The sequence below is a fragment of the Actinomycetospora sp. CA-101289 genome (assembly GCF_050955895.1).
Lineage (GTDB): Bacteria > Actinomycetota > Actinomycetes > Mycobacteriales > Pseudonocardiaceae > Actinomycetospora.
Genome location: NZ_CP192093.1, coordinates 3,982,681 through 4,439,875 on the forward strand (window position 1 = coordinate 3,982,681; position 457,195 = coordinate 4,439,875).

424 protein-coding genes, 7 tRNA genes, 6 rRNA genes, 10 pseudogenes and 1 riboswitch (2 of these 448 running past the window's edge) are annotated in these 457,195 nt (G+C 74.3%); of the genes and pseudogenes, 219 read left to right on the forward strand and 228 right to left on the reverse strand.

Annotated features, from left to right (window positions below; translation table 11 throughout):
- From ACQPX6_RS19900 to ACQPX6_RS19910, 3 genes are all read left to right on the forward strand, one after another.
- A protein-coding gene (locus ACQPX6_RS19900) for an FAD-dependent oxidoreductase (protein WP_433782164.1) crosses the window boundary here: on the forward strand, window positions 1-424 show its 3' end. The gene continues 785 nt to the left of window position 1, outside the view; only the last 424 of its 1,209 coding nucleotides appear in the window; its start codon lies off the left edge, out of view; it ends in the stop codon at window positions 422-424.
- Window positions 425-451: 27 nt separating this feature from the next.
- The gene (locus ACQPX6_RS19905) at window positions 452-1,414 is read left to right on the forward strand and encodes a VOC family protein (RefSeq protein WP_433782165.1); all 963 of its coding nucleotides are present in this window, start codon (window positions 452-454) and stop codon (window positions 1,412-1,414) included.
- Between the two features lie 463 nt (window positions 1,415-1,877).
- Window positions 1,878-2,180, forward strand: a complete 303-nt coding sequence (locus tag ACQPX6_RS19910; RefSeq protein ID WP_433782166.1) for a BMC domain-containing protein — start codon at window positions 1,878-1,880, stop codon at window positions 2,178-2,180.
- A gap of 10 nt (window positions 2,181-2,190) precedes the next feature.
- On the opposite strand, the gene ACQPX6_RS19915 is transcribed toward ACQPX6_RS19910, so the two are convergent.
- A complete protein-coding gene (locus ACQPX6_RS19915; protein WP_433782167.1) occupies window positions 2,191-2,931 on the reverse strand; it encodes a PucR family transcriptional regulator in 741 nt (246 codons plus the stop codon).
- A 488-nt stretch (window positions 2,932-3,419) separates the two neighbouring features.
- Between ACQPX6_RS19915 and ACQPX6_RS19920 the strand changes: the two genes are divergently transcribed.
- The 3 genes from ACQPX6_RS19920 (at window position 3,420) to ACQPX6_RS19930 (ending at window position 10,590) form a co-directional block, all read left to right on the forward strand.
- Complete coding sequence (locus tag ACQPX6_RS19920) at window positions 3,420-4,277, forward strand: hypothetical protein (protein WP_433782168.1); 858 nt, start codon at window positions 3,420-3,422, stop codon at window positions 4,275-4,277.
- 925 nt (window positions 4,278-5,202) lie between these two features.
- A complete protein-coding gene (locus ACQPX6_RS19925) occupies window positions 5,203-7,875 on the forward strand; it encodes a hypothetical protein (protein WP_433782169.1) in 2,673 nt (890 codons plus the stop codon).
- A gap of 135 nt (window positions 7,876-8,010) precedes the next feature.
- Complete coding sequence (locus ACQPX6_RS19930; RefSeq protein WP_433782170.1) at window positions 8,011-10,590, forward strand: P-loop NTPase fold protein; 2,580 nt, start codon at window positions 8,011-8,013, stop codon at window positions 10,588-10,590.
- Between the two features lie 550 nt (window positions 10,591-11,140).
- Here ACQPX6_RS19930 and ACQPX6_RS19935 read toward each other — a convergent pair.
- Entirely contained in the window at window positions 11,141-12,640 is a 1,500-nt protein-coding gene (locus ACQPX6_RS19935) for a pentapeptide repeat-containing protein (protein ID WP_433782171.1), read from the reverse strand.
- Window positions 12,641-13,258: 618 nt separating this feature from the next.
- Here ACQPX6_RS19935 and ACQPX6_RS19940 point away from each other — a divergent pair.
- From ACQPX6_RS19940 to ACQPX6_RS19950, 3 genes are read left to right on the forward strand one after another with little or no spacing between them, the layout of a single operon-like run.
- Window positions 13,259-13,507, forward strand: coding sequence for a hypothetical protein (locus tag ACQPX6_RS19940; RefSeq protein ID WP_433782172.1), 249 nt, complete (start codon window positions 13,259-13,261; stop codon window positions 13,505-13,507).
- A complete protein-coding gene (locus ACQPX6_RS19945; protein ID WP_433782173.1) occupies window positions 13,504-13,725 on the forward strand; it encodes a hypothetical protein in 222 nt (73 codons plus the stop codon). The genes ACQPX6_RS19940 and ACQPX6_RS19945 overlap by 4 nt, the downstream gene beginning before the upstream one ends.
- A 48-nt stretch (window positions 13,726-13,773) precedes the next feature.
- Window positions 13,774-14,292, forward strand: coding sequence for a tyrosine-type recombinase/integrase (locus tag ACQPX6_RS19950; protein WP_433782174.1), 519 nt, complete (start codon window positions 13,774-13,776; stop codon window positions 14,290-14,292).
- A gap of 209 nt (window positions 14,293-14,501) precedes the next feature.
- Here the strand turns inward: ACQPX6_RS19950 and ACQPX6_RS19955 are convergent, their stop codons facing one another.
- Window positions 14,502-14,837, reverse strand: coding sequence for a hypothetical protein (locus ACQPX6_RS19955; protein WP_433782175.1), 336 nt, complete (start codon window positions 14,835-14,837; stop codon window positions 14,502-14,504).
- A gap of 131 nt (window positions 14,838-14,968) precedes the next feature.
- On the opposite strand from ACQPX6_RS19955, the gene ACQPX6_RS19960 reads away from it, so the two are divergent.
- The gene (locus ACQPX6_RS19960; RefSeq protein ID WP_433782176.1) at window positions 14,969-15,097 is read left to right on the forward strand and encodes a hypothetical protein; all 129 of its coding nucleotides are present in this window, start codon (window positions 14,969-14,971) and stop codon (window positions 15,095-15,097) included.
- Window positions 15,098-15,353: 256 nt separating this feature from the next.
- Window positions 15,354-18,170 (forward strand): NACHT domain-containing protein, encoded by a 2,817-nt coding sequence (locus tag ACQPX6_RS19965; RefSeq protein WP_433782177.1) that lies wholly within the window; start codon window positions 15,354-15,356, stop codon window positions 18,168-18,170.
- A 621-nt stretch (window positions 18,171-18,791) separates the two neighbouring features.
- Here ACQPX6_RS19965 and ACQPX6_RS19970 read toward each other — a convergent pair.
- Together ACQPX6_RS19970 and ACQPX6_RS19975 are read right to left on the reverse strand one after the other, a co-directional pair.
- Window positions 18,792-18,962: a hypothetical protein gene (locus tag ACQPX6_RS19970; RefSeq protein ID WP_433782178.1), complete on the reverse strand. Its 171-nt coding sequence runs from the start codon at window positions 18,960-18,962 to the stop codon at window positions 18,792-18,794.
- 275 nt (window positions 18,963-19,237) lie between these two features.
- A complete protein-coding gene (locus ACQPX6_RS19975) occupies window positions 19,238-19,543 on the reverse strand; it encodes a hypothetical protein (RefSeq protein WP_433782179.1) in 306 nt (101 codons plus the stop codon).
- 53 nt (window positions 19,544-19,596) lie between these two features.
- Here ACQPX6_RS19975 and ACQPX6_RS19980 point away from each other — a divergent pair, with 53 nt between their 5' ends.
- The 3 genes from ACQPX6_RS19980 to ACQPX6_RS19990 all read left to right on the forward strand — a co-directional run bounded on the left by ACQPX6_RS19980 (window position 19,597) and on the right by ACQPX6_RS19990 (window position 22,028).
- Entirely contained in the window at window positions 19,597-20,211 is a 615-nt protein-coding gene (locus tag ACQPX6_RS19980; RefSeq protein WP_433782180.1) for a hypothetical protein, read from the forward strand.
- Window positions 20,212-20,250: 39 nt separating this feature from the next.
- Window positions 20,251-20,499 (forward strand): hypothetical protein, encoded by a 249-nt coding sequence (locus ACQPX6_RS19985; protein ID WP_433782181.1) that lies wholly within the window; start codon window positions 20,251-20,253, stop codon window positions 20,497-20,499.
- 252 nt (window positions 20,500-20,751) lie between these two features.
- A protein-coding gene (locus ACQPX6_RS19990; protein WP_433782182.1) for an IS3 family transposase occupies window positions 20,752-22,028 on the forward strand; the annotation gives its coding sequence in 2 pieces (ribosomal slippage) (window positions 20,752-21,040 and window positions 21,040-22,028; 1,278 coding nt in all).
- A gap of 215 nt (window positions 22,029-22,243) precedes the next feature.
- On the opposite strand, the gene ACQPX6_RS19995 is transcribed toward ACQPX6_RS19990, so the two are convergent.
- The 5 genes from ACQPX6_RS19995 to ACQPX6_RS20015 all read right to left on the reverse strand — a co-directional run bounded on the left by ACQPX6_RS19995 (window position 22,244) and on the right by ACQPX6_RS20015 (window position 25,228).
- On the reverse strand, window positions 22,244-23,416 hold the full coding sequence (locus ACQPX6_RS19995; RefSeq protein ID WP_433782183.1) for an IS30 family transposase: 1,173 nt from the start codon (window positions 23,414-23,416) through the stop codon (window positions 22,244-22,246).
- Between the two features lie 82 nt (window positions 23,417-23,498).
- Window positions 23,499-23,759 (reverse strand): hypothetical protein, encoded by a 261-nt coding sequence (locus ACQPX6_RS20000; RefSeq protein ID WP_433788306.1) that lies wholly within the window; start codon window positions 23,757-23,759, stop codon window positions 23,499-23,501.
- Window positions 23,760-24,082: 323 nt separating this feature from the next.
- Window positions 24,083-24,154 (reverse strand) — tRNA-Val (locus ACQPX6_RS20005).
- A 91-nt stretch (window positions 24,155-24,245) separates the two neighbouring features.
- On the reverse strand, window positions 24,246-24,710 hold the full coding sequence (locus ACQPX6_RS20010) for a peroxiredoxin (protein WP_433782184.1): 465 nt from the start codon (window positions 24,708-24,710) through the stop codon (window positions 24,246-24,248).
- An 80-nt stretch (window positions 24,711-24,790) separates the two neighbouring features.
- On the reverse strand, window positions 24,791-25,228 hold the full coding sequence (locus tag ACQPX6_RS20015; RefSeq protein WP_433782185.1) for a DUF3052 domain-containing protein: 438 nt from the start codon (window positions 25,226-25,228) through the stop codon (window positions 24,791-24,793).
- A gap of 294 nt (window positions 25,229-25,522) precedes the next feature.
- On the opposite strand from ACQPX6_RS20015, the gene aceE reads away from it, so the two are divergent.
- Complete coding sequence (gene aceE / locus ACQPX6_RS20020) at window positions 25,523-28,303, forward strand: pyruvate dehydrogenase (acetyl-transferring), homodimeric type (RefSeq protein ID WP_433782186.1); 2,781 nt, start codon at window positions 25,523-25,525, stop codon at window positions 28,301-28,303.
- 200 nt (window positions 28,304-28,503) lie between these two features.
- Window positions 28,504-28,707 (forward strand): cold-shock protein, encoded by a 204-nt coding sequence (locus tag ACQPX6_RS20025; RefSeq protein ID WP_018331418.1) that lies wholly within the window; start codon window positions 28,504-28,506, stop codon window positions 28,705-28,707.
- 85 nt (window positions 28,708-28,792) lie between these two features.
- On the opposite strand, the gene ACQPX6_RS20030 is transcribed toward ACQPX6_RS20025, so the two are convergent.
- Window positions 28,793-29,452 carry a pirin family protein gene (locus ACQPX6_RS20030; RefSeq protein ID WP_433782187.1) on the reverse strand — a complete coding sequence of 220 codons (660 nt, stop codon included), beginning with the start codon at window positions 29,450-29,452 and terminating at the stop codon, window positions 28,793-28,795.
- 18 nt (window positions 29,453-29,470) lie between these two features.
- On the opposite strand from ACQPX6_RS20030, the gene ACQPX6_RS20035 reads away from it, so the two are divergent.
- The 5 genes from ACQPX6_RS20035 to ACQPX6_RS20055 all read left to right on the forward strand — a co-directional run bounded on the left by ACQPX6_RS20035 (window position 29,471) and on the right by ACQPX6_RS20055 (window position 34,307).
- The gene (locus tag ACQPX6_RS20035) at window positions 29,471-30,682 is read left to right on the forward strand and encodes a PucR family transcriptional regulator (protein ID WP_433782188.1); all 1,212 of its coding nucleotides are present in this window, start codon (window positions 29,471-29,473) and stop codon (window positions 30,680-30,682) included.
- A 141-nt stretch (window positions 30,683-30,823) separates the two neighbouring features.
- On the forward strand, window positions 30,824-31,756 hold the full coding sequence (locus tag ACQPX6_RS20040; protein WP_433782189.1) for an ACP S-malonyltransferase: 933 nt from the start codon (window positions 30,824-30,826) through the stop codon (window positions 31,754-31,756).
- Complete coding sequence (locus ACQPX6_RS20045) at window positions 31,753-32,733, forward strand: beta-ketoacyl-ACP synthase III (RefSeq protein WP_433782190.1); 981 nt, start codon at window positions 31,753-31,755, stop codon at window positions 32,731-32,733. Before ACQPX6_RS20040 ends, ACQPX6_RS20045 begins: the two co-directional genes overlap by 4 nt.
- Window positions 32,734-32,797: 64 nt before the next feature.
- On the forward strand, window positions 32,798-33,040 hold the full coding sequence (locus ACQPX6_RS20050) for an acyl carrier protein (protein ID WP_116710334.1): 243 nt from the start codon (window positions 32,798-32,800) through the stop codon (window positions 33,038-33,040).
- A gap of 10 nt (window positions 33,041-33,050) precedes the next feature.
- The gene (locus tag ACQPX6_RS20055) at window positions 33,051-34,307 is read left to right on the forward strand and encodes a beta-ketoacyl-[acyl-carrier-protein] synthase family protein (RefSeq protein WP_433782191.1); all 1,257 of its coding nucleotides are present in this window, start codon (window positions 33,051-33,053) and stop codon (window positions 34,305-34,307) included.
- A gap of 119 nt (window positions 34,308-34,426) precedes the next feature.
- On the opposite strand, the gene ACQPX6_RS20060 is transcribed toward ACQPX6_RS20055, so the two are convergent.
- Both ACQPX6_RS20060 and ACQPX6_RS20065 read right to left on the reverse strand, forming a co-directional pair.
- Window positions 34,427-35,044 (reverse strand): hypothetical protein, encoded by a 618-nt coding sequence (locus ACQPX6_RS20060; RefSeq protein ID WP_433782192.1) that lies wholly within the window; start codon window positions 35,042-35,044, stop codon window positions 34,427-34,429.
- A 50-nt stretch (window positions 35,045-35,094) separates the two neighbouring features.
- The gene (locus tag ACQPX6_RS20065; protein ID WP_433782193.1) at window positions 35,095-35,586 is read right to left on the reverse strand and encodes a DUF3145 domain-containing protein; all 492 of its coding nucleotides are present in this window, start codon (window positions 35,584-35,586) and stop codon (window positions 35,095-35,097) included.
- Window positions 35,587-35,747: 161 nt separating this feature from the next.
- Between ACQPX6_RS20065 and ACQPX6_RS20070 the strand changes: the two genes are divergently transcribed.
- Window positions 35,748-36,953 carry an MFS transporter gene (locus tag ACQPX6_RS20070; RefSeq protein WP_433782194.1) on the forward strand — a complete coding sequence of 402 codons (1,206 nt, stop codon included), beginning with the start codon at window positions 35,748-35,750 and terminating at the stop codon, window positions 36,951-36,953.
- Window positions 36,954-37,060: 107 nt separating this feature from the next.
- On the opposite strand, the gene ACQPX6_RS20075 is transcribed toward ACQPX6_RS20070, so the two are convergent.
- Window positions 37,061-37,201 carry a hypothetical protein gene (locus ACQPX6_RS20075; RefSeq protein WP_433782195.1) on the reverse strand — a complete coding sequence of 47 codons (141 nt, stop codon included), beginning with the start codon at window positions 37,199-37,201 and terminating at the stop codon, window positions 37,061-37,063.
- A gap of 460 nt (window positions 37,202-37,661) precedes the next feature.
- On the opposite strand from ACQPX6_RS20075, the gene ACQPX6_RS20080 reads away from it, so the two are divergent.
- Window positions 37,662-39,053, forward strand: coding sequence for a diguanylate cyclase (locus ACQPX6_RS20080; RefSeq protein WP_433782196.1), 1,392 nt, complete (start codon window positions 37,662-37,664; stop codon window positions 39,051-39,053).
- Between the two features lie 3 nt (window positions 39,054-39,056).
- Here ACQPX6_RS20080 and ACQPX6_RS20085 read toward each other — a convergent pair whose 3' ends face one another.
- Both ACQPX6_RS20085 and ACQPX6_RS20090 read right to left on the reverse strand, forming a co-directional pair.
- Window positions 39,057-40,247, reverse strand: coding sequence for an acyl-CoA dehydrogenase family protein (locus ACQPX6_RS20085; RefSeq protein WP_433782197.1), 1,191 nt, complete (start codon window positions 40,245-40,247; stop codon window positions 39,057-39,059).
- 5 nt (window positions 40,248-40,252) lie between these two features.
- Window positions 40,253-40,729 (reverse strand): NUDIX hydrolase, encoded by a 477-nt coding sequence (locus ACQPX6_RS20090; protein ID WP_433782198.1) that lies wholly within the window; start codon window positions 40,727-40,729, stop codon window positions 40,253-40,255.
- Between the two features lie 67 nt (window positions 40,730-40,796).
- Here ACQPX6_RS20090 and ACQPX6_RS20095 point away from each other — a divergent pair, with 67 nt between their 5' ends.
- On the forward strand, window positions 40,797-41,894 hold the full coding sequence (locus ACQPX6_RS20095) for a glutamate--cysteine ligase (RefSeq protein WP_433782199.1): 1,098 nt from the start codon (window positions 40,797-40,799) through the stop codon (window positions 41,892-41,894).
- A 28-nt stretch (window positions 41,895-41,922) separates the two neighbouring features.
- Here the strand turns inward: ACQPX6_RS20095 and ACQPX6_RS20100 are convergent, their stop codons facing one another.
- Both ACQPX6_RS20100 and ACQPX6_RS20105 read right to left on the reverse strand, forming a co-directional pair.
- Entirely contained in the window at window positions 41,923-43,365 is a 1,443-nt protein-coding gene (locus tag ACQPX6_RS20100; RefSeq protein WP_433782200.1) for a DUF2867 domain-containing protein, read from the reverse strand.
- Between the two features lie 55 nt (window positions 43,366-43,420).
- Window positions 43,421-43,630 (reverse strand): hypothetical protein, encoded by a 210-nt coding sequence (locus tag ACQPX6_RS20105; protein ID WP_433782201.1) that lies wholly within the window; start codon window positions 43,628-43,630, stop codon window positions 43,421-43,423.
- Window positions 43,631-44,227: 597 nt separating this feature from the next.
- Between ACQPX6_RS20105 and ACQPX6_RS20110 the strand changes: the two genes are divergently transcribed.
- The gene (locus ACQPX6_RS20110; protein ID WP_433788307.1) at window positions 44,228-44,470 is read left to right on the forward strand and encodes a WhiB family transcriptional regulator; all 243 of its coding nucleotides are present in this window, start codon (window positions 44,228-44,230) and stop codon (window positions 44,468-44,470) included.
- Window positions 44,471-44,544: 74 nt separating this feature from the next.
- Here ACQPX6_RS20110 and ACQPX6_RS20115 read toward each other — a convergent pair whose 3' ends face one another.
- From ACQPX6_RS20115 to ACQPX6_RS20140, 6 genes and pseudogenes are all read right to left on the reverse strand, one after another.
- Complete coding sequence (locus tag ACQPX6_RS20115) at window positions 44,545-45,471, reverse strand: DUF2188 domain-containing protein (RefSeq protein ID WP_433782202.1); 927 nt, start codon at window positions 45,469-45,471, stop codon at window positions 44,545-44,547.
- A gap of 101 nt (window positions 45,472-45,572) precedes the next feature.
- Window positions 45,573-46,229 carry a cation-translocating P-type ATPase C-terminal domain-containing protein gene (locus ACQPX6_RS20120; protein WP_433788308.1) on the reverse strand — a complete coding sequence of 219 codons (657 nt, stop codon included), beginning with the start codon at window positions 46,227-46,229 and terminating at the stop codon, window positions 45,573-45,575.
- 42 nt (window positions 46,230-46,271) lie between these two features.
- A pseudogene (locus tag ACQPX6_RS20125) lies at window positions 46,272-50,234 on the reverse strand (HAD-IC family P-type ATPase); the annotation flags it as partial.
- Between the two features lie 131 nt (window positions 50,235-50,365).
- Window positions 50,366-51,736, reverse strand: coding sequence for an FAD-dependent monooxygenase (locus tag ACQPX6_RS20130; protein WP_433782203.1), 1,371 nt, complete (start codon window positions 51,734-51,736; stop codon window positions 50,366-50,368).
- A 124-nt stretch (window positions 51,737-51,860) separates the two neighbouring features.
- Complete coding sequence (locus ACQPX6_RS20135) at window positions 51,861-52,058, reverse strand: hypothetical protein (protein ID WP_433782204.1); 198 nt, start codon at window positions 52,056-52,058, stop codon at window positions 51,861-51,863.
- Window positions 52,055-52,531: a MerR family transcriptional regulator gene (locus ACQPX6_RS20140; RefSeq protein WP_433782205.1), complete on the reverse strand. Its 477-nt coding sequence runs from the start codon at window positions 52,529-52,531 to the stop codon at window positions 52,055-52,057. Before ACQPX6_RS20140 ends, ACQPX6_RS20135 begins: the two co-directional genes overlap by 4 nt.
- A gap of 300 nt (window positions 52,532-52,831) precedes the next feature.
- Between ACQPX6_RS20140 and ACQPX6_RS20145 the strand changes: the two genes are divergently transcribed.
- The 6 genes and pseudogenes from ACQPX6_RS20145 (at window position 52,832) to ACQPX6_RS20170 (ending at window position 59,026) form a co-directional block, all read left to right on the forward strand.
- Window positions 52,832-54,547, forward strand: a complete 1,716-nt coding sequence (locus ACQPX6_RS20145; protein ID WP_433782206.1) for a serine/threonine-protein kinase — start codon at window positions 52,832-52,834, stop codon at window positions 54,545-54,547.
- A gap of 49 nt (window positions 54,548-54,596) precedes the next feature.
- Complete coding sequence (locus tag ACQPX6_RS20150; RefSeq protein ID WP_433782207.1) at window positions 54,597-55,112, forward strand: type II toxin-antitoxin system PemK/MazF family toxin; 516 nt, start codon at window positions 54,597-54,599, stop codon at window positions 55,110-55,112.
- 117 nt (window positions 55,113-55,229) lie between these two features.
- Window positions 55,230-56,510, forward strand: a complete 1,281-nt coding sequence (locus ACQPX6_RS20155; RefSeq protein ID WP_433782208.1) for a hypothetical protein — start codon at window positions 55,230-55,232, stop codon at window positions 56,508-56,510.
- A gap of 10 nt (window positions 56,511-56,520) precedes the next feature.
- Complete coding sequence (locus ACQPX6_RS20160; RefSeq protein ID WP_433782209.1) at window positions 56,521-57,489, forward strand: PP2C family protein-serine/threonine phosphatase; 969 nt, start codon at window positions 56,521-56,523, stop codon at window positions 57,487-57,489.
- An 86-nt stretch (window positions 57,490-57,575) separates the two neighbouring features.
- A pseudogene (locus ACQPX6_RS20165) lies at window positions 57,576-58,076 on the forward strand (VWA domain-containing protein); the annotation flags it as partial.
- Window positions 58,077-58,777: 701 nt separating this feature from the next.
- A complete protein-coding gene (locus ACQPX6_RS20170) occupies window positions 58,778-59,026 on the forward strand; it encodes an FHA domain-containing protein (protein WP_433782210.1) in 249 nt (82 codons plus the stop codon).
- A 29-nt stretch (window positions 59,027-59,055) separates the two neighbouring features.
- On the opposite strand, the gene ACQPX6_RS20175 is transcribed toward ACQPX6_RS20170, so the two are convergent.
- The 5 genes from ACQPX6_RS20175 to ACQPX6_RS20195 form a co-directional block, all read right to left on the reverse strand.
- Window positions 59,056-59,262 (reverse strand): hypothetical protein, encoded by a 207-nt coding sequence (locus ACQPX6_RS20175; RefSeq protein WP_433782211.1) that lies wholly within the window; start codon window positions 59,260-59,262, stop codon window positions 59,056-59,058.
- A gap of 63 nt (window positions 59,263-59,325) precedes the next feature.
- Window positions 59,326-60,381, reverse strand: a complete 1,056-nt coding sequence (tsaD, locus tag ACQPX6_RS20180) for a tRNA (adenosine(37)-N6)-threonylcarbamoyltransferase complex transferase subunit TsaD (protein WP_433782212.1) — start codon at window positions 60,379-60,381, stop codon at window positions 59,326-59,328.
- Entirely contained in the window at window positions 60,378-60,845 is a 468-nt protein-coding gene (locus ACQPX6_RS20185; protein ID WP_433782213.1) for a hypothetical protein, read from the reverse strand. The genes tsaD and ACQPX6_RS20185 overlap by 4 nt, the downstream gene beginning before the upstream one ends.
- Window positions 60,842-61,795: an NAD-dependent epimerase/dehydratase family protein gene (locus tag ACQPX6_RS20190; protein WP_433782214.1), complete on the reverse strand. Its 954-nt coding sequence runs from the start codon at window positions 61,793-61,795 to the stop codon at window positions 60,842-60,844. The genes ACQPX6_RS20185 and ACQPX6_RS20190 overlap by 4 nt, the downstream gene beginning before the upstream one ends.
- Complete coding sequence (locus ACQPX6_RS20195) at window positions 61,792-62,919, reverse strand: FAD-dependent oxidoreductase (protein ID WP_433782215.1); 1,128 nt, start codon at window positions 62,917-62,919, stop codon at window positions 61,792-61,794. The genes ACQPX6_RS20190 and ACQPX6_RS20195 overlap by 4 nt, the downstream gene beginning before the upstream one ends.
- 72 nt (window positions 62,920-62,991) lie before the next feature.
- Here ACQPX6_RS20195 and ACQPX6_RS20200 point away from each other — a divergent pair, with 72 nt between their 5' ends.
- Window positions 62,992-63,555 (forward strand): TetR/AcrR family transcriptional regulator, encoded by a 564-nt coding sequence (locus ACQPX6_RS20200; protein ID WP_433782216.1) that lies wholly within the window; start codon window positions 62,992-62,994, stop codon window positions 63,553-63,555.
- 115 nt (window positions 63,556-63,670) lie between these two features.
- Here ACQPX6_RS20200 and ACQPX6_RS20205 read toward each other — a convergent pair whose 3' ends face one another.
- The 3 genes from ACQPX6_RS20205 to sigJ are packed head-to-tail and all read right to left on the reverse strand — an operon-like array spanning window position 63,671 to window position 65,780.
- Entirely contained in the window at window positions 63,671-64,090 is a 420-nt protein-coding gene (locus tag ACQPX6_RS20205; protein ID WP_433782217.1) for a hypothetical protein, read from the reverse strand.
- On the reverse strand, window positions 64,087-64,821 hold the full coding sequence (locus tag ACQPX6_RS20210) for an SDR family oxidoreductase (protein WP_433782218.1): 735 nt from the start codon (window positions 64,819-64,821) through the stop codon (window positions 64,087-64,089). Before ACQPX6_RS20210 ends, ACQPX6_RS20205 begins: the two co-directional genes overlap by 4 nt.
- Complete coding sequence (sigJ, locus tag ACQPX6_RS20215) at window positions 64,818-65,780, reverse strand: RNA polymerase sigma factor SigJ (RefSeq protein ID WP_433782219.1); 963 nt, start codon at window positions 65,778-65,780, stop codon at window positions 64,818-64,820. The genes ACQPX6_RS20210 and sigJ overlap by 4 nt, the downstream gene beginning before the upstream one ends.
- A 61-nt stretch (window positions 65,781-65,841) precedes the next feature.
- On the opposite strand from sigJ, the gene ACQPX6_RS20220 reads away from it, so the two are divergent.
- The 3 genes from ACQPX6_RS20220 to ACQPX6_RS20230 all read left to right on the forward strand — a co-directional run bounded on the left by ACQPX6_RS20220 (window position 65,842) and on the right by ACQPX6_RS20230 (window position 68,037).
- Complete coding sequence (locus tag ACQPX6_RS20220) at window positions 65,842-66,300, forward strand: MerR family transcriptional regulator (RefSeq protein WP_433782220.1); 459 nt, start codon at window positions 65,842-65,844, stop codon at window positions 66,298-66,300.
- Window positions 66,301-66,479: 179 nt separating this feature from the next.
- Complete coding sequence (locus ACQPX6_RS20225) at window positions 66,480-67,058, forward strand: hypothetical protein (RefSeq protein WP_433782221.1); 579 nt, start codon at window positions 66,480-66,482, stop codon at window positions 67,056-67,058.
- A gap of 43 nt (window positions 67,059-67,101) precedes the next feature.
- Window positions 67,102-68,037 carry an EamA family transporter gene (locus ACQPX6_RS20230; RefSeq protein ID WP_433782222.1) on the forward strand — a complete coding sequence of 312 codons (936 nt, stop codon included), beginning with the start codon at window positions 67,102-67,104 and terminating at the stop codon, window positions 68,035-68,037.
- A gap of 42 nt (window positions 68,038-68,079) precedes the next feature.
- Here the strand turns inward: ACQPX6_RS20230 and cobN are convergent, their stop codons facing one another.
- Entirely contained in the window at window positions 68,080-71,688 is a 3,609-nt protein-coding gene (gene cobN / locus ACQPX6_RS20235; RefSeq protein ID WP_433782223.1) for a cobaltochelatase subunit CobN, read from the reverse strand.
- A gap of 147 nt (window positions 71,689-71,835) precedes the next feature.
- On the opposite strand from cobN, the gene ACQPX6_RS20240 reads away from it, so the two are divergent.
- Genes ACQPX6_RS20240 through ACQPX6_RS20250 form a run of 3 tightly spaced genes read left to right on the forward strand, consistent with a single transcriptional unit; the run spans window position 71,836 to window position 75,106 of the window.
- Window positions 71,836-72,963 (forward strand): hypothetical protein, encoded by a 1,128-nt coding sequence (locus tag ACQPX6_RS20240; protein ID WP_433782224.1) that lies wholly within the window; start codon window positions 71,836-71,838, stop codon window positions 72,961-72,963.
- Window positions 72,960-73,619, forward strand: a complete 660-nt coding sequence (locus ACQPX6_RS20245) for a precorrin-8X methylmutase (protein WP_433782225.1) — start codon at window positions 72,960-72,962, stop codon at window positions 73,617-73,619. The genes ACQPX6_RS20240 and ACQPX6_RS20245 overlap by 4 nt, the downstream gene beginning before the upstream one ends.
- The gene (locus tag ACQPX6_RS20250; protein ID WP_433782226.1) at window positions 73,616-75,106 is read left to right on the forward strand and encodes a precorrin-2 C(20)-methyltransferase; all 1,491 of its coding nucleotides are present in this window, start codon (window positions 73,616-73,618) and stop codon (window positions 75,104-75,106) included. Before ACQPX6_RS20245 ends, ACQPX6_RS20250 begins: the two co-directional genes overlap by 4 nt.
- A gap of 5 nt (window positions 75,107-75,111) precedes the next feature.
- On the opposite strand, the gene ACQPX6_RS20255 is transcribed toward ACQPX6_RS20250, so the two are convergent.
- The 3 genes from ACQPX6_RS20255 to ACQPX6_RS20265 are packed head-to-tail and all read right to left on the reverse strand — an operon-like array spanning window position 75,112 to window position 76,077.
- Complete coding sequence (locus tag ACQPX6_RS20255) at window positions 75,112-75,294, reverse strand: hypothetical protein (RefSeq protein WP_433782227.1); 183 nt, start codon at window positions 75,292-75,294, stop codon at window positions 75,112-75,114.
- Between the two features lie 13 nt (window positions 75,295-75,307).
- Window positions 75,308-75,724 carry a hypothetical protein gene (locus ACQPX6_RS20260; RefSeq protein ID WP_433782228.1) on the reverse strand — a complete coding sequence of 139 codons (417 nt, stop codon included), beginning with the start codon at window positions 75,722-75,724 and terminating at the stop codon, window positions 75,308-75,310.
- Window positions 75,721-76,077: a VOC family protein gene (locus ACQPX6_RS20265; protein WP_433782229.1), complete on the reverse strand. Its 357-nt coding sequence runs from the start codon at window positions 76,075-76,077 to the stop codon at window positions 75,721-75,723. Before ACQPX6_RS20265 ends, ACQPX6_RS20260 begins: the two co-directional genes overlap by 4 nt.
- Window positions 76,078-76,174: 97 nt before the next feature.
- On the opposite strand from ACQPX6_RS20265, the gene ACQPX6_RS20270 reads away from it, so the two are divergent.
- Entirely contained in the window at window positions 76,175-78,964 is a 2,790-nt protein-coding gene (locus ACQPX6_RS20270; RefSeq protein WP_433782230.1) for a DUF2232 domain-containing protein, read from the forward strand.
- Between the two features lie 60 nt (window positions 78,965-79,024).
- Here ACQPX6_RS20270 and ACQPX6_RS20275 read toward each other — a convergent pair whose 3' ends face one another.
- The 4 genes from ACQPX6_RS20275 to ACQPX6_RS20290 form a co-directional block, all read right to left on the reverse strand.
- Complete coding sequence (locus ACQPX6_RS20275; protein ID WP_433782231.1) at window positions 79,025-79,732, reverse strand: cobalt-precorrin-6A reductase; 708 nt, start codon at window positions 79,730-79,732, stop codon at window positions 79,025-79,027.
- A gap of 97 nt (window positions 79,733-79,829) precedes the next feature.
- On the reverse strand, window positions 79,830-80,573 hold the full coding sequence (cobM, locus tag ACQPX6_RS20280) for a precorrin-4 C(11)-methyltransferase (protein WP_433782232.1): 744 nt from the start codon (window positions 80,571-80,573) through the stop codon (window positions 79,830-79,832).
- A complete protein-coding gene (gene cbiE / locus ACQPX6_RS20285) occupies window positions 80,570-81,772 on the reverse strand; it encodes a precorrin-6y C5,15-methyltransferase (decarboxylating) subunit CbiE (protein ID WP_433782233.1) in 1,203 nt (400 codons plus the stop codon). Before cbiE ends, cobM begins: the two co-directional genes overlap by 4 nt.
- Window positions 81,773-81,823: 51 nt before the next feature.
- Window positions 81,824-82,603: a hypothetical protein gene (locus ACQPX6_RS20290; protein WP_433782234.1), complete on the reverse strand. Its 780-nt coding sequence runs from the start codon at window positions 82,601-82,603 to the stop codon at window positions 81,824-81,826.
- 69 nt (window positions 82,604-82,672) lie between these two features.
- Between ACQPX6_RS20290 and ACQPX6_RS20295 the strand changes: the two genes are divergently transcribed.
- The gene (locus tag ACQPX6_RS20295; RefSeq protein ID WP_433782235.1) at window positions 82,673-83,329 is read left to right on the forward strand and encodes a VC0807 family protein; all 657 of its coding nucleotides are present in this window, start codon (window positions 82,673-82,675) and stop codon (window positions 83,327-83,329) included.
- On the opposite strand, the gene ACQPX6_RS20300 is transcribed toward ACQPX6_RS20295, so the two are convergent.
- From ACQPX6_RS20300 to ACQPX6_RS20320, 5 genes are all read right to left on the reverse strand, one after another.
- Window positions 83,314-84,054 (reverse strand): hypothetical protein, encoded by a 741-nt coding sequence (locus ACQPX6_RS20300; protein WP_433782236.1) that lies wholly within the window; start codon window positions 84,052-84,054, stop codon window positions 83,314-83,316. The genes ACQPX6_RS20295 and ACQPX6_RS20300 overlap by 16 nt on opposite strands.
- A 29-nt stretch (window positions 84,055-84,083) precedes the next feature.
- Window positions 84,084-84,992 carry an oxidoreductase gene (locus ACQPX6_RS20305; RefSeq protein WP_433782237.1) on the reverse strand — a complete coding sequence of 303 codons (909 nt, stop codon included), beginning with the start codon at window positions 84,990-84,992 and terminating at the stop codon, window positions 84,084-84,086.
- Between the two features lie 52 nt (window positions 84,993-85,044).
- Window positions 85,045-85,773: an esterase/lipase family protein gene (locus ACQPX6_RS20310; RefSeq protein WP_433782238.1), complete on the reverse strand. Its 729-nt coding sequence runs from the start codon at window positions 85,771-85,773 to the stop codon at window positions 85,045-85,047.
- 62 nt (window positions 85,774-85,835) lie between these two features.
- Window positions 85,836-86,198 (reverse strand): cupin domain-containing protein, encoded by a 363-nt coding sequence (locus ACQPX6_RS20315; protein WP_433782239.1) that lies wholly within the window; start codon window positions 86,196-86,198, stop codon window positions 85,836-85,838.
- Between the two features lie 136 nt (window positions 86,199-86,334).
- A complete protein-coding gene (locus ACQPX6_RS20320; protein ID WP_433782240.1) occupies window positions 86,335-87,456 on the reverse strand; it encodes a DUF418 domain-containing protein in 1,122 nt (373 codons plus the stop codon).
- A gap of 195 nt (window positions 87,457-87,651) precedes the next feature.
- Here ACQPX6_RS20320 and ACQPX6_RS20325 point away from each other — a divergent pair, with 195 nt between their 5' ends.
- Entirely contained in the window at window positions 87,652-87,924 is a 273-nt protein-coding gene (locus ACQPX6_RS20325; RefSeq protein WP_433788309.1) for an ArsR/SmtB family transcription factor, read from the forward strand.
- On the opposite strand, the gene metX is transcribed toward ACQPX6_RS20325, so the two are convergent.
- Both metX and ACQPX6_RS20335 read right to left on the reverse strand, forming a co-directional pair.
- A complete protein-coding gene (gene metX, locus ACQPX6_RS20330; protein WP_433782241.1) occupies window positions 87,921-89,069 on the reverse strand; it encodes a homoserine O-acetyltransferase MetX in 1,149 nt (382 codons plus the stop codon). The two genes, ACQPX6_RS20325 and metX, sit on opposite strands and share 4 nt — an antisense overlap.
- Window positions 89,070-89,082: 13 nt before the next feature.
- Complete coding sequence (locus ACQPX6_RS20335; protein ID WP_433782242.1) at window positions 89,083-90,390, reverse strand: bifunctional o-acetylhomoserine/o-acetylserine sulfhydrylase; 1,308 nt, start codon at window positions 90,388-90,390, stop codon at window positions 89,083-89,085.
- Window positions 90,391-90,661: 271 nt separating this feature from the next.
- Between ACQPX6_RS20335 and ACQPX6_RS20340 the strand changes: the two genes are divergently transcribed.
- Window positions 90,662-91,930, forward strand: a complete 1,269-nt coding sequence (locus tag ACQPX6_RS20340) for a cytochrome P450 (protein ID WP_433782243.1) — start codon at window positions 90,662-90,664, stop codon at window positions 91,928-91,930.
- Between the two features lie 237 nt (window positions 91,931-92,167).
- Here the strand turns inward: ACQPX6_RS20340 and ACQPX6_RS20345 are convergent, their stop codons facing one another.
- Window positions 92,168-92,947 (reverse strand): hypothetical protein, encoded by a 780-nt coding sequence (locus ACQPX6_RS20345; RefSeq protein ID WP_433782244.1) that lies wholly within the window; start codon window positions 92,945-92,947, stop codon window positions 92,168-92,170.
- Window positions 92,948-93,351: 404 nt separating this feature from the next.
- On the opposite strand from ACQPX6_RS20345, the gene ACQPX6_RS20350 reads away from it, so the two are divergent.
- The 7 genes from ACQPX6_RS20350 (at window position 93,352) to ACQPX6_RS20380 (ending at window position 101,255) form a co-directional block, all read left to right on the forward strand.
- Window positions 93,352-93,945 (forward strand): TetR family transcriptional regulator, encoded by a 594-nt coding sequence (locus ACQPX6_RS20350; protein WP_433782245.1) that lies wholly within the window; start codon window positions 93,352-93,354, stop codon window positions 93,943-93,945.
- A gap of 79 nt (window positions 93,946-94,024) precedes the next feature.
- Window positions 94,025-95,203 (forward strand): alkane 1-monooxygenase, encoded by a 1,179-nt coding sequence (locus tag ACQPX6_RS20355; RefSeq protein WP_433782246.1) that lies wholly within the window; start codon window positions 94,025-94,027, stop codon window positions 95,201-95,203.
- Between the two features lie 28 nt (window positions 95,204-95,231).
- Window positions 95,232-96,440 carry an MFS transporter gene (locus ACQPX6_RS20360; protein ID WP_433782247.1) on the forward strand — a complete coding sequence of 403 codons (1,209 nt, stop codon included), beginning with the start codon at window positions 95,232-95,234 and terminating at the stop codon, window positions 96,438-96,440.
- Window positions 96,441-96,481: 41 nt separating this feature from the next.
- Entirely contained in the window at window positions 96,482-96,910 is a 429-nt protein-coding gene (locus tag ACQPX6_RS20365) for a PPOX class F420-dependent oxidoreductase (protein ID WP_433782248.1), read from the forward strand.
- A gap of 90 nt (window positions 96,911-97,000) precedes the next feature.
- Window positions 97,001-98,017 carry a 2,3-diaminopropionate biosynthesis protein SbnA gene (gene sbnA, locus ACQPX6_RS20370; RefSeq protein WP_433782249.1) on the forward strand — a complete coding sequence of 339 codons (1,017 nt, stop codon included), beginning with the start codon at window positions 97,001-97,003 and terminating at the stop codon, window positions 98,015-98,017.
- Entirely contained in the window at window positions 98,014-99,639 is a 1,626-nt protein-coding gene (locus ACQPX6_RS20375) for an IucA/IucC family protein (RefSeq protein ID WP_433782250.1), read from the forward strand. The genes sbnA and ACQPX6_RS20375 overlap by 4 nt, the downstream gene beginning before the upstream one ends.
- Window positions 99,636-101,255 carry an IucA/IucC family protein gene (locus ACQPX6_RS20380; RefSeq protein ID WP_433782251.1) on the forward strand — a complete coding sequence of 540 codons (1,620 nt, stop codon included), beginning with the start codon at window positions 99,636-99,638 and terminating at the stop codon, window positions 101,253-101,255. Before ACQPX6_RS20375 ends, ACQPX6_RS20380 begins: the two co-directional genes overlap by 4 nt.
- A 36-nt stretch (window positions 101,256-101,291) precedes the next feature.
- Here the strand turns inward: ACQPX6_RS20380 and ACQPX6_RS20385 are convergent, their stop codons facing one another.
- Genes ACQPX6_RS20385 through ACQPX6_RS20395 form a run of 3 tightly spaced genes read right to left on the reverse strand, consistent with a single transcriptional unit; the run spans window position 101,292 to window position 103,496 of the window.
- Entirely contained in the window at window positions 101,292-101,681 is a 390-nt protein-coding gene (locus tag ACQPX6_RS20385; RefSeq protein WP_433782252.1) for a VOC family protein, read from the reverse strand.
- Window positions 101,682-101,710: 29 nt separating this feature from the next.
- Window positions 101,711-103,048, reverse strand: coding sequence for an FAD-binding oxidoreductase (locus tag ACQPX6_RS20390; protein WP_433782253.1), 1,338 nt, complete (start codon window positions 103,046-103,048; stop codon window positions 101,711-101,713).
- A gap of 34 nt (window positions 103,049-103,082) precedes the next feature.
- The gene (locus tag ACQPX6_RS20395; RefSeq protein ID WP_433782254.1) at window positions 103,083-103,496 is read right to left on the reverse strand and encodes a RidA family protein; all 414 of its coding nucleotides are present in this window, start codon (window positions 103,494-103,496) and stop codon (window positions 103,083-103,085) included.
- A gap of 111 nt (window positions 103,497-103,607) precedes the next feature.
- On the opposite strand from ACQPX6_RS20395, the gene ACQPX6_RS20400 reads away from it, so the two are divergent.
- Together ACQPX6_RS20400 and ACQPX6_RS20405 are read left to right on the forward strand one after the other, a co-directional pair.
- Window positions 103,608-104,738, forward strand: a complete 1,131-nt coding sequence (locus tag ACQPX6_RS20400) for a response regulator transcription factor (protein ID WP_433782255.1) — start codon at window positions 103,608-103,610, stop codon at window positions 104,736-104,738.
- Window positions 104,739-104,819: 81 nt separating this feature from the next.
- Complete coding sequence (locus tag ACQPX6_RS20405) at window positions 104,820-106,742, forward strand: aldolase/citrate lyase family protein (RefSeq protein ID WP_433782256.1); 1,923 nt, start codon at window positions 104,820-104,822, stop codon at window positions 106,740-106,742.
- Here the strand turns inward: ACQPX6_RS20405 and ACQPX6_RS20410 are convergent.
- The 5 genes from ACQPX6_RS20410 to ACQPX6_RS20430 form a co-directional block, all read right to left on the reverse strand.
- Window positions 106,724-108,475 carry a serine/threonine-protein kinase gene (locus ACQPX6_RS20410; RefSeq protein WP_433782257.1) on the reverse strand — a complete coding sequence of 584 codons (1,752 nt, stop codon included), beginning with the start codon at window positions 108,473-108,475 and terminating at the stop codon, window positions 106,724-106,726. The two genes, ACQPX6_RS20405 and ACQPX6_RS20410, sit on opposite strands and share 19 nt — an antisense overlap.
- A gap of 67 nt (window positions 108,476-108,542) precedes the next feature.
- Window positions 108,543-109,415 carry a siderophore-interacting protein gene (locus ACQPX6_RS20415; RefSeq protein ID WP_433788310.1) on the reverse strand — a complete coding sequence of 291 codons (873 nt, stop codon included), beginning with the start codon at window positions 109,413-109,415 and terminating at the stop codon, window positions 108,543-108,545.
- A 124-nt stretch (window positions 109,416-109,539) separates the two neighbouring features.
- Entirely contained in the window at window positions 109,540-110,748 is a 1,209-nt protein-coding gene (locus ACQPX6_RS20420; RefSeq protein ID WP_433782258.1) for an amidohydrolase family protein, read from the reverse strand.
- Complete coding sequence (locus tag ACQPX6_RS20425; protein ID WP_433782259.1) at window positions 110,745-111,038, reverse strand: hypothetical protein; 294 nt, start codon at window positions 111,036-111,038, stop codon at window positions 110,745-110,747. Before ACQPX6_RS20425 ends, ACQPX6_RS20420 begins: the two co-directional genes overlap by 4 nt.
- On the reverse strand, window positions 111,025-111,417 hold the full coding sequence (locus tag ACQPX6_RS20430) for a Rieske (2Fe-2S) protein (protein WP_433782260.1): 393 nt from the start codon (window positions 111,415-111,417) through the stop codon (window positions 111,025-111,027). The genes ACQPX6_RS20425 and ACQPX6_RS20430 overlap by 14 nt, the downstream gene beginning before the upstream one ends.
- Before the next feature lie 77 nt (window positions 111,418-111,494).
- On the opposite strand from ACQPX6_RS20430, the gene ACQPX6_RS20435 reads away from it, so the two are divergent.
- A complete protein-coding gene (locus tag ACQPX6_RS20435) occupies window positions 111,495-111,983 on the forward strand; it encodes a protein-tyrosine phosphatase family protein (protein WP_433782261.1) in 489 nt (162 codons plus the stop codon).
- A gap of 13 nt (window positions 111,984-111,996) precedes the next feature.
- Here ACQPX6_RS20435 and ACQPX6_RS20440 read toward each other — a convergent pair whose 3' ends face one another.
- Window positions 111,997-112,344 (reverse strand): hypothetical protein, encoded by a 348-nt coding sequence (locus tag ACQPX6_RS20440; protein ID WP_433782262.1) that lies wholly within the window; start codon window positions 112,342-112,344, stop codon window positions 111,997-111,999.
- Between the two features lie 122 nt (window positions 112,345-112,466).
- Entirely contained in the window at window positions 112,467-113,081 is a 615-nt protein-coding gene (locus ACQPX6_RS20445; protein WP_433782263.1) for an isochorismatase family protein, read from the reverse strand.
- 104 nt (window positions 113,082-113,185) lie between these two features.
- On the opposite strand from ACQPX6_RS20445, the gene ACQPX6_RS20450 reads away from it, so the two are divergent.
- Complete coding sequence (locus ACQPX6_RS20450) at window positions 113,186-114,073, forward strand: isocitrate lyase/PEP mutase family protein (protein ID WP_433782264.1); 888 nt, start codon at window positions 113,186-113,188, stop codon at window positions 114,071-114,073.
- A 53-nt stretch (window positions 114,074-114,126) separates the two neighbouring features.
- Here the strand turns inward: ACQPX6_RS20450 and ACQPX6_RS20455 are convergent, their stop codons facing one another.
- The 4 genes from ACQPX6_RS20455 to ACQPX6_RS20470 form a co-directional block, all read right to left on the reverse strand.
- Window positions 114,127-114,666: a hypothetical protein gene (locus ACQPX6_RS20455; protein ID WP_433782265.1), complete on the reverse strand. Its 540-nt coding sequence runs from the start codon at window positions 114,664-114,666 to the stop codon at window positions 114,127-114,129.
- Window positions 114,663-115,199, reverse strand: coding sequence for a DUF305 domain-containing protein (locus ACQPX6_RS20460; RefSeq protein WP_433782266.1), 537 nt, complete (start codon window positions 115,197-115,199; stop codon window positions 114,663-114,665). Before ACQPX6_RS20460 ends, ACQPX6_RS20455 begins: the two co-directional genes overlap by 4 nt.
- Before the next feature lie 73 nt (window positions 115,200-115,272).
- On the reverse strand, window positions 115,273-116,934 hold the full coding sequence (locus ACQPX6_RS20465; RefSeq protein ID WP_433782267.1) for a class I adenylate-forming enzyme family protein: 1,662 nt from the start codon (window positions 116,932-116,934) through the stop codon (window positions 115,273-115,275).
- Complete coding sequence (locus ACQPX6_RS20470; protein WP_433782268.1) at window positions 116,934-117,896, reverse strand: cyclase family protein; 963 nt, start codon at window positions 117,894-117,896, stop codon at window positions 116,934-116,936. Before ACQPX6_RS20470 ends, ACQPX6_RS20465 begins: the two co-directional genes overlap by 1 nt.
- Before the next feature lie 106 nt (window positions 117,897-118,002).
- Here ACQPX6_RS20470 and ACQPX6_RS20475 point away from each other — a divergent pair, with 106 nt between their 5' ends.
- Genes ACQPX6_RS20475 through ACQPX6_RS20485 form a run of 3 tightly spaced genes read left to right on the forward strand, consistent with a single transcriptional unit; the run spans window position 118,003 to window position 121,446 of the window.
- A complete protein-coding gene (locus ACQPX6_RS20475) occupies window positions 118,003-118,749 on the forward strand; it encodes a Crp/Fnr family transcriptional regulator (RefSeq protein ID WP_433782269.1) in 747 nt (248 codons plus the stop codon).
- Window positions 118,733-120,397: an acyl-CoA dehydrogenase family protein gene (locus ACQPX6_RS20480; protein ID WP_433782270.1), complete on the forward strand. Its 1,665-nt coding sequence runs from the start codon at window positions 118,733-118,735 to the stop codon at window positions 120,395-120,397. The genes ACQPX6_RS20475 and ACQPX6_RS20480 overlap by 17 nt, the downstream gene beginning before the upstream one ends.
- A complete protein-coding gene (locus ACQPX6_RS20485) occupies window positions 120,397-121,446 on the forward strand; it encodes an alpha/beta fold hydrolase (RefSeq protein ID WP_433782271.1) in 1,050 nt (349 codons plus the stop codon). The genes ACQPX6_RS20480 and ACQPX6_RS20485 overlap by 1 nt, the downstream gene beginning before the upstream one ends.
- On the opposite strand, the gene ACQPX6_RS20490 is transcribed toward ACQPX6_RS20485, so the two are convergent.
- From ACQPX6_RS20490 to ACQPX6_RS20500, 3 genes are read right to left on the reverse strand one after another with little or no spacing between them, the layout of a single operon-like run.
- Window positions 121,416-122,651, reverse strand: coding sequence for a glycosyltransferase family 4 protein (locus ACQPX6_RS20490; protein ID WP_433782272.1), 1,236 nt, complete (start codon window positions 122,649-122,651; stop codon window positions 121,416-121,418). The two genes, ACQPX6_RS20485 and ACQPX6_RS20490, sit on opposite strands and share 31 nt — an antisense overlap.
- Window positions 122,636-123,505, reverse strand: coding sequence for a hypothetical protein (locus ACQPX6_RS20495; RefSeq protein WP_433782273.1), 870 nt, complete (start codon window positions 123,503-123,505; stop codon window positions 122,636-122,638). The genes ACQPX6_RS20490 and ACQPX6_RS20495 overlap by 16 nt, the downstream gene beginning before the upstream one ends.
- Window positions 123,502-124,749, reverse strand: coding sequence for an FAD-dependent monooxygenase (locus ACQPX6_RS20500; protein ID WP_433782274.1), 1,248 nt, complete (start codon window positions 124,747-124,749; stop codon window positions 123,502-123,504). Before ACQPX6_RS20500 ends, ACQPX6_RS20495 begins: the two co-directional genes overlap by 4 nt.
- A 95-nt stretch (window positions 124,750-124,844) precedes the next feature.
- Here ACQPX6_RS20500 and ACQPX6_RS20505 point away from each other — a divergent pair, with 95 nt between their 5' ends.
- Window positions 124,845-126,002, forward strand: coding sequence for a lipid II:glycine glycyltransferase FemX (locus ACQPX6_RS20505; RefSeq protein WP_433782275.1), 1,158 nt, complete (start codon window positions 124,845-124,847; stop codon window positions 126,000-126,002).
- On the opposite strand, the gene ACQPX6_RS20510 is transcribed toward ACQPX6_RS20505, so the two are convergent.
- From ACQPX6_RS20510 to ACQPX6_RS20540, 7 genes are all read right to left on the reverse strand, one after another.
- Window positions 125,990-127,048: a GNAT family N-acetyltransferase gene (locus tag ACQPX6_RS20510; protein WP_433782276.1), complete on the reverse strand. Its 1,059-nt coding sequence runs from the start codon at window positions 127,046-127,048 to the stop codon at window positions 125,990-125,992. The two genes, ACQPX6_RS20505 and ACQPX6_RS20510, sit on opposite strands and share 13 nt — an antisense overlap.
- Window positions 127,045-129,159, reverse strand: coding sequence for a sugar transferase (locus tag ACQPX6_RS20515; RefSeq protein ID WP_433782277.1), 2,115 nt, complete (start codon window positions 129,157-129,159; stop codon window positions 127,045-127,047). Before ACQPX6_RS20515 ends, ACQPX6_RS20510 begins: the two co-directional genes overlap by 4 nt.
- Window positions 129,153-130,763 carry a lipid II flippase MurJ gene (locus ACQPX6_RS20520; protein WP_433782278.1) on the reverse strand — a complete coding sequence of 537 codons (1,611 nt, stop codon included), beginning with the start codon at window positions 130,761-130,763 and terminating at the stop codon, window positions 129,153-129,155. The genes ACQPX6_RS20515 and ACQPX6_RS20520 overlap by 7 nt, the downstream gene beginning before the upstream one ends.
- Window positions 130,757-131,626, reverse strand: coding sequence for a hypothetical protein (locus ACQPX6_RS20525; protein WP_433782279.1), 870 nt, complete (start codon window positions 131,624-131,626; stop codon window positions 130,757-130,759). Before ACQPX6_RS20525 ends, ACQPX6_RS20520 begins: the two co-directional genes overlap by 7 nt.
- Before the next feature lie 67 nt (window positions 131,627-131,693).
- Window positions 131,694-132,836 carry a DegT/DnrJ/EryC1/StrS family aminotransferase gene (locus ACQPX6_RS20530; protein ID WP_433782280.1) on the reverse strand — a complete coding sequence of 381 codons (1,143 nt, stop codon included), beginning with the start codon at window positions 132,834-132,836 and terminating at the stop codon, window positions 131,694-131,696.
- Window positions 132,833-133,879, reverse strand: coding sequence for a Gfo/Idh/MocA family protein (locus tag ACQPX6_RS20535; RefSeq protein ID WP_433782281.1), 1,047 nt, complete (start codon window positions 133,877-133,879; stop codon window positions 132,833-132,835). The genes ACQPX6_RS20530 and ACQPX6_RS20535 overlap by 4 nt, the downstream gene beginning before the upstream one ends.
- Before the next feature lie 520 nt (window positions 133,880-134,399).
- Window positions 134,400-134,705 carry an STAS domain-containing protein gene (locus tag ACQPX6_RS20540; RefSeq protein WP_433782282.1) on the reverse strand — a complete coding sequence of 102 codons (306 nt, stop codon included), beginning with the start codon at window positions 134,703-134,705 and terminating at the stop codon, window positions 134,400-134,402.
- A gap of 276 nt (window positions 134,706-134,981) precedes the next feature.
- Between ACQPX6_RS20540 and ACQPX6_RS20545 the strand changes: the two genes are divergently transcribed.
- Entirely contained in the window at window positions 134,982-135,413 is a 432-nt protein-coding gene (locus tag ACQPX6_RS20545) for a GlcG/HbpS family heme-binding protein (protein ID WP_433782283.1), read from the forward strand.
- Between the two features lie 62 nt (window positions 135,414-135,475).
- Here the strand turns inward: ACQPX6_RS20545 and ACQPX6_RS20550 are convergent, their stop codons facing one another.
- Window positions 135,476-136,489 carry an ornithine cyclodeaminase family protein gene (locus ACQPX6_RS20550; protein WP_433782284.1) on the reverse strand — a complete coding sequence of 338 codons (1,014 nt, stop codon included), beginning with the start codon at window positions 136,487-136,489 and terminating at the stop codon, window positions 135,476-135,478.
- A gap of 176 nt (window positions 136,490-136,665) precedes the next feature.
- On the opposite strand from ACQPX6_RS20550, the gene ACQPX6_RS20555 reads away from it, so the two are divergent.
- Window positions 136,666-137,295, forward strand: coding sequence for an OmpA family protein (locus tag ACQPX6_RS20555; protein ID WP_433782285.1), 630 nt, complete (start codon window positions 136,666-136,668; stop codon window positions 137,293-137,295).
- 10 nt (window positions 137,296-137,305) lie between these two features.
- Here the strand turns inward: ACQPX6_RS20555 and fdh (ACQPX6_RS20560) are convergent, their stop codons facing one another.
- Window positions 137,306-140,560, reverse strand: coding sequence for a formate dehydrogenase (fdh, locus tag ACQPX6_RS20560; RefSeq protein WP_433788311.1), 3,255 nt, complete (start codon window positions 140,558-140,560; stop codon window positions 137,306-137,308).
- A 200-nt stretch (window positions 140,561-140,760) separates the two neighbouring features.
- Between fdh (ACQPX6_RS20560) and ACQPX6_RS20565 the strand changes: the two genes are divergently transcribed.
- The 4 genes from ACQPX6_RS20565 to ACQPX6_RS20580 all read left to right on the forward strand — a co-directional run bounded on the left by ACQPX6_RS20565 (window position 140,761) and on the right by ACQPX6_RS20580 (window position 143,809).
- Entirely contained in the window at window positions 140,761-141,102 is a 342-nt protein-coding gene (locus ACQPX6_RS20565; RefSeq protein ID WP_433782286.1) for a YrhK family protein, read from the forward strand.
- A 94-nt stretch (window positions 141,103-141,196) separates the two neighbouring features.
- On the forward strand, window positions 141,197-141,424 hold the full coding sequence (locus ACQPX6_RS20570; protein WP_433782287.1) for an acyl carrier protein: 228 nt from the start codon (window positions 141,197-141,199) through the stop codon (window positions 141,422-141,424).
- Window positions 141,425-141,528: 104 nt separating this feature from the next.
- On the forward strand, window positions 141,529-142,956 hold the full coding sequence (locus ACQPX6_RS20575; protein WP_433782288.1) for a dihydrolipoyl dehydrogenase family protein: 1,428 nt from the start codon (window positions 141,529-141,531) through the stop codon (window positions 142,954-142,956).
- Window positions 142,957-143,116: 160 nt separating this feature from the next.
- On the forward strand, window positions 143,117-143,809 hold the full coding sequence (locus ACQPX6_RS20580) for a hypothetical protein (protein ID WP_433782289.1): 693 nt from the start codon (window positions 143,117-143,119) through the stop codon (window positions 143,807-143,809).
- A gap of 79 nt (window positions 143,810-143,888) precedes the next feature.
- On the opposite strand, the gene ACQPX6_RS20585 is transcribed toward ACQPX6_RS20580, so the two are convergent.
- Window positions 143,889-144,905 (reverse strand): NAD(P)-dependent alcohol dehydrogenase, encoded by a 1,017-nt coding sequence (locus ACQPX6_RS20585; protein ID WP_433782290.1) that lies wholly within the window; start codon window positions 144,903-144,905, stop codon window positions 143,889-143,891.
- A 91-nt stretch (window positions 144,906-144,996) separates the two neighbouring features.
- Here ACQPX6_RS20585 and ACQPX6_RS20590 point away from each other — a divergent pair, with 91 nt between their 5' ends.
- The 4 genes from ACQPX6_RS20590 (at window position 144,997) to ACQPX6_RS20605 (ending at window position 148,691) form a co-directional block, all read left to right on the forward strand.
- A complete protein-coding gene (locus ACQPX6_RS20590; protein ID WP_433782291.1) occupies window positions 144,997-145,632 on the forward strand; it encodes a DUF47 domain-containing protein in 636 nt (211 codons plus the stop codon).
- Between the two features lies 1 nt (window position 145,633).
- Complete coding sequence (locus ACQPX6_RS20595) at window positions 145,634-146,638, forward strand: anion permease (protein ID WP_433782292.1); 1,005 nt, start codon at window positions 145,634-145,636, stop codon at window positions 146,636-146,638.
- 93 nt (window positions 146,639-146,731) lie between these two features.
- Window positions 146,732-148,108: an FAD-binding oxidoreductase gene (locus tag ACQPX6_RS20600; protein ID WP_433788312.1), complete on the forward strand. Its 1,377-nt coding sequence runs from the start codon at window positions 146,732-146,734 to the stop codon at window positions 148,106-148,108.
- Window positions 148,109-148,199: 91 nt separating this feature from the next.
- Window positions 148,200-148,691 (forward strand): hypothetical protein, encoded by a 492-nt coding sequence (locus tag ACQPX6_RS20605; RefSeq protein ID WP_433782293.1) that lies wholly within the window; start codon window positions 148,200-148,202, stop codon window positions 148,689-148,691.
- A gap of 1 nt (window position 148,692) precedes the next feature.
- Here ACQPX6_RS20605 and ACQPX6_RS20610 read toward each other — a convergent pair whose 3' ends face one another.
- Window positions 148,693-149,319 carry a thermonuclease family protein gene (locus ACQPX6_RS20610; RefSeq protein ID WP_433782294.1) on the reverse strand — a complete coding sequence of 209 codons (627 nt, stop codon included), beginning with the start codon at window positions 149,317-149,319 and terminating at the stop codon, window positions 148,693-148,695.
- Window positions 149,320-149,525: 206 nt separating this feature from the next.
- Here ACQPX6_RS20610 and ACQPX6_RS20615 point away from each other — a divergent pair, with 206 nt between their 5' ends.
- The 4 genes from ACQPX6_RS20615 (at window position 149,526) to ACQPX6_RS20630 (ending at window position 151,809) form a co-directional block, all read left to right on the forward strand.
- Window positions 149,526-150,215 (forward strand): zinc-binding dehydrogenase, encoded by a 690-nt coding sequence (locus tag ACQPX6_RS20615; RefSeq protein ID WP_433782295.1) that lies wholly within the window; start codon window positions 149,526-149,528, stop codon window positions 150,213-150,215.
- Complete coding sequence (locus ACQPX6_RS20620) at window positions 150,212-150,400, forward strand: zinc-binding dehydrogenase (RefSeq protein WP_433782296.1); 189 nt, start codon at window positions 150,212-150,214, stop codon at window positions 150,398-150,400. Before ACQPX6_RS20615 ends, ACQPX6_RS20620 begins: the two co-directional genes overlap by 4 nt.
- On the forward strand, window positions 150,397-151,413 hold the full coding sequence (locus ACQPX6_RS20625) for a phosphotransferase family protein (RefSeq protein WP_433782297.1): 1,017 nt from the start codon (window positions 150,397-150,399) through the stop codon (window positions 151,411-151,413). Before ACQPX6_RS20620 ends, ACQPX6_RS20625 begins: the two co-directional genes overlap by 4 nt.
- Window positions 151,414-151,611: 198 nt before the next feature.
- Window positions 151,612-151,809, forward strand: a complete 198-nt coding sequence (locus ACQPX6_RS20630) for a hypothetical protein (RefSeq protein WP_433782298.1) — start codon at window positions 151,612-151,614, stop codon at window positions 151,807-151,809.
- Here the strand turns inward: ACQPX6_RS20630 and ACQPX6_RS20635 are convergent.
- Window positions 151,799-154,594 (reverse strand): helix-turn-helix transcriptional regulator, encoded by a 2,796-nt coding sequence (locus ACQPX6_RS20635; RefSeq protein ID WP_433782299.1) that lies wholly within the window; start codon window positions 154,592-154,594, stop codon window positions 151,799-151,801. The genes ACQPX6_RS20630 and ACQPX6_RS20635 overlap by 11 nt on opposite strands.
- A gap of 172 nt (window positions 154,595-154,766) precedes the next feature.
- Here ACQPX6_RS20635 and ACQPX6_RS20640 point away from each other — a divergent pair.
- Window positions 154,767-155,668: pseudogene (locus tag ACQPX6_RS20640) on the forward strand (SCO6745 family protein).
- 33 nt (window positions 155,669-155,701) lie between these two features.
- Here the strand turns inward: ACQPX6_RS20640 and ACQPX6_RS20645 are convergent.
- The 4 genes from ACQPX6_RS20645 to boxC all read right to left on the reverse strand — a co-directional run bounded on the left by ACQPX6_RS20645 (window position 155,702) and on the right by boxC (window position 160,821).
- The gene (locus tag ACQPX6_RS20645; RefSeq protein WP_433782300.1) at window positions 155,702-155,875 is read right to left on the reverse strand and encodes a hypothetical protein; all 174 of its coding nucleotides are present in this window, start codon (window positions 155,873-155,875) and stop codon (window positions 155,702-155,704) included.
- On the reverse strand, window positions 155,875-157,518 hold the full coding sequence (locus ACQPX6_RS20650) for a benzoate-CoA ligase family protein (protein WP_433782301.1): 1,644 nt from the start codon (window positions 157,516-157,518) through the stop codon (window positions 155,875-155,877). The genes ACQPX6_RS20645 and ACQPX6_RS20650 overlap by 1 nt, the downstream gene beginning before the upstream one ends.
- 139 nt (window positions 157,519-157,657) lie before the next feature.
- Window positions 157,658-159,085, reverse strand: a complete 1,428-nt coding sequence (gene boxB / locus ACQPX6_RS20655) for a benzoyl-CoA 2,3-epoxidase subunit BoxB (protein ID WP_433782302.1) — start codon at window positions 159,083-159,085, stop codon at window positions 157,658-157,660.
- Between the two features lie 8 nt (window positions 159,086-159,093).
- Window positions 159,094-160,821, reverse strand: coding sequence for a 2,3-epoxybenzoyl-CoA dihydrolase (boxC, locus tag ACQPX6_RS20660; RefSeq protein WP_433782303.1), 1,728 nt, complete (start codon window positions 160,819-160,821; stop codon window positions 159,094-159,096).
- 83 nt (window positions 160,822-160,904) lie between these two features.
- Here boxC and ACQPX6_RS20665 point away from each other — a divergent pair, with 83 nt between their 5' ends.
- From ACQPX6_RS20665 to ACQPX6_RS20680, 4 genes are all read left to right on the forward strand, one after another.
- A complete protein-coding gene (locus ACQPX6_RS20665) occupies window positions 160,905-161,345 on the forward strand; it encodes a GNAT family N-acetyltransferase (protein WP_433782304.1) in 441 nt (146 codons plus the stop codon).
- Between the two features lie 78 nt (window positions 161,346-161,423).
- Complete coding sequence (locus ACQPX6_RS20670; RefSeq protein ID WP_433782305.1) at window positions 161,424-161,792, forward strand: DUF4247 domain-containing protein; 369 nt, start codon at window positions 161,424-161,426, stop codon at window positions 161,790-161,792.
- A 16-nt stretch (window positions 161,793-161,808) separates the two neighbouring features.
- Window positions 161,809-162,234, forward strand: coding sequence for a DUF350 domain-containing protein (locus ACQPX6_RS20675; RefSeq protein WP_433782306.1), 426 nt, complete (start codon window positions 161,809-161,811; stop codon window positions 162,232-162,234).
- A 13-nt stretch (window positions 162,235-162,247) separates the two neighbouring features.
- Complete coding sequence (locus ACQPX6_RS20680; RefSeq protein WP_433782307.1) at window positions 162,248-163,837, forward strand: polyamine aminopropyltransferase; 1,590 nt, start codon at window positions 162,248-162,250, stop codon at window positions 163,835-163,837.
- A 1-nt stretch (window position 163,838) separates the two neighbouring features.
- On the opposite strand, the gene ACQPX6_RS20685 is transcribed toward ACQPX6_RS20680, so the two are convergent.
- A complete protein-coding gene (locus ACQPX6_RS20685) occupies window positions 163,839-164,471 on the reverse strand; it encodes a TetR/AcrR family transcriptional regulator (RefSeq protein ID WP_433788313.1) in 633 nt (210 codons plus the stop codon).
- A 153-nt stretch (window positions 164,472-164,624) separates the two neighbouring features.
- Here ACQPX6_RS20685 and ACQPX6_RS20690 point away from each other — a divergent pair, with 153 nt between their 5' ends.
- The 3 genes from ACQPX6_RS20690 to ACQPX6_RS20700 are packed head-to-tail and all read left to right on the forward strand — an operon-like array spanning window position 164,625 to window position 168,092.
- Window positions 164,625-165,425, forward strand: a complete 801-nt coding sequence (locus ACQPX6_RS20690) for an SDR family NAD(P)-dependent oxidoreductase (RefSeq protein WP_433782308.1) — start codon at window positions 164,625-164,627, stop codon at window positions 165,423-165,425.
- Window position 165,426: 1 nt separating this feature from the next.
- The gene (locus tag ACQPX6_RS20695) at window positions 165,427-166,560 is read left to right on the forward strand and encodes a DUF5938 domain-containing protein (RefSeq protein ID WP_433782309.1); all 1,134 of its coding nucleotides are present in this window, start codon (window positions 165,427-165,429) and stop codon (window positions 166,558-166,560) included.
- On the forward strand, window positions 166,560-168,092 hold the full coding sequence (locus tag ACQPX6_RS20700) for an acyl-CoA synthetase (RefSeq protein ID WP_433782310.1): 1,533 nt from the start codon (window positions 166,560-166,562) through the stop codon (window positions 168,090-168,092). The genes ACQPX6_RS20695 and ACQPX6_RS20700 overlap by 1 nt, the downstream gene beginning before the upstream one ends.
- Window positions 168,093-168,099: 7 nt before the next feature.
- Here the strand turns inward: ACQPX6_RS20700 and ACQPX6_RS20705 are convergent, their stop codons facing one another.
- A complete protein-coding gene (locus ACQPX6_RS20705; RefSeq protein WP_433782311.1) occupies window positions 168,100-169,071 on the reverse strand; it encodes an aldo/keto reductase in 972 nt (323 codons plus the stop codon).
- 162 nt (window positions 169,072-169,233) lie between these two features.
- Here ACQPX6_RS20705 and ACQPX6_RS20710 point away from each other — a divergent pair, with 162 nt between their 5' ends.
- Window positions 169,234-170,988: an MFS transporter gene (locus ACQPX6_RS20710; protein ID WP_433782312.1), complete on the forward strand. Its 1,755-nt coding sequence runs from the start codon at window positions 169,234-169,236 to the stop codon at window positions 170,986-170,988.
- 28 nt (window positions 170,989-171,016) lie between these two features.
- On the opposite strand, the gene ACQPX6_RS20715 is transcribed toward ACQPX6_RS20710, so the two are convergent.
- The 6 genes from ACQPX6_RS20715 to ACQPX6_RS20740 form a co-directional block, all read right to left on the reverse strand.
- Window positions 171,017-172,834: an FAD-dependent oxidoreductase gene (locus ACQPX6_RS20715; RefSeq protein ID WP_433782313.1), complete on the reverse strand. Its 1,818-nt coding sequence runs from the start codon at window positions 172,832-172,834 to the stop codon at window positions 171,017-171,019.
- A 136-nt stretch (window positions 172,835-172,970) separates the two neighbouring features.
- Complete coding sequence (locus ACQPX6_RS20720) at window positions 172,971-173,822, reverse strand: DMT family transporter (RefSeq protein ID WP_433782314.1); 852 nt, start codon at window positions 173,820-173,822, stop codon at window positions 172,971-172,973.
- 90 nt (window positions 173,823-173,912) lie between these two features.
- Complete coding sequence (locus tag ACQPX6_RS20725; RefSeq protein ID WP_433782315.1) at window positions 173,913-174,680, reverse strand: SDR family NAD(P)-dependent oxidoreductase; 768 nt, start codon at window positions 174,678-174,680, stop codon at window positions 173,913-173,915.
- Window positions 174,677-175,483, reverse strand: coding sequence for an enoyl-CoA hydratase/isomerase family protein (locus tag ACQPX6_RS20730; RefSeq protein ID WP_433782316.1), 807 nt, complete (start codon window positions 175,481-175,483; stop codon window positions 174,677-174,679). Before ACQPX6_RS20730 ends, ACQPX6_RS20725 begins: the two co-directional genes overlap by 4 nt.
- 41 nt (window positions 175,484-175,524) lie before the next feature.
- Entirely contained in the window at window positions 175,525-176,871 is a 1,347-nt protein-coding gene (locus ACQPX6_RS20735; protein ID WP_433782317.1) for a phosphotransferase family protein, read from the reverse strand.
- Window positions 176,868-178,124 carry an acyl-CoA dehydrogenase family protein gene (locus tag ACQPX6_RS20740; RefSeq protein WP_433782318.1) on the reverse strand — a complete coding sequence of 419 codons (1,257 nt, stop codon included), beginning with the start codon at window positions 178,122-178,124 and terminating at the stop codon, window positions 176,868-176,870. The genes ACQPX6_RS20735 and ACQPX6_RS20740 overlap by 4 nt, the downstream gene beginning before the upstream one ends.
- 106 nt (window positions 178,125-178,230) lie before the next feature.
- Here ACQPX6_RS20740 and ACQPX6_RS20745 point away from each other — a divergent pair, with 106 nt between their 5' ends.
- Window positions 178,231-179,037 (forward strand): crotonase/enoyl-CoA hydratase family protein, encoded by an 807-nt coding sequence (locus tag ACQPX6_RS20745; protein ID WP_433782319.1) that lies wholly within the window; start codon window positions 178,231-178,233, stop codon window positions 179,035-179,037.
- Here ACQPX6_RS20745 and ACQPX6_RS20750 read toward each other — a convergent pair whose 3' ends face one another.
- Window positions 179,038-179,646 (reverse strand): TetR/AcrR family transcriptional regulator, encoded by a 609-nt coding sequence (locus tag ACQPX6_RS20750; protein WP_433782320.1) that lies wholly within the window; start codon window positions 179,644-179,646, stop codon window positions 179,038-179,040.
- Between the two features lie 92 nt (window positions 179,647-179,738).
- Between ACQPX6_RS20750 and ACQPX6_RS20755 the strand changes: the two genes are divergently transcribed.
- The 10 genes from ACQPX6_RS20755 to ACQPX6_RS20800 all read left to right on the forward strand — a co-directional run bounded on the left by ACQPX6_RS20755 (window position 179,739) and on the right by ACQPX6_RS20800 (window position 189,077).
- Window positions 179,739-180,890, forward strand: a complete 1,152-nt coding sequence (locus ACQPX6_RS20755) for an acyl-CoA dehydrogenase family protein (RefSeq protein ID WP_433782321.1) — start codon at window positions 179,739-179,741, stop codon at window positions 180,888-180,890.
- A gap of 86 nt (window positions 180,891-180,976) precedes the next feature.
- Window positions 180,977-182,470, forward strand: coding sequence for an acyl-CoA carboxylase subunit beta (locus tag ACQPX6_RS20760; protein WP_433782322.1), 1,494 nt, complete (start codon window positions 180,977-180,979; stop codon window positions 182,468-182,470).
- 20 nt (window positions 182,471-182,490) lie between these two features.
- Entirely contained in the window at window positions 182,491-184,416 is a 1,926-nt protein-coding gene (locus ACQPX6_RS20765) for an AMP-binding protein (RefSeq protein ID WP_433782323.1), read from the forward strand.
- Entirely contained in the window at window positions 184,413-184,874 is a 462-nt protein-coding gene (locus ACQPX6_RS20770) for a MaoC family dehydratase (RefSeq protein WP_433782324.1), read from the forward strand. Before ACQPX6_RS20765 ends, ACQPX6_RS20770 begins: the two co-directional genes overlap by 4 nt.
- A complete protein-coding gene (locus tag ACQPX6_RS20775; RefSeq protein ID WP_433782325.1) occupies window positions 184,871-185,677 on the forward strand; it encodes an HpcH/HpaI aldolase/citrate lyase family protein in 807 nt (268 codons plus the stop codon). Before ACQPX6_RS20770 ends, ACQPX6_RS20775 begins: the two co-directional genes overlap by 4 nt.
- Window positions 185,674-186,567: an LLM class flavin-dependent oxidoreductase gene (locus tag ACQPX6_RS20780; protein ID WP_433782326.1), complete on the forward strand. Its 894-nt coding sequence runs from the start codon at window positions 185,674-185,676 to the stop codon at window positions 186,565-186,567. The genes ACQPX6_RS20775 and ACQPX6_RS20780 overlap by 4 nt, the downstream gene beginning before the upstream one ends.
- 83 nt (window positions 186,568-186,650) lie before the next feature.
- The gene (locus tag ACQPX6_RS20785; protein ID WP_433782327.1) at window positions 186,651-187,187 is read left to right on the forward strand and encodes a quercetin 2,3-dioxygenase; all 537 of its coding nucleotides are present in this window, start codon (window positions 186,651-186,653) and stop codon (window positions 187,185-187,187) included.
- Window position 187,188: 1 nt separating this feature from the next.
- Complete coding sequence (locus tag ACQPX6_RS20790) at window positions 187,189-188,055, forward strand: alpha/beta hydrolase fold domain-containing protein (protein ID WP_433782328.1); 867 nt, start codon at window positions 187,189-187,191, stop codon at window positions 188,053-188,055.
- A gap of 192 nt (window positions 188,056-188,247) precedes the next feature.
- Complete coding sequence (locus ACQPX6_RS20795) at window positions 188,248-188,601, forward strand: hypothetical protein (RefSeq protein WP_433782329.1); 354 nt, start codon at window positions 188,248-188,250, stop codon at window positions 188,599-188,601.
- Complete coding sequence (locus tag ACQPX6_RS20800; RefSeq protein WP_433782330.1) at window positions 188,598-189,077, forward strand: ATP-binding protein; 480 nt, start codon at window positions 188,598-188,600, stop codon at window positions 189,075-189,077. The genes ACQPX6_RS20795 and ACQPX6_RS20800 overlap by 4 nt, the downstream gene beginning before the upstream one ends.
- A 3-nt stretch (window positions 189,078-189,080) precedes the next feature.
- Here the strand turns inward: ACQPX6_RS20800 and ACQPX6_RS20805 are convergent, their stop codons facing one another.
- The 3 genes from ACQPX6_RS20805 to ACQPX6_RS20815 form a co-directional block, all read right to left on the reverse strand.
- Window positions 189,081-189,425, reverse strand: coding sequence for a hypothetical protein (locus tag ACQPX6_RS20805; protein WP_433782331.1), 345 nt, complete (start codon window positions 189,423-189,425; stop codon window positions 189,081-189,083).
- Between the two features lie 94 nt (window positions 189,426-189,519).
- On the reverse strand, window positions 189,520-189,720 hold the full coding sequence (locus ACQPX6_RS20810) for a hypothetical protein (RefSeq protein ID WP_433782332.1): 201 nt from the start codon (window positions 189,718-189,720) through the stop codon (window positions 189,520-189,522).
- Window positions 189,721-189,763: 43 nt separating this feature from the next.
- Entirely contained in the window at window positions 189,764-190,156 is a 393-nt protein-coding gene (locus tag ACQPX6_RS20815) for a VOC family protein (protein ID WP_433782333.1), read from the reverse strand.
- A 108-nt stretch (window positions 190,157-190,264) separates the two neighbouring features.
- On the opposite strand from ACQPX6_RS20815, the gene ACQPX6_RS20820 reads away from it, so the two are divergent.
- Window positions 190,265-190,447, forward strand: a complete 183-nt coding sequence (locus ACQPX6_RS20820; RefSeq protein WP_433782334.1) for a hypothetical protein — start codon at window positions 190,265-190,267, stop codon at window positions 190,445-190,447.
- 17 nt (window positions 190,448-190,464) lie between these two features.
- Here ACQPX6_RS20820 and ACQPX6_RS20825 read toward each other — a convergent pair whose 3' ends face one another.
- Window positions 190,465-190,962, reverse strand: a complete 498-nt coding sequence (locus ACQPX6_RS20825; RefSeq protein ID WP_433782335.1) for a hypothetical protein — start codon at window positions 190,960-190,962, stop codon at window positions 190,465-190,467.
- Between the two features lie 117 nt (window positions 190,963-191,079).
- Window positions 191,080-191,154: transfer RNA gene (locus ACQPX6_RS20830), tRNA-Ile, on the reverse strand.
- 367 nt (window positions 191,155-191,521) lie between these two features.
- Here ACQPX6_RS20830 and ACQPX6_RS20835 point away from each other — a divergent pair.
- The 5 genes from ACQPX6_RS20835 to ACQPX6_RS20855 all read left to right on the forward strand — a co-directional run bounded on the left by ACQPX6_RS20835 (window position 191,522) and on the right by ACQPX6_RS20855 (window position 198,162).
- Window positions 191,522-191,671 carry a hypothetical protein gene (locus ACQPX6_RS20835; RefSeq protein ID WP_433782336.1) on the forward strand — a complete coding sequence of 50 codons (150 nt, stop codon included), beginning with the start codon at window positions 191,522-191,524 and terminating at the stop codon, window positions 191,669-191,671.
- A 52-nt stretch (window positions 191,672-191,723) separates the two neighbouring features.
- The gene (locus tag ACQPX6_RS20840) at window positions 191,724-192,359 is read left to right on the forward strand and encodes a hypothetical protein (protein ID WP_433782337.1); all 636 of its coding nucleotides are present in this window, start codon (window positions 191,724-191,726) and stop codon (window positions 192,357-192,359) included.
- A gap of 63 nt (window positions 192,360-192,422) precedes the next feature.
- Window positions 192,423-194,066, forward strand: coding sequence for an alkaline phosphatase D family protein (locus ACQPX6_RS20845; protein ID WP_433782338.1), 1,644 nt, complete (start codon window positions 192,423-192,425; stop codon window positions 194,064-194,066).
- Between the two features lie 117 nt (window positions 194,067-194,183).
- Window positions 194,184-195,356 (forward strand): metallophosphoesterase family protein, encoded by a 1,173-nt coding sequence (locus ACQPX6_RS20850; protein WP_433782339.1) that lies wholly within the window; start codon window positions 194,184-194,186, stop codon window positions 195,354-195,356.
- A gap of 7 nt (window positions 195,357-195,363) precedes the next feature.
- Entirely contained in the window at window positions 195,364-198,162 is a 2,799-nt protein-coding gene (locus ACQPX6_RS20855; protein ID WP_433782340.1) for an AAA family ATPase, read from the forward strand.
- 18 nt (window positions 198,163-198,180) lie between these two features.
- On the opposite strand, the gene ACQPX6_RS20860 is transcribed toward ACQPX6_RS20855, so the two are convergent.
- Genes ACQPX6_RS20860 through ACQPX6_RS20870 form a run of 3 tightly spaced genes read right to left on the reverse strand, consistent with a single transcriptional unit; the run spans window position 198,181 to window position 200,284 of the window.
- On the reverse strand, window positions 198,181-198,663 hold the full coding sequence (locus ACQPX6_RS20860) for a DUF1992 domain-containing protein (RefSeq protein WP_433782341.1): 483 nt from the start codon (window positions 198,661-198,663) through the stop codon (window positions 198,181-198,183).
- 32 nt (window positions 198,664-198,695) lie between these two features.
- Window positions 198,696-199,388 carry a 4'-phosphopantetheinyl transferase family protein gene (locus ACQPX6_RS20865; protein ID WP_433782342.1) on the reverse strand — a complete coding sequence of 231 codons (693 nt, stop codon included), beginning with the start codon at window positions 199,386-199,388 and terminating at the stop codon, window positions 198,696-198,698.
- Complete coding sequence (locus ACQPX6_RS20870; protein ID WP_433782343.1) at window positions 199,373-200,284, reverse strand: metallophosphoesterase family protein; 912 nt, start codon at window positions 200,282-200,284, stop codon at window positions 199,373-199,375. Before ACQPX6_RS20870 ends, ACQPX6_RS20865 begins: the two co-directional genes overlap by 16 nt.
- A gap of 116 nt (window positions 200,285-200,400) precedes the next feature.
- On the opposite strand from ACQPX6_RS20870, the gene ACQPX6_RS20875 reads away from it, so the two are divergent.
- The 6 genes from ACQPX6_RS20875 (at window position 200,401) to ACQPX6_RS20900 (ending at window position 204,516) form a co-directional block, all read left to right on the forward strand.
- Entirely contained in the window at window positions 200,401-201,591 is a 1,191-nt protein-coding gene (locus tag ACQPX6_RS20875; protein WP_433782344.1) for an adenylate/guanylate cyclase domain-containing protein, read from the forward strand.
- Window positions 201,592-201,715: 124 nt separating this feature from the next.
- On the forward strand, window positions 201,716-202,174 hold the full coding sequence (locus ACQPX6_RS20880; RefSeq protein WP_433782345.1) for a hypothetical protein: 459 nt from the start codon (window positions 201,716-201,718) through the stop codon (window positions 202,172-202,174).
- Window positions 202,175-202,183: 9 nt separating this feature from the next.
- Window positions 202,184-202,714, forward strand: coding sequence for a hypothetical protein (locus tag ACQPX6_RS20885; protein ID WP_433782346.1), 531 nt, complete (start codon window positions 202,184-202,186; stop codon window positions 202,712-202,714).
- The gene (locus ACQPX6_RS20890) at window positions 202,711-203,124 is read left to right on the forward strand and encodes a hypothetical protein (RefSeq protein ID WP_433782347.1); all 414 of its coding nucleotides are present in this window, start codon (window positions 202,711-202,713) and stop codon (window positions 203,122-203,124) included. The genes ACQPX6_RS20885 and ACQPX6_RS20890 overlap by 4 nt, the downstream gene beginning before the upstream one ends.
- Window positions 203,125-203,379: 255 nt before the next feature.
- Window positions 203,380-204,165 carry an MBL fold metallo-hydrolase gene (locus ACQPX6_RS20895; protein ID WP_433782348.1) on the forward strand — a complete coding sequence of 262 codons (786 nt, stop codon included), beginning with the start codon at window positions 203,380-203,382 and terminating at the stop codon, window positions 204,163-204,165.
- 63 nt (window positions 204,166-204,228) lie between these two features.
- Window positions 204,229-204,516 (forward strand): putative quinol monooxygenase, encoded by a 288-nt coding sequence (locus ACQPX6_RS20900; RefSeq protein WP_433782349.1) that lies wholly within the window; start codon window positions 204,229-204,231, stop codon window positions 204,514-204,516.
- 50 nt (window positions 204,517-204,566) lie between these two features.
- Here ACQPX6_RS20900 and ACQPX6_RS20905 read toward each other — a convergent pair.
- Window positions 204,567-204,639: transfer RNA gene (locus ACQPX6_RS20905), tRNA-Asn, on the reverse strand.
- Between the two features lie 119 nt (window positions 204,640-204,758).
- Here ACQPX6_RS20905 and ACQPX6_RS20910 point away from each other — a divergent pair.
- Window positions 204,759-205,043, forward strand: coding sequence for a hypothetical protein (locus ACQPX6_RS20910; RefSeq protein WP_433782350.1), 285 nt, complete (start codon window positions 204,759-204,761; stop codon window positions 205,041-205,043).
- A 15-nt stretch (window positions 205,044-205,058) separates the two neighbouring features.
- Here ACQPX6_RS20910 and ACQPX6_RS20915 read toward each other — a convergent pair whose 3' ends face one another.
- From ACQPX6_RS20915 to dnaG, 3 genes are read right to left on the reverse strand one after another with little or no spacing between them, the layout of a single operon-like run.
- Window positions 205,059-205,832: a trans-aconitate 2-methyltransferase gene (locus tag ACQPX6_RS20915; protein WP_433782351.1), complete on the reverse strand. Its 774-nt coding sequence runs from the start codon at window positions 205,830-205,832 to the stop codon at window positions 205,059-205,061.
- Window positions 205,829-206,392, reverse strand: a complete 564-nt coding sequence (locus ACQPX6_RS20920; protein WP_433782352.1) for a hypothetical protein — start codon at window positions 206,390-206,392, stop codon at window positions 205,829-205,831. Before ACQPX6_RS20920 ends, ACQPX6_RS20915 begins: the two co-directional genes overlap by 4 nt.
- A complete protein-coding gene (gene dnaG, locus ACQPX6_RS20925; RefSeq protein WP_433782353.1) occupies window positions 206,389-208,284 on the reverse strand; it encodes a DNA primase in 1,896 nt (631 codons plus the stop codon). Before dnaG ends, ACQPX6_RS20920 begins: the two co-directional genes overlap by 4 nt.
- A 98-nt stretch (window positions 208,285-208,382) precedes the next feature.
- Here dnaG and ACQPX6_RS20930 point away from each other — a divergent pair.
- From ACQPX6_RS20930 to ACQPX6_RS20940, 3 genes and pseudogenes are all read left to right on the forward strand, one after another.
- Window positions 208,383-208,679, forward strand: a pseudogene (locus ACQPX6_RS20930) (DUF6247 family protein); the annotation flags it as partial.
- Between the two features lie 29 nt (window positions 208,680-208,708).
- Window positions 208,709-208,948 carry a hypothetical protein gene (locus ACQPX6_RS20935; protein WP_433788420.1) on the forward strand — a complete coding sequence of 80 codons (240 nt, stop codon included), beginning with the start codon at window positions 208,709-208,711 and terminating at the stop codon, window positions 208,946-208,948.
- Window positions 208,949-208,978: 30 nt separating this feature from the next.
- Window positions 208,979-209,633: pseudogene (locus ACQPX6_RS20940) on the forward strand (SDR family NAD(P)-dependent oxidoreductase).
- Window positions 209,634-209,677: 44 nt separating this feature from the next.
- Here ACQPX6_RS20940 and ACQPX6_RS20945 read toward each other — a convergent pair.
- The 8 genes from ACQPX6_RS20945 to ACQPX6_RS20980 all read right to left on the reverse strand — a co-directional run bounded on the left by ACQPX6_RS20945 (window position 209,678) and on the right by ACQPX6_RS20980 (window position 217,384).
- Window positions 209,678-210,022, reverse strand: a complete 345-nt coding sequence (locus tag ACQPX6_RS20945) for a thioesterase family protein (RefSeq protein ID WP_433782354.1) — start codon at window positions 210,020-210,022, stop codon at window positions 209,678-209,680.
- Between the two features lie 16 nt (window positions 210,023-210,038).
- On the reverse strand, window positions 210,039-210,566 hold the full coding sequence (locus ACQPX6_RS20950; protein ID WP_433788314.1) for a gamma carbonic anhydrase family protein: 528 nt from the start codon (window positions 210,564-210,566) through the stop codon (window positions 210,039-210,041).
- A gap of 105 nt (window positions 210,567-210,671) precedes the next feature.
- The gene (locus ACQPX6_RS20955; RefSeq protein ID WP_433782355.1) at window positions 210,672-212,519 is read right to left on the reverse strand and encodes a hypothetical protein; all 1,848 of its coding nucleotides are present in this window, start codon (window positions 212,517-212,519) and stop codon (window positions 210,672-210,674) included.
- Window positions 212,520-212,541: 22 nt separating this feature from the next.
- Complete coding sequence (locus tag ACQPX6_RS20960) at window positions 212,542-213,822, reverse strand: deoxyguanosinetriphosphate triphosphohydrolase (RefSeq protein ID WP_433782356.1); 1,281 nt, start codon at window positions 213,820-213,822, stop codon at window positions 212,542-212,544.
- Entirely contained in the window at window positions 213,822-214,493 is a 672-nt protein-coding gene (locus tag ACQPX6_RS20965) for a YdcF family protein (RefSeq protein WP_433782357.1), read from the reverse strand. Before ACQPX6_RS20965 ends, ACQPX6_RS20960 begins: the two co-directional genes overlap by 1 nt.
- Window positions 214,490-215,488 carry an XdhC family protein gene (locus tag ACQPX6_RS20970; RefSeq protein ID WP_433782358.1) on the reverse strand — a complete coding sequence of 333 codons (999 nt, stop codon included), beginning with the start codon at window positions 215,486-215,488 and terminating at the stop codon, window positions 214,490-214,492. The genes ACQPX6_RS20965 and ACQPX6_RS20970 overlap by 4 nt, the downstream gene beginning before the upstream one ends.
- 25 nt (window positions 215,489-215,513) lie before the next feature.
- On the reverse strand, window positions 215,514-216,941 hold the full coding sequence (locus tag ACQPX6_RS20975) for a glycine--tRNA ligase (protein WP_433782359.1): 1,428 nt from the start codon (window positions 216,939-216,941) through the stop codon (window positions 215,514-215,516).
- 86 nt (window positions 216,942-217,027) lie between these two features.
- Window positions 217,028-217,384, reverse strand: coding sequence for an antibiotic biosynthesis monooxygenase family protein (locus tag ACQPX6_RS20980; protein WP_433782360.1), 357 nt, complete (start codon window positions 217,382-217,384; stop codon window positions 217,028-217,030).
- 91 nt (window positions 217,385-217,475) lie between these two features.
- Here ACQPX6_RS20980 and ACQPX6_RS20985 point away from each other — a divergent pair, with 91 nt between their 5' ends.
- Genes ACQPX6_RS20985 through ACQPX6_RS20995 form a run of 3 tightly spaced genes read left to right on the forward strand, consistent with a single transcriptional unit; the run spans window position 217,476 to window position 218,562 of the window.
- Window positions 217,476-217,781, forward strand: coding sequence for a DUF6703 family protein (locus tag ACQPX6_RS20985; RefSeq protein WP_433782361.1), 306 nt, complete (start codon window positions 217,476-217,478; stop codon window positions 217,779-217,781).
- Window positions 217,778-218,152, forward strand: a complete 375-nt coding sequence (locus ACQPX6_RS20990) for an ArsR/SmtB family transcription factor (protein ID WP_433782362.1) — start codon at window positions 217,778-217,780, stop codon at window positions 218,150-218,152. The genes ACQPX6_RS20985 and ACQPX6_RS20990 overlap by 4 nt, the downstream gene beginning before the upstream one ends.
- Window positions 218,149-218,562, forward strand: coding sequence for a Fur family transcriptional regulator (locus ACQPX6_RS20995; RefSeq protein ID WP_433782363.1), 414 nt, complete (start codon window positions 218,149-218,151; stop codon window positions 218,560-218,562). The genes ACQPX6_RS20990 and ACQPX6_RS20995 overlap by 4 nt, the downstream gene beginning before the upstream one ends.
- A gap of 70 nt (window positions 218,563-218,632) precedes the next feature.
- Here ACQPX6_RS20995 and ACQPX6_RS21000 read toward each other — a convergent pair whose 3' ends face one another.
- Window positions 218,633-220,567, reverse strand: a complete 1,935-nt coding sequence (locus ACQPX6_RS21000; protein WP_433782364.1) for a BCCT family transporter — start codon at window positions 220,565-220,567, stop codon at window positions 218,633-218,635.
- Window positions 220,568-220,853: 286 nt separating this feature from the next.
- Here ACQPX6_RS21000 and ACQPX6_RS21005 point away from each other — a divergent pair, with 286 nt between their 5' ends.
- Window positions 220,854-222,887 (forward strand): glycine betaine ABC transporter substrate-binding protein, encoded by a 2,034-nt coding sequence (locus ACQPX6_RS21005; RefSeq protein WP_433782365.1) that lies wholly within the window; start codon window positions 220,854-220,856, stop codon window positions 222,885-222,887.
- Here ACQPX6_RS21005 and ACQPX6_RS21010 read toward each other — a convergent pair.
- The 18 genes and pseudogenes from ACQPX6_RS21010 to ACQPX6_RS21095 all read right to left on the reverse strand — a co-directional run bounded on the left by ACQPX6_RS21010 (window position 222,880) and on the right by ACQPX6_RS21095 (window position 240,674).
- On the reverse strand, window positions 222,880-223,290 hold the full coding sequence (locus ACQPX6_RS21010) for a hypothetical protein (protein ID WP_433782366.1): 411 nt from the start codon (window positions 223,288-223,290) through the stop codon (window positions 222,880-222,882). The genes ACQPX6_RS21005 and ACQPX6_RS21010 overlap by 8 nt on opposite strands.
- Entirely contained in the window at window positions 223,287-224,078 is a 792-nt protein-coding gene (locus tag ACQPX6_RS21015) for an isoprenyl transferase (protein ID WP_433788315.1), read from the reverse strand. The genes ACQPX6_RS21010 and ACQPX6_RS21015 overlap by 4 nt, the downstream gene beginning before the upstream one ends.
- A 71-nt stretch (window positions 224,079-224,149) precedes the next feature.
- A complete protein-coding gene (recO, locus tag ACQPX6_RS21020; protein WP_433782367.1) occupies window positions 224,150-225,025 on the reverse strand; it encodes a DNA repair protein RecO in 876 nt (291 codons plus the stop codon).
- Between the two features lie 54 nt (window positions 225,026-225,079).
- Window positions 225,080-225,976 (reverse strand): GTPase Era, encoded by an 897-nt coding sequence (gene era / locus ACQPX6_RS21025; RefSeq protein WP_433782368.1) that lies wholly within the window; start codon window positions 225,974-225,976, stop codon window positions 225,080-225,082.
- Window positions 225,963-227,228 (reverse strand): L-2-hydroxyglutarate oxidase, encoded by a 1,266-nt coding sequence (lhgO, locus tag ACQPX6_RS21030; protein ID WP_433782369.1) that lies wholly within the window; start codon window positions 227,226-227,228, stop codon window positions 225,963-225,965. The genes era and lhgO overlap by 14 nt, the downstream gene beginning before the upstream one ends.
- Window positions 227,225-227,578 carry a cytidine deaminase gene (locus ACQPX6_RS21035; RefSeq protein ID WP_433788316.1) on the reverse strand — a complete coding sequence of 118 codons (354 nt, stop codon included), beginning with the start codon at window positions 227,576-227,578 and terminating at the stop codon, window positions 227,225-227,227. Before ACQPX6_RS21035 ends, lhgO begins: the two co-directional genes overlap by 4 nt.
- A gap of 40 nt (window positions 227,579-227,618) precedes the next feature.
- Window positions 227,619-229,076 carry a hemolysin family protein gene (locus ACQPX6_RS21040; RefSeq protein WP_433782370.1) on the reverse strand — a complete coding sequence of 486 codons (1,458 nt, stop codon included), beginning with the start codon at window positions 229,074-229,076 and terminating at the stop codon, window positions 227,619-227,621.
- Entirely contained in the window at window positions 229,073-229,660 is a 588-nt protein-coding gene (gene ybeY / locus ACQPX6_RS21045) for an rRNA maturation RNase YbeY (RefSeq protein WP_433782371.1), read from the reverse strand. The genes ACQPX6_RS21040 and ybeY overlap by 4 nt, the downstream gene beginning before the upstream one ends.
- 28 nt (window positions 229,661-229,688) lie before the next feature.
- Window positions 229,689-230,060, reverse strand: a pseudogene (locus tag ACQPX6_RS21050) (PhoH family protein); the annotation flags it as partial.
- Between the two features lie 261 nt (window positions 230,061-230,321).
- Window positions 230,322-231,149: pseudogene (locus tag ACQPX6_RS21055) on the reverse strand (LAGLIDADG family homing endonuclease); the annotation flags it as partial.
- Window positions 231,138-231,872 (reverse strand): annotated as a pseudogene (locus ACQPX6_RS21060) (PhoH family protein); the annotation flags it as partial. The pseudogenes ACQPX6_RS21060 and ACQPX6_RS21055, both read right to left, overlap by 12 nt.
- A gap of 34 nt (window positions 231,873-231,906) precedes the next feature.
- Window positions 231,907-232,794, reverse strand: coding sequence for an alpha/beta hydrolase (locus ACQPX6_RS21065; RefSeq protein ID WP_433782372.1), 888 nt, complete (start codon window positions 232,792-232,794; stop codon window positions 231,907-231,909).
- Between the two features lie 2 nt (window positions 232,795-232,796).
- Window positions 232,797-233,510, reverse strand: a complete 714-nt coding sequence (locus tag ACQPX6_RS21070) for a 16S rRNA (uracil(1498)-N(3))-methyltransferase (protein ID WP_433788317.1) — start codon at window positions 233,508-233,510, stop codon at window positions 232,797-232,799.
- A 107-nt stretch (window positions 233,511-233,617) separates the two neighbouring features.
- A complete protein-coding gene (dnaJ, locus tag ACQPX6_RS21075) occupies window positions 233,618-234,778 on the reverse strand; it encodes a molecular chaperone DnaJ (protein ID WP_433782373.1) in 1,161 nt (386 codons plus the stop codon).
- A 50-nt stretch (window positions 234,779-234,828) separates the two neighbouring features.
- Entirely contained in the window at window positions 234,829-235,893 is a 1,065-nt protein-coding gene (gene hrcA / locus ACQPX6_RS21080) for a heat-inducible transcriptional repressor HrcA (RefSeq protein WP_433782374.1), read from the reverse strand.
- A 64-nt stretch (window positions 235,894-235,957) separates the two neighbouring features.
- Entirely contained in the window at window positions 235,958-237,517 is a 1,560-nt protein-coding gene (locus ACQPX6_RS21085) for a dynamin family protein (protein WP_433782375.1), read from the reverse strand.
- Complete coding sequence (locus ACQPX6_RS21090) at window positions 237,514-239,346, reverse strand: dynamin family protein (protein WP_433782376.1); 1,833 nt, start codon at window positions 239,344-239,346, stop codon at window positions 237,514-237,516. Before ACQPX6_RS21090 ends, ACQPX6_RS21085 begins: the two co-directional genes overlap by 4 nt.
- 95 nt (window positions 239,347-239,441) lie before the next feature.
- Window positions 239,442-240,674 carry an IniB N-terminal domain-containing protein gene (locus tag ACQPX6_RS21095; RefSeq protein WP_433782377.1) on the reverse strand — a complete coding sequence of 411 codons (1,233 nt, stop codon included), beginning with the start codon at window positions 240,672-240,674 and terminating at the stop codon, window positions 239,442-239,444.
- A 282-nt stretch (window positions 240,675-240,956) separates the two neighbouring features.
- Between ACQPX6_RS21095 and ACQPX6_RS21100 the strand changes: the two genes are divergently transcribed.
- Both ACQPX6_RS21100 and ACQPX6_RS21105 read left to right on the forward strand, forming a co-directional pair.
- Window positions 240,957-242,816 (forward strand): Hsp70 family protein, encoded by a 1,860-nt coding sequence (locus ACQPX6_RS21100; RefSeq protein ID WP_433782378.1) that lies wholly within the window; start codon window positions 240,957-240,959, stop codon window positions 242,814-242,816.
- Window positions 242,813-244,321: a LuxR C-terminal-related transcriptional regulator gene (locus tag ACQPX6_RS21105; protein WP_433782379.1), complete on the forward strand. Its 1,509-nt coding sequence runs from the start codon at window positions 242,813-242,815 to the stop codon at window positions 244,319-244,321. The genes ACQPX6_RS21100 and ACQPX6_RS21105 overlap by 4 nt, the downstream gene beginning before the upstream one ends.
- A 3-nt stretch (window positions 244,322-244,324) precedes the next feature.
- Here ACQPX6_RS21105 and ACQPX6_RS21110 read toward each other — a convergent pair whose 3' ends face one another.
- Entirely contained in the window at window positions 244,325-244,753 is a 429-nt protein-coding gene (locus ACQPX6_RS21110) for a pyridoxamine 5'-phosphate oxidase family protein (RefSeq protein ID WP_433782380.1), read from the reverse strand.
- The gene (locus ACQPX6_RS21115; RefSeq protein ID WP_433782381.1) at window positions 244,750-245,586 is read right to left on the reverse strand and encodes an NAD(P)H-binding protein; all 837 of its coding nucleotides are present in this window, start codon (window positions 245,584-245,586) and stop codon (window positions 244,750-244,752) included. Before ACQPX6_RS21115 ends, ACQPX6_RS21110 begins: the two co-directional genes overlap by 4 nt.
- Before the next feature lie 82 nt (window positions 245,587-245,668).
- Between ACQPX6_RS21115 and ACQPX6_RS21120 the strand changes: the two genes are divergently transcribed.
- Genes ACQPX6_RS21120 through ACQPX6_RS21145 form a run of 6 tightly spaced genes read left to right on the forward strand, consistent with a single transcriptional unit; the run spans window position 245,669 to window position 249,386 of the window.
- Window positions 245,669-246,595, forward strand: a complete 927-nt coding sequence (locus tag ACQPX6_RS21120; RefSeq protein ID WP_433782382.1) for an AraC family transcriptional regulator — start codon at window positions 245,669-245,671, stop codon at window positions 246,593-246,595.
- A 53-nt stretch (window positions 246,596-246,648) separates the two neighbouring features.
- Window positions 246,649-246,978: a hypothetical protein gene (locus tag ACQPX6_RS21125; RefSeq protein ID WP_433782383.1), complete on the forward strand. Its 330-nt coding sequence runs from the start codon at window positions 246,649-246,651 to the stop codon at window positions 246,976-246,978.
- The gene (locus tag ACQPX6_RS21130) at window positions 246,978-248,036 is read left to right on the forward strand and encodes a hypothetical protein (RefSeq protein WP_433782384.1); all 1,059 of its coding nucleotides are present in this window, start codon (window positions 246,978-246,980) and stop codon (window positions 248,034-248,036) included. Before ACQPX6_RS21125 ends, ACQPX6_RS21130 begins: the two co-directional genes overlap by 1 nt.
- On the forward strand, window positions 248,000-248,359 hold the full coding sequence (locus ACQPX6_RS21135; protein WP_433782385.1) for a hypothetical protein: 360 nt from the start codon (window positions 248,000-248,002) through the stop codon (window positions 248,357-248,359). The genes ACQPX6_RS21130 and ACQPX6_RS21135 overlap by 37 nt, the downstream gene beginning before the upstream one ends.
- Entirely contained in the window at window positions 248,356-248,715 is a 360-nt protein-coding gene (locus ACQPX6_RS21140; RefSeq protein WP_433782386.1) for a hypothetical protein, read from the forward strand. Before ACQPX6_RS21135 ends, ACQPX6_RS21140 begins: the two co-directional genes overlap by 4 nt.
- Window positions 248,712-249,386, forward strand: coding sequence for a hypothetical protein (locus ACQPX6_RS21145; RefSeq protein WP_433782387.1), 675 nt, complete (start codon window positions 248,712-248,714; stop codon window positions 249,384-249,386). Before ACQPX6_RS21140 ends, ACQPX6_RS21145 begins: the two co-directional genes overlap by 4 nt.
- Before the next feature lie 237 nt (window positions 249,387-249,623).
- On the opposite strand, the gene hemW is transcribed toward ACQPX6_RS21145, so the two are convergent.
- Window positions 249,624-250,859, reverse strand: coding sequence for a radical SAM family heme chaperone HemW (gene hemW / locus ACQPX6_RS21150; RefSeq protein WP_433782388.1), 1,236 nt, complete (start codon window positions 250,857-250,859; stop codon window positions 249,624-249,626).
- A 150-nt stretch (window positions 250,860-251,009) separates the two neighbouring features.
- On the opposite strand from hemW, the gene ACQPX6_RS21155 reads away from it, so the two are divergent.
- From ACQPX6_RS21155 to ACQPX6_RS21210, 12 genes are all read left to right on the forward strand, one after another.
- Window positions 251,010-251,348: a hypothetical protein gene (locus ACQPX6_RS21155; RefSeq protein ID WP_433782389.1), complete on the forward strand. Its 339-nt coding sequence runs from the start codon at window positions 251,010-251,012 to the stop codon at window positions 251,346-251,348.
- Window positions 251,349-251,548: 200 nt separating this feature from the next.
- Window positions 251,549-252,856, forward strand: coding sequence for an MFS transporter (locus ACQPX6_RS21160; protein ID WP_433782390.1), 1,308 nt, complete (start codon window positions 251,549-251,551; stop codon window positions 252,854-252,856).
- 7 nt (window positions 252,857-252,863) lie between these two features.
- Complete coding sequence (locus tag ACQPX6_RS21165; RefSeq protein WP_433782391.1) at window positions 252,864-254,036, forward strand: LLM class flavin-dependent oxidoreductase; 1,173 nt, start codon at window positions 252,864-252,866, stop codon at window positions 254,034-254,036.
- A 105-nt stretch (window positions 254,037-254,141) separates the two neighbouring features.
- Window positions 254,142-254,225 carry a putative leader peptide gene (locus ACQPX6_RS21170; protein ID WP_420791816.1) on the forward strand — a complete coding sequence of 28 codons (84 nt, stop codon included), beginning with the start codon at window positions 254,142-254,144 and terminating at the stop codon, window positions 254,223-254,225.
- Between the two features lie 110 nt (window positions 254,226-254,335).
- Window positions 254,336-256,114 carry a nitrite/sulfite reductase gene (locus ACQPX6_RS21175; RefSeq protein ID WP_433782392.1) on the forward strand — a complete coding sequence of 593 codons (1,779 nt, stop codon included), beginning with the start codon at window positions 254,336-254,338 and terminating at the stop codon, window positions 256,112-256,114.
- On the forward strand, window positions 256,111-256,269 hold the full coding sequence (locus ACQPX6_RS21180; RefSeq protein ID WP_433782393.1) for an Insertion element protein: 159 nt from the start codon (window positions 256,111-256,113) through the stop codon (window positions 256,267-256,269). The genes ACQPX6_RS21175 and ACQPX6_RS21180 overlap by 4 nt, the downstream gene beginning before the upstream one ends.
- Window positions 256,266-256,994: a phosphoadenylyl-sulfate reductase gene (locus ACQPX6_RS21185; protein ID WP_433782394.1), complete on the forward strand. Its 729-nt coding sequence runs from the start codon at window positions 256,266-256,268 to the stop codon at window positions 256,992-256,994. The genes ACQPX6_RS21180 and ACQPX6_RS21185 overlap by 4 nt, the downstream gene beginning before the upstream one ends.
- Entirely contained in the window at window positions 256,991-257,908 is a 918-nt protein-coding gene (cysD, locus tag ACQPX6_RS21190) for a sulfate adenylyltransferase subunit CysD (protein WP_433782395.1), read from the forward strand. Before ACQPX6_RS21185 ends, cysD begins: the two co-directional genes overlap by 4 nt.
- Window positions 257,908-259,197 carry a sulfate adenylyltransferase subunit 1 gene (locus tag ACQPX6_RS21195; RefSeq protein WP_433782396.1) on the forward strand — a complete coding sequence of 430 codons (1,290 nt, stop codon included), beginning with the start codon at window positions 257,908-257,910 and terminating at the stop codon, window positions 259,195-259,197. The genes cysD and ACQPX6_RS21195 overlap by 1 nt, the downstream gene beginning before the upstream one ends.
- A gap of 129 nt (window positions 259,198-259,326) precedes the next feature.
- Entirely contained in the window at window positions 259,327-259,959 is a 633-nt protein-coding gene (cysC, locus tag ACQPX6_RS21200; RefSeq protein WP_433782397.1) for an adenylyl-sulfate kinase, read from the forward strand.
- The gene (locus ACQPX6_RS21205) at window positions 259,956-260,870 is read left to right on the forward strand and encodes a hypothetical protein (RefSeq protein ID WP_433782398.1); all 915 of its coding nucleotides are present in this window, start codon (window positions 259,956-259,958) and stop codon (window positions 260,868-260,870) included. Before cysC ends, ACQPX6_RS21205 begins: the two co-directional genes overlap by 4 nt.
- Window positions 260,867-261,655 (forward strand): sulfotransferase family protein, encoded by a 789-nt coding sequence (locus ACQPX6_RS21210; RefSeq protein WP_433782399.1) that lies wholly within the window; start codon window positions 260,867-260,869, stop codon window positions 261,653-261,655. Before ACQPX6_RS21205 ends, ACQPX6_RS21210 begins: the two co-directional genes overlap by 4 nt.
- A gap of 54 nt (window positions 261,656-261,709) precedes the next feature.
- On the opposite strand, the gene ACQPX6_RS21215 is transcribed toward ACQPX6_RS21210, so the two are convergent.
- Window positions 261,710-262,198, reverse strand: a complete 489-nt coding sequence (locus ACQPX6_RS21215; RefSeq protein ID WP_433782400.1) for a beta-class carbonic anhydrase — start codon at window positions 262,196-262,198, stop codon at window positions 261,710-261,712.
- A 380-nt stretch (window positions 262,199-262,578) separates the two neighbouring features.
- On the opposite strand from ACQPX6_RS21215, the gene ACQPX6_RS21220 reads away from it, so the two are divergent.
- From ACQPX6_RS21220 to ACQPX6_RS21230, 3 genes are read left to right on the forward strand one after another with little or no spacing between them, the layout of a single operon-like run.
- Window positions 262,579-263,874 carry an MFS transporter gene (locus ACQPX6_RS21220; RefSeq protein WP_433782401.1) on the forward strand — a complete coding sequence of 432 codons (1,296 nt, stop codon included), beginning with the start codon at window positions 262,579-262,581 and terminating at the stop codon, window positions 263,872-263,874.
- Window positions 263,875-263,882: 8 nt separating this feature from the next.
- Window positions 263,883-265,262, forward strand: a complete 1,380-nt coding sequence (locus ACQPX6_RS21225) for an LLM class flavin-dependent oxidoreductase (protein ID WP_433782402.1) — start codon at window positions 263,883-263,885, stop codon at window positions 265,260-265,262.
- Window positions 265,259-266,404 carry an acyl-CoA dehydrogenase family protein gene (locus ACQPX6_RS21230; protein WP_433782403.1) on the forward strand — a complete coding sequence of 382 codons (1,146 nt, stop codon included), beginning with the start codon at window positions 265,259-265,261 and terminating at the stop codon, window positions 266,402-266,404. Before ACQPX6_RS21225 ends, ACQPX6_RS21230 begins: the two co-directional genes overlap by 4 nt.
- A 4-nt stretch (window positions 266,405-266,408) precedes the next feature.
- Here ACQPX6_RS21230 and ACQPX6_RS21235 read toward each other — a convergent pair whose 3' ends face one another.
- Complete coding sequence (locus tag ACQPX6_RS21235; RefSeq protein WP_433782404.1) at window positions 266,409-266,747, reverse strand: cupin domain-containing protein; 339 nt, start codon at window positions 266,745-266,747, stop codon at window positions 266,409-266,411.
- 150 nt (window positions 266,748-266,897) lie between these two features.
- On the opposite strand from ACQPX6_RS21235, the gene ACQPX6_RS21240 reads away from it, so the two are divergent.
- From ACQPX6_RS21240 to ACQPX6_RS21285, 10 genes are all read left to right on the forward strand, one after another.
- The gene (locus ACQPX6_RS21240; RefSeq protein ID WP_433782405.1) at window positions 266,898-267,212 is read left to right on the forward strand and encodes a hypothetical protein; all 315 of its coding nucleotides are present in this window, start codon (window positions 266,898-266,900) and stop codon (window positions 267,210-267,212) included.
- Window positions 267,213-267,249: 37 nt separating this feature from the next.
- Window positions 267,250-267,957, forward strand: coding sequence for a GNAT family N-acetyltransferase (locus ACQPX6_RS21245; RefSeq protein WP_433782406.1), 708 nt, complete (start codon window positions 267,250-267,252; stop codon window positions 267,955-267,957).
- A gap of 13 nt (window positions 267,958-267,970) precedes the next feature.
- Entirely contained in the window at window positions 267,971-269,122 is a 1,152-nt protein-coding gene (locus ACQPX6_RS21250) for an LLM class flavin-dependent oxidoreductase (protein ID WP_433782407.1), read from the forward strand.
- A gap of 8 nt (window positions 269,123-269,130) precedes the next feature.
- A complete protein-coding gene (locus ACQPX6_RS21255) occupies window positions 269,131-270,516 on the forward strand; it encodes an NtaA/DmoA family FMN-dependent monooxygenase (protein ID WP_433782408.1) in 1,386 nt (461 codons plus the stop codon).
- Entirely contained in the window at window positions 270,513-271,715 is a 1,203-nt protein-coding gene (locus tag ACQPX6_RS21260) for a trans-sulfuration enzyme family protein (RefSeq protein ID WP_433782409.1), read from the forward strand. Before ACQPX6_RS21255 ends, ACQPX6_RS21260 begins: the two co-directional genes overlap by 4 nt.
- Before the next feature lie 232 nt (window positions 271,716-271,947).
- The gene (locus ACQPX6_RS21265) at window positions 271,948-272,421 is read left to right on the forward strand and encodes an OsmC family protein (RefSeq protein WP_433782410.1); all 474 of its coding nucleotides are present in this window, start codon (window positions 271,948-271,950) and stop codon (window positions 272,419-272,421) included.
- Between the two features lie 169 nt (window positions 272,422-272,590).
- Window positions 272,591-272,701 carry a putative leader peptide gene (locus ACQPX6_RS21270; protein WP_433782411.1) on the forward strand — a complete coding sequence of 37 codons (111 nt, stop codon included), beginning with the start codon at window positions 272,591-272,593 and terminating at the stop codon, window positions 272,699-272,701.
- Window positions 272,702-272,812: 111 nt separating this feature from the next.
- Window positions 272,813-273,721, forward strand: a complete 909-nt coding sequence (locus ACQPX6_RS21275; protein ID WP_433782412.1) for a TauD/TfdA dioxygenase family protein — start codon at window positions 272,813-272,815, stop codon at window positions 273,719-273,721.
- The gene (locus tag ACQPX6_RS21280) at window positions 273,718-274,704 is read left to right on the forward strand and encodes an isopenicillin N synthase family dioxygenase (protein ID WP_433782413.1); all 987 of its coding nucleotides are present in this window, start codon (window positions 273,718-273,720) and stop codon (window positions 274,702-274,704) included. The genes ACQPX6_RS21275 and ACQPX6_RS21280 overlap by 4 nt, the downstream gene beginning before the upstream one ends.
- A 90-nt stretch (window positions 274,705-274,794) precedes the next feature.
- Window positions 274,795-275,799, forward strand: a complete 1,005-nt coding sequence (locus ACQPX6_RS21285) for a zinc-binding alcohol dehydrogenase family protein (RefSeq protein WP_433782414.1) — start codon at window positions 274,795-274,797, stop codon at window positions 275,797-275,799.
- A 61-nt stretch (window positions 275,800-275,860) separates the two neighbouring features.
- Here ACQPX6_RS21285 and ACQPX6_RS21290 read toward each other — a convergent pair whose 3' ends face one another.
- Window positions 275,861-277,045 (reverse strand): acyl-CoA dehydrogenase family protein, encoded by a 1,185-nt coding sequence (locus ACQPX6_RS21290; RefSeq protein ID WP_433788318.1) that lies wholly within the window; start codon window positions 277,043-277,045, stop codon window positions 275,861-275,863.
- A gap of 177 nt (window positions 277,046-277,222) precedes the next feature.
- The gene (locus ACQPX6_RS21295) at window positions 277,223-277,435 is read right to left on the reverse strand and encodes a hypothetical protein (protein ID WP_433782415.1); all 213 of its coding nucleotides are present in this window, start codon (window positions 277,433-277,435) and stop codon (window positions 277,223-277,225) included.
- A gap of 353 nt (window positions 277,436-277,788) precedes the next feature.
- Here ACQPX6_RS21295 and ACQPX6_RS21300 point away from each other — a divergent pair, with 353 nt between their 5' ends.
- Window positions 277,789-278,559: an enoyl-CoA hydratase family protein gene (locus tag ACQPX6_RS21300; RefSeq protein ID WP_433782416.1), complete on the forward strand. Its 771-nt coding sequence runs from the start codon at window positions 277,789-277,791 to the stop codon at window positions 278,557-278,559.
- Between the two features lie 99 nt (window positions 278,560-278,658).
- Window positions 278,659-280,173 (forward strand): LGFP repeat-containing protein, encoded by a 1,515-nt coding sequence (locus tag ACQPX6_RS21305; RefSeq protein ID WP_433782417.1) that lies wholly within the window; start codon window positions 278,659-278,661, stop codon window positions 280,171-280,173.
- Window positions 280,174-280,268: 95 nt separating this feature from the next.
- Here the strand turns inward: ACQPX6_RS21305 and ACQPX6_RS21310 are convergent, their stop codons facing one another.
- Both ACQPX6_RS21310 and ACQPX6_RS21315 read right to left on the reverse strand, forming a co-directional pair.
- The gene (locus ACQPX6_RS21310) at window positions 280,269-280,487 is read right to left on the reverse strand and encodes a hypothetical protein (protein ID WP_433782418.1); all 219 of its coding nucleotides are present in this window, start codon (window positions 280,485-280,487) and stop codon (window positions 280,269-280,271) included.
- A gap of 34 nt (window positions 280,488-280,521) precedes the next feature.
- Window positions 280,522-281,262, reverse strand: a complete 741-nt coding sequence (locus ACQPX6_RS21315) for an alpha/beta fold hydrolase (protein WP_433782419.1) — start codon at window positions 281,260-281,262, stop codon at window positions 280,522-280,524.
- Window positions 281,263-281,363: 101 nt separating this feature from the next.
- Here ACQPX6_RS21315 and ACQPX6_RS21320 point away from each other — a divergent pair, with 101 nt between their 5' ends.
- Window positions 281,364-282,329 (forward strand): quinone oxidoreductase family protein, encoded by a 966-nt coding sequence (locus tag ACQPX6_RS21320; RefSeq protein ID WP_433782420.1) that lies wholly within the window; start codon window positions 281,364-281,366, stop codon window positions 282,327-282,329.
- A gap of 39 nt (window positions 282,330-282,368) precedes the next feature.
- On the opposite strand, the gene ACQPX6_RS21325 is transcribed toward ACQPX6_RS21320, so the two are convergent.
- The 4 genes from ACQPX6_RS21325 to lepA all read right to left on the reverse strand — a co-directional run bounded on the left by ACQPX6_RS21325 (window position 282,369) and on the right by lepA (window position 289,285).
- Window positions 282,369-283,217 carry an alpha/beta fold hydrolase gene (locus tag ACQPX6_RS21325; protein WP_433782421.1) on the reverse strand — a complete coding sequence of 283 codons (849 nt, stop codon included), beginning with the start codon at window positions 283,215-283,217 and terminating at the stop codon, window positions 282,369-282,371.
- Entirely contained in the window at window positions 283,214-285,199 is a 1,986-nt protein-coding gene (locus tag ACQPX6_RS21330) for an FAD/NAD(P)-binding protein (protein WP_433782422.1), read from the reverse strand. Before ACQPX6_RS21330 ends, ACQPX6_RS21325 begins: the two co-directional genes overlap by 4 nt.
- 108 nt (window positions 285,200-285,307) lie before the next feature.
- A complete protein-coding gene (locus ACQPX6_RS21335) occupies window positions 285,308-287,218 on the reverse strand; it encodes a DEAD/DEAH box helicase (RefSeq protein ID WP_433782423.1) in 1,911 nt (636 codons plus the stop codon).
- A 144-nt stretch (window positions 287,219-287,362) separates the two neighbouring features.
- A complete protein-coding gene (gene lepA, locus ACQPX6_RS21340; RefSeq protein WP_433782424.1) occupies window positions 287,363-289,285 on the reverse strand; it encodes a translation elongation factor 4 in 1,923 nt (640 codons plus the stop codon).
- 168 nt (window positions 289,286-289,453) lie between these two features.
- Between lepA and rpsT the strand changes: the two genes are divergently transcribed.
- Complete coding sequence (rpsT, locus tag ACQPX6_RS21345) at window positions 289,454-289,747, forward strand: 30S ribosomal protein S20 (protein WP_433782425.1); 294 nt, start codon at window positions 289,454-289,456, stop codon at window positions 289,745-289,747.
- 55 nt (window positions 289,748-289,802) lie between these two features.
- Here the strand turns inward: rpsT and holA are convergent, their stop codons facing one another.
- Complete coding sequence (gene holA / locus ACQPX6_RS21350) at window positions 289,803-290,822, reverse strand: DNA polymerase III subunit delta (RefSeq protein WP_433782426.1); 1,020 nt, start codon at window positions 290,820-290,822, stop codon at window positions 289,803-289,805.
- Window positions 290,823-290,988: 166 nt separating this feature from the next.
- Window positions 290,989-291,101: riboswitch (SAM riboswitch) on the forward strand.
- Between the two features lie 10 nt (window positions 291,102-291,111).
- On the opposite strand from holA, the gene thrC reads away from it, so the two are divergent.
- Window positions 291,112-292,374 carry a threonine synthase gene (gene thrC / locus ACQPX6_RS21355; RefSeq protein WP_433782427.1) on the forward strand — a complete coding sequence of 421 codons (1,263 nt, stop codon included), beginning with the start codon at window positions 291,112-291,114 and terminating at the stop codon, window positions 292,372-292,374.
- A gap of 42 nt (window positions 292,375-292,416) precedes the next feature.
- Here thrC and ACQPX6_RS21360 read toward each other — a convergent pair whose 3' ends face one another.
- Window positions 292,417-294,033, reverse strand: a complete 1,617-nt coding sequence (locus tag ACQPX6_RS21360; protein ID WP_433782428.1) for a ComEC/Rec2 family competence protein — start codon at window positions 294,031-294,033, stop codon at window positions 292,417-292,419.
- A 27-nt stretch (window positions 294,034-294,060) separates the two neighbouring features.
- Between ACQPX6_RS21360 and ACQPX6_RS21365 the strand changes: the two genes are divergently transcribed.
- The 10 genes from ACQPX6_RS21365 (at window position 294,061) to ACQPX6_RS21410 (ending at window position 303,551) form a co-directional block, all read left to right on the forward strand.
- A complete protein-coding gene (locus tag ACQPX6_RS21365; RefSeq protein WP_433782429.1) occupies window positions 294,061-295,509 on the forward strand; it encodes a recombinase family protein in 1,449 nt (482 codons plus the stop codon).
- A gap of 809 nt (window positions 295,510-296,318) precedes the next feature.
- A complete protein-coding gene (locus ACQPX6_RS21370) occupies window positions 296,319-296,657 on the forward strand; it encodes a DUF2742 domain-containing protein (protein ID WP_433782430.1) in 339 nt (112 codons plus the stop codon).
- Complete coding sequence (locus ACQPX6_RS21375; protein ID WP_433782431.1) at window positions 296,654-298,000, forward strand: AAA family ATPase; 1,347 nt, start codon at window positions 296,654-296,656, stop codon at window positions 297,998-298,000. Before ACQPX6_RS21370 ends, ACQPX6_RS21375 begins: the two co-directional genes overlap by 4 nt.
- Window positions 298,001-298,124: 124 nt before the next feature.
- Entirely contained in the window at window positions 298,125-298,943 is an 819-nt protein-coding gene (locus ACQPX6_RS21380; RefSeq protein ID WP_433782432.1) for a hypothetical protein, read from the forward strand.
- 6 nt (window positions 298,944-298,949) lie between these two features.
- Window positions 298,950-299,123, forward strand: a complete 174-nt coding sequence (locus ACQPX6_RS21385) for a hypothetical protein (protein ID WP_433782433.1) — start codon at window positions 298,950-298,952, stop codon at window positions 299,121-299,123.
- Window positions 299,120-299,395 (forward strand): hypothetical protein, encoded by a 276-nt coding sequence (locus tag ACQPX6_RS21390; protein WP_433782434.1) that lies wholly within the window; start codon window positions 299,120-299,122, stop codon window positions 299,393-299,395. The genes ACQPX6_RS21385 and ACQPX6_RS21390 overlap by 4 nt, the downstream gene beginning before the upstream one ends.
- Window positions 299,396-299,803: 408 nt before the next feature.
- Window positions 299,804-300,184 (forward strand): hypothetical protein, encoded by a 381-nt coding sequence (locus ACQPX6_RS21395; protein ID WP_433782435.1) that lies wholly within the window; start codon window positions 299,804-299,806, stop codon window positions 300,182-300,184.
- Between the two features lie 44 nt (window positions 300,185-300,228).
- Window positions 300,229-300,450, forward strand: coding sequence for a hypothetical protein (locus ACQPX6_RS21400; RefSeq protein ID WP_433782436.1), 222 nt, complete (start codon window positions 300,229-300,231; stop codon window positions 300,448-300,450).
- A 127-nt stretch (window positions 300,451-300,577) separates the two neighbouring features.
- On the forward strand, window positions 300,578-303,271 hold the full coding sequence (locus ACQPX6_RS21405; RefSeq protein WP_433782437.1) for a hypothetical protein: 2,694 nt from the start codon (window positions 300,578-300,580) through the stop codon (window positions 303,269-303,271).
- 37 nt (window positions 303,272-303,308) lie between these two features.
- On the forward strand, window positions 303,309-303,551 hold the full coding sequence (locus ACQPX6_RS21410; protein ID WP_433782438.1) for a hypothetical protein: 243 nt from the start codon (window positions 303,309-303,311) through the stop codon (window positions 303,549-303,551).
- A gap of 2 nt (window positions 303,552-303,553) precedes the next feature.
- Here the strand turns inward: ACQPX6_RS21410 and ACQPX6_RS21415 are convergent, their stop codons facing one another.
- A complete protein-coding gene (locus ACQPX6_RS21415) occupies window positions 303,554-303,898 on the reverse strand; it encodes a hypothetical protein (RefSeq protein ID WP_433782439.1) in 345 nt (114 codons plus the stop codon).
- A gap of 133 nt (window positions 303,899-304,031) precedes the next feature.
- Here ACQPX6_RS21415 and ACQPX6_RS21420 point away from each other — a divergent pair, with 133 nt between their 5' ends.
- The 5 genes and pseudogenes from ACQPX6_RS21420 to ACQPX6_RS21440 all read left to right on the forward strand — a co-directional run.
- Complete coding sequence (locus ACQPX6_RS21420) at window positions 304,032-304,814, forward strand: GntR family transcriptional regulator (RefSeq protein WP_433782440.1); 783 nt, start codon at window positions 304,032-304,034, stop codon at window positions 304,812-304,814.
- A gap of 124 nt (window positions 304,815-304,938) precedes the next feature.
- A complete protein-coding gene (locus tag ACQPX6_RS21425; RefSeq protein ID WP_433782441.1) occupies window positions 304,939-305,325 on the forward strand; it encodes a hypothetical protein in 387 nt (128 codons plus the stop codon).
- Window positions 305,322-305,618 carry a hypothetical protein gene (locus ACQPX6_RS21430; RefSeq protein ID WP_433782442.1) on the forward strand — a complete coding sequence of 99 codons (297 nt, stop codon included), beginning with the start codon at window positions 305,322-305,324 and terminating at the stop codon, window positions 305,616-305,618. Before ACQPX6_RS21425 ends, ACQPX6_RS21430 begins: the two co-directional genes overlap by 4 nt.
- A 184-nt stretch (window positions 305,619-305,802) precedes the next feature.
- The gene (locus ACQPX6_RS21435) at window positions 305,803-307,026 is read left to right on the forward strand and encodes an FtsK/SpoIIIE domain-containing protein (protein WP_433782443.1); all 1,224 of its coding nucleotides are present in this window, start codon (window positions 305,803-305,805) and stop codon (window positions 307,024-307,026) included.
- A gap of 778 nt (window positions 307,027-307,804) precedes the next feature.
- Window positions 307,805-308,428: pseudogene (locus ACQPX6_RS21440) on the forward strand (protein rep); the annotation flags it as partial.
- A gap of 320 nt (window positions 308,429-308,748) precedes the next feature.
- Here the strand turns inward: ACQPX6_RS21440 and ACQPX6_RS21445 are convergent.
- The 5 genes from ACQPX6_RS21445 to rsfS form a co-directional block, all read right to left on the reverse strand.
- Entirely contained in the window at window positions 308,749-309,570 is an 822-nt protein-coding gene (locus tag ACQPX6_RS21445) for a ComEC/Rec2 family competence protein (protein WP_433782444.1), read from the reverse strand.
- Entirely contained in the window at window positions 309,567-310,619 is a 1,053-nt protein-coding gene (locus ACQPX6_RS21450; RefSeq protein WP_433782445.1) for a helix-hairpin-helix domain-containing protein, read from the reverse strand. Before ACQPX6_RS21450 ends, ACQPX6_RS21445 begins: the two co-directional genes overlap by 4 nt.
- Window positions 310,620-310,772: 153 nt before the next feature.
- The gene (gene octT, locus ACQPX6_RS21455) at window positions 310,773-311,516 is read right to left on the reverse strand and encodes a diglucosylglycerate octanoyltransferase (protein ID WP_433782446.1); all 744 of its coding nucleotides are present in this window, start codon (window positions 311,514-311,516) and stop codon (window positions 310,773-310,775) included.
- Window positions 311,513-312,127, reverse strand: a complete 615-nt coding sequence (locus ACQPX6_RS21460; protein WP_433782447.1) for a histidine phosphatase family protein — start codon at window positions 312,125-312,127, stop codon at window positions 311,513-311,515. The genes octT and ACQPX6_RS21460 overlap by 4 nt, the downstream gene beginning before the upstream one ends.
- Window positions 312,124-312,528, reverse strand: coding sequence for a ribosome silencing factor (rsfS, locus tag ACQPX6_RS21465; RefSeq protein ID WP_433782448.1), 405 nt, complete (start codon window positions 312,526-312,528; stop codon window positions 312,124-312,126). The genes ACQPX6_RS21460 and rsfS overlap by 4 nt, the downstream gene beginning before the upstream one ends.
- 90 nt (window positions 312,529-312,618) lie before the next feature.
- Between rsfS and ACQPX6_RS21470 the strand changes: the two genes are divergently transcribed.
- On the forward strand, window positions 312,619-313,791 hold the full coding sequence (locus ACQPX6_RS21470) for an FIST signal transduction protein (protein ID WP_433782449.1): 1,173 nt from the start codon (window positions 312,619-312,621) through the stop codon (window positions 313,789-313,791).
- Between the two features lie 76 nt (window positions 313,792-313,867).
- The gene (locus ACQPX6_RS21475) at window positions 313,868-314,278 is read left to right on the forward strand and encodes a TIGR03618 family F420-dependent PPOX class oxidoreductase (protein WP_433782450.1); all 411 of its coding nucleotides are present in this window, start codon (window positions 313,868-313,870) and stop codon (window positions 314,276-314,278) included.
- Between the two features lie 12 nt (window positions 314,279-314,290).
- Here ACQPX6_RS21475 and ACQPX6_RS21480 read toward each other — a convergent pair whose 3' ends face one another.
- The 5 genes from ACQPX6_RS21480 to ACQPX6_RS21500 form a co-directional block, all read right to left on the reverse strand.
- On the reverse strand, window positions 314,291-315,313 hold the full coding sequence (locus ACQPX6_RS21480) for a hypothetical protein (RefSeq protein ID WP_433782451.1): 1,023 nt from the start codon (window positions 315,311-315,313) through the stop codon (window positions 314,291-314,293).
- Window positions 315,310-316,581, reverse strand: coding sequence for a DUF6777 domain-containing protein (locus ACQPX6_RS21485; RefSeq protein WP_433782452.1), 1,272 nt, complete (start codon window positions 316,579-316,581; stop codon window positions 315,310-315,312). Before ACQPX6_RS21485 ends, ACQPX6_RS21480 begins: the two co-directional genes overlap by 4 nt.
- Window positions 316,582-316,727: 146 nt before the next feature.
- Window positions 316,728-317,363 (reverse strand): nicotinate-nucleotide adenylyltransferase, encoded by a 636-nt coding sequence (gene nadD / locus ACQPX6_RS21490; protein WP_433782453.1) that lies wholly within the window; start codon window positions 317,361-317,363, stop codon window positions 316,728-316,730.
- Between the two features lie 37 nt (window positions 317,364-317,400).
- Window positions 317,401-318,909, reverse strand: a complete 1,509-nt coding sequence (locus tag ACQPX6_RS21495; RefSeq protein ID WP_433782454.1) for a VWA domain-containing protein — start codon at window positions 318,907-318,909, stop codon at window positions 317,401-317,403.
- Window positions 318,909-319,799 carry an AAA family ATPase gene (locus ACQPX6_RS21500; protein ID WP_433782455.1) on the reverse strand — a complete coding sequence of 297 codons (891 nt, stop codon included), beginning with the start codon at window positions 319,797-319,799 and terminating at the stop codon, window positions 318,909-318,911. Before ACQPX6_RS21500 ends, ACQPX6_RS21495 begins: the two co-directional genes overlap by 1 nt.
- 193 nt (window positions 319,800-319,992) lie before the next feature.
- Between ACQPX6_RS21500 and ACQPX6_RS21505 the strand changes: the two genes are divergently transcribed.
- From ACQPX6_RS21505 to ACQPX6_RS21525, 5 genes are all read left to right on the forward strand, one after another.
- Window positions 319,993-320,286, forward strand: coding sequence for a hypothetical protein (locus ACQPX6_RS21505; protein WP_433782456.1), 294 nt, complete (start codon window positions 319,993-319,995; stop codon window positions 320,284-320,286).
- A gap of 115 nt (window positions 320,287-320,401) precedes the next feature.
- The gene (arr, locus tag ACQPX6_RS21510; RefSeq protein ID WP_433782457.1) at window positions 320,402-320,830 is read left to right on the forward strand and encodes an NAD(+)--rifampin ADP-ribosyltransferase; all 429 of its coding nucleotides are present in this window, start codon (window positions 320,402-320,404) and stop codon (window positions 320,828-320,830) included.
- Window positions 320,831-320,880: 50 nt separating this feature from the next.
- Window positions 320,881-323,007, forward strand: a complete 2,127-nt coding sequence (locus tag ACQPX6_RS21515; protein ID WP_433782458.1) for a RecQ family ATP-dependent DNA helicase — start codon at window positions 320,881-320,883, stop codon at window positions 323,005-323,007.
- A gap of 44 nt (window positions 323,008-323,051) precedes the next feature.
- Window positions 323,052-323,945, forward strand: a complete 894-nt coding sequence (locus ACQPX6_RS21520; RefSeq protein ID WP_433782459.1) for an MOSC domain-containing protein — start codon at window positions 323,052-323,054, stop codon at window positions 323,943-323,945.
- 34 nt (window positions 323,946-323,979) lie between these two features.
- Window positions 323,980-325,524, forward strand: a complete 1,545-nt coding sequence (locus tag ACQPX6_RS21525) for an acyl-CoA synthetase (RefSeq protein WP_433782460.1) — start codon at window positions 323,980-323,982, stop codon at window positions 325,522-325,524.
- Between the two features lie 16 nt (window positions 325,525-325,540).
- Here the strand turns inward: ACQPX6_RS21525 and ACQPX6_RS21530 are convergent, their stop codons facing one another.
- Complete coding sequence (locus tag ACQPX6_RS21530; protein ID WP_433782461.1) at window positions 325,541-326,446, reverse strand: esterase/lipase family protein; 906 nt, start codon at window positions 326,444-326,446, stop codon at window positions 325,541-325,543.
- A gap of 103 nt (window positions 326,447-326,549) precedes the next feature.
- Here ACQPX6_RS21530 and ACQPX6_RS21535 point away from each other — a divergent pair, with 103 nt between their 5' ends.
- Window positions 326,550-328,238, forward strand: coding sequence for an N-acetylmuramoyl-L-alanine amidase (locus tag ACQPX6_RS21535; RefSeq protein WP_433782462.1), 1,689 nt, complete (start codon window positions 326,550-326,552; stop codon window positions 328,236-328,238).
- A gap of 9 nt (window positions 328,239-328,247) precedes the next feature.
- On the opposite strand, the gene ACQPX6_RS21540 is transcribed toward ACQPX6_RS21535, so the two are convergent.
- The 16 genes from ACQPX6_RS21540 to ACQPX6_RS21615 all read right to left on the reverse strand — a co-directional run bounded on the left by ACQPX6_RS21540 (window position 328,248) and on the right by ACQPX6_RS21615 (window position 345,096).
- On the reverse strand, window positions 328,248-329,525 hold the full coding sequence (locus ACQPX6_RS21540; RefSeq protein WP_433782463.1) for an aldehyde dehydrogenase family protein: 1,278 nt from the start codon (window positions 329,523-329,525) through the stop codon (window positions 328,248-328,250).
- Window positions 329,522-330,664, reverse strand: a complete 1,143-nt coding sequence (gene proB / locus ACQPX6_RS21545; protein WP_433782464.1) for a glutamate 5-kinase — start codon at window positions 330,662-330,664, stop codon at window positions 329,522-329,524. Before proB ends, ACQPX6_RS21540 begins: the two co-directional genes overlap by 4 nt.
- Window positions 330,661-332,154, reverse strand: coding sequence for a GTPase ObgE (gene obgE, locus ACQPX6_RS21550; RefSeq protein ID WP_433782465.1), 1,494 nt, complete (start codon window positions 332,152-332,154; stop codon window positions 330,661-330,663). Before obgE ends, proB begins: the two co-directional genes overlap by 4 nt.
- A gap of 80 nt (window positions 332,155-332,234) precedes the next feature.
- Window positions 332,235-332,504 carry a 50S ribosomal protein L27 gene (gene rpmA, locus ACQPX6_RS21555; RefSeq protein ID WP_433782466.1) on the reverse strand — a complete coding sequence of 90 codons (270 nt, stop codon included), beginning with the start codon at window positions 332,502-332,504 and terminating at the stop codon, window positions 332,235-332,237.
- Window positions 332,505-332,515: 11 nt separating this feature from the next.
- Window positions 332,516-332,815: a 50S ribosomal protein L21 gene (gene rplU, locus ACQPX6_RS21560; RefSeq protein ID WP_433782467.1), complete on the reverse strand. Its 300-nt coding sequence runs from the start codon at window positions 332,813-332,815 to the stop codon at window positions 332,516-332,518.
- 191 nt (window positions 332,816-333,006) lie between these two features.
- Entirely contained in the window at window positions 333,007-336,336 is a 3,330-nt protein-coding gene (locus ACQPX6_RS21565) for a translation initiation factor IF-2 N-terminal domain-containing protein (protein ID WP_433782468.1), read from the reverse strand.
- A gap of 194 nt (window positions 336,337-336,530) precedes the next feature.
- Window positions 336,531-337,334: a TIGR03936 family radical SAM-associated protein gene (locus ACQPX6_RS21570; protein ID WP_433782469.1), complete on the reverse strand. Its 804-nt coding sequence runs from the start codon at window positions 337,332-337,334 to the stop codon at window positions 336,531-336,533.
- Window positions 337,334-337,858, reverse strand: coding sequence for an N-acetyltransferase family protein (locus tag ACQPX6_RS21575; protein ID WP_433782470.1), 525 nt, complete (start codon window positions 337,856-337,858; stop codon window positions 337,334-337,336). The genes ACQPX6_RS21570 and ACQPX6_RS21575 overlap by 1 nt, the downstream gene beginning before the upstream one ends.
- 2 nt (window positions 337,859-337,860) lie before the next feature.
- Window positions 337,861-339,825, reverse strand: a complete 1,965-nt coding sequence (locus tag ACQPX6_RS21580; RefSeq protein ID WP_433782471.1) for a TIGR03960 family B12-binding radical SAM protein — start codon at window positions 339,823-339,825, stop codon at window positions 337,861-337,863.
- Between the two features lie 29 nt (window positions 339,826-339,854).
- Window positions 339,855-340,844, reverse strand: coding sequence for a hypothetical protein (locus tag ACQPX6_RS21585; RefSeq protein ID WP_433782472.1), 990 nt, complete (start codon window positions 340,842-340,844; stop codon window positions 339,855-339,857).
- Between the two features lie 48 nt (window positions 340,845-340,892).
- Window positions 340,893-341,297 (reverse strand): nucleoside-diphosphate kinase, encoded by a 405-nt coding sequence (gene ndk / locus ACQPX6_RS21590; protein ID WP_433782473.1) that lies wholly within the window; start codon window positions 341,295-341,297, stop codon window positions 340,893-340,895.
- Window positions 341,298-341,349: 52 nt separating this feature from the next.
- Window positions 341,350-341,718, reverse strand: coding sequence for a DUF4233 domain-containing protein (locus ACQPX6_RS21595; protein WP_433782474.1), 369 nt, complete (start codon window positions 341,716-341,718; stop codon window positions 341,350-341,352).
- On the reverse strand, window positions 341,715-343,283 hold the full coding sequence (gene folC, locus ACQPX6_RS21600; RefSeq protein ID WP_433782475.1) for a bifunctional tetrahydrofolate synthase/dihydrofolate synthase: 1,569 nt from the start codon (window positions 343,281-343,283) through the stop codon (window positions 341,715-341,717). Before folC ends, ACQPX6_RS21595 begins: the two co-directional genes overlap by 4 nt.
- An 11-nt stretch (window positions 343,284-343,294) precedes the next feature.
- Window positions 343,295-343,570 (reverse strand): DUF6457 domain-containing protein, encoded by a 276-nt coding sequence (locus ACQPX6_RS21605; protein ID WP_433782476.1) that lies wholly within the window; start codon window positions 343,568-343,570, stop codon window positions 343,295-343,297.
- Window positions 343,571-343,597: 27 nt separating this feature from the next.
- A complete protein-coding gene (locus tag ACQPX6_RS21610; protein ID WP_433782477.1) occupies window positions 343,598-343,705 on the reverse strand; it encodes an MFS transporter small subunit in 108 nt (35 codons plus the stop codon).
- Window positions 343,702-345,096: an OFA family MFS transporter gene (locus ACQPX6_RS21615; protein ID WP_433782478.1), complete on the reverse strand. Its 1,395-nt coding sequence runs from the start codon at window positions 345,094-345,096 to the stop codon at window positions 343,702-343,704. Before ACQPX6_RS21615 ends, ACQPX6_RS21610 begins: the two co-directional genes overlap by 4 nt.
- A 104-nt stretch (window positions 345,097-345,200) precedes the next feature.
- Between ACQPX6_RS21615 and fdhD the strand changes: the two genes are divergently transcribed.
- Window positions 345,201-346,049, forward strand: coding sequence for a formate dehydrogenase accessory sulfurtransferase FdhD (gene fdhD, locus ACQPX6_RS21620; protein ID WP_433782479.1), 849 nt, complete (start codon window positions 345,201-345,203; stop codon window positions 346,047-346,049).
- A gap of 8 nt (window positions 346,050-346,057) precedes the next feature.
- Window positions 346,058-346,984: an alpha/beta hydrolase-fold protein gene (locus ACQPX6_RS21625; RefSeq protein WP_433782480.1), complete on the forward strand. Its 927-nt coding sequence runs from the start codon at window positions 346,058-346,060 to the stop codon at window positions 346,982-346,984.
- Between the two features lie 19 nt (window positions 346,985-347,003).
- Here the strand turns inward: ACQPX6_RS21625 and clpX are convergent, their stop codons facing one another.
- From clpX to tig, 4 genes are all read right to left on the reverse strand, one after another.
- Window positions 347,004-348,290, reverse strand: a complete 1,287-nt coding sequence (gene clpX, locus ACQPX6_RS21630) for an ATP-dependent Clp protease ATP-binding subunit ClpX (protein ID WP_433782481.1) — start codon at window positions 348,288-348,290, stop codon at window positions 347,004-347,006.
- A gap of 288 nt (window positions 348,291-348,578) precedes the next feature.
- Window positions 348,579-349,232 carry an ATP-dependent Clp protease proteolytic subunit gene (locus ACQPX6_RS21635; protein WP_433782482.1) on the reverse strand — a complete coding sequence of 218 codons (654 nt, stop codon included), beginning with the start codon at window positions 349,230-349,232 and terminating at the stop codon, window positions 348,579-348,581.
- Window positions 349,233-349,251: 19 nt separating this feature from the next.
- On the reverse strand, window positions 349,252-349,851 hold the full coding sequence (locus tag ACQPX6_RS21640; protein ID WP_433788319.1) for an ATP-dependent Clp protease proteolytic subunit: 600 nt from the start codon (window positions 349,849-349,851) through the stop codon (window positions 349,252-349,254).
- Window positions 349,852-350,036: 185 nt separating this feature from the next.
- Entirely contained in the window at window positions 350,037-351,575 is a 1,539-nt protein-coding gene (gene tig, locus ACQPX6_RS21645; RefSeq protein ID WP_433782483.1) for a trigger factor, read from the reverse strand.
- A gap of 290 nt (window positions 351,576-351,865) precedes the next feature.
- Here tig and ACQPX6_RS21650 point away from each other — a divergent pair, with 290 nt between their 5' ends.
- Window positions 351,866-352,654: a pentapeptide repeat-containing protein gene (locus ACQPX6_RS21650; protein ID WP_433782484.1), complete on the forward strand. Its 789-nt coding sequence runs from the start codon at window positions 351,866-351,868 to the stop codon at window positions 352,652-352,654.
- Between the two features lie 11 nt (window positions 352,655-352,665).
- A complete protein-coding gene (locus tag ACQPX6_RS21655; RefSeq protein ID WP_433782485.1) occupies window positions 352,666-352,992 on the forward strand; it encodes a YnfA family protein in 327 nt (108 codons plus the stop codon).
- Here ACQPX6_RS21655 and ACQPX6_RS21660 read toward each other — a convergent pair.
- Window positions 352,973-353,353 carry a DUF4180 domain-containing protein gene (locus ACQPX6_RS21660; protein WP_433782486.1) on the reverse strand — a complete coding sequence of 127 codons (381 nt, stop codon included), beginning with the start codon at window positions 353,351-353,353 and terminating at the stop codon, window positions 352,973-352,975. The two genes, ACQPX6_RS21655 and ACQPX6_RS21660, sit on opposite strands and share 20 nt — an antisense overlap.
- A gap of 294 nt (window positions 353,354-353,647) precedes the next feature.
- On the opposite strand from ACQPX6_RS21660, the gene ACQPX6_RS21665 reads away from it, so the two are divergent.
- Window positions 353,648-354,829, forward strand: a complete 1,182-nt coding sequence (locus ACQPX6_RS21665) for an IS481 family transposase (protein WP_433781575.1) — start codon at window positions 353,648-353,650, stop codon at window positions 354,827-354,829.
- Between the two features lie 63 nt (window positions 354,830-354,892).
- Here ACQPX6_RS21665 and ACQPX6_RS21670 read toward each other — a convergent pair.
- Window positions 354,893-354,966: transfer RNA gene (locus tag ACQPX6_RS21670), tRNA-Pro, on the reverse strand.
- 347 nt (window positions 354,967-355,313) lie between these two features.
- Between ACQPX6_RS21670 and ACQPX6_RS21675 the strand changes: the two genes are divergently transcribed.
- The 3 genes and pseudogenes from ACQPX6_RS21675 to ACQPX6_RS21685 all read left to right on the forward strand — a co-directional run.
- Window positions 355,314-355,387 (forward strand) — tRNA-Gly (locus tag ACQPX6_RS21675).
- A gap of 43 nt (window positions 355,388-355,430) precedes the next feature.
- Window positions 355,431-355,592 carry a hypothetical protein gene (locus ACQPX6_RS21680; protein ID WP_433782487.1) on the forward strand — a complete coding sequence of 54 codons (162 nt, stop codon included), beginning with the start codon at window positions 355,431-355,433 and terminating at the stop codon, window positions 355,590-355,592.
- A 161-nt stretch (window positions 355,593-355,753) separates the two neighbouring features.
- Window positions 355,754-355,972: pseudogene (locus ACQPX6_RS21685) on the forward strand (HAD-IA family hydrolase); the annotation flags it as partial.
- 68 nt (window positions 355,973-356,040) lie between these two features.
- Here ACQPX6_RS21685 and ACQPX6_RS21690 read toward each other — a convergent pair.
- Window positions 356,041-356,322 carry a helix-turn-helix domain-containing protein gene (locus ACQPX6_RS21690; protein ID WP_433782488.1) on the reverse strand — a complete coding sequence of 94 codons (282 nt, stop codon included), beginning with the start codon at window positions 356,320-356,322 and terminating at the stop codon, window positions 356,041-356,043.
- Between the two features lie 51 nt (window positions 356,323-356,373).
- Here ACQPX6_RS21690 and map point away from each other — a divergent pair, with 51 nt between their 5' ends.
- The 4 genes from map to ACQPX6_RS21710 all read left to right on the forward strand — a co-directional run bounded on the left by map (window position 356,374) and on the right by ACQPX6_RS21710 (window position 359,374).
- The gene (map, locus tag ACQPX6_RS21695; protein ID WP_433782489.1) at window positions 356,374-357,180 is read left to right on the forward strand and encodes a type I methionyl aminopeptidase; all 807 of its coding nucleotides are present in this window, start codon (window positions 356,374-356,376) and stop codon (window positions 357,178-357,180) included.
- Between the two features lie 43 nt (window positions 357,181-357,223).
- Window positions 357,224-357,475 carry a hypothetical protein gene (locus ACQPX6_RS21700; RefSeq protein WP_433782490.1) on the forward strand — a complete coding sequence of 84 codons (252 nt, stop codon included), beginning with the start codon at window positions 357,224-357,226 and terminating at the stop codon, window positions 357,473-357,475.
- A 25-nt stretch (window positions 357,476-357,500) separates the two neighbouring features.
- Complete coding sequence (locus ACQPX6_RS21705) at window positions 357,501-357,875, forward strand: VOC family protein (RefSeq protein WP_433782491.1); 375 nt, start codon at window positions 357,501-357,503, stop codon at window positions 357,873-357,875.
- Window positions 357,876-358,027: 152 nt separating this feature from the next.
- On the forward strand, window positions 358,028-359,374 hold the full coding sequence (locus tag ACQPX6_RS21710; protein WP_433782492.1) for a PP2C family protein-serine/threonine phosphatase: 1,347 nt from the start codon (window positions 358,028-358,030) through the stop codon (window positions 359,372-359,374).
- Between the two features lie 9 nt (window positions 359,375-359,383).
- Here the strand turns inward: ACQPX6_RS21710 and ACQPX6_RS21715 are convergent, their stop codons facing one another.
- Window positions 359,384-360,367 (reverse strand): serine hydrolase domain-containing protein, encoded by a 984-nt coding sequence (locus ACQPX6_RS21715; RefSeq protein WP_433782493.1) that lies wholly within the window; start codon window positions 360,365-360,367, stop codon window positions 359,384-359,386.
- A gap of 297 nt (window positions 360,368-360,664) precedes the next feature.
- On the opposite strand from ACQPX6_RS21715, the gene ACQPX6_RS21720 reads away from it, so the two are divergent.
- From ACQPX6_RS21720 to ACQPX6_RS21730, 3 genes are read left to right on the forward strand one after another with little or no spacing between them, the layout of a single operon-like run.
- Window positions 360,665-361,219 carry a DinB family protein gene (locus ACQPX6_RS21720; RefSeq protein ID WP_433788320.1) on the forward strand — a complete coding sequence of 185 codons (555 nt, stop codon included), beginning with the start codon at window positions 360,665-360,667 and terminating at the stop codon, window positions 361,217-361,219.
- A 32-nt stretch (window positions 361,220-361,251) separates the two neighbouring features.
- On the forward strand, window positions 361,252-361,686 hold the full coding sequence (locus ACQPX6_RS21725) for a PPOX class F420-dependent oxidoreductase (RefSeq protein WP_433782494.1): 435 nt from the start codon (window positions 361,252-361,254) through the stop codon (window positions 361,684-361,686).
- Window positions 361,687-361,712: 26 nt separating this feature from the next.
- Window positions 361,713-363,173 (forward strand): hypothetical protein, encoded by a 1,461-nt coding sequence (locus ACQPX6_RS21730; RefSeq protein ID WP_433782495.1) that lies wholly within the window; start codon window positions 361,713-361,715, stop codon window positions 363,171-363,173.
- Here the strand turns inward: ACQPX6_RS21730 and ACQPX6_RS21735 are convergent.
- A complete protein-coding gene (locus ACQPX6_RS21735) occupies window positions 363,170-363,529 on the reverse strand; it encodes a DUF3140 domain-containing protein (protein WP_433782496.1) in 360 nt (119 codons plus the stop codon). The genes ACQPX6_RS21730 and ACQPX6_RS21735 overlap by 4 nt on opposite strands.
- Before the next feature lie 56 nt (window positions 363,530-363,585).
- Between ACQPX6_RS21735 and ACQPX6_RS21740 the strand changes: the two genes are divergently transcribed.
- Entirely contained in the window at window positions 363,586-364,494 is a 909-nt protein-coding gene (locus ACQPX6_RS21740; protein WP_433782497.1) for an NADP-dependent oxidoreductase, read from the forward strand.
- Window position 364,495: 1 nt separating this feature from the next.
- Here the strand turns inward: ACQPX6_RS21740 and ACQPX6_RS21745 are convergent, their stop codons facing one another.
- The 4 genes from ACQPX6_RS21745 to ACQPX6_RS21760 are packed head-to-tail and all read right to left on the reverse strand — an operon-like array spanning window position 364,496 to window position 367,954.
- Window positions 364,496-365,866 carry a uracil-xanthine permease family protein gene (locus ACQPX6_RS21745; RefSeq protein WP_433788321.1) on the reverse strand — a complete coding sequence of 457 codons (1,371 nt, stop codon included), beginning with the start codon at window positions 365,864-365,866 and terminating at the stop codon, window positions 364,496-364,498.
- Between the two features lie 13 nt (window positions 365,867-365,879).
- Window positions 365,880-366,473, reverse strand: coding sequence for a TetR/AcrR family transcriptional regulator (locus ACQPX6_RS21750; protein WP_433782498.1), 594 nt, complete (start codon window positions 366,471-366,473; stop codon window positions 365,880-365,882).
- Window positions 366,474-366,527: 54 nt separating this feature from the next.
- Window positions 366,528-366,722, reverse strand: coding sequence for a ferredoxin (locus ACQPX6_RS21755; RefSeq protein ID WP_433782499.1), 195 nt, complete (start codon window positions 366,720-366,722; stop codon window positions 366,528-366,530).
- Window positions 366,723-366,745: 23 nt separating this feature from the next.
- Entirely contained in the window at window positions 366,746-367,954 is a 1,209-nt protein-coding gene (locus tag ACQPX6_RS21760) for a cytochrome P450 (protein WP_433782500.1), read from the reverse strand.
- Between the two features lie 115 nt (window positions 367,955-368,069).
- Here ACQPX6_RS21760 and ACQPX6_RS21765 point away from each other — a divergent pair, with 115 nt between their 5' ends.
- Window positions 368,070-368,777 (forward strand): SDR family NAD(P)-dependent oxidoreductase, encoded by a 708-nt coding sequence (locus tag ACQPX6_RS21765; protein ID WP_433782501.1) that lies wholly within the window; start codon window positions 368,070-368,072, stop codon window positions 368,775-368,777.
- Window positions 368,778-368,822: 45 nt separating this feature from the next.
- On the opposite strand, the gene ACQPX6_RS21770 is transcribed toward ACQPX6_RS21765, so the two are convergent.
- Window positions 368,823-369,710, reverse strand: coding sequence for a LysR substrate-binding domain-containing protein (locus ACQPX6_RS21770; protein WP_433782502.1), 888 nt, complete (start codon window positions 369,708-369,710; stop codon window positions 368,823-368,825).
- 134 nt (window positions 369,711-369,844) lie between these two features.
- On the opposite strand from ACQPX6_RS21770, the gene solA reads away from it, so the two are divergent.
- The 3 genes from solA (at window position 369,845) to ACQPX6_RS21785 (ending at window position 373,302) form a co-directional block, all read left to right on the forward strand.
- Window positions 369,845-371,032 carry an N-methyl-L-tryptophan oxidase gene (solA, locus tag ACQPX6_RS21775; RefSeq protein ID WP_433782503.1) on the forward strand — a complete coding sequence of 396 codons (1,188 nt, stop codon included), beginning with the start codon at window positions 369,845-369,847 and terminating at the stop codon, window positions 371,030-371,032.
- Entirely contained in the window at window positions 371,025-372,215 is a 1,191-nt protein-coding gene (locus ACQPX6_RS21780) for an aromatic ring-hydroxylating oxygenase subunit alpha (RefSeq protein WP_433782504.1), read from the forward strand. The genes solA and ACQPX6_RS21780 overlap by 8 nt, the downstream gene beginning before the upstream one ends.
- A gap of 184 nt (window positions 372,216-372,399) precedes the next feature.
- Complete coding sequence (locus ACQPX6_RS21785) at window positions 372,400-373,302, forward strand: SGNH/GDSL hydrolase family protein (RefSeq protein ID WP_433782505.1); 903 nt, start codon at window positions 372,400-372,402, stop codon at window positions 373,300-373,302.
- Between the two features lie 9 nt (window positions 373,303-373,311).
- Here the strand turns inward: ACQPX6_RS21785 and ACQPX6_RS21790 are convergent, their stop codons facing one another.
- On the reverse strand, window positions 373,312-374,028 hold the full coding sequence (locus ACQPX6_RS21790; protein WP_433782506.1) for a PIG-L deacetylase family protein: 717 nt from the start codon (window positions 374,026-374,028) through the stop codon (window positions 373,312-373,314).
- A 103-nt stretch (window positions 374,029-374,131) separates the two neighbouring features.
- Here ACQPX6_RS21790 and ACQPX6_RS21795 point away from each other — a divergent pair, with 103 nt between their 5' ends.
- Window positions 374,132-375,766 (forward strand): APC family permease, encoded by a 1,635-nt coding sequence (locus tag ACQPX6_RS21795; RefSeq protein ID WP_433782507.1) that lies wholly within the window; start codon window positions 374,132-374,134, stop codon window positions 375,764-375,766.
- 1 nt (window position 375,767) lies between these two features.
- On the opposite strand, the gene ACQPX6_RS21800 is transcribed toward ACQPX6_RS21795, so the two are convergent.
- From ACQPX6_RS21800 to ACQPX6_RS21820, 5 genes are all read right to left on the reverse strand, one after another.
- Window positions 375,768-376,133 carry an MmcQ/YjbR family DNA-binding protein gene (locus ACQPX6_RS21800; RefSeq protein WP_433782508.1) on the reverse strand — a complete coding sequence of 122 codons (366 nt, stop codon included), beginning with the start codon at window positions 376,131-376,133 and terminating at the stop codon, window positions 375,768-375,770.
- A 28-nt stretch (window positions 376,134-376,161) separates the two neighbouring features.
- Entirely contained in the window at window positions 376,162-376,311 is a 150-nt protein-coding gene (locus ACQPX6_RS21805) for a hypothetical protein (RefSeq protein WP_433782509.1), read from the reverse strand.
- A 40-nt stretch (window positions 376,312-376,351) separates the two neighbouring features.
- Window positions 376,352-377,359, reverse strand: a complete 1,008-nt coding sequence (locus ACQPX6_RS21810; RefSeq protein ID WP_433782510.1) for a hypothetical protein — start codon at window positions 377,357-377,359, stop codon at window positions 376,352-376,354.
- A 138-nt stretch (window positions 377,360-377,497) separates the two neighbouring features.
- Window positions 377,498-378,313: an Fpg/Nei family DNA glycosylase gene (locus ACQPX6_RS21815; protein ID WP_433782511.1), complete on the reverse strand. Its 816-nt coding sequence runs from the start codon at window positions 378,311-378,313 to the stop codon at window positions 377,498-377,500.
- A 29-nt stretch (window positions 378,314-378,342) separates the two neighbouring features.
- Window positions 378,343-378,813, reverse strand: coding sequence for a ribose-5-phosphate isomerase (locus ACQPX6_RS21820; protein ID WP_433782512.1), 471 nt, complete (start codon window positions 378,811-378,813; stop codon window positions 378,343-378,345).
- 97 nt (window positions 378,814-378,910) lie between these two features.
- Here ACQPX6_RS21820 and ACQPX6_RS21825 point away from each other — a divergent pair, with 97 nt between their 5' ends.
- The 4 genes from ACQPX6_RS21825 to ACQPX6_RS21840 all read left to right on the forward strand — a co-directional run bounded on the left by ACQPX6_RS21825 (window position 378,911) and on the right by ACQPX6_RS21840 (window position 387,330).
- Window positions 378,911-381,493, forward strand: a complete 2,583-nt coding sequence (locus ACQPX6_RS21825) for a glutamate--cysteine ligase (protein ID WP_433782513.1) — start codon at window positions 378,911-378,913, stop codon at window positions 381,491-381,493.
- A 41-nt stretch (window positions 381,494-381,534) separates the two neighbouring features.
- Entirely contained in the window at window positions 381,535-383,310 is a 1,776-nt protein-coding gene (locus ACQPX6_RS21830; RefSeq protein WP_433782514.1) for an N-acetylglutaminylglutamine amidotransferase, read from the forward strand.
- A gap of 55 nt (window positions 383,311-383,365) precedes the next feature.
- Entirely contained in the window at window positions 383,366-385,204 is a 1,839-nt protein-coding gene (locus ACQPX6_RS21835) for a S9 family peptidase (RefSeq protein ID WP_433782515.1), read from the forward strand.
- Between the two features lie 89 nt (window positions 385,205-385,293).
- On the forward strand, window positions 385,294-387,330 hold the full coding sequence (locus ACQPX6_RS21840) for a galactose oxidase-like domain-containing protein (protein WP_433782516.1): 2,037 nt from the start codon (window positions 385,294-385,296) through the stop codon (window positions 387,328-387,330).
- Window positions 387,331-387,334: 4 nt separating this feature from the next.
- Here ACQPX6_RS21840 and ACQPX6_RS21845 read toward each other — a convergent pair whose 3' ends face one another.
- The 5 genes from ACQPX6_RS21845 to ACQPX6_RS21865 all read right to left on the reverse strand — a co-directional run bounded on the left by ACQPX6_RS21845 (window position 387,335) and on the right by ACQPX6_RS21865 (window position 392,200).
- On the reverse strand, window positions 387,335-387,667 hold the full coding sequence (locus tag ACQPX6_RS21845) for a hypothetical protein (RefSeq protein ID WP_433782517.1): 333 nt from the start codon (window positions 387,665-387,667) through the stop codon (window positions 387,335-387,337).
- A gap of 5 nt (window positions 387,668-387,672) precedes the next feature.
- A complete protein-coding gene (locus ACQPX6_RS21850) occupies window positions 387,673-389,097 on the reverse strand; it encodes an aldehyde dehydrogenase family protein (RefSeq protein WP_433782518.1) in 1,425 nt (474 codons plus the stop codon).
- A gap of 306 nt (window positions 389,098-389,403) precedes the next feature.
- Window positions 389,404-390,680, reverse strand: a protein-coding gene (locus ACQPX6_RS21855; protein WP_433782182.1) for an IS3 family transposase whose coding sequence is annotated in 2 segments (ribosomal slippage) — window positions 389,404-390,392 and window positions 390,392-390,680 — 1,278 coding nt in all. Because the reading frame shifts where the segments join, the coding sequence is not laid out codon by codon here.
- Between the two features lie 47 nt (window positions 390,681-390,727).
- Window positions 390,728-391,471 carry a hypothetical protein gene (locus tag ACQPX6_RS21860; RefSeq protein ID WP_433782519.1) on the reverse strand — a complete coding sequence of 248 codons (744 nt, stop codon included), beginning with the start codon at window positions 391,469-391,471 and terminating at the stop codon, window positions 390,728-390,730.
- 120 nt (window positions 391,472-391,591) lie between these two features.
- The gene (locus tag ACQPX6_RS21865; protein WP_433782520.1) at window positions 391,592-392,200 is read right to left on the reverse strand and encodes a mycothiol-dependent nitroreductase Rv2466c family protein; all 609 of its coding nucleotides are present in this window, start codon (window positions 392,198-392,200) and stop codon (window positions 391,592-391,594) included.
- An 87-nt stretch (window positions 392,201-392,287) separates the two neighbouring features.
- On the opposite strand from ACQPX6_RS21865, the gene pepN reads away from it, so the two are divergent.
- Entirely contained in the window at window positions 392,288-394,846 is a 2,559-nt protein-coding gene (pepN, locus tag ACQPX6_RS21870; protein ID WP_433782521.1) for an aminopeptidase N, read from the forward strand.
- Between the two features lie 91 nt (window positions 394,847-394,937).
- On the opposite strand, the gene ACQPX6_RS21875 is transcribed toward pepN, so the two are convergent.
- The 4 genes from ACQPX6_RS21875 to ACQPX6_RS21890 are packed head-to-tail and all read right to left on the reverse strand — an operon-like array spanning window position 394,938 to window position 397,844.
- Window positions 394,938-395,465 (reverse strand): DUF5130 family protein, encoded by a 528-nt coding sequence (locus ACQPX6_RS21875; protein WP_433782522.1) that lies wholly within the window; start codon window positions 395,463-395,465, stop codon window positions 394,938-394,940.
- Window positions 395,452-395,706, reverse strand: a complete 255-nt coding sequence (gene ctaJ, locus ACQPX6_RS21880) for an aa3-type cytochrome oxidase subunit CtaJ (protein WP_433782523.1) — start codon at window positions 395,704-395,706, stop codon at window positions 395,452-395,454. The genes ACQPX6_RS21875 and ctaJ overlap by 14 nt, the downstream gene beginning before the upstream one ends.
- Before the next feature lie 46 nt (window positions 395,707-395,752).
- Window positions 395,753-397,159, reverse strand: coding sequence for an amidase (locus ACQPX6_RS21885; protein ID WP_433782524.1), 1,407 nt, complete (start codon window positions 397,157-397,159; stop codon window positions 395,753-395,755).
- Between the two features lie 28 nt (window positions 397,160-397,187).
- A complete protein-coding gene (locus ACQPX6_RS21890) occupies window positions 397,188-397,844 on the reverse strand; it encodes an HNH endonuclease (RefSeq protein WP_433782525.1) in 657 nt (218 codons plus the stop codon).
- Between the two features lie 262 nt (window positions 397,845-398,106).
- Between ACQPX6_RS21890 and ACQPX6_RS21895 the strand changes: the two genes are divergently transcribed.
- Genes ACQPX6_RS21895 through ACQPX6_RS21905 form a run of 3 tightly spaced genes read left to right on the forward strand, consistent with a single transcriptional unit; the run spans window position 398,107 to window position 400,239 of the window.
- On the forward strand, window positions 398,107-399,096 hold the full coding sequence (locus tag ACQPX6_RS21895; protein WP_433788322.1) for a mechanosensitive ion channel family protein: 990 nt from the start codon (window positions 398,107-398,109) through the stop codon (window positions 399,094-399,096).
- A 31-nt stretch (window positions 399,097-399,127) separates the two neighbouring features.
- Window positions 399,128-399,526 carry a globin gene (locus tag ACQPX6_RS21900; RefSeq protein ID WP_433782526.1) on the forward strand — a complete coding sequence of 133 codons (399 nt, stop codon included), beginning with the start codon at window positions 399,128-399,130 and terminating at the stop codon, window positions 399,524-399,526.
- 17 nt (window positions 399,527-399,543) lie between these two features.
- Window positions 399,544-400,239 (forward strand): dienelactone hydrolase family protein, encoded by a 696-nt coding sequence (locus tag ACQPX6_RS21905; RefSeq protein ID WP_433782527.1) that lies wholly within the window; start codon window positions 399,544-399,546, stop codon window positions 400,237-400,239.
- 7 nt (window positions 400,240-400,246) lie between these two features.
- Here ACQPX6_RS21905 and ACQPX6_RS21910 read toward each other — a convergent pair whose 3' ends face one another.
- From ACQPX6_RS21910 to ACQPX6_RS21960, 11 genes are all read right to left on the reverse strand, one after another.
- On the reverse strand, window positions 400,247-400,819 hold the full coding sequence (locus ACQPX6_RS21910; protein ID WP_433782528.1) for a hypothetical protein: 573 nt from the start codon (window positions 400,817-400,819) through the stop codon (window positions 400,247-400,249).
- Window positions 400,816-401,241, reverse strand: a complete 426-nt coding sequence (locus ACQPX6_RS21915) for an acyl-CoA thioesterase (protein ID WP_433782529.1) — start codon at window positions 401,239-401,241, stop codon at window positions 400,816-400,818. The genes ACQPX6_RS21910 and ACQPX6_RS21915 overlap by 4 nt, the downstream gene beginning before the upstream one ends.
- Window positions 401,242-401,268: 27 nt before the next feature.
- Window positions 401,269-406,209, reverse strand: coding sequence for an NAD-glutamate dehydrogenase (locus ACQPX6_RS21920; protein ID WP_433782530.1), 4,941 nt, complete (start codon window positions 406,207-406,209; stop codon window positions 401,269-401,271).
- 130 nt (window positions 406,210-406,339) lie between these two features.
- The gene (locus ACQPX6_RS21925; protein ID WP_433782531.1) at window positions 406,340-408,778 is read right to left on the reverse strand and encodes a hypothetical protein; all 2,439 of its coding nucleotides are present in this window, start codon (window positions 408,776-408,778) and stop codon (window positions 406,340-406,342) included.
- A gap of 13 nt (window positions 408,779-408,791) precedes the next feature.
- Window positions 408,792-410,468 (reverse strand): energy-dependent translational throttle protein EttA, encoded by a 1,677-nt coding sequence (ettA, locus tag ACQPX6_RS21930; RefSeq protein WP_433782532.1) that lies wholly within the window; start codon window positions 410,466-410,468, stop codon window positions 408,792-408,794.
- Between the two features lie 50 nt (window positions 410,469-410,518).
- A complete protein-coding gene (locus tag ACQPX6_RS21935; RefSeq protein WP_433782533.1) occupies window positions 410,519-411,130 on the reverse strand; it encodes a single-stranded DNA-binding protein in 612 nt (203 codons plus the stop codon).
- Window positions 411,131-411,395: 265 nt separating this feature from the next.
- A 5S ribosomal RNA gene (rrf, locus tag ACQPX6_RS21940) occupies window positions 411,396-411,512 on the reverse strand.
- 122 nt (window positions 411,513-411,634) lie between these two features.
- Window positions 411,635-414,761: ribosomal RNA gene (locus tag ACQPX6_RS21945) — 23S ribosomal RNA — on the reverse strand.
- Between the two features lie 414 nt (window positions 414,762-415,175).
- Window positions 415,176-416,706 (reverse strand): 16S ribosomal RNA (locus ACQPX6_RS21950).
- Between the two features lie 368 nt (window positions 416,707-417,074).
- A complete protein-coding gene (locus tag ACQPX6_RS21955) occupies window positions 417,075-417,323 on the reverse strand; it encodes a hypothetical protein (protein ID WP_433782534.1) in 249 nt (82 codons plus the stop codon).
- Complete coding sequence (locus tag ACQPX6_RS21960; RefSeq protein ID WP_433782535.1) at window positions 417,324-417,665, reverse strand: DUF6247 family protein; 342 nt, start codon at window positions 417,663-417,665, stop codon at window positions 417,324-417,326.
- Window positions 417,666-418,145: 480 nt separating this feature from the next.
- Between ACQPX6_RS21960 and ACQPX6_RS21965 the strand changes: the two genes are divergently transcribed.
- Window positions 418,146-418,319, forward strand: coding sequence for a hypothetical protein (locus ACQPX6_RS21965; protein WP_433782536.1), 174 nt, complete (start codon window positions 418,146-418,148; stop codon window positions 418,317-418,319).
- 283 nt (window positions 418,320-418,602) lie between these two features.
- Here the strand turns inward: ACQPX6_RS21965 and rrf (ACQPX6_RS21970) are convergent.
- The 4 genes from rrf (ACQPX6_RS21970) to ACQPX6_RS21985 form a co-directional block, all read right to left on the reverse strand.
- Window positions 418,603-418,719, reverse strand: a 5S ribosomal RNA gene (gene rrf / locus ACQPX6_RS21970).
- A 122-nt stretch (window positions 418,720-418,841) separates the two neighbouring features.
- Window positions 418,842-421,968 (reverse strand): 23S ribosomal RNA (locus ACQPX6_RS21975).
- Between the two features lie 414 nt (window positions 421,969-422,382).
- Window positions 422,383-423,914 (reverse strand): 16S ribosomal RNA (locus tag ACQPX6_RS21980).
- Together the 16S, 23S and 5S rRNA genes form the textbook arrangement of a ribosomal RNA operon.
- 448 nt (window positions 423,915-424,362) lie before the next feature.
- Window positions 424,363-426,483, reverse strand: a complete 2,121-nt coding sequence (locus ACQPX6_RS21985) for a cytochrome c oxidase assembly protein (RefSeq protein ID WP_433782537.1) — start codon at window positions 426,481-426,483, stop codon at window positions 424,363-424,365.
- Window positions 426,484-426,545: 62 nt separating this feature from the next.
- Here ACQPX6_RS21985 and ACQPX6_RS21990 point away from each other — a divergent pair.
- From ACQPX6_RS21990 to ACQPX6_RS22005, 4 genes are all read left to right on the forward strand, one after another.
- A tRNA-Arg gene (locus ACQPX6_RS21990) sits at window positions 426,546-426,618 on the forward strand.
- Between the two features lie 55 nt (window positions 426,619-426,673).
- Window positions 426,674-427,027 carry an ArsR/SmtB family transcription factor gene (locus ACQPX6_RS21995; RefSeq protein ID WP_433782538.1) on the forward strand — a complete coding sequence of 118 codons (354 nt, stop codon included), beginning with the start codon at window positions 426,674-426,676 and terminating at the stop codon, window positions 427,025-427,027.
- Window positions 427,027-427,641, forward strand: a complete 615-nt coding sequence (locus ACQPX6_RS22000) for an SRPBCC family protein (protein WP_433782539.1) — start codon at window positions 427,027-427,029, stop codon at window positions 427,639-427,641. Before ACQPX6_RS21995 ends, ACQPX6_RS22000 begins: the two co-directional genes overlap by 1 nt.
- A 119-nt stretch (window positions 427,642-427,760) precedes the next feature.
- A complete protein-coding gene (locus ACQPX6_RS22005) occupies window positions 427,761-429,185 on the forward strand; it encodes a WS/DGAT/MGAT family O-acyltransferase (protein WP_433782540.1) in 1,425 nt (474 codons plus the stop codon).
- On the opposite strand, the gene ACQPX6_RS22010 is transcribed toward ACQPX6_RS22005, so the two are convergent.
- On the reverse strand, window positions 429,182-430,666 hold the full coding sequence (locus tag ACQPX6_RS22010; RefSeq protein WP_433782541.1) for a gluconokinase: 1,485 nt from the start codon (window positions 430,664-430,666) through the stop codon (window positions 429,182-429,184). The genes ACQPX6_RS22005 and ACQPX6_RS22010 overlap by 4 nt on opposite strands.
- Window positions 430,666-432,183: an SLC13 family permease gene (locus ACQPX6_RS22015; protein ID WP_433782542.1), complete on the reverse strand. Its 1,518-nt coding sequence runs from the start codon at window positions 432,181-432,183 to the stop codon at window positions 430,666-430,668. The genes ACQPX6_RS22010 and ACQPX6_RS22015 overlap by 1 nt, the downstream gene beginning before the upstream one ends.
- A 76-nt stretch (window positions 432,184-432,259) precedes the next feature.
- On the opposite strand from ACQPX6_RS22015, the gene ACQPX6_RS22020 reads away from it, so the two are divergent.
- The 7 genes from ACQPX6_RS22020 to ACQPX6_RS22050 all read left to right on the forward strand — a co-directional run bounded on the left by ACQPX6_RS22020 (window position 432,260) and on the right by ACQPX6_RS22050 (window position 442,348).
- A tRNA-Sec gene (locus ACQPX6_RS22020) sits at window positions 432,260-432,355 on the forward strand.
- A 58-nt stretch (window positions 432,356-432,413) separates the two neighbouring features.
- Entirely contained in the window at window positions 432,414-435,689 is a 3,276-nt protein-coding gene (fdh, locus tag ACQPX6_RS22025) for a formate dehydrogenase (RefSeq protein WP_433782543.1), read from the forward strand.
- Window positions 435,689-436,753, forward strand: a complete 1,065-nt coding sequence (locus ACQPX6_RS22030; RefSeq protein WP_433782544.1) for a 4Fe-4S dicluster domain-containing protein — start codon at window positions 435,689-435,691, stop codon at window positions 436,751-436,753. Before fdh (ACQPX6_RS22025) ends, ACQPX6_RS22030 begins: the two co-directional genes overlap by 1 nt.
- Window positions 436,750-437,829 (forward strand): NrfD/PsrC family molybdoenzyme membrane anchor subunit, encoded by a 1,080-nt coding sequence (gene nrfD / locus ACQPX6_RS22035; protein ID WP_433782545.1) that lies wholly within the window; start codon window positions 436,750-436,752, stop codon window positions 437,827-437,829. The genes ACQPX6_RS22030 and nrfD overlap by 4 nt, the downstream gene beginning before the upstream one ends.
- 73 nt (window positions 437,830-437,902) lie before the next feature.
- Window positions 437,903-439,183, forward strand: a complete 1,281-nt coding sequence (gene selA, locus ACQPX6_RS22040) for an L-seryl-tRNA(Sec) selenium transferase (RefSeq protein ID WP_433782546.1) — start codon at window positions 437,903-437,905, stop codon at window positions 439,181-439,183.
- Window positions 439,180-440,988: a selenocysteine-specific translation elongation factor gene (selB, locus tag ACQPX6_RS22045; RefSeq protein WP_433782547.1), complete on the forward strand. Its 1,809-nt coding sequence runs from the start codon at window positions 439,180-439,182 to the stop codon at window positions 440,986-440,988. Before selA ends, selB begins: the two co-directional genes overlap by 4 nt.
- Window positions 440,989-441,091: 103 nt before the next feature.
- Window positions 441,092-442,348: a cytochrome P450 gene (locus ACQPX6_RS22050; RefSeq protein WP_433782548.1), complete on the forward strand. Its 1,257-nt coding sequence runs from the start codon at window positions 441,092-441,094 to the stop codon at window positions 442,346-442,348.
- Between the two features lie 67 nt (window positions 442,349-442,415).
- Here the strand turns inward: ACQPX6_RS22050 and ACQPX6_RS22055 are convergent, their stop codons facing one another.
- The 3 genes from ACQPX6_RS22055 to ACQPX6_RS22065 form a co-directional block, all read right to left on the reverse strand.
- Window positions 442,416-443,153, reverse strand: a complete 738-nt coding sequence (locus tag ACQPX6_RS22055; protein WP_433788323.1) for an RNA polymerase sigma factor SigF — start codon at window positions 443,151-443,153, stop codon at window positions 442,416-442,418.
- Between the two features lie 77 nt (window positions 443,154-443,230).
- On the reverse strand, window positions 443,231-443,677 hold the full coding sequence (locus ACQPX6_RS22060; RefSeq protein WP_433782549.1) for an ATP-binding protein: 447 nt from the start codon (window positions 443,675-443,677) through the stop codon (window positions 443,231-443,233).
- A gap of 90 nt (window positions 443,678-443,767) precedes the next feature.
- Window positions 443,768-444,133, reverse strand: a complete 366-nt coding sequence (locus tag ACQPX6_RS22065) for an anti-sigma factor antagonist (protein WP_165825783.1) — start codon at window positions 444,131-444,133, stop codon at window positions 443,768-443,770.
- 295 nt (window positions 444,134-444,428) lie between these two features.
- Between ACQPX6_RS22065 and ACQPX6_RS22070 the strand changes: the two genes are divergently transcribed.
- Window positions 444,429-444,749 carry a WhiB family transcriptional regulator gene (locus ACQPX6_RS22070; protein WP_433782550.1) on the forward strand — a complete coding sequence of 107 codons (321 nt, stop codon included), beginning with the start codon at window positions 444,429-444,431 and terminating at the stop codon, window positions 444,747-444,749.
- Window positions 444,750-444,752: 3 nt separating this feature from the next.
- Here ACQPX6_RS22070 and ACQPX6_RS22075 read toward each other — a convergent pair whose 3' ends face one another.
- Window positions 444,753-445,244 (reverse strand): proteasome activator, encoded by a 492-nt coding sequence (locus tag ACQPX6_RS22075; RefSeq protein ID WP_433788324.1) that lies wholly within the window; start codon window positions 445,242-445,244, stop codon window positions 444,753-444,755.
- Between the two features lie 107 nt (window positions 445,245-445,351).
- On the opposite strand from ACQPX6_RS22075, the gene ACQPX6_RS22080 reads away from it, so the two are divergent.
- Window positions 445,352-446,161: an ATP-binding protein gene (locus ACQPX6_RS22080; RefSeq protein ID WP_433782551.1), complete on the forward strand. Its 810-nt coding sequence runs from the start codon at window positions 445,352-445,354 to the stop codon at window positions 446,159-446,161.
- A gap of 15 nt (window positions 446,162-446,176) precedes the next feature.
- Here ACQPX6_RS22080 and ACQPX6_RS22085 read toward each other — a convergent pair whose 3' ends face one another.
- Window positions 446,177-447,274 (reverse strand): DNA topoisomerase IB, encoded by a 1,098-nt coding sequence (locus ACQPX6_RS22085; RefSeq protein WP_433782552.1) that lies wholly within the window; start codon window positions 447,272-447,274, stop codon window positions 446,177-446,179.
- A 73-nt stretch (window positions 447,275-447,347) separates the two neighbouring features.
- Between ACQPX6_RS22085 and ACQPX6_RS22090 the strand changes: the two genes are divergently transcribed.
- The 3 genes from ACQPX6_RS22090 (at window position 447,348) to ACQPX6_RS22100 (ending at window position 451,480) form a co-directional block, all read left to right on the forward strand.
- Window positions 447,348-449,072 carry a RecQ family ATP-dependent DNA helicase gene (locus tag ACQPX6_RS22090; protein WP_433782553.1) on the forward strand — a complete coding sequence of 575 codons (1,725 nt, stop codon included), beginning with the start codon at window positions 447,348-447,350 and terminating at the stop codon, window positions 449,070-449,072.
- A 61-nt stretch (window positions 449,073-449,133) separates the two neighbouring features.
- Window positions 449,134-449,466 (forward strand): hypothetical protein, encoded by a 333-nt coding sequence (locus ACQPX6_RS22095; protein ID WP_433782554.1) that lies wholly within the window; start codon window positions 449,134-449,136, stop codon window positions 449,464-449,466.
- Window positions 449,467-449,527: 61 nt separating this feature from the next.
- Entirely contained in the window at window positions 449,528-451,480 is a 1,953-nt protein-coding gene (locus ACQPX6_RS22100) for a 4-alpha-glucanotransferase (RefSeq protein ID WP_433782555.1), read from the forward strand.
- Between the two features lie 13 nt (window positions 451,481-451,493).
- On the opposite strand, the gene ACQPX6_RS22105 is transcribed toward ACQPX6_RS22100, so the two are convergent.
- From ACQPX6_RS22105 to rfaE2, 3 genes are all read right to left on the reverse strand, one after another.
- The gene (locus tag ACQPX6_RS22105; protein ID WP_433782556.1) at window positions 451,494-452,444 is read right to left on the reverse strand and encodes a hypothetical protein; all 951 of its coding nucleotides are present in this window, start codon (window positions 452,442-452,444) and stop codon (window positions 451,494-451,496) included.
- Between the two features lie 81 nt (window positions 452,445-452,525).
- A complete protein-coding gene (locus ACQPX6_RS22110; protein ID WP_433782557.1) occupies window positions 452,526-453,365 on the reverse strand; it encodes a glycosyltransferase family 2 protein in 840 nt (279 codons plus the stop codon).
- Entirely contained in the window at window positions 453,358-454,923 is a 1,566-nt protein-coding gene (rfaE2, locus tag ACQPX6_RS22115) for a D-glycero-beta-D-manno-heptose 1-phosphate adenylyltransferase (RefSeq protein WP_433782558.1), read from the reverse strand. The genes ACQPX6_RS22110 and rfaE2 overlap by 8 nt, the downstream gene beginning before the upstream one ends.
- A 143-nt stretch (window positions 454,924-455,066) precedes the next feature.
- Between rfaE2 and ACQPX6_RS22120 the strand changes: the two genes are divergently transcribed.
- Window positions 455,067-455,459 (forward strand): STAS domain-containing protein, encoded by a 393-nt coding sequence (locus tag ACQPX6_RS22120; RefSeq protein ID WP_433782559.1) that lies wholly within the window; start codon window positions 455,067-455,069, stop codon window positions 455,457-455,459.
- Between the two features lie 20 nt (window positions 455,460-455,479).
- Here the strand turns inward: ACQPX6_RS22120 and ACQPX6_RS22125 are convergent, their stop codons facing one another.
- Together ACQPX6_RS22125 and ACQPX6_RS22130 are read right to left on the reverse strand one after the other, a co-directional pair.
- Complete coding sequence (locus tag ACQPX6_RS22125; protein WP_433782560.1) at window positions 455,480-456,235, reverse strand: SDR family oxidoreductase; 756 nt, start codon at window positions 456,233-456,235, stop codon at window positions 455,480-455,482.
- Window positions 456,232-457,195, reverse strand: the 3' portion of a protein-coding gene (locus tag ACQPX6_RS22130; RefSeq protein ID WP_433782561.1) for a PfkB family carbohydrate kinase. The gene runs 476 nt beyond the window's last position; only the last 964 of its 1,440 coding nucleotides appear in the window; the start codon falls outside the window, past its right edge; its stop codon occupies window positions 456,232-456,234. Before ACQPX6_RS22130 ends, ACQPX6_RS22125 begins: the two co-directional genes overlap by 4 nt.

Sequence of the window (457,195 nt, forward strand, 5' to 3'; positions counted from 1 at the left end):
GCACACCGAGCCCGGCAACGTTCAGCGCTGGGTGCTGCGCGACCGCGGCTACCTGGACCGATGGTCACAGGGCCGGGCGACGCTCGTCGGCGACGCCGCCCACGCGACCTCGCCCTACGCGGCCTACGGCGCCGGCATGGCCATCGAGGACGGCTACTTCGTCGGCCGCGCCCTGCGCGGCGTCGACCTGACCGACCCCGCCGCCGTGGCGACCGCACTCGCGGCCTACGAGGACCCCCGCCGCGACCACACCAAGTTCCAGGTGCGGATGGCCTACATGAACGGCCAGATGTTCCACCACACCCCGCGCCTGCTCCAGCCGCTGCGCGACCTCGTCTTCGACCACACCCCCTTCCTGCAGAAGGTCGTCGGCGACACCAACCCCGCCGAGATCAACAAGCAGCTCGCGCTGATCACCGACTGACCCACGAACCGCCGAAGGAGCATCACCGTGACCGAGGTCCTGGTCTCCCAGCTGGCCCACGTCCAGATCTTCAGCCCCCGACCCGCCGAAACCGTGGAGTGGTTTCGCAACGTCCTGGGCCTCGAACAGTCCGGGCAGGATGGCCAGAGCGCCTACCTGCGCGGCTGGGCCGAGTGGTTCCAGCACTCCGTCGAGGTCACCGAGGGCCCCGAGCCCGGCCTCGGCCACATCGGCTGGCGCGCCCAGGGCCCCGGCGACCCGGACACGGTCGCCCGCGCCATGCCCGAGGGCGAGTGGTCCGACGGCGGCTTCGGCTACGGCAAGACCTTCCGCTTCCAGGGCCCCGGCGGGCACACCCACGAGCTGTTCTGGGAGGTCGAGCGCTACCAGGCCCCGCCGGAGCTGGCCACCGACCAGCCCGACCGCCCGCAGGCGCTCAAGCCGCGCGGCATCGCCGCCCGCTACATCGACCACGTCACGATCGCCACCGACGACCTGCGCCGCGACGTCGACTTCTACCGCCAGGCCCTCAAGCTGCGCCACACCGCCACGATCGAGGCCGAGCCCGGGTTCAAGGTCTTCGCGACGCTCACCTCGAACGTCACCCACGAGATGGGCGTCGTCCCGGACTTCTCCGGCATCCCCGGGCGGGTCAACCACCTCGCCTTCGGCCTCGACCAGCGCGCCGACGTCCACACCGCCGCGCAGGTGCTGATGGGCCACGACACGCCCATCGAGTTCGGGCCCGGCATCCACGGCATCGACGAGATCACCTACCTCTACGCCCGCGAGCCCGGCGGCATGCGCATCGAGATCAACGCCGGCGGCTGGCGCAACTACATGCCCGACTGGGAAGCGCCGAACTGGACCCCCGCCCAGGGCGGCACCAACATCTACCGCACCCACGGCATGCCCGACTCCATGATGGAGAGCTTCCCCCGCACCCAGGAAGCCGCCGAGCAGATGCACGCGACGGGCATGTTCAAGTGACGTCCGGCCCTGTGGGCGTGCCCGAGGTCGACGTGCACGCCCACCTCGCCGTCCCCGCGGTGAACGCCCTGGTCGCCGACCAGTCCGGGCTGCACGAGCGGCAGCGGCTCGACGCCGCGGCGCTGGGCCCCGCCTCCGCCCCACCGCCCGCCTTCCCTGCGGCGGCGTACTACGCGGCGCTGGCGTCGCTCGTCTCGCTGGTGTGGATTGGCACTCGCGGACTTCGGGGCTGCCGCCGAGGAGCCTCGACACCGTCGTGCTCATCCACCCCCCGGGCTGCACGCTCGGCGAGCGTCTCGACGCCTACTACCTGTTCAACAGCGTCGGGACACCTCGCGAGATAACGAGCTCAGGCGAGGGCTATCCCGCTGAGACAACGTCAAGGGGTACCGGCCGCCCTACGCTCCCAAGACGCTACGACTACCGGGCGCGACCGACGGCCGAACCCACTCGAGGAGAGCCCATGACGACTTCGGCGAAGTCAGGTGGCGCGCTCGGCCTGATCGAGACGAAGGGCTTGGTCGGCGCGATCGAGGCCGCCGACGCGATGGTCAAGGCCGCGAACGTCGAGATCGAGGGCTACCGGACGCTGCGCAACGGTCAGGTGTCCGTGCTCGTGCGGGGCGACGTCGGCGCGGTGCAGGCGGCGGTCGACGCGGGCAGCACGGCGGCCGCTCGTGTGGGCGAGCTGTACACCTCGCGCGTGATCCCGCGTCCGCACGGCGACACCGAGGGCATCCTGGACCAGGCGGTCATGCGGACCTGACGGCCGGGGGTCATGGCTCCTCGTCGCCGTCCTCCTCCGGCACCGATCGGTTGATCTGGAGCAGGCGCAGCGCGAAATCAGCGCGCATCCGGTCCTCGTGGCGGTTGAGGTCGAGGCCGGTGAGTGTCTTGATCCGCTCCAGGCGATAGCGCAGCGTCTTGTGGTGGACGAAGAGGCGCTCCGCCGCCACCCGCTGCGAGCAGTTGGCGTCGAAGAAGGCTCGTAGGGTGCGCACGAGGGACCCGTCGGAGTCGCGGTCGTAGGCGATCAGTGGCCCGGTCACCTCCTCGACGAACGTCTGCAGGTCGGGGTCGTCCCCTGAGCCGAGCAGCAGGCGGACGATGCCGAGCTCCTCGTAGAGCAGGGCAGCCTCACCACCGAGACGCCGCGGCGCGGAGAGAGCCGTCCTCGCCTCGTTCAGGCCGCTCGGGAGATCGGCGGAGTCAGCGTGTGCGCGGCTCACCCCCCAGCTCAAGCGCAGGCCCGGATGCTCCTCGTGCACTGCGCCGACGGTCCGCCGCACCAGCTCCTTCGTCGCGGGGCTGTCCAGCCCGGCGGCCACACCGACGATCACGTCCCCGCGCAGACTCGTCAGGGAGAACCCCGGCCGGAGGTCGACGCCGCGCACCGCACGGAGGACGTCCCGGCGGACCCGGTCGGTCGCGGACGTGTCCCAGCCGTTCTCGGTGGCGAGCTCGTCGACGTTCTCGAGCCGCCCGTAGAGCACGCGCAGGGCGCCGCTGAGGGTCACGTCGCAAGTCCGGGACGGTCACCCTGCGCGTCGCCGGCCGGCTGCGCCACATCGGCATCGGCCGACCCCACAGCGGAACCCACGTCCTACTGCTCACCCAGGACCGCCACGTGCGCGTCATCGACGCCGCCACCGGCGAACTCCTCCGCGAGCTCGAGATCGACCTCACCCGCAACTACCAGCCCCGACACCCACCGACCCCGAAATGACAAACGCCCGAACCCACACAACGTGGGTCCGGGCGTCCGGGATGATGTCCTGAGACATCACATGCGTGGGCGCGGCAGGATTCGAACCTGCGACCGACGGCTTGTAAGAACGCGCGAAGGTGGCTCTCGAGGCTCCTACCAGGGCCCTTGTTCTCACTCGGGTGTCTGTGACGTTCCCGCGAGGCGCTCGTAGCCCCTAGTTCGCACCACGACCCGCACCACGAACCGGGATCTTGACCCCGGATCAACGGCGTCGACCTCCCCCATGACACTTGGCGGGTGGCAAGCGCGAACACCTCGGACGACGAGTGGCGCGGCGACGACCACGTTGGCGAGTCGTTGCTCGATCCCCTCGGCCTCGAAGCGCTCCGTCGAGAGGTCGGCGAGCAGCTCGCTCAGTCGATGAAGCCGAGCACCGAGGCGCTGAAGGTCCAGTACGCACCCAACTGGCTCGGCACCCTCAAGATGCACGTCGATACCTCGGCGCTTGACCGGATGCACCAGGTCGTGGCCCGTGAAGTGGCCGAGACCTTCGCGAAGATCGACGAAATCTGGCTCAGCGCACTGCCCGAGAACGTGCGGGACCTCGACCCCGACGAGCTCGAGCGGCTTCACGAGGTCGCGGAGGAGCAGCGGATCGGTGTCATGTGGGCTCCGGACGCGGCTGTCATGACCCAGCTGATGACGGCCACGACAGCCGACGAGCGCGCGGAGGTGATCTGCTCGAATGCTGAGGTCATCGTGGAGAGCTGCCGGATGCGGCTAGCTGAGATCGACGTGCCCGAGCTGGCGGACCTTGTGCAGCTCGCGTTCGAGGCGGCGCGCGCCTTCACAGGCGGTCAACCGGCGGCAGCTCAGGCGCTCGCCACGAACGTGGTCGACACGGCCGTCACCCAGTACTTCGGTGACGGTCCGAGGCGGGTCCGGGCGAGCATCGGTGAGATCAAGAAGATGGCCGCCCGTTCAGAAAAGGACGAGGAGTATTGGCGTTGGATCCTCGCGGTAACCATGGCCGGCATCCCGCCGTTGTGGCACGAGTACGACTACGGTTCCGCGGCGACCGGTACAACCGCAACGGCACGATCCACTGCGCCGATGCCGTCGTCTACAGCCCTGCGAACGCCGCGCGAGCGATGACGATCGCGACAACCCTGCTGCGATGGTTGGATAAGGAATCGGACTACCTGTGGCCCGAGGACGCGGACACATAGGGCCGCAGCGGGCGAAAGCTATCTTCCTCGCCGAGCCAGACCTGCTTGCTCGCAAGAAGATCCCCGGGGGGGAGGCTGACCGCTTGACCCCCAGAGTCGCGGATCACGTGGCCTAGGGCTTCTACCAGGGACTTTGTTCTCGCTCGTGTGTCTCTGAATACCTCCACGAGCCCCCGATGCGCGGATTCTCGCACCACGTTTCGCACCATGCGGCGATTCCTACAGAGACGCGAGTCGTCGCGACGAGCTCGGCGAGGGTCGACGACCCGGTCGGCACCACCACCACGATGCGCTGGACGAGCACCAAGCAGTGCGCCGGGACCGTGACGGCATCGGCCGACGGCGTGCAGCGGCGGGGCGCCCCGGCGCCGGTGTCGAGCCAAGACGACACCGACCCCGAAGGGTGTCAACCCCGAACGGCCTGGTCCCGGACGCCCTGAAGCAGCCGCACCCTGACCCCACCCGACCGCCGCGCCGCGCCGTCTCGGGCCCGACGTCCTGATCGCCGAGGACGACTTCCCGCTCGACGGGGTGCCCGAGCCGCTCCACGAGCAGCTGCGCTACCAGGGCTGGAGACCCGGCACGACCGGCCGGCGTGCGGGCTCGTGATGCGGAGGCTCGGGGGTGTCGGTCGAAGGAGCGCTGTTTGCCAACGCCTTACTCCTTTGGGCCGGAAGGGTGTCGGTGCTCATCTTCGGGGTCGACAAGCGTTCCATCAACGGCTGCACTGTGACAGCTTCACCCGCTGGGGGGAGCCGATGCGGATGCGCAGGGAAGGACGACGGTCTCTCGGCCCGGAGACCGACCTGCCGCCCGTGCGCCGGCTGAGGTGGTTCGCCCGGACCGTGGTCATGGTCGTCGTGCTGGCCGGGCTCCTTGCCGTGGCGGTGGCGTGGCCGTCGGGGATCGCTCCGACCGGACCGGCGGGTGCGTCGCTGGCGTTCGGCGTGGCCCTCGGTGGCCTCGGCGCGGCCTCGGTGGTCGGCGTGGTGTTCTGTTGGTGGCACCTGCGACTGGAGTTCCGCGCCTGGAGCCCGGGCCCGGTCACTGTCCTGCCCTTCACCGACAACACCGCACCGATCGGCGGGATGCCGTCGGCCGCGCTGACGGCCGATCTCAAGTCCCTGTTCGAGCAGCAGCTCGTACGCTGTCGCTTCGCGCGGGTGACCCCGACCCCGTCCACGGAGGCCACCACGGACTTCCTCAGCGTGATCGATGCAGCCGGCGACGATCTGCGCGGACCATGGGGGGCCGCACTGCGGTTCACTCGTCTCCTGGCCCCCGTGTCGGCCTACCGGGTGAGCTGCACGGTCCAACCCGGCACGCCCGAGGCACCGTTCGTCCTGCTGGTCGAGCTTGGCCGCGTCGCGGGCCCATCAATGGCTCCGGTGGAGGTCCGGGAGAGGAACGCGGTGCGAGCCGCCGAACGTGCCGCCCATCTGGTGGCCGCGCGCATCCTCCCCCGCACCCGGCTGTGTCGACAGGCGCCGTGGACGCTGTGGCGCGACCGCCGACTACCGGTCGATCTGTACGACTCCTACCAGCGCTACGTGGGGCTGCACGCGGACCGGTACTTCGACGAAGCCATGGCGGCGCTGCGCATCGCGGTGCGCCTGGATCCGGGGAACCTGTCGCTGCGGCTCGCCCTGGGCAAGCTCCAGGAGCGGATGCAGCTCTACCTCGACGCCCTCCTCACCTATGACGACATCATCACCGTTGCGGCCCAGACCGATGCCGCTCTGTCTTGGTGGTGGAGTCCCCGGTCCCCCACCCCGTTGCCGCGCACGGGATTCGGGGGCTCTGACACCCGCGTCCTGGAGAAGAACGACCCGGTCATCCTGATCGCGCGGTATCGCCACGCGCTCCTGCTCGGCCTGAGCGACACACTCGCCGCGCAGTGGTGGGCGCGGCCGGAGCGATGTCTGACCGGGGAGCACCAGACGTCCCGGGAGTGGCGGCGCGCCCACCTCCGCGAGGCCCTACGCACGCGGCTGGAGGCACGACACCACCACCTCGTGCACCCTGACGACGACGAGAAGAGGGCCCGTCGGCCGGACTTCCTTGGTCCGCTCCGCGACGTCGAGTCCGATCGGGACCGCGACCGGCGGATCGCCGCGGCGCGCCTGTTCTTCACGACAGCGTCCCGCTACGAGTTCGACGGGCTGGTGCAGGACTGGGCCAGCCGGTGGATCCCCTGGCGTCGCCACGATGTCCTGCGTCCCGACGCTCTCCAGATCGGGATGCCCTGGTCGGCGCTGCGGTACCGCATGGCGGCGGCCTGGGCGCGGCGGGCGGGCCACGACGACCTGGTCGACGAGGACCCGTTGAAGAGTTATCGACGGGAGCCGGCGTTCGCCGATGCCATCCGGGGCCTCTCGAAGGGCCCCTGGCCTCCAAGGGAGAAGGAGGTCGAGGAGATCGTCAGCCAGATCGTCGACGATGCCGCCGAACCACCCTCGTGGCGCGCCCGCTTCAATGCGGCGTGTCTGCTCGCCCTGCCTCTCCTGCCCGACGGGCCAGCTCCCGAGATCGGTGAGGTGGACCCACCCCCGGAGCTGGACGAGGAGCAGAAGGCGTACGTGGCGGACCGGGCGGTCGGCGAGCTGGTGAAAGCGGTGCAGTGTGCCGACACGGACTTCGTGATCCGTCAACGAGACTGGCTGCTGAGCGAGGACCCCGACCTCGACCACCTCCGCGAGCTCCGGCAGTTCCGGGACTTCGAGGCGACGACGTTCGGGTCCATCGGTCGCGCCGCCGAGCGCGGCCCGGACATCCATCGCTGGGAACAGAGCACGTACGTCGCCCGCTTCGTCAGCGCCGCCGCCCAGGAGATGGCCGTGCTGTGGCGGAACCGCCAGCAGTCGCCGACGGACGACGCTGCTGATTGGAGGGTCTGGTTGGAGGAGGAGATGGCCGGCTGGGGTCTGGCCGAACGTCTCGCGCTCGACAGCCGTGACTCGCACACCCGGGAGGACGTGGCCCGGCGGATCGCCGAGACCGGGCGGCTGGTCGCACTTCAGGAGCCCTACGTCCGACACCCACACTTCACCGACGTCGTGCTGGACCGACAACTGGCCAGCATGGACGGTCGAGGACAGGTCGGCATCCTCGAGTCCCGATACCACGGCCATCGCGAGAGCGGAAACAGAGTCAAGCACCGCGTCCTCGTCGCCATCCGGCGCAGCGACGAACGACTGTCCGACTTCGCGCACAGCATGCGCGACCCTCTCGACGACGCCGCGTGCGGCTGCACACTCGGCCAAAAGGCGATCCTCGCCCTCGAAGAACTGACCCTGCGCAACGAGATCATCGAGAGCTGGCTCGACGAACCCTCCGCTCCGGCCACCCTCGACCAGGTCCGGGCGTGGACCGACATCGGCGCACGACGGTGGGAAGCCCTGTCGGCGTGGTTCAACGACGAGTCCTTCGGCCACGGGACCCTGGAGACACGGCGCGACACCTTCCGGGCACTTCTGGAGCCCTGGTGGGCCCCCGCGCCCGGATCCCACTCGGCACCACCCTGACGCGGCCCGCGGGTGCTCGCGACGAAGCGGTCTACAGCACCGAGCTGAGCCCCTTCAGGGGTACGGCCCGGGGCATCCGTACGCAACGATTCACCGATGGCCGATCTTCGGTTGCGACCCGGGGCGCACGAGCTCGTGGACTTCGCGCTCGGGGTCTGCCAGGCCCGAGGGGCCAATCGGGTAGCCGGCGTCGACGTGGTCCTCGCGGCGCTAGATCGCGTCGATCACACCCGCCTCGATCCCGTTGAGATCCGGCGGGCGGCTACGACCGCGCTGCTGGAGGCCGTGCCCGAACCCCGGAAAGAACGGATCGAGAACGCGAGGCGCGCCCTCGACGTTCGCTACGAGACGGTCCGTCCGCGCGAGGAGATCGATCCGACCGATCCTCGGGTGAGATCGGTGGTCGACGCCGCCGAAGAACTCGCCGCCGGGCTCGGTTCTGGGGAGATTTGGTCGCACCACCTCGCGGCCGTGGCGCTCGACGAGCCGATCCCGCCGGCGGTACTGGACGCCCTCGGCGTCGGACATACCTCTCTGCGACGAGCGCTCCGCGATCGGATCGCCACACGTTGGCCGGCAGAGCCTCCGGACGTCTGGGACCGCACGCTCGGTCCCCCCGCACCGGACACGGCGCCGACGCCGGACTCCTCCCGCTCCGCGACCGACGACGAGCCGGCCGTCGAGGCAGCCGTCGACGCGGCCATCGACCGGGACGCCGGCGTGATGTCCGACGCCGAGAGTGCCGTGGACCTGCTCGGCTTCGCCGACGACGTGGGCACGATGGCGCGGCTCCTGGCGGCGACGAGCACCACGCCCCCGCTCTCCGTCGCACTGATGGGTAACTGGGGCAGCGGCAAGTCGAGCTTCATGACCCAGGTCCAGGGCCGCGTCGACGCCCTGGCGCGGAGTGCCCGCCTGCAGTCGAGCTCGACCTACGTCGGCCACATCCGGCAGGTGCGGTTCAACGCCTGGCACTACAGCGACGACCACCTCTGGGTCGGGCTGGTCGAGCACCTGTTCCGCGAGCTGCGCGACGGTCGACCGACGAGCGCCGCGGTCGACGAGGACGACCTCCTCGAACGCGAGCGAGATCTGGAGGAGAAGAGAACGGTCCGGGACGACCTCGAGCGCCAGCTCGGCCAGATCCGGAGCCCGGACCCGGTCGGCTGGTGGGCCTGGCTGGACCAGCCCCGTCGTACCTGGCTGACGTTGAAGGCCGCCGGCGGCGATGCGGTCCGCGAGTGGAAGCGCGCACGTCTGCGGGCGACGGCGCTCCTCATGCTCGCCGGTCTCCTGGTCGTCGCCGGCGTCGTCCTGGGCGATCAGATCTCGGCGTGGTTCACGGCGCTCGGATGGATCGGAGGGGTCACCACGGCGGCAGCAGCGGTCCGTGAGCGCATCACCACCTCGTGGACCCTGATCGCCAGGCACACCGACGAGGCGCGCAGGAAGCTCGAAGAGCGACGCGACGCCACGAACGACGAGATCGCCGAGGCCGAGGAGGATCTCAGACAGCGCGACCCGGCCCGTCAGCTCGAACGGTTGCTCGAGGAGATCGCCGCGACCGACCGGTACGAGGGCTACCGCGGGCTGACCGGTCGGATCCACCACGACCTGAAGAGGCTCAGCGACAACATCGCGAAGGCCACGACGGCTGATCGTTCAAGCCTCCGCCGCATCGTCCTCTACGTCGACGATCTCGACCGGTGCGTGTCCTCTCGGGTGGTCGAGGTGCTCCAGGCCCTCAATCTGCTACTCACCCTGCCGCTGTTCCTCGTCGTGGTCGCCGTCGACCCACGCTGGTTGCTGCGCGCTCTCGACGAGCACCACGACCGCCTGCTGAACCCCCGTCCCACCATCACCACGGAGGGCCCACTACCCGTGGCTCCCAATCACGGACGGCCGCTCGACTACCTGGACAAGATCTTCCACGTGCCGTACGCCGTCAGTCCGATGCAGAAGCACGCCGAGGACTATCTCCGAACCCTGTTGCCGAGCGTCGTGTCACCGACGGCCCCGGCCTCGGGCGACGATGGGAGCGGTGCGACACACGGCGCCTCCGGCCGGATGCCGTTGACGACCGGAGCATCGCCGCGGTCCGTGCCGGAGTCGCCCGCAGACGAGCCCACCACGGGCACCTCGACCGAGGACACACCGACCTCCCCGACGAACGAGCCGAGTGAGGACGCCGAGCCCGCTCCACCGACCGTCGAGGGACTCGCGCTCGACGACACCGAGGTCCAGTTCATCCCTCTCCTTGCGGTCCTCATTCCCACCCCACGAGGCGTGAAGAAGCTGGCCAACCTCTACCGGCTCCTGAGGATCAGCATCCCCGAGCGGGACACCGTCGCCTTTCTCGGCTCTCCCGGCCCTGACGGCCCGTACCAGGCTGCGGCCGTTCTACTCGCTGCGCTCATCGCCGCGCCCGGTCAGGCCCGCGCCCTCCTCGAAGGCCTGAGCCGGCCCGAGCCACTGAGGGAGTCCGACGACATCGGGAAGGAATCCGACGACATCACCGGCGTCCTCCTCTCGCTTGCCTCCGCAGGAGCGCCCGTCGCCGCCGACGCCGCCTCCTTCATCACCTCGACACGGGCTGAGGGGGTTCCGATCCACGGCGATACCGCCACCTACCGGCGGTGGGCCCCGGTGGTGGCCCGCTACAGCTTCGACACCTACGACCTCTTCGCCCAGCCTCACCGACTCGAACGTGGGTGAGAGGGCCTGACATTCGGGCGCCCGCGCAGGTTTCAAGACTGCGACCGACGACTTGTAAGAACGCGGGAAGGCGTGTCTCAAGGCTCCTACCAGGGCCTTCGTTCTCACTCGCGTGTCTCTGGAAGCTCCACGAGCCGCTCGTCGCCTCCAGCTCACACCACGATCCGCACCACGATCTGCGATCTTCAGCCCCGAGCAGGCGCGGCTGGCCTAGACCGTCTGGAGGCCCGGCGCCCCCTCGCTCGTGCTGCTTGAATGCTGCATTGATCTTGGGCCAGAGCCAGAGCCAGAGCGGGCGCTGACTGGCAGAGCTGAGCATCGCTCCCCTAACTCGTTCGACCATGTGTGCGATTCCGCGATACTCCTCTCGGCAGCTCAACATGCAGCCCGGTGGGTGGGCTGTGGCTGTGGCTGTGGCTGTCCCAAATGCCGTGTTTCCGTGTGGTCGGCGCCAGATGTGCGCCGGACGGCTCAACGATTTTGGGCCATGACACAAAGCATGGGGGTCTCAACAGTCCCTGCTCATGCACGGAGTTTTCCCTGTGGAGCCTTACTCGCCCTCTTGCCCTTCTTCCTCTTCGGCTTGTCCAGGCAGAGTCGACTCCGGTGGATCGCCAACAGAGACGGCCACCTGGCGCGGCGACAGTTGTCCGTCAATCAACCCCTCGACGTCTCGTAGATCTGCACCCATGAGATTGGCATCTATCACTACAGTTCCCGTCATGGTGCTCCCCCTGAACTTCGCCGACCTCAAGTCAGCCTCTTCAAGGTTCGCTCCTGTTAAGTCAGCTCCGCCGAAGTGAGTCCCAGAAAAGTCAGCCCCATCCGCTTCGACGTTGCGCAAGTTCGCATTAATGAGCTCACCACTATGCATCGTGGCGCTTATCAGGTAAGCGCCCTCGAAGATCGAGTGGTTCAAGTATGCACTACTGAGTGTGGCGTTCGCAAAGTTCGCACGTCGAGCGCAAACTCTCTTCATCGTCGCACCCAGAAGGTTCGCATGGTAAAAGCTCACGTCATCCAGATTCACACCCTCCCCGAAGGTTGCCCCTTGAAGATGGGCCTCGTTGAAGCTGGTGTGTCTGTCAAATGCACAGCCGAGCAACTGCGCACCTGGCAACACCGACCGCCAAAACCTCGCCTCCCGGAGGATAGCGCCATCAAATCTAACCGACTCGCCTCGAACCTCGTTCAACCAGGCATCGGACAGGTCCACTTTCATGAGGTTCGCCCCGTCGAGCGTTGCACCCGTAAGAACAGCACCAGAGAGATTTGCCCCTCTCAGGTTCGACTTGGAGAGATCGACTCCAACGAGTCTCGCTTTCGCAAGATTGATTCCTGAGAAGTCTGCGCCGACAAGGCTAGCCCCACTCAGATCAATCGGCCGGCTTAGCCACGGAGACTCACCTGAACACCTACGTAAGATGTCCATCGCACTCATGCGAACATAACCCTCCTCGGCGCGCCTCAAATCGTCATCGTAGATATCCGGCGACATGCGAAGGTATGACTCGATAATACTGGCGACCGCCTGCCGTTGTGACGGTTCGACCACGCCAAGCTGTTCCAGAGCATGGAGACTTGCGAGTCGAACCGGTCCGCGATCTGAGCCGAGCAAGTCTGCAGCCTTGGTGAAGGAATCCGCAATTCGGCGTTGGCGGGCGTCAGCGGCCTGATCTTTCGCCTCATCTCGCCTCTGCCCTATCGTCTGCTCGGCGGAGTAACGATTTTCAAGCGCAACATTCTCTGCATGCCGCTGACGTCGGAATGCGAGGAGGAGCGCCAAGGCTCCTCCGGCTCCTGCTCCCGCGGTGAGCGCCGTACGGATGGCGTCAATCTGGTTGGCGGCCGACGGGGCTACCGGCGCCCCTGGAATTGGAGGAGGGATCGGTGTATTTGCGATCTTGAGCAAGACGATGAGAAGAACTGCGATAACCGCTACGACAAGGCACGCCGCCGCGAAGATCTGAAGATTCGTTATTGGAGTTATCCGCTCCGGTGCCTGCCCTTCATCGTATCCTCGCGACGTCAGACGTGGCTCTTCGGACATGAGTAAATTGTGGTGGGTACGACGAGCATTCGCAAGTGCCCCAGAGTAAAGCCTTCGGGGCTCCGCGGCGGCCCACCATGTGCGGTACGCGTAAACGCCGCCGCGTGATGCCTTCCTTCTACGCGCCGGGGCACGCGTGACGTCACGGTTACCCACTGAACCCGCACACCTCGATCAGCACAAAGTCTGGTCGGTGACTAATAGAGAGGGCCCGATCCTCCGTCATGATGAAGCTGTCGCCTCGTGCCGGTGGGACGAAACGATGACCGCCAGCCTTGCTGAGCGGCGTCGTCCAATGACACGAGAAGCGCTCGGGGTCTCCCTCGGCGGCACGGGCTCTGCCCTGCCGGGCCGTTCGTGCGGGTGGAAGAGCCCCTGCCGTCGATGTCTGGCGGGGGTGCTGCCTGGCGGCTCTTGCAGCCGTGCGGGCGGTCTGGCAGCCCTCGGGCGCGTCGTCGTGGGTGAGACCCCGCCCGGACCACCACTCCCCCGCACCGGCAATCGAACTCGTGGGCGGCCACGGGCCCGGTCCGCTGGCTCGACCCGGCCACCGGTAAGCGGCGCTCCCAGTCGGACAACTTCGCCACCGCTGACAAGGCCCTCGCGTGGATCGAGCGCATGAAGGGCGACGCCGCCGGCGGAGTCGACCCCGAAGCGGCGAACCACACTCTCGCGACCTACGGCACGGCCAACATGCGCCTGGTCCTGCGCGGCCTGGAGGCCAAGACCACCGACCCGTACCTCGCTGGCTGGCGTCAGCGTGTGGTTCCGTCCCTCGGCCACCTCGCCATCCGCATGATCACCTACGGCGCGGTCGATCGTGCCGTCTTCGGGTCGATCGGTGACGGGCGAGCCGCACGACGGTGAAGAACAGCCTCGCCGTGCTCGTCCGGGTCATGGAGCAGGGGGTCCGCGACGGGATCATCGACAGGAACCCGGCGCGGATCACCAGCTGGCAGGACGAGTACCGGCGCGTGGAGGACGAACTCGACGATCCGCGGTCGCTGGCCCTCGCTGACTGGCACACGCTGGCCCGCCTCGCCGACGCGCTCGTGGAGCGATCTCACGGCCGATTCGCCGGCTGAGGCCAGGTCGTCAGGTTCGCCGGAGCGACCGCGGCCAACATTGGTGAGGTGTCCGGCTGCCGGGCCCACGACATCGACACGACCACATGGACCTGGAACGTCCGCCGCCAAACCACCCCCTCCCCCGGCGGCCTCGTGGACAAGGCCACCAAGGGAAAGCGAGCCCGGGTCGTCCCGCTGATCGAGGAAGTCCGGCCCATGGTCGCCGAGCTCGTCGCCCGGTCCTCGCTCACCGACGGCCGGCTGTTCGTCGGCCCGCGTGGCGGGCGCATCAGCACCGCCGTCCTACGCGATGCCACGCACTGGGACGAGATCGTGGAGTCGATCGGGCTCGGCTACCTGCGCCGCCACGACCTCCGGCACACCGGGCTTACCTGGATGGCCGACGCCGGGGTTCCGGTCCACATCCTCCGCAAGATCGCTGGGCACGGCTCGCTGTCCACGACGCAGCGCTACCTGCACCCGAACCACGACGCCATCCTCGGCGCCTCGCCGACGCGCTGTGACACCTGCATGGACACCGCTGGCCCCGACTCCGCCGCCACCGATGTGCCAGCACGGACATGACGCTGCCCGAGCTGTTCGTACCGTGACGGTAATCCGTCGGATGCCGCTCCACGAGCTGCCCGGAGGACGGCTCACCTCCATGCGTCAGGCGTATCCGTCGAACACGACGGCCTGCCCGGCTGGCTTTCCTGGGCGGGCCGGGTCGAGGGGAATCGCCCGTAGCTGGATGTCGACCGATGGCAGCGCCAGCGGCCAGACCAGGCCAAAGGTCACGGTGCCACCAGGGGGCACGGCACGAGCGGGCGGGAACGGTGTGGCGTCGTGGCGATGTCGACGACAGGCTGCGTCTGGACTCGCTGCACGCCGATCCCGATGTTGATGGACTCGCTGGGGTTCGCGTAGCGGCTCGTGTCGTTGATCAAGGTCACGTCGCAGCGGACGAACCGTTGTCCGGTCTCCTCGCCTGCGGCGCTGCCTGACGGGTCGTAGGGCACCGGTTCAGCGGTCTGGACACGCCAGTCGTTCGACAGGGCGACAGCGGTGCCCATCGGCGAGCGCAGCGGGGCAGGCTCCGCGGCCGCGCCAGGGATGGGTTGCACCGGCACGGGAACAGCACCACCTGATGTTCCGCCGCACCCGGCAATCAGCAGCCCTGCCAGGAGGGCTGGGACGAGGGCTGTGACTCTCACGTTGGTCAAGGTCGCGGGCGTCTCTCGCGACGTTACCGGCCTCGAGCGTGGCGTCCTCCATCTACGCGCGGTTCGGCCAGGACGAGACCGACCTGGCCGTCACCGGCCTCACCAAGACCGTCCAAGCCTACGACCTGGGGCCTGAGCACATGAGCGGCAAGCCACCGGCCGAGTGAGGCTTGCGCGGCGAGGGTCACGACCGGAGTTCGTTCAAGTCCTACTCTCCAACCATGCACCTGGCTGGGAGCGCGAGCCCGTCAAGAGACTCCAGCCGACAGAGGGACCCCCGAGGGCAGGCAACTGGCGGGCGCATCTACTGCAACCCCGAAATTGTCCGGCCACTTTGATCGGACAAATGGTCAACGCCTCAACCACAAATCTAGCCGTCCCTTGACTCAACGCCGAGTTCATTGACCCGAATCAGGGGAGACGATGTCCGTCAATCCGAATGCTCGTACCGAACTCCTCGTCAACCTGGCGGGCGCAACTGTCAAATCGGTTGCGAAGATCTTCTTGGGCCCGGCAGGCGAAGCGGTTGAGAAGTTCTCCGACATATTCCAGAATTCTACTAACGACTACTTCGCGAGGCGCGAGGCCGGACGAGTACTCGAACAATGCGTTGACATCGTCGCCCAAGACCTAGTCGAGAATGTTCTCATCAATACGTCTCTACCCGAGAATGAGGCTACGGCAGCGATTCTATCCGCCGAGGAGGTATGGAAGGGTGCCGCGATTACGCTTGAGCCAATAGTAGCGCACGACTTCGACAGCGAGAGCCTTTTTCGATCTCTGGGTCCGGCAAGCGACTTAGCCAAGAAGGAAACTCTGCTGAGTGCAGGCGGCGCGGCACTGCTTGACAATCTCCTGCGGGCAACCTGCGGACAAGCCGTCGAGCTTTCCAGCGCGCTGCCATCGGCCAGCCATGAGACAGCTCGAGAGATTCTCCGGCGGCAGACAAAAATACTTTCGGAGCTCCGTACGGCAATAGCCAGACTCCCTCAAGCCGGAGGCGATAGGCGAGATTGGACTAAGACCTACCGAGGACTTGTTGTGAGCAAGCTAGACCACATGGAACTGTTCGGAGCTAAGCTGTCAAACATTCACAAGCGCTATCCGCTCGAAGTCGCGTACGTAAGCCTAAGCACATCCGTTACAATCGCAGCTGATCGACGTGCTGAGCAAGTAAGTTTCGTTCAGTCTGTCGATGTGGAGCAAGGGCTGTCGAAAGGGAACGCCAGCCTTCTTGTGGGCGACGCTGGCTCCGGCAAGACGACTATCCTACGTTGGCTGGCTGTAACGTGTGCGCGTCGCGCCTTCGTTGGCCCTCTGTCGGAATGGAATGAACTAGTACCATTCTATGTACCGCTGAGGCTCTACCCCTCCGGGGAGCTGCCTGACGTCGAAAGTCTGACGGAACATATTAGTAAGAGCGTCTATTCGAAGGGCGCCGATCACCCGTCTGTGCGCGAACTCTTGATGAGTGGCCGGGCACTTGTCCTGCTCGATGGCCTCGACGAGCTCCTGCCAGGCCCACCTAGGCGTCGAGCACTTGATTGGGTTCGAACTGAGCTTCTTGAGCAATTCTCTGATGCTAGATTCGTGCTGACCTCGCGGCCCTCAGGCCTGACTGACGAGCGAGGCTTCAAGGATTTCGAACGCCTCAACATTGATGTCATGATACGCCCGAATATCGAGCAGTTCGTACGGCAATGGCATCGAGCGATTAGTCATCAGGCGCATGGAAAGGAACTAGATGGCCTCATTGAAGACGAGCGCGCTGTTACCGCGGCCCTAGGCGCCGACCGGCACTTACGACTGCTTGCCTCAAATCCTCTAATGGCCGCGATGCTATGCGCGCTAAATCGGGAACTTCATCGGGAACTACCACGAGAGCGTATCGAGGTATACGCTCGCGGCGTCGACATGCTCCTTGGGGCCCGTGATGCAGAGCGTGACCTCAAGACGCATGACTCCTTGGGGCGGCGTCAGAAATTAGTCCTTCTGCAGCAGTTCGCATTCTGGTTGTTTCGGCAGGGTCAAACTAACTGTAGTACCAAACGGGCCGCACGTTTCGTTGAGCGCCAGCTTCCTCAGATGTCCGCCTCGGCGGCGTCGGGCATCGACGTTCTTCGCAATCTGATCGATCGCTCAGGGCTTCTAAGAGAACCCGTTGAGGGTCAAGTTGACTTCGTTCACAGGACTTTTCAAGACTACTTAGCCAGCGTAGCTGCAATCAGTAGTGACGAGATTGGCCTACTACTCAGACATTCGGACGACGAGCGCTGGCGGGAGCTGATTATTCTCGGTGCAGGAAGCGCACGGGAGGACGAGTGCAATGAACTCGTAGGTGGACTCCTTAAGAAAGCCGTTTCGTCGAAGAATCTCCGCCTGAAGGTTCTCGCCATCGGCACTCTACAGAACGCGACCGTATTGGACGCTCGCCTGCGAACGAGGATCGAGGAGATGGCCCGCGGCCTCCTCCCGCCGCCGAGCTACAAGGTTGCCGAGTCACTTGCGTTCCTTGGCGACTTGATTGTTGATACAATACGTGTTCGTCGTCCGACCAATACCTCAACCGCACGTGCGACCTTGCGACTCCTCTCTCTGGTGGGGACAGACGAGGCCTTTAATTTGATTCGAGAGCTTGCTCACTCCGACTTCGACTTGAACGAGGAGCTGATTCGAGGCTGGCGGCACTTCGATCATCAAAATTACGCAACCGAGGTCATCAGACACTGCCACAACGGCACCTCTGCAGTAATCGACGATCCGCGACTTCTTCCCTATGTCAACGAGCTTGGCACGGTCGAGTATCTGAACGTCTCAGTGTCCAATGGTTCTGACATAGCTAAGATGTCCAGTCTTCCGCCCTCAGTCACCCACCTATCTATAGCATCAACGTCGAACGCCATAATCCCCCTGAAGGGCTTGACGGGTCCGCTCAAAGAACTCACTCTGAGCATGTACGGCGCCACCGACTTAGCACCCCTTGCGACACTAACCTCCATACGGCGATTGATACTCCGGCCGAGGGAAGCGTGGCTTCAGTTCTCGCTGTACAGTCTTCCCCCTCTGCCGGAACTCGATGAGCTGGAATTTGACACAACGCGAGGAGTAGTGGTCGACTTGAATCGGAGGTCAGATCGACCACTTACAATCATTCTTCCGCAAAATTCGAATGTGATCCGCACCCTCAAGAATCCTGGCGTATCACTCCAAACCAGAACGTCCCAACCGGAACCCTCGTGACTGAAAGCGGGTGCTCCACCCGCGACGAGCGCACTCCTGCTCGACGGTCTCGCGGAGAGTCTCGAGGGCAGTGAGCGCCTCGCCGAGCTGCGGAGTCGAAGTCCGCGCGTTCGAGCACGATTTGACGCTCTCGCTCCGTGACGGGCTCGCCGTTGACCTCGGGTAGGTGCTCGCGCCACGCGAGGGTGCGACGCCAGCCTAAGCATCTGGAGGTCACGCCGTCCCACGTCACCGGCACCCCGATCCGTGTACCTCGGCAGGCCTTCATCGCCCTTCGACAAGCAGCGACTGCCCGCGAGGCCGAGCAGGGACGGCGGGGAGGAGCTGGACGCGCGAAGGCACGCCGACGGCTCAGGCCGGCGAGCTCGACGAAGCACGCTCGTGTTGGCTCGCGCACACCGCGGTACCCGCGCCGCCACCGAACGCGCGAAGCCCAAGCCCGCCGACCAGCCGCCCGTCCGCCAACGACGTCCCGCCCGAACCGGCGGTGACCGCGCACGAGTGGCTTGCAGCGCACCGCCAGGCCATCTTGGACGAGGAGACCACCGCGTATGACCGATGCCGACGAGACCTCAGCGGCTATAGAGCGGGCGAACCGGGCCCTCGCCGAATGCCGACGAGCTATCTGAGTGGCAGGCGCGGGACGACACCGATGACCACGCCGACGAGACGGGCACTGACAAGAGCGCCGAGCACGACGACGTCCGCGACCGGTTCGTGGTCGAGGACCTCGCCGGCCTCGGACTGCCGCCGGTCGTCCTGATCGTGGTCCTCGGCGTCACTGTATGGCACGAGTCAGACCGGCCGGTGCTCCGTCCGGCCTGTAGATCGACTACCTCCACGACCCGAAATCCATACAAGTCGGCGCTTCAGTCCAACTCGGTACCATCGCCCGGATGAGCGAGCTCATGCCGCAGTCGGAGGCGACCGACGGACAACCCGTCACTGACCTGGAGCGATTCGAGGGGATGTTGCTCGGGCAGCTGGCCAGGGCTGGCCTGCCGACTGGCGGTGTCCTGGTCGACATCGAAGATCGACAGCTAGCGCTCACGACGATGGCGAGCGGTCTAAGGCATCTGCCGGTCGAGGAGCGCGGCCGGTCGTTCTACGTCAGCAAGATGTTCGCGGCGGCTGCGGCCGGGCTGTTCGATGCCGCGCTGAACTACCTTTGGAACGAGACGGTCGGCGAGCTGCGTCTCCGCATCACTGGGTTCGACCTGGCGTACTTCTTCGACATCGCCGTGACCTCCCCTGAGCGGCGAAAGCACCTGAACACGGCGGACGACCTCAAGAAGATCGACGACATCGACCTGCTGAAGGCCGCCCACCAGATCGGCTTGCTGTCCGACATCGGGCACCACCAGCTGGACCACATACGCCACTACGCCACATGCGGAACTTCGCGAGTGCTGCGCACCCCAACCAGGTGCAGATCACCGGCCTCCAGCTGGCGACGTGGTTGGAGACGTGCGTCAAAGAGGTCATCACACAGCCGCTCGACACGATCACGACGGGCATCGGGCAGCTACTCGGGAACATCAAGAAGGCGAAGCTGGACCCGGCCGACGCGCGGGGCGCCACGGCGTTCTTCGGGAACCTCTCGGACGACCGCGCGGATGCACTGGCGGCCGGGCTGTTCGGCCTCTACATGGACCCGAGCCAGGTGCCGCACGTGGACGACAACGTGCGGACGTTGTGGCCGAGCATCTGGGTCCACACCACCGAGGACGCACGACACGGCTTCGGCGTGAAGTACGGCAGGTTTCGAGCCAGCGCCGACACGGACCGAGCCCATGCCGCTCGCGAGCTGATCGACCTCGTGTCCGGTAGCGCGTACATTCCTGAGGCGGATCGGGCGATCGAGATCGACGCCGTGCTCGACGATTTGATCGCCGCGCACCGCGGGTTCAACAACTTCCACCTGGAGCCTGCACCTGCTCGTGCCCTGGAGGCCCTGGTCGGCCAGCACGGTGACGTGCCGCAGGCAGTGGGAACCAAGTACGTCGCCGTGCTGGTGGAGGTCTATCTCGGTAATCCGTAGGGCTACAGCCGGGCGGCACAGCCGAGCTACACCGCGCTCGTGGCGTTGTTCAACCCTGACCAGGCGTCTCTGGCGCTGCGGTCGTTCACCGACATCACCATCTCGTCGAGCCTGGGGTCCGAGGTCGGGCAGGGCCAGTGGGCCGAGCTGTTGGACCTGCTGGAGTCGAAGCTGACGCGGCCGGTTGACCGGGAGCTACTGGCGGCGATCCGTGGCTTCAGCGGTAGACCAGATCAGCTCCGGGGTGACTCGCGGATCAAGGCGGTCGTGGCCCGCGCCGCGGCTTGAGCGCGGTCCACTTCACGTACATGCGGGACCGGGGCGAGATCACGGCCGTTCAAGACCCACGTCGCTACGGAGCTAGGGGTGTCTCGCCAGTTGCGGCCATGGCAACCGCGGTAAAGCCGATGACTCTCTGAGGCGCCGGTCTCGACAAGATGTCGTATCGGCGCCGAACAAGGGACCGCCAACCCGCAACAGCGCGGACCTCTGAACCGCCCCGGCGTGTCCGGAGACCTGATCGTCTGAGGAGATCTGGTCATGACACGTCGGTCCCAGCCGCCCTATCCGCCGGAGTTGCGGGAGCGGGCGGTGCGCATGGTCGCCGAGGTTCGGGCGGACTACGAGTCGCCGTGGGCGGCGATGAACGCGGTCGCCGAGAAGCTCGGGGTGGGCACCGGGGAGACGGTGCGCAAGTGGGTCCGTCAGGCTGAGATCGACGGTGGTGTGCGCCCAGGCGCGACGAGCGAGGAGTCTGACGAGCTCAAGCGGCTGCGCCGGGAGAACGCCGAGCTCAAGCGGGCCAACGACATCCTGAAGGCGGCCTCGGCTTTCTTCGCGGCCGAGATCGACCGGCCACCGCGACGCTCGTGAAGTTCATTGACGAGCACGCCGCCCGCAGCAGTGCGGGCCGGCGGTGGGGCGTCGAGTCGATCTGCACCGTGCTCGGCGAGCTCGGTGTGTCCATCGCCCCGTCCACCTACTACGAGGCCCGCAAGGCTCTTGCGGCCGAGCCCACCGCCCAGGCATGTCGCGACGAGCAGCTGAGCGTCGAGGTGGCCCGGGTGCACGCCGAGAACTACGGCGTCTATGGCGCCCGCAAGGTCTGGGCCCAGCTCAACCGCGAGGACATCCCGGTCGCCCGCTGCACCGTGGAGCGGCTGATGCGCGCCCAGGGCCTGGCCGGAGTCCGCCGCGGCCGCCGGATCCGCACCACCATCCCCGGCGATCAAGCCCGAGCCCGCGACCTGGTGGGCCGGCGCTTCAACCCGGCCGCACCGGACCGGTTGTGGGTCGCGGACTTCACCTACGTCCCGACCTGGTCCGGGATGGTCTACGTCGCCTTCGTCCTCGACGCCTACTCCCGGCGCATCCTCGGCTGGCGCGCCGCCACCACGATGCGCACCAGCCTCGTGCTCGACGCCCTCGAGCAAGCCGTCTGGACCCGCCGGCAGGAAGGCATCACCGAGCTCGGAGGCCTGGTGCACCACTCCGACGCCGGCTCCCAGTACACCTCGATCGCCTTCACCGAACGCCTCGCCGAGGCCGGTGCCGCACCCTCGGTCGGCTCGGTCGGCGACGCCTACGACAACGCGCTGGCCGAGTCCACCATCGGACTGTTCAAGACCGAGCTGATCAAGCCGCGGGCGCCCTGGCGCACCGTCGAGCAAGTCGAGATCGCCACCCTCGAGTACGTCGACTGGTTCAACCACCGCCGACTACACAGCACCGCCGGCGACATCCCACCCGTCGAGCTCGAGCACGCCCACTACCGTCAACACCACGCCCAACCCGAGCCCGAGCACTCAATCCCATAGCTCTCCGGACACGCCGGGGCGGTTCACTCCAAGAAGTGGAGATCTTCATGCCTCAGGCCTGCGCGCGCCGCAGTAGCCGCGCGGACTGGCTTGCCCTGCTCGATGGGCGGAACGGCGTCCATCGCCGAGACGGCTGTCAACAACGGCTGAATCTGGACCCCCTGACGACGCGTGGGTTCCAGGGCAGATTCTGATGATCGTCGCAACGTTGCTGTTCAGGAGCCTGCCAGAGCCGCGGTGAAGGCGGCGGCAGGGCTGGCCCATCCGAGGCGCTTTCGGGGCCGGCCGTTGAGCCGGTCCTCGATCCGGGCCAGGGACGCCGGGTCGTGGACGTTCAGGTCGGTGCGCTTGGGCAGGTACTGGCGCAGCAACCCGTTGGCGTTCTCGTTGCTGCCCCGCAGCCACGGGCTGGCCGGGTAGGCGAAGAAGACGCCATCACTGAAGAACGGCGCGATACGGTCGTGGCGGGCCATCTCGCTGCCCTGATCCCAGGTCAGCGTCCGCCGCGCCGACTCGGGAAGCGCCTCGAGGACCGGGGTGATTGCCGCGCACAGCCGCTCTGGGCTGTGCCCGTCGGGCAGGGCGACGAGCCGCACCAGCCCGGTCCGGCGCTCGACGAGCGTGCCGACCGCGGATTGCCCGCCTCGGCCGATGATCAGATCGCCCTCCCAGTCACCGAGCCGGCCACGGCCCTCGACTTCGGGTGGGCGTTGGTCGATCAGTTTCGACGGGATCACGTAGCGCACCCGGCGCCGATCGGGACGACGACGTCGCTTGCGCAGCGGTCTCCCGGTGCGCAGCCGCTTGGTCAACGTGCGGCTCAGCCCGCCACGTCCACCGTGATAGAGCGCCTGATAGATCGTCTCGTGGCAGACGTGCCAGGCCGTGAGCAGCGGGAAGGTGGCCCGCAGCCAGCCGGCGATCTGCTCCGGGCTCCACTCCAGCTCGAGCTTGCCCTGGACCGCCGCCCGCAGCTCGGGGTCGGTGCTCAGCCTCGTCCGTCGGGGCCGTCGTGCTCGTTCCCGGGCGCGGGCGTGGGCGAGGTCGGCGTCGTAGTCGCGGTCGTGGACGAGGCGGTTGCGGCGTAGCTCGCGGCTGACCGTGGAGGCGTCACGTCCAATGCGGCGGGCGATCTCGCGGACTCCGAGCTTCTGGCTCCGCAAGGTGGCGATCCGGCGGCGTTCCAGCGCTGAGAGGTACCGGTTCGACCGGGCGGTCTCGGCGAGCTCGAGTGGTACCAGCCCACCGCGCTCAGCTCGCCATCGGTACCCGGTCTTGCGGGTGATCCCGACCGCCCGGCACGCCTCAACGGTGCCCACCCCGGCAGCCAGCAGCTCCCAGTACCGCGCTTCCACATCCAGCTGACGCTTCGGCCCTCGCCGACCCATGCACACCCCAGTTGATCTATCAGGAGTGTTGCGACAAGCCCTGGAACCCACGCGTCGCCAGAGGGTCAGCTTTCAGGCGTCGTCAGCACGGGCGACAGCGATGGGGACGGCAGCGTTGATCGCACTGGTGCTCGACCTGCGTGCGGTGATCGACCGCAGATCGGCCGCGCCGGCAGTGCGCACGGCATCGCCGAAGCTCGGCGTAGAAGGAGTCCAGGACCTCGCCGCGGACACGGCCGACCTGCTGATTGCCGAGCAGCGGGGCGATGTGGTTCCGGACGAGCCCCTCGTAGCCCTGACGCGTGGAGGGTTCGACGCGGGCGATCTCCAGGTAGCGCTCCATGAGCTGAGCGACAGTCGCCGACGTCCGCGGCTGGCGTCCCGCGTCGAGCTCGGCTAGTAGCTTCGTGCGGACCTTCTCCGCCTGGGCGGCCGCTCTCGGGCCGGCGGGGACGACCTCCTCGAGGCGGTGCCGCTTCTTCGTGACCGGGTCGATCCCGGCGTGGATCCGCACCCGGAAGGCCCCGCTCGGCAGCTTCTCGATCTCACCCCGCCGCCGGCGCGAGCCTGGTGTTGACCCCACACGAGGCAGGCTAGGAGAGCACTCGCCCCACGACCAGCCCCACGAGCTCCGATCGGAGGCAACAAACAAGCCTCTGACCTGGGTGGGCGCGGCAGGATTCGAACCTGCGACCGACGGCTTGTAAGGCCGTTGCTCTTCCGCTGAGCTACGCGCCCGGGCCCGGAGCGAACGGGGACTTCGCCCGCATTCGAAGCAGCATCCAATACTGCACGCCGATAGGGCGTTCGCTCCGGGTACCGCGGAGATTCAGGCGGCCAGGTCCTCGAGGGCGTCGCGCCAGCCCTGCTGGTCGCGGGCGTCGCCGGGGCCGTTGCGCTCGAGGAACTGCACGACGCCGTCCTTGTCGATCAGGAACGTGCCGCGGAACGCGAAGCCGAGGTCCGAGCTGAAGACGCCGTAGCTCTCGGACACGGCACCGTGGGGCCAGAAGTCGCTGAGCAGCGGGAACTCGTAGCCCTCCTGGTCCGCCCAGACCTTGAGCGACCAGGTGGTGTCGCACGAGATGCCGAGGATCTGGACCTTGTCGTTCTGGAAGGACGAGAGGTCGTCGCGCACCGAGCAGAGCTCGCCGGTGCAGATGCCGGAGAACGCGAACGGGTAGAACACCAGCAGGACGGCCTTGTCGCCCTTGAAGTCGCTGAGCGAGACCTCCTGGCCGTCCTGGTTCTTGAGGGTGAAGCCGGGGGCCGGTGAGCCCACCTCGACGGTCATGGCGACCTGTCTCCTGTTCGTCCGGGTGTCCAAACCCGGCCAGCCTAGCGAGCAGGACGCCGTGCGTGACCGCCCGTTCGTCAGCGGCGACGCTGCGCGGATGCCTTGGGGGCGACGAGGCGGGTGCCGACCCAGCCCTCGGAGAGGCTGACGTTCGAGGTCTGCGAGAGCCCGGCGGTGGGGGCCGCCTCGGCGATGTCGGAGGGCTCGACGTGCCCGTCGTTGCCGGTCTTCGGGGTGAGCACCCAGAGGACGCCGCTCTCGGTCAGTGGCGAGCGCGCGTCCATGAGGGTGTCGACGAGATCGCCGTCCCCGTCGCGCCACCACAGGAGCACGACGTCGACGACCTCCTGGGCGTCCTCGTCGAGCAGGTCCTCGCCACTGCGGTCCTCGATGGCGGACCGGACCTCCTCGTCGATATCGGAGTCCCAGCCCAGCTCCTGCACGATCATCCCCGGCTCGACGCCGAGCTTGCCGGCGAGATCGGACTTGTCCGAGTCTCCCGTGGCCGCGACCACGCCCGTTCCCCCTCCTCGGTGCGGGGCTCCGCGTCTCGCGTCACCCGTACGAAGCGCTCAGCGAACACGGCCATCGTACGGAGCGCAACCAGCCACGCGGGAGACGGAGCAGCGAGCGCGCTCCGGCTACCGCCCGGTAGACGTGACGGGACGGGTGCCGCCGACGACGATGGGGCGGCGACCCCCGGGACGACCGGGCAGAATCGGTTCCGAACCCGGCCGTCGACCCGCGATCCGGGACGCGGCCGGCACCGTCGGACAACCGTCGGACCACCAGCGACGAGGAGTTGGATCGTGACCACCCACAAGGGCGCCGGGGCGGACACCGGGCGGGTCCACATCATCCGGGACGGTCTGTCCTCGCACCTGCCGGACATCGACCCCGACGAGACGTCGGAGTGGATCGAGTCGTTCGACGCGATGCTCGACGGGCAGGGCGAGCAGCGGGCGCGCTACATCATGTTGCAGCTGCTCCAGCGCGCCCGCGAGCGTCGCGTCTCGGTGCCCTCGCTGTACTCCACCGACTACGTCAACACCATCCCCACCGACCAGGAGCCCTGGTTCCCCGGCGACGAGGACACCGAGCGGCGCTACCGGGCGTGGATCCGATGGAACGCGGCGGCGATGGTGCACCGCGCGCAGCGCCCCGGCGTCGGCGTCGGTGGGCACATCTCCACGTACGCCTCGGCGGCCTCTCTCTACGAAGTCGGCTTCAACTGGTTCTTCCGCGGCAAGGACCACCCCGGCGGCGGCGACCACGTCTACATCCAGGGCCACGCCTCCCCCGGCATCTACGCACGCGCGTTCCTCGAGGGCCGCCTCGGCGCCCAGCACCTCGACGGCTTCCGCCAGGAGCTCTCGCACGCCGGCCCGGGCGGCGGGCTGCCCTCGTACCCGCACCCGCGCCTCATGCCGTGGTTCTGGGAGCACCCGACCGTCTCGATGGGCCTCGGCCCCATCAACGCGATCTACCAGGCCCGGTTCGACCGCTACCTGCACAACCGCGGGATGAAGGACACGAGCCAGCAGCACACCTGGGCCTTCCTGGGCGACGGCGAGATGGACGAGCCCGAGTCGCGGGGCGCGATCCACGTGGCCGGCCTCGAGGGCCTCGACAACCTGACGTTCGTCATCAACTGCAACCTGCAGCGCCTCGACGGGCCGGTGCACGGCAACGGCAAGGTCATCCAGGAGCTGGAGTCGTTCTTCCGCGGCGCCGGCTGGAACGTCGTCAAGGTCGTCTGGGGCCGCGAATGGGACCGGCTGCTCCACGCCGACCGCGACGGCGCCCTGATCAACCTGATGAACACCACGCCCGACGGCGACTTCCAGACCTACAAGGCCAACGACGGCGCCTACGTCCGGGAGCACTTCTTCGGGCGCGACCCGCGGACGAAGGAGCTGGTCAGGGACCTGACCGACTCCGACGTCTGGAACCTCAAGCGCGGCGCACACGACTACCGCAAGGTCTACGCCGCCTACCAGTCCGCGATGGAGCACCAGGGCCGCCCGACCGTCATCCTGGCGAAGTCGATCAAGGGCTACACGCTGGGCCCGACGTTCGAGGGCCGCAACGCGACCCACCAGATGAAGAAGCTGACCCTCGACGACCTCAAGACGTTCCGCGACGAGGTCCGGGTGCCGATCAGCGACGCCGAGCTCGAGCGCGACCCCTACCTGCCGCCGTACTACCACCCGGGCGCCGACGCCCCGGAGATCGAGTACATGCTCGACCGCCGCCGCCAGCTCGGCGGGCCGCTGCCCGAGCGCCGCGCCCGCAACAAGCCCCTGGTCCTGCCCGGCGACAAGGTCTACGACGTCGTCAAGCGCGGCTCGGGCAAGCAGGAGATCGCCACGACGATGGCGTTCGTCCGTCTGGTCAAGGAGCTCACGCGCGACCAGGAGATCGGCAAGCGCGTCGTCCCGATCATCCCGGACGAGGCGCGGACCTTCGGGATGGACTCGTTCTTCTCGAACCTCAAGATCTACAACCCGCAGGGCCAGCTCTACACCTCGGTCGACCACGACCAGCTGCTGGCCTACCGCGAGTCGGAGTCGGGCCAGCTGCTGCACGAGGGCATCAACGAGGCGGGCTCGGTGGCCTCGTTCACCGCGGTCGGCACGTCGTACGCCACCCACGCCGAGCCGATGATCCCGATCTACATCTTCTACTCGATGTTCGGGTTCCAGCGCACCGGCGACGGCATCTGGGCCGCGGCCGACCAGATGGCGCGCGGCTTCCTGCTCGGCGCCACCGCGGGGCGCACGACGCTGGTCGGCGAGGGCCTGCAGCACAACGACGGCCACTCGGTCCTGCTCGCGGCCACCAACCCCGGCATCGTCTGCTACGACCCGTCGTACGCCTACGAGATCGGGCACATCGTGCGCGACGGCCTGACCCGCATGTACGGCGAGCCGGACCCGCACCGCGACCCGAACGTCTCGTACTACCTGACCGTCTACAACGAGCCCTACCGCCAGCCCAAGGAGCCCGACGACCTCGACGTCGACGGGCTGCTGCGCGGGCTCTACCGCTACGCGCAGGCCCCCGGCGGCCCGGGCCCGCGGGCGCAGATCCTCGTCTCCGGGGTGGCGATGCCGTGGGCCCTGGAGGCCCAGCGGATGCTCGCCGAGGAGTGGGGCGTGCAGGCCGACGTGTGGTCGGCGACGTCGTGGACCGAGCTGCGCCGCGACGGCGTCGAGTGCGACGAGCACAACCACGCGCACCCGGGCGCCGACCCGCGCACCCCGTACGTCACCCAGGCCCTCGCCGACGCGGCCGGCCCCGTGCTGGCGGTGTCGGACTGGATGAAGGCGGTGCCCGACCTGATCCGCAAGTGGGTGCCCGGCGATTACACCGTCCTCGGCACCGACGGCTTCGGCCTGTCGGACACCCGCCCCGCGGTGCGCCGCCACTTCGGGGTCGACGCGGAGAACATCGTCGTCGGGGTCCTGGCCGCCCTCGCCCGACGCGGGGAGGTCGGGCAGGACACCGTGGTCCGCGCCGCCGAGCAGTACCGGATCGACGACCCGCAGGCCGCGGGCCCGCAGACCTCGGACTCGGGGGTCGCGTAGGTCCGGCGGACGTCCCGCGACGAATCCGGATTCGGGTCTGGTGAGGCACCCCGTCCTTCCGGATAGGCTGTGCCCGTCACGTCGCCCGGACGTCCCCGGACGATCCGACGGCGTGACTCCGACCTCCGGGGCCACGGCCCCTGCGGCGGATCTGAAGGTCGGGGCGGACACGCCTCGTGACATCGGTATGAGGAGCAGGAATGGCAGAAGGCACCGTCAAGTGGTTCAACAGCGAGAAGGGCTTCGGCTTCCTCGCTCCCGACGGTGGTGGCGCTGACGTGTTCGTCCACTACTCGGCGATCCAGTCCCGCGGGTTCCGCACCCTGGACGAGGGTCAGCGCGTCTCGTTCGACGTCGAGCAGGGCCAGAAGGGCCTGCAGGCCGTTCAGGTCACGCCGCTGTAGGCAGACCCAGCGGAAGCACATCGCACGGAAGATCGGGGGCGGTGCGTCGGGAGACGCGCCGCCCCCGACGTGTGTCCGGGCCCCGTCAGGCGGTCGTGACGACCACGAGCTCGGCGCCGTCGGGGCCCGCGTCCAGGACCACCGGACCGGCGCCCTCGATCTCGATGCTGTCGCCGGCACCGACCGCCGCCAACGCCCCGCGGGCCACGTGGACGTGCCGGTACGCCCCGTCGGCGGGGCTCCACGACTCCCCCGCGCCCAGGCGCGCGACGGTCACCGTCACCCCGGGGCGGCGCAGCGCGAGCACGAAGGGGCCGGCGGCGAGGTCGGGGCGGTGGTGGGTCAGGGCGGGCTCCCCCGGCGGCGGGTCCTCCATCCCGGGCGTGACCCAGACCTGCACCAGGTGCGCGGGGCCGTCCTCGGTGGCGCGCTCGTCGTGGTGCCAGCCGGTGCCCGCGGCGAGGTGCTGCAGGGTGCCGGCGGGGACGCGGATCTCCGCGCCGTCGGGCCCGGTGTGCACCATCGTCCCGTCCACCACCCACGCCAGGATCTCGACGTCCCGGTGCTCGTGGGCGCCGTAGGCGACGCCGGCAACGAGCTCGTCGTCGTTGTGCGCGACGAGGGCGCCGAACGAGGTGCGCTCCGGGTCGTAGTGGGCGCCGAAGGACAGGCCGTGGCGCGAGGTCACGCCGTCGCCGGCGCTGACGGGGCGGTCGGTGCGCAGCAGGGGTCGCACGGTCGGCATCCGTGCCATGCTCCCGGAATGACCAGCGCCGCGGCCGTGGGGCCCGCGGACTCCGCCGGTCGGCGCGGTCCCGGCCGGGTCCGGGCGACCACGCTGCGGCGCCTGGAGCGGGCGTCGGGGGACGTCGCGGCGGCGGGGGTGGCGGCGATGGCCGAGCGGCTGCCGTGGTTCACCCGCCTCACCGCCGAGCAGCGCTCCGGGGTCCTGCTGGTCACGCAGACCGGGGCCGCCAACTTCGTCTCCTGGTTGCGCGACCCCGAGGCCACCCCGCGCCTGACCGCCGAGGCGTTCCGCAGCGCCCCGCAGGACCTCGCCCGGCGCGTGACCCTGCGCCAGACCGTCGAGCTGGTGCGCATCGCGATCGCCGTGTTCGAGGAGAGCATCCCGCCGCTGGGCGCCGACGAGGCCGAGCGCGGCGCCCTGGAGCACGCGGTGCTGCGCTTCGGGCGCGAGGTCGCCTTCTCGGCGGCGACGGTCTACGCCAGCGCCGCCGAGGCCCGCGGCGCGTGGGACGCCCGGCTCGAGGCGCTCGTGGTGGACGCGGTCGTCCGCGGCGAGGCCGAGGAGACGCTGCTCTCGCGGGCCTCGGCGCTGGGCTGGGACACGACGGCCGAGGCGACGGTGCTGGTGGGCGACCCGCCCGCCGAGGAGCCGCCCGACCCCCTGCACGCGGTGCGCCGCGTCGCCCACCGCGCCGGGGCCACCGTGCTGCTCGGGACCCACGGCGCGCGCGTCGTCATGATCGCCGGGCCGGGCGCCCCGCTGGACGAGCTGTCGGCGTCGTTCGGGCCGGGCGCCGTCGTCTCCGGGCCCACGGTCTCCGGCCTGACCGACGCCCACCGCAGCGCCACCCGCGCGCTGGCCGGGCACCGGGCGGTGCGCGCGTGGCCCGGCGCCCCGCGTCCCGTCACCGCCGACGCCCTGCTGCCCGAGCGGGTCCTCGACGGCGACGCCGAGGCCGTCGGGCAGCTGCGCCGCGAGGTCGCCGCCCCCTTGCGGGAGGCCGGCGCCGAGCTCGCCGCCACCGTCGAGTGCTACCTCGACGTCGCCGGCGTGCTCGAGGCCGCGGCGCGCCGGCTCTTCGTCCACCCCAACACCGTGCGGTACCGGCTGCGGCGGGTGGCCGAGGTCACCGGCCTGCACCCCGGCGACGCGCGCGGGGCGCTGGCGCTGCGACTGGCGCTCAGCCTCGACCGGCTCCACGACGACGTGGGCCCCGCACGCCCCTGACCAGCCACGATGCGACGTCGGCGCCGGGCGGACGGCAGGTGTGTGACGGGCGGCATTGTGGGAACTCCACAACGGTGACGGACCCGAGTTCGTCGTCCCGATGCCTTCGGCCCGCCGTCGCGCCGTGATGAGGTGGCACCCGTGATCGCGATCCTCGCCCCCGGCCAGGGCGCCCAGAAGCCGGGCATGCTCGCCCCGTGGCTCGACCGTCCCGAGGCCCGCGGGCGGCTCGAGGCGTTCTCCGACGCCGCCGGGCTCGACCTGGTCCACCTCGGCACCGACGCGGACGCCGACGCCATCGCCGACACCGCGGTGACCCAGCCGCTGCTCGTCGCGTCGGCGCTCCTGGCGTGGGACCAGCTGCGGCTCGAGGTCACGGTGCCCGACGACGCGCTGGTCGCCGGCCACTCCGTCGGCGAGCTCGCCGCGGCCGCGATCGCCGAGGTCATCGACGCCGAGCAGGCCGTGGCCCTGGCCGCCGTGCGCGGCCGCGAGATGGCCGCAGCCTGCGCCCTGGAGCCCACCACGATGGCGGCGGTGCTCGGGGGCGACGCCGACGCGGTGCTCGCCCGCCTCGCCGAGCTCGACATCGAGCCCGCCAACCGCAACGGCTCCGGCCAGGTCGTCGCCGCCGGGCGCACCGAGGCCGTCGACGAACTGGTCGCGAACCCGCCCGAGGGCGCGCGCGTGCGGGCCCTGTCGGTCGCGGGCGCGTTCCACACCCGCTTCATGGAGCCCGCCGAGAAGGCGCTGGCCACCTGGGTCGGCGAGCACCGCGACGAGCTCGCGCCCGCCGCCCCGTCGCACCCCCTGCTCCAGAACGCCGATGGCGCCGTGGTGGGCGACGGCGGCGAGTTCCTCGACCGCCTCGTCGCCCAGGTGACGCGCTCGGTGCGGTGGGACGCCTGTATGGAGACGATGGGCGAGCGCGGCGTCGACACCGTCATCGAGCTGACGCCCGCGGGCACGCTCACCGGCATGGTCAAGCGGGCGCTCAAGGGCACCGCGACCCACAACGTCAACACCCCGGACGACCTGCAGAAGGTCGCCGGGGCGATCGGGGGCGGCGCGTGAGGCTCCAGCTCACCGGCCAGGTCGCGGGCGCCCGCATCCTCGGGCTCGGCAGCATGCAGCCCGACCGGGTCGTCACGAACCAGGATCTCGAGAAGATCGTCGAGACCGACGACAAGTGGATCCAGAGCCGCGTCGGCATCGTCGAGCGCCGCTTCGCCTCCGCCGACGAGTCGGTGGTGTCGATGGGCGTCGAGGCCGGGTCGAAGGCGTTGGCCGACGCGGGTCTCGCCCCCACCGACCTCGACGCGGTCATCGTCGCGACCTGCACGATGCAGAAGCCCATCCCCAACGCCGCCGCGCAGACCGCCGACCGCATCGGCGTCAACGGCATCGGCGCGATGGACCTCAACACCGCGTGCGCCGGGTTCTGCTACGGCACCGGCCTGGCCGGCGACATGATCCGGTCGGGCACCGCGAAGCACGTCCTGGTGATCGGCTCGGAGAAGCTGTCCGACTGGCTCGACATGAAGGACCGCTCGACCTGCATCATCTTCGCCGACGGGGCGGGTGCGGCCGTGATCGGTCCGGCGGCCACCGAGGAGGAGGTCGGCGTCGGCCCCGTGATCTGGGGCGCGGCGGGCGACATGGTCGCCACCATCGGCATCGACGAGACCGACGCGCTGCGCCAGGAGGGCCAGGCGGTGTTCCGCTGGGCCACCACGAAGATCGCGCCGGTGGCCCTGCGCGCCGTGGAGGCCGCCGGCCTGCAGCCCTCGGACATCGACGTGCTCGTCCCCCACCAGGCCAACCTGCGCATCGTCGAGGCGATCGCGAAGAAGATCCGCCAGGTGGGCGGGCGCGACGACCTGCGCGTCGCCGACGACATCCAGTACTCCGGCAACACCTCGTCGGCCTCGATCCCCATGGCCATCGACCACATGCGCGGCGCCGGGCGCGTGCGCTCCGGCGACGTCGCCCTGCTGGTCGGCTTCGGCGCCGGCCTGTCGTACGCCGCACAGGTCGTGGTCCTGCCCTGATCTGCCCTACGGTGCGCAGCCGCGTACCGCGAGAGACCCACCCGAAGGACGAGAGAGGGAGCACGTGGCGACCAACGAAGAGATCCTGCCCGACCTGGCGAGCATCGTGGAGGAGGTCGCGGGCGTCGACGCCGCGGAGGTCACCTCCGAGAAGTCGTTCGTCGACGACCTCGACATCGACTCCCTGTCCATGGTGGAGATCGCCGTGCAGGCCGAGGACAAGTTCGGCGTCAAGATCCCCGACGACGAGCTCGCGAAGCTCACCACCGTCCAGGACGCCGTCGACTACATCTCGAACCACTCCTGAGGGGCGACACGTGAGCAGCACCGGCCAGGGGGTCGTCGTCACCGGTATGGGCGCGACGACCCCGCTCGGCGGCGACGTGGCGACCACCTGGGACGGCCTCCTGGCCGGTCGCAGCGGCGTCTCGAAGCTGGAGAAGGACTGGGTCGACACCTTCGAGCTGCCGGTGAAGATCGCCGCGCAGCTCGCGGAGGAGCCCGACCTCAAGCGCGTCGAGGCCCGCCGCCTCGACCGCAGCGAGCAGACCGCGATCGTCGCGGCCCGCGAGGCGTGGGCGCACGCCGACCTCGGCGACTACCCGTCCACCGAGGACGGCTCGCCCAAGGTCGACGGGCTGCGCCTCGCCGTCATCATCGGCACCGGCATCGGCGGAGCGCTGACCCTGCTGGGCCAGGACGACATCCTCGAGCAGCAGGGGCTGCGCAAGGTCGCGGTCCTGACGATCCCGATGCTCATGCCGAACGGCCCGGCCGCGCACGTGGGCCTGGAGTTCGGCGCGGCCGCCGGCGTGCACGCGCCGGTGTCGGCCTGCGCGTCCGGGGCCGAGGCGCTCGCCTGGGGCTGGCGGATGCTCATGGCCGACGAGGTCGACGTCGTCGTCGCCGGCGGCACCGAGGCGTGCATCGCGCCGATCACGCTGGCCGGCTTCAGCCAGGCCCGCACCATGGCCCTGCGCAACGACGAGCCCGAGCGCGCCTCCCGCCCGTTCGACACCGGCCGCAACGGCTTCGTGCTCGGCGAGGGCGCGGGCATGGTGGTGCTCGAGCGCGAGGAGTTCGCGAAGGGCCGGGGCGCCACGGTGCACGGTCGGCTCGCGGGCATCGGCACCAGCGCCGACGCGTACCACATCACCGCCCCCGACCCCGAGGGCACGGGACAGTCCCGGGCCATCGCGGCGGCCCTGCGCACGGCGGGTCTCGACCCCGCCGACGTGGGCCACGTGAACTGCCACGCGACGGCGACCAACGTCGGCGACGTGGCCGAGACCGTGGCGGTCAAGAAGGCGATCGGCGAGCACCCGGTGCTCACCGCGCCCAAGGGCTCGCTGGGCCACCTCCTGGGCGCCGCGGGCGCGGTGGAGGCGATCGCGACGATCCTGTCGGTGCGCGAGGGCCTGATCCCGCCCACCGCGAACCTCGAGGAGCTCGACCCCGACGTCACCCTCGACGTCGTGGCCGGCGAGGCCCGCAAGATGTCGCTGGACGCCGCGATCAGCGACTCCTTCGGCTTCGGCGGGCACAACGTGTGCCTGGCGTTCACCCCCGCCTGACCATCTCCCGAGCTGGCGCCTTTCCTGGCACCCAGTGCCAGCGTGGGGGCCACGCTGGCGTTCAACACCAGGAAAGGCCCCAGCTCGCGGCTCGCACCTCGCCGGCCCGGAACCGAGAACTAGCAGGGCGTGCGGAGCTGGCTCCCGGGCCTCGGGTCCACGAGGCGGGGCTCGTCGCCGTCCTGCGCGAGGACGGCGCTGACCTGCCAACACAGGCGGGGTACGCGCACGTCCGGGGGCGCCGCCGCCGGGTCCTGGGTGGTCACGTAGCCCAGGGGCACCACCAGCTCGCCGCCGGCCACCGGGTCGATCCGCCGGACCACCACCGAGCCGACGCGCTGCGTGCGCGCCGCCTCGGTGAAGGCCGTCGGGTCGATCCGGGCGCCGGGTGCGAGCGTGGCGCGGTAGGCCGCGAGGTCGCCGGTGTTGCGGGCGTCGACCCAGCGCTGGAGGAGATCGCGCACGGCCCCGGAGCGGGGGTGTGCCGCAGCGGACGCCGAGAGCGTGACCGCGGGCGTGCCCGCGGAGCCGTCGGCCGGCAGCTCGGCGCCCACGAGCACGGGCCCGGTGTCGCCCACCGACGCCCGCCCGATGGTCGCGGCGCGCTCGCCCAGCAGGGCGCCCGCGACCACGAGCAGCACGAGGACGACCCCGAGCGCGACGGGCACGAGGACCCCGGGACGCAGCCGGTCGCGCAGGGCGCCGTCGCGCACGCCGTCACGAAGCCGACCGAGCATGCCGTCCAGCGTGCCAGCCCTCCCCGACGTCGCCCCGAGCGTGGGGCCGGTCAGCCGACCTGGTGCAGCCGCGCCACCGGCGCGCCGTCACCGGCGAAGCGGAACTCCTCGAGCGCCGCGTCCCAGCGGGTGCCGAGCAGGTCGTCGAGGCGCCGCGTCACCGCCTCGCGGGTGGACGCGCCGGCGAGCGCGGCGCGCACCTGGTCCTCGCCGAGGACGATGTCGCCGTTCGCGCTGGTGCGCCCGTGCCACAGCCCGAGGCCCGGGACGTGGCTGAAGCGCTCGCCGTCGGTGCCCGGCGAGGGGTCCTCGGTGACCTCGAAGCGCACCATCCCCCAGGCGCGCAGCGCCGTCGCCACACGCGCCGCCGTGCCCGCGGGCCCGGCCCACGTGCACTCGGCACGCACAGTTCCCGGTGCCGCGCCCTGCGCGGACCAGTCCAGTACGACACGGGCGTCCAGGACGCCCGCGATCGCCCACTCGACGTGCGGGCTGACCGCAGACGGCGACGAGTGGACGTAGATCACGCCACGGGTGCTCACTGCTGACCTCCGGCTCGACGAGAAGCGCCTTCCCCAACGTCCTCGTCACCACAGCCCAACGGCTCACACCGCGTCGCAGTGTGCACCGTGGGACGGGTGTGGCGCCAGTGCCCGTTCGGTTCTGGGCGTGTCGCGCAGCGTGTCCGTAGAGTCGTCACACCGTGACCGAGGAGCACCGGCCGAGCACGGGCGGTGCCCGCTTCGCCGAGGTCTTCGCCGACGCCCAGTTCCGGGCGCTGTGGGTCGCCCAGCTCCTCTCGGTGCTCGGCGACCAGGTGGCCCGGGTCGCGCTCGCGGTCCTCGTCTTCACCGAGACCGCGTCGGCCGGCCTCACCGCGCTGACCTACGCGCTGACCTTCCTGCCCGACCTCGTCGCCGGTCCCCTGCTCTCGGGCATCGCCGACCGGGCACCGCGCCGGGCGACGATGGTCGTCACCGACCTGCTGCGCGCCGGGCTGCTGGCGCTCATGGCCGTGCCCGGGACGCCGTTCTGGGTGCTGTGCGTCCTCGTGGTCGCCGGGCAGCTCCTCGCGGCGCCCTTCGCCGCGGCGCGGGCGGCGATCCTGCCGCACGTCCTGTCCGGCGAGCGCTACGTCGTGGCCTCGGCGGTGTCCGGCACGACCTACCAGAGCGGCCAGGTGCTCGGCTTCGCGCTCGGCGGGCCGCTGGTGGCGCTGGTGGGGGTGCCGGGCGCGCTGCTGGCCGATGCGGCGACGTTCGTCCTCTCCGCCCTGGTGCTGCAGCTCGGGGTGGCCGAGCAGCGGGCCGCCGCGACCCCGGCCACGCGGACGGAGGGGCTGCGCGACGGCACGCGGATCGTCCTGGGCGACCGGCGCCTGCGCGCGCTCGTCGCCCTGGCGTGCGTCTCGTCGTTCGTGGTGACGATCGAGGGCCTCGCCGCGCCCTACGCGGCGGCGCTGGGCGGCGGGCCGGTGGCCGTGGGCCTGCTGCTGGCCGCGAACCCGCTCGGGGCGGCGCTGGGCATCGTCGTGGTGGCGCGCCTGGTGCCGCCGGCGCGGCGCGACCGCCTGCTCGGGCCGCTCGCGGTGGCGTCCTGCGTGCCGCTGGTCGCCTCGGCGCTCGATCCCCCGCTCGCCGGGCTGATCGCGCTGTGGGTGCTCTCGGGGATCGCGTGCGCCTACCAGGTGCCCGCCAACGCCGCGTTCGTCGCCGCGGTGCCCGACGCCCACCGCGGCCAGGCCTTCGGGCTCGCGGTCACGGCCCTGCGCGTCACCCAGGGCGTCGGCGTGCTGCTCGCGGGCCTGCTCGCCGAGCGCACGGGGCCGGCGACGGCGGTGGCCGTGGCGGGGGCGCTCGGCGTCGTCGTGGCTCTCGTGTGCGCCGGCGCGTGGGCGCGGGCGCGGTGAGGGGCTCGGCGACGGAGGCGGAGCGAGCGAAGGGCGCCCTGGCTGCTCAGCAAGCAGCGAGGGCGCCCTTCGCTCCGCGGGCGACGCCGACGGATCAGCGCCAGCGGTCAGTGCCAGTTCGAGTCGCGGTGCCAGTTGGAGTCCGCGTAGTGCCAGTTGGAGTCGCGGTGCCAGTTCGAGTCCGCGAAGTGCCAGTTGGAGTCGGCGAAGTGCCAGTTCGAATCGCGGTGCCAGTTCGAGTCGGCCACGGGAGATCCTTTCGCGAGGATGCGTCATCGGTCGGGTCGGAGGGCCCCGGAGACACGGACGTGGGCCAACGCACACGGTGCGTGGTGGATCTCGTTCCCTGCGGCGCGCGCCCGGCCCGCACTTCTCCGCGTTGACGGAGAGCAACGGAACTGTCACATCCGGCCGCACGCCCCAGCACATCCGCCCTTGAATGCTCGCCAACGGAGCTGTGCGTGACCAGACGGCGACTGGGCGTCAACCAAGGGAGTGATTGCTTCCCAATGGGTGACACGCGCTGCCGAGATCCAGAGTCCGTCGGTACCGTGTTCCCCACGCAGGAAGCGCCTGCAGCGGCTCTCGGCGAGCCGGAGGAGGTCACTGATCGTGACGGCGCGTGAACCCCGATCGGGTCCGAGCGACCCCGGTTCCGCGCTGACTCCCGCGTCCGGACCAGCCCAGGCCGTCCCACCGGCACACCCGGTGAGCACCACGTCCGCGGTGTCCACGATGTCCGGAGCGCTGCGACCGGTCCGCCTGGCGCGGCGCCGGATCGGCGCCCGGAGCGCGAACGGGAGCGCCAAGGTGACCGAGGTCACCGGGGCGGGGACCCGTTTCGACGCCCGCCGCCTCGACCCTCGCCGCTGGAGCCTCTGGCAGGCGCCGCGGCGCGTGGTGATCGCGGTCCTCCTGGTCGAGGTGCTCGCGGTGGCGCTGTCGCTGGCGGTCGCACGCCTCGAGCCGATCGGACCCGCCGACTGCCGCACGCTCGGGCTGCTGTCGCTCGGGCTGGCCGTCCACGTCGAGATCGCGCGCGGCATCGAGCGGCGCCGCGAGGTCGCCGCCGACGGCCAGCCCTACATCGAGCTGAAATCGGTCTGGAGCTTCGCGGGGCTCTTCCTGCTCCCGCTCGGCCTGGCCCTCGTGCTCGTCGTCGTCACGTTCGCCTACTGGTGGCTCCGGGTCACCCAACGCCCCGTGCCGCACCGCTGGACGTACTCCGCGGCGACCGTGCTCATCGCGTCGGTGGCGGCCTGGGCGGTGCTCGAGCTGGTGCCCGGCGGCCTGCAGATGACGGTGTCCGGACCACTCGGGCTGCTCGTGCTCGTCGCCGCCGGCCTGGCCCGCTGGACGGTCAACCACGGCCTCGTCGTCTTCATGATCTGCCTCAGCGTCCCGGGCACGCCGTGGTGGAAGCGCCTCGGCTCCCCCACCGACACGCTGATCGGGCTCGGGGCGCTCGCCCTGGGCGCCGCCCTGGCCGTCGTCGCGATGGCCACGCCCTGGCTCCTGCCGGTGCTGCTCGTGCCGGTGATGGGCATGCACCGGGGCTTCCTGCTCCAGCAGTTCGCCCGCGCGGCCAAGACCGACCCGAAGACCGGCCTCGTGAACGCGACGGCCTGGCGCGACCAGGCGGACCGCGAGCTCGCCCGCCTGCGCCGCCGGGGCGGGGAGATGGGCGTGATCATGGTCGACCTCGACGCGTTCAAGGCCATCAACGACCGTCACGGCCACCTCGTCGGCGACGCCGTGCTGCGCGCGGTCGCGGACACCCTGCGTGCGGAGGTCCGTCCCTACGACGTCGTCGGGCGGTTCGGCGGCGAGGAGTTCGTCGTGCTGCTCGCCGAGGCCGACCCCGAGCAGGTCGGGCGCACGGCCGAGCGGCTGCGGCGCAGCATCAGCGAGTGCGAGGTGGCGATCTCGGCGACCCTGGGCGGCGGCACTGTCACGGGCCTGACCGCGTCGATCGGCACCGCGTCGTACCCGCGGACGTCGCACGACCTCGACGGGCTCATGGTGCACGCCGACGCGGCGCTCTACGCCGCCAAGCACGGGGGCCGCAACCGCGTGGAGTGCGCGCCCCCGCGCCCGTAGGCGCTAGCGGAAGGCGGCGATGCCCGTCACCGCCTGGCCGATCGACAGGGCGTGCATCTCCTCGGTGCCCTCGTAGGTCAGCACGGTCTCGAGGTTCGTCATGTGCCGGAACACCGGGTACTCGAGCGTGATGCCGTTGCCGCCGAGCACGGTTCGCGCGGAGCGCGCGACGTCCAGCGCGGCGCGGACGTTCGCGAGCTTCCCGAGGCTCACCTGCGACGGGTGCAGCGCCTCGGCGTCCTTGAGCCGCCCGATGCGCGAGGCCACGAGTGCGGCCTGGTTGACCCGCACGACCATGTCGGCGAGCTTGCCCTGGGTCAGCTGGAACCCGGCGATCGGCTGGCCGAACTGCTCGCGGTCGATCGAGTACGCCAGCGCCGACTCGTAGCACGCCCGCGCCGCGCCCACGGCGCCCCAGAGGATGCCGTAGCGGGCCTCGTTGAGGCAGGAGAGCGGGCCCTTGAGGCCCGCGACGTCGGGGAACACGGCGTCGGCGGGCAGCCGGACGCCCTCGAGGACGAGCTCGGCGGTCAGCGACGCGCGCAGCGAGAGCTTGTGCTTGACCTCGTTGGCGGTGAAGCCGGGGGTGTCGGTGGGCACGACGAAGCCGCGGATGCCCTTGCTGCCGGCCTCCGGGTCGGTCTGCGCCCACACGACGGCGACGTCGGCGAGGGTGCCGTTGGTGATCCACATCTTGGAGCCGTCGAGCACCCAGTCCTCGCCGTCGCGCCGCGCGCGGGTGCGCATCGAGCCCGGGTCCGAGCCGGCGTCGGCCTCGGTGAGCCCGAAGCAGCCCAGCGCCTCGCCGGTGGCCATGCGCGGCAGCCACTGCTGCTTGTGCTCCTCGGAGCCCCAGCGGTGCAGCGCGAACATCGCCAGCGACCCCTGCACGGAGACGAACGAGCGCAGCCCGGAGTCGACGGCCTCGAGCTCGCGGCACGCCAGCCCGTAGCTCGTGGCGTTGGTACCGGCGCAGCCGTAGCCCTCGAGGTGCATGCCCAGCAGGCCCAGCGCGCCGAGGCCCTTGGCGATGTCGCGGGGCAGGGTGTTCGACTCGTACCACTCGGCGATGCGCGGGGAGAGCTCCGCGGCCGCGTAGTCGCGCACCGCGTCGCGGATGTCGCGCTCCTCCGCGCTCAGGTCGGCGTCGACCGCGAGGAAGTCGGACGGGTCCGGGAGGGCAGGTCCAGGCATGCCCTTCACGGTAGGGGTTCGGCCGTTGCCTGACCTCCCCAGAAGGCCCCGAACCCCGGGTGCAGCTCCAGGTCCCCGACGTCGGCGACGGGCGTCCAGCGCAGCTCGGTGGCCTCGCCGTCGCACGGCTCGAGGGCCGGGGCGTGATCGGTCTCCAGCCGGGCGTGGACGGTGACGTAGGACCAGCCGCCGTGGTCGTCGACCGTGTCGCCGGTCAGGCGCACGCGGGCGGGGTCGATGCCGGTCTCCTCGACGGCCTCGCGCAACGCCGCCTCGCGGGCGGTCTCGCCACTGTCGCGCGCGCCGCCCGGGATGCCCCAGGTCCCGCCGTGGTGGCTCCACCAGATGCGGTGCGCGAGCAGCACGCTGTCGTCCTCGTCGCCGCCCGCGCCGTGGCGCAGCAGCAGCCCCGCGGCGCCGAAGCGCCCCCAGTGCCGGTGCCCGGCGTCGCAGACCACCCAGCCGTCACCATCGCCCCGCACGAGGTCAACCGTAAGCGGATCCGGCCCGGACGGCACTCGCGGCGGCCGGAACGGGAACATCGCACCCATGAGCCATGTGCCCCCGTTCGGGGCCGAGGAAGAACTGCTGCTCGTCGACCCGGAGACCGGGGCGCCACGCGGCCTCGCCGGCGCGGTCCGGGACGAGGCGTCCGGCGAGCTGGACGGCGAGATGCGCACGGAGCAGGTCGAGACGGCCACCGCCCCGCACGCCGACGCCGCCGCCCTCGCCGACGACCTGCGGCGCCGCCGACGCGAGGCCCGCGAGGCCGCCCACGCGGCCGGCGTGGACGTCGTGGCCCTGGCCACCTCGCCCGTCGCACCAGACCAGGAGGCCGAGCCGTCCTCGATCCCCGAGGGGCGCTACGGGCGCATCGCCGAGCGCTTCGAGGCCATCGCCACCGCCCAGCTCACGAGCGGGCAGCACGTGCACGTCGAGGTCGGCTCGCCGGAGGAGGGCGTCGGCGTGCTGGACCGCATCGGGCCATGGCTGCCGGTGATGCGGGCGCTGGCCGCCAACTCGCCGTGCTGGCGCGGCCGCGACACGAGCTACGGCAGCTACCGCACGATCGTCTGGTCCCGCTGGCCCTCGGCCGGCCCGACGCGGGTGTTCGGCTCGCTCGCGGCGTACGACGAGGTGGTCGCGGCGATGCTGGCGACGGACACCCTGCTCGACGAGGCGATGGTCTACTTCGACGCGCGCCTGTCCCGCGAGCTCGGGACGGTCGAGGTGCGGGTCACCGACGTGGCGCTCGAGGTCGACGACGCGGTGCTCGTGGCCGTGCTCGCCCGGGCGCTGGTCACCACGGCGGCGCGGGACTGGCGCGACGGCGTCCCCGCGCGCGACGAACCCGTGGAGGCCCTGCGCCTCGCGCACTGGCGTGCGGCGCGCTGGGGGCTCTCCGACGAGCTCGTGGACCCACGCACCGGCAAGACCGCGCCGGCCGACGAGGTGCTCGGTGCCCTGCAGGACCACGTGGCGGGCGCGCTGAACGACGCCGGCGACGCCGAGCTCGCCGCCGCGGGCTGCGCGTGCCTGCTGTCGTCGGGCACGGGGGCGGTGCGCCAGCGCGCCGCGATCGAGGCCGCCGGCGGGGACCTCGCGGCGGCGGTCCGGACGGCCCGGGAGCGCTTCCTCCCCTCGTGAGCGATCTTTGGCGCTATAGCCCCAAAGATCACGCACGTGCGGCCGCGGCGATCCCCCGAGCCGTGGCGCCGAAGACCACGGGCGCGGTGGCGCGCAGGGCGCGGCCGTAGACCACGCCCGCCAGGCCGAAGGCGGCGAAGCGCACCGCCAGGCGCAGGTGCGACCCGTGGCCCGAGACGTCCGGGTCGACGTGCAGGTCCAGGCGCAGCTCCCCGGGCTGGCGCAGCTCGGAGCGCAGGCGCAGGTGCGCGCCGGGCTCCACGGCCTCCACCCGCCAGGCGTCGACGACGTCGCCCACGCGCAGGGCCCGCGCGGGGCGCCCGCGATAGGCCCCGACGCCCCCGAGCAGCTGGTCCGCCCAGCCCCGCACCGTCCAGGTGCCCGGCGGGGCGTACCAGCCGGCGTCCCCGCCGAGCCCGTCGACGACCGCCCACAGCGCCGCGGCGTCGGCCGCGCTGGGCTCGACCGTGCTCCAGTCGTAGACCGCGCCGCCGGACCCCTGGGGATCGGTCGGGCCGGCCAGGGCCGGATCGCCACCGTCGGGCGCGCTGGACGCACGCGGACGCCCCAGCGCCGCCCGGACCGCGTCGTCGAAGGTCGTCCAGCCGTCGGGCGGCGGGCCGATCACGTCGAGCACGTCGTCCTCGGGGCACACCAGTTCGTGGGCCAGCGACTCGATCAGCGGCGTCACGAGGTGCCGCGACAGCGGCGTCAGCGCCTCGACGACCCACCCGGCGAGCGCCGGCCCGCCCGGTGGCACGGGCACCGGCAGCGGCACCGCGGCGCTCTGCGGCAGCCCGGCCACGCGCAGGTAGCGCCGGATCAGCTCGAGGTAGGTCAGGACGTCGGGCCCGCCGACGGCGAAGCGGCGGTCGACGTCGGCGGGCAGGTCGAGGGCGCCGACGAGCAGGTGCAGGACGTCGGCGACGGCGATCGGCTGGGTGCGGTGCGCCAGCCACGGCACCGCGGGCAGGACGGGCACGCGCTCGGCGAGGTAGCGGATGAGCTCGAAGCTCGCCGAGCCCGACCCGATGACGATCGACGCCTCGAGCGCCGCGGTCGGGATTGGGCCGGCGAGGAAGAGGTCGGCGACCTCGGCCCGCGACGCCAGGTGTCGCGACGCCGGCTCCCCCGCCGGCCGCAGCCCGCCGAGGTAGACGATCCGCCGCACGCCGGCGGCCGCGGCCGCGTCGCTGACCGTGTGGGCCGCCGCCCGGTCGCTCGCCGGGAAGTCGGGCCGGTCGAGGGCGTGGGCGAGGTGCACGACCGCGTCCGCGCCGGCCACGAGCGCCGCGACGGCCGCGGGGTCCTCGAGGTCGCCGGGGACGACGTCGACGCGGTGGGCCCAGCCGGTGGTGGCGAGCTTGTGGGGGCTGCGCACCAGGACCGCGGCGTCGTGGCCCTCGGCCAGCAGCCGCGAGACCAGGCGCACCCCGATGTACCCGGTGCCCCCGACGACCGCACAGCGCATCGCGTCATCCTGGCGATCACCGACGTCCGGCGGCACCCCCGCCGCGGTGCCGGGATCAGCTGACGGTCGGTTTGCCCGGCCGGTCGGCGGCGCGCTGGTCGACGAACAGGCCGCCGCCGCGCCGGGCCACGAGCACCAGCTGCCACACGGCGAAGGCGATGAGGATGCCGCCGATGATGCCCCAGCCGAGCACGAGGCCGACGATCCCGCCGGTGAGCACGGCCCAGATCACGAGATCCCGCGCCGTGCGTCGGATCGTCTTCACGTCGCCGGCCTCCCCTCGGTCGCGTCCGCCCACGGCCGGGGACGACCCCGGTCGAGCGTCGCTCGATGGTGGCACGCGATGCCGTCAGTGTGGCCGTTCGGCGCCGTCGATCGCAGGTCCGGCAGGTGTCCCCACCCGTCCGTCGCAACATCGTCCCCGAGCGTGACCGAGATCCGTGACCGACGCCACACGCATTCATCGGAGTGGTGTGGAGCAAATGCGTTTGCCGAACGCGTTGTGAGGCAAGACCATGGTGTTCGGCTGTCGCGGGGTCCTCGCGCGTCCGGGGACCGCGCCGTGATCGACGCATCACGGCGTGCGGGGAACCGACGCGCTGGCCACGACGTCATACCGAGTACAGCAGGTGCTCCGGACCCCGGGGCGCGGGCCCACACCGGGCCGCTCCGAGGACCGTCACGCAGGAACCCCGGATTCTTCGATCGACCTCCGGCGCACGACCACGTGCCGCAGGGGCCGTCGTGGGACGCGTTCGCGCGCGCCCCGCGTCGGGCCCGGCGGCACCTGCCCCGCCCCGCTCGCTCCGCGGGAGGGCAGTCACACCCCGACACCGACGAGCGAGATGGGATGAGCAGGACCATGGATTGGGAGCTCGCGGCTTGCCGCGACCACGACCCCGAACTCTTCTTCCCCGTGACGTCCCACGGGCCGGGCTCGGCGCAGATCGCCCGGGCCAAGGCCGTGTGCGGCAGCTGCCCGATCCAGCGCGGCTGCCTGCAGTGGGCGATCGACACCGGCCAGGAGGCCGGCGTCTGGGGCGGCACCAGCGAGGACGACCGCCGCGCGATGCGGCGCTCCTCGCGGATCGACACCGCCGCCTGAGTCACGGACACACCACACACACGACGGGCCCGCCCCCCAGGAGGGGACGGGCCCGTCGTCGTGTGCGGGGTGGGTCAGCCGCGGCCGGTGACCTTGCGGGCCGCGAACTGCAGCACCTGGCCACCGGTCGAGATGACCGCGCCGGCCACACTGAAGCCGGTTTTCACCGCGATCGCTGTGGCGTTGCCGACGATGCGCACCGGGTTGTAGCCCGGCGCGGAGTCGCGCACCTGCTCCGCGGCGTGGCGCACCTGGCGGTCGACCTGCTGTGCCGCGGCCTCCGCGGACCGGCCGACGCGCTTCGCGCCCTCGTCGCCGGCCTGGTCGAGCTCGGAGGCGATGCCCGACGACACGGTGGCCGCGCGGTCGCCGGCGCCGGCGACCTTGCCGCCGGCCTCGTCGGCACGCGTCGCGGCCTCGGACCCGGCGTGCTGGGCCACGCGCGTCGCGTCCTTGGCGATGCGCTCGCCGGCGCGCGACGTGGTGGTGGCGACCTGCTCGCCGCTGGTCTGCGCGATGGTGGAGGCGTCCTTCGCGGCCGCCTGCACCGACTTCTCGCCCGACGCGGCCTCGGCGGCCTGGTCGGCGACGCCGGACGCGCCGGCCTGGGCCTGCGCGGCGGCCTTCTTGCCCGAGGTCTGGGCGCGCTCGGCGTCCTTCTGCGCGGTGGCCTTGGCGTCCGCGGCGACCTTCTTCGCGCTGGTCGACGCCTTGTCCGACGCCGACTCGCCCTTGGCCCGCGCACCCTCGGCGTTCGCCTTGGCGGTGGCCTTCGCGGCCTCGGCCGGGGGGCTGTCCGTGCTGCCGTTGACGGTGTGCGTCTCGCGCACCTTGCCGTCGGTGCCGTGGACGACGACCTTGCCGCCGCCGTCCTTCGTCACGATCTCGGTCGCCCGCTCGACGGCCTCGGCCTGCGTGGCCGCCTTGGCGCTGGCGCGCTGGGCGCCCTTCTTCTGCACCTGCCAGCCGTCCTCGGTGGGAACGACGTACCGGTCGGCCATGCGGTCTCAACTCCTGTTCGACGAGGTCTTCACCAATTCTGGTGCCCGGCCCGCGACCAGCACAAACGCCCCGGTGACCGAGCGCGCACCACCGTTCGGACCTACGTGTTGAGCATGGCGGCCGCACGGTCCTGCAGCTCGGTGTACCGCCGGGTGGCCGCGTCGCGGACCTCCTCGAGGCGCGCCAGCCAGTCGGCCTGCGGCGAGCCCTCGGGCACGACGACCGGGCCGTAGCGGCGCACGAGCTCCGGGCCGACCACCGACGCGGCCGTGGCCACCGTGGCCGAGCCCGCCGCCTGCGCCCAGGCCACCGGCCCGAGCGGCACGCAGCCGAAGAAGTGGCTGATCCCGGGCGTCTGGACGACCGCGAACAGCGCCCCCGCGGACACGACGCTCGCGCCGACGACCAGCGGGCTGCGGGCACCGCCCGCGACGACGGTCTGGCCGAGCTGGGTGCCGACGAGCGCGGTGAGCGCCACGGTGCGCGCCCGCGCCGGGCTGCCGTACGGCGTGGCCTGCGCCTGGATCCACGCGAGGGTCGCCCCGCCCGCGGTGGCCATCGCGCGCAGCCCGATCTCGCGGTTGAGGGCCTCCCCCAGCGACGCCTCGGGGCCCTCGGCGAGCAGCGCGGCCGCCGACCCCGGCTCCGGGGCGCGCACGGCCAGCGCGAGCGACGGCACGAGGTCGGTGAGCAGGTTGACCAGCAGCAGCTGCCGGGCGTTGAGCGGCGAGGTGCCCGTGGTGGTCGCCCCGAGCACGGTGAACGCGATCTCGCCGATGTTGCCGCCGACCAGTACGCCCAGCGCCTCGCGCACCGACGCCCACATCGCCCGGCCCTCGACCAGCGCCGCGAGGATCGTCTCCAGGCGGTCGTCGGTGATGACGAGGTCGGCGGCGGCCCGCGCGGCCGGCGTGCCGCGGCGGCCCAGCGCGATGCCGACGTCGGCGAGCCGGATGGCGGGCGCGTCGTTGGCGCCGTCGCCGGTCATGGCCACCGTGCGCCCGAGGCGTTGGAAGGCCTGGACGATCCGCACCTTGTGCGACGGGGTGCCGCGCGCGACGACCCGCACGGTCGGCAGGAGCTCGTCGAGCGCGTCGTCGTCGAGCGCGTCGAGCTCGGCGCCGGTGACGACGATGCCGCCGTTGAGGACGTCGAGCTCCTCGGCGACCGCCTCGGCGGTGCTCGGGTGGTCACCGGTGATCATGACGACCTGGACGCCCGCGTCGCGCAGGTCGCGCACCGAGGCCTCGGCGCCGGCGCGGACCGGGTCGGTGAACCCGACGAAGCCGGTGAAGTCGAGGTCGGCGACGTCGGCGTCGTCGAGCTCGGCGTCGTCGTCGCGCTCGCGGGTCGCGTGCTCCGCGGCCGGGACCACCCGCTCGGCCACCGCGAGCACGCGCATGCCCTGGCCGGCGAGCAGCTCGGTGTGGTCGACGAGGGCCTGCCGGGCCTCGTCGTCGAGCGGCGTGCCCGCCCAGCTCGTGGCGCGGGCGATGACGACCTCGGGCGCGCCCTTGACCGAGACGAGGCGGAACGGGCCCTCGCCCTCGGCGCCGTCTTCCCCGTCCGAGGTCGAGCTCCGCTTCGCTGCGTCTCCCGCCTCGTCCACCTCGCCCAGCGTCGCGTGGTAGCCGCGCGACGGGTCGAAGTCGAGCGACGCGACCGGCCACCAGCCGGGGCGCTTGTGCGCGGGGTCGACGTCGAACTGCTGGCCCCCGTAGACGACCGCGCGGTCGGTGAGGTGCGCGAGGCGCTCCCCCGGCGCGGGGCGCGGCGTGGCGCGCAGGGCGGCCGCGAGGACGCGGCGCTGGCGCTTGCGCAGCCGGTCGGTGGGCCGGAGCTTGACGCCGTCGGAGATCGCCGAGAGCGCGAGCTTGCCCTCGGTGAGCGTGCCGGTCTTGTCGAAGCACAGGACGTCGGTGCGCCCGATGGCCTCGATGGTGCGCGGGTTGCGCACGAGCGCGCCCTCGGCCGACAGACGCCGGGCGGAGGCGAGCTGCGCGGCCGAGACCACGAATGGCAGGCCCTCGGGGACGCTGGCCACGGCCAGGCCCACGCCCGAGTGCAGGTTCTGCTGGAACGGCAGCCCCCGCACCGCGCCCGCGGCCACCACGGCGGCCGCCGAGCCCAGGGCCAGCGGCGTCGTCACGCGGGTGAGCCCGGCGAGGCGCTCGTCGACGCCCGCGACGGGCGCGCTGGCCTTCGCCGCGGCGGTGGAGCGGCCGACCTCGGTGCTCGAGCCGGTGGCGACGACGACGGCGCGCCCGCGGCCGGTGGCCACGGTGGAGCCCTCGTAGAGCATCGAGCGGCGGTCGGCGACCGTGCGCGCGATGACCGGGACGGGCGTCTTGACCACGGGCAGCGACTCGCCGGTCAGCGACGACTCGTCCACCTCGAGGGCGTCCGAGGTCAGCACGCGGCAGTCGGCGGGCACGACGTCGTCGGGGCCGAGGTCGATGACGTCGCCGACGACGACCTCGTCGGCGCCCACGCCGCGGGGCGAGCCGTCGCGCAGGACCCGCGCGCGGATCGACGAGCGCTCGAGCAGGCCGGCCACGGCGCGGTCGGTGACGACCTGCTGGACGCCGCCGATCAGCGCCGAGAACGCCGTGACGCCGACGACGATCGCCGCGTCGACGACCGCCCCGATGGCCGCGGACAGCACGGCGCCACCGGCGAGCACCGGGGTCAGCGGGTTGTTGAGCTCGTCGAGGAACGCGCGGCCGAGGCTCGTCTGCGTCTCGGCCGCCGCGGGGTCGTCGCGGTGGCGGCGCTGGGCCTCGGCCGAGGTCAGGCCCTGCTCGGTGACGTCGAGGCGCGCGAGCACGGTGGAGGTCGGCATGACGTGCCACGGCGTGCGGCTCACACCCGGGACGACGACGCGGCGCCCCAGCTCCGAGGCCGACCACGCGCCGTTGCCCAGCGAGACCGCGGCGGCGCCGTTGACGGCGAGCCCGGCCAGGCCCGGGGCGCGCGGGGTGGTGCCCGCGGTGGCCATGATCGCGCCCAGCGCGGAGCCCGCGCGGGCCAGGTTCACCGAGCGGCCCGACACGGCGCGGGCCACCTTGACGCCCTCGATGAGCAGCGCGGCGGTGCCCAGGTCGTCGCCGACCAGCACGTGCGCGCCCCACGGCACGACGCCGTCGGGGCGGGAGACGCCGACGCCGACGTCGGCGGCGGCCAGCGCGCGCCGGTCGCGGGAGACGACGAGGACGCCCGCGCCGCCGGCCTGCAGGGCGCGGACCGAGTCGCGCAGGGCGTCGCCGCCGGGCACCGCGTGGTCGGCGATCCCGACACCGTCGCCCTCCGCCGTGCCGAACACCAGGGCCACGCCGGCCCGGCGCGCGGCCGCGGCGAGCGCCTCGGCGGCCGAGGCCGGCTCGGGCAGCACGCCGACCACCGCGGCCAGCCGGTCGTCGCGGCGCAGGCCGAGCACGAGCGAGGCGCCGTCGGCGGTGAGCGCGTCGGCGGCCTCGACCGCGCGGCGGTCGTCGCCGCCGGGGACGTCCTCGAGCACCGCGAGCAGCCAGTGTTCGGCGTCCTCGACGACGCGGTGCGGGGCGGTGGGCTCGGCCGGGTCGAACAGCTCGTGGACCCGCGGGACGAGCTCGTCGAGCGGGTCGGCAGCGACACCCGAGCCGTCGGGGCCGGGCAGGGCGAGCAGGTCGCCGAGCATGAGGGCGCCGGTGGTCAGGGCGTCCGCGTCGAGCAGGACGGTGTCGACGCGGTCCATGCAGCGCAGCGCGGACGGCTCGACGACGACGGCGCCGCGGCGCGCGAGCACCCGGCCGAACGTCGTGGCGAAGCCCTCGCGTCCGAGGCGGCCGGCCTTGGGCAGGGTCGAGAGCGCGACGCCCGAGGCCTTGCGCAGGTCGCCGCCCGTGGCCGCCGCGGTGACGGCGAACCCGGCGGCGGCGGCCTGGCCGACGATCTCGCCGTGACGCTCGACCGGACCGGCGGGCAGCGGCACCGGGCGGGGCTGCGCGAGCTCGTCGTCGGCGGGCGCGGCGGCGTGGTCGGCGGTCTCGAGCAGGCGCGGCTCGACCTCCTGCCAGGTGCCGAGGCGGGCGCGGGCCTCCGCGACCTGCAGGGCGCGGTAGGCGGTGTCGACGAGCAGGCCGGTGGTGCCCTGCCCCAGGGCCTGCGCGGCGGCGTTGGTCAGGGCCAGCAGCACGTTGGCGCGGTCCTGGCCGAGCGCGCGCTCGACTGCCTCGCGCAGCCGCGGCTGGTGGTCGACGAACGTGGCGGCCGAGGAGAACTCGCCGGGCAGCGGGGTGCGCCGCAGGATGCGCCCGAGCGCCGCGATCCCGAGCGCGGCCAGGTCGGCCGAGAGCGCGATGAACGCCTGCTGGGCCGCGCCCGCCGACGCGGAGCCCGGGTCGGGGGTGTCGGTGACCGCGGAGCCCTCGCGCTCCTCGAGGATCTCGACGAGGTCCACCAGGTCGTCGACGACCTCGGGGCCGGGCAGGCCGGTCGCGGCCTCCAGGCCGACCACCACGGCGCCGAGCGTGGCGTTGACCGCGGCCCACGCGACGTCCGGGTGCGCGGCGATCGCCTTTTCGATCGCGCGCGCCAGCTCCTCCCCCGCCTCCTGGGCCACGGCGGGCACGCCGATCTGCACGCGTCCCGCGCCACGCCACACCCGGCGGCCGCGGTGACGGAACGGGTCGACGCGGTCGAGCACACCGGCGGCGATCCCGAGCGGGTCCACCACGCGCGCCAGCAGGCTGCGCGGCGGGCGGGGTACGGGCGGGGAGGCCATGGGGGGAGCTGGTGTCCTCTCGTGGGACGGGGCCGCGGGGTGCCCGTTGCGCAGCGGTGCGACGCCTCGGGCCGGCCGGCGTCGCCGACCGCGCGCGGTCGGCGCAGCGGCGGACACCGGCGAGCGACAGCTTACGGGCGACCCAGCGCCGGACGCGGCAGTGATCGCGACCCGGACGTGGCGGTCGGGTGAACGTCACTCCGTCCGGGTGGCGCCGAGGCCACGGGCGGGTCACCCGCCCGGGTGCCGGACCCGCCCGACCCGCTCCCGGACCCACCGCCGGGTCCGCCCGGCCCGGTCGCGCGGATGGCCAGGGCCTGGAGCACGCGGCCGGCCGGACGCCAGGACGCGACGCCGAGGGCGGCGCGGCGCACGGCGGCGACGAGGCGGTTGCCCGGCAGGAAGAAGTGGCGCGAGCGGCGCGCGGCGCTGCCCGCCGCGAGGGCCGCCGGGCGGTGCGCCTCCTCCCACGCCGCGAGGCCCGCCTCGGGGTCGTCGGGGTGCGCGGCCAGGTGGGTGCCGAGGGTCTCGCCGCCGACGAGCGCCAGCGCCGAGCCCTGCCCGGAGTAGAGCGTCGGGCACCACGCCGCGTCGCCCACCAGCACGACCCGCCCGCGTCGCCACGACCCGAGCCGGATCTGCGCGACGGTGTCGACGTGCGTCGCGCCCGCCTCCGCGACCCCGTCGAGGATCTCGGGCATGAGGCCGGCGAAGTCGCCGTAGACGTGGCGCAGCGTGCCGACCGGGTCGGACGCGGCGTGGGCCGCCGCGCGGGCGCTGTCGGTGCCGAGGCCGAGGAGTGCGGCGCGGAAGGTGAAGAAGACGACCGGGTCGTGGCCGGCGACGGCCATGAGGTGCGCGGTGCGCCCGACCTCGGCGGGCACGACGTAGTCGCCCTCGCGCAGCGCGCCCGGCAGCCGCGGCAGGACCGCGGAGATCACCACCTGGTCGAACTCGTGCCGGAACATCTCCTCGGGCCCGAACACCATGTCGCGCACGGCCGAGCGCACGCCGTCGGCGCCCACGACGAGGTCGTAGCGCTCGCGGACCGCGCCGTCGGGGCCGTCGAGCACGACCTCGGCGCCGTGGCGGCGCAGGTCGACCCGGCGCGGCGCGGTGCCGAAGCGCACGGCGACCTCCGCGGGCCGGGCGGTCCAGAGCGCGGCCTCGAGGTCGCCGCGCACCAGGGCCAGCGCGCGCGGGTCGTCGGCGAGCGAGGCGTCGACCCGGGACACGGTGCGCCCGCGCCCGTCGACCCCCGTGATGACGCCGTCGGCCGGCAGGCGCGTCTGCAGGGTGTGCGAGACGCCCAGGCGGTCGGCGGCGGCGAGACCCTCGGGGGCGAGGCGGACGAAGTAGCCGCCGGTGCGCCGCGCAGGTGCCCGCTCGCAGAGCACGACGGCCCAGCCGGCCCGGTGCAGCGAGGCCGCGGCGGCGAGCCCGGCGACCCCCGCTCCCACCACGAGCGCGCGGGGAGTCCGGTGCCGCGCGGTGGGGTCCACGTCACCCAGGGTAGGGGCCGGTGCGCCGGATGTCCGTTCGATCACGGGTGTCCTGGACCTCACGATGCACGACGGCCCCGCCACCCGGGAGGGGTGGCGGGGCCGTCGGCACCGGGGGGCGGGGTCAGACCCGCGAGGGCTCCCAGCGGCGGTAGTGGGCGCACTCGCACTGCGCGCAGTGGTCGCCGGCGTAGTAGTGCTCGTGCGACTCGCGGGCGTGGCGACAGGTGCAGAGGTCCACGAGCGGGACCCGCGCCAGCGACGGCGGGATCGGGGCGCGGAGGACGGGTCGGTGGGAACGGCGGTGGTCGATGAGCTTCATGTCGAGGGAGTCCGTTGAGGTGGAGGGGTCGGGAAGGGCGGTCGGAGGGCCGTCGTGGGCACCCCGGGTCCGCGTGCGTGGTGGACGCGCGCGGACGGCCCGTGGAGAGCGATGGGCTCGCCCCGGGCCGCGGCGAGCTCGCGCCGTGCCCGCGACAGGTCGCGGCGGGCGTGGTCGAGCTCGTCGTGGGCCTGGTCGCGCTCGCGCGTGACCAGGGCCACCTCGTCCTGCAGGGACACGACCATCGCGGCCGCGGTGAGGGTCAGACCCTCGTCGAACAGCTCGCGGATCCGGGCGGCGAGGGCCAGCTGCCGGCGCGACCAGCGCCGGTGTCCGCCCGAGGAACGTTCCGGGCGGAGGATGCGACCCGCGTCGAGACTCCGGAGGAACGCCGGTCGCACCCCGAGGAACTCCGCCGCCCGACCGGTGGTCAGTGCGGGGGTGTCCTCGTCGTCGAGGCTCTCGGCGCCCACGGCTTCCGTCGCGTCCTTGCGTCGTGCTCTGCGTCGTAACTCTGCGGTGCGTCCCGATCCCGCCCGTGAGCAGGAGGAACGGGTCAAATTTCTACTCGCCACTGCAACTTCTGTCAACGCTGTGGCGCGCCCACGAGAGGGCGGAGGACGGATGTCACCCGGACGGGGTGGCGGCCCGGCGTCGGGCGGGCGAGCGAGTGCCGTCCTTCACCCGAATTCGTGGATCCGGTATGTCGTTGTGCCCCGATCCGGGTACCAGGAGTGAGAAGATGACGTTGCCGGTGCGGAGGGAGGCAGCTCATGGGGGGGAGCCGCTCGTCCGCGCCCGGGCCTCTGCCCGAGCGGCTGGGTCAGCGCTTCGCGCTCGGTGAGCTGATCGGCCGGGGCACGTGCTCCGAGGTCTACCGCGCGCACGACCTGCTGCTCGACCGCGACGCCGCGGTGAAGATCTTCCCCGTTGCCGACGACCCGCGCATCGAGCGCGAGGTCGCGCTGATGGCCTCGCTCGACCACCCGAGCCTCGTGCCGGTGTTCGACGTGGGCTGGGACGCGGGCCGCGCGTTCGTCGTCATGTCGCTGCTCGAGGGCGGCAACCTGGTCGACCAGCTCGCCGACGGGCCGCTGGCGGTCGGCGAGACGCTGCTGGCCGTGGCCTCGGTGGCCGACGGGCTCGCCCACGTCCACCGCGCCGGCGTGCTGCACCGCGACGTCACCCCGCGCAACGTCCTCTTCGACGCCGACGGGCGTGCCCACCTCTCGGACTTCGGCGTGGCCCTGGTGGCCGACGCGCCGCGCATCACCGACACCGGCATCGTCGTCGGCTCCGCGCCCTACCTCGCGCCCGAGCAGGTCCGGGGCGGCGTCGTCGGCCCGCCCGCCGACGTCTACGCGCTCGGCCTGGTGATGATCGAGGCGCTCACCGCGCGCCCCGCCTACGACGGCTCGCCGCTGGCCGCGGCCCGCGCGCGCCTCGAGCAGCGGCCCGGCATCCCCGAGGGGCTCGACGCCGAGGTCGTCGCCCTGCTCGAGGCCATGACCGCGGACGACCCGGCCGACCGCCCCGCCGCCGACCGCGTGTGCGTGGGCCTGCGCCGCGCCGCGCTCGCCGCCGAGACCGTGACGCCCCTCGCGGCCGTCGCCCCGGTGGCGGGCACGGGCCTGGCGTGCGCCGTGCCCGACGCGACCACCGACACGCTCACCGGGGTGGGCATCGCCGGGGCGGCCCCCGCCGCGGCCGGCACCGTCACCGCCGCCCCGGTCGGCCTCCCCTCGCCCGACGCCCCCGACGCTCCCGCGGCCGCGGAGGTGCCCGACGAGACCCCGCGGCGCCGGCGCCCGGTCGTCGCCGAGGCCGGCGGGCTGGCCGTGGTCGCCTCGATCGCCGCGGCGGTCCTGCTCGCCGGCGGTGTCGTGGTCGCCTCGGCGTGGACGGTCGACAGCGTGTCGGCCACCGCCCCGCCGTCGGCCACGGTCGCGCCGCCGTCCGCCGAGGTCGCGATCGACCCGGGTGCCGGCGCGATGGTCGGTCCCGGCACCGGCTCCTCGGGCGGCACCGCCGACCGGGAGGACTCCCGCCGCGAGGCCCGGGCGGTCACGTCCCGCTCCCCGCGCAGCGAGGGCGGGGGCTCCGGCCGCCGCGCCGCCGCCACCGCGCCGAGCACGGACGGCGGGTCGGAGACGTCGTCGCGCGCCCCGTCGTCGACCCCGCCGGCGTCCACCCCGCCGTCGTCCACGGCGCCCACGTCGACGCCGCCCACCGGATCCACCACGCCCACCAGCGACGCCCAGCCCCTCCTGCCGGGCCTGTCCGACCTGCCGCTGCCCTCGGTGCACCTGCCGCTGCCGACCGTCCCGCAGACCGACGAGCCCACCGGCACCAGCACGCCGTCCACCGGCGGGTCGTCGTCGACCACCCCGCACGAGACCGGCACGTCGAGCCCCACCACCACGACGGACGCCGACGACGCGAGCACCGAGCCCCGCGCCACCCCGCTGCTCGAGGCCCTCGGCGGCTGACGCCGGACCCTGCCGGAGCCCGGCACCGTGGTCGGGGCATGCTGCACCCGTGGCGGGATTCCGGGACCTCGTGGGACGAGCGCTGCAGGCCGGGCTCGACCTGCTCGACAAGCAGGCCGACGGCCGGTCGGGACGCCGCGGGGGCGACGGCGCGGCGGCGCCGCCGGGCGGGGTCCGCACCGCGCCGGCGCGCGACCGGGCGCGCAGCATCAGCTACCAGCCGCACCTCGACGGCGCCGCCGACCCCGGCGAGGTCGTGTGGACCTGGGTGCCCTACGAGGAGGACCCCCGGCAGGGCAAGGACCGCCCGGTGCTCGTCGTGGCGCGCGGCGAGGGCGACCTGCTCGGGCTCATGCTCTCCAGCCAGGGGCACCGGCGCGACGACGCGCACTGGCTGTCGGTCGGGTCGGGCGACTGGGACCGGGAGGGCCGCGAGTCGTTCGTCCGCCTCGACCGCGTGCTGGAGATCCCCGAGCACGGCATCCGCCGCGAGGGCGCGGTCATGCCCGCCGACCGGTTCGGGCACGTCGCCGACGCGCTGCGCAGCGGCTACGGCTGGCGCTGACCCCACACGACGTGTCGAGCGACTAGATTCGGGGGCACCGACCCGGCCCGGCCGGGACCACCGGTGGAGGGGGGCGCCCGTGCTCGCACCCCCGCGCGCCGCGTCCGGGACGCGGCGATGAGTCGCCCTCCGCCCGTCCCCGGGCCCGACGTCCTGCTCCGCGCGGTCGAGGCCGCCGGCCGCGACGCCGCGGCCTCCCTGCTCGCGCTCGAGGAGCACGCGGGCCTGCGGATCCTGCGGACCTCGCCGCTGACCGGGGCGTCCGCACGCCGCCGCGACGAGGTGGTCGCCACCGTCGCGGCCATGCACGCCGACCTCGCCCGCCACCGCGACGTCGTCGCCCGCGCGCGGGCCGCCCGCGGCACCCACGCCCGTCCGAGCACCGCCGAGACCGCCGCGGTGCTCGCGCTGCTGCGCGGCCCGTCCGTGCTGGTCGAGGAGGCGGTGCCGGCGCCGCGCCGCGGGCATCCCGACGGTCCGGTCGTGGCGCGCCGCCTCACGCCCGCGACGCTGCTCGCCCGCGTGCGCGCCGCGTACGCCGCCGTGTGGACCGACGCGGCGCGGGCGGCCGCGGTGTGGGACGCGGTGGCCGCCGCGCTCGACCCGCTCGACGCCGCGCTCGACGAGGTCCGCGACGCCCTCGCCGCGCTCACCGTCCCTGCGGGCGACGCCGGGCCGGCCCTGCGCCGCGCGGCCGTCGAGGACGTGCGCGAGGACGTGACCGCCGCGCGCCGCGCGGTTCTCGCCGACCCCCTGGTCCACGACCCCCGGCGCCCCGTCGACCCGGCGGTGCTCACCGCGCTCGCCGAGCGGGTCCGCGCGCTGCGCGACGACGCCGACGGCGCGGTGCACGCCCGCGACGACCGTCCCGCGCGCCGCCGGCGCCTCGCCGAGGCCCTCGACGCGCTCGAGGCCGAGGAGGCCGCCGCGCACGAGGTCGCGGCGCGCGTCACCCGCGAGATCGCCGGCGAGCACCACGGCGCTCCCCCGGCGCGCGCCGACGCCCTGCGGGCGCTGCCCGACGGCATCGAGGCCGAGCTGGACATCGTCGAGGCCGAGGTCGCCGCGGCGGCGCACACCGCGCGCCGCGCCCGCGCCGAGCGCGCGGGCCTGCTCGAGCGCCGCGACGAGCTCGCCGGGCGGCTGACCGCGCTCGGCGCGAAGGCCACGGCCACCGGCCGCGCCGCCGACCCCGTGGTCGCGGCCCGACGCCGGGAGGCACGCGACCGGCTCGCGGCGGTGCCCTGCGACCTCGCGGCGGCCACCGTGGCGGTGCGCGCCTACCAGCGCGCGCTGGACGTTCCCGGCGACGAGGTCGGCGCCGGAGCCCGCCCGTCGGACGGAACGGATCCCGGCCACCGACGCGTCGATCGTGCCCAGCCGGGCCCGAGGGTGTAGGGAGTCCCCCGTGCCGATCGAGCCCGTGTCCGCGTCGCCGTCCCCGTCTGTGACTCCGGGGGCCTGCAGCGCCTGCGGGGAGCCCACCACCGGGGAGGACGCCCGCTGCACGTCCTGCGGGCACCGCGCCGCCGGGGTCGACCACGCCGAGGAGGTCCTCGCGGCGCCCGGCGCTGTCGAGGGTCCCGTCGTGCTCGGGGCCGGCGTCACCGACCGCGGCCACAAGCGCCGGCGCAACGAGGACGCCTTCGCCCTGGAGCGCGTCACCACCGCCGCGGGCGCCGCAGCCGTCGTCGCCGTGGTCTGCGACGGCGTCGCGTCGGTCCCGGGCGGGGCCACCGCGTCGCGCACGGGCTGCGACGTCGCCGTGGCCGCCGGCCAGGAGGCGCTCGCCGCCGGGCAGGACCTCGACGACGCCGCGGCCACCATGGCCGAGGCCGCGCGCCGGGCCGTCTCCGCGCTCGCGCCGGGCGCCGGGGCCGCGCCGGCCTGCACCTACGTCGCCGCCGTCCTCGACGGCGAGCGCGCCGTGGTCACGTGGGTCGGCGACAGCCGCGCCTACTGGCTCAGCCCGGCGACGCCGGAGGACTCGGCGGCGCTCACCGAGGACGACTCGTGGGCCGCCGAGATGGTGGCCGCGGGCATCGTCGGCGAGGACGACGCGCTGTCCGACCCCCGCGCCCACGTCATCACGCGCTGGCTCGCCGCCGACGCGCCCGACGTGCTGGCGCGCCACCGCAGCTGGGAGCTCGACGGCTCCGGGACGCTGCTGCTCTGCAGCGACGGGGTGTGGAACCACCTGCCCGACCCCGCGGTGCTCGCGGCCGCGCTGGACGCCGACGCGACCCCGGCCGACGCCGACGCCGTGCACGCCGGGGCGAAGGCCCTGGTCGACGCCGCGCTCGACGAGGGCGGGCACGACAACGCCACCGCGATCCTGCTCGCCGTCACCCCGGCCCCGGGCGGGGGTGGTGGGTGAGCGGGGTCGACTGCGCCCTCGAGGTCTTCCACCATCCCTGGCTGCCCGAGCACGGCCGCGACGTCGACGCCATCGTCGCGGTGACCGTGCGGGACACCGGGCGGAGGGGCCGGCGCGGCTCCGCGCACGTCGTCGTCGTCGACGCCTCGGGGTCGATGGGCGAGCCGCCGGCCAAGCTGCACGCCGCCCACGCGGCGGCCCGTGCGGCGCTCGACGCCCTGCCCGACGGCAGCCTCGTCGCGGTGGTGGCCGGGCGGCACGACGCGCGGATGGTGTTCCCGGCCGACGAGCGGCTCGTCGCGCTCGACCCGGGCACCCGGCGCGCGGCCGCGGCGGCCGTCGGCACCCTGGAGCCCTCGGGCGGGACCGCGATCGGCACCTGGCTCACGCTCGCGCGCCGGCTGCTCGCGCCCTGCACCGACCGCGTCCGGCACGCGGTGCTGCTCACCGACGGGCGCGACGAGCACGAGGAGCCCGCCGACCTGGCGGCCGCGATCGACGTCGCGCACGGCGTGCTGACCTGCGACGTCCGCGGCGTCGGCACGCACTTCGAGGTCGAGGAGATCCGCGCGGTGGCCACCGGCCTGCTGGGCACCGCCGACATCGTGGCCGACCCCCGCGCGCTCGCGGCCGACTTCGCGGCGATCATGTCCGCCGCGGCGTCGCGGGGCCTGCCCGACCTCGCGCTGCGCGTGTGGACCCCGCGGGGCGCTGAGGTGCGCGGGCTGACCCAGGTGTCGCCGTCGCTGCTCGACCTCACCGACCGCCGGGTGCCCGACCCCGCCCGCGACCTCGTCGGCTACCACCCCACCGGCCCCTGGGGCGACGAGACGCGCGAGTACCACCTGCGGGTCCGGGTGCCGGCGCGTTCGGTCGGCGAGGAGCTGCTGGCCGCGCGGGTCTCGGTGGTCGTCGCGGGCGATGACGTCCCGGTCGCCGAGGCCGGCGTGCCCGTGGCGTGGACCGCCGACCCGGCGCTCGCGGCCGGGGGCGACGCGCGCGTGGCGCACTGGAGCGGGCAGGCCGAGCTGGCCGCGGCCGTGCCGGACGGTGCGGGTGCCCCGGAGCCCTTGATGCCGGTCTGCCGCCACGGGGGTCGACCTCGACGACGCGGTCGAGCGGGTGCGGCTGCGCGGGGGGCGTGGTGGTCGACGTGGCCGCCGACCCGCGGTGGTTCGCGGTCGTCGCGGCCCGGGGCGGCCCGGACCTGCCGGCGGCGGGCCCGCCGCGCTGGTACCCGCACACGACGGTCGCGCTGGTGGGCGACGAGGTGCGGATCGGGCGCACGGTGGACCCCGCGGGTACGCGGCCCGGCATCGACCTCTCCGGCCCGCCCGCCGATCCCGGCGTCTCGCGCCTGCACGCGGTGCTGCTGCGCGACGCGCCGGGCTGGTCGGTGCTCGACCCGGGCTCGACCAACGGCACGGCGGTGAACTACGCGCCGGAGCCGATCCCGACCGACACCCCCGTGCGCCTGGCCGACGGCGACCGCGTGCACGTCGGGGCCTGGACGACGCTGCACCTCCGCCTGATGTGAGCACCGCCCTCATGAGGGCGGAGCTCACCTCACAGGGGCGTACGCGCGGCCAGGTGGGCCGGGGTCATGGCCAGGGCGATCATCACGTCGCCGGCGTCCACGTAGGGCCGGTCGGGGATCTGCTCGAGCTCCGTGCGGGTCCGGGCGTCCACGCCGTAGTCGTCGGCCACGGCGAGCACCTGCCACCGGCGCATCGGGAAGCGCTCGGCGTCGAGGACGGTGCGGAGTCCGGGCATCCCCTCCACGGGTACCGGAAGATCACGCCGAGTTCGACGTGAGGGGTCCGACAGGGGCGCCGGTCACCCCACGGGCAACGCCCGCGTCCCGTGCAGCAGCGCGCCGGTGAGCCGCGCGCGCGGGTCGGCGGCCACCTCGAGGGGGTCGGGCTCGACGCCGGCGCGCACGAGCAGGTCGCCGAGCGCCGCGATCATCGCGCCGTTGTCGGTGCACAGCCGGATCGGCGGCACGCGCAGGGTGATCCCCGCCGCCGTGCAGCGCTCCTCGACCAGCCCGCGCACCCGCGAGTTGGCCGCCACCCCGCCGACCATGAGCAACGTGTCCGCGCCCTGGTCGGCGCAGGCGGCGACGGCCTTGCGCGCGAGCGTCTCGGCCACGGCCTCCTGGAACGACGCGGCGACGTCGGGCACGGGGAGCGTTCCGTCGTGGGCCTCCACCCAGCGCGCCACCGCCGTCTTGAGCCCCGAGAACGAGAACGTCCACGGCGGGTCGGACGGGCCGGTCAGCGGGCGCGGGAACGCGATGGCGTGCGGGTCGCCCTCGCGCGCCGCCCGGTCGATCGCCGGCCCGCCCGGGTAGGGCAGGCCGAGCAGCCGCGCGACCTTGTCGAACGCCTCCCCCGCCGCGTCGTCGACGGTGTCGCCGAGGTGCACGATCTCGTCGCGCGCGAGGTCGCCGACGCTCAGCAGCGAGGTGTGCCCGCCCGAGACGATCAGCGCGACGCAGCGCTCGGGCAGCGGCCCGTGGTCGAGGACGTCGACCGCCGCGTGCCCGGCGAGGTGGTGCACGGCGTAGAGCGGCACCCCCGCGGCGAGCGCGTAGGCCTTGCCCGCGGCGAGGCCCACCTGCAGCGCCGGGCTCAGCCCCGGTCCGGCGGTGACCGCGACGGCGGTGACGTCGGCGAGGTCGACCTCGGCGCGCCGCAGGGCGGTGCGCACCATCGGGGCCATCGCCTCGAGGTGCGCCCGCGCCGCGACCTCGGGCACCACGCCGCCGAAGCGCGCGTGCTCGTCCATGCTCGAGGCCAGCGCGTCGCCCAGCAGGACCCCGCCCGAGACCAGGCCCACGCCCGTCTCGTCGCACGACGTCTCGATGCCGAGGACCAGCGGAGTGCTCACCCCGCCATCCTGCCCGCCGCCGTCCGGTGCCGGCGCCGCGACCACCACGCCGCCGCACCGGTGCCCCCGCCGTCGACGACGCCCCAGGTCACCTTCACCACCGCGATGAGGGCGAGGACGACCGCGCCGGCGGCGACCGAGCGCCACCAGAAGGCCGCGCAGAACGCCGCCAGCATCACCGGGACGAGCAGCGTGACCAGGATCTTGCCCGCCGGCCACGACCCCGTGAGGTACTCCTGCTCGAAGGCCAGGAAGCTCGCCACCTGCGGGTCGACGGCGGCCGGCACCGGGAACCACGCCATGCTCGTGGCCAGGGCGACGAGCGTGACCACGATGCCGGTGACGCTGCGGCGGTACGACGCCCAGGCCAGCGGCAGCAGGAACAGCGGCCGGACGTACCAGCTGAGCTCGTTCTGGTGCCGGGCCCACGCCCAGTCCCAGATCGCGGTGACCGTGGCGCTCATGCCGGCACCAGCCGGCGGCGCGTGCGGTCGGGATCGGCGCGGTACCAGCGAAGCGTCGCGGCGATGCCGTCGTCCCAGTCGGTGGCCCGGGTGGCGAACACCGAGCGGAACGCGGAGTCGTCGACGAGGAACGGCTGCTCGAACTGGTAGAGCAGCTCCGCGCCCTCCCGCGCGACGGGCGAGACGAGCCGAAGCGCCGCCACCATCGCCGGCGTGATCCGCCCGACCCGCGCCGCGTGCCCGGCGGCCCGGAACACCCGCTCGACGAAGTCCCGGCCGGTGATCGGCGACGGCACCGGCGTGTGCCACACCCGCCCCGTGACCGATGCGGGCGCGAGCGCCAGCTCGACGAGCGCGGCGCCGACGTCGGGGGTGTAGCCGGCGGTCACCGGGAGGTCGAGGTCGCCGGGCCAGCGGGCGGTGCGTCCCGCCGCGGCCGCCGCGAAGATCCCGCCGGCGAGCAGCGACTCGACCCCGGGCCCCCAGAGCTCCGGCGCCCGCCCGATCACCGTCTCGACCTCGCCGCGGGCGTGCGCGGCCAGCACCATCTCGGCCAGCCACGCCCGCAGGACGCCCTTCTCCGAGACCGGCGCGACGGGCGTGTCCTCGCGCATCGGGGCGTCGACCCGCCCGTACATCCAGGTGTCGTCGGCGAAGACGAGCCGGGCACCCGCGGCCCCCGCGGCGGCGAGCAGCGCCCGCGTCGCCGCCGGGAAGGCGGCCCGCCAGGAGGCGAAAGGCGGGTTCACGCAGTGGTACACGGCGACCGCGTCGCGGCAGGCCGCCCGCATGGCGACGGCGTCGGTGGCGTCGGCGGCGAGCGCCTCGGCCCCGTCCACCGGGGTGCCCGAGCGCGTCACCGCCCGGACGGGCAGGCCCCGGCGGACCAGCTCCCCGCAGACCGCCCGGCCGATGCCGCCGGACGCGCCGACGACGACGTGGGTGCTCATCGGACGAGCTCCTTCCGGCTGACGGGAAGGCCGAGCAGGCCGTCGAGGCCCGCGGCCGCGGCGCTCGCCGGCACGGCCGCGACGAGGGCGTTGCGCACCGCCACGGCGACGGGCGAGCGCCATCCGGCGACCTCGCCGGCGCGGCGCGAGCGGCGCGCGACGGCCTCGGCGACGGGCCGCCGGCGGGCCTCGTAGGCCGCGAGCGAGGACGGGTCGGAGGTCGCCTCCTCGGCGAGGACGACCGCGTCGAGGAAGGCCTGGGCCGCGCCCTGGCCGAGGTTCGGGGTCATCGCGTGCGCCGCGTCGCCGAGCAGCGCGATCCGGCCGCGGTGCCACGTCCGCGGCGCCCGGAGCTCCTCGAGCCGGTGCACGAGCACGGGCGTGTCGACGGCGGCGAGCACCTGCGGGATCGGTGCGTGCCACCCCGCGAGCCGGCGCCGCAGCCAGGCGAGGGCGTCGTCCGTCGGCGCCTCCATCGTCGGCACCACCGCCCACAGGTACGTGCGGCCGCCGGGCAGCGGGGCGAGGCCGACGAGGTCCCCGCCGCCCCAGCTCTCGCCGCCCTCGGCGAGGTCGTGGGCGGCGGTGAGCCGGAACGCGGTGGTACCGGTGGCCCGCGGCGTCACCGACGGCCAGGACGCGGACCGCACGGTGCTGCGCACCCCGTCGGCCGCGACGACGAGGTCGGCCTCGTAGGTGCGCCCGGCGTCGTCGTGGACCACCGCGGGGGTGGCCTCGTCGCCCCGCTCGACCCGGACCACGCCCGCCCCGGTGGTGACCGCCGGCGCCGCGGCGCGCAGCAGCTCGTGCAGCTCCGGACGGGGCAGCAGGACGACGCCGTCGCCCTGGCGTCGCCGCAGGTCGGCGGCGTCGAGCCGGGAGAGCCACCGTCCCGTCGCGGTGCGGATGCCCCCGCCGATCTCGACGGTGCCCGCGGCCCGGACCTGCTCCCCCAGCCCCAGCGCGTCGAGTGCCCGCAGGGCGTTCGGCCACATCGCGATGCCCGCGCCGGCCTCGGCCGGCTCGGGCCGGCGTTCGAGCACGGTGACCCCCCATCCCTGCCGCGCCAACGCGATCGCGGTCGCCAGACCGCCCAGACCCGCGCCCACCACCACAGCCCGCATGACCCTCAGCTCCTCTACATCTGTAGTAGCAGCTACTCTACGGCTGTAGAGGCGACGGCGGAAGGGGTGACGGTGGAGCGACGGGACGTCCTGGCCGACGCGGCGATCGCGGTGCTCGCGGACGCGGGCATGCGCGGGCTGACCCACCGCGCCGTCGACGCCGCAGCCGGGCTCGCCGAGGGCACGAGCTCGTACTACTTCCGCACCCGCGCGGCGCTCCTGCAGGCGTGCGTCGACCGGCTCGCGGCGCAGACCCTCACCGAGGTGCCCCGGGGCGGGAGCGGGCCGGGCAGCGTCGAGGCCCTGGTCGACGCGTCGGTCGCGGTGGTCGGGCGCTGGCTCACCGCCGACCGCGCGCGGCTGCTCGCGCGGTGGGAGCTCGCGCTGGAGTCGACCCGGCGCCCGGAGCTCGGGACGGCACTGCGTGACGCGGGCCGGCGGATCCGCGAGCGGGTGGCGGGCGCGCTGCACGGGCTCGGGATCGCCGACCCCGAGCGTCGCGCCGACGACCTCGTCGCCTGCCTCGACGGGCTGGCGTTCGACCAGCTCGCCGGCGCGGGACCGGACCGGGACGGGGCGGCGCTGCGCAGCGCGATCGCCGACGTCGTGCACGGCTTCACGGCGACGCCGGACTGAGCGACGCCGGGCTCGCCAGTTCGATCTCCCGGGAGTGTCACCAGCGCGGCCGGGGTCGTCGCTCACGCTCCCGACACCCTCGGGAGATCGACGTGGCGAGCTCCGGAGAGCCGGCTCACGTCCGCGCCGGGACCGGCCGCCGGTCCCGCGCGACGAGCACCAGGACCGCGACCGCCAGCACGATCTCGACGAGGAACCCGCCCTGCTGGGCCACCGCGTCGGCGTCCGGGAAGTGCTCGAGGTGCAGCGAGTGGAACACCGCGTGGGGCACGGTGAAGGTCAGGAACGCGGCCACGGCGGTGATCACCACCCGCCGGTCGCACCACCAGGCCGCCAGCCCCAGGGCCACGGCGAGCGCGAGCATGCCGGCGCCGGCGTCGCGCACGAGGTGCTCGTTGTAGGGCGGGAGCAGCGCGACCCAGGGCGTCCCGCCGTAGGGGAAGTCGGCGTAGAACGACGCCGGCACGACCAGCGCCCACCCGCCGGTGACGACCTGGGACGCCGCGAGAACCCCCAGCAGCACGCGCACGCTCACGACCGCACCCCCGCCCGCGCGGCGAGGAACTGCTCGAAGGTGCCGACGCCGTCCGCGTGGTCCGGCGCGAGGTGCGCGCCGTCGCGGAAGCCGCGCGCGATCGCCCCCGGCAGGCGCAGCGGCAGCACCGGGCGCCGCCGGCCGGTGGCGTGCGCCCACGTCCGCGCGAGGTCGGCCATCGCGCGGACCTCGGGGCCGCCGAGGTCCGTGGCCCGGCCCTGCGGCGGCCCGGCGACGACGTCGGCGAGGCGCGCGGCGACGTCGTCGACGGCGACCGGCTGGAACGAGGTCCCCGCGAGCACGGGCAGGACGCCGGCGCGGGCGGTGGTGGCGAACAGGGTCGCGAGCAGGTCGTGGAACTGGGTGGCGCGCAGGATCGTCGCGGGCAGCCCGGAGTCGGCGACGACGCGCTCGGCGCGCAGCTTCTCGCGGTAGTACGGCAGCGGGATCCGGTCGACGCCGACGATCGAGACGTAGACGAGGTGCGGGGTGCCGGCGCGCCGCGCGGCCGCGACGAGGCGCGCCGTGGCGTCGGCGTCGCCGCGCGGGGCGGTCGCGCAGTGCACGATCACCGAGACGCCGGCGACGGCGTCGTCGAGGCCCTCGCCGGTGCGCAGGTCCCCCACGACGCGCCCCGGGCCCGCGCGGCGGCTGAGCACACGCGGCTGTTCGAGGCGGGCGACGAGCGCGCCGCCGAGGTTCCCGGTCCCTCCGGTCACGAGCACGGTCACGGTCGCCTCCCGGGTCCGCGGGCACCGCGGTGGCGCCCGTCAGGGGATCGACCGGACAGCTCCCCGGAACGTGACAGCTGGTCGGCGAGGAAGGCGAGCTTGTCGGGGTTGCGCAGGATGCGGACGGTCCCGACGGTCCCGACTCTCCCGCCGGCGGGCTCGACCGTGAGGACACCGTCCAGCGCGTCGCCCTCGAACGACAGGGCCGCCGGCGCGCCGTTGACCTCGGCGGCCGCCCCGCGCCCCCGGAACCGCCCGGGCCCGAGGACGCCCAGCAGGAAGCGGGCGACGGCGTCGCGGCCGCGGATCGGGCGGCGGGCCGCGGTGACCTTGCCGCCGCCGTCGGACCACACGGTGACGTCCTCGGCGAGCAGGGACTCGAGGCCGGCGAGGTCCCCCTCGCGGGCGGCGGCGACGAACCGGCGCAGCAGCGGGCCGACGTCGGCGGTGGTCGGCGTATGGGGCTCGGTCGCGAGGTGGCGCCGGGCGCGCGTGTGCAGCTGGCGCGACCCGGCCTCGCTGACGTCGAGGACGGCGGCGACCTCGGCGTGGCTGTGCCCGAAGGCCTCGCGCAGCACGTAGACCGCGCGCTCGGGCGGGGTCAGGCGCTCGAGGGTCGTGAGCAGCGCCAGTGACACCGACTCGCGCTCCTCGACCGTCGCGGCCGGGCCCGTCGCGGGGTCCGTGGTGAGGATGGGTTCGGGCAGCCAGGGCCCGACGTAGGTCTCGCGGCGGGCGCGCGCGGAGTCGAGGCGGTTGAGGCACAGGCGCGTGACCACGGTCGTCAGCCAGGCCGCGGGGTTGTCGACCGCGTCGCCGTGGCCGGCCCAGCGCAGCCAGGCGTCCTGCACCACGTCCTCGGCGTCGTGGGCGGACCCGAGCATCCGGTAGGCGAGCCCGAAGAGCCGGGGCCGCTGGGCGGTGAAGGTGTGGGTGGCCGCCGACGGATCCGTGCTCACGGCGGGCATTCTGCCGGGACGGGTTGCCTTCGAGTGCGCTCGAAGTCCTACGGTCGGCGGTGTGAGCGTGACGACCGACCGTCTGCGGGACCTGCTCGAGACGACGCGGGGCGACCTGCCGCCGCTCACCACGGAGCTGATCCGCGACCTCGACCTGCCCGAGCTCCTGCCCATCGCGGACGTGGCCGCGCTGACCGGGATCACCGCCCACACGCTGCGGTACTACGAGCGGATCGGGCTGGTCGACGTGGCCCGCGACGCGTCGGGTCGGCGCTCCTACGACCGCGACGCCGTCGGCCGGGTCGTGTTCATCACGCGCCTGCGCGACTCGGACATGCCGATCGCGGCCATCGGGCGGTACATGGAGATGGTCAGGCAGGGCCCGGACACCGAGCCCGAGCGCCTGGCCCTGCTCGAGGCGCACCGCGCCGACATCGTGAACCGGCTGCGCGCGCTCGAGACCGCCCTGGCCGTCGTCGACTACAAGATCACGACGTACGGCGGCGCCTGCGGGTCGTGAGGCCCTGACCCACTTTCCCAAGAATTGTTCAAGGGCTCCCGTGAATCGTGGAAAGAATGGGTGCCGCGCTGGCGTCCCGGAAATCGTCGGCTAATCTCCGCAGCATCACGGCGCGGTCACGCTCCCCCGCTCCCCGACCGGGCCGTCGAGGGAGGTGACCCCGCACCGTGACCACTGTCGTGCCCAGGACCGCCCGACCCGCTCCGCAGCAGGTGACCGCCGTGCTCGGCGTCGCCCTCGGAGCCGTCGGCGCCGCCGTGCTCGGCGCGCACGGCGGGGACGTGACGCTCCCCGACGCCGGCGCCACCACCGCCGACCTGCACCTGCTCGCCGGCCACACGGCGGCGCCGGCGGTCACCACCACGCCCGTCGAGGCCACCTCGGCGGCGGCCACGGTGCCCGAGCTGGTCAAGGCCGGCCGCCACCGGCAGAAGATCGAGGACGCGATCACGAGCTTCGAGTCGCGCATCGGCACCACGCGCTACGAGGGCTACTGCGAGCGCGCGGTCGAGAACGCGTTCGGCACCCAGGGCCACTACGGCAGCGCCCGCCAGGACTGGCGGTCCCAGGAGCAGCACCGCGACTGGCGCCACGCCCCCCGGGGCGCGATGGTCTTCTACGACACCTCGTCCAACGCCCACGTCGCCCTGAGCCTCGGCGACGGGCGCGTCGTGTCGTCGAGCGCGCACGGCCGGGTCGGCATCGTCCCGATCGACCACTTCCGCCGCCCGCTGGGCTGGGCCTACGCCCCGTACTGAGGCGCTTGCCCGCCCGGCCCGCGGGCTGTTCTGATCACCGATCATGGGCGCGCACCGGACGTCGGCCCGCACCGCGCCCGGCCTCGCGATCGCCCTGCTCTCGGGGTTCGCGTTCGGGCTCGCCGGGCCGTTCGCGGCCTCGCTGCTGGCCGCGGGCTGGTCGCCCCTCGCGGTCGCGCTGGGCCGGCTGGCGGGGACGGCGGTGCTGCTCGTGGTGCCGCTGGGGGTCGTCGTCGCCCGCGGCTGGCGGCCGCGCGCCGGGCACCTCCGCGCCGTCGCCGTCTACGGGCTCGTGCCGCTGGCCGGGGCGCAGGTCTGCTACTTCAGCGCGGTCGGGCGCCTGTCGGTCGGCGTCGCCCTGCTCATCGAGTACACCGCGCCGGTCCTGCTGCTCGCGTGGACCTGGGCCCGGACCGCCGCGCAACCGCGGCCGGCGACGCTGCTGGGGGCGGGCCTCGCGATCGCGGGCCTCGTGCTGGTCCTCGACGTCGGGCGGGGCGCGGCGGTCGACGTCATCGGCGTGCTCTGGGGGCTGGCGGCGGCGGTGTGCCTGGCGGCGTACTTCCACCTCTCGGCGGGCGCGTCCGAGGTCGACGGCCCACCGGGGATCGTGCTCGTGGCGGGCGGCGCGCTGGTGGGCAGCGCGGTCGTGGTGCTCGTCGGCGTCGTGGGCCTGCTGCCGCTGCGGGCGACGACGGCGCCGATCGACCTCGCCGGCGCGACGGCGCCGTGGTGGGTCGGCGTGGTGCTCGTGGCGGCGCTGTCGACGGCGCTGGCGTACCTCACGGGCATCGCCGCCGTCGGCCGCCTGGGGTCGCGGCTGGCGTCGTTCGTCGGGCTCAGCGAGGTGCTGTTCGCCGTGCTCGGCGCGTGGTGGCTGGTGGCCCAGCGCCCGACTCTCACCCAGGTCACCGGCGGCGCGCTCGTCGTCGCCGCCATCGCCCTCATCCGCTGGGCCGAGGTGCCTGTCGGCATGTGAGCACCTCTTGGTGCTGCAGCACCAAGAGGTGCTCACGTGCCGCTAGGCACCCTCCGCGTCCCCCTCCGCCTCGAGGAACGCGTCACGCAGCGCCGAGACCGTCGCCGGGTCGGGCTCGGCCCACAGACCCCGGTCGACGGCCTCGAGCAGGCGCTCCGCCATCCCGTGCAGCGCCCACGGGTTGGCCTCGCGCAGGAACGCGCGGTTCTCGGGGTCGAGCACGTAGTTCTCGGTCAGCGACCCGTACATCCAGTCGCTGACCGTCCCCGCCGTCGCGTCCCAGCCGAACAGGTAGTCGACGGTCGCGGCCATCTCGAACGCGCCCTTGTAGCCGTGGCGGCGCATCGCGGCCATCCAGCGCGGGTTGACGACGCGCGAGCGGAACACCCGCGCGGTCTCCTCGATCAGCGAGCGCGTCTTCACGTTCTCGGGCCGCGTCGAGTCGCCGACGTACGCCGCCGGCGCGGCCCCCGTCAGCGCGCGGACCGTGGCGATCATGCCGCCGTGGTACTGGTAGTAGTCGTCCGAGTCGGCGATGTCGTGCTCGCGGGTGTCGATGTTCTTCGCCGCCACCGCGATCCGCCGGTACGCCGCGCGCATCTCGTCGACCGCCGACTCGCCCTGGCGCCCGCGTCCGTACGCGTGCCCGCCCCACGTCGTGTAGATCTCGGCGAGGTCGGCGTCGCCGCGCCAGTCGCGCGAGTCCATCGCCTGCAGCAGCCCCGCCCCGTAGGCGCCGGGGGGCGAGCCGAAGATCCGGGTGGTCGCCTGGGTCCAGCTCGAGCCAGAGGTCACGTCCGCTCGCGCGTGCGCCGCGACGAAGTTGTCCTCGTCGGCCTCCTCGAGCCCGGCCACCAGCTGCACCGCGTCGTCCATCGTCGCCACGACGTGCGGGAACGCGTCGCGGAAGAACCCGGAGATGCGCAGCACGACGTCCACGCGCGGCCGCTGCAGCTCGTCGGCGGAGACCACCTCGAGCCCCGTCACCCGCCGCGACGCCTCGTCCCACACCGGCCGCACGCCCATCAGCGCGAGCGCCTCGGCGACGTCGTCGCCGCTGGTCCGCATCGCCGCGGTCCCCCACAGCGACAGGCCCACCGAGGTCGGCCACTCGCCGTCGTGGTCCTCGCGGTAGCGCTCGAGCAGCGAGTCGGCGAGCATCTGGCCGGTCTCCCAGGCCAGCCGCGACGGGACCGCGCGCGGGTCGATCGAGTAGAAGTTCCGCCCGGTCGGCAGGACGTTGACCAGCCCGCGCAGCGGCGACCCGCTCGGTCCCGCCTCGACGTGCCCGCCGTCGAGGGCGTGCAGGACGCCGGTGATCTCGTCGGTGGTCCTGTTCAGCCGCGGCACGACCTCGGTCGCGGCGAAGGTCAGGATGTCGGTGACGACCGCGTGCTCGGTGCCCAGCACCTCGAGCGTCACGTCGGGCGCGTCGGCGATCGACCAGGCCCGCTTCTCCATGCCCAGCACCAGCGAGTGCGCGGTCTCCTCGAAGCGGTCGGTGTCGGCGCGCGAGGTCGACCCGTCCTCGACCATCCCGAGCGCCTCGCGCAGCCCGGGCAGCGAGTTCGTCCCCGACCACAGCTGCCGCGCCCGCAGCACCGCGAGCACCATGTCGACGCGCTCCTGCCCGCCGGGCGCCTGCCCGAGCACGTGCAGGCCGTCGCGGATCTGGGCGTCCTTGATCTCGCAGAGCCAGCCGTCGAGGTGCATGACGAAGTCGTCGAAGCGCTCGTCCTCGGGCTGGTCGGAGACCCCGAGGTCGCTGTCGAGCTTCGCGGCCTGGATGAGCTGCCAGATCTGGCCGCGGATCGCGGTGATCTTGCCGGGGTCCATGACCTGGATCGAGGCGTACTCGTCGAGCAGCTGCTCGAGCCGGGCGAGGTCGCCGTACGACTCGGCGCGCGCCATCGGCGGGACGAGGTGGTCGACGAGCGTCGCGTGCGCCCGGCGCTTGGCCTGGGTGCCCTCGCCCGGGTCGTTGACGAGGAACGGGTAGACCAGCGGCAGGTCGCCGAGGATCGGGTCGGGCGCGCAGGAGGCCGAGAGGGCCGCGGTCTTGCCGGGCAGCCACTCGAGGTTGCCGTGCTTGCCGACGTGCACCAGCGCGTGCGCCCCGAACGTCGCCTGCAGCCACCGGTAGGCCGCGAGGTAGTGGTGCGAGGGCGGCAGGTCGGGGTCGTGGTAGATCGCGATCGGGTTCTCGCCGAAGCCGCGGGGCGGCTGCATCATCACGACGACGTTGTCGCGCTGGAGGGCGGCGACGGTGATCGCGCCGTCGTGGATGAACATCGAACCGGGTGCCGCGCCCCAGTGCTCCTCGACGCCCGCGCGGAAGTCCTCGGGCAGGGACGCGAACCAGGCGGTGTACTCGTCGACGGGCACGCGCGCGGGGTTCGCGGCGAGCTGCTCCTCGGTGAGCCAGTCCTGGTCGTAGCCGCCGGCGGCGATGAGGGCGCGGATGAGCAGGTCGCCCTCGCCCTCGGCGAGACCGGGGACGTCGCCGATCGTGTAGCCGGACTCCTTCATCGCGGCCAGCAGGCGCACCACCGACGCCGGGGTGTCCAGGCCGACCGCGTTGCCGATGCGCGCGTGCTTGGTCGGGTAGGCGGAGAGGACCAGCGCGATCCTCTTGTCGACGTTCGGGACGTGGCGCAGCCGGGCGTGGCCCACCGCGAGCCCGGCGACGCGCGCCGCCCGGTCGGGGTCGGCGACGTAGACGGGCAGCCCGTCGGCGTCGGTCTCCTTGAAGCTGAACGGCACGGTGATGATGCGGCCGTCGAACTCCGGGACGGCCACCTGGTTCGCGGCGTCCAGGGGGCTCACGCCGTCGTCGTCGCCGAGCCACTCCTCGCGGCTGCGCGTGAGGCACAGGGCCTGCAGGATCGGGACGTCGAGGGCGGCGAGCGCCCCGGTGTCCCAGCTCTCGTCGTCCTGGCCCGCGCTGGCCGCCGCGGGACGCGACCCGCCGGCCGCGAGCACGGTGGTCACGAGCACGTCGGCCTGCCGGAGCACCGCGACCAGCCCGTCGTCGGGGCTGCGCAGCGAGGAGCAGAACACGGGCTCGGGCACCCCGCCGGCGTCGACCACCGCGCGGCACAGGGCGTCGACGAACGCGGTGTTGCCGGCCATGTGGTGCGCGCGGTAGTAGACGACGGCGACGCGGGGGCCGGTGCCGGCCGGGTGCTCCCAGCCGTCGAGGCGGCCCCAGGTCGGCATCTCGGCGGGCGGGTCGAAGCCGTGGCCGGTGAGCAGGACGGTGTCGGAGAGGAAGTGGTGCAGCTGCGCCAGGTTCTCCGGGCCGCCCTGCGCGAGGTAGAGGTGCGCCTGCGTCGCGACGCCGACCGGCACCGTCGACGACTCCATGAGCTGCGCGTCCGGGCTCTGCTCGCCGCCGAGCACGACGACGGGGCGCGGCTGCGACGGCGCGAGGAGCGCGTCGAGCCCGTCCTCCCACGCCTGGCGGCCGCCGAGCAGGCGCACGACGACGAGGTCGACGCCGTCGAGCAGGGCGTCCAGCTCGTCCCCGACCGCGACGCGCGAGGGGTTCGCCCACCGCCACGCCCTATCGGCGTGCTCCGTTCCTTGCCCCGGGGCGCTCGCGCGCGCCGAGCGCAGGTCGGTGTCGGACGTCGACAGCAGCAACAGCACCGGCGCTCCCGGGGATCGGTGGTCGGGCGACGGCTGGACCTACTGCCGCCTGATCATCTGATGAGACATCGTGACACGGGCGCACCGGGCGGGACGAGGCTCGCGGCGCTCTCACATCTGAGCATCTGACTAGATAGTGTGACGACGATGCCCGCCGACCACCGCCCCGACGGCGCCCGCCAGCGTACGGCGGTGACGGCACCGTCGACGGCGCGCACCGTCCCCGACGCCTGCCCGGGCGCCTGGCGACGCCACGACGCGGCCGACGGGGCGCTCGCGCGCTTCCGGCCCGTCGGCGGGGCGGTGGGCGCGGACGAGCTGCGGGCGCTGTCGCGGGCCGCGGCCGGTGGCGGGTCGCCGCTGGAGCTCACCTCGCGGGGATCGCTGCAGGTCCGCGGCCTGACCGTCGACGCCGCCGACGTGCTGGCCGAGGAGCTGCGGGCGCTCTCGTCCGGCCCGGCGTCGCTCCTGGACGCGCAGGGCCGCGACCTGCCGTGCAGCGTCGTCGCCTCCCCCGGCGCGGGGCGGCTCGACGACGCCGCGGCCGCCCTCGCCGACGCCCTGCGCGGGCGCACCGACGTCCCCGGGCGCCTGCTCGTCGCCCTCGACGACGGCACGGGCGACGTGGCCGGGCTCGACGCGGACGTGACCGTGGTGGACGGCGCGCTCACCCTCGCCGGCACCCCCACCGGGCGAACCGGCGACCCCGCCGACCTGGCCCTCGCCGCCCTCGAGGCCTTCCTCGAGGTGCGCGACGGCGCCTGGCGCGTGGCCGAGGTGGGCGCCGACCGGGTGCTGGGTGCGCTCCGCGCATGTGAGCACTTCTCGGTGCCCGAGCACCGAGAAGTGCTCACGTGGCCGGAGGCCACCCCCCGGCTCGGCGAGATCGACACGGCCACGGCGGCGGTGCTCGCCGACCTCGCCGACGCCGGCGCCGCCCTGCGCGTCACGCCCTGGCGCACGGTCGTCCTGCGCGACCTCGCCGACCCCGACGCCGCGCTCGCGCGCCTCGACGGGCTCGTCGAGACCGGGCCGTCGCCCTGGTCGACGCTCTCGGCCTGCGTCGGCGCGCCCCGGTGCGCCCGCTCGCACACCGACGTCCGCGGCGACCTCGTGCGCGCCGTGGCCGCCGGGCGCGCCGGCGGGCTGCTGCCCGCGCACTGGGTCGGGTGCTCGCGCGCCTGCGGCACGCCGGCCGGGCCGGTGGCCGTGGTCGAGGGCACGCCCGGCGGCACCTATCGCACGATCGTCCGAGCAGGGAGGGTGACCCCGTGAGCGCCGGTCCCACGCAGAGATCCGCCGTCCCCTCCTACATCGCGGACGGGCCGGAGATCTACCGGCGGTCCTTCGCGATCATCCGGGACGAGGCCGACCTGTCCCACCTGCCCGAGGACGCCCACGACGTCGTCGTCCGCATGATCCACTCGTGCGGGATGGTCGACCTCGCCGCCGACACCGAGGTCTCCCCCGGCGCCGTCGCCGCCGCCCAGCAAGCCCTGAACGCCGGCGCCCCCGTGCTCTGCGACGCCCAGATGGTCGCCAGCGGCATCACGCGACGCTTCCTGCCCGCCGCCAACGACGTCGTCTGCACGCTCAACGCCCCCGAGGTCCCCGCCCGCGCCGCAGCGATGGGCACCACCCGCAGCGCCGCCGCCCTCGAGCTGTGGCGCCCCCTGCTCGACGGCGCCGTGGTGGCCATCGGCAACGCGCCCACCGCCCTGTTCCGCCTGCTCGAGATGATCGAGGAGGGCGCCCCGCGGCCCGCGGTGGTGCTCGGCCTGCCCGTCGGGTTCGTCGGGGCCATGGAGTCGAAGGCGGCGCTCGTCGGGCACCCGGCCGGCCTCGAGCACGTCGTCGTCCACGGCCGCCGGGGTGGGTCGGCGATGACGGTCGGGGCGGTCAACGCGCTGGCGCTGGGGTGCAGCGCGTGACCGGCACCCTCTACGGCGTCGGCGTCGGCCCCGGCGACCCCTCGCTCATGACGGTCCGCGCCGTCGACCTCGTGCGAGGCGCCGACGTCGTCGCCTACCACTGCGCGCGCCACGGCCGGTCGAACGCGCGCGCCGTCGTCGCGCAGTACCTCGGCACGCAGGTCGAGGAGCAGCTCACCTACCCGGTGACCACGGAGCAGACCGACGACTACCAGGCCCGCCTCGACGCCTTCTACGCCGACGCCGCGGCCCGCCTCACCGCGCACCTCGACGCCGGGCGCGACGTCGTGGTGATCGCCGAGGGCGACCCGTTCTTCTACGGCTCCTACATGCACCTCCACAAGCGCCTCGCCGACCGCTACCCCACCGAGGTCGTCCCCGGCGTGACGTCGGTGTCGGCCGCCGCCGCCGCGCTCGGACGGCCCCTGGTGGAGCGCGACGAGGTGCTCACCGTCCTTCCCGGCACGCTGCCCCCCGACGAGCTCGCCGCCCGCCTCGCGCAGACCGACGCGGCCGCGGTGATGAAGCTCGGCCGCACGTTCACCGGGGTCCGCGCCGCGCTGGCCACCTCGGGGCGGCTCGACGAGGCGCACTACGTCGAGCGCGCGTCGACCGACGCGCAACGCATCGCCCCGCTCGCCGACGTCGAGCCCGGCTCGGTGCCCTACTTCGCGGTGGCCCTCGTGCCCTCGCGGGTGCACGCCGACTCGACGCCGACCGCCCGCGCCGAGACCGCCGCCGCCCTCGTCGGTCGCGAGACCGGCGACGTCACGGTCGTCGGCCTGGGCCCCGGCGCCCGCGACCGGCTGACCCCCGAGGCCGCGGCCGCCCTGGCCGTCGCCGACGACGTCGTCGGCTACGCCACCTACACCGCGCGCGTGCCCCCGAACCCCCGCCAGCGCATACACGCCTCGGACAACAAGGTCGAGTCCGAGCGGGCCGCGTTCGCCCTGGACCTGGCGCGGTCCGGGCGCCGGGTCGCGGTCGTGTCGTCGGGCGACCCGGGGGTGTTCGCGATGGCGTCGGCGGTGGTCGAGGTCGCCGCCGCCGACTACCCCGACGTCGCCGTGCACGTGGTCCCCGGGGTGTCGGCCGCCCAGGCGGTGGCCGCCCGCGTCGGCGCCCCGCTGGGCCACGACTACGCGATGATCTCGCTGTCCGACCGGCTCAAGCCGTGGGACGTCGTGGAGCGCCGGCTGGCCGCGGTGGCCGACGCCGACATGGCCGTCGCGATCTACAACCCGGCGTCGCGGTCGCGGACCTGGCAGGTCGAGGCGGCGCGCGAGGTGCTGCTGAAGTACCGCGACCCCTCGACGCCGGTGGTGATCGGGCGCGACGTCGACGGGCCGGAGGAGTCGGTGCGCGTGGTGCGCCTGGCCGACCTCGACGCGGCCGAGGTGGACATGCGCACCCTGCTCATCGTCGGCGCGTCGACGTCGCGCTGGCCGGCGCCGGGCGTCGTCTACACGCCGCGGCGCTACAGCTGACGCTCTCAGTCGCCCTCGAGCGGGACCCAGCTCCACGACTCGTCCGGCCGCTCCCGACCGACGAGGCGCCCGCACGTCGGACAGAACAGCTCGTAGGCCGACAGGTACTCGTTGCCCGAGTCCCAGCCGGTGACGACCCACGCGTGCTGCCGTCCGCCCAGGCACAACCACTGCTCGTCACCGGCCATGACCGCGATGGTGTCAGGCGACCTGGGCCAGCGTCGCGGACTCGGCGGGCCGGTACTCCCAGACGTCGAACGGCAGCTCCCCGATCGACGCGAACAGCTCCCCCATCCCGGCCTGCATCGCCTCGGGCGACGCCCACACCGAGATCGCGACGATGCGCGAGCCGTCGGGCTCCTCGAACGCGCCGATCTCGTCGAGCCCCACGATGTGCGCGGACGTCTCGCGGATGACGCCCATCGCGGCGAGCATGTCGTCGCGGTGCTCGGGCTTGGGGAAGTGGACGACCTGGAACAGGACACGGGACACGGGTTCTCCTCGGGACGGGCCGGAGCAGGGCGGGGACGGGCGGGACGGGACGAGCCGGCGGGCGCTCTCGAGCGCCGCGCCCCACAGCGCGACGAGGACGCGGCGCCCCGAGAGCTCGGCGGTCATGCCCAGAGGCCGACGGGGTTGCCGTCGGGGTCGGCGACGACCGCGATGCGCCCGTAGCCCCCGGGCAGCTCCATCGGCGGGGCGAGCGTGTCGGCGCCCAGCTCGCCGGCGCGGGCCAGCTGACCCTCCAGGTCGTCGACGCGCACGTAGATCTTGACCCCGGTGTCGCCGGGCGCCTGCGAGGGCCCGATGCCGCCGCCGACGGCGTCCGGGCCGGCGCCGGTGTCGACCATCGCGTAGCCCTCCATGTCGGGGTCGGCCTCGGCCGTCCACCCGAAGAGCGCGGTGTAGAAGTCCCGGATCTTCTCGGGCGACGTGCTGGTGATCTCGAAGTACGCGACGGGCTGGCCCATGGTGACCTCCTCGGTCTGTTCGGTAGTGCTTACGTTAGCGACTACTTTCGTCAGCGTCAACGCACGGGGCGGGTTTGGGGCCGGGCATACTCGGTCCGTGCGGCGCTTCCGCCGGTCGTCCCCTCGCCGGCCCCTCGACGCGGTCGAGCTCGCGGAGGCCGCGGCCCTCGGCGACCTCGTGGCCGTCGTCTGCGTCCTGACGCGGCTCTTCCCCGTCGGCCCGATCGGCACGGTGATCGCCGCGTTCCCCGCGGCCGTGCTCGCCCTCCGCCGGCCCGGGCGGGCGGGGCCGATCGGGGTGCTCGTCGCGATCGTCGTGGCGTTCCTCGTCGGCGGCGTCGGCCCCGCGGGCGGCGCGGCGTCGGCGGCGTCGCTGGGCTGCCTGATCGGGGTGGGGGCACGCCGCGGCTGGTCGACGCTGCGCACCGCCCTCACCGGCGTCGTCGTGCTCGCCGTGCCGACCTCGATGTTTGCGACCGCCGTGCTCGCCGTCCTCGCGGCGTACCGGGAGCTGGTGCTCGACCAGCTGCGAACCTCCTGGGGCGGCCTGTCCCGGGTGCTGCGCTCCGCCGGGGTCCCGGACGCCGTCGTGGCCGCCGGCGACCGCGCGGTCCTGCTCGTCACCGACTACTGGTGGGTGTCGATCCCCGCCCTCGCGGTCGTCGGGACGCTGGGCGGGGTGGCGGTCGCCGCGCTCGTGCTCGGCCGGCCGCTGCACACGGTGCAGCGCCTCCTGCCCACCGACCTCGCCGGACGCCTGCCCGTCGGGCGCACCGGCCAGGCCGTGGCCCCACTGCCCCTGCACCTGCGCGGGGTCACCCTGCCCTCCGGGCCGCCGGTGGACCTCGACCTGGAGGCCGGCCGGTTCGTGGCGGTGACCGGGCCGAACGGCGCCGGGAAGTCGACGCTCGCGCGGGTGGTCGCCGGTCGCGCGCCCGAGGGCGGCACCGCGGAGCGCCCCGGCGACGCGGGGCTCGGCGTCGTCGGCGGCACCGGCATGGTCTTCCAGCGCCCCGACAGCCAGGTGCTCGGCGTGCGTGTGGCCGACGACCTGCGCTGGGGCCTGCCGCCCGGGCACCCCGTGCCCGTCGACGAGCTGCTCGCCCGCGTCGGGCTGGAGGGCGCCGGCGACCGCGACACCGCGACGCTCTCGGGCGGCGAGCTGCAGCGCCTGGCCGTCGCGGCCCTGCTCGCGCGCCGCCCCGCGGTGATGATCAGCGATGAGGCCACCGCGATGCTCGACCCCGAGGGGCGCACCGAGGTCACCGACCTGCTGCGCAGCCTCGCGCACACCGACGGCGTCGCGGTCGTGCACATCACCCACCACGACCCCGGCGAGACCGACACGACCCTGGCGCTGCCCGGTGCCGAGGGCGGCCGCGGGGTGCGGCACGCGCCGTGGGGACCGCCGCGCCCGGCCGCGGGCGGCGCGCTGCGCCTGCGCGGGGTCGACGTCGTCCACGACGCGGGCACCCCGTGGCGGCGCCCGGTGCTCACCGGGGTCGACCTCGACATCCCGCCCGGGCGCACGATCCTCGTCACCGGCCCCAACGGCGCGGGCAAGACGAGCCTCGCGTGGCTGCTCGCGGGGCTCGCCACGCCGGCCCGCGGCACCGCGACGCTCGACGGCGCCCCGCTGCGCAACGGCCGCGACGGCGCGCTGCTCGCGGTCCAGCACGCCCGGCCGGCGCTGCTGCGCCCGACGGTGGGCGAGGAGGTCGAGGACGCCGCCGGCATCGGGCCGCGCACCGCCGACGCGACCCTCGCCGCGCTGGGCCTCGACCCCGCGATCTACCGCGACCGGCCCGTCGACGAGCTCAGCGGCGGCGAGCAGCGCCGCGTCCTGCTCGCGGGCCTGCTGGGCGCCGGGCCGCGGGTCCTGGTGCTCGACGAGCCGCTCGCCGGGCTCGACACCGACGCCGCCGCGGCCGTGCGCGACGCCCTGCGCGCCGCCCGGGCCGCGGGCACCACGCTGGTCGTCGTCACCCACGACACCGCGCCGCTGGAGGACCTCGGCGACGCCGTCCTGCACGTCGACGAGGGCACGGTGCACGGGCCGCCGGAGATCGTCGGGGCGTCGGCGACGGAGACCGGCGAGCGGGAACGCCGGCCGCGCGGAGCGGTCGGGGCGGTGCGCACGCTGCCCGGCCCGTCGCCGCTGCACCGGGTGTGGGCGGGCACGAAGATCGCGGCGCTGGTGGCGACGGCGGCGGCGCTGGCGATCGACCCGGCCTGGCCGACGCTCGGAGCCGCCGTGGTCGTGCTGCTGGTCGGGGCGGTCGCGGCGCGGCTGCCCCGCGGCGCGGTGCCCCGCCCGCCGAAGTGGCTGCTGCTCTGGGCGCCGGCGATCGTGTTCTCGACGCTGAGCACGCGCCCGCCGCTGCTCGAGGTGCTCGGCACCGAACTGAGCATCGGCGGACTGGAGCGCGTGGTGCTCTTCCTCGCCACGACCCTGGTGTCCCTGCTCGGCGCGGCCCTGCTGATCGCGACGACCCCGCTCGGCGCGTTCCCGCCGCTGCTCGAGCGCCTGGTGCGGGTCGGGCGGCGCCTGCGTCTGCCGTTGGCGACGCCCGCGACGGCGATCGCGCTGGGCCTGCGCCTGGTCCCGCTGCTGCTCGCCGAGGGGCGCACGTCCTGGCTGCTGCTGGGCCAGCGCCGCACCGTGGGCCGCGCGGTGACCCCGTTCCGCGAGCAGGTGCGCCTGGCCGTGCGCACCGCGATGCTCGCCTGCGCCATGGCCACCCGCCGGGCCGCCGAGACGGGCGAGGCGATCACCGCCCGCGGCGGCCCCGGCGCCGTCGCCGGCCCCGACCAGCGCCCGGGGCGCGCCGACCTCGTCGTGGTCCTCGTCGTCGCCGCGATCCTCGCGGTGGGGGTGGTGGTCTAGGGGCTCCCCAGTGTCAGCGGAGCGGCTCCGCTGACGTTGAGTGTCCGTATCTCCGCTCCGTCACAGGCGCGCGAGGACCTCGTCGACGCCGGTGACCACGTCCACCCCGGGCGGCAGGGGCGGGCGGTCGACGAGCACCACCGGCACCCCGCGCTCGCGCGCCGCCACGAGCTTCGCCTCCGTCGCCCCGCCCGAGTCCTTGGCGACGACCAGCGTGATCCCGTGCCGCTCGAGCAGCGCGCGCTCGTCGCTCAGCGCGAACGGCCCCCGCGCGAGGACGAGCTCCGCGCGCACCGGCAGCACCGCAGGCGCCTCGATCGCCCGCACCAGGAACCACGCGTCGACGTCGACGAACGCCTCGACCCCCTGCCGGCCGGTCGCGAGCAGCACCCGCGCGCCGGCGGGGACCGCCGAGGCCGCCGCCGTCAGCGAGCCGACCCGCGTCCACCGGTCCCCCGGGCCCGCCGTCCACCCGGGGCGGCGCAGCACGACCAGCGGCGTCCCGGTCCGCCCCGCCGCGATCGCTGCGTGCTCGGTCATCGTGGCGGCGAAGGGGTGCGTGGCGTCGATGACGACGTCGACCTCGCCCAGCGCCGCGGCCAGGCCGTCGACCCCGCCGAAGCCGCCCGTGCGGACCTCGCCCGCCGGCAGGCGCGGGTGCCGTGTCCGCCCCGCGAGGGACGTCGTGACGTCGTGACCGTCGTCCGCCAGCCGCGAGGCCAGCTCGCGCGCCTCCCCGGTCCCGCCGAGGACGAGGACGCGGGTCACGGGAGGCCCGCGACGTTCCGCCGGCGGGCGCCCTTCGCCGGCCTCTCCGTGCGAAGGTGCCCTTCGCTCAGTTCGGGCCCGCGCGCAACCGGCCCCCTCACGACCGGGCGCGCGCGGCCGAGTACAGGTGCGAGTCGCACCCCGCCCCGCTCCCGACCACCGGCCCCACGACGATCACCGCCGTCCGGCGCACCCCGGCCGCCTCGACCTGCTCGACGATGTCGGCCAGCGTCCCGCGCAGCACCACCTCGTCCTCGCGTGACGCCCGGGCCACCACGGCGACGGGGCAGTCCGCCCCGCGCGCCGGGAGCAGCGCCGCGACCACCTCCGCGCAGCGCTGGACGGCGAGGTGCAGCACGAGCGTCCCGCCCGCCGCCGCCCACACGTCGAGCGACTCCCCCGGCGGCATCGGCGTCGCGTTGGCGGCGTCGCGGGTCAGCACCACCGACTGGCCGACACCGGGCACGGTCAGCTCCGTGCGCAGCGCGGCGGCCGCTGCGGCGAACGCCGGCACCCCGGGCACGATCTCCCACGGGACGCCGGCCTCGTCCAGGCGGCGCGTCTGCTCGGCGACCGCCGAGAACACCGCAGGGTCGCCCGAGCACAGGCGCGCGACGTCGTGCCCGGCCTCGTGGGCCTCCACCAGCTCGGCGGTGATCTCCTCGAGGGTCATGCGGGCGGTGTCCACGCGCCGGGCGCCCGGCGGGCACTGCGCCAGCAGCTCCTCGGGCACCAGCGAGCCCGCGTAGAGGCACACGGGGCTCGTGGCCAGCGCGCGCAGCCCGCGCACGGTGATGAGGTCGGGCGCGCCGGGCCCGGCGCCGACGAAGCGGACGGTCATCCGGGGTCCTTCCGGTGGATCAGCTGGGTCACGCCGGCGAGCGCCCGCCAGCCCGCGAAGCGTCCGACGGGCTCGGCGCGCTGCACCGCGATCCGCCGCAGGGCACCCCCGTGCTCGCCGCGGAACGCCGCGAGCGCCGCCTCGCCCTCGACGGTGACGGCGTTGGCCACGAGCCGCCCGCCGGGGCACAGGGCGTCGCGGGCGGTCGCGAGCATCCCGGGCTCCGTGACCCCGCCGCCCACGAACACCGCGTCCGGCGGGTCCAGCCCCGCCAGCGCGCCGGGCGCCCGCCCGACGACCACGCGCAGCCCCGGCACGCCCAGGGCCGCGGCGTTGGCGGCGATGCCGGCGGCGCGGTCCTCGCGCACCTCGACGCTGACCGCCCGGCACGTGGGGTGGTGACGCATCCACTCGATGCCGACGCTGCCCGCCCCGCCGCCGACGTCCCACAGCAGCGCGCCGGGGGCCGGGCGCAGCGCGGCCACCGACAGCGCCCGCATCTCGGCCTTCGTCAGCTGGCCGTCGTGGTCGTAGGCGTCGTCGGGCAGCCCGGGCGCGCGCCCGAGCAAGGGGTCCGCCGGCGCGGGCGGGCAGGTCACGGCGACGACGGCCAGCGGGTCGCCCGGCGGGTGCGCCCAGCTCGCGGCCCGCCCGTCGACGCGGCTCTCCGACGGCGCCCCCAGCGACGCCAGCACGGTCAGCGCGGCGTCCCCGTACCCCCACGCCGTCAGCGCCGCGGCCAGCGCGCCCGGGGCGTCGCCGTCCGGGACGAGCACCAGCAGGCGGCGACGCGGCGCCAGCGCGGCCCGCACGGCGGCCGGCGGCCGGCCGACGGTGCTGAGCACCTCGACGTCCTGCACCGCCCAGCCCAGGCGCGCGCACGCCAGCGACACCGACGACGGGGCGGGCAGCACGGTGGCCCCGGGAGCGCGGGCGAGCACCGCCGGCCCGATGCCGTGGAACGTCGGGTCGCCGCTGGCCAGCACCACGAGGTCACGGTCGGCGTGCTCGGCGAGCAGGCCCGGCAGCGCCGGCATCAGCGGGGACGGCCAGGTGACGGGGGTGGCGGCCAGCTCCGGGAGCAGGTCCAGCTGGCGGGGCGCGCCCAGCACGACGTCGGCGGCCTCGAGCGCGTGGCGCGCCGGCGCGCCCAGCCCGGGCCACCCCTCGGCGCCGATGCCGACCACGGTCACGCTCACCGCGACACCTCATCACGACCCGCGGCGCGGCAGGCCGACGAGGGAGGCTCGTCACGCGCCGTGGGCGGCGGCGCGGGCGTCGAGGTAGGTCCGGACCGGCGAGGACCACCGGACGGCGAGGGCCCCGAGGTCGGCGCGCAGCGCGTCGGCGGGCCAGCCGGGCGGGCGCAGCGCGGGCGGCAGACCGGGGTCGCGCAGGAGGTCGACGGTTGCCCGGTTGGTGAGCGCGGCGAGGCGGCGCAGCGTGTCGGCGGTGGCGGGCGGGTCGTCGGTCTCGGCGAGCGCGGCGCGGACCGCGACGTGGTGGACGCGCAGGTCGTCGGCCAGCGCGCCCAGGTCCCACGCCGTGGCCGCGGCGCCCGCGAGGTCGTCGTCGGCGAGCACGAGGCGGGCGTGGCGGACCGCGGCGCCGGCGGGCACCGGCCCCAGCGCGGCGTCGAGGTCGGCCCCGCGGTCGGCGACGGCGATCAACACCCCGGGCTGCACCGACCCGTAGCCGAGCAGGCCGGCGACGCGGCGCAGCCGGTCGCGGAAGGCCCGTTCGCGCTCGGGGACGTGGTGCAGCACGGCGTGGAAGCGCCCGTCCCACGCCGGCGGCGACCGCGGCGGGGCGCGCACCGCGGCCACCTGCGCCGCGATCGCCCCGACGAGCCGGTGGTGGGTGCGACGCCCCTCGCGGCGGCCGGCGAGCTGGCCGCGGTCCCGCATGCGGGCGAACAGCTGGCGTGCCGCGGCCGGCGTCAGCCCGAGCTCCCCGAGCAGCTCGACGAGCAGGGCACCGGGCAGCTCGTCGCGCCCCGAGACCCCGAACAGGAACGCGACGAGACCCACGGTCGGACTCCGACGCGGTACGCTCCCGTTCACGCTCGTGAACCCTATCGTCATACGTGAGGACGGTCAGTGGCCAAGCTCCTGCCGTGGGTGCTGACGGCCCTGCTCAGCATCGCCGCGCCGATCGTGGTCTACGACGTGGCCACCGACCACGGGGTCACCGAGGTCGGCGCCCTGCTGCTCGGCACGGTCGGCCCGCTGCTCGAGATGGTGATCACGGCGGTGTGGCGCCGGCGGCTCGACGAGTTCAGCACGGTCGTGCTGGTCTTCCTGGTGCTCGGCGTCGTCGCGGCGCTGTTCTTCGACGACCCGCGGCTGGTGCTGCTCAAGGAGTCCGCGGTGACGGGGCTCTTCGGCCTCGTCCTGCTGGTCACGGTGCCCACCTCGCGGCCCCTGATGTTCCTGTTCGGCCGGCGCTTCGCCACGGGCGGCGACCCCGCACGCGTGGCGTGGTGGAACGGGCTCTGGGCGTACCCGGGGTTCCGGCGCACCCAGCGCGGCCTGACCCTGATGTGGGGCGCCACGTTCGTCGTCGAGGCCGTCGTCCGGGCCGTGCTGACCTACCGGCTCCCGGTGGCCACGATGGTGGTCGTCAACGCCGTCGCGCCGCCCGTGGTGATCGCGGTCCTCGTCGTGGCGACGGTCGTGTGGGCGCGCCGGTCGCGGCGCGCGGGCGAGGCGCGCTCGGCCGCGGCGGGCACGCCGGTGGCTCAGGCGCCGGCGTAGCGCAGCCCGGAGACGCTGAGCACCACGCGGCCGCGGTCGTCGCGCAGCAGCGCGCGCCCGCTGCGCAGGCGCCGCCCGCCGTGCTCGAGCTCGGCCTCGGCGTGCACGGTGCGCCCGTCGGCGGGCACGGGGCGCAGGAACGCCGCGCTCGCCTCGTCCGCGGGGCCCTCGAGCACCTCGGCGAGGGCGCGCGCGGGCAGCGACGCCAGCGCCCCGCCCTGGACGACGGCCGCGGTGTTCACCGCCTGCTCGTGGGGCGCGACGGCGTCGCGGACCAGCGCGTCGACCGTGAGCGGCGACGGCGCCCACGACGGCACCTCGACGCCGTAGCCCGCGGCCACCTCGTCGGCGAGCACGGCGTTGCGCCCGTGGGCGCGGGCGACGGTCCGGCCCGCGTCGTCGGTGATCACCGCGGTGCTCAGGGCGACCTCGGGGAGCCGGTCGTCGAGGCACCCGACGGCGTGCAGCGTGGCGCCGCGGATGTCGCGGGTCAGCACGTGCAGGGTCAGGCGCAGCGTGGTGATCCGCTGGCCGGCGTCGAGCGTGCCGGTGACGGCGAGGCCGGAGGCGAAGTCGCCGAGCAGCCAGAGCGCGGCGTCGGGTTCACCGTCGGGTGCGGGCAGGACCGTGTCGGCGCGCCCGGGCTCGATCGCGGTCAGCCGGGCGTGGACGGCGGCGTGGACCGGCGCGAGCGGGACGTCGTCGGCGACGACCCGGCGCAGCACCGCCAGCGGCGCCTCGCCGGCGGGCGTGCTCAGGGCCGCGCGCCGGAGCGGATGCGCGGCGTGACGCCGGTGAGCTCCGCGGCGAGGTCCCAGAGCCGGGCCTGCACCTCGCGGTCGTGCGAGGCCGCCGTCGAGCCGACCGGCACCGGCGGACCGGAGATCTCCTGGAAGCCGCTCGGGCCGATGTAGGTGCCGCCGGGCAGGTCGGGCATCGTCGCCGCGTAGAGGGTGGGCTGCGCGCCCATCGCCGGGCCCTGGGCGATGACCTTGTTGAGCACGCCCATCGCGAAGTCCTGCACGGACTCGGTGCGGCTCTGGAGGTTGGTGGCGCTGTAGCCGGGGTGCGCGGCCATCGAGCGCAGCGGCGACTCGGCGGCGACGAACCGGTGCTCGAGCTCGTAGGCGAACATGAGGTCGGCGAGCTTCGACTGCCCGTAGGCGAACCAGCGCTGGTAGCGGCGGCGCCGCCAGTTGAGGTCGTCGAGGTTGATGCTGCCCATGCGGTGCGCGGCGCTCGACAGGGTCACGACGCGGTCGGTGAGCACGTCGAGCAGCAGGCCGGTGAGGGCGAAGTGGCCGAGGAAGTTCGTGCCGACCTGCATCTCGAAGCCGTCGGCGGTGCGCCGCTCGGGGATCGCCATGAGGCCGGCGTTGTTGATGAGCACGTCGACCGGGCCGTCGAGGTCGGCGGCGAACGCGCGCACCGAGGACAGGTCGGCGAGGTCCAGGCGGCGCACCTCGGTGCTCCCCCGCGCCCCGTCGCTGATCGCGGTGGCCGCCTGCGCGCCCTTGTCGGTGTCGCGCACCGCCATCACGACGTGGGCGCCGGCGCGGACGAGCTCGCGGGCGGCCTCGAGGCCGATGCCCGAGTTCGCGCCGGTGATCACGAACGTCCGTCCGGACTGGTCGCCGATGTCGTCGGGGATCCACGCAGCCATGGAGGCTCGGTGCCCTTCCGGCGCGTGCCCCAAACGGCGGCCCGAACGGCGGTCAGTCGCGGGCGAGGACCTCGGCCAGGTGGCGGTAGACCTGCACGTTGTGGCCGAGCCCGATGTGGCTGCCGGTGACCTCGCGGCTCTCCGCGCCCTCGGGCCGGCACGCCGAGGGCCGCACGATCCCGTCCTGGCGGCTCCAGATCGCGACGACGGGCGGCGTCGCGGGCCGGGCGAGGTCGGCGCCGAACGGGCAGGGGCAGCGCACCGTCAGGCAGTGCGGGCGGTGGGGACGCACCAGGTTCTGCGCGAGGCGCGCCCCGCTGACCGCCGCGAGCGTGAGCACCGAGGCGTCGAGCTGGGCGCCCAGCGGGCTGCCGAGGGCCACGACGCGGCGCACGAGCTCGGGGCGGCGCGCGGCGAGGGCGCGGGCGAGCAGGCCGCCGCGGCTGTGCCCGACGAGGGACACCGGGGCGCCGGTGCGATCGGCCACCGCGGCGAGGCGGCGGTCGAGGCGGCGGACGGCGGCCTCGGAGCAGTCGACGTTCCAGGTGATGCCCGAGCGGTAGGACCGGTAGCCGATGCGCCGGAGCCACTCGTGCAGGGCGGTGAGCGTGAGGTCGCCGGCGAGGAACCCCGGCACGAGCAGGACGGGCGCGCCGTCGCCGTGCGGGACGTCGTCGCCGCGCCAGGTGGCGCTGAGGAGCAGGTGCGCCAGCTCCAGGTGCACCCGCGCCTCGCCCAGCGGGTGACCCCACCAGCGCACCGGCGGCGGGAGTTCGACCACGCCCCGACCCTATGTGAGCGGACTTCGGGGCTATAGGCCCAAGGATCGCTCACATATCGGCCTCAGCCGCGGGCGTAGGTCTCCGCCGTCTTGGTCTCGAACTCGAGGCCGACGACGGTCTCGTCGCCCACGACCCACGCGTCGTGGCCGGGCTCGAGCCGGTAGGTCTCCCCCGCCGAGATGTCCGCCTCGGTGCCGTCGTCCGCGACGATGTGCAGGCGCCCGGATGCGAGGTAGCCGAGGTGCGGGGCCTGGCAGCTCTGCCCGCCGACCACCGGCCGGATGCACTCCGACCACCGCCAGCCGGGCTGCAGGGTGAGGCGGGCGACCGTCGCGTCGCCCAGCTGCACGACCTCGAGGGTCGTCTTGTCCGGGGCGCGTGTCTCGTCGGGCTCGGACATGTTCCGGTGCTCGATCGCGGGCATCGTGGGCTCCTCTGCGGCTCCTGTTCTCCCGGACGGACTCCTGACGCCGCCACGGGCCGCTCAGTGTGACGGCGTCGGCGGTCGCGAGCGCCGGGAGCCACCCGGATGGCCCCGTCCCCGCACACCTAGCGCGGGACTACGACACCCTGCGTCCGTAGGTGAGCCGCCGCACGAGCACCTCGGCGGGGCCGCGGTGCCCGGCGCGGGCGAGCATCCCCGCGGCGAGCACGCCCGCGAGCCAGGTCAGCAGCCCGATGAGCGACGCCGTCGCCAGCCCCGCCACCGCCCCCAGGTCGCCGGCGAACCGCGCGAAGACGGCGGTGAACACCACCGACTGCGACAGGTAGAGCGTCATCGACCAGGTCCCGGCGGCCGCGATCAGGTCGCGCCCCGGCCAGGACACGCTGCCCAGCAGGCCCATGACCCCGAGCAGCCCGAGCGCGCCGGCGAACCCGCCCGCCGTGTGCGCGGCGCCCGCGAACCCGCCCGCCACGACCCCCGGCGTCCACGCCCCCGCGACGGCCAGGGCCAGCGGCAGGCCCAGCAGCACCGACGCCCCGAGCCCGGCGACCGCCCACACCACGAGCCGGCGGCGGTGCGCGGCCGGGTCGTCGAGGGTGCCGGTGCGCGCGATGACCACGCCGACGAGCACCGCGGGCGCGGTCAGCAGCGCCGAGAACAGGGTGGTCGCGAGCCACTCCTCGGGGTGCGCGGCGAGCGCCTGCCCGAGCGTCCGCGCCGCGATCGAGGGCACGGTCGGCGTCCCCTGCGGCGTGCCCTGGCCCGTCGAGAGCAGGATCCCGAACGCCGCGATCGCCGCCGCCGTCGCCAGCAGCCCCCGCGACGACGCCGTCGAGGGACCTGTGACCGCCACCGCCGGCGCGACCAGCAGGATCACCAGGCCGTAGGCCCCGATGATGTCGCCGGGGAACACGAGCAGCCCGTGCAGCGCGCCGATCCCGAGCAGCACCAGCCCGCGCCGGCGCAGCACCGGCTGCGGAGCGCGCTCGGCCAGCCGCGCCACGCCGTAGCCCACGAGCGCGGCGAACAACGGGTAGACGCGGCCGTCGACCAGCACCATCTGCACCACGGCCACGACCCGGTCGACGCCCTCGAGCCCCGCCGGGTAGCCGCGGTACCCGATGGGCCGCGCCACGAGGTAGAGGTGGACGTTCGCCACCGCGATGAGGGCGAGCAGCAGGCCCCGGGCGAGGTCGGGGGTGACGCGCCGGGCCGCGAGGCCCGTCGGTCCGGTCACGCTGGTCCTCCCCTCGCGCCAGGTCGGTGTCGGCGCCCGGCGGCGGCGTGAGGATGACACGATGGACCGGTGCACCTGACCGAGCCCCCGGACGGCACCGCCGAGGACGCCGCCCGCGCCGCACAGCGTCACCGGGCGCTCGACGAGGACCACAAGGTCTGCGACGCCATCGCCGCCCGGCCCGACGACGACACCATGCACGCCTGGGTCACCCGCTTCGCGCTCCTGGCCGACCCGACGCGGCTGACCCTGCTGCTGTGCATCCACGCCGCCGGCGAGATCTGCGTGTCCGACCTCGCCGTCGCCGCGGGCCTCAAGGACACGACGACCTCGCAGGCGCTGCGCCTGCTGCGCGCCCAGGGCCTCGTCGCCACCCGCCGCGACGGCCGCGTCGTGCGCTACCGGCTCGCCGACGAGACGGTGCACGCCCTGCTGCACCAGGTCGCCGGCGAACCGGCCCGCATCTAGGACCCCAGCAGGTCCGTGAGGATCTTCTCCAGCTGGCGCGCCTCGATGAGGAACGCGTCGTGCCCGAACGGCGACTCGATGCGCCGCACCTCGCCCGCGCCCGGGATCAGCGCGGCGAGCTCCTCCTGCTGGTGCAGCGGGTAGAGGCGGTCGGACACCGACCCGGCGACGATCGTGCGCGCGGTGATGCGCGCCAGCGCCTCGCCCGTCGAGCCCCGCCCGCGGGCGACGTCGTGGCCGTTCATCGCCTGGGTCAGCACGATGTAGCTGCCGGCGTCGAAGCGGTGCACGAGCTTCTCGGCGTGGTGGTCGAGGTAGCTCTCGACCGCGAACCGCCCGCCGCCGTCCGGATCCTCGCCCGGCTGCGGGCGCCGTCCGAAGCGGGTGTCGAGCTCCTCGCCCGTGCGGTAGGTGATGTGCGCGATCCGCCGCGCGACGCCCAGCCCGACGTACGGGCCCTCGCCCCGCGCGCGGTCGTGGTAGTCGCCGCCGCACCACCCCGGGTCCTCCCGGATCGCCGCGATCTGCGGGGCCGCCCAGGCGATCTGGTCGGCCGACGCCGCGGCCGGCGAGCACAGCAGCAGCAGGCGCTCGACCCGCGCGGGGTGCATGACGGCCCACTCGAGCGCGCGCATCCCGCCCATCGAGCCGCCGAGCACCGCCGCCCAGGCGTCGATGCCCACCGCGTCGGCGAAGCGCTCCTCCACCGTCACCTGGTCGCGCACCGTCGTCCGCGGGAAGCGCGAGCCCCACGGCCGCCCGTCCGGCGCGGGCGACGCCGGCCCGGTGGTGCCCTGGCAGCCGCCGAGCACGTTGGGCGCGACGACGAACCAGCGGTCGGTGTCGACGACCCGGCCGGGGCCGATGAGCGCCGACCACCAGCCCGGCGTCGGGTGCCCGAGACCCGCGTCGCCGAGGACGTGGCTGTCGCCGGTCAGGGCGTGCAGCACGAGCACCGCGTTGGACCCGTCGAAGCGGCCCCACGTCTCGTAGGCGACGCGGACGTCGGGCAGCGTCTCGCCGCTCTCGAGCGTCACCGCCCCGAGGTCGACGAAGTGCCGGTCACCGACCGGGTCCCCCTCCCGCCACGCGCCGGTGGCGGGAGGGAGCACCCGGACGGTGCCGTCGGAGAGCGACGTGGTCACGCAGCCCGGACTCTCACTGATGGGACTTGGCGGCGGTGAAGCCCGCCTCGAGGTCCGCCTTGAGGTCCTCGATGTGCTCGATGCCCACGGCCAGGCGCACGAGGCCCGGGGTGACGCCCGCGGACTCCTGCTCGTTCTCGGCGAGCTGGCTGTGCGTCGTCGACGCCGGGTGGGCGATGAGGCTGCGCACGTCGCCGATGTTGACCAGCTGCGAGTGCAGGCTGGTGCCGTCGACGAACGCCCGGCCGGCCTCGACGCCACCGCGCAGGTCGAACGAGACGATCGCGCCGACGCCCTTGGGCAGGTACTTCTTGCCGGCCTCGTACCAGGGGCTCGACGGCAGGCCCGCGTAGTAGACCTTCTCGACCTCGTCGCGCGCCTCGAGCCACTCGGCCAGGGCCTGCGCGTTCTGCACGTGGCGGTCGAGGCGCAGCGAGAGCGTCTCGATGCCCTGGATGATGAGGAACGAGTTGAACGGGGCGATCGCCGCGCCGGTGTCGCGCAGCAGCTGCACGCGCAGCTTGGCGGCGTAGGCGCCCGGGCCGAGGGCCTCCCAGTACTTGAGCCCGTTGTAGCTCGGGTCGGGCTCGGTGAAGCCGGGGAAGCGGTCGCCGTGGGCGCCGAAGTCGAACGTGCCGCCGTCGACGACCACGCCGGCGATCGTCGTGCCGTGACCGCCGAGGTACTTGGTGGCCGAGTGGATGACGATGTCGGCGCCGTGCTCGATGGGGCGCAGCAGGTACGGCGTGGGCACGGTGTTGTCGACGAGCAGCGGCACGCCGGCCTCGTGCGCGACGCCGGCGACGCCCGCGATGTCGAGGACGTTGGAGCCGGGGTTGGCGATGGTCTCGGCGAAGAACAGCTTGGTGTTCGGCCGCACGGCGTTGCGCCACTGCTCGAGGTCGTCCTGGTCCTCGACGAACGAGACCTCGATGCCCAGCTTCGGCAGCGTGTAGTGGAACAGGTTGTACGTGCCGCCGTAGAGGCTCGGGCTGGACACGAAGTGGTCGCCGCTGTTGGCGATGTTGAGGATCGCCGCCGTGGTGGCCGCGCTGCCCGACGCGAAGGCCAGGGCCGCGACCCCGCCCTCCAGGGTGGCGACGCGCTGCTCGAGCACGTCCTGGGTCGGGTTCATGATGCGGGTGTAGATGTTGCCCGGCTCGGCGAGGCTGAACAGGTCAGCGCCGTGCTGGGTGTCGCGGAAGACGTACGACGTCGTCTGGTAGATCGGCGTCGCCCGTGCGCCGGTCGATGGGTCGGGACTCGCGCCCGCGTGGATCTGCTGGGTCTCGAACGACCAGCCGGCGCTCGCGTCGGTCATGGGGTGCTCACTCCATCGTGGGTGTGGATCGGGGATGGCTCATCGTGCTCGTGCTCGTCCGGCGGGGTGCTGCCCCTCTCAGCGACACCACTCGTCGAACGCGTCGACGCGACGACTCGGCCAGAAACCTTCGAGATCCCGCACCACGGCGGCGATCCTCCCGCCGCGGGGCGTGGGGCACAACCGAGCGCACCGGCCACGTCGCGGTGATCACCCTCCGGGCGACGCCCGCCGCTGGCGGGTCGCCACCCTCTTTGGCAACCTGCCAACTATGACGCTCCCGACCGTCGACCTGGGGAACCGCGAGTTCTGGGCGGCCCCGTGGGCGCAGCGCCACGAGGTGTTCGCGGGCCTGCGCGCCGACGCGGGGCTGCCGTGGTTCGCGGAGCCCGAGTTCCCGGGCTTCCCCACCGGCCCCGGCTTCCGCGCGGTGACCCGCCACGCCGACGTCGAGTACGTCAGCAAGAACCCCGACCTGTTCTGCTCGGGGCAGGGCGCGGTGTCGATCCTCGACCTGCCCGCCGAGGCGCACGAGTTCTTCGGCTCGCTGATCAGCATGGACGCGCCGCGGCACACCAAGATCCGGCGCATCGCGGCGCAGGCGTTCACGCCGCGGCGCACGGAGGCGCTGCTCGCCGACGTCACACGGGTCGCGCGGTCCGTGGTCGCGGCGGCGCGGGAGAAGGCGCTGGCCGGCGACGGTTCGTTCGACCTCGTCACCGAGGTCTCGGCGCGCATGCCGCTGTTGATCATCTGCGACATGATGGGCGTCCCGGAGTCCCGGCGCGACGAGGTGTTCGCCCACTCCAACGTCATCCTCGCCGGCGACGACCCCGAGTACGTCACCTCGGACAACCCGCTGGGCGACTACCTCGCCGCCGGCGCCGGCCTCTCGGGCCTGATGACCGAGCTCGCCGCCGCCCGCGAGGCCGACCCCACCGACGACATCACCTCGGCCCTGGTCCACGGCGTCGTCGACGGAGAGCGGCTCACGCACCAGGAGATCGCGTCGTTCTTCATCCTGCTCTGCGTCGCGGGCAACGAGACCACCCGCAACGCGATCACCCACGGCGTCTGGGGCATGCACCTCGACCCGTCGCAGTGGGAGCTGTGGTCCTCGGACGTCGACGGGGTCACCCCCACGGCCGTGGACGAGATCGTGCGTTGGGCCTCGCCGATCAACTGGATGCGCCGGACGGCGGTGTCGGACACGTCGGTCGGCGACGTCGCGGTGTCGGCGGGCGAGAAGCTGCTGCTCGTCTACGGGGCCGCGAACCGCGACGACACCGTGTTCGCGGACCCCGATCGCCTCGACCTGCGCCGCTCCCCCAACCCGCACCAGGGCTTCGGCGCCCACGGCCCGCACTTCTGCCTGGGCGCGCACCTCGCCCGCCGCGAGATCGCCGTCCTGTTCCGCGAGCTCTTCGCCGGCATGCCCGACCTGCGCGTCGTCGGCGAGCCCGACCGCCTGCGCAGCATCTTCGTCAACGGGATCAAGCACCTGCCCGTGGCGCTGGCGGGGACGGACGCAGCGCACTGAGTGAGCGAAGGGCACCGTCGCTCGGCTGTTCCGAGTGACGGTGCCCTTCGGTCGGTCTGCGGCGGCCGGGCGAGGTGGCCGTGGAGATCAGGGAGTGCGTGCGGTCGGTGTCGATCTCCACGGTGACCGTGGGCGCTCCCTGACCACCGGCGGCTCGTCGCGACGCCGAGATCCGGACTCGTGGAGCAGACGCTCCGCTCAGCGGGACGAGCGCTCCACAGTCCGGGATCTCTCTCCTCAGCCGACGAGCTCGGGCTCGCGGGCCGGGATCTCGGTGGTGTCGGCGTCCGATTCGGGGTCGACGTCGGAGTCCGCGTCGGCCGCCATCCGAGCGCGGCGCAGCACCCGGTGCCGCAGGGCGAACGCGGCGAACGCCGAGAGGATCAGCACGCCGAACACGGCCGGCATCCCCAGCCCGCCGGGCAGGTTGTCGAACGCCATGGCCTGGACGTCGCTCACGGTCGTGACCGGCGAGCCCTCGTCGACGCCGGTCAGCGTGCGTAGCGGGCTCCCCTGGGGCGCGAGCAGCATGCTCGCGTCGAAGGTGCCGAAGCCGAGCGCGGGCGCGGTGGCGGCGAGGCCGCCGTAGGCGCCGCCGGCTCCGCCGGCCGGTGACAGCAGATTGGCGTCCGGCGCGATGCCCTGCGCTTGCGCGGTGCGCTGGGCAGCGAGCGCCGCCTCGCGCTGCGCGGCCTCCTGCTGGGCGCGCTGATCGGCGAGGCGCTGTTCGGCCGCGCGCCGGTCGGCGTCTCGCTGCTGCTGCTGCTGCTGCGCCGCCCTCTGGTCGGCCTCCCGCTGCGCAGCAGCATCACGCTCGGCCTGCTCAGCGGCCGCCTGTTGAGCCGCCTCCTCGCGAGCCTGCTCGGCCGCCGCCGCTTCCTGGCGGGCCTGCTCGGCCGCCTCCTCCAGCGCAGCCTGGTACGACGCGAGAGTCTGCAGGCCTGCGCTCTTGAGCTCATCCGACGTCGCCAGGACACCGCCGACAACGCAGTCGAGCGTGCTCCCGACGAACTCCACGCCGTCCAACGATGTACACGTCGCTGGCGCGGCGGACGCCGTACCCGCACCCAACGCGAGGGCACCGGTCACGAGGGCGCCGACGATCACACTCGGCAGCAAACGACCGGGACGGACTGGCATGCGCGGACCCCTTCGACCGGATGGCACAGCCACACGGCAGCCCGCGTGACTTGCGCTCTCATCGGTGAGGAGCAACCGGCGTTACCCACGAGTTCGCCGGGGTCGACAGTTCACTGAGTTGGCCCAATACGTACCCGCCGAAGGGACGCGGTGGTTCGGCCGTCAGCGAGGTTTGCACCTGAGAAGAGGTAGTGGTTCGGCCAGGTCAACGATCAGGGCCGAGTGGGGGTGACGCTCGTGCTCCCGCGTCACCGATCGTCGCGGTGAGTGACACTGATCGCATGAGCGGGGAGTCGCTGCGCCTGGAGTTCCGGCGGCAGGTGCGCGAGCGGGTGCTCACGACGGCCCACGAGCACACCGTCGAGCGCGGCTGGGAACGGGTCCGGGTGGGCGAGGTGGCGGTCGACTCCGGGGTCTCGCGGCCCACCCTCTACCGCGAGTTCGGCAACAAGGACGGCCTCGGCGAAGCGCTGATGAACCGCGAGGCCGAGCGCTTCTTCGCCGCCATCCGCGACGCGCTCGCCCAGCACGAGGACGTCGCCCGCGCCATCGCCGCGGCCACGCGCCTGACGCTCGAGGAGGCGGCCGACAACCCGCTGCTGCGCGCCGTGCTCACCGGCAGCCGCTCGGGCGACGCGGGCCTGCTGCCGTTCCTGACCTCGCGCTCGGAGTCGATCCGCGAGTCGGCGCGCGCCCTGCTCGCGACGTGGTTCGAGCAGCGGATGCCCGAGCTGCTGCCCTCGACGGTCGAGGAGACCGTGGACGCGGTGGTCCGCCTGGTCATCTCGCACGTCGTCGCGCCGGCGCTCGACCCCGTCGACGTCGGGGAGCGCGTCGCCCACCTCGTGAGCGCCCTCGTCCGCCCGAAGAACTGAGACAAAAATCTGGTCTTGTCTCAGAACGCGTCACGCGGCAGACTCCTGACCGCGAGAGGTCGCGTCGAGGGAGACCCGCATGAGCACCACGGACGTCACGTCGGACACCACCGCCGAGGAGAGCGCCGCGCGCCCCTGGCGGGACCGCAAGCGCTACCTGTGGCCCCTGGCCACGCTGATGCCCGCGATGCCGTTCGTCGGCGCCGGGCTCACGGCGGCGACCGGCTGGGCCGGCTGGTGGTGGGTCGGGCCGATGATCCTGTTCGTGATCCTGCCGGCGCTGGACCTGGTCTTCGGCGCCACGGACGACAACCCGCCGGAGTCCGAGCGCGAGCGCCTCGAGGCCGACCGCTACTACCGCTGGGTCACGTACCTGTTCCTGCCCATCCAGTACGCGAGCCTCGTGTTCTGCTGCTGGGTCTGGGCCACCTGGGACCTCCCCTGGCACGCCGACCTCGGCCTCGCGCTGACGATGGGCGTGGTCAGCGGCGTCGCCATCAACACCGCGCACGAGCTGGGCCACAAGCGCGAGGACGTCGAGCGCTGGCTGTCGAAGATCGCGCTGGCCACCTCGGCGTACGGGCACTTCTACGTCGAGCACAACCGCGGCCACCACGTCCGCGTGGCCACGCCGGAGGACCCGGCCAGCTCGCGGCTGGGCGAGAGCTTCTGGATGTTCCTGCCGCGCACCGTCTGGGGCAGCCTGCGCTCGTCCTGGCACCTCGAGACCAAGCGCCGCGCCAAGGGCCGCCACTCGCCGGCGGACCACGAGATCCTCGTCGCCTGGGCGATGACGCTGGTGCTGTTCATCGCGCTGGTCGGCGCGTTCGGCCCCGTCGTCCTACCGTGGCTCGTGCTGCAGGCCGTGGTCGGGTTCTCGCTGCTCGAGGTCGTGAACTACCTGGAGCACTACGGCCTCAAGCGCGCCAAGCGCGACGACGGCCGCTACGTGCGCACCGACCCGCGGCACAGCTGGAACGCCGACCACACGGTGTCGAACCTGCTGCTCTACCAGCTGCAGCGCCACTCCGACCACCACGCCAACCCGCTGCGCCGCTACCAGACCCTGCGGCACTTCGAGGAGTCCCCGCAGCTGCCCAGCGGCTACGGCTCGATGATCGTCGTCGCGCTGTTCCCGCCGGTGTGGCGGGCGATGATGGACCGCCGCGTCGTCGCCCACTACGACGGCGACGTGACGCTCGCGAACATCCACCCGCGCAAGCGTGAGCGCTACCTCGCGCGCTACGCCCGGACATAGAACGCGTCCCGCGGGCGTTGCGCACCGAGTGAGCACTCCCGCCGACGCCCTGCACCCTGCCCGCCGCGGCCGGCTCTTCGCCGCCGTGGCGGGCACGGTGGTGCTCTTCCTGGCCGCGTCGAGCGTGCCGTCCCCGCTCTACGTCGTGTACCAGGCGCAGTGGGGCTTCTCGGCCTCGACGCTGACGACGATCTTCGCCGTCTACGTGCTCTTCCTGCTCGCCTCGCTGCTGGTGGTCGGCGGGCTGTCCGACCACCTCGGCCGGCGCCCCGTCCTGGCCGGCGCGCTGGCGGTGCAGACGGTGGCCGTCGTGCTGTTCCTGCTGGCCGGCAACGTGGCGATGCTGCTGATCGCGCGGGCCGTGCAGGGCGCGGCGACCGGCGCGGCGATCACCGCCATGGCCGCGACGCTGGTCGACCTGCGCCCGGCGCGGGCGGGCCTGGCGAACGCCGTGACGCCGCTGGTCGGGCTGGCGCTGGGCGCGCTCGGGTGCGGCCTGCTCGTCGAGTACGCGCCCGCGCCCACCCGGCTGGTCTACGGCGTGCTGCTCGCCGGGTTCGCCGTCGTCGCGGTCGTGCTGGCCGTGCTGCCCGAGACCGCGCCCCGCCGGGCCGGGGCGCTCGCGTCGCTGCGCCCGCGCGTCCGCATCCCCGACGGCCTGCGCGCCGACGTGCTGTCGATCGTCCCCGTGCTCGCGGCGAGCTGGGCGCTCGGCGGGCTGTACCTGTCGCTGGGCCCGTCGGTGGCCGCCGAGCTGTTCGGGCTGCGCAGCCACCTCGTCGGCGGGGTCGTCGTCACCCTGCTCTGCGGGGTCGGCGCCCTGAGCGCGGTGACCGTGTTCCGCCGCGCGCCCGAGACGCTGCTCGCGCCGGCCGGGGCGCTGCTCGCCCTCGGCACCCTGCTGACGCTGGCGGGGCTGGTCGTCGGCTCACCGCTCGGGGCCGCCGGCGGCACGGTCGTCGCCGGTGTGGGCTTCGGGGCCGCGTCGCTGGCCTGCTTCGGCACCCTCGCCCGCATCGCCGCGCCCGAGACCCGCGGCGAGCTGATGGCCGTCGCCTACGTCGTCGCCTACCTCGCGTTCAGCCTGCCCGCCGTGGCCGCGGGGTTCGCGACGGTGCAGGTCGGGCTCCGGCCGGTCGCCGAGGTCTACGGCCTGGTCGTCGTGGTCCTCGGGCTGAGCGCCGTGGTCGCCCGCGCGCTGGTGCTCCGCACGCGCCGCACGGCCGCCCGCACGTAGGGTCCGCGGGCACCCCGCGCCCGACCCCGAGAGGACCCCCGTTGCCCAAGCCCCCGCTGCCCGACGACGTCCAGGAACTGCTGCGCAAGCCCAACCCCAGCGTGGTCGTCTCGGTGCGCCAGGACGGCCAGCCGGTGTCCGTGCCCACCTGGTACCTCTGGGAGGACGGGCGGGTCCTGGTCAACATGGACGCCCAGCGCAAGCGGGTCGAGTACCTGCGCAACGACCCCCGGGTCTCGATCTCGATCCTCGCCGAGGACGACTGGTACACCCACGTGAGCATCCAGGGCCGCGTCGTGGAGTGGGCCGACGACACCGACCTCGCCGACATCGACCGCTGCTCCCAGCACTACACCGGCAAGCCCTACCCCATCCGCGACCGCGAGCGCGTCTCGGCGTGGATCGAGGTGCACCGCTGGCACGGCTGGGGCGCGGTCAAGGCCTCGGACGTGCCGGACAACGCGGGCTGATCGGGGGGCCCTCGGTCACCCGTTCGGCTCGGCGGGGAGCGTGGTTAGGCTCCCCTTCGGTCCGGGCCGCGCGTCGTGACGGAGGTGGGAGTGACCCTCGCCCGTGGGCCCCGGCCGAGCCAGGTGGTCGAGGGCGCCGAACGCGTCGGGGCCTCGGTGCTCGACGCGATCGGGGCGACGCCGCTGGTGGCGCTCGACCGGCTGTTCGCGCGGCCCGGGGTCGAGGTGCTGGCCAAGCTCGAGCTGATGAACCCCGGCGGCAGCATGAAGGACCGCTCCGCCCGCTACATCGTCGGCGGCGGGCTGGCCGACGGGTCGATCCCGCCGGGCAGCCGGCTGGTCGAGTCGAGCTCGGGCAACTTCGGGGTCGCCGTGGCGATGGCGGCGCGTCTGCACGGGCTCGCGTTCACCTGCGTCGTCGACCCGCACGCCAGCGCCGCCAACGTGACGATCATGCGCGGGCTCGGCGCCGACGTCGAGGTGGTCGACGAGCCCGACACCGCGGGCGGTTACCTGCACACCCGCCTGGCCCGCGTGCACGAGATCCTCGCGACGACGCCGGACACGGTGTGGATCAACCAGTACGCCAACGACCGCAACTGGCTCGCGCACTACCACGGCACCGGCGCCGAGCTGGTCGACCAGCTGCTCGTCCCCCCGACCCACCTCGTCGGCGCGGTGTCCACCACGGGCAGCCTGCTGGGGTGCGCGCGGCGGCTGCGCGAGTGGTGCCCGCTGCAGGTCGTCGCCGCGGACGCCGTCGGCTCGGTGATCTTCGGCGGGCCGGGCGGACGCCGGGAGCTGCCGGGCCTGGGCTCGAGCCGGGTCCCCGAGCTCCACTCCCCCGCCGAGATCGACCGCGTCGAGCACGTCGACGACGCCACCGCCGCCGAGGCGTGCCGCGAGCTGCTGGCCACCGAGGCGATCTTCGCCGGCGGGTCCACCGGCGCCGTCGTCACCGCGGTGCGCCGGCTCGTCGACGACGTCGTGCCGCCCGCCCGGATCGTCGCGATCTTCCCCGACCGCGGCGACCGCTACCTCGACCGCGTCTACGACGACGCCTGGCTCGACCGGGCGCGCGCGAGGCGGGTCGCGGGGACGCGGTGAGCGGTCCCGACGCCAGCACCCTCGTCCTGCGGGACCTGCTCGACGCCGCCGTCGCCGAGGACCTCGCCGGGCTCGGCGGCGCCCGCCTCGCGCCGGCGCCGGAGGGGTGGCCGGGGCCGTGCGTGCGCCTCGCGCTGCCCGACGGGCGCTGCGTGGGCTGGCCCGCGCGCGCCGGGGGCGTGCTGCAGGCGACGCGGTACGTCGACGGCCCGGTGATGGTCGGGGCGCCCGGGGCGCCGCTGCGGGAGGTGTCGGGGTTCTCGGAGCTCCTGGAGCTCCTGGCCCCCGACGCCCCGTGCCGCGAGGTCGTCGCCCGCGACCTGGCGACGGCCGTGGCGCACGCCGTGACCGCGGTGCCCGGCGGCGAGCTGACCGAGCAGGTGGGCGAGGAGCTCGCGGCGGCGCGCGGGCGCCCGTTCCACCCGACGGCGCGAGCGGTGAGCGGTTGGGACGCCGACGACCTCGCCCGCTGGGGACCCGGGCGCCTCGTCGACTTGGACTGGGTGGGCGTGCGCCGGGACCACCTGCGCTCCGGCGACGGGCCGGCGCCGGCGTTCCCGGACGCGCCCGAGGCCCCGGACACCCACGTCGCCGTGCCCGTGCACCCGTTCGACCGCGAGCACGTCCTGCCCGCCGTCTTCGCCCGCGAGCTCGCCGACGGCGTCGTCGTCCCCCTGGCCCGGGGCGTCGGGGCGGGCCGGGCGACGGCGTCGCTGCGCACGCTCGACCTCGGCGGGCGGACGCACCTCAAGCTCCCCCTCGGGGTGACGACGCTGGGCTCGGCGCGGCTGCTCGGGGCGCGCTCGCTGGACTTCGCGCAGCGCGGCGAGCGGGTGCTGCGCCGGGTGCTCGACGCCGACCCCGCCCTCGCCGCACGGGTCGCCGTCGCCGACGAGTCCTCGTGGGTCGGCTTCGCGCGCCCCGACGGCGGCGACGAGTACCACGACCGCCCGGGGCACCTGGCCGCGGCGCTGCGGCGGCTGCCCCCGCGGGAAGGGGTGTGGCGGGTCCCCCTGGCCGCGCTCGCCGCCCCCGCCTGGGACGGGCCGCTGGCCGCGCTCGGCGACCCGGAGGCGGTGTTCGCCGCCGTGACCGAGGCCGTCGTCGCGGTGGGGATCGGGTTCCTGCGCCACGGCGTGCTGCCGGAGGTGCACGGGCAGAACGTGCTGCTGGACGTGGGTCCCGACGGCGTGCGCCTCGTACTGCGCGACCACGACGCCGTGCGCGTCCACCCGCGGTGGCTCTCGGTGCCCGACCCCGGCTATCGGCTCACGCCCGGCGGGTCGCAGTCGCTGGTGCTGGACACGCCCGCGCCGCTGATCGGCTTCTTCGCGACGCTCGGGCTGCAGGTGGGGCTGCACGGGGTGGTCGACGCGCTCGTGCGGCACACGGGCACCCCGGAGCCGCGGTGGTGGTCGGTGATCCGCCACGCCGTGGCGCAGGCCGTCGACGCCACCTCCAGCCCCGTGGTGCGCCACGCCCTGCACGCCGTGCTGCTCGGCGCCGAGCAGTGGCCGCACCGCGCGGTGCTCGGACCGCTGCTGGAGCGTGGTCCCTCGCGCGGCACGAGCATGCCGGCAGGCGTCACGTCCGTGCTCAACCCGCTGCGGGCGGTGTCGTGACCGCCTCGGCGGCCGAGATCGTCGCGGCGCTCGCGGCGGCCGGCCCGGTGCGGGAGCGCGTGCTGGCCCAGCTGGTCGAGTCGCTGGTGCTCGAGGGCGCGGTGGAGGTGTCGGGCGACGGCGGGCCCGGGACGACCTGCGGGCCGTTCGCGCTGCGCTTCGTGCGGACGGCGTCGTTCGGGCGGGTGCGGCTGACGTCGATCTCCCGCGGCGGTCGTCCGGTCACCCCTGGCGAGTTCCTCGCCGAGGCCCCGATCCACGCCGACCCCGCCTGCCGGACGCGGCTGGGGACCGAGCTGGCGGCGACGGTGCTGGGCGACGCGCTGGCGCTCGCGCGGCGCCCGCGGGTCCCGCTCGATCCCGGGGCAGGGCACGACGTGCTCGAGGCCCTCACCGCGGACGGGCACCGCTACCACCCGGCGTACAAGTCGCGGACCGGGTTCGGGGTCGGCGACCTGTTGGCCTACGCCCCGGAGTTCGCGCCCACCGTGCGGCCGCTGCTGCTCGACGCCGAGCCGGGGCTCGCGTCGGTGTCGGCGGCCGCGGGGCTGGACCCGGCAGTGGTGTGGAGCGCGCCGCCGGGCCGCGTCGGGATCCCCGTGCACCCCTGGCAGTGGGAGCACCACGTCGCCGCCGCCCACGCCGACGCGCTGGCGTCCGGGGCACTGCGGGTGGGCGGGCCGGACCTCGACGCGTACCGCCCCCAGGCGTCGATCCGCACGCTGGCCTGCGTCTCCACCCCGTACCGGCCGTCGGTGAAGCTGCCGCTGGCGATCACGAACACCTCGACGTCACGGGGCCTCGCGCCGCACACCGTGCGCAACGCGGCGCCGATCTCGGACTGGCTGGCGGGGATCGTGGCCGGCGACCCGGTGCTCGTCGACAAGGCCCGGGTGATCGTGCTGCGCGAGGTCCTGGGTGTGACCGTCGAGCCGGGGCTGGGCGCGATCTGGCGCGAGAGCCTGCACGTCCACCTGCACCCCGGCGAGCGGGCCGTGCCGTTCCCGGGGCTGGCGGCGCGCTCGGGCGACGGGGTGCCGCTGATCGACCCGTGGATCCGGGCGCAGGGCGCGCGGGGGTGGGTCGAGCGGCTGGTCGTCGCCAGCGTCCTGCCCCTGGTGCACCTGCTCGTCGTGCACGGCGTGGCGCTGGAGGCGCACGCGCAGAACATGCTGCTGGTGCACGCGGGCGGGCTGCCGACGCGCGTGGCGCTGAAGGACTTCCACGACGGCGTGCGGTTCTCGCGGGAGCTGCTCGCCGCGCCCGGACCCGCGCTCGAGGCGCCGCCGGCCGACCACCCCAACGCCAACTCGTTCCTCGAGACCGACGACCCGGCGCTGGTCACCGGGTTCCTGCTCGACGCGCTGTGCTTCGTCAACCTCGCCGAGATCGCCTGGATACTGGCGGGCGAGTACGGGCTCGGCGAGGAGGAGTTCTGGGCGGTGGTGGCCGGGGCGATCCGGGCGCACGCGGACCGGGTCCCGGGGTTCGCGGGGCGGATGGGCGTCTTCGACGTGTTCGCGCCGACCCTGGAGGTCGAGAAGCTCACCACCCGCCGCCTCTGGCCCGACACCGAGCTCCGGGTCCACGCGCTCCCGAACCCCCTACGTGCGTGATCTTCTGAGCTACAGCTCAGAAGATCACGCACGTGGTCAGTAGACGGCCAGCTCCACCAGGTTCGCGTCGGGGTCGCGCAGGTAGACGCTGCGCATGGGCCCGCGGGCGCCGGTGCGGTCGACCGGGCCCTCCTCGATCGCCACGCCGGCGTCCGTGAGCGCGCGGGCGACGTCCTCGATCGGCCCGTCGACCACGAAACACAGGTCGCCGCTGCCCGGGGTCGGGCGGGCGGCCTTCGGCTCGAACTCGTGGCCGGCCTCGTGCAGGTTGATCTTCTGGTCGCCCAGGTGCAGCGCGGTGCGCCCGGAGAACGTGCGCTCCTCCATGCCCAGCAGACCGGTGTAGAAGTCGACCGTGGCCCGGAGGTCGGCCACGGTCAGCACGAGGTGGTCGATGCTGCGCACGCGAGCGGGAGGGGTCGCCATGGCGACCCATCCCACCCCACGCGGCGCTCCTACCGCAGCCCCACCGTCCGGAACATCCCGGTCGGGTCGTACTGCTCGCGGACCCCCGTCAGCCACGCGAGGGTCTCCTGGTCCCACAGCACCCCGAGTCGGCCGCCGGCCGCCGGGCCCTGGAAGTTCGGCAGCCCGCCGACCGTCCACGGGCGCAGCGCGTCCACCACCGACCGCGCCGCCGCCGGGGCGACCGCGGCCATCGGCGGGAACATCGGCGCCAGCGCGTAGAGGTGGAACGCCGCGTCCCGGCCGGCCACCGCGTCGTGCTCGCGGTCGGGGCGGCGCGCGATCGCCCCGCCCATCTGGCGCAGCTCGGCCATGACCAGCGGCGTCTCCACGCCCGGCCCGGCGACGGCCAGCAGCGCGTCGACGGCCTCGGCGGGCAGGGCCGACAGCGTCGCCGAGTCGTCCCAGATCGGCATCGGCTCGGTGGGGTCGGCGTGGATCGCGTCGATCGCCGCGAACGGCATCTCGTCGACCATGTCCGCGATCGGCTCCGCCACCGCCCGCATCGGCGCCAGTAGCGCGGCGCCGTCGGAGGCCGCGCCCAGGTGCGCGAAGCGCAGGTGCGTGACGAACGCGCCCTGCAGCGGCGGCGGCAGCGCCGGGTCCGGGGGCAGGCGCAGCAGGGCGATCGAGCTCGAGGTCTCGACGGGCAGCGTGCCCGCCCACTCCCGCCAGGCGTGCAGCAGCTGCGGGGACGCCTCGCCGGGGAAGAAGATCCCGCCGCCGTAGAGGCGGGTCACCGGGTGCAGCGCGATCTCGATCTCGGTGACGACCCCGAACCCCGTCTTGCCGCCGAGCAGCGCGGCGAACAGGTCAGGCTCGCGGTCGGCGTCGACGTCGCGCTCGGTGCCGTCGGCGGTGACGACGCGGACGCGGCGGACCTGGTCGGCGCCGGTGCCGAAGGCCCGGGACAGCGGGCCGTGCCCGCCGCCGAGGCAGAAGCCGACGACGCCGACCTTCGACGACGACCCGCACACCGGCGCGAGGCCGTGCGGCGCAGCGGCCGCGATGACCTGGTGCCACTGCGCCCCGCCGCCGACCACCGCGGTGCGCGTGGCGGGGTCGATGCGCACGTCGTCGAGCTCGCGGGTCGACACCAGCACGGACCCGCCGAGGTCGGAGAGCAGCTGGTGCCCGGTGGCCTGGACCGTCACGGGACGGCCCTCGGCGCCGGCCCAGCGGACGGCGTCGACGACGTCGCCGGGACTGCGCGCCGCCACCACCGCGGCGGGGCGTGGCGTCAGCGTCGTGACGAAGGGCGCGACGGCAGCGGCGTAGGCCGGGTCGCCGGCGTGCAGGAGGGCGGGGGCGGAGACGGAGGTGGTCATGGCGGGGTCCTCTCGGGGGGCGTGTCGGGTGGGGTCAGCGGCCGGCGGTGGCGTCGATCTCGACGGCCATCCCGGGCAGGGCGAGGCGCGCGACCTGCAGGAGGGTCGCGGGCGGGGTGGCGCCGACGGCGTCGAGCCGCTCGGTGATCGCGCCGTAGGCGGCGAGGGCGGCGTCCATGTCGGTCACGTAGACGACGAGACGGGTGACGTCGCGCAGGTCCATGCCGGCGCGGGCGAGGAGGTCCTCGAGGTTCGCCATCGCCAGCGCCATCTGCGCGGTGAGGTCGCCCTCGTGCAGGAGCGCGCCCTCGGCGTCGAGCGAACCCTGGCCGGCCACGGTGAGTAGCTGCGTGGGTGCCGGGCGGAGCTGGGCCTGGTCGTAGCGGAAGCCGCTGTTCCAGGACGTCGGGTTGATCCGGTACGGGGCGTCGAGCTGCGTGACTGGCATGGACGAGCCTGCGTCAGTGATCGCGGCGGGCCCATCCCAGGCCTCTGGTGTCTCCGCACCCCAGGAATCTGGGATGCCCCGGTCGTACCAGCAGGAGCTACAGTGCGTGACGTGACCACGGTGAGCGCCGAGCGGGTGCGCACGCAGATCGACGGGCTCGCGACGGCGGGCCTCGACTGGCCGACGTTCGGCGCGGCCGCCATCGAGACCCTGCGCAAGGCGCTGCCGTTCTCCGCGGCCTGCCTCGCGACGCTCGACCCGGCGACCGAGCTCGTCACCGCCACCGTGAAGTGGGGCGACGTCGACGACGAGCACGACCTCGAGTGGTCGTACTACGAGTACGAGGTCGACGACGTCTACGACTTCCGCGCGGTGTCCCGCCGGCCCGGCGCGGTCGCCGCACTGGGCACCGAGACCGGCGGCGACCCCGCCCGCTCGCGGCGCTGGACCGAGATGTTCCGCCCTGTCTGGGACTACTCCGACGAGATGCGCGCGGGCCTGGCCGTCGACGGCGCCACCTGGGGCGGCATCGCGCTGTTCCACCAGGGCGGGCGGACGTTCACGCCGGCCGAGCAGGAGTTCATGAGCTCGGTGTCGGCCGGCTTCGCCCGCGGGCTGCGCACCGGCCTCGTGGTCGGCGCGGCCGACGGGGCGCTCACCGGGGCGGACGCCGACGGGCCGGCGGTGCTCGTGGTCGGCGCCGACGACGAGGTCGTGCAGGCCAACCTCGGGGCGGCGGGCCGCGTCGCCGACCTGGGCGGCGGCCCGTTGGGCGAGTCACGGCTGCCGCAGGTGATCTGCGCGATCGTCGGGGCCGCGCGCCGCCGCGCCGCCGACCCGGGGGCGCCGATGCCGCGCGCCCGCCTGCGGTCGCGGTCGGGGCGCTGGGTGGTGGCGCACGCCTCGCCGCTGGTCAGCCGGGCGGGCGCGGGCACCGACGTGGTCGTCACGCTCGAGGACGCCCGCCCACCCGAGGTGATCCCGCTGGTCGTGGCGTCGTACGGCCTCACCGACCGCGAGCGCGACGTCGTCGGGCTCGTGCTCTCCGGCGTCGACACCGCCGACGTCGCCGGCCGGCTGCACCTGTCGGCGTACACGGTGCAGGACCACCTCAAGAAGATCTTCACGAAGGTCGGCGTGCGCAGCCGCCGCGAGCTCATCGCGCGGATCTACAACGACCACTACGTCCCCCGCCTCGTCGAGGGCGGGGCCCTGGCGCCGTCGGGGTGGTTCGCGGGCTGAGGTGCGCTCCGCGCACGTGAGCACCTGTTGGTGCTGGAGCACTAAGAAGTGCTCACGTGCGCGTAGCGCACACTGCCCGGCGTGGAGGCGCTCTTCGTGGCCACGCCGTCGCCGGCGCTGGTCGAGATGGTCGGCGCGGCGGGGTACGACGTCGCGATCCTCGACGCGGAGCACGCGCTGGTCTCCCCGGACACGCTGCAGGAGATGATCCGCGCGGCCGAGGTGTCCGGCGTCGCGCCGTGGGTGCGCGTGCCCGAGCACGACCCGGGATTCGTGCTGCGCGTGCTCGACGCCGGGGCGACGGGGATCGTCGTCCCGCACGTCCGGTCCCGCGCCGACGTCGAGGAGGTCGTCCGCGCCGCGCGCTACGCCCCCGACGGCATGCGCTCGCTGAACTCGGGGCGGATGGTCGGCTACGGCCGCACGGACCTCGCGACCCACGTCGCCACGGCCAACGCCGGGATCACGGTCATCGCGATGATCGAGGACGCCGAGGCACTCGCGGTGATCGACGAGATCGTGACGACGCCCGGGCTCGACCTGGTGCTCGAGGGCGCCGCCGACATGTCCCAGTCGCTCGGGGTGCCCTGGCGCACGCGGCACCCGCGCGTGCGCCGCGCGGTCGAGGACGTGCACGCGGCCTGCGTCCGGGCCGGCGTGCGCTTCGCCGCGATCCCCCGTGTCCCCGCCGACCACCACCGCTGGCGCGCCCGCGGCGTCACCGACTTCGTCCTCGGCGAGGAGCGCTCCCTCGCCGTCCGCGCCTTCCGGACCCACGTGAGCGATCTTCGGGGCTATAGCACCAGAGATCGCTCACATGAGGACGTGATCGCCGCGGCCGTCGCAGCGCCCGAGCCGGTGTGCCTCTTCTCCTACGACCTCGCCGCGCTCCGGGAGCACGTGCAGTCCGTCGTCGCCGCCCTGCCCGATCGGTGCCGCATGTTCTACGCGGTGAAGGCCAACTCCGACGAGCGCGTGGTCGCCGCGCTCGACGGGGTGGTCGCCGGCTTCGAGGTCGCGTCGGGCGGGGAGCTCGCCGTGGTCGGCGACGCCGCCCCCGACGCCGCGGTGCTCATGGGCGGGCCGGTGCCGACCGACGACGAGCTCGCCGCGGGCCTCGCCGCCGGCGTCACCCGCTTCCACGTCGAGAGCCTGCTGGGCCTGCACCGGCTCAGTGCCGCCGCGACGGAGCACGACACCACCGCCGACGTCCTCCTCCGCGTCAACCTCGCCGGCCCGTTCCCCGCCGCGACGCTGGCGATGGCCGGGCGCCCCACGCAGTTCGGCATCGACGAGGCCGACCTGCCCGCCGCGGTCGACGCCGCGACGACCCTGCCCGGCCTGCGCCTCGCCGGCTTCCACCTGCACTCGCTGTCGAACAACCTCTCCCCCGCCACCCACCTCGCGATGCTCGGGCACTACCGCGACGTGGTCCGCGGCTGGGAGGAGCGCTTCGGCGTACGCGCCGAGGTCGTCGACGTCGGCGGCGGCATCGGCATCGACTACGCCGACCTCGACGCCCCGTTCGACTGGGCCGCCTTCTGCGCCGGCCTCGCCGACCTGCTCGACACCTTCCCCGCCCACTGGCGCGAGATCGACTTCGAGTGCGGGCGCTTCCTCGTCGCCCGCTGCGGCGTCTACGCGGCCGAGGTCCTCGACGTCAAGCGCACCCACGGCCACGCCTACGCCCTGCTCCGCGGCGGTACCCACCACTTCCGCCTGCCGTCGTCGTGGCAGCACAGCCACCCGTTCCACGTCGTGCCCGTCGACGCGTGGCCCGAGGGGCGGCCGCGCCCGGAGGTCGTCGACGACGAGGTGACGGTGTGCGGCGAGCTCTGCACCCCCAAGGACGTGCTCGCCCGCGCCCCGGTCACGCGGCTGCGCGCCGGCGACGTCGTCGTGTTCGAGGCCGCCGGGGCCTACGGCTGGGACATCTCCCACCACGACTTCCTGCGCCACCCGCACCCGCAACGGGTGTTCGTCGGTCAGCGCGCCTGCCGCTGACCGTCGATCTTCCAGATGCCGTCCTCCTGGACCATCCGGAACACCGTCCGCTCGTCCACCTCGCGGCCGCTGGTGTAGCGGTAGGTGACGGTGGCGTCGACCTCGTCGCCGCCCGCGGGCGACACCCCGCGCACCGTGACCTGGTCCATCGACCCCCAGAAGCCGCGGTAGCTCCCGAAGCCGCCGGCCGTGGACTGCTGGAACGACGGCGTGAGGCGCTGCCAGCTCTCGTCGAGACGGTCGGGCAGCAGGGCGTAGTAGTCGATCACCGCTTGCTGACGGGCCTGCTCCTCCGGGCTGCCGGCCACCGGCGCCGCCGCGCTCGACCCGCCCCCGGACCCTGACCCGGCCTCCGGCGTCGCCGTCCCGCTCGCCTCGGGCGCCGCGGTGCTCCCGGGCACCGAGGCCGTCGGCGGGTCGGTCGAGGTGCTGAGCCACGCGGCGAGCCCTATCGCCGCCACCACGGCGACGACCGCCGCGACCGCGAGGACCCACGGCCACCGGCGTCCACGGCCCTGCTCGTCGTCGGGCGCCCCGTCGTCACGCGAGCCGCCGATGCCGGGACCGGACGGGGCCGGTGCGCCGACCGGGGCGGTCGTCGCCGGCCGCGTGTCCGGGGCGGCGGCCGGGGGCGCCGCCACGGCCGCGGACCCGTGCCCGTCCCGCCGGAGCGGCGCCACCGGTCCGCTGGCGGACGCGACGGCGGACGCCGCGGCGGGGCCCGTCGAGGTCGGCCCCGGCCTCGTCACCGGTGGCGGGCCGGACGGCGGTCCGGACGGCGATCCCGACGGCACGGACGGTGCGGTCCACGACGGCGCCGAGGCCACCGGCGGCACCGAGGCCGAGGAGACGGGCGCCTGCTCGGGCCGGGTGAGGAACGGCGTGACCGGCCCCTCCTCGGTCCCCGCGCCCGCGGACAGCAGCCGGGCGAGGTCGGCCGCCACGCGGTGCATGTCCGGGCGGTGGGCGGGGTCGGCGCGCAGCATCTGCTCGACGAGCGGAGTGATCGGGCCGCGGTGGGCGAGCGGGTTGTACTCGCCGGAGGCGACGCGGTGCAGCACGGCGAGGGGGTTGTCGCCGGTCCCGTACGGCGGCGCGCCCTCGAGCGCGGCGTAGAGCGTCGAGCCCAGCGAGTAGACGTCCGAGCGGAAGTCGGCGTCCGCGCCGCGGGCCACCTCGGGCGCGAGGTAGGCCGGGGTGCCCGCCATCATCCCGGTCGAGGTGATGGTGACGTCGTCGACGGCCCGGGCGATGCCGAAGTCGGTGACCTTGGCGCGCCCGTCGTCGGCGAGCAGGACGTTGCCCGGCTTGACGTCGCGGTGCACGATCCCGGCGTCGTGCGCCGCGGCGAGCGCCTCGGCGACCTGCCGGCCGACGCGCGCGGCGCGGTCGGGGTCGAGCGGTCCGTCGCCGACCAGCACCTCCGAGAGGCTGCGCGAGGGCAGGTACTCCATGACGAGCCACGGGCGGCCGTCGTGCTCGACGACGTCGAAGACCGTGATCGCCTGGGGATGGTGCAGCCGGGCGATCATGCGGCCCTCGCGGAACACCCGGCGGTGGGCCTGGTCCCGGGCCTGCTCGTCGGCGCCGGCGGGCAGCCACACCTGCTTGAGCGCGACCTCGCGGCGCAACCGCTCGTCCTCGGCGCGCCAGACGACCCCCATCGCGCCCTGTCCGACGCGCGTCAGGACGCGGTAGCGCTCGGCGACCAGCTCGCCGGCTTCGTCCGCCACCCGCACTCCTCGTCTCGTCCTGGTGACGGGAGTCTGCCCGACGCGGGCGCGGCTCACGCGCCCGACGTCAGGGAGTGGGTGGACCCACGGGGATCGAGAACCCGCCGGTCATGAGCTCGTAGCTCATCTCGTGCACGTCCTGGGTGGTGACGAGCGTGATCCCGCGGCGCGCGGCCTCGGCGCGGGCGGCGCCGAAGGTGGCGTCGCAGTCCTCGTGGGACCGGCCCTGCGTCCAGTACCGGATGGCGTGGCAGTGGCTGCGCGCCAGCCCGCGGTGCAGGCGCAGGTACTCGCGGATGGCCTTCACCGCGTGGCCCTCCCCCGCGACCCACACCGCCGTCGACGCGACGACCGGCCGGTCGCGCAGCGCGGCGACCAGCGTCCCGCCGGCCGCGCGGTGGACCCACTGCACCGGGCGGGCGAGCTCCTGGTGGTCGGCGCCGTCATGGGTCTCGACCACCGCGTGCACCGGGGCGTGGCGCGGCAGGGCCTCGAGCAGGGCGGCGATGGCGGGCAGGGCGGTCTCGTCGCCGGCGAGCAGGACCTCGCGGGCGTCCGCGGGCGGGGTCCAGCCGCCGCCCGGGCCGACGACGCCCACGGGGTCGCCGGGGTGCGCGGCGGTGGCCCAGCGACCGGCGGCCGAGTCGCCGTGCAGGGCGATGTCTATCGTCATGGTGCCGCGGACGCGGTCGAGGGCGCGCACGGTCATGCTGCGCGCGTAGGGCCGGGCGCCGGCGGGCCAGGTGAGACCCGACGGTCCGGGGACCGGCAGCGTCACCGGCGCGCCGGGCTCGGCGAACAGCAGCCGGACGTGCGCGGCGGGCGGCGGGGGCTCCAGGGCACGCAGGGCCGGGCTGCCCGAGCCGCCGAGCACCACCCGCTGCATCCGCGGCGTGACGCGCTCGGTCGCCACCACCTCGAGCGGCGGCAGCACCGCCATCCTCGCCACGTCAGCCGACCCCCTTCACCCGAATGCGAGGAAGGCTAGCCTCACCACAGGGCGCGCGGCCATCCCCGCCCGCGACCGTGGCGCCGAGCGCGTCGCGTCGTGCGTCGGGCGGGCGCTACAGGCCGAAGACCTTGCGCGCGGTCTCGCCGAGGATGTTGCGCTTGGCGTGGTCGTCGAGGAACGGGATCGACGCGATCTTCCCGGGCACGTCGAAGTCCCAGTGCGGCCAGTCCGAGGAGTACATCAGCGAGTTCGGGGCGTCGATCGCCCGCAGCGTCGACTCGAGCAGCGCGTCGTCGGTCCACTCCATCGGCTGGGACGTGTAGTACATCTCGCGCATGTAGTGCGACGGCGGCTTGGTCAGCAGCGGGGCGTCGGACTGGCGCATGTAGTACTCGTGGTCGAGCCGCTGCATCATGAACGGCACCCACGCCAGGCCGCTCTCGATCCAGATCGTCTTCAGGCCCGGGAAGCGCTCGGGGATCCCGTTGACCACCCAGTTGGTCATGTGCGTCATGTTGCAGGTCACGAAGCTCATGGCGTGCGCCGAGAGGAACTTGTTCATCGTCGACGTCATCGAGTCGGCCTGGTTCGGCCCGGCGTGGAAGCCGATGGGCAGGCCGCGCTCCTCGAGCATCCGGTACAGCGGCATGTACGCGTTGCGGTGCACGCCGGCGTGGCGCTGGCTGGTGACGAGGAAGCCGATGACGCCGGGGTGGTCGGCGAACTCCTCGACGGTCGCGAGGCACGCGTCGGGGTCCTCGAACGGCAGCCCGAGCATGGTGCGGATGCGAGGCTCGCGCGGCATCACCTCGGCGGTGAACCAGCGGTTGTAGGCCTGGAGCAGCGCCGTCGCGATCTGCGGCTGCGGGTGCAGGCCGGTCTCGAGCATCGGCTGCGGGAACACGACCTGCAGGTCGATGCTCATCGCGTCCATCGCCCGGCGCACCAGCGTCGCGTCGCGGTGCGCGCCGCTCTCGGCGCCCGGGGTCTCCTCGCCCAGCGCGGCCTGGTGCGGGATGCGTCCGGAGACGTCCTGCATCGTCAGGCCCGGCGAGTGGTTGTGCAGGGCGAGGCGCCCCGCGTTCGGCCAGTTCTTCATCATCTGGTCCGCGGTGTCGCGCAGCACCGGGCTGTCGAGGTAGTGGAGGATCTCCGGCCACGAGTCGAGCTCGACGTGGTGGGAGTCGACGTCGACGATGAAGTACTCGTCGAGCCCGTAGCGCGCCGTGTCCCGGGCGGCGTTGGCGAGGATCTCGCGGCTGTCGGTGTGGGTGGTGATCTGCTGCGTCGGAAGGCGACGCACACCGTCGTCGATCGTCATGAGGTGCTCCTCGAGAACCACAGCGCCAGGTCGAACGGGTTGAGGTCGTGCGCGCGCAGCGCGGCGGTGGCCAGCACGACCGCCTCGGTGGGGGTGACGTCGGTGCCGGTGGGCGGGTGGGCGCCCTCCTCGGTCGCGACGGCGTAGGTGCGCGCGGCGACAGCGACGAGGCGGCGGGCGACGTCCGGGTCCAGCGCGGCGATCGCGCCGTCGCCGAGGCCGGCGTCGACCTCGCCGCCGAGGTCGTCGACGAGCGCGGCGATGCGGGCGGCCCGCTCAGACGGAGACACGCACACGGCCGTCCTCCTCGTCGACGGTGACCGCGCGCAGGGCGAAGTCCGGGCGCCCGGGGTGGCGGCCGGTGGTGACGTCGTACTCGAAGCCGTGCCAGGGGCAGACGATGTGCATGGTGTCCTCGTCGAACACGGTGCCGAGGCTGCGCTGCGCGGCGTCGAGGCGCTCGCGCACCCGCGACACGATCCGTCCCTGGCAGGCCGGGCCGCCCTGGTGCGCGCACACGTTCTCGTAGGCGTAGAGCCGCCCGCCGAACCGGAACACGCCGACGGTCACGGTGCGGGCGCCGGCGTCGATCGCGACGACGAGCCGCCCGCGCTCGGGGACCTCGTCGCTCGCGCCGACGTCGAAGGACCGTGCCGTGGTGGTGGTCACGGCGACCACCGTGCGACGCGCCCGGGCCGATGTAAAGCTCTGCGGTGATGGCGTGGTTCAGGCGTGGGGAGCGGCCCGTGGACGGCTCGACCGGTGGAGTGACCGACGACGGGTACGTCCCGGCGCACCTGCGGGGCGACCTCGACGAGGAACCCCCGCCGTGGCCGCCGCACGAGATCGTGCCCGGCGTGTGGCAGTCGGGCAGCCCCGAGCCGGGCGAGCACTGGGACGCGGTGTTCGACCTGCACGGCAGCGCGCCACCGCTCGAGGACGTCGAGTTCTACGTCCACTGGCTCATCGAGGACGGGCCGGCGCCGGACTTCACGACGCTGCGCAGCCTCGCCGACCTCGTCGACGACCTCCGCCAGGACGGCAAGCGCGTCCTCATCCACTGCGCGGCGGGCATCAACCGCTCGGGCCTGCTCTCGGCCGCGTCGCTGATCCGCGGCGGTCACGACGTCGACGAGGCCATCGAGCTCGTGCGCCGGGCCCGCGTCGGGGCGCTCAACAACCCGAACTTCGTGGAGCTCCTGCACGACCCGCGGTGGACGGCGCGCTCGGGCTGACCGGCCCCAGCGCTCAGACCGTCGTGCGGCGCGGCAGGTCGATGCCGTCGGTGTAGTGCGCGGCGGCCGCACGGAGCCAGAGCGCGCGACGCTCGTCGGCGTCGGGCTCCGGGATGCGCTCGCAGGTCCACGACCGCCCCGTCCGCGCGTCGGCCGGGCCCCAGACCTCGGCGTACTCGTACGCCTGCGCCGCGGTCACCCCGCGCGCCAGCGCGACGGCGTCGTCGTGGGTGGCGCTCCAGCCGAGGCTGCGCCACCCCTCGACGTCACGCCCGCTCGGCGGATCGGACCAGGCCCGTACCTCCCAGCACAGGTCCTGGGGCTGGTGGGGGTGGCGGTCGGACATCGGACGCTCGCTCACGACGATCACGCTCCTCGCTCGCCTCCTGGCTTACACCCGCCGCCCACCCCCGTCGAGCACGACGAAACGCCCCTGTGGGCACGGTCCGGTACACGCCGGGACGCCGTGCCGGGAGATCGTGATCAGGTCGACGCGCGGAGCCGGTCGACGGCGCCGGCGAGGTCGACGACGTCGGCGTACTTCGCGTCGAGGTCGGCGAGGTTCTGGTCGTGCAGGGCCGGCGTGCGGTCGGCGCACGCCTCGGCCACGACCACCGGGCGGAAGCCGGCGGCCGAGGCGTCGGTGGCCGTCGCCCGCACGCACCCCGAGGTCGAGACGCCGGCCACGACGACGGTGTCGACGCCCCGGGCCCGCAGCGTCGCGGCCAGCGACGTCCCGGCGAACGACGACGCGTGCTGCTTGGCGACGACGGCCTCCCCCGCCCCGGGCTCGAGGGTCAGCTCGCCCCACCCGCCCGGCGCGCCCTCGGCGAAGCAGGCGAGCGCGGGGACCTTGGCGGCGAAGAAGCCGGCGTCGCCCATGTCGGCGGCGAAGCGCACGACCGTCCAGAGCACCGGGTGCCCGCCGTCGCGTGCCGCGGCGACGAGCTGGGCGCAGGCGTCCTCGACCGTCGGCGACCCGAGGAAGAACGGGCCGCCCGGCGCGGTGTAGGCGCGCACGAGGTCGACGACCACCACCGCCGGCCGCGCGCCCCAGCCGACGCGGCCGGCGAACGTCGATCCGTGGGGATTGCTCACGCCGCGCACCTCCTCGACCCGGTACCGATCTTGGGGTGGGATGGGCCCCACGACAAGGGACTCTCGCCGTCCCGCCCCCGTCGTCGTGACCGAGGAGCCCTGCCGTGGGAGACCTGCTCAGCCGCCCCGCCGACCGCCGCGCCCGCCTGCGCTCCCTGCTCGACGCCGGCACGCCCGTCCTCGCGCCGGGCGCCTTCGACGCCCACTCGGCGCGGCTGGTGGAGCAGGCGGGCTTCGACGTCGTCTACATGACCGGCTTCGGCACCACCGCCTCGCTGCTCGGCCGCCCGGACATCGGCCTGCTGGGGCAGGCCGAGATGGTCGACAACGCCCGCCGCCTCGCCGCCGCCGTGGACGTCCCGCTCGTGGCCGACGCCGACACGGGCTACGGCAACCCGATCAACGTCATCCGCACGGTGCGCGAGTACGAGCAGGCCGGCGTCGCGGGGCTGCACCTCGAGGACCAGGTGATGCCCAAGCGCTGCGGGCACCTCGCGGGGAAGGTCGTGGTGCCGGCCGAGGACATGGTGGCGAAGATCCGGGCGGCCGTCGCGGCGCGCACCGACGACGACCTGGTGATCATCGCCCGCACCGACGTCGCCGCCGTCGAGGGCCTCGACGCCGCCATCGACCGGGCGCGCCGCTTCGCCGACGCCGGCGCGGACGTGCTCTTCGTCGAGGCGCCGACTTCGGAGGCCGACATCGAGAAGGTGGCGACGGCGCTGTCGGGGCACAGGCTGGTGTTCAACTGGGCCGAGGGCGGGCGCACGCCCCCGCTCTCGCTCGACCGCCTCGCCGAGATGGGCTTCGCTCTCGTGCTCTTCCCGGTCTCGACGCTGCTCGCCGCCGACACCGCCATGCGCTCGGTGCTGGCGCGCCTGCGCACCGACGGCACGCCCGCCGCGGTGCTCGACGAGATCGGCGGGCTCGACGCCTTCGCCGACCGCGAGGGGCTCGCCGAGATCCGGGAGCTGGAGCAGCGGTTCGCCTAGAGGTGGCCTGCGGCCACGTGAGCAGAAATCGGTGCTGGAGCACCGAGGACTGCTCACGTGTGCGGAGCGCACCCCGCGCCGCCGTCGCGGCGCCAGCGGTCGCCGTGGAGATGGTCGAGGTCGAGGTCGGCGGCCGCCTGCAGGGCCTCGGGCGAGCGGGCCACGAGCAGCGCCATCCACAGCGGGTAGTGCTCGTGCTGGCGCAGGGCGACCTCGTGCTGGGCGGCGATCAACATGCCAGGCTTGGGCAGCCGGCACCAACAGCGCGCCTGGTCGGGCATGGTGGCGTCGGGGTGGTGCGGGCAGAGCACGACGTGGTCGAGGAGGTTCGCCACGCGCTCGCGCACCGTCCACAGCGTGCGCACGGCGGTCTGGTCGTCGGTCTCCCCCAGCGCCACGCCGCCCTGCTGGCTGAACCCGATCATCCGCCCGCCCGCGCCCTTCCACAGCCGCAGGCGCTCGACGGCGTCCTCGTGGACCTCGATGTCGAACGGGCCGCGCCACGGCCGGCCGAGATCCTCGGGTGTCTTGCGCAGCACGCCCTCGACCTCGACGAAGAGCATCGGAACCGCGGGCCGCCGCGGGACGCTCATGGCCCGGCGACGCTGGTGGCCGCCGCCCGCATCGCGTCGATCTCGCCGGTCTGCGTCCCCACGAGCGCCTGCGAGAACCGGCGCAGCGTCTCGTCGGCGCCCGTGGCGAGGTGCTCGCGCGCCATCGCGATCGCGCCCTCGTGGTGGCGGGTCATGGTCGCCAGCCAGAGGCGGTCGAACGCCGGCCCGCGCAGGGCGCGCAGCTGCTCGAGGGTCGCCGCGTCGGCCATCCCGTCCATCCCGTGCGCGTGCGCGCCGTCCCCGGCCGGCCAGCCACGGCTGCGGCGCAGGCCCTCGAGCTGGCCGATCTCCTCGACCTGGTCGCGGTCGATGCGCGTCGCGAGCCCCGCGACGGCGGGCGACGCGCCACGGCCCGGCACGAGCGCCGCCAGCTCCAGGGCCTGCGCGTGGTGGGGCACCATGGCACCCAGGTAGGCAGCATCGGGTGAGGGCACCGGCGGTGGCGGGATGGCGTCGGCGCACCCCGCGAGCACGCCGACGGCGAGCAGCAGCAGGACCAACAGACGGCGCATCGCGGCCATCTTCGCCCTCCGGGCCTGTGAGCGCTTGTCCGTGCCCCGGCACGGACAAGCACTCACGAGCGGGCTACCGCAAAGCGCGCCGCAAGAGCTTCCCCGTCACGGTCTTGGGGATCTCGTCGAGCAGCTCGACCTGGCGCGGGTACTTGTACGCCGACATCCGCTGCTTGCAGAACGCGATGAGCTCGTCGGGCTCGACCTCCTGCCCCGGGCGCAGCGAGACGAACGCCTTGACCGTCTCGCCGCGGTACTCGTCGGGCACGCCGACGACGGCGGCCTCGCGCACCGCCGGGTGCTCGTAGAGCACGTCCTCGACCTCGCGGGGCCAGACCTTGTAGCCGCCCGCGTTGATCTGGTCCTTCTTGCGGTCGACGACGTAGAACCAGCCCTGCGCGTCCATGTAGCCCACGTCGCCGGTCTTGAGCTCGACCGAGCCGTCCGGGGCGCGCAGCGCGTTCTGGGTCTCCTCCTCCTTGTTCCAGTAGCCCGGCACCACCTGCGGGCCGCGGGTGACGATCTCGCCGACCTCGCCCACGTCGGCGTCCGTGCCGTCGTCGCGCATGATCCGCACGACCGTCGAGAACGTCGGCACCCCGACCGACAGCGCGCCGGACGCCTCGTCCACCGGCGCCTCGGCCCCGCGCGGGACGCCGTGCGACGGGGAGGTCGTCTCGGTCAGTCCGTAGATGTTGTGGATGTAGTGCCCGAAGTGGTCGGAGAACGCCTTGACCGTCGACGGCGGGATCGGCGCCCCGCCGGAGAAGATCTTCGACAGCGACGTCATGTCGTCCTTCGTCGCGCCCTCGGTGTTCATCAGCGCGATGAACACCGTGATCGACCCGGCGGTGAAGGTCGGCCGGTGCTCGCGGATCGCGTCCATCATCACCGAGGGCTCGAAGCGGTACGCCAGCACCAGCGGCATGGGCACGAGCAGGCACACCGCGAGGTGCGCGACGACCCCGGTGATGTGGAACAGCGGGGCGACGCCGAGCACCGAGTCCTCGGGGGTCAGCCCGATCCAGTCGCGGTAGGTGCGGGCGTTGAACACCACGTTGCGGTGGGTGTTCATCGCGCCCTTCGGCGGCCCGGTCGTGCCGGACGTGTAGCCGAGGAAGGCGACGTCGTCGAGGCCGAGCTCGACGGGCTCGGGCCGGCGGTCGCCGACGGACGCGAGCACCTCCTCCAGGTCCTCGGTGCCCTCGTGGCGTACCCGCTCCACGCCCGCGAACAGCCGCGGGTCGTGCCGGGTCTGGTACTCCAGCGGCGAGGTGGTCCAGGCGATCCGCAGCGACGGGATCGTCGGCACGACCTCCTGCGCCACCTGCCCGAACAGGTCCTCCTCGGCGAGCAGCGCCGTGGCCTCGCAGTCGGTGAGCAGCGTGGTCAGCTCGCGGGTGCGGCTCATCGGGTTGATCGAGACGACGATGCCGCCCGCCTTCCACGTCCCGATCACCGCGATGAGCACCTGCGGGATGTTCTGCAGGTACGTCGCGAGCCGGTGACCGCGCTCGAAGCCGCGGTCGGCCAGGGCCACCGCGAAGCGGTCGGAGAGCCGGTCGAGCTCGGCGAGGGTGAGCGTGCCGTCGAAGTACCGGACGATGTCGGAGTCCGGCGCCCGGCGCAGCGCGTCGGAGAACATCGCGAGCGCGCTGGGGAACTCGGGCTCGATGTCGTGCGCCTGGCCCTCGGGGTAGCGCGCCAGCCAGGGCCGCTCGTCGTAGATGCCCATCAGCGGATCACCACGGGGTTGACGGGGGCGCCGGTGGCCTCGTGGATCTTCAGCGGCGCCGCGGTGTACAGGAAGTCCCAGCGCCCGTCGGCGGCGCACGCGTCGGCGAGGTCGTCGAGCCAGATGATCTCGGCGAGGCTGACGCCGAGGTTGCGCAGCAGCGACGCGTGCAGGGGCAGCAGCACCCCGGTCTCGGGCTCGGCGGTGACCTCGTTGGCGATGGTGTCGGTGACGAGGTTGGGGATCTCGGTGCTCTGGAACCACTCCACGAGCTCGCGGGAGTAGGTCAGGCCCGGCTCGATGAAGTTCTCGTAGAACTCGTCGTGCGAGACCGAGAAGAAGTACTTCAGGAACCCCGTGCGCACGCAGAGGATGTCGCGCGAACGGATCTCCACGCCCTGCGCGGCCGCGGCCTCCTGCAGGTCGTCGTGGGTGAACGTCTCGCCCTTGTCCAGCCAGTCCTTGCCGCGGTGGCGCGCCATGTCGATGAGCACGCCGCGCCCGACGACGCCGCGCTGCGCGATCGGCAGGATCGACGCCCAGCTCATCCCGCCGCCGTTGGTGGTGTCGGCGGAGCGGCCGTTCCAGAGCGTGTCGTCGTACCAGGCGTGCCCCAGGGCGTCGTACTGCGACGAGCCCTGCAGGAAGATCTCGGCCTTGTCGTCGGAGGCCCGGATGCCGCCGGGGAAGCTCGGGCCCTGGCCGGACTCGAAGAGCTCCTGGTCCCACACCATCTCGCGCTTGATGCCCTCGCGACCGGGGAAGACGGGGTCGCCGTGCGGGTGGCCCATCGGGCACTGGAGCGTGAACACCTGGCCGGTGCGGACGCTGCCGACGCCCCGCAGGACCTGCTCGGCGTCGAGGTAGTTCAGCGAGCCGACCTCGTCGTCGTCACCCCACTTGCCCCAGTTCTTCGGCGGGTCCTCGCCCAGCAGTTCCCGCATCGACGGGGCCTCGGCCATGAGCTCCTCCTCGAGATCAGCGTGACCCGGCACACGGTGCCCGCCCACCCCGACGGGGGACAAGACCCGGCGGCAGCGGCATCGAGGATCGTTAGGGTCTGCACGCATGCGGCCGACCGTCGACCAGATCGGCGAGATCGCGTGGTTCCGGCGCCTGGATCCCGCCCACCTCGACGCCGTCGCCCGGGCCGCCACGGTCGAGACGCTGGGCCGCGACGCCGTGCTCTACCGCTCGGGCGGCGCGCCGGAGGCCTTCTTCGTCCTGCTGGGCGGGCGCGTCGGCGCGTGGCGGGGCGAGCCCACGGACCCCGAGTCGATGCTCTACTTCGTCACCGATCGGCGCCTCGAGAGCCTGTGCCTGGAGAACGTCGTCGCCGACATCCCCTACTTCGCGACGATGCGCGGCCTGGTCGACGGCACCACGGTGCTGCGGGTCCCCGCGACGCTGCTGCCCGGGATGCTCGAGGCCGACCGCGGGCTGGGCATCGCGATCGCGCGCCACATCGCCGAGCGCCTGCAGACCTTCACCGAGCAGATGACCGACCTCGGGTCCCTGCCGGTGATGCGCCGGGTGGCCAAGTACCTGCTCGGGGCCGAGAAGGACAGCTCGGGCCTCGTGGTGGTGACGCTGCGCCAGGCGGAGCTCGCGAGCCGGCTCGGGGCGGCGCGCCAGTCGGTCAACCAGGCGCTGGCCACCCTCACCCAGCGCGGGATCGTCGAGGCGATCGGGCGCGGCGTGTACGAGGTGCGCGACCGCGCCGCGCTCGTCGCGCTGGCCCGCGGCGGGCCGGCTCCCGGGCCTGGCTCCCGGGGACGCGGCGTGGTCGGATCCGCGCGTGCCCCCGACGCATGAGGTGATCAACCAGCCGCCCGACCTCGCCGGCCACGACGTGGCCGCCGACCCGCCGCTGCTGGAGGCGCTCGAGCGCGAGGGGGCGGGATGGGCGCGCGACGACCTGCACGCGATCGGGCGGCTCGCCGGCACGGCGCGGGCGCAGGAGTGGGCCGACGCCGCGCACCGGAACGAGCCCCGGCTGCGCACCCACGACCGGTTCGGGCACCGCGTCGACGAGGTCGACTACGACCCCGGCTACCACGCACTGCTGGGCGAGGCCGTCGGCCACGGCTTCGCCGGCGCACCGTGGGCCGACGACCGCCCCGGCGCCCACGTCGCGCGCGCCGCGGGCTTCCTCGCGTGGTCGCAGCTCGAGGCCGGCCACGGCTGCCCCGTCTCGATGACCTACGCCGTGCTGCCCGCGCTGCGCGCCGCCCCGGAGCTGCTCGCGACCTACGGGCCCGGGCTGACGAGCCGCACCTACGACCCCGGCCTGCGCGTCCCGTCCGCCAAGCGGGGCCTGCTCGCGGGCATGGGGATGACCGAGAAGCAGGGCGGCTCCGACGTCCGCGCGAACACCACGGTCGCCCGGCCCGACGGCGACTCCTACCGGCTGACCGGCCACAAGTGGTTCACCAGCGCCCCGATGTGCGACCTGTTCCTCGTCCTCGCCCAGGCCCCCGGCGGCCTGACCTGCTTCCTCGTGCCCCGCGTGCTGCCCGACGGGGAGCGCAACACGTTCCGCATCCAGCGGCTCAAGGACAAGCTCGGCAACCGGTCCAACGCCTCGTCCGAGCCGGAGTTCGACGACACCGTCGCCTGGCGCGTCGGCGACGAGGGCCGCGGGGTCCGCACGATCATCGAGATGGTCGCCTGCACCCGGCTGGACACCGCACTGGGCTCGGTCGCCGGGATGCGCGCGGCCGTGGCCCGGGCCGCGCACCACACCCGGTACCGGCACGCCTTCGGCCGCGCGCTGCGCGAGCAGCCGCTGATGCGCGAGGTCCTCGCCGACCTGGCCTGCGAGTCGGAGGGCGCGGTCACGCTGGCGATGCGGCTGGCCGGCGCCCAGGACCGGGCGCCCCGCGACGAGCACGAGGCCGCGTTCCGGCGGATTGGCGTGACCCTGGGCAAGTACTGGATCTGCAAGCGCCAGACCGCGGTGGTCGGCGAGGCGCTGGAGTGCCTCGGCGGCAACGGCTACGTCGAGGAGTCGGGCATGCCGCGGCTGTTCCGCGAGTCGCCCCTGAACTCGATCTGGGAGGGCTCGGGCAACGTCAACGCCCTGGACCTGCTGCGGCTGCTGGCCCGCGAGCCGGCGACGCTCGAGGCCTACCGCGCCGAGGTGCTCGGCGTCGACGACCGCGTGGACGCGGCGTTCAAGGACGTCGAGACCGAGCTCGCCGCGCCGGAGGAGCGGGGCGCGCGCCGGCTCACCGAGCGGATGGCCGTGCTGCTGACCGGGGCGCTGCTGGCCCGCCACGCGCCCGCGCCGGTGGCCGACGCCTACCTCGACTCCCGCGTCGCCGGCGACCACGGCCACGCGTTCGGCACCCTCCCTCGCGGGGTGGACGTGGACGCGCTGCTCGACCGCCTGCCGGAGACGGAGCGCAGCGGAGCTCGACCCTTCGACACCGACACCACCCCGATCGACGGGAACGCCTGATGGATCTCATGCCCGGGGTGCGCGCCGCCGAGGTCGACGGCCGCATCCGCACCCACTACCTCGAGTCGGGGCCGGCGGACGGCGAGCCGGTGGTGCTCGTGCACGGGAACCTGTCGACGGGCCGGTTCTACGAGCACCTCATGCCGGGCGCGCCCGAGCGCTGGCGCCTGCTGGCCCCGGACATGCGCGGCTTCGGGCGCACCGAGCCGGCGCCGATCGACGCCACCCGCGGGCTGGGCGACTGGGCCGACGACCTCGGCGGGTTCCTCGACGCGCTCGGCATCGACCGGCCCGTGCACCTCGTCGGCTGGTCCACCGCGGGCGCGGCGATCGCGCTCGTGGCCCGGGCGCGGCCCGTGGCGTCGCTGACGTTCCTCGACCCGGTGTCGCCGTACGGCTTCGGCGGCACGTTCCGCGACGGCCGGCCGTGCCAGCCGGACTACGCCGGCTCGGGGGCGGGCGTCGCCAACCCCGAGTTCGTGCGGCGCCTGCGCGAGGGCGACCGCTCCGGCGACGATGCCCTCTCGCCGCGCAACGTCATGAACGCGACCTACTGGCGCGCCGGGCACCGGGAGCCGCCCGAGCGCGAGGACGTGCTGGTCGACGAGATCCTGCTCTCGACCATCTCCGACGACGGCTACCCCGGCGACGCGGAGACCTCGGAGCACTGGCCCGGCGCCGCGCCCGGCACCCGCGGGCTGCTCAACGCCCTGTCGCCGAAGTACTGCGACTGGTCGTGGCTGCCGTACCTGGTCGAGAAGCCACCGGTGCTCTGGACCCACGGCCGCGCCGACGTCGTGGTCGCCGACGGCTCGGCGCTCGAGCTCGGGACGCTCGGCGCGGGCGGGGTGGTGCCCGGCTGGCCGGGCCAGGACGCGTTCCCGCCCCAGCCGATGGTCAGCCAGATCCGCGACGTGCTCGAGGCCTACCGGGCCGCCGGCGGGCGCGTGGAGATCGAGCCGTTCCCGGAGTCGGGCCACGGCCCGCACGTCGACGACGCGCAGCGCTGGGCGGCGACCTACTGGGCGTTCCTCGAGTCGGTGCGCTGAGGCGCCGCCCGTCCGGCCAGGTCGTCGACCACGCCGCGATAGACGGCCTCCTGGTGCTCCCAGCGCAGCGGCTCGGTCGCCCGGGTCGCGGCGGCCACCAGCGCGGCGCGTCGCCCCGGATCGCGGGCCAGTCCCCGGACCGTGCGCGCGAGGTCCTCGGCGTCGCCCGCCTCGAACAGCGCGACGGCGTCGCCGAAGGTCTCCTCGACCGAGCGCGTCCGGGAGGCGATCACCGGCAGGCGCATGGCGACGAAGTCGAAGATCTTGCCGGGCAGGGCGACGTCGCGGAACGGGTCGCGCCGCATCGCCACCACGCCGGCGTCGGCGCCCGCCAGCGCGGCCACGAGCTCGTCGACGGGGACGAACCCGCTGCTGAACGCGACGCGGTCGGCGACCCGGAGCTCGTGGGCGAGCCCGCGGAGCCGGTCGCGGTCCGCGCCGTCCCCGTACACCGCGAGGTGTACCGCCGGGGTCTCCGCGCGGAGCAGGGCCACCGCACGAACCACGGTGTCGAGCCCGTAGTGCTCCTCGACCGTGCCGTGGCTGATCAGCACGAACGTCCCGGCCGGGGCGACACCGCGTCCCGCCGCGTCCGGGTCGAAGACGGCCGGGTCGGCGCCGTCCATCACCGTCGTGATCCGCCCGGGGTCCGCGCCCCGTCCGACGAAGACGGCGCGCATCTGCGTGGTCGGCGTGACGACGTGGTCGGCGAGCCGGACGGCACGCTGCTCGAGCCGCGCGAGCAGGCGCACCACGGGGTGCCCCGGGCCGACGCCGAACTTCGTGGCGAAGAACTCGGGCATGCACTCCTGGAGGTCGAGCAGCACCCGCGCCCCGAGCAGGCGGGGCACGAGGCCCACCAGCACGAGCACGTCGGGCAGCGAGTGCACCTGGACGAGGCGGTAGCGCCGGGCGGCGGCGTGCCCCGCCACCCACAGCGTCGCCGCGACGAGGAACCCGGCGTACTCGAGGGCGTAGCCGACCGCTCCCCCGCCCTGGCGGTGGCGCATCGGGAGGCGCCGGATCCGGACCGGGCCCGCGCGCTCCCGGGCCGGTTCGCCCGGCGCGCGCAGGCACAGCACGTCGACCTCCCACCCGGCGTCGGCCAGCGCCCCGACGGCCCGCGCGACGCGGGTGTCCCGGGGGACGTAGTGCTGGCGCACGACGCACGCCCGCGGGCGGCGGTCGGTCACCACCGCAGCCACGGCTTGTCCCGGAGCGCCTGCTGCACGCGGTGGATGTAGTCGTTGGCCGGCGGGTTGTACCAGCCCCCGGCGAACCACCGTCCCGCGCAGCCCCAGACGTCCCCGGGCTTGTACTCGGGCCCGAGCCAGACGTCCCAGCCCTCGAGGCAGGCCCGCATGATGGCGCCGTAGGTGTCGACGGCGTAGGCGGTCGAGTTCTCCGTCCAGGGCCAGCCCCCGAAACCGGACTGGTCCGGGTCGTTGAGCGTGCACCACTTGGCCTGGAGCAGCCCGAAGCTGCTGGGCCCGTCGGGGCCGTACCCCGACGCGTCGGGTGAGCCGCCGCAGTCCCCGAAGTCGCCGTACCCCTGCTGGTCGATCGGCTTGCCGTCGGGCTCCTTGTGGTTCTGGAACCAGCCGGACTCGACGACGGCCTGGGCGCGCACGAGGTCGTCGGGCAGGCCCCACTTGGCGGCGCCCCACTGGATGATCTCGTCGGTGGTCCCGGTGAAGTTCCCCGTGATGCGCCCGAAGATCGCCGATTCGTTGAGCATGCCCGGGTAGCCCGCGGGCCGGAAGTCGGCCGGGGCCACCGCCTGGTTGGCCGCGGTGTTCTGCTGCCGCGGCTCCCAGGTCGACCGGCGCACCATCGCCGCGGCCCGCTCGTCGTCGGGCAGCAGGTCGAAGGCGCCCGGGGGTCGCAGGGCGAGGTACCCGCCGGCGGGCGGGCGGGCGTCCGGCGCGGCCGCGGTGAGCGGCACCTCGCGGTCCTGGGCGGGCAGGAGGCTCTGGTCGACCGCGGGCGGCGGGGCGCACGCCAGCAGCGCCATGAGCGCGACGAGGCCCGCGAGGAGCAGTGGTCGACGGCCGGTCATGATCGACCACCTCCGGGTGCGGACGTCTCGGGAACACGACGTGGGGGCGGCGCCGTCGCGAGCTCGCGCCGGCGCGCCCGCAGCGCGCGGCGCACCGCGCCCGCCCGGACCCGCAGCCGGCGCACCGGCCGGTGCTGGCTGGCGACGTGGAGGTACCAGCGCCAGGCGGGCGCGCGGCGGCGGCGCTGCCACAACGACCACCCCAGCCGCAGGTCGTCCGTGTCGCCGAGGCTCGTCACCGCGTCCTCGAACCACGCGGTGCTGCGCGCGGCCTCCTCCTGCAGTGGCCGGATCGCGGCCCGGCGTTCCCGGCCGTACGCGGTGAGCGCGGCGGGCAGGTCGTCGGCGCCGTCCACCCGGGCGGCCAGGGCGGCGGCGTCGCGCAGCGCGAGCGCGGTGCCCGAGCCGATGGCGAAGTGCGTGGTGTGCGCCGCGTCCCCGGCCAGCACCACCCCGTCGGCGTGCCACCGGCGGTTGGTCACCCGGCGGAACGCGAGCCACGGTGCCTGGCCCTCGTCCGACCCGGCCCGCAGCGGCGCGCCGTGCAGGACGTGGGCGAACAGCCGCTCCAGCGTGCGCAGGCAGGTCCCCGGGTCGGCCCGGTCGAGCCCCAGAGCCGTCCACGTCGCCGGCGGGCACTCCACGATGAACGTGCTGGTCTCGTGGTCGAAGCGGTAGGCGTGGCACCAGATCCACCCGACCCCGGTGTCGACGAAGGCGAAGGTGAACGTGTCGAACAGGGCCGGGGTCCCGAGCCAGACGTAGCGGTGGCGCCCGGCGTGCACCTCGGTGCCCAGCACGTCGGCGCGCGCCGTGCGCAGCCGGGATCCGGCCCCGTCGGCGGCGACGACGAGGTCGGCGCCGGCCAGGAGGGCGGGGTCGCCGGCGTCGGTGGAGTACCGCAGGTCGGCGCCGAGCTCTTTCGCCCGGTCGGCGAGGAGCGCGAGCAGGCGGTGCCGCCCGATCGCGTACCCGGACCCGCCCAGGAACACCGGGGGGCGGTGCCCGACCCGGACCGCCTGCCCCTCCCACACGACCGCGCCGGCGCGGATCGCGCGGGCGGAGGGCGGGTCCACGCGGTGGAGGTCGTCGAGCAGGTCGTCCCAGAACACGACGCCCCAGCCGTGCGTCACGCCGGGCGGATGCCGTTCGAGCACCACGACGTCGTGCCCGGGGTCCCGGCGCTTGAGGGCCACCGCGGCGTACAGCCCGGCCGGCCCCGCGCCCGCGCACACCACCTTCACCGTCCACCACCTCCCCGTCCCGCTGCCGCCCGCGCGGGCGATCCGGGGCCGGACGACCCGGCGACAGCGCGCTCCCGTCCTGCCACGCTGCCCTCATGGCTGCGGAGGACCGCGCGGCGGACGGCCGGGGGGCGCAGGTAGGGGTCGTCCGCGCCCCCGACGCGGCGACCCTGCGCGAGTGGGACGCCCTCGTGGCCGGCACCGCGGGCACCGACGTCAACCAGCTCTCGGCCTGGACCCGCGTGCGGGCCGTCGTCGGCTACACGTCCACCCACGTCCTCGTGCGCGACCGGGGACGGCTCGTCGCGGGCGCCCAGATCCTGCTCCGGGGCGTCGCCGGTCCGGCGCACCTGGCCTACCTGCCGTCGGGGCCGGTGGTCGCGGACGACGTCGCCGACCGGGACGCGGTCGTCGCCCGCCTGGCCGACGCGCTGCACCGCTGGTCCGGCCCGCTGCGGCCGTTGTTCGTGGCGCCGCCCGACGGTGCCGAGGACGTGAGCGCCGCCCTGCTCGCGCGCGGGTTCCGCACCTCCGAGGCCGGGGTGGCGCCGGCCGGCACGCTGCGCCTGGACCTGCGCGTCGGCGAGGACGAGCTGCGCGCGGGGCTGGGACGCCGGCTGCGGTACTGGACCGGGAAGTGGGCGGACCGCGGGGTGGCGGTGCGGCGCGGCGGCGCCGAGGACGTCGCCCTGCTCGCCGAGCTGATGGCCCACACCGCCCGCCACCAGGGCTACCAGCCCCTGCCCCGCCACTACGTCGAGGCGTTCCACCGCGAGCTCGCGCCCGGCGGACACGCCGTCCTGTTCGTCGGCGAGGTGGACGGGCGCCCCGTCGCCGCCGACCTGCTCACCGTGTGCGGGGGCGTCGTCAAGGGCCGCCTGGGCGGGTTCGACCGCTCGGGGCCCTGGAGCAAGCTGAGCGTCCCGGGCGCGATGCGGTGGGAGGCCATCCGGTGGGCCCGGCGCGAGGGCCACCCCTGGTTCGACTTCGGCGGCATCGACCCGCAGATGCTGCGTGACCTCCAGGCCGGCCGGACCGACGACGAGGGCTGGCCGAGCGCCGACCGCGCCAAGCTGTCCTTCGGGGGCCGACCCCACGCGTACCCCCCGGCCGTCGAGCGCCTCGCGGCACCGGTGCGCGTCGCCTACGACGCGCTGCGGAACTCGGAGCGGGGACGCCGCGGGCTCGCGAGGGTCAGCGAGCGGCTGCGCGGGGCGCGACGGGGACACGGGGACCGTCCTCAGCAGAAGTAGCGGTAGAGCTCGGAACCGGCGCGGGCGGTGACCGTGTCGGGCACGCCCGGCTCGGTCAGCCACGCCGTCACGGACGTGAGCAGGGCGTCGACCCCGGTCGACGGGACCGGTGGCCCGGTGCGCGCGGTGACCACCGTGCGCCGGTGCGTGGCCCAGCGGTCCTTGTAGGCCACGAGACCCGGCTGGTCGAGGTCGCTGACGCCCCAGTCGAGCGCCCGGAGGCCGCGGCCCACCCCGTGCGCGATCCCGGCCCAGAACAGGGCGTCGTTGGGACGCAGCGCCAGCGCCTCGGCCCGGGACGCGCCGAACTTGTAGTAGAGGACCCCGTCCCACTCCAGGAACAGCGCGCCCGCGACGACCTCGCCGTCGACCTCCGCGAGCAGCGCGACCACCGTGTCGTCGCCGAACGCCGTGACGATCTCCTCGAACAGCCGGGCGGGCGGGGCGAGCAGCCGGTAGCGCTCCTTGCGGCGCCGCACGTGCAGGGCGTGGACCGCGCGGGCGCCCGCGACCCCCGGCGCCCGGCGGACCCGCACCCCGCGGCGGGCGGCGACGGCCACGTTGCGCCGGGGCTGGTGGTGCAGGCGGGCGCGCAGGTCGGCGAGGTCGCCGTCGAGCGGGGTGGCGTGCCACGCGGCCCGCCCGGTCTCCACCACGCCGGGCACGGCCGTGAGCGGCGTGGGCTCCAGGGCGCGCAGGGTCCAGGGGGTGCCGGCCGCGCCGTCGTCCAGCAGCGCGGCCACCACGGCGGGCTCGCCGGCCGGGTCGGCGCGGTCGGAGAACGGCAGGCTCACCCGGCGCCGCCCGCGCAGGTCGTCCACCGGCACCCAGGCCAGCCCACCGCACAGCGCTCCCTCCGCCGACACCGCGAGCCGCGCGCGGGCGGCGAAGCCGTAGGTCCGGCACACCGCGCGCAGCCACGGCGGCGACGTGAACAGCGAGCCCGTGGCACCGGTCGCGAACCGCTCCCACCGCCGGTCGGTGCAGGGGTCCACCGCCAGGATCCGGTGCGCCCGCCCGGACCGGGACGCCGGTCGCGCGGTCACCGGGCACCGTCACCGCGGAGCAGGACGGGCAGCGTGCGCAGGACGATGGCGAGGTCCTGGCGCAGGCCGCGCCCGCGGACGTAGTCCAGGTCGAGGCGCAGCATGTCCAGCGTCCCCGTGCCGCTGCGCCCCGAGACCTGCCAGAGTCCGGTCAGCCCGGGGAGCACCGAGAACCGCGCGGCGTACTCGCTCGGGAACATCGGCGCCTCCCACTCGAGGCACGGCCGGGGACCGACGAGCGTCATCTCCCCGCGCAGGACGTTGAGCAGCTGGGGCAGCTCGTCGAGGCTCGTGCGCCGCAACCAGGCGCCGAGGCGGGTGACGCGCGTGTCCGCGTACAGCTTCGTGCTGCCCTCGACGAGGGTGTCCTCCCCCTGCAGCTCTGCAGCGATCAGCGCCCGCAGCGCCTCGTCGGAGTCGTCCCCGATCCGCATCGTGCGGAACTTGAACAGCACGAACGTCTGCCGGTGCAGCCCCACGCGGCGCTGCCGCAGCAGGGCGGGGCCGGGGCTCGACGCACGGACCGCGGCCCCGAGGACCAGCATCGGCAGGCCCAGCAGCGCGAGGCCGAGGAGGGCGACGACCACGTCGGTGGTCCGCCGGGCCGCGCCGATCGCCGGCGTCCCCGCCGGCGCCGGGTCCCGGCGGGCGGGCGCCGGCGTGGGCGCGGTGGGCGGGCCGCCGCCGCGCCGCACCGGGTGCGACGGCGTGGCCGTGACGCCCACGGCCAGCGCCAGCAGCACGAACAGCAGGTCGCCCCCGCCGCGCAGCGTGAGGTGCGCGTCGAGCACCGAGACGACGACGATCGTCCACCAGCAGACGCGCAGCGCGGCGCCGACCGCCGCCCGCGGCCCCGTCCGCGCGGCGGCCGCCCGCGCGGTCCGCAGCACCGCGACCGTGAGCCACGCGAAGCCGAGCAGCAGGGGCAGGCCGCCCACCCACAGCAGCTCGAGGTACCCCGACTCGAGGTACACGACGTCGCGCCAGGTCTCCGGCGCCGGCAGCACCGAGGCGGGACGGACCCCCAGCAGGAAGCCGAAGTCGCCGAGGGCCGGCAGGTAGAAGTGCGTGAGGTTGTCCCACCGGGTCAGCCAGCTCACCGGGATCCCGAGCCCGCTGGTCTCCCGGAACCGCCCCGCGAGCGCCGGCGCCCCGGCGGCCAGGGCGATCAGCAGGACCGGCAGGAGGGAGCGCAGCGCGCGCCGCCGCAGGTCCGGGAGGGCGACCAGCAGGAAGGCCGCCGCGACACACGCGGACAGCCACGTCGACACCTGGCCGGTGGCGAGGATGCCGGCCGCGATCGGGACGCCGGCGATCACCGCCTCCCGGCGCCCGAGGAGGCCGCGCGCCGCGCAGCTGACGAGGACCACCGCGGCGACGACGAGGACGTCCCCGGTGGCCAGGGGCGAGCCGAGCGTCGTCGTGCCCCGCTCCTGGAGGTCGGCCGGCGAGTCCTGCGAAGCCCAGAGGAGCTGCAGCACGGTCAGCACCGGGCCGACCTGCAGCGTCTGGAGCACGGCCACGACGGCGACCACGACGGCGGGCCAGACCACGAGCCGCACGATCCGCAGGACCTGCCCGTCGGTCCGGACCGTCGCGCGGACGAGCACGTACAGCACGGCCAGCTTCGCCACCGGGAGGGCCTCGGCGAGGTCGGCCGCCGACGGCGTCCCGCCTCGCAGCATCAGCGAGGCGACGGGCCACACCGTGGCCAGGACGACGAAGGCGAGCAACGGCCCGTCGACGGGGTGGCGCACCGGGCGCAGCGGCGTCGCATACCGCACCCAGCGCCACCACCACCCCGCCACGCCGCCGAGCACCACGAGCACCAGGAGGGCCTCGTGGGGCCGCAGGAGCGGCACGAGGGTGTCGCGCCCGATGCCGGCGAGGAACGGCAGCGTGCCCACGTAGAGGCAGGTCCCGGCGACGGGGACGCGCGCGGCGAGCGCGACGACGGCGAGGGCCCCGAGCCCGACGAGGACGCCGAGGGCCACGCCCGGAGCGGGTCGCACGGCCACCGCGGCCAGGGCCACCGCGACCGCCGCCCCGACGGCCGCGACCGGCCGCACTGCCTGCGCCGACGGCCGGCGGGCGCCGACCGCGGTCACCACGGGGCCACCGCCTCGTGCCGCCCGGCGACGCGCAGGCCCCCGCGGAGCGCGCCGACGAAGAGGGCCACGACCCCGACCCCCGCCGCGGCCAGCACCGCGACGGCGCCCGGGCCGCCCGGGGGGACGGCGTCGACGAGCAGGTGCCCGGCCACGAGCGCCGGGGCGGTGGCCGCCCCCGCGAGCAGGACGACCGCGAGACGGCGCCGGTCGACCAGGCGCTCCGGACGGATCCCGCGCCGGAGCCGGCGCAGGACGACGGCCGTCGCGGTCGCGTCGCGCGCGATCACCGCCAGGCACAGCACCGCCGGCCGCGCCGCCGGCGGGGCCGCCAGCGCGGCCAGGCCGACCGCGAGCGTCGCGACGAGCCCGAGGTCGGTGGCGCGCCGGGCCCCGCGGAGGTCGAGCCGGGCGAACAGCGCCTGCCGGCCCATCTCGTAGGCCGCCCCGAACACCTGCGACACCCCGATGAGCGCGATGCACGCGGCGAGCTGGGCGACGACCGCGGGCGAGCGCATCTCGCCGACCGCGAGCACGGCGGCGATCGGGGTCGCGAACACCACGAGGAGCAGCAGGGCCGGGACGCTGACGAAGCTGGAGTAGCCCAGCGCACGACGCCACGCGACCGCGAACGCGCGCCGGTCCCCGTCCGCGGTCCGGGCGAGGTCGGGCAGGACCGCGGTCGCGACGGCCCGCGCGCCGAGCGCCGTCGGGACCGCGCCGAGGGTGTAGGCCAGCCAGAAGACCGTCACCCCGCCGGGGACGGTGGCGGCCACCGCGATCAGCATGAACACCCCGGCCGCCGGGAGCGCGGCGACCCGCACCGAGCGCCGGAGCCGGTCGCCGACGGCCCGGGCCAGCGCGTCGCCGCGCCAGCGCGCCGGGCGCAGCGGCACGCCGGCCCACGCCGCCCCCGCGACCTGGATCGCGGCGTGCACCGCGACGGCGAACGTGCTGCCCAGCCCGAGCACGACCACCAGCTCGGTCGGGAACGACCCCACCTCGCCCCCGGTACCCCACGCCACGGCCGTGCCCACCACGACGGCGGTGAGCACGAGGTTCTCGACGGCCGGCGCCGCGGCGGCGACGGCGAACCGGTGCCGCGCCTGCTGCGCGGCGGCGCCGAGGTAGGCCAGCGTGTAGAGCACCACCTGCGGCGCGACGCAGACCAGCAGGAGCACGGTGACCCGGAACGCCCGGACCCGGTCGTCGTCGTCCACCCCCACGGTGAGGGCGCGGGCGGCGAGCGGCGAGGCCAGCACCAGGAGGACCGCGAGCGCCCCGGACGCCGTGAGCAGCAGACCGGTCACCCCGCCGAGCAGCCGGGGCGCGCCGTCGGGCCGTCCGGCCACCGTGCCCTGGACGACGGCGGGCACGATCACCAGCGCCAGCACCGGCCCGGCCATGACCTCGTATGTGAGGTTGGGGACCTGGTTGGTGGCCTGGAAGGCGTTGGCGAACCACGTCGGCCCGAAGGCCGCGCCCACCGCGACGACGCGCAGCAGACCGGTCGCCCGGCTGACCACCGTCCAGCCCGCCACGACGAGCGAGCCGCGGGCGGCCGTCGGGCCCGGCCCCGCCGGTAGCGGGACGACCGGGGTCACCATTCCCGTGCGGAGCGGTGCCATCGCCGGGCCACGAGCGAGACCACCACGATCGCCACGAGGAGGCCGACCACGGCCCCGGTCGCCGCGCCGAAGCCGGGCCGCGGGCTCACCTGCCCGACCGGGTGCGCCGGCTCGACGTACTGCGCCTGCGGGCGGGACACCTGGGCGAGCATGAGGACGTCGAGCTGGGCGTTCAGGCCGCCGGCGCGGTCGGCGGCCGCGGGCAGTTCCGCGAGCGCCGGCGCGGTGCCCTCGATCCGCAGCTGCTGCACGCGGTTCTGCGCGTCGGCGAGCTGGGCCCGCAGGTAGGTCATCTGGTCGGCCGACGGCTGGGCGGTGCTGCTGACCTGGAGGTACTGCCGGACGACCGCGTCGGCGACCCGGACCGCGAGCTCCGGGGAGGCGTCGCGGACGTCGACGACGATCAGCTCGCTGCCGTCGGGCACCGTCACGGTGACCTTGTCGGCGAGCGCGTCGGGGCTCAGCCCGTACTGCTGGCCGACCGGCCCGAGCACGGCGGTGCTGCGGACGAGCAGGGCCTGGGTGGTGAGGTTGCGGTCCTCGCGCAGGAAGCCGGTGGGCTGCTCCTGGCTGATGATGTAGAGCACCGAGGCGCGCCCGCCGTACTGGGAGGGCCACAGGAACGCCGCGCCGAACCCGGCGAGGGCGCCGAGCAGCACGAGGGCCAGCGCGAGCCCCCCGAGGCGGACGAGCCGGCGCCGGCTCAGCCGCAGCGGGCGGAACGGGTCGTCGGGGTCGTCCGTGCGGGGGGCGCGGGCCGGCGGGGGCTCGACGCCGTTGCCCGCCGAGGGGCGCGGCGCGGTCGTGGTCGCCGCGGTCGGGTCGTCCTGGGAGTCGGTCACGGGTCACTCCGTCGGTCGTCCCCGGGGCGCGCGCCGCCCGCCGCCGGGCATCGGGTCCGCTCGCCGGTCACCGCACGACCTCGCGCAGGACGGCCGCCACCCGGTCCACCTCGGCGTCGGTGGTGGTCGGCGAGCAGGGGAGGGAGAGGATTCGGTCGGCCGCCCGTTCGGACACGGGCAGGACCGGGCGCCGCAGGCCCGGCGCGGCGAACGCCGGCTGCCGGTGGCAGGGCACCGGGTAGTGGATGCCCCACCCGATCCGGGCCGCGGACAGCGCCGCCGTCGCGCGGTCGCGGTCGTCGGTCTCGACCACCGCGAGGTGGTGGACGCACTCCGCCCTCGGGTCGGCCCCGACCAGCCGGAAGCCGTCGGGGAGGCGCTCGCGGTAGCGGTCGACGACGCGGGCCCGGGCCGCGTTCTCGGCGTCGAGGGTGCGCAACCGGGCGGACAGGACGCCGGCCTGCAGCGTGTCGAGCCGGCTGTTGCGCCCGGCCACCTCGTGGCGGTGCCGGTCGCCGGCCGACCGGCCGTGGTCGGCGAGGCGCCGGACGCGCTCGACCAGGCCGACGTCGTCGCTGACCACCGCGCCGCCGTCACCGAGGGCGCCCAGGTTCTTGCCCGGGTAGAAGCTGAACGCGGCCGCCAGGCCGGCGCCGCCGGCGCGCCGGCCCGCGAACCGCGCCCCGTGCGCCTGGGCGGCGTCCTCCACCAGGGCGAGCCCCTCGCGGGCGGCCAGCCGGCCGAGGGCGTCGACGTCGGCCATCTGCCCGAACAGGTGCACCGCCACCACGGCGGCGGTCCGCGGGCCGACCTCCGCGGCCACCGCGGCGGGATCGACGAGCAGGGTGTCGGGCGAGACGTCGACGAAGCGGGGCGTCCCCCCGACCGCGCACACGGCCTCGGCGGTGGCCGCGAACGTGTTGGCGGGGACCACCACCTCGTCACCGGCCCCCACCCCGATGGCGCGCAGGACCAGCTCGAGGGCGTCGGTGCCGTTGCCCACGCCCACGCACGCGCGGGCCTCGCAGTAGGCCGCGAACCGGTCCTCGAACTCGTCGAGCTCCGGCCCGCCGACGTACCGGCCGTGGGCGAGCACCGTCGACCACACCGCGTCGAGGTCCGCCCGGGCGCCGGCGTGGACACCCCGGAGATCGAGCAGCGGGATCGGCGCCGGGTCGTCGTGGTCGGGCACGGTCCCGAGGGCGGTCACGACGCCGGGCCCAGGGTCTCGAGGGCGACCTCGGTGCGGATCCGCGCCGCGGCGTCGGTCGCGGCGAGCACCCGGACGATGTCGAGCCCTCGCTCGCCCGGCGTCGCCGGCGGGAGGCCGCTCCGGAGGCACTCCACGAAGTGGGTGTTCTGCACGAGGAGGGGCTCGGCGAATTGCACGTAGGGCGACACGATGTCGCCGTTGCGGTACGAGACCGGCATGGCGTGGACGTCGTCGCTGTCGAGGGCGTCGACCCCGATGTCGTACACGCGGACGCGCTCGTTGTCGGAGAGATCGTTGTAGACCGCCATCTTGCGTTCGCCGACCACGGTGACCCGCCGCACCTTGCACGGGTCGAGCCAGCTCACGTGGACGTACGCGTCGACCTCGTTGCGCGCGAATGTCATCTGCACATAGGCGACGTCGGAATGGCGCAGACCGACGTGTCGACGGGCCCACACCGACGTGGTGTCGGGCAGTTCGTCGAGCAGGTACGAGACGATCGAGATGTCGTGCGGCGCGAGATCCCAGATCACGTTGCAGTCGTTCTGGTACCGCCCGAGATCGAGTCGCGCGGTGTCGATGTAGAGGATCCGGCCGAGCTCCCCGGAGGTCACCAGTTCCTTGAGCTTCCAGACCGCCGGGTTGTACTCGAAGGTGTGCCCGGCCATCAGGCAGACGCCGCGCTCGGCCGCGAGCGCCACCATGGCCTCGGCGTCGGCCACCGACGTCGCCAGCGGCTTCTCCACGAGCACGCCCTTGCCCGCCGCGATGACCCGCAGGGCGAGCGCGGCGTGGGAGCTCGGGGGCGTCGCCACCACCACGGCGTCCAGGTCCGGCAGCACGGCGTCGAGGGAGGTCGTGGTGCTGATCGCGCCGTGCGCCCGGCGTGCCTCCGCGAGGCGCCCGGGGTCGGCCTCGACCACCACGACGTCGACGTCGGGGAGCCCGGCGAGGACGCGCACGTGCTTCGAACCCCAGTACCCGTAACCGACGACCCCGATGAGCACCTGGTTCCCCGCCCCCTCCGATCGCTCCCGCACGTCCCCTCCGTGCACCGGAGAGCGAAGGAACAGAAGAAATTGATACACGCTGCTACCGCCCCGCGTCACGACAGTGCGTCGCGCAGAGGTCAATGTCAGGAACGTGTTGGACCAGGCGGCCGAACGATTCTGTCGGAATTGCGCACGACTACTACTCGCCGCTCTTGATCGGAGGCAGGCGGTGACGCCCCGAAATCGTCAGGAGCGCCGGGGTTGCTCACGGGAACACATCGTTCCCGTATCCGTTCGACACCGATGTCCCCGCGCCGGCCCGCGAGTCGGGACCGTCGGCGGACGACGGCGAACCCGACATCACCGACCGCGACGGGAGCGGGAACGGGGGGCGAGGTGTCCGTGCTGTGGATCCTCGTGCTGTGCGCGGTGGCGTGGTGCGTCGTCGCCCTCGTCGTCGCTCTCGCGCTCGCCGCCGCCGTCCGGCGCAACCGCACCGACGCGTCGGGCCTCTCGGCGGCGCGGCGGGACGGCACCCCGCCGGGCCGCGCGCCCCACCCCGGGCCGTCTAGCCGAAGACCTCGTCCAGGCCCGTGAGCCGCAGCGCACGGGCGGGCTGGCCCTGCGCGCCGCGCAGCGCGAACGTCGCGCCCACCTCCTCGGCGCGGCCGTGGGCGCCGAGGAGCACGCGCAGGCCGCAGGAGTCGCAGTAGGTGACGGCGGTGAGGTCGAGGACGAGCCCGCCGGGCCCGGCGTCGAGCACGTCGTCGACGGCGCGCTCGAGGCGCCCGTGGCTGTCGTAGTCGAGGTCGCCGCCGACGCTGACCACGACGTCGGCGCCGTCCTGCGCGGTCGCGATCGTCAGGTCGGCCATCACGCCACCCGAGTCGGGACGGCCGGGAGGATCGCGGGGACGCCCGCCGCGGGGGTGTCCACGGCATCACGTGTCGGAGCATCGGGACGCGCGTCCATCGCCGTCGCCTCCCTCCGTGAGGGTGCGTTCAGCCTAGTCGACCACGCTCACGCCCGTCCTGACCTGCGGCGCTCGGTACGGTGAGCCGTCGGTGACCGCGGACGAGCGGTGGGTGACCGCGCCGTCACGAGCGGTGCCCGGGGTGAGGCGCGGGGCCGGCGCGGGTACGGGGCCGCCATGAGCATCTCCCTCGAGCAGGCGCAGAGCATCGTGTCCGCCGCGCTGGCCCACGCCCGCGCCCAGGGCTTCAAGCCGCTCACGGTCGCCGTGCTCGATCCCGGTGGCGCGCTGGTGGCGCTGGGGCGCGAGGACGGGTCGGGGTTCCTGCGCCCGGACGTCGCGACGGCGAAGGCCTACGGCGTGCTCGGGCTGGGGATGGACAGCCGGGCGATCGCGGCGCGCGCCGCGGACTCGGCGGAGTTCTTCACCTCGGTCGCCGCGCTCTCGGGCGGCAAGGTGTTCTCGGTGCCCGGCGGCGTGTTCATCCACGACGACGCCGGGACGCTGCTCGGCGCGGCGGGCGCGAGCGGCGACGCCTCGACCGCTGACGAGGAGGCCGTCGTCGCCGGCATCCGCGCCGCCGGCCTCACCCCGCGCACGGGTGCCTGACGGCATGTGAGCACTTCTTGGTGCTCCGGCACCAAGAAGTGCTCACGTGCGCGGAGCGCACCTCACGGCTCCAGCACCGTGCCCAGGTCGCGGGCGAGGGCGACGTCGTGCACCGCGGCGGCGAGGGCGACGTCGAGCACGCCCATGCCGAACGGGTTGCTGAGCACCACGTCGGTCGGTGCCGCCCGCCCCGGGTGCGCGCCGGCGACGACGTCGGCGAGCGTGGCGTCGACGGTGCGCGCACCCGGGCGCGTCTCCCCCGGCGCCGCCAGCGTGCCCTCGCGCAGCATCCGCCCGAGCAGCCGGCGGTCGTCGGCGGCGACCAGCGCCCAGTCGTCGACGACCACCAGGTCGGCGCCCGTGACCACCTCGGGCAGCACGTCGTCGAGCGAGACGTGCGCGACCAGCGCGCCCGGCGCCAGCCAGTCCAGCGCGAGGTAGCCGGTGGTGGTCGTCGTGGTGCAGACGACCAGGCCGGCGCCGTCCACGGCGGTGCGCGGGTCGTCGGCCACCTCGGCCCGCCGGCGGGCGGCCAGCGCCCGGGCGCGCGCGGGGTCGAGGTCGTGCACCACCACCGAGGCGTCCGGGAGCTCGACGTCGAGCAGGTCGAGGTGCGACTCGGCGAGCGCGCCGCAGCCGAGCACCGCGATCCGGTCGACGCCCGGCGCCGCGAGCAGGCGCGCCGAGAGCACCGTGTACGCCGCGGTCCGGGTGGCCGAGATCCACGCGGCCTCGAGCATGGCCACGGGCCGGGCGGTGTCCGGGTCGAACAGGAACGTCCACCCCTGCGCGCGCGGCAGCCCGCGCGCCGGGTTGTCGAGGCTCGAGTTGATCACCTTGAGGCCGACGGCGGGCCGGTCGCCCCACACCGCGCCGGGCAGGGCGAGGCTGCGCGCGAAGGCCCCGGACGCCGTGTGCCACGGCAGGTACGCCTCGTCGGGCAGCGTCGTCGCCCCGCGGGCGTGGGCCAGCAGGGTCGCCTCGACGCTGGCCACCGGGTCGACGTCGGCCGCCGCGGCGAGGACGTCGTCGCGGCGCAGCACGCGCAGGGCCGGCTCGGCGCTGGGGATCACCACGGGCGGCCATGCTCCCTCATGTGCGTGATCTTCTGAGCTATAGCTCAGAAGATCACGCACGTAGGCCGTTCGACCCAACGACCGCGGCGCCGTCCGGCCCCTTCTCGTCCGGGCACGGGCGAGTCGGGGACAGAACGGGCACAGTGCGTCGAACCCCGGAGGAGGTGGGCGCAGCCGTGACCGGCGGAGGCGGCGGACTGCACCGCGGGCGTGTCACCGACGGCGCCGGCGGGGCCCACTGGTGGGGCGGCCGGGGCCCCGCGGGCGGCGGGAGCCATTCCCGCACCGGCGGACGTCGCCGGCTCCTCGCGCTCGTCGCGCTGCTCGCACTGCTGCTCGCCGGCGGGGTCGCCGCCGTGGTCTCGCTGACCGGTGGCGGCGAGGCGCCCCCGGCCGCCGCGGCGCCCCCGCCGAGCCCCGCCGCGGCCCCCACCGGTGCCGCCGGCGCCGCCACCGATCCCGCCGTCCTCCAGCAGACCCTCGACGACGTCACCGCCACGAGCCCGGTCCGCTTCGCCGCCGACGCCACCGAGCCCACCGCCGAGGGCGCCGCCGCCGTCGAGCGCCTCGCCGCCGCCCTCCGCGCGAGCCCCGGCCCGGCGGTCACCGTCGAGGGCCACTCCGCGCCGGTCAGCGACGGCGGCGGCCGCGGCGTGCGCCTGTCCGAGGAGCGCGCGGCCGGGATCGCGCGGCGCCTCGAGGCCGCGGGCGTCCCGGCCGCCCGCCTGCGGGTGGTCGGCGTCGGCCCGGCCCGGCCGCTCGCCACGCTGGAGGAGAGCCGCCGGGTCGAGCTGCGCGTGGGGTGAGGCGTGACCCTCAGCTGATCAGGCCCGCCCGCCGCCGGTAGCCGTCGACGAACCGCAGCAGGTCCTCCCCGCGCGGGCGCCGCCCGGCGACGACGTCGCAGGTCCCGGTCTTGGTGTCCATGATGTGGACGTTCGGGTCCAGCGAGATCCCGATGATCTCGTTGGCCGCGTCGCCGGTGACCAGCCCGTTCGGCCCCCAGTGCCACGGCAGGCCCACCTGGTGGATGGTCTCCCCGGCGATGCGCAGCGGCTTCATCCGCTCGGTGACCACCACCCGCGCCTCGATGGCGCTGCGCGCGGTGACGATCGTGGCCCACCCCGTGTGCTCCAGGCCGCGCTCGGCGGCCAGCGCCGGCGAGACCTCGACGAACATCTCCGGCGCGAGCTCCGCGAGGTACGGCGTCCAGCGGCTCATCCCGCCCGCGGTGTGGTGCTCGGCGATGCGGAACGTCGTGAACGCGTACGGGAAGACCTCCGAGCCCGGCTGGTGGTCCGACGGGTTGTAGAGGTTGTCGGGCCGCTCGAAGCGCTGGCGGGCCGGGTTGGACCGCGTCTCCGGGTGCAGCGCGTTGCGGGTCGGGGCCTCCTCCGGCTCGTAGTGCACCGGCATCGGCCCGTCGGCCAGGCCCGTCGGGACGTAGAGCCACACGCGGCCGTCGGCCTGCATGATGAACGGCTCGTTCCCGGCGATCGCGTCCTGCGCCTCGGCGCCCTCGGGCGGGCGGTACGACGGCGGCTTGTCGGGCTCGAAGTCCGGGACGTCGTGCCCCGTCCACCGCCCGGCCTCCTCGTCCCACCAGACGTAGGCCTTGCGCTCGCTCCACGGCCGGCCCTCGGGGTCGGCCGAGGCGCGGTTGTAGAGCACGCGCCGATTCATCGGCCACGCCCAGCCCCACTCGAGCGCCGCGATGCTCTCGCCGCCCCCGGGCTTGCGTCGCGCCGCCTGGTTGATGCCGTCGGCGTACACCCCGGAGTAGATCCAGCACCCGCACGCCGTGGACCCGTCGTCCTTGAGCGCCGTGTAGCCCGACACCGGGTCCCCGTGCTCGTCGACGCCGCTGATCTCCTTGAGGACCTCGTGGGCGTCCGGGTCGCCGTGCACGCCCTCGGTGGGGTAGTCCCAGGTCAGGTTCCGGATCGGGATGTCCCGGGCGAGCTCGGAGTCCGCCAGCTTCGCGCGGATGCGGCGGCCCAGCTCCCAGACGAACCACAGGTCGCTGCGGCAGTCGCCCGGCGGCTCGACGGCCTTGTGCCGCCACTGCAGCAGCCGCTGGGTGTTGGTGAACGAGCCGGCCTTCTCGATGTGCGTGGCCGCCGGGAGCAGGAAGACCTCGGTGTCGATGTCCTCGGTGCGCATCTCGCCGGTCTCGATCTCGGGCCCGTTCTTCCAGAACGTGGCCGTCTCGATCTCCTGGAGGTCGCGCACCACGAGCCACTTCAGCGCGGCGAGGCCCTGGCGCTGCTGCTTGGAGTTGGTGGTGCCGACGGCGGGGTTCTCGCCGAGGACGAGGTAGCCCTCGCAGTGCCCGTCGATCATGTTGAGGACGGTGGTGAACGTCGAGTGGTCGCCGGAGATGCGCGGCATCCAGTCGAAGCCGTAGTCGTTCTCCCGCGTCGCGTGCTCGCCGAACCACGCCTTGAGCAGGCTGACCACGTAGGCGGGCATGTTGCCCCAGAAGCCCTTGGTGGCCGAGTCCGCCGCCAGGTACTCGGCGAGGTGCATCTCCTTGTGCGCGTTCGGCATGGGGATGTAGCCGGGCAGCAGGTCGTAGAGCGTCGGGATGTCGGTCGAGCCCTGGATGGTGGCGTGACCGCGCAGCGCCATGATCCCGCCGCCCGGGCGCCCGATGTTGCCGAGCAGGCCCTGGAGGATCGACGCGGCGCGGATGTACTGGACGCCCACGGTGTGCTGCGTCCAGCCCACCGAGTAGATCCACATGGTGGTGCGCTCGCGCCCGGAGTTGGCGCAGATCGCCTCGGCCACCTGCCGGAACTGCTCGGCGCTCATGCCGCAGACCTGCGACACCATCTCCGGGGTGTAGCGGGCGAAGTGGCGGCGCAGCACCTGGTAGACGCACCGCGGGTGCTGCAGCGTGTCGTCGCGGTGCGGCTCGCCGGAGAACGTCGCCCCGCCGGAGCCGGCGCCCTCGGCCTGGCCGAGCAGGTGGGCGATGCGCTGGGTCTCCTGAGTGTCGGCCACCCGCGACCAGTCGTCGCGGTGACCCGACGCCGCCGCGACCTCGGCGCCCTCGTACTGCCAGGTCGACGTGTCGTACGAGCGCGTCTCCGGGTCCCAGCCCGAGAACAGGCCGTCGTCGTCACCGGCGTCGACGAAGTCCTCGCGCACCAGCATCGGCGCGTTGGTGTAGGCGAGGACGTACTCGCGGAAGTCCCGCTCGTTCTCCAGCACGTAGCGGATCAGACCGCCGAGGAAGGCGATGTCCGTGCCGGGCCGGATCGGGACGTGCGCGTCGGCGACCGCGCTGGTGCGCGTGAACCGCGGGTCGACGTGGATGATCTGCGCGCCGCGGGCCTTGGCCTCCATCACCCACTGGAAGCCGACCGGGTGCGCCTCGGCCATGTTCGAGCCCTCGAGCACCACGCAGTCGGCCTGCGCGATGTCCTGCTGCGTGTTCGTGGCGCCGCCGCGACCGAAGCTGGTCCCCAGACCGGGGACGGTGGAGCTGTGTCAAATGCGCGCCTGGTTCTCCACCTGGACGGCGCCGATCGCGGTGTAGAGCTTCTTGAGGAGGTAGTTCTCCTCGTTGTCCAGCGTCGCGCCCCCGAGGTGCGCGAGCCCGAGCGTGCGGTTGAGGACGCGGCCCTCGTCGTCGGTGTCCTGCCAGGTGCGGGCGCGGGTGTCGACGACCCGGTCGGCGATCATGTCCATCGCCGTGTCGAGGTCGAGGTCCTCCCAGTCGGTCCCGCCCGGGCGGCGGTAGCGCACCTTCGTGACGCGTGACGGCGAGGTCACCAGCGACAGGCTCGACGAGCCGCGCGGGCAGAGCCGGCCGCGGCTGATCGGCGAGTCGGGGTCGCCCTCGATGTGGGTGACGCGCCCGTCCTTCGCGTAGACCCGCTGGCCGCAGCCGACGGCGCAGAAGGGGCACACCGAGCGGGTCACGGTGTCCGCGTCGGCGGTGCGCGCCCGCCACTGGTCGGAGTGGGCGGACTCGACGGCGGCGCCGCGACCCAGCGGGTCGGGGCCGGTCAGCTGGCGGACCAGGGGCCACGAGCGCACGAGGTCGGCCGCACGGCGGGACAGGCTCACGGCAGGCGCCTCCGGGATGTCCGGGTGGTGGGGCGCCGGCTGCGTGGGGTGAACCGACGCGCACACGGTCGCACCGGAGCAGGGCCCCCCGCAAACGCAGGGACGAGTCCGTGTCGTCGGGTTTGACGGGACGCCGTATCACCCAACTTGCAGGGTCGCCGCGGGACACCACCTGCGGGGGATGGGAGGGCACGATGAGCCAGGACACGAGCAACCAGGCCGAGGACACCGAGGACCAGCAGGACCCGGATGCCGGCCACGAGGGCGACTCCATCACCATCTCGCTGGGCAACGAGGAGATCGTGCTGCGCCAGCGCTACGAGCTGCTCAGCATCCTCAACGACATCGGGATCTTCCTCTTCTTCACCGTCGGCAGCATCGCCTTCTACTGGCACGAGCTGTTCAACGTCGGTGTGACGCTGTTCGTCATCGGCAGCGTGCAACTCGGGTTCCGGCCGATCCTGCGGTTCTTCCGGCGCGTGCAGCTGCGCAGCCTCACCAAGGGCATGCCGCACGAGGTGGCCAGAGACTTCTGATGCACCGGTGGCGTGCGCCTCGCACCGGGTACGCCTGTGTCCCGAGTTGAGCGAGCAGCCCGGAGGACACGCACGACCATCCGTGGAGGCAGCCATGGCCACCGGAGAGACCGGATTCGACGACGTCACCTTCGACCTCGTCTCCGTGCAGTACCACGCGCTGAAGGCCGGACACGACTACGGCCAGTACGTCCGCGACGCCGAGAACGCGGGCCTGAACGAGGTCGCCGACTTCTTCCGCACCGTGATGAGCCAGGACTCGGAGCGTGCGCACCAGTGCCACCAGTTCCTGGCGCAGCTCACCTCGAAGACCGGCAGCTGACCGTCCCACGTGCGTGATCTTCTGGGCTATAGCCCAGAAGATCACGCACGTGTGGGGCGACGCGGGCGTTTCCCCCCGCCGCCGACGGGGGCAGGCTGACCCGCATGAGCACCCAGGAGATCGACGTCGTCGTCCTCGGCGCCGGGCCGGCGGGCGAGAACGTCGCCGACCGCGTCATCCGCGCCGGGCTGAGCGTGGCCGTCGTGGAGTCCGAGCGCGCCGGGGGTGAGTGCTCGTACTGGGCGTGCATCCCCAGCAAGGCCCTGCTGCGCCCCGTCGAGCTGCGCGCCGCCGCCGAGCGCATGCCCGGCGTGCGCGAGATCGTCGGGGACCGCGTCGACGTCGACGCCGTCCTCGCGCGGCGCGACGAGTTCGTGCACGGCTTCGACGACTCCTCGCAGGCGGACTGGATCCACAGCACCGGCGCGCTGCTCCTGCGCGGCCGGGGGCGCCTCGCCGGCGACCGCCGCGTCGAGGTGGACCACGCCGACGGCAGCACCACCACGCTCGCGGCCTCCCGCGCGGTCGTCGTCGCCACCGGCAGCGTGCCGACCATGCCGCCGGTCGACGGGATCGACGACGTCGGCGCGTGGACCAACCGCGAGGCCACGTCGGCCGGCCGGGTCCCCGCCTCGATGATCATCCTGGGCGGCGGCGCGGTCGGCTGCGAGCTCGCCACGGCCTGGCAGCGCCTCGGCTCGTCGGTGACCCTCGTCCAGCACGGCGAGCGCCTCCTGCCCACCATCGAGCCCTCGGCCGGCGAGCGCGTGCTCTCCTCGCTGCGCGACGACGGCGTCGACGTGCGGCTCGGCACCTCGATCCGCGCGGTGCGCCGCGACGGATCGACCGTCCACGCCACGCTGGACGACGGGAGCGAGGTCGGCGCCGACGAGCTCGTCGTCGCCGCCGGGCGCCGCCCCGGCACCGCGGGCCTCGGTCTGGACACCGTCGGGATGCGCGACGGCGACGTACTCGCCGTCGACGACACGACGCTCGTCTCGAGCGTCGACGGCGACTGGCTCTACGCCGTGGGCGACTGCACCGACCGCGCCAAGCTCACGCACATGGGCAAGTACCAGGCCCGCGCGTGCGCCGACGTCATCGTCGCGCGCTCGAAGGGCGAGACCGCGGGCCTCGGCGAGCGCTACGCGAAGACCGCCACCACCGCCGAGCGCACCGCGGTGACCCAGGTGGTGTTCACCGACCCGCAGGTCGCGGCGGTGGGGCTCACCGAGCAGGCCGCCCGCGACGCGGGGCTCGACGTCGAGGCGGTCAGCTACGACATCGGCAACACCGCCGGCGGCTCGCTGCAGGCCGACGGCTACTCGGGCCTCGCGACGATCGTCGTCGACCGCGAGCGCCGCGTGATCGTCGGCGCCACCCTCGTCGGCCAGGACGTCACCGACATGCTCCACGCGGCGACGGTGATGGTGGTCGGCGAGGTGACCCTCGAGCGGCTCTGGCACGCCGTCCCGTCGTTCCCGACCATGAGCGAGGTCTGGCTGCGCCTGCTGGAGGGCTACGGGCTGTAGAGGCCACGGTTGCATCGGCGTCCCACTGGATAGCCCCGGGGCACCGGGTTGAGCGACCAGCCCTCCTGCGGCGGCCCGCCACATCGGTGCCCGGCCGCCCGCCGATCTCGGGACCTCCTCCGCGACGGTCCCCTGTGTCCCCGAACGGTTAGGGAGCCCCATGAGCACGCGCAACACCGTCCTCCACGCCCTGCACGACGTCGGTCTCGCCGCCTGGTTCGGTGGCTCGCTGTTCGGCCTCGCGGGCCTCAACGCCGCGGCCGAGGAGTCCGGCGACCGCCAGACGGCCGACCGCGTGTCCAGCATCGGCTGGGCCAAGTGGAGCCCGGTGAACTTCCTGGCCATCGGCGCGCACGTCGTCGGCGGCGCGGGGCTGCTGGCGGAGAACCGCAAGCGCGCGGTGGCGCAGAAGGGCCACGCGGGCACCGTCAACGCCAAGCTCGCCCTGACGATCGCCGCGCTCGCCGCGTCCGGCTACACCCGCCTCGTCGGCAAGAAGGTCGAGGACGCGGTGATCCACAACGCCGGCGGCGTCTCGTCGTCGACCACCTCGCCGGTGCCCTCGGGCACCGCCAAGCAGGGCGGCGACAGCGGCCCCGGTGAGGCCGTGCGCGAAGCCGACAAGCGCGTCGGCCAGACCGTCAGCTCGGTGGCCGAGTCGCTGCCGGCCGACGTCGCGAGCGCCAACCGCCAGCTGCACGCGCTGCAGTACGCGATCCCGGTGCTCACCGGCGCCATCGTGGTGCTCTCGGCGCAGGCCGCCGAGCAGCAGCGCCCGGGCGACCAGGTCCGCGGCATCGCCCGCCGGGCCGGCGAGGTCGTCAGCAACATCGCGTCCTCCGCGGCGGCCTGAGCCCCGCTCCGCACGGCTACTGGCACGGTTACTGGCTCGTATCCCTCGCTCAGCGAGGGATACGAGCCAGTAACGCGTCTCAGCCCGGACGCACGACCGCCTTGATCGACTCCGGGTCGCGGCGCGCGGCGAGCAGCGCGTCCTCCGCGCCGTCGAGGTCGTGGTGCGAGGTGACCATCGCGTCGAGCCGCACGGCCCCGGACGCGGCCAGCGCGATCGCCGCCGGGTAGACGTGGGCGTAGCGGAACGTCCCCTTGAGCACCAGCTCGCGGGACTGCACCACGTCCAGCGGCAGCGTCAGCTGCGCGCCGGTGCCCACCAGCACCACCGTCGCCGCCGGCGCGGTCGCGGCGATCGCGAGGTCGACCGCGGCCTGCACGCCGGTGCACTCCAGCACCACGTCCGCGGGACCGATCGCGTCCTCGCCCTCCTGGGCCGGGTCGACGACGGCGTCGGCGCCGAACTCCTGCGCCTTCTCCCGGCGCCGCGCCACCGGATCCGAGAGCGTGACCCGCGCCGCGCCCCGCGCCTTCGCCACCTGCAGACACAGCAGCCCGACGGGCCCGCCGCCGCTGACGAACACCCGCGTGCCCGGCCCGATGTCGGCCTTGCCCGCCGCGTGCACCGCGACGGCCAGCGGCTCGATCATCGCCGCGGCGTCGTCGGAGAGCGTGTCGGGCACCGGGTGCGCGCGGCCCGCGGGCACGACGACGTACTGCGCGAACGACCCGTCGACCGGCGGCGTCGCGAAGAACGCGATCCACGGGCAGAGGTGGTAGCGCCCGCGGGCGCACTGCTCGCAGCGACCGCAGTTGCGCTGCGGCTCGACGGCCACGCGCGTCCCGACGGCCGGCTCCTTGACGCCCTCGCCCACGGCGCTGACCACGCCCGAGGTCTCGTGCCCGAGCACGAGCGGGGCGTGCATGACGAAGCCGCCGATGCGCCCGTGGTCGTAGTAGTGGACGTCGGAACCGCAGACGCTCACCGCCCGCACCTCGACCTGGACCTCGCCGGGGCCCGGCGCCGGCACCGGCCGGGTCTCGACGGTCATGCGCTCGGGCTCCTGGAGCACCGCCACCCGCTGCTGGTCGGTCATCGCGCCAGTCTGCGCCGCGCGGGCGCCCTGTGCAGGTCACCACGTCGGCGGCGGCCCCACCACCCGAGAGGCCGCCGCCTACCATCGCGCGGTGGCCTTCCGCCTGACGCCCCACGAGCGCGGCTTCTATCCGCTGTTCACGCGGGCCGCCGAGAACATCGTGATCGCCGCCGACCTGCTCTCCGAGCTCGTGGCCGCGGACGCGCCGGCACGACCCGTCCTCGCCGCCAAGGTCAAGGACACCGAGCACGACGGCGACACCGTCACCCACGAGATCATGGTCAAGCTGAACTCGACGTTCGTCACCCCGTTCGACCGCGAGGACATCTACCGGCTGGCGTCGTCGCTCGACGACGTGCTCGACGCCGTCGAGGAGGCCGCCGACCGGATCGTGCTCTACCGGCTCGAGGTGCTGCCCGTCGGGATCGCCGCCCAGTGCGAGGTGCTGCGCCGCGCCGCTGCGGCCACCGTCGAGGCGATGCCGAAGCTGGAGAAGGTGGAGCAGCTCGAGTCGTACTGGATCCACGTCAACACGCTGGAGGACGAGGCCGACACGGTCTACCGCGCGCTGCTCGGCGAGCTGCTCGCCCCGCCGGAGGACGCGGCGCCCGCCGACGTCCTCACCGTGCTGAAGCTCAAGGAGGTCGTGGAGGTCCTCGAGCAGGCCGCCGACGCGTTCGAGACGGTCGCCAACACCGTCGAGAGCATCGCGGTCAAGGAGTCCTGACGTGGAGCTCGCCGTGATCGTCGTCGTCGTGGTCACGGCGCTCGTGTTCGACTACACCAACGGCTTCCACGACGCCGCCAACGCCATCGCGACCTCCGTCGCCACCCGCGCCCTCACCCCCCGGGCCGCGCTGCTCATGGCCGCGGTGATGAACCTGATCGGCGCGTTCCTCGGCACCGAGGTCGCCGCCACCGTCGGCAGCGGCATCATCGACCCACCCCAGGGGATCGGCGGGCTGGTGGTGGTGCTCGCCGCGATCCTCGGCGCGATCACCTGGAACCTCGTGACGTGGCGGCTCGGGTTGCCTTCGTCCTCGTCGCACGCCCTGATCGGCGGCCTGGTCGGGGCCGCGCTCGCGGCCGCGGGCACGGTGCAGTGGGACGGGGTCGTCGACAAGGTGATCATCCCGATGGTCCTCTCGCCGGTGGTCGGGTTCGTGCTGGCCGGCCTGCTGATGACCGCGGTGCTCTGGGTGTTCCGCCACGGGCGCCCCCGCCGGGTCACGACCGGCTTCCGCCATGCGCAGACCGTGTCCGCCGCCGCGATGGCGCTCGGGCACGGCCTCCAGGACGCACAGAAGACGATGGGTGTGATCGTGCTGGCGCTGGTGATCGGCGGTTACCACCAGGGCTTCGAGGTCCCGTGGTGGGTCGTGCTGCTCTCGGCCGGCGCGCTGTCGCTCGGCACCTACTCGGGAGGGTGGCGGATCATGCGCACGCTCGGCCGGCGGATCATCGACCTCGACCCGCCGCGCGGGTTCGCCGCCGAGACCACGGCCTCGGCGGTGCTCTACACCACCGCGTTCGCCTTCTCCGCGCCGATCTCGACCACCCAGACGATCACCGCGTCGATCCTCGGCGTCGGCGCCACCCGGCGGCTCTCGGCGGTGCGGTGGAACGTGGCGGGCAACATCGCGATCGCCTGGGTGCTCACGCTCCCCGCGGCCGCCGCCGTCGGGGCGCTGGCGTTCTGGCTCCTGCACTGGCTGGTGGGCGCGGCCGGCTGACGGCGGGGCGCTCACGAGAGCGAGCGGCGGGTGCGGGCGGCGTTACCGTGGGGCCGTCGGACCGCACAGCGCCGAGGAGGCCCCGTGACCACCATCTCGCCGGTCCCGGTCGTGGACGCCCTGCACGGCGCGCTGCCCGCGGGCCGGGTCATCGACGACCCCGACGTCCTCGCGAGCTACGCCCACGACGACGCCGAGTGGGCGCCGCACGCGGTGCCCGCGGCGGTCGTGCGCCCGCGCACCGCCGAGGAGGTCCGCGACGTCGTCCTGGCGTGCCTGGCCCACGGCGCGCCGCTGGTGCCCCGCGGTGCGGGCACCGGGCTCTCCGGCGGGGCGAACGCCACCGAGGGCTCGGTGGTGGTGTCCACCGAGCACATGACCGCGGTGCTCGAGATCGACGGCACCGAGCGGCTCGCGGTCGTGCAGCCCGGGGTGGTCAACGACGACCTGCGCGCGGCCTGCGCCGAGCAGGGCCTCTGGTACCCGCCGGACCCGGCGAGCTCGCCCTGGTCGACCATCGGCGGCAACGTCGCCACCAACGCCGGCGGGGTGTGCTGCGTCAAGTACGGCGTCACCCGCGACTACGTGCTGGGGATGCAGGTCGTCAACGGGCTCGGCGAGCTGGTGCGCCTGGGCCGGCGCACCGCCAAGGGCGTCGCCGGGCTCGACCTCGCGGGGCTGATGGTGGGCTCGGAGGGCACGCTCGGGGTGATCACCGAGGTCACCGTGAAGCTGCGCCCCGCCCGCGCGCCCGAGCACACCGTCGCCGGCTACTTCGACTCCGTCGTCGACGCCGGCCGCGCCGTCGCCGCGATCACCGCGGCGGGGCTCACGCCGTCGGCGCTGGAGCTGGTCGACCGCACGTGCCTCGAGGCCGTCGACGCCTGGAAGAAGATGGGCCTGGCCGACGAGGGCGACGTGCTGCTGCTCGGGCGCTCCGACGCGCCGGGCGCCGCGGGCGAGGCCGAGGCGGCCGCGATGCTGGGCCACTTCGAGGCCGCCGACGCCCGGTTCGCCGCGCAGGCTGCCGACGCCGAGGAGGCCGACGCGCTGTTCGCCGCGCGCCGCCTGGCCTACCCCGCCCTCGAGCGCCTCGGCCCGGTGCTCACCGAGGACGTCTGCGTGCCGCGCGCCGCGGTGCCCGAGATGCTCGCCCGCATCCAGGAGATCGGGCGGCGGTGGGACACCACGATCGCCAACATCGCCCACGCCGGCGACGGCAACCTGCACCCGTTGCTCATCACCCCGGTCGGCGACGAGCCGGCCCGGGCGCGCGCGCAGTCGGCGTTCGAGGAGATCCTCGCCGACGCCCTCGCCCTCGGCGGCACGGTCACCGGAGAGCACGGCGTCGGGCTGCTGAAGCGCGAGGGGCTCCGGCGGGAGCAGAGCCCCGAGGTGCTGGCGATGCAGCGCGCGGTCAAGGCCGCCCTCGACCCCCACGGGATCCTGAACCCGGGGAAGGTGCTTTGACCTGCGGTCTCGTGCGCGCTTGCCCGTGCCCAGGCACGGACACCCGATCACACCCCCGTTTCCGCGCGTGAGCCGTCGGGAAGTCGGCCGCGTGACCGACGTCCCGGCTCCCGACGCCCTCGACGACCACGGCGGCTCCGTCCGCCACGAGACCGGGGAGGACGCCGTCGGCCCCGACCGCCGCGGCGACCTCGACGAGGGCACCGTCGAGGCCCTCGGCAAGCTCTCGGAGGGCATGGAGTTCGTGGAGCGGGCGCGCGGGCACCTCTACGCGTTCCACCAGCTCTCGGGCACCGCCGACCTCACGATCGGCCAGGCCGCCGACGCCTTCCGCGCGGCCGGGCACGACGAGCTCGCCGACGAGATCAGCGACGTGCTCGTCGGTCGGGACCTGCTCGAGGGCCGCTGGAGCTTCCAGATCGTCGAGGAGTACGACGACACGTACTGGTCGGTGGTCCGCGACCAGGAGCGCCGCGCCCGCGAGCAGCTCGCCGGCGGCCGCCGCCACGTGTTCGAGGCGGGCATGAAGGAGAGCCGGCGCACCCACGGGCGCCGCCACCACGAGGCGCGGCCCGGCGACTGAGCTACGGGGTCCCGGTGGCCGGCGCGGTGGTGGACGTCGTGCCGGCCGCCGCCCCCGGCGGGTTCTCCGCACCGCGGCACGGCTGCCCCCACACGCCCCGCTCCGCGAGGCGCGCCCGGTCCTGCGCCGCCCGCACCGCCGGCATGGCCGCGGGCGCGGCGTCGGCGGCGTACGCGCGGGCGATGCCCGCCTCGGCGGCGAGCACCGCGTAGTCGCCGCCGCCGTCGAGGGCGACCGAGGCCAGGCGCCGGTCGAACCGGTCGGTGCCCGGGCCCACGCCCGCCACCAGGATCACCGCGCGGCGGGCGAGCACCCGGGACGCGAACGCGGTCGCCTGCTCGCCGTAGCAGGCGCCGGGCGGCTGCACGCCCAGTGCGCGGACCCGCACCACGCCGCCGCCGTCGGACAGACGGGCGTCGAAGGTGACGGCGTCGACCACCCGCTGGACCACGACCCGCTCCCCCGTCGGCGGCGCGGCCACCTCGGCGAGCGCCGCGGCCGGCCCGGGGCCGGGCGCGGGCGCCGGGGTGGCGGGGACCTGCGCCGTCACCAGCGTGAACACGGCGGCGGCCGCGCAGACGGCGACGGCGAGCCCGAGGACGAGGCGGGCGAGCGCGGCGCGGGACACGCGGTCATCGTGACTGATCGTGGTCAGTAGTCGACCACCGGTCACCGGGGGTGACGGTCACCCGTCGTGGCGCGGCGACCCGGACGGGGACCCGTGCAGGGACACGTGCCGTGTCCATCCGTTGGTCCCTCTCGCCCACGGTCAGCCCAGCGCCCGGCCGGCCTCCAGGAGTGCGCCGTGATCGTCGGGACGGCATGCTCGCCGCCATGACGAGGACGGTGCGGTTCTCCTCGCTCGGCGAGCCCGACGTGCTGCGGGTCGAGGAGGAGCCGGACCCGTCGCCCGGGCCCGGCGAGGTGGCCGTCGACGTCGCGGCGATCGGGCTCAACGGCGCCGAGTCGATGTTCCGGCGCGGCGAGTACATCGAGGCCACGCGGCTGCCCGCCCGGCTGGGCGACGAGTGCTCGGGCACCGTGGCCGCGCTCGGCGAGGGCGTCGACCGGTGGTCGGTGGGCGAGCGCGTCAGCGTGGTGCCCGCGTTCTCGATGAACGACGACGGCGTCGACGCCGACCGCGCCGGCGACCACGTCCTGGTCACCGCCGCCACGTCGAGCGTGGGGCTCGCGGCGATCGCGGTGGCGATCCGCGTCGGCGCGGTCCCGATCGCCACCAGCCGGTCGAGCGCCAAGGCGGGCGCGCTGCACGACGCCGGCGCCGCGCACGTCGTCGCCACCGGCGAGGAGGACCTCGTCGAGCGGGTCCTCGAGATCACCGGCGGACGCGGCTGCGAGCACGTCTTCGACGCCGTCGCGGGCCCCGCCGTCGCCGACCTCGCCCGCGCGACGGCGGCCGGCGGCGTCGTCACGATCCACGGCCTGCTCTCGGGGCAGCCGACCCCGTTCCCGGCCGAGACGTTGCCGATCTGTGGATGCGGACCTATACGTTGTTCGCGATGACCCACGACGAGCAGCGGCTGCGCCGCGCGGGCGCCTTCATCGGCGCGGGCCTGCGGGACGGGGCGTTCGCCCCGCAGGTGGACAGGGTGTTCGACGGGCTCGACCAGGTGGTCGACGCGCACCGGCACCTCGAGTCGAACGTCCAGGTCGGCAAGATCGTCCTGCGTCCGGGGGGTGCCGCGTGAGCGCCGAGGAGGTCCCGGACGCCGTCGTGCGCTGGTTCCGGGCGCACATCGACGAGATCGAGGGGGCGCTGGACTTCACCCGCATCACGGGCGGGCGCTCCAACCTCACCTACCGCGTCACCGACGAGGCCGGCCACGCGTGGGCGCTGCGCCGCCCGCCGCTGGGCGGGGTGCTCGAGACCGCCCACGACATGGGCCGCGAGTGGCGCTTCCTGTCGGCGCTCAACCCCACCGAGGTGCCGGTCCCGACCCCGCGGGCGTTCTGCGACGACCGCGCGGTGTGGGACGCCGACCTCTACGTCATGGACTTCGCGCCGGGCAAGGTCCTCAACGACACGGAGTCCGGCGAGCAGGTGCCGGCGGAGGCGCGCACGACGGTCGGCACCTCGACGATCGACGTCCTCGCCGCGCTCCACCACGTCGAGCCGGCGGAGGTGGGGCTCGACGACCTCGCGCGGCCCGGCAACTTCGTCGCCCGCCAGCTCAAGCGCTGGCACCGGCAGGCGCACTCGTCGGCGATGGAGGACCTCACCGCCCTCGACGCGGCGCACGACGCGCTGGCCGCGCGGGTGCCCGAGGGCCAGGTCGGGATCGTCCACGGCGACTTCCGGCCGGGCAACATCTCCTACTCGCCCGAGGGCCAGGCCGTCGCGATCTTCGACTGGGAGCTGGCGACGATCGGCGACCCGCTCTGCGACCTCGGGCACCTGCTCGTGTCGTGGACCGAGCCCGGCGACACCGTGCCCGAGGCCCTGCCCAGCCCGACGCCGGCGGGCGGCTACCCGACGCGCGAGGAGCTGATCGCCCGCTACACCGCGGCCACCGGCACCGGGGACGTCGACGTCTCGTACTACCTGGCGTTCGCCCGCTGGCGCGCCGCGTGCATCCACGCCGGGGTGTGGACCCGCTACCGCGCCGGCGACATGGGCGCCGACGCCGACCCCGACGAGGTCACCGGCCCCGAGGCGATCATCGTCCAGGCCGAGCGGGCGCTGGCGGAGCTGGACTCCTGACCCTCCTACGTGCGTGATCTTCTGAGCTACAGCTCAGAAGATCACGCACGTGGGCCGACGCGCGTCACAGCGTGGGGGCGGTCACGAAGGGCGATCGCGCGGGCACGGGCGGGCACCACACTGACGGCGGCCCCGGGTCCAGCGCCGGCGCACGGGGACCGCTGTCCCGATGCCGCCGACGTGCCCCGAGGTCCCGCGATGATCACCGGCGAGTGCCACTACTGCGAGTCCGTGCGGGTGTGGAAGCTCTACCCCCTGCGCCACCAGGACGGCTGCCCCACCGGCGGGCGGCGCCCCCAGCGCCTGAGCCCGCCCGAGTCGGCGCTGTTCGGCCACCCCGACCTCGCCGAGCTCGACCTCGAGATCAGCGCCTGGTACCCGCAGCTCACGGGCTGACGGACGCCGGCACCGCGGGGCCGAGCGCCGCGGCCAGCTGGGACCGCGCGGTGATGCCCAGCTTGCGGTAGACGCTCCCCAGGTGGGTCTCCACCGTCTTCTCCCCGACGAACAGCGCCTGCGCCACCGCCCGCGTCGTCAGACCCTCGGCCGCCATCGCGGCCACCCGCCGCTCGGTCGGCGTCATCGCGTCGGCCCCCGAGGTCCGCAGACGCCGGGGGCGGGCGCCCGCGGCGACGAGCTCCTCGTGGGCACGGCCGGCCACCGCGCCCGCCCCGACCGAGAGCGCCAGGTCGAGTCCCTCCCGCAACGGCGTCCGCGCACTCACGCGTTGCCCGCCCCGCCGGCGTGCCGCCCCCAGCTCGACCAGGGCGCGTGCCCGCACCAGCGGGTGGCCGTCGGCCACGGACACCGCCTGCTCGAGCAGCGCACGACCCGCCGCGCCCTCCTGGGCCGCACCGGCCGCGGCGAACGCCTCGGCCAGCGCCCGGGGATCACCCCACCGCTGCGCGGCCGCGATCGCCCGCTCGCCCTCGGCGCGCGCCGCGACGAGGTCACCCGCGCCCCGCAGGGCCCAGGTCAACGGGCTCCGCCACGCGCACGGCGCCGGGTCGGACGCGCCCCAGCCGGCCAGCCGCTCGCCGAGACCCCGCAGGTCGGTCACCGCCTCGTCGTACCGGCCCTGGGCCGCGCGCAGCCGTGCCCGGGCCGCGAGCAGGACGTCGGCCGCGTAGTACGGGGCGTCGACGAAGCCACCCATGGTCGTCACGGCGGCCTCGGCGGCGGCCACGTCGCCGGCCTCGACGAGCGCCTCGACCAGCCAGCCGGTGGCGTACGCCCGCCCCACCGTGCTGCCGAGCTCGCCCGCCATCTCCGACCCGAGAGCGAGGTCGGCGACCGACGACGTCACGTCGCCGGCGAGGAGGGCGACGTGCCCGCGGAAGGCCGAGGCGAGCGCCACGCCGGGCCGGTCGCCGCGGGCCCGCAGGCGCGCGATGACGTCGTCCCACACCAGCAGCGCCCGCCGCGGCCGCCCGCAGATCGCGAGGGTGATGAGGGCGCTCGGCAGCGTCGTCACGAGGGTCCGGTCCACGAGGAGGTGGCCCCCGGTCAGCGAGCACTCGGCGAGCTCCAGTGCGCGGGTGCGCGACCGGGTCAGGAGCAGTTCCTCGACGGCTGCGCTCGCGATCAGCATGCAGGCCGTGTGGGTACAGGGCTCCGGCAGGCGTTCCCGCTGCTCGTGGCGCCGGCGTCCCACCGCTCGGGTGCGGCGGTCCTGCATGGTCGCCGTCAGCAGCTCGGCCTCCAGCTCCTCGGCGAGCTCGGGAGCCGTTCCGCCCAGCTCCGCGATGCCCTCCTCGCAGACACGGACGGCCTCGACGAGACGGCCGTACTCGAACAGCAGCCGTGCGGCGAGCAGGCGGGCTCGTGCGCCGTCCTCCGGGTCCGTCGCCTCCTCGCGCGCTCTCGTGAGGATGTCCAGGGCGTCGGGCTCGCCCGCCCAGAGCGACGCCGACCCGAGCGCGAGGAGGAGCGCGCCCCGCTCCTCGGGCGGCGGCGGCTCGGTGAGCGCCCGGTGCAGGTAGCGGGCCGCCACGTCCGGTGCTCCGCGGCCCACGGCGCGCACGGCCGCCTCGCGCAGGGCCGTGACCACGGCGGGGTCCCCGCGCGGACCGTCGGCCAGGAGGTGGGGCACGAGGACGTCCCCGCGCTCGCCCTCGGCCAGCAGGACGTCGACCGCGCGCCGGTGGCTCACGGCGAGCTCCCCGGGGCTCGCCGTCGCGATCACCGCCGACCGCACGAGCGGGTGCAGGAAGCGGAGCGGCGGGGCGCGGTCCACGAGCCGTGCCGCGACGAGCGCGTCGACAGCGCCCGCGGCCCCGTCGCCGTCGACCGCGGCCACCGCTGCGACCCGGAACAGCGGCTGGCCGTCGCCCAGGACCGCGACCGCGCGGGCGACGGCCGTCGCGGTCGGCCCGAGGACCGCGAGACGCTGCCCCACGGCGCGCCCTACACCCTGCGGGACGGCCGCGGACAGGGCCGGCACGGCCGCGCCCCGCGGGGCCAGGCCCCGGTCCTCGGCCTCGGCCAGCAGCTCCACGAGGAGGTAGGGGTTGCCGCCGGTGACCGTCGCGCACGCGCTCACGAAGGGGTCGTCGGGCTCGCCGAGCCGGTCGGCCACGAGCGCGCCCACCGCGCCGCGACCGAGCGGCGCCGGGCGCAGGACGTCGCGCGCCTCGCCGGCCAGCGCCGCGAGGAGCTTCGAGCAGCCGGGATCGGCGCCGGGACGGGTCGCGACGAGGACGGAGACCGGCAGCCCGTCGAGGCGGTGCGCGAGGTAGGCGAGGAAGCGCAGGGACGGCGGGTCACACCAGTGCGCGTCGTCCACCACGAGCAGCACCGGTCCGTCGTCCGCGATCTCGGCGACGAGCCAGTACAGGCCGTGCAGCGTCGCGAACAGGTCCCCGCCCCCGGCGCCCACCTCGGGGCCGACCACCGCGCGCGCGAGCGCCGCCGCACCCTGCAGCAGGCGCTCCGCGGCCGTCCTCCCGAGGAGCTCGCGCGCCACCCCGAAGGCCAGCTCGCCCTCCAGCTCCGACCCGCGCGCCGTCAGCACCGACAGGCCGGCGTCCCGGCCCAGCTCGCGGACGGTCGCGACGAGGCGGGTCTTGCCGATGCCGGCCTCGCCCTCGACGAGGACGAGCTCGCCCCGGCTCGCCGCGGTGGCCTCGACCAGGCGGCGCAGCCGCTCGATCTCACCCTCACGGTCGAGGAGCGGGCCCATCGCGCCTCTTTCTCGGGGTGTTCCTCGGGGTCCTGTCCGGAGGCCCTGCGCACCCGGCCGTCCCTACGGTCGCGTGACGGGACGGACCGGACAAGGGCGGGGAGCGCGGCAGACGGGGGACCTCGCGCCGCGGACCCGCGAGGAACCAGGAGACCCCATGGACTACACGACGATGCGCGGCCTGTTCTTCGCCCCGCCCGACCGCCCACGGCCGACGGACCCGCCCGCCGGCCGCGACCCGTCGCCCGCTCGCGCGTTGCGGGACGCGATCGAGCCGCTGGCGTGCCTGTCGATCTGGTCGCCCGAGGCGGCCGAGGGCTACGCGGCGCTGGGCCTGGACGACTACTTCGCGGCGTACGTCCGCGAGCGGACCGCGCCCCTCGGAACTCCCCCGACCCCGGTCGCGGTGGCCGCGCTGGGGGTGTTCGCGCCGGACCTGGTCGGCCCGCAGTACGAGGCCGGCGCAGCCGCGGTCCCGCTCGCCGACCTCGTCCGGGTCCGCATCGACGCCCCCGGCGCGACCCTGCGCCGCCTGCTCGGGGACATCGACGCCGAGGCCGCCCCGATCGTCGACGCGCTCCGCCGGGGCATCGACGCCGCCGACCGGACGGCGCGCCGCTGTTCACCGGCCTGACCGTGGAGCCGTGGCCCGACGACCCGCTCGCGGCCCTCGTGCACGCGTGCCACCTGCTGCGCGAGCACCGCGGCGACTCCCACCTCGCCGTGTGCGCGGTCGACGGCCTGGACCCCGTCCAGATGAACGTGCTCACCGAGCTCTGGTGCGGCTACCCGCTCGGGTCGTACACCGCCTCGCGCGGCTGGAGCCCCGAACGGATCCAGGTGGCCGTCGCCGGCCTCCGGACGCGCGGCCTCGTGGAGGGCGACGAGCTCGGGGCGGCGGGCCTGCGCCACCGCGCCGACCTCGAGGCGCGGACGGACGCGATGCAGCGGGCGGTCGTCGACGGGATCGGCGACGAGCTGCCCGCGATCACCAAGCAGATGGACGACTGGTCCGACGCCCTCGTCGCGCTCGACGCCGCCCCGCCCGACCCGGCGAAACGCCTGGCGGGCTGACGCCCGTCGACAGCGCACCCTGAGCGGGCGCCCTCAGCCCTCCGGCTCGGGCTCCGTCCCGTCGATCGGCTCCTCGTGGTCGGACCCGAGCACCGACCCCGGCACGTCGCCGCCCGGCTCGACCTCGGGCCGGTACCGCTCGCCGTCCACCGGCGGCTGGTCGGCCGTGGCCAGCGGGTCGGTGTGCGGGCTGCGCTCGCCGGCCATCAGCGCGCCGCCTCGAGGACGTCGTCGCCCTGGGCCGTGCCCGCAGCGGCGTCCTCGGCCAGGCGCTCGGCGGCCAGCGACCGCAGGCGGAAGCGCTGCACCTTGCCGGTGGCGGTGCGCGGCACGTCCTCGATGGCGAGCACGCGGCGCGGGCGCTTGAACGACGCCAGGCCCTCGCGGCACCAGGCGACCAGCGCCGCCTCGTCCACGGTGTGGCCCTCGCGCGGGACGACACAGGCCACCGGGAGGTCGAGGCCGTCGGCGTCGGGCACCGCGACCACCACCACCTCGGCGACCGCCGGGTGCGCGACGAGCCGCTCCTCGACCTCGGCGGGCGTCACCCAGATGCCACCGACCTTGAGCACGTCGTCGGTGCGGCCCAGGCACGTGTAGGTGCCGTCGGCGTTGCGGACGTAGGTGTCGCCGGTGCGCAGCCACTCGCCCTCGAAGACGAGGCGGTTGGTGGCGGTGCGGCACCAGTAGCCGGTGCAGATCGAGTCGCCGCGCACGTAGAGCGTGCCGGTCTCGCCGTCGGGCACCGGGCGCCCGTCGGTGCCGCGGATCTCGACGTCGTAGCCCGGCACGGGCACCCCCGACGTGCCGGGCACGACCTCGCCCGGCCGGTTCGACAGGTAGATGTGCAGGGCCTCGGTGGACCCGATGCCGTCGAGCACCTCGACGCCGAACCGCTCGCGCATCCCGTTGACCATGCGCGCCGGCAGCGCCTCGCCCGCCGACGCGCCGCGGCGCACGGTGGCGAACGCGGCGGGGTCGATCTGCCCGGACTCGGCGGCGGCGAGCAGGGGGCCGTAGGAGCTCGGGGTGCCGAAGAACATCGTCACGCCGTGACGGGAGACGAGGTCGGCGAGCAGCGCGGGCGCCGGGCGCGAGGGCTCGAGCACCGCGGCGGCGCCGACCGACAGCGGGAAGAACATCGAGTTGCCGATGCCGTAGGCGAAGAAGAGCTTGGCCACCGACAGGCACAGGTCGTCGGGGCGGATGCCGAGCACCTGCTGGCCGTAGGTCTCGCAGACCGTGCGGATGTCGGCGTGCCGGTGCATCGCGGCCTTGGGCTTGCCGGTGGTGCCCGAGGTGTAGAGCCACAGGGCCTGCGACTCGTCCCAGGTGTCGTAGGCCGGCGGCGTGCCCCCGAGCGCCTCGCCGGCCGCGAGCATCTCGGCCCAGGTCCGCACGCCGACGTCGGCGCCGAAGCCGGACGGGTCGTCGCCGGTGATGACGACCTCGGCCACGTCGCCGCCGCGCTCGAGGGCGCCCCGGACGGCGACCTGGGCGATGTCGGCGAACGTCGCGGACGCGAGCAGGAGCCGGCTGCGCGAGTCGGCGACGAGCACGGCGAGCTCGGTGCCGCGCAGCATCGTGGACACCGGCACGGCCACGGCGCCGAGGCGCATGGTGGCGAGGATGCCGGCGAACAGCTCGACCTCGTCGACCATGCACAGCACGACGCGCTGCTCGGGCTGCACGCCCAGCGCCGCGAGCCCCGCCGCGACCCGCCCGATCTCCGCGTCGAGCTCGGCGTAGGTCAGCGTGCGGGACGGCGCCCGCACCGCCACCCGGTCGCCGTCACCCGCCGCGAGGCGGCGCCCGACCAGGTAGTCCGCGGCGTTGAACGACTCCGACATGGGCGCCTGCCTCGTGGTGGTGGGCGTGACGAAAGGTCGCGGCGAGGATGTGGCTTTCCACGCACCCAGTGCAAGCGTGGGGGCCACGCTGGCACTGGGTGCGTGGAAATCCGCCGGCTCGATCCCGGCGGGGTGACGGTCAGTTGAAGTGCACGTACTCGTAGTCGACGGGCTTGTCGTTGATCCCGTTGCTCGGCGGGGCGATCCAGCCCGCGATCTTGCCCGGCTCGAGCACCGGGTGCATCAGCCCGCGCACGTGGGTCTTGTCGACCTCGGTGGGCAGCCACTCGGACTCCTGGGCCTTCCACTCCGCCTCCGAGACCATCCGGCCCTCGGGCGTGATGTGGGCGTCGGAGAACGCGCCGACGTGGCGGTTGAAGCCGACGTGCGGCAGCGACAGGCGCCGGTCGATGCCGTGCTTCTCGAGGATCCGGTTCCAGCGCTTGAGCCCGTTGGAGCAGTCGCCCATGTACTCGCTGCGCAGGTCCTGGTTCAGCGCGAGCAGCGCCGGCACCTCGGTGGTGGTGATCCGCCCCTCGCGCACGGCGTCCACGGCGCCGGCGTCGTCGGCGAGCACGTGGTCGTCCTTGCGCCGCTCCTCCTGCCAGCGGCCCTTGAGCCCGGCGGTGAAGTAGTTGGCGGCGTTGGTGGACGACTCGTTGCCGAACAGGTCCAGCGAGACCGTGTAGTGGAAGTTGATGTACTTCTGGATCATGTCCAGCGGGATGCCGCCGGCCCCGGCGACCTCGTCGGAGTCGTGCTCGTTCATCAGCTGCGCGGTGCGGGTGACCACGCGGTCGATGCCGGTGGTGCCCACGAACATGTGGTGGGCCTCCTCCTTGAGCATGAACTCGCACGTCCGCGAGAGCGGGTCGAAGCCCGACTCCTTCAGCGTCCCGAGCTGGTACTTGCCGTCCCGGTCGGTGAAGTACGTGAACATGTAGAACGACAGCCAGTCCGGGGTCTCCTCGTTGAAGGCCCCGAGGATGCGCGGCGACTCGTCCGAGCCCGAGTTGCGGGCCAGCAGCTGGTCGGCCTCCTCGCGCCCGGCGCGCCCGAAGTAGGCGTGCAGCAGGTAGACCATCGCCCAGAGGTGACGGCCCTCCTCGACGTTGACCTGGAACAGGTTGCGCATGTCGTAGAGCGACGGCGCGGTGGCCCCGAGGAACCGCTGCTGCTCCACCGACGCGGGCTCGGTGTCGCCCTGGATGACGATGAGGCGCTGCAGGTCGGCGCGGTACTCGCCGGGCACCTCCTGCCACACGGGCTCGCCCTTGTGCTCGCCGAAGGCGATCTTGCGGTCCGGGTCGTGCTCGGAGAGGAAGACGCCCCAGCGGTACTCGTTCATGGGGACGTGGTCGAAGTGCGCCCAGCCCTCGCGCCCGACGTCGACCGCCGTGCGCAGGTAGACGTCCTTCGTGTCGACGGCGGGGCCCATGTCGCCCCACCAGTCGAGGAAGTTCGGCTGCCAGCGCTCGAGGGCCCGCTGGAGCTTGCGGTCGGACGCGAGGTCGACGTTGTTCGGGATCTTCGCGTCGAAATCGATCTTCGGGCGTGCGGAGGTCATGGAGGGAGTCACACTCGCTTCCGGTCGAAGTCGGCCTTGCGTCCCGTGCCGTAGCGGCGCAGCGCGCCCTCGGCACCCGACGCGTTGGGCCGGAGGAAGATCCAGTTCTGCCACGCCGTGAGCCGACCGAAGATCCGTGTCTCCATGGTCTCCGGCCCGACGAACCGGTGGTTCGCCTCCATGCCGGTCAGGGCGTCGGGCGACAACGAGGCCCGCTCCTCGAGCAGGATGCGGATCTCGTCCTCGTAGTCGATGTCGTCGGGGGCGTCGGTGACCAGGCCCGCCTCCTCGGCCTGCGCGCCGGTCAGGCGCGTCCCCGGCTCGAGGGCGGCGAGGGTCTCGTCGTCGCCCCAGAAGCGGGACTGCAGGCGGGTCAGGCCGTTGCTCATCGGGAACGCGCCGAAGTTGGACGCGGTGAGCACGATCTGCGCCGGGTCCTGCTCCTCGTCGGCGTCCTCGAACGTGCCCTCGAGCATGTACTGGCGGTCGCACGCCAGGGCCAGCTCGAGCAGGGCACCGGCGAAGCAGCTGCCGGGCTCGATGAGCGCGATGAGGCTGCGGCTGGTGACGTCGAGGCGCTTGAGCGTGCGCTTGAAGTAGTGGCGGATCTCGTTGACCAGCCAGTCGGTCCCCGAGTGCTCGGCGATGACGCGCTCGAAAGCCAGCGCGCCCTCGATCGACCCGCGGGTCTTGACCAGCCAGGTGCCGATCTCGAGCTCGTTGGTGCGCAGCCGCAGGATCAGGTCGTCGAGCTCGCGCGTCATCGCCAGCGGCCAGAAGTGGGCACCGAGGGCGTGGATGCGCTCCAGCGACTCGGGCACCGTCCCGGCCTCGGGGCCGAGGACGGTGATGGTCGCGGTGCGGGCGTCGCGGTCGATCTCGCAGCGGACGTTGGGGTAGGTGATGGCGTCGGCGGTGACCTCGCGCCGCAACGGCGGCAGCGCGACGCCCTGCGCAGCCAGATCGTCGGAGGGGGCGGGCCGGCTCGACGAGGCCGCCGCCTCCGCGGCCCGCGAACACACCGTCTCGTCCCACTGCTTGCGCGAGACGGTCTCGTCGACGAGCTTCCACTCGACGGCCTTCAGGCCCTGGAAGCCCTCGGACTTGGTCGCGAAGATGTCGGCGCGGTCCTTGCGGACATGGCGCTTGTCGGTGATGCGGGTGAGCCCCCCGGTACCGGGCAGCACACCCAGCAGCGGCACCTCGGGCAGCGCGACGGCGCTGGACCGGTCGTTGACCAGCAAGATCGTCTCGCAGGCCAGCGCCATCTCGTAGCCGCCGCCGGCGGCGGTGCCGTTGAGCGCGGCCACCCAGGTCTGCCCCGAGTGCGCGGTCATGTCCTCGATGCCGTTGCGCGTCTCGTTGGTGAACTTGCAGAAGTTCACCTTCCAGGAGTGGCTCGACTGGGCCAGCATCCGGATGTTGGCGCCCGCGCAGAAGTTCGAGTCCTTGCCGCTGGTGAGCACCACCGACCGGACCTCGGGATGGGAGAACCGCAGCCGCTGGGTGAGGTCGTAGAGCTCGATGTCGACGCCCAGGTCGTACGAGTTGAGCTTGAGCTCGTAGCCCGGCACCAGCCCGCCGTCCTCGGCGACGTCGAGGTACACCCAGGCCGTCTCGCCCTCGACCTCGTAGCGCCAGTGCCGGTAGCGCGAGGGGTCGGTGTCGAAGTCGACCTGCGGCTCCTGCGGCGCGGGGACGTCGGGGGTGGCCGGCGCCTCGTCGAGAACGGTCACGGTGGTGCCTCCCTTGTCGTGCGGCCCACACTCTACGAGAATCCTGCGTCGATGCATAGACCTGTAGAACTTCGGAGGCCCCGATGACGTGGACCTGGACCGCCGAGCACGAGCCGCGGTGGGACGCGGCGAAGGCGACGGCGTTCGGCGAGCTGCCGCCGACCCTGTTCGGCCTCGGCCGCCCCACCGACGGCCAGCCGCTGGGCGACGCGTGGTGGCGCGTGGAGGACGACGCGGGCACGCCGGTGGGCTACGGCCGCCTCGACGACACGTGGGGTGACGCGGAGATCTTGGTGGTCACCGCACCCGCCGCGCGCGGCACCGGCGTCGGCGCCTTCGTGCTGGAGCACCTCGAGCGGGAGGCGGCGTCCCGCCAGCTCAACTACGTCTACAACGTGGTGCCCACCCGCCACCCCGACGGCGACGCCGTGCGCGCCTGGCTGACCGCACGGGGGTTCAGCACCTCCGAGGTCGGCGAGCTCCGCAAGCGCGTCGCCACCGGGGCCGCGCCCACGAGCCCCTGACCCACCTGGTCTAGTGTCCGCTCCGTCACGCGACGGGAGGGGTGGGCGGATTTGCGCACGGTCGCGGGTGCCCGCCTGGTGCCGGTGCTCCTGCTGGTCGCCCTGCTGCTGAGCGGGTGCGGGATCTTCTCCGACGTCACGGACTCCGTCGACGACCTCTTCGACCGCGCCCCGCAGTTCGACCAGGGCACCGCGCTGGCCTACGCGGCCGCGAGCCCCCCGTCGGCCGTGGCGAGCACGATCGCGGGTGCGCAGCAGCCCATCAGCCGCGCGCCGGTCGGCGACCGCGTGTACCTGCAGTACGACGAGAACCTGGTGCGCGTCCAGCCGGGTCCGGGCGGGTCGACCGTGCTCGTCGACGACTACGCCAACGGCTACCGCCGGTGGGCCGCCGACGTCAGTCCGATCTTCGGCGCCCAGGCCCCCACGGACGACGACGGCAAGTGAGCGCAGGGAGCAGCGGATGATCGTGGAGTTGGCCGTCGGCGTCGGCGGCACCGTGGCCTACGCCGTGGTCGGCGTCGTGCTCATGGGGCTGGGCTACGGGCTGGTCGACCTGCTCACGCCCGGGAAGCTGGGCGAGCTGATCTGGCACGAGCGCAACCCCAACGCCGCCCTGGTGCTGCTCTCGGGGCTCGCCAGCGTCGGGCTGATCGTCGTCACCGCGATCCTCACCAGCGACGACGCGATCGTGCGCGGACTGCTGTCCACCGTGGTCTACGGCCTGCTCGGCATCGTGCTCATGGGCGCCGCGTTCCTGCTGCTCGACGCCCTGACCCCGGGCCGGCTCGGCGAGACGCTCACCGAGCGCGCGCTGCACCCGGCCGCCTGGGTCACCGCCGTCGTGCACCTCGCGGTCGCGGGCATCATCGCCGCGTCCGTCACCTGACCCGGCGCCGCGGATGACCGTCGACGAGCGGCCGGCCGCCGCCTCTCCCCCGCCCCTCGACCTGCCCGTGCACTCCCGCCCGGCCCGGGCGATCGTGCTCGCGGTCGTGTTCGTGTGCGCCGCCTGCGGGCTGGTCTACGAGCTCGCCCTCGTGGCGCTCGGCTCGTACCTGGTGGGCGACACCGTCGCGAACGCCGCGCTGGTGATCTCGCTGATGGTGTTCGCCATGGGCCTGGGCTCGCTCGCCGCCAAGCCCCTGCAGCGCTGGCCCGCGGCGGCGTTCGCCGGGGTCGAGCTGGCGCTGGCGCTGGTCGGCGGCACGAGCGTCCTGCTGCTCTACGCGTCGTACTCGTGGCTGCGGCTCTACACGCCGGCGCTCATCGTGGAGGCCCTGCTGATCGGGCTGCTCATCGGCGCGGAGATCCCGCTGCTGATGACGCTGCTGCAGCGCATCCGCGCCCAGGAGGCCGGCTCGGCCGTCGCCGACCTCTTCGCCGCCGACTACGTCGGGGCGCTGCTCGGCGGGCTGGCGTTCCCGTTCCTGCTGCTGCCGCTGTTCGGCCAGCTGCGCGGGGCACTCGTGGTCGGGATGATCAACGCGGTGGCCGGCACGGTCGTCGTGCTGTGGCTCTTCCGGCGCGTCCTGGGCTACCGGGCGCAGGCCGGCATCGGGCTCGCGACGGGCGTGGTGCTCCTGCTGCTCGTCCTCACCGCCGCGCTCGCCGCGCCGTTCGAGGTGGCGGCGCGCCAGGCGCTCTACGCCGCGCCCGTGGTGCACGGCGAGCGCACGCCGTACCAGGAGATCGTGCTGACCCACGCCACCGCGCTGGACACCCGGCCCGACGACCTGCGCCTCTACCTCAACGGCGACCTGCAGTTCTCGTCGATCGACGAGTACCGCTACCACGAGGCGCTCGTGCACCCGGCGCTCGCGGGCGGGCAGGGCCGCGTGCTCGTGCTCGGCGGCGGCGACGGGCTGGCCGCCCGCGAGGTGCTGCGCCACCCCGGGGTGCGCGAGGTGGTCGAGGTCGAGCTCGACCCCGCGATGCTGGGGCTCGCCCGGACGTTCGCCGACCTCGTCGCCCTCAACCGGGGCGCCCTCGACGACCCGCGCGTGCACACCGTCGCCGCCGACGCGTTCACGTGGCTGCGCGACACCGACGACGCCTTCGACGCGGTGGTCGTCGACATGCCCGACCCGGACGCCGTGGCCACCGCGAAGCTCTACTCGGTGGAGTTCTACGGCCTCGTGCGCCAGGTGCTCGCCCCCGGCGCCCGGGTGGTCGTGCAGGCCGGCTCGCCGTCGTTCGCGCGCGAGGCGTTCTGGTCGATCGAGGCGTCGATGGCCACCGCGGGCCTGGCGACGACGCCGTACCACGTCGCGGTGCCGTCGTTCGGCGGCGACTGGGGCTTCGTGCAGGGCACGCTCGGGCCGACCGTCGCCCCGGTGCTGCCGCCCGGCACGCCCCCGCTGCGCTCGCTGGACCCGGCGACCCTGGCCGCGAGCACGGTGTTCGCCCCCGACCTCGCCCGCGTGCCGGTGCAGGCCTCGACCATCGACCGCCCGCGCATCGTCGACTACCGGCTCGCGACGACCCGGTGAGTCAGGCGCCGACGAGCGTCGGGAGCTGGCGGCGCACACCGTCGCGCAGGCCGTCGAGGGCGTCGGGCGTGCCGGCGAGGTGGCGCAGCAGGGCCTGCTGGAAGAGCCCGTCGACGGTGGCGTAGGCGAACGCGGACGTGCACGTCGGGCGCGCCCCGACCAGGGCGGCGTAGGCCTCGACGGTGCGCCAGATCATCCGCTCGAGGCTGCCGTCGATCTCGGCGACGTCGGCCCGGAACGACGCCTCGAACAGCGACTGGGTGCGCAGGTCGTACCAGAGGCGGTGCAGCAGGGCGTCCTGCTCCAGGGTCGCCGCGAGGCCGTCGGCGACCCCGCGGAGCAGCCCGTCCGGCTCCGCCGCGGTGGCCACGATGCCGTCGTAGCGCTCCACGCACAGCGCCTTGTACCGGCGCACGCAGTAGGTGATCAGCTCGACCTTGTCGCGGAAGTAGTAGTGCAGCACCCCGTGCGAGAACTCCGAGTTCTGCGCGATCTCGCGCAGGCTCGTCCGCGCGTACCCGAGCTCGGACAGCGTCAGGAGCGCGGCGTCGGCGAGCTGACGACGCCGTTCCTCGAACTTGTCCACCTGCCGCCGCGAGATGCGGTCGGCCGGCTCGGTCGTGGTGGGCACCAGCGGTCCTCCCGTCGCGAAGGCGCCCCAGCCTAGCCCGACGACCCGTTCCTGGACACCCGTCCAAGGTTTCCTTGACGACTGTCCAAAGACGTCCCTACGTTGTGACCTGCGTCGCACCAGCGGGGCACGAGGACGTGTCGGGAAGGACTGCGCATGGGTTCGGAACTCGCCGGACGGAGGGTGCTCGTCACGGGCGGCGCCCGGGGCCTGGGTGCCGGGATGGGCGCGGCGATGGCGGCCGCGGGGGCGTCGGTGATGCTGGCCGACGTCGCCAAGGACGTCGGCGAGCAGACGGCCGCGGGCATCGCCGACACCGGCGCGACGGCCCGGTTCGTCGCCCTGGACGTCACCGACGACGCCCAGTGGGAGGCCGCGGTCGCGCACACCGTCGACGAGCTCGGCGGGCTCGACGTCGTGGTCAACAACGCCGGCATCGAGGTGACGTCGCTGCTCGTCGACACCGAGCCCGACGACGTCCGGCGCATGCTCGAGGTCAACCTGCTCGGCACGATGCTCGGCATCAAGCACGCCTTCCGCGCGATGCGCCCCGGCGGCGCCGCGGGCCAGGGCGGCGCGGTCATCAACATCGCCTCGGTGGCCGCGACCATCGCGTTCCCGGCGATCGCGGGCTACTCGGCCACCAAGTCCGGCGTCGACCGGCTCACCCGCGTCGCCGCGATGGAGTCGGGCAAGCTCGGCTACGGCGTGCGCGTCAACTGCCTCTACCCCGGCCTCGTGCCCACCGACATGGGCATCAAGCTCGCGGTGGAGACCTCGGGCCTGGGCCTGTTCGAGAGCCCCGACGCCGCCGTCGCCGCGGTCGTCGACCTCACCCCCTCGGGCCGCCTCGCCGAGGTGTCCGACATCGCCGACGCCGCGGTCTTCCTCGCGTCGGACGCCGCTCGTTTCGTCAACGGCGTCGGCCTGCCGGTCGACGGCGGGATGGGGATGTGACGTGAGCACCACGAAGCCCGTCGTCGTCTACGGCGCCTCCGGCTACACCGGGCGCCTCGTCTGCGAGTACCTGCGCGAGTACGGCGTCCCGTTCGTCGCCGCGGGTCGTGACAGCAGCAAGCTCAAGGCGGCCACCGAGTCGCACGTCGCCGGCATCGAGACCGCCGACTACGAGGTCGTCGAGGTCGCCCACGACGTCGCCTCGCTGACCGAGCTCTTCCGCGGCGCCTCGGTCGTCTGCAACACCGTCGGGCCGTTCAGCACGCTGGGCCCGGAGGTCGTCCAGGCGTGCCTCGCGGCCGGGGTGCACTACACCGACACCACCGGCGAGCAGGACTGGCTGATCACCTGCGACGAGCAGTACGGGGCGGACTTCGCCGCCGCGGGCCTGCTGCTCTCCCCCGGCATCGCGCACATGTACACCACCGGCGAGATCGCGGCGGAGCTCTGCCTCGAGCAGCCCGGCCTGGACACCCTCGACATCGCGGTGTTCTGGGGCGGGTCCCCGACGATCGCCTCGACGCTGACGATCCTCGTCAACGCGGCGACGTCGAAGGCCCACCACCTCCACCAGAACGCGTACGTCGAGTTCGACCCGGCCCAGGGCCTGCTGCCGCTGGTGGTGCCCGGCCAGCACGAGCTGGCGCAGTCGCTGCCGTGGGGCGGCACGTCGCACCCGGTCTGGTACCGGCGCGACCCGCGGGTGGCCAACTGCAAGGCCCAGGGCGGGGTGTTCGACAACGCGCTGATGACCGGCGTCCCGCAGATCGTCGGGCAGGCGCTCGAGGCGACCAAGGACATGGACGCCGCGGCCCGCCACGAGGCGCTCACGGCCGTCGCGGCCCAGGTGATGAACCAGATGCCGCCCCGCGAGAACCCGCGCCTGAACAAGTCGCTGGACTCGGTGCACGCCTCCGGCCCGCTGGGACGCGCGCACTGCGTGATCCACGGCAACCAGAACTACAAGCAGACCGGGCTGCTCCAGGCGTTCGCCGCGGCCTCGCTGCTGCAGCAGCCGCCACGCCGGGTGGGCTTCGCCTCGGGCTGCAAGGCCTTCGGGCACCGCGAGCTGCTCGGCCAGCTGCGGGCCTTCGGTCTCGTGGCCGAGCCGGTGCTCACCCGCCAGGGCGACTGATGTCGCTCACCTCCTGGCTCGACAAGGGGGCGTCGCTGGGCGGTGACGCCCCCTGCCTGACCCTCGACGGCACGTCGATGTCCTACGACGACGTCGTGGTCCTGAGCCACCGGATCGCCCGGGCGCTGCGGCGCTCGGGCGTCCGGCCCGGGGACAAGGTCGGCATCCTGTCGGCCAACGACCCGGTGGCCTTCACCTGCGTCTTCGGCATCGCCCGCGCCGGCGCGGTCTGGTGCCCGATCAACCCGCGCAACGGCGCCGCGGAGAACCGCGACCTCCTCGACCTCTTCGACTGCGCGGCGCTGGTGTTCGCGAGCGCGTTCGGCGAGCTGGTGGACGCCATCGCCGGCGAGCTGCCGCAGCTCCGGACCCTCGTCTGCCTCGACGCGCCCCGGGGCGCCGTGCCGTCGTTCGCCGACTGGATCGCCGCCGCCGACGACGACCCGCCCGTCGAGGACGCGCCGCCCGACGACGTCGTCGCCCTGGTCGGCACCGGCGGCACCACCGGGCGACCCAAGGGCGTGATGCTGACCGACCGCAACCTCGAGGCGATGTCGGCGATCACGCTGATGAGCTACCCGTTCGACGGCCGGCCCGTCTACCTCGCCCTCGCGCCGCTGACCCACGCCGCCGGGGTGCTCTGCTTCCCCGTCATGGCGCTCGGCGGCGAGATCGTCGTGATGGCCAAGCCCGACGTCAGCGGGTTCCTCGCCCTCGTCGAGCGCCACCGCGTCACGCACACGTTCCTGCCGCCGACGCTGATCTACATGGTGCTGGGGCACGAGGCCCTCGACGCCACGGATCTGAGGTCGCTGCAGTGCTTCTGGTACGGCGCCGCGCCGATGTCGGTGGCCCGCCTCGAGGAGGCCCTGGAGCGGATCGGGCCGATGGCCCAGCTCTTCGGGCAGTCCGAGGCGCCGATGATGGTCTCGACGATGTCGCCGGCCCAGCACCGCCTGCCCTCGGGCGCGGTGGCCCGGTCCCGCCTCGCGTCGGCCGGGCGACCCTCGCCGCTGGTGACGGTCGCGATCATGTCCGACGCGGGCGAGCTGCTGCCCACCGGCGAGCGGGGCGAGATCGTCGTCCGCGGGTCGCTGGTCATGGCCGGCTACTACCGGAACCCGGAGGCGACGGCCGAGGTCTCGGCCCACGGCTGGCACCACACCGGCGACATCGGCTACCTCGACACCGACGGCTACCTGTTCATCGTCGACCGGGCGAAGGACATGGTGATCACCGGCGGGTTCAACGTGTACTCCTCCGAGGTCGAGCAGGCCCTGATGACGCACGCCGCCGTCCGCGACTGCGCGGTGATCGGCCTGCCCGACGAGAAGTGGGGCGAGCGGGTCACGGCGGTGGTCGAGCTCCAGCCGGGCGGCTCCGTGTCCGGTGACGACCTCGCGGCGTTCGTCAAGGAGCGCCTCGGCAGCGTCAAGGCGCCCAAGCAGATCGAGTTCTGGGACAGCCTGCCGCGCTCCACGGTGGGCAAGGTGCTCAAGACCGACGTGCGGGCCGTGCTCACGGGGTCGTGACCGCCCGTCAGCGGTGCCCGGCGACCCCGCGCGGCTCGTAGCGCTCCTCGAGCGCGGCGATCTCGTCGTCGTCGAGCTGCAGGTCCACGGCGGCGACGGCGTCGGTGAGGTGGTGCTCCTTCGTCGCGCCGATGATCGGGGCGTCGACGACGGGGTGGTTCAGCACCCACGCGAGCGCCACCTGGGCGCGGCTGACGCCGCGCTTCTCGGCGATCTCGGCGACGGCCTCGACGATGTGGCGGTCGGTGTCGCGGTAGAGCGACTTGCCGACCTCGTCGGTCTCCTGACGGCCGGTCGAGTCGTCCCAGTCGCGGGTGAGCCGGCCGCGCGCGAGCGGGCTCCACGGGATGGCGCCGACGCCCTCGTCGGCGCACAGCGGGAGCATCTCCCGCTCCTCCTCGCGGTAGAGCAGGTTGTAGTGGTCCTGCATCGTCACGAACCGGGTCCAGCCGTTGACGTCCTGCAGGTGCAGCGCCTTCGCGAACTGCCACGCCCACATCGACGAGGCGCCGAGGTAGCGGACCTTGCCGGCCTTGACCACGTCGTGCAGCGCCTCGAGCGTCTCCTCGATCGGCGTGCCGTAGTCCCAGCGGTGGATCTGGTAGAGGTCCACGTGGTCCATGCCGAGGCGGCGTAGCGAGGCGTCGATCCCGGTCATGATCGCCTTGCGCGAGAGGCCGCCGCCGTTGGGTCCCTTCCGCATGGGCATGAAGACCTTGGTGGCGACGACGATCTCGTCGCGGTCGGCCATCTCCCGCAGCGCGCGCCCGGTGATCTCCTCGCTCGTGCCGTCGGAGTAGGCGTCGGCGGTGTCGAAGAAGTTGACGCCGGCGTCGAGGGCCTGCCGGAAGAAGGGTTTCGCCGCCTCCTCGTCGAGGGACCACGGGTGGGTGCCGCGGTCGGGGACGCCGTAGCTCATGCACCCCAGGCAGATCCTCGACACGTCCAGGCCGGTCATGCCGAGCTTCGTGAACTCCATGCCGGCAGCGTGCCCCACCGACCGCCGATCGATTCACCCGTCGTCCCGGGAATCGCGTGGCCTCCCGGCGCGCTCGACACAGGAGCGTCGGTAGCCAGGGGACAGCGCCGTTCCCGACCCGGTCGAACCCCCACGGACCCGCCCAGAACGGTCGTACCCCTCGTGACCAGCCCCGCCATGGAAGCCCCCGCGTCGCCCGACCGGCGACGGTGGGCGATCCTCGCCGTGATCGGGATCGCCCAGCTCATGGTCATCCTCGACAACTCGATCGTGAACATCGCCCTGCCGTCGGCCCAGGCCGACCTCGGCTTCGACGACGCCCAGCGCCAGTGGATCATCACCGCCTACGCGCTGGCCTTCGGCAGCCTGCTGCTGCTCGGCGGGCGGCTCTCGGACCTCTTCGGCCGCAAGCGCGCCTTCCTCACCGGGCTCGTCGGCTTCGCCGTCGCCTCGATCCTCGGCGGGCTCGCGCCCGGCTTCGAGCTGCTGGTGGCCGCCCGCGCCCTCCAGGGCGTGTTCGGCGCGCTGCTCGCCCCGGCCGCCCTCTCGCTGCTGACGACGACGTTCACGGAGGGCCGCGAGCGCGCCCGCGCGTTCGGCGTCTTCGCCGCGCTCGCCGGCTCCGGCGCAGCCATCGGCCTGCTCCTCGGGGGCGCGCTGACCCAGTACGTCGACTGGCGCTGGTGCATGTACGTCAACGCGGTCTTCGCCGCGGTCGCGTTCCTCGGGGCGTCGCTGCTGCTGCCCGCGCAGCCCGTCGATCACCGTCCGCACCTCGACGTCGTCGGGACCCTGCTCGCGTCAGCCGGCCTGTTCGGCGTGGTGTTCGGCTTCGCCAGCGCCGAGACCGACGGCTGGGGCTCACCGGTGGTCTACGCCTTCCTCGCCGTCGGCGTCGCCCTGCTGGTCGCCTTCGTGCTGGTCCAGCGCCGGGTCAAGGCACCCCTGCTGCCGCTGCGCGTCGTCACCAACCGGTTCCGTGGGGGCTCGTTCCTGACGATCCTCGTGCTCACCACCGGCATGTTCGGCGTGACCCTGTTCCTGGCCTACGTCATGCAGCAGGTGTTCGGCTTCTCGCCGCTGGTCACCGGCGTGGCGTTCCTGCCCATGGTCGGCGGGATCGTGCTGGCCGCCAACACGGTGCCCGCGACGCTGCTGCCGCGCACCGGACCCAAGCCGCTGGTCGTCGCCGGGATGCTCCTGGGCGCGGGCGGGCTGTTCTGGTTCTCGTTCCTCACCCCCGAGTCCGGCTACGCGAGCCACATCCTGGGCCCGCTGCTGATGATCGGGCTCGGCATGGGCACCGCGATGTCGACGTCGATCAACACCGCGACGTTCGGTGTCGACGCCGGCGACGCGGGCGTCGCCTCGGCGACGGTCAACACCATGCAGCAGGTCGGCGGGTCGGTGGGCACCGCGCTGCTCTCGAGCATCGCGGGCACCGCCACGGCGGGCTTCGTCGGCCCGCCGATCGCCGCGGCGATGTACGGCTACACCACCGCGTTCGCGGTCGCGGCCGGCATCTTCGTGGTCGGTGCGGTCGTCGTCGGGTTCCTGATCCCGGCGGGACGCACCAGCGGGCGCACCCTGGAGACGAGCCGGACGGGCCCCGCCGAGATCGAGGCCGCCGGCCCGACCGGCACCGGCCTGACCGGCACCGTGCGCGATGCCACGGGTGACCCCGTCGCCGACGCGACGCTGACGCTCGTGGACACCGCGGGCCGCCAGACCGGCCACGCGGTCACCGACGACGCTGGCACCTACGTCCTGCGCGCGACGGCGGGCGACCACCTGCTCGTCGCCGGCGCGGGCGGGCTCGCCCCGAACGCCCAGCGCATCGTGCTCGTCGACGGGCGCACCGTCCGCGCCGACGTGTGCCTGTCGGCACGTGAGCAGTTCTCAGTGCTCCAGCACTGAGAACTGCTCACGAGCGCGCAGCGCACCTCTAGGCGGTGTGGTGCACCTCCTGGCGTCCGTGCACCGGGGTCGGGATGCCCTCGGCGCGCGCCTTGAGCTGCAGGGCGAGGTAGAGCGAGTAGAAGCGCGACTGGTGCAGGTTGCCGCCGTGGAACCACAGCGCCTCCTGCTGCGTGGGCTTCCACATGTTGCGCTGCTCGCCCTCCCACGGGCCCGGGTCCTTGGTGGTGTCGGAGCCCAGGCCCCAGACCTTGCCCACCCGGTCGGCCATCTCCTGGCCGACGATGTTCGCGGCGAGCTGGTTCATCGAGCCGTAGCCGGTGGCGAACACGACGAGGTCGGCCTCGAGCCGCGTGCCGTCGTCGAGCACGACCTCGGACTCGGTGAGCTCGGTGACCTGGCCCTTGGCGAGCTTGACCTTGCCGTCGGCCACGAGCTCGGCGGCACCCACGTCGATGTAGTAGCCCGAGCCGCGGCGCAGGTACTTCATGAACAGCCCGGTGTCGTCGTCGCCGAAGTCGAGGTCGAAGCCGGCCTCCTCGAGGCGCCGGTAGAAGTCGGCGTCCACCTCGCGGGCCTTGTCGTAGGCGGGCTTGAGGAAGCCGCCCATGATCCGGTACGGCATCGACGCGAAGACCATGTCCGCGGTGTAGGTGTCGATGCCCGAGGCCACGGCACGCTCGGAGTACAGGTCACCGAGGCCGTACTCCATCAGCGTGTCCGACTTGATGATGTGCGTGGAGCTGCGCTGCACCATCGTGACGTCGGCGCCCACCTCCCAGAGCGCGCCGCAGATGTCGAACGCGGAGTTGTTCGACCCGATGATCACGCACCTCTTGCCCTTGTACTCGTCCGGGCCGGGGTGCTGCGACGAGTGCTGGATCTCGCCCTGGAACGTGTCCTGCCCGGGGATCTCCGGCATGTTCGGCTTGCCCGAGGCACCGAGCGCGAAGACGAGCTGCTTCGGGCGCAGCGTCACCTCTTCGCCGGCGCGGTCGACGACGACGGACCACTCGCCGGCGGACTCGTCGTACGTCGCGCTCTTCGCGGTCGTGGAGCCCCAGTAGTTCAGCTCCATGATCTTCGTGTACATCTCGAGCCAGTCGCCGATCTTGTCCTTCGGCGCGAACACCGGCCAGTTGTCCGGGAACTTGAGGTAGGGCAGGTGGTCGTACCAGACCGGGTCGTGCAGGGCGAGGCTCTTGTAGCGCTTGCGCCAGGAGTCGCCCGGCTTCTCGTTGGTCTCGACGATGATGGTCGGGACGCCGAGCTGACGCAGCCGTGCGCCCAGGGCGATGCCACCCTGGCCGCCGCCGACCACCACGACCTCGGGCTGGCGGGTGTAGCCGAGCTCGGCCGCCTCGGCCTCCCGGCTCTCCTGCCAGGTGACGCGATCAGGGTTGGCGCCGTGCTCGGTGCCGAAGGGCCGGCGGTCGCCGCGGGGCTCCTCGTGGCCCTTGAGCTCGTCGAGCGTGGTGAGGAACGTGAACGCCTTGCCCTCGGCGTCCAGGCGCAGGTGGCCGGTGCCGCGCCCGACGGCCGTCTCGAACTTCAGCCAGGCCTCGGTGATGCCGTCCGCCTCGGTGGGCTCGCCGGAGACGGTGAAGCTCACCGGGGCGACGCCCCGCGCCGCGTCCGAGCGCACGACCTCGGCGACGCCCGCCGGGCCCTCGACGGTGATCAGGTTCCAGGTGAACGACACGAGGTCGCGCCAGTAGGACTCGGCGGCGAACAGCGCTCCGGCACGGTCGGCGTCGCCGGCCGAGACCGCCTCGGCGAACTCGGTCAGCCAGGAGTCCACCCGCGTGCCGGCACCGGTGCGGGCACTCTCGACGGTCTGTGTCACGTGCTACCTCCACGCGGGCGGGGGTCGGGCCGACCGGGGGCACCGCCCGCCCCTGCCCACGGTCGTGTGGCGTGGGGACAGTGAAGCCGATCACGCCGGCGCGCGGCAGGGGTTGCACCCAGGTTGCAGCCGCGCCTCAGCGGACCCGCCCGCCGTGCACCACCAGCGCGACCCCGGCGAGCAGCACGACGAGGCCCGCCAGCGTGGTCGGGGCCAGCCGCTCCCCCAGCCACAGCGCCGCGACGAGCGCCGCGCCCGGCACCTCGAGCAGCGAGACCACCGCGACCACCGGCGCCCCGACGCGGCGCAGCGCCCGGTTGAGCAGCGTGTGCCCGAGGAACTGCCCGCACAGCGTGACCCCGGCCAGCGCGAGCCACCCGCCGGCGGGCCAGCCGGCCAGCGGCACGCCCCCGGCGAGCACCACCGCGAGCAGGGCCAGCGCCGCGGTGGCGTAGCAGAGCAGCGTGTAGGTCGACGTGCTCAGCCGGGCGCGCGCGGCCGCCCCGACCAGCAGGTACCCGGCCATCGCCAGGCCCCCGAGCAGGGCGAGCGCGTCCCCGAGCAGGGCCCGCGGCGAGGCCACGACGTCGACGCCCGCGACGAGCACCACGCCGGCCAGCGCCACCGCTCCGCCCGCCCAGACGAGCGCCGGGACGCGCCCGCCGAGCAGGCGGGTGAGCACGGCGGTCCACAGCGGGGTGGTGCACACCAGCGCGGTCGACGTGGCGACCGAGGTCAGCAGCAGGCTCGGGGTCCACGTACCGAAGTGCACGGCGAGCAGGAGGCCGGCGGCGGCACAGGTCCGCAGATCGCGGCCGGTGACCGGCCCGGACCGGGCCGCCACGGGCGCGAGCACCGCCGACGCCGTCGCCGTGCGCCAGAACGCGACGGCCAGCGCGGGCACCCCGACCGCGCCGGCGACCACGGCGAGCGGGGCGGAGAACGAGATGCCGAGCACCGCGACGAGCAGCAGCCCCGCCTCGAGCACCACCGCACGGTAGCGAGCGGGATCATTGGCGACCCTGACCCCACGTGAGCGATCCTTGGGCCTATAGGCCCAAGGATCGCTCACGTGGGGTCAGAAGATCGAGTACGCCCCGTCGACCACGATCTCGTCGCCGGTGTGGAAGCCGCCGACGCCGCAGGCCAGGTACACCGCGAGGCGCGCGAAGTCGTCGGGCTCGCCCCAGCGCCGCTGCGGCATCCGCGCCATCACCGCGCGCTCGAAGCGCTCGTCGTGCAGGCGCGGTGAGGCCAGCGGGGTCTCGGTCCAGCCCGCGACGATGCTGTGCGCGTTGACGCCGTACCGCGCCAGCTCCACCGCGCAGCCCTTGATCAGCGCGGTGAGTCCGGCCTTGCTCGCCGCGTACGGCTGGGCGCGCGGCGCGCCGTGCACGGTGGAGACGCTCGAGGTGCCGACGAGCACGCCCCCGCCGCCGCGGTCGACCATGTGCCGCGCCGCCGCCCGCAGCGTCAGGAACGCCCCGTCGAGGTTGACGCGGGTGACCGCCCGGAAGTCCTCCAGCGTGGTGTCGACGAACCGCGCCCCGGACCCCGTGACGCCGGCGTTGGCGAAGCACGAGTCGACGCGCCCGAAGTGCGCGAGCGTCGCGGCGAAGGACTCCTCGACGGCGTCCTCGTCGCCGACGTCGCAGCGCAGGGCGCGGACCCGGGTGCCGTACCGCGCGAGCTCCTCGGCCGCGGCTGTGTTCCGCTCGGCGTTGGTGCCCCACAGGCAGACGTCGGCGCCGCACTGCGCCAGCCCGCGCGCCATGCCGAGCCCGATCCCCGAGTTGCCTCCGGTCACGAGCGCGACGTGGCCGGTGAGGTCGAAGAGGTCGGTCACGAGCGCCTCGCCGGCACGGCCCACTCGCCCGTGAACGTCGCCTCGCGCTTCTCGGTGAAGGCCGCGAACGCCTCGGGCGCGTCGGCGGTGGCGAAGTTGACCGCCTGCGCCCGCGCCTCGCTCGCCAGGGCCTCGCGCAGCGGGCGGTCGGCGTTCTCGTGCAGCAGCGCCTTCGACTGGGCGACCGCCACCGGGGCCATCGACGCCAGCCGCGCGGCGAGGTCGGCGACGAACCCGTCGAGCTCGTCGGGCGCCACCACCCAGGTCACCAGCCCGAGCCGGTGCGCCTCGTCGGCCTCGATCATCTCGGCGAGCAGGGCGAGGCGCTTGGCCTGCTGCATGCCGACCAGCCGCGGGAGGAGCCACGAGCCGCCGAAGTCCAGCGACAGCCCGCGCTGCGCGAAGATCTGCGAGAACCGCGAGGTCGGCGTCGCGACGACCAGGTCGCAGCCCAGCGCGAGGTTCCACCCCGCGCCCACCGCGACGCCGTGGACCCGCGCGATCGAGGGCTTGGGCAGCTCGTGGAGCAGCATCGCGATCTCGTTGACCCCGCGCATGCGGTCCAGCGGGTGGCCCTCGCGGGGCGCGGAGAGGTCGGCGCCCGCGCAGAACGCCCCGCCCGCGCCGGTGATCACCACGGCGCGCACCGCGTCGTCGTCGCGGGCCCGGGCGAGCTGGTCGCGCAGCCCGTCCCACAGCGCGAGGTCGAGCGCGTTGCGCCGGTGCGGGCGGTTCAGCGTGAGGGTGAGGACCCCGTCCTCGAGGTGGGTGAGCAGGACCTGGTCGTGCTCCGGGTCGTCCACGCGCCGGAACGTACCGAGCGTGCGTCCGGAGATGGAAGCCGTCACCCCGGGAGCGTCGCGTAGCGCGGGTTGGCGACGGCGAGGCGGTCGTCGACGGCGGCGCGCACGGCCGCGAGCAGGGCCGGGTCGTCGGCGTCGACCCGCTCCGTGCGGATCGCCGCGGCCAGCTCGGCCTGGTCGCGGAACCCGAGGGCGGCCAGGCGCTCGCGGTGGCGGCGCTCCTGCTCCGGGCCCAGCGCGAGCTCCCGGCCCACTCCGGCGAGCACGTTCGCCGCGACGCGGGCGAGGTAGGCGGTCCGCTCGTCGCCGCCGGCCACGACGTCCTCGCGCAGGAAGCCCGCGACGGCGTCGACGAGGTCGGCGGCCGCGGGACGCCCGTGCAGGTCGGAGCGCGGGGCGGCGTCGACGGCCGGCCCCTCACCGGCGGGCACGCCCAGGGCGAGCAGCAGGTCGTGCTCCTGCTCGGCGACCCGGCGCCCGATCGCGGCGAGCTCGACCGACGGCGTCCGCCCCGTCAGGTGGCGCTCGGCCATCTCCCGGCAGCCCAGCGCCCACCACGACGTGCGGTGGACCTGCCACCACCGCACGGCCTCGGCGTCGGGGCGGTGCCCGGCCACCTCGGCGTACCCGTCGAGCAGCTCGTCGACGGTGCCGAGCCCGGCGACGGGCAAGGGCGAGCCGAAGCGCCAGCACTTGGTGCACAGCCAGCCCAGGTCCTCGCGGGGATCGCCCCGGTGCACGAGCTCCCAGTCGAGCACCGCGCGCAGGCCCGTCTCGTCGACGATGAGGTTGCCGAGGCGGAAGTCGCCGTGCACGACGGCGTCGGGCACCGCGTCGGGCCGGTGGCGCTCGAGCCACCGCAGCGCGATCTCGACGGTGGGCAGCGGCTCGTCGAGGGCGTCGCGGGTCGCGCGCAGGTCGTCGAGCGGGTCGACCGCGGGCAGGCCCGGGACGTCGGCGACGGGGATCGCGTGGACGCGGGCGAGCGTGCGCCCCAGCTCCGCGGCCAGCCCCTCGCGGGCGGCGGCGTAGCGGTCGTCGCGCAGCAGGCGCGGCCCGAGGGTCTCGCCGTCGACGTGCCCGGTGACCAGGTACGGCGCCCCGACGGTCGCGGGGTCGCTGCCGCTGTCGACCAGCGGCGGCACCGGGACGCCCGCGGCCCCGGCGGCAGCGATCACGGCGGCCTCGAGCGCCATGCCGTCCGGCCGGGCCGCGCCGGGCGGGTCGCGGCGCAGCACGAGGTCCCGGCGCCCATCGTCCTGCACGGCGGTGAACGCCCAGGTCTCGCGGCTCGCCCCGGCGGTGAGGCGCCGCAGGTCCGTCACCGCGACGGTGGCGCCGGAGACGTCGGCGAGGCGCGCCGCCAGCTGGTCGCGCAGGTCGCTCATCGGACCTTGTCGGGGCCCGCGAAGCCGAAGAGGTACGCCGCCACCTTCCGCATCTGGATCTCCTCGGCGCCCTCGGTGATGCGGTAGCGGCGGTGGTGGCGGTAGATGTGCTCGAACGGCGTGTGCCGCGAGTACCCGAGCCCGCCGTGCACCTGCATCGCGCGGTCGGCCGCGTCGCAGACGAAGCGGTTGGCGCGGTAGTTGCACATCGAGACGCGGTCGCTGATCTGCGCGTGCGGCACGCGGTCGAGCTCCCAGGCCGTCTTGCGCACCAGTCCGCGCAGCATCTCGGCCTCGGTGGCGAGCTCCACCAGCGGCCACTGGATCGCCTGGCGGGTGGCCAGCGGCGCGCCGAACGTGTGGCGCTCGCGGGCGTAGTCGACGCTGCGGTCGATGCAGTACTGGCCCGCGCCGACCCCGGACGCGGCTTGGCGGATGCGGTTCTCGTGCACGAACGTCTGCGCGACGGCGAGCCCCTGGCCCTCCTCGCCGAACACCGCGGTGTCCGGGACGCGGACGTCGCGCAGGGTCACCTCGGCGTGGTCGGTGGGCATGTTCAACGTCCACCAGTGGAAGTCGACCGAGAACCCCGGGGTGTCGGTGGGGACGAAGAACGCGGTGATCCCGCGGGCGTCGCCGTCGGCGCCCGAGGTCCGCGCGAACACCACGTCGTGGGTGGCCGAGTGCATCCCGGAGTTCCAGCGCTTGACCCCGTTGATCACCCAGTCGCCGCCGTCGCGCACGGCCGTGGTCTCCATCCACGTGGCGTCGCTGCCGTGGTCGGGCTCGCTGAGCCCAAAGCCCAGGCGCGCCGTGCGCGTGATCATCGGCTCGAGGAACTCCGCGCGCTGAGCGTCGCTGCCGAACTCCATCAGCATGTGGACGAAGGGGAAGTTGCCGACCACCGACGACTCGTTCTGCAGGTCGTTGTGCAGCCCCAGCCCGCGGTGGGCGAGGTGCTCGCGGATCACCGCCATGTCGAGGTTGGTGCCCCCCGACCCGCCGACCGCCGCCGGGAGCCCGTAGCGCAGCCAGCCCGCGGCGTCGGCGCGGCGGAACATCTCGCCCAGCAGCTCCTCCCAGTCGGCGCGCGGGACGCCGCCGTGCTCGAAGTCGGTGCGCGCCCACTCGCGGCGGTGGTCGAAGAAGCGCTCGTTGTCGTCCTGCTGCTCCAGGGGCCGGATCTCGCGCTCGATGAAGTCGTCGAGGTCGGCCAGCCGCTGCGTCAGCTCGGCCGGGAGCTCGAAGTCCATGGGGAGACGGAACCACGGAGATCAGCAGGGCGAAAGGTCCCTCCGGAGGCGGGGATGACGTGCCTCTCGACCTGCTGATCACCGGCGGGAGGGGAGGATGCGGGGCATGAGCGAGCAGGAGCGGGTGCGGGTCGAGGTCACCGACGGCGTCGCCGACGTGCGGCTCGCCCGCCCCGAGAAGCGCAACGCGCTGGACCCCGCCATGTTCGAGGCGCTCGTGCGCACCGGCGAGCGGCTCCGGGACGACGCCGGCGTCCGCGTCGTCGTCCTCTCCGGCGACGGCCCCGACTTCTGCGCCGGGCTCGACTTCGGCTCGTTCCGCGCGATGGCGAACGGCGAGAGGCTCTCGGCGTCGGCGCTGCTCACGCCGACCGACGGGCCCGCGCAGGCCACCGGGCAGCGCGCGGCGTGGGTGTGGGCGGAGCTCGAGGTCCCGGTGATCGCCGCGATCGCGGGCAACGCGCTGGGCGGCGGGCTGCAGATCGCGCTCGGCGCCGACCTGCGCATCGTCGCCCCCGACGCGCGGCTGTCGGTGATGGAGGTGAAGTGGGGGCTGATCCCCGACATGACCGGCACCCAGCTGCTGCCCGAGCTCGTGGGCCGCGACGTCGCCAAGGAGCTGACGCTCACCGCGCGCGTGGTCAGCGGCACCGAGGCCGCGGCGCTGGGCCTCTGCACGCGCACCGACCCGGAGCCCCGCGAGGCCGCGCTCGCGCTCGCCCGCGAGATCGCCGGCCGCAGCCCGCACGCCGTGCGCGCGGCGAAGCGCCTGCTCGACCAGGCCGGGCGCGTCGACCTGCGCACCGGGTTCGCCGCCGAGCAGACCGAGATCGGCGCGCTGATCGGGAGCCCGAACCAGGTCGAGGCCGTCACGGCCGGCTTCGAGGAGCGCGCCCCCGTGTTCGGTGACTGATCAGCCGTCCAGCACCGGCATCAGCACGTCCGCCACGTCCTCGCCCAGCTCGCGGGGCGTGCGGGGGCCGGCGGGGTCGAACCACTTGTAGGTCCAGTTCGCGGCGCCCAGGCAGGCGTTGACGTAGGTCCGCACGCCCATCGGCAGCGTGCGCCCGGTGGCGTCGAGGTGCCGCTGCACGGCGCCGAGGACGACGTCCTCGAACGCGCGCCGGCGCTCGAGGATCGGCTCGGCGAGCTCGCGCGGCAGCTCCGACTCCTCCTCGAAGCAGATCGTCAGCAGGTCGCGGTGCTCGCAGGTGTAGGCGACGCGGTCGACGATCAGTCCGCGCACCGCCTCCCGCGTCGAGGACGCCGCCGCGACGATGGCCTGGGCGCGCGCGGTGCTCTCGTCGAGGACCTCCTCGTAGACCGCGACGAGCAGGGCCTGCTTGTTCTCGACGTAGTGGTAGAGCGCCGGCTTCGACAGGCCGACCTGCGCGGCGACGTCCCACATCGACGCCGCCCGGTAACCGCGGCTGCTGAACACGGCCACCGCGCCGGCGAGGATCCGCTCCCGCTGCTCCTCGGCGCGGCTGCCCCGCGCCGCACCCGCCGACCTGCTCGCCACGTCCGCCCCCTCCCGCCGCGCTTGACCGGCCTCGCCGTGATGTGGCCTACTTTCGTCCGACCGGTCGGTCGAACGCAAGCGAAGGAGGCCGCGTGACCCACGATCTCGCCGAGGTCCACGAGGACTTCCGGGCCAGCGTCCGCGCGTTCACCGACCAGCGGGTCCGCCCGGTCGTCGACGAGGCCGAGCGCGAGGGCCGCCCGCCGGAGCGGCTGTGGAAGGAGCTGGGCGACGCCGGGCTCCTGGGCCTGCTGACCCCGCCCGAGTTCGGCGGCTCGTTCGGCGAGGGCGGCGAGGCCACGGCCGTCGCGGTGCTCGCCGAGGAGCTCACCCGCGCCTGCGGCGGCATCGCCGTCAGCGCCCTGGTCAGCGCGTACATGGCCGCGCCCCACCTCGTGCGCTACGGCACCACCGAGCAGCAGGAGCGCTGGGTCGCCGCGCTCGCGAGCGGCGAGGCGATCGCGGCCATCGCCGTCACCGAGCCCGGCGCGGGCTCCGACGTCGCGGGCATCTCGGCCCGCGCGCGGCGCACCGACCAGGGGTGGGTGCTCGACGGCCGCAAGATGTACATCACCAACGCGGGCCTCGCCGACGTCCTCGTGGTCGGCGCGAAGACCGACCCCGAGGGCGGGCACCGCGGCATCACGACGTTCGTGGTGCCGGCCAACACGCCCGGTCTCTCGATGGGCCGGCCGCTGGCGAAGATGGGCTGGCACTCGTCGGACACCCGCGAGGTCGTGCTCGACGGCGTCGTGCTCGACGAGGGCGCCGTGCTCGGCGTCGAGGGCCGCGGTTTCCACCAGATCATGGACGCGTTCCAGCTGGAGCGCGTCGTGCTCGCCGCGATGGGCGTCGGCCACGCCGCCGAGGCGCTGGACACCGTCACCGAGTACGTCCGCGGCCGCGAGGTCGCCGGCGAGCCGCTGACCGCCCGCCAGGCGATCCGCCACCGCCTCGCTGCCATGGAGGTCGAGCTCGAGGCCGCGCGGGTGATGACCTACAAGGCCGCCGACCGCATCGACCGCGACCACCCCGAGGCCGGCCGGTCGGTGGCGGCGGCCAAGTACTTCGCCGCGAAGGCCGCGGCGTGGATCGTCGACGAGGCGGTGCAGCTCCACGGCGGCGCGGGCTACCTCGAGGAGACGCCGATCGCCCGCCACCACCGCGACGTACGCATCCTGCGCATCGGCGGCGGCACCGACGAGATCCAGCTCGAGATCCTCGCGAAGCGGCTGGTGCCGTGACGGGGACGACCAACGGCACACCTCCCCCGTGGGAGGTGTCGGCGCCCCATCCCCCCGGAGCGCCGGCACCTCCCTCGGGGGAGGACGTGCTCGCGGCCGCCGCCCGCGCGCGGCTCGGCGGAGACTCCGGGCGCTGGCCCGAGAAGCTCCCCGTCCGGCAGCGCCTCGACGTCCTGCTCGACCCGGGCAGCTTCGTCGAGGACGGGCTGCTCGCCGCCGCGACCGAGCCCGGGATGCCCGGGGACGGCGTCGTCACCGGCGTCGGCACGGTCGAGGGCCGCCCGGTGGCGGTGATCGCCCACGACTTCGGCGTCAAGGCCGGCTCGTGGGGCGAGCGGACGTGCGAGAAGCAGATCCGCATCCTCGAGCGCGCCGACCGCGACCTGCTCCCGGTGTTCTACCTCGTCGACTCGGCCGGCGGGCGGCTCACCGAGCAGATGGGCTTCTTCCCCGGCCGCCGCGGCGCCTCGCGGATCTTCCAACTGCAGGTCGCGCTGTCCGGGCGCGTCCCCCAGATCTGCTGCCTGCACGGCCCGTCGGCCGCCGGCGGCGCGTACATGCCGGCGTTCACCGACTGGGTCGGCATGGTCGACGGCCGCGGGTCGATGTACCTCGCGTCGCCGCGGGTGGCCGAGAAGGTCACCGGCGAGCGGACGACCGCCGAGGAGATGGGCGGCGCGCGGATGCACGCCGAGGTCTCCGGGTGCGGCGACTCGGTGTTCGACGAGGACTGGCAGGCGCTCGCCGCCGCGCGCCTGCTGCTGACCTACCTGCCCGACCACTTCGGGCTGCGGCCCCCCGACGCGGCGCCGGTCGAGCCCGAGGCCACGGGCTGGGACGGGCTGGTCCCCGAGGACCCCAACATCGGCTACGACGTCATCACGGTGATCGACCGGCTCGTCGACGGCGGCTCGTTCTTCGAGATCAAGCCGGACTGGGCGCAGGAGCTCGTGGTCGGCTTCGCCCGCCTGGAGGGCCGGGTCGTCGGCCTCGTCGCCAACCAGCCGCAGGTGCGCAGCGGAGCGATCCACGTCGACTCCGCGGACAAGGCCGCCCGGTTCATCAGCCTGTGCGACGCGTTCGGCGTGCCCCTGGTGTTCCTGCAGGACGTGCCCGGCTTCATGGTCGGCGTCGCGGTCGAGCGCCAGGGCATCATCCGCCACGGCGCCAAGATGATCGCCGCGATGGCCTCGGCCGAGGTCCCGAAGTTCACCGTCGTGCTGCGCAAGGCCTACGCCGCGGGCTACTACGCGATGTGCGCGCCCGGCTTCGAGCCGCGCGCCACGCTGGCGCTGCCCAGCGCGTTCATCGGCGCGATGGGCCCGGAGGCGTCGGTCAACGCCGTGTACGCGGGCAAGATCGCCGCGATCGAGGACGACGACGAGCGCGCCGCGTTCGTCGCCGCCCGCGTCGAGGAGCACCGCGCCGAGGTCAACCTGCTGCGCATGGGCGACGAGCTCGTCGTCGACGCGGTGGTGCCCGGCGAGGAGCTGCGCGGCGAGCTCGTCACGCGCCTGCGGCACGCCGACGGCTGGACCCGGACGACCGGGCGCCGCCACCACCTCGTGAGCCCCGTGTAGCCGGACCTGGAGAGACGATCATGGACGATCGCGACACCCTCGGCACGCTGATCTCGGCGCCGCTGCGGCCGCTGGAGGACCGGTGGCGCTCACCGCTGCGGGCCGCCGAGCTGGCCGAGGCCCGCTCCCGCTCCGACAGCGACCCCGACGACTACTGGGCCTGGGTGGCCGAGTCACAGCGCTGGCTCACGCCCTGGCACACCGTGCGCACCGGCGAGCTGGGCGACTTCCGCTACTTCGAGGGCGGGCGCATCAACGTCGCCGACAACTGCGTCGACCGCTGGGCCGAGGACCCGGCGACCGCCGATCGCCCCGCCGTCGTGTGGGAGGGCGAGCCGGGCGACACCCGCACCCTGACCTATGCCCAGCTGGCCGACGAGACCGACCGGCTCGCCGGCGGCCTGCGCGCCCTCGGGATCGGGCCCGGCGACGTGGTCGCGGTCTACATGCCGAACCTCGTCGAGGCGTTCACCGCGATCCACGCCTGCAACAAGATCGGCGCGATCTACACGGTGCTGTTCTCCGGCTTCGGGCGCGACGCCGTCGCCTCGCGCCTGGCGGCCGCCCGGGCGAAGGCCGTCGTGGTCGCCGACGCCATCCACCGCCGCGGCAAGCTCGTCCCGCTGCTGGACACCCTGCGCGCCGCCCGCACCGACGCCCCGACCGTCGAGCACGTCGTCGTGGTCGACCGCACCGGGCGCGGCGTGCCGCTCGAAGGCGACGAGGTCGGCTACGCGGCGCTGCTCGCCGAGCACCCCGAGGGCGCCGCGACCATCGCCCTCGACCCCAACGAGCCCGCGTTCCTGATCTTCACCAGTGGCACCGAGTCGAAGCCCAAGGGTGTCGTGCACTCGGTGGGCGGCTTCCTGCTCGGCACCTGGGCCAACGTGCACTGGCAGGCCGGCCCGGCCGAGGGCGACGTCTACTGGGTGGCCGCCGACGTCGGCTGGCTGACGTTCCCGATCCAGGCCGTCATCGGCGGGCTCGCCCACGGTGCGACGATCGCCTGCTACGAGGGCGCGCTGGACACCCCGTCGCCCGCCCGCTTCTACGAGATCTGCGCGCGGCACGACGTCACGCAGGTGCTGTGCGCGCCGACGGTGCTGCGGCTGCTGCGCAAGTTCGGCGACGACCTCGCCGCCAGCCACCCGCTCCCCCGCCTCGCGCTGATCACCGTGCAGGGCGAGCCGCTGGACGGGGAGACGTTCGGCTGGGCGACCGACACGTTCGGCGTGCCCGTGGTCAACGCCTACGGGCAGACCGAGACCGGCTCGACGTGGACCTACCCGGTGACCGGCGTCGACGACCTCAAGGCGGGCTCGACGGGCACCGCCGTGCCCGGTCACGCCTACGCGGTGGTCGACGACGACGGTGCCGAGGTGCCGCCGGGCACCAAGGGCAACCTCGTGCTGACCCGGCCCTTCCCGACCCTCGCGCGGACGGTGTGGGACGACCACGACCGCTACCTCGAGACCTACTTCGGGCGCTTCCCCGGGTGCTACGCCACCAACGACGAGGCCGTCGTCGACGACGACGGGCACCTCTGGGTGCTCGGCCGCGCGGACGACGTCATCAACGTCGCCGCGCACCGGCTGTCGACGATGGAGATCGAGGCGGTCGTCGGCACCCACCCGCGGGTGGTCGAGGCGGCGGTGGTCGGTGTGCCGGACGCGACGAAGGGCACGGTGCCGGTGGCGTTCGTGACCGTCACCGGCGAGGCCGACGGGGTGGGCGACGAGGTGCGCGCGCTCGTCGCGGACACCATCGGCGGGCTCGCACGGCCCGACCGCGTCATCGTCACCGCCGCGATGCCCAAGACCCGCACCGGCAAGATCATGCGCCGGCTGATGCGCGAGGTGCTCCTGCACGGCGAGGCCCGCAGCGACACGAGCGCGCTGGAGGACCCGGGCAGCCTGGACACGCTCGCGGCGGCGGTGCGGGTGTGAGCGGACTGTGGTTCGAGGACCTCACCGAGGGCCTCGTCGTCGAGCACGCCACCCGGCGCACGGTCACCGAGACCGACAACGTGCTGTTCACGACCATGACCATGAACCCGGCGCCGCTGCACCTCGACCACGCCTACGCGGCGACGACGGAGTTCGGGCGCCCGCTGGTCAACAGCATGTTCACCCTGGCGCTCGTCGTCGGGCTCTCGGTGCCGGAGCTGACGCTGGGCACGATCGTCGCGCAGCTCGGGCTCGACGACGTCGTGTTCCCGGCGCCGGTGTTCCACGGCGACACGGTGCGCGTGGAGACCGAGGTCGTGTCGGCGCGGGCGTCGGGGTCGCGGCCCGACGCCGGGATCGTGGTGTTCGAGCACCGCGCCCACAACCAGAACGACGACCTCGTCTGCCGGTGCCGGCGGACGGGGCTGATGCACCGGAAGCCGGGGGCGTCGGCGTGAAGGTCCCGCGCAGCCTGCTGTTCGTCCCCGGCTCGCGGCCGGACATGGTGGCCAAGGTGCCGCGCTGGTCGCCCGACGCGGTGGCCGTCGACCTCGAGGACGCGGTCGCGCCGGCCGACAAGGAGTCCGCGCGCGATGCCGCGGTGCGGGCCGTCGCCGAGCTGCCGCCGGACACCGGGACGCTCGTGCTGATCCGGGTCAACGCGCCCGCCTCGCCCTGGTACGACGACGACCTCGCGGCCGTCGCCGGGTCCGCGGCGCAGGGGGTGGTGCTGCCCAAGCTGGAGTCTCCCGAGCAGCTCGCGGACCTGCGGGCGCGGGTCGGCCTCCCCGTCGTCGGGGGCCTGGAGACGGCGCGGGGCGTGGCGCGCTGCCGGGAGCTGGTGAGCGGCTGCCTCGCCGTCTACTTCGGTGCCGAGGACTACATCGCCTCGATCGGCGGCCGGCGCACCGCCGAGGGCCGCGAGGTGCTGTACGCGCGCAGCGAGGTCGTGCTCGCGGGCGCCGTCGCCGGCGTCGGGGTGCTCGACCAGGCCGTGGTCGCCGCCCGCGACGAGGAGGCCTACCGCGCGGACGCGAGGGTCGGCCGGGACCTCGGCTACGACGGCAAGATCTGCATCCACCCCAGCCAGGTGGCCCTCGCCCACGAGGCGTTCACGCCCACCGACGACGAGGTCGCGCACGCCCGCGCGGTGATCGAGGCGGGGAGCTCGGGCGTCGGCGTGCTCGACGGAGAGATGGTGGACGACGTGCACCTACGGATGGCGGCGGCGGTGCTGTCGCGGGCGGGGCTGGAGGCGTGAGGCTCGGCCTCGTCCTGCCGCCCACCGCCGACCCCGCCGACGTCCCGGCCACCGCGCGGCGCGCCGAGGAGCAGGGCTTCGACCTCGTCGCGAGCGGCGAGCACGTGCTGTTCGGCAGCCCGACGCCCAACGCGTTCGTCGCGCTCGCCGCGGCCGCGGCCGTCACCACCCGGGTGCGACTGCTCAGCGCGGTGACCCTGCTCCCGCTCTACCCCGCGCCGCTCGCGGCGAAGATGGCCGCGACCCTCGACCGCGTCTCCGGCGGGCGTTTCGAGCTCGGGGTCGGGGTCGGCGGGGAGAACCCCGTGGAGTTCGCGGCGTGCGGGGTGCCGGTGCGCGAGCGCGGCCGGCGCACCGACGCCGCCCTCGACGTCCTCGTCCGGCTGTTCGCGGGCGAGGCGATCGACGTCGACGGCACCCCGGCCACGCTCGACCCGCTGCCGGTGCAGCGCCCGCGGCCCCCGATCTGGGTCGGCGGGCGCTCCGAGGCCTCGACGCGCCGCGCGGGGCGGGCCGGCGACGTCTGGATGCCGTACCTGGGCAGCCCCGACCGCGTCGCGCGCGGGCTGCGCACCGCCCGCGAGGAGGCCGAGCGCCACGGCCGCGACCCCGCCGACGTCGAGGGCGCGTACTTCGCGTGGACGGCCGTCGACCCCGACCCGACCCGGGCCCGCCGGACGGCGCTGGCGTCGCTGGCGTCCACCTACGGGCAGGACATGGAGCGCATCGTCGACGCCTGCGTCCCCCACGGCACGCCCGAGCAGGTGGCGGCGCGGCTCGCCGAGTACCGGGACGCCGGGGCGACGTCGGTGGTCATCGCGCCCGCGACCGACGACGCCGAGCGCGACGTCGACCTCCTGGCGCGCGAGGTCCTCCCCCGCCTGCGGTAGCACCCGTCCGGTGGGCGGAAGGCGAGGTGACGCCGTCGGGGCGGGCGCGCAGAGTGCTCGCAGCCGACCAGCGAGGAGCGTCCGTGACCGCCGAGTTCCTGCCCCCGACGTCGCGGGACGCCCTGCCGGGGCGCCCGGCCCCGTTCTTCCTGGCGGCCGGCGAGGGCGAGCGCGCGCACCTCTTCGACCAGCTGTTCACCGTGCTGCTCTCCGGCGACGAGACCGAGGGGCAGTTCGGGGTGTTCACCATGGAGGCGCCGCGGGGCCCGGCGATCCCGGTGCACGCCCACGACGACGTCCACGAGATCTTCTTCGTCCTCGACGGCCGGGTGCGCGTGGCGATCGAGGAGGGCGGCGAGGTGCACGACCGCGTCCTGACCAGCGGCGACTTCGGTTACGTGCCCGCGGGCCTGCGGCACTCGTTCCGCGTGGAGTCGCTGCGCGCCCGCACGCTCGGCGTGAGCACCGGCGGGTTCGAGCGGTTCTTCGCCGCCGCCGGCGAGCGCACCGCGGCGACGATGCCGCCCGCGGTGCCCGTCGTCCCCTCCCCCGAGCAGCTCGGCGAGGCGGCCCGGCGGTTCCGCAACGAGTTCCACCACGACGTCCGCCTCATCGACTGACGTGACGCCCCCGCTCCCCCCGTCCCCCGCGCCGATGCCGGCGCCCGTGCGCGTCGACGGGGTCGACGTGCTCCGCGCCGTCGAGTACCGCGTCGTGCCCGGGTACCGGCCGCTGCTGCTGGATCTCCATCGGCCGGACACTGTCCCTTCGCCGCCGCTCGTCGTCTTCGTGCACGGCGGGGGCTGGCGCATGGGCAGCCGCGGCACGTTCGGGCCCTCGTTCGCCGACTGGTCGCCCTCGCCGTTCGCCCACCTCGCGGCCCGGGGCCTCGCGGTGGCGTCGCTGGACTACCGCCTGTCCGGCGAGGCCGTCTTCCCCGCCGCGCTCGACGACGTCGTCGACGGTCTGTGCTGGCTGCGCGAGCACGCGGGCGAGCTGGGCGTCGACGCGTCGCGGGTGGTGCTGTGGGGCGAGTCGGCGGGCGCGCACCTCGCCGCCCTGGCCGGGCTCCTCGACGGCGACGTGCGCGGCGTCGTCGACTGGTACGGCCCCGCCGACCTCGGGACGATGGCCGCGGACGCCGCGGCGGGCGGGATCGCGATCACCGACCCCGGGGCGCCCGACTCGCGGGAGTCGCTGCTGCTCGGCGCACCGGTCGGGGACGACCCGGACCGTGCGCGGGCGGCCAGTCCCGTCGCCCACGTCCGGGCCGGCGCGCCGCCGTTCCTCGTCCTGCACGGGACGGCCGACCGGTTCGTCCCCGCGCGCCAGTCGGAGCGCCTGGTCGCGGCGCTGGAGTCCGTCGGGGCGCCGGTGCGGTGCGAGCTCGTCGACGGCGCCGACCACCTGTGGCTCGGTGCCCCCGATGTCGCACGCTCGGCGTTCGAGACGTCGGCCGCGTTCGCATCGGAGTGCCTCACACCCTGATGCCGTCGCCCGATGACGCGAGCGGTGACTCGCGGTAGTCTCCTCGACACCCGGCCACACGGCCGGTGGAGCGCCCCGGACCCCGGCGCCGCGGATCATCGCGCCTGGGGGCAGTGCATGAGTCGAACCACCATCACCCGGACCGCCGGATCACGGTGGCCCGGGGAGCACGGGCGGCGGACCATCTTCGTCGTGGGCGGGCTCGTCGACCACGCCACCGTCCGCGCCCTGCGCCGCCGGACCGAGGGCGAGGCGGCCGACGGGATCACCCGCGTCGTGCTCGACATCCGGGGCGTCATGTCGTGCAGCCGGGCGGGCCTCGTCGGGCTCGCCCGGATCCGCGGCCGGCTCGAGACCCGCCCCGAGTGCGTGGTGGACGTCGTGGGCGCCCGCTGGGCGCAGTTCGACGGCGTGATGACGCACGGGGCCGTCGACGACCCCGACGACCAGGCCGACCTCGGCGTCGAGGCGCTGCAGGACATGGTCCGCGAGCTGCGCCGCCCGCTGGTGCTCGACCCGTTGCGCGCGCACGTCGAGGCGCCGTGATCACCAACCGGGACCTCGCGTGCATCGGGCTGGAGACCGGGTGCGTGTGCCCGTTGCGGGAGGGCCCGGTGCGCGGGGCCTGGCTGTGGGAACGGCGGCCGGCGCGCACCGCGTCGCGGGCACCACTGCGCCGGCTGGTGCACCGCTGGACGCGGGTCGCGGTCGCCGACGAGGAGGTCGGCGAGTCGATCGTGCTCGCCGTCGACGAGGCGGTGGGCAACGTCGTCGAGCACGCCTACCGCGGGGCGGTCGGTGAGGTCGGTGCCGTCTCGGTGCTCGCGCTGCCCCGGCCCTGCGGGCACGGGGTGGGCGTGGTCGTCGAGGACCAGGGGCTCTGGTCGGCGCCGGCGGCGGACCCTGGCCTCGGGGGGCGCGGCCTCGCCCTCATCGACGAGCTCGCCGACCACCACTCCCTGACGACGTCCGCCGCCGGGACGACGGTCCGGATGTGCTGGCGGACCCTCGTGCGGGCGTGACGCTCAGCGCCACCACCGCGACGGCCCGCGGGACTGCCGGGGCACGAGCTGCGGCACGGTGACCGCGACGTAGGCCGTCCCCGGCGGGTCGGCGGGGCGCCAGCCCTCGACGTCGATCGCGTGCTGGGACAGCACGCGGACCGCGACGGCCTGGGCCACGCGGACGGGGGCCTCGTCGGCCGCGCCGTGGGCGTCCAGGCGCATCGTCCAGCACCACCGGCTCCCGTGGGTGGCGAGCACCGTCCACCCCGGCCCGGTGTGACAGCGGACCGATTCCGGGCCCGCGCCGTGGTGGACCAGCAGGTAGGCGGCGTCCACGTCGACGGTGGGCGAGGCGTGGTGAGACATACGGTTCCCCGAGAGTGATCAGCGCTGATCGACGCCGGGGTCCGGGGCGGGCGTCCACCCTACAAGCGCGTGTCCGGCATCACAACCCGGAGAGTCACGCGAGGATCAGCGGACGGTAGCCGAGGACCGACGCCGCGCCGTCGAGGTAGGCACGGCGGTGCGCCCGCGGGACCCACTCCTCCACCGGGTGCACGGTGAGCATCCCGGCGCCGGCGATGCGCAGACGGTCCTCGTCGGCGAGCGCGATCGCGGCGTCCTGCTCGCCCTGCGCGCGGGCCTGGTCCTCCTCGCTCATGGGCGGGACGGTGCCGCACGCCCGCGCCGCCGTCCAGACGTGCTCAGCGGACCTGGAGCATCCAGAGGTGGCCGTCGGGGTCGGCGATCGTGCTCTGGTACCCCCAGCCCGGGTCGCCGGGCTCCACCTTGACGACGCCGCCGGCGGCCCGGACGCGCTCGGTCAGCGCGTCGACCTCGGCCGGCCCCGCCGCTGTCACGCCGACGATGCACTCGCTGTGACCCCGCCGGGCGACCTCGTGGTCCGCGCTGACGAAGCCGAAGCCGTCCCGGGGCACGAGCATCAGCACGCCGTCGCCACCGAGCGCGAACATCAGCGGCTCGGGCAGGCCGTCATCGGCGATCGGGCCGTCGACCAGGGCGAGCCCGAGGCCGTCGCGGTAGAAGTCGTGGGCGACGCGGCGGTCGTCGGTCGGGAGCGCGAGGGTGAAGGCCACGGGCGGGAGCATGGCACCCGCCCGGCGTCGCCCGTTCCGGCGAGCCGCCGTCGTCACCGAGCGTCGTGGGTGTTGGCTGTGCCCCACCGCCGACGACGGGAGAGAGCGATGCGCCGAGGTAGAAGCATCTCGCTGGGCACGGTCCTGTACCTGATCATCGGGCTGGTGGTGGCCCTGTCGAACGGGTACGGCATCACCGACCTGTCCTCGCTGCTGTCGTTCCTGCTCGCGCTGTTCCTGTGGCCGCTGGTGCTGCTCGGGATCGACCTCCACGTGAACCTGGGCGCCTGACCGCTCGCCGGTGTCATTCAGCGAAGGGTCAGGAGGAACACCCTGGCACCCGCCGCCCAGGCCGCGTGCAGATCGCTCTGTCTCGGCTCGCCGGCGTCGTCGAAGCCGACCCCGTTGATCCTGGCGAAGCCGGGGTTCTGCCGCACGATCACGCCGTAGAGGTCGGTCACCGCCGCCTCGTCGGAGAAGACCTGGACGTCGGCCACTCGTCGCTTCCCCTTGAACCGGACCTCCAACGGCTCGCCGGTCCTCAGGTTCTTCCCCCAGGCGAAGCCGGACCCCAACAACAGGGCGCCCTCGTGGCGCACGTAGGCCATCGGGACGACGTAGCGCCTCCCGGACTTGCGTCCCACCACGAAGAGCGTGATCAGACCCTGCCCGACCACCCGGGACAGGAGTGGCACCCGCAACAGGCCCCGGACGATCCGGTTCAGGACGGGTTGGAAGGCGAGCGTCCTGACCCGTGCGGGACCCGGGGTGTCCGGGTGCGGCGAGTCGGCGCTCTCCTCGGTCACGAGCCGTCCTCCTCGCGGGTCGGCGGCGCTGCCGTCGTGACCCTGCCGTCTTCCGGAGCCGCGGTGGCGTGCAACACCAGCATGCCCGACGCCTCGCGGACCGGTGTCGTCGATCGGTGGGGCAGGTCGGGCTCGAACCGACGACCTGACGAATTATGAGTTCGCTGCTCTGACCAGCTGAGCTACTGCCCCCGGGGGCCGCGGACGCGCCCGCGTCGCGGCGGGGCGAGCCTACGACACCTCCGCGACGACTCCCGGCCATGTCCGGGCGCCCGTCGCGCCGTCGACGCCCTGGGCCTCGCCGCTGAGTGAGAGCACGACTGATCGACCGGTACCCGCCGGAGCAGGACACGCCGTGAGCCGCTCCCCCCAGCAGCTTCCGCGGAGGCCCGGGTCGGACCGCTCCCCAGGAGTCCGGCCCGGGCCTTCGTGGGTGTGTGCGCGGGAGTCCGTGCCGGGGCACGGGGGAGCGCGCACGAGTGCGCAGCGCAAACCCTGGACACGGGCCGCTTCGCCGACGACTCTGGTGACACCTCACCTCGATCGCTCGGAGGCCGCCATGCGCCTGGGACGTCGACTCTCCGCCGGTATCGCCGAGGACCCGCCCGAGACGCGCGCGGCGCCGGACGAGACCCCCGCCCCCGTCGAGCGGGTCCCCGAGGCCACCGCGGAGCGCCGTGAGCCGGCCGAGCAGCTGGCCGATCGGTAGGTCGCGCCCGCGGCCCGAGGGTCCGCTCACCGGGTACAAGATCGCGTACCCGATGATCTCCGCGGACTCGCGGCGCGGCGGGTTCAACGGCGTCGCCCTGGGCCGCACGCAGGTCTACGGCACGGTCGCGGACGCGGTGTGCATCCAGAGCCCGCGTCACCGCTGCCCGTCGTCGTGGTGTGACTGCGGCTTCTACTGCTTCCACGCCCTCGACGACGCGCGCGACCTCGCGTGCGACCCGCAGCACCAGCACAGCGTCCTGCTGGAGGTCGCGGCGTCGGGGCGCTACGTCCGCTACGAGCTCGGGCTGCGCTACGCCCGCCAGACCGTCCGCTCGGTGCGGCTCGGACGGTGCGGCTGCGGGCGGGCCGCCACCGCGCTCGCCGACGGCGGCCCGGGCATCGTCGGCTGGCGGCGCCTGCACCCCGTGTGCGGGCTCTGCGCCGGCCCGCGCCCGGTCCTGACGCCGCAGGCGTTCGGCACCCTGTGCGGCGGCGGCCTCCGGGTCGACGTCGACGAGACCGTCGACGACCCGGCGGCCGGGGTGTTCGCGCCGCTGCCGGGGGTGGCCGAGGGCGTGGACGACGCGGCGCTCGTGCCGCTGCTCTCCGCCGAGGTGGCCCTGCTGCAGGCGCGCCTCGACCAGGTCCAGAGCCGCTTGGAGCAGCTGACCCGCCGCTCGGACTGACCGGTGCGCCGCCACGGCCGGGCCGCGTGGCCGGTCTGGGGGTGTGTGCGGTAGGCAGGACGGGTGACGTCCCTGGAGCTGGGCCCGGTCCTGCGCCACGTCGGCACCACCACCGCCACGGTGTGGGTGGAGACGAGCGAGCGCTGCACCGTCGAGGTGTTGGGCGCGTCCGCGCCGACCTTCCAGGTCTGCGGGCAGCACTACGCGCTCATCGTCGTCGAGGGCCTCGAACCCGGGTCGTGCCTGCCCTACGAGGTGCGTCTCGACGGCGAGATCGTCTGGCCGATCCCCGGCCTGGGGACCCCGCCGAGCTACCTGCGCACCCGTGCCGCGACCGACGACACCGGCCGCCTGCGGTTCGTGTTCGGGTCGTGCCGCTACCCCCCGACCGACGACCCGGAGCTCGAGGCCTCCCTGGGCATCGACGCGCTCGACGCGTACGCCACGCGGCTGATGGACCTGGTGGGCGACGCGGACGACGCGGCCGCGGAGCTGCCCGACACACTGTGCCTGCTCGGCGACCAGGTGTACGCCGACGAGATCACCCCGCGCACCGAGCGGTGGATCCGCTCCCGCCGTGACCCCGACGACGAGTCCGGGCCGGGCCTCGAGATCGCGGACTACGGCGAGTACGCCCACCTCTACAGCGAGTCGTGGACCGACCGGGAGCTGCGCTGGCTGCTCTCGACGGTGCCCACCGCGATGATCTTCGACGACCACGACGTCCGCGACGACTGGAACACCTCGCAGACGTGGCGGGAGCAGATGGCCGCGAAGCCGTGGTGGCCGCAGCGCATCCGCGCCGGGCTCTCGTCGTACTGGGTCTACCAGCACCTCGGCAACCTCGACCCGGAGACGCGGAACGCCGACCCGCTCTACCGCAAGGTGCTCGAGGCCGACGGCGATGTGTTCGACCTGCTCGCCGACTTCGCGGGCCGGGCCGACGCCGAGGTCGGCGAGCCCACCGGCGTGCGCTGGAGCTACCGCTGGGACCTCGGGCGCACGCGGCTGCTGATGCTCGACTCGCGGTGCGCGCGCGTGCTCAACGACGAGAACCGCCTGATGATCAATGACCACTCGTTCGCCTGGATCGAGGAGAACGCCACCGCCGCCCCCGGCGAGGACGAGGTCGACCACCTGCTGCTCGGGTCGTCGATCCCGTGGCTCATGCCGCCCGCGGTCAGCCACGTGCAGTCGATCGACGAGTGGGCGGCGGCGCGCGGCAGCAAGATCGCCGAGAACGTGCGCCAGGCCGTCGACCTCGAGCACTGGCCGGCCTTCCGCGCCTCGTTCGACCGGCTCGCCGACGTCATCCGCGGCGTCGCGTCCGGCCCGGCAGCGCCCGCGACGGTCTGCGTGCTCTCCGGCGACGTCCACCACAGCTACGCCGCCGAGGCGAGCTACCCCTCCCCCACGCGGTCGCGGGTCTACCAGCTGACCTGCTCGCCGGTGCGCAACGGCGTGCCCTGGTTCATGGAGTACGTGTTCGCCCTCGGCTGGTGGCGCCGCCTCGGCGGCGCGTTGGGCCGGGTGGCTCGGGCGGCCGGGATCGACGACCCGCCGCTGGACTGGTCGTCCATCGGCGGGCCCTGGTTCGGCAACGCCGTCTCGACGCTCGAGGTCGACGGGCGCCAGGCGTGCCTGCGCGTCGAGCGCTCGGGCAGTCGTGGAGGCCTCGAGGCGGTCGCGGAGCTCCCGCTGACCTGATCCGACGCCACCGGGAACCGTTCGGGCGGTCGCTGCGTCGAACCCTGTGCGTGTCGCTACCCGCCCGGGTGGCGGCTCGTTCTACGGTGCAGGGTCGAGCAGCGGGGGGAGGCGAGCGTGCGTTTCGTGCACACCGCCGATTGGCAGCTCGGCATGACGCGGCGCTACCTGGGCGCCCGTCCCGCGAAGGAGGCGGGCGGGCCCACGGGTGAGGCGCAGGCCCGGTTCGCCGGGGCGAGGCTCGACGCCGTGCGCGCGCTGGGCCGCATCGCCGACGAGGCCGACGCCGCGTTCGTGCTGGTCTGCGGCGACGTCTTCGAGTCCAACCTCGTGGGTCCCGACGTCGTCGCCCGCGCCTGCGAGGCGCTGGCGTCGTTCCGCACGCCGGTGATGCTGCTGCCCGGCAACCACGACCCCGCCGACGCCGCCTGCGTGCTGCGCCGGCCCGACTTCGCGCGCCGCTGCCCGCCGCACGTCACGGTGCTCGACGCACCGGGGGTGCACGAGGTCGCGCCCGGTGTCGAGGTGGTCGCCGCGCCGTGGCGCTCCAAGCACCCGCTGACCGACCTCGTGGGCGAGCAGCTCGCCGCCCTCTCCCCGGCGCCGCCGGGCACGCTGCGGGTGCTCGCGGGGCACGGCGAGCTCGACGTGCTCGACCCCGACGACGACGAGCCCGCCCGCATCCGCCGCGACGGCGTGCTCGCCGCGCTGCGCGACGGCCGGATCCACTACGCGGCGCTCGGCGACCGGCACTCCGCCTGGGCCGACGCCGTGGACGACCGCATCCGGCACGCCGGCACCCCGGAGGTCACCGACTTCGACGAGGTCGACCCCGGCCGCGTGCTCGTGGTCGACCTCGACGAGCACGCCGCGCGGGTGCGCACCGAGACCGTGGGGCGCTGGCGGTTCGTGCGCCACGACGCCGCGCTCGACACCGACGACGACCTCGACGCGCTCGACGCCTGGCTCGCCGCGCGCCCGGACAAGGAGCGCACCGCGGTGCGGCTGGTGCTGCGCGGCACGCTCTCGCTGCGCCAGCGCACCCGCCTCGACGACCTGCTCGCGGGCCACGGCCACGCCTACGCCGCGGTGGAGGTCCTCGAGCCGCACTCCGACCTCGCCACCGTGCCCGACGACGCTGACCTCGCCGACCTCGACCTGCACGGCTTCGCCGCGGACGCCGCCACCGAGCTGTTCGCGGCCGCGACCCTGGAGGGCGCTGGAGACACGGCGAGCGACGTCGAGGCCCGCGACGCCCTGCGCCTGTTGCACCGGCTGGTGACGCCGTGAGGCTGCCATGAGACTGCACCGCATCCGGCTGCGCGACTTCCGCGGCGTGCACGACCGCGAGGTCGTGCTCGCCGAGCACGGGGTCACGGTGCTGCAGGGCGACAACGAGGTGGGCAAGACCTCGACGGTGGCCGCGCTCGACCTGCTCTTCGACGCCGCCGACTCCTCGCGCCGCGCCGACATCCGCCACGCCCAGCCCGCCGGGGTCGACGCCGGCCCCGAGGTCGAGGCCGAGGTGTCCACCGGCCCGTACCGGTTCGTCTACCGCAAGCGCTGGCTGCGCCGCCCCAGCACCGAGCTCGACGTCCTCGAGCCGGTCCGCCAGCAGCTCACCGGCGCCGACGCGCACGCCCGCGTGACGGCGATCCTCGACGAGACCATGGACCGCGTGCTCTGGCGCGCCCTGCGCGTCGAGCAGCACACCGCCGTCGGGCAGGCCGACCTCGGCGGGCAGGACGCGCTCACCCGCGCCCTCGACCGCGCGGCCTCCGGACCCACCGGGCCCGCCGGCACCGGCGCCGGCCGCCCCGACCCGGCCGCCGACGACGGCCTCGTGGCGCGCGCCGTCGACGAGCTGCGCCGCTACCGCACGCCCAGCGGGCGGGCCACCGGCGAGCTGCGGGCCGCCGAGGTGCGGCGCGCCGACGCCGAGACCGAGCACGAGCGCTGCCGGGCGGCCCTCGACGCGGTGGAGCGCGACGTGGCCGCCCGCGACCGCCTCGACACCGAGCTCGCCGGGGTGCGCACACGGCGGCGCGCGCACGGCGACGAGGTCGCCGCGCTCGAGGACCGCTGGGCCGCGCTGCAGTCGCGGCTGCGCGAGGTCGACGCCGCGCGCGGGCGGGCGGTGCTGGCCCGCGAGCGCGCCGGGTCCGCGCGCGAGCGCCGGGAGGCCCGCGACGCCCTGGTCGCCGCCGTCGACGCCGACGCCGCGACCGCCGCGGGCACCGCCGCGGCGCTGGCCACCCACGAGGCCGAGCACGAGGCCGCCCGCGACGCGCGCGACGCCCGGCGGGCCGCCGACGCCGCGGCCCGCACCGAGGCCACCGCGGCACGGCGGGCCGCCGACACCGCGACCCGGGCGGTCGGCGCGGCCCGCGACCGCGCCGAGCTGGCCGACCTCGCCGAGCGGCTGCGGCGCGTCGCCGACGCCGAGTCCGGGCTCGCCGCCGCCGAGCGGGTGCTCGCCGCCGCCACGGTCGACGACGACGCCCTCGCCGAGCTCGAGGACCTCGCCCGCGACCTGCTGCGCGCCGAGGCCGCCCGTGACGCCGCGGCCGCGCGCGTCGAGCTGACCGCCCCCGCCGCGCTGACCCTCGTGGTGGACGGCGAGGAGGTGGTGCTCGCGCCCGGCGAGACGCGCACGCTGCCGGTGGCCGGGTCGCGGGCGCTGTCGCTGCCCGGCGTGCTCGACGTGCGGGTGCGCCCCGGGCTCGACGAGACGGGCCGCGACGAGGCGGTGCGCGAGCGCGCCCGGGAGCTCGCGGAGGCGTGCGAGGACCTCGGCGTCGCCGACCTCGAGGCCGCCCGCGCCGCGCGGCGCGTCGCCGACGAGGCCGCCCACCGCGCCGCCGAGCACCGGTCCGCGCTCGCCCGCGAGCTCGCGGGCCACGCCGACGCCGCCGCGCTGCGGGCCGCGCACGACGCGGTGCGCGACCGGCTCGCCGCCGTCGACCCCGCCGGCGCGTCCGACGACGACCTCGCCGCCCTGCGCGTCGCCGCCGAGGAGGCCCGCACGGCCGCGGAGGACGCCGCGGTCCGCGCCGACGAGGCCGACGCCGCGTGCCGCGCGGCCGAGGACGCCGTGCGCGACGCCGACACCCGCGCGGCGGTGCTCGCCGAGCGGGCCGCCGACGCGCGTCACGCGCACGCGCGCCGCGTCGAGGAGCTGCGCGCCGCCCGCGCCGAGGAGCCCGACGCCGCGTTGGCCGAGGCCGAGACGGCGCGGCGCGACCGGGCGCGGGACGCCGAGCGCGAGCACGAGGCGCTCGCCGCCGCGCTGGCCGACGACGACCCGGACACCACCGAGGCGCGCGTGGTCAACGCCCGCGCGGTGGACCAGCGCCTCGCCGGCGAGGTGGCGCGCCTGGAGCGCGAGCACGCCGAGACCACGGGACGCTTGCAGGCCGCGGGGCACCAGGGCTGGCACGACCAGCTCGCCGCCGCCGAGGCCGAGCTCGACGCCGCGGTGCGCGAGCACCACGGCGTCACGCGGCGGGCCGCGGCCGCCCGACGCCTGCACGACGCCCTGACCCGGCACCGCGACCGGGTGCGCCGGTCCTACGTGGCGCCCTTCCGCGCGCAGGTCGAGCGGCTCGCGCGCATCGTGTTCGGCCCCTCGCTGTCGTTGGAGATCGACGAGGAGCTGCGCATCACCCACCGCACGCTCGACGGCACCACGGTGGCGTTCGGGGCGCTGTCGAGCGGCGCCCAGGAGCAGCTGGGGCTGTGCGCGCGGCTGGCGTGCGCCGCGCTCGTCGACCCCGCCGACGGGGTGCCGGTGGTCATCGACGACGCGCTGGGCCACACCGACCCGGAGCGCCTGGCCCGCCTCGGCGCCGTGTTCACCGCGGCCACCGCGGCGGCCGGCGCCGCCCAGGTCGTCGTGCTGACCTGCACCCCTGAGCGCTACCACGGCATCGGCGCCGCCACGGTCGTCCCGCTCGCGGCGTCCCGGCGCCCGGCCGAGCGCGGCGCGCCCGCCCGCGACGAGGCGCTGCGGCCCGCCGACGACCTCCCGGCCGACCTCCCCGCCGCCGCGCCGGGCACCGTCCTCGACCTGCCCCGGGCCCCGCGGGCAGGGTGAGCGCGCGGGGTGAGCCCGTCAGTCCCGCCGCAGGAACCGACGCAGCCGGCCCCACCGGCGGCGGCGGGGCGCCGGGTCCGGAGGCGCGGTCTCCGCGCTGGGGACCGGAGAGGCCGTACGGGCCGCCCGGTCCGCGCGCCACTCAGCCACGACCTCGTCGGCGCGCGGCATCCGCACCGCCACCTGCGGGCCGTCGGGGAAGCGCAGCCACTGCGCCACCCGCGCCGCCAGGGAGGCGACGGTGTCGCGGACCTCGCGCTCGGTCTCCATGTCCCGCACGGTCTCGGGCAGCCGGTCGATCTCGCGGCGCAGGCGCAGCGGGGTCGGCAGCAGCACGTCGGCGGGCAGGCCCTCGCGCTCGAGGTAGGAGCGCACCCACCAGTTCTCGTCCTGCGGGCCGTGCAGGCCGCGCAGGGGCCGGCCGGCGCCGGGCAGGTCGTCGAACGCGCCCTGCTCCTGCGCCTCGCGGATGCGCTGCTCCACGACGGACTCGTAGCGCATCCAGAACCCCTCGCTCCGCGTCGCTGTCGAGGTTAGGTCGACGCCGCCGGCACCGCGATCGCGGTGATCACGAGCCCGTCGCGCACGATCCACCGCCCGGTGAAGGACGCGAGGGCCACCCCGTCGACCACGGGTCCCGGCACCCGGAGCGCGGCGCAGAACGTGCCGTCTACGGCGGGGACCAGCTCGGCGTCCTCGAAGCCCAGCCAGCGCCCGGTCAGCGGGAACCACGCCTTGTAGACGCTCTCCTTGGCGCTGAACAGCACCTTGTCCCAGCGCACGTCGGGCCGCTCGCGGGCGAGCCGGTCGAGCACCGCCCGCTCCCCCGCGTCGCTCACCGCCTCGAGCACCCCCTCGGGCAGCGCGGTGTGCGGCTCGGCGTCGAGGCCGACCGTGCGGACCTCGTCCCGCCAGGCCACGGCGGCGGCGCGGAACCCGGCGCAGTGCGTGATCGCGCCGACGACCCCGTCGGGCCACACCGGCGCGCGCTTCTCGCCCACGGGGACGACCGCCCCCGGCACCCCGAGCCGGGTCAGCGCCGCCCGCGCGCACGCCCGGGCGGTGGTGAACTCGGCGCGGCGGGTCGCGACGGCCCGCGCGACCGCCGGCTCCTCCTCGGGGGCGAGCACGGCGTCCGGGTCGTCGGCGGTGGCGGTCGCGGTGACCACGAGGGCGGGCAGGACGGCGGCGAGCGCGGGGTCGACGGCGGTCACGAGCGGGCCCATCGGGCGCGCTGCTCGGCCGCCCAGGCCGTGAACGGGTCGAGGCCGTCGAGGTCGGCGCCGGGCAGGATTTCCCGCAGCGCCCCGCGGACGAGCCCGTGCCGCTGCCACTCCTTCGGATACCCCACCGACACCTCCTCGCAGCGGACCCCGTCCTCGACGGTGGTGCGCGGGATGTGCAGGTGCCCGTAGACGACGACCGCCGCGTCGTGGCGGACGTGCCAGTCGGCCGTGGCGGTCGTCCCGCACCAGAGCGCGAACTCGGGGTGGCGCAGGATGCGGGTCGGCGTCGGGGTCAGCGGCCAGTGGTTGACCAGCACCGTCGGCATCCCGGCCGGGCGCTCGGCGAGGCGCGCCGCGGTCACCGCGAGGCGGTCGGCGCACCACGCGGCGGCGTCCGGATAGGGGTCGCTGGACATGAGGATCTCGTCGGTGGCCACCACCCCGGCCTCGCGGGCGACCTCGAGCGCGGTCTCGTTCGACCACTCCGCGGGGATCGACGGCGGGCGCACCGAGTAGTCGTAGAGCAGGAACATCGGGCACACCAGCGCCGGGCCGCCGTCGCCCTCCCACACCGGCCACGGGTCCTCCGGGGTGAGCACGCCGAGATCACGGCAGGCGGCGACGAGGTGGTCGTAGCGCGCGGGGCCGACGAGGGCGACCTCGTCGCCGGGCGGGGTCCACAGCTCGTGGTTGCCGGGCACCCAGATGACCGTCGCGAAGCGCTCGGCCAGGACCCCCAGCGCCCAGGTGGTGGTCGCGACTCGGTCGCCGACGTCGCCGGCGACGATCAGCCAGTCGTCCGGGTGGGTCGGGTGCAGGTCGCGGACCAGGTCCTCGTTCTCGCTGCGGTTGACGTGCAGGTCGCTCGTGGCCAGCAGGCGCGGGCGGCTGCTCATGGGTCCTCCCTGTCTCCCCGGCACGCCACGCTACGGAACCCCGGACGCGCGGACCGCCCGCGGTGATCGGTCTCCCAGACGGTGGGCCCGCCCCCCGATCGGGCACCATGACTCCCGTGCCGCCGCGCCACCGCCCGTCGCTGCCGATCCCGGCCCGGATCCGGACGGCCATGGCCGAGGGCGACTACGAGCGAGCCGGCCTCCTCCACGGCCTCACCGGCGGCGACCGGCGCACGCGGGTGTCGGTGCTCGAGTCGCTGGCCGCCGACGGCGTCGACATCGAGACCATGCGTGATGCGATCGAGCGCGACCGCCTCGGCCTGCTGCTGCTCGAGCGGACCCTGCGCCCGGAGGACGGGCACTCGCTCGACGACGTCTGCCGGCTGACCGGCATCGAGCGCGACGTCGCCCGGCGCTGGTTCCAGGGCCTCGGGAGGCCACTCGCCCCCGACCCCGACGAGGCGATCTACACCGACGAGGACGTCGAGATCGCGCAGCGCATCCACCGCTACCGGGAGCTGGGCTTCACCGACCAGGAGATGATGCCCGTCGTCCGGGCCATCGGCCGCGGCGTGCTCAACATCGCCGACGCCCTCGGCGGGCTGCTCGGCGAAGCCCTCCTGCACGACGAGCCGGAGCCCGAGCTGGCGCTGCGCTACGCCACCGAGGCCCGGCGCATCGTCGAGGACGACTCGCTGCACCTGGTGCACCTCGTCGCCGCGGCGCTCGCCGACCGCATCCGCTCGCACGCGCTGGCCGTCGAGGAGTCCAACGCCGGGCGGCTGCGCGGCGCGCAGGAGGTCACCGTCTGCTTCGCCGACCTCGTGGGCTTCACCGACCTCGGCGAGTCGGTCTCGGCGGTCGAGCTCAGCGAGGTCGCCGAGATGCTCTCGGCGTGCGCCACCGAGGTGTCGGCGTGGCCCGTGCGGCTGGCCAAGGTCATCGGCGACGCGGTGATGCTCGTGTCCCCGGACCCGACGGCGCTGGTGGCGGTGGCCGTGGACCTGCTCGAGACGTGGTCGAGCGCCGACGACGGGCGCCCCGCGCTACGCGTGGGCGTGGCCACGGGCGTCGGGGTGCCGCACGCCGGCGACTGGTTCGGGCCGCCGGTGAACCTCGCCAGCCGCGTCACCGAGACCGCCCGCCCGGGCCAGGTGACGGTCACCGCGGCGGTGCACGACGCCGTCGTGGCCACGGCCCCCGACGACCCGCCGTTCCGCTTCCGCGCGGCGGCGCCCCGCAAGTTCAAGGGCGTGCGCGGCGCCCAGCGCCTCTACCGGGTGCAGCCACGCCGCCCGAGCGGATGACGTGGCAGCGCCGCGCCCACCGATCGAGTGGACTAGCCCGACCGCTCGTTCCGGATTAGGCCATTCGGTGTAACTCCCCGGCCGAGCGTCGGCACCCGACCCGACGCCCGAGGAGGAGTTCGACGTGGAGACCAAGAACAAGCGGCGCCTCGGCGCCGTGCTGGGCGGCATCGCGCTGGCGTGCGTCGCGGGCGTGGCCCTGGCCGCATGGCTGTCGAGCGGGTCCGGCACCGCCGAAGGCACCTCGACCACCGCGGTCAACTCGACCATCACGCCGACCGACCGCGCGACCGGCCTCTACCCCGGAGCCACGACGACCGCCACGGTCACCGTGAACAACCCAAACGCCTACCCGGTGACGGTCGCCTCGATCTCCCCGGGCGCCTCGGAGGCGACCGCCGGCAACTGCCCCGCCGGATCGGTGACGACGGCCGGGCTCACCAACCCGGCGGGCGTGATCGACCCGGGTGGCACCCGCACGTACACGCTCACCGCGAAGATGATCGCGGACCCGAGCAACAACTGCCAGAACCAGACGTTCGTCCTGCGGCTCACCGCGAGCCTGGCGTCCGCGGCGACCTGAGGCGCGCAGATGTCACCCCTCGGCCGCGCCCGGTGGTCCTCGGGCCGCCGGTTGTCGTGGCGGTGGTGGCTCCGTCGCCTGCCGGCGGTCGGGGTCACCGGCGTCGTCGTCGCCCTGCTGCTGGGGGCCGGGCTCGCCTCGGCGGCCTGGCTCTCCAGCGGCGGCGGCTCCGCCACGGCCCGCGGGGGCCAGGCGCTGCCCCCGACCACCACGACCGTCGCCGGCTCCGCGATCACGTCGGGGCTGCTCTACCCCGGCTCCACCGGCGACGTGAAGATCACCGTCAACAACCCGAACACCTATCCCGTCACGCTCACCTCGGTGACCCCGAACGGCGCGCCGACCGCCACGGGCGGGACGGGCACGTGCTCGACCACCGGCGTCACGCTGACCGGCGGCTCGTCGGGGACGACCATCCCCGCGAACGGGTCGGCGACGTTGACGCTGAAGGACGGAGCGTCGATGTCGAGCGCGTCGGACACCGGGTGCCAGAACGCGACGTTCACCATCCCGGTCACCGTCGCGATCACGAGCGTATGAGGCGCCCGGTCCTGGTCCTGCTCGTGGCCACGCTGCTGCTCGCGGGCGGCGGCGTGGCCACGGCGGCGTGGACCACGAACAACACGGGCACCGCGACCGCGAAGGCCGGCAGCATGGGGACGCCGACGGGCATCACGATCGGCACGCCGACCGCCTGTTCGGGCGGCGCGATCGGCGGGTCGTCCACGGTGCCGGTCAGTTGGACGGCCGTCGACGGGGCGACCCAGTACACCGTCACGTCGTCCCAGCTCGCGATCTTCCTGCTGCCGCAGACCAAGACGGCCACCGGGCGCTCCACGACGATCTCCGGGAGCGGGCCGGGCTCGACGATCTACGTGCGCGTGACCGCGAGCGCCGGCAAGTGGACCGGGTCGACCAGCACGACGGTGTCCAAGCAGATCGCCTGCTGAGCGGCGGTGCCGGGCCGGGGGGCCGCGGTGGTGGTGGACCGGGGCCCGCTCCCCAGCTGCCTGTCGGCCCACCACCACGCGGACGGTGCCCCCGGGCACCGGTGCCTGGACTCCCTGTCCGGCTCGGCGCAGAGCGTGCCCGTCGTGTGGTCCTGCACACCAGGGATTTCCCCGGAGTTCACTCGACGAGGTGGTGACGCCACTCGACCAGTGGCCCGCCCGTCACGGTCGCCGGACAGGCGGGACCCTGGTCGGGTGCGAGTCCACCACCTCGACGCCGGCACCATGCACCCTCCGGGGCCGGACGTCGTCTGCCACGTCCTGCTCGTGGAGGGACCCGACGGGCTGGTGCTCGTCGACACCGGCTTCGGGCTGGCCGACGTCGCCGCGCCGGCCCGGCGGCTCGGCCCGGTGCGGCACCTCCTGCGCCCCGCGCTCGACCCCGGGCAGACCGCCGTCCGCCAGGTCGAGCGCCTCGGTCTGCGCCGCGAGGACGTCCGCGACGTCGTCCTCACCCACCTCGACCTCGACCACGCCGGGGGTCTCGCCGACTTCCCGCACGCCCGCGTGCACACCACCCGCGCCGAGGCCGACGCCGCGGTGCGGACGCCGGCCCGCCGCGAGCGGACCCGCTACCGGCCCGCCCAGTGGGAGCACAGGCCGCACCTCGTCGAGCACCCGGCCGAGGGCGAGGGCTGGCGCGGCTTCCCCGCCGCCCGCGAGCTCGTCCCGGGCCTCGTGCTCGTCCCGCTGCCCGGCCACTCCCGGTGTCACGCCGCGGTCGCCGTCGACGCCGGCAGCCACTGGGTCCTGCACGCGGGCGACGCCTTCTACCACCACGGGACCCTCGACGGGACCCGCGTGCCGCGCGTGCTGCGCGTGATGGAGGCGGCCATCGCCCAGGACCGCCGGCGCGTGGCGGAGAACCACGAGCGCCTGGCCGAGCTGGCCCGGGAGTCCCCCGACGACCTGCTGGTCGTGTGCGCCCACGACCCGACGTTGCTCGACGCCGCCCGGCGCCGTCAGGACCGCACGGCGTAGCGCACAGCGAGGACGCGGGCCGTGCTTGGATGCTACCGACCAGTCCTAGGTTAGGATCGATCTATGCTGATCATCGCCGGTCACATCGAGGTCGACCCGGCCCGCCGCGACGAGGTCGTCGACGCGCTCCGGGACCTGGTGCGTCGTGCCCGTGCCGCGCCCGGGTGCCTGGACGTCGCGGTCACCGCCGACCCGCTCGACCCCTCCCGGGTGAACAACTTCGAACGCTGGGAGTCCCCCGAGCACCTCGACGCCTTCCGGGCCGTGGCGCACGCCCCGGACATCGGCGAGGTCCTCGGGAACCACGTGCGGCTCTACGACGTCACGGGCGAGCGCTCGCCCTTCGGGTGACCCCGGACACGTGAAAACCCCAGGTCACGTGCTTCGACCTGGGGTTTCGGCTCCTCCGACTGGACTCGAACCAGTAACCCTTCGATTAACAGTCGAATGCTCTGCCGATTGAGCTACGGAGGACCGTCATGTCCGGTACGGCGCGGTGCCGGACGGGAACACGGTACCGCACGGGGCCCGCCCCCTCCGTCCACGGGGTGGGGCAGGATGGGTCCACCCACGACGTCGGAGGAGAACACCTGATGATCATCCCGTTCCTGCTGGGCACCGGTGTGGGATACGTCCTGGGAACGCGCGCGGGCCGCGAGCGCTACGAGCAGCTCTCCCGCGCGTACCGGCGTGTCGCCGACAACCCGAGCGTCCAGGGTGCGGCCGGGGTCGCCCGCGCGAAGGCCGGCGAGGCCGTCCAGGCGGGCGTGTCGATCGCGAAGGACAAGGTGCAGTCCGCCGGCGGTGGCCCCTCGGGCGGCGAGCCGACCGCCCCCGGGCGTGCGGCGGGCAACGGGGCGCACTCCGCGGAGCGCTGATCCGACGGCGCCGATCTACGGCGCCGCGAGCACCGCGAACACCCGGCGGAAGCCGAACCACGTCGTCCCCGCGTCGTCGGGCGGGTAGGCCGCCCGCAGGCGCGGGGCGAGGGCGGCGCGCAGGCGCTCCCACTCCGTGTCGGTGAGCGCCGCGCGGGCCGGGCGCAGGGTGGTCCCGGCGATCCAGTCGCCGACGGGGTCGTCCCCGGTCAGCGGGTGCAGGTACGTCGTCTCCCAGCAGTCGATGTGCGCGCCGGGACGCGCCGCGGCGAGCAGGCGGGCGTACTCCTCCGGCGGGCCGACGCCGTAGGCGGCGAGACCGTCCGGGACGCGCGCGGACCACGGGTCCGACGCCAGCAGGTCGCGGGCGATCGTGTGCGACGGCGACGACTCGTTGCCCGGCACCTGCACCGCGAGCCGGCCCCCGGGAGGCAGCGCCGCCGCCCAGCGGGCGAGCAGGGCGCGGTGCTCGGGCACCCAGTGCAGCACCGCGTTGCTCACCACGACGTCGGTCTCCGGGCCCGCCACGAAGTCGCGGACGTCGGCGAGCTCGGCGTCGACCCCGGCCTCGCGCGCCGCCGCGACCATCTCCTCGGACGCGTCCGAGGCCCGCACCCGCGCGCCGGGCCAGCGCTGCGCGAGCACGCCCGTGAGGTGGCCGGGGCCGCAGCCGAGGTCGACGACCTCGCGGGGGGAGGTGGCGTCGACGCGGGCGACGAGGTCGAGGAACGGGCGCGCGCGGTGGTCGTCGTGACGGCGGTAGAGCGCCGGGTCCCAGAGCAGGGTCACGTCGCGCGACCCGCGTCGCGGAGCTTCTCCCCCACCCCGGCGGCGACCGCGCGCACCGCGTCCGGGTCGGTGCCCGGGTCGGGGCGCACGTGCAGGACGATCCCCGCCCCCGGCACCCGGCGCTGCACGAACCACGCGCCGCCCCCGTCCTCGCCGCCGAGGTCGTGGTGCTGGCTGTCCTTGACCGCCGCGGTGACCCGGCGGTGCACGGTCTCGGGCAGGCGGCCGGGCTCGCTCAGCGGGACGCGACGTGGCGGGCGGTCGGCGAGCAGGACCACGCCGCCGGCGAGCTGGTCGACCTCGTCGGCCTCCGTGACCTCGAGCGCGCCGCCCGCCCACGTCGCCTTCGTGACGAGGTGCCAGGCGACGCGCCGCGCGCCGTCGCCCGACGCCGCGGGCGGCAGCCAGAGGCCGAGGTCGGTGGCGAGCACGACCGACCCGCGGGGCCCGCGCCCGTCGGCGATCACCCGCTCGCCGTCGTCGAGCGTGCCGGCGAAGCCCTCGGGCACCGGCTCGCGTCCGGTCAGCAGCGCGCGCACCCGGTCGACGACTCCGCTCACAGCGACACCGCGCCCGTCGCCTGGTCGCGCAGCGCCTTCTTGTACTGCTCGAGCGCGACGAGGTCGCCGAACAGCTCGTGGTACTCGTCGGCGTCGGTCACCGGCGACAGCCGCTGCAGCCGCGACTTGATCTCCGCGACCTGCCGCCCGACCAGCGCCTCCTGCAGGCCGGCGAGCATGCCCGAGATGTAGCGGTGGTCGTCGGCCTCCCGGGACTGCAGCGCCTCGACGGCGAGCTCGGAGACCAGGGGGCGGAAGCCGCCGCCGACCTCGGCGGACACGGCCACGAGCCAGCTCTGGCCCGAGAGCCCGCACGCGGTGCCGCCCGCGGCCAGGATCCCGCGGTGCACCGCGAGGTAGGCGGGGTGGCTGAACGCGTCGTCGGGCAGCGTGTCGTACACCGGGCCGGCCAGCGCGGGGGCCTGCAGCGCCGCCTTGAGCACCTCGCGCTGCACCCGCAGGCGGGGGTCACGGCGGTCGGGCATCTCGGGGCCCTCGGTACGGGTGGCCTGGACCTGGGCGCGGCGGCGGTCGCGGCGCGCGGGCGCGTCCACCGGGGCGCCGGCGGTCTCGCGCACGCGCCGGACCACGGTGTTCTCGTCGGGCCACCCCGTCCACCCCGCGAGGCGGCGGGCGTACCCGTCGCGCAGGTCCTCGCGCCGGATCTGGGCCACGAGCGGGACCGTGCGCTGCAGCGCGGCGGACTGGCCCTCGACGCTGGCGAGGTCGTGCTCGGCGAGGATCGTGCGGATCGCGAACGCGAACAGCGGCTGGCGGCGGGCGACGAGGTCGCGCACCGCGACGTCGCCGGAGGCCTGGCGCAGCTCGCAGGGGTCCATGCCGTCGGCGGCGGTGGCGATGTAGGTCTGGGCGGCGAACTGCTGGTCGCCCTCGAACGCCTTGATCGCCGCGGCCTGCCCGGCGGCGTCGCCGTCGAAGACGTAGATGACCTCGCCGCGGTCGAACGAGTCGTCCATGAGCAGGCGGCGCAGCACGGCGACGTGGTCGTCGCCGAAGGCCGTGCCGCAGCTGGCCACGGCGGTGGGCACGCCCGCGAGGTGCATGGCCATGACGTCGGTGTAGCCCTCGACGATCACGGCCTGGCGGGTCTTGGCGATGTCCCGCTTGGCCCTGTCCAGCCCGAACAGGACCTTGGACTTGTGGTAGACGGGCGTCTCGGGGGTGTTGAGGTACTTGGCCTCGATCTTGTCGTCGTCGAAGAGACGGCGGGCGCCGAACCCGACGACGTCGCCGCCGAGGTCGCGGATGGGCCAGAGCAGGCGGCGGTGGAAGCGGTCGATGTAGCCGCGGGCGCCGGGGCGCGCGAGGCCCGCCTTCTCCAGCTCGTCGAGGCTGTAGCCCTTGGCCAGCAGGTGCTTGGTCAGCTGGTCCCAGCCCGAGGGGGCGAAGCCGCAGCCGAAGTCCTCGGCGGCCGTCTGGTCGAAGCCGCGCTCGGCGAGGAACTCCCGCGCGCGCTGGGCCTCGCCCGGCGTGCGCAGCTGGGCGGCGTAGAACGCCGCGGCCTCCTTGTTGGCGGCCAGCAGCCGGGTGCGGGTGCCGCGGTCCTTCTGGACGCTGGACCCGCCGCCCTCGTAGGTCAGCTGGATGCCGACCCGGTCGGCGAGCTTCTCCACGGCCTCGACGAAGCCCAGCTGCTCGATCTTCATGACGAAGTCGATGACGCTGCCGCCCTCGCCGCAGCCGAAGCAGTGGTAGGTGCCGTGCGTCGGGCGGACGTTGAACGACGGCGTCTTCTCGTCGTGGAAGGGGCAGAGGCCCTTGACCGAGCCGGCGCTGGCGCGGCGCAGGGCCACGTACTCGCCGATGACCTCGTCGACCCGGTTGCGGTCGCGCACCTCGGCGATGTCCGCGTCCCGGATCCGCCCCGCCATGGCCGTCAGTCTAGGCGGCCGCCGACGCGCTCCCGTGTCGACCGCGAGATGTCGCCGAGGCACCCGCGGATGTCACACCGGTTCGCTACCGTCGTGCCATGACGGGCACGGCGCCTTCCGCCCCGGCGGAGCATCCGCTCCTCCCGGGCGCCTCGCCGGCGACCATCCGCTCGTTCCTGCTTCCTGACGACCGGCCCGGTTCCGATGCGGCCTACGAGGCCGCCCTGGACGACGCGCGGCGGACGCTCGATCTGACCGCGTTGCACGAGACGGTCGAGGACTGGCGCCGGGTCGCGCTCGTCCAGGCGGACCCGGTCCGCTTCCGTCGTGTCGTCCGTCGGACGGCGGAGATCGTCACCGGCGAGCCGGTGCCGCCCGACGAGCCGTTCGGGGTGACGCGGGCCCGGGCGGGGCTCTGGCGGACGTGTACGAGGTCGATCCGCTGGACGACTCGGTCGGTGCTCTCCCGGACGATCTCCTCGCCGACTTCGCCGAGGTCCGTGCGGCGCTCGAGCTCTCGCCGCGGACGCTCGGTCGGCCGTGGGTGGCGCTGAACCCGAGTGGTCTGCGGGCCGTCACCTCCGGCGACGGCCGTGCGGTCCTGGTCTACGGGATCATCGACCACGAGCGCCGGGTCTTCCTCGTCAGCCTGGTGATCGCTTGATCGTTGCCTGCCTCGTGTCACGGAGGACGCATGCAGCTCGACCTGTCCGGACGCACGGCGCTGGTCACCGGGTCGACCGGCGGCATCGGCCGGGCGATCGCCGCCGGCCTCGCCCGCGCCGGCGCGCGGGTGGTCGTCAACGGCCGCGCCGCCGACCGGGTAGACGCCGCGGTCGCCGAGCTGCGCGACGAGACCGGCGGGGAGCTCGTCGGGGCCGCCGCGGACGCGGCGAGCGCGGAGGGTGCCGCCGCGGTCGCGGAGGCGGAGCCGGACGTCGACGTGCTGGTCAACAACCTGGGGATCTTCGGCGCGCAGCCCGCGCTGGAGATCACCGACGACGACTGGCGGCGCTACTTCGAGGTCAACGTGCTGTCCGCGGCCCGCCTCATCCGGCTCTACCTGCCGGGCATGACCGCCCGCGGGTGGGGGCGCGTGCTCGACGTGGCCAGCGACCCACACCGGGGGCGTCGAGGACTTCGTGCGCCAGCTCGTGGGGGACGAGCTGCCGTGGGACGAGGCGCAGCGCGAGTTCATGCGGCGGCACCGGCCGCAGTCGCTGCTGCAGCGGCTGATCGAGCCCGAGGAGATCGCGCACCTCGTGACGTACCTGGCGTCACCGCTGGCGTCCGCGACCACCGGCGCCGCGATGCGCGTCGACGGCGGGTACGTGGACTCGATCGTCTGACGGCGGCTGTGCGTGCTTGCCTGTGCCGGGGCACGGGCGAGCGCTCACGAGGCGGAGCCAAAGGCGGCCCGATCGACGACGACGCGGTCGATCTCGCCGTCGGCGACGTAGTGGCCGTCCCCGTCGACGGCGCTGACGTCGAAGGTGAGCCGGTCGCCCTCCGTGATGAGCGAGGCGAACACGTCGACCGTGCCGCCCACCGGGGTCGGACGGCGGTGCCGGACGCGGACGGCGGCGCCGACGGTGGTCTGGCCGGGGCCGAGACGCGGCGCGGCCTCGGCCACCGTCGCCGCCTCGAGCCAGGCGATCAGTCGGGGCGTGCCCAGGACCGGGATGTCGCCACTGCCCAGCGCCAGGGCGGTGTCGTCGTCGGTGACGGTGAACTGCATCGGGTCGGCCTCCTGCTCAGCCGGTGGCGTCGTCCCCCGAGGTGGCGTCGCGGTGGAGGCCGAGGAGGTAGCGGTAGGCCTCGGCGTTGGCCCGGTTGGCGGCGAGCTCGTCGTCGGTGAGCTCACGCCGGACCTTCCCCGGGACGCCGGCCACGAGGGACCCGGGCGGGATCGTGGCGCCCTGGGTCACGACCGTACCGGCCGCCACCAGCGAACCGGCCCCGATCGTCGCGCCGTTGAGCACCACCGCGCCCATGCCGATGAGGCAGCCCTCCTCGACCGTGCAGCCGTGGAGGACCACGCGGTGCCCGACGCTGACGCCGTCGCCGATCACCGCCGGGAAGCCGGGGTCGGCGTGGACCACGGTGCCGTCCTGGAGGTTCGACCCCTCCCCCAGCGTCACCGACTCCATGTCGGCCCGCACGACCGTCGTGTACCAGACGCCCGACTCGGCCCCGACCGTCACGCGGCCGGCGACGACGGCGCCCGGCGCGATCCACGCGCTCGGGTCGATCTGCGGGGCGTGACCGTCGACGGTGATCAGCTGCACGCCCGGCATCCTCGCCGATCCCCCGGGCGCGACGCGAACGGGGAGTTCGTGCGCGTAGGAGCAGCAATCAGGGGAGCACGCCGATAGGCCGTTCGCTGCTCAAGCTCCGGCGCAGGCGAGCTCCGCCAGCACCGGGTCGCGGGGGATGCGCAGGGCCGTGCGGTCGGCGGCGCCGGTGAGGTTGGCCCAGAACCGCGCCGTGGTCAGGGGCGCGCGGACCGAGGCGTCGAGCTCGCGCAGGGCCGGGCACTGCAGGGCCCGGGCGGCCGCGGCGACGTCGCCGGGGCTCGCGGCGCGGTCGTCGGGCGGGGTGCCGCCGCCCGCGGCGACGTCCCACGCGGTGGGCAGCGACTTGTCGTGGCCCACCCGGCCGAACGGCACGATCGAGGAGTGCGCGGCCAGCGGGTCGACCAGGCCCACGGTGTCCGAGACGCGCACGTCGAGCGGGGCGAGGGCGCCGGCCACGCCGAGGTTGAGGAACACCAGCCCGCTCGGCTCGCCGGGGCGCAGCGGGATGAGCTGCCACTCCGGGCCGCCCGGGCCGTCGCCGGGCGCCCGCACCGCGAGCACCGGCCCGTCGGCCCGCGCGACCGCGGCCACGCCGGCAGGCAGGTGGGGGTGGCGGCGGTAGTCGTCGGCGGTCAGCGGGTGCGGGTCGGCGAGCAGCTCGGTGTAGAAGCCGCGCTCGTCGGCGATGCCGCCCGGCCCGATGCCGTCGTAGGGCGGGCGCAGCGACGTCCCGGCGACGCCGGCCCACACGAGCACGACGGCGAGCGGCACCACCGTCACCCGGCGCAGCGGCAGCGCCATCACGGGCAGGAGCAGGCAGAACACCGCGGGCAGCAGCATCCGGGCGTGCATGAAGTCGCCGCCGACGCGCACGACGTATCCCACCATCGCCGTGCCCGCCACGAGCGGGGCGAGCGCGACGGCCGCGGTGGCCACGTCGTCCCAGGCGCGGGTGCGGCGCGCGTCGGCGTCGGCGGGCCCCGGGCTGCGCCGGCGCCACACCGGGCGGGCGAGCAGCACCGCGGCGAGCGCGAGGGCCAGCGCCGGCACCCCGAGCCAGGACGCCGAGACGAGGTCGCGCAGGTAGACCACCCCGCGCTCCCACCGCGGGACCCCGGCCTCCTTGGCCAGCGCGGTCGCGGGCACGAGCAGGCCGTAGTACCCGGCGCGGAACACCTCGTAGGCGAGCGGGAGCGCCGCCGCCACGGCCCCGAGCCCGGCGATCCGGGCCCAGGCGCGGGCGCTGCGCGGCTGCTCGAGCAGCACGAGGACGACGAGCGCGACCACCCCGACCAGCGCCAGGTCCGGGCGCACGAGCGGGCCGAGGCCGGCGACGAACGCCGTGGGCCAGGCGCGCCCGGGGCGGCGGCGCGCGGGCGCGAAGTGCTGCGGCGCACGCTGCGACCGCACGACCAGCAGCCACCACAGGCCCGCGAGCCAGCAGAACGTCAGCGACGTCTCCAGCCCCGAGGTGCCGAAGTCCCAGAACGGCGGCAGGGCGAGCAGCACCAGCGCCCCCGCGGGCACCACCACGCGCCCGAGGGCGGCGAACCGGCGCGACGCGTCGAGGGCCAGCGCCAGCGCGGCCACCGAGAGCACGACCCCGGCACCGACCGACAGCAGCTCGAGGCGCACGCCGGGCACGAGCGCCAGCAGCGCGAGCACCGCGGTCCACAGCGTCGAGGTGTTGGCCTCGACCCGCTCGCCGACGTTGAACACGGGCCCGTTCCCGGCGAGGAGCTGGCGGACCGTGCGCAGGAAGATCAGCCCGTCGTCGCTGATCCACGCCCGGTGCACCACGAGCGCGGCGTAGGCGAGCACGGTCGCGGCCAGCAGGACCGCGGTCACCGCGGCGGACCGCCGGCGCAGCAGGTCGGGCAGCGGCCCCGTGAGGGACGCGCGGGCGTGGGTCGTCGCGCGGGTGCCGAGGGTCGTCACCGGCCTCCCCGCCCTGCTCGCCTCACCCGCCGGCGCCCACCGCGGTGCCCCGCCCCGCGACGTTCGCGCGCAGGCGGGCGCACCACCGCTGTGCCCCGGCGTCGGTCAGCACCGCCACCTGGTCGACGACCACCCGCAGCCGCGCGGCGTCGTCGGGCGCAGCCTCCCACGCCGGGGCGAACGCGGGATCGAGGGCACGCGGGGCGTCGGCGTGCAGGCGCTCGACCAGCTCGGTGACCAGCGCGCGCTGGTCGGCCTGCACCGCCAGCCGCGCCGGGTCGCGCATGACCCAGCGCAGCGCCGCCGCCTTGAGCACGGCCACCTCGGCCCCGATCGCCGCCGGGACGACGAGGTCGGCGCCGTGCCCGGGCGGGATCGGGTCGCCGACCACCTCGTCCGTCGCGTCGACCGCGGTGGACACGAAGCGCCCGACGAGCTCGCTGGTCAGGTGCTTGAGCGCGGCCGTGGCGGCCAGCGAGCCGTCGTGCGGGCCGTGGGCCGCGGCGGCGCGGACGGCGGGCAGCTCGGCGAGCGCCCCGGCCGCGGCCTCGAGGTCGGCGGCGGGCGCCGAGGAGAACGACTCGGCGGCCAGCGCGGCGAGCTCGGCCCGCTCGGCGGGGCGGGCGAGCCACCCGAGCACGATGCGTCCGGCCAGGATGCCGTCCTCGAGGTCGTGCACGGAGTACGCGACGTCGTCGGCCCAGTCCATGATCTGCGCCTCGACGCAGCGGCGCTCCGGCGGCGCGCCGTCCCGGATCCACGCGAAGACGCCCGCGTCGTCGCCGTACACCCCGAACTTGCGGGTGCCCGCCCGCCGCGTCCACGGGTATTTCACGCAGGCGTCGAGGACGGCGCGGGTCAGGTTGAGGCCCCGGCAACGGTCATCGTCGAGCACCTTGGGCTCGAGCCGCGTGAGGATGCGCAGGGTCTGGGCGTTGCCCTCGAAGCCGCCGCAGTCGGCCGCGAGCGCGTGCAGGGCGCGCTCGCCGTTGTGGCCGAACGGCGGGTGGCCGATGTCGTGGGCCAGGCCCGCGGTGTCGACCACGTCGGGGTCGGCGCCGAGCTCCTCGGCCATGCCGCGCCCGATCTGGGCCACCTCGAGCGAGTGCGTGAGGCGGTTGCGCGGAACACCGGTGACCTCGGCGTCCTCGTCGGGCCCCACCACCTGGGTCTTGCCGGCCAGCCGCCGCAGGGCCGCCGAGTGCAGCACCCGGGCCCGGTCGCGGGCGAACGGTGAGCGCCGGTCGGGACCCGCCTTGGGCGCCTCGTCGAACAGGCGCGCGGCGCGGTGTGCCGCGGGCATCAGCCGAGCCCGGGGTCGGAGAAGTCCGACGACCCGTGGGTGAGGTGGTAGTAGATCAGCGCCCCGGTCTCGCGGACGATGTAGCGGAACTGGGTCTCGCGGGTCTGCACCACCGGGCCGCGCTTGGTGGGCGACGTGGTGGCGTCGAGGCCGACGTCGGCGGCCATGGTGCGCGAGCGCAGCGAGTGCCACGGGTCGCTGACCAGCACCGCCGAGTTCCAGCCCCGCTGCTCGGCCACCGCGGCGACGGCCTCGAAGCTGCCGAAGGTGTCGGTGCCCTCGTCCACCGGCAGCAGCGCCTGGCCCGGCACGCCGTTCTCGACGAGCCACTGCTCGCCGGCCTGCGCCTCAGTGAACGCGTCGCCCGCCGCGGCCCCGCCGACGGTGACGATGCGCGGCGCCACGCCCTCCTCGTAGAGCTCGAGGGCGTGCTGCAACCGCGCGCGGAACACCGGCGAGGGTTCACCGTCGTACTGCGCGGCGCCCAGCACGACGATCATGTCGACCGGCTGGCGCTCGTCGGTGCGCCCGAGCTGCCACACCCGGATCGCGGTCCCCCCGACCAGGAGCAGGGCGACGACCAGGGCCCCGAGCACGATGCGGGGCGCCCACCGGAGCGCGCTGCGCGCGGGCGTCGGCGGGGCGTCGAGGGAGCGGGGACCGGGACTCACGCGCCGATCTGCCCCGTCGCGCGGACCAGCGCCGAGGGGTCGCGCCCGCTGCGGGCGGCGAGGACCTCGGCGACGACCGACACCGCGGTCTCGGCCGGCGTGCGCGCACCCAGGTCGAGGCCCACGGGGCCGTGGATGCGCGCGAGCTGGTCCTCGGTGACCCCGGCGGCGAGCAGGCGCTCCCGCCGCGCGGCCTGCGTGCGCCGCGAGCCCAGCGCCCCGAGGAAGCCGCGGCCGTGCACCCCGGTCCGCAGCACGGCGTCGAACGCGGGGTCGTGGTCGAGCAGCACCAGCACGTCGGCATCGGTGAACGCGGCGACCGCGGCGTCGGCCTCGGCCACCGTGTCGGCGCGGCGGTGCGACCAGCCCAGGACCTGCGCCTGCGCGGCCAGCGCGTCGGCGATCGCCCCGGGGCCGACGACCACCACGGTGGGCACCGGGACCCAGAGGTCGACCAGCACGTCGGCGCCGTCCTCGAGCACCACGCGCTCGGTGGCCGTGGCGCCGCGGCGCAGCAGCCCGCGGACATGGGCGACGGCCGCCGCGTCGACGGCCGCGAAGCCCAGCGAGCCCTCGACGACGTCCAGCTCGCCGCCGGTGGCGGCCAGCGAGGCGCTACCGTCCGCCCGCGTCACCAGCGCCGCCGGCACGCCGCGCGCGAACGCGGCGGCCAGCGCCCGGGACGGCGCGGCCGCGAGGGGGTGGCCCAGCAGGGTCGCCCCGCCCGCGCAGGCGAGGCCCGCCGCGACGGCGTCGTCCTCGGCCACGTGGGCCTCGAGGACGCGCGGCGCCGCGCGCGCGTCGCGGGCCAGCGCCGCGGCGTCGGCGTCCAGCGCGCCGCGCAGCAGCACCCCGCCCAGCGCGCCGTCGGCGCCGGCGACGAGCAGCTGGCCGGGCTCGACGGTGCCGAACCCGTGCCGGTCGAGCACGCGGACCACGGCCCGCGCCTCGTCGCCGCGGGCGAGGACGTCGGCCACCGCGGTCAGGTCGCTCACGGGCCCCAGGGTAGGCGAGCGGACCTCAGCAGCCGACGAGACGCCCGGCGAGGTAGCCCTCGAGCTGGTCGAGACCCACGCGCTCCTGGGTCATCGCGTCGCGGTGCCGGACGGTGACGGCCTGGTCGTTGAGCGTGTCGAAGTCGACCGTCACGCAGAACGGGGTGCCGATCTCGTCCTGGCGCCGGTAGCGGCGGCCGATGGCGCCGGCGTCGTCGAACTCGACGTTCCAGTGCCGACGCAGGCGGGCCGCGACGTCACGGGCCACCGGCGAGAGGTCGGCGTTGCGCGACAGGGGCAGCACCGCGGCCTTGACCGGCGCGAGGCGCGGGTCGAGCTTGAGCACCGTGCGCTTGTCGACACCACCCTTGGCGTTGGGCGCCTCGTCCTCGGTGTAGGCCTCGAGCAGGAACGTCATCATCGAGCGGCCCACGCCCGCGGCCGGCTCGATGACGTACGGGCGGTAGCGCGAGTCGGTGGCCTGGTCGTAGTAGCTCAGGTCGACGCCGCTGCTGTTCGAGTGCGTGGTGAGGTCGAAATCGGTGCGGTTCGCGATGCCCTCGAGCTCGCCCCACTCCTGGCCGGCGTTGAAGCCGAACCGGTACTCGATGTCGACGGTGCGCTTCGAGTAGTGGGAGAGCTTCTCCTTGGGGTGCTCGTAGTGCCGCAGGTTGTCTGCCGAGATGCCCAGGTCGGTGTACCAGCGGGTGCGCTCGTCGATCCAGTACTGGTGCCACTGCTCGTCGGAGCCGGGCTCGACGAAGAACTCCATCTCCATCTGCTCGAACTCGCGCGTGCGGAAGATGAAGTTGCCGGGCGTGATCTCGTTCCGGAAGCTCTTGCCCATCTGGCCGATGCCGAACGGCGGCTTCTTGCGCGCCGCGGACATCACGTTGGCGAAGTTCACGAAGATGCCCTGCGCGGTCTCGGGCCGCAGGTAGTGCAGGCCCTCCTCGGACTCCACCGGGCCCAGGTACGTCTTGAGCATCATGTTGAACTCGCGCGGCGGCGTGTACTGGCCGCGCGTGCCGCAGTTCGGGCACGGGACGTTCGACAGGTCGAAGTGGACGTGACCCTCGGCGTCGGTCGACTCCAGCGACGGGCCGCCGGTGCGCTCGGCGAAGTCCTCGGCGAGCTGGTCGGCGCGGAAGCGGCGGTGACAGCTCGTGCACTCGACCAGCGGGTCGGTGAACACGTCGACGTGACCGGACGCGACCCACACCTGGCGCGGCAGGATCACGCTGGAGTCGAGGCCCACGACGTCGTCGCGGCCGTTGACGACGGCCTTCCACCACTGGCGCTTGAGGTTCTCCTTGAGCTCGACGCCCAGGGGGCCGTAGTCCCAGGCCGACCGCGTCCCGCCGTAGATCTCCCCGGAGGGGAAGACGAAACCGCGGCGCTTGCAGAGGTTGACCACGGTCTCGATGCGGGCGCTGCCGGTGGGGGTGGGCACGGTGGTACTCCGGGAATCGCAGGGGATCGCTGGGGCTCGCCGGACCTGGCGGGTGCACCCAGCGTAGCGATCGGCGGCGGGAGCCCTCAGTCGCCGGGTGGCGGCCCCCCGGCGCGGTCGGCGAGCAGGCTCGGGTGCTCGGTCAGGCCCTCCGGCCCGGCGACCAGGCCGCGCTCGTAGGCGGCCGGCTCGTCGGTCAGCGCCTCGGAGAGCAGCGGCACGACGTGCTCGCGCACGTCGAACGGCTGCAGCGCCCGCCGGTAGGCGGTGACGGTGGCGAAGCGGGCGACGAGCACCCAGCGGTCCGGCTCCTCGATCGCCCGGGCCAGGTCGACGCCGTCGCACCCGGGCTGCGCCGCGAGCAGGGCCACCGCCCGGCGGGCCCGCTCGAGGAAGCCCGCGGCGTCGCCGGGGGCCGGCGCGAAGCGGCAGACCAGCAGCACCCGGGCCTCCTCCCCCACGAGTCGACAACGAGTGTCACCATCGATAGGGACAGCGTAGGGCGCGGGGGACGACGAGGACGGGAGGCCGGGCGTGACCGATCGCGGACCGGGACGGGCACGGCCGCCGTTCGCCCGGCGCCGGGGACGGATGCTGCCGGGCGAGGGACCGCTGGCGCGGGTCCCCGCGGTCGTCGTGTTCGTCGTCGTCGCCGCGGTGTTCGCCGCCGGGGTGCTCCTCGGCGGGACGGTCGGCGCGGTGCTGCTGGGGCTGCTCGCGCTGGGCGTCGCCGCCCTGCTCGCCGCCACGTGGCCGCGGCTCTCCCCCGGCGAACGCGCCGTGCGCGTGCTGTGCCTCGTGGTGCTCGTCGCGATCGCCGTGGGGCAGGTGGTCGCGTGAGCGCGCCGTCGACCGGAGCCGGACCCGACGTGGTGCCCCCCGACCTGCACGAGCACGACGCGCCCGCGCCGATCGCCGAGACACCGGGGTCCGAGGCGCTCGTCGCCGCGGGCGACCTGCTGCGCGCCCTCGCCGCGCCCGTGCGCATCGCCATCGTGCTGCAGCTGCGCAGCTCGCCGCGCTGCGTGCACGAGCTGGTCGACGCCCTCGCCGTCACCCAGCCCCTGATCAGCCAGCACCTGCGCGTGCTCAAGGCCGCCGGCGTGGTGCGCGGCGACCGGCGGGGCCGCGAGGTGGTCTATCGCCTGGTCGACGACCACCTCGCCCACATCGTCGTCGACGCCGTGACCCACGTGGAGGAGGACCCGTGACCGGTTCGCGCGCCCCGTCGGTGCCGGGGCAACGGGCGACCCGCCAGCGCGCGGCGATCGCGGACCTGCTCGACGAGCTCACGGACTTCCGGTCCGCGCAGGAGATCCACGAGGAGCTCCGCCGCCGCGGGGACGGCATCGGCCTGACCACGGTCTACCGCACCCTGCAGGCCCTCGCCGACGCCGGCGAGATCGACGTGCTGCGCACCGGCACCGGCGAGGCCTCCTACCGGCGCTGCTCCGAGCACCACCACCACCACCTCGTCTGCCGGTCCTGCGGCAAGACCGTCGAGGTGGAGGGCCCGGCCGTCGAGCACTGGGCGGAGCGCGTCGCCCTGCAGCACGGCTTCGCCGAGGTCTCGCACACCGTGGAGATCCTCGGCATCTGCGCGGCCTGCCGCACGGGCTGAACGGCGCGGTCCGGGAACGGCGAAGGCCGGGCCCCCGGAGTGGGGACCCGGCGCTCGCCGTCGTGCGGTGCTACTCCCGGTCGGCGCTCGGCCGCCCGGCCGGCTCCGTCCGGTCGCCCGGCGCGGCGGACTCGGCCTGGGCGCCGGGGCCGGTGTCCACGACCTCGGTGCCCCCGGGGTCGTCGTCGCGCGGGACGGAGCGCCCCGTGGCCGCGTCGTCGGCCTCCCCGGCGAACGGGTCCTGGACGCCCCGGACGTCGGCGTACGTCGGCCCGGTGGACTCCCCGCCCTCGGCCCGCCGCGTGCTCGAGGCCGGGAACGCCTGGACGTTCAGGTAGAAGTCCTCGCCGTGGCGCTCGGTCCCGTAGTCGACCGCCTGCTCCATGACCTCGAGGCCCTTGCTCTCGCGCAGGACGATCGGGTCGTGGTTGAGGTCGCGCATGAACGCGATGCAGAGGAACACCATGATCACCACGAACGGCGCGGCGACCAGGATGGTGAGGCTCTGCAGGCCGGACAGCGCGTCCTCGCCGCCCACGAGCAGCATGATGATCGCGACGGCGCCCATCACGGTGCCCCAGAAGATGACCACCCAGCGCGACGGCTCGTCGGTGCCCCGCTGCGAGAGCGTGCCGGTGACGATGGACGCGGCGTCCGCGCCGGAGACGAAGAAGATCGCCACCAGCACCATGACCAGCAGCCCGGTGAACGTGGCCCACGGGTACTGCGCGAGCACGGCGAACAGCTGCTGCTCGGTGCCGGCCGCGGCCGGGTTCAGGCCGGCCTGCTGCTGGCTGATCGCCGCGCCACCGAAGATCGCGAACCAGACGAGGCTCACGAGGCTGGGCACGAGGATCACGCCGCCGACGAACTGGCGGATGGTGCGACCCCGGCTGATCTTGGCCAGGAACATGCCGACGAAGGGCGTCCAGGAGATCCACCACGCCCAGTAGAAGACCGTCCACGAGCTGAGCCAGTCGAGCATCGCCGCGCCGCCCGTGGCCTCGGTGCGCCCGACCATCTCGGCCCAGTCGCCGATGTAGGCGCCGACCGCGGTGGGCAGCAGGTCGAGGATGATCACCGTCGGCCCGACGACGAACACGAACAGCGCCAGCACGCCGGCGAGCACCATGTTGATGTTCGACAGCCACTGGATGCCCTTGGCGACGCCGGACACCGCCGACAGCACGAAGGCCGCGGTCAGCACGATGATCAGCGGGACGAGCACCTCGTTGCCGGCACCGGGCCAGAACCCGGTGGCGTCGAGGCCACCGCCGATCTGCAGCGCGCCGAGACCCAGCGACGCGGCCGATCCGAAGATCGTCGCGAAGATCGCGATGATGTCGATGACCCGGCCGACGGCGCCGTTGGCCGCCCGGGTGCCGATGAGCGGGATGAACGCCGAGCTGATGAGCTGGCGGCGTCCCTTGCGGAACGTCGAGTAGGCGATGGCCAGGCCGACCACCGCGTAGATCGCCCACGGGTGCAGCGTCCAGTGGAACAGCGACGTCGCCATGGCCGTGCGCAGCGCGCCGACCTGGTCACCGGGCACCACGGAGCCGGGCGGCGGCTCGGTGAAGAAGGACAGCGGCTCGGCGACGCCGTAGAACATCAGCCCGATCCCCATGCCCGCGCTGAACATCATCGCGATCCACGAGACGGTGCGGAACTCGGGCTGCTCGTCGTCGTGGCCCAGCCGGATGCGCCCGAAGCGGCTGAACGCCAGCCACAGCGCGAACACGACGAAGCCGGTGGCGGCGAGGATGAAGCCCCACCCGCCGCCGCGGATGACGCCGCTGAGCATGGCGCTCGACGCGGCGGAGAGGCTCTCGGTACCGACGACGCCCCACACGACGAAGATCACGGCCAGCGCCGCGCCCACGCCGAAGACGACCCAGTCGGTGCCGTGCTTGCGGTCGGCCGCGCTCTCGGGCGCGGGGCCGGCGGGGCCCTCCCCCGGCGCCCCGGGCGGGGGACCCGGCGGTGATGAGAGATCTTGTGTCATCGCGAGTCGCGCCTCCGCGTCCGGCGTGCCGGCGGAAGACGCCCCTCCTCTCCGGATGGTCGGCGGTGGCGGAGTCTACGGGGCATTCCGACGGGTTCGTCCCCCTTTCGGCCGTTCGACACCCTGCAGCCCGCTTTCGGCTCAGTATTCGTCCACCACTTCGGGGGTGGCAACCGGCGACGACCCGGTCACGGTGTGTACCGGCGTCACTCGCCCGCGCCGACCCACGCTCCGACCAGGGGTGGCGCCCGCTACGCTGCCCGGCGGAACTGGGTGGGGGGACGCCGTGGACGCCGAGATGTTCGGCCCGTATCGCGTCGTCGCGTCCCTCGGCCGCGGCGGGATGGGCGAGGTCCACCGGGCCGAGGACACGCGCCGCGACCGCGTGGTCGCGCTCAAGCGGCTGCACCGCGCGCTCGGCACCAGCGAGGACTTCCGCGAGCGTTTCCGGCGCGAGTCCCAGCTCGCCGCGCGGCTGTCGTCGCCGCACGTCATCCCGATCCACGACTGGGGCGAGATCGACGACCGGCTCTTCATCGACATGCGGCTGGCCGAGGGCGTCGACCTCGCCGAGCTGCTGCGCACGCGGGGCGCCCTCGGCCCGGAACGTTCCGCGGACCTCGTCCGCCAGATCGCCTCGGCGCTGGACGACGCGCACCGGGCCGGGCTGGTCCACCGTGACGTCAAGCCCTCGAACGTGCTCGTCACCGACCAGCGGGGACACGACTTCGCCTACCTCGTCGACTTCGGGATCGTGCGCGCCCTCGACGACAGCGGGGTCTCGCTCACCGGCACCGGCTCCGCCGTGGGGACGCTCGCGTACATGGCGCCCGAGCTGTTCGAGGGCCGCCGGGCCGACGCCCGCAGCGACGTCTACGCCCTGGCGTGCGTGCTGCACGAGACCCTGACCGGCGGAGCGCCGTTCGGCCAGAGCTCGGCTCCCGCGCTCATGCACGGCCACCTCAACGTCCCGCCGCCCCGCCCCTCGGAGCACATCGCGGGCGTGCCGCGCGAGCTCGACGACGTGGTGGTCCGCGGGATGGCGAAGGACCCGGCCGAGCGCTACGCGTCGCCGGGCGAGCTCGCGGACGCGGCCCTGCGCGCGTCCCGTGCGGCGCCGGGGTCCGGCACCACCACCATCACCGGCCCACCCGGTGGAGGGTCGGGAGGCGGCGGCTTCGGCGGAGCGCCCACCTACATCCCGTGGGGCGGAGGCCCGCCCCCGGGACACCCCCCGTCGACGCCGCCGCCGTCGTCCACCCCGCCCGGGGGCCCGCAGCCCTGGACGCCGGGCCCACCACCCGCCGGATGGCCCGACCCGGCCGACACGGCCGGTCGCCCGAACCGGCGCGGGACCTGGGTCGCCGTGGCCGTGGCGCTCGTGCTCGTGGTGGCCGTGATCGTGACCCTGGTCCTCGTCAACCGCGACTCCGGGAGCGGCGGGACGGTCGCCGGAGGCGTCACCCCGGCGGCCGCGGGCGGGGTCCTGGCCGGGCAGACCTACACCGTGGGGGGCAAGAACTTCGACGAACAGCTCGTGCTCTGCAAGATGACCATCGCGGTGCTGCAGGCCCGGGGCGCCACGGCGAGCGACCGGTGCAACATCTCGGGCTCCGCCGCGGCGCGGCAGGCCCTGCTCGCGGGACAGATCGACGTGGCCTGGGAGTACACCGGCACCGGATGGATCACGAATCTGCGCAACAGCACCCCGATCCCGGACGCCGCGCGCCAGTACCAGGCGGTCCGGGACGCCGACGCCGCCAACGGGGTGAGCTGGCTCGCGCCCACGCCCTTCAACAACACCTACGGCATCGCCGCCACCTCTGACGTCCTGGCGCGGTACAACCTGCGCACACTGTCCGACCTCGCGCGGCTGAACAACGGCGGCACCCCGGTGTCGCTCTGCGTGGAGTCGGAGTTCGAGGCCCGCGACGACGGTCTACCCGGGATGGTGCGGGCCTACGGGTTCTCCCCGAGCCCGACGCCGACCGCGCTCGACACCGGCGCGATCTACCAGGCCGCCGCCAACGGCAACCCCTGCACGTTCGGCGAGATCTTCACCACCGACGGACGCCTACCGGGGCTGGACCTCGTCCCGCTCGTGGACGACCGCAACTACTTCCCCTTCTACAACGCCTCGCCCGTGGTGCGGACCTCGGTGCTCCAGCGCCAGCCCGCCCTGCGGACGGTGCTCGACGAGATCTCCCCGCGTCTGACCCAGGACGTGATGCTGGACCTCAACGGCCAGGTCTCGAGCCAGGGCCAGGACCCCGCGGTCGTGGCCACGCGCTGGCTGCGGCAGCAGGGCCTGATCAGCTGACGTCCACGAGCTCCGACCGGACCTGCGAGGCCGTCGAGACCACGAGCATGATCAACGTGCCCAGCGGGCCGACCGCCAGGGCCTCGGCCGGGAACGCGTAGCGCAGCGTCACGTCCCACCCGCGCTCGGTGGCGATCGCGCCGAGCGTCCCGAACAGCCCCTGGCCGGCGCGTTCGGCGATCGTGCGCGGGGTGTCGGGGTCGGTCAGGTCCCAGGCGACGACGCAGGTCAGGCTGAGCACGGCGAGGCCCTCGACGAGCTCGACGCCCTGCACGGCACACGGCACCCCGCCGTGGCGGAAGGACAGCGCGCCGTCGTCGTCGACGTGGACCTCGACGAACTGCTCCAGGGCCTCGCGTGCGGTGATCAACAGCGTCGCGGTGGTGGCGGCCTCGCGGCTCACGTGCTCCCGTTCCCCGTGGTCGTGGACTCGGCGCGGTCGCGCGCGCCACCGTAGCGCCGGTCGCGGCTCGCGTAGATCTCGCACGCCTCCCAGAGGTGGCGGCGGTCGAAGTCGGGGAAGAGCGTGTCGAGGAAGACCATCTCGGCGTAGGCCGACTGCCACAGCAGGAAGTTCGACGTCCGCTGCTCCCCCGAGCTGCGCAGGAACAGGTCGACGTCGGGCATGTCGGGCTCGTCGAGGTGCCGGGCGAGCGCCTTCTCGTCGATGCGCTCGGGGTCGATCTCGCCGCGGGCCGCCCGGCGGGCGAGCTCCTTCGCGGCTCCGACGATCTCCTGGCGCCCGCCGTAGTTGACGCACATGGTCAGCGTGACGACGTCGTTGTCGCGGGTGAGCTCCTCGGCGATCTCGAGCTCCTTGATGACGCTGCGCCACAGCCGCGGACGCTGCCCCGCCCAGCGCACCCGCACGCCCATCGCGTGCATCTCCTCGCGCCGGCGCCGGATGACGTCGCGGTTGAAGCCGAGCAGGAAGCGCACCTCGTCGGGGCTGCGCCGCCAGTTCTCGGTGGAGAACGCGTACGCCGAGATCCACTTGACGCCGACGTCGATGCAGCCGCGGACGACGTCGAGCAGCTGCGCCTCGCCGTGGCGGTGGCCCTCGATGCGCGGCAGCCCCCGCTGGTTGGCCCACCGGCCGTTGCCGTCCATCACCAGCGCGACGTGGTTCGGCACCAGCTCGGGCGGGATGTCGGGCGCCGTGGCCCCGCTCGGGTGCGGGGTCGGCGCCATCACCGTCGGGTCGTCGCGGCCCCGCAGCGGGCGGCCGGTGGTGCGGCCGCGGGCGGGGCGCAAGCGGGGGCTCACAGGGCGACTCCGGGGATCGGGCGGAGGGCGCCCTCGCTCGGGTCTTCCGAGCGGAGGTGCCCTTCGTTCGGATCGTCGTCGGGCTCGTCCACCTCGACCCCCGTCGCGTCGCCGAGATCGACGCGGGGCACGCCGCCGCGACGGTCGACCAGCGGCAGCGAGCGCAGGGTCCGCTCGAGGTGCCACTGCAGGTGCGCGGCGACGAGGCCCGCGGTGTCGCGGCGTGCGGCGGGGTCGGTGCCCTCGGCGACGCCCCAGTCGCCGTCGCGCAGCGCCTCGAGCAGGCGCCACGTGGGGTCCGAGGGCACGACGGCCCCGGACGGGCGGCAGCGCTCGCACACCGCGCCGCCGGCCGGCACCGAGAAGCGCCGGTGGTAGGGCTCGCCCTCGACGCCGCAGCGGGCGCACTCGGTGATCGCGGGCGCCCAGCCGGCGATGACCATGGCGCGCAGGAGGAAGGCGTCGAGCACGAGGTAGGGGTCGCGGGTGCCGCCGGCGAGCCCGCGCAGGGCGCCGACGAGCAGCAGGAACAGCTCGCGCGCCGGCTCGCCCTCCTCGGAGGTGAGGCGGTCGGCGGTCTCGAGCAGCGCGCAGCCCGCCGTGTAGCGGGGGTAGTCGCCGGTGAGCCCGCCGCCGAAGGCGTCGAGGGTCTGCACCTGGGTGACGATGTCGAGGCTGCGGCCCGTGTGCAGCTGCAGGTCGACGTGCCCGAACGGCTCGAGGCGCGCCCCGAAGCGCGAGCTGGTGCGGCGGATGCCCTTGGCCACGGCGCGGACCTTGCCGTGGCGGTGGGTCAGGAACGTGACGATGCGATCCGCCTCGCCGAGCTTCTGCAGCCGCAGCACCACGCCGGTGTCGCGGTAGAAGCCCACGTCCTCATCGTCGCACCTGCCACCGACCGCGGCAGCCGCCACGCCCCGGACCGGCTAGAAGCCGAGGCGGCGGAGCTGGCGGGGGTCGCGCTGCCAGTCCTTGGCGACCTTGACGAACAGGTCGAGGTGCACCTTCTCGCCCAGCATCGCCTCGATCTGGCGGCGGGCCTCGGTGCCGACGTGCTTGAGCCGCGAGCCCCCCTTGCCGATCACGATCGACTTCTGGCTGTCGCGCTCGACGAAGATCTCGGCGCGGATGGTGAGCACCTTGCCCGGGGTCATCTCCTCGACCACCACGGCCAGCGAGTGCGGCAGCTCGTCGCGCACGCCCTCGAGCGCCGCCTCGCGGACGAACTCCGCGATCATCGTGGTCTCGGGCTCGTCGGAGAGGTCGCCGTCGGGGTAGAGCGGCGGGCCGGGCGGCATCTGCGCGAGCAGGAGGTCGGTGAGCAGGTCGATCCGGACGTTGCCGGTCGCCGACACCGGGACGATCTCGGCGAACTCCGCCAGCTCCTGCAGGGCGAGCAGGCGCTCGGCGATCACCTCGGGCTTCACCAGGTCGGTCTTCGTGAGCACGCCGAGCACCGGGGTGCGCCCCGCGACCTCGCGCAGCTCGCCGGCGATGTAGCGGTCGCCGGGCCCGATCGTCTGGTCGGCGGGCACGCAGAAGCCGATGGCGTCGACCTCGGCCCACGTCGTGCGGACGACGTCGTTGAGCCGCTCCCCCAGCAGGGTGCGCGGGCGGTGCAGGCCGGGGGTGTCGACGAGGACGAGCTGGCCGTCCTCGCGGTGCACGATGCCCCGGATCGCGTGCCGGGTGGTCTGCGGGCGGGACGACGTGATCGCGACCTTGGAGCCGACCAGCGCGTTCGTCAGCGTCGACTTGCCGACGTTGGGGCGGCCGACGAAGCAGGCGAAGCCGGACCGGAAGGTGGTCTCAGGCGGCGTCAACGGTCTTCCCCTCGAGCCGGGCGACGATCTCCCGGCCGATCGGCAGCGCCGCGGTGGCCGCGGGCGACGGCGCGTTGAGCACGTGCAGCACCGCGGGTCCGCCCCCGTTGCCGGAGTCGCCCTCGCCGTCCTGGACGAACAGGAAGTCGTCCACCAGCGACCCGTCGGGGCGGATCGCCTGCGCGCGCACGCCGGCGCGGCGGGCCACGTCGTGGGGCGGCTGCAGGTCGTCGGCGGTCACCCCGGGCAGCATCCGCGCCACCGCCGCGGCCATCGCCCGCTTCGACAGCGACCGGTACATCTCCCCCAGCCCGTAGCGCCACTGCTTGCCCGCGAGCTTGACGAACCCGGGGTCGGCCAGCGTCCCGGCGAGCTCGCGCACCCGCAGCGTCCGCCAGTCGTAGCCCTCGCGGGCCAGCGCCAGGACGGCGTTCGGGCCGACGTGCACCGACCCGTCCACCCCGCGCGTCGCGTGCACGCCGAGGAACGGGAACGCCGGGTCGGGCACGGGGTAGACGAGCCCGCGCACCTGGTCGGCGACGGGTCCGACGAGGTCGGAGTACTCGCCGCGGAACGGGACGATCCGCACTCCGGGGTCGAAGCCCGAGGCGCGGGCGATCTCGTCGGAGCGCAGCCCCGCGCACACCACGACCTGCCCGGCCAGCAGGTCGCCGCGGTCGGTGCGCACCACGACGTCGCGCCGGCGGCGCAGCACCGAGCGCGCCGCGCGCCCGGTGTGCAGCACGGCCCCCCGCTCGACGGCCAGGTCGGCGAGGCGGCAGGTGATCGCGCCGTAGTCGCAGATCCCGGTGGACGGCACCCACAGCCCCGCCAGCGCGGCGACCGCCGGCTCGCGCTCGCGCACGCCGGCCTCGTCCAGCTCGGTGACCTCGACGCCGTTGGCGCGCCCGCGGCGCACGAGCTCGGCCATGCGCGGCAGCTCGTCGGCCTCGGTGGCGACGACGACCTTCCCGCACTCCTCGTACGGCAGGTCGTGCTCCGCGCAGAACGCCTTGGTCTCCGCGCAGCCGGCGACGGCCAGGCGCGCCTTGAGCGACCCGGGCGCGTAGTAGAGCCCGGAGTGCACGACGTTGGAGTTGCGCCCGGTCTGGTGGGTGCCCGGCGTGTGCTCGCGCTCGACGAGGGCCACCGACGTGTGCCCCGCGGCGAGCAGCTCGTGCAGCACCGCGAACCCGACGATCCCGCCGCCGACCACGACGACGTCGTGGCGCGGGCTGGGGGCCACGCTCACGCCGCCACCCGGTACACCGAGGCCGCGTCCGGACCCGTGACCAGTACCGCGGCGTCCGCGGTGACCTCGGCGACGGCGGCCAGGCCCGGGTCGTCGAACCCCGCGTCCAGGTCGTCCACCCCGACCACCGCGGCCGCCTCCAGCCCCGGCGCGCCGGCGGCGACCGCCGCGGCCACCGCGGCCTGCAGGGCGGTCAGCGACAGCGAGGACAGCGCGACCGTGCAGGCGGCGTAGGTGCGGCCGTCGGCGTCGCGCACGGCCGCGCCCTGCGCGGCCCCGGTGCGCGCCCGCGCCGAGCGCGCCAGCGTCACGATCTTCGCGTCCTCGGGGTCGAGCGCGTCGGGCGCCACGGGTGCGCCCAGCACGGTGCCGGTGTCAGTGCCGGTGCCGTCAGCCACGGCCGTCCTCTCCGTCGCGGGCCCCGGTGGGGGCCAGGTCCGCCCCGGCGTCCGCGGGGCGCTCGGCATCGTCGTCGGTCGCGGCGTCGTCGCCGTCGGCGGGGGTCCCGGCCGCGTCGGCCCCGTCCGCCCCGTCCGCCCCGTTCGTCCCGTCCGTCTCCGGGGCCTCGTCGCCGGTGGGACGCCACACGAGCAGGCTGCGGATGCGCATCCGGCCGCGGGCGTCCTCGCCGCCCTCGGCGCGCAGGCGCAGCCCGCCGATCTCGGCCTCGGCGCCGGGCAGCGGCACCCGGCCCAGCCGCTGGGCCAGCAGCCCGCCGACCGTGTCGACGTCCTCGACGTCGAACTCGGTGTCGGTGGCCCGCTCGAGGTCCTCGACGGGCAGGCGCGCGGCGACCCGCCAGGTGCTCTCGTCGAGGGTCTCGAGGGGACGGTGCTCGGCGGAGTCGTACTCGTCGGTGATCTCGCCGACGATCTCCTCGATGAGGTCCTCGATCGTCACGAGGCCCGCCGTGCCGCCGTACTCGTCGACGACGAGCGCCATGTGGTTGCGGTCGCGCTGCATGTCGCGCAGCAGGGCGTCGGCGCGCTTGGAGTCGGGCACGAAGACCGCCGGGCGCATGACCTCGCTGACCGCGCCCGCCCGGTCGGCCGGCGCGTCCTGGTCCAGCGACCGCCTGACGAGGTCCTTCAGGTACACCACGCCGACGGTGTCGTCGACGTTCTCGCCGATCACGGGGATGCGCGAATAGCCGCTGCGCAGGGCCAGCGCCAGCGCCTGGCGCACGCTCTTCTCGCGCTCGATCCACACGGTCTCGGTGCGGGGCACCATCACCTCGCGGACGATGGTGTCGCCGAGGTCGAACACCGACTGGATCATGGCCCGCTCGCCGTCGTCGACCAGGCCGCCGCGCTCGGCCATGTCGACCATCTCGCGCAGCTCGACCTCGGACGAGAACGGTCCCTCGCGGAAGCCGCGGCCCGGGGTGATCGCGTTGCCGACCAGGATCAGCAGCGTCGCCAGCGGCCCCAGCAGGCGCGCGAGCAGCCGCAGCGGCCCCGCGACGGCGAGCGCCACGCGGTAGGGGTGCTGGCGCCCGAGGGTGCGCGGGCCGACGCCGATGAGCACGTAGGACACGAGCACGACGATCAGCGCGGCCACCAGCAGCGCGATCCCGGCGGGGCCGATGAGCTGCAGGGCGACGTACGCGCCGAGCACCGACGCGGTGGCCTCGCAGGCCAGCCGCAACAGCATCAGCAGGTTGAGGTGCCGGGGCCGGTCGGCGACGACGGCGGCGAGCGCCCGCGCGCCGGTGGCGCCCTCGCGTACGAGGTTGTCGACGCGTGCCCGCGACACCGTCGACACCGCGGCGTCGGCGGCGGCGAACACCCCGGCCAGCGGGACGAGCAGGATCGCCGCGACGAGCTGCCCGACCAGCGTGGACGTCACTGCGGGCCGCTGCCCGGCTCGGGATCGCCCAGGCCGACGGTGCCGAGCAGGCGGTCGTCCTTGGCGCGCTCGCGGGCGCTGCGGGCCGCGGCGGCCTCGCGCTCGCGGGTGACGCGCTCGGCCTCGGCGCGCTGCGTGCGCCAGTCGGCCAGCAGCTCGGCCTGCAGCCCGAACATCGCGCGCTCCTCGTCGGGCTCCGCGTGGTCGTAGCCGAGCAGGTGCAGCACGCCGTGGACGGTCAGCAGGTGCAGCTCGTCGTCGAGGTCGTGGCCCGCCGCGACGGCCTGGTCGGCGGCGAACGCCGGGCACAACACGATGTCGCCGAGCAGCGCCGGCCCCGACGACGGGGCGTCCGGGCGGCGCGCGGAGTCGTACTCGTCCATCGGGAACGACATGACGTCGGTGGGCCCGGGCTCCTCGAGCCAGCGCTCGTGCAGCTCGGCCATGGGCTCGAGCTCCACCAGCATGATCGAGAGCTCCGCGAGCGGGCTGACGCCCATGCGGTCGAGGGCGTAGCGCGCCACCTCGACGATCGGGCCCTCGGCGACGTCGACGCCGGACTCGTTGGCGATCTCGATGCTCACGGTCGATCCGTCCGTCGGTGCGGGGGGTTCATCGTCCCCGGCGCTCGCGGTTGCGCGGGCCCGTCGGCGGCCCGGTGCGCGGTGCGCTCGAGACGGCCTGGGGCCGCCGCTCCTGCTGCGCCGCGTCGTAGCGTCCGTACGCGTCGACGATGTCCGCGACGAGCCGGTGACGCACGACGTCGTGGGACGTCAGCTCGGAGAACACCACGTCGTCGACCCCGTCGAGGATGTCGCGGACCACCCGCAGGCCCGACGAGGAGCCCCCGGGCAGGTCGACCTGCGTGACGTCGCCCGTGACGACCATCTTCGAGTTGAAGCCCAGCCGCGTCAGGAACATCTTCATCTGCTCGGGCGTGGTGTTCTGGGCCTCGTCGAGGATGATGAAGGCGTCGTTCAGCGTGTTGTGCGTGACGATGAAGTCGTCGGTGACGTAGAGCGAGTCCTCCGCCGCGACCGAGATGCACACGCACTCGGCCTCGCCGGCGGGCAGGATGCTGTCGATGTAGCGACGCGGACGCCCGCCACCCGCCTCGTCGTACGCCTCCCGCTTCCGCGTGAGACGGAACGGCGCGATCTCGGCCGGTAGCCGGATGTCGAGGACGTGCGCGTCCGAGCGGTAGAAGACCGGGCGACCGCCCGCCCTTCCCGGCGTCCGCCCGGCCGCGTGCCGCGTCCGCACGGACACGACCCCGCCGAGGGACCGGACCAGGTGGACGACGTCGTCCCGGAGGCGAGGCGAGCACGTCGTGTACTGGACCCGGCACGTGCGGCCACCCTGACGCACCGGCCCGCCGTCCGTGTCGAGCAGCCCCTGCAGCAGGGCCAGCCGGACGTCCACGCTGTTGCGCAGGTAGGACTCCGGCACGAACTTCGTCGACGAGTCGGTGCCCGCCAGGCCCAGCTCCCGCAGGACCGCGGTCACGGGGTTGGCGGTGACGACGCCACCGCGGCCTCCACCGCCGACGCGTCGGAGCACGTAGTCCAGGCCGGACTTGTGGGTCACCTCGGCGTCGGGCAGGGCCGCGTCCAGCGCCGCGGCCAGCTCGGCGTCCTTGGTGCAGAAACTCGGCGTGGTCTGGTCCGTGATGCACCCGTCGCCCAGGAGCAGGCCCAGCGCGTAGGGGTCCATCGGGACCGGCCGCTCCGGGATCGACACGGGCGACACGATCGGCAGCTCGTAGCGGTGGGCGTGGGACCAGCGCAGGTTGTCGATCATCTGCTGCGTCTCGAGCACGCGCCCCGCCTTGCCGTGGCGGCGGTCGTCCGGCGTGGTCACGAACCACAGGTGCTCGCCGCAGGCGCGCGTCGAGGCACCATCCTGGGTCCACACCCGGTAGACCTGCTTCCGGCCCTGGGGGTGCACACCGAGGACCGGTGTCGGCGTGCCGTCCTTCCCGGTCACCAGGTCGCCGACGCGGAGCTCGCCGATCGGACGGAAGCCGTCGGGAGTCAGGACCGGGGTGTCGACCGGCTGCGCCCTCCCCCGCATGTACGCCAGGGGCGCGATCTCGATGGTGCCGGCCGCCATGAGCTTGGGCACGGTCTCGGTGTCCAGCATGTCGTGCAGCGCGTCGTACAGCGGCCGCAGGTACGGGTCGATCTTCTCCGAGAGCGTGCCGGGCAGGAAGCCCAGGCGCTCGCCGGCCTCGACCGCGGGCCGGGTCAGGATGATGCGGTTGACCTGCTTGGCCTGCAGCGCCTGCACGGCCTTCGCCATGGCCAGGTAGGTCTTGCCGGTGCCCGCCGGGCCGATGCCGAAGACGATCGTGTTGACGTCGATGGCGTCGACGTAGCGCTTCTGGTTCAGCGTCTTGGGCCGCACGGTGCGCCCGCGGCGCGACACGATGTCGAGGCTGAGCACCTCGGCGGGCGACACGGGCCCGTCCGGCCCCTCGTCCGCGTCCTCGCGCAGCATCCGCACCGACCGCCGCACCGCGTCGGGGTCGATCTGCTGGCCGCGGCTCGCGAGCACGACGAGCTCGGCGAAGACGCGCTCCGCGAACGCGACGTCGGCGGGCTCGCCCGTCAGGGTCACTTCGTTGCCGCGGACGTGGACGTCGGCGTCGAGCAGGCCCTCGGCCTCGCGCAGGTTCTCGTCGCGCTTGCCCAGGAGCGCCAGCAGCGCCGCCTCGGGCACCACGATCCGGGAGGTTCCGTCACCGGTCACGTGTCGAACAGTCCTGCTTCCTCGCCGTTGCTCGGGCGTATTCATCGTAGCCCCCCGTCGGGGGGCACCGCGGTGCCGCTCACAGCAGACCCACGACCTCCTCGCGCACGGTGGCCCAGGCGGGGTGCCCGGGGTCGATCACCCCGAAGTGGTCGACGCCGGGCAGCACGCGCAGGCGCGCCTCGCCCCGCGCCGCCGTCGTCGCCGCGACGTAGCGCTGCGACTGGTCCAGGGGGACCACGGTGTCGGCGTCCCCGTGGACGCACACGACCGGCCCGGTGGCGGGCACGAGCGCGGCCGGCGAGCCGAGCGCGTAGCGGCCGGCCACCGTGACCGGGGTGCCGCCGAGCAGGTCGATCACGGCGCCCCCGCCCAGGCCCTGCTCGGCCGCGGCCACGAGGTCGAGCACCCCGGCCTGGGCCACCGTGCCCACCGGGCGCACCCGCGGCTCCGGGGCCACCGACCCGTCGGGCAGCCGGTCGCGGCTCGCGGCCCAGGCGGCGAGGTGCCCGCCCGCCGAGTGGCCGAGCAGCACGACGCGGTCGAGGTCGAGGCGCCCGCCGGCGGCCTTCTGGCCCTCGCCGTCGAGCAGGTCGACCGCGGCCGCGACGTCGGCGAACGTCGCCGGCCAGCCCCCGCCGGCGCCGACCCGGCGGTACTCGACGTTCCAGGCGGCGACGCCCTGGTTGGTCAGGTCGACGGCCAGCGGGGTGCCCAGCTCGAGGCCGTAGCTCGCGCGCCAGTAGCCGCCGTGCACGACGACGACCACGGGGACCGGGCCGCCCGCGGGCGGCAGGTGGAGCACGCCGTACTGGGCGGGGTCGCCGCCGTAGGTCAGCGGGCGCGGGTCCGGAGTCCCGGGCTGGGGCGCGGGCACCTCGACCTCGCCCGTCGGGGTGGCGACGCGCCCGCAGGCGGCCAGGCCGGCCAGCCCACCGAGCCCCGCGAGCACCCTGCGCCGCGTCACGCTCACCCCCACCGTGCCGTCCGCGCGCCCAGGGCCCCGAGCGCCACCGCGGCCGCCGTCGACGTCCGCACCACGCCCGGGCCCATCCGCACCTCGCGCGCGCCGGCGCCGGCGAGCACCGCGCGCTCGTCGTCGGTGACGCCGCCCTCGGGGCCCACGACCAGCACGAGCTCGCCGCGGTCGGGCAGCGGGACCGTGGCCAGCGAGTGGTCGGCGGTGGCCTCCAGCAGCAGCACGTCCGCCCCGCGGCCGGCGAGGTCGCGGGTCGACGCCGGCGGCGTCACCTCGGGCGACCACGCCCGCCGGGCCTGTTTGGCGGCCTCGCGGGCCGTGGTGCGCCAGCGGGCCAGGGCCTTGTCGCCGCGCGGGCCGTCCTCCCAGCGCGCGACGCAGCGCTCGGCGCGCCAGGGCACCACCGCGTCCACGCCGGCCTCGGTGGCCAGCTCGACCGCGAGCTCGCCGCGGTCGCCCTTGGCCAGCGCCTGGGCCAGGACGACGCGCAGCACCGGCGCCGGGTCGTGCCGGCGCTCGAGCACCGTCGTGCCCACCCGGCCCTTGGCCACCTCGGTGACCTCGGCGCGCGCCCGCGTGCCGGCGCCGTCGCCGAGCAGCACGACCTCGCCCGGGCGGACCCGGCGCACGTCGGCGGCGTGGCGGCCCTCAGGCCCGTCGAGCACGACCGCACCGGCCTCGGGCACCGCGTCCACCCAGAACAGGGCCGGGCGGGTCCAGGCGCCGTCGGTGCCAGCGTCGGTGCCAGCGTCGGTGCCAGCGTGGGGGCCACGCTGGCGTTCATCGCCAGGAAAGCCCCCCGCTCGTTCCGTCACCGTGCGCGGCCGCCCGAGCGCCGCCGGCCGAACAACCCGTTGCGGTGCGCCGCGAGCTCCGGGCGCTCCTCGCCGCGCAGCTCGGCGAGCTCGCGCAGCAGCTCGGTCTGGCGGGCGTCGAGGCGGTCGGGCACCTGCACGTCGAGGTGCACCAGCAGGTCGCCGCGCCCGTCGGTGCGCCCCGTCGACCGCAGCCGCGGCATGCCCCGCCCGCGCAGGGTCAGCGTGGTGTTGGGCTGGGTGCCCGGCTCGATCGTGAGCTCCTCGTCGCCCTCGAGGGTGCGCTGCGGCAGCGTCGTACCCAGGGCCGCCGCGGTCACCGGGAGGCTGACGTGGCAGTGCAGGTCGACGCCGTCGCGGGTGAAGTAGTCGTGGCGCTCCTCGGAGACCTCGATGTAGAGGTCGCCGGCCGGGCCGCCGCCGGGGCCGACCTCGCCCTGGCTGGCCATCCGGATGCGCATGCCGTCGCCCACGCCCGCGGGCACCTGCACGGTGACGGTGCGCCGCGAGCGGACCCGCCCGTCGCCGCCGCACTGGGCGCACGGGCTGGGGATGATCTCGCCGGTGCCGCGGCACACGGGGCACGCGCGGGCGGTGACGACCTGGCCGATGAACGAGCGCTGCACGTTCTGGATCTCGCCGCGGCCGTCGCAGGTGTCGCAGGTCTCGGTGCGGGTGCCCGGCTCGGCGCCGCCGCCGTGACACTTCTCGCACAGCACGGCGGTGTCGACCGTGAGGTCGCGGGCGACGCCGGTGGCGCACTCCTCGAGCGTGAGGTCGATGCGGATCAGCGCGTCCTCGCCGGGCTGGACCCGGCTGCGCGGCCCCCGCCCGCCGGTGGCCCCCGCGGCGCCGAAGAACGCGTCCATGATGTCGCCGAGGCCGCCGAACCCGGCCGCCGAGAAGCCCCCGGCGCCGCCACCACCGCCCCGCGGGGAGGTGTCGAGCGGGTCGCCGCCGAGGTCGACGATCCGCCGCTTCTGCGGATCGGTCAGCACCTCGTAGGCGTTCTTGACGTCCTGGAAGCGCGCCGCGGTCTCGGCGTCCGGGTTGACGTCGGGGTGCAGCTCCCGGGCGAGACGGCGGTAGGCCCGCTTGATCTCGCCCTCGTCCGCTTCCCGGGACACGCCCAGGATTCCGTAGTAGTCCTTCGCCACGCTGGTCCTCGTCCGTCCTGTCGCTCGTGCCGTCACCCGCGTGCGGGCGCTCAGCGTCCCCCGACGATCTCACCGACGTAGCGCGCGACCGCACGCACCGCCGCGATCGCGCTGGGGTAGTCCATGCGGGTCGGCCCCACCACGCCCATCCCGCCCAGGGCCGTACTCCCCTGCCCAGTAGAAGATAGAGACCCGTACCCGATCGACACCGTGGAGGCGCTCCACAGGTCCTCGGACTCGTTCTCCTCGCCGATGCGCACAGTGACCGTCCCCGCGTCGCTCGCCGAGGTGAGCAGGCGCAGCACCACCACCTGCTCCTCCAGCGCCTCCAGCATGCCCCGCAGCGCCGTCGCGTCGGTGCCCGCCCGGGTGAGGTTGGCGGTGCCGCCGAGCACGAGCCGCTCCTCCGGGCGCTCGAGCAGCGCCTCGACCAGCACCGCGGCCACGTTGACCAGCGGCGACTTGAGGCCGTCGGGGGCATCGTCGGGCAGCTCGGACATGCGCACCGACGCCGTCGCCAGCGGCTGCCCGACCAGCGCGCTGTTCAGCAGCGTGCGCAGCCGGGAGACGTCCTCCTCGTCGAGCACGTCGCCCAGGTCGACCACGCGCTGGTCGACCCGCCCGGTGTCGGTGATCAGCACGAGCATCAGCCGGGCCGGGGTCAGCCGCACGACCTCGAGGTGGCGCACCGTCGAGCGGGTCAGCGTCGGGTACTGCACGACGGCCACCTGGCGGGTCAGCTGCGCGAGCAGCCGCACGCTGCGCTTGAGCACGTCGTCGAGGTCGACCGCGCCCTCGAGGAACTGGGTGATCGCCTTCCGCTCGGCCACCGAGAGCGGCTTGACCTGGTGCAACCGGTCGACGAAGAGCCGGTAGCCCTTGTCGGTGGGGATGCGCCCGGCGCTGGTGTGCGGCTGGGCGATGTAGCCGTCCTCCTCCAGCGCGGCCATGTCGTTGCGCACCGTGGCGCTGGAGACGCCGAGGTTGTGGCGCTCGACGAGGGCCTTGGAGCCGACCGGCTCGTTGGTGCTGACGAAGTCGGCGACGATCGCGCGCAGGACGGCGACGCGGCGCTCCTCGGCGTTCACCGCGTCCACCTCCCCGTCAGCCGTCACGTCCCTCGGTCCGACCTTCCATGGTAGGCGAGCGGGGCGTGGGCGTCCGGGCATCGGCGGGAGCTCAGCGCAGCGCGGGCTCCGCCGGCACCGCGGCCAGGATCCCCTCGACGCTGCGGACCACGACGCGCGCGACGTCCGTGCGGGCCCGGTCGGCGCGGGGGTCCTCGGTGGCCCGGCGCCAGCGGGTGAGCGCGTCGAGGGCGAGGCCGCGCACGTCGGCGGGCGCCGCGTCGGGCGGGGCACCGAGGCGGGCGACCGGCGCCGGGCCGTCGCCCCCGAGCAGCCGGCGGGCCTCGTCGAGCTCGCCGCGGTCGTCGGCCGGGGCCCGGGTGTGCAGGGCGACCAGGGCGTCCTGCTCGACGAACTCGTGGGCGCCGGTGAGCACGCGCTCGACCGCGCCCGCGAGCTCCGAGGCCGCGGCCTCGCCGCCGGTGCGCGGGTCCGGGACGGCCCGCAGGACGCGCTCGAGCGCGCCGAGGGCGGCGCGGGCGCGGAACACGTCGCCGTGCGCGACGAGCTGGGTGCCGACGACGGCGCGCAGCTCCTCGAGCCCGCTGCGCCGGACGAGCTCGTCGGCCAGCGACGCGGAGTCCCCCGCCCCGCGGCGCACCAGCGTCGTCGCCAGCCGCAGGCCGTGGAGCCCGAAGCGGTCGAGCAGGGCGCGGCGTGCCCGGCGGTCGATCTCGGGCACCCCGGCGGGCAGCCGCCCGTCGAGGAAGCGGTCCACCGAGAGCAGGAGGTCCTCGACGTCGGCGCGCGCGCCCGCGGCGAGGTCGCGCACGGCGGCGAACTCCGCCGCCCGCAGCGTCCGGGCGGTCTCGGCGAGCAGCCCCGCGACGGGCACGACCGTGCGGCACCAGCGCCGCAGCCCAGGGTCGGCGCGGTAGCGGCGCGCGACCTGCCGGGCGGTGACCAGCGCGTCCAGGCGCCCGCCGCCGATCTCGTCGGCCCGCGAGAGCACCGCGATCGTGCCCGCCGGACCGATCCCCCGGGCCGCGCGCTCCCCCACCGTCTCGGCGAAGGCGACGTCGGCGCCGTGCAGGTGGCGCACCAGGTGCAGGACGACGTCGGCGCCGTCGCCCGGGGCGGCGCCGAGGACCGCGGCGAGGTCGGCGCCCTCGGCCGGCGCCGTCGGGTCGGCGGCGCCGAGGAACGCGCGCGCCCGCCCCGCGACGCCGGGGCGGGCGGAGTCGACGCCCGGGGTGTCGATCAGCGAGACCGCGCGCAGGCTCGCCGAGGGCCAGTCCACGCGCAGGGAGCGGACCCGCTCGGTGGGCGTGGCGAGGTCGATGACCAGGGCGCCGCGGCGGTGCACGACGGGCAGCTCGGCGGGCGGGGTGCCGTCGCGGTGCTCGACGACGATGCGCGCGCTCGGCGCGTCGCGGTAGGTGGTGACGACGCGGGTGCACTCCGCGGTGCCCGTGGGCGCGATCTGCTCGCCGACCAGCGCGTTGAGCAGCGTCGACTTGCCCGCCTTGAGGGTGCCCGCCAGTGCCACGCGCAGCGGGCCGTCGAGCCGCTCGCGGTGTGCCGTCAGGACCGCCGCCGCGGCGGGGTCGCCGGCGTAGGCGACCAGGGCGCGGTCGAGCACGGCGCGCGTGCTGGCGACGAGCCCGCTCACGCCGCGGCCCCGCACCGCGCGAGGAGGTCGTCGAGCCGGGCGAGCTCCGCGCGGACCTCCGTGGTGCGCCGGCGCCGGACGTCGGCGTCGAGCTTGCGCGCGGCGGTGGCCGCGGCGACCATGGCCGCGACGCCCACGCTCGCCTCCTCGGCACGCGCGGCGAAGTGGTCGCGCAGCGTGCGCTGGACCTCGCGCAGCATGTCCTTGGTGTGCTTGCCGAGGACGAACTGCACCTCCTCGGTGTGCTGGCGCACCACACGGCGGGCGTCGAGCCGGCGGCGGCGCAGCGCGCGGCGGCGCTCGTCGCGCACCGTGCGCCCGCCGAGCAGCACCCCGGCGCCGATCGAGAACGGGTTGATCAGCGCCATCCCCGACAGCGTGGTGATCAGGCCGACCATGAGCACGCCGCCGTAGGAGCCCTTGAGCCCCGAGAGCACGCCCTGGGTGAGGTTCATGCGCTCGAGGTCGGGCGGCACGAGCTCGGGCAGGGCCGACAGCTCGGCGACGAAGCGCCCCTCGGGGACGGGGGCGCGGTCCGGGGTGTCGGCGTCCGGGTCGGTCTCCGGGTCGGCGAAGTGCGCCGCGACCTTCTCCGCCAGCCACCACGTCCGCTCGCCCGCCCACAGGTAGGTGGTGGCCACGGCCCGGCCGAGCTCGTCGGCGAGCCACGGGTCGAACTGGTCCCACACCCGCGCCGGGTCGACCACCTCGAGGGTCTCCTCGGCGGTGCGCAGGACCTGGCGGATGCGGTCGCGCAGGTCCCACTCGACGTCGGTGGTGAGGTCGGTGATCCCGTCGGCGAGGGTCTGCTGCCAGCGCGCCGAGCGCTCCTTGACCGCGGCCGCGCGGGCGGTCGCCGCGGCCAGCTCGGTCTCGAGCTCCCGGGCGCGCTCGGGGCCCTCGAGCGCCGCGAGCTCGGTGGCGGGCGCCTCCCGCAGGGTCGCGAGGACGCCGGCGACGTGCTCGTGCACCGCGCGGGCGGTGCGCGTGCCGGCGGGCGCGACGACCCGGCGGCGCAGCAGCTCGCGCAGCGCGGGGACCCCGGACTCGGCCTCGAGCTCGTCGCCGAGGTCCGTGCCCCGCCTCGTGGTGGCGTGACGGTGGAGCTCGGCGGACACCGTGACGACCTCGACCGCCAGGCCGTGGTCGGCGAGCAGGGCGAGGTCGATGTCGCGCACCTCGCGCCACGCGACGTAGAGGTCGATCTTCGTGAGGGCGACGACGACGGTGACCACGTGGTCGCGGGCCGCCCGCAGCAGCTCGATCTCGCCCAGCGAGAGCTCCCGCGACGCGTCGCTGACCAGCACCACCGCGTCCGCGGCGGGCAGCCCGGTCAGCACGGCCGCCGCCGGCGCACCGCCCGTCCCGCCGGCGCTCGGGGTGTCGATCAGCGTGAGGCCCTCGGCGAGCAGGGGCACCGGGCGCCCGACCTCGGCCTGCAGCCACGGTCCGTCGGGCCCGGGGTCTCGGCCGGTGACGGCGTCGGCGAGCCGGGCCGCGGTGACCGTCTCCCGCCCCGCCGGCCCCACCAGCACGGCGGACGGCTCGTCAGCGTGCACGACGACGGTGGGCAGCGCCGTCGGCACGTCGGGGTGCACGGGGCAGGCGTCGTCGTCGAGGAGGGCGTCGACCAGGCTGCTCTTGCCCTGCTCGTCGTCGCCCACCACTAGCACCCGGGCCCCGGGGTCGAGCAGGCGCCCGCCGTCGCGCACCAGCGACGACGCGACGTCGGCCCGCCCCAGGTCCCGCGCCGCGCGCACCGCGTCGTCGAGCAGCGCGCCGGCGGCCCGACGCAGGTGCGCCGGGCCCGGTGCGGTCGTCGTGGTCATCGGCTCCCCCGTCGTCGACGGGCGGTGCACGGTGGTCCCGTGCACCGCCCGTCACCGAACAGCGTGCAGATACTACTCAGGGTCACCCGACACGGTCAGGGGACGAGGTCGAGCTCCACGTCGTCGATGTCGACGTCCACGTCGATGAGGTCGTCGCCGACGATGTCGCCGATCTCGTCGTTGTCCTCGGTCACGTCGTTGTCTTCCGTGACGTCGTTGTCTTCCGTGACGTCGTTGTCCTCGGTCACGTCGTTGTCCTCGGTGACGTCGTTGTCCTCGGTGACGTCGTTGTCCTCGGCCACGTCGTTGTCCTGGCTGTTGTCGACGTCGTTGTCCTCCGTGACGTCGTTGTCCTCCGTGACGTCGTTGTCCTCGGTGACGTCGTTGTCCTCGGTCACGTCGTTGTCCTCGGTGACGTTGCCGGAGTCCGAGATCGTGACGTCGTTGTCCTCGGTGCTGTTGCCCGAGTCGGAGATGGTCACGTCGTCGTCGCTGGTCAGGTCGCCGGCGCCCTGCTCGAGGAGCACGTCGCCGTCGTCCGTGGCGACGGCCGTGCCGCCGGTGGCGTCGCCGCCCACCGACACCGCGCCGCCCGCCCCGGCGAGGAGCCCGCCGCCGACCGCGGTGCCGTCGCCGAGCACGGCCGTGCCGTCGTCGACGACCTGGTTGCCGTCGCCGACGATCGCGCCCGCCCCGGTCGTCACGGTGCCCTCGATGTCGTCGCCGGCGGCGACCGCTCCGGCGCCCGAGGCGACGGTCGGGCTGAGGTCGAAGTCCTGGATGACGTCGCCCTCGGCCCAGATGTTCTGGTCGATGACCTGGTTGACGATCGTGTCGTGGCTGTCGAAGTGGTAGGTCGTCGTGGCCACCGACAGGTGGGCGATCACGCGGTCGATCTCGGTGACGCCGGGAGCCGGCGTCCCGCCACCCGGACCGCCGCCGTGTCCGCCGCCGCCGTGCCCACCGCCGTGACCGCCGTGACCGCCGTGACCGCCGTGACCGCCGTGACCGCCGCCGGGCCCCCAGCCCCAGGCCGCGGGGCCGTCGTCCGGCCCGTCCCAGCCGCCGGGGCCGTCCCACCCGCCGGGGCCGTCGGCGCGGTCGACGATCCCGTCGCGGACGTCCTCGTCGTAGCGGGCGGCGACGGCGGCCGGCGCGTGGTCCATCACCAGCGGCACGGCGTCGCGGACGTCGGCCAGCGTGAGGTCGTCGAGCCCGGCGTTCTGCAGCGCGCAGCTGGGGTCGGCGAGGAACTCCGCCCGCGCCACCGGGTCGCGGAAGAGGTCGAGGAGGAACTGCAGGAGCGTCTTCGCTTCGGTCGCGGGCATCGGGCACCTCCGTCGTGGTCCGGACCGGTCGTCCGGTGCCGAGAACACTGCGCAATCGGCGGCGCCACGGGAGCGGGGATCGGCCCCCCTCCCGGGGACGGGGGTCGGGGGATGCCCCCGGTGCGGCCGATGGGGGCGGCGGGGGTCCACACGGGCGACGAGACGTCCACCCCCCGTGTAGGGGATGTGGACTAGTTGTTAGGCCGAATGCCGCATTACTGTCGCTACCGAGCACGTTCGGTACATCGGTACTGAGCGGTCAGTGACTGGGGGGTCCGGGCGATGGCGTACTGCCTCGGCATCGATCTCGGGACGACGTCCACGGCGGCCGCCGTCCTGCGCGACGGCGGGGCGCACCCGGAGACGGTGGCGCTCGGCGGCCGGCTCGCGGTGATCCCGTCGGTGGCCTACCGCGGCCCCGACGGCACCGTGCTCGTCGGCGAGAGCGCCGAGCGCCGCGCGGGCGACGAGCCCGACCGCGTCGTGCGCGAGGTCAAGCGCCGCCTCGGTGACGACGTGCCGCCCGTGGTGGGCGGCGAGCCGTGGCCCGCGGAGGAGGTCGCCGCCGCGATCGTGGCCTGGGTCCTCGCCCGGGTCGCCGAGCGCGAGGGCGGACCGGCCCGGCGGGTGGTGGTCACGCGGCCCGCGAACTGGGGCGACCACCGCTGCTCCCGGCTGCGCGACGCCCTCGCCGCAGCCGGGCTCGCCGAGGTCGAGCTGCTCGCCGAGCCGCACGCCGCCGTGCTCGGCCACGCGTCCCTGCGCCGGCCCGTCGCCGTGGGCGGGCGCGCACCGGACGAGGCCGTGACCACCGCCGTCTACGACCTCGGCGGCGGCACCTTCGACGCCGCCGTCGCCCGCCGCGACCCCGACGGCACCGTGACGCTGCTCGGCACCCCGCGCGGGCTCGACCGCCTCGGCGGCGTCGACTTCGACGAGGCGGTCCTCGCCCACGTGCGGGCCGAGGTGGCCGACGACCTCGCGGCGCTCGACCCCGACGACCCCGAGACCTGGCACTCCCTGCACCGCCTGCGCCGCGAGTGCGTCGAGGCCAAGGAGGCGCTGTCGTCCGACACCGAGGTCACGGTGCCCGTCGTGCTCCCCGCGGGGCGACGCTCCGTGCGCCTGGGCCGCGCGGACTTCGAGGCCGCCATCCGGGGCGCGGTCGCCGTGACCGTCGAGGAATTCCTCGCGACCCTCGCCGACGCCGGCGTCGCCCCCGACGCGCTCGACCACGTCCTGCTCGCGGGCGGCTCGTCGACGATCCCGCTGGTCGCGCGCATGCTCACCGAGGCCCTCGGCCGGCCCGTCTCCGCCGACGCCGACCCGCTCACGGTCGTCGCGCTCGGGGCCGCGGTGGCCGCGGCGGGCGACGCCGACGAGCCCCCCGCGCCGGCGCGGGGCCCGCAGCGGCCCCCGACCACCGTCGTCGGTCTGTTCGACGAGTGCCCCGACGACGAGGACGCGCCGGACGAGGGCGATTCCCCCGCCCCGCCGCGGCGCGGGCGACGCCGGGTGCTGGCGGCGTCGGTGGTGCTCGCGGCCGTCGTCGCCGTCGCGGTGTCCGTGCCGCTGCCGCTGGACGAGGCCCTCACCGACTCGGTCCGCGGCGCCCTGCGCGACGTCGTCGGCACCCCGGGGGCCGCCCTGTCGGTCCCGGGCCAGGCCCCGGCGCCGGCCCCGACCACGCCCCCGACGGTGATCGCCCGCCCGCTCAGCGCGGCGGTGCCCCTCGATCCGGCCACGTCCACCGCGGCGGTCGTGCCGGTCACGGACGTGGCCGCTGCACCCGCGGCCGTCGTGCCCGCGGCTGCCGCGTCGACGGCACCCGCGGCCGCCCCCGCGGGGGCGCCCGAGGCGGCCCCGTCCCGGCCCACGGTCGCCGCCACCCCGGCGTCGGCGGCCGCGCCCGCGAGCACGTCCGCCACCCCGGACCCGGCCCCGACCTCGGAGGCACCGGCCGCGGACCCGACGCCGGAGGCGGCCGACGAGCCGACGCCGCAGTCGGCCGAGGAGACCGCCGAGCCGCCCGCCGAGGAGACGCCGACCGAGGAGTCGCCGTCCGGGGAGACGCCGAACGGGGAGGCCGAGGCCGACCCGGCCCCGACGGCCGACCCCGCGCCCGAGGGGGCCGCCACGTGACCGCCGCCCCCGACCTGCTGGCGCCCGCCGCGGGGGACGCGGCCGACGAGGCCGAGCACGCCGCCCGCGCCGGCGACCTCGACACCGCGCTGCGCACCGCCGACGCCGCCCTGCGCGAGCGCTCCGACCCCGACCTGAGGGCCCGGGCCGCGGAGGTGCTCGCCGCCGTCCTCCCCCACCGCGGCCTGCTCGCCCGCAGCGCCGAGCTCCACCGCTGGCTCGCGCGCCACCGTCACGGCCCCGCGGTCGACGGGGTCGTGGCGCTGGTCGGGACCGGCGCCCCCGACGAGGCCGCCGCCTCGCTCGCGGCCCCCGACGACGACGCGCCGGGCCTCGCCGACGCCGCCGACGTCCTGACGGCCCGCGGGGTGCTCGCCTCGGTCGCCGGCGACTCGGCGACCGCGTTGTCGCTGCTCAGCACGGCCTCGGCGGCCCTCGCGGTGTGCGACCGCCCGGCCGTGCGCGGCGACACCCCGGCCGGGCTCGGCGCCCTGGTGGCCCTGCACCGCGGCGAGCCCGAGCTCGCGGGGCCGCTGCTGGACCGGGCGCTCACGCTCGACCTCGGCGGGCCCGCGCACCGGCGCCGCCACCTGCTGCTGCGCGCCTGGTGCGCCCTCGCGGCCGGCGACGGCGCCACCGCCCGGGCCCTGCGGGCGAGCGCCGGCGAGGCGGGCCCGGACACGGTCGAGCCCCGCGACGAGCTGGTGGCGGTCGCCCTCGACGTCGCCCTCGCCCGGCGCGCGGGCGACGTGCGCGGGCTGCTCGACCTGTGGGCGCGGGCGCGCGAGGCGCTGGTCAACCACCCCGTCGACCTCTACGTCCTGCTGTTCGTCGGGGAGCTCGCGCTCGCCGCGGCGCGCCTCGGCGAGCAGGGCTGGGTGGCGCCCCACCTCGCTGACGGCGACGCCCTGCTGACCGCGCTCGGCGAGCCGGCGCTGTGGAGCACGCCGTGGCGCTGGTACGGGCTGCAGTACGCGATCGCCACCGAGCAGCCGGCGCTCGCCGAGCCCCACGCCACCGCCCTGGCCGCGGCCGCGCGCGTCAGCCACCAGGCCGTCGCGCCCGCCCGGGCCGCCGCCGCGTGGCTGCGGGTGCTGGCCGGCGACGTCGACCCCGACGAGGTGACGGCCGCGGCGACGGGCCTGCGCGCGGCCGGGCTGGGCTGGGACGGCTCGCGCCTGGCCGGCGAGGCCGCGCTGCGCACCACCGACCGACGCGCCGCGTCGGCGCTTCTCGCCTGCGCCCGCGACCTCGTCCCGGGCGCCACGCCCGCCGACCCCGAGGCCGACGTGCCCGTGCCGCGCGCGGCCCGGGTGGTGCTCACCGACCGGGAGCGCGAGGTGGCCGCGCTCGTCGTCGAGGGCCTGACCTACCGGGAGATCGGCGCGCGGCTGTTCCTCTCGGCCAAGACCGTCGAGCACCACGTCGCGCGCCTGCGCCACCGGCTGGGGTCGGCGAGCCGCAGCGAGCTCTTCTCCGACCTGCGCAGCGCCCTGGGCCGTTGAGGGTCAGATCGCGAGGCGGCGCACGGTCTCGGGGTGGATGACGACCCGGACGTAGTCGTCGGCCAGCAGGGCCTCGCGGTCGGCGGCCCGGACCGGGTCGTCGAGGTCCCAGTAGCGCGTGGCGAGGCGGTCGGCGAGGTCGTGTGCGCCGTCGGTCTCGATCGTCGCGGTACCCGTGACGGCCAGCCAGCGCTCCCGCTCGGTGGCCGGGGCGGCGACGACGATCGAGGCCCGCGGGTCGCGGCGCAGGCGCCGCACCTTGACCGTGTCCGGCCCGGTGAAGAGCTGGATCGTCCCGTCGGCGGTGGCCTCGAACCACACCGGGCGCGGCAGGGGTGGCTGCGTTCCCGCGGCCACGGACAGGAACCCGTGCAGCGGGCGGGCCAGGAAGGCGAGGTCCTCGGCGGTCAGCCGGTCGGTGGGCGCGCTCATCGCCCCCACGCCCCGGCGGCCGCCGCGCGCACGACGTAGTCCTCGAAGGTGCGGGGCGGGCGTCCCAGCACGGTGGCGATCCCGTCGGTGGTGGCGGCGATCAGCCCGCGGTCCATGAGCGCGAACATCTCCGTGACGTGGTGGGCGTCCTCCTCGCCGACGCCCTGCTCGACGAGCGCCCCGGTGTACTCGGCGGGTGTGATCTGCCGGTAGGCCATCGGCCGCCCCGACGCGCGGGAGATCAGCGCGACGGCCTCGGGGAACGGGATCGAGCGTGGTCCGGTCAGCTCGTGGACCCGCCCGGCGTGCCGGCCGGGGTCCGCGAGCACCGCGACCACGGCGTCGGCGAGGTCCTCGAGGTCGACGAACGGCTCGCCGACCGCACCGGCCGGGAGCGTCAGCTCGCCCGCGAGCAGGGGCCCGTGCCAGAGCTCCTCGTCGAAGTTCTGGGCGAAGTTGGACGCGCGCAGCACGGTCCAGTCCAGGGTCGAGCCGCGTACGGCGTCCTCGGCCGAGCGCATGTCGCGTCCGAACGGGGAGTCGCCCCAGGTGTCGGCGCCGTGCCCGGAGAGCAGGACCAGCTGCTTCACCCCGGCGGCCTCGGCGCGCGCCACGAACCCGTGCACGGGGCCGGGCACCGACGGCGGCACCACGTACACGGCGGTGACGCCCTCGAGCGCGGCGTCCCAGCCGGCGGGGTCGGACCAGTCGAAGCGGGTCGCGCTGGAGCGCGAGGCGGCGCGGACGTCGGTGCCCCGCAGCCGCAGCCGCGCGGCCACGCGGCGGCCGGTCTTGCCGGTGGCGCCGAGGACGAGGGTGGGGTGCTCGGTCATGTCGTCGATGGAACGCCGCGGAGCCGGACGCTGCCATGGGCAAGACGCGCCTCTGCCTGTGTGAACGTCTAACGTGGGTCCCGTGGACGCCTTCGCCGACCTGTTCCGGGGGGTGCGCGCGCAGGGCTCGCTGTTCGGCAGCACGACGCTCTCGCGGCCCTGGGCGCTGCGCTTCGTGGACGGCGCGCCCCTGACCCTGTGCGCCGTCCTGGGCGGCGACGCCTGGATCGTCCCGGAGGGCCTGGCGCCCGAACCGCTGCGCCCGGGCGACACGGTGATCGTGCGGGGGCCCGCGCCGTTCACGGTCGTCGACGAGCCGGGCACCACGGCCGAGCCCCTCGACTGCGGCGAGCACTGCACCGCCCCCGAGGAGGGTGGCGCCCGCCACCGGCGCGGCTGGCACGACCCCGGGGACGGCGCCGCCGACGCGACCACCCTGATCGTCGGCGCCTACCCGGTGCACGGCGAGATCGGCGACCGGCTGCTCGACGCCCTGCCCACGGTGCTGCGCGTCGACTCCGGCGGCACGGGCGACCCGGTGCTCGAGCACCTCGCCGCCGAGGTCGCCACCGACGCGCCGGGCCAGCAGGTGGTGCTCGACCGGCTCCTGGACTGGCTGCTCGTCTGCTCGATCCGCCAGTGGTTCGACCGACCCGGCGGCGAGCCCCCGGCCTGGTACGCGGCGCAGCGCGATCCCGTGGTCGGCGACGCGCTGCGCCTGCTGCACGCCGAGCCCGCGGCGCCCTGGACGGTCGCCGCGCTGGCGGCGCGGACCGGCGTCTCGCGCGCCACGCTGGCCAAGCGCTTCACCGACCTGGTCGGCGAGCCCCCGCTCACGTATCTCACGCGCTGGCGCATGACGCTCGCGGCGGACCGGCTGGTGGAGGACGAGGCGGCGACCGTCGGCGAGGTCGCCCGCGCCGTGGGCTACGCCGACGCGTTCGGGTTCAGCGCGGCGTTCAAGCGGACCCGGGGCGTGAGCCCCAGCCGGTTCCGGCAGCTGGCCTGAGTTCTTTCCCCGAACCGCCCTCGTGCCGTCGGCGGCGGTGTCACGATCCCCGCATGCCCGAGGGGGTCGACGTCCGTCCCGAGGACCTGCGACGGGGCGCGGCGCTGCTGCGCGACGACGCGGGCCGGCTGGGGGCCGCCGTCGGCCGGGCCGTGGAGGGCGTGGCGGCGGTGGCCACCGGAGCGGGCGACGGCCCGCTGGTGGAGGCGGCGGATGCGCTCGCTGGCCGGCTCGACGCCCTGCTGCGCGCCCTGACGGGCAGCGTCACCGAATGCGCGGCGGCGCTGGACGCCGCGAGCGCGCAGTACGTGGCCCTGGACCAGCCCGCAGACCCGGGTGACGTGCCGCCCGTCGTCGTGCTCGGCCTCACGCCGCCCCGCTGATGCCGCTCGCCGGGAACCCCGACGCCCTGCTCGCGGCCGCGGACGAGCTGGCCGAGGCCGCCCGGGCCCTGGGCGCCCTCCGGGGCGAGATGGCGGCGCACGCGCGGGCGATCACCACCGACTGGTCGGGACTCGCCGCACCGCTCGCCCTGGAGCGGATCGGCGGGGACGCCGACAGCGCGGGCCGGGCGGCCGAGGCCGTGGCGGCCGTCGCGGGTCCGCTGCGGACCTACGCCGACGAGCTGCGGGCGGCGCAGCGGGACTTCGCCGTCGGCGAACAGCAGCGCGGCGAGCAGGGCCCGCCCGCGGGGGCCGTGCCGGCCGGTCCGGCGCTCCCCCACGGTCAGGCGCTCGTGACGGCCGCGGCCGAGCGGGCCCTGGTGGCGAACGAGGCCGCCGCCCGCGCTTTGCAGACCGCGGCCGACGCCCTGCCCGGAGCTCCGCCGGCCACGGCACCGCAGACGGGAGGGCCGGGGCTCGCCGGGATGCTGGCCGAGGCGGGCAACATCGCCGCCTCGCTGGGCAACGCCGCACTCCAGCACCCCGCGTCCGGCCTCGCCGTCGTCGGCGGCGCCGCCCTCGCCGGCCTGAGCGCCGTCGGCGTGGTCGGCGGGACCGCCGCGACCGCGACCGGTGTCGGCTCGCCGGTGGGCGTCCCGCTCACCGGGCTCTCTGCCGCGGGCCTCGCCACGGGTGTCGGCCTCGCCGGCGCGGGCGCGATCGACCTGTCCCAGCACGCCCTCGGCGACGACCGCGTGGCGCCGTTCCAGGTCAACGAGGAGACCGGCGGCGATGAGGCGACGCCACCCTTCGAAGCACCGGGCGAGATCACGGGGCTGACACGGCACGGCGCCGAACGCGCCGAGAGGCGGGACGGCGTCGGTGTTTCGGACGAGGCGATGGCCGACGCCGTCGCCAACCCGATCGCCGGGCCGAAGTACCAGAGCCAGAACCAGACCTATGTGTACGAAGGGCGGGACGCGATCGTGTTCCTCAACGAGCAGGGCCGCGTCGTCACCACGTGGGCGACGACGTCGAACGGATGGAGGAACCGATGAGCGCGATCGAACGCCTCGATGTGGAGACCGCCGGGACCATTCGAGCTGTTCTCGGTCGTCGCACACCCGAGCTCCTCCGCGCCGTCGAGAGCACGGACGACCCCACGATGGCCATCCGTGAGCAGGTCCAGGACGTCCTCGCGGACGAGTTCAGCGGCGAGGTGTCCGGCCCGGACTGGGAGCCGACGGCGCACGGCCTCCGGGTCGACGACGCAGTTGGTCGCTTCCTCATCGCCTTCCCGATCACACAGCCGACGAAGGGCACCGCCGACTGGCCCCCGACCCCGGACCTGCGCGGCCCTGAAATCGCGGGACGCAGGTGACATCGCTCCCCGAACGCGAATCCGCGCGAGACATCCTCGTCGAGGGCCTACAGGACTGGATCGACCTCGGCTTCGCACGCCAGTACGTCAGCGACGAGGTCGGAGACGTTCCGGTCACCGAGCTAGGTGAACAGACCATCGGGGTCATCGAACACCTCCTCCGCGCTGGTCTCGTCGTCGCCGGCGACGTCTGGGACGGCTTCACGCCGTGGCCGCTGGACCCGGAGGCGACCGTCGCGCGCATCCGCACGGAGTGGGACCAACCCGCCGCTCAGCTCCTCCCCGGCGACATCTGCTGGTTCGAGATCACCGAGTCCGGCGCGACGCTCGCACGTCGCATCAGGGCCGAGCGGTGAACGCACTCGATCACCTGGACCCCGCGGCCGCCGACACCGTCCGCATCGTCCTCGGGCGACGGGCGCCCGAACTCCTCCGAACCCTCGAGGAGACCGACGACCCACCGATGGAGCTCCGCCAACAGGTCAAGAACGTGCTCGCCAAGGAGTTCGTCAGCAAGGACGGTCTCCAGCCCGACCACGAGCCGACGCCCCACGGCAGACGGGTGGACGACGCCATCGGAACCTTCGTTTCGCAGTTCCCGATCGAGCGGTCGCACGCCGTAGTTGAGGCCCCACGAGCGGAGATCCCCGTGACGCCGATCCTCGACCGCGAGTCGGCGCGCGACATCCTGCTGTGGGGCCTGGAGGACTGGGTCGACCTCGCCTTCGCGCGCCAGTACGTGAGCGACGAGATCGGGGCCGCGTCGCCGGTGGAGCTGCGCGAGCAGACGATCGAGGTCATCGACGCTCTGCTGCGCGCCGGGCTCCTCGTTGCCGGGGACCTGACGAAGTCGGGCTTCCGGGCGTGGCCCGAGGACCCGAGCGCCGCGATCACGCGACTCCGCGCCGAGTGGGCCGATCCCGGTGCCGTGCTCCACACGGGCGACGTCTGCTGGTTCGAGATCACCGAAGCCGGTGAGACCCTCGCCCGGCGCCTCCGCGAGGCCGGCCCCTCGGGGCCCTCGTGACCCTGGGCGACGGCGATGCGGAGCACCGTGAACGAGAGCCCCACCTAGCCCCGCGTCGCGGACGAAGATCGCTCCGGGTGCTCCTCCGGACCCGCCTGACGGGCTCGGAGGAGCAGCGGGAGCGATCACGCCACGCCGACGTCCACGAGGGGCACGTTCGGCAGCCCCGCGAGCCTCTCGATCATGCGCAACGTGCCCCTCGCCCCACCGCAGCGCCGCCGGGACGAGCGCTGACCCTCACGCCCCCGCGAGCGAGATCGCGACGCCGTCGGCCAGCAGCCGCCCGCGGCGGGTGAGGACGGCCCGGCCCCGTTCCCAGTCGGCGGGGTCGAGCAGGCCCTCGCGCGCGGCCTCGTCGCCCGCCGCCCGGCCCGGACCGTCGAGCACGGACGCGGCCAGCCCGTCGACGGTGCGCAGCTCGAGCAGCACCTGTTCGAGGTGGGCCTCGTCGGGCGTGACCCGCTCGCGCGCCTCGGCCGGTGAGCGCCCCGCGGCCAGGGCCGCCGAGTACTTCGCGGGGTGGCGCACGTTCCACCAGCGCGTGCCGCCGACGTGCGAGTGCGCTCCGGGCCCGGCGCCCCACCAGTCGCCGCCGCCCCAGTAGCCCAGGTTGTGGCGGCAGCGGGCGTCGGTGGTGCGCGCCCAGTTCGACACCTCGTACCAGCCGAACCCGGCCGCCGAGAGCGTGTCGTCGACGATCTCGTAGCGGTCGGCGAGCACGTCGTCGTCGGGCATGGGGAGCTCGCCGCGTGCGACCCGGCGGGCCATCGCGGTGCCCTCCTCGACGATCAGCGAGTACGCCGAGACGTGGTCGGCGCCCGAGGCGAGCACGGCGTCGAGCGAGCGGCGCAGGTCGTCGTCGGTCTCGGTGGGTGTGCCGTAGATGAGGTCGAGGTTGACGTGGCGCAGCCCGGCCGCGTGCGCCTCCCCGACGACGCGCACGGCTGCGCCCGGGGTGTGCCGGCGGTCGAGGACGGCGAGCACGTGGTCGACGTCGGACTGCATGCCGAGGCTCAGCCGGGTGTAGCCGGCGTCGGCGATCGCGGCGAGCAGCTCGGGGGTCGTCGACTCGGGGTTGGCCTCGGTGGTCACCTCGGCGCCCGGGCGCAGGCCGAACGTCCCCCGCACCGCGTCGAGCACCGCGACGAGGCCCTCGGCGCCGAGCAGCGAGGGCGTGCCGCCGCCGAGGAAGACGGTGTCCGCCTGCGGTGGAGTCCCGAGCACCCGGGCGGCGAGATCCAGCTCGCGGCGCAGGCCCTCGAGCCACGAGGCGGGCGAGGCCGGGTCGTCGGACGACGTCAGCCCGAGGTCCGACGCCGTGTAGGTGTTGAAGTCGCAGTACCCGCACCGCGTCGCGCAGAACGGGACGTGCACGTAGACCCCGAACGGCCGCGTGCCGAGGCCGGTGAGCGACGCGGGCGGCAGCGCGCCGTCGGACGGCGCCGGCTCGCCGGACGGGGGGACGGAGGGCACGGCTCCATTCTGCGCCCGCCCTGTGGATCAGTAGTGCCCGGCGGCTTTGCCGTAGTGGTGTCCGGCGTTCGGAGCACTAGCGTCCGGGAGCATGCCGAGGGCCCTGCGCGTGGCGCCGACCTGCACCATCGCGGTCCTCGCGCTGGTGGCGTGCAGTGCTCCGCAGCACCGGGCACCGCAGACTGGCCCGAGAGCACCGACCCCGACGCCCCGCCGTACGGGGTCAACCTGCGCCTGCGCCCCGACGTCGACGTGTCGGCCTACACGCCCCAACAGCGCGTGGTGATCACCGCGCTGCAGACCCACGGCGTGTACCTCTCCGACGGCGGCGAGATCGCGCTGACCTTCGCCGACGACAGCACGAGCACCGCGAAGTGGGCCGACCTCGGCATCGGGGCCCGGACCTTCGCGAGCCTCCCGGTCGACGCCTTCGAGGTGATCGACCACGGTCCCGAGGTCCCGCTCACCTACGAGTGCGCGCGGGGCTGACACAAGGCTCTGGGGCAAAGATCACGTCCGCGGCCCGTGCGGTGGAGCCCCCCGGAGCGGGATGGCACGGTTCTCGTGTGCCCGCGTTCCGCCCGTTCCTCGTGGCCCGGCGCCACGTCGACTTCGGCCGTCTCGCGAGCCACCTCTGCCGCGCGTGCTGAGCCCCCCGGCCCGCACCGCCCCCTGAGCAGAGGACCCCCGTGAGCACCACCGCGCCCGCCATCGCGCCCGAGGACACCACCACCAGTCCGCGCACCGTGCTCGTCGCGTCGCTGATCGGCACGACGATCGAGTGGTACGACTTCTTCCTGTTCGCCACGGCCGCCGGGATCGTCTTCCCGCAGCTGTTCTACGGCGCCGGCGACCCGACCGTCGCGACGCTCCTGTCGTTCGCCACGTTCGCGATCGGCTTCGTCGCCCGCCCCATCGGCGGGCTGATCTTCGGGCACATCGGCGACCGGGTCGGCCGCCGCGAGACGCTGATCGTGACCATGGCGCTCACCGGCATCGCCACCGCCGCCATCGGGTTCCTGCCCACCTACGCGGCCATCGGGGTGGCCGCGCCGATCCTGCTCGTCGTGCTCCGGGTCATCCAGGGCATCGCGATCGGCGGCGAGTGGGGCGGCGCGGTGCTCATGGCCGTCGAGTACGCCCCGGACGGCAAGCGCGGGCTCTACGGCGCCACCCCGCAGATCGGCCTGGGCCTGGGCCTCGCGCTCGGCACCGGGGTGTTCGCCCTGCTCGGGCTCGTGATGGACGACGCCGCCTTCCTGTCCTGGGGCTGGCGCGTCGCGTTCATCGCGAGCCTCGTGCTCGTCGCGGTCGGCCTGGTCGTGCGGCTCGCCGTGATGGAGACGCCCGCGTTCCGCCGCATGCAGGCCGCCGCCGAGGTCTCGCGCGTCCCTGCCGTCGACGTGCTGCGCGACCCGCCGTCGCGGCGCAACCTCGGCTGGGCCCTGCTCGCCCGTTGGGCCGAGGGCGCCTCGTTCAACACCTGGGGCGTGTTCGTCCTGACCTACACGGTCGCGACGCTGAAGATGCCGCGCACCGAGGTGCTGGTCGCCGTCACCGTCGCCGCGATCGTCAGCGCGATCGTCGTCCCGTTCGCCGGCGCGTGGGGTGACCGGATCGGGCGCGGCAGGGTCTTCGCCCTCGGGTGCGTGATCCTCGTGATCGGCGTCTTCCCCGCGTTCGCCCTGCTCGGGACCGGCTCGATCGTCGCCGTCACCGCCGTGCTCATCGTGATGCTCGGCTTCTCCTACGGCCTGGCGAGCGGCGCGGAGTCGACGCTGTTCGCCGAGGTCTTCCCCACCCGTACCCGCTACACCGGCATGTCGCTGGCCTTCCAGGGCGGCGGGATCTACGCGTCGGGCCTGACGCCGCTGATCCTCACCTCGCTGCTCGCCCTGGGCGGCGGGGCGCCGTGGTACGCCGCCGGGTACCTCGCCCTCGCCGGCGTCGTCAGCACGGTCGCTGCCCTGCGCGCGAAGCCTCTCGAGACGCTCTAGGAGACCCATGAGCATCACCGCCCACTGGTTCCTGCCCACCTACGGCGACTCGCGCGGCCTCGTCGGCGGTGGCCACGGGGTCGCGACGCGCGCCGCTGACGCCGTGCGCCCGGCCGAGATCGGCTACCTCGCGCAGATCGCGCGCGCCGCCGAGACCGTCGGCTTCGAGGGCGCCCTGACGCCCACCGGCGCGTGGTGCGAGGACGCCTGGCTGACCACGGCGATGCTCGTCGCGGAGTCCGAGTGGTTGAAGTTCCTCGTCGCGTTCCGGCCCGGCGTCCTCTCCCCCACCCTCGCCGCCCAGCAGGCCGCGACGTTCCAGCGGCACTCGCAGGGCCGCCTGCTGCTCAACGTCGTCACCGGGGGCGAGCCCACCGAGCAGCGCGCCTACGGCGACTACCTCGGCAAGGACGACCGGTACGTGCGCACCGGCGAGTTCCTCGACGTCGTGCGCCGGCTGTGGTCCGGCGAGACGGTGACGCTGCACGGCGAGCAGATCCACGTCGACGAGGCCGCGCTGACCCGCGTGCCCGACCCCGTGCCGCCGGTCTACTTCGGCGGCTCGTCACCGAAGGCCGGCGAGGTCGCCGCCGCGCACGTCGACGTGTACCTGACCTGGGGCGAGCCGCCCGAGCAGGTGCGCGAGAAGATCGAGTGGATCCGCGGGCTCGCCGCCGCCCAGGGTCGCGAGGTCCGCTTCGGCATCCGTCTGCACGTGATCACCCGCGACACCTCGGACGCGGCGTGGGCGCAGGCCGAGAAGTTCCTCGAGGGCATCCCCGACGAGATGATCGAGCAGGTGCAGGCCGGCCTCTCGCAGAGCGAGTCCGAGGGCCAGAAGCGGATGCGCGCGCTGCACGAGAAAGCAAGACAGCACGCCGGTAGGGGGACGAAGACCGCCGCGGACCTCGAGGTCGCCCCCAACCTGTGGGCGGGCGTCGGGCTGGTGCGCGGCGGGGCGGGGACGGCGCTGGTCGGCAGCCACACCGAGGTCGCCGACCGCATCGCCGAGTACCACGACCTCGGGATCACCGAGTTCGTCCTCTCGGGGCACCCGCACCTCGAGGAGGCGTACTGGGTCGGCGAAGGCGTGCTGCCCGAGCTGGGTCGCCGCGGCCTGTGGACCCACCCCGCCGGCACCACCGACGCCGCCCCCGCCGCCATCCCGTTCGCCCAGTAGCGGGTGTGCGTGCATGTCCGTGTCAGGACACGGACAAGCACGCACGAGGCCGTAGGCCAAAGGTCACGTGGAGAAAGACCCCCTCCTCGTGGCAGTCTGGCGGTCGTGCGCGCGACCGGACTGCTCCTCGTGAGCCGACGTCACGTCGACCTCGTGCGCCTCGCGAGCTCCCTCTGCCGGGCTCACTGAGCGCGAAGCACCGCCACCACGCCCCAGCGGGACCGCGCACCACCTCGATCGAGGGTCACCTCGTCGTGCCCGCGTGCGCCCGTGCACCACCCCCGGAGGATTCCCCACCCATGGCCGCTACCGGCGCCCCGTCGTCCGAGAACGCCACCACCTCGGAGGAGTCGTACGCCGAGACGACGCCACTGCGTCACCCGGGCGCCACCGAGGACGAGCCGCCGAAGCCCAAGCCCGCCCGCGCCCGCAAGGGCAAGGCCGAGGGCCAGTGGGCGCTGGGCTACCGCGAGCCGCTGAACAAGAACGAGCAGTCCAAGAAGGACGACCACCCGCTCAACGTGCGGGCGCGCATCGAGAACATCTACGCCCACCGCGGCTTCGACTCGATCGACCCGGCGGACCTGCGCGGGCGTTTCCGCTGGATGGGGCTCTACACCCAGCGCGCCGAGGGCTTCCCGGGCACGGCCACGGGCCACGTCGAGGAGGAGGAGCTCGACGCGTCGCACTTCATGCTGCGCGTGCGCGTCGACGGCGGGGGCCTGACCACCGAGCAGCTGCGCGTCATCGGCGAGATCTCCCAGACCTTCGCCCGCGACACCGCCGACGTCACCGACCGCGAGAACATCCAGCTGCACTGGATCCGCGTCGAGGACATGCCGGAGATCTGGCGCCGGCTCGAGGGCGTCGGGCTCTACACCACCGAGGCCTGCGGCGACTGCCCGCGCGTCGTGCTCGGCTCGCCGGTGGCGGGCATCAGCGCCGACGAGGTCATCGACGGCACCCCGGCCATCGACGAGATCGTCGAGCGCTTCATCGGCGACCGCTCGCTGGCCAACCTGCCGCGCAAGTTCAAGACCTCGATCTCCGGGCAGCAGGACGTCGCCCACGAGGTCAACGACGTCGCCTTCGTCGGCGTCGTGCACCCCGAGCACGGGCCGGGCTTCGACGTCCACGTCGGCGGCGGGCTCTCGACCAACCCGAAGCTCGCGGTGCGCCTCGGCGCCTGGGTGCCGCTCGAGGAGGTCGCCGACGTCTGGCACGCCGTGGTGCAGGTCTTCCGCGACTACGGCTACCGCCGCCTGCGCACCCGCGCGCGCATCAAGTTCCTCATCGCCGACTGGGGCCCCGAGCGGTTCCGCCAGGTCATGGAGGAGGAGTACCTGGGCCGGAAGATGATCGACGGCCCGGCGCCGGAGGCCATCGCCGGCACCGTCGACCACATCGGCGTGCACGAGCAGATCGACGGCAACCACTACGTCGGCGTCGCCCCGCCCGCCGGGCGCACCAGCGGCTCGACGCTCGTCGGCGTGGCGAAGGCCGCCGAGGACGCGGGCTCGTCGCGGGTGCGGCTCACGCCGTACCAGAAGATCCTCGTGCTGGACGTGCCGTCGGACAAGCTCGACGGCCTGACCGCCGCCCTCGACCACCTCGGGCTGCCCGCCCGCCCGACGCCGTGGCGCCGCGCGACCATGGCGTGCACGGGCCTCGAGTTCTGCAAGCTCGCGTTCGTCGACACCAAGAACCGCGCCGGCGAGCTGGTCGAGGAACTCGACCGGCGCCTGGCCGACGTCCAGGACGCCCTCGAGCACCCGGTGTCGATCCACCTCAACGGCTGCCCGAACTCGTGCGCGCGGGTCCAGGTCGCCGACATCGGGCTCAAGGGCCAGATCGTCAACGACGCCGCGGGCGAGCCGGCCGCGGGCTTCCAGGTGCACCTCGGCGGCGGGCTCGGCCTCGACGCCGGCTTCGGGCGCAAGCTGCGCGGCCACAAGGTGCTCTCCGACGAGCTCGGCGACTACGTCGAGCGGGTCGTGCGCGCCTACGCCGAGGGCCACGAGCCCGGCGAGCGCTTCGCCCAGTGGGTCGTGCGCGCGGAAGAAGGGCAGCTCACGTGAGCGGGAGCCGATCGCTGCCCCTCCAGTACTGCCCCTACTGCGGCGAGCAGGACCTGCACCCCCGGGAGGACCCGGAGGGCGCGTGGGAGTGCGCCGACTGCCGCAGCACGTTCGTCGTGACCGCGGCACCGGCGCCGGCGAGAGGAACCGCATGACCACCAGCACAGGGACGCGTGACGACCTGCGGGCCGAGGCCCTCGCCGCGGGCGAGCGCTTCGCCGCCCGCGAGGGCGTCGTGGGCCACGAGGAGCTGACCCGCGAGATCCTCGCCTGGGCCGCCGAGACCTTCGGCGACGGGCTGATCGTCGCGTCCAACATGCAGGACGCCGTGCTGGTCGCGCTCGGCGCCGAGGCCCGGGCCGGCGTGGACGTGCTGTTCCTCGAGACCGGCTACCACTTCGCCGAGACCCTCGGCACCCGCGACGCGGTCGCCCAGGTCTACGGCGTGCACATCGTGCAGGCCGAGCCCGACGAGACCGTCGCCGAGCAGGACGAGCTGCGCGGCAAGGACCTCTTCGCCACCGACCCCAACGAGTGCTGCCGCCTGCGCAAGGTGGTGCCGCTGCAGCGCACGCTGGCCCGCTACGACGCGTGGGTCACCGGCGTGCGCCGCGTCGAGGCCCCGACCCGCGCGACGACGCCGCTGGTCACCTGGGACGAGCGCCACGGGCTGGTCAAGATCAACCCGATCGCGCACTGGTCCGACGAGCAGATGGAGACCTACGTCCGCGAGCACGCGGTGCTGGTCAACCCGCTGGTCGGCGCGGGCTACCCGTCGATCGGTTGCGCGCCCTGCACGGCCAAGCCGGCCCCGGGCGCCGACCCCCGCAGCGGCCGCTGGGCCGGCACCGCCAAGACCGAGTGCGGGCTGCACGGATGACCGCCGCGGAGATCACCACCGCCCAGACCGACCAGCTGGACGCGCTCGAGGCCGAGGCGATCCACATCATGCGGGAGGTGGCCGGCGAGTTCGACCGCCCGGTGATCCTCTTCTCCGGCGGCAAGGACTCGATGCTGCTGGTGCACCTCGCCCGCAAGGCGTTCTGGCCGGCGCCGATCCCGTTCCCGGTGCTGCACGTCGACACCGGGCACAACTTCGACGAGGTCATCGACTTCCGGGACGCCGTCGTCGAGCGCTACGGCCTCGAGCTCGAGGTCGCGCGCGTGCAGGACTACATCGACGACGGGCGGCTGGAGGAGCGCGCCGACGGCACGCGCAACCCGCTGCAGACCACCCCGCTGCTCGACGCGATCACCGAACACCGCCACGACGCGGTCTTCGGTGGCGGGCGCCGCGACGAGGAGCGCGCGCGGGCCAAGGAGCGGGTGTTCAGCCTGCGCACCGCGTTCGGGGCGTGGGAGCCCTCGCGCCAGCGCCCCGAGCTGTGGAACCTCTACAACGGGCGCCACAAGCCGGGCGAGCACGTGCGGGTGTTCCCTCTGTCGAACTTCACCGAGCTCGACGTGTGGCGCTACATCGCCCGCGAGGGCGTCGAGCTCCCGTCGATCTACTACGCGCACACCCGCGAGGTGTTCGCCCGCGACGGCATGTGGCTGACCAGCGGGCCGTGGGGCGGTCCCCGCGACGGCGAGGAGACCCGCACGATGTCGGTGCGCTACCGCACCGTCGGCGACGGCTCCTGCACCGGCGCGGTGGAGTCCACCGCGACCACGCTCGACGAGGTGCTCGACGAGGTCCGCGAGAGCCGCCTCACCGAACGCGGCGCCACGCGCGCCGACGACCGCCTCTCCGAGGCGGCCATGGAGGACCGGAAGCGAGAGGGCTACTTCTGATGCCGGACCTGCTCAAGCTCGCGACCGCGGGCAGCGTCGACGACGGGAAGTCCACCCTCGTCGGGCGGCTGCTCTACGACACGAAGTCGGTGCTCGCCGACCAGATGGAGGCCGTCGAGCGCGCCACCGTCGGCGGCGGCGACCCGGACCTCTCGCTGCTGGTCGACGGCCTGCGCTCGGAGCGCGAGCAGGGCATCACGATCGACGTCGCGTACCGGTACTTCGCGACGCCGCAGCGCGCGTTCGTCCTGGCCGACACGCCGGGCCACGTGCAGTACACGCGCAACACCGTCACCGGGGCGTCCACCGCGTCGCTGGCCGTGCTGCTCGTCGACGCCCGCAGCGGCATCGTCGAGCAGACCCGCCGGCACGTCGCGGTGATGGGCCTGCTGCGCGTGCCGCGCCTGGTGCTCGCGGTCAACAAGATGGACCTGGTCGACTTCGACGAGAACACCTACTGGCGCATCGCCAAGGAGTTCTTCGGGCTCACCGAGGCCCTCGGCTACCCCGAGGACGCCGTGGTGGCGATCCCGCTGTCGGCGAAGAAGGGCGACAACGTCGTCCTGCCGTCGGAGAACACGCCCTGGTACGAGGGCCCGACGCTGCTCGAGCACCTCGAGTCGGTGCCGGTCGCGGGCGCCGACCACGACGCCCCGTTCCGCTTCCCCGTGCAGTACGTCGTGCGCCCGCGCACCGACGAGCACCCGGACTACCGCGGCTACGCCGGGCTGGTCGCGGCGGGCACGGTGCGCGTGGGCGACGAGGTGGCGGTCCTGCCCGACGGGCACCGCACCCGCGTCGAGGGCATCGACACCTTCGACGGCGAGCTCGAGGCCGCGCACGTCGGCCAGAGCGTGGTGCTGCGGCTCGCCGACGACCTCGGCGTCGCCCGCGGCTCGCTGCTCGCCGCGCCGGGCGGGGCCGAGCCGGTCACCGAGTTCGACGCCACCCTGGCCTGGCTGCACGAGAAGCCGCTGCGCCCGGGCGCGCGCCTGCTGCTCAAGCACGGCACGCGCACCGTGCAGGCCATCGTCGCCGCGGTGACCCACCGGCTGGACACCGAGACCCTGTCGGTGGTCGACGAGCCCGGCGAGCTGGGCATCAACGACATGGGCCAGGTCTCGCTGACGGTCTCGGAGCCGCTGCCCCTCGACGAGTACGACGAGGTCGCGGCCACGGGGGCGTTCCTGCTCATCGACCCGCAGGCCGGCGACACGCTGGCCGCGGGCCTGGTCGGGCGCCCGCTGGTGGCCCGGCCGCTGCAGGACCTGGAGTCGGACGGCTCGTGAGGCCCCGGCCGGGGTGGCGGCTCACCCGCCGTCGTCACGTCGACCTGCGCCGGACCGGGGCGACGGGGTGTCGCGCGGTCACCTGACCGCCACCCCGCCCGTCCCCGAGCCGCCCCGGAGCGACCCGCCATGCCGGACGAGATCGACGAGCTGACCCGTACCCACCGCCTGCACCCACCCCACGAGCACCCCTGCGCCGGGGGTGCCACGATCTGGCTGACCGGCCTGCCCAGCGCCGGCAAGTCGACCATCGCCAACGGGGTCGCCGCCCGCCTGCGCCGCGAGCGCTGCGGGGTCGAGGTCCTGGACGGCGACATCATCCGCGAGAACCTCTCCCGCGGCCTCGGCTACTCCCGCGAGGACCGGGCGGTGAACATCCGCCGCATCGGTTTCGTCGCCGAGATGCTCGCGCGCAACGGCGTGATCGTGCTGGTGGCGGCCATCGCCCCGCACGCCGACGTCCGCGCGCAGGTGCGGGCCGCGCACGCGGCGTCCGGCACGCCGTACGCCGAGGTCTACGTGTCCACGCCGGTGGAGGTGGCCGGCGAGCGCGACGTCAAGGGCCTCTACGCCCGCCAGCGCGCCGGCGAGGTGCAGGGCCTGACCGGCGTGGACGACCCGTACGAGGTCCCGGAGTCGCCGGACCTCGAGATCCCCAGCCACGGCCAGTCGGTGGATGAGTCGGTGGACCTCCTCGTGGATCATCTGTCCCGGCGCGGTCTCACCGAGCAGGCCCCGACGACCACGAGGACGGCCCGATGAACGCCACGCTGCTCCCGGTCCCCCACGGCGACGGGACGGTCGTCGTCCCGCCGCCCGTGGACGCGCCCGGGTACTGGGCGGGCGCGCCGAGCGTGCTCGTCGTCGACGACGTCGTGTACCTGTCCTACCGGCTGCGCCAGCCCGAGGGCGTCGGCCGCGGCTACGCGAACGTCGTCGCCCGCTCGACCGACGGCGTGGCGTTCGAGACCCTCGCCGTGGTCGAGAAGGACGCGTTCGGGGCGGAGTCGCTGGAGCGGCCCGCGCTGGCGCTCTCGGACGAGGGCCGATGGCGCCTCTACGTGAGCTGTGCGACGCCGGGCACGAAGCACTGGTGGGTCGACGTGCTCGAGGCCGACACCCCGCAGGGGCTCGCGCTCGCGCCGCGGCGCACGGTGCTGCCCGGCGACGACCTGCACGCCGTGAAGGACCCCGTGGTGCGCCGCGACGCGCACGGCTGGCACCTGTGGGCGTCGGTGCACCCGCTCGACGACCCGGACGCCACCGACCGCATGACCACCGAGTACGCGACCAGCCCCGACGGCCTCGACTGGACGTGGCGGGGCACCGCGCTCGCGCCGCGCCAGGGGCTCTGGGACGCGCGCGGGGTGCGGATCAGCGCCGTCGTCCCGGTGGGCGACGAGCTCGTCGCGACCTACGACGGGCGCGCGACCGCCGCCGAGAACTGGGAGGAGCGCACCGGGATCGCCCGCGCCGCCGGTGACGGGCGGTTCGACGCGGTGGGCGACGCGCCCGCCGCCGAGTCGCCGCACGCGGGCCGGGGCCTGCGCTACCTCGCCGTCGCGGACGTCGCCGGCGTGCGGCGCCTGTACTGGGAGGCCACCCGGGCCGACGGCGCGCACGAGCTGCGCACCGAGGTGCTCCTCGAGGCCGGGCTGCCGGACGCGGCGTGAGCCTGCCCGACTTCCTCATCATCGGGGCACCGAAGACCGGCACGTCGGCACTGCACCGCGCGCTCGCCGGGCACCCCGAGCTGTTCCTGCCGTCGGTCAAGGAGCCGAAGTTCTTCCTCACCGACGGACCGCCGCCGAGCACCGGCGGCGGGCCCGGCGACGTCGCGACCTGGGGCGAGCACGTCTGGCGCCGCGACGACTACGAGGCGCTGTTCGACCCCGCGCCGCCCGGCACGCGGCGCGGCGAGGGCACGGTGTTCTACCTCTACGACCGGGACGCCCACCGGCGCATCGCCGAGCTGCTGCCCGCCGTGCGGCTGATCGCGGTGCTGCGCGACCCCGTGGAGCGGGCGCACTCGAACTGGTCGCACCTGCGCGAGGCCGGGCTCGAGCCCGAGGCCGACTTCCTCGCCGCCTGCCGGGCGGAGCCGGAGCGCCGGGCCGACGGGTGGGCGCACTTCTGGCACTACGTCGCCCAGGGCAGCTACGGCGAGCAGCTCGACCACCTCACCGGGCTGGTCGACCCCGAGCGGACCCTGCTGCTGCGCTACCGCGACCTGCGCGACGAGCCCGTGGCCACCGCCGACCGGGTGTGCGCGTTCCTCGGCGTCGCGACGGGGCGGATCCCCGAGGTCCCGCGCCACCACGTGCGCCCCGACGTCTCCGGGCGCGCGGGCGGCGGCCCGTCGGCCGAGGAGCGGGCGGCGCTGCTGCCCGCGTTCGCCGACGACGTCCCCCGCGTCGAGGCCCGCACCGGCTGGGACCTCACCGACTGGGTGCGCTGACGCGCATGTGAGCACTTCTTGGTGCTGCAGCACCAAGAAGTGCTCACATGAGCGCTAGCTCACCTCGTTGAGCTTCCCGGTCGCGACGTCGAGGACGAAGCCGCGCACCGAGCCCTTGTTCTTCACGAACGGGCTGTCGGTGATGCGCTTGATCGACTCGCGCACGTCGCCCTCGACGTCGGGGAACGCGTTGGCCGTCCACGACGGGCGCTCGCCCGCGGCCTCCTCGAGGATGCCGGCGAACTGCTCGTCGGTGAACGTCACCATGCCGCAGTCGGTGTGGTGGATGAGCACGATCTCCTCGGTGCCGAGGAGGTGCTGGCTGATCGCGAGCGAGCGGATCGTGTCGTCGGTGACGACGCCGCCGGCGTTGCGGATGACGTGCGAGTCGCCCTCGGCGAGCCCGAGCGCGCCGTAGGGGTTCACGCGGGCGTCCATGCACGCCACGACGGCGGTCTTGCCGGCCGGCGGCAGGGGCAGCTCACCGGGGAAGTTCGCGACGTAGCTCTCGTTGTTCTTCAGGTACTCGTCGGTGACGGACACGCGGGGACTCCAGGGCTGGGTTTCGGTGATGTGCGGGCGGCGGGCAGGCCGGCCACGCGAGCGGGTCAGGACGTGCGAGGACCCGGGACGCTCACGCGGCCCGTCGACACCACTGATCGAACTCCAGCACGCGCCGGCTCGGCCAGAACGGCTCGAGGGCGCGGGGACTCATGCACCCATCTCACCGCAGGCATCCGTCCGGCCGCAACGACGGTCACACCCCGGTTGCGGGCGGTGGGCGCCGCACCCCACGATCACGCGGTGGACACCGGGGCGCTCCTGACGCGGCGTCGCCACGTCGACCTCATGCGCCTCGCGCACGCCACCTGTCGCTGACACACGCCGCCCGTCCCCGTCCCCCCCCTGCTCCGGGAGCCCGTGTGTCCACCCTCCAGACCGTCGCGCCCGCGCGCACCCCGCGCCGCGTCGCGCTCGCCAGCGCCATCGGCACGACCATCGAGTGGTACGACTTCTACCTCTACGCCACCGCCACCGCGCTGGTGTTCAACAAGCTGTTCTTCCCCTCGATCAGCCCGACGGCCGGCACGCTCGCGGCGTTCGCCACCTACGCCGCCGGGTTCGGCGCCCGCCCGATCGGCGCCGTCATCGCCGGGCACCTCGGCGACCGCCTCGGACGCCGCACCGTGCTCGTCGGCGCGCTCGTGCTCATGGGCGGGGCGACGACGCTCATCGGCGTCCTGCCCTCGTACGCCAGCATCGGCGTCGCGGCGCCCGTGCTGCTCGTCGTCCTGCGGATCCTCCAGGGCCTCGCGGTCGGCGGCGAGTGGGCGGGCGCGGCGATCCTGGCCGTCGAGCACGCCCCGCCCGGGCGTCGCGGGTTCTTCGGCAGCTTCACCCAGCTCGGCTCGCCGGCCGGGATGCTGCTGGCCACCGGCCTGTTCTTCCTCGTGCGCACGACCGTCGGCGACCAGGCGTTCCTCGACTTCTGGTGGCGCCTGCCGTTCCTCGCCAGCGCCCTGCTCGTGATCGTCGGGCTCGTCATCCGGCTGCGGATCACCGACGCCCCCGAGTTCGTCGCGCTGCGCGAGCGGGGCGAGGTCGCGCGGCTGCCCGTCGTCGAGGTGTTCCGGGCCGCGCCGCGCCAGGTCCTGCTCACCACCGGGCTGCGGCTCTCGCAGATCGCCCTGTTCGTCCTCATCACCACCTACGGGCTGACCTACATCGCGAAGGAGATCGGCCCCGGATCGAGCGCCGGGCTGCTCGCGGTCGTGGTCTCCTCCTCGCTCGGGCTCGCCACCACCCCGCTCTGGGCGATCCTCTCCGACCGCGTCGGGCGCCGGATCCCGTACCTGTTCGGGGCGGTCGGCGGCACGCTGACCCTGCTGCTGTTCTTCCTCGCCGTCGGCACGGGCTCGACGCTGCTCGTCGTGCTGGCCGTCGTGCTGGCCGTGAACGTCACCCACGACGCGATGTACGGGCCGCAGGCGGCGTGGTTCGCCGAGCTGTTCTCGACGCGGCTGCGCTACAGCGGCGCGTCGCTGGGCTACGGCATCGGCTCGGTGATCGCCGGCGGCTTCGCCCCGCTGGTGGCCGCGGCGGTCGTCGGCGCCACCGGGTCGTTCTGGCTCGTCGTGGTGATCTTCGCCGGGGTCTCGGTGCTGACGATCCTCGCCGCGGTGTTCGCGCGCGAGACCGCCTTCGACGAGCTGGGATAGTCCGCGCCGTGCCGCCAGACAAGCGCCGTATCCACCTCAACGCCTTCGCCATGAACTGTGCCGGTCACCAGTCGGCCGGGCTCTGGCGCCACCCCGACGACGAGAGCCACCGCTACACGGACCTCGACCACTGGATCGGCCTGGCCCGCACGCTCGAGGACGCGGGGTTCGACGCCCTGTTCCTCGCCGACGTCCTCGGGGTCTACGACGTGTACGGCGGCTCGCGCGACGCCGCCGTGCGCGCCGGGGCGCAGGTGCCCCTGGGCGACCCGATGTTGCTCGTGCCCGCCCTGGCCGCGGCGACCTCGCGGCTGGGGTTCGGGGTCACCGTGTCGGTGAGCTACGAGCACCCCTACGCCCTGGCCCGGCGGCTGACCACGCTCGACCACCTGACCAAGGGTCGGGTGGCCTGGAACGTGGTCACCGGCTACCTGGCCAGCGCGGCGGCGAACCTCGGGCTCGGCGAGCAGCTGGCCCACGACGAGCGCTACGCGATGGCCGAGGAGTACCTCGAGGTCTGTTACCGGCTGTGGGAGGAGTCGTGGGAGGAGGACGCCGTGGTCCGCGACACCGAGCGCGGCGTCTACACCGACCCGGCGAAGGTGCACGACATCGCCCACCACGGGACGTGGTTCGACGTGCCCGGCCCGTTCCTGTGCGAGCCCTCCCCGCAGCGCACGCCGGTGATCTTCCAGGCGGGCGCGTCGTCGCGTGGGCAGGCGTTCGCCGGGCGCCACGCCGAGGCGGTGTTCGTCTCGGGTCCCTCCACCGCGGTCGTGGCGAAGTCGGTGGCCGGCATCCGGGCCGCGGTCGCCGAGGCCGGGCGCGATCCCGAGTCCGTGACGATCTTCATCCAGCTCGCCCCCGTGGTGGCGCCGACGTCGGAGGAGGCCCACGAGCTCTTCGCGTCCTACCTCGCCGTCGCCTCCCGCGAGGGCGCGATGGCCCTGTTCGGCGGGTGGACCGGGCTCGACCTCGCCGACGTCCCGCCCGACGAGCCGCTGCGCCACGTGCACACCGACGCCGGGCAGACGGCGCTCGCGTCGTTCACGGTCGACGACCCGGACCGGGAGTGGACGATCGACGAGATCGCCGCCCACCTCGCGGTCGGCGGGCGCGGGCCGGTCGCGGTGGGCTCGCCGACCGAGGTCGCCGACGAGATGGAGCGCTGGATCGACGAGACCGGCGCCGACGGCTTCAACCTCGCCTACGCGGTCTCGCCCGGCACGTTCGAGCAGGTCGCCGAACTCGTCGTCCCCGAGCTGCGCCGCCGCGGGCGGATGCCGGCGGAGCCGCCGCGCGGGACGCTGCGCGAGGTCCTCGGCGGCGCCGGGCCCCGTGCCGCGGCCGGGCACCCGGCGGCCGGGCGCACCCCGGGAGCGTCGTGACCGACCTGCTGGCGTGGATCGCCGAGGGCGCGGCCGATCGGGAGCGCCGCGACGAGAGCCCGTTCGCGCAGGTCGCGGCCGTGGCGGAGGCCGGCCTCGGCGCGCTGTCGCTGCCCGTCGACGAGGGCGGGCGGGGCGCGGGGGTGCGCGAGCTGTTCGCGTTCGTCGTCGACCTCGCCGAGGCCGACCCGATCGTCGCCCACGTCCTGCGCACCCACTACAGCCAGGTGCTCGGGTTCCTGCGCCTGCCCGACCCCGACGTGCGCAGGCGCTGGCTCGACGAGGTGCGCGCCGGGAAGGTGTTCGGCAACGCGATCTCCGAGACCGGCCCGGCCGCGGCCGGCGGCCACGAGTTCGACACGCGCCTCGACGAGGTCGACGGGCGCCGCGTGCTGAACGGCACGAAGTACTACTCGACCGGCACGCTCTACGCGGACTGGATCGCGGTGGCCGCCCGCGTCGAGGGGGACCGGGTGGCCACGGTGATGGTGCCCGCCGACCGCGCGGGCGTGTCCGTCGTCGACGACTGGGACGGCATCGGGCAGGGCCGCACCGGCACCGGGACGACCACCTTCGAGGACGTCGCCGTCGCCCCCGAGGACGTGCTCACCGTGCGGCCGCGCCTCGAGCCGCGGCCCGCGGGGGATGTGGCGTTCCTGCAGCTCTACCTGCACGCGCTGGTCGCGGGCGTCCTGCGCTCGGTGGTCTCCGACGCGACCGGCGTGGTGCGCTCGCGCAGCCGCACCTTCGAGCACGCGCCCACCCCGCAGGCCGTCGACGACCCGATCCTGCACGAGGTCGTCGGCCGGCTGGCGGCGACGGCGTGGGTCGCCGAGTCGGCGGTGCTCACCGCCGCCGACGCGGTGCAGGCCGCCATGGACGCGGCCGCGCGCGGCGAGCCCACCGAGGACGCGCGCCACGCCGCCGCCCTGGCCCACTGCGCGGTCAGGTGCACCTGGACCGGGCGTCGCTCGACGCCGCGACCGCGCTCTTCGACGTCGGCGGGGCGTCCGCGTCCAGCCGCGCCCGCAACCTCGACCGGCACTGGCGCAACCTGCGCACGATCACCCTGCACAACCCGGCGTCGTACAAGGCCGCGGCGGTGGGGCGGCACCTCGTCACCGGCGACCCGCTTCCGGTGAACGGCTACTTCTGAGCCAGCTTGGCCACCGTGAGCAGGACGACCGCGTCCTCGACGGCCTCGAGGCGGTGCCGGGCGTCGGGGACGACGAGCAGGTCGCCCCGGCGGCCGTCCCAGCTGTCCTTGTCCGACACCAGACGCACGCGCCCGTGCAGCACGACGAGCGTGGCCTCGCCGGGGTTCTCGTGCTCGCCGAGCTCCCGGCCACCGGTCAGCGCGATCACCGTCTGCCGCATGACGTTCGCGTGCCCGCCCACCACGGTGTGGGCGGCGCGTCCCGCCGAGCTGCCGCGCGCGGCGGCCAGTTGCTGGCGGGCCATGGCGTCGAGGGAGAGTTTCAGCATGGTCGTCCTCGTCCGTGCCGGGGGTGGACGACCATGGTCGCCGCTCGGGCTCTCCCGGGGACACCGCCGAACGTCCTGCACACCGCACCCACCGAGGACGCTGCGTCAGGACAGCTTGACGTCAAGCGCACTTGACGGAACGGTGGCGGCATGAGCCCCGACCTGCTCGAGCGCGAGCACACCCTGCGCACCGCCGTCGCGCGGTTCGACGAGCTGCGGACGCAGGACTCGCTGGCGTCCGACGACGACCCCGGCGGCGCGACGGCCCTCACCGGCGAGGAGGCGCTGGAGATGCTGGCGCTCGGCGAGCTGATCGCGCGCAAGGCCGGCTACGGGCGCCAGCTCGGGGTGCGCAGCGCCCGGCGCGCCGGCGCGTCGTGGACCGACATCGGCCGCGCGCTCGGCTCGAGCAAGCAGGCGGCGTGGGAGACCCACAACCGCTGGCTCGACGAGCGGCGCCCCTGAGCGGAATGGGGTCGGGGACGGCGGGGTTGTGCCCCAGGTGGCACGCGCAGCGACGGGACCGCTCGACGACCCGGTCCGGGCCGCCCTGCTCGGCCCGCACGCGCACCTCGCGGAGCGCCACGGCGAGGCCCTGCGCTACGAGCCCGACGTCTCGCCCTTCCTCGCCGCCCCGCACGACCCGCAGGAGTGGGACGACGTCGCCGCCCTGATCGGCGACGGGCACGCGGTGGTCCCCGCCTTCGCGCCGCTCGACCCCCCGGCAGGCTTCGCGATCGGCATGTCCCTGCCCGGCGTGCAGATGGTCGGCGACGAGGTCGCGGTCCGCGCCGACGACGACCTCGTGCGCCTCGGGCCCGAGGACGTCCCCGCGATGCGCGACCTCGTCGCCCGCACCCGTCCCGGCCCGTTCGGTCCGCGCACGATCGAGATGGGCACCTACCTCGGGGTGGTCACCGACGGGCGGCTCTTGGCCATGGCCGGTGAGCGGCTGCACCCGCCGGGGTACACGGAGATCAGCGCGGTGTGCACCGACGCGGCCCACCGCGGCCGGGGGCTCGCCACGCGGCTCGTCCTCGCCGTGGCCGCGGGCATCCGGGCGCGCGGCGAGGTGCCGTTCCTGCACGCCGCCGCCGACAACGCGCCCGCGATCCGGCTCTACGAGCAGCTCGGCTTCCGGCTGCGCGCCCGACCCGACTTCGTGGCCCTGACGGTCCCGAGCGACGTCCCCGCCCGGGCCTCGGCCTGACGACAGGAGGATCATGACCCTGCACCTCGCGGTCGCCCTCGACGGCACCGGCTGGCACCCCGCCTCGTGGCGCGAGCCCGGTGCCCGCGCCGACGAGCTGTTCACGGCGGGCTTCTGGGTCGACCAGGTCCGCGAGGCCGAGGCGGGCCTGCTCGACCTCGTCACCCTCGAGGACTCCTTCGCCATCGACACCGACCGCGTCGACCGGGTGCAGGGGCGCCTCGACGCGCAGCTCGTGGCCCTGCGCGTGGGGCCGGTGACGAGCCGCATCGGCCTGGTGCCGACGGTGGTCGCCACCCACACCGAGCCCTTCCACGTCTCCACCGAGATCGCCACCCTCGACTACGTCACCACCGGCCGGGCCGGCGTGCGCGTCAAGGTGTCGTCGCGCGCGGACGAGTACGCGCTGTTCGGGCGCCGCGACGCCGACGCGGAGAGCCGCGAGAGCCTCTTCGACGAGGCCGCCGACCACATCGAGGTCCAGCGCCGCCTGTGGGACTCGTGGGAGGACGACGCCGAGATCCGCGACGCCGCGACCGGCCGCTTCGTCGACCGCGAGAAGCTGCACTACATCGACTTCGAGGGCGCGCACTTCTCGGTGCGCGGCCCGTCGATCACCCCGCGCCCGCCGCAGGGCCAGCCGCTGGTCACCGCACTCGCGCACGTCGACGTCGCCTACCGCCTGGCGGCCCGGGGCGCCGACCTCGTGTTCGTCACCCCCGGCGGTGTCGGGCGCGACGGCCCCACCGGCGACGCCGAGGCGATCCTCGCGCAGGTCCGCGCCGAGGAGGCCGCGGTCGGGCGTACCGGCGACCCCCTGCACGTGCTCGGCGACCTGCTCGTCGTGCTCGACGACAGCGCCGACGCCGCCCGCGAGCGCCTGCGCCGCCTCGACGAGACCGACGGCGCCGAGCTGCGCAGCGACGCGCGCATCCTCACCGGCACCGCCGCGGACGTCGCCGACGTGCTCGCATCGTGGCACGACGCCGGGCTCGCCGGGGCGCGCCTGCGCCCCGCCGTCACCGCGCACGACCTGCCCCGCATCACGCGCGAGCTCGTGCCCGAGCTGCAGCGTCGCGGCCTGTTCCGCACCGCCTACGACGCCGACACCCTGCGCGGCCACTTCGGCCTCGCACGGCCCGCCGACCGCTACGCCACGGCCTGAGGAGCGACATGCCCACGAAGCAGATCCACCTCGCCGCGCACTTCCCCGGCGTCAACAACACGACGGTCTGGAGCGACCCGGCCTCGGGCAGCCACATCGAGTTCGAGTCCTTCCGGCACTTCGCGCAGACCGCGGAGCGCGCCAAGTTCGACTTCCTCTTCCTCGCCGAGGGCCTGCGCCTGCGCGAGCAGGGCGGCCGAATCTACGACCTCGACGTGATGGGCCGCCCCGACAACGTCGCGATCCTGCAGGCCCTCGCGGCTGTCACCGACCGGATCGGCCTGGCCGGCACCGTGAACTCCACGTTCAACGAGCCCCTCGACGTCGCCCGCAAGCTCGCCACGCTCGACCACCTCTCCGCCGGGCGCGCCGCCTGGAACGTGGTGACGAGCTGGGACGAGTTCACCGGCGAGAACTTCCGCCGCGGCGGCTACCTGCCCAAGGACAAGCGCTACCTGCGCGCCCAGGAGATGCTCGCGACCGCCCAGGCGCTGTGGGACGCGTGGGCGCCCGACGAGGTGATCGCCGACGCCGAGGCCGGGCGGTTCCTGCGCCACGGGGACGCCGGACACTTCGACATCCGCTCCGACCAGTTCGCCATCTCCGGGCGCTTCCCGGTGCCGCGCAGCCCGCAGGGCCGCCCGGTGATCATCCAGGCTGGCGACTCGGAGGAGGGCCGCGAGTTCGCCGCCTCCAGCGCGGACGCGATCTTCACCCGCCACGCCGAGCTGGAGGCCGGGCAGCAGTTCTACGCCGACGTCAAGGCGCGGCTGGCGAGGTTCGGCCGGCGCCACGAGGACCTCAAGATCCTGCCGGCGGCGACGTTCGTCCTCGGGGACACCGAGTCCGACGCCGCGGAGAACGCGCGACAGGTGCAGTACCAGCAGGTCGGGCCGCACACGGCGATCGCGTTCGCCGAGCAGGTGTGGAACCGCGACCTCTCCGACGTCGACCCCGACGGCCCGGTGCCCTCGTTCGACCCGAAGACCTCCGACGACGTCGACTCCGGTGCCCACATCTCCAAGGGCCGCGCGAGCGTGCGCATGTTCAAGGACCCGGTGGCGGTGGCGAACGAGTGGCGCGAGCTCGGCGAGCGCGAGGGCCTGTCGCTGCGCGAGGTCGTCATCCGCAAGAACGGGCGGCACACGTTCGTCGGCACCCCGCAGCGCGTCGCGGACACGATCGACGAGTTCGTGCAGTCCGACGCCTCCGACGGCTTCGTGCTGGTCCCGCACGTCACGCCCGGCGGGCTGGACGTGTTCGCCGACCAGGTGGTGCCGCTGCTGCAGGAGAAGGGCTCGTTCCGCACCGAGTACGAGGGCACGACCCTGCGCGAGCACCTCGGCCTGGCGCCGTCGCCCACCACCGTCGCCGCGGTGAGCGTCGAGGCGTGACCCGCCCGGACAAGGAGCACCCCGAGACGCTCGGTGTCGCGACGCAGGCGGTGCACGCGGGCAACGCCGTCGACGCGGGCAGCGGGGCGATCCGCACGCCGCTGGTGATGGCGAACTCCTACGCGCTGCCCGAGGACCCCTCGGAGCTGTCGTGGTCGGGGTTCGACGTGCCGCTCTACACCCGCAACACCGGCGTCAACCAGCGCGCGCTGCAGGAGAAGCTCGCCCACCTCGAGCAGGGCGAGGACGCCGTCGTGCTCGCCACCGGGGTGGCGGCGCTGCACGCGGTGTTCTTCACGTTCCTGCGCACCGGCGACCACGCAGTGATCTCCGACGTCACCTACGAGGCGACGTACCGGCTGTTCGCGGACATCCTTCCCGCGCGCTACGGCGTCGAGGCCACGTTCGTCGACACGAGCGACCCCGAGGCCGTGCGCGCGGCGATGCGGCCGACGACGCGCCTCGTGCACACCGAGGTGATCGCCAACCCGACGACGCGGGTGTGCGACGTCGCCGCGGTCGCGGAGATCGCGCACGCCGGCGGGGCCCTGCTCTCGGTCGACTCCACGTTCACCCCGCCCCCGCTCTACCGCCCGCTCGCCGACGGCGCCGACCTCGTCGTGCACTCGCTGACCAAGGTGATCAACGGGCACGGGGACGCGATGGGCGGGGTCGTGGTGGGCGCGCGCGAGCACGTCGACGCGATCCGCGCCGAGGCGATGGTCGATGTCGGCGGCGTGATCTCGCCGTTCAACGCGTGGCTCATCGCGCGCGGGGCGATCACCCTGCCGCTGCGCCTGCGCCAGCACCTCGCGTCGGCGCAACGGGTGGCCGAGTTCCTCGCCGCTCAGCCGGGCGTCGCCTACGTCGCCCACCCCGGGCTGCCCGGGCACCCGCAGCACGAGCTCGCGGGTCGACTGTTCGGCGGGCGCGGCCACGGCTGGATGATGGCGTTCGCCCTCGACGGCGACGCCGACCTGCAGAACCGCTTCGTCGCCGACCTGCGCGTCGTCACCTCGGCGGTCTCGCTCGGGCACGACGAGAGCCTGATCGTGCACGTCGGGTCGTCCGGCGCGCGGGCCGCGTACTGGCCCGAGGAGTTCCGCCGCTACGGGCACCTGCGGTTCTCGGTGGGTCTCGAGGACCCGGACGACCTGATCGCCGACCTGGGCGCCGCGCTCGCCACCGTCCGTGCGTGATCGTGCCCGCTCCGCTCTGGTCCGGTTGTGCGCCATCGGGTAGGAAGGTGGTCGTGACCCCCGGCCTCGTGCGACGTCTCCACGTCGACCTTTGCCGGCTCGCGACGACCACGTGTCGACGCGGCTGATCGCTCACACCACTTCTCCCCTTCGTGCCCGGGTCGTCCGGTGCGTGCTGTCGCGCGCCCGGTGCCCTCCCGGTGCACGCCCCCGTGCCCAGAGAGGCCCCCCGATGGCTGTTCGTCCCAAGGAATCCGTCGTCCCGTTCGCCGTGCACGGCGAGGGCACCGGCGTCGCGCAGGAGCTGACCGCCGGCGGTCACGTCTTCACCACCGACGCCTACCCCGCCTTCGGCGGCGCCGACGCCGCCCCCAGCCCGCTCTTCTACGCCCTCGGCTCGCTGACCTCGTGCAACCAGGTCACGGCCGCCCTCGTCGCCAAGGACCTGGGCATCCAGCTCGGCAAGTGGAGCTTCGACATCCAGGGCGACCTCGACACCGCGGTGCTCGTCGGCGGCGCCGAGGGCAACGCGAACTTCGACCGCGTCGAGGTGCGCGCGACCGTCGAGACCGACGCCAGCGACGAGCAGTTCGCGACGCTGATCTCCGAGACCGAGCGCCGCTGCCCCGTGACGCAGCTCTTCCGGCGTTCGGGCCTGGAGTTCGTCAACGACTGGAGCCGCGCGGAGCTGCCCGCGGCCGTTTGACCTCCGGTCTCGTGAGTGCTTGTCCGTGCCAGGGCACGGACAAGCACTCACACCTCGCGGGCACCCCCCTCTGCGGCGCGTGTGTGCTCGTCGGCGCCGTCTTGAAGGGCACGCCCCCGTGTGCGAGGTTGAGGTGGCGACGGTGCGAGGCGACGGAGGTGAGCGGTCCGTGCGGCGGTGCCTGCTCCCCCGTGACGCCCGCCCGCTGACGACCGTGCACCTGGTCGCCCGCCTGCACGTCGATCTCCTGCGCCTCGCCGGCGCGCTCTGTCGACGCTGACGCCTCTGCCCTCCCCCGTCGCCCCGGACGTCCGCCGGCGACGTCCTTCCGCCACCCGGAGCGCGATGCCGCGCGCTCGCGCCGGGACACCCCGCTGCGAGGAGCACATCCGTGTCGATCACCACGACCACCGACATCCGCCGCGTCGCCGGCTCGCTCGGCGCCGAGGTCACCGGGCTGCGGCTCGGCCCCGACATGCCCGACCACGAGGTCGCGTCCCTGCGCGCCGCGATCCTCGAGCACAAGCTCGTGGTGGTGCGGGGCCAGGACCACCTCGACGACCACGGGCACGCCGGCTTCGTCCGGCGCCTCGGCGCGCTGACCACCGCGCACCCGACGATCACCGGCGGCCAGGCGGAGGCGGCGGTGCTGCCCGTCGACTCCGAGCACGGCAACAAGGCCAACAGCTGGCACACCGACGTCACGTTCGTCGACCGCCCACCGGCCTTCACCACCCTGCGCGCCGTGGTGCTCCCGCCGTTCGGCGGCGACACCCTGTTCGCCAACACCGCGCGCGCCTACACGAACCTGCCCGCGGGCCTGCGCACGCTGGCCGACGGGCTGTGGGCCGAGCACTCGAACGACTACGACTACGCCACGACCCACGGCGTCGAGGGCCCGACCGGCGCCACCGCGGACTACCACCAGGAGTTCACCGCCACCGTGTACCGGACCCACCACCCGGTGGTGCGCGTCCATCCCGAGACCGGCGAGCGGGTGCTGCAGCTCGGGCAGTTCGTGTCGCGCATCCTCGGCGTCAACGGCCAGGACAGCCGCGACCTGCTCGCCCTGTACCAGCGCCACATCACGCGCCAGGAGAACATCGTGCGCTGGCGCTGGGCGCCGGGCGACTTCGCGGTGTGGGACAACCGCGCCACCCAGCACTACGCCGTCGCCGACTACGGCGACCTGCCGCGCCGGATGCACCGGGTCACGGTGGCCGGCGACGTCCCCGTCTCGATCACCGGCGAGCGCAGCCGCGCGGTCGAGGGCGACGCTGCCGCCTACGCGGGCTCGTGACGGGGACGCTGCCCGTCCTGGACCTCGCGCGCTTCCGCTCGGCGGACCGGGACGGGTTCCTCGACGACCTGCGCCGGGCGGCGCGAGAGGTCGGCTTCTTCACCGTCGTCGGCCACGGCATCCCGCGCGAGTTCACCGAACGGCTCGACGCGGAGGTCCGTCGGTTCTTCGCGCTGCCGCTGGCGGACCGCCTCGCGATCGAGAACACCGCGTCGCCGCACTTCCGGGGCTACAGCCGGGTCGGCACCGAGCGCACGGCCGGCGCGCCCGACCGGCGCGAGCAGATCGACGTCGGTCCGGAACGCGCGCCCGTCGACGGCCCCGAGCGGTACTGGGGTCTCGTCGGGCCCAACCAGTGGCCGCCGGCCCAGCCGGAGCTGCGCGAGGCCGTGCTGGCCTGGCAGGACGAGGCGCTGCGCGTCAGCCGCGAGATCCTGCGGGCGCTGGCGGTGGCGCTGGGCCAGCCCGAGGGCCACTTCGACCGCTGGTTCGACGAGGAGTCCCACCTGCACCTCAAGGTCGTGCACTACCCGGGCCGCGAGGCGGCGGCGGACGGGCAGGGCGTGGGGGCGCACAAGGACTACGGGTTCCTCGCCCTGCTGCACCAGGACGACGTCGGCGGGCTGCAGGTCCAGGAGCCCGGCACCGACGACTGGCTCGACGCCGCGCCCGTGCCCGACGGCTACGTCGTCAACATCGGCGAGATGCTCGAGGTCGCGACCCGCGGGTACCTCACGGCCACCCGCCACCGCGTCGTGAGCCCGGGCCCGGGCGTCGACCGGTACTCGGTGCCGTTCTTCCTCGGCCCGCGCCTCGACGCCGTCGTCGAGCCCATCGACCTGCCGCCGGAGCTGGCCGCCGAGACCGGCGCGTGGGACCCGGCGCAGGACCCCGACAACACCCTGCTCGCGGCCTACGGCGAGAACGCGCTCATCGGCTGGCTGCGCTCGCACCCGGCCGTGGCCAAGCGGCATTGGCGCTGACCCTATCGGCGTGCTCGTCTCGATGTGCGCGCTTGTCCGTGCCCTGACACGGAAAAGCGCGCACCAGCGCGAAGCGCAAAGATCGCCTCCATGGCGAGGATGCGTGCGGTCGTGCTCCACGGACCGGGCCCGGTGACCGCGCTGAAGATCGAGGACCTGACCGTCCCCACGCCGCAGCACGGCCAGGTGCTGATCGCGGTCAAGGCCTTCGGGCTCAACCGCTCCGAGCTGCACACCCGCCTCGGGCTCGGCGAGGGCGTCACGTTCCCCCGCGTGCCCGGCATCGAGGCGACCGGCGTCGTCGCCGTGTGCCCGGGAGGGGAGTTCGCCGCCGGCCAGCAGGTGGTGACGATGATGGGCGGGATGGGCCGCACGTTCGACGGGGGCTACGCCGAGTACACCTGTGTTCCCGCCGTCCAGGTCATCGCGTTCACCAGCGACCTGGACTGGCCGACGCTCGGCGCGGTCCCGGAGATGCTCCAGACCGCGTACGGCGCCCTGGCCGAGGGCCTCAACGTGCAGCCGGGCCAGTCGCTGCTGATCCGGGGCGGGACATCGTCGGTCGGCATGGCGGCGACGGTGCTCGCCAAGGCCCGCGGGCTGATCGTCCTCGCGACCACCCGCAACGAGGCCAAGGCCGACGGGCTCCGCGCGCTCGGGGTCGACCACGTGCTGCTCGACGACGGCGACGTCGCGCGCCGCGTCCACGACGTGCTCGGCGGCGGCGTCGACACCGCCCTCGAGCTCGTCGGCACCCCGACGCTGCCCGACACCCTGCGTGCGACACGGCGCCACGGCGTCGTCTGCTTCGCGGGGATGCTGTCCACCCGCTGGACGGTGCCGGACTTCTACCCCATCGACTACCTGCCCCGCGGCGTGCGGCTCACCGCCTACGCCGGGGACGCGAGCGACCTGCCCGGACCGGTGCTGCAGGAGTTCCTCGACGACGTCGCGGCGGGGCGTGCGACCGTCCCGGTCGGCGAGGTCTTCCCGCTCGAGCGGATCCGCGACGCCCACGCCGTCATGGAGGCCGACCGGGCGACGGGCAAGCTCGTCGGCCTCCCCCGCCCGCTGCGGTGGCGTCCGCGGCGGTGAGGGTGTGAGTGCTTGTCCGTGCCGGAGCACGGACAAGCACTCACGAGCGCGGAGCGCAAAGTCAGCTGTACCAGGTCGGCTCGGGCAGCTCGTCGGTCAGCACGAACCGGCCCACCTCGCGACGCTTGTACGCCACGGGGTCGTGGAGCGTGTGCGTGCGGACGTTGCGCCAGAACCGGTCGAACGCCAGCGACGACGCCGTCGACCGGGCGCCGGTCACCTCGAAGATGCCGCTCGTGATCTCCAGGGCCACCTCGGTCGCGCGCGCCTTGACCGCGGCCACGCGGACCTCGTGCTCCCCGCGGGCGCGCTCGGTGAGCGCGTCGGGGTCGCGGTGGATCGGCAGCGCCTCGGCGGCCACCGCGTCGGCCAGCGCCTCGGCGGCCCAGAGCTTCGCCTCGAAGTCGCCGTAGGTGTCGATCACGTAGGGCTCGTCGACCGCGCTCGCCTGCCCGCCGTGCAGCCATGGCCGCGTCGTCGTGCGCGTGTACGCGGCCGCCTCCTCGAGCGCCCCGCGGGCGATGCCGAGGTAGAAGCTCACGAACACCAGCTGGATCGTCGGCACGTTCATCGTGTTGTAGGTCCGCGGGGTGAAGACCTTGTCGCGGAACCCGGCGGCGGCCGCCCACGGCACGCGCACGCCGTCGATCGTCACGTCGCCCGACTCGGTCAGCCGCTGGCCGATGTTGTCCCAGTCGTCGTGGAACGTGATCGCCGGCTGGTCCGAGGGCACGATCGCGAAGACGTGCGTGTCGGTCCCCTCGAGGACGCCCTCGAGCACGGTCACGTCGGAGACCCGGCTGCCCGTCGAGAACGACTTGCGACCGGTGTAGACGATCTCGTCGCCCTCGTCGCGGATGACGACGTCGCTGTCGCGCGGGTTCACGGCGCCGCCGAAGAACCACCGCTCGCGGGTCGCCTCGGCCTCGACCTGCGCGATCTGCTCGGGCGTCCCGACCAGCCGCGCGGCCCAGAACCAGAGCAGGTGGTAGCCCAGGAGCTGGCCGATCGAGCCGTCGCCGGCGGCCACCTCGCGGATCACGCGGTACGCGGTGGGCCACTCCTGGCCGCCGCCGCCGTGCTCGACGGGGCCGAGCAGGGTGACGAGGCCGGCGTCCTTGAGCAGGGCGACCTCGGCGTACGGGGTCGCGCCGGCGGCGTCGCGCTCGGCCGCGTCGGCGGCGAGCACGGTGCGCACGAGGCGGGCGCGCTCGAGCCACTCGGCCTCGGTGCGCGGGGTGGGCAGGGTGCTGAAGTCGGGGTGGTCGGTGGTCCCGGGGCGGGACAGGGTGCTGGTCACGGGTTCTCCTCGATCAGGCGGGCGTGCGGGCGGTCGTCGGGGAGGACCGACAGCCCTGGGCGAAGACCCGCCCGTGATCGATGTGCCGGCGCCGCACGAACGGCCCCGGCGCGGCCGCCGGCATCAGGTCCGGATGACCGGGTGGCGACGCAGGTCGTCGCGCAGGCGGGCCAGCGCGGCCGCGACCTCCGCGGCGATGCGCTCGGCGTCGCGCTCCCAGTGCTCGGTGCCGGCGCCGTCGCGGGTCACCTCACGGCGGACCAGGGCGTCCAGGTCGGTGAGGAGCTCCGCGACGGCGGCGCCGCGGGGGCTGAAGCGGGAGACGGTGACGGGCATGCGGACCTCCGGAGGACCTCGCCGGGGACGGCGCCCGCGATCGGCGAGGAGAAGTGGGTGAGGGCGAGCAGCGGCGCCCGGCGACAGAAGTCGTCCAGGAGGCGTGCGGCGCGCAGCGCGAGGGACATGTCGGCTCCGACGGGCGTGAGGGCGTCCGCCCGGGGTGCACCCGGGCGCGGCTCAGCGGGTCAGGGTCGACAGATCGCGGCGGAGGTCCGGCAGAGATCGACGTGACGGCGCCACGCGTGCCACACGGTGGTCGGCGCCTCGGTCACGAGCACGACCGTACGCACCGGCCGTGTCGCGGCGCCAGCACCGTGTGAGCGATCCCGGCGGGTGTCACAGTGACGCCCATGGACGAACTGGTGCACCTCGAGGTCACGGGCGGCACGGCGACGATCACCCTGGACTCGCCGCGCAACCGCAACGCGCTCTCCGCGCAGCTGCGCCGCGAGCTCGCCGCGCACCTCGACACCGCGCTCGCCGACGACGCGGTGCGCGTCGTCGTCCTCACCCACACCGGCCCCGTGTTCTGCTCCGGGATGGACCTGCGCGAGTCGCGCGGCGCGGGTGCCGGCGACCAGGGCGTCCATGAGTTCCCCGGGATCCTCGCGACGCTCTGGTACGCCGACAAGCCCGTGATCGCCCGCCTCGCCGGACCCGCGCGCGCGGGCGGGGTCGGCCTCGTCTCCGCCTGCGACATCGCCGTCGCCGCGCGGGAGGCCACCTTCGCCTTCACCGAGGTGCGCATCGGCGTCGTCCCCGCGGTGATCTCCTCCACCGTACTCCCCCGCCTGCTGCCGCGGGCCGCGCACGAGCTGATGCTCACCGGCGAGACGTTCGACGCCGACCGCGCCGCGGCGGTCGGGCTGGTCAACGTGGCGGTGGACGCCGACGGTCTCGACGCCGAGGTCGCGCGCTACGTCGACATGCTCGCGCGCGGCGGGCCGCAGGCGCTCGCCGCCACCAAGGCCCTCCTGCGCCGCGACCGCAGCGAGCACCTGCAGCAGGACCTCGAGGCGATGCTCGAGCTGTCCGCGGGGTTCTTCGCCTCCGACGAGGGCCAGGAGGGCATGACGGCGTTCGCGGAGAAGCGGTCGCCCTCCTGGGTGCCGGGCGCCTGAGCGGTATCCGCATCGTCATGCGATCGTGATGTACGTACCCCTCTCGGCCGCCCCTGTGCGGCCGTTGGACGGGAGGGGTACGGCTGGGGGGAGCACGCGATGGGGTCTCGGACGTCTCGACTGGCCGTGCCGGTGGTGCTCGCCGGCCTGCTGGCGGGCCTGCTGCTCGCACCGTCGGCGCTGGCCGCGCCACCGCCGGGTGGCCTGCGGGCCGCGCCCGTCGTCCCCGCGGACGTCACCGCGGGCTACGTCGTCTACGACCGCACGACCCGGCGCACGGTCGCCGAGTCCGCGCCGCGGGCGAGGTTCCGCTCCGCGTCGCTGGTCAAGCTGCTGATCGCGCTCGACCTCACGCAGGGCCGCACGAGCGTGTCGTCGGCCGACCGCGCGCTGCTCGACTCCATGCTGCGCTCCAGCGACGACGACGCGGCGAGCACGCTGTGGGTGCGCCAGGGCTACGAGCAGGTCGTCGTGCGGATGGTGCGCCTGATCGGGCTCGCCGACACCGCGCCGCCCACCGACCGCCGCTACTGGGGCTACACCGCGGTCAGCGCCGCCGACGTCGCGACCGTCTACAACTACCTGCTCGACCGCGCGACGCCGTTCCAGCGCGACCTCATCGTCGGCAACCTGGAGCGCGCCACCCAGTGCGCCGCCGACGGCTTCGACCAGTCGTTCGGCATCCCGCGCGCCGTCGCCGGGACGCGCGCGGTGAAGCAGGGCTGGTCGGGCTACGGCACCGCGCCCGCGCGGCCCTGCGTCGAGGGCCGGCAGGACACCCCGCCCGACGCGCTGTCCGGGCAGGCCGCCGAGGAGGCGCCGCAGGCCGTGGCGGACAGCCGCCCGGCCACCCTCGCCGCCCCGGCACTCGACCTCTCCCGCCGCGCCCTGCACACCAGCGGGCTCGTCGACGCCCGCCGCCGCGTGGTCGTCGTGCTGACCCTGAGCCCGAAGACCACGAGCTTCGAGACCCAGTCGACGACGATCACGAACATCACCCGCACGCTGCATGACGAGGCGGTCGCGGCGACCCCGACCACCACGACGACGACCCCCACGACGACGACCACTGCGCCGCCGACGACCACCACCGCGCCGCCGACCACGACCACGACGACGGCCCCGTCCACCGACCCCATCGAGGTCTACGCGCGGGCGAACGCCGCGAAGCTCGGGCCGGCGACGGGCGCGGCGTACGCGGTGCCGGGCGGGCGGGGGCGCGACTACCGCGACGCCACCGTCTACTGGTCGGCGGCCACCGGGGCGCACGCCGTCGGCGGGCCGACGCTGACGAAGTACCGGGCGCTCGGGGCGACGGGGTCGATCCTCGGCTTCCCGGTCATCGACACGACGCCGACCCCCGACGGCCGGGGCCGCTACACCCACTTCGCGGGTTCGGGCGGCTCGATCTACCTCAACCCGGCGCGCGGGGCGGCGTACGCCGTCTACGGCGCGATCCGCGAGCGGTGGGCGTCGCTGGGCTGGGAGCGCTCGCGGCTGGGCTACCCGACGCGCGACGAGTACGCCGTCACCGGCGGGCGCCGCAGCGACTTCGACCAGGGCACGATCACGTGGACCCAGCGCACGGGCGCGATCTCGGTGGCCTACCGCTGAGCGAGCTCAGACGAGGTTGACCACGATCACCAGGAGGAGCAGCACGATCAGGGTCGCGGTGACCCACAGGCGGGCGGCGCGCCGGTCCACCGCGCTCAGGCCTCCGTCGTCGTGCCGGCCCGCCGCTGCGCGCGGCGCTCCGCGGCCTCGAGGCGGGCGGCCACCGACTTCTCGACGACGGTGTCGATGACCGCCGCCGCGCCCCAGCACAGCGGCCCGACGACGGCCACGACGAGCACGACCTGCACGGTGAAGTCGAGCTGGGTGAGCCACAACTCGACGCCGTCCCACCAGGTCGCGACCGCACGCAGCACGCGCTCGACGGTACGCCGAGCGCCCTCGTCCCGGTCAGCGGGCCAGGAAGTCCTCGAGCAGCGGCGCGACGAGGTCGACGCGCTCGATGAGCTGCGTGTGCTTGGTCCGCGGCAGGACGGCCAGGCCGGCGTCGGGGATCGCGTCCTGCATCGCCACGGCGGCGTCGACCCGCACGAAGTCGTGGTCGCCGATCACCAGCAACGTCGGCGCCGTGACGCGCGCGAGGTCCGCGGTGCTCCAGTTCTCCTCCGCGACGACGATCGGGTCGAGCTTGGCGACGACGGCCTCGAAGGTGCTCAGGCCGTACCGCTCGTACTCGGCGAACATGGCCCCGAACTCCGCTTCTGAGGGCATGCGGGTGGACGTCGCGTACTGCGAGGGATCGTGGATCTCGGCGTGGTAGTCGTCCTTGCGGCGGTGGACGGCCCCGAGCACCAGCCGGTCGACGCGGTCCGGGTGCCGGACAGCGACCTCGAGGGCCACGAGCCCGCCCCAGCTGAAGCCGAGGACGTCGGCGCGCTCCAGGCCGAGGTGGTCGAGGACGCCGACGACGTCGGCAGCCTGGTTCTCGAGCGTGATCTCGCGGTCGACGTCGGCCGTGCGGCCGTGGCCCTGCAGCTCGATCGGGATGAGCCGGCGGTGCGGCGCCAGCAACGGCATCAGGGCGCCGAAGCTGAGGTCCAGCGTCAGCATCCCGCCGTGCAGCAGCACGAGCGGGGCGCCCGTGCCGTGGTCCTCGAAGTAGACGTCGATGCCGGGCAGCGGGGCGTACACGGGTCCTCCAGGAGGTTCGTCAGGGTCTCACCGGTCCCAACCGCGCCCGCTCACCGAACTCATCGGGCATCGGGGAAGTCGTGCCGGATAGGTTGCGGGGCATGTTCGCGGTCTACGCCTCCGAGCCCAACGCCGACGACCCGGTCGCCTCCCTCGTGGTGGGCGAGCGGCCCGACCCCGAGGTGCCCGACGGCTGGGTACGGGTCAAGGTCGAGGCGGCGAGCCTCAACATGCACGACCTCTGGACGCTCCGGGGGGTCGGGATCAAGGAAGACCAGTTCCCGATGATCCTGGGCTGTGACGGCGCCGGGACGCTCGACGACGGCACCCCGGTGGTCCTGCACTCGCTGATGGGCGACCCGGACTGGAAGGACGACGAGACCCTCGACCCGTCCCGCAAGATGCTCACCGAGTGGGCGCAGGGCAGCTTCGCCGACTACGTGGTCGTTCCGAAGCGCAACGCGCTGCCGCGCCCGGAGGGCATGACGGCCTCGACGGGTGCCGTCATGGGCACGGCGTGGCTGACGGCCTACCGGATGCTGTTCACGAAGTCCGGGCTGCGCGGCGGGCAGACGATGCTCATCCAGGGCGCCTCGGGGGGCGTGTCCACCGCGCTCATCCAGCTCGGGCGCGCCGCGGGCATGCAGGTCTGGGTCACCGGGCGCACCGACGAGAAGCGCGAGCTGGCGATGCGCCTGGGCGCGCACCAGGTGTTCGAGTCCAACGCGAAGCTCCCGGGCAAGGTGCAGGCGGTGTTCGAGACCGTCGGCGAGGCCACGTGGAAGCACTCGCTGCGCGCGCTCGTGCCCGGCGGCACGATCGTCTGCTCGGGCGCCACCTCGGGCTTCGCGCCCAGCGCGGACCTGGCGCAGGTGTTCTTCCTGCAGAAGAACGTGGTCGGCTCGACGATGGGCACGCTCGCCGAGCTGCGCGACCTGCTCGAGTTCGTGGCGGCCACGGGCATCGTCCCGGAGATCGGCCAGGAGCTGCCGATGGCCGACGCGAAGGACGGCTTCCAGGCGATGCTCGACGGCAACACGGCCGGCAAGATCGTCTTCACGCGCTGACCGCTCCGTGCGTGATCTTCTGAGCGATAGCTCAGAAGATCACGCACGGAGGAAGGCGAGCAGGGTCGAGGTGACGGTGTCGGCGTCGCGGACAGGGAGCCAGTGGTCGCCGTCGCGCACGGGGACGTAGGTGAACGGGCCGTCGAGGTAGCGGCCCGACCCGGCCATCTGCGCCTCGCCGAGCGCGACGTCGGCCGTCCCCAGCATGCCCAGGACCGGGATCGTGAGCCGCGGCAGCCCCAGCGGGGCCTCGTCGACGAAGGTGCGCGGGTCGACGTTCGCGCGGTACCAGCCCAGCCCTGCCGTGAGCGCGCCCGGTCGGGCCAGGTCGTCGATCTGGGTGCGCACGAGCGCGTCGTCGTCCGCGCGCCCGGGGTGCAGCCACCGGCGCAGCAGCGCCCAGTCGTCCGCGGGCAGGACCTCCTCGGCCACCCCGGGGAACCGGAACCACAGCATGTACCAGGACAGGGCCCGCTGCTCGAGGCCCGCGGCGCGGAACGCCTCGGGGTGCCCGACGGCGAGCGCGGCGTAGCGGGTGACGCGGTCGCTGCGCATCGCGAGCGCCCAGCCCACGACCGAGCCGAAGTCGTGCCCGACCACCGCCGCGCGCTCGACGCCGCGCTCGTCGAGCAGCGCCACGACGTCCAGCACGGAGCGGCTGATGCGGTAGGCGTCGACGTCCTCCGGCTTGTCGCTGTCGCCGAACCCGCGCAGGTCGGGCGCGATCACCCGGTACCCGGCCGCGGCGAGGGCCTCGATCTGGGCGCGCCACAGCGTCGCGCGGTCGGGGAAGCCGTGCAGCAGGACGACGGCGGGCCCCTCCCCCACGTCGAGCACCGACAGCGTGATGTCCGGCAGCGTGACGCGGACCGGGGCGGGGAGGGTCACGCGGTGAGCCGGCCGGCCGCGGGGACTACCTGGGCGAGCACCGCGCGGGCGACGGCGTCGTTGGCGCGGAAGCTCAGGGCGTTGGTGTTCGGGCGGGTGAACGCGCCGGGGATGCGCACGTTGGTGTGCGGCCCGATCGCGAAGCGGGTCGGGTGGGCCTCGCCGTCGTCGTCCACCAGCCGGTAGTCCGACGGGCGGACCCGCACCAGCCCGGTGTGGTGCAGCACCACCGCGCCCTCGCCGTGCGCCACGGCCGCGTCGGCCGAGCGCACCGCCGACGAGCACGCCTGCGTCGGGCATCCGCCGCCGAGGTCGAGGACCTCCTCGTCGAGCTGCCCGTCGGCGTGCAGCGCGGCGAGCATCGGGTCGGCGCTGCGGCTCACGCTCGGCGCGGGCAGGCGGGCCTCGACGAACGTGCGCGCCTCGACCTCGACCCCGTCGAGGCTGTCGCTGCGCGCCCGGAACACGCCGGCGTCGCCGTCGGCCTCGACCACCAGCCCGGCGCCGAGGAACCGCACGTACCCGGCGCGCGAGAGCGCGAGCATCTGGCGCAGGCGCGGTCCGGGCGGGCCGCTGGCGAGCGAGCTGAACAGGTTCTGCCACCACGACAGGTCACGGGCGCGCGACGTCGGGGTCAGCGCGTCGGTGCCCGCGAGCTCCATGACCTGCGCGAACACGCTGAGCAGGGCCACGAACGCGCCGAGCTCGGCGGTGTAGCGCTCGTCGACGTGGCGGGCGAGGTCGTCGGCGATGTACTCGCGCAGCGCTGCCTGCAGGGCGTCCGGGTCGTCGACGCAGACGTCGCGCAGCGGGCGGTCGATGCGCTCGAAGTCGAGGTGGTCGTCCGGGTCCGGCACCGACGTCGCGATGAGCTCGCTGCGGGCGTCGGAGTACCAGTCGAGCTCGGCGTACGCCGCGGCGAACGCGTCCCACGTGCCGCGCACGCGGTCGGGGTGGCCGTGGAAGAGCTCGTGGTAGTAGCCCCAGCCGACCTCCTTGGCCATGAGCGGCCACACGTCGCGGCGCAGGTCGATGCCGCCGTGGCGCACGAAGCCCGCGACGTCGTCGGGGCCCAGGAAGCGCGGCAGCGGCGGGCGCGGTCCGCGCAGCGCGTACTCGGTCTTCGCGTGGTACGGCACCCCGCGCCCGGAGCCGACGTGCAGCACGGGCTCGCGGCCGGACGGGACGTAGCGCAGCCGACCGTCGGGGCCGTCCGGAGCGAACTCCCCGCCGCGGCCCTCAAACAGCAGCACGACGAGGTCGACGAACGCGAGGCCCATGCCGCGCGCGATCACCGTCTCCCCCGCCGGGATGTGGTCGAGCTCGGTGTCGGTGGTCTGCTCGGGCGGGAAGTAGCGCAGCCCGTGCTCGTCGGCGAAGGCGACGAGGTCCTGCTCGTCGGGGGTGGGGTCGGCGTCGAGGTGGCCGCTGGCCAGCACCAGGGCGTCGGCGTCGAGCTCCTCGCCGGTGGCGAGCCGCACGCGCTGCGGCGAGCCCTCGACGAGCCCGACCGCCCGCGTGCGGTGCCGGTGGGCGTGCACCCCGGCGGGCAGGGTCGCCTCGACGTGGCGCAGCACCCAGTCCAGGTAGTGGCTCTGCAGGCGCCGCGTGGCGAACGTGGCGCGGGTCAGCCCGCGGAGCTCGTCACCGACCGGGCCGGGCGGCACCGACTCGCCGGGCAGCCGGCCCTCGCGGACCTGCTCCGCCCACTCGTAGAGCGACGGCCCCGGGACGATCGGCCCGTCGCAGCGGACGCTCTCGTCGGTGAACATCGTGACGTCGGCGGCCATGGAGTTCATCCACAGCAGCGACGACTGCTCGTGACGCCAGATGCGCCCCGCCCCGGGTGGGTACGGGTCGACGAGGTGGACGTCGAGCTCGACGCCCGCGCCGACACCGAACTCGCCGGCGCTGGCGGCGAGGCGCTCGAGCACACCCGCCCCGCGCGGTCCTGCTCCCACGACCACGACCGACCGTCGCATCGTCCGTCCTCCCGCCGCGCGCGTCCGCGCTCGTGAGCGATTATCCGTGTCTGGACACGAATAGGCACAGCACGCCGATAGGACGCACGAGCGCGGAGCGCCAAGGCGTCAGCGGCGCTTGGGGCCGCGGCTCGGGCGCGGTGAGACGGTCGCGGCCTCGGCACCCGACGCGCGGCGCAGGCCCATCGGCCGGCCGGCGACGCGGGCACGCTGCAGGCGCTTGACCACGTGGCCCGGCACGTCGGCGGGCAGCTCGACCAGTGTGTGGTCGGTGCGGATGTCGATGTGCCCGATGTGCTGGGAGTCGAGCCCCGCCTCGTTGGCGATGGCCCCGACGATCGCACCCGGCCGCACCCGCTGGTTGTGGCCGACCTCGATGCGGTAGGTGTCGGTGCCCGAGCCCACGGTCCACTCGGGGGCCTTGCCGGTGCGGCCCTGACCGCGGTCCGGCTTGCCCTCGCGCGGCAGCCGCTTGTCGCCCCGCGGCGACGGGGCCGGCAGGTCCTCGACCAGCAGCGGCTTGGTGCCCTGGACCATCTTGGCCAGCGCGGCGGCCAGCTCGAGGGGGTCCGCACCGGTCTCGGCGACGTAGTCGCCGACGATGCCGCGGAACACGTCCATCGGGTCGCCGCCGGTGACGGTGCCGTCGAGCGTGCCGGTGATGCGGTCGGCGAAGCGGCGCTTGCGCACCGCGTTCACCTCGTCGGTGCCCGGCACCGACATCTCCTCGGCCTTCTGCTTCGTGGCCGACTCGATCATCCGCATCGTGCGGATCTGGCCGCGGGTGACGAACGAGATGGCCTCGCCGCTGCGCCCGGCCCGGCCGGTGCGGCCGATGCGGTGGACGTAGGACTCGCTGTCCGGCGGCAGGTCGTGGTTGACGACCAGCGAGATGCGGTCGACGTCGAGCCCGCGGGCCGCGACGTCGGTGGCCACCAGCACGTCGAGCTCACCGGCGCGCAGGTCGGCGATGGTCTTCTCGCGCTGGGGCTGGGAGAGGTCGCCCGAGATCGCGACCGCCGCGAAGCCGCGGCGGTTGAGGGCGTCGGTGACGTCGGTGGTGTTCTGCCGCGTGCGGACGAACACCAGGCAGGCGTCGAAGTCCTCGACCTGCAGGATGCGCGCCAGCGAGTCGGCCTTCTGGCGCTCGGGCACCACGACGTAGCGCTGGCGGGTGTTGATGCCCGTCTGCGTCTTCGACTTGATCGACACCTCGGCCGGGGCGTTGAGGTGGCGACGCGAGACCTCGCGGATCGCGCCGGGCATCGTCGCCGAGAACAGCGCGACCTGGCGGTCGGCGGGCAGCAGCTCGAAGATGCGCTCGACCTCTTCGAGGAAGCCCATCTGCAGCATCTCGTCGGCCTCGTCGAGCACGAAGTGCGCGACGTCGCGGAGGTCGAGCGTGCCCTTCTCGAGGTGGTCGGCCACGCGGCCGGGCGTGCCGACGACGATCTGGCCGCCGCGGCGCAGCCCGTGCAGCTGCGGGCCGTAGGGCGCGCCGCCGTAGAGCTGGACGACGCCCAGCCCGGGCACGCCGGCGCCGAGGCGCTCGATGGCCTCGGCGACCTGGATCGCCAGCTCGCGCGTCGGCGTGAGGACGAGGGCCTGCACGTGCTTCTGCGCCGGGTCGACCGCCGAGAGCATCGGCAGCGCGAACGCGGCGGTCTTGCCGGTGCCGGTCTGCGCCAGGCCCAGGACGTCGCGGCCGGCCAGCAGCAGCGGGATCGTCTCGGTCTGGATGGGGGTCGGGGTGTCGAACCCGGACTCGACCAGGGTCGGCAGCAGGCGCTCGGCGACGCCCAGCGCGGCGAACGCGGAGCCGGGGATCGGCTCCTCGTCGGCGCCGTCGGCCTCGTCGGTCGCGTCCTCATCGGCGGTGTCGGTCGCGTCGGTCGGGTCGGTCGCCTCGTCCGCGGCCGGCTCCTCGGAGACGGTCGCACCGACGGTGTCGTCGGTGGGGGTGGTGATCACGTCGACGAGCTCGACGTCGTGGTCGGACAGGATGGCAGCGTTGGTCACAGATCTCTTTCAGGAAGGGTACGGCGGACACGTGAGCTGTCCGCGGACCCGGTGAAACGCAGGTCCTTCCCAGGCCGACAGCTCGGCGCTGACAACCAGTCTACGCGAGCGGTTGTTCCCGGCCGATCACCACCGTCGGTCCCGCTACTTCTTCTTGGCCTTGTCCACCGCGTTCTGGTCGGTCGACAGCGCCGCCACGAAGGCCTCCTGCGGGACGTCGACGCGGCCGATCGTCTTCATCCGCTTCTTGCCCTCCTTCTGCTTCTCGAGCAGCTTGCGCTTGCGGGTGATGTCGCCGCCGTAGCACTTGGAGAGCACGTCCTTGCGGATCGCGCGGATCGTCTCGCGAGCGATGATCTTGGCGCCGATGGCGGCCTGGATGGGCACCTCGAACTGCTGGCGCGGGATGAGCTCGCGCAGCTTGGTGGCCATCGAGTTGCCGTACGCGTAGGCGGCGTCGCGGTGCACGATCGCCGAGAACGCGTCGACCGGCTCGCCCTGCAGCAGGATGTCGACCTTCACCAGGTCGGCGGCCTGCTCGCCGGCGGGCTCGTAGTTCAGCGACGCGTAGCCGCGGGTGCGCGACTTCAGGATGTCGAAGAAGTCAAAGATGATCTCGGCGAGCGGCATCGTGTAGCGCAGCTCGACGCGGCTGTCGGACAGGTAGTCCATGCCCTCGAGCTGGCCGCGCCGCGACTGGCAGAGCTCCATGATCGGGCCGACGAAGTCCGACGGCGAGAGCACCGAGACCTTGGTGATCGGCTCGTAGATCGTCGCGACCTTGCCCTCCGGCCAGTCCGCCGGATTGGTCACCTCGGCCTCGCTGCCGTCGTCGAGCGCGAGGCGGTAGACGGTGTTCGGCGCGGTGGAGATCAGCTCGAGGCCGTGCTCGCGCTCGAGGCGGTCACGCGTGATCTCCAGGTGCAGCAGGCCGAGGAAGCCGCAGCGGAACCCGAAGCCCAGGGCCGCGGACGTCTCGGGCTCGTAGGACAGGGCGGCGTCGTTGAGGCGCAGCCGGTCGAGCGCGTCGCGCAGCAGCGGGTAGTCGGTGCCGTCGATCGGATAGAGCCCGGAGTAGACCATCGGCTGCGGGTCGCGGTAGCCGCCGAGGGGTTCCTTGGCGCCCTTGCGCTCCCACGTGACGGTGTCGCCGACCCGGGACTGGCGGACGTCCTTCACGCCGGTCATGAGGTAGCCGACCTCGCCCACCCCGAGGCCCTGACAGGGCTTCTGGTCCGGCGAGATGATCCCGACCTCGAGCAGCTCGTGGACCGCGTTCGTGCTCATCATGCGGATGCGCTCGCGCGGGGTGATCCGCCCGTCGACGACGCGGATGTAGGTGACGACGCCGCGGTAGGTGTCGTAGACCGAGTCGAAGATCATCGCGCGGGCCGGGGCGTCGGCGTCGCCCACGGGCGCGGGGACGCGCTTGACCACCGAGTCGAGCACCGCGGGCACGCCGTCACCGGTCTTGGCGCTGATCCGCAGGATGCTGTCGGGGTCGCAGCCGATGAGGTGGGCGATCTCCGCGGCGTAGCGCTCGGGGTCGGCCGCGGGCAGGTCGATCTTGTTGAGGACCGGGATGATCTCGAGGTCGTTCTCCATGGCCAGGTAGAGGTTGGCCAGGGTCTGGGCCTCGATGCCCTGCGCGGCGTCGACCAGCAGGATCGCGCCCTCGCACGCGGCCAGCGAGCGGCTGACCTCGTAGGTGAAGTCGACGTGGCCCGGGGTGTCGATGAGGTGCAGCACGTGGTCGCGCATCTCGCCGTCGGGCCCGGCCGCGTACCAGGGCAGGCGCACGTTCTGCGCCTTGATCGTGATGCCCCGCTCGCGCTCGATGTCCATGCGGTCGAGGTACTGGGCGCGGTAGGCGCGGTCGCCCAGGACGCCGGTCATCTGCAGCATGCGGTCGGCCAGCGTCGACTTGCCGTGGTCGATGTGCGCGATGATGCAGAAGTTGCGGATGCGGTCCGGCGGCGTGAACGTCTCGTCGGCGTAGCCCTTCGTGCCCGGCCGTCCGGGGGTGCTCGCGGACTGCTGGGTGGTCTGGGTCAACGGGATCCTCATGCTCTCGCTCGGTCGGGCTCGTCCCCATCGTCCCACGACGGCCGGTCGGGGCCGGTCGCCGAGGCGGCGCCCGGTGGTTGGTAACCTGACGAACACTGCGTGGTGCGGTCGAGCGCCCCCGCGCGCTCCCGTGCACCGACTCCCGACAGATGAAGGTCCAGACACGCCGTGGCGAACATCAAGCAGCAGGTCAAGCGCATCCGCAAGAACGAGGAGGCGCGCCGCCGCAACAAGGCGGTGAAGTCCCGCATCAAGACGGCCATCCGCCGTTACCGCGAGGCCGTCGAGGCCGGTGACGCCGAGGTCGCGGGCGAGCGCCGCCGCGAGGCCGGGCGCCTCCTGGACAAGGCCGCCGGCAAGGGCATCATCCACAAGAACCAGGCGGCCAACAAGAAGTCGCGCATGGCCCACCGGGCCGAGCGCTTCTCGGTCGACAACAAGGCGGGCAAGACCCCGGCCTGATCGTTCTGCACGTCGAAGGCCCGTCCCCGGACTCCGGGGGCGGGCCTTCGTCGTGTCAGCGCCGGCTGCTCCCCCGCGCGGCGAGGACCTGCTCCACCGCGTGCTCGAGCGCGTAGGCCGGGTCGGCGGCGGCGCCCTTGACGTCGGCGTTGAGGTCGGCGACGACGCCCATCGCGTGCGTCAGGCCCTCGGCGCCCCACCCCCGGGCCTGCCCCTGGGCCTTGCGCACCTTCCACGGCGGCATCTTCAGCGCCGAGGCCATGGCGTACGGGTCGCCGCGGCCGGCGGCGCTGACGCGGGCGACGGTGCGCACCGCGTCGGCGAGGGCGTCGGCCACCAGCACGTGCGCCACCCCGGTCTGCAGCGCCCACCGCAGCGCCTCCAGCGCGCCCGGGCGGTCGCCGGTGATCGCCCGCTCGGCCACCGCGAAGCCCGTGACCTCGGCGCGTCCGCGGTGGAAGCGGCGCACGGCGTCGGCGTCGACCTGCCCGCCCGAGTCGGACGCCAGCTGCGACGCGGCGGCGGCGAGCTCGCGCAGGTCGGAGCCGACCGCGTCCATGAGCAGGCCCAGCGCGTCACCGGTGATCCGCCCGCCGGCCTGGCGCACCTCGGCGCGCACGAAGTCGGCCCGCTGGTCGTCGGACGGGCCCACGGCCGACGCCTCGGTGGCGCCCGCGGCGCGCAGCCCCTCGAGCAGGGCGTCGCCCTTGGCGCCCTTCGCGGACTTCGCCGGGCCCTTCCCCCGCCGCCCGCCGCTCCTGGGCGGGCCGCGGTGGACGACGACCAGCGTCACGCCGTCGCTCGGGGTCTTCGCGTAGTCGAGCAGCAGGGTCGTGACCTCCGCGCTCGCGTCGTGGGCGTTCTCGAGCACGACGACGCGCGACTCGGCGAACAGCGACGGGCTCACCAGCTCGCCCAGCACGCCGGGGGTGATCTCGCCGACCGGGAGGTGCGCCACCTCCACCGCGGGGTCGGCCGCGCGCGCCGCGGCGATCGCCCGCGCGACCGCGCGCTCGACCAGCAGCCCCTCGTCGCCGACGACGAGGTGCACCGACGCCGGGCTCTCGGGGCTCACCGCACCGATGGTGTCACGGGGGTCCGACGGGCCCGTCCCGGCCGGGCCAGGGCGGTGCCCGCGTGGGTGAGCAGCGTCTCGTCCCGGCCACGGCCGGTGGTCGCCCCCCGCGGGCTGACGTAGTGTGCTCGTCCGGACGTCCCCGGGCGTCCGCACAACTGAACACGGCTCATCCAGAGGGGTAGAGGGAACGGCCCGACGACACCCCGGCAACCGGCGTCATCTTCTGCGGACGATCACGGTGCCAATTCCGACCCGCGTTCGCGGGGAAGATGAGGAGGACATTCTCATGACGCTGACTGCCCAGACATCGACGGCCACGTCGTACGACCTCGGGCCCGCGTGTGCGCTCGCCTGCCGCGCCTGCGGCCACCGCATGGACCTGGCCGCCGAGTTCGCGTGCCCCCAGTGCTTCGGGCCCCTCGAGATCGCCTACGACTTCGGCCGCGTCACCCGCGAGGACATCGAGCGCGGCCCCCAGAGCATCTGGCGCTACAAGGGCCTGCTGCCGGTGCCGAGCACCGTCTCCGACCACCCCAACACCGACCCGGGCTGTACCCGCCTGCTGCGCGCCGACCGTCTCGGCGCCGCGCTCGGGATCAAGAACCTGTGGGTCAAGGACGACACCGGCAACCCCACCCACTCCTTCAAGGACCGGGTCGTCGCCGTCGCCCTCGCCGCGGCCCGCGAGCTGGGCTTCTCCGTGCTCGCCTGCCCGTCGACCGGCAACCTCGCCAACGCCACCGCGGCCGCTGCGGCCCGGGCCGGCTGGGACTCGGTCGTGCTGATCCCCGCCTCGCTCGAGCGCGCCAAGATCCTGATGACGGCGGTGTACGACACGAACCTGCTGGCCTGCGAGGGCACCTACGACGACGTCAACCGCCTGGCGACCGAGCTCGCGTTCGACCAGGAGGACTGGGCCTTCGTCAACGTCAACGTCCGCCCGTACTACGCGGAGGGGTCGAAGACCCTCGGCTACGAGGTCGCCGAGCAGCTCGGGTGGCGCATTCCCGCGCAGACGGTGATCCCGATCGCCTCGGGCTCGCAGCTGACGAAGGTCGACAAGGCCTACGGCGAGCTGGCCGCGCTGGGCCTGGTCGAGGACTCCCCCTACAAGGTCTTCGGCGCCCAGGCCGCCGGGTGCTCGCCGGTCTCGACGGCGTTCGCCGAGGGCACCGACGTCGTCCGCCCGCAGAAGCCGGACACCATCGCCCGGTCGCTGGCCATCGGCAACCCCGCCGACGGGCCCTACGTCCTCGACGCCGTGCGCCGCTGCGGCGGTGTGGTCACCGACGTGACCGACGACGAGATCCGCGACGGCATCCGCCTGCTCGCCCGCACCGAGGGCGTGTTCGCCGAGACCGCGGGCGGGGTGACCGTGGCCAACGCGAAGAAGATGGTCGAGTCCGGCGACCTCGACCCCGACGCCGACACCGTCCTGCTGATCACCGGCGACGGGCTGAAGACCCTGGACGCCATCGAGCACCAGGTGGGCCCGAAGGCGACGATCCCGGCCACGTCGAAGGCGGTGCGCGAGGCCCTCGGGCTGTAGTCGCGGGCCCGGTCCACGGACCGTGTCCTGAGGACACGGTCCTCACCGCCGCCTCGGGTCCGGCCGCGGGTCGCCGCGGGCGACGACGGACGGCCTCTCCCGCACGTCGGCCCCGGCCACCACCGCGAGGTCACCCGACTCGTCGGTGCGGCGCACCAGCGTCCCGCTGCGCTGGAGGAGGCCCACCACCTGCGGGTTCGGGTGCCCGTAGGTGTTGCCGCGCCCGACGCTGACCAGCGCGAGCGAGGACCGGGCCGCGGTGAGGAAGCCCGGCAGCGAGGACCGCGAGCCGTGGTGGGGCACCTTGAGGATCTCGGCGTGCAGGTCGGCGCCCGTGCCGAGCAGCGACGACTGCGACGCCAGCTCGGCGTCACCGGGCAGCAGCACCCGGCCCACCGGGGTGTGGGCGCGCAGCACCACCGAGGTGTCGTTCACCGCCGCGCCGTCCTCGCCGTCGACGTGGGCGGGGGTGCGCACCGGGCCGAGGACCTCGAGCACCAGCCCGGGCCAGCGCAGCACGGTGCCCCGCCCCAGGCCCACCAGCGGGGCCCGGGCCGCGCCGACCCTCCGCACGACCTGGGCCAGGGTGTCCGCCGGCTCCCGCGCCGGGCCCAGGGCCACGCCGCCCACCGTCCGGCCCGCCAGCGCCCCGGCGAGCCCGCCGACGTGGTCGGCGTGCAGGTGGGTGAGCACGACCAGCGCCAGCGACCGCACGCCCAGGCGCGCCAGGCACGCGTCGACCACCCCGGCCTCCGGCCCGACGTCGACGAGCACGGCGCGACCCGGCTCGCCCGTCGCCAGCACCAGCGCGTCGCCCTGCCCGACGTCGCACGCCACCACCGACCACCGCGCCGGCGGCCAGCCCAGGGGCGCGACCCGGGTCGGCACGAGCACCAGCAGCGCCCCCACCAGCACCGCGGCCACGACCGCCCGCAGCCGCCGCCAGCGCAGCGCGATGGCGACGAGCACCACGACCCCGGCCAGCACCAGCGCGCCGAGGACCCCGCCCGGCCACGCCAGCGTCGCGCCCGGGACCGCGGCGCAGCGCCGGGCCACCCACACCAGCCACGACACCCCGGGCCCGGCGAGCCACACCAGCGCGTGCGCCCCGCCGGTCCACCACGGCGCCACCGCGGCGGCGAGCACCCCGAGCACCGTCACCGGGGCCACGGCCGGCGCGGCGAGGAGGTTGGCGACCACCGCGACGAGGCTGACCTCGCCCGACAGCCCGGCGATCACCGGCGCGGTGACGACGTGCGCGGCCACCGGCACCGCGAGCGCCTCCGCGACCCCCGGCGGCACCCCGCGCGCCCGCATCCGCGTCACCAGCCCCGGGGCGAGCAGCACCAGGGCCCCGGTGGCCAGCACGGAGAGCGCGAACCCCGGATCGGTCGCCAGCCCCGGGTCGACGAGCAGCAGGACGACGACCGCCGCGGACAGCGCCGGCACCACCGAGCGCCGCCGCCCCACCGCCAGCGCGAGCACCGTGACCCCGCCCATCACCGCCGCGCGCAGGACGCTCGGCGACGGCCGGGCGAGCACCACGAACCCGACCAGCGCGAGCGCCGCCAGTACCGCCGCCGTGCGCGGGCCCGCCCGGGCCAGGCGCGCCAGCAGGAGCACCGCCCCACACACGATCGCCACGTTGGTGCCCGACAACGTGAAGCGTGAGGTAGGTTCCGGCGGGTGACGACGTCGGCGCCCCGCGCGCTGCTCTACGGCCGGGTGTCCGCGGCCAGCACCGACGGACGGTCGGTGGACTCCCAGCTCGACGAGGGCCGCAAGGTGGCCGCTCGCGAAGGCTGGACCATCGTCGGACAGCACCGCGACGACGGGATCAGCGCATCGCGGTACTCCCGTGGGAAGGCCCGTCCCGGCTGGCAGACCGTCATGGACGAGCTTGCCGGCGGACAGGTTGACGTCCTGGTGGTCTGGGAGATCAGCCGCGCCAGTCGTGACCGCACTGTCTGGGCCGCGCTCCTCGCCGCGTGCTCGGAACACCGAGTGCAGCTCGCCGTGGGGGGCAAGCTCCACGACCCCAACGACCCCGACGACGGCTTCATGCTCGACCTCACCGCCGCCCTGGCGGTCCGCGAGTCGGGCATGACGTCCAAGCGCACCCGACGGAATCTCGACGCGCGGGCACAGAGCGGCGACCCCCACGGCCGCATCCCCTACGGCTACGCCCGCGTCTACGAAGAACACTCCGGGCGCTCCGCTGGCCAGGTCGTCGACCCCGAGACCGCGCCGATCGTTCGGGAGATCGTGCGCCGGGTGCTGGCCGGCGAGGCGCTCTACTCGATCGCCCGCGACCTCAACCGCCGCAACGTGCCGTCGCCGCTGACCGTGACGAGGCTGCGGAACCGCCGCCCCACAATCGAGATGCCGTGGCGGCCCGAGCAGGTCGGCCGCGTGGCGACGTCGCCGACGAACGCCGGCCTGCGGGTGTGCCGCGGCAAGGTCGTCCCGGGCGTCGAGGCGCGGTGGGAGCCTCTGGTGTCGCGCGCTGACCACGCCAAGGTGCTCGAGGTGTTCGCCGACCCGGCGCGACGCTCGACCACCGGCGACTCCTCGCACCGTCACCTGCTCGTCGGCCTGGCCGTGTGCGGCGACTGCAGCGCACCAGTGCGCCGCATCAACAACCGCGGCGTGCCGTCCTACTCGTGCTCGCGAGGCTTCCACGTCGCCCGAGCCATGCACTTCGTCGACGAGTACGTGACCGAGATCGTGCTGTCTCGCCTCGAGCAACCAGACGTCGCGGACCTGTTCGCAGCCGAGGACGACAACCAGCGCACCGCGCAGCGTCAAGCGCGCGACGAGCTCGCGGAGCTCCGGGCGATACTCGACGGCTGGTACGCGGCCGCGGTCGACGGCACCGTGACGCCGGCGGGCCTCGCGCGCATCGAGAGCGGGCTACTCGCTCGGATCGACGACGCCGAGCGGCGGGCGCGGCCCCGGCCGTCCTCGCCGGTCATGAGGGACATGCTCACCGGCGATGTCCGGGAGCGATGGAAGGAAGCGACGCTGCCGGCGCGCCGCGAGGTGATCCGCGAACTCATGACGGTGACGATTCATCGGACGCGGCGTGGAGCTCGACATCTCGACCCGGAGTCCGTGGCGGTCGAGTGGAAGTAGCGCGACACCTGCTATCGTCTGTAGCACTCGCTAGCTGATGTGGACGGAAGCGCCAGGCGCGCTCTACCCGCAGATGTGAACAACGGGTGATCGAAGGGGCCAGGCGCCCCGAGCGCTTCAAGCGCGGCACCCAGTCAGGACCAGGCGTCCTCGACGAGTTGAGCGTGATCCGTAGGCCATTCGTGCCTTCCGGGTCGCCGTTCCTCGTGAGGCGACACGTCGGGCACCTGGGACCGCCAGCGAGGTCACACCGATGACGCCAGAGCAGCGTCGACAGCGAGCAAGGATCGCCGCCCGCGCACGTCACAGCCCCGACGACCCGGCCCTCGACACCGACCGCCGCGACCTACGCGCCTCGCGGCTCGAGGACCACATCCGAACCGTCGTAGCGCAAGCTCCGCCGCTGACCACCGATCAGCGGGCCCGGCTCGCAGTTCTACTGCGCCCCGAGCGGCTGGAGGCCAGTGGATGAGTCTCCAGGAACGGGAACGGGGCTCCGCCCGCCACGGCGAAGCCCCGGAACACCCCAACGAAACCCGCCAGCTCCCCAGCCAGCCGATCGCCACCGATTCTAGCGGCTGGGCCTGCCGGCCGGTGGATGTGCCCGCCCTCGCGTTTCGCCCCGCCGGCCGGCGCGGCGGATGGCTATGGCTCGTCAACTGTCCATTCTGTAGCGAAGGCGACGAACACGGTCGCGGAATCGTGTCCGTCCACGCCCACCGCGGCGAATCCGACGACGGCGGAGTGCGCCGGGCCGGTTGCGGCCGAGGCGAGTACCGCATGGTGCGCGTCGACCGGGGGTGGGCCGCATGACCCCCGACGCCGACCACCTCGCCCGCGTCCACGCGATCGTCGCGCCCCACATGACCGGCGGCCCGCTCCCAGCAGCGTTCACCCCAGCGTGGCTCGAGCTCGACGACGACGACCCACGCCGCCACACCGCGCTCGTCCGGTCCGCGTTCGCCCGATGGGCCGAGGACGCCGACCTCGGCGCGCCCGTCCCCCGGGTCCTCGTTGAGATCAGCCACGCCATCGCCGAGCACGGAGTCATCCCCGGCGTCCGCGCGTGGGGAGAGACACGGCAGAGCGGCGAGTTCCGTCGGATGCGGGCCGCGCGGGACTTCGAGCAGCGGAGCCGAGCCTCGTGACGGTGCTCGCCCACGGCCGTGACTACGTGGACCCCTTCGCCGCCGACGACGCCTCACGCACCTTCGAGCACGAGGTCACCGTCGAGCTGCAACGGCTCGAGGTGCGCGACGAAGCCCGCAGGCGGCACACCGCCCAGCGAGGGGACGAGCAGGAGGCCCCGGCGCCGGTGCTGCTCACCGACTTTCTCGCCCAGCCCAGCCGCGAGCAGCAGTGGCGAATCGACGGGCTCCTGCCCTCCGGCGCCAGGGCGCTGCTCGCCGCACCTTGGAAGGCTGGCAAGTCCACCTTGGTCGGCAACCTCGTGCGCTGCCTCGTCGACGGCGACCCGTTCCTCGACCGCTACACCGTCACGCCCACCGAGCGCCGCGTCGTCATCCTCGACGACGAGCTCGACCCCGACGCCCTCCGCCGATGGCTGCGCGAACAGAACATCGCCGGCACCGACCGCGTGGCCGTCGTCCCGCTACGCGGCAAGGTGGCCACCCTCGACCTGCTCGACCCCACCACCCGCGGCCAGTGGGCCGACACGCTCGCCGCCCTCGACCCCGGCGTGATCGTCCTCGACTGCTTACGGCCCGTCCTCGACGCGCTCGGACTCGACGAGAAGTCCGAGGCCGGCCGCTTCCTTGTCGCGTTCGACGAGCTCATCGACCGCGCCGGCGCCGACGAGGCCGTGGTCATTCACCACATGGGACACAGCGGCGAGCGCTCACGAGGCGACAGCCGGCTCCGGGACTGGCCCGACGTCGAGTGGCGCATCGTCCGCCAGGACGCCGACGACCCCGCTTCCCCGCGCTACTTCACCGCCTTCGGTCGCGACGTCGACCAGGCCGAGCAGCAACTCGCCTACGACCCCGACACCCGACACCTCTCCGTCAACGGCGGCAGCCGCCAGGACGCCGCCGGCGTCGCCGTCGTCCCCGCCCTCCTCGAGCTACTCGCCGACGAGCCTGGGCTCACCGGCCGCCAGATCGAGGAACGCCTGCGCGCCGCCGGCGAGGGCCAGAAAGCCATCCGGTCAGCCATCAAGGCCGCGCTGGCGGACGGGAGCATCGACACCGTCAAGGGTGCCCGTGGCGCCCGCTGCCACCACCTCCCCGACGGCAGTGCGTCAGTGCGTCCGACCGCGTCGCCAGTGCGTCGACACGGTGAGAGTGAGTGCGTCAGTGCGTCTATAGAGGACGCACTCACACGCTCAAACGCAGAGAACCCCAGTGCGTCGAGCGACGCGCTCGTCTGCGATCGCTGCGGAGCCGAGACGACCAGGCCGCCGGACGACAGCGGCCGCCGGCTCTGCCAACGCCACGCCTACCCCCTCGACGACGAGGAGGACGACCAGTGATCACCGTCCGCCTCCGGCACAACCTCGTCGCCATCTACGTCCTGCGGACCCCGCACTCCCAGCGGATCACCGCACGACTCCTCCGAGCCCAACGCGCCACACCCGACCCCGAGAGAAGGAACCCATGACCACACCCACCAAGGCCCGCTCCGCCGCCGGGCTCGCCCAGGACGCCATCGAAGGCGTCCCCGAGCTCCGCGCCGCCCTCGCCCGCATCAAGACCGTCACCACCGAGCACGTCAACGTCGACCGCGAGCGCCGCGCCCTCATCGCCGACGCCGCCGCCACGATGGCCGCCGGCAAGCCGTACCCCACCGACCTCGCCGACCGCTTCGCGGAGCTGCAGGCCAAGGCCACCGCCGCCCGCGAGGCCGGCAGGCTCCGGGACGAGGTCGAGAAGCGCCTCACGGCCATGCTGCGCGAGACCATCGAAGACGGCACCGACACCGCCCTCGACGTGCTACGCAATGCCCAGCACGAGGTCCTCGCCGAGGCAGCCGACCTCGACCGCGACCTCGGCCCCGTGCAGACCGCCGACGACGCCATCAAGGCCGGCCCCGACGCCGTGCAGGCATGGGCGCAGCTCGACGCTCTGCTCGAGCGCTACCTGTCGATCCGCCGCGAGCACGCCACCCTGCTCCGCCCGCACCTCGACGACGGGGAGTACGGCCTCCTCCTCCGCGAGCACGGCGAGATCAGAGACCGCGACCAGCTGTGGGTCGACCGTCAGCCGCCGTGGCCGCACAACGAGCTCCGGCCCGAGGAAGGCCCCACCCGCGACCGCCGCGGCTTTCGGTGGCTCGCCGCGCACCGCGATCGCGTGTGGCTCCCCGGCGCCGACGAACTCCGGGCCGCCCGCGAGGAAGCCGTCGACCGGCGGTCCACCGCCATCTACGAAGCCCCCACCGAGTACGTCGCCAACGAGACGAAGATCGGAGCCTGACCTCCCATGACCGACGACACCACCAGCACGGATCAGCAGCCGACCAGCACCAGCCCGGGCGGGGACACGAGCCCGACGCCACCGCGGCCGACGATGGCCGACGGGCGTGCGCTGTACGAGAAGCGCCACCCCCGCCGGCAGAGCGTCACCGGCACCGACGGCTGGGGCACCCAGCGGTGAGCGTGGCCCGAGGGCGTGCGCTCTACCAGCAGCAGCACCAGCGCCAGCAGCAGGACGAGGACAGCGTGCGCCACCTCGACGACGGCCAGCTCGAGTACCGCGCCGACCACGACCGCGACCTCAACACCCGACGGGCAGCGCGCCAGGAGCTCGAGCGGCGCCACGACCCGACCGGACGACAGGCCGAGGCCGACGCCACCGAACAGCGCTACCGCGTGCTGCGCGACCACATCGCAGCCGGCCACACCACCGCCCACGGCGAGCGCGGCTAGGCCGTGCCCATGAGCAGGACGTCAACGTCACCCCACCGCCCACTCCTTGGGGGCGGGAGCCGCGGGGAGCGATGGTCGGGAGCGCGTCAGGTCCGCGCACAGATCGACCAGCGTCCGAGCGGTACGCCGACCACCCGTCCTCAGCCACGGGTGGCCGGCGTGCCGCGCCACTTCTCGCACATGAGTTCGTGCAACATCGCGAAGAAACTATTGCAAGAAATCGCAGAAAGAAATGCAAACAAATTCGCAGAGAATATTCGGGCGTGCGGATCGTCGCGCGACCTGCGCGTGGCCCTGCGGGGCCGGCGGGGGCAGGGAGCCCCTCCCGACCCCGGCCCCGCGCCCGCTGGTCACTGCGGAATCCGATCCGCCTGACCTGAATCGCACCGAACACCAGGAGGTGAGCCCGTGGCCGGCACCGAGCAGCGCCACCCCGCGCCCAAGGGCCTGCACGCCAGCGGGCGCCGGCTGTGGCGCAGCATCGCCGATCAGTGGCAGCTCGACGAGCACGAGTCGGCGATCCTGCGGGAGGCCGCCCGCACCGTCGACCTGATCGACCAGCTGCACGAGCTGGCCCAGGCCGACGGGCTGGTCATCGTCGGTGGCCGCGGCGGGCAGGTGTCGCACCCGGCGCTGGCCGAGGCCCGACAGCAGCGCGTGGTCCTGGCCCGCCTGCTCGCGGTGCTGCGCGTGCCCACCGGCGACGAGGACGACCCCGCGGCAGGCCGCCGGCCCCAGCGCCGCGCCGGCGCCCGCGGCACCTACGGCATCCAGGGCGTGGCCCGGTGAGGCGCCGCGACGCTCGCGCTGGGGGTCCCGCTGCCCTGTTGGCGATGCCCGACGAGCTCCTCGTCCACGACTGGCGGGCGTGGCCGCCGGAACACGACCCGCCGGCGGGCTGGTCCTTCGGCGACCAGGAGTGGCTCCGCGTCGCCGGCTTCCCCTCGTGGCGCCGAGCTCGCCGCGCGTGGCTGCTCGAGCACGCTCCCGGCGTTTCCCACCGTGACGTGGTCGCTGAGCAGCGGCGCCGCTTCCCCATCGTCCACCCGGTCTAGTATTCTTGCTGCTCAGAGGCGGTGCGGAGCCAGGCGCTCTCACCTCTCGCGGTACCACGGATCACAGGGCCAGGCGCCTCGTCCCGTGTCGGCAACGACATGACGAGTGCGACGGCGAGGTGACCCTGTGGCTGGCCCTGGTGGGCGTCAGGTGGCGCAGGTCAGCGCGCGCGTAACGCCAGACACGAGCGGGTTCGCCCGCGAGCTCAAGCGCGAGCTGGACGCGTTCGAGCGCGGTGCCCGCGTCGATGTCGAGATCGGCGCGGACCTCAAGCAGCTCCAGGCCGAGCTCGCCGCCAGCCTGCGCCGCATCAGCCGCGAGGCCGTAGACGTCAACGTTGGCGCTGACACCGCCCGGGCCTCCGGCGAGACCGAGCGTTTCGTCAGGGCCACCGACGGCCGGCGCATCCGCTTCGACGTCGGCGCCGACACCAGCAAGGCACTCGCCGAGGCCCGCGCTGCGGCTGCCCGCATCAGCCGCCAGCGGGCCACGATCAAGGTCGACGTGGATCGTCGAGGCGTGGGCGGCGGCCTGGACGCCGTCACCACCACCTTCAAGGGCTTGTTCTCGGCGGGCTCACGGCTGCCGGGCCTGCTCGGGTCCATCGCGGGCGGCCTCGCCGGCGCGGCGGAGTCCGGCGGGAAGCTCGGCTCCGCTCTCGGCGAGACCGTAGGCACCATCGGCGGCTTCACCTCGATGCTCGGTAGAGCGGGTGGCCCGATCGGCGCGGTGATCGCCGTCATCGTGGGCGCGGCGACGGCGCTCGTCGGTATGGGCGCCCAGCTCGCCTCGATGCTCGTCGTGGCGGGCGCGGTCACCGCAGTCGTGGGCGCCCTCGGGGCTGCGGTCTCGGGGCTGCCGGCGCTGCTGTTCGGCGTCGCGGGCGCCGGCGCCGCCGTGGCCCTGGGCTTCGACGGGATCAAGAAGGCTGCCGAGGCCGCCAAGCCTGGCCTGGACAACCTCCGCCGCGCGGTCTCCGACACCTTCCAGCGCGAGCTCACGCCCGTGTTCCGCGACCTGGGCCAGCGCGTCCTTCCGCAGCTGACTACGGGCTTCCAGGGTGTCGCCATCTCGGTCTCGGGGATGATCCGCGAGCTGCTCGGGGTGTTCACCTCCGCCGAGGGCATCCGGCAGCTCAACGTGGTGTTGGGCAACACCCGCGTCTTCCTCGACACGCTGACGCCCGGCCTGAAGAGCCTGGTGTCCGGTCTCCTCGAGGCCGCTCAGACCACGGGCGCGTTCCGCATCCTCGGCGAGATCGTCGGGGGCGTCGCCGAGCGCATCGGCAACCTGTTCCGGAAGTTCTCCGAGGGCGGCGAGTCCTCCTTGATGACTCGGGCGCTTGAGCAGCTCCGCGACGTGACCTTCTCGGTCATCGGCGTCATCTCGACGCTGATCCTCAAGGCCACCGAGTTCTTCACCAACGCCGGGCCCGGCCTCAAGGAGTTCTTCGACTCGATCAACAACACCCTTCAGGAGATCGACTTCGGCAGCCTCGGGCAGTCGTTCGGCCGGTTCGCGGCGTCCGTTGGTCGGTTCATCGACAAGGTGCCGCCCCGGGTCTGGCAGATGATCGCCGACTCGGTCCGCGACCTCTCCCTGAAGTTCGAGGAGTTGTCCAACGACCCGGCCATGCAGCAGTTCTTCACGCTGCTGCTCACCATGATCCCGATGGTCATCGACGGGTTCACGCTGTTGCTCGGCGCGGTCCGCGCGGTGGTCAACTTCTTCAAGACAGCGTTCCTGACGATCGCGTCGACCGTGTACAGCGCCTGCGCCGGCATCCTCCGCGCGCTCGCTGCCGTGATCGACTTCATTCCCGGGGTGCCGGACTCGGTGGGCGAGTCCATGCGGAACACGGCGGCCGCGTTCGACGGGCTGTCCATGGCCATCGACAACGAGCTCGCACAGAGCACCGCCGCCCTGGCCGCCGGCGTGCCCGGGATGAAGGCCGCCGGTACCGCGGTCGGGTCGGGCGCTGTCGATGGCACCCGCGGTGGTCTTGTGCCGCTTCCGGGTGCCGCCGGGGACGCCGCCCGCCGGGGAGCCGCGGACATCACGGGGCAGCGTGGTGCGTGGGAGGCGGCCGGGCGCGGTGCGGGCGCTGGCGCGGCCGACGGAGTGAAGAACGGCGCCGCCCCGATCCCGCAGCACGCCGGCGATGCCGCCCGGCAGGGCCAGGCCTCGGTCGAGGGCACCCGTCCCGGTTGGTCGGCTGCCGGCTCGATGCTCATCGCGGGCATGGCGTCCGCCATCACCGGTGGCTTGTCCATGGTTGTCGCCGCGGCGGTCGCCGTCGCCACCGCCGCCATCAGAGCGGTCAAGGGCGCCCTCGGGATCAAGTCGCCGTCGAAGGTGTTCGACCGCGAGATTGGCCAGCAGGCGATCGCCGGCCTCGTCCAGGGACTCAACGCCGGCGCCGGCGACGTACGCGCGTCCATGCAGCTCCTCGCCCGTGACGTCATCCGCCAGGGCGACATCCTGGCCCGCGACGAGCGGTTCCTCCGGGTCGGGGAGTCCATCGGCGGGCAGATCGCCGCCGGCATCCAAGCCCCGGTGCGCGACTCCCTCTCCGGTCTCCGGCCTCCGTACGCGTCAGGCGCCGCGGTCTACGGGCGTGCTCGTGCTGCGGCTACCGCACCGGCGCCGACGCCCGTCCCGCAGCCCCAGTCCTCGAGCGCGAAGAACTTCGAGAACGGGCTCACGCCCGACGTGCTCCGCCGCGCGCTCGACGGCGCCAGCTTCCGCATCGAGGACGACGGCCGCAGCGGACTCGTGCGCATCGTCAACCGCCAGCAGCGGGCGCTCGCGCGGCGCTAGGCAGCGCTGTCGGACACCCACGGCACGATGAGGACTCATGGACGACCACGTTGGGATCGCAAGCCACATCGGCCGCGCGAAGGCGATCATCCAGGCTCGCGCTGACGGCGACATCGACCGCATGGTCGGGCTGATCGAGCCACTCGACCGCCTAGAGCTCGGGAAGCTCGTCGGCACGTATGCTCGCATGCTCGCCCGGGCCCGCAACCTCGGCGAGGTGTTCGCGGAGCTCGACGGTGCTGTCAGCGACAACCTCAACCGGGCGCTCGACGAGGACTAGTCCTAGCTGGGCTCTTCAGGGTGCCGCGGCGCGTCTGCAAGGCCCTCAGCGAAGGGGGGCTTGCCCGGCCCGAAGTCTCGCTCGACCTCCTCGTCAACGATGAGACCGACGGCGTCATCGAACACGCGGAGCACGAGGTCGTCGGCGATGCCCATGGTGTCGGTGATCATCCAAAGGCACCGCATCATCAGGTGCATGCCGATCTCGAGTTCGGATCGCGACAGAGACTCGAGGTGGTCGAGGCCGTCGCGGTTCTGCTTCGCCACGAAGTCTCGCGCGAACCGATGGACGAGCTCAGCTAACCGAGCCGGGTCGAGGTGGTCGAGGTCGGTGGGCTCTTCGTGCACAGACCGCACCGAACCACACCAGACGACACCGGACACCAGGAGACGACCACAGACGACAAGCCGCGCTAGGGTTCCCTAGGGAGGTTGCTCGGCCATCAGGGACGCGGGCAACGCGAGTCCGTAGGAGCGAGTCGTGAGCAGTGCCCAGCGGTTGAACCGCGCCATGCCGGTCAGCGAGCAGATCGCGGCCGACATCCGCGAGCGCATCGCCCGAGGCGAGTACCAGCCCGGCGACCTCATCCCGTCGGAGCGCGACATCACCGAGGAGTGGGGCGTCGCGAAGATGACCGCCTCCCGCGCCGTCGGCCGGCTCAAGTCCGCCGGCCTCGTCGAGCCCGTCCCCGGCAGGGGGCTCACCGTCCTCGGTCGCCGGGCCGCCGTGGGTCCCATGGACCAGCTCGCCCGCATGCACGAGACCGGCCGCATCCGCCTGCCCAACGAGGAGACCCACGTCCTCGAGACCGGCACGATGGACGCGCTCAAGGTCGCGCGCGAGATCGTGTCCGCGATCGGGCACACCGTGCAGTCGGGCTCGACGCTGTACCGCCGCCGGCTGATCTACCGCGACGGCCGCCCGCTGTGCCTCTGCACGAGCTGGTTTGCCGACACCGCCATGGGCCACCTCCCGCTCTGGCCCGAGGTTCGCAGGCAGCTGCTCAGCCGCGAGCTCATTCCCGGAGGCACCGCCAAGCTCGTCGCTGAGGCTGTGGCCGAGGACCCGTCCCGGGTCGACTACTGGGCGAGCGCCGAGGTCGCGTCGTCGATGGAAGCCGAGCACCTGCGCATCAGCCTGGGCGCCCCGGTGCTCAACGTGTTCGCGACCTCCCACGGCCAGGAGTGGCCTCTGGAGTGCGGTGTCTACACCTACGCCGCCGGCCAGCCGGTCGGCTTCCCGTCCGAGGAGTACCGCGTCTAGGACGATCGGGTGAAGTAGGGGAGAAGGTAGGGAGCTAGGGGGGAACGTAGGGAGCCCCGTGCTACTTTCCTCGTGCTGATAGGGACCCAACTAGGGAACCAGCACCGCACAGAGGAGACCCGCCATGCTCCGCACACTGCCCGTCGCCGCCGAGTCACTCGGCTTCGTGTCCGCCGGCCAGCCCGAGCCCCTGATGCGCTGGGACGACCAGGGCGGCCGCCGCGTCCTCACCGAGCACCAGGAGAAGGACGACGCCGGCGACTTCCTGTGGACCTGCTACCTCATGCCCACCCTCGCCGAGCGCCCCGAGGTGCTGCAGGTCCGCGTCTCGGCCCGCCAGCAGCCCGTGCTCACCCAGTTCGGCCCCGTCGCCGTCGACGGCCTCGAGGTCAACGTCCGTGTCGGCAAGGACGGCAAGCTCGCCCAGTACTGGCAGGCAGCCGCTGTCCGCGACGCCGCTGGCAAGCAGCAGCGCCACGACCAGCACAAGCCCGAGGGGCAGGCGGCGTGAGCGGCCCCACCGTCCTCGAGCCGATCACGCGTAACCCTCGCGCCGTCGTGCGAGACGTAACGGCCATGGACACCTCGGGCCTGTTCGGCCTCGTCGCCCTCGACTGCCCGCGCTGGTGCACGCAAGCCCCCGGCCACGCCGCGTTCATCGGCACCGAGTGGCGGGTCATCCACCTCGGCCGGACGTCCGACGGGCGCGAGATCGAACAGTTCGAGACCGCCCAGGCGGACGGGTCCCTCACCCGCGGCCCCGTCCGGGTCATCGAGATCGACGGACCCGATCCGGCCGCCTGACCCTGCCCCACCACCACCCGGGCCCGGCCGCGCTTCCCCTGCGGCCGGGCCCGCTGCACTCACAACCGCATACCGGCACCGAACCGCACCGAACCGCCCCGCCCTCCTGCCTGACGGCGCCCCCGCTCACGAACCGATCATCGGCTCGAGGGCGGGGCGTCGTCGTGTCAGGAGGACCCGACCCATGACCCTGTTCACCCCTCGCCGACGTCGTTCGGCCCAGTCCGAGCTGTGGGCTCAGCGCGAGCGCACCACCGGCTACCGACCGGCCTGGCGCGCCGTCTGCGAAGGCGTCGGGCTCGTCCACTCCGTCGACGTCGCCGCCGGCACCACCGTCATCGTGCCCAAGCTCGTCGACGTCAGCTCCGATCCCGAGCCCGTCCTCACTGTCGAGCTGCTGCCCGGCCAGCTCGCCGAGGACCTCGCCGCGCAGGCTCACCGCATCGCGCCGGCCATGGGCGCCGTGTGCGCCACCGTCGAGCCCTACGGCCTGCGCTGGGCCCGCGTACGGCTGTCGATGGCCGACCCGCTGGCCGACGCCTTCCACGCCCAGCTCGCCCCCGTCGCCGCCGCGGCGGCCCGGCTGATCCTGGGCCGTGCCGAGGACGGCGACACCATCGCCCACGCCCTCGCCGAGTCCGCGCACCTACTCGTGCAGGGTCAGAACGGGTCCGGCAAGAGCCGCTTCACCTACGGGCTGCTCGCCCAGTGTGCGCACGCCGCCGACGTCCTCGTGACCGGCTCCGACATCACCGGCCTGCTGCTCGGCGGCCCCTGGGACGGCACCCGACACCGCGACCACCAGGCCGCCGGCACCGCCGACCTCGACGCCCACGCCGCGGTGCTCGAGGAGCTCGTGGCCGAGATGGATCGTCGTCTCGCGAACATGCCCCGCGGCGTCGACAAGCTCGACCCCACCGCCGCCGTGCCGCTGCTGCTCGTCGTGCTCGAGGAGTTCCCCGGGCTGCTGCGCGCCGCCGGATCCCTGCCCAAGCCGGCCAAGGGCGAGCGGTCGGTCCTGGACCGCATCAAGTCCGCCACGCTGCGGCTGCTCTCCGAGGGCCGCAAGGTCGCCGTCCGGGTCCTGATGCTGGCCCAGCGTGCCGAGGCCGAGGCCACCGGCGGCGGCTACGCCCGCGAGCAGTTCGCGCTCGTTGTGTCGTTCCGCGTCCCGGCCGACTCGCTGGTGATGGGCCACGGCGACGACGCCCGCGAGCTCGGCGCCGCACACCGCACCGCCGCCCCCGGCATCGCCGTCGTCTCCGCGCCCGGCCGGCCGCTGTGTCGCATGCGGGCCCCGTGGTTCGGCGAGTACGTCGAGTACGTCGATGCGGTCGGGCCCGCCGCCGAGCTCGACCGCCCGACGCTGCGCCTGGTCGGCGACGATCCGAGCGAGGCCGCCTCGTGATGGCCGAGCCGCGACGTCCGGACCTCGCGGAGTACATCGCGGCCGTCGTCGCCACGGCTCCACCCCTCACGTCGGCGCAGCGCGACCGCCTGTCGGCCCTGTTGCGGTCATCGCAACACGCTGCGAGCCCCAGCCCCTCCTCCCCGGTCGCGTCGGCGGGCACCGCCTCGCACGGGTTGTCGGCCGGGGCAAGGCCCCACCCGACCCCGGAGCCCCCGCACGTGCCCGCCCAGCGCGACCGCAGGGCCTTGCCGCGGCCGGCGTTCCGTGCGACCCCTGAGGCGTTGTCGTGAGCGGGGAGGAGGGGCGCCCCTCACACCACCCCCCGGGAGCGAGGCCCCCCGCGGAGCGGCCGCCGGAGGCTCCCCTCGGTCCCCCTGGCTGCCCGGACGGCTGGCGTGTCACCAACGTGCCCGACGGCGTGTTCCGTGTCGTGCCCGAGGCTGCAGCGGCGCGCGGCGCGAGCGGGTCGGAGACAGGAGCGCGGCGCCGCGCGCGCGGCGCCGTAGGCGCCGCCGCGCCCCCGCCCACCGGCCCCCTTGGTAACTACGCAGACAGCCCTTCCACCGGCGCCCAGGAGACCGACCGGGACGACGAGACCGCCGCCCGCGTGCGCCGCGGCGAACGGTGGGCGTTGCTCGAGCGGGCCCGCCCTGTCACCTCCCTGTCGCGGCTGCGGAAGTGCCGGCGCACGACGATCACCGGCACAGGTGGCCCGACGCTGCGGGTGTCCGGCACTCGGGGCGCCGGCTACGCGGGCCTCGCCACTTGCGGCAGCGTGTGGGCGTGCCCGTGCTGCGCCGCGAAGATCGCTTCCGCCCGGGCCTCTGAGCTCGCGGACGTCATCGCCGCCGTGCACTGCGCCGGAGGGTCCGCCTACCTCGTCACGTACACGATGCGCCACCACCAGGGGCAGCGGCTCCGGGACCTGTGGGACGCCGTTTCTGCCGCCTGGGGCGCCGTGACCACCGGCCGCGCGTGGACGGCGGACCAGGCTGGCATGCTCGGCTGGGCGCGCGTCGTCGAGGTCACTTACTCGCCCCGCTCCGGGTGGCACGTCCACGTGCACGTTCTCTTCTGCTGGGACCACGACGTCGACGACCTTGCCGCGCAACGGGTCGCCTACCGCGGCTGGCGCCGCTGGGACGCCGCCCTCCGTAGACGCGACCTTGACTCCACCCCCGTCCACGGGGTCGACGCTCGCCGCGTACGCGTCGGCGCCGAGGGCCTCGGCGACTACTTCACCAAGGCCGCCCGCGAGGTCACCTCGTCCTACGCGAAGGAGTCCCGCGGTGGCCGATCCCCGCTCGCGATCCTCCGCGACGCCACGGAGACCTACCGCGTCGAGGACCTGGCGTTGCTGTGGGAGTGGGAGAAGGCCAGCCACGGCCGCCGGCAGCTCACCTGGTCGACCTCGGAGCGCATGGACCTGCGCCGCTTCGCCGGCCTCGCCCGTGAGCAGTCCGACGAGGAGATCGCCGCTGAGGACCAGGGCGGAGACGAGCTCATCGCCCTTCCCTCCGACACCTGGGACGCGCTCTGCTCGTCCGGGACTGCGCCTCTGCTGCTCGACATGGCAGAGGTCGGCGGGATGCCCGTCGTGACGGCGTGGCTGGACCTCGCGCAGCTCGACTGGTCGACTGCACGGGCGCACCAGCGACCGGACCATCCACCGCCGCGACTGCCGCGGCTCACCGTCGAGGCCCGCGCGGTGCTCAACCGCTACGCATGCCGTCTACCTACCTCACGGGCAACGTTGGTGCCCGAGACCGCGGTGAGGTGGGTGAGCCCGGCGGTGCGGAAGTCGTCGGCGAGGCCCGGGGCGACGCCGGAGGTGTCGCCGACGACGAGCCCCGGCAGCAGGCCCGCCGGGTCCTCGGCGAGCACGGACCGGGCGGCGTCGCGCAGGCCGCCCCGCAGGTCGCCGGCGACGCGCTGGGACAGCGGCACCGGGCCCACCGCGGCGGGCGGTCCGCGGACCTGGAGCACGGCGACGGTGAGGTCGGCGCGGTCGGGCGGGGCGAGCCGACCCCGCGCGCCGACCACCTGGCCGGGCACCAGGGCCGCCCAGTGCTCCGCCGGCGCCATCAGCACCACGCGCCCACCGGCCCGCCAGGCGGGGGCGGCGCCGACCTGCCCGCCCACGAGCTCGCCCCGGACCACCACGCGACCGGGACCCGGGACCGTCGAGCGCACCGGGCGCGGGTCTGCGGTGATCACCACGTCGAGCCGCGCCCACACCCCGTTGCCGGTCGCGGGCCGCAGCGGGTGGCTGGCCACGGCGTGGGCCGCGAGGCCCGCGACCAGGCCCACGGCCGCCGCGCAGCCGCCTGCCGCGACCACCGCCGCGCGCAGCCCCGGCCGCGTCCCGGCGCGCCGGGTGGCGACCACCGCGGCGGTACCCGCGACCGCGACCAGCACCGCGGCGGCGCCCCAGCCCGCCGTGAGCGCGGCGATCGCCACGCCCCAGGAGGCCAGCGCGGCGGGGACCAGCCGCAGGTCCGGCGGCGGTGGTCCTTCCGTCGAGAGGACCGGGGCGCTCACACCGTGACCAGGTCGCGCAGGGTCGCGAAGCGGGCCTCGCCGATGCCGCTGACCTCCTGCAGCTGATCGACCGTGCCGAAGCGACCGTTCTGGGCGCGCCACTCGAGGATCCGCTGCGCGGTCACCGGGCCCACCCCCGGGAGCTGGTCGAGCTGCTCGAGCGTCGCGGTGTTGAGGTCGACCCGCCCGCCGGGCGCGCCGCCCGCTCTCCCACCGCCCGCCGCCGGGGTCGCGCCCGCTCCCCCGCCCGCGCCCCCGCCCGGTGGCGTCACCGGCGTCGGCACCCCGACGACCACCTGTTCGCCATCGGCGATCCGGGCGGCGAGGTTGAGCCCGGTGAGGTCCGCGTCGGGCGTCGCCCCACCGGCCGCGTCGATCGCCTCGCCGACCCGGCTGCCGGGCGCGAGGCGCACGAGACCCGGCCGGTGCACCCGCCCGGACACCGAGACGACGATCGGCCCGGCGTCGGCGGGCGGCGTCACGGGCTGGACCCCCGGCAGGCTGGGCGCCGCGGGGGCGCCGGCCACCAGCGGCAGCGCCGGCACGGGCTCGGGCACCGGGCGGTCGGCCCACACCCCGACGGCCGCGACGATCGCCGCGACGGCGGCGACCGCCGCCAGCGCGAGCGCCCCGGTGCGCCCCGGGTCCCACCGCGCGCCCGCCCACGACGCGGGCACCCACCGCTGCGCCCACCGGCGCACCCGGGTGCCGTGCTCGGGCGGGTCCCACGCGCTGCCGCCCCGCCGCGCGCCCGGACCGGGCCCGTCGTCGTCCTCGTCGTCGTCCCACCACGACCGGTCCCGGGCAGGCTCGGCACGGTCCCGCTCCGGTGCGCGCGGCGGCAGGCGCAGCCGCGCCGCCGGGGTGCCGGGCGGTGCGTCCGGCCAGCCGACGCGCGCGCCGTCGTCCGGCGGGTCCGGGTCCAGGTCGACCGACTCCGGCCCGCCCCACCCGGCGTCGGGCGCCGGGTCAGGGTCTCGCCGCGCCCCGCCCAGGGACCGGAGGCGGGCGCGGGCACCGTCGTCGACGGGCGAGGCAGCGCGGAGCATGCCCGGGACGCTAGGAACGCCCGGGCCCGCCACGTCAGCGCCGACGTCGGCCCTGGGGACAACCGGGTGGGGTGGGGACAGCCGCCGGCGACGCCCGCGACGCGGAGACCCCGAGCGGCCCAAGGACGGCGCCCGGTCAGCAGCAGCGCTGCCTCAGCCCACCCCGGGGCACCGCCGGCCCAGCACGTCGGCGACCGTTCGGCCCACCGCCTCGCCCACGGCCGCGTGCCCCGCCCAGCCCCAGTGGATGCCGTCGGGGTTGCCGTGGCCGCCCAGCACGTGCTCGGCGACGAGCGGGGTGGGGTCGACGAGCACCACGTCGTGCGCGCCCGCCCACGCCGTCATGGCCGCGACGTGGCGCTCACGCCCGGCGTGCACGCCGCCGTAGAAGGGCGCGCGGTGCACGGCGGGCAGCATCCCCACCACCGGCAGCCCCGGGATCAGCGTCGTCACCGCCACCCGCAGCCGCTCGAGGTGGCGCACCGTCTCGCCCGGCGACAGGGCCACCGGTCCCGCGGCGCCGAGCACGTGCGCGGCCCGCGGCGTCAGCCACGCGTGGCTGACGCGCAGCGCACGCCGCAGCGCCGTCGGGCGCACCGCCGGGATCAGCTCGCGCAGGGCCGTCGGCACGGGCGAGGGCAGCGTGTCCATCCCGCCGACGCCGAGCACCACCGCGTCGGCGTGGCGCAGCGAGGCCCAGATCCGCGGGTCGCCGACCATCGCGCGCCACGCGTGGCGCGCGGTCCACCCCAGGCCCGCGTGCAGCTCGGCGCGCCCGCCGACCGCGCGGGCGGCCACGTGCGGCCACAGGCGCGGCTCGTCGGCCGGCTCGGCGCGGTCCGGCCCGTGGAACGCCAGGGAGTCGGCGAGGACGACGAGGACCGGGCCGGGGCTCACGCCCCGAGACCCCAGGCGCGCATCCGCCACCGGTCGACGCGGTGGTCGAGGACCGCCCAGCCGCAGTTGGCCAGCGGCTGCAGCGACGGCCAGGCGGCGGTGGGCCAGCCCAGCGCCGACGCGGTCAGCGCGATGATCGTGCCGCCGTGCGCGACCAGCATCGCGGTCTGCGGCTCGTCGGTGCCCGCCAGCTCGGCGGCCAGCTCGTCGAGCACCGGGACCGCGCGCCGGGCGACGTCGACGCGGGATTCGCCGTCGGGCGGCGCCCACGTCGGGTCGGTGCGCCACGCCTCCAGCCCGCCGGGCCAGCCGGCCTCGACCTCCTCGCCGGTCAGGCCCTCCCACTCGCCCACCGACGTCTCGCGCAGCCGCGGGTCCGGGCGCGGGACGAGCGCGGCCTCCTTGGCCACGGCCTCCGCGGTGCGCCACGCCCGCACCTGGTCCGACGCGACGAGCACCGCGGGCTCGTAGGCGGCGAGCAGCGGGGCAGCGGCGAGGGCCTGGGCGCGACCGGTGTCGTCCAGGTCGGGGTCGAGCCGCCCCTGCATCCGGCTCTCGGCGTTCCAGGTCGTCCGTCCGTGGCGTGCCAGGACGAGGCGCTGCAGGCTCACTCCCCGGCGGCGCTTCCGTCACGGTCGGCCGGGGGCCCGTAGACCTCGTCGGGCAGCGGCACCGACGGACAGTCCTTCCAGAGGCGCTCGAGCCCGTAGTACTCGCGCTCCTCGGTGTGCAGGACGTGGACGACGATGTCGGCGAAGTCCAGCAGCACCCAGCGCGACTCCTGGGTGCCCTCGCGGCGCACCGGCTTGGCGTCGAGCTCGCGGAGCTTCTCCTCGACGCTGTCGACGACGGCCTGCACCTGGCGCTCGTTGGGCGCCGAGGCGATGACGAAGCAGTCGGTGAGCGGGAGCCGCTCGGACACGTCGATCGCGACGACGTCGCGGGCGAGCTTGTCGGCGGCGGCGAGCGCCGCGGTCTCGGCGAGACGGCGGGCGCGATCGGTGACGGCCACGAAACCTCGAGGGTCGGGGATGGGAGCGAGCCGATCCTACGCGACGCCCACGACGCGGCGGCGGGCTCGCGGCGGCCCTACCCTGGAGCGATGCCGGACTTCGGGGACGGGCTGGCCCAGGACGCCGACCTGCTGGCCGCCGCCGAGAACGCCGTCGCCCAGGCCACCGCCCCGCTCGGCGGGCGACGGCCCGACCTGCTCGCCGTGTTCGTCTGCCACCCCGACCCCGACGAGGTCGGCCGCGCGGGCGCCCGGGCGATGGAGGTGGCGGGCGCGCGGGTCGCCGTCGGCTGCAGCGCGGGCGGCGTGATCGGCGACGGGCGCGGCGTCGAGGCGCGCCCCGCCGTCGCGGTGTGGGCGGCGGCACTGCCCGACGCGACCCTGACCCCGTTCCGCCTCGACGCGACGCGCACCGAGACCGGCATGGTCGTGGGCGGCATGCCGCACCGCAGCGACGACGACGCGGTCGCCCTCCTGCTCGCCGACCCCTACACCTTCCCCATCCAGGGCTTCGTCGAACAGTCCGGGGACGTGCTGCGCGGCCTGCCCCTCGTCGGTGGCCTCGCCTCCGGACCCGGCGGGCCCGGGGCGGCACGGCTGTTCCTCGACGGCGTCGTGCACGAGCGCGGGGTCGTCGGCGTGACCATCGGCGGCGATGTCCGGGTGCGCACCCTGGTCAGCCAGGGCTGCCGTCCCGTCGGCCCGACGATGACGGTCACCGCCGCCGAGGGCCCGCACCTCCAGGGCCTCGCCGGGGTGCCGGCCTACCGCAAGCTCGAGCAGATCCTGCGCGAGCTCGACGAGACCGAGCAGCAGATGGTGGCGCAGGGCCTGCACCTCGGCGTCGCCATGGACGAGTACGCCGACGACCACCGTCAGGGCGACTTCCTCATCCGCGGCGTCGTCGGCGCCGACCCCGAGGAGGGCACGATCACGGTCGGCGACGTGGTCGAGGTGGGACGCACCGTGCGGTTCCAGGTGCGCGACGCCGCCAGCGCCGACGCCGACCTCGACTGGCTGATGACGCGCTTCCGCGGCGGCGGCGGGACGGCCGGCGCGCTGCTGTTCTCCTGCAACGGGCGCGGCCGGTCCATGTTCCCCGACGCCGACCACGACGTGGTGGCACTGCAGCGGGGCCTCGCGCCGCAGGGCGTGGCCGGGTTCTTCGCCGCCGGCGAGATCGGCCCCGTCGCCGCGCGCAACCACCTGCACGCCTTCACGGCCTCGGTGCTCGCGTTCGGGGAGGACGAGGCGGGGGGCTGACCCCCGGCCACGACCCGTTCGTGGAGCGCTCCTACCGTGGTCGGGCCCGCACGCCGCCCCGGAGGTCCGAGATACCGTGACGATCGCGCACCGGCCCGTCGCGCAGCTCCCGGACGACGTCGTCTCGCTGCTGCGCGGGCCGAACCGCGGCTTCGTGGCCACGGTGCGCCCGGACGGGTCCGCGGAGACCACCGAGACCTGGGTGGACACCGACGGCACGCACGTGGTGATCAACGCGGTGGAGGGCCTCGCGCAGGTGCACAACGTGCGCCGCGACCCCCGCATCTCGGTCGCCGTGGCCGACGCCGGGCGCCCCGACCGCTACGTCTCGGTGCGCGGCCGCGTCGTCGAGGTCACCCCGGACGGCGCCGACGAGCACCTCGACACCCTCGCGCGGCGCTACCTCGGCGGCCCGTACCCCGGCGACCGGCGCCAGACCCGCCTCATCCTGCGCATCGTCCCCACGGCGGTCCAGCGCGGCGGCTGAGCCCCGCCGGTCCTACCGGTGCACCGCGGTGCCCTCGCTGCCGCCCGAGCGGGCGAGCCGCTTGGCGAAGCAGTCGTCGGCGCCGAGGCCCTGCCGGTCGCACCACCCGTTGGCCGTGGCCGCCGACGACGAGGGCGACGCCAGCACCGTGACCCAGTAGTCGCCGCCGGTGAACACCGGCCAGTCGCCCGACCACAGCAGCCTCGCCTGCGGGTACCGCGCCCGCAGGGCCTCGTGCTCGGCGAGGATCGCGGCGGCGTCCCAGGTGCGGCCGCCGTCGACCAGGCCCGGCCGCTTCGACGACAGCTGCGGCACCCAGGCGCCGGTCACCGCGTCCAGCGCCGCGTCGTCGGACCGGGCGAGGCGATGCAGCTCGGTGGTGGGGTCAGTAGTGGGGGCGGCCGTCGTGTCCCCGGAGGCGGGCGCGACCTCGGTGGTGCCGACGTCGGTCCCGGGCGCCGGCTCGCCCTCGGCGAGCGACGGCGTTCCGGACGACAGCCCGAGCAGCTCGGGGCGCACGAGGCCGACCCCGAGCCCGACGAGCAGGACGACCAGCAGCGCGACGGCGCCGACGACCAGGCCACTGGCTCCCCGCCGCGGCGGGGGCGCGGGCCACGAGCTCGACGGGAGGGACCCGGGGTACGGGGTGGGCGACACGGACGGAGGGGCCGGCGGCCACGGGGTGCGCGCGTCGGGCCAGGGCCACGCCGGGAGCCCGTCGTCCGGCACGCCCGGCCAGGGGTGTGCGGGCTCGTGCGGGGTCCAGGTGGTCGCGGCGGGCAGCCCGGTGTGGGTGTCCGCGGCGGCGACCGGGACGGACCGCTGCGGTGCGGCGAGGGCGGTCTCGGCGGTGCTGCGACGGGGCTCCGCGGTCACCGGCTCCGACGCGGGCCGGGGCCGCGGGACCACGACCACCCGGGTGCGCGGCGGCGGGGTGAGGGTCGGCGCCGACGGCAGGGCGAGCGGCCCGGTCGGCGCGTCGAGGACGTCGGGCTCGGGATCGGTGTCGGGCTCGGGGCGGTGGTGGCGGCTCATGCCGTGCCCCGGGTCAGCGTGCAGCTGGGTGCCGCGGTGTCGGTCCACGCCGTGCCGGTGCTGTCGTCGGGGGCGAAGGTGATGACGGAGCCGCCGGACGGGCTGAGCACGAGCTCCGACCCGGAGAGCGCGTAGGAGCCGGCGGTCGCGGTGCCCGTCCCCACCGACACGCTCCCGGTGCCGTCGAACACCATCTCCGAGGAGGGCCCGAGGTCGCAGCCGGGGCTCGCCGTCCACGAGCCCTCGAGGTCGGCGGCCGTCGTGGACGTCGTCGTCGTGGTGCTTGTGGACGCGCCGGTGTTGTCGGGGACGCCCGACACCTCCGGCACGGTCGGTGCCGAGGTGGTCGTCGACCCGGGCACCCCGTCCGACGGGACGAGACCGGGCACGAGCGCGGGGTCGGTGCTGGTCGTCGTGTCCTCGACGGTGTCGGTGCTCTCGTCGCCCAGCTCGGTGGCGGGCGCCTCGGGGGCCGGGAAGTCCGGGGACACCGTCGCGGTGCTGGTGGCGTCCTCCTCGCCCTCGGTGCCCCGCGGGCGGTCGCTGGCCTCGCCGGTGTGGACGTCGACGACCGTGTACTCGTTGGTCACGTTCGTCGTCTGGTGCTGGATCACCGAGATCGTGGTCGACCGGAACGAGGACCAGCGCGGCCCGACGTAGGCGACGGAGCTGAACGACTGCGGCGCGGTCAGCGGGTTGCCGCAGAAGCAGCGCGTGACCGGGTTGCCGTAGGGGTCGACGAGCACCGCCGTGCCGGCCTGCAGCACCGCGGGCCACGCCGTGACGTGCCCGCCGCTCCAGCCGTGGTTGGTGACGTACGTGTCGGAGCGCAGGACCACCGAGGTCAGGCCGTCGACGTAGCGCGAGATCGTCGTCGACGACCCGTCGCGCAGCCCGAGCACCGACGCCCAGCCCGAGGCGCGGTCGGGGTGCTGGCCGAGGTAGCGCACGAGCGCGGAGCGGTCGCACGCGGCGTCGTCGCCGGTGCCGCCGAAGAGCCCTGGCGTCGTGCCGGTGTAGCGCCCGCCGGTGTGGGCGACGGGCCGGACGCCGACCGCGTCGCTGCCGGCGCCGGTCATGAACGGGTTGGCCCCGGTGGTGGCGACGGGCTCGAGCGCGACGCCGGTCGGCGCGGCCATCTCGCGGGCGACGAGCATCCCGGCGAGCGCGGCCACCAGGATCGCGAGCACGACGAGGAGCACGATCGCCGCGACCGGGGTGCGGCGCGGCGGCGGGACCTGCACGACGTACGGCGGCGGCACCAGCACCGAGATCACTCCCCCCGGAGCCCGCCCGGGGCGGGCGGGTCGTTCCGAGTGGATCTCGCGCGATCCTCGCGGACCGTTAGTGCCCGCAGCGCGACGTCACCCGTTCGTGGGGCGGCACCCGCCCGGTCGGCCCAGGACGGAGCGGACTATTCCGACGCGACGTGCTCGGTGGGGCCGAGCACCGCCCCCTGCGGCCGGCGCCGGTAGAGCCCGCGCTTGGCGATGTACTGCACGACGCCGTCGGGCACGAGGTACCAGACCGGCTCGCCGGCGGCGACGCGCTCGCGGCACGCGGTGGACGAGATGGCCATGGCGGGCACCTCGAGCAGGCTGACGGAGCCGCTCGGGAGATGGCCGTCGTCGAGCTCGAAGCCGGGCCGGGTGACGCCGACGAAGTGCGCGAGCCGGAACATCTCGTCGGCACGGTGCCACGACAGGATCTGCTCGAGGGCGTCGGCGCCGGTGATGAAGAACAGCTCGTCGTCGGGGAACTTCACCGCCAGGTCCTGCAGGGTGTCCACGGTGTAGGTGGGGCCGTCGCGGTCGACGTCCACGCGGCTGACGGTGAACCGCGGGTTGGACGCGGTGGCCACCACCGTCATGAGGTAGCGGTCCTCGGCGCCGCTGACCGCGTACCCGCTCTTGCGGTAGGGCTGGCCGGTGGGCACGAACACCACCTCGTCGAGCGCGAAGCGGACCTGCGCCTCGCTCGCGGCCACGAGGTGCCCGTGGTGCACGGGGTCGAAGGTGCCGCCCATGACCCCGATCCGGCGGCCGCTCATCCGTTCAGCCTAGGTCGTCGTGGGCACGGGAGGCGGCTCACACCGGCAGCAGCCCCGACACCACGCCCGCGAGCTGGGCGGCCGTCCGGCACTCGTGCATCGGCACGACCTGGCCGTAGCGCCGCGCGGCGGAGTCGCCGGTGCCCCACTGGACCTGCGGCTCCGGGTTGAGCCAGTGCACGTGACGGGCCTTCTCGGCGAGGTCGGCGAGCACCGTGAGGTTGGGGTCGCGGTAGTTGGTGCGGGCGTCGCCGAGCAGCAGCAGCGAGGTCCGCGGGCCGACCACGTCGGGCCAGCCTTCGCGGAAGCGTCCCAGCGCGCCGCCGTAGTCGCTGTGCCCGTCGAACGCGATGAGCCCGGGGCGCGCGGTGATGTCGCTCATCACGCCACCGAGGTCGTTGCCGGGGCCGAAGAGGTCGGTGACCTCGACGCACCCGTCGACGAAGCAGAAGATCCGGATGCGCGAGAACTGCTCGCGCAGAGCCTGGACCAGCATCATCGTGAAGTGGCTGAACCCCGCCACCGATCCCGAGACGTCGCAGAACAGCACCAGCTCGGGGCGCCCGGGCCGCGGTCGCCGGTACGCCGGGCGCATGGGCACCCCGCCGGTGGACATCGACCGGCGCAGCGTGCGCCGCAGGTCCATCGGTCCCCGGCGGGCGCGCCGGCGGCGCGCGGCCAGCCGCGAGGCGAGGTGGCGGGCCAGCGGTGCGACGCGGCGGCGCAGGTCGGCGAGCTGCTCGGAGTTCGCGGTGAGGAAGTCGACGCGGTCGCCCTGCTTGGGGACGCCGGTGCGCGCCGCCGCCTCGCGCCCGCGGATCTCCGCGCCGCGCCGGCGGGCCTCGTCGCCGACCATGCGGCGGAACGACGCGATCCGGTCGCGGACCTCGCGGCGCGAGACCTCCTCGGCGAACGGGCTGTCCCAGTCCGCGTCCGCGCCGCCGCGCAGGTCGGCGAGCACGCGCGCGAGCAACGTCTCGGGGCGCACGGCGTTGAGCGCCTGGTAGGCCGACCACGACGTCGGGCGCCCGCCGCCGCCCTCGCCGCGGTCGCCTCCACCGCCGCCCTGACCCTGTCCCTGCCCGCCCTGTCCCCGGCCCCGGCCCCGGCCGACGGCGCCCAGGCCGTCGACGATCGCGCGCGCGATCTCCGCCATCGCCGCGGTGTCGCCGTCGCGCAGCAGGCCGGCGAGCAGGTCGCGCAGCGCCTCGACGTCCACCGACCCGTCCTCGGCGTAGGGCAGCGCGACCTCGCCGAGCGCCGCGCCCTGCCCCAGCGGGAACCACAGGTCGAACAGCGCGTCGAACACCGCGCGCTGCCCGGACCGGCGCAGCATCGCCGCGGCCAGGCCCTCACGCAGCTGCTCGCGGCGCAGCAGGTCCAGCTCGGCGATCACCGCCGCTGCGTCCACCGACTCCCCCGGGCCCACCGCGATCCCCGCGCGGCGCAGCGCGCCGACGAAGTCGACGAGGTGGGCCGGCAGGCCGCCGTGCCGCCGAGACTCGATGGTCGAGCTCCGCTGCGCTCCGTCTCCCGCCGCGCTCATCAGTTGAGCCTGAGCTCCGCGACCGCGCGCTGGGCGTCGGCCTGGTGCTTGAGCACGACGCCGAGGGTGGAGCGCACCGTGTCGTCGTCGAGCGTGTCGAGCCCGAGCGCGAGCAGGGTGCGGCCCCAGTCGATCGTCTCGGACACCGAGGGCGCCTTGCGCAGCTGGATGCCGCGCAGCACCCCCACGATGCGCACCAGCTCCTCGGCGAGGGCCTCGCCCAGCTGCGGCACGCGGGTGAGCACGATGCGGCGCTCGAGCTCGGGATCGGGGAAGTCGAGGTGCAGGAACAGGCAGCGCCGCTTGAGCGCCTCGGACAGCTCGCGCGTCGCGTTCGAGGTCAGGAGCGTGAACGGCCGCTGGTTGGCGGTGATCGTGCCCCACTCGGGCACCGTCACCTGGAAGTCGCCGAGCACCTCCAGCAGCAGGCCCTCGACCTCGACGTCGGCCTTGTCGGTCTCGTCCACCAGCAGCACGGTCGGCTCGGTGCGCCGGATCGCGGTGAGCAGCGGGCGCGGCAGCAGGAACTCCTCGGAGAACACGTCGTCGCGCGTCGCGTCCCACGCCTCGCCCTGGCTCGCGGTGATGCGCAGCAGCTGCTTGGCGTGGTTCCACTCGTAGAGCGCGCGGGACTCGTCGATGCCCTCGTAGCACTGCAGGCGCACCAGACCCGCGCCCGTCGCCTCGGCGACGGCCCGCGCCAGCTCGGTCTTCCCGACGCCGGCCGGACCCTCGACGAGCAGCGGCTTGCCGAGGCGGTCGGCGAGGAAGACGGTGGTGGCGACGGCCGTCGACGCGAGGTAGCCGACGTCCGCGAGCCGGGTGCTGACGTCGTCGACGGAGTCGAACAACGCCTTCTGGGCCTGGTGGCCGACCGGCTCGGTGCTCACGCGCCGCATCCTGCCCGCCGCGTCCTCTGTTGTCCCGGGGATGTGGCCGGTCCGGTACCGGGGGGTAGGGGCACCTCCGGTGCCAGCGTGGCGGCCACGCTGGCGTTGAACGCCAGGAAAGCCCCCACGACGGCGCAGTGCCGTCACCCCGGGAGGCGTACCTCGCCGCGCCGCACTGCTCGACAGTGAGGCGATGCAACGTCTCTCCTGGCCGACGGCGGTCGTCGCCCTCGGCTTCCTCGCTCTGGTCGGCCTCATGTTCTGGCGGGCGACCAGCAACCCGGCGAGCTTCACCTTCACCGACGTGTGGTCCGCGGCCGGCCCGATCGTCGGCGTCGTCGTGGGCGCCGTCCCCGCCGCGGTGTTCGGCACCCGCTCGCAGGAGACCGCCCACAAGGCGAGCGTCCGCGCCGAGACCTATGCGGCCCGCCTCACGCCCGAGATGGCGGCCGAGGCCGAGTCGGCAGCCAGGGACCAGCTGGGGTGACGAGCAGCATCCCCCCGCCGTGATGAACGTATAGCGCGCCACGGGGCTTGTGGCAAGCCCTCCCCCGCGCCGGAGAATCGCCGTCCTCGCTGGTCAGGAGACGGGAGAACTGCACATGGTGGACGGGCCGACGCCCTTCGAGGTGCACGAGTCGGGCGCGCTGCTGCACGGCACCAAGGCGGACCTCGCGGTCGGCGACCTGCTGGTTCCCGGGCGCCCGTCGAACTACGAGGAGGGCCGGGTGATGAACCACGTCTACGTCACCGCGACGCTCGACGCCGCGGCCTGGGGCGCCGAGATGGCGCCCGGCGACGGCCCCGGGCGCATCTACGTCGTGGAGCCCACGGGCGAGATCGAGGACGACCCGAACGTCACCGACAAGAAGCTGCCGGGCAACCCGACCCGCTCCTACCGGACCCGCGAACCCGTCCGGGTCGTGGGCGAGATCGAGGGCTGGACGGGCCACACGCCCGAGCAGCTGCAGATGATGCGCGACGGCCTCGCCGACCTCCGGCGACGCGGCGCCGCGATCATCTACGACTGAGCGCCACCGGGGCCGGCTCCGCTGTCGGACCCGTCGTCCACCATGGAGCCATGACCGTCACCGCCGCTCCCGACCTGCGCGCCGACGCCGAGGCCACGCTGCAGCGCCTCGCCGGGCCCGACGCCGCGCTGCGCGAGGACCAGTGGGCGGCGATCCACGCGCTGGTCGCCGAGGGGCGCCGCGCGCTCGTGGTGCAGCGCACCGGGTGGGGCAAGTCGGCGGTGTACTTCGTCGCCACGGCCCTGCTGCGCGCGGCCGGCAAGGGTCCGACGGTGATCGTCAGCCCGCTGCTCGCCCTCATGCGCAACCAGATCGAGGCGGCGGGGCGCGCCGGCATCCACGCGGTGACGGTCAACTCCGCCAACACCGAGGGCTGGCAGGAGGTCTACGCCCAGGTCCAGGCCGGCGAGGTCGACGTCCTGCTCGTCAGCCCGGAGCGGCTGAACAACCCCGAGTTCCGCGACCAGGTGCTGCCCGAGCTCTCGCGCACCGCGGGCATGCTCGTGGTCGACGAGGCGCACTGCATCTCCGACTGGGGGCACGACTTCCGGCCCGACTACCGGCGCCTGCGCACGCTCATCGCCGAGCTGCCCGCGGGCGTCCCGGTGCTGGCCACCACGGCCACGGCGAACGACCGGGTGACCACGGACGTGGCCGACCAGCTGGGCGTCTCGCACAGCAACGCCGAGGCCCTCGTCCTGCGCGGCGAGCTCGACCGCGAGTCCCTGCGCCTCGCCGTGCTGCCGCTGGACAAGGGCGCCGACCGGTTCGCCTGGCTCGCCCAGCACCTCGACGACCTGCCGGGCTCGGGCATCGTCTACACGCTGACGGTCTCGACCGCCGACGAGCTGGCCGCGTTCCTGCGCGAGCGGGGCCACGCCGTCGCCGCCTACACCGGCAAGACCGACCCGGCCGAGCGCGAGCGCGCCGAGGACGACCTGCTGGCCAACCGCGTCAAGGCGCTGGTGGCCACGAGCGCGCTGGGCATGGGCTTCGACAAGCCCGACCTCGGCTTCGTCGTGCACCTCGGCGCCCCGCAGTCCCCGGTGGCCTACTACCAGCAGATCGGGCGTGCCGGCCGTGGCGTCGAGCGCGCCGAGGTGCTGCTGCTGCCCGGCCCGGAGGATCGCGACATCTGGGCCTACTTCGCCTCGCTGGCCTTCCCGGCCGAGCCCCAGGTCCGCGTGGCGCTGTCGGTGCTCGGCGACGCGGGGCGCCCGCTGTCCACCGCCGCGCTCGAGCCGCGCGTGGAGCTCAGCCGCGGCCGGCTCGAGATGATGCTCAAGGTCCTCGACACCGACGGCGCGGTCCGCCGCGTCAAGGGCGGCTGGGAGGCCACGGGCCAGGCCTGGGAGTACGACGGCGCCCGCTACACCGGGCTGGCCAAGGCCCGGCGTGCCGAGCAGCAGGCGATGCTCGACTACATCGCCACCGACGGCTGCCGCATGGAGTTCCTGCGCCGCCAGCTCGACGACCCCGGCGCCACCCCGTGCGGGCGCTGCGACAACTGCACCGGCCGCCACGCCGACCCGACCATCGGCGAGGACGTCCGGGTGCAGGCCCAGACGACGCTCGACCGTCCCGGCGTCCCGCTCGCGCCGCGCAAGCAGTGGCCCAGCGGCATGGACGCCCTCGACGTCCCGCTCAAGGGCAAGATCAAGCCCGAGGAGGCCGCCGAGGAGGGCCGGGCGATCGGACGGCTCACCGACGTCGGCTGGGGCCCGCGGCTGCGCCCGCTGCTGCGCGCCGACGACCTCACCCCTGACGCCGTGATCGACGCCGCGGTCGAGGTGCTCAAGGGCTGGGACTGGGCGCAGCGCCCCGCCGGCGTGGTGTGGCTGCCCTCGCGGCGGCGCCCGGTGCTGGTCGAGAGCTTCGCGCAGCGCATCGCCTCGATCGGCCGCCTCCCGCTGCTCGGGGCCCTCGCCGACGGCGCGCCCCCGCTCTACGAGGACCCGGAAGACGACAGCGAGCCCGAGCCACCCAACTCCGCGCAGCGCCTCGCCGAGGTGTGGTCCCGGCTCTCGGTGCCCGCGGGGCTCGACCCCACGGCGGGCCCGGTGCTGCTCGTCGACGACGTCGCCGACTCGGGCTGGACGCTGACGGTCGCCGCGGCCCTGCTGCGCCGCGCCGGGGCGCCCGCGGTGCTCCCCCTCGTGATCGCCACGACGGGCTGAGTGGCCGGTTTCGTGTCGTCCCCGCGCCTGGTAAGCCCTGCGGTGTGACCATCGCCGCTCTGTACCGCTACCCCGTCAAGTCGATGCTCGGGGAGACCCTCACGCGTGCCGTGCTCGACGAGCGCGGGGTCCTGGGCGACCGCGCCTACGCCGTGCTCGACGTCGAGTCCGGCGTCGTCGCCAGCGCCAAGGTGCCCAAGCGCTGGGCGAAGCTGCTGGAGTTCTCGGCCACGTTCGCCGGGGAGCCGGTGCCCGGGGAGGCGGCGCCGCCGGTGGTCATCACGTTCCCGGACGGGTCGACGAAGCGCAGCGACGACCCCGGCATCGACCAGGCGCTCTCCGACGTCCTCGGCCGCGAGGTCAAGCTGATCACCACGCCGCCGGACGGCGTGGCGTTCGAGGAGCTGTGGGTCGACATCGACGGCGTCGACGTGTCCGAGCTGGGTCCCGAGAACATCATCCAGGCCACCACCAAGCGCCAGGAGGACACCGGCGAGGCCATCAGCCACTTCGACGTCGCCGGGTTCGCCCCGCCCGGGCGCTTCTACGACCTCTGCGCCATGCACGTCATCACCCGGTCGACGCTGGACCGCCTGCGCGAGCTGTCGCCCGAGAGCGACTTCGACGCCCGCCGCTACCGCCCCAACGTGGTCCTCGACGGCACCGAGCCGGGCTTCGTCGAGAACGACTGGCCGGGCCGCGAGATGACGCTGGGCAACGACGTCCGGCTCGCGTTCAGCTTCCAGACCATGCGCTGCGTGATGACGACGATGGCCCAGGACGGCCTCCCCGAGGACCGCAACGTCCTGCGCACCGTCGCGAAGAACAATCGAATCCACATCGAGCACCCCGTCGTCGGCGGGAAGTGGGCCTGCGCCGGGGTGTACGCCGACGTCAGCGCGGGCGGCGAGATCGCCGTCGGCGACGCGCACGCCTGACGCCACGCCCGCCGCCCGAGGAGGAGGACACCCGGTGGATCCCCGGTCGAGCACGGTCGACGGGGTGCTGGCGCGCAGCGCGCGCCGCACCCCGGACCGCGTCGCGCTGCACTTCGGAGACCGCACGTGGACGTACCGCGAGCTCGACGACGCCGTCACCCGGGCCGCCGGGTACCTCGGCGAGCTGGGTGTCGGCGCCGGCGACCGCGTCGCCACCTACGGCCGCAACTCCGACGCCTACCTGCTCGCCTTCCTCGGGTGCGGGCGCCTCGGCGCGGTCCACGTGCCGATCAACTACGCGCTCACCGGCGAGGAGCTGGGCTACCTCGTCGAGCAGTCCGGCAGCCGGCTGCTGCTGATCGACCCGGCGCTGGCCGGCCCCGTCGACGCGCTGCCCGAGCAGCCGAAGCAGGTCGTGCCCCTGCGCGACGCGCCGGGCTCGCTGCTCGAGCGGGCCCGCGCCGGCGAGCTGCCCGAGCTGACCAGCACCGTCACCGACAGCGACCTCGTGCAGCTGCTCTACACCTCGGGCACCACCTCGCGACCCAAGGGCGCGATGATGACCCACCGCGCGCTGGTGCACGAGTACGTGTCGTGCGTCCACGCGATGGCGATGACCAGCGAGGACGACCCGCTGCACCCGATGCCGCTGTACCACTCGGCGGGCATGCACTGCTTCCTCATGCCCTACCTCATGGTCGGCGCGGTCAACCACCTCATGGAGGCCCCGGACGTCCCCGAGGTGCTGCGGCGCATCGAGGCCGACCGCATCGGCGCGGTGTTCCTCGCGCCGACGGTGTGGGTGCCGCTGGCCAACCACGCCGACTTCCCCACCCGCGACCTGTCGAGCCTGCGCAAGGCGTTCTACGGAGCGTCGATCATGCCGGGACCGGTGCTGGCGCGGCTGCGCGAGCACCTGCCCGGCCTGCGCGTCTACAACTGCTTCGGCCAGTCGGAGATCGGGCCGCTGGCGACGGTGCTGCAGCCCGAGGAGCACGACGAGCGCCCCGAGTCGTGCGGGCGCCCGGTGCTGTTCGTCGAGCTGCGGGTGATCGACGACGACGGTCACGACGTCGAGCCGGGCGGCACCGGCGAGGTGGTGTACCGGTCGCCGCAGCTCTGCGAGGGCTACTGGGACAAGCCCGACGAGACCGCCGAGGCGTTCCGCGACGGGTGGTTCCACTCCGGCGACCTCGTGCGCATCGACGACCAGGGCTACATCACCGTCGTCGACCGGATCAAGGACGTGATCAACACCGGCGGGGTGCTCGTCGCGTCGCGCGAGGTCGAGGACGCGCTCTACACCCACGAGGCCGTCGCCGAGGCGGCGGTGATCGGCGTCCCCGACGAGAAGTGGATCGAGGCGGTGGCGGCGTTCGTGGTGCTCAAAGGCGACGCCTCCGCCACCGGAGACGAAGCGCAGCGGAGCTCGACCATCGAGGACGACCTCATCGCCCACGCCCGGGCCCGGCTGGCAGGCTTCAAGACCCCGAAGGCCGTGTACGTGGTCGACGAGCTGCCCCGCAACCAGTCGGGGAAGCTGCTCAAGCGCGTCCTGCGCGACCAGGTCCCGACCTGACGACCGGGCCGGCCTGTCAGTTCAGGGCCAGGCGTGGTCGTCCGGTGCCGAGCGCCCGGACGCTCACGCAGTCGGCGCTCCCGAACGCGGGCATCGGTCGGCGGTCGATCGCGTAGAGGAGCAGGCCGATGGTCACGAAGTCGGTCGGCAGACCGCTGTGCTTCGGGGCGGCGTCCGTGCACACGTCCTGCAGGGCGATGTCCCGCACCCCGGGGAGGCGGGTCGACGCGGGCGGGACGACCTCGTCGGTGAGGCTCCGCACCGACACCCACGGCACGTCCCGGGGCGGTCCGTAGGCCGCGAGCCGGGTCAGCAAGGCACTCCCGGGGGCCAGCTGACGGCAGGCGGGCGAGCACGTCCCGGGCGCGAGCACCGAGCCGGCCGCCGCCAGCTCCGCCCCCTGCAGCGGCGACCCGAGGGTCACCACCCGCCGCGCGGCGGGCGCGCGACGTCCCTCGGCCAGCCAGAGCCAGGTCGCGATCCCGCCGGCCGAGAAGGCGACGACGTCGACCGAGGGAGCGCCGCGGCGCAGTGCCGCGGCGACCGCGGCGTCGATGGCGGCGGCCTGCCCGGAGAAGTCGCCGACGCCCCCGTCGGGAGGCTCGACGACCACCGTGCGGCGGTCCGCGACGCGGAGCCGCAGGGCGAGCAGCTGGAGCGTCGAGGTGTCACCGCCGAAACCCGGGACGAGCACGACGGTGCCGGGGACGTCGGGCTGCGCGCGGTCCGGCGGACGGAGCTCGTCGAGGACGGCGACGAGCGTCGCCCCCACCAGCAGCGTCGTCACGGCCGCCATCGCGAGCACGTACCAGCGTCGCCGCGGGCTCAGGCTCGACAGCGGGCCGTGGTCCGGCCACCGCGTCCGCCCTGCTCCCATCGACACAGCCTGCGCCTCCGCGACGGCCGCGACCAGGGCGGACATCGGGCGGGACGGTGCGGCGGCGCCGGGCGATCCCCGGGGCCGGACCCGTAACGATCAGGGCAGCCGGGCGTTCACCGTGGGGACGACCGGCTGGGGGGCTCTCGTGGGACGTACGGCGCAGACCGCAGGACGATGGACGGCGGCGACGCTGATCGTCCCGCTGGCGATGGCCCTGGTGGCCACCGCGGGCACGGCCCTGGCCGCCCCGAGCGCACCGCCGGCGGTGGCACAGGCCGCGCCCCCGTCGGGCGACCCCGAGGACGTCGAGCCCGCCCGGCTCCCGACGGCCGCGCCGACCCGGGCCGAGGTGCAGGACGAGCGCCTCACCGCGCCGAGCCCCTCCCCCGACTCCGGCGGCGCCGCGCAGGTCACGAGCCCCGACCCGCTCAAGCTCGTCGCCATCACCTGGACCGGGATCGCCCCGCAGCTGATCGAGCTGCGCAGCCGCCTGGCGTCCGGGCAGTTCGGGCCGTGGACGAAGGTCGACCCGGTCGACACCGAGCGCGACGGGCGCCGGACGGCGAGCACCGGCACCGAGCCGGTGTGGGTGGCCGACAGCCGCGAGGTGCAGGTGCGCGCGAGCACCGACGGGCAGCCGGTGACCCAGCGGGTGGCCCTGACCTCGATCGACCCCGGCGTGGGCAGCAACGACGCCCGGATCGCGGCGGCGTCGACCACCCCTGGCGGCGCCACCGGCAGCCCGTCGAGTCCGGCCGTGGTCACCCGCGCGCAGTGGGGCGCCGACGAGCGGCTGATGACCTGGACCCCGGAGTACACGCCGACCGTGCGCGCGGTGACCGTGCACCACACGGCGGGCACGAACGCCTACACGGCGGCCGACTCGGCGGCGATCGTCCGCGGCATCTACACGTACCACGCGCGCACCCAGGGCTGGGGCGACATCGGCTACAACGTGCTCGTCGACCGCTTCGGCACGGTGTTCGAGGGCCGCGCCGGCGGGCTGGCCCGGTCGGTGATCGCCGCCCACGCGGGCGGGTTCAACCGCGAGACCTTCGGCATCGGGATGATGGGCGACTTCACCGACGTCGCGCCGCCGGCCGCGTCGATCGAGGCGACCGCCCAGCTCGCCGCCTACAAGCTGGGCGGGCTCTACCGCGACCCGAACGCCACGGTCAGCCTGACCAGCACCGGCGGCGGGACGTCGCGCTACCCGGCGGGGCGGGCGGTCACGCTGCCGACGGTGTTCGCGCACCGCGACGTCGGCGCCACCGAGTGCCCGGGCAACACCGGGGTGCGCTCGATGCCGACGATCAAGAGCCGCACGGCCGCCCTCGTCGGGAACCTCGCGAGCTACCCGATCCGGCAGAAGTGGCTGGCGCTGCGCAGCGTGCTCGCCGAGCCCTCGGTGGTCGAGAGCCCGACGGCGCGCTCGGCGCGCGTGACCCGGTTCTCCGGCGCGAACGGCGCCGTCTACTGGTCGAGCGCCACGGGGGCCTGGGCGGTGTACGGCGTGATCGGCAGTCGCTACGACGCCCTGGGCGCCGCAGGCTCGCCGCTCGGGCTGCCGCGGACCGACGAGCGCGTCGCTCCCGACGGGCGCGGCCGCTTCAACCAGTTCCAGGCCGGCTCGATCTACTGGACGCCGCAGACCGGGGCGTGGCCGGTGAAGGGCGCGATCCTGACCAAGTGGGGCCAGCTGGGCTACGAGCGCTCGTCGCTGGGCTACCCGCGCGGCGCCGAGTACGCGGTCACCGGGGGTCTGCGCCAGGACTTCGAGCGCGGCTACCTGCGCTACGACTCCCGCACCGGCGTCGTCAACGTCAACCGCTGACCCGCGGAGTCAGGGGGCTCCGCGGCCGATCGTCGTCGACGCCGGCACCACGACGTACTGGCGCAGGCAGAGGTCGGTGTAGACCACGGGGCCGCGGGGGCCCGGGACGTGGTCGACGTTGATGCCGGTCTCGGGGACGCGGCGCAGCTTGACCCCGTCGAGCAGGCGGGTGGTGGCGTTCCAGAACGCGCCGGTGCCCGCGTAGGTGTCGAGGAACTCGCGGGCGGAGGCCTCGTCGGCGGTGACGATCGCGGCGGCGAGGCCGGAGGTCTCGCGGTTGGCGATGGTCGCCGCGTCGCCCGGCCCGTCCGCGGGCGCCAGGGTCACCGTGCCCTCGTGCCCGTCGTCGAGCGCCCACTCGTGCCCCAGCGCGTGCTCGTGCGGGGGCAGCGAGGCCTTCAGCCCGTGCGTGTCGAGGAGCTCGACGAGGCCCGGGACCAGGTCGTCCCACCGGTGGCGGTCGACGAGCAGGAGGTTGAGGCGGTTGCACACCCCGAGCCGGTCGAGCGACGAGGTGACCAGCGTGCGCGCCAGCTCGGCCGGCGCCGCGCGGTCGACGTAGAGCACGCCGCCGCCGTCGGCGTGGGCCAGCGTGCGCACCCCGTGCTGCGCGGCCTCCAGCCCGAGCGAGCGGGTGGTGTCGCCGGAACCCCGCAGGATGACCAGCGGGATCAGCCCGGGCCGGCGCACCAGCTCCACCGCGCACTCGCGCCGCGGGTCGGTGACGAGCACGACCGCGTCGGGGTCGAGGCCGGCCCCGGCGAGCGCGGGCGCGACGACGGCCTCCATCAGCGCCGTCGCCGAGGCGAGCGCGGCGCCGCCGGTGCGGAGCACGCCGGCGTTGCGCGACTTGATCAGCTGCGAGGCGACGTCGACCACGACGTTGGGCCGGGCCTCGAAGTTCGCGCCGATGACGCCGACCGGCCGGCGGCGCTCGATGAGGCGCAGGCCGTCGGGGCGCTCCTCGAGCACCGTGTCGGTGGGCGGCGACGGGACGTCGGCGAGGTCGAGCAGCGACTCGGCCATCGCGTCCAGCCGCGCGCGGTCGAGCCGGAGGCGGTCGAGGAGGGCGCCGGTGGTGCCCGCCCGCTCGGCCGCCTCGACGTCGGCGGCGTTGGCGATCAGCACCGTGTCCGCGGTCTCGGCGAGCAGCGCCGCCATCCCGCGCAGCGCGGCGGACACCTCGTGGTCCGCGGCCGCGGCCATCCGCGGCGCCGCCGCGGCGGCACGGCGTCCGCAGTCGGTGACGATCGTCGCGGGGTCGGTGACGAGGGGGGTGGCGGTCACGGGGAGCTCACCTCGGCGGGGACGGGGTCGGGCGCGGGCGGGGTCACGACGGGCACCAGGTCGTCGGCGTGCACGACCTCGCGGCGCTGCTCGGGCGCGAGGTCGTCGCTGGAGCGCCCGGAGATCTCCGGCAGCTCCTCGGCGTCGAAGCCGACGACCCCGCGGGCGACGACGTCCCCGCGCGGGTCGACGAGGTCGACGACGTCGCCGGACTCGAAGTCGCCGTCGGAGCCGGTGATGCCGGCGGCGAGCAGCGAGCGCCGGCGGCCGACGACGGCGCGGACGGCGCCGGCGTCGAGGTGCAGGCGCCCGCGCGTGCCGGCCATGTGGCGCAGCCAGAACCGGCGCGCCGACATCCGGGGGCCCTGCGGGGCGAAGACGGTGCCGACCTGAGCGCCGTCGAGGGCCTCCCGCGCCTGTGCCGCCGCGGCGACCAGCACGGGCACCCCGGCGCCGCTGGCCAGCTCGGCGGCGGCGAGCTTGGAGGCCATGCCCCCGGTGCCCAGCGAGGAGGGCCGGCCGACGCGTACGCCGGCGAGGTCGGCACCGCCGGTCACCTCGCGGACCAGCGCGGCGCCGGGGGCGCGCGGGTCGGCGTCGTAGACCCCGTCGACGTCGCTGAGCAGCACGAGCGCGTCGGCGGAGATCACGTGGGCGACGAGCGCGGCGAGCCGGTCGTTGTCGCCGAAGCGGATCTCGTCGGTGGCCACCGTGTCGTTCTCGTTGACCACCGGCACGACGCCCAGCCCGAGCAGGCGCTCGAAGGTGCGGCGCGCGTTGCGGTAGGGCCCGCGGCGCACGACGTCGTGGGAGGTCAGCAGGACCTGGCCGACCGTGCGGCCGTGGCGGGCGAAGGCGTCGGCGTAGGCGCGCGTGAGGTGCAGCTGCCCGACGCTCGCCGCGGCCTGCTGCGTCGCGAGGTCACGGGGCCGGCGCGGCAGCCCCAGCGGTCGCAGCCCCGCGGCGATCGCGCCGGACGACACGAGCACCACCTGCGTGGCCCCCGACCGGGCGGCCACGGCGTCGACGAGCGCGTCGAGCCGGGACACGTCCAGGCCGCCGTCGACACTGGTCAGCGACGACGACCCGACCTTGACCACCAGCCGCCGCGCCCCGGCGACGGCCTCGCGGGCGCTCACGCCGGGTCCCGGGGGACGTCCTCGTACTCCTCGTGCCAGGGCGCGACACCCAGCTCGTCGTCGCTGCGGTGGCGCCGGCGCTCGTCGCGGAGGGCCCGGCGCTCGGACGCCGAGATGCGGTCGACGCGGTCGTGGCCCTCGAGGCGCGGGTCGGTGCCGCGGTTGCCGCGCATCGCCGCGACGCCCGCGGGGGTCGAGGGCTCCCAGTCGAAGGTGTTGATGCCGATGGTCACCATGTCGCCGGGCACCGCGCCGGCGTCGGCGAGGGCCTCCTCGACGCCGAGGCGGGCGAGCCGGTCGGCCAGGTAGCCGACGGCCTCGTCGTTCGTGAAGTCGGTCTGGCGCACCCAGCGCTCGGGCTTCTCGCCCTTGACCAGGAACCCTTCCTCGGGATCGCGCTCGACGGTGAAGCCGGTGTCGTCGACGGCGGTCGGGCGCAGCACCACGCGCGGCGCGGTCGACGGCGGCGCGGTGGCGCGGGCCTCGTCGACGACGGCGGCCATGACGTAGCCCAGCTCCTGGAGCCCGGCGTGCGACGCCGTCGAGATCTCCACGACCGGCCAGCCGAAGGTCGCGACGTCGCCGCGGACCATCTCGGCGAGCTCGGCGGCGTCCGGGACGTCCATCTTGTTGAGCGCGACGATGCGCGGCCGGGCGGCGAGGTCGGTGCCGAGCGCGGGCGTGTAGGCCGCGAGCTCGGCCTCGAGCGCGCGGATGTCCGACACGGGGTCGCGCTCGGGCTCGAAGGTCGCGCAGTCGACGACGTGCACCAGCACCGAGCAGCGCTCGATGTGGCGCAGGAAGTCCAGGCCGAGGCCCTTGCCGGCGCTGGCGCCGGGGATGAGGCCGGGCACGTCGGCGACCGTGAAGGTCGACCCGCCCGCCGACACGACGCCGAGGTTGGGCGCGAGGGTGGTGAAGGGGTACTCGGCGATCTTGGGCTTGGCGGCGCTGATGGCGCTGACCAGCGAGGACTTGCCTGCGCTGGGGTAGCCGACCAGCCCGACGTCGGCCATCGACCGCAGCTCGAGCACGAGGTCGCGCTGCTCCCCCGGCTCGCCGAGCAGGGCGAACCCCGGGGCCTTGCGTGACGGGCCGGCCAGCGCGGCGTTCCCCAGCCCGCCACGCCCGCCACGGGCGGCGACGAAGCGCGTGCCCACGCCCGTGAGGTCGTGGAGGACCTCGCCGTCGGCGTCGAGCACCACCGTGCCCTCGGGCACCGCGAGCTCGATGTCCTCGGCGTTGGCCCCGTTGCGGAAGCTGCCCATGCCCGGGCGCCCGCTGCCGGCCACCGCGTGCGGGCGGTGGTGGAAGTCGAGGAGCGTGTGCACGCCCGGGTCGACGACGAGGACGACGTCGCCGCCCCGGCCGCCGTTGCCGCCGTCCGGCCCGCCGAGGGGCACGAACTTCTCGCGGCGGATCGACGCGCAGCCGTGCCCGCCCGCACCCGCCGTGACGTGCAGCGTCACGTGGTCGACGAAGCGGGCCATCGCGCGGGTCCTTCCTGGGGGACGAACGAAAGGGGTGGGCCCGGACCCCGGACCCACCCCTGACGGTACTGACGAACGGTTCAGGCGGAGACGGTCTCCTCCGCCGGGATGACGCTGACGTTCTTGCGGCCGCGGCGCGTCCCGAAGGTCACGGCGCCCGGCACGAGGGCGAACAACGTGTCGTCGCCGCCGCGGCCGACACCGGTGCCCGGGTGGAACTTGGTGCCGCGCTGGCGGATGAGGATCTCACCGGCCTTGACGATCTGGCCGCCGTAGCGCTTGACCCCGAGGTACTGCGCGTTCGAGTCGCGACCGTTGCGGGAGCTGGATGCACCCTTCTTGTGAGCCATGGCTGCTCCCCTTACTTCGAGATGTCGGTGACCTCGAGGCGGCTGTAGCGCTGGCGATGGCCGACGCGCCGCTTGTACCCGGTCTTGTTCTTGTACTTCAGGATCTTGATCTTCGGGCCCTTGTGCTCGCCGACGATGCTCCCGGAGATGGAGACCTTCTCCAGGTCGGACGCCGAGCTGAGCACGGTGCCGCCGTCGACGACGAGCACGGGCTGCAGGTCGACGGTGTCACCGTCGAGGAGCTCCACGTCGATGACGTCGCCGACCGCGACCTTGTACTGCTTGCCGCCGGTCTTCACGATCGCGTACATCTTCCGCGGGACTCCTGTCTGGCTGCGGGCTGTCTGGCTTCGGCGCGGCCCGTGCGGAACAGGCCCGGCGCTGGTGCCGCGGGCAGAGGCAGGACCTCACCCGGCGGGCACCGACGTCCAAGAGTACCCGTCCGCGGCCCGCGGCCCGCACCCCGGGGGGCGGGCCACGGCGGCCGGCGGACGGGACGTGCTCAGGCGCCGTCGACGGGAGGGCCCGCCGGACGGGAGGCCGCACGGCGCCGCCGCGGACGCCCCGCCCCGCTCGGCGGCGCGGCCTTCTCCGGCAGCGGCTCCTGGGGGTCGTCCCCGCTGCCCGCCGGGGTGACGAGCGCGGGGTCGGCGCCGTGGCCGTCGCCGTTGCCGGCCGCGGCCCCGATCGCCCCGGTGATGCGCGGGGGCGAGGACGCCGCGGGCTGCTCCGCGGCGGCCTCGGCGACGGGCACGTGCTCGGCGAGGTCGGTCTCCAGGGCCACCTCGGCCTCGACGGCCTCGCGGATGGCCTCCTCGACCTCCTCGACCTCGTCCGTCTCCTCGTCGGTGTCCTCGACGCCGGCGGCGACGGTGGCACCCGGGGTGGCGGCGGCCTCGGCGGCCTCGGCCGCGTCGGGCTCGCCGCCAGGGGCGTCGGTGGCGTCGGTGGCGCTGGCGGGGGTGTCCTCGGTCGTGCCCGGGCTCGCGTCGGTCAGCCCGGCCTCCAGGGCCACCTCGGACTCGGTGGCGCCGGCGACCGACGTCTCCGCCTGCTCCGGCGAGGTCGCGGTGCCCGAGTCGGGGCTCTCGGCGTCATCGACGGCGTCGGCGTCCGCCGTGCCCTCCTCGGTCACGGTGCCGGTGAGGCCGCTGGCCGCGGCGACCGTGGCGGGCGAGGCGCTGTCCGAGCCGCCGCCGCGCCGGCCACGCCGGCCGCGCCGGCCGGAACCGCCCGCGCCGGAGGCCGCCGAGCCGTTGCCCGACCCATTGCCCGACCCGTTCCCGGAGCCGCCCCCGGACCCGTTCGACGAGCCCGACCCGGCGGCCGCGCCGTTCGACGAGCCACCGCCCGCGCCGTTCGACGAGCCCTGGTCGGGCCCGGCGACGGGGTCGGTGTGGACGATGACGCCCCGGCCCCGGCAGTGCTCGCAGGTGGTCGAGAACTCGTCGAGCAGACCCTGCCCCACGCGCTTGCGCGTCATCTGCACCAGGCCGAGCGAGGTGACCTCGGAGACCTGGTGGCGCGTGCGGTCCCGGCCGAGGCACTCGGTGAGGCGGCGCAGCACGAGGTCGCGGTTCGACTCCAGCACCATGTCGATGAAGTCGATGACGATCATGCCGCCGATGTCGCGCAGCCGGAGCTGGCGCACGATCTCCTCGGCGGCCTCGAGGTTGTTGCGGGTGACCGTCTCCTCGAGGTTGCCCCCGGAGCCGGTGAACTTGCCGGTGTTGACGTCGACGACCGTCATGGCCTCGGTCCGGTCGATCACCAGCGTGCCGCCCGAGGGCAGCCACACCTTGCGGTCGAGGGCCTTGATCAGCTGCTCGTCGATCCTGTGCGCGGTGAAGACGTCCTCCGGACCGGTGTGGCGGGTCAGGCGACCCGCGAGCTCCGGGGCGACGTGCGACACGTAGCCCTCGAGGGTCTCCCACGCCCGCTCGCCGGAGACGACGAGCGAGGAGAAGTCCTCGTTGAACATGTCGCGCACGACACGGATGAGGAGATCGGGCTCCTCGTAGACGAGCGTCGGGCCCTTCGAGCCCTTGCCGTCCTTGGCGGTCTTCTCGATGACCTCCCACTGCGCGGTGAGCCGGCGGACGTCGCGCTCCAGCTCGTCCTCGCTGACGCCCTCGGCGGCGGTGCGGATGATCACGCCCGACTCGTCGGGGACGATCCGCTTGAGGATCTCCTTGAGGCGCTTGCGCTCGGTGTCGGGCAGCTTGCGGCTGATGCCGGTGGCGCCACCCGCGGGCACGAACACCAGGAAGCGGCCGGGCAGGCTGATCTGGGTGGTCAGCCGGGCGCCCTTGTGCCCCACCGGGTCCTTCGTGACCTGCACGAGCACCTGGTCGCCGGTGGAGAGCGCCTGCTCGATCTTGCGCTGCTTGCCCTCGAGGCCCGAGGCGTCCCAGTTGACCTCGCCCGCGTACAGCACGGCGTTGCGCCCGCGGCCGATGTCGACGAACGCCGCCTCCATCGACGGGAGCACGTTCTGCACCCGGCCGAGGTAGACGTTGCCGACCATCGAGTTCTGGCCGTCGCCGGCGACGAAGTGCTCGACGAGGACGCCGTCCTCCAGCACCCCGATCTGGCTGCGGCCGGCCTGCTGGCGGACGACCATCGTGCGCTCGACGGCCTCGCGGCGGGCCAGGAACTCCGACTCCGACAGGATCGCCGGACGCCGGCGCCCGGACTCGCGCCCGTCGCGGCGCCGCTGGCGCTTGGCCTCCAGGCGCGTGGAGCCCTTGACCCCGCGCACCTCGTCGTTCGACGACTTGCCGCCCTCGGGCCGCTCGACCCGGTCGCGCACGTGGACGACCGTGTTCGGCGGGTCCGGCTGCTCCTCGCCGTCGGCGTCGTCGCCCTCGGAGGAGCGCCGCCGACGCCGGCGCCGCCGACGCGAGCCCCCGGAGGAGTCGTCGCCCGAGTCGCCCTCGTCGGAGCTCTCGGTGTCGTCCGTGCTCTCGTCGTCGGAGCCCTCGTCGGAGCCCTCGGTGCCGCCCGCGTCGCTCCCGGCATCGGTGCCGGACTCGTCGGTGCCGTCCTCGGAGCCCTCGGCGTCGTCGCTGCCGCCCCGGCCACGGCCCCGCCCGCGGCGACCGCGACGCCGGCGGCGACGGCCGCCCTCGTCGTCGTCACCGTCGTCGGTGTCGGGCCCGGTCGAGGACGAGGTGTCCTCGGTCTCGGCGGTGTCGTCGGCCGGCGTGCCGCCGCTCGCGTCGTCGTCCTCCGACGCCGCGGGGGTGGGCTCGCCGGTGGTCTCGGTCTCGGGGGTCTCGCCCGGGGTGACGACCCCGGTGGACCGGCTGCCGCGGCGGCGCCGCGACCGCGCCGGGGCCGCGGGGGCGTCGGCGTCGCTCGGCGCCAGGCCGGGCGCGAGGAACATCGGCGCGGCGAAGACCGGCGCGGACGACGGCGCCGCGGGGGTGGACGCGCCCGGCGGCGGCAGCAGCGTCGTGGCGGTGTCGCCGTCGGTGTCCGCGGGCGCGACGTCGGACTCGGTGTCCAGCTCGGCCGGGGCCGACACGCCCCCGTGGCTCTCGGCGATCGGCGAGGCGCCGATCGCCGTGAGGTCCGCGGAGGGGAACACGTCGTCGACCACCCGGGCCACGACGTCGCGGTCGACGCTGGACTGTGCACTGCGCGCCCCCACCCCGAGCCGGGCCAGGACGGCCAGCAGCTCACGGCTCGAGGTGCCCACCACACGTGCCAGCGCGTGGACGCGCACCTTGTCCGGGAGCGCGGCCAGGGCCTGCTCGTCGGGGCGTCCGGGTGCGACGGAGCCCCCTGCGGCGGAGTTCCCGCCGGAGGGGGTGTCGGTCTCGGTCATCCATCTCCTCCGTCCCCGGGCGCGACCCTGGGGTCGCGGCCACACGGGGACCTCGCGTGGTCTCGCCGAGGCGGCCGTTCGGGGAACGACCGCCGACTGCGGCACGAGCGGCGGTGTCGGGCCGGTGGGCCCGGGAGCCGTCGTCCGTGCGGTGCGGCGACGTGGAAGCACCGAGGCCGATCGTCCGCTCGCGGCTACGCGGTGGGTGCCGCGCGGTCCGCCGCGAACGGGTCGATCAGCTCCCCGCGCTCGTCGAGCCGACCCTGGGCTCGTCGGGTGGCCCTGGCGGGCTCCGGGAACTCGAGGCCGGCGACGGCGCGGAGTGCACCGCACACATCGTCGGGTCGTGCGGCCGGCGTGGTGTGCCGTACGACCGCCATCAGTCTCCCACACGTCGCCGCTCGTGCACGGTCCTCCCGGTCCGTGCCGTTCGGTTCCCCCGTCCGGGTGAGCGTCAGCCCCAGTTCGGCGACGGACGCTCGCACGTCGAGGGGACGGGGACCGTTCTTGGTGAGGCGCTCCACCGTCACCTCCCCGGCGGCCAGGAACGCCGCGACCGCGGGGGCGAGCTGCTCGTCGCCCACGCCCGGCGTCTCGATGTGCCACCAGCTGGTGTCGATCCGGTCGGCGAGCGCGCCCGGGCCCGCCCGGACGACCTCGACCACCGCGAGACCGTCGGGCAGCACCGCGTCGACCTCCCGGGCGACCGCGGCCGGGTCGAGCTCCTCGGTGACGCCGATCTCGAGGTACTCGGCCTCGCTCGCCGCGCCCGTCGGGGCGGCGCCGATCCACGAGAGCTTCGGGTGCGGGCTGAAGCCGTGCGACAGGGCCACCGGGACGCCCGCGCGGCGCAGCGTCCACTCCATGGTGCGGGCGATGTCGCGGTGCGAACTGAAGCGCGCGCGACCCCGCTTGGCGTAGCGCATGCGCAGCTTGGCCACCGTGGGCGCCGACGGGTGCGGCGCCTCCCCGGCCTTCGCCGCCGCTCGGGAGCCCATCAGCCTCTCCCTCCCGGTCCGCCCGCCGTGGGCAGGACCACGATGTCGTCGCCGGCCGGGCTGAACCCGGCCGCCCGGTAGAACGCCGCGCCCGCCGGCGACGGGCGCAGCACGAGCCGCGCGAGCCCCCGGTCGCGGGCGTGGGCGACCGCGGCGCCGAGCAGCCGCCGCGGCACGCCCCGGGGCGCGGCGCCCAGGGCGACGAGGCTGCCGACGTACCCCCACCGCTCCCCCGGCCGCCCCGGGGCGGGCATCGCCGCGACCTCGGCGACGTCCAGCGAACCGACCACCCGCCACTCGTCGGGCGAGGAGCGCACCTCCGCCACCCACACCGCGTGGTGCGAGAGCTCCGCGCGCCACCACGTCGCGAACCCGTGCTCGAAGCCCGGGTCGCTCCCCGGCCGCACGCGCCCGCGCTGCTCCACCCAGGCGCGGCGCAGCGCGGCGACGGCGTCGCCGTCCGGGGCGCCCGCCCGGCGGACGCGGACCTCCGGCGCGTCGGCCGACGGGTCGTCCGTCGTCACGGTCAGGCGCCGGGGTCGGCGGCGAACGCGGGGTTGCGCACCGGCGTGGACGTGCGGTGCCCGACGGGCGTGATCGGCAGCGAGGGACGCCCCGGGGGCGCCATCTGGATCTCGGTGCCCATCGTCGGGCACACGCCGCAGTCGAAGCAGGGCGTCCAGCGGCAGTCGTCCTGCTCCTGCGAGGCCAGCGCGTCCTGCCAGTCGTCCCAGAGCCAGCCGCGGTCGAGCCCCGAGTCCAGGTGGTCCCAGGGCAGGATCTCGTGCTCGTCGCGGTCGCGGGTGGTGAACCACGCGACGTCGACGCCGTCGAGCGCCGCCTCCGCCGCGCCCATCCAGCGCTCGTAGGAGAAGTGCTCGCTCCAGCCGTCGAACTGCTGGCCGTCGCGCCAGGCGCGCTCGATGACCCGCCCGACGCGGCGGTCGCCGCGGCTGAGCAGTCCCTCGACCAGGCTGGGCTGGCCGTCGTGGTAGCGCAGGCCGATGTTGCGGCCCAGGCTCCGGTCGGAGTTGATGGCCTCGCGCAGCTTGCGCAGCCGCCCGTCCACCACCTCGGGCGCGGCCTGGCCTGCCCACTGGAACGGGGTGTGCGGCTTGGGCACGAACGCGCCGATCGACACCGTCGTGCGGATGTCCCCGCGGCCCGCGGCCTTGCGCCCGGCGCGGATCACCTCGTGGGCCATGGACGCGATCTGCAGCACGTCCTCGTCGGTCTCGGTGGGCAGACCGCACATGAAGTACAGCTTCACCTGCCGCCAGCCGTGCTCGTAGGCGGTGGAGACGGTGGCGATGAGCTCCTCCTCGGAGACCATCTTGTTGATCACCCGCCGCAGCCGCTCCGAGCCGCCCTCGGGCGCGAACGTCAGGCCCGAGCGCCGCCCGCTGCGGGTCAGCTCCTCGGCCAGGGTCACGTTGAACGCGTCGACGCGGGTGCTCGGCAGGCTCAGGCCGGTGCCGGTGCCCTCGTAGCGGTCGGCGAGGCCCTTGGCGATCTCGCCGATCCCCGAGTGGTCGGCGCTCGAGAGCGACAGCAGGCCGACCTCGTCGTACCCGGACGCCTTGAGCCCCTGCTCGACCATCTCGCCGACGCCCTGCGGCGACCGCTCGCGCACCGGTCGCGTGATCATGCCGGCCTGGCAGAAGCGGCACCCACGGGTGCAGCCGCGGAAGATCTCGACGCTCATGCGCTCGTGGACGGTCTCGGCCATCGGGACGAGCGGGGCCTTCGGGTAGGGCCAGTCGTCGAGGTCCGAGGTGGTGCGCTTGTGGACCCGCGCCGGGGCCGCGTCGCTGGTGGGCGTGACGGCGGCGATCGCCCCGTCCGCGCCGTAGCTGACCTCGTAGAGGCCCGGGACGTAGACGCCGGGCACGGCGGCCAGGCGCTCGAGGGTCTCGCGGCGGCTCAGCCCCGCGGCCTTCGCCGCCCCGACGACGTCGGTGATCTCCCCGACGACCTCCTCGCCGTCGCCCAGGGCGACGAGGTCCACGAAGTCGGCGATCGGCTCCGGGTTGAACGCCGCGTGCCCGCCGGCGAGCACGAGCGGGTGGCTCGTGTCGCGGGCGGCGGCGTGCAGCGGGACGCCCGCCAGGTCGAGGATCGACAGCAGGTTCGTGTAGCCCAGCTCGGTGGCGAACGAGACGCCGAGCACGTCGAAGGCGCCCACGGGCCGGTGCCCGTCGACCGTGAACTGCGGGACCCCGTGCTCGCGCATGAGGGCCGCGAGGTCCGGCCACACGGCGTACGTGCGCTCGGCGAGCGCGTCCGGGCGCTCGTTGAGGACCTCGTAGAGGATCATCAGGCCCTGGTTGGGCAGCCCGACCTCGTAGGCGTCGGGGTAGCACAGCGCCCAGTGGACCGGCACCGAGTCCCACGGCTTGGTCCCCGCGTTGCGCTCGCCGCCGACGTACTGCACCGGCTTGCGGACCCGGGGCAGCAACGGCTCCAGCTGCTCGAACACGGAATCGACCACGGAGTCAGGGTAACGACCGCCCGCCACCGTCACGTCCTCGCGCCCGGCCGGGGTCGGGACACGACGATCTGGGCGATGGCCACGGCGAGGACGGCGATGGTCAGCAGCCGTTCCGCGTTGGGCAGCGGGCGGAACCAGCCGTAGACCTGGGTGGCCACGGCGAACAGCTGCGCGCCCAGGGGCAGGGCGATCGCGGGCCAGCCGGTGATCTCCCGCGACGCGCGGGCGCCCGCGGGCAGGCGGGTGGACCCGACCGCGAAGGCGAGGGCCCCCGCGCTCCACAGGAAGTCGTACGGCCCGTCGTGGGACACCACGTCGGCGATGGTGAGGCTGTAGGCGGAGTCGGCGACGGTCAGGCAGACGAGGCCGGCGCCGACCCACGGCCAGCTGCCGACCAGCCGCCACGACATCAGCGGGAGGGTGCCGAGCAGCGCGCCGAGGAGCAGCACGTCACCGAGGGGGTACGCGACGGTGACGAACTGGCCGAGGGGGTCGAGGGGCGCGGTCGCCAGCACCGGCTCGATCACGAGGACCACGCCCGGGGTGGCCACGACGAGGACCAGGACGAGCCCGTCGAGCCACCGGTGCCAGGGGACGTCGAGCACCCGGGCCCGGACCATGAACACGAGGCCCGCCATGAACAGCGGGTAGGTGGCGAGGTACAGGGCGTCGGTGGGGTTCGGCGTGGGCACGTCGCCGCCGCCGCCGTACAGCACTCCCCAGGCGATCTCCCCGGCCGCGAACAGCAGCAGCGCGAGGGCGAAGCAGCACCACGCCGCGCGGGCCGGGCCCGGTCGCCGGGCGCGGGCACCCCACGCGCACAGCGCGCTCGAGGCGAGGATGAGCGCGGAGTGCAGCCCGTCGTCGATGACCGGGTGGTCGGCCGTGTGGGCGCCGGCCCCGAGCTGGTGGCCGGCCTCCACGGCGAGCCCGACCAGCAGCACCGCGGCGAGCACACGCCGTGCGGTCCGGCCCCGGGCCGGCGCGCCGCGCGGGTGCGCCGCCCCGGGGTGGGACATGGGGCGACTGTAGGAGTGCCGGGCGCCCCCGTCACTCCCCGCCGCGGCTCAGCCGAACCAGAGCTTGATCTCGCGGTCGGCGGACTCGGTCGAGTCCGAGCCGTGGACGATGTTCGAGCCCGTCTCGAGGGCGAGGTCGCCGCGGATCGAGCCGGGGACGGCCTTCTCGACGGGGTCGGTGCCGCCGGCGATCTGGCGGAACGCGGCGATGGCGCGCGGGCCCTCGACCACCATGGCCGCGACGGGCGCCGAGGTGATGAAGGAGATCAGCTCCTCGTAGAAGCCCTTGCCCTCGTGCTCGGCGTAGTGCTGCTCGGCGAGCGACCGGTCGACGGTCTTGAGCTCCAGCGACGCGAGGCGCAGGCCCTTGCGCTCGATGCGCGACACGACCTCGCCGATGAGACCGCGCTGCACGCCGTCGGGCTTGACCAGCACCAGGGTGCGCTCGTCCACGTCATTCCCCTCAGAGTCGACCGTCTGTCGCCGGGGAGCCTAACGAGGCCGCTCAGCCCCCCTGGTCGGCCCATCGCGCGTGGCGCCGCAGCACCTCGTGGCGCATCCACAGCATCCCCGCCCACACGAGGCAGAAGACCAGCCCGAGGATGCCCAGCGCCGGCGAGACGACCCACCCGAGCAGCATCAGCACCTGCAGGCCCAGGGCCAGCGGCAGGCCCCACGGCCGCGAGAAGGTCGCGATGGCGACGATCATCCCGACGGTCAGGACGACCACCCAGGCGATCTTGACCGGGGTCAGCCCGCCCTCGGTCTTGTCCATGACGAGCAGGGCCAGCGGGACGATGACGACCTCGAGGCTCAGGGCGGCGCTCGCCGGCCCCCGGAACGCCCGCGCGGCCTCGGCTCCCGTCGAGCTCACGCCGGCTCCCTCCCCAACAGCGTGCGGGCCTCGCCGGCGGCGACCACCGAGCCGACGACGAGCACGCCGGCGCCCGCGACCGGGGTCTCGGCGTCGTCGGTCTCCTCCGCCAGCCCGATCGCGGTCTCCAGCGCGGCGTCCATGCGCGTCTCGACGACCACGCGGTCGGCGCCGAAGAACCCGACGGCGAGGCTGCCGAGCTCGTCGGCGTCCATCGCCCGCGGGGACGACACCGCGGTGATCACGACCTCGTCGAGCACCGGCTCGAGCGCGGACAGGATGCCCTCGGCGTCCTTGTCGCCGAGGATCGCGACCACGCCGATCAGGCGGCGGAACGAGAACTCGTCGCGCACCGCCTTCGCGGCGGCGCGGGCCCCGTGCGGGTTGTGCGCGGCGTCGACGACGACGGTCGGGGCCACACGCAGGCGCTCGAGGCGCCCGGGCACGCGCACCGAGGCGAAGGCGTCGCGGACGGCGTCGATGTCGAGCTTGCGCGACGCGCCGGCCCCGAAGAACGCCTCGACGCTCGCGAGCGCCAGCGACGCGTTCGCCGCCTGGTGCTCGCCGAACAGCGGCAGGTAGACGTCGTCGTACTCGCCGCCGAGGCCCTGCAGGCGCAGGTGCTGGCCGCCGACGGCGACCTCGCGGGCGAGCACCCCGAACTCCATCCCGGACCGCGCGACCTCGGCGCCGACCGACACCGCGCGCTCGAGCAGCACCGACGCCGCCGCGGGGTCCTGCTGCGCCATGAGCGCGACCGACCCCTCCTTGATGATCCCGGCCTTCTCCGCCGCGATCCCACCGAGCTCGGGGCCCAGGTAGTTCACGTGGTCGATGTCGACCGGCGTGATCGCGGCGACCACCCCGTCGGCGACGTTGGTGGCGTCCCAGCTCCCGCCGAGACCGACCTCGAGCACCGCGACGTCGACCGGGGCGTCGGCGAAGGCGGCGAACGCCATGCCGGTGAGCACCTCGAACTTCGAGAGCTTCGGCCCGTCACCCTGCGCCCGGTCGACGATCCCGAGGTACGGGGCCAGCTCGGTGTAGAGCTCGACGTAGCGCCGCGCGCTGATCGGCACGCCGTCGAGCGCGATGCGCTCGGTGGCCCGCTGCAGGTGCGGGCTCGTGTACCGCCCGGTGCGCGGGCCGATGCGCGTGAGCAGCGCGTCGATCATCCGCGTGACCGAGCTCTTGCCGTTGGTGCCCGCGACGTGGATCACCGGGTACGACCGCTGCGGGTCGCCCAGGACCTCGACGAGCGCCCGGATGCGGTCGAGCGACGGGGCGATGCGCGTCTCGGGCCACCGCTGGTCGAGCTCGGCCTCGACCGCGAACAGCGCCGCGAGCGACTCGGCGTCGTCGGCCTCGCGGCCCGGGGCGTCGTCGACCGGCCCCGTCGTCACGCCCTGGCTCAGGGCGTCGGCGAGGGCTCCCCCGCCGGGCCCGGAGCCCGTGTCGTCACCGCCGCCCGCCATCGCCAGGAGCTGGGCCAGCTCGTCGGCGTCGCCGTCGCCGGCCGCGTCCTGGTCGGCGTGGACGCTTCCCCATCGGTCGTCGCTGGTCATCGCCCTCGATGCTACGGCTGTGCACGCTCGCGGGCCCGTGCCGCCAGGTGCTCGGCCCACCCCTCGGCGAGCTCCCGCTCCCCCGGTCCCGACCCGGCCGCCCGGCCCGCGGCGAGCCCGAGCAGGTAGGCGGTGATCGGGGCCGCGGGACGGGCGACACCGTGGGCGACGTCGCGGGTCATGTCGAGGACGAGCGGCTGGACGACCTCGGGGTCGACCAGCTCGCCGAGCTCGTCGATGCCCAGCTCGCGGGCCACGTCGTCGATCCAGTCGGAGAGGGTGCTCACCCCTGACAGTCTCCTAGAAACGGGCCCCTAGAAGAGGGCGCCCACGTTCTGCAGCAGCGACCAGACGCCGTAGAGGAACGGGATCACGACCCACGCCCACACGAAGACGGTGAGCACGGTGCGGCCGGCGGTCATCGGGACACCTCCTGGTTGCGCTCCGACCCCGGGCCCCCGGACACGCCGGCGTCCTCGACGCCCCCGCGCTCGGAGTCGGCGACGAAGTGCTTCGGGTCGATCGGACGGATGAGCTCGTTGGCCACGAAGCCGACGGCCAGGAGCGCGATCATGATCGAGAAGGACACGGTGTACTTGGACGGGCCGGCGACGTCGCCCTGGGCCTCGACCACGGCGTTGACGATCAGCGGGCCGAGCACGCCGGCCGCGGACCACGCAGTGAGCAGGCGGCCGTGGATGGCGCCGACCTGGTAGGTGCCGAAGAGGTCCTTGAGGTACGCGGGCACCGTGGCGAACCCGGCGCCGTAGAACGAGAGGATCAGCATCGAGGCGATCAGGAAGATCACCTTGTTGCCCTCGCCGAACATGAGGATGACCAGGTAGAGCAGGGCGCCGACCCCGAGGTACATCCGGTAGATGTTCTTGCGGCCGATCACGTCGGAGGCCGACGACCACACGAAGCGCCCGAGCATGTTGGCCAGCGAGAGGATCGACACGAACGCCCCGGCGGCCGCGGCGATGACCGGTGCCGGGCCGCTGGTGGCGAAGAAGTCCTGGTAGATCGGCTGCGCCTTCTCCAGGATGCCGATGCCCGCGGTCACGTTGAAGCAGAGCACCACCCACAGCAGCCAGAACTGCGGCAGCTTGATGGCGGTCGCCGCCGACACCGCGGGGCCCGAGCCGGTGGCGCCGGGCGAGGCCTGCGGCGGGTTCGGGGGCTGCCAGTCGTCGGCCGGGACGCGGACCAGCAGCCAGCCGACCGACATGAAGATCGCGTAGCCGACGCCCATGACGAGGAACGTCTGGGACAGGCCGGCCGGGGTCGTCCCGAAGCCGGCGAGCAGCTGCTTCTCGATGGGCTGCGCGATGAGCGCGCCGCCGCCGAAGCCCATGATCGCGATGCCCGTGGCCATGCCCGGGCGGTCGGCGAACCACTTGATCAGCGTCGAGACCGGCGAGATGTAGCCGATGCCGAGCCCGATGCCGCCGACGAAGCCGTAGCCGACGACGACCAGCCAGAACTGGCCGACGGCGATGCCGGCCGCCGAGATGAGGAAGCCCGCCGAGAAGCAGACGGTGGACACGAACATCGCCCAGCGCGGGCCCCGCCGCTCGACCATCGTGCCGCCAAACGCGGCGGAGAGGCCGAGCATGACGATCGCGAGCTGGAACGGCAGGGCCGTCGCGGTGCCCGAGAGGCCCAGCCCCTGGCCCAGACCGGTCTTGAGCACGCTCCACGCGTACGCCTGCCCGATCGCGAGGTGGACCGCCAGCGCAGCGGGGGGAACGAGCCAGCGACTCCATCCTGGTGGTGCGACGATGGAGGAGCGATCGAAGAAGCCGCCGGCCATGGTTGGTCCCCTTTCGCCGCCACCGTCCGGTTGACCGCCCCGTACCCATGTGGGTGAACACCCACACACAGCGACCTCACACTGCGACCGAACGGAGCCCGCCCATGGGACGTGTGACGGTGCGACGCCCGGTGCTGCACATCGAGGACGGGCAGACCCGCCGGCGCCCCGACGCGCTGGCCGCCGAGGAGCCGCTGGAGATCCGGGTCGGTGGGCGCGCCCTAGCGGTGACCATGCGCACGCCCGGCCACGACGTCGAGCTCGCCCACGGCTTCCTGCTGACCGAGGGCGTCATCGGCGACCGCGAGGACGTCGCGACGGCCCGCTACTGCGACTCGGTCGACGACAGCGGTCGCAACACCTACAACGTCCTCGACGTCGCGCTGGCCCCCGGCGTCCCGCCGCCCGACGACTCGGTGGAGCGGCGCTTCTACACGACCTCGTCGTGCGGGGTGTGCGGCAAGGCCTCGCTGGACGCGGTGCGGACGAAGACCCGCTACGCCCCCGGCGACGACCCGGTGCGCGTGACGTCCGAGGTGCTCGTCGGCCTGCCCGACACGCTGCGCGCGGCGCAGGCGGTGTTCGAGACCACCGGCGGGCTGCACGCCGCCGGCCTCTTCCGTCCCGACGGCACGCTGATCGTGGCGCGCGAGGACGTCGGCCGGCACAACGCGGTGGACAAGGTGCTGGGCCACACCCTGCTCGCGGGCGGCGTCCCCGCGTCGGGCACCGTGCTCATGGTGTCGGGGCGGACGTCGTTCGAGCTCACCCAGAAGGCCGTGATGGCCGGGGTGCCGGTGCTCGCCGCCGTCTCGGCGCCGTCGTCGCTGGCGGTGGAGATGGCCCGCGAGACCGGGATGACCCTCGTGGGCTTCCTGCGCGGGCAGTCGATGAACGTCTACGCGGGCACCGAGCGGATCGTGACGGCCGACGCGCCCCTGGTCGGCGGCTGAGGCCGACCGTGCTCTCCCGCCGCCGGTTCCTCCTCGGCTCCGCGGGCGCCCTCGGTGTCGCGGGCGCGGTGGGGGTCGGTGGCCTGCTCGTGGGCCAGGACAGCCCGGCGCCGCCACCGCAGCGCATCCCCGACCCGCCGCGGCGTCCGAGCCCGACCGACGCGCTCAGCACGGTCGAGTGGGTCGACTCCCCCGCCCGCGGGCGCCGCGTCCGGCTCGTCACCGTCCTGCCGCCCGGCATCGACCGCACGCGCCTGCCGGTGTGCCTCGGCCTGCACGGTCTGCGCGGCAACGCCACCTGGTACGCCGAGCCCGGCAACCGCGGGATGCTCGGCGACGCGTGGGCGCGCGGGGTCCCGGCGTTCGCGATGGTCGCCGTCGACGGCGGCGACAACTACTGGCACCCCTACGCCCGCGGCGACGACCCGCTGCGCATGGTGCTCGACGAGCTCCCGGTCTGGCTGCGCGACCGCGGCCTCGCGACCGCGCCGGCCCGCGGCGACCTGCCCGGCGAACCGGCGCTGGCGACGGGCGTGTCCATGGGCGGGGCCGGGGCCATGCTCTACGCCCGCGAGCGGGCGCGCCGTCGGCGGCCCGTGCGTGCCGTCGCGGCCATCAGCCCGGGCCTGTTCACCGACTGGCGCGTCGCCGTGCGGCGGCCGTTCCGGGGGCAGGGTGACTGGGAGGCGAACGACCCGCTGCGCTTCCTCGGCGAGCTCGCCGGGGTGCCCACCGGCATCTGGTGCGGCGACCGCGACCCGTTCGTCGACGCCACCCGCCGGTACATCGCGCTGGCCCGCCCCGAGGTGGGCGCGATCAGCCCCGGGCGCCACGACGGCGTCTACTACGCCCGCGTGCTGCCCGACGTGATCGGGTTCCTCGGCCGCCACGCGCACGACCAGGTGGCCGGCGCGGGCGCCCGCCGCGCGGGCTGAGCGCCCGCGCGGGACCGGCTCAGGCCGACTTGTCCCGGCGCTCCCGGCGCGAGGGCTGGCGCGGGACGATCGTCGGGTTGACGTTCTCCTTGACCGTCTGCTCGGTCACCACGACCTTGGCCACGTCGTCGCGGCTCGGGATGTCGTACATGACCGGGTTGAGGACCTCTTCCATGATCGCGCGCAGGCCCCGGGCCCCGGTGCCGCGCAGGATCGCGAGGTCGGCGATGGCCTCGAGCGCCTCGGGGGCGAACTCGAGCTCGACGCCGTCCATCTCGAAGAGCTTCTGGTACTGCTTCACCAGCGCGTTGCGCGGCTCGGTGAGGATCTGGACGAGGCTCGGCTGGTCGAGGTTCGACACCGAGGCCACGATCGGCACGCGGCCGATGAACTCGGGGATCAGGCCGAACTTGATGAGGTCCTCGGGCAGCGTGTCGCCGAAGGACTCGGCCGACTCCATCTCCGCCTTCGAGCGGATGTCGGCGCCGAAGCCCAGCCCGCCCTTGCCGACGCGCTCGGCGATGATCTTCTCCAGACCCGCGAACGCCCCGGCCACGATGAACAGCACGTTCGTCGTGTCGATCTGGATGAACTCCTGGTGCGGGTGCTTGCGCCCGCCCTGCGGGGGCACCGACGCCGTCGTGCCCTCGAGGATCTTCAGGAGCGCCTGCTGCACGCCCTCGCCGGAGACGTCGCGCGTGATCGACGGGTTCTCCGACTTCCGCGCGATCTTGTCGACCTCGTCGATGTAGATGATGCCGGTCTCGGCGCGCTTGACGTCGTAGTCGGCGGCCTGGATCAGCTTCAACAGGATGTTCTCGACGTCCTCGCCGACGTAGCCCGCCTCGGTGAGCGCGGTGGCGTCGGCGATGGCGAAGGGCACGTTGAGCAGCTTGGCCAGGGTCTGCGCGAGGTAGGTCTTGCCGCAGCCGGTGGGGCCGAGCATGAGGATGTTGGACTTCGCCAGCTCGACGGTGTCGTCGCTGCGGCTGCCCTCGCGGTTCTTCTCGCCCGCCTGCACCCGCTTGTAGTGGTTGTAGACGGCGACGGAGAGCGTCTTCTTGGTGGCGTCCTGGCCGATCACGTACTGGTCGAGGAACTCGTGGATCTCGGTCGGCTTGGGCAGCTCGTCGAGCTTGACCTCACCGGCCTCGGCCAGCTCTTCCTCGATGATCTCGTTGCACAGGTCGATGCACTCATCGCAGATGTACACCCCGGGACCGGCGATGAGCTTCTTGACCTGCTTCTGGCTCTTTCCGCAGAAGGAGCACTTCAGCAGGTCCCCGCCGTCGCCGATGCGTGCCATCGCAGCAGACCTCGTGTCCCCTCCGGCGCACCGCGGTCGGTGCGCTCAACGTGATGACCGTACCCGTCCACCCCACCGAACGGGGAGGTTCGCGACGGTCACGGATGTCGTGGATCGTGCAGGTCGCAGGCCCGCGGGGGGCGCTGCGCACGGCGCGCGGTCGGGGGTGCCTCGACGGACGGTCGGTCCGCTGCGCCGGGTGCGCCGGCGCGCCGACACACCCACCCCGGCCGGGGCCGCCCCGCGTGCACGGGGCGGCCCGGGACCGGTCGACGGCCCCTGACGGGGTCAGCGCTGGGCGGAGAGCTTGCGGCTCGCGACGACGTCGTCGATGAGCCCGTAGTCCTTGGCCTCGGGGGCCGTGAGGATCTTGTCGCGCTCGACGTCGGTGCGGATCTGCTCGGCGCTGCGGTTGGTGTGCCGCGCCAGCGTGTCCTCCATGAGGCGCCGCATGCGGGTGATCTCCGCGGCCTGGATCTCCAGGTCGGACGCCTGGCCGTAGAAGCCCTCGGTGGCCGGCTGGTGGATCATCACCCGGGCGTTGGGCACCGCGAGGCGCTTGCCGGGCGCACCGGCGCCGAGGATGACGGCCGCGGCCGACGCCGCCTGCCCGAGGCACACCGTGGCGATGTCCGGGCGGACGTACTGCATCGTGTCGTAGATCGCCATGAGCGCCGTGAACGAGCCGCCGGGCGAGTTGATGTACATCGTGATGTCGCGGTCCGGGTCGTTCGACTCCAGGAACAGCAGCTGCGCCATCACGTCGTTCGCCGACGCGTCGTCGATCTGCACCCCGAGGAAGATGATCCTTTCCTCGAAGAGCTTGTTGTAGGGGTTGGACTCCTTGACGCCGTAGCTGGTGCGCTCGACGAAAGAGGGGAGGATGTAGCGCCCCTGCGGCGAGGCCGGAGCCGTGCCGCCGGGCACGTGGAGCTCACTCATTCGCTCTCGATCTCCTGTCTCAGGACGCGGTGCCGTTGCCGTTGCCGCGCGACTCGGTCGAGCGCGCGACGACGTGGTCGATGAACCCGTACTCCAGGGCCTCGTACGGGTCGAACCACCGGTCGCGGTCCGAGTCCTCGGTGATCCGCTCGAAGGTCTGGCCGGTGTGCTGCGCGATCAGCTCGGCGAGCTGGCGCTTGAGCTTGCGCATGGACTCGGCCCGGATGGTGATGTCCGATTCCGTGCCGCCCAGGCCACCCGAGGGCTGGTGCATCATGATCTGCGCGTGCGGCAGGGCCAGGCGCTTGCCGGGAGCCCCCGCCGAGAGCAGGAACTGCCCCATCGAGGCGGCGAGACCCATGGCGACGGTGGAGACGTCGGGCTCGATCCACTCCATGGTGTCGTAGATCGCCATGCCCGCGGACACCGAGCCGCCGGGCGAGTTGATGTAGAGCGTGATGTCGGACTTCGGGTCCTCGGCGGAGAGCAGCAGCAGCTGGGCCGAGATCTGGTTCGCGATGTTGTCGCTGACCTCCTGACCGAGGACCACGATGCGCTCCCGCAGGAGGCGCTCGTAGACCGAGTCGTTGAGGCTCATCGACGAGCCGGCGGCGCGCATGACCGCTCCGGCCGGGTCGGAGAGGTGCTGGGTCACCTGTGTCCCTGCTTTCTCTGGCTGGGGTGATCGGTCTGGCGTCGGGCGGGCCCACCGACATCGACAGTAACCACCGGGACGGTCCGGACAGTCCGCCGGCGGCCCGTGTTCGCTCCTGGCCGAGCGATGCGTCGGAGAGGCGCCGACGGTCAGGCGCGCGTGGTCGAGTCGGGCGCGCCGACGACCTCGGTGTCGGCGTCCCCGTCGGCCTCCACCTGCGAGCTCGGCGACTCCGGGTCGCTCGCGTCGGTGTCGGCGGCGGCGACCTCCGAGCCGTCCGCCGGGCCGGCGGCCGCGTCGGCGCCCTCGGCGGCGGGGGCGTCCTCGTCGTCGGCGGCGTCGTCAGCGTCGTCACCGTCGGTGCCGAACAGCTCGGAGAGGTCGAGCTCCTCGCCGTCGGGACCGGTGATGGTGGCGGCGCGGACGACGGTGGCGAGCGCCTTGCCGCGCACCGTCTCGACCTGCATCTGCTCGATCATCGACTGCAGTTGGCCCGCCTGCTGCGCCTGCTGGATGAAGTCCTCGAGGCTGAGGCCGTAGCGCTGCGCCTGCATCGCGAGGTTCTGCATCAGGTCGTTCTGGTCGGGCCGGACCTCGGCCTTCTGCGCGATCTCGTCGAGGAGCAGCTGCACCTTCACGGTGCGCTCCGCGTCGGCGCGCAGCTCGGCGTCGAACTCCTCGCGGGTCTGGCCCTGCGACTCGACGTACTCCGTGAGCTTCTGCTCGTCGTGGTCGAACTCGTGGACCGCGTCGTGCGCGCGGGCCTCGAGCGTCGCCTGCACCATGCCCTCCGGCAGCGGCACCTCGGCGGCCTCGAGCAGCGCCTCGAGCACGCGGTCGCGCGCCTGGCTGCCCTGCTCCATCTTCTTGACCCGCGCGTGGCGGGTGCGCAGGTCGTCCTTGAGCTCGTCGAGGGTGTCGAACTCGCTCGCCAGCTGGGCGAACTCGTCGTCGGCCTCGGGGAGCTGGCGCTCCTTGACCGTCTGCACGGTGACCGTGACCTCGGCGTCGGAGCCGGCGTGCTCGCCGCCCACCAGCTTCGTCGTGAACTGTTTGGTCTCGCCCGCGGTCATGCCCTCGAGCGCCTCGTCGAGGCCGTCGATGAGCTGGCCCGAGCCGACCTCGTGGGACATGCCCGTGGCCTGGGCCTCCTCGATCGCCTCGCCGTCGACGCTGGCCGCGAGGTCGATGACGACGAAGTCGCCGTTCTGCACCGCGCGGTCGACGCCGGTGAGCGTGCCGAAGCGCGCCTGCAGGCCCTTGAGCTGGTCGTCGACGTCCTGGTCGGTGACCTCGGCCGCGTCGACGGACACGGTGATGGCCGCGTAGTCCGGCACCGTGATCTCGGGCCGGACGTCGACCTCGGCGGTGAAGGAGAGCGTGTCCACGCCCTCGGTCGGGGCGACCTCGATGTCCGGCTGGCCCAGCGGCTGGACCTCGGCCTCCGTGACGGCCTCGCCGTACTTGGCGGGCACGACCTCGCGGATGACCTCCTGGACCACGACCTCGCGACCGACGCGCTGGTCGAGGATCTGCCGGGGCGCCTTGCCGGGACGGAAGCCCGGGATGCGCACCTGCTTGGCGATCTCGCGGTAGGCCCGGTCGAAGTTGGGCTTGAGCTCGTCGAAGGGCACCTCGACGGCGAGTTTGACGCGCGTCGGCGACAGGTGCTCGACGGTGGACTTCACTGGTCGTCTCTCCTCGGGGCAGGGCAACGTGCGGGTGACCGGCGCCGTACGGATGTACGGACCCGATCGGGTCCGAGGCGCGACGCGGGAGGCCACCCTCACCGCTCACGGTCGAGGAGCACCGGGGACCGGTGCCTGCACCTGCTTGCGCGCCCGCCCGGGCGTGGCGGCGAGTCTAGACGTCACCCCCGACCACGCGCCGTGGCGCCCGGTCCGCGGCGTGTGGCGGCCCCGCCGAGCAGGGGTCGGAGGATGTCAGCGAAGTGGCGTCGCGGACGATGAGTGTCCGTATGGGTACTTCGATCACCGGCCCGGCGCCGCGCGCGGCGGACTGCTCCCGCTGCCTGGCGCTGTGCTGCGTCGGCCCGGCGTTCGCCGCCTCGGCCGACTTCGCGATCGACAAGCCGGCCCGCACCCCCTGCCCGCACCTCGGTGCCGACCACGCGTGCGGCATCCACGACCGCCTGCGCGATCGCGGCTTCCCGGGCTGCGTGGTGTTCGACTGCTTCGGCGCCGGCCAGCAGGTGGTGCAGGTGACCTTCGGCGGGTCGGCGCGGCGCGACCCGGCGATGTTCGCGGCGCTCGACGTCCTGCGTCCGCTGCACGAGGTGCTCGCGCTGCTCGACGAGGCCGCCCGTTCCTCCGTCGGCGACGAGGCGCGGGAGCTCCGCGCGCGGGTCGAGGAGATGGTCGCGCGGGACGCGGGGGCGCTCGCCGACCTCGACGTGGGCGCCGTCCGCCGTGAGGCCGGCGCGCTGTTCGACGAGCTCGTCGCCGAGGCCCACGCCGGCGCGCCGGGCCCCGACCTGCGGGGCGCGGACCTCGTCGGCGCCGACCTCCGCCGTCGCGACCTGCGCGCCGCCCGCCTGCGCGGTGCGCTGCTCGTCGGGGCCGACCTGCGCGGGGTCGACCTCGACCGCACCGAGCTCCTGGGCGCCGACCTGCGCGGCGCCGACCTCCGCGGCGCCCGCCTCGCCGGGACCCTGCTGCTCACCGCGCCCCAGCTCACCGCCGCCCGGGGCGACGCCGCGACCACCGTCCCCGCGCACCTCGGCCGACCGGCCCACTGGCTCCCGTAGCGTCCGCCGCCGTGACCCTGCGCTCGATCGCGCTGTTCGTGCTGGCCGCGGTGCTCGAGATCGGCGGCGCGTGGCTCGTGTGGCAGGCGCTGCGCGAGGGCCGGGCGTGGTGGTTCGCCGCGCTCGGGGTGGTCGCGCTCGGGCTCTACGGCTTCGTCGCCGCCTTCCAGCCCGACGCCGCGTTCGGCCGGGTGCTCGCGGCCTATGGCGGCGTGTTCGTCGCCGGCTCCCTGGCGTGGGGCGTGGTGCTCGACGGCTACCGGCCCGACCGCTTCGACGTCCTCGGCGCCCTGATCTGCCTCGCCGGGGTCGGCGTGATCATGTACGCGCCCCGCTGAGCCGCGCGTCCAGCTCGTCGAGGTCGGCGACGAACCACAGTTCGCGCCCGCGATCGGCCTCCCGCACCCAGTCGGCCACCGGCCCGGTCGCCTCCCCGAGGTGCTCGAGCGCGCCGACCACGACCAGGCGCAGCCGGTACTGCACGAACTTCTGCACGACGGCGCCCGCGACCCCGCTGGCCAGCCGGACGAAGTCCGGGGTGAGGCGCGTGACCGGCACCGCGACGACCTCGGCCTCGCCGCCGTAGGCCTCGCCGATCACGTCCGTCGCGTCGGTCTCGGTCGCGATGGCCGGGCCGTCGGCGGGTAGCAGCAGGACCCGCACGCCGTGGCGTTCGGTGGTGGTCGCGGGGTTCGTCACGCGGAGAGCGCACCACGCCGACGCGCGGCGATCGAGCGATTTCGGCAGGGTCGGCGGCCCTGCCGGCGAAGAGCCACCTGTCGCGGCAGGGCCGCCGCCGCGGCTGCCGAGGTGAACCGCTGGTCCCGAGCATGCCTGGTCACGGTGTGCGTACCGGCAGGGGGCGGGTCCACCGGCGGAGCGCGGCGACGGTCGGGGTGGCGGTGTCGTGTCTCAACACATCCCGGACAGGTGTCTCACGACATGCCGGACAGATGTCGCGGGTGATCCCGGACGGGCTCGGGACGCTCGTGCATGTCGTCCAAGGCGCGTCTGGTGATCACTGCTGTGGTCGTGGAGAAGCGGCCGGTCGCGCAGGTCGCGCGCGAGTACGGGGTGTCGCGGTCCTGGGTCTATGAGCTGCTCGCCCGCTACCGCGCCGAGGGTGACGGGGCGTTCCGGGCCCGCTCACGGCGACCGAAGACCTCGCCGCGGGCCACCCCGCCGGAGACGATCGAGATGGTCTTGGAGCTGCGCAAACGCCTCGCCGGGCAGGGCCTGGACGCCGGGCCGGACACCATCGTCTGGCACCTGGCCCACCACCAGGGCGTGGCCATCTCGCGGGCCACGGTCCACCGAATCCTGGCCCGCCACAGCCAGGTCGTGCCGACCCCGGCCAAGCGCCCCAAGTCGTCCTACCTGCGCTTCGAGGCCACCTACCCCAATGAGTGCTGGCAGTCCGACTTCACCCACCACCGCCTTGCCGGCGGCGCCCACGTCGAGATCATCACCTGGCTCGACGACCACTCCCGCTACGCCCTGGGGGTGACCGCCCACCACCGAGTCACCGCCGGAATCGTGGCCGCCACCTTCGCCACCGCGGCCGCTGCGCACGGGTTCCCGGCCTCGACCCTGACCGACAACGGCATGGTCTACACCGTCCGGCTGGCCTCGCGCCGCGGCGGTCGCACCGCTCTCGAGCACGAACTTGCCCGCCGCGGCATCACCCAGAAGAACAGCCGACCGTCGCACCCCACGACCTGCGGCAAGGTCGAACGTTTCCAGCAGACCCTGAAGAACTGGCTGCGCGCACAACCCCACCCACCGGCGACGATCGTCGAGCTCCAAGCCCTGCTCCACCGCTTCGTCGAGACCTACAACCACCAGCGGCCACACCGCGCGCTCGCCCACCGCGCCACCCCGGCCACCGCCTACACCGCCCGCCCCAAAGCCGCCCCCGGCGCCGACCGCACCACCGACACCCACCACCGCGTCCGCACCGACAAGATCGACAAGTCCGGGACGGTCACCCTGCGCGTCGCCGGCCGGCTGCGCCACATCGGCATCGGCCGACCCCACAGCGGAACCCACGTCCTACTGCTCACCCAGGACCGCCACGTGCGCGTCATCGACGCCGCCACCGGCGAACTCCTCCGCGAGCTCGAGATCGACCTCACCCGCGACTACCAGCCCCGACACCCACCGACCCCGAAATGACAAACGCCCGAACCCACACAACGTGGGTCCGGGCGTCCGGGATGTCCTGAGACATCACAACGGTCGGGGTGGCGGGATTCGAACCCACGGCCCCTCGCTCCCAAAGCGAGTGCGCTACCAAGCTGCGCTACACCCCGTGCCGGCGAGCATAGGGGCGGCGGGTGTGGACCGCGGAGGCGCCGCCGCCTCCCGGTCCGCGACGCAGCGTCTCAGTCGAGTCCGCGGACGATGTGGTCGTCCTCCAGGGCCTCGATCTGGTCGACGGCCTTCTGCGCGTTGGACATCCCCGACTCCTTCCGTTCGACGGGTCCGGACGAACCCATCGTGACGAGGGTGAGACGCCTACCGGGACGTATCGGTTGGGCGTCGCGTCGGGAGGGATCGGTCTAGTCGATCGGTCAAGATGCTCCGGAGCCGTCGTCGGCCCACCGGAAGGGTGACGGGAGGGGCGTCCGCTACGGTGGAACCGGGCCGTGAGGTCCACGCGGGCGTAGCTCAATGGTAGAGCCCCAGTCTTCCAAACTGGCTACGCGGGTTCGATTCCCGTCGCCCGCTCCACCGCGTCGCGCCTGGTCAGGAGCGTGCCCTGGCCTGACCGGGCATGACCATCCGAGCGGCCGTGCTCGACGTCGGCGGCGTCCTCGAGATCACCCCCGCGATGGACTTCGACGCCCGGTGGGAGGACGACCTCGGCCTGCCGCCGGGGACGGTCCTCCAGCGCCTCGATGACGTCTTCGCTGCGGGCGCGCGGTCGGCGGGGTGAGCGAGGCCCAGGTGCTCGCGGCGGTCCGCGACCGTCTCGGGATCGGCGCCGCGAAGGTCGACGAGCTGATGGCGATCGTGTGGGAGCAGTACCTCGGGTCGCGAACACCGACCTGATCGCCTGGGCCCGCCGACTGAGGCCAGGACTGCGCACCGGGATCCATCAGCAACGGTTTCGTGGGGGCCCGCGAACGCGAGCAGGCGGCGTACGGCTTCGCCGACCTGGTCGACGTGGTCGTCTACTCCCACGAGATCGGCGTCGCCGAGCCCGAACCCCGTGCCTACGAGACCGACTGCCGACAGCTGGGGGTCCGCCCGGCCGAGGCCGCGTTCCTCGACGACGTCGAGGGGGCGGTCGACGGCGCCCGCGCGGTGGGGATGCACGCCGTGCACTCCCGCGACAACGCCAGGCCCTCGAGGCCCTCATCGCCCGGGCGACGTGACCCGGCTCAGGCCGTGCGCGACCGCGGCTCGTCGACCGCCGGCTCGCACGCCTCGCACGCCTCCACCAGGTCGCGCAGCGGCAGCGTCAGCTCGGCGGCCAGGGCCGCGACGGTGAAGAACGCCGGCGTCGGCACGCGGCCGGACTCGATCTTGCGCAGCGTCTCCACCGGCATGTCGACGGCCGCGGCGACCGAGGTCATGCTCCGGGCGCCGCGCGCGTCGCGCAGCACCTCCCCCAGGCGACGCCCACGCTCGCGCTCCTGCGGGGTCAGCGGCACACGCACCATGACCGTGATACTAATACCGGGATAGTTATCCCGAACTCCTGGAGCGACGCGGTGATCGAGCTCAAGACCCCCGACGAGATCGCGCTGATGCGCCAGGCCGGCCGCATCACCGCCGCGGCGCTCGACGCCGTCCGGGACGCGGCGGCGGTCGGCGTCCGCCTCGACGAGCTCGACGCGGTGGCCGCCGAGGTCATCGCGTCCGCCGAGGCCGAGCCGCTGTTCCTGGGCTACCGCCCGACCCCGGCGTTCTCGCCGTACCCCGGTGTCACCTGCATCAGCGTCAACGACGCCGTGGTGCACGGCATCCCCGGCCGGTACGCGCTCGAGCCCGGCGACCTGGTCAGCGTCGACTGCGGCGCCCGGTACCGCGGCTGGAGCGGCGACGCCGCCGTCTCCTTCCTCGTCGGCGAGCACCCCGACCCCGAGGTCACCCGCCGCGACCGGGCCCTCATCGCCACCACGCAGGCCGCCCTCGACGCCGGCATCGCCGCCGCCGTGCCCGGCGCCAGGCTCGGCGACGTCGCGCACGCGATCGGGCAGGTGGGTCGCTCCGCCGGCTACGGGCTCATGGCGAACCACGGCGGGCACGGCATCGGCCGCGAGATGCACGAGGCCCCGCACGTCCCCAACGAGGGCCGGCCGGGACGCGGCGTGCGGCTGCGCCCCGGCCTGGTGCTCGCCCTCGAGCCGATGCTCATCGCGGGCGGGACCGACGCCTACGACGAGGACCCCGACGGCTGGACCCTGCGCACCCGCGACCACAGCCGCGCCGCCCACATCGAGCACACCGTCGCCGTCACCGCGGACGGCCCCGAGGTGCTCACCCTCTCCCCCGCGCCGGCCGTCGGGCGCGGCTGATCAGTCGGCTCGCGACCCGGCCGGGCACCCCGGACTGGATCGCGTGGCACGCAGCCGGGTCGGCAGGAGGACGCGGCAACTCCTGGTGTTCGCCCACGTCGCGCCGAGCCTGGGGTGGATGGGCGCCGGCGCGGCCGACGTCGTCCTGGCCATGACGGCCGGGTACACGGCCACCCCCGAGGTGCGGCGCGTCTGCTACCACATGATCGAGCGGATCGACGCGTACCTGGTGATCCCCGGCGCCTTCGGCGCGCTGGTCAGTGGCCCGGCGCGGGCGGCCACGACGCCCGCGTGACCGACCGGTCGGGCACCCTGCCGCCATGGCCACCCTCGGCGCGTTCGTCCTCGGCACCCCGGACCCGGCGACGCTCTCCGCGTTCTACCGCGAGCTGCTCGGGTGGGTCACCGTCGAGGGGTGCGACCCGACCTTCCTGCGCCTGCGCGACCCCGAGCGGGAGCGGCCCGGGCTGAGCTTCCAGCTCGAGCCCGACCACGTCGCGCCCACCTGGCCGCCACGCCCGGGCACGCAGCAGATGCAGGGGCACCTCGACGTGCTGGTCGAGGACCTCGACGCCGAGGTGGAGCGGGCGCTGTCGCTGGGCGCGACGCACGAGGAGCACCAGCCCGCCAAGGGCGTCGTCGTCCTGCGCGACCCGCACGGGCACCCGTTCTGCCTCTTCGTCCCCGGCGCCTGAACCAGCGTCCGGCAACCGGCGTGGCGCCCCCGGCACTCCCGTAGGCTCGGGCCCTCGGGCACCGGGAGGATGCGGGTGCCCGACGCCCGCCGCGTCCCCGCGGGGCACGGGCGCCCCGAGCACCGGTACCGCCGCCGCCGGGAGTCGGCCGGATGACCCCTCCCCGATCCGCGGCGCCGGCCCCGCTGGGCGTGAGCTGCACGGACCTCGCCGACCCCGCCCGTCTCCGGTCCCTCGCGGAGGCCGGGCTGTCGGCGGACCCGGACCCGGACATGGACCTGTTCGCCGGGCGGGTGCGGCGCTGGCTGGGCGTCCCCGTCGCGCTGGTGTCGCTGGTGCACCCCGAGGAGCAGGTCTTCCCCGGGGCCAGCGGGCTGCCCGAGCCCCTGGACTGGGAGCGCCGGACGCCGCTGACGCACTCGTTCTGCCAGCACGTCGTGATGTCGGCGAAGCCGCTCATCGTCGAGGACGCCCGCGAGCACGAGCTGGTCGCCGACAACGCGGCGATCCGCGACCTCGGGGTCATCGCCTACGCGGGCTTCCCGCTGACCGACGGGGCCGGCAACGTCCTCGGCTCGCTGTGCGCGCTCGACATGGTGCCGCGGCGCTGGGACCCGACCCAGCTCGACGCGCTCGAGGACCTGGCGCGCATGTGCTCGGTCGCCCTGCGCCTGCGGCTGGCCACCGTCGATGCCGATCGCGAGCGCCAGCGGCGCGACGAGCTCGACGCGCGCCTGCGCCAGCAGCTCCAGAGCCGCACCACGGCCACCCACATCCTGCAGCGGGCCATGCTCGCGACCCTGCCCAAGGTCGGCGGGCTGACCATGGCCGCGCACTACGCGCCCGCCGACAGCCGCGAGGACGTGGGCGGCGACTGGTACGACGTCGTGCGGCTCCCCGCCCGCGACGGCGACGACGACGACCGCGGCGTGCTCGTCCTGTCCGTCGGCGACATCGCCGGTCACACCCTCTCGGCGGCCACCGAGATGGGCCAGGTGCGCTCGATGCTGCGGCAGGCCACCTGGGACCGGGCCGGCGAGCCGCCGTCGGGGGTCGTCGCGGCCTTCGAGGACGCCGACGACATCGTCGGGCCCCGCGCGCGCGGCACGCTGGTGCTCGCCCACCTCCAGGAGGAGCGCGACGGCACCTGGGCGATGACCTGGAGCAACGCCGGCCACCCGCCGCCGATCCTGCTCGCGCCCGGGCGGCCGCCGCAGCTGCTCGACGGCGTCGACCCGATGTTCGGCTTCCCGCACCTGCTGCTGCGGCCCCGCACCGACGCGCGGGTCGCCGTGCCCGCCGGCTCGCTGCTGTTCCTGCACACCGACGGGCTCGTCGAGCGCCGCGGGGAGGACCTCGACGTCGGCACCGCCCGGCTCGTGGAGCGGCTGGACCAGCTGCGCGACGAGGACGCCACGACGCTGCCCGAGCGGGTCGTCGCCGAGCTCTCGCCCGGCGAGGACGACGTCGTCGCCCTCGCCGTGCGGGTCGGGGCCTAAGCTGGCGGCCTACAGGGCGGCGTACAGCGCCGACTCGAAGTCGCCGTAGAGCTTCCACGCCTCGTGCTCGCTGATGAACGGCAGCGAGTTCGTGTAGATCGACGCGCAGATGCCGGTGGAGCGGTCGATGAAGAAGTGCGTGTTGAGCAGGCCTGCCCAGGCGCCGGACCACGCGCGACGCCGGCCCGGCACGTCGTCGGTGTTGAGCAGCAGGCCGTAACCCCACGTCCAGCCCGGGCCGAGGTGCAGCGTGTCGGTGGTCGCCGGGTCCGCCGAGGCGATCTCGGTGGGCATCTCGAGGCCGCCGAGCTGGTCGGAGAACGCGGCGTCGACCATCTCCTGGCTCAGGATGCGCACGCCGTCGAGCTCGCCGCCGCGCAGCAGGGCGCGCTCGAAGCGGATGTAGTCGCGCGGCGTGGAGTGCAGGCCGTGGCCCGCCGACCACCACTCCGGGTCGTCGGGCAGGACGTTGCCCGCCGAGGCCCAGGTGCCGTCCTCGCCCTTGAGGTGCACGGGGGTCTTGTTGCCCTGCCGGGCGTCACCGAGCGCGAACACCGTCTCGTCCATGCCCAGCGGGCCGGTGATGTTCTCCTTGAGGACGACGTCGAGCGTCGTGCCGGCGACGGCCTCGACGACGCGGCCCAGCCAGTCGGTGTTGATGCCGTACTCGAAGCGCGTGCCGGGGTCGGCCACGAGCGGCGCCTGCAGCGCCCGCGCGTCGCCGGGCACGACGTTGGGCAGGCCGGTGACGGCCTCGTAGCGCACCAGGTCGGCGTTCCAGAAGAAGTAGCTCAGCCCGGCGGTGTGGGTGACGAGCTGGCGGACCGTCGCCCGGCTCGCGGGCGCCCGCAGCCGCGGGGTGTCGCCGTCGAAGCCGTCGAGCACCTGGAGCTCGGCGAACTCGGGCCGGTACGTGTCGACCGGGGCGTCCAGGTCGAGCTCCCCGCGCTCGACCTGCTGCAGCGCCGCGGCCGTCGCCACCATCTTGGTCATCGACATGATGCGGAAGTGGGTGCTCGAGGAGACCTCCTCCGAGTCCTCCCGACCACCCGCGGTCCGGCGCCGCCCTCGTAGAACACCCCGTCGGCGTCCGCCGCGATGGCCGCGACGTGCGGGACGTCGCCGTGGTCGACCGCGGCCCGCAGGACCCAGTCGATGCCGGATCCGTCGATGGTCCTGCCCATGGTGTGGACTCCTCCCGCGGAGCGACGTCGCCCCGCTGATCCACTCAGTGTGCGCGGCGCCACACTGGGCCGCGACCCGACCGGACCGCGAGGAGGCACCGTGGCGCTGGAGTGGAACCCGTTGCTGCTCGAGCAGGTCGACTGGCTGTGGCGCCACAGCTGGCGCCCGCGCCTGGACGGCCTCACCGACGAGCAGTACTTCTGGGAACCCGCGCCGGGCGCGTGGAGCGTGCGCCCCCGGGGCGAGGCCGTCTCGCCGATGGCCACCGGCGCGGGCGACCTCGTCATCGACTTCGCCTACCCCGAGCCCGACCCGCCCCCGGTGACGACGATCGCCTGGCGGCTCGGGCACGTGATCGTCGGCGTGCTGGCGATGCGGGTGGCCGGCCACTTCGGCGGCCCGCCCGTCGACTACGGCAGCCACCACTACGCGGCGACGGCGCGGGAGGCCCTCGCCCAGCTCGACGCGGCCTACGCGGCGTGGACGGCGGGCGTGCGCTCGCTCGGCGAGGACGGGCTGGGCGCGCCGTGCGGGCCGAGCGAGGGCCCGTTCGCCGCGGAGCCGATGGGGGTGCTCGTGCTGCACATCAACCGCGAGCTGCTCCACCACGGCGCCGAGATCGCGCTGCTGATGGACCTGCACCGCGCGCGCCCGGCCTGATCACGGGTCGGCGCGAGCGGGTAGCCGCGCCCATGGCCGACACACGCAACGGACCCGAGCTGCACCCGATGACCGAGGAGCTGGCCTCGGGCAAGAACTTCGCCTCGGTGTCGACGCTGCTGCCCAGCGGGCGCATCCAGACCCAGGTGCTGTGGGTGGGCATCAAGGACGGGTCGCTGGTGATCAACACCGAGACCCACCGGAAGCGCTTCGAGAACATCGAGAAGGACGCGCGGATCACCGTGCTCATCCGCGACGAGCAGGACCCCTACCGCTACGCGGAGGTCCGCGGGCAGGTCACGCGCACGACCACCGGTGACGAGGCCCGCCAGCACATCGACGAGCTGGCCCAGCGCTACACGGGCGACGACTACCCGCCCGACGCGATCAAGTCCGAGCGCGTGATCCTCTGGATCACCCCGGAGCGCCAGACGATCATCGACCAGAACGTCGACCTCAGCGACTGAGGAGCCCTCGGGCATCATGGGCGGCGATGGCGACCCCGTCCGGCCCCCCGCCACGACCCCGCGACCGCGTGCTCGTCGGGCTGGCGGGCGGTGTCGCCGCCGCCCTGCTCGTCGTCCTCGCGCTGCGCCTGCCCACCGGGCGGCCGCTGGGCGTCGAGGACAACGGCGACGGCTACCGGCTCTACTGCGGTGCGGGCCTGCGCCCGGACACCCTCGACGGCTTCGCCAGCTGGCAGGACGGGTGGGTGCAGACCTACGCGGTCGGCCCGCCGACGTGCGTGGACCCGGTGCCCTCGTCGGCGCTGGTGATCGCCCGGGCGACGACCTGGCTGACGTCGGGCACGTGGACGCCGGGCGTGCTGGGCTGGACCTACGCGGTGCTCGTCGGCCTCGTCGTCGGGGTCGGCGCGTGGGCGGCGTCGGCGGCGGGGCGCCGGCGGGCGCTGGTCGTCGCGGTGCCGGTGCTGCCGCTGGCCGCCGCGACGTTCCCCCGCTTCTTCGTCTCGACCTACAGCGAGCCCGCGGGCCTGCTCGGGTGTCTGGCCACGGCCGTGGGCGTCGCCGCGGTGCTCGCCACGCACCGTGAGCACCGCGCCGCCCGGGTCACCGCGCTGGTGCTGGTCGGCGCCGGCGGGCTCGTCGCCACCACGGCGAAGGTGGCCTACGTCCCGGTGCTCGCGGTGGCGGTACTGGTGTGCGCGGCGACGGCGGTGGGCGTGCGGCGACCCCGCCGCGCCGGGCCCGCCGTCGCGGTGGTGACCGCGCTGCTGGCCGTCGCGCCCGTCCTCGACGCCGTCGAGCGCCAGCAGCAGTTCTACGCGTCGGTGAACGCGCACGACCTGGTGTTCACGACGGTCCTGCTCGAGCTCGGGCCCGGGGCCACCGCGGACCTGGGCCTGCCGCCCGAGGCCGCGGCGCTGACCGGCAACGGCTACTTCAACGGCCCGCCGCGCCCCGACGGCGTCGCGTGGTGGGAGGACGCGATCGCCGCGCGGTCCGGCGAGACCCGGTCCGCCGCGCTGGGCCTGCTCGCCGAGCACCCCGCTGCCTCCTTGCGCGCGGTCGGGGTGGGCCTGCAGGCGACGACGCGCGCCGACCTCCCCTACCTCGACTCCGGCCCGGCGCGGGCGTCCCGGCTGGCGTCGCCCTCGGGCGACCCCGGGTGGTCCGGGGCGCGCCAGCCCGACCTCGCGCAGGTCCTCGACGCCACGAGCCGCCCGCCCTGGGTGCCGTCCGTGCTGGTCGTCCTGGCGCTCGTGGCGGCGGCGACGGCGCGGTGGCAGGGCCGGGCGGGGCGCTGGTCGCTGGCGGCGGGGCTCGCCGCGGCCACCGCGCTCGCCCTCGTCGTCGTGGCCGTCGCGGGCGACGGCTACTTCGAGGTGTTCAAGCACGTGTGGCTCGCGGCGTACCTCCTGGCCCTCGCGGGGCTCGCCCTGGCCGGCGCCGCTGCGACGGCCGTCGTCGCGGCGGTGCGCCGGACCCGTTAGCGGTCGGTGCGCCGGTCGCCGGCGGGCCGCAGCGGGTCGTGCCCCAGGCACATGAGGAAGCGCCGCCACTGCGCCGAGTCGCCGGCGTCGGGCTCGAGGTCCTCGCCGCGCTCGCGGTGCACGATCTCGACCACCCGCTCCATCACGGCGATGTCGTCCTCTTCGAGGTCGACCTTGCGCTTGCCGAGGATCGCGAGCACTTGCGCGCCCGTCGGGGGCATGCTCTCGCCGGGGACGAAGTCGGCGTCCTCGGTGGCCTCCTCGGTGAGCAGCCAGCGCTCCAGCTCGCGGGAGTCCATGTTCACCACGCGGTGGAACTCGCTCCAGAGGTCGTCGTATCCGGTACTGGACGTCATGGGCGCGGGTGCCCGCCCCGGGCGTCCCGGCAACCGTGCAGGAGTAGGAAGGCGCGGTGCGCGCATACGGGTTCCTCTCCGCCGGCGGTCCCGACCAGGAGGCGTTCCTCGACGTCGACGTGCCCGAGCCGGGGCCCGACCAGCTCCTGGTGCGGGTGCGGGCCGCGGGCGTGAACCCGGGCGACTGGCGGCTGCGCAACGGCGAGTACGGCACCGTCGGGCCCGCGGTGCTGGGCCGGGAGGTCGCGGGCACGGTCGTCGCGGCCGGCGAGGGCGTCACGGGGTTCGCCCCCGGCGACGAGGTGTTCGGCGGCTGCCCGGGCATGGTCGGCGGCTGGGCCGAGCAGGCGCTGGTCACCGCGTCGTTCGCCGCCCGCCGCCCGGACGGGGTCTCGCCGACCGACGCGGCCGCGCTCCCGGTCGCCGCCGGCACCGCCTACGACGCCCTGGACGCGCTCGCGCTGCCCGCCGGCGCGACGCTGCTCGTCAACGGGGCGGGCGGCGGGGTCGGCATCCCGACCGTCCAGCTCGCGCGGGCGCGCGGCCTGCACGTCGTCGGCACCGCCTCGGAGGGCAAGCAGGACCTGCTGACCGAGCTCGGCGCCACCGCCGTGGTCGGCGGGCACCACCGGGTCGCCGACCACGTCCGGGCCGCGGCCCCCCACGGCGTCGACGGGGTGTTCGACCTGGTCGGGGGCGACGCGCTGCGCGCCGTGGCCCCGCTGACCGACCCCGCGCGGCTCTTCTCCGTCGCCGACAAGCCCCTGGTCGCCGAGCTCGGCGGGCGCGACGTCCCCCGCGACCGCAGCACCCGCGTGCTCGATGCCCTCGCCGGCCTCGTCGCGTCGGGCGACCTCGACCCCTGGGTCCGCACCGTGCTCCCGTTCGCGCGGGTCGGCGAGGCGCTGGCGCAGGTCGAGGACGGCCACACCCTGGGCAAGGTCGTCGTGACGCTGGACGCCTGACTCAGGACGACGGCTCGTCGTCGCGCTCCCGGTCCGGGTCCCTGGTGGGGGCCGGGGCCAGGCGCCGCAGCAGGTGGTAGCCGAGGACCACGACGATCGTCCCCAGCGCGATACCCGAGAGCGACCCGCCGCCCGCGGACAGGGCGACGTCGCCGATGCCGATGACGATCCCGGCGGCGAGCGGCACGAGGACCTCGGGGCGGGAGAAGTCAACGCGGTTCTCCACCCAGATCCGGGCCCCGAGCAGGCCGATCATCCCGTAGAGCACGACCGTGATGCCCCCGAGCACGCCGCCCGGCGTCGCCGCGACCACCGCGCCGAACTTGGGGCAGAAGCCGATCGCGACCGCGACGAGGGCGGCCACCCAGTACGCCGCGGTCGAGTAGACGCGGGTCGCGGCCATGACGCCGATGTTCTCGGCGTAGGTGGTGGTCGGCGAGCCCCCGACGCCGCCCGCGACGGCCGTGGCGATGCCGTCGGCGGCCAGCGCGCGGCCGAGGTAGGGGTCGAGGTCGTCGCGGGTCATGCTGGCGACGGCCTTGACGTGGCCGGTGTTCTCGGCGATCAGGGCGATCGCCACCGGCACGACGAGCAGGATCGCCGACGCGCTGAACGCGGGCAGGTGCAGGCCGGGAGCCTCGGGCGTGCCCAGGGGCAGCCCGATCCACGGCGCGCCGCCCACGCCGGACAGGTCGACGCGCAGGTGCGTGGACACCACGCCGGACGCGTCGGGCGCGGTGATCGGCCCGAGCACCGCGTCGAGCAGCAGCGACAGGCCGAACCCGACGACGAGGCCGACGAGCACCCCGAGCCGTCCGAGCATCCCCCGCCCGCCCACGGCGGTGACCATGACGACCAGCATGGTGATCACCGCGACGGCCTCGTCCTGCGGCCAGTAGGTGCCGGCGACGACCGGGGCGAGGTTGAAGCCGATGAGCAGCACCACCGCGCCCGTCACCGCCGGCGGCAGCACCGCCGACACCGTGCGCGCGCCGCCGAGGTGCACGGCCAGTCCGACCAGGGCGACGACGACGCCGCACACCGCGATCGCGCCCGTGACCTCGGCGCTGGTGCCGCCGTCGGCGCGCACGGCCGCCACGACCCCGACGAACGACGCGCTCGTGCCGAGGTAGCTGGGGACGCGGCCCCGCGTCATCAGCAGGAAGAGCATCGTCGCGAGCCCCGAGAGCAGGATCGCGAGGTTCGGGTCGAGGCCCATGAGCACGGGGAAGACGAACGTCGCCCCGAACATCGCCAGCACGTGCTGGGCGCCCAGGCCCACCGTCCGTCCCCACGAGAGCCGCTCGTCGGGCCGGACCACGTCCCCGGGCCCGGGCGCGCGCCCGTCGCCGTGCACCGCCCATCCGCTGATCACGGGCGACAGGCTAGGGCGCCCGATCACCGGCGCGGCAGCGCATCCCGTCGAGCAGCAGACCCAGGTACCGGCGCCACCGCGACCCGTCGGCCCCCGCGGTGACCACGGCCATGTGCACGACGGTCGGCAGGTCCTCGGGGCCGAGGTCGGGGCGCACGACGCCGGCCGCCTGGGCCCGGCGCAGCAGCTCTCCCAGCGGACCGAGCGTGCGGGCGGCCAGCTCCGGGGTGAACGCGCCGGTGGCCGAGGCGGCGGCGAGCAGCGCGCGGTGGCGGGCGACGTCGTCGACGAGGCCCTCGAGCAGCCCGGCGATCGCGTCCCAGGGGTCGGCGACCTCGGCGGCGCGGGCGAGCAGGGGCTCCACCGACTCGGCGACGTAGTCCTCGAGCACCGCGGCGACGAGCTCCTCGCGCCCGGCGAAGCGCCGGTAGAGCGTGGACGGGGCCACGCCCGCGCGCCGGGCGACCTCGTCGAGCGAGACGTCGGGGCCGTCGGCCTCGAGCGCGACCCGGGCGGCGGCGAGGATCGCGGCGTGGTTGCGGGCCGCGTCGGCGCGCAGGGGCCGGTCCGCGCTCGTGGCGGGCGAGCCGGACGTCACGGACACCCGCGGCAGCGTAGCGACACCGACCGGTCGCGCGCGATCGGTCGGGGCCCCGACTCAGCCCTCGACGAGGCTGAGCGCGCCGGAGGGGCACTGCGCGACGGCGTTGCGCACCGCGGGGGCCTGGTCGTCCGACGGCTGGTCTTCGAGCACGACGACCAGCGCCTCGTCGTCCTGGTCGAAGACGTCCTCGGCGGCGAGCACGCAGTTGCCGGCACCGATGCAGACGTCGCGGTTGGCCTCGATCTTCATCGTTCTCCCTCGGTGGTGGTGGGTCACCAGGTGACGGGCAGCGCGCGCAGCCCGTGGACCACGGTGGCCGAGCGGAACTCGATCTCCTCGTACGGAGTGCCCAGCGCCAGCGTCGGGAAGCGTCGCAGCAGCGCAGGGAACGCCACGGCCATCTCCGCGCGGGCCAGGGGCGCGCCGAGGCAGTGGTGCACGCCGTGCCCGAAGGCGACGTGCGGGGCGACGGCGCGCGTGACGTCGAGGTCGTCGGGGTGGTCGACGGCCGCGGGGTCCCGGTTGGCGGCGGGCAGCGAGAGCACCAGCAGGTCGCCCGCGGACACCGGCTCGTCGCCGACCGTGGTGTCGTGGCGGACGGTGCGCGGGATGCCGGAGTGCACCACCGACAGGAAGCGCAGCAGCTCCTCGACGGCCGGGGCGACGGCGCCGGGCTCGTCGCGCACGAGCGCGAGCTGGTCGGGTGCGCGGAGCAGGGCGAGGGTGCCCAGGCCCAGCATGTTGGCGGTGGTCTCGTGCCCGGCGATGAGCAGCAGGCTCGCGATGCCGATGAGCTCGGAGCGCGTGATCTCCTCGCCGTGCTCGCGGATCAGCATGCCGAGCATGTCGTCGCCCGGCTCGGCCCGCGCGCGGTCGACGAGCTCGCCCATGTAGCGCCGCGACTCGACGGCGACGCGGCCGCGCTCCTCGAGGGGCAGGCTGAGGTCGACCTGGCGGGCGGCGCGGCCCTGGAACTCGTCGCGGTCGCCGTACGGGACGCCGAGCAGCTCGCAGATCACGAGGCTCGGCACGGGCAGGGCGAAGGCGCTGACGAGGTCGGCCGGCGGACCGGCGGCCGCCATCGCGTCGAGGTGGTCGTCGACGATCTCGGCGATGCGCGGCTCGAGGCGGCGGATCCGCTTCACGGTGAACTCGCCGGTGAGCAGCCGGCGCAGGCGTGTGTGCTCGGGCGGGTCGGTGGCGAGCAGGTTGCCGGCGCGGGGGTCGACATCGTCCTCACCGTCGGGGCCGTCCGGGGTCGGCAGGCGGGGCAGGCCGGCGTTGGAGAAGCGCTCGGCGTCGCCGAGCACCTCGCGGACGTCGGCGTAGCGGGTCACGAGGCGGGCCGTGGACCCGAACGCGGTGCGGATCGTCGGGAAGCCGGGCTCGTCGCGGGCGGCCTGCGTCTCGGGGACGGGCGCGAACCGGTCCCGCTGCATGTGGCGCGGGATGGTCGGCGTCCCGCCGGTGCTGGTGCTCATCGTCGCTCCCGTCCTCGGACGCGTCAGGGCGCCGACGGTACGCGAAGTGGGAGTGGGCTGCCGTTTCGCGCGGACGTCACGTCTGCGCCGCGTCGCGGCCGGGCACTCGAGGGACATGAGCGCACCGCACGACGACCGCGTCGTCCTCGTCACGGGGGGCGGCCGCGGGCTGGGCCCGGAGATCGCCCGCCAGCTGGTGTCGGGGGACGCGCCCCACACCGTGGTGGTCGCGGCCCGCGACGCCCAGGCCGCGGCGGCCGTGGCCAAGGAGCTGGGCGACCGCGCGTGGCCGCTGACCCTCGACGTCACCGACCCTGAGTCCGTCCAGGCCGCCGTCGAGGCCGTCGACCGCCGGCACGGGCACCTCGACGCGCTGGTGAACAACGCGGCGGTGAACTTCGACGCGGGCGCCGACCCCGTGACCGAGGACCTCGAGATCGTCGACGGGGCGTGGCGCACCAACGTCCTCGCGCCGTGGCGGCTGACGCAGGCCTTCGCGCCGCTGCTGCGCGCCGGGCGCGAGCCGGTGGTCGTCAACGTGACGAGCGGGCTGGGCTCGCTCCGGCGGATGGGCGCGACCTCGCCCGCCTACAGCGTCTCGAAGGCGGGGATCAACGCGCTGACCCGGGTGTTCGCCGACGCGCTGACCCGCGACGGCATCGCGGTGCACGCCGTGTCGCCGGGCTGGACCGCCACCGACATGGGCGGCTCCGGCGGGCGCCCGGTGAGCGAGGGCGCGGTCGGGATCGTCGACGTCGTCCGCTCCCCCGGCTCCTGGCCCTCGGGCTCGTTCCTCCAGGACGGCGAGCACGTGCCCTGGTGACCCCCCTACGTGAGCGATCCTTGGGCCTATGGGCCCAAAGATCGCTCACGTGGGGAGTGCCCGGGCCGCGTCGACGAAGTGCGCGACGGCGGGTGAGCGGTCGGCGCGCCGCCACGCCACCTGCAGCGCCACCCTGGGCACGTCGCCCGAGAGCGGCCGGAACACCACGCCCGGCGGGCGCAGGTTCGCGTAGTACGCCGGCTGCAGCGACACCCCGAGCCCCGCGGCCACGAGGCCGAGCTGGGTCTCGATGTCGGCGCCCTCGGCGACGATGCGCGGGCTGAAGCCGTGCTCGCGGCAGTAGCTCGTGATGATGTCGAAGAACGCCATGCCGAGACTCCGGGGCCACAGCACGAACGACTCGCCGGCGAGGTCCGCCGGGTCGATCTCGTCCTGGCCGGCCAGGCGGTGGTCGCCGGGCAGGGCGGCCAGCAGGGGCTCGGAGACCAGGTGCTCGACGGCCACCGCCGCCGTCGGCGACGCCGCCCGCACCACGCCGACGTCGAGCCGCCCGTCGGTCAACGCGACGAGCTGCGCGGCGGTGTCCTGTTGCGAGACCTCGAGCTGCAGGTCGGGGAACGACGCCCGCATCGCGCGCAGGATCCGCGGGGTCACCGAGGCCAGCGCCGTGCCCACCGACCCGACGACGAGCAGCCCGACGGCACCGTTCGCGGCCTGGGTGACCAGCGACTGCGCCCGCTCGGCCTCGAACAGCACCCGCGGCGCCGCGTCGAGCAGCACGCGCCCGGCCGGGGTCAGCTCGGTGGCGCGGCTGGTGCGGTCGAACAGCGCGGCGCCGAGGTTCTTCTCCAGCGCGCGGATCTGCTGCGAGAGCGCGGGCTGGCTGACGTGCAGCCGCCGCGCCGCACGGCTGAAGTGCAGCTCCGAGGCGACGGTGAGGAACACCCGCAGCTGCCTCATCTCGACGTCCATGATTCCGATCCTCCCCCCGTGCCGTGCCCATAAGCCCGAGCTGATGACAGCAGTGGCAGGGCGCATGGCAGATCCACACTGCGCACCGGGGTGACGGGTGATGGTGGGGGCATCCCGAGACCCCGGAGATCACCGTGCACCACTCCCGCCAGCGCTACGTCGTCGTCGGCTGCGGCGGCCTCGGCGCCGCCGCCACCTACTGGCTCTCCCGCGCCGCCGGCGGCCAGGTGCTCGCCCTCGAGCGCCACGCCCTCGGCCACGACCACGGCGCGAGCCAGGACCACTCCCGGATCATCCGCTACGCCCAGCACCAGGACGCCTACGCCGCCCTGGCCCCCGCCGCCTACGACACCTGGCGCGACGTCGAGCGCGTCTCCGCCCAGCCGCTGGTGACCGAGACCGGCGGGCTCGTCATCGAGGACGTCGAGGCCCGCAAGTTCACCGACACCGGCTCCCGCAACATCGGCGGCTACGCGGCCGTCGCGCACCGCCAGGGCGTCGACTTCGAGCTGCTCGGCGCCCGCGCGGTCATGCGGCGCTGGCCCCAGTTCCGCCTGCACGGCAGCGAGCAGGCCTTCTACCAGCGGCGCTCGGGGATCGTCGACGCGCGCCGCGCCAACGCCACCCACATCGCGCTGGCCCGCGGGCACGGCGCCGAGATCCGCGAGCACTCCCCCGTCCGCGCCCTGCGGCCCGCCGCCGGCCACGTCGAGGTCGTGCTCGACGACGAGGTGATCCGCGCCGAGCACGTCGTCGTCGCCGCCGACGCGCGCAGCAACGAGGTGCTCGACGGCCTGGTCGAGCTCCCGCTGACGATCCTCCAGGAGCAGGTCACCTACTACGCGACGCCGAACCTGCTGGACTTCGCGCCCAGTCGCTTCCCGGTGTTCATGTGGCACGGCGCCGAGAACTTCTACGGCTTCCCCGTGCACGGCGAGGTGGCCACGAAGCTCGGCCAGCACATGGGCGGGCACGAGGTCACCGCCGACTCCCGCACCTACGAGCCGGACCCGCTGCGCCAGAAGCGCCAGGAGGAGTTCCTCGCCGAGTACCTCCCCGGCTTCGGCGGCCCCGAGCTGTACACCAAGACCTGCCTCTACACGATCCCGCCCGACCACCACTTCGTCCTCGACACCGTGCGCCACGCGCCGCGCGTCAGCGTGGCCGTCGGGGCCGGGCACGCGTTCAAGTTCGCCTCGCTGATCGGCCGCATCCTCGCCGAGCTGGCCACCACCGGGCGGACGCGGCACCCGATCGACACGTTCGCCCTCGACCGCCCCGCGCTGACCGACCCGGGATGGGGGCGCACCTTCCATGTCTGACCTCGTGCACCGCACCCCCGGCTGGTCCCTGCCGCAGGCGGCCTACACCGACCCGGACGTCTTCGCGGCCGACCTCGAGCACGTGTTCGCCGCGCACTGGCTCTTCGCCGGGCACACCGGCGAGCTCGACGCCCCCGGCCGCTTCCTCACCGTGGACGTCGGGCGCGACCGCGTCATCGTCGTCCGCGGCGAGGGCGGCGCCCTGCACGCCCACCACGACGTCTGCGCCCACCGTGGCTCACGCGTCGCGCCCGACGTGCGCGGGCAGGTGCGGGCCTTCGTCTGCCCGTACCACCAGTGGGTCTACGACCTCGACGGGACGCTGCGCTCGGCGCGGCTGATGGGCGACTGCTTCGCGACGAGGTCCTACCGCCTCGCCCCGGTCGCGGTCCGCGAGAGCGCCGGGCTCGTGTTCGTGTGCCTGGCCGACGCGCCGCCCGACTTCGACGCCTTCGCCGCGGCGCTCGAGCCCCGCCTGGGCCCGCACGGGCTCGCCGACGCCCACGTCGTCGTGCGCGAGCGCTACCGCGTCGCCGCGAACTGGAAGACGCTCGTGGAGAACAACCGCGAGTGCTACCACTGCGCCGGCAGCCACCCCGAGTTCTCGCTGTCGAACTTCGACGTCGGGGTCAACGGCGACGTGCGCACCAACCCCCGCTACGACCGTGCCCTCGCCGCCGCCCGCGCCCGCTGGCGCGCGCAGGGCCTGCCCGGCGAGGACGTGAACTTCCCCGACGGCGCCCCGTACCGCGTCGCCCGCCTGCCGCTGCGCGAGGGCTTCCTGTCCGAGACCCTCGACGGCCGCCCGCTCGCGGCGCCGATGGGGACGCTCACCGACCCCGACGTCGGCAGCCTGCGCGTGATCTCACTGCCGAACCTCTGGGCCCACGCCAACGCGGACTACGCCGTCACCACGCGCCTGACCCCGGTCGACGCGGGCACCACGGACGTCGAGCTCTGTTTCCTCACCGCGCGCGACGCGACGGTCGACCCGGACGCGCTCGCCGCGGTGTGGCGCGCGACCTCGGAGCAGGACTGGGAGCTCTGCGAGAGGAACGGGGCGGGCATCGCCTCGCGCGGCTACCGCCCCGGCCCCCTGTCGCCGGTGGTCGAGGCGTCGGTCGAGGCGGTCCTCGACTGGTACGTCAGCGCCCTCGCCCGACCGGCCCGCCGGGCGGCCTGAGGTGCGCTCCGCGCACGTGAGCAGAAATCGGTGTTGGAGCACTTCTTTCTGCTCACGTGCGCGGAGCGCACCTCGTGTGGGTGAACGTCCTGCTTCGACGGCGTGACCTCCCCGCCTCGTGTGGGTCTGGAGGCCCACACTCCCCGGCGTCAGGGGCGGGTCGGGGCGTCGGAGGGACGGGACCATGGGGACACGGTCGGTGGTGGCGGCGGTGCTGGTGGGGGCCGCGCTGGCGTTCGGGTCGGCGCTGCCGGCCGCCGCGCTCCCCGCGGGGAGCCCCGCCTCGGGCGGCGACGGCACGCGGCGCGTCGCGCTCGGCGACTCGTGGGCGGCGGGCACCGCGGCCGGCGAGGTCGAGGCCGCGTCCGCCACCTGCCGGCGCAGCACCTGGGCCTACCCCGCGGTCGTGGCCCGGGCCGCCGGCGACACCCAGTGGACCTCGCGCGCCTGCGCGTCGTCGACCGGCGGCGGCAACGGACAGTTCAGCTCGCTGACCCCCACCACCGAGGTCGTCACCGCCACCGTCGGCGGCGACGCCACCGGCCTCGGCGCCCTCGCCGCCGCGTGCTCGACCGCGGGCACCCCCGCGCGCTGCGACGACGCGACCCGGCGCTTCGACCAGGCGCTGACGACGCTGCCGCGCTCGCTCGACGCCGCGCTCGCCGACATCCGCCGCCGCGCGCCCCGCGCCACGGTCAGCCTCACCGGCTACCCCCTGCTCGCCGAGGGCCGCGCCTGCCCCTCGGGACCCGCCGACCCGGCCCGCGCGGCGCGTCTCGACGACGCCGTCACGCGGCTCGACACCGTCCTCGCCCAGCGCGCGGGCGCCGCCGGCCTGCGCTTCGTCGACGTCCGCGACGCGTTCCGCGGCCACGGGGTCTGCGCGATCGAGCCCTGGCTCACGCCCCTCGACGGCGCCGACGCGCTGCTCGCCGGAGGCCCCAACGCCGCCGGGCACGCGCGGGGCGTGCTCGCCGCGCTCGCCGCCCCCACCCCGGCGCCCGCCCCCTCGCCCGCCACCACGGCAGCCCCGCCCGCCGACGGCCGCGGGGTCGACGGCGGTGCCCCGCCGCTGTTCGGCGGCTGAGTCACACCCTCAGCCGAACACCTCGAACCGCACCCGCGCCGGACCGTTCTCCCCGCCCGTGGTCATGAGGACGATCTCGCGGGCCTGCTCCGCGACCGGGCGCGGGTCGAGCGCGGCGAGGTACTCGCGGTGCTCGGACAGCGACGCGATCGCCGCCTCCCGCCAGCCGGTCACGTCCACCGCGTGGGTGGGCTGTGTCGAGTGCGCGACCGCGACGCGGCGCACCCCCGGCCACGGCTCGAAGCCCTCGTCGACGAGCTCGGGGAAGATCCAGGCGTTGCCCGCGTCGGCGACGGCGTCGAGCGTCGCCCGCCCGACGGCGCGGTGGTCGGCGCTGTTCCAGGTCCCCGGGCCGAAGGTGTCGTGGTGGTTGGTCACGACGACCAGCTCGGGGCGGGCGCGCCGGAACTCGCGGGCGAGGTCGCGGCGCAGCTCGAGGCCCTCGGTGACCACCCCGTCGCGGTGGTCGAGGAACCGCACCTCGGACACCCCCACCACGGCGGCGCTGCGCCGCTCCTCGGCCTCGCGCACCGGGGCCGCGGCGGCCGGCGGCGTGCCGGCCATCCCGGCCTCGCCGCGCGTCGCCAGCACGTAGGACACGGTCCGCCCGCCCGCCGTCCACGCGGCGACGGCGGCGGCGGTGCCGTACTCGAGGTCGTCGGGGTGCGCCGCGACGGCCAGCGCCCGCGTCCAGTCGTCGGGCAGGGACGGGAGCTCGTCGGGCATGCGCCCGAGGATGGGACCTCGAGCCCGGTCGAGGTCAAGGCCGGTTGTCGGCCCGCCCCGGCGGGAACCACTCCGCCTCCGCAGCCGGACGGGGGGCAGGCCTGTGACCAGCGCGAACGCCGACAGTCGGGGATCGACCGCCACAGACGGGGACGAAACAGGCGTCGCCGACCGCGGGCTGCGCAAGGACCTCGGGTTCTGGTCGCTGCTGGCCGCGGGCCTGGGCAGCGTGATCGGGTCCGGGTGGCTGTTCTCCTCGCTCTACGCCGCGCAGGACGCGGGTCCCGCCGCGGTGCTCGCCTGGGTCATCGGCGGCGTGCTCATGCTCTGCGTCGCGCTGGTGTTCGCCGAGCTGGGCATGGCCAAGCCGGAGTCGGGCGGGCTCGTGCGCTACCCGATGTACTCCCACGGCGGGCTCGCCGCCGGGATCGTCGGGTGGGCGAACTGGATCAGCTACGTCGGCAACCCGCCGACCGAGGCCGCCGGCGTCGTCCAGTACGCGGCGGCCTACCTGCCCGGGGTGTACGACGGCGAGCAGCTCACGGGGCCCGGGATCCTGCTCGCGGTGGTCCTCATGGCCGGCTTCGTCGCGCTGAACTGGTTCGGGGTGCGGCTCTTCGCCCGGGCCAACACCACGGCCACCGCCGTCAAGATCGTGATCCCGGTCCTGACGATCGTCCTGCTCGTGGCCAGCGGCTTCGACGCCACGAACTTCACCGACCACGGCGGACTCGCGCCCTACGGCTGGACCGCCGCGCTGGGCAGCATCGCGACCGCGGGCATGGTGTTCGCCTACACCGGCTTCCGCAACGTCGTCGAGCTCTCCGGCGAGGCGCGCGACCCGCGCCGCAACGTCCCCCGCGCGCTCATCGCGACCATCGTCATCACGATCGTGCTCTACCTGGGCCTCCAGCTCGCCTTCCTCGGCGCGGTGCCCGACGCCGCGCTCGCCGGGGGCTGGCGGGGCGTCAACTTCGACTCGCCCTTCGCGGACCTCGCGATGATCCTCGGGCTCACCTGGCTGTCGTGGACGCTCATCGCCGACTCGATGATCTCGCCGTCCGGCTCGGGCATCGTGTTCACCGCCGCGAACGCGCGCAACGTGTTCGGGCTGGCCAAGAACGGCTTCTTCCCCGGCGCGCTGGTGGCCCTCAACGCCCGGGGCGTCCCGGCCCGCGCGCTGGCGGTCAACTTCGTCGTCGGCCTGGCCTACCTGCTGCCGCTGCCGAGCTGGCACTCGATCGTCGAGGTCACGGGCTCGATCGCCGCGTTCACGTTCCAGATCGGGGCGGTCTCGCTCGTCGCCTTCCGCGACTCCGGGCTCACCGCCCCCGACACCCGACTGCGCGGGATGCGGGTGATCGCGCCGATCGCGTTCGTCGTCTCGACGCTGATCATCTTCTGGGTGTCGTGGTCCGAGCTCTGGATCGCGATGATCATCACCTCGCTCGGGATCGTCGTGTACGCGGGCATCTGGCTGCGCTCGGGACGGCACACCGAGGAGCTGACGGGCGGCGCCTGGCTCGTCGTCTACCTCGTCGGGCTGACGGCGCTCTCCGCGATCGGGAGCTTCGACGGCGCCGAGCTGGTCCCCGCGCCGTGGGACAGCGTCGTGGTGGCCGCGTTCTCGCTGGCGATCTACGTGTGGGGCGCGCGGGCCGGGACGGCCTACATGCGCGCCCGCCCGGAGATGGTCCGGCGCCTGCGGGCGCAGGCCGACGCCGATCGGGCGACGTGAGTCAGCCGAGCAGGGCGACCAGCCGCCGCGGCGCGATGTGCCGGTACGCGTCGGTGACGACCTCGCGGACCTCGTCCCAGTCCGGCCCGCCGGGCTCGGCGTCGAGGCGCATCCCGAGCCAGCCGCGGTGCCCGACGTAGGGCGGGACGAAGAACCGCCCGGGTTCCGCGGCGACCATCTCGGCCTGCACGCCCTCGGGGGCCGCCGCCCACAGCGACAGGTGGGTGTCGTCGTGGTGCCGCCCGACCCAGCTGACGAACATCTTGCGCACGAACCAGCTCGGCGAGCCGTGGCTGATCTTCTCGGTGACCTCGGGCAGCGCCAGGCACACCGCCCGCAGGCGCTCGACCAGCACGTCCGGGTCCACGCGGGCCATGGTGGCCCGGTGCGGGCGGCTACACCAGCAGCGCGCCGACCAGCGTCCCGAGCACGAACACCGCGAGCACGATCAACGTCACCACGCGCACCCAGGTCCGGTGCGGCGTCGAGACCCCGGGCTCGGACACGCCGTCGGTGGGGTCGGTCCGGTCGGTGCGCTCGCTCATCGGGCTCCCGTCACGGGGGAGGAAACGGACACCGCCGAGGCTACCGGCCGCCGCGGCCGGCACCGGACGGCGCCTCGGTGCTCGCGTGGCGACCGCGGGCGCGCCGGCCCTCGCCCTGCGCACCGACCGTCTCCTCGGCGGGGACGCGGTGCCGGGCCCGGGGGGCGGGCACGGTGCCCTCGGGCGCCGCGGCGTGGGCGCCGCCGCGGTGCGCGGCCGGCCGGGCCGACGGGGCCGACGGGGCCGACGGAGCGTGCTCGGCGGCCGGCAGCGCCGGCGGGGTCGGGACGCCGACGCGCGGCTGGCCCCGCGGCGGCGTCGGGCGCGGCCGCCGGGCCTCGGACCCCGTCCCGGACGCCACCGTGCGCCCGCGGGTGGGGCCGAAGGACAGCGGCGAGTCGAGGGCGGCGAGGGCGGTGAGCGCGGGCTGCTCGCCGGTCGGGCGCCGGGCCGGGGCGGGGATCGGGGCGGGGGCCGGGGCGGCGCGCACGGTGAAGGCGTCGGTCGTCTCCTCCGGCGCCGGGGCCGGGGGTGCCGGGCGCGGGGCGGGGGTCGCCGGCGTGCGGGTGCCGGTCTCCCCCGGACGGCGCGCGCGGATGGCGACACGGCTGGTCTCGGGGGTCGCGGGGCCGGGCGGCGCCGCCGGGGCGGGAGTCGCGGGCGGCCCGGCGGGCACCGCCTCCGTGGCCGCCGTCGGCCCCACCGGCGAGCGCCGTGCCGCGGGGCGGGACGAGGCCCCGTCCCCGGCGGCCGTCCGCGCCCGCGGGCGCGCCGGGCGCACGGGCACCGGGACGATCTCCTCGAGCGGCGCGGCCACGGGCGGTGCGGGCGCGGGACGGCGCCGGGCGCGCACCCGCTGGGCGACGGCGGAGCCGAGGTAGGCGACGCCCACGACGCTCCAGAACGCCACGACCACCATCTGCAGCACCGTCGGCGGGTCGCTGAGCATGGCCAGCTGCACGCCGGCGACGGCGAGCCCCGCGATACCCAGGATGATCGCGAACCGCGAGCGGGTGGTCATCTGCCAGCGAGGGCGGGAGCGGGCCACGCAGACCTCCTCGAGGAGCGCGAGGGCTCCGGGCACGGACGGGACACGCGGAGCGACGTGCGGCCCGGACCCCCACCCCGGTCGGGCCACGCGTCACCCCTGTGGGGGACATCGAACGGGACGGACGAAACGTAACGGTCAGGTCGCGGCCTGACAGCTCGCGCACCAGAACAGGTTGCGGCTGGCGTGGGTCCGGCGCTGGACCTCGGTGCCGCAGACCCGGCACGGCTCGCCCGTCCGGCGGTACACGTACACCTCTCGGACGCAGCTCCGTCCGTGCGGCTGGTCGTGCGCGTGATCACACTGCCGGTGCTCGGGACGCACGGTGTCGATGGCGCCGCGGCGCACGCCGTCGCGCAGGAGGTCACCGAGGTCCTCCCACACGGCGTCGAACCGCTCCCGGCCGAGCTCGCGGCCGGGCAGCAGCGGGTCGAGGCCGTGGCGGAACAGCACCTCGGCGCGGTAGACGTTGCCGACGCCGGCGATCACCGACTGGTCCATGAGCAGCGTCGCCAGCGGGGCCCGCGAGCGCCCGATGCGCGCCCAGGCGGTCTCGGGGTCGGCGTCGTCGCGCAGCGGGTCGGGCCCGAGCCGGGCGAGCACGCCCTCGACCTCGCCCTCGGTGAGCACCTCGCAGGCGATCGGCCCGCGCAGGTCCGCCCAGTGCGTCGGGCCGACGAGGCGCATGCGCACCTGCCCGCGGGGCGGCGTCACCTCGCCGGTGTGCATCGTGAACTTGCCGTAGAGGCCCAGGTGGACGTGCACGACGAGGTCGTCGGCGTAGGTGTGGAAGAGGTGCTTGCCGTGGGCGTCGGCCCCGCGCAGCACCCGGCCGTCGATCAGCTCGGCGTCGCGGGCGAAGCGGCCCTGCGGCGACGACACCGCGACCTCGTGGCCCACGAACCGCTTGGTGTGGTTGCGCGCGAGGCGTCGGACGGTGTGGCCTTCGGGCACCGGCCCCGCCTACCCGGGGATCGGGCGGCTCAGTCCTCCGGCAGCGCCGGCGGCTCGCCGGTCTGTTCGTAGGCGGTGAGCATGTCGAGGCGGCGCTGGTGGCGCCCGCCCTCGAAGGCGGTGGCGAGGAACGCGCTCACGATCTCCGTCGCGTCCTCGGCGCTGTGCATCCGCGCACCGACCGCGACGACCTGGGCGTCGTTGTGCCTGCGGGCCAGCTGGGCGGTCTCGACGCTCCACGCGAGCGCCGCGCGACAGCCCGGCACCTTGTTCGCCGCGATCTGCTCGCCGTTGCCCGAGCCGCCGATGACGACGCCGAGGCTGCCCTCGTCATCCACGGTGCGGCGCCCGGTCTCGATGCAGAACGGCGGGTAGTCGTCGGCGGCGTCGTACTCCGTGGGCCCGATGTCCACCACGTCGTGCCCGGCGTTCGCCAGTTCGCGCAGCAGATGGGCCTTCAGTTCGAAGCCCGCGTGGTCCGATCCGAGGAAGACGCGCACCCGCGCAGTCTGGCAGGTGTGACACCGGCCGCCGTCGGGGTAGTGGACGGCGCCTCGGAAACATGTCCGTGACACACCGATCGTAGGTTGACCCGTTATGGGAGTGCGACCGACGGACCGCCGCCTGGCCCCCGCGGACGAGGTCGTCATGGGCGTCGAGGAGGAGTTCCACCTCGTCGACCTGGAGACCCGCTCGGCGGTGCCGCGCGTGCCCGAGCTGCTCGACGAGCTGCAGGCCCTCGACGGCGACGCGTTCGCCGCCGAGCTGAAGCCCTCGATCATCGAGACCAACTCCCAGCCGACCGCGGACCTCGCCGACCTGCGCACCGACCTCGTGCGGCTGCGCGGGATGCTCGCCCACATCGCCGACTCGCGGGGGCTGGGCGTCGTCGGCGCGGGCAGCGTGCCGCTGATCGACGGCTCCGCGGAGGGCATCACCCCGTCGCCGCGCTACGAGCGGATGCGCGACGAGTACCAGATGCTGGCGTTCGAGCAGCAGATCTGCGGCACCCAGGTGCACGTCGACGTCCCCGACCGCGACGCGGCGATCGCGGCCATGCAGCACAGCGCGCCGTGGCTGCCGGTGCTGCTCGCGCTGTCGGCCAGCTCGCCGTTCTGGAAGAACCAGGACACCGGCTACGCCAGCTGCCGCACGCTGGCGTGGCACCGCTGGCCCACCGCCGGTCCCCCGGCGCCCCTGCGCGACGCCGCCGAGTACGACGCGCTCATCGCCGACCTCGTCGCCTCGGGGACGATGTCCGACCCCGGCATGGTCTATTTCGACATGCGTCCCTCGGCGCACCAGGACACCGTCGAGCTGCGGATCTGCGACGCCAGCCCGAGCGTCGACGGGGTCGTGCTCATCGCGGGCCTGGCGCGGGCGCTCGTGCGCCATGGCGTGCGCGCGCACCTCGAGGGCCGTCCCGCCCCGCAGCACCGCCCCGAGCTGCTCCGCGCGGCCAGCTGGCGCGCCGCGCGCTCGGGCCTCGAGGGCGACCTGGTCGACGTGCGCGGCCGCGAGCTCGTGCCGCCGTCGCGGGCGGTGCGCCTGCTGCTCGAGCACCTCGACGACGACCTCGCCGAGGCCGGCGACCGCGACGTCGTCCACGAGCTGGCCGTGGAGGCCCTGGCCCGCGGCAGCTCGGCGGCCCGCCAGCGCCAGCGCGCCAACCTCAGCGGCAGCATCGAGGCCGTCGTCGACATGCTCGTCGCCGAGACGCGCGGCGCCCCGGACTCCCCGGTCGACGCGCCCGTCTCGGAGACCGTCGCGCCGGTCCTGCTCGCCGACTACGCCCCGGCCGCCTACGACGAGGCCGTCGCCGAGGACGGCACGGTGCGCCCGGCGTACTCCTGGCTCGTCGCGACGCTGGAGCGGATCGGGCCGTCGGGCCTGCTCGTGCACGAGAAGAGCCGCGACGCCGAGCAGCGGGCCCGCGGCATGCTCTTCCCGCAGGCCGAGGACGAGGAGCGGCTGTTCCCCCTCGACCTCGTTCCGCGCCTCATCACCCCGGGCGAGTGGGAGACGCTGACCGCGGGCCTGGTGCAGCGCGCCCGCACCTGCGAGGCGCTGCTGCAGGACCTGCACGGAGAGCGCGCCTGCCTGCACGACGGCGTCCTGCCCGAGGCGGCCCTGCGCTGGCTGCCCCAGGCCCACGAAGCCGCGATGAACCTGCACCCCGGCGCCGTGCGCGCGCTGGTCCAGGGGCTCGACCTCGTGTGCGACGGCGAGGGCGAGTGGAAGCTGCTCGAGGACAACCTGCGCATCCCGTCGGGCATCGGCTACGCGCTGGCCGACCGCCGGGTGGTGCGCAGCGTGCTGCCCGAGCTGCAGGCGCCCCACGGCGTGCTCGACGCCGACGACGGCCCGGCGATGCTGCGCGAGGCGCTGATGGCGAGCGCCCCGCCCGCCGCGGGCAGCGACCCGATCCTCGCCGTCGTCACCGAGGGCCCCACCGACTCGGCGCACTTCGAGCACCGCATGCTCGCCGAGGAGATGGGCGTGCCGCTGCTCATGCCGAGCGAGCTCCGCGCCGCCGCCGGCATGATCACCATCGCCGAGAGCGGGCGGCCCGTCGACGTGCTCTACCGGCGCATCGACGAGGAGGTGCTGTTCGACGCGCTCGACGCCGAGGGCGTCCGGCTCGGCGACCCGATCCGGGAGGCCGTGCGCACCGGCCGGCTCGCCCTGGCCAACGCGCCGGGCAACGGGCTGGTCGACGACAAGGGCGTCTACCCCTTCATCTCCGCGCTCACCGAGTACTACTTCGGCGAGAAGGCCACGCTCGCGGCCGTCCCGACGTGGTCGTGCGCCGACCCCGACCAGCGCGCGTACGTCCTCGACCACCTCGACCAGCTGGTGCTCAAGCCCGTCGACGGCTTCGGCGGCGAGGGCATCGTCATCGGCCCCCACGCCGGCGCCGAGGAGCTGGAGCACGCGGCCGCCGCGGTCCGCGAGCACCCGGCGGGCTTCGTCGCCCAGGAGACCATCCGGATCTCCACCCACCCGACGTTCACCGGCGCGGCCCTCGAGCCGCGCGTGGTGGACCTGCGGGCCTTCGTCGTCCTCAGCCCGACCCCGACCGTGCTGCCCACCCCGCTCACGCGGGTCGCGCCCGCGGACTCCCTCGTGGTCAACTCGTCGCGCGGCGGGGGCTCGAAGGACACCTGGATCCTGCGCTGAACGCGCGAACCCCCGATCGACCACGACCGAGGAGGCCACCCGTGTGCGGCATCGCCGGTGAGTTCCGCTTCGACGGCCGCGCCGCCGAGGCGGCGACTGTGCTCGACATGGCGCGGGTGCTCGAGCCCCGCGGCCCCGACGGCTGGGGCATCGTCGGCCACGGCCCGCTGGCGCTCGCCCACCAGCGCCTGAAGATCATCGACCTGTCGGAGACCGGCGCGCAGCCGATGGTCGACTCCGACCTGGGGCTCACCGCGGTCTTCAACGGGATCATCTACAACTACCAGGACCTCCGCGAGGAACTGCACGCGCAGGGCTACCGGTTCTTCTCCACCTCGGACACCGAGGTGCTGCTCAAGGCCTTCCACCGCTGGGGCAAGGCCTGCGTCGAGCACTTCAAGGGCATGTTCGCGTTCGCGGTGGCCGATCGGCGCACCGGCGAGCTCGTCCTGGGCCGCGACCGCCTCGCCATCAAGCCGCTCTACGTCGCGCAGGTGCCCGGCGCGGTCCGGTTCGCGTCGTCGCTGCCGGCGCTGCTCGCCGGCGGCGGCCTCAACACCGACGTCGACCGCGTGGCCCTGCACCACTACATGAGCTTCCACTCGGTGGTCCCCTCGCCGCGCACGATCCTGCAGGGCGTCCGCAAGCTGCCCCCGGCCACGATCCGCACGATCTCCCCCGACGGCGGCACCGACGACTGGACCTACTGGGAGCCCGCGTTCGTCCGCCACGACGAGCGGTCGGCCGAGGAGTGGGCCGAGACCGCGCTGGCCTCCCTGCGCACCGCCGTCGAGCGGCGCATGGTCGCCGACGTCCCGGTCGGCGTGCTGCTCTCCGGCGGCATCGACTCGTCGATCGTCGTGGCGCTGCTCGCCGAGATGGGCCAGAAGGACCTCAAGACCTTCTCGATCGGCTTCGAGTCCGAGGCCGGCGAGGCCGGCGACGAGTTCGACTACTCCGACCTCGTCGCGAAGACCTACGGCACCGACCACGTCAAGTTCACCGTGCCCAAGCACGAGACCGACGACGCGCTCGCGGGCGCGGTCGCGGCGATGGCCGAGCCGATGGTCAGCCACGACGTCGTCGCGTTCTACCTGCTGTCGCGCGAGGTCTCGAAGTCGATCAAGGTCGTGCAGTCGGGCCAGGGCGCCGACGAGATCCTCGGCGGCTACGACTGGTACCCGCCGCTGGCCAACGTCCCGCGCCACGGCGCCGTCGACGCCTACCAGAAGTCGTTCTTCGACCGCCCGCACGAGGGCGTGGCCGAGCTGCTCACCCCCGAGGCCCTCGTCGACACCGACGTCAGCCGCGAGTTCGTCGCGGCGCACTTCGCCCGCGAGGGGGCCGACTCCGCGGTGGACGCGGCGCTGCGCCTGGACACCACGATCATGCTGGTCGACGACCCCGTGAAGCGCGTCGACAACATGACGATGGCCTGGGGGCTCGAGGCGCGCGTGCCGTTCCTCGACCACGAGTTCGTCGAGACGATGGGCGCCTGCCCGCCGGAGTTCAAGCTCGCCGACGGCGGCAAGGGTGTGCTCAAGGCCGCGGCGCGCGGCGTGCTCCCCGACGAGATCATCGACCGCAAGAAGGGCTACTTCCCGGTGCCGGCGATCCGCCAGCTCTCGGGACCGGTGCTCGAGCGCGTGCGCGGGGCGCTCACCGACCCGGCGGCCCGCTCGCGGGGCCTGTTCCGCGCCGACGCGATCGAGAAGATGCTCGACGACCCGAACTCCGGCCGGACCAACCTCGGGGCCAACGCGCTCTGGCAGGTCGCGCTGCTCGAGATGTGGCTGCAGGCACACGGGATCACCTGACGTACGTTCCCGGGGTACTGGTGAGGCGTCGCCCGGACCCGAGGAGGCCGCCCCGGTGGACGAGTGGATCAGCGCCACCCGCTGCTGGTCGCCCAGCCCGTCCCCGGACGGGACCGCGATCGCGTTCGTGTGGGACGGCGACGGTCACCCGCAGGTCCGCCTGCACCGCCGGGCCACCGGCGAGGAGTGGTCGATCGACACGGGCGAGGACCTCGTCGCGTCCGTGCGCTGGTCGCCGGACGGGGCGTGGCTCGCGGTCGAGACCGCGCCCGACGGCGGCGAGCGCACCAACGTCTCGATCATCCGTCCCGACGGCACCGACCTGCGGCCCGTGCGCGGGGTGGGCGACGCCGACCGCGGGGCGGTGACGCTCGACCGCTTCACCCACACCGGCTCGGTCCTCGCGATCACCGAGTCCGACTACGACACCACGACGGCCTGGCTGGTCGACGCCGAGACCTCGCAGCGCCAGCGGGTCGGGTCCGGCCACGCCCTGAAGATCCTCGACGTCAGCCGCGACCGCCGCCGGGTGCTGCTGCGTCGCGGCCGGCGCGGGTCGCGGCACGTGGGCATCGTCGACCTCGACGGCACCGAGGGCTGGCACGAGATCGACTCCTCGCGCGGGCCCGGTGGCCCGCCGGGCGCGGTCGAGCACTCGGTGGCGATCACCCGCGACTCCAGCGTCGTCGCCGGCCGGTTCTGCCCCGACGGCACCCGCATGCTGCTGCTCACCGACGGCGGGCGTGAGCGGGCGGCCCTGGTGCGGGTCGAGGTCGCCACCGACGCCAGCCCCATGACGCCCGAGGTGCTCGCCGAGCGCGAGGACGCCGAGCTCGAGGCGTTCGCGCTGACCGAGGACGCCGAGCTGGCCGCGCTGGTGTGGAACGTCGCCGGGCGCAGCGAGGTCGACCTGCTCGACGTGGGCAGCGGGAAGCGCACGCCCTACACCCCGCCCGGCGACGTCGTCACCGGTGCGGTCTTCAGCCACGACGGCGACTCGCTGGTGATGGGCATCCAGTCGCCCGAGGTGCCCGCCGCCGTGTGGTGCCACGAGCTGTCGTCGGACACCACGGCGCTGATCTGCCCGCAGGAGGAGCCGCGCTGGTCGCCGGGGCAGCTCGTGCACCCGACGCTCGAGGTCGTCACCACGCCCGACGGCCTGCGCCTGCCCGGGTGGCTCTACCGCCCGCGGGGCCAGGCGGGGCCCCGGCCGACGGTGATCTACCTGCACGGCGGCCCCGAGGCCCAGGAGCGGCCCGTCTTCACCCCGCTCTACCAGCACCTGCTCGCCCGTGGGGTCGCCGTGTACGCGGCCAACGTCCGCGGCTCGTCGGGGTCCGGGCGCTCGTTCGTCAACGCCGACAACGGCGCTGGGCGCTTCGCGGCGATCCGCGACGTCGCCACGTGTGTCGAGCACCTGGTGGAGAGCGGGATCGCCGACCCGGACCGCGTGGGCGTCATGGGCCGGTCCTACGGCGGCTACCTGACGCTCGCGGCGCTGGTGAACCACCCCGAGCTCTTCGCCGCCGGCATCGACGTCTGCGGCATGGCCGACTTCGAGACGTTCTTCGCCCGCACCGAGCCGTGGATCGCCGACGCCGCCGTCGGCGAGTACGGGCACCCCATCCACGACCGCAACCTGCTGCGCGAGCTCTCCCCCGTGCACCGCATGGAGCACCTGCGCGCGCCCCTGCTCGTGATCCACGGCAAGTACGACACCAACGTCCCGGTGCACGAGGCCGAGCTGGCGGTCCACGGCGCCAAGGCCGCGGGCGTACCGCTGAAGTACCTGCTCTTCGACGACGAGGGCCACGAGATCCAGCGCACCGAGAACCGCGTGCGCTTCATCCACGAGTGCGTCGACTGGCTCTGCAGCCACTTCGCGCTGGACTGACTGCCGCTGACCCTGGGCTGTTCGAGTGGCACATCGCCGGGATCGTCCCGATTCCTGTCACTCTCGGTGAGACATCACCGGAGGTGCCCATGGGCCCGATCGACGACCACCACGCGGCGCTCGGCGGTGACGGGGGCGTGCTGGGTGCCCCGACGGGCCCGGAGCTGAGCGCCCCGGACGGCATCGGGCGGTTCCGGCACTACCTGTTCGGCTCCGTCTACTGGTCCCCCGCCACCGGGGCGCACGAGGTCCACGGCGCGATCTTCGCCGCCTGGGCCGGCATGGGTTGGGAACGCAGCCCGCTCGGCTATCCCCTCACCGACGAGACGGCCACCCCGGACGGCATCGGGCGCTTCAACCTCTTCCAGAACGGCGCGATCTACTGGACGCCGGGGACGGGGGCGTTCGAGGTCCGTGGCGCGATCCACGTGCTGTGGGCGCAGCTCGGCTCGGAGCGCAGCGCCCTGGGCTATCCGCTGAGCAACGAGGAGACGACCCCGGACCGGCACAGCCAGCACACGCGGTTCCAGGGCGGCGACATCTGGTGGGACGCCCACCGCGGGGCCTACGAGGTCCTCACCCGCCCGGCGTTCCCGCGCCCCGCTCCCGCGGTGGGCGGCGCCTGGTCGGTCGCTCCTTTCACCGCCGGGATCAGCGGCCTGCACGCGGCGCTGCTGCCCACCGGGGCGCGCGGCTCCGTCTGGTTCCTGAGCTACCTCGACGAGACGGGCCACGGACACCACGACCCCCAACCGGCCCACGACGGCGAGTCCCGGGTGCTCGACCTCGCCACCCGGACGGCGTCGACACCGGGCTACGAGGGCCCGCACCACCACCTGCCGAACCTCTTCTGCGGCGGCCACGCGTTCCTGCCCGACGGCCGCCTGCTCATGGTCGGCGGGGACCGGGAGGACCAGGACCGGCTGCGGATGCTGCACACGTTCACGCCCGGCGGCCCCGGCGGCGGGCTGTGGCGGGACGTCGATCGCATGGCCCAGGGCCGCTGGTACGCGTCCGCGGCGACCCTGCCCGACGGCCGGGTCCTGACCGTGGCCGGCGAGCGCCGGGTGTTCGATCCCGCCCAGGGCCCCAACCCCAACCTCAGCTACGAGGTCTTCGACCCGGACACGGACACGGTGGGCCCGGCCACGCCGGCGCCGCCGTTCGCGCAGTTCGGGGGCTTCGTCACCTACCCGTGGGTGTTCGTGCTCCCCGGCGACCGGGTGCTCGTGCACGGCGGCACGCACACCGTCTTCCTGGACCTCGACACGTTCGCCTTCGAGCCGGCCGCGCTGGACGCGGTCGACCGTCCCGGCCGGAACAGCCGGACCTACGGCGTCGAGGGCACGAGCGTCCTGCTGCCCCTGCTCCCCGACGCGAGCCCGCCGTACCGGCCGACGGTTCTGGCGCTCGGTGGCGGCGGCGCGGCGCCGGTGGGGATGCGGACGCCCGCCACCGCGAGCTGCGAGCTCCTCGACCTCGGCGCCACCACCCCCGCCTGGGAGCCGGCCGCCACGATGCACGCCGCACGGGTCATGCCCGACGCGGTCCTGCTCCCCGACCGCACGGTGTTGGTGATGTCGGGCAGCAGCCGCGGCTACGCCGACAACGGCGCGAACCCGGTGTGGGAGAGCGAGAGCTACGACCCGGACACCGGCACGTGGACGTCGATGGACCACACGACCGTGCCCCGGCTCTACCACGCGACGGCGCTCCTGCTCCCGGACGCGACGGTCATGACGTCGGGGACCGACGCCACCTGGAACCCCGAGGTCATCCCGGTCTCGGAGCTCCGCTTGGAGATCTTCCGGCCGCCCTACCTCTTCCGCGGCGACCGGCCGACGATCGTGTCCGCGCCCGACGCCGCCGACCACGGGAGCGTCATCACGGTCGGGACGCCCGACGCCGCGTCGATCACCACCGTGGCGCTGATGCGCAACGGCTCGTGCACCCACTCGTTCAACCCCGACCAGCGCCACGTCGGGCTGGAGATCACCGGGCGGACGCCCGACTCGCTGACCCTGCGCATGCCGCCGGACGGGGCCGTCGCCCCGCCCGGCTGGTACATGCTCTTCCTGCTCCGCGACGGGGTCCCGTCGGAGGCGGAGTTCGTCCGCGTCGGGTGACGGGTCACCCCGCCGCGATCTGCCCCACGGCGACGCAGGCCAGCCACGCCGGCCACGCCAGCGCCGTCCACACCACGCTCGGACGCCCCCGCACCGCGCGCACCAGCGCGGCGACGGCGAGCGCCAGCTCGAGCACGAAGCCCGCGGCGAGCAGCACGCGGACCCGCAGGACCGCCGCGGCGTCGCACGCGAACGCGCCCGGCGCGCACTCCTCGTTCGTCCACCCGGTGAACACCACGAGCACGTAGGTGACCGAGCCCGCCAGGAGGCCGAAGACCAGCAGCGACACCGCGGCGCTCACCGCCGCCCCCGTCGACGGCGGCCGCTCCGTGACCACGCCCGCTACAGCTGGATCGACTTGACCTCGAGGAACTCCTCGAGCCCGTAGCGCCCCAGCTCGCGGCCGGTGCCCGACTGCTTGTAGCCGCCGAACGGTGCGAGCGGGTTGAAGGCGCCGCCGTTGACGTCGACCTGCCCGGTGCGCATGCGCTTGGCCACCTCGACCCCGCGCTCCTGCGAGCCCGCGAACACCGCGCCGGCCAGGCCGTACACGGTCGCGTTCGCGATCTCGACGGCCTCGTCCTCGTCGGCGTAGGGCATCACCGACAGCACCGGGCCGAAGATCTCCTCCTGGGCGATGGTCATGTCGGGGCGGACGCCGGAGAAGATCGTCGGGCGGACGTAGGCGCCGCGCTCCAGGCCCTCGGGGCGGCCGGGCCCGCCGGCGGCGAGCTCGGCGCCCTCCTCGACGCCGCGGGTGATGTAGCCCTCGACGCGCTCGCGCTGGCGATCCGACGACATCGGCCCGACGCGCGTGGACTCGTCCGTGGGGTCGCCGACGGTGTACTTGGCCGACTGCTCGACCGCCATCTCGACGACCTGGTCGTGCAGCGACTTGGGCACGAGCAGGCGGGTCCACGCGGTGCAGGTCTGCCCGCCGTTGATGAAGCAGTTGCCGAGGCCCAGCTTGACGGCCTGGGTGAGGTCGGCGTCGTCGAGGACGATGTTCGCGGACTTGCCGCCGAGTTCCAGGGCCACGCGCTTGACGGTCGCGGCCGCGACCTCCTGCACGCGCCGGCCGGCGGGCACCGAGCCGGTGAACGACACCATGTCCACGCCGGGGTGCTTCGCGATGGCCTCGCCGGCGTCGGGACCGGTGCCGTGCACGACGTTGAAGACGCCGGCGGGCAGGCCGGCCGCGGCGGTGATCTCGGCGAGGATGCCGGCGGTCAGCGGCGCGACCTCGCTGGGCTTGAGCACGATCGTGCAGCCCGCGACCAGGGCCGGCGCGACCTTGGCCACCACCTGGTGCAGCGGGTAGTTCCACGGCGTCACGGCGCCGACGACGCCGATCGGCTCGCGGACGACGAGGGAGTTGCCGATCTCCTCGGTCCACGGGAACGACTCGGCCAGACCGGCGACGCCCTTCGACGTCGCCATCGGCATGCCGACCTGGACGGAGTTGGCGAACTTCGTCGGCGAGCCCATCTCCGCGGTGATCGACGCCGCGATCTCGGCGCTGCGGGCCTTGATGCCCTCGCGGATCGCGGTGACCATCGCGACCCGGTCGGCCAGCGACGTGGCCGCCCAGCGCGGGAACGCGTGGCGCGCAGCCAGCACGGCCGCGTCGACCTCGGCGGAGCCGCCGGCCGGGACCTCGGCGATGGTCTCCTCCGTGGCCGGGTTGACCACCGCGATCGCCCCGGACCCCTGCTGCCAGGCCCCGTCGATCCAGTGCCGCGAGAGCGCTTCCGTACTGGTCGTCATCGACTGCCTCCGATCGTCGGGCCTTCGCCCCCACCCTGCCCGACGCGCCGCGCGACCACCTCGCCGGTGATCGCCGATCCGAGGACCTCCGCCGCGCTCGGCGCCCGGCGGGTCCTCGGAACGGCAATCAGGCCGCCGCTCCGAGGCGCGCGATTGTCCGGCGCAACTCGTCGACGAGCCGCTCGGGCGCCTCCACCAGGTCGTGCCACGTCACCTCGACCACGACCCACCCGTCCGCGACCAAGGCCCGCTTGCGAGCCCGACCGTCGACGAAACGGTCTGAACCGCCCCGGCGTGTCCGGAGAGCTATGGGATTGAGTGCTCGGGCTCGGGTTGGGCGTGGTGTTGACGGTAGTGGGCGTGCTCGAGCTCGACGGGTGGGATGTCGCCGGCGGTGCTGTGTAGTCGGCGGTGGTTGAACCAGTCGACGTACTCGAGGGTGGCGATCTCGACTTGCTCGACGGTGCGCCAGGGCGCCCGCGGCTTGATCAGCTCGGTCTTGAACAGTCCGATGGTGGACTCGGCCAGCGCGTTGTCGTAGGCGTCGCCGACCGAGCCGACCGAGGGTGCGGCACCGGCCTCGGCGAGGCGTTCGGTGAAGGCGATCGAGGTGTACTGGGAGCCGGCGTCGGAGTGGTGCACCAGGCCTCCGAGCTCGGTGATGCCTTCCTGCCGGCGGGTCCAGACGGCTTGCTCGAGGGCGTCGAGCACGAGGCTGGTGCGCATCGTGGTGGCGGCGCGCCAGCCGAGGATGCGCCGGGAGTAGGCGTCGAGGACGAAGGCGACGTAGACCATCCCGGACCAGGTCGGGACGTAGGTGAAGTCCGCGACCCACAACCGGTCCGGTGCGGCCGGGTTGAAGCGCCGGCCCACCAGGTCGCGGGCTCGGGCTTGATCGCCGGGGATGGTGGTGCGGATCCGGCGGCCGCGGCGGACTCCGGCCAGGCCCTGGGCGCGCATCAGCCGCTCCACGGTGCAGCGGGCGACCGGGATGTCCTCGCGGTTGAGCTGGGCCCAGACCTTGCGGGCGCCATAGACGCCGTAGTTCTCGGCGTGCACCCGGGCCACCTCGACGCTCAGCTGCTCGTCGCGACATGCCTGGGCGGTGGGCTCGGCCGCAAGAGCCTTGCGGGCCTCGTAGTAGGTGGACGGGGCGATGGACACACCGAGCTCGCCGAGCACGGTGCAGATCGACTCGACGCCCCACCGCCGGCCCGCACTGCTGCGGGCGGCGTGCTCGTCAATGAACTTCACGAGCGTCGCGGTGGCCGGTCGATCTCGGCCGCGAAGAAAGCCGAGGCCGCCTTCAGGATGTCGTTGGCCCGCTTGAGCTCGGCGTTCTCCCGGCGCAGCCGCTTGAGCTCGTCAGACTCCTCGCTCGTCGCGCCTGGGCGCACACCACCGTCGATCTCAGCCTGACGGACCCACTTGCGCACCGTCTCCCCGGTGCCCACCCCGAGCTTCTCGGCGACCGCGTTCATCGCCGCCCACGGCGACTCGTAGTCCGCCCGAACCTCGGCGACCATGCGCACCGCCCGCTCCCGCAACTCCGGCGGATAGGGCGGCTGGGACCGACGTGTCATGACCAGATCTCCTCAGACGATCAGGTCTCCGGACACGCCGGGGCGGTTCAGTCGACGTCCTCGTGGTGGGCCCACCCGTCCACCTCGACGGCGAGCCGGACGTCGGCGAACGCGACGTCGATCAGGGCCCGGCGGCCGTCGGGGAGGCGGACCTCGTGGTTCACCGACCACCCGGCGATGCTTGCCGCGCGCAGGAGCGCGAGCATTCGGCGCTCCGCCTCCGAAGCCGCCCGGTCCGACGCCCGCGCGAGCAGACGCCCGGCGGCCCGGGAGCCGCGCCGGCCCAGGTGCCGCGACTGCGCGGCGCGCAGCGCATCCAGGTCGACGTGCTGTTGCAGGGCCCGGTCGAGGAACCGCGTGCCGCCGGGGCCGAGGGCGACCGCGGCGTCGAGGACCGTCAGCGGCGTCGTGGTCACCCACAGCTCCCGGTGGCGCGTCCGGTCGATCCGCACCTCGCGCTGCACGACACGGATGCCGCGCGGGGCCCGGCGCGCGCTGCCCGGCGGGAGCGCAACGGTGATCGGGAGGGGATCGGCGACCCCGAGGCCCAGCCACCACGCGGCAGTGACGGCGAGGAGCGTGCCCTGCTCGCCGGCCCACGCCGCGGCGGTGCGCACGCGGGCGGCGAGGGTGTAGGCCCAGGCGATGTCGAGGAAGGTGCGCGGCGCCCGCCGGACCCAGCGGCCCGTGGTGAGACGCCACGCGATGGCGTCGTCGGTCAGCCCACAGGTGAGCGCCTGCTCCCGGCTGACGACGCCGTCGTGCGTCGCGAGGAACTGTTCGATGTCCACACCGATTTCGACGCACACCCGCGCCGTTCGGCTCCCTCGACGTCCGTGGTCGTCGATCCGAGGACCCCCGCCGCGCAGAGCGCCCGGCAGGTCCTCGGACCGATGATCAGGCCAGCCGCGTCAGTCGAACTTGAGCTCCGTGTCCCGCGTGCGCTTGAGCTCGTAGAAGTACTCGTAGCCCGCGAGCAGCTTCGCGCCGTCGAAGATCTGGCCGGCCTGCTCGCCCTTGGGGATGCGGGTCGTCACCGGGCCGAAGTACGCCGAGCCCTCGACGTGGATCACCGGGGTGCCGACGTCCATGCCCACCGGGTCCATGCCCGCGTGGTGGCTCTCCTTCAGCGTGTCGTCGTACTCGTCGCTGTGCGCCGCCTGCGCCAGCGACTGGTCCAGGCCGACCTCGTCGAGCGCCTTGGCGATGACGTCGTCGAAGTCCTTGTTGCCGTTGTTGTGGATCTCGGTGCCCATCGCGGTGTAGAGCGGGGCGAGGATCTCGTCGCCCTTCTCCTGCGCCGCGGCGATGCAGACGCGGACCGGGCCCCACGCCTTCTTCATCATCTCGGCGTACTCCTCGGGCAGGTCACGGCCCTCGTTGAGCACGGCGAGGCTCATGACGTGCCAGTGGGTCTCGACGTCGCGGACCTGCTCCACCTCGAGCATCCAGCGCGAGGTGATCCAGGCGAACGGGCACAGCGGGTCGAACCAGAAGTCGACGCGGGTCTTGTCTGCCATGGCGGTCGGGTTCCCCTCTCGGAAGGTCTCACCCGGGCAACCCCCGCGATGGTCCGTGGTGTTCCCGACCGGCCGTAGGGTGTCGACGTGGCTGCCCCGAACCTGACCCGCGACGACGCGATCACCCGCGCCCAGCTGCTCGACGTCGCGTCGTACGTCGTCGACCTCGACCTCACCGACGGGGCGGGCGCCCCGGGCGAGTCGACCTTCCGCACGACGACGACCGTCCGGTTCCGAGCCGCGACGCCGGGCTCCTCGACGTGGATCGACCTCGTCGCCGCCGGGGTGCGCTCCGCGACGCTCAACGGCCGCGCCCTCGACGTCGCCGACTACGACGAGGAGAAGGGGCTCGCCCTGCCCGACCTCGCCGCCGAGAACGAGCTGGTCGTCGACGCCGACGGCCGCTACATGAACACCGGCGAGGGGCTGCACCGCTTCGTCGACCAGGTCGACGGCGGCGTCTACCTCTACAGCCAGTTCGAGACGGCCGACGCCAAGCGGATGTTCGCCTGCTTCGACCAGCCCGACCTCAAGGCGCCGATCACCGTCACGGTCACCGCGGCGCCGAGCTGGCAGGTCATCTCCAACGGCGCCACCGAGGCCGTCACCGACGCCGAGCACGGCGCGAAGCGGCACGCGTTCGCCACCACGGCGCCGATCTCGACCTACCTCGTCGCGCTCGTCGCGGGCCCGTACGCGAAGTGGACCGACACCTACAGCGACGAGCACGGCAGCATCCCGCTGGGCATCTTCTGCCGCGCGAGCCTCGCCGAGCACATGGACGCCGAGCGGCTGTTCACCGAGACCAAGCAGGGCTTCGGCTTCTACCACCGCAACTTCGGCGTGCCGTACCCCTTCGGCAAGTACGACCAGCTCTTCGTGCCCGAGTTCAACGCGGGCGCCATGGAGAACGTCGGCGCGGTGACGTTCCTCGAGGACTACGTCTTCCGCAGCCGCGTCACCCGCTACCTCTACGAGCGGCGCGCCGAGACCGTGCTGCACGAGATGGCGCACATGTGGTTCGGCGACCTCGTCACCATGCGCTGGTGGGACGACCTGTGGCTCAACGAGTCGTTCGCCACCTGGGCCAGCGTCGTGAGCCAGGCCGAGGCCACCGAGTACCGCAACGCGTGGACGACGTTCGCCAACGTCGAGAAGAGCTGGGCGTACCGCCAGGACCAGCTGCCCTCGACCCACCCCGTCGCCGCCGACATCCCCGACCTGCAGGCCGTCGAGGTCAACTTCGACGGCATCACCTACGCCAAGGGCGCGTCGGTGCTCAAGCAGCTGGTCAGCTACGTCGGGCAGGAGGAGTTCCTGTCCGGGCTGCGGCTGTACTTCTCGCGCCACGCCTACGGCAACGCGACGTTCGACGACCTGCTCGGCGCCCTCACCGAGGCCTCGGGCCGCGACCTGTCGGGCTGGAGCGCGCAGTGGCTGCGCACCACCGGCCTCAACTCGCTCTCGCCGTCGTTCAGCGTCGGCGAGGACGGGCGCTACACCGCGTTCGAGGTCGTCCAGGGCGGCGCGCGCCCCGGCGCCGGCGAGCTGCGCACCCACCGGCTCGCGGTCGGCGTCTACGGCGACGAGGGCGGCACGCTGGTGCGCCAGCACCGCGTCGAGCTCGACGTCGACGGCGACCGCACCGAGGTGCCCGAGCTGGTCGGCGTCGAGGCCGGCGACCTCGTGCTCGTCAACGACGACGACCTGACCTACTGCACGATGCGCCTCGACGAGCGCTCGCTGACCACGCTCGTCGACCGCATCGGCGACATCGCCGAGCCGCTGCCCCGCACCCTGTGCTGGTCGGCGGCCTGGGAGATGACGCGCGAGGCCGAGCTGCGCGCGCGGGACTTCGTCGCGCTCGTCACCGCCGGGCTCGCCGCGGAGACCGAGGTCGGCGTCCTGCAGCGGCTCCTGCTGCAGGCGCAGACGGCGCTCGCCTCCTACGCCGAGCCGAGCTGGGCGGTCGGCGAGGGCTGGCCCGCCTTCGTCGCGCGGCTGCTCGAGCTGGCGCACGCCGAGCCCGGGTCGGACCACCAGCTCGCGATCGTCAACGCGCTCGCCGGGTCGGTGCTCACCGCCCAGGCGCTCGACACCATCGCCGGCTGGCGCGACGGCAGCGCGCCGCTCGAGGGCCTGACCGTCGACACCGACCTGCGCTGGCGGCTGCTGCACGCCCTCGTCGCGCACGGTGCCGCCGGGGAGCCCGAGATCGCCGACGAGTACGCCCGCGACAACACCGCGACCGGCCGCCGCATGGCCGAGCGTGGTCGCGCGCTGATCCCCACCCCCGAGGCCAAGGCCGAGGCGTGGCGCCGGGCGGTCGAGGACGACACGCTGCCCAACGCGATCAACTCCGCGATCATCATGGGCTTCTCGCACCCGGCGCAGCAGGCGCTGCTGACCGACTACGTGCCGCGCTACTTCGCCACCGTCGACGAGGTGTGGGCCCGCCGCTCCTCGGAGCAGGCGCAGCCGATGGTGCAGGGGCTGTTCCCGTCCTGGGCCGTCGAGCCCGCGACGGTCGAGGCCGCCGACGCCTGGCTCGCGGGCGACCACCCGCCGGCCCTGCGCCGCCTGGTCACCGAGGGCCGCGCGGGCGTCGTCCGCGCCCTCGCCGCCCGGGAGTTCGACCGCGGCTGAGGCCCGGCCCCTTCACGAACGAACGGCGCTCTCGCTGCTACGGAAGCAGCGAGAGCGCCGTTCGTTGTTCCGGGGCGGTGCGCCAGGTGGCCTAGCGGGCGGCGCCGGCCTGGTCGGCGAGCATGGTCAGGCCCTCGACCATGCCGCCGACGAGGTCGGACTCCTTGAACGACGCCACCATGCTCATCACCGCGAGCTTGGCCCCGCGATCGTCGATGCGGCGGCTCGACTCGGCGCCGGTGACGACCTCGACGACGCGCTCGCCGGGCGACACGGCGACGACGACCGCCTCGTCCGCGCGGTCGCCCAGGGAGGCGTGCAGCTCCTCGGCGCGCTCGCGTGAGCGCGTGCCCAGGTCGCCGATGTAGAGCGTGAACAGCAGCCCGGTCTCGCGGCAGGCGAGCGTCAGGGCCTCGTCGAGGCGCGAGAGCTGCGACGACGAGAACGGCGTGCGCGAGTCCTCCGAGTGCACGTCCATCGCCTCGGAGATGCGCCCCGAGGCGGTGGCGACGCGCGCCTGGCCGTAGACCGGGTCCTCGAGGACGCCGGGTCCGTCGTTGCGTCGCGTGGTCTCGCCCGGCGCGTCCTGCCGGGACGGGACGACCTCACCACGTGCCACGAGCGCCTCCTCGGGCGGTGTGCTCGGCGGCCGGGCTGGAGGGCACGGCCTCGACGGTCGGCCCGGGCACGCCCGAGCCGCGGGGGTTGCCCATCCACCACAGCGCCTCGTGGTTCCAGGTGTCCCCGGACCGGTACCGCGCACCGCGCCCTGACGGGCGGATCAGCGTCGACACGGCGATCAGGAGCAGACCCCCGGCCGGCGCCACGACGAAGAGCAGGATCGTGGTCAGCGGGCTCACGCGCAGCACCGTAGTGGATGCCGCCCACGACGTCCCGTCGTAGGAGTCACACCCCGGGTGGGCGCCGCCCCGACCAGGGCCGCGCGGTCTCGAGCTCGGCGCCCAGCGCGAGCAGCAGCGCCTCCTCGCCGCGTCGCCCGCGCAGTGCGACGCCGATCGGCAGGCCCTCCGACCAGCCCATCGGCAGCGAGATCGCGGGCTCGCCGGTGAGGTTGGCGACCGCGGTCCACGGAGTGAACGCGATCTGGCGGTCGAAGTCGTCGGCGGGGTCGCCGGTCTCGGTGAACCACCCGACGGGGCGCGGCGGGAGGGCCACGGTCGGGGTCAGCACCGCGTCGAAGGCGGCGCGCTCGGCGACCAGGGTCCGGGTCGCCACCTGCACCGTGTGCAGCGCGCCCATTGCCGCCGCCCCGCCGACCTCCCGGCCGCGGGCACGCAGGTGCCGGGTGAGCGGCTGCAGGCGCGGCTCGTCGGCGGGGTCCACGGGGTCGCCCAGCGACAGCACCGCCCACAGCGTGAGGAACGCGGCCACGACGTCGTCGGGCAGCCGGAACGCGACGGGCTCGACGTGGTGGCCGAGGTCGGCGAGCAGCGCGGCGGTCTCCTCGGCCGCGGCGCGGCAGGCGGGGTCGACCGGGACGCCGTCCAGCGGCGGGTCCACCGCCAGCCCGATCCGGCACCGCGCCAGCGGGCGGCCCAGCGCCGCGAGGTACCCGCCCGGCGGCGGGGCGGCGGGCACGAAGGGCTCCCCCGGGCCCGGCGCGGCCACCGCGTCGAGGAACGCGGCGGCGTCGGCGACCGTGCGCGCGAGCGGCCCGTGCACGGACAGACCCGCCGGGTCGCCGCCCGCGGGCCCGGCGGGCACCCGCCCGCGCGTCGTCTTGAGCCCGACGAGCCCGCACACCGACGCCGGGATGCGGATCGAGCCGCCGCCGTCGGTGCCGTGCGCGACGGGCAGGAGGCGCGCGGCCACCGCGGCGGCCGCCCCGCCCGACGACCCGCCGGCCGAGCGGGTGCGGTCCCACGGCGTCACGGCCGGCGGGGCGCCGGCCGGCTGGGTGTAGCAGGGCAGCCCGAACTCGGGCACCGCGGTCTTGCCGATGCTGATCGTCCCGGCGTCGCGCAGCAGGCCGACGACGTCGTCGTCGTGCGCGGGCACCACGCCGGCGGCCAGCACCGAGCCCCGGGCGGTCGGCACCCCGGCGGTGGCGGTGAGGTCCTTGACGGCCGTCGGCACCCCGGCGAGCGGCCCGGCGCCGTCGACCCCGGCCCGGTCCAGGGCGCGCGCCGCGGCACGGGCCCGCTCGGGGGTGAGCACGGCGAACGCGCCCAGGGCGGGGCCCAGCCGCTCGGCCCGGGCGAGCGCGGCGTCGACGACCTCGAGGGCCGTCACGTCGCCACGCCGGATCGCCGCGCCGGTCTCGAGGGCGCTCAGTTCGTGGAGATCGCTCACGGGTGCGGCACGGTGCCCCACGTGGCCGTCACGCGGCGGTCTCCCCCAGGTAGGGCAGCCACTGCGGGTCTGCGTCGACGAGGCCGGCGAGCAGGCGCCAGTGCCGCCCGCGGGGCGCGGTGGGCATGGTGCGCAGCGGCCAGCCGAGCTCGGCGAGCAGCTTGTCGGCCTTCTTGTGGTTGCACCGCGCGCAGCAGGCGACGCAGTTCTCCCACGTGTGCGTCCCCCCGCGGCTGCGGGGCACGACGTGGTCGATCGTCTCCGCGCGCCCGCCGCAGTACGCGCAGCGGAAGCGGTCGCGGTGCATCAGCGCGGCACGCGTGAGCGGCACCCGGGCGCGGTAGGGCACGCGGACGTAGGTGCGGAGCCGGATGACCGACGGGACCTCGACCGCACCGGTGGCCGAGTGCAGCACGAGCCCCGCGGTGTCGCCGTGCACCACCTCGGCCTTGCCGCACACGAGCAGCACGATCGCCCGGCGCAGCGGCAGCGCGGTGAGTGGCTCGAAGGTGGCGTTGAGGAGCAGGACCCGGCGGCGGCCCCAGGGCGGCGAGGGCGGCGGCGGGGCGACGACGGAGGGAGCGAGCGGAGGAGCGACGGAGAGCTCGGGCGGCGGGGGTACGGGGGGGTCGGCCGCGCCGTGTGGCGCGGTGGTGGGCGGGACCTCGCTGACCAGCGGAGTCACGCTGCCGGGTTGTCGTTCGTGCACACGACCACCTCCCGCCGAGTTGCGCCTAGTCGACCACACAAACCGGCCGATCGCACCTGCGTTGGTGGCGTGCACCACGGGTGGCGCACGGCGTGTCGCCGGAGCGGACGAGCCGGGACGGGCCGGTCGGGAGGCGCCGCGGCGTGCTCTACCGTCGGGCGACGTGACCGTGCCGTTGCCGACCCCGACACCGAGCAGCCCTCCGGCCACGCCCGCGCCGCCCGCCGCCGTCGCGCCCCTGCCCCCGGGGGCGCCGAGCTGCGCGGCCGACCAGGGCTCGCTCTGCGCGCGCGTCTTCGAGCTCACCCAGGCCGACTGGATCTCCCGCTCCGCCGACCAGCTCATCGCGCACGCCGTGGTCGTGCTCCTGATCGTCGTCGTCGCCGTGGTCCTGCGCTTCGCCGTGCACCGGGCCATCCACCGGCTGACCACGGGCGCGGGCGAGGGCCGCGTCCCCGCGCTGCTGCGCCCGCTGCGCGACCGGGCCGTCCGCACGCTGCGCGACGCCGCCCCGCTGATGGTCGAGCGCCGCAGCCAGCGCGCGCAGGCCATCGGCTCGGTGCTGCGCTCGTTCTCGACGATGGCGATCTACGGGATCGCGTTCGTCCTGATCCTGGGCGAGTTCGGGGTCAACCTCGCCCCGATCATCGCCTCGGCCGGCATCCTCGGCGTCGCGATCGGCTTCGGTGCGCAGAACCTCGTCCGCGACTTCCTGTCCGGCATCTTCATGATGCTCGAGGACCAGTACGGCGTCGGCGACGTCGTCGACCTCGGCGAGGCCACGGGCACCGTCGAGGCCGTCGGCCTGCGGGTCACGACGCTGCGCGACATCGCCGGGACCGTCTGGTACGTCCGCAACGGCGAGGTGCTGCGCGTCGGCAACTCCAGCCAGGGCTACTCGGTGGCCGTCGTCGACATCCCCGTCGGGCACAGCGCCGACGTCGACGAGGCGCTGGAGATCGCCGAGCGCGCCGCGATCGCCGAGTGCGCCGAGCCGAAGATCGCCAGCAAGGTGATCGCGCCGCCGGACATGCTCGGGGTGCAGTCGGTGACCGCCGAGGGCGTGCTCCTGCGCCTGACCGTCCGCACCCGCCCCGGCGAGCAGTGGGCCGTGCAGCGCGCGGTGGCCGCCGAGATCAAGTCCCAGCTCGACGCCGCCGGGGTCCCCGCGCCCTTCCCGTTCAGTGGCCGCCCCGGCGTCGCCGGCCCCGGGACGCCCGCGGTCTGACGCCCCGGCGCGGATCTGGGACCGTGGTGGGGTGAGCGCACCACAGGCCGGACCACCGGAGACGTTCTACGACGCCGTGGGCGGGCACGAGACGTTCGCCGGCATCGTGCACCGCTTCTACGAACAGGTCGCCGACGACCCGGTCCTGCGTCCCCTCTACCCCGAGGAGGACCTGGGCCCGGCCGAGCTGCGCCTGCTGATGTTCCTCGAGCAGTACTGGGGCGGCCCGCAGACCTACTCGCACCAGCGGGGGCACCCGCGGCTGCGCATGCGCCACGGCCCGTTCCCCATCGGCCCGCTCGAGCGCGACGCCTGGCTGCGCTGCATGCGCGTCGCCGTCGACGAGGCCGACCTCCCCGAGGAACGGCGCCGCCAGATGTGGGAGTACTTCGAGATGGCCGCCACCAGCATGATGAACAAGAGCTGGTAGCTGGTGTGATGGCGGGCATGGTCGACAACCCGCTCCAGAACGTCACGTTCCCCAGCAACGGGCGGACCGCCCACGGCTACCTGGCGCTGCCCGAGTCGGGCTCCGGGCCCGGTGTCGTGGTCATCCAGGAGTGGTGGGGCCTGACCAGCCACATCGCCGACGTCACGAACCGCCTCGCCGCCGAGGGCTTCGTGGCGCTCGCCCCCGACCTCTACGGCGGCGCCACCACCCACGACGGCGACGAGGCCGCGCGCCTCATGCAGGAGCTGCCCGTCGACCGGGCCGCCACCGACCTCGGCGGCGCCGTCGACTTCCTCCTCGGGCACGAGAGCGTCACCGGCGCCAAGGTCGGCGCCGTGGGCTTCTGCATGGGCGGCGGCTTCGTCCTCGTGCTCGCCGCGCAGCAGGGCGACAAGATCGGCGCCGCGGTGCCGTTCTACGGCGTGCTCGGCGAGGACTTCCCCAGCTTCGCCGGCCTCACCGCGCCGCTGCTCGGCCACTTCGGCGAGGAGGACGAGATGGCCCCGCCGGACACCGTCGAGGACCTCGCCGAGCGCATCGAGAAGGAGTCGGGCGTGCGCCCCGACTTCCGGATCTACCCGGCGGACCACGCGTTCTTCAACGACGAGAACCTGCTCGGCACCTACGACCCGGAGCAGGCCCTCAAGGCCTGGAGCGCCACGCGCGACTTCCTCCGGGCCAACCTGGGCTGACCGGGGCTCACACCAGGACGGTCAGCCGGGGCCGGCGGCGCCGGACAATGGCGGCGCCGCCGACCTCGACGCGCAGCCAGCCCTCGTCCCCGGACAGCGCCACCGTCAGCGCTGCGGCGTCCTCCGGCCACCCCATGCCCGCGACGGCGACGACGCAGCGGGCCGGCACCCGCACGCCGTCGTGCTCCCAGACGGTCTCGTCCAGCGTCGACGGGCCGGCGCGCGCGACGACGGCGTCGACCTCGGCCGCGGGGATCGCGCCGATCGTCCGCCAGGGCCCGTCGCCGGGCAGGTCGCCGCGCCAGCGGTCGTCCACCGCGGCGCCGGGGTCGACCTCGGGGGCGTCGACCACGCTCAGCGCGGCGAGCAGGTCCGACCCGGTCACCGTGACGTCGCCCGGCGTCAGCGACCCGGGCGCCGCGGCGGTCACGAGCACCTCGAACGGCGTGCCCGCCCACAGCACGACCCGGCCCCCGGCACCGCGCAGGCGGACCACGGCCGTGAGGTCGAGGCGTACGACCCGGCCGACGACGTCGGCGAGCGCCGCCCGGTCACCAGCGGCGGGGATCGCCAGGCTCACGAGGTGTAGCTCGCGAGGAACTCCCGCTCCACAGGGGTCAGACGCCGCGGTCGTTCGGTGGTCAGGTCGTAGGGCACGAGCTGCGTGCTCGCGGTGACGGCCGGGGCCTCGTCCCACCCGCCGTGGCCGTCGGGCAGCAGCAGCCGGTAGGCGACGCGGAACGACGCGGCGCGCACGTCCTGCGCGGTCATCTCGACGCGCACCCCGGCCGGGCTCCAGACGATCGGCCGCTTGTAGACGACCTCGAGGGCGGCCACGAGCAGGCCGCCCGCGAAGTCCTCCACGCCGGCCTTCGTCGCGGCGTCGAACAACATGCCCGTGCGGGCGTCCTCGAGCAGGGTGACCACGTTGGCGTGGTTGACGTGCCCGTAGGCGTCCTGGTCCGACCAGCGGACGGCGACGTCGTTGACGTAGGGGGCCACGCGGCTGTTCTCTCCCGATCCTGGAGTTCAGCGGACCATGCTGCGGAGCTGGCGTGCGGCCACGGACACCGTGGCCAGGTCGTCCCGGCTCGCCTGCGCGATCTCGGCGAGCGCCGTGCGCGCCCGCATCAGCCGCGAGGAGTTGGCCTGCTCCCAGTGCTCGATCTTCTCGCCCACCGACTCCTCGGGGCCGGTGTCGGCGAGCACGTCCAGGGTGATCGCCCGCAGCGCGGAGTACAGCTCGTCGCGCAGCGACAGCCGGGCCAGGGCGTTCCACCGGTCGGTGCGGTCGAGCCCGGCGACGGCCGTGAGCAGCGCGTCGAGCCCGAGGTGCTCGGAGAGCGCGTAGTAGAGCTCCGCGACCGCGATCACCTCGTCGTCGGTGACCTCACCGTCGTGGGTGTGGACGCCGCCCTGCTCGCGCTCGGCGATCTCGGCGACCTCGACGACGTCCAGCAGGCCGAACGCGTAGAGCCCGCCGAGAGCCCGGCGCGCCAGGTCGACCGGCGTCCCGGCGATGACGAAGTCCTGCGTGCGCCGGCCCAGGCCCGCGGCCTCGCCGCCGCGCAGCAGCTCCGGCACCCGGGGCGCGAGCTTCTCCACCCACGGCCGGAACCGCGCGATCTCGGCGCCGACGGCCAGGGGCTGCGGCCGGTGGGTGAGGAACCAGCGCGCCGCCCGGTCGAGCTGGCGGCGCGTGGCGAGCGTGACGCGGTCGGCGATGTAGGTCGGCAGCACCTGGTCGGCCGCGGCGAGGTCGTCGGCGAGCGCGTCGAGCCCGAACACCGCGGTGGCCACGTGGTAGGCGCGCACGGCGTCGCTGGGCGACGCGGCGACCTCCTGCACGAGCCGGTGGACGAACGTCAGCCCGCCCCCGTCGACCACGGCGTTGGACAGCATCGTGGTGACGATCTGCCGGCGCAGCGGGTGCGCCGCCACGGCGTCCGGGTAGCGCTCGGCGAGCACCTGCGGGAAGTACGCCGGCAGCCGCCGGGCGAAGACGTCGAGGTCGGGGAGCTCCGAGGCGGCGAGCGCGTCGGTGAGGTCGAGCTTGACGTGCGCCAGCAGGGTGCACAGCTCCGGGCTGGACAGGCCCTCGTCGTCGGCGACCCGGGCCGCGAACTGCTCCTCGTCGGGCAGCACGTCCAGCTCGCGGTCCAACCGGCCGCGGGCCTCGAGGTCGGCGACCAGGTCCCGGTGGACGTGCAGCATCCCGGTCGCGTGGGCGCGCGAGACGCCCAGCACCTCGTTCTGCGCGACGTTGTCGGCGAGCACGAGCGAGGCGACCTCGTCGGTGGTCGCGGCGATCTGCTGGTCGCGCTCGGCCGGGTCCAGCTCGCCGCGCTCGACCAGCGAGTCGAGCAGGATCTTGATGTTGACCTCGTGGTCGGAGCAGTCGACGCCGGCGCTGTTGTCGATCGCGTCGGTGTTGACCTTGCCGCCGTGGCGGGCGTACTCGATGCGCCCGCGCTGGGTCAGGCCGAGGTTGCCGCCCTCGCCGACCACCGCCACGCGCAGCTCGTCGCCGTCGACGCGCACAGCGTCGTTGCTCTTGTCCCCGACGTCGGCGTGGGTCTCGGAGGACGCCTTGACGTAGGTGCCGATGCCGCCGTTCCACAGCAGGTCCGCGGGCGCGCGCAGCACGGCGCGGACCAGCGTCGGCGGGTCGAGGGCGCCGGGCTCGATGCCCAGCACCTCGGCCGCGCGGGGCGACACCGGGATCGCCTTCATGGAGCGCGGGAAGACCCCGCCGCCCTCGCTGATGAGCGACTCGTCGTAGTCGGCCCACGACGAGCGCGGCAGCCGGAAGAGCCGTTGCCGCTCGGCGAACGACGTCGCCGGGTCGGGATCGGGGTCGAGGAAGACGTGGCGGTGGTCGAACGCCGCGACGATCTTCAGGTGCTCGGAGAGCAGCATGCCGTTGCCGAACACGTCGCCGGACATGTCGCCGACGCCGACGACCGTGATCTCGTCGGTGGCGACGTCGCGCCCCAGCTCGCGGAAGTGCCGGCGCACCGACTCCCACGCGCCGCGTGCCGTGATCGCCATGGCCTTGTGGTCGTAGCCCACAGAGCCGCCGGAGGCGAACGCGTCGCCCAGCCAGAAGCCGTAGTCGTCGGCGACGGCGTTGGCGATGTCCGAGAACGTCGCGGTGCCCTTGTCCGCGGCCACCACCAGGTAGGGATCGTCGCCGTCGTAGCGCACGATGTCCGGCGGGGTGCGGACCTCGGAGTCCGCCGCGTGCCCGGCCCGGTCGTCGACGAGGTCGAGGAGCGCGGACACGAACATGCGGTAGCAGGCCACGCCCTCCGCCCGGGCCGCCTCGCGGTCGGCCGTCGCGTCGCCCGTGGCGGCCGGCGGGCGCTTGACGACGAACCCGCCCTTGGCCCCGACCGGCACGATCACCGCGTTCTTGACCGCCTGCGCCTTGACCAGGCCGAGGATCTCGGTGCGGTAGTCCTGCAGGCGGTCCGACCACCGCAGCCCGCCGCGGGCGATGGGGCCGAACCGCAGGTGCACGCCCTCGACGCGGTTGGAGTGCACGAACGTCTCGATCGCCGGCACCGGCTCGGGGACGCCGGGCACCTGGCCCGGGTCGAGCTTGAGGGCGAGGAAGGCGCGTGGGGCGCCGTCCGCGTCGCGGCGGTAGTGGTTGGTGCGCAACGTCGCGCGCACCACCCCGAGCAGCGCGCGCAGGATGCGGTCGGCGTCGAGGTTGGTGACCTCGGCGATGGCCTCCGTGACCTGCTGGTCGAGCTCGGCCACGCGCCGCGCGCGGTCGTCGTCGGCGAGCGACGGGTCGAACCGCGCCTCGAACAGCGTCACGAGCCCCACCGCCACCTCGCGGTGCGCGCCGACGACGTCGGTGATGTAGCTCTGGCCGTAGGCGATGCCGACCTGGCGCAGGTAGCGCGAGAACGCCCGCAGCACCGCGGCCTGGCGGTACGTCAGCCCTGCGCGCAGGACCAGCGCGTTGAACCCGTCGGCACCGACCCGCCCGCTCCACACCGCGTCGAACGCGTCCGCGAACCGCTCGGTGAGGTCGGCGTCGGTGCCCGGCGGCACCGTGTCGCCCTCGCCCAGGCGCAGGCCGAAGTCGTTGATCCAGCACGTGACGCCGTCGCTGCGGGTGACCTCGTAGGGGCGCTCGTCGACCACGACGACGCCGAGGGACTGCAGCGCGGGCAGCACCGACGACAGCGTGGCGCGGCGCCCGGCGAGGTAGAGCTTGAGCCGGCGGTCGCCCGCGTCCGGGTCGTCGGGTCGGTAGAGCCGCACGGCGGTGTCGCGCTGGGTGCCCTCGGTGCTGCCCGGGGTCAGGCCGTCGAGGACCCGCAGGTCGAGCAGGCCCCGCTCCGGGCCGAAGTCCTCCTTGTAGGACTCCGCGAACGGCTCGCCGATGGTGGCGAGGACCGCGCGCTCCTCCCCCGTCGCCTGCTCGCGCAAGCGGTCCGCCCACGTGCGCGCCGCCTCCGCGAGGTCGCGGGTCAGCACCTCGAGGTCCGGCGTCACGGGCTCCTCGCGCCCGGTGTGCACCGTGACGTGCAGCAGCGCCAGCTGGTCCTCGGTGACGCGCGCGGTGTGCTCGAGGTCGGTGCCCCGCAGCTCGCGGGTGAGCACCTCCTGCATGCGCGTGCGCGTCGCGGTGGTGTACCGGTCGCGCGGCAGGTAGATCATGCAGGAGAAGTAGCGGCCGAACGGGTCGCGCCGCAGGAACAGCCGCACCCGCCGGCGCTCGGCGAGGTCGAGCACGCCGGTGGCCGTCGCCTCCAGCGAGGCCCGGTCGGTGCACAGCAGCTCGGCGCGTGGGTAGGTCTGCAGCACCTCGAGCAGCCGCTGGCCCGACCACGAGTCGGCGGGCAGGCCGGCCTCCGCCACCACCTCCTGCACCCGCCGCGACACCACGGGGATGCCGAGCACGTCGGCGTGGCGGGCGGCGACGGTGAGGATGCCGAGGAAGCGGTGCTCGCCGACGAGCCGGCCCTCCTCGTCGTGGACGCTCACGCCCACGTAGAGCGGGTGCTCGGGGCGGTGCACCGTCGAGCGCGCGCTCGCGCGGGTGAGCACCAGCAGCCGGCGGCGCGCGTCGTCCCCGCGCGTGCCGGCGGGCGTGACGCTGTCGGGGCTCGCGGTCAGGGTGCGCGCCACGAGGCTGTCGCGGCGCAGCACGCCCAGCCCGGTCGCCAGGACCCCGCGCAGCGCCGGGCCGTCGGGGGTGTCGACCACCTCCTGGCGCCGGTACCCGAGCATGATCAGGTTGCCCTGCGCGAACCAGCGCAGCAGCGCCACCGTGTCGCTGGTCTCGGCGTCACCGCCGGCGGCGGCCAGCTCGTCGGCCAGGGCGCGGGCGGTGGACACCATGCGGTCGCCGTCCTCGACGACCTCGCGCACGTCGACGAGGACGCTGGACAGCCGCGAGTGCAGGTCGGCGGCGAGGTCGCGTGCGGGGTCGGAGCCGGGCAGGTCGCCGAGCTCGATGTTCATCCACGACTCGGCGAGCGTGCCGGACGGGGGCGCCGCCGGGTCGGCGAGCGGCAGGATGTCCAGCAGCTCGCCGCGGACGTCGCGGCGCACCACGATCACCGGGTGCACCACGCGGTGCACGGTGGCCCCGGTGCGGTCGAGCTCGGCGAGCACCGAGTCGATGAGGAACGGCATGTCGTCCGTGACCACGAGCACCGAGATCCGGCCCTCCGCCCCCGGGGTGTCGAGCACGGCGGTCACCGGCTTGCCCGGCACCCGCAGCCGCGCGAGGCTCCGGTGCGCGCGCACCGTGGCCAGCGCGTCCGCGGGGTCGTCGACGAGCTCGCCGTCGGGCACCCGCGCGAAGTAGGTGACCGCCAGCTCGCCCAGCGTCGAGTCCGGCGGCTGCTGGGCGGCCGCCACGCCCCGCAGGACGCCGCGCTCGGCCGGCCAGCCCTCCGCGGTGGGCGACGCCGTGGCGTCCCGGCTCGTGGTCGTCGTCATCGATCGCCACCGTGGGTCGCGGGTCGGGGTCGGCGCACCGCGCGATCGTGCTGGCGCGACCGTGCGCTCACGCGGGCCACCCTAACGAGATCACGGGCGAGCACCACGACGCTCGGCCCGGCGGCGCCCCTCACTGGCGGGCCCGCCTGTCGTCCGCAGGCGCCGGGTCGGGGTCCGACCGGTGGTAGACGTCCATCGCGTCGGCCAGCAGGTCGGCCAGGCGCGGGCCGGGGGCGTCGGGCTCAGCGGGGGGCCGGGCCGCCGGCACCCCGGACTGCTCGCCGCGCGGAGGGCGCCGGCGAGGCGCCGAGCCGTTCGTGCCGGTCCGCGACGGACGCGGGGCGGCACGCGCGGAGGGCGGTCGCGCCGGGGTCGGCGTCGCGGTCCCGGGCCCGCCGAGCGGGACGGCGGGGTCCTGGTACTCCGCGAGCAGGTCCACCAACGTCAGGGCGAGCTCCCGCGCCAGCTCGTCGTCGGCGCCACCGGGTGCGGGGCGGTCCCGCTCGGGCTGCTCGGGTCGGCCCGAGGCCGCCGCCACGGTCGTCGTCGCGGGGTCGGACCGGCGGGGTGGTGGGCGGCGGTCGTGTCCGCGGTCGCCGTGGTCGTGACCGTCGTGGCCGTTGGCGCGGTCCTCGCCCGGCCAGCCGCCACGCTCCGCGCCGGGCTCCGGCTCGCCCGCGGGAGGCGGACCGTCGCCCCGCCGCGGCAGCAACGAGTCGGGGACCTCCCACCGCGCCCGGGCGCGGGCGGGCCGCCGGCTGCGCGCCGCCGCGGCCTCGTCGACGGAGGACGGCGTCGCACCGGCGTCGTCGTCGGGCCCGTCGGGACCAGGCGTCCCGGCGACGGGGCCTGCGGCGGTGCCGCTCCCGAGCGGGTCGGCGGGGTCGACGCCGGGCGCGTCCGCCCACCACGGGACGGACGCATCGCCCGGGGCCTCGGCGGGCGGGTCGGTCCGGGCGCCGGCCACCGCACCGCGGTCGGACGCGGGCGTCTCGTCCCCGCCGGGCGGGTCGTCCCCGTCCGCGGCGCGCGCCGCGATCGCCGCGGCGAGCAGCCCCGCGGGTTCGGAGTCCTCGCGGTAGCGCGTCCGCCGGCGTCGACCGGCCTCACGGACGGGCGCGGTCTCGGGGATCGGCTCCGGGAGGGGATCGGATTCCGGGACGTGCTCGGGCTCGACCGCGCCGGCCACCGGCTGCGACTCGCGCGCGAGCGCCTCCCCGATGCTCGCCCCCGTCGCCGCGTCGGGACCGAAGCGCTGGTCGAGCTCCTCCCACAGAGTCAGACCCGGCGACGTCCCGTTGGGCGTCGGTGCGTCCTCGGGGACGTCGACCGGCGACGCGTGGGAGGCGGCGCTGGGCGTCGTGGGCGCGACGGGTTCGGAGGCGTCGTCCTCGGCCGCCTCGTCCTGCGAGGGGCGCGCGTGCCGATCTGCGGACGACTCCGCGGGCTCGGGTGTCCCCGGCTCGCCCTCGGCTGCGGTCTCCGGTGGGTCGCCGACGAGGGAACGGCCAGTGGACACGAGCCGGTCCTCGTCCCGGGCGAGCGCCGCGGCCAGCGCGACCCGTGCCCGTGTGACGTCCTCGTGCGCCGTCAGCGTGTGCTCGTGGGCGCGCCGCAGGTGCTGCAGCAGCCCCTGCACGTCGCCGCGGGCCTCGGCGACGCCGGCGAGCACGTCGAGGGCCCCGGCGAGCTCGGCGACCTGGCCGCGCGCGGCGAGGTCCTCCGACGCCTCGCGCGCCAGCCGCTCGGCGGCGTCGAGGTCGCCGGCGGGCAGGTGGACCGCGCGGGCCAGCGCGGACCGCAGGCGGCCGAGCGCCGGCGCGGTGGTGGGGCCGGGCTCCGCGTCGAGGAGGGGCGCCCCCACCTCGCGTGCCTCGGCCGACCGCCCGAGCTCCCCGAGGACCTCCACCAGGTCGGCCACGAGCAGCGCCGCCTGCCGGCCCCCGTCGGCCGACGTCGGCACCGGGTCGACCGCCAGCAGGACCGCGGCCGCGCCCGCCACGTCGCCCGCCACTCGCCGCGCCCGCGCCCGGGAACGCTGCACCGCGACCCGGCGGACCTGGTCGGCCCCGTCCCCGCCGTCGTCCTCGACGAGATCGGCGACCTGCCGCGCCGCTGCGTCCACCCCGGCCACGTCACCCCGGCCGGCGCGGGCCGCGGTCCACGCCACGAGGGCGTCCGCCCGCACCGTGCCGGGCAGCACCCGGCCGCCGGCGAGGGGTTCGAGCAGCGCCTCCGCCGCCTCGGCGTCCCCGCAGTGCGCGGCGGCGAGCGCCACCTCGCACCGCAGCACCGCGGCGTCCCCGGAGCGGCCGGCCCGCTCCGCGTCCCGCAGGTGCGGCAGGGCCCGGACGACGACCTCCGCGGGCCGGTCGAGCTGCGCGAGTGCGAGCACCGCGGAACGCTCCGCGGCGGCCCGGACCTGGTGGTCGTCGCCGACCGCACGGGCGACGTGCTCGGCGAGCGCGACGCTCAGCTGCGGGTCCGACCACCGCAGGCCCTCGGCGACAGCGAGGATCGCGCTCGCGCTGAGGCCGTGGACGGCGGCCTGCCCTGCCCGCGCCTCCACGTCGCCGGGGCCCTCAGTCCCGGGTCAGCTTGCGGTGGGTGACGCGGTGCGGCCGCGCGGCGTCGGCGCCGAGGCGCTCGACCTTGTTCTGCTCGTAGTCGGCGAAGTTGCCCTCGAACCAGAACCACGACGCCGGGTGGTCGTCGCTGCCTTCCCACGCGAGGATGTGGGTGCACACGCGGTCGAGGAACCAGCGGTCGTGCGACACCACCACGGCGCAGCCCGGGAAGTTCTCCAGGGCGTTCTCCAGCGACGACAGCGTCTCGACGTCCAGGTCGTTCGTCGGCTCGTCGAGCAGCAGCAGGTTGCCGCCCTGCTTGAGCGTCATCGCCAGGTTGAGCCGGTTGCGCTCGCCGCCGGAGAGCACGTTCACCGGCTTCTGCTGGTCGGGGCCCTTGAAGCCGAACGCCGAGATGTAGGCCCGGGAGGGCATCTCCACGTTGCCGACCTGGATGAAGTCGAGCCCGTCGGACACGACCTTCCAGACGCTGTCGGTGCCGGAGAGGCCTTCACGGTTCTGGTCGACGTACGACAGCTTCACCGTGTCCCCGACCTTCACCGACCCCGAGTCCGGCTGCTCGAGCCCGACGATCGTCTTGAACAGCGTCGTCTTGCCGACGCCGTTCGGCCCGATCACGCCGATGATGCCGTTGGGCGGGAGCGAGAATGACAGGTCCTTGATGAGCAGGCGGTCGTCGAAGCCCTTGTCGAGGTGGCTGACCTCCACCACCACGTTGCCCAGGCGCGGGCCCGGCGGGATCTGGATCTCCTCGAAGTCGAGCTTGCGCGTCTTCTCGGCCTCGGCGGCCATCTCCTCGTAGCGGGCGAGGCGCGACTTGCTCTTGGCCTGCCGCGCCTTGGCCCCGGACCGCACCCACGCGAGCTCGTCCTTGAGCCGCTTCTGCAGCTTGGAGTCCTTGCGGCCCTGGACCGCGATCCGGTCGGCCTTCTTCTCGAGGTAGATCGAGTAATTGCCCTCGTAGCCGATCGCCCGGCCGCGGTCGAGCTCGAGGATCCAGCCCGCGACGTTGTCGAGGAAGTACCGGTCGTGGGTGACCGCGAGGACGGCGCCCTCGTACGAGGCGAGGTGGCTCTCGAGCCACTGCACGCTCTCGGCGTCGAGGTGGTTGGTGGGCTCGTCGAGCAGCAGGAGGTCGGGCTTGCTCAGCAGGAGCTTGCAGAGCGCCACACGGCGCCGCTCGCCGCCGGAGAGGTGGGTGACCGGGGAGTCGCCGGGCGGGCAGCGCAGCGCGTCCATGGCCTGCTGCAGCTGGGAGTCGAGGTCCCAGGCATCCGCGTTGTCGAGGTCCTCCTGGAGGCTCCCCATCTCCTCCATGAGCTCGTCCGAGTAGTCCGTGGCCATGAGCTCAGCGATCTCGTTGTAGCGCGCGAGCTTGGTGGCCACGTCGCCGGCGCCCTCCTGCACGTTGCCGAGGACCGTCTTCTCCTCGTTGAGCGGCGGCTCCTGCTGCAGGATGCCGACGGTCGCGCCCGGGGCGGCGAACGCCTCACCGTTGTTGGGCTGGTCGAGTCCGGCCATGATCTTGAGAACGCTCGACTTGCCCGCGCCGTTGGGGCCGACGACACCGATCTTCGCGCCGGGCAGGAAGTTCAGCGTGACGTCGTCGAGGACCACCTTGTCCCCGTGGGCCTTGCGAACCTTCTTCATGGTGTAGATGAACTCAGCCACGCCCACGATGGTAGTTGGCACGACTCGGCGCTCCCCGGCCCCGGGGCGTGTCAGGCGCTCGCGCGGGCGGGCTCGCCCCGCCGCCGCTCCCCGGCCACGATCCCCGTCACCGTCGCGCCCTCCGGGTCGTGGGTGGCGACCTCACCGTCATGGCCGACGGGGACCAGCGGGCGGGCCGCGTGCGCGAGCCCGTCGCCGGTCTCGACCGGCTCTCCCACGCCGACGGGCGACGTGGTCGCCGGGGGCGCCGCGCCGTCCACGGTGTCGGCCGTCGACGCCGCGTCGGGGTTCTCGCCCACCGACGGCCGGCGACGGGACACCTGGGCCGTGCACCGCGCCAGGTCAGGACCGATCGCGGTGGCGGCGATCTCGGTCATGTACCGCCGCACGCCCTCGACCTCGTACTCCCGCACCGACAGCCGCCCGGTGACGACCACCGGGTCGCCCTTCACGAGGCAGCGCGCGCCCTCGGCCAGGCGGCGCCAGCAGTTCACCGACGCGGTGAAACGGTCGCCGTCGACCCACGACTCCGAGGCCTTGTCCCACCGCCGCTCCGAGCTCGCGACCCGGAAGGTCGACAGGAGGTGCTCCCCGTCGCCCACTCGCCGGCAGATCACGTCTCCGGCCACGTTCCCCGTCACCGTCACGGTCGTCTCGTTCACGTCGTCCTCCGCTCGCCTGGCCGGGACGTTCCGTCCGCCCCGCTCTGCACGAGCATCGGGGGCCGGCGGCGACCGGCGGGAGGGTCGGACGACGACCTGGGGACAAGGAGGGTGGGTGTGGACAGCGCGCTGCCGTGCTGAGCCAGGCCCTGGTCCATCCGCACCAGCGCATTCGCCCCGAGAACGAGAAAAAGGGGCGGTGCTCCTGGGTGGGAGTGCCGCCCCTTTTCTGGGGAGTGAATGTATATGTGGGGGTGGTCGGGTGTTCCGGCGGTGTCCTACTCTCCCACGACCTGTCGGTCGCAGTACCATCGGCGCTGGAGGGCTTAGCTTCCGGGTTCGGGATGGGTCCGGGCGTTTCCCCTCCGCTGTGACCACCGGAACACCCCACCACCCCCACAACGAGTGTGGGGTGGGGTGTGTGGTCGCTGGGATATGCACAGTGGACGCGAGTATTTGTTACGCAGCGCTTTCGAAGGTTTGCTCGTGACCCTTGATGGGTGTGTGGGCAAGTCCTCGGCCTATTAGTACCAGTCCACTGAACGCCTTGCGGCGATTACATGTCTGGCCTATCAACCCACTGGTCTGGTGGGGGCCTTAACCCTCGAAGGGTGGGAGACCTCATCTTGGAACAGGCTTCCCGCTTAGATGCCTTCAGCGGTTATCCCTCCCGAACGTAGCCAACCAGCCGTGCCCCTGGCGGGACAACTGGCACACCAGAGGTTCGTCCGTCCCGGTCCTCTCGTACTAGGGACAGCCTTCCTCAAGTCTCCTGCGCGCGCGGCGGATAGGGACCGAACTGTCTCACGACGTTCTAAACCCAGCTCGCGTACCGCTTTAATGGGCGAACAGCCCAACCCTTGGGACCTACTCCAGCCCCAGGATGCGACGAGCCGACATCGAGGTGCCAAACCATGCCGTCGATATGGACTCTTGGGCAAGATCAGCCTGTTATCCCCGGGGTACCTTTTATCCGTTGAGCGACACCCCTTCCACCAGGAGGTGCCGGATCACTAGTCCCGACTTTCGTCCCTGCTCGACCCGTCGGTCTCACAGTCAAGCTCCCTTGTGCACTTGCACTCAACACCTGGTTGCCGACCAGGCTGAGGGAACCTTTGGGCGCCTCCGTTACCCTTTGGGAGGCAACCGCCCCAGTTAAACTACCCACCAGGCACTGTTCCTGGACCAGATCATGGCCCGAGGTTAGATGCCCAATTCGACCAGAGTGGTATTTCAACGTTGACTCCACCCGCACTGGCGTGCGGGCTTCACAGTCTCCCACCTATCCTACACAAGCCGAACCGAGCACCAATACCAAGCTGTAGTGAAGGTCCCGGGGTCTTTCCGTCCTGCCGCGCGTAACGAGCATCTTTACTCGTAGTGCAATTTCGCCGAGTCTGTGGTCGAGACAGCGGGGAAGTCGTTACGCCATTCGTGCAGGTCGGAACTTACCCGACAAGGAATTTCGCTACCTTAGGATGGTTATAGTTACCACCGCCGTTTACTGGCGCTTAAGTTCTCAGCTTCGGGCTTGCGCCCTAACCGGTCCCCTTAACGTTCCAGCACCGGGCAGGCGTCAGTCCGTATACATCGTCTTGCGACTTCGCACGGACCTGTGTTTTTAGTAAACAGTCGCTTCCCCCTGGTCTCTGCGGCCCCACCCCGCTAACCCGCTAAGGGGTTTCACGGAACAGGGCCCCCCTTCTCCCGAAGTTACGGGGGCATTTTGCCGAATTCCTTGACCACAGTTCGCTCGAACGCCTCGGTATTCTCTACCTGACCACCTGTGTTGGTTTGGGGTACGGGTCGCGTAGGAACTCGCTAGAGGCTTTTCTCGGCAGCATGGGATCACTCTGCTTCGCCGCAACCGGCTATGCGTCACGTCTCAGCCTTCATGGTGCACGGATTTGCCTGTGCACCGGCCTACACGCTTGCACCAGCACTACCACTAGCTGGCGGAGCTACCCTCCTGCGTCACCCCATCGCTTGGCTACTACCAGGCAGGTTCCCGCGCTCCCCTGTTCGGTCCCCGAAGGGACCTGCAGGTTCGGGCGGTTAGCACACCTGGATTCGCCAGGGACGCGCCTACACGAGCACGGGAATATCAACCCGTTGTCCATCGACTACGCCTGTCGGCCTCGCCTTAGGTCCCGGCTCACCCTGGGCGGAAAAACCTGGCCCAGGAACCCTTGGTCATCCGGCGGCAGAGTTTCTCACTCTGCTATCGCTACTCATGCCTGCATTCTCACTCACACGGGCTCCACGGCTGGATCACTCCGCCGCTTCACCGCCCGCATGACGCTCCCCTACCCAACACCACCACCAGCTACGCCCACTACAGGCAAGCAGTGTTCACGTGGTGTTGCCGCGGCTTCGGCGGTGCGCTTGAGCCCCGCTACATTGTCGGCGCAGGACCACTTGACCAGTGAGCTATTACGCACTCTTTCAAGGGTGGCTGCTTCTAAGCCAACCTCCTGGTTGTCTGGGCGATCCCACATCCTTTCCCACTTAGCGCACGCTTAGGGGCCTTAGCCGGCGATCTGGGCTGTTTCCCTCTCGACGACGAACCTTATCGCCCGCCGTCTCACTGCCGCGCTCAACGCTCACCGGCATTCGGAGTTTGGCTGACTTCAGTAAGCTTGTAGGCCCCCTAGGCCAACCAGTGCTCTACCTCCGGTGAGTACCACGCGACGCTGCACCTAAATGCATTTCGGGGAGAACCAGCTATCACGGAGTTTGATTGGCCTTTCACCCCTACCCACAGCTCATCCCCCAGGTTTTCAACCCTGGTGGGTTCGGGCCTCCACGCCGTCTTACCGGCGCTTCACCCTGGCCATGGGTAGATCACCCCGCTTCGGGTCTAGAGCACGCGACTACAGATCGCCCTGTTCGGACTCGCTTTCGCTACGGCTACCCCTCGACGGGTTAACCTCGCCACGTACCGCTAACTCGCAGGCTCATTCTTCAAAAGGCACGCCATCACAACCCCACCACCAAGGTGGGCATTTGCTCTGACGGCTTGTAGGCGCACGGTTTCAGGTACTGTTTCACTCCCCTCCCGGGGTACTTTTCACCTTTCCCTCACGGTACTCGTCCGCTATCGGTCATCAGGGAGTATTTAGGCTTACCGGGTGGTCCCGGCAGATTCACAGCGAATTCCACGGGCTCGCTGCTACTCGGGGACACCGCAACAGGTGAACGTGATGTTTTCGTCTACGGGGGTCTCACCCTCTACGCCGACGCGTCCCAACGCCTTCGACTAACACCACGAACACCCGCACCAGGGCGGCAGCCCTGATACACGGAACCCCACAACACCCCACCAGCAACGCCTGCCGGCTATCACACTGGCGGGGTTTAGCCTCTTCCGCTTTCGCTCGCCACTACTCACGGAATCACTGTTGTTTTCTCTTCCTGCGGGTACTGAGATGTTTCACTTCCCCGCGTTCCCTCCCACCGTCCTATACATTCAGACGGCGGTGACACCCCATGACGGGTGCCGGGTTACCCCATTCGGACACCCTCGGATCAACGCTCGGTTGACAGCTCCCCGAGGACTATCGCGGCCTCCCACGTCCTTCATCGGCTCCTGATGCCCAGGCATCCACCGTGCGCCCTTGACAACTTGACCAACACACACATCAAGAAATCACGACACAAACACGCTACAGAAACAAAAGATGCTCGCGTCCACTGTACAATTCTCAACGACCACACGAACCGCCACCCAACACCACCAACCGATGATGCAAGACGAACGATCGCCCCGAAGAACACAACAAAGCTCCCGCAAGCGGGAGCCCGGTTGTCCTCTCAGGACCCAACAGCGTGCCGCCCCGCACCCACCCGTGAACACACGGGCCGGCGCCGGGACTGTCTGGTGTTTCCACTTTTTCTCGAGCAACCCCCTCCCATCCCTCGAGCACCGCAGGCAGAACCTGCGAGCACGGGGAGGTACTGGGGCCCTCCACCCCTACAACCATGCGTGCACAGAACAGTCGCCTGTGGACACGCCAGCCGAGAAGTGTTCGGTGAAGCTCCTTAGAAAGGAGGTGATCCAGCCGCACCTTCCGGTACGGCTACCTTGTTACGACTTCGTCCCAATCGCCAGTCCCACCTTCGACCGCTCCCCCCCTTACGGGTTGGGCCACGGGCTTCGGGTGTTACCGACTTTCGTGACGTGACGGGCGGTGTGTACAAGGCCCGGGAACGTATTCACCGCAGCGTTGCTGATCTGCGATTACTAGCGACTCCGACTTCACGGGGTCGAGTTGCAGACCCCGATCCGAACTGAGACCGGCTTTACGAGATTCGCTCCACCTCACGGCTTCGCAGCCCTCTGTACCGGCCATTGTAGCATGTGTGAAGCCCTGGACATAAGGGGCATGATGACTTGACGTCATCCCCACCTTCCTCCGAGTTGACCCCGGCAGTCTCCCATGAGTCCCCGGCATAACCCGCTGGCAACATAGGACAAGGGTTGCGCTCGTTGCGGGACTTAACCCAACATCTCACGACACGAGCTGACGACAGCCATGCACCACCTGCACACCTGCCACAAGGGAACGCCCATCTCTGGACGCGTCAGGTGCATGTCAAACCCAGGTAAGGTTCTTCGCGTTGCATCGAATTAATCCACATGCTCCGCCGCTTGTGCGGGCCCCCGTCAATTCCTTTGAGTTTTAGCCTTGCGGCCGTACTCCCCAGGCGGGGCGCTTAATGCGTTAGCTGCGGCACGGAACCCGTGGAATGGACCCCACACCTAGCGCCCAACGTTTACGGCATGGACTACCAGGGTATCTAATCCTGTTCGCTACCCATGCTTTCGCTCCTCAGCGTCAGTATCGGCCCAGAGACCCGCCTTCGCCACCGGTGTTCCTCCTGATATCTGCGCATTTCACCGCTACACCAGGAATTCCAGTCTCCCCTGCCGAACTCTAGTGATGCCCGTATCGACCGCACGCCCAGAGTTGAGCCCCAGGTTTTCACGGCCGACGTGACACACCGCCTACGAGCTCTTTACGCCCAATAATTCCGGACAACGCTCGCACCCTACGTATTACCGCGGCTGCTGGCACGTAGTTGGCCGGTGCTTCTTCTCGACCTACCGTCAGCCCACCCAGAAGATGGACCTTCGTCGATCGCGAAAGAGGTTTACAACCCGAAGGCCGTCATCCCTCACGCGGCGTTGCTGCGTCAGGCTTCCGCCCATTGCGCAAGATTCCCCACTGCTGCCTCCCGTAGGAGTCTGGGCCGTGTCTCAGTCCCAGTGTGGCCGATCACCCTCTCAGGCCGGCTATCCGTCGTCGCCTTGGTAGGCCATCACCCCACCAACAAGCTGATAGACCGCGGGCCCATCCCCCACCGAAAAACTTTCCACCCACCGGCATGCACCAGAAGGTCCTATCCGGTATTAGACCCAGTTTCCCGGGCTTATCCCGAAGTGGAGGGCAGGTCACCCACGTGTTACTCACCCGTTCGCCGCTCGTGTACCCCGAAGGGCCTTACCGCTCGACTTGCATGTGTTAAGCACGCCGCCAGCGTTCGTCCTGAGCCAGGATCAAACTCTCCAACAAAAAACATCGGAACAAAAGTCCCAGCAAAAAGCACCCGACCCCACTGGCAAACAAAGCCGGGCACACTCAAAGAAACCCCACGACACCACAAGACCAAAGCCCTGCAACGCCGACGAGGACAAACACACCAAACATCGGCACACTGTTGAGTTCTCAAAGGACAACCACACCGCCGTACTGACCTACCGATGAGGGCAGACCTTCCGGAGGGCGACCTTCCTAGCCTACTGCGTCGTCCGGGCCGGGTTCAACCTCTGGCCCCTGGCGACTCGGAGAACAGTACACGGACGATGTGGAGGCCTCGCACCGGGGGGTGGGTACGCCGTCGCCGCAGCTCGTGGGCGTCGACCCGGCGTCTCCCCGTGTCCCTACCCCACCCAGTGCAGCTGGAGGAGGTCGACGCGACCGAGTCGTTCGACCACCACGTAGGTCACCAACCCCGTGCTGCCGAACGGCATCGTCCGCACGGCACCGTCGGGGTTGCGGTCCACGAGGGGGTCGCCGGACCAGGGGACGACCTCGAGGACGTCGAGCACCTCGGCGAGCGCCACCAGCGCCTCGCGCGGCAGGGCCTCGAGCTCCCCGCGCACCGAGCCGACGTCGACCTCGTACGTCACCTACAGACCGAGGCCGGCGCGCACCTCGCGCCACGAGGCTCGCGATACGCCGGGTTCCAGGGCGTCGCGTGCGTCGGAGGCCGCGTCCTGCAGCGCGCGGTAACCGTCGACGCCACCCGCTGCTGCGGTGACCCGGGCAACGCGCCGCCAGGCCTCCAGGCACCCGTGCACGACACCGAGGTCGTAGGTGTCGGCGGCACGGGCCAGGGCCGCTCGCCACTGCTGGTCGAACTCGGTCGCGCTCTCCGGGGCCAGCGCGCTCCGCACCTCGGCCGGCGACGCCTCGGCCCAGCTCCGCGCGTGGTCGCCCCCCGGGGGGACGGACGATGCTGCGGCGGTCACTCCGTCAGCCTACGACGGCCGGGCGACGCCGACGCGGCTTCCCACCGGCGTCCGCACTCCCCACCGCCGCACCACTCCCGCCACGGTCGCATCGGAGCGACGGCGGTCGGAATTGTTGGTCGAGACCTTTCGGCGCCGGACGGAGCGCGACTGACCAGGTGACCGTCGGCGCGCCGTGGCGACCGCGAAGGAGCGGGTGGCGGAGGCAGGCGCCAAGGGCGCGGCGGAGCTCGTGGGTGTGGACGTCGTCCGCGTGCTCGAGGCCGCCGTCGCCCGTGGTCGGCGCGCGCGAGGTGCGGCCTCCGAAGGTCCCAGGGTGTCCCGGGGACACCGCGCTCGTCACGCGCTGCGCCGCGTCGACGACCCTCTCGGATCGGCCGGTCCCCTGAACGGTTCTGGATCAGAGCGACCAATCACGGGGACGCGGGGGCGTGCTACCCGGCCCAACGCGTCCCCGGCTCGGGCCAGGGGAACGCGGTGGTGCCTGACCGCGCTGGTCACCTACTTCTCGTCGTCACGCTGCTGCGGATCGTCGAGGAGCGCCGCAGGCGCGGCGAGGAGGCCGCCGGCCCCACCGACGTCGAGCTCCTCGCCGGGAACCGCGGCCTGCTCCGCGAGCAGGCCGGCGGGGCGCACGCCGACCAGGAGCGCTGAGCCTGCTGGGGCCGCCGGCCTCCCGCACCGTGAGGGCCGCGTGCCCGGCGTCGCGAGCTGACGCGCGAGGTCGTCGCCGTCGCCGTGCAGTCGGGGGTCGTAGCCCCCGAGGTCGAGCACCGCGCGGAGGACTGCGACTCGAGCTACGCGACGGCGCGAGCCGCGACGCCGTGACTCCTCCGAGCCCGCGACGGGGCCGGACACAGAAAAAGGGGCGGTGCTCCTGGGTGGGAGTGCCGCCCCTTTTCTGGGGAGTGAATGTATATGTGGGGGTGGTCGGGTGTTCCGGCGGTGTCCTACTCTCCCACGACCTGTCGGTCGCAGTACCATCGGCGCTGGAGGGCTTAGCTTCCGGGTTCGGGATGGGTCCGGGCGTTTCCCCTCCGCTGTGACCACCGGAACACCCCACCACCCCCACAACGAGTGTGGGGTGGGGTGTGTGGTCGCTGGGATATGCACAGTGGACGCGAGTATTTGTTACGCAGCGCTTTCGAAGGTTTGCTCGTGACCCTTGATGGGTGTGTGGGCAAGTCCTCGGCCTATTAGTACCAGTCCACTGAACGCCTTGCGGCGATTACATGTCTGGCCTATCAACCCACTGGTCTGGTGGGGGCCTTAACCCTCGAAGGGTGGGAGACCTCATCTTGGAACAGGCTTCCCGCTTAGATGCCTTCAGCGGTTATCCCTCCCGAACGTAGCCAACCAGCCGTGCCCCTGGCGGGACAACTGGCACACCAGAGGTTCGTCCGTCCCGGTCCTCTCGTACTAGGGACAGCCTTCCTCAAGTCTCCTGCGCGCGCGGCGGATAGGGACCGAACTGTCTCACGACGTTCTAAACCCAGCTCGCGTACCGCTTTAATGGGCGAACAGCCCAACCCTTGGGACCTACTCCAGCCCCAGGATGCGACGAGCCGACATCGAGGTGCCAAACCATGCCGTCGATATGGACTCTTGGGCAAGATCAGCCTGTTATCCCCGGGGTACCTTTTATCCGTTGAGCGACACCCCTTCCACCAGGAGGTGCCGGATCACTAGTCCCGACTTTCGTCCCTGCTCGACCCGTCGGTCTCACAGTCAAGCTCCCTTGTGCACTTGCACTCAACACCTGGTTGCCGACCAGGCTGAGGGAACCTTTGGGCGCCTCCGTTACCCTTTGGGAGGCAACCGCCCCAGTTAAACTACCCACCAGGCACTGTTCCTGGACCAGATCATGGCCCGAGGTTAGATGCCCAATTCGACCAGAGTGGTATTTCAACGTTGACTCCACCCGCACTGGCGTGCGGGCTTCACAGTCTCCCACCTATCCTACACAAGCCGAACCGAGCACCAATACCAAGCTGTAGTGAAGGTCCCGGGGTCTTTCCGTCCTGCCGCGCGTAACGAGCATCTTTACTCGTAGTGCAATTTCGCCGAGTCTGTGGTCGAGACAGCGGGGAAGTCGTTACGCCATTCGTGCAGGTCGGAACTTACCCGACAAGGAATTTCGCTACCTTAGGATGGTTATAGTTACCACCGCCGTTTACTGGCGCTTAAGTTCTCAGCTTCGGGCTTGCGCCCTAACCGGTCCCCTTAACGTTCCAGCACCGGGCAGGCGTCAGTCCGTATACATCGTCTTGCGACTTCGCACGGACCTGTGTTTTTAGTAAACAGTCGCTTCCCCCTGGTCTCTGCGGCCCCACCCCGCTAACCCGCTAAGGGGTTTCACGGAACAGGGCCCCCCTTCTCCCGAAGTTACGGGGGCATTTTGCCGAATTCCTTGACCACAGTTCGCTCGAACGCCTCGGTATTCTCTACCTGACCACCTGTGTTGGTTTGGGGTACGGGTCGCGTAGGAACTCGCTAGAGGCTTTTCTCGGCAGCATGGGATCACTCTGCTTCGCCGCAACCGGCTATGCGTCACGTCTCAGCCTTCATGGTGCACGGATTTGCCTGTGCACCGGCCTACACGCTTGCACCAGCACTACCACTAGCTGGCGGAGCTACCCTCCTGCGTCACCCCATCGCTTGGCTACTACCAGGCAGGTTCCCGCGCTCCCCTGTTCGGTCCCCGAAGGGACCTGCAGGTTCGGGCGGTTAGCACACCTGGATTCGCCAGGGACGCGCCTACACGAGCACGGGAATATCAACCCGTTGTCCATCGACTACGCCTGTCGGCCTCGCCTTAGGTCCCGGCTCACCCTGGGCGGAAAAACCTGGCCCAGGAACCCTTGGTCATCCGGCGGCAGAGTTTCTCACTCTGCTATCGCTACTCATGCCTGCATTCTCACTCACACGGGCTCCACGGCTGGATCACTCCGCCGCTTCACCGCCCGCATGACGCTCCCCTACCCAACACCACCACCAGCTACGCCCACTACAGGCAAGCAGTGTTCACGTGGTGTTGCCGCGGCTTCGGCGGTGCGCTTGAGCCCCGCTACATTGTCGGCGCAGGACCACTTGACCAGTGAGCTATTACGCACTCTTTCAAGGGTGGCTGCTTCTAAGCCAACCTCCTGGTTGTCTGGGCGATCCCACATCCTTTCCCACTTAGCGCACGCTTAGGGGCCTTAGCCGGCGATCTGGGCTGTTTCCCTCTCGACGACGAACCTTATCGCCCGCCGTCTCACTGCCGCGCTCAACGCTCACCGGCATTCGGAGTTTGGCTGACTTCAGTAAGCTTGTAGGCCCCCTAGGCCAACCAGTGCTCTACCTCCGGTGAGTACCACGCGACGCTGCACCTAAATGCATTTCGGGGAGAACCAGCTATCACGGAGTTTGATTGGCCTTTCACCCCTACCCACAGCTCATCCCCCAGGTTTTCAACCCTGGTGGGTTCGGGCCTCCACGCCGTCTTACCGGCGCTTCACCCTGGCCATGGGTAGATCACCCCGCTTCGGGTCTAGAGCACGCGACTACAGATCGCCCTGTTCGGACTCGCTTTCGCTACGGCTACCCCTCGACGGGTTAACCTCGCCACGTACCGCTAACTCGCAGGCTCATTCTTCAAAAGGCACGCCATCACAACCCCACCACCAAGGTGGGCATTTGCTCTGACGGCTTGTAGGCGCACGGTTTCAGGTACTGTTTCACTCCCCTCCCGGGGTACTTTTCACCTTTCCCTCACGGTACTCGTCCGCTATCGGTCATCAGGGAGTATTTAGGCTTACCGGGTGGTCCCGGCAGATTCACAGCGAATTCCACGGGCTCGCTGCTACTCGGGGACACCGCAACAGATGAACGTGATGTTTTCGTCTACGGGGGTCTCACCCTCTACGCCGACGCGTCCCAACGCCTTCGACTAACACCACGAACACCCGCACCAGGGCGGCAGCCCTGATACACGGAACCCCACAACACCCCACCAGCAACGCCTGCCGGCTATCACACTGGCGGGGTTTAGCCTCTTCCGCTTTCGCTCGCCACTACTCACGGAATCACTGTTGTTTTCTCTTCCTGCGGGTACTGAGATGTTTCACTTCCCCGCGTTCCCTCCCACCGTCCTATACATTCAGACGGCGGTGACACCCCATGACGGGTGCCGGGTTACCCCATTCGGACACCCTCGGATCAACGCTCGGTTGACAGCTCCCCGAGGACTATCGCGGCCTCCCACGTCCTTCATCGGCTCCTGATGCCCAGGCATCCACCGTGCGCCCTTGACAACTTGACCAACACACACATCAAGAAATCACGACACAAACACGCTACAGAAACAAAAGATGCTCGCGTCCACTGTACAATTCTCAACGACCACACGAACCGCCACCCAACACCACCAACCGATGATGCAAGACGAACGATCGCCCCGAAGAACACAACAAAGCTCCCGCAAGCGGGAGCCCGGTTGTCCTCTCAGGACCCAACAGCGTGCCGCCCCGCACCCACCCGTGAACACACGGGCCGGCGCCGGGACTGTCTGGTGTTTCCACTTTTTCTCGAGCAACCCCCTCCCATCCCTCGAGCACCGCAGGCAGAACCTGCGAGCACGGGGAGGTACTGGGGCCCTCCACCCCTACAACCATGCGTGCACAGAACAGTCGCCTGTGGACACGCCAGCCGAGAAGTGTTCGGTGAAGCTCCTTAGAAAGGAGGTGATCCAGCCGCACCTTCCGGTACGGCTACCTTGTTACGACTTCGTCCCAATCGCCAGTCCCACCTTCGACCGCTCCCCCCCTTACGGGTTGGGCCACGGGCTTCGGGTGTTACCGACTTTCGTGACGTGACGGGCGGTGTGTACAAGGCCCGGGAACGTATTCACCGCAGCGTTGCTGATCTGCGATTACTAGCGACTCCGACTTCACGGGGTCGAGTTGCAGACCCCGATCCGAACTGAGACCGGCTTTACGAGATTCGCTCCACCTCACGGCTTCGCAGCCCTCTGTACCGGCCATTGTAGCATGTGTGAAGCCCTGGACATAAGGGGCATGATGACTTGACGTCATCCCCACCTTCCTCCGAGTTGACCCCGGCAGTCTCCCATGAGTCCCCGGCATAACCCGCTGGCAACATAGGACAAGGGTTGCGCTCGTTGCGGGACTTAACCCAACATCTCACGACACGAGCTGACGACAGCCATGCACCACCTGCACACCTGCCACAAGGGAACGCCCATCTCTGGACGCGTCAGGTGCATGTCAAACCCAGGTAAGGTTCTTCGCGTTGCATCGAATTAATCCACATGCTCCGCCGCTTGTGCGGGCCCCCGTCAATTCCTTTGAGTTTTAGCCTTGCGGCCGTACTCCCCAGGCGGGGCGCTTAATGCGTTAGCTGCGGCACGGAACCCGTGGAATGGACCCCACACCTAGCGCCCAACGTTTACGGCATGGACTACCAGGGTATCTAATCCTGTTCGCTACCCATGCTTTCGCTCCTCAGCGTCAGTATCGGCCCAGAGACCCGCCTTCGCCACCGGTGTTCCTCCTGATATCTGCGCATTTCACCGCTACACCAGGAATTCCAGTCTCCCCTGCCGAACTCTAGTGATGCCCGTATCGACCGCACGCCCAGAGTTGAGCCCCAGGTTTTCACGGCCGACGTGACACACCGCCTACGAGCTCTTTACGCCCAATAATTCCGGACAACGCTCGCACCCTACGTATTACCGCGGCTGCTGGCACGTAGTTGGCCGGTGCTTCTTCTCGACCTACCGTCAGCCCACCCAGAAGATGGACCTTCGTCGATCGCGAAAGAGGTTTACAACCCGAAGGCCGTCATCCCTCACGCGGCGTTGCTGCGTCAGGCTTCCGCCCATTGCGCAAGATTCCCCACTGCTGCCTCCCGTAGGAGTCTGGGCCGTGTCTCAGTCCCAGTGTGGCCGATCACCCTCTCAGGCCGGCTATCCGTCGTCGCCTTGGTAGGCCATCACCCCACCAACAAGCTGATAGACCGCGGGCCCATCCCCCACCGAAAAAACTTTCCACCCACCGGCATGCACCAGAAGGTCCTATCCGGTATTAGACCCAGTTTCCCGGGCTTATCCCGAAGTGGAGGGCAGGTCACCCACGTGTTACTCACCCGTTCGCCGCTCGTGTACCCCGAAGGGCCTTACCGCTCGACTTGCATGTGTTAAGCACGCCGCCAGCGTTCGTCCTGAGCCAGGATCAAACTCTCCAACAAAAAACATCGGAACAAAAGTCCCAGCAAAAAGCACCCGACCCCACTGGCAAACAAAGCCGGGCACACTCAAAGAAACCCCACGACACCACAAGACCAAAGCCCTGCAACGCCGACGAGGACAAACACACCAAACATCGGCACACTGTTGAGTTCTCAAAGGACAACCACACACGACTCTGCCAGACCCATTGGGCCGGGTTCCTCGCGGTGATTCCCACTGTACCCGACCCGATTCGGTGGTCCGTGGCGGGGGGTCCCCGTCGGTCCGTCCCGTTCTCGGTCGGGATCGGTCGTCGTCGGGGCCCTGAGGCCCCGCGCTGACCGGTGTCTTCAACTGTACCCGGAGATCGAGTCCCCGGTCGGCTCCCGGCCGGCCGCTGATCGCGTCCGTTCCCCGGGTGCGACGACCACTGTACGCCCCACTCCGGAGGGCCGTGGCCACCCGGGGTCAGGTCCGGCGTTCCTGCAGGTCGTCCGCGGCGCGCGGGGCGTCCGCCTCGTCGCCTTCCGACGCGGGTCGCTCCGTGGCCGCGGCCGGCCGTCCCGTCGTCGCCAGCGAGTGCAGCATCGCGTTGTAGGCGACGAGGTCGCGGTCGCCGTCGCGGTCGGCCCGGCGGTCGTCGCGCCGGGCGCTGCGCTCGTCGGCGCGCGACCACTGCACGAGCAGGGCGATCAGCACGATCAGCATCGGCACCTCGCCGGTGGCCCACGCGAGCCCGCCGCCGGTGGTCTGGTCGGCGAGGCGGTCGACCCAGGGCAGCTCGAGCTGCTGGTAGAAGCCCGACCCGATGACCTCGTCGGAGCTCATGACCGCGATGCCGAAGAAGGCGTGCAGCGGGATCGCGACGAAGAGCAGGCCCAGCCGCCCGATCGGTGGCAGCGGCCGCGGGCTCGGGTCGATGCCGACGATGGGCCAGAAGAAGATCGCGCCGACGAGCAGGAAGTGCGCGTTCATCGCGAGGTGCGCCCAGTGCTGCTCGAGCGCCACGTCGAACAGCCCCGAGAAGTACAGGACGTAGAAGCTGCCGACGAAGAGCGCGAGCGCGACGAGCGGCTGGGTCAGCACCCGGGCGATCGGCGAGTGCACCGCGGCGAGCACCCACTCCCGTGGCCCCGGCGGCGCCCCCGCCCCGGCCGGCGGGAGGGCGCGCAGCAGCAGCGTCACCGGGCCGCCGAGCACCAGGAGGATCGGCACCAGCATGTTGAGGACCATGTGCTGGCCCATGTGGACGCTGAACATCACCGGGGCGTAGCGCCCGATGCCCGAGGACGTCGCGACCAGCAGCGCCAGGCAGCCCGCGAGCCAGGACAGGGTGCGCCCGACGGGCCAGGCGTCGCCGCGGTCGCGCAGACGCCGGACCCCCGCGACGTAGAGCCCCGCGAGGACGAGCGCGAGCGTGCCGAAGGCGAGGTCGAAGCGGGACTGCGTGATCAGCCCCGTGAGCGTCAGCGGCTGGTCGACGGCGTAGCCGACGAGCGCCTCGAGGCGGGTCGGGACCGGCTCGGGGACCGCGGGCGGGGGTGTGCGGCCGAGCGCCACCGCCACGCCCACGGTCGCCGCCATGAGCAGCACCTCGAGCCCGGCGAACCGGACGAGCGCGCCGGGGCGGCCCTCCTGGACCGCGGGGATGCCCCGCTGCCGGTGCCACACGCCGAAGGCGCCGAGCGCGACGAGGGCGACGGCCTTGACGAGGACGAGGACGCCGTAGGTGCTCGTCACGAGGTCGCCGGGCGAGATCCGCACGAAGGCGTTGACCACGCCGGAGATCGCGAGCACGACCCAGCAGACGAGGGCGACCGCCGAGAACCGGCGCACGGCGACGCCGGGGTGGCGGCCGCCGGCCACGAGGTGCGTCACGACGGCGACGAGGCCACCGATCCACACGGCCGCGGCGATGACGTGCGCGAGGAGGCTGTTGGTGGCGACGTCGTGGTCGCTGCCACCCGCCGAGTGCCCGGTGAGGGCCAGCGGGAGCAGACCGGCGAGCGCGACGACGAGCCCGAGGACGGCGGCGCCCCAGCCCAGGACGACGCGGGTCACGGCGAGGGCGGCGAGCGCGAGGAGCGCCGTGAGGGTCCAGGACCCGGTGGCCTCGATGCCCGGGATCGCCGCGGCGAGCACCCGGACGTCGAGCATCTGCGACACGGGCCGGCCGTAGGCGTCGGCAGCGCTGAGCGGGATCATCAGCAGCGACGCGGCCGACCACGTCGCCGCTCCCCACGACGCGACGCGGACCGCGCGGTAGCCGTCCGCCGACAACCACCCCGACGTGGCGGGCGGGGTGAAGAAGCCCGCGAGCAGCAGGAACCCGATGGTCACGGCCGCGGCGGTCTGGCTTACCGCGCGCACCACGGGCAGCGCGTAGACGGTCAAGGGGCCGGGGTCGGGGAGCCCGAGCCGCGCGAAGGTCGCGGCACCCGAGAGCGTGCTCAACGCCAGCGCGACCACGGCCGCGACGGCCAGCAGCGGACCGACCTGGGACAGGAACAGGGCGCCGGGCGTGGCGGGACGCGACGTCGTCGCGGCGTCGGTCGCCGGCGCGTCGGGGGGCGGAGTCGTCGTGGCCACGTCCCCAGGGTAGGTCGACGGGCCGGGACGCACCCGCGGTCCGGTTACGCTGCTCCGCGCGAGCCCCCGTAGCTCAGCGGATAGAGCATGGGCCTTCTAATCCCGTGGTCGCAGGTTCGAGTCCTGCCGGGGGCACTCCCACCCTTCACCGGTATCGACTGATATAAGTCGGCGCTGCTACCTTCGCCTCGTGCACGCCATGGACGTGCTCGGCGACCCCGTCCGCCGGCGGATCCTCGAGCTCCTCGCCGACGGCGAACTCAGCTCGGGCGCGGTCGTCGAGCACATCCGCGACGAGTTCGGCATCTCGCAGCCCGGGGTGTCGCAGCACCTGCGCGTGCTGCGGGAGAACGGGCTGGCCACGGTGCGCGCCGAGGGCACGCGGCGGCTCTACGCCGTCGACGCCGAAGGCCTGCGCGAGGTGGACGTGTGGGTGGGGCGCTTCCGGCGGTTCTGGGAGCAGCGCCTCGACGCCCTCGGCACCGAGATCGCCCGCGGCAGGCGCGCACGACGGATCACCCCACCGGACCCCGAGGACGACTGATGGACCTCTTCTCCGAGCTCGACGCCATCCACCGCGAGGTCGCCCTCGACGAGGTCGAGGGCGACACCGTCCGGGTGCTCCTGCGGCGCCGCTACCCGACCGCGCCCGAGGACGTGTGGAGCGCGCTGACCGAGCCCGAGCGGGTCGTGCGGTGGTTCCTGCCGCTGCACGGCGACCTCCGCGAGGGCGGCGCCTTCCAGCTCGAGGGCAACGCCGGCGGCGACATCCTGACCTGCACGCCCCCGCGCCTGCTGCGGGTGACGTTCGGCCACGAGACCAGCGTCGTCGAGCTGCGCCTGGCCGCCGACGGCGAGGACACGGTGCTCGAGCTCGAGCACACGGTGCCCCTGGCGATGGCCGGGAGCGCGGCCGGCGCGCTGTTCGTCGGCCCCGGCTGGGACGGGGCGTTCATGGGCCTGGGCCTGTTCGTGCGGGGCGAGGCCGTCGGCGACCCGGTGGCCGCGGCGAACTCGCCCGAGGTGATCGAGTTCAACCGCCACTCGATCGACCGCTGGGTGGCCGCGGCCGAGGCGAGCGGCGCCGCGACGGCCGAGGAGATCGAGGGCGGCAAGCAGGCCGCGCTGGCCCAGTTCGTGCCGGAGCCGGAGGCCTGAGCCCGACACCCGAGCCAGGCCGCTCCCGCGACACCGACCGACGAGTAGGCCACACTGGCGCCGGACAGGCTCGCCCGGTCGGACGAGGGCGAGCGACCGGAGGTCGGGGAGGGTTGTCGATGGCGACGATGTCGTTCCGGGACGCGATGTTCCTGCTGGCGGAGTCGCGGGAGCGGCCCACCCACGTCGGCTCGCTGATGCTGTTCGACCGGCCGGAGGGCGCCGGTCCGGACTTCCTCGCGGACCTGCACCGGTCGCTCGTGACCGGTGACGTCGACATCGCGCCGCTGTTCCGCCGCCGGGCGACGCGGGGCCTCTCGACGCTCGGCCAGTGGGCGTGGGCGACCGACGACGACGTCGACATCGAGTACCACGTCCGGCTCTCCGCGCTGCCGCGTCCGGGGCGCATCCGCGAGCTGCTCGAGCTGGTCTCCCGCCTGCACGGCAGCCTGCTCGACCGGCACCGGCCGCTGTGGGAGTTCCACCTCGTCGAGGGCGTGGAGGGTGACCGCTTCGCGGTCTACAGCAAGATCCACCACGCGATGATGGACGGGGTGCGCGCGATAAAGCACCTCGAGAAGGCGCTGAGCACCGACCCCGAGAAGCGCGACATGCCCCCGTTCTGGGCGGTCGACCCGCGGCCGGGCCGCAGCAGCCGCCCGGTGGGCGAGCCGGCGCCCGCCCCGGCGGGCGTGATCGGGACGGCGCGCGAGTACGTCGGGGGCGCCCTGCGCACGGCGGGCACCCTGGCCGAGTCGGTCGGGCAGTCGCTCAACATCGGTCCGGCGCTCGTGGGCTCGGCGTACCGCGGCCTCGTCGACCACGACCTGGCGCTGCCGTTCGAGGCCCCGCCGACCATGCTCAACGTCCCGATCACGGGAGCACGGCGGTTCGCCGCCCAGTCGTGGCCGCTCAAGCGCATCCAGCGGGTCCGCGAGCGCACCGGCACGACCGTCAACGACGTCATGCTGGCGATGAGCTCGGGCGCCCTGCGCCACTACCTCGAGGCGCACGGGGGCCTGCCCGACCGGCCGCTCGTGGCCGCCCTGCCCGTCGCCCTCGAGGACTCCGGGTCCGGCAACGCCCTCGGCGCGATCCTGGTCAACCTGGCGACGAACGAGCCCGACCCCGCCGAGCGGCTGCGCAAGATCCGGCACTCCGGCCTGGCCGCCAAGGAGAACCTCCAGGGCCGCGACCCGCTGACGATCGCCGCGCTGTCGGCCGTGGTCGCCGCCCCCATCGGCCTGGGGCTCGTCCCGGGGTCGTCGGCGGTGAACCAGGGCTTCAACCTGATCATCTCCAACGTGCCCGGCCCGAAGGACCCGCTGTACTGGGAGGGCGCGAAGCTCGACGGCATCTACCCGATCTCGGTGCCGCTGGACGGGCAGGCCCTCAACGTCACGGTCATGTCGTACGCCGACTCCATGGAGATCGGCATCACCGGCGACCGCCGGGCCGTGCCGCACCTGCAGCACCTGCTGGGCTACCTCGAGGACGCGCTGGTCGAGCTCGAGGCCGTCGCCGACGCGGCCGACCGCGACTAGCGCTCCAGGGCGGCGGTGACGTCGCCGAGCACGTCGTGCACCTGCTCGAACAGCGGCAGGCGCGCGGCGTACACGGCGGCGTCCGGGCCCGGGTGCAGCGTCTCCCCCATCGGGATGCGCTCGGCCGCGTCGACGAGGCCGTCCGGGCCGGGCGGCAGCAGCCCCACGCCCTGCATCCCGAGCAGGGCGGCGCCGAACGCGGAGCCCTGGTCGACGGTCGGGAAGCCGACGGGCAGGCCGAGGGCGTCGGTGAGCAGGCGCCGCCACAGCGGGCTGCGCGCGAAGCCCCCGGTGGCGCGGACCTCGTGCACCTCCAGTCCGGCCTCGCGCATCGAGTCGAGCACCAGGCGCAGCTGCAGGCACACGCCCTCGAGCAGGGCCCGCGTGACGTGGCCCGCGCCGTGGCGGCGGTGCAGGCCGACGAGGGCCCCGGCCCCGCCGATGTCCCAGTGCGGCGCGCGCTCGGCGAGCAGGTGGGGCAGGGCGAGCAGCCCGTCGGCGCCCGCGGGCACGGCGCCGGCCAGCTCGAGCAGGTCGTCGACGTCGCGGTGCAGGGTCTCGCGTGCCCAGTCGAGGACGAGCCCGCCGTTGGTGATGGCCCCGCCCACGACCCAGCGCTCGTCGGCGAGGCCGTAGCAGAACACGCGGCCGCGGGGGTCGACGGCAGGCCGTTCGACGGTGACGCGCAGGGCCCCGCTGGTGCCGATCGAGCACGCGGCGACCCCGGGGCGGACGGCGCCGACCCCGAGGTTGGCCAGCGGACCGTCCCCGCCCCCGGCGACCACGGACACGCCGGCGGGCAGGCCCCAGTCGCGCACGCGCAGCCGGCCGATCACCGCGGTGGACGCCACGGGCTCGCCGAGGGCGTCGGCGGTGATGCCGGCGAGGTCGAGGGCCTCGGGGTCCCAGGTGCCGAGGGCGACGTCGAGCAGGCCGGTGCCGGAGTTCAGGGAGGTGTCGGCGACGCGGGCGCCGGTGGCCCGGGCCAGCACGAACTCCTTGACCCCGCCCCAGGTGTGCGCCGCGGCGTGCAGGCTCGGGCGTTCCCGGCGCAGCCAGGCGAGCTTGACCATCGGGCTCATGGGGTGGACGGGGGTGCCGGTGCGCCGGTGCAGGGCCAGCGCCCCGGGGCGGGTCCGCAGCTCGCGCGCGACGCCGGACGCCCGGGTGTCGGCCCAGGTGATCAGGGGGCCGATCGGGTCGCCGCCGGCGTCGAGGGCGAGCAGCCCGTGCATCGCCGAGCTGAACGCGACGGCGGCCACGCGTGCCGGGTCGAGGTCGGCGACGGCGTCGCGCACGGCGTCACCGACCGCCTCCCAGAGCGCCTCGGGGTCCTGGACGGCGGCGCCGGGCTCGGGCTCGTCGAGGCGGTGGGCGGCCTCGCCGTGGCCGTGGTCGGCGCCGTCGGTGCCGAAGGCGACGGCCTTGGTGGCGGTGGTGCCGATGTCGACGCCGAGGACGAGGTCCGGGGTCGGCGGCATCAGACGACGAGGCTCGCCAGCAGCACGACGACCAGGCCGACCACGGACACGATCGTCTCCATCACCGACCAGGTCCGGAACGTGTCGCGCACCGACATGCCGAAGTACTCGCGCACGAGCCAGAACCCGGCGTCGTTGACGTGCGAGAAGAACACCGAGCCCGCGCCGATGGCGAGGACGGCCAGGGCGGGGTCGACGCCGGGGTCGACGGCGAGGATCGGCGCGACGATGCCCGCCGCGGTCACGGTGGCGACGGTCGCCGAGCCCGTGGCCAGGCGGATCACGACGGCGACGAACCAGGCGAGCAGGAGCACCGGGATGCCGAGACCGCCGGCGGCCTTGGCCAGCGAGTCGCCGATGCCGGAGTCGATGAGCACCTGCTTGAAGCCGCCGCCGGCGCCGATGATCAGGAGGATCGAGGCGGCGGGGACGAGGCCGGCCGCGGCGAGCGACGAGACCTGGGAGCCCGAGAGGCCCCGCCGGAACCCGAACGTCCACAGCGCCAGGAGCAGCGCGAGCAGCAGGGCGACGATCGGCTCGCCGACGAACTCGGCGACGTCCTTGGCCGTCCCGTCGGGCAGCACCACGTCGGCGACCGTGCGCAGGAGCATCAGGGCGACGGGCAGCAGGATCGTCACGAGGGTGGCGGTGAGGCCGGGGGTGGCGCCGGATTCGAGCGAAGGGGCCCTTCGCTCAGTAGATCGGGCCGTGGGCGCCCCTCGCCCGGACGGTGCGCCGGACGTCGGTTCCGGCGAGGGTCCCGGCGACGGGTCCCCGTCGCCGACTCTTTCGACCGAAGGGCCCGTTCGCTCGGAACCGGCGCCCACGAGCCCCGGCGGCGGCGAGGCGGTGGCCCAGCGCGAGGCGTAGTGCCCGAACAGCGGGCCCGCGACGGCGACGGTGGGGATCGCGAGGACGAGCCCGATGAGCAGGGTGCGCCCGAGGTCCGCGCCGAGCGCGTCGACGGCGACGAGCGGGCCGGGGTGGGGCGGGACGAAGGCGTGCAGCACCGAGAGCCCGGCGAGCGCGGGGATGCCGACGCGCAGGATCGCCGAGCGGCCGAACTCGTCGCGCCCGTCCTCGGAGCCGGCGGGCAGCATCCGCACGGCGACGACGAAGACGACCGGGAGCACGAGCACGACGCCGATCTCGAAGAACAGCGGGATGCCGAGCACCATCGCCAGGCCGGCCACCGCCCACGGCAGCGCGCGGTACCCCGCGCGGCGCAGGATCGTCTCGGCCAGCAGGTCCGCGCCGCCGGAGTCGGCGAGCAGCTTGCCCAGCATCGTGCCGAGACCGAGGACGATGCCGACGTCGCCGAGCGTGCCGCCGACCCCGTCGGTGAACGACTCGACGGTGCCGGTCGGCCCCAGGCCCGCGGCGAGGCCGAGGACGAGCGCTCCGACCATCAGCGCGGGGAAGGCGTGCAGGCGCAGGCGGGAGGTGATCAGGACGATCACCAGCACGACGACCGCGGCCGCCGTCACCACCAGACGCGTGTCGATCGCGGTCCACACGACGGGCTCCCTGGTCTGCGCGTGTCCGGCGTGCCCCGATCTGCGCCGTCGCGGGGCCCCGCCTACTCTTCGCGGCGGAGGCGTCAGGGTGCCTGGTGGCCCCCGCGGTCTTCAACACCGTAGTGGCCGAGCATCTCGGCCAGGCGGGTTCGATTCCCGTCCGCCTCCGCCAACCGCACAGCTCTCCGACGTCGCAGACCCGCTCCTCAACACCACGGGGGAACCGTCACGTGGGTGCTCGCACCTGGCTCGGCGCCTGGCCGGTGTTCCGGCAGGCCACCGGTCCCGACCCGCTCGCGCGCGGCGCGGCCGTGCAGTCGCCGCGGACGAAGGCGCTCGGCCCGCGCACCGACGCCGCCGACGAGGTGGTCAAGTCGGTCTGCCCGTACTGCGCTGTCGGCTGCGGGCAGGACATCTACGTCCGCGACGGCCGCGTCACCCAGATCGAGGGCGACCCCGACTCGCCGATCTCCCGCGGGCGGCTGTGCCCCAAGGGCTCGGCGTCGACGTCGCTGGTCACCTCGCCCTCGCGCGTGACGACGGTGCGCTACCGGCGCCCGTACGGCACCGAGTGGGAGGACCTCGACCTCGACACGGCGGTCGACATGATCGCCGACCGCGTGATCGACGCCCGCCGCAGGGGCTGGCAGGACACCGACGACGAGGGCCGCGTCCTGCGGCGCACCCTGGGCTTCTCGAGCCTGGGCGGCGCGACGCTGGACAACGAGGAGAACTACCTCATCAAGAAGCTGTTCATGGCGCTCGGCGCGATCCAGGTGGAGAACCAGGCGCGCATTTGACACTCCGCCACCGTCCCCGGTCTGGGGACCAGCTTCGGTCGTGGCGGGGCCTCGAACTTCCAGCAGGACCTGCAGCACTCGGACTGCATCGTCATCGAGGGCTCGAACATGGCGGAGGCCCACCCCGTGGGCTTCCAGTGGGTGATGGAGGCGAAGAAGCGCGGCGCCAAGATCATCCACGTGGACCCGCGGTTCACGCGGACGAGCGCGGTCGCCGATCTGCACGTGCCGTTCCGGGCGGGCGCGGACATCGCGTTCCTCGGCGGACTGATCAACTACGTGCTGAGCGAGGGCAAGGACTTCCGCGAGTACGTCACGACGTTCACGAACGCCGCCGACATCGTCGGTGAGGACTTCGTCGACACCGAGGACATGGCCGGGCTGTTCTCGGGCTTCAACGCCGAGACCGGTCGCTACGACCCGATCAGCTGGCAGCTCGAGGGCGTCGAGTACGAGGCCCCGGCCGCGGGGATGCGCGACCACTGGGAGTCCGACCTGCGCACCGACGGCGGCGGCCAGACCGAGCAGGGCGAGCTCCGCGAGCACCACGCCGCGATGGCATCGGACCTCGGCGGCGGGGCCGGCGACGCCGCCAACGCGACCAGCGCCCCGGTGCGCGACGAGACCCTGCAGGACCCGCGCTGCGTCTACCAGGTGCTCAAGCGGCACTACGCCCGCTACACCCCCGAGGCCGTCTCGCAGGTGTGCGGGATGAGTGCCGCGGAGTTCCTGCGGGTCGCCGAGGCGATCACCGAGAACTCCGGCCGCGAGCGCACCACGGCGTGGGTCTACTCGGTGGGCTGGACGCACCACAGCGTCGGCGCGCAGTACATCCGCGGCGCCGCGATCCTGCAGACGCTGCTGGGCAACATGGGGCGTCCCGGCGGCGGCATCCTCGCGCTGCGCGGGCACGCCAGCATCCAGGGCTCGACGGACATCCCGACGCTCTACGACATCCTGCCCGGCTACATCCCGATGCCCAACGCGCACCTGCACGACGACCTGCGGTCGTTCCTCGACGCGGACGCGGCCAAGACGGGCTTCTGGGGCAACATGGACGCCTACCTGGTGAGCCTGCTCAAGGCCTGGTGGGGCGACGCGGCGACCCCCGAGAACGACTTCGCGTTCTCGTACCTCCCGCGCCTCACCGGCGACCACGGCACATATGGGATCGTGCGCGACCAGATCGACAAGTTGACCTACGGGTACTTCGTCGTCGGCGAGAACCCGGCCATCGGGCACGCCAACGGCAAGATGCAGCGGCTCGGCCTGGCCAACCTCGACTGGCTCGTGGTCCGCGACATGCAGATGATCGAGACGGCCACGTTCTGGAAGGACGGGCCCGAGATCGAGACCGAGGAGATGCGGACCGAGGACATCGGTACCGAGGTCTTCTTCCTGCCCTGCGCGAACCACACCGAGAAGGCGGGCACCTTCACCAACACCCAGCGGCTGCTGCAGTGGCGGCGCGAGGCCGTGCACCCGCCGGGCGACGCGCGCAGCGAGCTGCACTTCTACTTCCACCTGGGCAGGAAGATCCGGGAGAAGCTGGCGGCGTCGACGGACGAGCGCGACCGCCCGCTGCTCGACCTGACCTGGGACTACCCGACGTCCGGCGTCCACGACGAGCCGGACCCGGAGTCGGTGCTCGCCGAGATCAACGGCTACGACGCCGACGGGCAGCACCTGTCGAGCTACACGCAGCTCAAGGCCGACGGGTCGACCACCGCCGGGTGCTGGATCTACACCGGCGTGTACGCCGACGGCGTCAACCAGGCCGACCGGCGCAAGCCCGGGTCCGAGCAGGACTGGGTGGCCGCCGAGTGGGGCTGGGCGTGGCCGATGAACCGGCGCACGCTGTACAACCGCGCCTCCGCCGACGCCGAGGGCAAGCCGTGGAGCGAGCGCAAGGCCTACGTCTGGTGGGACGCCGAGCAGGGGAAGTGGACCGGGCACGACATCCCGGACTTCGAGGTGACGAAGCCGCCGTCGTTCGTCCCCGAGGAGGGGGCGACGCGGCAGGACGCCCTGTCCGGCACCGACGCGTTCATCATGCAGGCCGACGGCAAGGCGTGGCTCTACGCGCCCGCGGGGCTGGCCGACGGGCCGATGCCCACGCACTACGAGCCGGTCGAGTCCCCGGTGGCCAACCTGCTGCACGGCCAGCAGGACAACCCCGCGCTCGAGCGGATCGACCGGGCCTGGAACCGGATCAACCCGTCGCAGAGCGAGGTCTATCCCTACGTCTTCCTCACCTACCGGCTCACCGAGCACCACACCGCGGGCGGGATGAGCCGGTTCCTGCCCTACCTCGCCGAGCTCCAGCCGGAGTTCTTCTGCGAGATCTCCCCCGCGCTCGCCGCCGAGCGCGGTCTCGAGCACCTGGGCTGGGCCACGCTGATCTCGGCGCGGACGGCCATCGAGGCGCGGGTGGTGGTCACCGAGCGCATGAAGCCCCTGCGGATCGGGGACCACGTCGTCCACCAGATCGGACTGCCCTACCACTGGGGGTCCAACGGCCTGTCCACCGGCGATCCGGCCAACGACCTGCTGGGCGTCGTCATGGACCCCAACGTCCACATCCAGGAGTCGAAGGTGGCGACCTGCGACATCCAGCCCGGGCGGCGGCCGCGGGGACCGGCGCTGCTGGAGTTCGTCGAGTCCTACCGGCGCAAGGCCGGCGTGGAAGCGGGAGGGATCACGTAGTGAGCCTGTTCGAGGCCTTCTCGGGGACGGCGAACTCCCTCTCGGGGCCGTTGCCCGACCCCACCACCGACGCGGGCTGGTCGGGCGACCACCCCAAACGGGTCGGCTTCTTCACCGACACCTCGGTCTGCATCGGTTGCAAGGCCTGCGAGGTGGCGTGCAAGGAGTGGAACCTGGTGCCCGACGACGGCACCGACGCCTCCGACCTCTACCGCCTCACCGGCATGTCCTACGACAACACCGGTGACCTCGGGTCGTCGACGTGGCGGCACGTGGCGTTCATCGAGGACGTCCGACCGCACGGGTCGGCGACGGCGGCGCACGGGGGCCAGCAGACGGGCTTCCTGCCCGCCGGGCTGCCTGCGGTCACCGGCGGCGGCAACGGCCACACGCCGCGCGACGCCGGCACGGCCCCGCCCGGGGGCGGAACCGTCGACCTGCTGTCCCTGCTGCCCGACGACGGCGCGCACGGCCAGCAGACCCCCGACGACGAGCGCGACGTGCGCTGGCTGATGGCCTCCGACGTCTGCAAGCACTGCACGCACGCGGGCTGCCTGGACGTGTGCCCGACCGGCGCGCTGTTCCGCACCGAGTTCGGCACGGTCGTCGTCCAGGACGACATCTGCAACGGCTGCGGCTACTGCGTGCCGTCGTGCCCGTACGGCGTCATCGACGTGCGCGAGTCCGACGGCGGCGCCCACAAGTGCACGCTCTGCTACGACCGCCTCGGCGAGGGACTCGAGCCCGCGTGCGCGAAGGCGTGCCCCACCAACTCCATCCAGTTCGGCGACCTCGACGAGCTCCAGGCCGCGGCCGACGCGCGGCTGGCCGAGCTGCACGGCCGCGGGGTGGCGGAGGCCCGGCTCTACGGGCGCGACCCCGACGACGGCGTGGGCGGCGACGGCGCGTTCTTCCTGCTGCTCGACGAGCCGGAGGTCTACGGCCTGCCGCCGGACCCGATCGTCACCACGCGCGACCTGCCCGAGATGTGGCGCAACGCGGCGCTGACCGCCGTCGGGCTGGGCGCGGCGGTCGTGGCGGCGTTCTGGGGAGGACGGCGATGAGCGGCCACGACACCAACACGGAGATGTCGCAGCGGTACGGGGTCGACCGCGACGCGGTGAAGCCTCGCGGCAGCAGGCGTCGGGGGCGCGGCGAGGAGCTGCAGGTCCCCGAGGCCGAGTTCCGCTCCTACTACGGGCGCCCGATCATCAAGGCGCCGGTGTGGAAGAACCCGGACGTCCCGCTGTACCTGTTCCTGGGCGGCCTCGCCGCGACTTCGTCGGGGCTCGGCGCGCTGGGCGGGGCCACCGGACGCCCGACCCTGCGCCGCACCGGCCGCCTGGCCGCCGCCGGCGGCGCGATCGGCGGCACCGTGTTCCTCGTCCACGACCTGCACCGGCCGTCGCGGTTCCACCACATGCTGCGGGTGTTCAAGCCGACGTCGCCGCTGTCGGTGGGCACCTGGATCCTCTCGCCGTTCGCGACGTTCGCCGCGGCGACGGTGGCGGCGGAGCTCGTCGAGCCGGTGGTGCGTCGCCGCAGCTCCGGGCTGGCCCGGCTGCTGCGGCGCGCGGGCGACGCGTCCGGGGCGGCGTCGGCGGTCATCGGCCCGGCGCTGGGCACCTACACCGCGGTGCTGTTCTCGAACACCGCGGTGCCGACCTGGCACGAGGCGCACCGCGTCCTGCCGGTGGTGTTCGCCGGCAGCGCCGCGGCCGCCGGCGGCGGCATGGGCCTCGTGGGCGCGTCGGTGCGGGACAACGAGCCCGCGGCGCGCCTCGCCGTGGCGGGCGCGGCCGTCGAGCTGGTGGCCGGCGAATACATGGAGCGCTCGCTCGGGCTGCTCGGCGACGTGTACCACAAGGGCCGGGCCGGGACGCTGATGAAGGCGTCGAAGGCGTGCCTGGCCGCAGGCGCGGTCGGGACCCTGCTGGGACGGAAGAAGCGCTGGTCGGCGGCCCTGTCCGGGCTCGCGCTGATGGCGGGCTCGGCGCTGACGCGGTTCGGGGTGTTCGACGCCGGCATCGCGTCGGCGAACGACCCGGCGCACATCGTCGTCCCCCAGCGCGAGCGCCTGCGGCAGCGGCAGTCGACGAACGAGACGACCCAGGCCCCGCCGGACCGCGCCTTTGCCTGACGGCTTGTGAGTGCTTGCCCGTGCCCCGGCACGGGCGAGCGCGCACGAGCGCGGAGCGCCAAGATGGGCCGCGATGAGTGACGACCCCCGCCGGCGGGTGCCGCGCACCGACACCGTGCTCGCGGACGCGCGGCTGGAGCCCGCGCTCGCGACGCTCGGGCGCGCGCGGGTCAAGGAGGTCGTGCTCGCGGCGCAGGGCCGTGCGCGGGCCGGGGACATCGCGCCCGAGGCCGTCGCCGACGAGGTCGTCGCGACGCTGCCGGCGAGTGCCGCGTCCCTGCGCCCCGTCCTCAACGCCACCGGGGTCCTGCTGCACACCAACCTCGGGCGCGCGCCGCTGTCGGCGGCCGCCCGCGACGCGCTCGACGCGGCGGCCGGGACCACGGACGTCGAGCTCGACCTCGCGACGGGCGGGCGCGGGCGGCGGGGTGCGGGCGCGCTGGCGGCGCTGGCGGCGGCGGTGCCCGACGCCGGCGGGGCGCACGTCACGAACAACGGGGCCGCCGCGCTGATCCTCGCCGCGACCGCGCTGGCGGCCGGGCGCCAGATCGTCATCGCGCGCGGCGAGATGGTCGAGATCGGCGACGGGTTCCGGCTGCCCGACCTGCTGGAGTCGACGGGCGCGCGGCTGCGCGAGGTCGGCACGACGAACCGGGTCCACCGCGCCGACTACGCGGACGCCGTCGGCCCCGACACCGGGATGATCCTCAAGGTCCACCCGTCGAACTTCGTCGTCACCGGGTTCACGTCGTCGGTGCCGGTCTCGGAGCTCGTCGGCCTGGGCGTCCCCGTGGTGTCGGACATCGGGTCGGGTCTGCTCGCCCCGCACCCGCTGTTGCCCGCCGAGCCGGACGCGACCACCGAGCTCCGCGCCGGGGCCGACCTCGTCACCGCGTCCGGCGACAAGCTCCTCGGCGGCCCCCAGGCCGGGCTGCTGCTCGGTGATGCCGACCTCGTGCACCGCCTGCGCCGCCACCCGCTGGCGCGCGCGCTGCGCGTCGACAAGCTGACGCTCGCCGCGCTGGAGGCGACGCTGCGCGGGCCGACGCCGCCGGTGCGCGCGATGCTCGAGGTCGACGTCGGCGCGCTGCGCGCCCGGGCCGAGGACCTCGCCGCGAAGGTGGGCGGCACGGCGGTGGACTGCGCGGCCCAGGTCGGCGGGGGCGGCGCGCCCGGTGTCGAGCTGCCGAGCGCGGGCGTCGCGCTGCCGTCCGCGGCGGCCGAGGCGCTGCGGGCGGGCGCGGACCCCGTCGTCGCGCGCGTCGAGCAGGGCCGCTGCGTCGTCGATCTGCGCTCGGTGCCGGCGGACGCCGACGACCGGCTCGCCGACGCAATCGCCCGGGCGCTGCGGTGAGAGTCGTGGCCACTGCCGGCCACGTCGACCACGGCAAGTCGACGCTGGTCCGCGCACTGACGGGGATGGAGCCTGACCGCTGGGCCGAGGAACGCCGGCGCGGCATGACGATCGATCTCGGCTTCGCCTGGACGACGTTGCCGGGTCTCGACGAGCCGGTGGCCTTCGTCGACGTCCCGGGTCACGAGCGCTTCGTGACGCAGATGCTCGCCGGGGTCGGGCCGGTGCCGGCGACGATGTTCGTGGTCGCTGCCGACTCGGGGTGGATGCCGCAGTCGACCGAGCACCTCGACGCCCTCGACGCCCTCGGGGTGCGGGACGGGCTGCTCGTCGTCACCCGCAGCGACCTCGCGGACCCGGAGCTGGCGCGGGACGAGGCGCTCGAGCACCTCGCGGAGTCGTCGCTGGGGCGCCTGCCGGCGGTGTGCGTCTCGGGGACGACGGGTGCGGGTCTTCCGGACCTGCGCTCGACGTTGTCGCAGCTCGTCAGCGGGTTGCCCGCCCCGGATCTCGACGCCGACGTGCGCCTGTGGGTCGACCGCGCGTTCACGGTGCGCGGGGCGGGGACGGTGGTGACCGGGACGCTCGGGGCGGGCACGGTGCGGGTGGGCGACGAGCTCGCGCTGGGCGACCGGACCGTCGTCGTCCGCGGGATGCAGGCGCTCGGGGAGAGCGTCGACCCGGTGCGGGCCGTGGCCCGCGTGGCGCTGAACCTGCGTGGGGTGGGGCTCGACGAGGTGGGCCGCGGCGACGCCCTGACCACCCCGGGGCGGTGGCTGCGCAGCGACGTGGTGGACGTGCGGGTGGGGCCGCCGCGGGGTGCTTCCGTTGCCGAGGAGCTCCCGAAGCAGGTGATGGTGCACGTCGGGTCGGCGGCGGTGGCGGCGCGGGTGCGGCCGCTGTCGCGCGCCGATGCCCCCGACGACGCCGACGGCGTCACGCGGACCGTGCGGCTGACCCTGCGCGAGGCGTTGCCGCTGCGGCCCGGCGACCACGCGCTGCTGCGCGACCCGGGCGTGCACCGGGTGCTGGGCGGGGTGACGGTGCTCGACGTGCGGCCGCCGTCGCTGCGCCGGCGCGGGGCGGCGCGGGCGCGGGCCGGGGAGCTGGCGACCGCCGAGGGCGCCCCCGACGCCCACGCCGAGCTGGCGCGCCGGCGGCTGATGCGGCACGACGAGCTGGTGGCGCTGGGCGCGGAGGTGCCGGCCGACATCCCCGCGACGGGCGGGTGGCTGGTCGACCCGGGGCACCTCCCGGTGCTGGCGCGGAGGTTGGTCGAGGCGGTCGTCGCGCACGCCGAGTCCGAGCCGCTGGACCCGGGCCTGCCCGCGAGGGCGGCGGCGCGGGCTCTCGAACTGCCCGACCCGCGCCTGCTCGACCTCGTGCTCGCCGAGCCCGGGGCGGCGTCGCTGGCCGCGGCGGGCGGGCGGATCCGGGCGCGCGACGCCGGGGGGCTGCCCGACGCCGTGCGCGCCGCGGTGGCGACGGTGCGCGAGGACCTCGCCGACGCGCCGTTCAACGCGCCCGAGGCCCACCGGCTCGCGGAGCTGGGCCTGCGCACCCGCGAGCTGGGCGCGGCGGTCAAGGAGGGGGCGCTGCTCAAGGTCGGCGACGGGATCTACCTGGCGCCCGACGCCGCGGACGCCGCCGTGGCGCGCCTGGCGGACCTGCCCTCGCCGTTCACGCTGTCCGAGGCGCGCCAGGCGCTGGGCACCACCCGGCGCGTCGCGGTGCCGTTGCTGGAGTACCTGGCGAAGCAGGGCCGCACGCGCCGTGACGCGGAGGGCCGGCACGCGCTGCGGTGACGTGTCCTCGTGCCAGCGTGGGGGCCACGCTGGCGTCCAACGCGTGCAAAGCCCCCACGATCACCGGCTTCCCCGCCGTCCCGGGGCGCGCCAGGATCGGCGCGTGGACCTGCGTCGCGACGTCGCGCTCGGCGCGCGGCTGGCCGTGGTCCGCGCCGGGGGGTTCGCGCTCGCGCTGAGCGGCGACCCGGTGCTCCGCCTGCTCTACCGGCCGTGGATCGACGACCCGGCGCCGCTCCAGCGCCAGCTCCGCGAGGCCGCGCAGCCGTACGCCAGCCGCAGCGGCGTGCTCGTCGTCGCCACGGCCGCGCTGTGCCGCGAGCTCGTCCGGGATCGCCGGTTCCTCGTGCGGACGCGGTCCGGCGGTTCGCTCGGCGGCTCGGTCGAGGGCGGGCGTGACCCGCTGCTCGAGCCCGTCGAGCTCTCGTTCCTCGGGATGGACCCGCCCGACCACACGCGGCTGCGGCGCCTGGTGGGCGGCTTCTTCACGCCGGCGCGGGTCGACGCCTACGAGCCGCTGGTCGTCCGGCTGGCCGAGCGGCTGACCGACGACGCCGCCCGCCGCGGGCGCTTCGACCTCCTCGCCGACGTCGCGACCCCGCTGCCGGTGGCCGTCATCGCGGAGATCCTCGGGGTGCCCGACGCCGACGCGGGGGCGTTCGCGCGGTGGGGGCAGGCGGTCGGGGCAGGGCTCGGCGGGGTGCGGTCGCTGCGCGCGCTGCACCGGCTCGACGCCGCGGTGGCCGAGCTGCGCGGCCTGCTGGGTGACCTGCTGGAGCGCCGGCGCCACGACCCCGCCGACGACCTCATCAGCCACCTCGCCGCAGAGGACGCCGACGCCCAGGAGGCGATCAGCCTCGCCGCGCTGCTGCTGCTCGCCGGGTTCGAGACGACGAGCAGCCTGCTCGCCAACGCGGTGGCGGCGATGACCGATGCCCGCGAGCCGTGGGCGCAGCTGGCGGCCGATCCGGCACGCGCCGGCGACGCCGTCGAGGAGACCCTGCGGTTCGAACCGCCGATCCAGTTCACGGCGCGCACCCCCCACGAGACCGTGCGCCTCGGCGAGCGCGACGTCGCCCCGGACACGGTGGTGATGGCGATGCTCGGCCCGGCCGGGCGGGACCCCGAGGTGCACGCCGACCCCGACGTGTTCGACCTCGACCGGCCGACGAAGGGCGAGCACCTCGCGTTCTCGGGCGGGATCCACTACTGCCTCGGCGCGGCGCTGGCGCGGCTCGAGGGGCGGGTCGCGCTCGGGGCGCTGGCGGAGCGGATGCCGACGCTGCACCGGGTCCCGGGCGCGGTGCGGCGGCGGTCGCTGCTGCTGCGCAGCTACCTGCGCCTGCCGGTCGCGATGTGATCGTGGGGGATTTCCACGCGTTGAACGCCAGCGTGGCCCCCACGCTGGCACACGCCGTGCGCCACGCTCAGGAGGAGGAGGTGTCCGTGAGGTCGGCGCGCAGAGCCGCGAGGGTGCGGGTGAGCAGGCGCGAGACGTGCATCTGCGAGACCCCGACGCGCTCGGCGATCTGGGTCTGCGTCATCCCGCCGAAGAAGCGGAGCATGACGATCGTGCGCTCGCGCTCGGGGAGCTTGCGCAGCGCCGGCTGCACCGTCTCGCGGTGCTCGACCTGCTCGAGCTCGGCGTCGGCGCTGCCCAGCACATCGGCCAGGCGCCCGGACGACGGGTCGTCGACGAGCATGTCGTCGAGGCTCGAGGACCGGTAGGCGTTCGCCGCCTCGAGGGCCTCGAGCACCTCCTCGCGGCTGCGCTGCAGGTGCTCGGCGAGCTCACCGGCCGTGGGTGCGCGGTTGAGCTCCTGGGACAGATGCGGCATCGCCGACCCGATGGCCAGGCGCAGGTCCTTGAGCCGGCGGGGCACGCGCGTCGACCACGCCTTGTCGCGGAAGTACCGCCGCACCTCGCCGGTGATGGTCGGGACCGCGTAGGACAGGAAGTCCGAGCCGCGCTCCGGGGAGAACCGGTCGACGGCGTGGATGAGGCCGACGGTGGCGACCTGCTCGAGGTCCTCCTGCGGCTCGCCACGCTGGGCGAAGCGCCGCGCGATGTGCCGGGCGAGCGGCAGGTAGCCCTCGACGAGGCGGTCGCGCAGGGCCTCGCGGCGGGGGTCGTCGGCCGGGAGCCCGGCGTGCTCGGTGAGCATGGGCACGAGGTGCTCGTAGGAGTCCTCGCGCCGGGACGAGCCGCCTCCGCCACCCGAGAGGGTGCGCGCCGGCTCGCTCACGGGTTGAGCCGTTGCTTGCGCAGACGGATGCCGAGCCACTCGGGGTCGGCGTCGAGCACCTGGGCGTCGTCGGTGAGGGTCGTGAGCACACGCCACCCGAACGTGTCCTGGCGCAGCGTGGCCTCGTCGGCGACGGGCACCCGGCAGATCACGTCGATGCGGCCCTCGCTCATGACGAACCCGCAGCGCAGCTGGCCACCCTCGCGCGCCAGCGGCACCAGCGCGGAGCAGGCCTCGTCGACCGCCATGCGCAGGTCGGACACGGCGTCGAGGTCGAAGTCGGCGCGCGCGGCGAGGTCGGCGGCGACGGCGCGCACCGATGGGATCAGCGCGGGGTCGGCGTGCACGCGGACCTCGACGGGTGTCGGGGTCTCGGCCAGGTCGCCACCGGCGTCGGTGGCGGTGGCCGAGCGGTCACGCTGCTGCGGTTCCGGCGTCTGCACGGCTGCTGATCTCCGTTCGCGGCAGGTGAGGAGGTCGGTGGGGGGTCACCGTATCGACGGAGTCGGGGCGGGCGGCAGGCCCCCGCCGGATCATCCGGCGAGCGCGGCCTCGACCGACGGGTAGAGCGCGAAGAGATCGGTGAGCCCGGTGGCCTGCAGCGGCCGGCTGACCGGCCGGGAGTTCGCCACCAGGCGCAGCGCCACGTCGCGGTTGCGCGACTCGTCGAGCGCCTCGACCAGCAGCGCGAGGCCGCTGGAGCCGAGGAACTCGACCGAGAGCATGTCGAGCACGAGCACCGAGGGCTTGCCCTGCAGTTCCTCGTTCACCTTCGCGCGCAGCGCCGGCGTCGTCAGCATGTCGATCTCGCCGGCCAGCCGGATGACCGACGCGCCGTTCGACCGCTGCACGTCCACGCCGAGCGGGTCCTCTGCAGTGAGGTCGTCATCGGTGGCCACGGCGTCTGGTCCCCCTCCGTCTGGTCTTTCGCATGGAATGGGCGTCGGAGCGCCTCGCGCTCGTCGCCCGTCCCGCCGCAACGTAGCGGGAATGGTGGACACCCTACTCGTCACCCCCCGTGGGCACGGCGTGACGGCGCCCGCGTCCCGGTCACATCGCCGCGTTCCACGATCGTGCGTGGCCTGGGCCGTTCGTGGGTGTTTGCCCTCGCGGAGCCGAGGGGATACCCGCGCTGCTGACACCGGGCCGAGGGTGGTGATGGTCCATCCGGGCGCCCCGACTGGGAGGACCGCCATGGCCGACATCCGACTCCTGCCCGGTCCCATCATCGACGAGTGGGACTGGCAGCTCCACGGTGCGTGCCGCGGGATGGACTCGAGCTTCTTCTTCCACCCCGACGGCGAGCGTGGTCCGCGCCGCGAGCACCGCGCCGCCGAGGCGAAGAAGGTCTGCGCCTCCTGCCCCGTGATCGAGCCGTGCCGCCGCCACGCCCTCGCGACCCGCGAGCCCTACGGCGTCTGGGGCGGACTCACCGAGGACGAGCGTCGCCTCGCCCTGCGTGGCGGCCGTCCCGCCGACCCCGAGCGCGGTGCGGTGGTCTTCGAGGCCCGCTGAGCCTCAGAGGTACTGCCCGCCGCCGCTCTCCCCCGGCGCGACCGCCCGACCGCCCCGTCCCTGACGCATCTGCTCGAGCTGGCCCCGCGCCGCCATCTGCTGCGCGAGCACGGCGCTCTGGATGCCGTGGAAGAGCCCCTCGAGCCACCCCAGCAGCTGGGCCTGCGCGATCCGCAGCTCGGCCTGCGACGGCGCCGCCTCCGTCGAGAACGGCAGGGTGATCCGCTGCAGCTCGTCGCGCAGCTCCGGGGCCAGGCCCTGCTCGAGCTCGTGGATCGAGCGCTCGTGGATGTCGGCCAGGCGCGCGCGTCCCGCCTCGTCAAGCGGGGCCGCCCGCACCTCCTCGACGAGCTTGCCGACCATGCCGGCCACCCGCATCACCGCACCGGGGGACGCCACCAGGTCCCCCGTGCCCGCGCCCTCGCCCGCGCCCGAGGCGGCGGCCGCGGCGAGGGCCGACGAGGGCCGTTCGTCCTGATCACTCATGGTGCCCATCATGGCGTCCCGGCCGCCGCCCGTCGCGCCGACGGGACCCGTGCGGCCGGGGTCCGGCGAGTGCTTCGCTGGGCCGGGGGCGGGGTACCAGGGGCCGGAGGTGAGTGGTGGAGACCAGGATCGAGCTGGCCCTCGAGCACACGGGGACCGGCGACGCTGACGGAGCGCACACGGCGGGCGACGCCGCGGTGCGGCCTGCCGATCCCGATCCACCCCCCGGCGCCCCGGTCGTCGTCGCGCTGCGCGGCCGGCTCTCCGAGCGCGCCGTGCGCCCCCTCGTCCAGCGCCTCCACGCGCTGCTGGTCCGCCACGGCGGCGTCGTCGCCGACGTCTCCGCGGTCGAGCTGACCCACTCCGGGGCGGTGCACGCCTTCTCCGAGGCCGCGGCCCGCGCCGGCGAGTGGCCCGACGTGCGCCTCGCGCTGGCCGGTCCCGACGCCACCCTCGCGGCGCTGCTCGTCAGCTCCCGCGTGGCCGAGCGCGTGCTCGTGCAGCCCGACGTCGACACGGCGACCGCGCACCTCGACGACCGCCCCGAGCTGCTGCGCGGCTACTGGCACTTCGAGGTCGATCCGCGCGCTCCCGGTGACGCCCGCAGGCACGTCCGGCGCGTCTGCCGGCGCTGGGGCATCGACGAGGACGCCCAGGAGGCCGCGGAGATCGTCGTGACCGAGCTGGTCACCAACGCCGTCGAGCACGCGTCGAGCGCGTCGGTGGTCGAGGTGTGGCGCCGTGACCGCTCGCTGCGGCTGATGGTGCGCGACTTCGACCTCAGCGAGCTGCCCGGCGCCCACCTGCCCGACGCCCGGGCCCCGCGCGGGCGCGGCCTCGCGATGGTGGCCGCGGTCGCGCAGTCGTGGGGCGTGGAGGCCCACCGCGACGGCAAGACCGTGTGGGCGCAGATGGAGACCGTCTGACCGACCGGCTCCCGGTCAGGCGGCGGCGACCGCCACGGTGTCCGCGCCGCCGGCCAGGCGCTCGTCGAGCAGCTCGAGCACGGCCGCCTCGACGCGCCGGCGCATGGCCTGGTCGTCGCCCCCGGCACCCTCGCGCAGGGCGGCGGCGATGGTGCGCCCGGCCTCGAACCCGGTGACGATCACGGGGTCGACGTAGGAGCGCTTGCACACCGCGGGGGTGTTGCCGAGCTGCTCGGCGACCGCCTTCATCGTGCGGGTCACCGCGCCCTTGACCTTGCGCTGCGCCCGCGGCGGCACGCCGGAGTCGTCGACCTCGCCCGCGAGCGCGACGGCCGCCTGCACCCCGGCGTTCCAGGTGCGCAGATCCTTCGCCGTGAACTCCTCGCCGATCAGCTCGCGCACGGCGTCGTTGACGTCCTGGGCCGTGACGTCGTGCCACGGTCCGCGGTCGCCGCCGCGGCCGCCGCGCCGGAACGCCAGCAGGTCCTCGCCGCCACCGCGGCGGCGCTTGAGCGACGACACGAGGCCGTGGATGTGCTCGTCGTGGATCGTGATCCGGCGCGGCACGCCGGACTTCGCGGTGTAGCGGAACTCGACGGCGCCGTCGCGGCGCGCCACCGCGTGCTCGCGGCGCAGCGTCGCGAGGCCGAAGGAGGCGTCGCCGGGCGAGTCGTCGCTGGCGTACTCCTCGCCACCGACGCGGAAGACGCCGAGGTCGAGCATCCAGACCGCGCCGGCGAGCACCCGGTCGCGTCCGAGGCCGCTGCTGCTGGTCAGGCGCTTCGCGATCTCCTCGCGGGCGTCGCCGATGACCGCGCCCAGGCGCGCGACGCGCAAGAACTTCTCCTGGTCGCGCTGCTTGGTCCACTCCTCGTGGTACCGGTACTGGCGTCGTCCGGCGGCGTCGTTGCCGACGGCCTGGATGTGGCCGGCCGGGTCGGGGCAGATCCAGACGTCCTCCCACGCGGGCGGGATGACGATGGACTTGATGCGGTCGAGGTGCGCCGCGTCGGTGACGGGCTCCCCGCTCTCGCGGTCGAAGTAGCTGAACCCCTTGCCCCGCTTCCGTCGGCCGATACCGGGTCCGTAGGGCTCGGTGTGCACCAGTTCCACCGGGCCGGTCTACCCCCCGCAGGGTTGCCCCGAACGCCGTTTCTGGCGGGCCGCGGTCGGCTACCACCGACCGGTGACCGACGTCTCCACCCGCTCCGACGCGGAGCTCCTGGGTCCCTGCGGGCCCGTCACCCCCGACGTCCTCGACGCCGTCGACGCCGCCGTCGCCGCCGTGCTGGGCGACGGCGCCGAGCTCGGCGACGGCCAGCGTGCCGCCGTGCTCGGCGCGCTCGTCGACGACTGCCTGGCCGTCCTGCCCCCGGCCGCGGGCAAGACAGCGGTGTACGCGGTGGCGGGCCTCGTGCTGGGCGGTCCGACGGTAGTGGTGTCCCCGACGCTGTCGTTGCACCGCGACCAGGTGGCCCACCTCGCCGACGCGGGACTGCGCGCCGACGTCCTCAACTCGACGCTGGCCAAGGGCCGGCGCGGCGAGGTGCTCGACGCGTTCGGCGCCGGCGAGCTCGACGTCGTCGTCACCTCGCCCGAGCAGCTCGCGCGCACCGACGTCCTCGACGCGCTGGGTGCCGGCTCGCCGGTGCTGCTCGCCGTCGACGAGGCGCACTGCGTGTGCGACTGGGGCCCGGACTTCCGCCCCGACTACCTCACGCTCGCCGTCGCCCGCCGCCGCCTGGGCGGGCCGCGGGTGCTGGCGCTCACCGCGACCGCGTCGGTGCCGGCGCGCTCGGCGATCCTCGAGCTGCTCGACGTGCCCGGCGCGTGCGTGGTCGTGCGCGACCCGGACCGCCCGCACATCCACCTCACCGGGCACCTCGTGCACGACGAGGAGGCCAAGTGGGACCGGGTGGTCCGCGAGGTCGGCGAGCTCACCGCGGACGGGGCCGCCGGGATCGTCTACGTCACCACGCGCCGGCACACGACGCTGGTGCGCGACCGCCTGCGCGACGAGGGGATCGCCGCCGAGGCGTACCACGGCGGGATGAAGACGGCCGACCGCGGACGCGTGCAGGACGCGTTCATGGCCGGCGAGGTCCCGGTGGTCGTCGCCACCAGCGCGTTCGGGATGGGCATCGACAAGCCCGACGTGCGCTGGGTGGTGCACGGCGACACGCCGACCTCCATCGACGCCTACCACCAGGAGATCGGCCGGGCGGGACGCGACGGGCGGCCCGCGACCGCGGTGCTGTTCCACCGCCCGCAGGACCTCTCGCGACCCAAGCTCTTCGCCTCCGGGCGCGACGCCGGGGCGCGGGCGCTGGGGACGGTGCTCGCCGCGGTGCGCCAGAACCCCGACGGCGTCGAGCAGGGCGAGCTCGCGAAACCGGCGGGCCTGTCCGGCGCCGCGCTCTCGCGCGCCCTGCCCGCCCTCGTCGCGCTGGGGGCGGTGCGCCAGCTGCCCGGGCGCAAGCTGGCCCCCGGGGACACCCTCGGCGACGACCCGTCCGAGCTGGCGGAGCAGGCGGCCGCCCTGGTCACGCGCGGGCGGGAGCGCGAGCAGAGCAAGGTCGAGCTGGTGCGCCGCTTCGCCGAGGCCACGGGGTGCCGGCGCCGCACGCTGCTCGAGGCGCTCGGCGAGCCGCGCGACGAGCCGTGCGGGTACTGCGACCAGTGCGACGCCGGGCGGCCCGGCGACCCGGGCGACCGCTCCGGGATGCACGGCGACGACGCGCACCGCGAGGGCGACCCGGTGCCGGGCGAGGCCGTGCAGCACGAGCAGTGGGGTCGCGGCACCGTCACGACGGTCGCCGACGACTCCGTCGTCGTGCTCTTCGACGAGGGCGGCTACCGGACGCTGTCGCTGCCCCTGGTGCGCGAGAAGCGCCTGCTGCAGCCCGCCTGAGGTCACGTTTCCCGGGGGCAGGCGGCGCCGATCCCCGCGATGACCGCAACGGAAGGTGACCGTGCTCCACGAACCCATCGACTCCCCCCTGGCCCCTCCGGCCGCCGCCCCCGACCTCGTGCCCGTCCCCGATCCCGAGCCCCCGGCCGACCTGCGACCGCTGGTGCGGCGCGCGCGTCGCGACGTGGTGGCCGCGCGGGAGCTCGCGTCCGCGCTGCTCGCCCGTGGTTGGAGCGCCCGCCCCGCCGCCGCGCTCTCGGGGCTCGCGGAGATCGCCGTCCGGGCGCTGGCCCGCGTCCGGCGACCCGGCACCGCGGCCGGCTTCGTCGCCGACGACCTCGCCGCGCGCCACGAGGCCGGCGACCCGTCGCCGGGCGTGACCCGCTCGGCCTGACATCCTGCGCACCCCGTCCCGCCGCACCCCTTCCCCTTCCCGCCGAACCCAGGAGTAGCCGGTGGCCGTCGAGCCCGACCTGGCCGAGCTCGCGTCCGCCCACGGTGTGGCGGTGCGCTACCGCGACGCCGACGAGCGGGAGGTCGAGGTCGACCGCGAGGTCGTCGTCGACGTCCTCGCCGCCCTCGACGTCGACGCCTCCACCCCGGAGGCGCTCGACGCCGCGCTGACGGCCCTGCGCGACCGGGACCCCGACGCGCTGCCCGCGACGCTCGTCGTCGACGAGGGGCGCTCGCGGGAGCTGCCGGCGCCGGGGCGGGTCACGCTCGAGGACGGCACGACGCGCGACGTCGGTACCACCGTCCCCGCGGACCTGCCCGTCGGCTACCACCGGCTGGCGTGCGGCGCGCAGGACGTCGCGCTGATCGTCGCGCCGCCCGCGCTCGAGCCGCCGGCGCCGACCTGGGGCTGGATGGTGCAGCTGTACGCGGTGCGCTCGTCGGGCTCGTGGGGCGCCGGCGACTACGCCGACCTCGGCGTGCTGCTCGACCGGACGGCCCGCGAGCAGGGGGCCGGGGCGCTGCTGGTCAACCCGTTGCACGCGCTGGCGCTGGCGCCGGAGGTCGAGGCCTCGCCGTACTCGCCGTCGACCCGGCGCTTCCTGCACCCCTTCTACGTGCGCATCGAGGACACGGCCGCGTACGCCGCGGCCCCGGCGTCGGTGCGGTCGTCGGTGGACGCGCTGCGGCCCGCGTCGGCGGACCTGGTGGACCACGACGCGGTGTGGGCGGCGAAGCGGGCGGCGCTCGAGCTGCTGCGCCCGTACGACGCCGCCGCGCCGGGCGACATCGAGGCGCTCGACCCGGAGCGTCGGGACGTCGCGACCTGGTACGCGCTGGCCGAGCGGTACGGCTCCGACCTGCGCGACTGGCCCGCGGGGCTGGCGTCGGTGGACGACACCGGGGTGGCCGCGGCGCGCGCGGAGCTCGCGGACCGGGTGCTGTTCTCCGCGTGGTGCCTGGACCTCGCGGACGCGCAGCTCGAGCGCGCGCACGCCCACGCGGCGGGCATGGCGGTCGGGCTGATCGCCGACCTCGCCGTCGGGTGCTCCGCCGGGGGCGCGGACGCGTGGACGCTGGCCGGCGCGCTGGCGCGCGGGGTCACGGTCGGCGCCCCGCCCGACGACTTCAACCAGCAGGGCCAGGACTGGGCGCTGCCGCCGTGGCGCCCGGACGCGCTCGCCGCGTCGGGGTACGCGCCGCTGCGCTCGATGATCCGCGCGGTGCTGCGCCACGCCGACGGGCTGCGCGTCGATCACGTCGCCGGGCTCTGGCGGCTGTGGTGGATCCCGCCGGGCCGGGGGGCTCGCGAGGGCGCGTACGTGCACTACGACGCCCGGGCGATGCTGGCGGTGGTGGCGATCGAGGCCTCGCGGGCGGGCGCCGTCGTGGTGGGCGAGGACCTGGGGACCGTGGAGCCGGAGGTCACCGAGGGGCTCTCCGAGCACGGGATGCTCGGGTGCGCGGTGCTGTGGTTCCAGCGGGACTCCTCGGGTGCCTTGTTGCCGCCGCGGCGCTGGCACCCGGACACGCTGGCGAGCGTCTCCACCCACGACCTGCCGACCGCGGCGGGGTTCCTGCGCGACGAGCACGTGCGGGCGCGCGCCGACGCCGGGGTGCTCTCGGACGTCGACGCGGCGCGGGCGGACGCGGCGAAGGACCGGGAGGAGCTGCTGGAGCTGCTGCGCGCCGAGGGCTTCGGGGTGGAGGATCCGTCCGACGAGGACGCGGTGATCGTGGCGGTGCACCGGCTCCTGGCCACCGCGCGCTCGCGGGTCGTGCTGGCGGCGTTCACCGACGTCCTGGGCGACGTGCGCCAGCCCAACCTGCCGGGCACGGTCGACGCCTACCCGAACTGGCGCATCCCGCTCTCGCGGTCCCTCGACGACCTCCTCGCCGACCCGCGCGTCGGGGCGGTGGCCGGGTCCCTACGTGAGCGATCTTCGGGCCTATAGGCCCAAGGATCGCTCACGTACAGCGGGGGCACGCCAGGAGCGGGTCGCCCCAGCCCCGGGCCCGGAGGAGTTCGGCCACCTCGCGCGCGCACCGGCACGGCGACCTGGTGACCTCCTCCGACCCGAGCGGGATGGAGGGAGCCCGCGCGAGGACCGCAGCGACGGCGCGGCGACGGTCCACGAACGCCGTGCGCCGGTCGCGGTGCCCGCCGAAGCCGTCGAGACGCACGATCACCCGTCCGTCGGGCAGGTCGTAGGCCACGTCCTCGTACCGACGGACGCCGTCGACGGGGACGGCTTGCTGACGTCGCCCGACGGGGAGCCCGTGGGCCTGCTCGACATCGACGAGGTACCGGTACTCGAGCGCGGACAGCACGCCATCCCGGAGCAGGGCGACGGCGTCGTCGATGGACTTGCGGTGCCGTGGCGGTCGACGCAGCTCCGCGGCCTTCTGGAGGGCGAGCGGGTGGACGCCGGCGTCCAGCGCGAGCTGGTGGGCGAGGGTCAGCGCCTCCGCGGCGTCCGGCGCCGCGACGGCCAGGTCGAGCACGGTGTGCACCCTGCTCGTGCGCGGTGGGTCCGACCCGACCTCCGCGATGTGGGCGAGGGCTCGCGAGCGGTGCACCTTGATGCCCCGGGAGCGCGCTGCCGAACAGCCGTACCGGACCGTCACGTGGATGGGTCGATCCGGATCGGGCTTGACGAACCCGTGCAGCTCCCCGGCAGTCTCGTGGCTCAGCAGCGCCCCGGTCCCGCACGCGAGCAGCGCCGCCGTGCGCAGCGCCTCGGGCGTGAGGGGCCCCGAGGTGAGCGAGTACACGCCGTCGTGAGGCCGTTGCCAGCGCCCGGCGTCCATCTGGGCGCGGATGCCGTCATCGGTGAAACCCTGCGCAAGGAGCTGCGCCCGGGTCACCACCCGGTGCTGGGCCTCCAGCAGCCGCTGCCACTCATCGATCCCGTCCATGCACGGTTCGACGCGGTCGAGGCACGGACGGCTCCATCGCCCGGGTCATGTGAGCGATCTTTGGGCCTATAGGCCCAAAGATCACGCACGTAGGGCGTCGACCGCCGAGATGCCCCGGTCCGGGAGGGCCGTGGGCGATTCCTGGTGGTACGCCCCCGGCGGCAGGATCCCCGCGGCCCCACGGCGCGCCATCACCCGCTGCTGGGAGTACACGTCCTCGCCGTGGGCGTCGGCCGGGACGTCGCGCCAGAACTCGAAACCGCCGGCCTCCACGAGCGCCTCGCGGTCGAACAGCACGCACCCCGCGACCCAGGCCACCTTGTAGGGCACGTACTCGTCGGGCGGCGGCACCGGGCGCAGCGGGCCGTCGAGGTCCAGGTCCTCGGCGAGGTGCAGCGCGTTCGCGGCGTTGTGCAGGCGCCAGCGGTCCCAGCCCGGCCCGTCCTTGACCAGCGTCTCGGGCTCCACGCCACCCCGCCACACCTCGAACGACGTCACCTCGTGCGGGCGGCGGTCCTCGGCGTGCCCGAGCCCCTGCATCGCCGCGCCGACCATCCCGCACCGCAGCTCGCCCAGCGCCCGGTGCAGGCGCGCCAGCACGCCGGGCTCGAGCCACACGTCGTCGTCGAGGTAGAGCACCGCCGGCGCCGACGCGCACGACAGCAGGAACGCGCGCTGCTCGGCCATCCCGCGCGGCGGGAGGTGGCGGTGCAGCTCGACCTCGACGCCGCGGCGGCGCAGCCAGCGGATCAGCGTCCACGCCGGCGGGGTGTCCCACGACGCCTTGCCCTCCGAGCCGTCGGACTGGTCGGAGACCACCAGCCGGTAGGTCACCCCGGTCTGCGCGGCGAGCCCGGCGAGCGTCGTCGCCAGCTCGACGGGCCGGCCGCGGGTGGGGACGAGGACGTCGACCTCAGCCACCGCTGCCGCCCCGGATGCGGTCCACCAGCGACGTCGTCGACCGGTCAGGCAGGTAGTCCAGGATCACCACGCGCCCGCCGTAGGCCGCCACGGTCGCCGACTCGCGCAGCATCTCGGGCGTGTAGTCGCCGCCCTTGGCGTAGACGTCGGGGCGCAGCAGCTCGAGGAGCTCGGCGGGGGTGTCGGCGTCGAACGCGGTGACGTGGTCGACGCAGCTCAGCGCGCCGATCACCGCCGCCCGGTCGGCCAGCGGGTTCAGCGGCCGGCCCGGGCCCTTGAGCTGCGCCACCGAGTCGTCGGAGTTCAGCGCGACGACCAGCACGTCGCCCAGGCGCTTGGCCTGGTTGAGCGAGGCGACGTGCCCGCGGTGCACGACGTCGAAGCAGCCGTTGGTGAACACCACGCGCCGGCCCGCGACGCGCTGCTCGTCGACGATCGCGGCCAGCGACGCGGCGTCGAGCAGCGGACCCTCGGCGGCGGCGACGCGCTCGGCGAGCTCGCCGGTGGTGCACACCGAGGTCCCCGGCCGGCCCACGACGACGTCGGCCGCGGCCTGCGCGAGCTCCACCGCCGTCGGCGCCGGCGTGCCCGCGGCCAGCGCGAGCACGAGCGCGGCGGTGAAGGTGTCCCCCGCCCCGCACGCGCGGCTCTCGGAGGCGGGCCGGGCGAAGGTGCGGTGCGCGGGCGCGCGGTCGTCGCCGACGGGGTCGGGCAGCAGCAGCGCGCCGTCGCGGTCGAGGGTGACGACGACGGCCGCGGCGCCGGAGCGCTCGCGCAGGTCGGGTCCCGCGGCCTCGGCGGCGGCGACCCGGTCGGGCCCGCCGAGCTCGCGGCCCAGCAGCAGCGCCGCCTCCCCCGCGTTCGGGGTGACGACGTCGGGGCGCGTCGAGCGCCACCGCGCGGGGTCGTGGGCGTCGACGACCAGCCGGCACGACCGCTCCCCCGGCGCACCGACGACCTCGGCGACGGCCGCGACGGTCTCCTCGTCGAGCAGGCCGCCATCGTAGTCGCACACCACCACGGCGTCGGCGCCGTCGACCGCCGCGCGCAGGGCGTCGCGCACCGCGGCGCGGGAGTCGGGCCCCAGCGGGTCGCGGGGGTTGGTGTCGAAGCGGGCGACGAGCGCGTCGTCGGCGAGCACCCGGCGCTTGGCGGCGGTGGGCCGGGCGGGGTCGGTGACGACGCCCGCGGTGCCGACGCCGTGGCCGGCGAGCAGCTCGCGGATCGTGGCCGCGTCGGCGTCGTCGCCCAGCACGGACACCAGCTCGGTCCGCGCGCCGAGCGCGGCGAGGTTGGCCGCGGTGTTGGCGGCGGCGCCGGGCGAGCCGCGGGTGTGGTCCACCTCGACGACCGGCACCGGCGCCTCGCGCGACAGCCGCCGCGAGGGCCCGGTCAGCCACTGGTCGAGCACGGCGTCGCCCAGCACGACCACGCGGGGCGCGACCTGGGCGAGGCGCGCGGGCAGGTCGGCGGCCAGCGGGGCCGACGCGAGCGGCGGCACCGGGGCGTCAACGGTGCGGTCCCGCTCACGGCGGCGGGGCACGTCGGGGGCTGCCATCAGCGATGCGTCCTTCCGGGGGAACACCTACGGGTGCAGACGGCCGCCGGCGTTCCCGCCGGGCGGCGCGTCGCGCAACGTCTCGGTACTGTCGCCACCCGTTCCGTCACCGACGGGGTGACCCGCCCGTCCCGGGAGTGCCGATGGCCAGCGACCAGCCCCAGCCCGACACCGTCACGGTGGACGACGAGGAGACCGTCGAGATCTCCGCCCGCTTCCTGACGCCCACGGTGACCGTCGTGCGCCCGGTCGGCGACGTCGACACCGCGTCGGCGGGCCCGCTGCGCGCCGCGATCGGCGAGCAGGTCGGCGCCGGGGCCCTGCACGTGGTGCTGGACCTCTCCGCCGTCGACTTCATGGGCTCGGCCGGCCTGGCGCTGCTCATCGCCGAGCGCGAGTCGGCCATCGCCCGCGACGGCCAGCTGCGCCTCGCCGGGGTGCCGCGCACCGCCGGCCGCGCGCTGAGCCTCACCGGCCTGACCGAGCTCTTCGACACCTACCCCGACGCCGAGACGGCGGCCGCGGACCTGCGCTGAGCCGGCGGGGACCCCACCGATCACGGGTACGAGCCCTCCTCCGACGCCGTGACGACGAGCTCGCGCACCTCGCTGCCCGGCGGGCGGGTCAGGGCGTAGAGCACGGCGTCGGCGGTCTGCGCGGGGTCGTTGAGCTTGGCGTCCGCGCCCGGCTTGTACTGGTCGGGGCGGTCGTCGAAGAAGTGCGTCCACATGCCGCCGGGGATCAGCAGCGTCACGCCGACCGAGCCGGCCGTCTCCGCGGCCAGCGCGCGGGTGAAGCCGACGACGCCGAACTTCGAGGCGCAGTAGGCGGTCGCGTCGGACACGGCCTTGACCCCGAGCGTCGAGGAGACCGTGACGACCTTGCCGCGGCGGGACTCGAGCTCGGGCAGGGCGGCGCGGACGATCGCGGCGGTGCCCAGCAGGTTGACCGCGATCACGCGCTCCCACTCGCCGGCGTCGACGTCGACGAGGCGCCCGCAGCGGTCGATGCCCGCGGCGGTGACGACGGCGTCGAGGCCGCCGACCTGCTCGGACGCCTGCGCGACGGCGGCCTCGGCGGCCCGGGTGTCGGCGAGGTCGACCTCGACGAACGCGTGCCCCGCGTCGGGGGCCTTGAGGTCGAGGACGACGGGCGTGCCGCCCGCGGCGACGACAGCCTCGGCGACGGCGGCGCCCAGGCCCGACGAGCCGCCGGTGATCAGGACGCGGCCGGGGCCGTCGCGGCGGTTGCCCGCAGCGGTGGTCGCGGCGGGGTCGGCGGCGGGCACGGGTGAAGCGGCGGCGCTGGTCATGAGGGTCCTCCCGAAGGGACGGGGTCGGTGGTCGGTGTGGTCTCGAGGCGGGCGAGCAGCCGCGTCGACGAGCGCCCGGCGTGGTACGGCACGGCGACGACCTCGCCGCCCCAGCTGCGCACCAGCGGTGTCTCGAGCAGTTCGTCGGTGGCGTAGTCGCCGCCCTTGACCCAGACGTCGGGGCGCAGGCGGTCGAGGACGGCCCGGGGGTCGTCCTCGTCGAACACGACGACGGCGTCCACCGCGGCGAGCGCCGCGAGCATCTCGACGCGGTCGGGCTCGGCGACGACGGGCCGCTCGGGGCCCTTGAGGCGCCGGACCGAGGCGTCGGAGTTGAGGCAGACGACGAGGACGCCACCGTCGCCGGCGAGCCGGCGTGCGGCGTCGAGGGTGCGGGCGTGCCCGGCGTGCAGGAGGTCGAAGCAGCCGCCGGTCGCGACGACGGTGCCGCCGCGGGCGCGGGCGGCGGCGACCACGTCGGTGGCGTCGCCCGACGTGTCCGGGATCGGGTCCTCGGGGCCGTCGGCGAGCGCCGCTGCCCCGCCGGCCGCGACGAACGCGGCGGCGGCGGACACGGCCGCGCGGACCGCGTCGTCGACGGCGGCGCCGTCGGCGAGCGCGACCGCGACGGTGGCGGCGAAGCGGTCGCCGGCGCCGCAGGGGTCGCCGCCGCGAGCGGGCTCGGCGGGGGTCACCGAGGTGCCGGTGGCGCCGCGGAGCACCGCGCCGTCGCGGCCGGCGGTGACGGCGACGGTGTCGACGCCCCAGTGCTCGCGCAGGGCCTCGCCGAGCGCGGCGGGTTCGTGCGGGAACCCATGTGCGTGATCTTCTGAGCTATAGCTCAGAAGATCACGCACGTAGCCACGGGCCTCCGACAGGTTCGGGGTCACGACCGTGGCGCCGGGGACGGGCGGGGCGCCATTGGGGTGCGGGTCCCAGACGAGCGGGACGCGCGTCGCC

Coding starts and splice junctions, on each gene's coding strand:
- ACQPX6_RS19910 (WP_433782166.1), top strand. CDS start 1,878: ATGACGACTTCGGCGAAGTCAGGTGGCGCGCTCGGCCTGATCGAGACG.
- ACQPX6_RS19925 (WP_433782169.1), top strand. CDS start 5,203: ATGGTCGTCGTGCTGGCCGGGCTCCTTGCCGTGGCGGTGGCGTGGCCG.
- ACQPX6_RS19935 (WP_433782171.1), bottom strand. CDS start 12,640: ATGTCCGAAGAGCCACGTCTGACGTCGCGAGGATACGATGAAGGGCAG.
- ACQPX6_RS19940 (WP_433782172.1), top strand. CDS start 13,259: ATGAAGGGCGACGCCGCCGGCGGAGTCGACCCCGAAGCGGCGAACCAC.
- ACQPX6_RS19965 (WP_433782177.1), top strand. CDS start 15,354: ATGTCCGTCAATCCGAATGCTCGTACCGAACTCCTCGTCAACCTGGCG.
- ACQPX6_RS19995 (WP_433782183.1), bottom strand. CDS start 23,416: ATGGGTCGGCGAGGGCCGAAGCGTCAGCTGGATGTGGAAGCGCGGTAC.
- ACQPX6_RS20000 (WP_433788306.1), bottom strand. CDS start 23,759: ATGGAGCGCTACCTGGAGATCGCCCGCGTCGAACCCTCCACGCGTCAG.
- ACQPX6_RS20010 (WP_433782184.1), bottom strand. CDS start 24,710: ATGACCGTCGAGGTGGGCTCACCGGCCCCCGGCTTCACCCTCAAGAAC.
- ACQPX6_RS20025 (WP_018331418.1), top strand. CDS start 28,504: ATGGCAGAAGGCACCGTCAAGTGGTTCAACAGCGAGAAGGGCTTCGGC.
- ACQPX6_RS20030 (WP_433782187.1), bottom strand. CDS start 29,452: ATGCCGACCGTGCGACCCCTGCTGCGCACCGACCGCCCCGTCAGCGCC.
- ACQPX6_RS20035 (WP_433782188.1), top strand. CDS start 29,471: ATGACCAGCGCCGCGGCCGTGGGGCCCGCGGACTCCGCCGGTCGGCGC.
- ACQPX6_RS20060 (WP_433782192.1), bottom strand. CDS start 35,044: ATGCTCGGTCGGCTTCGTGACGGCGTGCGCGACGGCGCCCTGCGCGAC.
- ACQPX6_RS20085 (WP_433782197.1), bottom strand. CDS start 40,247: ATGCCTGGACCTGCCCTCCCGGACCCGTCCGACTTCCTCGCGGTCGAC.
- ACQPX6_RS20095 (WP_433782199.1), top strand. CDS start 40,797: ATGAGCCATGTGCCCCCGTTCGGGGCCGAGGAAGAACTGCTGCTCGTC.
- ACQPX6_RS20100 (WP_433782200.1), bottom strand. CDS start 43,365: ATGCGCTGTGCGGTCGTCGGGGGCACCGGGTACATCGGGGTGCGCCTG.
- ACQPX6_RS20110 (WP_433788307.1), top strand. CDS start 44,228: ATGGATTGGGAGCTCGCGGCTTGCCGCGACCACGACCCCGAACTCTTC.
- ACQPX6_RS20115 (WP_433782202.1), bottom strand. CDS start 45,471: ATGGCCGACCGGTACGTCGTTCCCACCGAGGACGGCTGGCAGGTGCAG.
- ACQPX6_RS20135 (WP_433782204.1), bottom strand. CDS start 52,058: ATGAAGCTCATCGACCACCGCCGTTCCCACCGACCCGTCCTCCGCGCC.
- ACQPX6_RS20145 (WP_433782206.1), top strand. CDS start 52,832: ATGGGGGGGAGCCGCTCGTCCGCGCCCGGGCCTCTGCCCGAGCGGCTG.
- ACQPX6_RS20155 (WP_433782208.1), top strand. CDS start 55,230: ATGAGTCGCCCTCCGCCCGTCCCCGGGCCCGACGTCCTGCTCCGCGCG.
- ACQPX6_RS20175 (WP_433782211.1), bottom strand. CDS start 59,262: ATGCCCGGACTCCGCACCGTCCTCGACGCCGAGCGCTTCCCGATGCGC.
- ACQPX6_RS20185 (WP_433782213.1), bottom strand. CDS start 60,845: ATGAGCGCCACGGTCACCGCGATCTGGGACTGGGCGTGGGCCCGGCAC.
- ACQPX6_RS20190 (WP_433782214.1), bottom strand. CDS start 61,795: ATGAGCACCCACGTCGTCGTCGGCGCGTCCGGCGGCATCGGCCGGGCG.
- ACQPX6_RS20195 (WP_433782215.1), bottom strand. CDS start 62,919: ATGCGGGCTGTGGTGGTGGGCGCGGGTCTGGGCGGTCTGGCGACCGCG.
- ACQPX6_RS20230 (WP_433782222.1), top strand. CDS start 67,102: ATGGGCGCGCACCGGACGTCGGCCCGCACCGCGCCCGGCCTCGCGATC.
- ACQPX6_RS20240 (WP_433782224.1), top strand. CDS start 71,836: ATGCCCGCCGACCACCGCCCCGACGGCGCCCGCCAGCGTACGGCGGTG.
- ACQPX6_RS20255 (WP_433782227.1), bottom strand. CDS start 75,294: ATGGCCGGTGACGAGCAGTGGTTGTGCCTGGGCGGACGGCAGCACGCG.
- ACQPX6_RS20260 (WP_433782228.1), bottom strand. CDS start 75,724: ATGACCGCCGAGCTCTCGGGGCGCCGCGTCCTCGTCGCGCTGTGGGGC.
- ACQPX6_RS20265 (WP_433782229.1), bottom strand. CDS start 76,077: ATGGGCCAGCCCGTCGCGTACTTCGAGATCACCAGCACGTCGCCCGAG.
- cobM (WP_433782232.1), bottom strand. CDS start 80,573: ATGACCGTCCGCTTCGTCGGCGCCGGGCCCGGCGCGCCCGACCTCATC.
- ACQPX6_RS20305 (WP_433782237.1), bottom strand. CDS start 84,992: ATGGCTGCGTGGATCCCCGACGACATCGGCGACCAGTCCGGACGGACG.
- ACQPX6_RS20315 (WP_433782239.1), bottom strand. CDS start 86,198: ATGCCCGCGATCGAGCACCGGAACATGTCCGAGCCCGACGAGACACGC.
- ACQPX6_RS20325 (WP_433788309.1), top strand. CDS start 87,652: ATGCACGCCTGGGTCACCCGCTTCGCGCTCCTGGCCGACCCGACGCGG.
- ACQPX6_RS20335 (WP_433782242.1), bottom strand. CDS start 90,390: ATGACCGACGCGAGCGCCGGCTGGTCGTTCGAGACCCAGCAGATCCAC.
- ACQPX6_RS20340 (WP_433782243.1), top strand. CDS start 90,662: ATGACGCTCCCGACCGTCGACCTGGGGAACCGCGAGTTCTGGGCGGCC.
- ACQPX6_RS20350 (WP_433782245.1), top strand. CDS start 93,352: ATGAGCGGGGAGTCGCTGCGCCTGGAGTTCCGGCGGCAGGTGCGCGAG.
- ACQPX6_RS20355 (WP_433782246.1), top strand. CDS start 94,025: ATGAGCACCACGGACGTCACGTCGGACACCACCGCCGAGGAGAGCGCC.
- ACQPX6_RS20385 (WP_433782252.1), bottom strand. CDS start 101,681: ATGGCGACCCCTCCCGCTCGCGTGCGCAGCATCGACCACCTCGTGCTG.
- ACQPX6_RS20390 (WP_433782253.1), bottom strand. CDS start 103,048: ATGACCACCTCCGTCTCCGCCCCCGCCCTCCTGCACGCCGGCGACCCG.
- ACQPX6_RS20395 (WP_433782254.1), bottom strand. CDS start 103,496: ATGCCAGTCACGCAGCTCGACGCCCCGTACCGGATCAACCCGACGTCC.
- ACQPX6_RS20415 (WP_433788310.1), bottom strand. CDS start 109,415: ATGGCGGTGCTGCCGCCGCTCGAGGTGGTGGCGACCGAGCGCGTCACG.
- ACQPX6_RS20420 (WP_433782258.1), bottom strand. CDS start 110,748: ATGACGATCGACGACGGTGTGCGTCGCCTTCCGACGCAGCAGATCACC.
- ACQPX6_RS20455 (WP_433782265.1), bottom strand. CDS start 114,666: ATGAGCGTCCCGCGGCGGCCCGCGGTTCCGATGCTCTTCGTCGAGGTC.
- ACQPX6_RS20460 (WP_433782266.1), bottom strand. CDS start 115,199: ATGCGCCGTCTGTTGGTCCTGCTGCTGCTCGCCGTCGGCGTGCTCGCG.
- ACQPX6_RS20465 (WP_433782267.1), bottom strand. CDS start 116,934: ATGGGCATCTACGACGAGCGGCCCTGGCTGGCGCGCTACCCCGAGGGC.
- ACQPX6_RS20470 (WP_433782268.1), bottom strand. CDS start 117,896: ATGGCCGAGGCCCCGTCGATGCGGGAACTGCTGGGCGAGGACCCGCCG.
- ACQPX6_RS20475 (WP_433782269.1), top strand. CDS start 118,003: ATGCGGCCGACCGTCGACCAGATCGGCGAGATCGCGTGGTTCCGGCGC.
- ACQPX6_RS20485 (WP_433782271.1), top strand. CDS start 120,397: ATGGATCTCATGCCCGGGGTGCGCGCCGCCGAGGTCGACGGCCGCATC.
- ACQPX6_RS20495 (WP_433782273.1), bottom strand. CDS start 123,505: ATGACCGGCCGTCGACCACTGCTCCTCGCGGGCCTCGTCGCGCTCATG.
- ACQPX6_RS20505 (WP_433782275.1), top strand. CDS start 124,845: ATGGCTGCGGAGGACCGCGCGGCGGACGGCCGGGGGGCGCAGGTAGGG.
- ACQPX6_RS20520 (WP_433782278.1), bottom strand. CDS start 130,763: ATGGTGACCCCGGTCGTCCCGCTACCGGCGGGGCCGGGCCCGACGGCC.
- ACQPX6_RS20540 (WP_433782282.1), bottom strand. CDS start 134,705: ATGGCCGACCTGACGATCGCGACCGCGCAGGACGGCGCCGACGTCGTG.
- ACQPX6_RS20545 (WP_433782283.1), top strand. CDS start 134,982: ATGAGCATCTCCCTCGAGCAGGCGCAGAGCATCGTGTCCGCCGCGCTG.
- ACQPX6_RS20565 (WP_433782286.1), top strand. CDS start 140,761: ATGAGCCAGGACACGAGCAACCAGGCCGAGGACACCGAGGACCAGCAG.
- ACQPX6_RS20570 (WP_433782287.1), top strand. CDS start 141,197: ATGGCCACCGGAGAGACCGGATTCGACGACGTCACCTTCGACCTCGTC.
- ACQPX6_RS20575 (WP_433782288.1), top strand. CDS start 141,529: ATGAGCACCCAGGAGATCGACGTCGTCGTCCTCGGCGCCGGGCCGGCG.
- ACQPX6_RS20580 (WP_433782289.1), top strand. CDS start 143,117: ATGAGCACGCGCAACACCGTCCTCCACGCCCTGCACGACGTCGGTCTC.
- ACQPX6_RS20585 (WP_433782290.1), bottom strand. CDS start 144,905: ATGACCGACCAGCAGCGGGTGGCGGTGCTCCAGGAGCCCGAGCGCATG.
- ACQPX6_RS20615 (WP_433782295.1), top strand. CDS start 149,526: ATGACGAGGACGGTGCGGTTCTCCTCGCTCGGCGAGCCCGACGTGCTG.
- ACQPX6_RS20620 (WP_433782296.1), top strand. CDS start 150,212: ATGACCCACGACGAGCAGCGGCTGCGCCGCGCGGGCGCCTTCATCGGC.
- ACQPX6_RS20630 (WP_433782298.1), top strand. CDS start 151,612: ATGATCACCGGCGAGTGCCACTACTGCGAGTCCGTGCGGGTGTGGAAG.
- ACQPX6_RS20635 (WP_433782299.1), bottom strand. CDS start 154,594: ATGGGCCCGCTCCTCGACCGTGAGGGTGAGATCGAGCGGCTGCGCCGC.
- ACQPX6_RS20645 (WP_433782300.1), bottom strand. CDS start 155,875: ATGGCCGGCGAGCGCAGCCCGCACACCGACCCGCTGGCCACGGCCGAC.
- ACQPX6_RS20650 (WP_433782301.1), bottom strand. CDS start 157,518: ATGTCGGAGTCGTTCAACGCCGCGGACTACCTGGTCGGGCGCCGCCTC.
- boxB (WP_433782302.1), bottom strand. CDS start 159,085: ATGACCTCCGCACGCCCGAAGATCGATTTCGACGCGAAGATCCCGAAC.
- ACQPX6_RS20665 (WP_433782304.1), top strand. CDS start 160,905: ATGACGTGGACCTGGACCGCCGAGCACGAGCCGCGGTGGGACGCGGCG.
- ACQPX6_RS20675 (WP_433782306.1), top strand. CDS start 161,809: ATGATCGTGGAGTTGGCCGTCGGCGTCGGCGGCACCGTGGCCTACGCC.
- ACQPX6_RS20680 (WP_433782307.1), top strand. CDS start 162,248: ATGACCGTCGACGAGCGGCCGGCCGCCGCCTCTCCCCCGCCCCTCGAC.
- ACQPX6_RS20690 (WP_433782308.1), top strand. CDS start 164,625: ATGGGTTCGGAACTCGCCGGACGGAGGGTGCTCGTCACGGGCGGCGCC.
- ACQPX6_RS20700 (WP_433782310.1), top strand. CDS start 166,560: ATGTCGCTCACCTCCTGGCTCGACAAGGGGGCGTCGCTGGGCGGTGAC.
- ACQPX6_RS20705 (WP_433782311.1), bottom strand. CDS start 169,071: ATGGAGTTCACGAAGCTCGGCATGACCGGCCTGGACGTGTCGAGGATC.
- ACQPX6_RS20735 (WP_433782317.1), bottom strand. CDS start 176,871: ATGAGCGACCTGCGCGACCAGCTGGCGGCGCGCCTCGCCGACGTCTCC.
- ACQPX6_RS20740 (WP_433782318.1), bottom strand. CDS start 178,124: ATGGACTTCGAGCTCCCGGCCGAGCTGACGCAGCGGCTGGCCGACCTC.
- ACQPX6_RS20745 (WP_433782319.1), top strand. CDS start 178,231: ATGAGCGAGCAGGAGCGGGTGCGGGTCGAGGTCACCGACGGCGTCGCC.
- ACQPX6_RS20765 (WP_433782323.1), top strand. CDS start 182,491: ATGGACGATCGCGACACCCTCGGCACGCTGATCTCGGCGCCGCTGCGG.
- ACQPX6_RS20805 (WP_433782331.1), bottom strand. CDS start 189,425: ATGTCTCACCACGCCTCGCCCACCGTCGACGTGGACGCCGCCTACCTG.
- ACQPX6_RS20810 (WP_433782332.1), bottom strand. CDS start 189,720: ATGAGCGAGGAGGACCAGGCCCGCGCGCAGGGCGAGCAGGACGCCGCG.
- ACQPX6_RS20820 (WP_433782334.1), top strand. CDS start 190,265: ATGCGCCGAGGTAGAAGCATCTCGCTGGGCACGGTCCTGTACCTGATC.
- ACQPX6_RS20835 (WP_433782336.1), top strand. CDS start 191,522: ATGCGCCTGGGACGTCGACTCTCCGCCGGTATCGCCGAGGACCCGCCC.
- ACQPX6_RS20840 (WP_433782337.1), top strand. CDS start 191,724: ATGATCTCCGCGGACTCGCGGCGCGGCGGGTTCAACGGCGTCGCCCTG.
- ACQPX6_RS20855 (WP_433782340.1), top strand. CDS start 195,364: ATGAGACTGCACCGCATCCGGCTGCGCGACTTCCGCGGCGTGCACGAC.
- ACQPX6_RS20860 (WP_433782341.1), bottom strand. CDS start 198,663: ATGCGCTACGAGTCCGTCGTGGAGCAGCGCATCCGCGAGGCGCAGGAG.
- ACQPX6_RS20865 (WP_433782342.1), bottom strand. CDS start 199,388: ATGGGCCCGCTCGTGACCGCCGTCGACCCCGCGCTCGCCGCCGTCCTG.
- ACQPX6_RS20870 (WP_433782343.1), bottom strand. CDS start 200,284: ATGAGCAGCCGCCCGCGCCTGCTGGCCACGAGCGACCTGCACGTCAAC.
- ACQPX6_RS20885 (WP_433782346.1), top strand. CDS start 202,184: ATGTCACCCCTCGGCCGCGCCCGGTGGTCCTCGGGCCGCCGGTTGTCG.
- ACQPX6_RS20890 (WP_433782347.1), top strand. CDS start 202,711: ATGAGGCGCCCGGTCCTGGTCCTGCTCGTGGCCACGCTGCTGCTCGCG.
- ACQPX6_RS20900 (WP_433782349.1), top strand. CDS start 204,229: ATGCTGATCATCGCCGGTCACATCGAGGTCGACCCGGCCCGCCGCGAC.
- ACQPX6_RS20910 (WP_433782350.1), top strand. CDS start 204,759: ATGATCATCCCGTTCCTGCTGGGCACCGGTGTGGGATACGTCCTGGGA.
- dnaG (WP_433782353.1), bottom strand. CDS start 208,284: ATGGCGGGGCGGATCCGGGACGCGGACATCGCCGAGGTGCGCGACCGC.
- ACQPX6_RS20945 (WP_433782354.1), bottom strand. CDS start 210,022: ATGCAGTTCACCGTCACCGACGACGACACCGCCCTGGCGCTGGGCAGT.
- ACQPX6_RS20960 (WP_433782356.1), bottom strand. CDS start 213,822: ATGCCCGCGGCACACCGCGCCGCGCGCCTGTTCGACGAGGCGCCCAAG.
- ACQPX6_RS21000 (WP_433782364.1), bottom strand. CDS start 220,567: ATGACACAAGATCTCTCATCACCGCCGGGTCCCCCGCCCGGGGCGCCG.
- ACQPX6_RS21015 (WP_433788315.1), bottom strand. CDS start 224,078: ATGGCGCCGACCCCGCACCCGAGCGGGGCCACGGCGCCCGACATCCCG.
- ACQPX6_RS21090 (WP_433782376.1), bottom strand. CDS start 239,346: ATGACCACGACGACCGCACCGGGCCCGGCGCACCTGCGTCGGGCCGCC.
- ACQPX6_RS21095 (WP_433782377.1), bottom strand. CDS start 240,674: ATGCCCGCGACCGAAGCGAAGACGCTCCTGCAGTTCCTCCTCGACCTC.
- ACQPX6_RS21100 (WP_433782378.1), top strand. CDS start 240,957: ATGGCGTACTGCCTCGGCATCGATCTCGGGACGACGTCCACGGCGGCC.
- ACQPX6_RS21110 (WP_433782380.1), bottom strand. CDS start 244,753: ATGAGCGCGCCCACCGACCGGCTGACCGCCGAGGACCTCGCCTTCCTG.
- ACQPX6_RS21115 (WP_433782381.1), bottom strand. CDS start 245,586: ATGACCGAGCACCCCACCCTCGTCCTCGGCGCCACCGGCAAGACCGGC.
- ACQPX6_RS21125 (WP_433782383.1), top strand. CDS start 246,649: ATGCCCGAGGGGGTCGACGTCCGTCCCGAGGACCTGCGACGGGGCGCG.
- ACQPX6_RS21130 (WP_433782384.1), top strand. CDS start 246,978: ATGCCGCTCGCCGGGAACCCCGACGCCCTGCTCGCGGCCGCGGACGAG.
- ACQPX6_RS21165 (WP_433782391.1), top strand. CDS start 252,864: ATGAGCATCACCGCCCACTGGTTCCTGCCCACCTACGGCGACTCGCGC.
- ACQPX6_RS21175 (WP_433782392.1), top strand. CDS start 254,336: ATGGCCGCTACCGGCGCCCCGTCGTCCGAGAACGCCACCACCTCGGAG.
- ACQPX6_RS21185 (WP_433782394.1), top strand. CDS start 256,266: ATGACCACCAGCACAGGGACGCGTGACGACCTGCGGGCCGAGGCCCTC.
- cysD (WP_433782395.1), top strand. CDS start 256,991: ATGACCGCCGCGGAGATCACCACCGCCCAGACCGACCAGCTGGACGCG.
- ACQPX6_RS21195 (WP_433782396.1), top strand. CDS start 257,908: ATGCCGGACCTGCTCAAGCTCGCGACCGCGGGCAGCGTCGACGACGGG.
- cysC (WP_433782397.1), top strand. CDS start 259,327: ATGCCGGACGAGATCGACGAGCTGACCCGTACCCACCGCCTGCACCCA.
- ACQPX6_RS21205 (WP_433782398.1), top strand. CDS start 259,956: ATGAACGCCACGCTGCTCCCGGTCCCCCACGGCGACGGGACGGTCGTC.
- ACQPX6_RS21235 (WP_433782404.1), bottom strand. CDS start 266,747: ATGCTGAAACTCTCCCTCGACGCCATGGCCCGCCAGCAACTGGCCGCC.
- ACQPX6_RS21240 (WP_433782405.1), top strand. CDS start 266,898: ATGAGCCCCGACCTGCTCGAGCGCGAGCACACCCTGCGCACCGCCGTC.
- ACQPX6_RS21250 (WP_433782407.1), top strand. CDS start 267,971: ATGACCCTGCACCTCGCGGTCGCCCTCGACGGCACCGGCTGGCACCCC.
- ACQPX6_RS21255 (WP_433782408.1), top strand. CDS start 269,131: ATGCCCACGAAGCAGATCCACCTCGCCGCGCACTTCCCCGGCGTCAAC.
- ACQPX6_RS21265 (WP_433782410.1), top strand. CDS start 271,948: ATGGCTGTTCGTCCCAAGGAATCCGTCGTCCCGTTCGCCGTGCACGGC.
- ACQPX6_RS21285 (WP_433782414.1), top strand. CDS start 274,795: ATGGCGAGGATGCGTGCGGTCGTGCTCCACGGACCGGGCCCGGTGACC.
- ACQPX6_RS21295 (WP_433782415.1), bottom strand. CDS start 277,435: ATGCCCGTCACCGTCTCCCGCTTCAGCCCCCGCGGCGCCGCCGTCGCG.
- ACQPX6_RS21300 (WP_433782416.1), top strand. CDS start 277,789: ATGGACGAACTGGTGCACCTCGAGGTCACGGGCGGCACGGCGACGATC.
- ACQPX6_RS21305 (WP_433782417.1), top strand. CDS start 278,659: ATGGGGTCTCGGACGTCTCGACTGGCCGTGCCGGTGGTGCTCGCCGGC.
- ACQPX6_RS21320 (WP_433782420.1), top strand. CDS start 281,364: ATGTTCGCGGTCTACGCCTCCGAGCCCAACGCCGACGACCCGGTCGCC.
- ACQPX6_RS21330 (WP_433782422.1), bottom strand. CDS start 285,199: ATGCGACGGTCGGTCGTGGTCGTGGGAGCAGGACCGCGCGGGGCGGGT.
- lepA (WP_433782424.1), bottom strand. CDS start 289,285: ATGAGGATCCCGTTGACCCAGACCACCCAGCAGTCCGCGAGCACCCCC.
- thrC (WP_433782427.1), top strand. CDS start 291,112: ATGACGCTGACTGCCCAGACATCGACGGCCACGTCGTACGACCTCGGG.
- ACQPX6_RS21370 (WP_433782430.1), top strand. CDS start 296,319: ATGACCCCCGACGCCGACCACCTCGCCCGCGTCCACGCGATCGTCGCG.
- ACQPX6_RS21380 (WP_433782432.1), top strand. CDS start 298,125: ATGACCACACCCACCAAGGCCCGCTCCGCCGCCGGGCTCGCCCAGGAC.
- ACQPX6_RS21385 (WP_433782433.1), top strand. CDS start 298,950: ATGACCGACGACACCACCAGCACGGATCAGCAGCCGACCAGCACCAGC.
- ACQPX6_RS21400 (WP_433782436.1), top strand. CDS start 300,229: ATGCCCGACGAGCTCCTCGTCCACGACTGGCGGGCGTGGCCGCCGGAA.
- ACQPX6_RS21410 (WP_433782438.1), top strand. CDS start 303,309: ATGGACGACCACGTTGGGATCGCAAGCCACATCGGCCGCGCGAAGGCG.
- ACQPX6_RS21425 (WP_433782441.1), top strand. CDS start 304,939: ATGCTCCGCACACTGCCCGTCGCCGCCGAGTCACTCGGCTTCGTGTCC.
- ACQPX6_RS21435 (WP_433782443.1), top strand. CDS start 305,803: ATGACCCTGTTCACCCCTCGCCGACGTCGTTCGGCCCAGTCCGAGCTG.
- ACQPX6_RS21450 (WP_433782445.1), bottom strand. CDS start 310,619: ATGCTCCGCGCTGCCTCGCCCGTCGACGACGGTGCCCGCGCCCGCCTC.
- ACQPX6_RS21470 (WP_433782449.1), top strand. CDS start 312,619: ATGCCGGACTTCGGGGACGGGCTGGCCCAGGACGCCGACCTGCTGGCC.
- ACQPX6_RS21480 (WP_433782451.1), bottom strand. CDS start 315,313: ATGAGCCGCCACCACCGCCCCGAGCCCGACACCGATCCCGAGCCCGAC.
- nadD (WP_433782453.1), bottom strand. CDS start 317,363: ATGAGCGGCCGCCGGATCGGGGTCATGGGCGGCACCTTCGACCCCGTG.
- ACQPX6_RS21495 (WP_433782454.1), bottom strand. CDS start 318,909: ATGAGCGCGGCGGGAGACGGAGCGCAGCGGAGCTCGACCATCGAGTCT.
- ACQPX6_RS21505 (WP_433782456.1), top strand. CDS start 319,993: ATGCAACGTCTCTCCTGGCCGACGGCGGTCGTCGCCCTCGGCTTCCTC.
- arr (WP_433782457.1), top strand. CDS start 320,402: ATGGTGGACGGGCCGACGCCCTTCGAGGTGCACGAGTCGGGCGCGCTG.
- ACQPX6_RS21515 (WP_433782458.1), top strand. CDS start 320,881: ATGACCGTCACCGCCGCTCCCGACCTGCGCGCCGACGCCGAGGCCACG.
- ACQPX6_RS21530 (WP_433782461.1), bottom strand. CDS start 326,446: ATGTCCGCCCTGGTCGCGGCCGTCGCGGAGGCGCAGGCTGTGTCGATG.
- obgE (WP_433782465.1), bottom strand. CDS start 332,154: ATGGCCCGCTTCGTCGACCACGTGACGCTGCACGTCACGGCGGGTGCG.
- rpmA (WP_433782466.1), bottom strand. CDS start 332,504: ATGGCTCACAAGAAGGGTGCATCCAGCTCCCGCAACGGTCGCGACTCG.
- rplU (WP_433782467.1), bottom strand. CDS start 332,815: ATGTACGCGATCGTGAAGACCGGCGGCAAGCAGTACAAGGTCGCGGTC.
- ACQPX6_RS21565 (WP_433782468.1), bottom strand. CDS start 336,336: ATGACCGAGACCGACACCCCCTCCGGCGGGAACTCCGCCGCAGGGGGC.
- ACQPX6_RS21570 (WP_433782469.1), bottom strand. CDS start 337,334: ATGGGCTCCCGAGCGGCGGCGAAGGCCGGGGAGGCGCCGCACCCGTCG.
- ACQPX6_RS21585 (WP_433782472.1), bottom strand. CDS start 340,844: ATGTCCCACCCCGGGGCGGCGCACCCGCGCGGCGCGCCGGCCCGGGGC.
- folC (WP_433782475.1), bottom strand. CDS start 343,283: ATGACCAGCGACGACCGATGGGGAAGCGTCCACGCCGACCAGGACGCG.
- ACQPX6_RS21610 (WP_433782477.1), bottom strand. CDS start 343,705: ATGACCGCCGGCCGCACCGTGCTCACCGTCTTCGTGTGGGCGTGGGTC.
- ACQPX6_RS21615 (WP_433782478.1), bottom strand. CDS start 345,096: ATGGCCGGCGGCTTCTTCGATCGCTCCTCCATCGTCGCACCACCAGGA.
- fdhD (WP_433782479.1), top strand. CDS start 345,201: ATGGGACGTGTGACGGTGCGACGCCCGGTGCTGCACATCGAGGACGGG.
- clpX (WP_433782481.1), bottom strand. CDS start 348,290: ATGGCACGCATCGGCGACGGCGGGGACCTGCTGAAGTGCTCCTTCTGC.
- ACQPX6_RS21635 (WP_433782482.1), bottom strand. CDS start 349,232: ATGAGTGAGCTCCACGTGCCCGGCGGCACGGCTCCGGCCTCGCCGCAG.
- ACQPX6_RS21640 (WP_433788319.1), bottom strand. CDS start 349,851: ATGCGCGCCGCCGGCTCGTCGATGAGCCTCAACGACTCGGTCTACGAG.
- ACQPX6_RS21650 (WP_433782484.1), top strand. CDS start 351,866: ATGGGTACTTCGATCACCGGCCCGGCGCCGCGCGCGGCGGACTGCTCC.
- ACQPX6_RS21665 (WP_433781575.1), top strand. CDS start 353,648: ATGTCGTCCAAGGCGCGTCTGGTGATCACTGCTGTGGTCGTGGAGAAG.
- ACQPX6_RS21680 (WP_433782487.1), top strand. CDS start 355,431: ATGACCATCCGAGCGGCCGTGCTCGACGTCGGCGGCGTCCTCGAGATC.
- ACQPX6_RS21690 (WP_433782488.1), bottom strand. CDS start 356,322: ATGGTGCGTGTGCCGCTGACCCCGCAGGAGCGCGAGCGTGGGCGTCGC.
- ACQPX6_RS21705 (WP_433782491.1), top strand. CDS start 357,501: ATGGCCACCCTCGGCGCGTTCGTCCTCGGCACCCCGGACCCGGCGACG.
- ACQPX6_RS21710 (WP_433782492.1), top strand. CDS start 358,028: ATGACCCCTCCCCGATCCGCGGCGCCGGCCCCGCTGGGCGTGAGCTGC.
- ACQPX6_RS21715 (WP_433782493.1), bottom strand. CDS start 360,367: ATGACCAAGATGGTGGCGACGGCCGCGGCGCTGCAGCAGGTCGAGCGC.
- ACQPX6_RS21725 (WP_433782494.1), top strand. CDS start 361,252: ATGGCCGACACACGCAACGGACCCGAGCTGCACCCGATGACCGAGGAG.
- ACQPX6_RS21730 (WP_433782495.1), top strand. CDS start 361,713: ATGGCGACCCCGTCCGGCCCCCCGCCACGACCCCGCGACCGCGTGCTC.
- ACQPX6_RS21735 (WP_433782496.1), bottom strand. CDS start 363,529: ATGACGTCCAGTACCGGATACGACGACCTCTGGAGCGAGTTCCACCGC.
- ACQPX6_RS21755 (WP_433782499.1), bottom strand. CDS start 366,722: ATGAAGATCGAGGCCAACCGCGACGTCTGCATCGGTGCCGGCAACTGC.
- ACQPX6_RS21760 (WP_433782500.1), bottom strand. CDS start 367,954: ATGAGCACCAGCACCGGCGGGACGCCGACCATCCCGCGCCACATGCAG.
- ACQPX6_RS21765 (WP_433782501.1), top strand. CDS start 368,070: ATGAGCGCACCGCACGACGACCGCGTCGTCCTCGTCACGGGGGGCGGC.
- ACQPX6_RS21770 (WP_433782502.1), bottom strand. CDS start 369,710: ATGGACGTCGAGATGAGGCAGCTGCGGGTGTTCCTCACCGTCGCCTCG.
- ACQPX6_RS21780 (WP_433782504.1), top strand. CDS start 371,025: ATGTCTGACCTCGTGCACCGCACCCCCGGCTGGTCCCTGCCGCAGGCG.
- ACQPX6_RS21785 (WP_433782505.1), top strand. CDS start 372,400: ATGGGGACACGGTCGGTGGTGGCGGCGGTGCTGGTGGGGGCCGCGCTG.
- ACQPX6_RS21790 (WP_433782506.1), bottom strand. CDS start 374,028: ATGCCCGACGAGCTCCCGTCCCTGCCCGACGACTGGACGCGGGCGCTG.
- ACQPX6_RS21805 (WP_433782509.1), bottom strand. CDS start 376,311: ATGAGCGAGCGCACCGACCGGACCGACCCCACCGACGGCGTGTCCGAG.
- ACQPX6_RS21825 (WP_433782513.1), top strand. CDS start 378,911: ATGGGAGTGCGACCGACGGACCGCCGCCTGGCCCCCGCGGACGAGGTC.
- ACQPX6_RS21840 (WP_433782516.1), top strand. CDS start 385,294: ATGGGCCCGATCGACGACCACCACGCGGCGCTCGGCGGTGACGGGGGC.
- ACQPX6_RS21850 (WP_433782518.1), bottom strand. CDS start 389,097: ATGACGACCAGTACGGAAGCGCTCTCGCGGCACTGGATCGACGGGGCC.
- ACQPX6_RS21865 (WP_433782520.1), bottom strand. CDS start 392,200: ATGGCAGACAAGACCCGCGTCGACTTCTGGTTCGACCCGCTGTGCCCG.
- ACQPX6_RS21905 (WP_433782527.1), top strand. CDS start 399,544: ATGGTCGACAACCCGCTCCAGAACGTCACGTTCCCCAGCAACGGGCGG.
- ACQPX6_RS21920 (WP_433782530.1), bottom strand. CDS start 406,209: ATGACGACGACCACGAGCCGGGACGCCACGGCGTCGCCCACCGCGGAG.
- ACQPX6_RS22000 (WP_433782539.1), top strand. CDS start 427,027: ATGGACCTCTTCTCCGAGCTCGACGCCATCCACCGCGAGGTCGCCCTC.
- ACQPX6_RS22005 (WP_433782540.1), top strand. CDS start 427,761: ATGGCGACGATGTCGTTCCGGGACGCGATGTTCCTGCTGGCGGAGTCG.
- ACQPX6_RS22010 (WP_433782541.1), bottom strand. CDS start 430,666: ATGCCGCCGACCCCGGACCTCGTCCTCGGCGTCGACATCGGCACCACC.
- nrfD (WP_433782545.1), top strand. CDS start 436,750: ATGAGCGGCCACGACACCAACACGGAGATGTCGCAGCGGTACGGGGTC.
- selA (WP_433782546.1), top strand. CDS start 437,903: ATGAGTGACGACCCCCGCCGGCGGGTGCCGCGCACCGACACCGTGCTC.
- ACQPX6_RS22055 (WP_433788323.1), bottom strand. CDS start 443,153: ATGCTCACCGAGCACGCCGGGCTCCCGGCCGACGACCCCCGCCGCGAG.
- ACQPX6_RS22070 (WP_433782550.1), top strand. CDS start 444,429: ATGGCCGACATCCGACTCCTGCCCGGTCCCATCATCGACGAGTGGGAC.
- ACQPX6_RS22075 (WP_433788324.1), bottom strand. CDS start 445,244: ATGGGCACCATGAGTGATCAGGACGAACGGCCCTCGTCGGCCCTCGCC.
- ACQPX6_RS22105 (WP_433782556.1), bottom strand. CDS start 452,444: ATGGACGGGATCGATGAGTGGCAGCGGCTGCTGGAGGCCCAGCACCGG.
- rfaE2 (WP_433782558.1), bottom strand. CDS start 454,923: ATGGCAGCCCCCGACGTGCCCCGCCGCCGTGAGCGGGACCGCACCGTT.
- ACQPX6_RS22120 (WP_433782559.1), top strand. CDS start 455,067: ATGGCCAGCGACCAGCCCCAGCCCGACACCGTCACGGTGGACGACGAG.
- ACQPX6_RS22125 (WP_433782560.1), bottom strand. CDS start 456,235: ATGACCAGCGCCGCCGCTTCACCCGTGCCCGCCGCCGACCCCGCCGCG.